This is a genomic window from Leptothermofonsia sp. ETS-13, assembly GCF_049200465.1.
Lineage (GTDB): Bacteria > Cyanobacteriota > Cyanobacteriia > Leptolyngbyales > Leptolyngbyaceae > Leptothermofonsia.
The window spans coordinates 1,209,616-1,670,988 of record NZ_CP120836.1 but is presented as its reverse complement, the minus strand read 5'-3'; the positions used below and the strand labels follow the sequence as shown (position 1 = coordinate 1,670,988).

Here is a 461,373-nt window from a genome sequence, read left to right as displayed (position 1 = left end):
CTCCGTAATGCAGGTTGGCGATCGCCGCCTCCAGTTCCGCTGCCCACTTTCGCTGCGTTACTGGATCAATCAGCATCGTGCAGGAAAGATTTCCCCACACCGTTTGATTCACAAATTCCACCGCTTGCGCTAAAAATTCCCCAGCATTGCCTGTTTCCAGGTTCACCTCAGCCAGTACGCCACAAAAAGCTTCCTGGGTTAGGGCGTATTCCCCTGCTTCAGCAGGCACATCAGGAATCAAAGTCCAGGGAACAATTGTGTCGCTGCCAGAATTTACTGGCTGCGCCTGGGGATACTGATTCAGAAATTTCAAATAGCGCTGTTTTGCTCCTGGATAGTAAGCCTCGCGGGGAGGAATAGCCGCGAACTCGCGCTTCAGCAGGGAGAGAAATTCTTCCCGCTGGGGCCAACCTCTGGCAGTTACCAGCAGTTTGGCAGAGCAACAATTAAAGCTGGCATTGTGAATCACCATTTCGGCAACATGGCGAGCTTGAAAGGCCAGATCAGCTTGAGACCAGTGACCGGGTACTACGATTACAGGCGTAACACAGCCCAGTTCAGAGGTAATGGGTTTGCAATTTAAAGGCTGGCGATTGGATTTGCGCTCTGTTTGCTCGTCAGGGGTGGCGCCCCAAACGATCGCGTCATGGGTGTGGTGAGAACCCGTGATATGAAGCGTGTTGATTTGGGGGTGCTGACAGAGATATTGACCCAGGTCTGCCCCACCATAAACCACTTCAAAGAACCCTTCCTGCCGCAGAGGTTGAAAGGCGGATGCCAGAATGGACCCCATGTACTCATTGACCGGGTTCATCTTCAGCAGCACGACTTCGTCTTCGGCAAATAGCTTGTATAGAGCATCCATTGGCGCGATCGCTGATAGGTTTCCTGCCCCCAGTACCAGACACACTTTTCCCGCTGTCGCTTTATTTCGGTAAACCAGACCTTGTGTTGCAGGTTTTCCCGGTTCCATCCAGACTTCGCCAGTGAAACCCAGGAGCAACAAGCGATCGATGATATCGGCAGGAAATACCTGGGCAATGGTTTGCCCGTTAAAGGTTCTTAGCTTTGGAGGGTGGGGTTGCCCGTTTGCCCTAAGAGCTTTCACCAACAATCGCAGGTTGTACACTGTGACAACTGGACCCACATACCACTCCTCCCCCGCCAGAGTCGATTGGGGATCAATCCCCTTTGCCCGACAGGCTGTCTCTGCCCAAACTTCTGCAACAGCCATTACTCTTTCGATGCATTGTTCCAGATAGTGAATCCGTTCAGGAATGCCTACCTGGAGCCAGGCATCTTTACGGTGAGCAAGGCGAGTGGCGATCGCATCCGCTTCCTCAAATGAGGTTGCTTTCGGAGATTGGACGACTTTGGGATGGTCAGTCAGCATCTCTGCCCCTTGACTGTTGTAAGACAACGGCTCTCCTGAGAGTTTGGTGATAAGCTTCGCTTACTACCTTAATAAACTTACTACCTTAATAAAATGATCGTGAATCAGAGAAATGTGGGGTCATAACCTAACCAAGGTTTTCAGGTTTGATTGACTCAAATTTGAAGACAGGCAAATGAAGGTCTCCTGGCAATTGTTACAAATTTTCCCACACTGCTTTTGATGCACTACTACAAAATCTGTTCTTCCTTCATCAAATGAGTTGCCAGTTCTGCCGACAGCGCCAGAAAAATGTCTTTGATCCGCATCAACCGAGGTTCTTTTTCTCCATGCGCAGCAGCAACTTTTGTCACCATTTTTTCCAAACAGGGCAATTCCGTGTGCAGGTAAGTATGGTGGATACGCTCAATGTGATCGGCTAATTCGGTTAACGACAATGTGGCTAATAACGACAATGTGGCTAAATTTCCCTCTGGGACTGATTCAGTCGTCGCATAGTTTCTAACCGTGCCAAAAATGTTTCTGGATCGAGACCTTGCTGCCAACATGCTTCATCAATCGTCCTCTTGCCGCCGCAGCAATAGTCCACGTTAGTTTCCTCAAACAGACGAAAGAGCAGAGGATGATCACGCACGATCGCACCTACGGTGTCATGGATTTGAAACGTAGTCATGAATTTACCTCCGATCGTAAGTGAAATGGATGGGTGAGGAGGTGAGAATACTGGAGAGAGGGCATGATGGGAGATTGAGAGAAGTGGGTCAAAAGCTGATGAGGCAGCATAGGGGTTTGGAGATTTATCAGATGGCTTTTGAAGCAGCCATGAGAATTTTTGAAGTTTCAAAATGTTTTCCTAGAGGAGCGATATTTTTTGATTAATGATATTTTTTGATTAATTAAGGGGAGTGTTCTAGAAACAGGGCTCCGACTCCTCGAAATCCTGATTCCCTCGCCCCCCTTACCCCCTCATCCCCTCCTCCTGTACCTGGGTCGGTTGCTGGAAAATGCCAACCACAGCTCGCCCAACACAGTAGATCAACATCATCGCTCCCACGGTAAAAATGATGTCTCCGGGGATGCGTAGCCACACCGTCCACTGCATCCAGGCAGAACTAATCACTTCGGCACTGCGGGCGTACCAGGTGCCATGATTAATCGATTGCACCAGTTGATAAAAGCCGTTGGGAATCAGTCCAAACACCATCATCACCACGAGACCACCGTTGATCCACCAGAATGAGAAGTTAAGGTTCTTCTCATCCCAGGCACGATCGGGGGTAATTTCCCGCAGGGCAAACAGCATCAGGGCAATCGCTAGCGAGCCATACACACCATAGAGGGCAGAGTGGGCATGAATCGGGGTAGTGTTCAGTCCCTGGGAGTAATAGAGGATGATCGGCGGATTGATCAAAAACCCGAACACCCCAGCTCCCACCAGGTTCCAGAAACAAGTGGCAATGAAGAACTTGAGCGGCATCCGATAGAAACCCTGGGCTTCTTGAGACAGCTTCAGGGACTTCACCACTTCAAAGCCAATCAGGGTCAGGGGCACCACTTCCAGCGCCGAGGCAACCGATCCCATTGCGGTAATGAACACGGGTGTTCCGGCAAAGTAGAGGTGATGCAAGGTGCCAATCACCCCGCTACCGAGATAGAGAATTGTGGTGAGATAGGTGGCTCGTAAGGCAGAGGACCGCTTGAGGAAACCGAGTTCGCTACAGAGGTAGGCGATCGCCACGGTTGCAAAGACTTCAAAGAAACCTTCGACCCACAGATGCACCACCCACCAGCGCCAATACTCCGCAATACTCAACGGCGTATGGTTGGTGTACATCAAACCAGACGCATAGAACAAAGGAATGGTAATGGCACTGTAGAGGAAAAAGTGATTCAATCCGGTTTTGCTGCCCTCTGCTTTCAGAGCGGGTTTGAGGGCGCGGAACATCAGCCACAGCCAGAACACCATGCCACCAATCAACAGCAGTTGCCAGAGGCGACCCAGTTCCACATATTCATAGCCCTGATGGCCAAACCAGAAGCTCTTGTCGCCCAGGTAGCCTTGAATTCCAGCCCAGGCACCCACCAGCGAACCGACGACAACAACGGTTAAAGCCGCCAGTAACCCCCCATTCCCCCAGGCTTGAAACTTGGGTTCGTGTTTGCCAAAGCGGGGGCCAAAGTACAGTCCCGCTGCTAACCAGCAGGTGGCAATCCAGAAGACCGCCAGTTGCAAATGCCAGGTGCGAGACGCGGCATAGGGTAGATAGCTTTGAATTGGAATACCATAAAAGCCTTCTCCTTCTACCGCATAGTGAGCGGTCACCATGCCCATGACGATTTGCACGAAGAACAACGCCATCGCCACCCCAAAAAACAGGCTGGTGACTTTCTGGCTGGTCGTCGCCATCCGAATGGCTGGACGGGTATTTACGGACTGGATTTCTTCGGTATCTTCTTGGGTGAGATACACAAACAGGAAAAGGGCGATCGCCGCAATTAACACAATCACTGAGACGATTGACCAGATCACAAATTGTCCAGGAGCCTGGTTGCCAATCAGCTCGTCATGGGGAAAGTTGGCCGTGTACGAAAACGGCGCATTGGGACGATTGGCGGATGCGGCCCAGGCTGTCCAGGCGAAGAAGGCCGTGACATCTCGAATTTGAGCATCATCAGTAAACCAATCTCTGGGGATGGAATGCACTGCTGACCCTTTAGACAGCAGCGTGTGATAATCTGCAAAGACGTGTTTTAGCCCCCTGGTTTGGGCGTCTGTTAATGCCAACTGACCGGCTTTGGCATCATACCGATTGGTTTTAAATTCGTTGCGCAACTCGACTTGCAACAGGGCGCGATCGCTCTCTGACAACGCCTCCCAATCCACCTGATCAAAATCGGGATTGCCGTTATACAATACACCCGCTGTTGCCAGGCCCCAACGATGCAACACGTCCGCCGTCCAGTCGGGAGCCAAATAACTGCCATGCCCCCAAATGCTACCAATGTGCTGTCCACCCCGCGCCAGATAGGTTTCCTGCCCGTTTTGAATATTTTTCTGGGTTAGAATGATTTCTTGCTGCGGCGAAACAACCGTTGTTGGGATGGGGGGGGCATTTTTATAAATTGCTGCTCCTGCCGAAATTAAAACTGTAAAGGTCACAATACAGATAAGTGCAAGCCAGGCTGGGAGGGTAAATCGCCAAGTGCGTTCACGTCCTCTTGCTCCAGCAACATCAAACGTTGGATTTGCCATCGTCGCATCTCTAGTGGTTTAGCACCCTCCAGACTAGACAGATCAGAATTCAATCGCTTTGACTTAAGTCAAAACAGACCTTCAAACATCCTTAATTTTGCAGTTTGCTTGAAGTAATGTAAAAACAGGCTCATCTTTAGACCAGGCTTGTGAATCGCAAAGTCTTTGCCATAATTATTGACAGTTCAGTAACCCCTTGCTTCTATAGGGGCATCTCATCATTTAGGGAGTCTACTCTGGTTACGGATCTCCGGCTTTGTAACCCTGCCATTGAAGCTCTGGCTTCTCTGAACCAACACAGGAAGCGGGAGCTTCTAATCGATATAGCCCGGCGGGAGCCTAGCAACGAGAAATGGCCAATGGATTCCCCCAACCTTTAGATACGCCCTGCTTCTATAGCAGTCCTAAATCAGTTGTGAGATGGAGAAGCTTTGTGAGAAGGAGTGCCGCAGGAACTCCTTCTCACAATTCAAATAGGACCGCTATATCGCTAGAATCCAATTGGAAAGGCTAAATGGCAGTGGCATGGAATGAACAACTTCAATGCTGGTTTGGGTCAGTGGTTGCAAACCACAATGATTTTTCGTGGACTTTCTCCATTGCAACTATCCCGCTTACTCCAAATTGCACAACTGCAAACCTGGCAAAAGGATGAACTCATTTTCCAACAAGACAGCCCAGCCACAGGTTTTTTTGTGGTGAAAACGGGGCGAGTTAAAGTGTTTAAAGTTTCATCCACAGGCAAGGAGCAAATCCTCAATATTTTTGAAACGGGAGATAATTTTGCAGAAGTTGCGGCCTTGGATGGTCACCCTTTTCCAGCATCCGCCGCTGCTCTGGATTGGGTTGAACTGATCTTCTTTCCGCGCCTCGCTTTTCTAGAACTCCTGCACGAAGATCCGAGTATTGCCATTAATATGCTGATTAGCGTGTCAAAGCATTTACGTCATTTAGTCGGCGTGATAGAAGATCTCTCCTTCAAAGATGTGCCTCAACGGCTGGCTGAGTATCTGCTCCAGCTTAGTGATGTTGGTTCTACCTCAGCGGGCGATCGCTTAAAATCGCTCAACAGCGTGACATTGGATTTAACTAAAACTCAACTAGCCGCAGCCCTTGGTACAATTCCTGCGACACTTTCGAGAGCATTTTATCGTCTCAGCAGTGAAGGTATTATTACCGTCAGTGGTTCACACATTACAATCCTTGATCGCGATCGGCTACAAACTTTGAGTCAAAATGAAAGCAGGCTAACAGCTCAAATCAGCGGCGGCAAATAACCTCGTGCTCAGTACCAGTTTCATGCAGCATTCGGACTTGGAAAAGCGGGTTGTCTTGCGAGCTAATCGCTTAATGCGGGTTCGTAAGGTCAAGTGTTTGCGCTCAGTTATCTGAGTATTCCACTTGCCAACGATATGCTGATCTTCATTCAATCAGCGGGCATACGCTCCCCATCCATTGGTGTCAAAGGTTTGAACACCCAACGGCTCTAACAATGCTTTTAGCTCGACTAACGCCTGCTCTTTATGGTCTGCGAGCACATACGCCAGCACCTGTCCGGGTTGATGGTCAATGGCATGCCATAACCAGCGCTCCTGCTGCTTGGAGTAGACGAAGCTCCACATCTCGTCAGCGTCGGTTTCCTCAACCTACTTCACAATTGTCACAGAGGTTGGCTTGAGTGGGTCTAACAAGCGGCAATTCATTTGTTCAAGAGGATGATCTTTTGGTAATCCTATTTAGGAAAGGATAGAGAATAAGCAGCCTTTATAAATAGCTGGGGAACTCTGAACGTATCTGTTTGTTGTAGTGATGAATGAAATACCAAATCGCTCCAATGTGATTCTCCAATCTCCTAGAAAACGACAATGTCTTCCTCACTAAACGTGACACTCGTTGTCTGAGCGTGTTGTTGAGTCATTCAATATAGCTGGTCAAGCCACTTTCCTTACCGACTGCACGATGACGGTTACTCGGTAGAATTTTGGCATAGGCTTCCCAGTAATCGCCGTACACAACTGCACATTGCCGATAAACCGCAGGCATTGACTGCCACAATCTAATGACAGCCTCTGCTAAACAATCGCCAATATAACACCCGACGATCTCACGAGTTGCTACATCGAGTGCCAACCACACCCACTGCTTGTTGCCTTTGTCATTGACAAACGACCATAACTCATCCATCTTCACCCCTAAGTGCCCCTTCGCTTTAGGTTGCACTTGCAATCGTTGCCGTACCCCAGCGTAGCAACGGTTGACATAGCGTTGCAGCCAGTCCTGTGATAGGTTCATCACACGAGCAATACCCGCCAAAAGAATCTTCTCTAACAACAGGCAATCAATCATCGTTTTGCGGTCTGGGTCGATGGGGTTCCATTGCGGGTCTTCAACGAACTGACGACCACAATCGCGGCATTTATAGTTTTGCTTACCGCGACGAGTGGTGCCATTTTTCATAATGCCATCTGAGCCATAGTTAAGAAAGAGAAGATAAGGCTTCATGGTGGAAAATTGGAAACTAGGAGATGCATCATAAGAGACTCAACCATAATAGCTACTCCTAATCCTAATTTTCTCAATCCCTTACTAAAGGGCACTGCCAATCTTTTTTTAATTCTTCATTAGATTCTATCGTAGATTCTATCTTTGAATTTGAGGTTCTATCGTGGATTCTGAGGTTCTATCGTAGATTCTATTGTCGAATTTGGTGCAGGTGATGGTAGTCCGGTGATTCGCTGCTTATTAAAAATAAATTTTGCAGGTTCTATCCACGGCTATGACTTGAATCCAATCTCCTGTAAAGTTGCTTAATCCAAGATTGAGCATTATCATCTGAAGCATCAATGCATCATTCATAGCGAATGTTTTCTTAGCTATTTACCAGCAGGGGCAAATTATTTAATTTTCAACCCTACCTACCTTCATGCTCCAGATCATGGCCTTTATATACCGTCTATGAATGGAAGAACCGATGGAGCAAAAATTGCTAAAAAACCTACTCTCTATTGGATTTTATGGTGCTATATTAATGATTTCTGCATATTCTAATCCAATTGAAACAGTGGAATATGAGATCGCTCAGAGCTATCAAACCATTGATCTCATGGTGACACTACTTAAGTTTGGCTATTATAGCTGTGAGCCCAAAGTGAAACAGGCGATCGAAGAACTGTGGAAAAATCGCAAAGCCTTCTACTCTCAAAATACTTACTTCTTAGCAGGCGTCTTGTTCAGGCAGAAAAAAGTCTCTAGCGTCGATCTTTCTACAGAATTTCTGAAGGTGATGACCGCCTTATAGACGAGTGGGCATTACCTACCTTACATTTGTTGCCTGTCGCCTGCTACCTGTCACCTGCGATAGTACCTTTGCTCCAACCATAGCCGCACTTCCAACTCAGAACCAAAGGAAATGGAACGTCCGGTTTCTGGATCAAATACCTGCCAGCTTGTGATACGACCCTGGCGATTGATTTTGTGGGTTACTTTCGGCTCATACTGGGTAGACATAGTTTGTACACAAGCTTGCCAGGTTCGTTGCAGTAAGGAAAGTAAGTGAGAAGGTAAATGCTTCGATAGGCCGGAGGATTGCGCAAGAAATTTCCTGCCCATAATGCGCTGATGCTGTGGAGTGTTCATTACATCATCACTCCTGAGATGAATGAGTTGAATTCCTTCTAATGTGCTTCAGTTATTTCAGTTGCGAGAAGGTACAGATCAGAGAAGTTTGACTAGTACAGTGATCAAGTCTGAGAACTGTTCTATATAGATCTCTGTAAACTGTACCAGGACATTTTGGGAAAGATGAAGGATAAAGGATAGAGATGGTGCGAAAAGAGATGCCTTTTTGCCATGAAAATTCCCCTTGATCGCTAGGCAACAAAACCCATTTATTTGCAAATTCGAGATCGCGTCCATCGCCTGATTGCTTCAGGGGCACTCAAACCTGGCGATCGCTTGCCTTCAGTACGGGAATTGGCGAAAGAAGCTCAGGTGAATAAACTGACGGTTATTGAAGCCTATAGCGTCTTAGAAGCGGATGGACTGATTCATGCCCGTCAAGGGACTGGATATTTCGTCAACCACTGTCCCATGACACCAGCAAAACTGGAATCGACCTTTGCGCCCGTTCAAGATGTGGTGATTCCAGAACCGCAATGTGGTTCCTTCTGCAAAGCCTATATGACCTCACTTCAAGCCCATCGTCAGCGCGGCATTCTGGACTTCAGTAGCGGTTTTCCTCAGGCCTTTGGCTTGGAAGATTTGCAGCGGATTGCTCGCCGTGCCATGAACCAGATCGCGGATACTCTCTACAACTACGACACCCCTGAAGGATTGCAAGTTTTGCGTCAGCAAATTGCCCAACTCCTGGTGCAAATGGGGATGGTAGTTGCAGCAGATGACATTATCATCACAACGGGCTCCATGCAGGGCATTTCACTCGCCATTCGCTACTATGTCGAACCAAGCGATTGGGTGATTGTAGAAACTCCCACTTACCACGGTGTGCTAGCCATTTTAGAAAACCAGGGAGCACGCACGATTGGAATTCCTATGACCAGCGAAGGAATGAATTTGGACTTGCTGGAGCAATACCTGAAAAGCCACCGTCCCAAGCTGATTTATACCGTCAGTACCTTACACAATCCCACAGGTGTCACCACCACTCCTTCCCACCGGCAGCGACTTCTGGAATTAGCTCAGCAGTATGAATGTCCTGTTCTGGAAGACGACGCCTACGAAGGATTGAATTTTGAACCTGTTCCTGCCCCCATCAAAGCCCTTGATCAGCACGATACCGTGATTTATGTGGGCACCTTTTCTAAAACATTGATGGCAGGTTTGCGTGTTGGCTACATGGTGGTTACGGGCTCTCACCGACAGTTATTGATTGAACAAAAGCTAATGGATGATTTGCACACACCCACACCTTCTCAGGCGATCGTTAGTGAGTATCTAGCATCGGGGCATTTTCGCCATCGGCTCAATCATCTACGAACCTGGCACCTCCAGAGCCGGAACGCGATGCTGCAAGCGCTAGCTGACTGCTTTCCTCAAGAAGCCACATGGACCGTTCCAGCAGGAGGGCTGCTCCTATGGGCACAACTCCCTGACAATCTGCCTCTTGCGCCGATCTGCCAGAAAATTCGGGAACAGGGAGTGTTGGTCACACCAGCGACTACATTTTTTCCCGATCGCCGCGGCTATAACGCAATGCGACTCAATTTTTCACGCACAGCAGAAGAGATTGCCTGGGGCATTTCAATCGTAGGTGAGCAGTTGAAAGCCCATATGGGTAGCAAAAACTACTAATTCCCAATGTTCCAACTCAAAGATCGCACTGGGGGATTAGAACGTTTGTTCAGGTGGTAGTGTTCAAATCATAATGATTTTTCCAGCTTGAAATGATGGCGGCCAGTGCCGTTCATCATTACCTCTTGAGATCTACCCGTTTGTTCAGGTTTCAAAACTACAGATATAGCTCTACGCGGGTGCGTTAGGACATTGGAATTAGAGAGGGAGTGGGGGCTTCGCCCCCAGCTAGGGTTTCCACCCCTGCACCCCGTTCTAACCATAATGACTACCGCTATACAATCGAAAAAAATTCAATGACCTACTTGACTCCATCCTCCTCAGAGGCTGTTGTGGCGGCATGGGACAAGGTAATGAACCGCGTCGCTTTGACCTCACCAAGAATATGCTCTGAAAGGTACTGAGGACTGAGTGCTGATCAAGGTTAATCCTTAGTCCTCAGCACTCAGCACTGACGATTGGCGGTGGAGGCCACGCAAACCTGCGACAATCCTGAGTGCGAGTTTATACTGCTTTTCAGCAACGCTCTGTAGCTACATCTGTTGCCCATTGCTTTCTATCGCACCCATTGCTTTCTATCGCAATAGAAGTGAAATCGCTTGGAGCAAACCGATCGCAAAGCCCAGAATACCACCTAGGTTCACAATTGCCTGAAGTTCACTTCTGACAATACCATTGATAGCCGCCTCCAGATCTTTGGGAGAGGTGGCTTTAACGCGATCAATAATCACCTGGTCAATATTCAGGATGGGAATCAGTTGGGCAACCAGTGCTTCTAATTCTTGCTCCAGATACCGTTCCAGGATCAATGCTAATTCCAGACTCACCACTTCCAGCGATTCAGAAACAGCTTCTGAAGTGGTCAACCGATTCAGGATAACCGTCGCCAAATTTTCCCAATCAATGGATTTACTCAATTCCTGTAACAGGTCAGTTCCCTTCTCCTGGATGTAATCGCGCACAGTATCTCGTAAAGTCTTCCGCAACTGCCGCACGGTTGAAACAGGCAGATTTTGCAGCGATAAATTTTGCAGCAATTCTTTCAACCGCTGCCGGATACTCAGGGAAACAATTAACTCTTCCAATCGACGATTGCTCTCTTCCCGTTCATCCAGCAAAAAGGTGCGCAAGCGTGTGAGAGCATTCCGTACCCCAAACAAATTAGCAACGACCCAATAGGTGCCGCTGGTTCTTTCACGAAAGCCTTCATCAATGACCTGAATATTGCGATCAGTTAGGAAATCAATTAGCCCCTGCCGAATCACATCCGGTGGTAACACCACCTGAAGTAGCCAGTCTGCTAGTTTAGTGGCCTGGTCATCACTCAACTGAATTTCCAGCAGTACCTGGTCAAAAATTTGATTGAGCTGAGCTTCCAGGAAATCTTCTCGCCGGGCCAGAACTTTGAGCAGCCGCGGCAAGGATTGCCCAAACAAGTCTCGCAGAATATTCGCCAGTACTTTGGCCGACTTTGGGTTCTTGTCACTTTGAATCTGATCTAATCCTAATTTCAGCAACCAGAGAATGGCTATCTGGACTCGCTCTGTTTGCAGCAATCGCCGGGCGAGATTTTGCAACTCCTCCGGAGTCAGCAGAGACCCCATGATGGTATCTGAAATGCGCTTTGCCAACCGTTCCTGGTTGCGGGGAATCAGACCAGGGGTAAATGGAAGACGGCGATCGCCGATATACCAGGCCCGGTAAGGGCGAAACAGCATCTTAATGGCAATGTCATTTGTGAAATAGCCAATGATGGCACCCATAATGGGAGGGCCGACATAGAGCCAGATTGTCCATAAAACGGAGAGATCCAAGGTTAGTACAGAAGTGAAGGGAAAAGTTATTAGTTGTTGGTTGTTAACTGTGAGAAGGGAGTAAATGGGTGGATGAGTGATGACGTGATGAAGTAATAGTTCTTTACACCGAGTACTCCCCTACTTTCCTACTCCATCACTCCGCCACCCTCCTACTCATTTACCCATCCATTTATTTATTGACAACCAACACTCCCATCGTACCCCCGGTAATCGGGTAGTGGGTGGCGGTGGAAAACCCTACCTTAATGGCGAGTTTTACCTGCTCCTGCCCGGTGGGAAATCGGTTAAGGCTAGGAGCAATGTAGGCATATTCTTCCGTGAGGCCAAATCGTTGAGCCGCAGGAACGACAATTGCATCCAGGTACCACTGCTGAAAAGCCCGAACCTGAGCATTCGTGGGGTGGTTGAAGTCTAAAATGGCAGCTTTGGCACCGGGTTTTAGGACTCGGTGGAGTTCCTTGAGGCTGCGGAAAATGTCGGTTACATTGCGTAACCCGTAGCCCATGGTGGCTGCGTCAAATTGGCAATCAGGAAATGGGAGATTGAGGGCATCGCCTTCGATCCAGGTAATAGGCAAATTCAAGTAACGGGCCTGAACCCGCTGACGGGCGATCGCCAGTTGTTCTGGAGAAAAATCCACCCCAAATACCTGCCCCTTCATGCCTACCCGCTCTGCCAGCATTTGAGCCAGGTCACCACTGCCGCAACATACATCCAGGCAGGTATCTCCAGGTTTTGCCCCACTCCACTTCACCGTCATCTGCTTCCAGATCCGATGTTGCCCCAGGCTCAGCCAGTTGTTGAGTTGGTCATAGACCGGAGCAATACGGTTGAAGATGGTGCGAATCTGGTCTGAGTTCATATGGTGGGTTAGGGGAAGTTCAGTGAGGAGCGAGGAGTGAGGGGTTGGCGAAATAGGTTTGGGACTTCTGAGTTTAGTCTAGAGTCTAATGGAGTTGTATAGCGGTAGTCATATAGTAATGACTACCGCTATACTGGACCGATGCCATCGTCCACTAGGGTTAAACATCAGTAGGGACGTCCCATGGAACGTTCCTACTGACGTCAAACCAGTATTTTTGATTTTACTTTTGAATTTTTGATTTTAGTTCGTGGACCTAAGCAACCGGGCGGTAATAGCGGGTGCTGGTTAGTGCCAGAGCCACTTGCTGGGCAGAAAGATGGAGCAGTAACAGTTCATCTTCGCGCAAAGTGCAGGGCTTCTTCCATTGCAGCGAGAGCACCGCGAGGACTTCATTCCGGTAGGTGACCGGAATGATCAAATGGGCCTGAACTCCAGAATTACTGTAATGCTCAACTCCTGATAGGGAAGTATCGGCAGGAACGTTAACAGCCACCTGAATCTTTTGGGAGGCGATTGCTTCCTTCACCAGCGGGTCTTTATCTAGCCAGTTTTCGGCAGCACCTTCTGTACTGTAGGTAGCGGATTTGGGCACCAGAGCTCCCCCTTCCACCAGTTGCAAAATACAAATATCAGCTTGAAAGTTTTTGCCAAAGGCAATGGCAATGGGTTCGAGGCAAGCTTCCAGGCTGCTAGCCTCCTGGGTCACTTTGACGATAGTAGAGAGGAGTTCGGTCTGGGCCTGCGATCGCCGCAACTCTTCGGTACGTTGCTTCAGCAATTCGTAAGTTTCTGCCGCCCGCTGCACAACCGCTTTCAACTCGTTGGGGTCCCAGGGTTTGGTGATGTATTTATACACCTGCCCAGAGTTAATCGCTTCCACCAGATCTTCCACATCAGTGAAGCCAGTCAGAATAATCCGCATTGTGTCCGGGAACTGCGGAACAGTCCGGCTCAGAAACTCAGTTCCCTTCATTTCTGGCATCCGCTGATCTGAAATGATTACCGCGACCTCACCTTCAGCCGCAAGCAACTCCAGAGCACGCACCCCACTTTCTGCCTTCAGTACATTAAAATCGCGCCGGAAGGTTCGATACAGCAAATCCAGGTTGTCAGGTTCATCATCAACCACCAGCATCTTTGCTTTCTTGGGTCGTTCCAGACTCATCAGTTGACGGCTGATGGTGTCAAGCTCGGGGATCGCATAGGTCATAGACGGTCAATTCCTTTAAGCAAAGCCGAAATCCAATTAGATTTACCTTACGGGTTATCGCAGACAAATTGATGGCAGGCAGATGACAAATCAATGCTCTACCTTCTTAGTCTTGCCAAATTCCTACAATTTCTAACTTGCTTTTCTAAAAAAATGCGATCGCCCCATCACAATGGATTCTCCTGAATGGTGACGATGAAGCAAGTGACATCTCTCCCCCTTACATTCAGGGAAGGTGAAATGAATCTGGCTGGTCATGCCCAGACAGGATAGTTATAAAGGGGTACAGGGGAGCCTCTATCGCTTCAATGACATCGAAGCTTGCAGAATTGAGAGAACTTCAACCTCTTCAGGATCATTTAGCGGAAGTTCCCAGGAACCAGCTTCAACGGAGGAAAGCGGAGAAATAGAATGCTGTGAATTTCCAGTTACGTACCCAATATAGTTACCCATCAAAAAGTACACCCCTACCATCGCGGCGGCTGAAAACGCTACCAGTGTCCCTGCCAGCATCAGCGAGAACTCACGGCGATCGATTGCTTGCTGCATCAAATGCAGAGACCAAGAAACAAGCGCGATGACAATAGCAAGAATGGATATCAGCATACGTTACATATTGTAACAGATGCTCAGGAAAAGGAACCAGGAATCAGGGAAAGTGAGGGGAAGGAGGGGGGATGGGAGGAAGGAGCCAGAAGGCAGGAGGATCTAAGAAGGAAGAAAGAAGAAGGAAGAAAGAGGAAAGGAGCCAGGAGTCAGAAGTGAGTATGGGAGTGGGGATGAGGGGGTAAAGGAGGGATGGACTGAGGGGACAACTCCCAATTCCTCGAGTCTGCCCTGTTGCCTGTTGCCTTCATCCACCCCTCCACTCATCCACCCCTCCACGGACGGGTACCTGGCGCTCTGATAGGTAGGATTTGATCTGAGGAACGGTTAATTGTCCGTAATGCAGTAGGGAAGCGAGGAGGGCAGCTTCGGCTCTGCCTGCGGTTAGGGCTGCGTAGATGTGTTCACAGTTGCCTGCCCCACCGGAGGCAATTACCGGAATTTCAACGCATTCGGCAATGGTGCGAGTTAATTCAAGGTCATAGCCTGTCTGGGTTCCATCAGCATCCATGCTGGTAACGAGTAGTTCTCCGGCTCCCCGCTTCTCAACTTCCTGAGCCCAGGCGATCGCATCCAGTCCAGTATTTTCACGTCCTCCACGCACGTAAACATCCCATCCTGGATTGTCAGAATCGTGACGGCGACGGGCATCAATAGCGACGACAATGCATTGGTTTCCAAAGCGATCGCTGGCGCGATCAACGAAACCTGGGTCCCGGACAGCCGCTGAGTTAATACTGACCTTATCTGCACCTGCCCTTAACAATTGTTTAATCATTTCTAAGTTTTGGATCCCCCCTCCCACTGTCAGAGGAATAAAAACCTGTTCTGCCGTTTGATAAACGACATCAATGATAATGTCCCGGTCTTCATGGGTGGCCGTAATATCCAGAAAAACCAATTCATCGGCCCCGGCATCGTTGTAGACCTGCGCCAGTTCTACTGGGTCTCCCGCATCCTTGAGATCCACAAAATTGACACCCTTCACTACTCGTCCTGCTTTAACATCCAGGCAAGGGAGAATTCGTTTTGCCAGCATTGCACTTTATTGGAAGAACCTGAACTCCTGGATTTTATAGCAGGCTGTCAGGAGTTGTTAGAAAGAGAGAAGAAGAAAGAAGAAGCCAGGAGTTCACTCAGAACTCAATACTCATCCACCCATCGACCCTCCTACTCCTTTCCCCTCCTGCCTTCTGCCTCCTAATACGTACTACCTTCTTTCATTTCGGTGGCATCTTTCGCTAAATCGGGTACAAGACGCTGATACACTGGGTTTTGGTCTATAGTCTTGGAGTTGAAATGGAAGTCGGTCAAAAAGTTCGTGTGCGGCGGTTACGCGATCGCGTGTCTAATGAAGTCGTAAAAAAACTGGGTCAGGTAGGCACTATTCGAGACTACAAAATGACAGATGGTAGTGGGATTGGAGTGCTGGTTCAGTTTGATGACAAATTTTCTACCTGGTTCTTTGAGGACGAGATAGAGATTTTGCAGTAAATCATATAGACAGGTGCAGTAAATTCATCGGCTCGCTAGACTGGCAAGTGCACGCTTAGAGCTTGGGAAGCTGACACATGGCTCTGATTTTGACATTTTTAGGAAAGGGCGGTGTGGGTCGAACGACCGTCGCGATCGCTACCGCCAAGCGGTTTGCCAGTCAGGGTAAGCGGGTTCTGCTGGCAATTCAGGAAGCAGGTCCAGCTCCGGGTTTAATGCTGGGAGTCAATTTGGAAACCGACCCCAAAGATTTGGCTCCCAACCTGCAAGTCGTCCAGTTTCAGGCGGCGACTCTGCTGGAGCGAAACTGGGAAGAATTAAAGAAGCTAGAAGCTAAATACCTGCGCACACCCTTCTTCAAAGAGGTGTTTGGTCAAGAACTGGGAGTGCTGCCAGGGATGGATCAGGCGCTTGTTCTCAATGCCATTCGGGAATACGATTCCAGCGGCCAGTATGACGTGATTGTGCTTGACGGTACGGGTGATCAGACAACCCTGAGAATGTTGGGTATGCCTGAGATTGCAAGCTGGTATATCCGCCGCTTCCGCAAGGTGTTTGCTGATTCGGATTTAGGCAAGACTCTATCCCCCTTTATTCAACCGATCACCAGTGCGGTACTGAATGTGGGTTGGACTGAAGATATTTTCAATCAACCTATGGCGCAGCAGGCAAACAACTTACTGGAGGAGGGGCGGAAGGCGATCGCCGATCCCAATCGAGTGGTGGCTTACCTGGTAGTCACAGAGGATGAAGGGGCGATCGCAACTGCAAAGTATCTCTGGGGGGCAGCTCAACAGGTGGGGCTTACAATTGGAGGAGTGATTTTCAATCGAGCCAGCGACATTTCGCTTGATCCGTTTTTTGCGCCCCTTCCCGTCAACCCAATACCCACCCAGCCCTTTAACGACTGGCAACCACTGATGGATGCACTGCCCAACTTTGACCAGGCATCCCAGGCTCCCCGAGCAATCGCCATCAACGTCGCAGAGCGGAAAGTCAGCCTATTTCTACCTGGTTTTGACAAGAAGCAGGTGAAGTTGACCAAGTATGGACCGGAAATCACGATAGAAGCAGGTGATCAACGGCGCAATATTTTTCTGCCTCCGGAGTTAAGCGGTAAGCCTGTCACCAGCGCTAAATTTCAGGACAGCTTTTTGATCATCTCTTTTTAATTAAGGAATTGGGAGGCAGCAGCGCAGAGAAGCCAGGAGCCAGAACCAGGAGCCAGAAGGGGAAAAGAGTTGGTGGGTGAGGGGGAGTAGGGGAGTGAGGGAGTAAAGAACAACCACCCTATCGCCCCATCCCTCATCCACCCCTCTACCCATTCACCTCTCTCTAACGACTAAGAACTAACAACCAGTAACTCACAACTGACCTTTCCCCCTGTCACTCATCCCCCATCTACCCGTCTACCCCCTTGCCCATCGCCTGTAGCCTCCATCAGCACTCAAAACTCTCCCACCCCCATTCCTTACTAACAAGTCTAAACCCCAACTGAACTCGGTGCTTAACGATGATGCCAGACCTGAATCCTTCTCAAATTGAAACGGAGTCCGCCTCGGTTGATGCAGCGGAAGTTGCACTGGTTTCTGATGCTACTTCACCCAATGGGGAACCTGCTAACGAACGAAGTGCTAAAACGCGTCAGCTTTTGGGGATGAAGGGAGCCCAAACTGGCGAGACGTCCATCTGGAAAATCCGGTTACAGTTGATGAAGCCGATTACCTGGATTCCGCTGATGTGGGGAGTGGTGTGCGGCGCTGCCTCATCCGGCAACTTTCGCTGGACACTGGAATATGTTTTGATTTCAGCCGCCTGTATGTTACTTTCGGGGCCGTTGCTGACGGGTTACACTCAGACTTTGAACGACTTTTATGATCGTGACATTGATGCCATCAATGAGCCCTACCGCCCCATCCCCTCTGGTGCGATCTCTATCCCACAAGTCGTTACTCAAATTCTGGTTCTGTTATGCGCCGGAATTGTCCTCGCCTATGGGCTGGATCAGTGGGCAGGGCACGAATTTCCCACCATCACGGTGATGGCGATCGGTGGTTCCTTCCTGTCCTATATCTACTCTGCTCCCCCGCTGAAGCTGAAACAAAACGGTTGGCTGGGGAACTATGCTCTGGGTGCTAGCTACATTGCGCTTCCCTGGTGGGCAGGGCATGCCCTATTTGGCGACCTGAACGGAACCATCATTGTGCTGACCCTGTTCTATAGTCTGGCGGGGCTGGGAATTGCTGTTGTGAATGACTTTAAAAGTGTGGAGGGCGATCGCCAACTCGGCTTAAAGTCTCTCCCTGTTATGTTTGGCATCACCACCGCCGCCTGGATCTGTGTTCTAATGATCGATGTTTTTCAAGTAGGAATTGCTGCCTACTTGATTCACATTCACCAGAACTTGTATGCTGCAACTTTATTGCTGTTAGTGATCCCTCAGATCACATTCCAGGATATGTACTTCCTCCGCGATCCGCTAAAAAATGACGTGAAGTATCAGGCAAGTGCCCAGCCATTTCTCGTTTTGGGGATGTTGGTCGCTGCTCTGGCACTGGGTCATGCTGGTGTTTGATGTGAACGGTGTTGGACAATGCTGGGCTCTCAGGGGCTAGAGTAGGAGTGGGTAGTAACTTGGTGGTGATGAGGCTTTAGAGTGGACGATTTTCTCTCGAAGATCAAAAAAATTTCGAGCGACTCTAATCGCTCAGAATCACTCCATCCGAAGGGTTTACAGAACACTGCTGCAAATCGCCGCTCTGCTTCTGCTTCCAGGCGATCTCGCCGAAATGATGGGGCCTGGTTAAGGCTTCGGCGCGTGTTTGATAAAACAGTACCAGCTCTGGATCGGGTAGAGGTGGAGGCTGCCCCCCCAAACCATCCGCGTGGGCGTAAACCTTTAAATAATCGGCGATGGTTCTGGTTGACCCTCCTGGTTGTTGGCGGAGGGGGAACTCTGGCATATGGGGTCTGGAGTATTGAGCGCGGCTTGCCCGACGTTTCAGATATTTCCAGCTTTACCCGTAATGGAACGCTGACGATCCAGGCCGCAGATGGCAGTATTTTGCAGCAGATTGGACCTGCTACTCGGGAAAAGCTGACCTATGAGCAGATTCCACCTAAGGTGGTGCAGGCATTTATCGCTGCAGAAGACCGTCGCTTCTACCAGCACAATGGGGTTGATTTCCAGTCGATTGTAAGGGCGATCGCCACGAATTTGCTCGCCAGGGATGTGGTAGAGGGCGGCAGCACCATCACTCAGCAGCTTGCTCGCGTTGTCTATCTGAGCCAGGAACGCAGTCTCTGGCGGAAGGTGCAAGAAGCCTTTCTGGCCCAGAAGATTGAACGGGAAATGAGCAAGCAGCAAGTACTGGAACGATACCTGAACCTGGTTTATCTTGGCTCCGGTGCCTACGGTGTTGCAGATGCTGCCTGGGTTTATTTCAGTAAATCTGTTGATCAACTGACTCTGCCCGAAATTGCCACAATCGCCGGTTTGCCGCCTGCCCCTAGCGACTATTCCCCACTGGTGAATCTGGATAAGGCCCTGCAGCGACGGAATGTGGTTTTGGAACGGATGCAAGAAGCAGGATATATTAGCGAAGCGGAGGCAGAGGCAGCCCGTAGTTTGCCATTACAAATTAAACCTAGCGTCCCCAAGAAACTCTACAGCGATACGCCCTATTTCACCTCTTACATTCAGCAACAACTTTCCAGACTAGTTTCCAAAGAAGCTCTGGAAATCGGGGGCCTGACCGTTGAAACAACGCTGAACCCCATTTGGCAGAAGGCAGCAGAAAAGGCAACTTCAGATGCTGTTAAAAACATCGGACCTTACGAAGGCTTTCAACAAGCAGCCCTGGTTTCAATTGATCCCAGTAATGGAGAAATCCGGGCTATGGTGGGGGGGACTGATTTTAGAAGTAGCCAGTTTAACCGGGTAACCCAGGCGCAACGACAGCCAGGGTCTGCATTTAAAACTATTCTGTACACGACTGCGATCGCCACAGGGATGTCTCCCTGGACATCCTATCTGGATGCTCCTTACTATATTGATGGCTACAAGCCCGAAAACTACAACAAAAAGTACAGCGGTTGGTTGACTCTTCGGGAAGCGCTGACAAACTCCGTCAATATTGTTTCCGTTAAGCTATTGATTGATATCGGATTTGACCCCGTGATTAAGATGGCACGGGAGATGGGCATCAAATCCAAGCTGTTGCCTACGTACTCATTGGCGTTGGGGGCTTCAGAGGTTAACTTGCTCGAACTAACCAGTGCTTATGGAGTTCTGGCTAATGGGGGTAAGTTTAACGAGCCGCACGGAATTCGCCGGATTCTTGACCGTAAAGGGAATGTTATTTACAACGCCGACTTCAAAGCCAGACAGGTAGTTGATCAGAACACCGTTGCCATTGTCACTTGGATGATGCAGGGAGTCGTGAATAGCGGTACAGGTCAGACTGCCCAACTGGGCGATCGCCCCGTTGCTGGCAAAACAGGCACTTCTGAAAATTCCCGTGACCTCTGGTTCGTTGGGTTTATCCCACAAGTGGTAACTGGTGTTTGGTTGGGGAACGACAATAACAGCCCCACCTGGAGTGCCAGCAGTACAGCCGCAGAAGTCTGGCACAACTTTATGGTAGTTGTCGTAAAAGGAATGCCAGTAAAAACTTTTGCAGATTTACCCCCCAATCTCGGTAGCCGCAAGGGCAGCATCAAAGCGAAGCCAGTCCGTCCTAACCGAACTTACATCATGGATAGATCCAGTGAAGGCTCTTCAGGGCAATCAAGTGGAGGTTACTATTCAAAACCGACTGAATCTCCGGCTGCAAACTCTACTCCTGTAAACGATTCATCGGCCCCTCCTCCTGAAGATAGCGCAACTCCGGCTGAACCGCCTACGATCCCAGTATCCCCATCAACAGGGTCTGAGCCATTACCTCCCCCTCCGGCAGGGAACTCGGTTCCTCCTGAACTTCCTCCTAGTGAACCGACTCCACCGCCCGCTTCTGAACCTTCTCCTTCCGTTCCGCCCAACTAAGGGTAGGCTGGCCCTTGAAGCAGTTTCTATTTTCCCGTTTTGTTAGTTGGAGTCCTTTTGATGAACGTATTGATGAACGTAGTACTGGCTACTGTTTCCGCTGCTGGACATTTTCCTGTCGCGTTTACTGCGGTTTACGTGGTGGGATTCATTGCTGCCGTCACCATTGGTTCAATTGCCTGGTATAACTCCAAGCGTCCTGCCGGTTGGGAGGATAAAGAGCGTCCAGATTTCGTACCGAAAGTCAAAGATGACCATTATCCAGACTCCTGATCCATTACGCCGGACTGGAGTCACGGGCAGATCTTCATCAAAGTAAAACATCAATGAAAGCTTCCGCTCTACAAGCTCGGTTGGACTATTATTACGACCAGATCAGCACCATTATCCTTTCCCGTCAGAACCCGATTACGGGGCTGCTTCCGGCCAGTACTGCTGTCAATGCCCATGGAGACTACACCGATGCCTGGGTACGAGATAATGTTTACAGTATTCTGGCCGCATGGGGACTGGCGCTGGCCTACCGCAAGGTGGACGAAACCCAGGGGCGTACCTTTGAGTTAGAGCATAGCGTAGTCAAGCTGATGCGGGGTCTGCTGTTTGCTATGATGCGGCAGGCGGCAAAAGTAGAGCGGTTTAAGCAAACCCAATCACTACTGGATGCATTACACGCCAAGTACGATACTGATACGGGCGATGTGGTCGTGGGCGATGACCAGTGGGGGCACCTCCAGTTTGACGCTACATCGGTGTTTTTGTTGATGTTGGCGCAGATGACGGCTTCCGGGTTGCAAATTATCTTCACAACCGATGAAGTCAATTTCATTCAAAACCTGGTCTACTATATTGGGCGGGCATATCGCACTCCCGATTTTGGTATCTGGGAGCGGGGCAATAAGATCAATCATGGCAATCCAGAGCTAAACGCCAGTTCTGTAGGAATGGCAAAGGCGGCGTTAGAAGCCATGAATGGGCTGAATTTATTTGGGGTCAAGGGTGGGCAGGGTTCAGTAATTCATGTGTTGCCGGATGAAATCGCTCGATCGCGTATCACGCTCGAATCCCTGCTCCCGCGTGAGTCCAGCTCCAAGGAAGTGGATGCGGCTCTGTTAAGCATCATTGGGTTTCCAGCATTTGCAGTGGATGATGAGGCATTGAGCGATCGCACCCGCAGTGACATCATCCGGAAACTTCAGGGGCGATATGGCTGTAAGCGGTTTCTGCGGGATGGACACCAAACCGTTCTGGAAGATACCACACGGCTGCACTACGAACCTCGTGAACTGAAGCAGTTTGAGCATATTGAGTGTGAGTGGCCTCTGTTTTTTACCTACCTGCTGTTGGATGGGGTGTTTCGGGGCGATCGCAACCAGGTGCAGGAGTACCAGCAACGGTTAGAAGGAGTGCTGATTGAACGGGACGGGCTGAAATTACTACCAGAGCTTTACATCGTTCCGAAGGAATTGATTGAGGCAGAACGGGCCAGTCCCGGTAGCCAGCCCCGTATTCCCAATGAAAACATTCCCCTAGTTTGGGCACAAAGCCTGTATCTGTTAGGGCAAATGTTGAGTGAGGGGTTATTGGCCATTGGGGATATCGATCCCCTAGGTCGTCATTTGCACATTCGTCAACAACGCAAATCCCCCGTGCAAATTGCTTTGATTGCGGAAGACGAAACCCTACAGGCAAAACTGGCAACCTATGGCATCGATACCCAAACTCCTTACCAGATTGAACCCCTGATGGTACGGCAGGCGAGTGATCTGGCAATGGTTTATACCCAGATTGGACGTAATGACAAATTAAAACTCAGCGGGCGCCCCTTCCGTCGTCTGCGCAGCCTCACCACTTCCCGCATCTTCCGCATCCGGGGTGAAACCATCGTCTTTCTACCTTCCCTGCTTGATCAGCAGCAGTTCTATCTCACTTTCGACCCCCATTTTCTGGTGGCTCAGATCCGGGCAGAACTGGCTCATATTCAGCGCCATTGGAGCCAATTAGGTCGTCCAACAATGACCCTGTTGCTGACCGAATCTATGCTGGCAGCAGATGACCCGGAATCGGATGGAGCAATGCCCTTTTTGACCTTAATGAACGAGTTAAAGGATGGCAATTGCAATGGTATTCAGGTCAGGCTGGGGCGACTGAATCAGTTGATGCTGACGGCTGCGATCGAACGGATGGACTTTCTGCACGATTTTGAATTTACCCAATCTCCGGTTCAAGATGCCTTACCTGAATGCTTTTACCTGTCCTTTAATCCAGAGCGGAGTGGCCCCCTCAGCAGCACCCAGGAGTTTCGCCTGGAGTATGAGACAAACATCAAGCTACTGCTCGATAGCTTGCGACAGTCCGAAAACATTTATGAACAAGTCGAACTGCTCAGCACCCTGGTGCGCCTGAAGGGATTGGACTTCGATACTGGGCTGGGGCAACCGATACAGGCCGTAACGGTTGCTATGCTGTTGAATGAAGTCTACACCAAAGCTGGCAAGCTCAAGCTGTGGGCGATCGCCCGGCGCGTAGCGGGTCTCTACGACAAGATGGCACTGAATCTGGCGGATGTTGTCACCGACATTCTGGTGCGGGGCAAACAGATTGCCATTGGCAAATCCTACAGCGAAGCCTCCCTGATTACCCGCCCGCTCACGCCTTCAGAAATTATGGAGAAAATTCGCGAATTTTGCCGGGAAGATATTCGCGATCGCATGTTGACTCAGGAAATCCTTATCTATCTCAGCCTGTTGATCAAGGCGGAACCAGAGATCTTCAAAGGCTTCCTGACATTGCGAGTCGGCTATCTCATCCTGCTGATTACCAGTGAACTGGCCACAGAGCTGAAAGTGACCCAGGACGAAGCTTACGAACGCCTGATGCAGCTCAGCCCTCATGAAATTCAAACTCGTCTGTATAAAGCATTGGTGGGCTATGAAGGGCTGGACAAGGCGCTGTTCAAGCAAGAGTCGCTGCACATCAAACAGCAGGAAAAAATTAACTGGGTGGTGCTTGCCAATGAGGAAGATGCAAAACCGGCGGTTAAAGACTGGCGACGGAAACGACAGCTAGATGGCTCCCTCAACCGGGTTCCCAAAAACTTCTACCCCAGTGTTTGGAATGTGCTGAAACATTGTCGCGGTTTGGTGATTGGGGATAAGTTAGAACGCCGCAACCGCTTAGACAGTGAAGCACTGCTGGCGGAAATGACACCGGGAGAAAAGAATTTTGCCCTGCAAGTGGAGCACCTGTTGAACAAAATTCAGGCTCCCGAATACCGCCAGGTCAACGTCGAAGCTCTGATGGAACTGGCCGCAATCGCTGAACGCAATCCCAATCTGCAAATCGAAGACTACATTGTGCTGGATGTCCTCATTGGACATGCGGTCCGCCTGGCCTGGCTGGATAAACACCCGGAACATGCTTATAACTATGAGGGTTACAAAGCTTCGGCCTGGCGATCGTTCTACGAAAGCTCTCCCTACGACTGCGCCAAATATATAGCTCAAGCCCTGAAGTTCTTGACACGATTAGGACAACAGACACCTGTGTAAGAGGGTCACTGCTAAGTAGCCCCTGAAAAGCAGTACGAATCGAAACGAAGTTTCGAACATACAGCACCTATTTCATACCCAAATTCAGCAACGCCTAAGCGGTTTCCTCTGCTTTTTAGTCTAAACTCCAGTGAAAAGTAGAAGTATTGTGAGAAAGTTTAGATCATGAGTTTGAAGGATCAAATTACCGAAGATATCAAAACAGCCATGAAAGCGGGCGATAAGATTCGTCTGGAAACCGTTCGCAGCATTAAAAAAGCCCTGTTGGAAAAGGAGGTTGCTGTGCGCCCTGAGGGTCAAGAAACTTTGACAGAGGCACAGGAAATCGAAGTACTGGGACAGTTAGCGAAACAGCGACGGGATTCGATCGCCCAATATCAGCAAGCAGGGCGGACTGACCTGGCCGATCAGGAAGCACAAGAACTGGCCATCCTAGAAGAATATCTGCCCAAACAGATGTCCGATGAAGAAGTGAGCCAGGTGATTGATGAAATCATTGCCCAGGTAGGCGCATCTTCGGCCAAAGACATAGGTAAAGTGATGGGGCCTGCCATGCAACAACTGAGAGGCAAAGCAGATGGCAAAAAAGTGCAAGAAATTGTTAAGGCTAAGTTGGTAGGGTAGGGGGAGGAGTAGTTGGTTCGTTGTTGGTTGTTAGTAAGGGGTGAGGGGGTGAGGGGGCGGTGGGGAGATAGGATGTCAAATTTTTTGTGGCAATCCTGGAAAGGGGGTCGAGGGAATCAGGGTTTCGAGGAGTCAGAGTCTCGTTTCTAGAACACTCTCTCCACCACCCATCCACCCTCCCACTCCCCCACTCCTTTCCCCTTCTGGCTTCTGACTCCCGGCTTCTAACTTCTTACCCCCTCTCCCTTATCTACCAGAATAAAATGGTTACTACCAGGGAAATTTATACCACCTATGCGCCCCCCCCTCCCGACTGGAACTGTTTTGCAAGATCGCTACCGCATCCTCAGCGTACTGGGCCAAGGTGGGTTTGGTCGCACTTATCTGGCAGAAGACCAGGGGCGCTTTAACGAACTCTGCGCCATGAAAGAGCTGACTCCCACCGATGGCGGGGGATATGCTCTGGAAAAATCAAAGGAGCTTTTCCTACGTGAAGGACAGACGCTTTATCAGATTCAGCATCCTCAAATTCCCCAGTTTCGGGCAACATTTGAGTTTGAGCAGCGGCTATTCATGGTGCAGGACTATGTAGAGGGTCCTACCTACCGCCACTTGCTTGACCAGCGGCGATCGCAGGGTTACACCTTTTCCGAGGCAGAGGTGAAAACACTGATGATGCAGTTGCTGCCTGTTCTGGCCTACATTCACAGCAAAGGCATCATCCACCGGGACATTACGCCAGATAATATCATCTTGCGGGATCGGGATCATTTGCCTGTCTTGATTGACTTTGGCGTTGTTAAGGAACTGGCAACGCGATTTCAGGCACCAGGCACGGTGTTTCCTGGTGCGCTTGACCCCAGTACAACCGTGGGCAAGGTTGGCTATGCACCACCAGAGCAGATGCAGACGGGGCGAGCCTACGCCAGTAGTGATCTGTATTCGCTGGCAGTAACGGCAGTTGTTCTGCTGACCGGGCGGGAACCTCCAGAATTGTTTGATGATTCAACCCTGACCTGGTACTGGCAGCGGTGGGTATCGGTCAGTCCAGGCTTTGTTCAGGTGATTAACCGGATGCTGAGCTATCGTCCGGGCGATCGCTACCAGAGCGCCAACGAAGTTATCCAGGCGTTACAGTCCTCGGTTGCTCCCACTCCATCTCAAGTATCCGCCCAACCTTATCCACCAGTTTATCCACCATCGGCTCAGGCAGCGGATGTTTCTCGCTCAGCCACCCTGGCTGTGGGGCGACGAGTTGATTCCGAGTCACCTACAGACTCTAAACGCCCTGCCCCGGTGATTGAGGAATCTCGCAGTTCTATCTGGGATGACCCACTGGCAGTGGTGGCAATTGGGCTGGGGCTGGTGATGTTGACAGGAATTGCATCCTGGGCGATCGTTCGCTCTGTGCTGATGCCGGAACAACCTGCCCCAATCGCCTCTGTAACACCAACCCAGACTGCCACCCCCTCTCCCAGCCCTTCTCCTAGTCCAACACAGTCACCCCAGCCGAGGCCGCCATCTGAACCTATCACCTTTACCCAGCGACTCGACATTGCTCCCAATACCCGGGTGATTCAGAACGGAACTTTAAAGACAAACGAGACTATCAATTACGTTATCCGGGCTCAGCAGGGAGACCAGTTGAGCGCTATGTTAAGCGGCGATCAAGTGCTGATGAGCATCCTGGGTCCAGACCGTCAACCTCTGAGTAGGGAAGCGCAACGGGTTTCTTACTGGCAGGGAAGCTTGCCTTTTTCCAGCGACTACTTTATTCAAATCCGCCCAGTCAGTGGTTCGAATCAAATCAACTATCGACTGGAGGTCAATCTGCAACGATCGCCCGCTTCTCCCATCCCCGATCCTCGCCCACCTTTTCCATCCCCAGATCCACCCATTCCTCCCGATCCCGGCCCCCGAATTGACACCGAACGGATTAATTTTGCTCCTGGAGATACGGGAATCACGATTACGGAGCGTGCCAATCCTAATGTGATTCGACGCTACTTGCTCAATGCTCGGCGAGGGCAGATTTTGAAAGTGCAGGTTAATAGTGGAGCTGTTACGCTGAATATTCGCTATCCCGATGGGCGGATTGTAGACGATGCTTCCAACGTTTTGTCCTGGGAGTCGGAGTTGCCCAGTGGTGGTGATTACATGATTGATGTGATTGCCTTTCAGAAAACTCGCTTTGAAATGGAGGTCACTGTCAGAGATCTGGTGAGTGGTGACGGCGAGCCAAGACTATCGCGTACTCGCCTGAACCGCCCCCGGTTTAGCTACCACCCTGAAGGTAAGCGGGATGTTTCCTACAGTTTTCGTTACCGTCAACGGCGAAATTGGCAGCAGGAGGACGAGAGAAAGGACTTTGAGCGCCCCCGCCATCGCCATCGGCAAAATTTGGAACAGGACTCGTCTTCCTTCCAAGATGAACGCCAGGTTTCTGAGCGCCCCCGCTATCGTCATCGACAAAATTCGGAACAGGAAATTCTGCGATCGGAACGGGAAAGAAATTCTTCTGATCGCCCTCGTTATCATCGCCGTCAGAATTCAGAAGATTCACCACAACATCCCATAGAGAAAGAGGTTTCAGACCGCCCCCGCTATCGTCAACGCCAGAACCCAGAACAGGGATCATCCCAACCCCAGTCTCAGGGAGAGGCCCCAGAGCGATCGCCTGCTTCTGACCAACCAGGAACTAATAGTCCGTCAGGATAGATTTGAAGGGTAGCTCAAATCTATAAAATCCATTTCCAGGGTGTTTTAGGGATGCCTGCAAAATCCCTTTTCACAATCCAGCTAGGATTGCTTGTATGGCAATGACGAATGAGGCAACCTTGAACGCACTACTGATTACTGGAACCGACACCGACGCTGGGAAAACTGTTTTAACCACTGCTCTCGTCGCTTACTGGCGGCGGTATTGCCCTGGGCGATCGCTTGGAGTAATGAAACCCGTGCAATCGGGATACGGCGATTGTGAACTTTACAGTCGCCTCTTTGGGTTCGTCCCGCAAGAATTAACCCCTCTGCGGTTTGTGGCTCCCCTGGCTCCACCCATTGCTGCCGAGAAGGAAGGACAGCGGGTCGAGCTAGAAAAAGCCTGGCAGGGATTTGAAACCATGCGCCAGCAATACGATTGGATGTTGGTTGAAGCTTTGGGAGGGCTTGGCTCTCCAGTCACCTACGAAACCACTGTGGCTGATCTGGCGTGGGATTGGCGGTTGCCAGTAGTGCTGGTGGTGCCCGTCAGATTAGGGGCGATCGCTCAGGTCGTTGCTAACGTTGCCCTTGCCCGTATGTCTCGCGTTCACCTCAAAGGGATCGTCCTGAATTGCGCCCAGCCCTGCACTGAGGAAGAGGTTGCAAATTGGGCACCCATAGACCTGATCCAGACACTCACTAGCATCCCAGTTCTGGGGCTGATTCCCCATCTGACTGATCCCACCGATTTGGATAAACTGGCTCAAGTTGCTTCCAATTTGGAGATTGAGCGATTGCTTCCACTGCATTGAGCGGGATAAGCCAGGGGGCAGAAGGCAGAAGGGGAAAAGAGTGGAAGAGTGGGGGAGTGGGAAGGTGGGGAGTGGATGAGTAGGAGGGTGGATGGGTGATGGAGAGGGTGTTCTAGAAACGAGGCTTTGACTCCTCGAAACCCTGATTCCCTCCACTCCCTTTCCAGGATTGCCACAAAAAATTTGACATCCCATCTCCCCATCCCCCTATCCCTCCTCCCAACTATCAATGCACACTGGATTGCCATCAAGAGGCAAGTACTTTTAACCATGACCGCCAGAATTGGAACCATTCGCTTATGTGGAAATACGATAGCCAGATCCGTCAGAGCTAACCAATGATGATTCCTGTGATCTGTGTTTTCTCCTATAATCTATGAGCTCCGATCAACGTGCCACCTCTCCATCCGGTCAAGCACTGTCAACCAGCCCGTTTCTGCCTGCAGGAACACAGCTCCAGAACTGGGAAAGCTTTCTGCCATTGATGTTAGAGAGCATGCCCCAGTGTGTCTTTTGGAAAGATACGAGTTCAGTTTATATGGGCTGCAATCGCCACTGGGCGAAAGTAGTTGAAATTGTCCATCCAGAAGATATTATCGGCAAAACAGACGCAGATTTACCCTGGGCAGAGGGAGAAGCGGATGGCTACCTGGAACGCGATCGCCAGATTCTGGCTACCGGCGAACCTGAACTCCATACCCTCACCACTCGCCTTAAAGCCAATGGTGAGCAACTCTGGTTCGATGCCAGTAGATTTCCCCTACTGGATACAAACGGTCAAATCGTCGGTATTCTCTGCATGTTTGAAGACATTACTGAGCGCCAGCAGGCGGCTGAAAAACTCAACAAAAGCGCCGAGCTTTTGCAACTTGTGCTGGACAATATTCCCCAGGCAATTTTCTGGAAAGACCGGGATTCCGTTTATCTGGGTTGCAATAAAAACTGGGCTCAGGCTGCTGGAATTCGCCCCGAAGATGTGGTCGGCAAAACCGATTTTGAACTGTTTTGGACGTTTGAAGAGGCCCAGCTTTACTGTGAGCAAGACCGTCAGGTGATGGAAACCGATACCCCCGTCCTGCACCTGATTGAGCATCGTCAGCACGCCGATGGCAAAAATGCCTGGATCGATGTCAACAAAATTCCCATTCATGACTCTGAAGGTAATGTGATCGGCATTCTGGGAACGATTGAAGACATCACAGACCGCAAACAAGCCGAAGTGGCGTTGCAAAAATCTGAAGCTGAACTGCGTCAGCAAAAACAGTATCTGGAACAAACCCTGCAAGAACTTCAGCAGACCCAGGCCCAACTGGTACAGACCGAAAAAATGTCGAGTCTGGGACAACTCGTTGCTGGAGTTGCCCATGAAATTAACAATCCAGTGAATTTCATCTATGGCAACCTGGTGCATGCTAACGAATACACTCAGGATCTACTGAATCTGATTCATCTGTATCAGCAGCATTATCCTCAGCCCGTTGCCGCGATCGCAGAAGAGATGGAAGCGATCGACCTGGAGTTTTTGCTGGAAGACTTACCAAAATTGCTGGCATCGATGAAAGTGGGAGCCGAGCGAATTCAAAAAATTGTAATGTCCTTGCGCAACTTCTCGCGTATGGATGAGGCAGATATGAAAGCCGTTAACCTGCACGAAGGGCTGGAAAGTACGCTGCTGATTCTCCACAATCGTCTCAAAGCGAAACATGATCATCCGGGCATCCGGGTGATTAAGGAATATGGCGATCTACCCGAAGTTGAATGCTATGCTGGGCAACTCAACCAGGTCTTTATGAACATCATTGCCAATGCAATCGATGCCCTGGAAGAGCGAGACAGGCAGCGCACACCAGAAGAGTTACAGGCACTTCCCAGTACTATCACCTTGAAAACCGAACGAGTAGAGGGCGATCGCGTCGCCGTCCGTATCCGGGACAATGGCCCCGGCATGAGCGAAACCACCAGAAAGCGCCTGTTCGATCCTTTTTTTACCACCAAACCCGTTGGGCAGGGCACTGGCTTAGGGCTTTCCATCAGCTATCAGATTGTGACCGAAAAGCACCAAGGCATCCTCCGCTGCACCTCACAACTGGGCCAGGGCAGTGAGTTTTACATTGAAATCCCGGTACAGCAGGAAATTAAGGTTGGAGCTTTAAATTAACTCCCCCGACAATATTGATTAAATTCATTCACCAGAGAGCCTTCCTGCTGAGTCGCTTCGTTGAGGGTTTTCAAAGATGAGGTGATGGCTCTGTTATCTTTCTTACGGGCAGCTTCTACAAGGTCCTTACCAGCTTTACCCGTTTCCCAGTACATCTTGATGAAGCGTGTCTGCAACCCCTTCAACGTCTCATCCTTCACCTTGACTGCTTCCAACTCCCCGGCGTACTGGTTGAGACTATTAGCTGCTCTTTCCAGCTCTCCCACTTTATCGGGGTTATTACTTTTGCCAGCAGCCTGAGCGTCCTTGGCCGCTTTATTAACCACCTTGCTGATTTTATTGCACTGAGTCACTTTGCTTTCACCACAACTGGTGGTTAAAACGCTTGCGGCTACGGCGATCGCAAATAAAGCAACCCGTTTTTTAGAAGTACTCATCAAAAAAATTCCTAAAACCCTTCGCTCAATGTAGCCTCTCCACCTCAAAACAGCACTCGTAGATCACAGAAAGCATATAAAGTTTTCTGACAAATGTCTGACAAATAACAGACACCGACCTCCTTTCATTTCCACCCCGGGCTTCTGGCTCTTCGCTCTTTGCCTTTGACCTTCAGCTTCCCCCTCTTACTTTCCAACTTCTCACTCCCGACTTTTTCTTCTTTCTTCTTTCTTCCCCTCGCCCCCAACCCCCTCCCAGGGCATTGGGCTGGCAACACAATGGGATAAGATAGCAAGGCACACGTGAACAGCACCAGCGCAGGGAAAGATCGGTGATTTTACTTTACTAGGCTCTTGCTTTTGGCAGGGCAGCCGCCGATTCAGTTTCAAAAATCGGTTTAAAGAAAGGGAAAGAGTCCGACGCTGTGCCGCAACTGTGAAAGAAGGGATGCGTATTGAGTGCGGAAGGCTGAGTGAACCAACTCCACTCACCACTCACCAATTACCACTTTCTGAAGCCAGGATGCCTGTCTGCTGCTTTTTCACTCTATTTCCTGCGTCGCACGGGAAAGGAGTTTTGTGATCATGCTTACATCCGAAACCATCCATCAACCACTCTCAGAATCTCAAATCTCTCAGCGATTACAGCTACCACCGCTCCCCCTGCACCGCCCACTGTTGCTGATCGGGCACGGCACCCGTGATGCTGAAGGACGGCAAAGCTTACTGGATTTTGCCGCAGCCTATTATCGACTTGACTCCTCTCGTCCGGTGTTGCCCTGCTTTTTAGAACTTACCGGACCCACAATTCAAGAAGGGGTAGATCAATGCGTTGAGCAGGGATATACTGACCTGTCTGTATTACCCATCCTGCTGTTTGCAGCCCGCCATAACAAGTTTGACGTAACCAACGAACTGGATCGAGCTAGGCAGCGTCATCCTCAAGTGACCTTTCACTATGGGCGGCATTTTGGCATCACACCAGGAATTGTGGAACTATGGCGATCGCGCCTTGCCGAACTGGATAGCCCTGACCAGAATCCTCACAATATCCCCCGTGAGGAAACCGTTTTGCTGCTTGTGGGACGCGGTTCCAGTGATCCGGATGCCAATGGCGATGTATTCAAGCTGGCCCGCATCCTCTGGGAGGGGAGTAACTACCACACTGTAGAAACCTGCTTTATTGGCATTACCCATCCCCGATTGGAAGAAGGCTTCCGCCGTGCCCGCCTCTATCAACCCCGACGAATTATTGTATTGCCCTATTTCCTCTTCACCGGGTTGCTGGTGAAAAAGATTTTTGACATTTCCGCTCAACAACGGCTGCAATACCCAAATATCGAGATTGCCTGCCTGCCTGAAATGGGTTTGCATCCTCAGCTATTTACCGTACTGCGCGATCGCGAGATTGAAACTCAATTGGGTCAGGTGCAAATGAACTGCGAAATGTGTAAATTTCGCTTAGCCGCACTTAGCAACAGTCATGCCCACCATCACCATCATCACGACCATGGCCCCAATCATCATGAGCATCATCACGGGCATAACCATCCTTCCCATGAACATAGCCATTCCCATACCACTGAAGATCCCTATGCTGAGCTAGACCGCTACCATGAAAAAATCTGGCAGGTACCTTAAAAAATCTGGCAGGTACCTTAAGGAGTAGAGCAGGTGTCAGGAAAAATAAGGGGTGAAGGAGTGATAGGGGAACGGGGTGATAGAGTGAGGTTTCTTTACTCCATTACTCCCCCACCCATTCACCGTTCGGCAGAAGCCCATCCATCCACCGCTTCTTCCTCACCCCAGCGTTGCTGAATTTGGGTATGAAATAGGTGCTGTATGCTCAAGGTGCTGTATGCTCAAAACTTCGTTTCGATTCATACTGCTTTTCAGCAACGCCCCTTACCCTTCACTCCTCTAACAACCAACAACTTTTATGTCTGATATGTCTGAAGATTTCTCAGTGGGCGATCGTGTCCGTTTAATCGCTCTACCGCCCTTTGTTAAAACGGCTGATCCAATGCCGATGTTACGCCCGGCTACGGTGGTCACATTGGGTGAGGAAGGGATTGTGGTCGGTCGAAAACCGGGCAATTCCTGGAGTGTACGATTTGCGAACGGTATCTATCTGCTGGATAGCCAGTATTTGGAAATGGTGCCCGGTGCTCGCTGAAAAGCTTTGGGTACACAAGTTTTGGGTACACTAAGGTAGGGCAGTCAGCCACCAAAACCCTTATTATTCCCAATTTTTTCTAGATTATCACATCGCCTTATTGAAACCAAGAACCTTTTTGGGTTTTGTTATGAGAAAATCATGATCTGGGCAAACTAGCTATGCCATTACGGGGTATAGCTATGCCTAACGCAGGGAATTCTCTAGGTACAGCCACATTCATCAATCTTAATTCCACGGTCCAGACATTTCAGGACACAGTTACATCTACGGCGAATGACTACTACCGCTTCATCCTCAGTAATCGCAGTAGCTTCAATCTGTCATTAACGGGTTTGTCTGCCGATGCCAACGTGGCATTGCTCAATAGTGCAGGCAACCTGCTCAGTCTCAATGGTGTTCCACAAAGTTCTACCAATACCGGAACGTTTTCAGAATCCATCAATGCCGTTCTGGACGCTGGCACTTACTACATTCGGGTCTTTCCAGGAACGCCTGCAACGAGTGCTGACTATAATTTGAACGTTTCGATCAGCAATAACCTTTCAACCGATATTCTCTGGCGTAACTATGCCACTGGGCAAAATGTGGCGTGGTTTATGAATGGTACGGCGATCGAAGCGGTGGGTTCCCTGCTCCCGGTTGGTGATCTGAACTTTGCCATTCAAGGTACTGGAGACTTTAACAAAGACGGGCAGACTGATATCATCTGGCGCAATGACTCAACAGCGCAGACAGTCATCTGGTTGATGAACGGAATTGGGCTGGATTCGGTTGTGAATCTGGACCCTCCGGTGGCTCCAGGCTGGCAGGTTGCAGGCACTGGAGATTTTAATCTGGATGGTCATATCGATATTCTCTGGCACAACCGTGTCACTGGAGAAGCATCCTTCTGGCTGATGAACGGTACTAGCCTCCGTTCAACGACCCAACTCAACCCGCCTGTGGCTCCCAATTGGCAGATTCAGGGCGTCGGAGACTTCAACAAAGATGGAAAATCTGACATCCTCTGGCGCAACTACTCAACGGGTGAGAACGTTGTTTGGTTCATGAACGGCACCAACCTCAGTTCGGTTGGGTTTCCCTTTGCTGTGGGGGACTTGAACTGGCGCATCTCTGGCACAGGTGACTTCAACCGGGATGGTTATGCTGACATCCTCTGGCGCAACGCTGGAACGGGAGAAAATGTCATCTGGCTAATGAATGGGGTGGCGATTAGTGGCATTGCCAACCTGCCGCCCGTTGATTTGAATTGGCGATCGCTCTCCCCCTCTACTCGCACCGGGACTCCCATTCCCATTGATCTGGCTGGCAATTCCCTGCCCGATGCCTTTGATATGGGCAGCAATTTGACTGGCAATGCCACCTATCGCGACTCGGTGGGTAGCTCTGACCCCAGCGACTACTACCGCTTCAACCTATCCACTGGCAGTAACATCAACCTGTCGTTGACAGGCTTAAACGCCAACCTGGACCTGCAACTGCTGGATGGCAACGGAACTGTCCTACAAAGCTCAACCCTGGGCAGTGCTACCTCCGAATCTATTATCAGCACCCTGACCGCGGGCACCTATTATGTTCGGGTTTATCCAGCGAACGGTGCCAGCAGTAACTATTCCCTGAATTTGTCCGTAAACAACTTGCCTGTCCTTGTCACTAACAATCCGTTGGTGGTAATAGAGGGCAATGCTGCAAACCTTACTGGCAGCATTCTGCGGGTTACTGATAACGATAATTCGGCAACCCAGCTCACCTACACTCTGGGAACCCTTCCCGGTCGGGGCAACCTGATTCTCAATGGAGTCACCCTCAATTCGGGTGCCACCTTTACCCAGGCAGATATTGATGACGGCACCCGTCTAAGTTATCAACACGATGGCAGCGAAACCCTGACTGATAGCTTTACCTTTACGGTCTCCGATGGTGTAGGTGGCATTCTGGGTTCCAGCAGCCTGAATATTGCAGTGACTCCAGCCAATGATGCTCCCGTCCTGACTGTACCAACGAGTACCCAGGCGGCAGATCAGGGGGCGAATTCGACCATTTTTGGCATCAGCATTACCGATCCGGACGCGGGCAGTGGTAATGTCACGGTCACGCTTGCCGCCGCCAATGGCGTTCTTTCCCTGGGCTCGATCGCAGGCTTGACCTTCTCCCAGGGAACAGGGATTCAGAATTCCAGCATGATCTTCAGTGGCACGCTGGCAGCAGTGAACAACGCGCTGAGTGCCCTGATTTACCGCAGCAACCCCACCTTCCAGGGAATAGACACGATCAATCTCAGAGTCAATGATAACGGGAACACCGGAGTTGGAGGTTTCCTATCGGACAGCAAGTTGATCGCCGTTCAGGTGACCCCTGTTAACCAGCCGCCGATTATCACACTGCCACCTGCACCAATCGCCAGTGAGGATACCAGCCTGGCGATCGCGGGCATCAGTATTGCTGACATTGACGGACTCGGTGGCAATGTCACCGTCAGCCTGTCGGCGGTGAATGGAGTGGTTTCGCTTAATTCCACGGCAGGGTTGAACCTGTTGACGGGTGATGGTGTTCAGGATCGCAACATTGCCTTCTCTGGACCGCTGGCACTGGTCAATGCTGCACTCAACAATCTGGTTTACCTAAGCGATCGCGATTTCAATGGCACTGACTTCATCACCGTCAATGTCAGTGACAGTGTGAGCCCTGGCAGTGGGGGCGTTCCACTGTCCGATACCCGGACACTGACCATTACCGTTAACCCGGTCAATGATGCCCCAGTGCTGACAGTGCCAGGTGCCCAGACAGCCAACGAAAACACCAATCTCCGGATTACGGGGATTAGCATCCGCGATGTGGATGCGACCGGCGGCAGCCTGACTGTCAGCCTGTCCGCCGAAAATGGCACGTTGACTCTGGGTACTACAGCTGGATTGACCTTCTCCAGTGGAAACGGCAACCAGAATGCCAGCATGATCTTCAGTGGCACACTGGCAGCTATCAATAATGCCCTCAGTACGCTGACTTATCGGGGTAATCTCAACTTTAACGGGGAAGATACGATCAATCTCAGTGTCAATGACAACGGAAACACAGGTTCCGGGATTCCGCTGAGCGATAGTCAAGTGATCGCTGTCAACGTCCTGGGAGTCAATAATGCTCCGGTGATTACCGTTCCGCTGGCACCCTCGACGAATGCGGGAGTCAATCTGGCGATCGCAGGCATCAGCATTAACGACCCCGATGCGGGTAGTGGCCTCCTGAGAGTGACGATCGCCGCCGCTAACGGTGTTCTTTCCATTCCCACTGAAAATCTAACCTTCTCCCAGGGGGATGGCATGCTTGATAGCCGGATCACCTTTGCCGGGTCTCTTTCCGCAATCAATACCGCTCTCGCAGGGCTGGTCTACCGTAGCAACCCCAACTTCACTGGCTTTGAAACGATTTCGATCAGCGTCAATGACCAGGGCAGTTCTGGCATCGGGACTCCTCTGTCGGATACCAGGACCCTATTTGTAAATGTGGGTGGTGCGGTCAATAACCCACCGATTGCCAACCCTGATACCTATAGTGTTCTGCGTAACACAACCCTTAACGTTTCCGGTACGGGCGTTCTGGGTAATGACAGCGACAGTGATAGTCCCTCACTCAATGCCATTCTGGTTAACCTGCCAACCCAGGGTTCCCTGTCACTCAGCCCCACGGGTTCTTTCACCTACACCCCGAATCCCGGTTTTACAGGCATTGATACCTTCACCTACCGGGCCAACGATGGCATTGCTAACTCTAACCTGGCTACGGTCACGATCAACGTCACCGTTCCCGCTAACACTCCGCCAACCGCCAGTCCAGACATCTTCTTGCTGAATGAAGACACCACTCGCACAGGTAATGTATTGAGTAACGATACCGATGTCGAGGATGGGCGTCCAGCGATCGCCGAATTGATTAGCGGTCCGAGCCAGGCGCTGAACTTTAGCCTCAGCACCGATGGTAACTTCAGCTATACCCCCACCACCAACTTCAACGGGGTGGATACCTTTACCTACATCGCCAGGGATGCCGCAGGTGCTCCCTCCAACACGGCCACCGTTACCCTTTCCATCGCAGCTGTGAATGACCTGCCCGTTGCCGTCAATGATGTCATTCCTGCTTTTGATGAAGACACCTCCACCAGTGGTAACGTGCTGACCAATGACACTGATGTGGAGGATGGACGTCCGGCGATCGCCCAACTTGTGAGCGGTCCAGCCCATGCCGCCACCTTCACCCTCAATGCCGATGGCTCCTTCAACTACACTCCCAATCCCAATTTCAACGGCACTGATACCTTCACCTACATCGCCAGGGATTCAGCGGGGGCAAGCTCTCCCAATACAGCAACGGTGACGCTCTCCATCACCCCCGTCAACGATCTGCCCGTTGCCGTCAATGACAATTTCATTGTTGTAGCAGGTGGCACCCTCAGCAATCAGAGCGTTCTCACCAACGACACCGATATCGAAGACACTCGCCCCACGGTTGCCGAGCTGGTCAACGGCCCAACCAGTGCCCTCAGCTTCACCCTCAATGGGGACGGCTCTTTCACCTACGTCCCCAACACAGGCACAACCACAGATTCGTTCACCTATATCGCCAGAGACTCTGCTGGGGCTGCCTCTAACACCGCCACCGTCAACATCAGCGTCAGCAGCCTGCCCAACACCCCTCCTACGGCCATTGATGACCTCATCCCTGCCTTCGATGAAGACACCTCCACCACGGGTAATGTGCTGACTAATGACACCGATGCGGAAGATACTCGGCCAGGGCTCGCTGAGTTAGTCAATGGTCCAACCCAGGCAGCCACCTTCACCCTCAATGCCGATGGCTCCTTCAGCTATACCCCCACCACCAACTTCAATGGCACCGATACCTTCACCTACATCGCCAGGGATTCTGCTGGGGCTCCTTCCAATACGGCCACCGTTACCCTCTCCATTGCGCCTGTCAATGATGCACCTGTTGCAGTGAATGATTCCTTTACGGTCAATGCTGACGGCACCCTCAGTACCCAAAACGTCCTGACCAATGACACGGACGTGGAAGATACCCGCCCCACCCTTGCCGAGCTGGTGGATGGTCCGACCAATGCTCTCAGCTTCACTCTCAATGCGGATGGCAGTTTCACCTATGTACCAGACGCCGGAGCAACCACCGATTCCTTTACCTACATCGCCAGGGATTCGGCAGGTGCTCCCTCCAACACGGCCACCGTTAATATCAGCGTCAGCAGTGTCTTAAACAATCCGCCAAATGCAGTGAACGATACAATTCCTGCCTTTGATGAAGACACCTCCACCAGTGGTAACGTGCTGACCAATGACACTGATGTGGAGGATGGACGTCCGGCGATCGCCCAACTTGTGAGCGGTCCAGCCCATGCCGCCACCTTCACCCTCAATGCCGATGGCTCCTTCAACTACACTCCCAATCCCAATTTCAACGGCACTGATACCTTCACCTACATCGCCAGGGATTCAGCGGGGGCAAGCTCTCCCAATACAGCAACGGTGACGCTCTCCATCACCCCCGTCAACGATCTGCCCGTTGCCGTCAATGACAATTTCATTGTTGTAGCAGGTGGCACCCTCAGCAATCAGAGCGTTCTCACCAACGACACCGATATCGAAGACACTCGCCCCACGGTTGCCGAGCTGGTCAACGGCCCAACCAGTGCCCTCAGCTTCACCCTCAATGGGGACGGCTCTTTCACCTACGTCCCCAACACAGGCACAACCACAGATTCGTTCACCTATATCGCCAGAGACTCTGCTGGGGCTGCCTCTAACACCGCCACCGTCAACATCAGCGTCAGCAGCCTGCCCAACACCCCTCCTACGGCCATTGATGACCTCATCCCTGCCTTCGATGAAGACACCTCCACCACGGGTAATGTGCTGACTAATGACACCGATGCGGAAGATACTCGGCCAGGGCTCGCTGAGTTAGTCAATGGACCAACCCAGGCAGCCACCTTCACCCTCAATGCCGATGGCTCCTTCAGCTATACCCCCACCACCAACTTCAATGGCACCGATACCTTCACCTACATCGCCAGGGATTCTGCCGGGGCTCCTTCCAATACGGCCACCGTTACCCTCTCCATTGCGCCTGTCAATGATGCACCGATCGCCAATGGGGATGGGGTATACAAAGTTGCGATCGATACTCCTCGCACCATTGGGGCGGCAGATGGCGTCTTGCTGAATGACACCGACCCAGATGGTCAAACCTTGAACGCAGTGCCAACAATTACGACCAGTGCCAGTGGGGGATCTGTTACGTTGAACGCCGATGGTTCCTTTATCTATACACCCACCGCAGGCTTTAATGGCACCGATACCTTCATTTACCAGGCGACGGATGGTCAGCTAGTGTCCAACCCGGCCACCGTGACACTGAGCGTTGGTCCCAATGCGGCTCCGGTGGCTGAAAATGACAGTAATCCCCGCCACCGAACTGCCCCCGGTGTTCCGCTCACGGTCAACCCGGTTGATTCTGTCCTGCAAAACGATTCTGATAGCGATGGTCCGTCCTTGAGTGTGGTTGCAGGGGTAACAACCACCGCAAATGGAGGGAATGTAACGCTCAACGCGGATGGTTCTTTTGTCTACACACCTGCTGCTGGATTCACTGGCCCAACTGATACCTTCACCTACCGGGCAACGGATGGTATTGTGACATCCAATCTGGCTACTGTGACCATTACCGTCAGCAATAACGCTCCACCCACGGCGGTAGACGATACCAACGAGCTTTATCGGACAACACCAGGGGCTCCCCTGACCATTTCGGCAATCAACGGCGTCTTGCAAAACGATACAGATGGCGGGGATGGCCCCTCTCTGAATGCCATAGCAACGGTGACAACCAGTGCCAATGGCGGTAACGTGACGCTCAACGCTGATGGGTCCTTTACCTACACACCTGCCGCAGGCTTTACGGGTCCCACCGATACCTTTATTTATCAAATAACCGATGGTATTGATGTTTCAAGCCCTGGGACTGTGACGATCGCCGTTGCCACGAATATTCCACCCACCGCCCAGGATGATACGGGCTACCGCGCGATCGCCAATGACACTCTTACGGTTGGATCCGTTGGTAGTGTCCTTAACAATGACTCCGATGGCGGTGATGGTCCTGCCTTACAGGCATTAAGCACCGTCACCACTACGGCAAACGGCGGCACCGTAACGCTGAATGCAGATGGCACTTTTATCTATCGACCTGCGCCCGGATTTACCAATGCTAACGATACCTTTATCTATCGAGCCACCGATGGTGTTGATACATCTGCTCCGGCCACAGTCACCATCACCGTAGTCACCAACACCCCACCAACAGTGGTCAATGACATCTACAGCACAACTCTCAATACTCCCCTGAATGTAACCCTGCCGGGTGTCCTTGCCAACGACAGTGATCTTGAAAGCAGCATCACGGCCATCCTGGTCGATCCCACAACCAGAGGCAATGTCCTTCTGCAAAGCGATGGCTCCTTTGTCTATACGCCTAACGCGGGCTTCACAGGCAACGACTTCTTCACCTACCGGGCCAATGATGGCTTCGTCAACTCAGCGCTGGCAACCGTCAACATCACCGTTGCACCCAATGCGACCCCCGTCGCCAATCCCGATACCTACAATGTGAACCTCAATAATTCCCTGGTGGTTCCCTATACCTTTGGCACCACGACGATCGCCGGTGTCCTCAGCAACGACGTGGATACGGACCCATTAACAGCCAGTCTGGTCACCGGCCCCACCCAGGGCAACCTGTCCCTCAACAGCGATGGCTCCTTCACCTACACACCCACCGTGGTTGTAGGAGGCATCGATACCTTCGTTTACCAGGCAAGCGATGGCATCTCCAGTTCAAACGCCACCGTCACCATCACGATTAGAGACAGCAGTGCCCCACCCACAGCAACCGGCGATGCCTACAACGTCAGTGCCAACAGCGTTCTGAGTGTGCCCTTGACCCAGGGAGTGTTGCGTAACGATACCGATCCAGAGGGCGATCGCCTGTCTGCCAGCATCACCACCCAGCCCACGAATGGTTCCGTCACACTCAATCCGGATGGTTCCTTCGCCTATACCCCTAACGTCAACTTCACAGATACCGATACCTTTGTTTATGTCGCCAGCGATGGCATCAACAATTCGGCTCCGGCCACCGTCACCATCACGGTGGGAGCGGTTAACAGTCCACCTGCTGTTACTGTACCTGGTAGCCAGGTCGTCTTCCGCAATACCGAGTTAACTATTGCTTCCGGTCTCCGCATCAGCGACCCGGATGCAGGTAACAACCCGGTGCGAGCAACCCTGAGTGCCACCAACGGTAGCCTCAGCCTCAGCACAACCAGCGGTTTAACGGTGATTGACGCCGACGGTGACAAGAGTGTGGTGATTGAGGGCAGCATTGCCAATATAAATACGGCACTGACCAACCTCAGATACCGTCCTGATATCGACTACACCGGGTTTGACACAATTCAGATCACGGTTGACGACCAGGGTAATACAGGTAGCACGGGCGGCGCTCAGACGGGCAGCGGAGCGATCGCAGTCAACGTCACCTCTGGCGCATTTCTGGTGAAAGACATCAACCAGAACCAAAATGAAGCAGAAACAGGTACCGAGTCTTCTGCACCCATTAACCTGGCCGCCGTCGGAAACGTCGTTTACTTTGCTGCCAATGATGGCTTTAACGGAGTTGAAGTCTGGCAGAGTGATGGTACGGATGCAGGGACAGTCCTCGTTGCCAACATTAACACCGCCTTGGGTGCAGGTTCTAACCCCTCTAACTTTACGGCTGTCGGCAATAACTTGTTTTTCAGCGCTAACAACGGCAGTAGCGGTGTTGAACTCTGGAAAATTGATCTGACCACTGGGATTCCGTCCTTGGTCAGGAATATCCGAAGTGGAGGATTTTCTTCCAACCCTACCAATTTGGTCAACTTCAACGGAACGCTGTTCTTCCGAGCCGATGATGGTACGGGTACTGCTCTTTGGAAAAGCGACGGCACTTCAACTGGAACAGTGAAGGTAGGAACTGGCTATTCCCAGCCAGGATCTCTAACGGTCGTTGGCAACACGCTCTACTTTACCGCCAGCAATGGTAGCCAACTCTGGAAAACGGATGGAACAACGGCTGGCACGGTTCAGGTAAAGAACCTGGTAGGTACAGGTGCCAGTATTCAGAATCTGACGGCGATCGGTAACACCCTCTTCTTCACCAATGGCGATAGCAGCAATGGTGTGGAATTGTGGCGCAGCAATGGCACCGATGCCGGAACTGTTCGCATCTCAGACATTAATCCGGGGCCGGGGAGTGCCAACCCCTATAATCTGGTCAATCTCAACGGCACCCTCTACTTCCTGGCCAACAATGGCCCTATCTATGGACTCTACCGGAGTACGGAAGCGGGCGTAGTTTCCCTGGTGCAAACTCTGCCATCCACCGGACAAGCACCGGGTAGCCTGACCGTCAGCGGCTCAACCCTCTTCTTCACTGTGGATGTGGGGACTGTTGGCACTCCCGATGTCCAACTCTGGAAGAGCGACGGAACCACGGCTGGCATTGTGAAGGACATCAACCCGACGGGGAACGCCAATCCAGCCTCCCTGACCAATGTCAACGGTATCCTGTTCTTTACTGCAAACGATGGCAGTACCAGGGTTTGGCGTACTGATGGCACTGATGCAGGCACCGCCCCAGTTAGCGGTGGCTTTGCGGGTACCGTACCCACCCAGCTTACCACTGTGGGTAGCCGACTCTTCTTCACCGCCGATACTACCGCCACGGGTACAGAACTGTGGGTTATTTAATCCACGACACCCTTTACCAGGGCATTTCTTCCCTGACACCTGATACCTGGTGCCCGACACCTGCTACACTTACCTGCTGAAGTGGTTCAATAGGAGTCACTTCAAGCAAGGAGTCACTTCAAGCAAGGTTGATGTGGATGGGAAAGCATGACCGTCAATCCGAAACCATCTGAATCGGGTGGAGCCCCCTCTAAGACAGGGGGGCGGCTGCCTGCTAGAGCGGAAGTAGCCAGCACCAGCACCCAGGAAGGTGAGACATCCAGTAGGTTGTCCCTACCCAGCCCATTAGTGGCAGAATCTCCTCCCTCAGCAGCTTTTGAACGGGTTCCCTCAGTCATGCCTCCGCCCCGCACTGATCCTTCAGGAGCATCGCAGCGGTTATTGGTTTTTGGGGTGATTCTGGGGGCGATCGCTGTCATGGTACTGGGCTGGGTGATTAACATTCCCTTGCTTGGACTGGCAGGATCCGCAGTGGCGCTATTCATCTGTGTCAACTTGCTTTGGAAACCTTTACAACGTTTTATTGTTCAGTGGGCCGCAGAGCCAGAATCTGCTATTTTGATTGCCAGCCTGGCAGGGTTTGTGGCGTTCATTGGTCTGCTCAAATTTCTGGGGTTTGATCGCCTGCTGGCTTACTGGTACAGTGATTTGAACTGGGATGCCGTTGGCGCACTGGGCGAAGTCTTTGGTGCATTGGGGCAAATTCTGATCGCCATCCTGGCGGTTTATATTGCCTGGCGGCAGTATGTGATTGAAAAAGACCTAACGACTCAGCAAAACCTCATTACCCAGCAGCAGACCATCGACAGTTACTTCCAGGGCATTTCTGAACTGGTGCTGGATGAAGAAGGGCTGCTGGAAGACTGGCCGCAAGAACGGGCGATCGCTGAAGGACGCACCGCTGCCATCCTCAGTAGTATCGACGCAGGTGGCAAAGCGAAGGTGATTCGCTTCCTCAGCCGTGCCCGACTGTTGACCCCCCTCAAACGCGATCAACGATTGGGGCGGGCTATTCTAGACGGCTCCGGAGGCTACGAAGAGGACCGGGCGACGGGCATCCGGGTGATTGATCTGGGCGTGATGCTGGCAGGAGCCGATCTTTCAGGTACCGATTTGCGCTGGACGGACCTGAGTGAAGTCAATTTAATCCGGGCCAACCTGAGTGGTTGTGATCTGGTGAAAGCCAATTTTTCTCGTACCATTTTGGCCTATGCCAATCTGCAAGGAGCCGACTTACAGGCCACACGATTCTTCTATGGCAGACCCGAAGATGCCTGCCCCCGTACCCGCACCGACCTACCTGATTACCGCACTGGCTTTTGTACAGGAGCCGTGATTGAAAACGCAGATTTTACTGGGGCAGAAGACATGTCTCCAGAGCAACGCTACTACTGTTGTGCCTGGGGAGGCTCAAAGACCCGCAGTACCATTCCCGGCGGTTGTGAGGGAATTCCCAACAAACTAGGGCGCTAGTGGTCTGTCAAAGTTTATTTTGTCAGGTTTCGACTCACAAAATAACTGCTCTTAACTCAAGCCGGGGTTATAGAAGTAAAACTGACAAACCACTAAGGATCATGGATTAATAACACCGCATTTTTTGAGTGAATTGATCTCGGCCCCCTTTCCTTCTCCGAGTCGGAGAAGGGTGCCAAAGGCGGGGTGAGGTTTTTGGAGTTATTTATAGCTCTACGCGGGTGCGTTAGGACATTGGAATTAGAGAGGGAGTGGGGGCTTCGCCCCCAGCCAGGGGTTCCACCCCTGCACGCCGTCCTAACCATAATGACTACCGCTATAACTCTCATTCTTTAGATAGAGTTGATATGAATCATGGGGCCCAAGTATTCGTTTGTCATTCCCATCTTTAATGAGGAGGCGACCATTCCTGAACTGTATCGCCGCCTCTGTGGGGTGATGGATCAGGTAGATGGCGAGGTGGAGTTGATTTTAGTGAACGACGGCAGCCGCGATCGCTCCCTTGCACTCATCCGCGATCTGCATGCTCAAGATTCCCGTGTCTGCTATCTCAGTCTGGCTCGTAACTTTGGGCATCAGATAGCTGTCACGGCTGGGCTCAATTTTGCCCGTGGGCAGGCGGTGGTGATTCTGGATGCGGATCTGCAAGATCCGCCAGAACTGATCCCAGCGATGGTGAGTCAGTGGCAGCAGGGCTATGAAGTGGTTTATGCCCAGCGCACCCAGCGCCACCAGGAAGGTTGGTTTAAACGCCTCACCGCTTTTGTGTTTTATCGGCTGTTGCGGCAATTGGCCGATGTGGATATTCCCACCGATACGGGCGACTTTTGCTTAATGGATCGGCGTGTAGTCGATATTTTGAACGCCATGCCAGAGCGCAATCGCTACCTGCGGGGACTGCGATCGTGGATTGGGTTCCGCCAGAAAGCAGTTCCGTTTGAACGGGACCCCCGCTTTGCCGGAGAGGTTAAGTACACCTTCCATAAATCGCTGGGGTTGGCCATCAACGGCCTGGTGTCCTTTTCCAAAGTACCACTTCGGCTCTCAACCTATCTGGGCTTATTTGCGGCGGTGGTAGCGATCGCTATGGCCATTCTGGTCATTTACTGGCGAGTTTTCTACCCCAAATCACCACTGACGGGATACGCCGTCATTGCCGTCGCCATCTTTTTTCTGGGAGCGGTTCAACTGTTCAGTATCGGTATCCTTGGTGAATACATTGGGCGCATTTATGAAGAAGTCAAAAATCGCCCCCTCTATACCCTGGCAGAAGTGGGAGGGTTTGTATCTCTGGTCAATACCCATTCCTCCAATCATTCAAAGGATGACTGTTCGGATGTCCGTAGATTATCGTAAAAGAAGCGCTTTCACCCCTGAGACAGCAGCATGAGTATGAATGAGAATGTGAGGGCGATCGCCAACGAACTCAAGGCTCAGATCCTAATTTTGCTTAGTCTGGTTGGGTTGATGTGGGCCGTCGAGATTGCTGATCAGGTCTTCTTTCGTCCCTTTCTGCAAACTACGCTTGATGTTTATGGGATTATTCCCCGCAACCTGATTGGGCTGAGGGGCATTCTATTTGCCCCCTTCCTGCATGGCAACTTTCCCCATCTCATCGGCAATATCATCCCCTTTCTCGTGCTGGGCTGGTTGATTATGCTGCGAGAAATCAGCGATTTTTTCTGGGTCACGCTTGTTTCTGGCCTGGTTAGCGGCCTGGGCACCTGGTTATTTGGCTCCCCCGGTGTCCATGTTGGAGCCAGCGGTGTGATTTTTGGCTACCTGGGGTACCTGCTGCTGCGGGGCTTTTTTGAGCGCAGCATTCTTTCAATTGCTATCTCCTTAGGGGTAGGAGTGCTTTACGGTAGTCTTCTCTGGGGGGTCTTGCCGATGCAATATGGCATTTCCTGGGAAGGACACCTGTTTGGATTTATCGGTGGCGTGCTGGCAGCGAGACTACTGGTCAATGGGTCCCGCAATCGGCGTTCTAAGGATTTGTTCTCTTGATGAAGGTTGCTATCATTGGTTGTGGCTATGTGGGTCAGGCAATCGCTCGCCTCTGGCGCTCGTCTTTCACAGTGACCGCCACCACTACCACCATTACACGAATCTCTCAACTGGAAACCGTTGCTCACCGAGTCGAGATCTTGAAGGGAACTGATCTGGCAGGGATGCGATCGCTCCTGCAAGACCAGACGACGGTTTTGTTAAGTGTGGGTGCCCGCAGTGCCGAAGCCTATGAAGCGACCTACCTGGGAACTGCCAGAACTCTGGTAGACGCCTTGAAAGATTCTCCCTCAGTCGAACAGGTCATTTATACCGGTAGTTACGCCGTCTATGGCAATCAGGGAGGGGCCTGGGTGGATGAGGAATCAGCCATTACCCCGGCCAATCGCAATGGTGAGATTTTGGCAGAAACGGAACAGGTTTTGCTTTCCGCCAGTGACAACACTCGGGTTTGCATCTTTCGACTGGGGGGCATTTACGGTCCCGGTCGAGAACTGGTCAAAATCTTTCGTCGGGCCGCAGGCACTACCCGACCGGGCAACGGAGAAGACGCCGCCAATTGGGTGCATCTGGATGACATTGTGGGCGCGATCGCCTTCGCCCAACAGCACCAGTTGCAGGGAATCTACAACCTGGTGGGGGATGTTCCCATTACAACCCGCGAATTGCTAGAGCGAGTCTGCACCCAAAACGGACTACCTCCTGTCTCCTGGGACCCGACCTTACCCAGCACCCGCCCCTACAACGCCAGAGTCTCCAACCAGAAACTTAAGGCCGCTGGCTACCAATTTATTCACCCAGAGATCCAGGAAACAAGGTAATCTAGCGAAACATTCATAGTGACGAAGCGGTAGATGGGCAAATGGGTAAATGGGTGGATAAGTTTTGAATTTTTACCTCACCCCTACTAACCACTAATCACTGAACTTCCCCCCATTACCCCCTTATCCCTAATTACCCCATCACCCCATATCCACCTTAATTACCCCACCACCCTTACCCCTAAGCACGCCACAATGTCTACAACGCTGACCCGGACACTGGAACGCATTGCCCAGATCTATCACCAACCCCTGCCAGATCTGCTCTTTGAAGCCCAGCGAGTTCATCGGGAACACCACGACCCCCGTACCATTCAGCTTTGTACTCTATGTAATATCAAGACCGGCGCGTGCCCCGAAGATTGCGCCTATTGTTCCCAGAGTGTTCACAACCCGACGGATCTGGTTCCCCAACCTTTGATGGATGTAGAGGGGGTCGTCGCTCAAGCAAGGGCAGCAAAGGCTAGCGGTGCCACCCGGTTTTGCATGGGAGCTGCCTGGAGAGAAGTGAAGGACGGCCCCCAGTTTGAGCGAGTTTTGGAAATGGTACGCCAGGTTGCGGCCCTGGAGATGGAAGTCTGCTGCACCTTGGGGATGCTCAAACCGCACCAGGCCCAACGGCTAAAAGAAGCGGGATTGACGGCTTACAACCATAATCTGGATACTTCCCCGAATTACTACGGGCAAATTATTACAACCCGCACCTATCGCGATCGCCTGGAAACGATTCAGGCCGTCAGCGCAGCGGGGATTTCCGTTTGCTGCGGTGGTATTTTAGGCATGGGCGAGTCGGTTCAAGATCGGCTGGAACTACTGGAAGCTCTGAGCGAACTCGATCCAGCCCCGGAATCGATTCCCATCAACTGTCTGGTGCCTGTGCCAGGGACTCCGCTCCAGGATGCACCTCCCATCGATCCCATTGACCTGGTACGCATGATTGCGACAACGCGGGTGCTGTTTCCCAGAGCGATCGTGCGGTTGTCTGCTGGGCGATTACAAATGAGTGATGAATTGCAAGCTCTCTGTATAGTGGCAGGTGCAAATTCGATTTTTACCGGAACCGTTTTGCTGACTACTCCGAATCCGGATAACTCCCATGACGAACAGCTTTTAAACCGGTTAGGAATGGTTCCAAAAGCTCTTTAGCAAGAGAAGGCTTCAAAGCGATCGCCTCCAAAAAATCAAATTAAGATACAATCTGAAGCTGAAATCGGTGGCGTGAGGAATAAAGTTGTGAAAAACAGGGTTCAACCGGAGTCACCCCGAATTTTCCCAGTGTTGGGGTTGCCCGTTCATCTACTCCAAAACTACTCAGGCTGGTTGGTTTCTCGCGCCCAACAACAGTTAGGGTGTCATGTCGTAACACTGAATGCCGAGATGACTATGCAGGCGGAGGATAATCCTCGTCTGGCCAGTGTCATTCACCAGGCTGATCTGGTGATTCCCGATGGTTCAGGAATTGTATTGTACTTGATGCTGCAAGGTCAGCAGATGCAGCGTTGTCCCGGAATTGAACTGGCAGAGTCCCTCCTCAAAGAGTTTGGCCAGTCTTCTAATGAGTTGGGTTCTGTTTTCTTCCTGGGAGGTGCCCCTGGGATAGCGCAGCAAGCGGCTGAAATCTGGCAAAATCAATTCCCTGAATTGGCGATCGCCGGTACTCACCACGGTTATCTCACTCCAGAAGACGAGCAGGCACTTCAACAAACCCTGAGAGACTTGCAACCCCGGTTAATTCTGGTTGGTTTGGGTGTGCCCCGTCAGGAATTCTGGATTGCCGAACACCGTCACCTCTGTCCCCAGTCGATCTGGATTGGGGTGGGTGGTAGCTTTGATATCTGGGCTGGAGCAAAACAACGCGCCCCAGAATGGCTACGAAACAACCATCTGGAGTGGGTTTACCGCCTTTACCAGGAACCCTGGCGCTGGCGGCGGATGCTGGCTTTACCTAAATTTGCCTGGCGCACCCTGATCTACCGATTGACCCAACGAGAACCTGTGAGCAGTCAGGGATAGTTTTATGACTCAGTCGATGACGGGTCAATCTTCAAATTCGGTAGAAAAAAGCACTCTCCCGCCTGGCAACAAAGTGATGGTGAGCCTGCGGGGGGTGAGTAAGACCTATGCCAATGGCAGCAAGGCGTTAGTTAATGTAAACCTGGAAGTCAAGCGGGGAGAGTTTCTGTTTATCACCGGTCCTTCTGGTTCTGGCAAATCGACGTTGCTGAAGCTCCTGTACGGAGAGGAATACGCCGATGAGGGTGAGGTGATTGTGGATGACAATCATCTGGCAAATCTGAAGGGCGATCGCCTTTCCCAACTGCGTCGCCGGATTGGGGTGGTGTTTCAGGATTACAAGCTGATTCCCCGCCGCACCGTGATGGAGAATGTGGCATTTGTCCTGTGGGCGCAGGGGTTTACTCGCAGGGAAATTCATCGTCGTTTGCAACCAGCTCTTAAAATGGTGGGATTGTCCCACAAGGCTAATTGCTTTCCTGATGAACTATCTGGTGGAGAACAACAACGAGTCAGCATTGCACGGGCGATCGTTGGCACTCCCCCCCTGCTACTGGCCGACGAGCCCACTGGTAATCTGGATGCCGACAATTCCTGGCAGGTGATCAAAATTCTGAAGAAATTGAATACCGTTGGAATTACGGTGATCGTCACCACCCACGACGAAAGCCTGATTCGCCTCTCAAACCATCCCGCCGTGCAATTGCGGAATGGAGTTTTGTATCGCCCGATCGCACAGCGGTAGGTGTAGCAATATCCATATGGTTAGGACGGGGTGCAGGGGTTCCACCCCTGGCTGGGGGCGAAGCCCCCACTCCCTCTTTAATTCCAATGTCCTAACACACCTGCGTAGAGCTATATCATGCAGCGATACTCCACCATCCACTGTTCATACTGTCTATTCATACTGTCTATTCATACTGTCTATTCCTTCGTCTATTCCTTCACACTATTCTTTCACAGGAGGGCTGGTGCGGGGGCGAAACTCAACCCTGTCTTCCCGGACGGTGACATCGAAGTTGCCGAAGAAATCGTGCCCCAGTAGGCCCACTTCCATGTCGGGTAGTCCGATCGCTACTGGCAGTTGTTGCATCTTTGCTCCTTCTACTTCAATGGAATCGACGTATCCCACATCAAAGGTCGTGTAGCCATTCGCTGTCTGGGCGATCGCCTGACCAATCGGGACAATGCCCAGTGTAGAAGCCATGGATTGAGTAATGACCGTACTGCTGGCTCCCGTATCCAGAATCATGGGCACAGTGTAGCGACCGTTGAAAGTCACCATAATCACCGGGACCCCTCTAATTCGGTTGATAATCCGTGTCCGATAAACGCCCTCTTTGGTTTCTACCAACGCCACTGGCCTGGGAGACGGTTTGGATGCCAGCAGGGTATGAATGGAGCGGAGGTTTGCCCCAAGCAAAATCAGAATCAGGGCGATTACCCCGGTAAAAACCATCTGATAAGTACGTTGGGATGGGACGTTGGGCAAACCCATCCGAAGGCGAACCGTAGCAGGTTTGGTGGATGCAGTGGAAACAGGTTCGGGGGGTGAAGTTTGGGGGGGAGCTGGCTCTGAGGGAAGCGATCGCGCCGTTGAGGAAACCGAGGAAAGACGGCAATGGCAGGTTTGTCGCCAGGCAGGAACAGCAGCACAGGTCTGTTTGCCATAAATCTCAATCGTCTCAATCCCAGTGATTCCCAGTTTCGCCAGATTTTTTTCAAGGTAGGGAACGAGAATCTGCTGGTCGGGGATCTGGTCGGCTTCCAGCATGACCTTGAGTGTGCCATCTTTACCTGTGACTCTGGCTGTGATGCCTTTGGGTTGAAGGGCATGGTTAATCAAACGAGCGATCGCGGCTGGATTACCCTGCTTTGCCAGTTCATGGGGATGCTGAGGAAGTTCCATGGCGATTATCCATCCCTGCTTGAGTCCTCAACTCAAGATTCCCACATCTCATTACGTTCCTGCGATCGCGGGCTCCAAATCCAAATCCTGAATCAGCCGTTCCATGTTGAAATGTTCTGCCATCAGCTTGTAAACATACTGGACTTTGATGGACTCATGGACGCGCACCTGCCCAAAGGCGCGATCAATAATTTCAACAGTGTTGAGCGTATCCAGATCAACCGAAAGAATCGGAATTTCCAGATCTTCAGCCCGACTCAGTACTGCTGGCGAGGGCGGCATCTGCCCGGTCAGAATCAAGCATTGGGTCGAGGTTTCCAGTGCCGCAAGTTGAATATCGGCGCGATCGCCCCCTGTCACCACAGCCATGTTCCGCCCTTTGCGAAAGTACTTCAGCGCTGAGTTAACATTCATCGCTCCGATGGAGAGAGTTTCAACCATCAAATCCAGCCGATCTGGACAGCACAGCACTTCTGCACTCAATTGTTTAACCAGGTCGGCCACACTAACACTGCGCAATAGAGCACTGCTGGGAAACAACCCCAAAATCGGAATGCCGTGCTGCTCCAGAAAGGGTTGAACGGTTGTCTTCACTTCTTCCAGGCGATCTTCGGGAATATCATTAATCACAACACCGAGGAGGCGATCGCCCAATCTGCGCCTGGCAGAAATCAGCGACCCCACAATTAACAGGGAGTGGAAACGGGCAACCAGCATCACGCGGGCGTCCAGGATGTCAGCCACCTGCTCCAGAGACAGATCGAACAGCGTTCCTTCCTCCAGATTCTCTGGACCTTCCAGCAGCACCAGGTCAGGACCCTGCATATCGCGGTATTTCAGCAAAATCTGAGAGTAGTCGATTGTATCATTGCCCCGGATGCGCTTCTGAATGGTAGCTTCATCCAGTGAAAGAATCGTCGGTTGCAATCGGTTCTCTGGCAAACCCAGAATTTGAGCAACGAACTGAATATCCTTGTCCGATTCCTTCCCCTGGGGACCGCCCCACACTGTTCCCAGCGGCTTGCCATAGGCAATGTCCAGTCCCCGTTCTTTCAGATGGTGGGCGATACCCAAAACCGTTGCCGACTTCCCACAATAGGCTTCAGTCGATCCAACCAACAAATACTTCGCGGACTTAGGCACGCCTTCACTCCCAGCTTTTGACCTGCAATTGAGCCGTTGCTCATTAATAACCCCATTTTAAGGTTATACAGATCCTTGCAAAATTCCTACTATTCTGTATCGCCGTAAAGAGGCAGGAAGGAAAAAGAGGAAAGAGCAAGACATGACTAAGGAATGAGAGTTAAATAACTCCGAAACCCTCACCCCGCCTTTGGCACCCCGCTCCGACTCAAAGAGGGGAAGGGGGAGAGGTCAATTCACTTTCTATGCATTCTCATATTGAATTGATATAGCCTTAAACCTGGAAAAAACCTGAAATCCTGTGGAAAAACCTGATTTAAAGAATTAAAATCGAGATAATTTTCTTTTATTCTCCCTAAATCTATGCTGGAAACAATTCCTCTGATGCTGGCAACCCCGATCGCAAAAATTATTTTGGATAAGTTCTACGAAGGGATGGGCAGCAAATTGGGAGAAAAGGTTGTAGAGGCGGTATCTGAACCAATCCAGAAGTTAGGACAGGCGGTGTGGAATCGTTGTTTTAAGGGCAAGCCAGGAACGGATAGGTTGTTAGAAGCGGCTGCCAAAGGATAAGAGCCGGAACTGAAACAAATCCGTGACTACCTGTTGAAGGAGATGGAAAATCCGGAGTTTGTGGGCATGGTGCAACCGATGGCCCAGGAGATCCATCAGATGATCGTGCAAATGGAGAATGTGAACGCCCGGAATGTGCAGCAAATTTTTGGTGGACAGGGTCTGATGGTGACGGAGAGACAAGATCAACCGATTTTTCAGAGTCAGGGCAACCCAACGTTCCACCTTGGTTCACCATCACTTGGTTCATCATCAAAGGATTGACTGGAGTCGCCCGGACGGGAACGGGCAAAGTTAAGCACCCCACAATTTCAGGTTCCCTATTGCCGGAATCCACACTTCACCGGGCGAGAACAACTCCTGCAAGATCTGCACGATACCCTGATGGGAACCGGTAAAGCCGCCTTAAACCAGGCAGCGGCGATCGCTGGATTGGGTGGAATTGGCAAAACCCAAACTGCCGTGGAGTATGCCTATCGCTATCACCCAACAGTTTATAAATGGGTGTTCTGGATCAAAGCAGGAACGGAATTGGAATTGGTGACGGATTTGTCAGCAATGGGGCGATCGCTGGGTCTGGGTGCAGAAACGGACACCATTAATGAATTAGCCGCGCGATCGCTTAACTGGCTGGAGACTCACGATCAATGGCTGCTGGTTTTTGATAACGCTGACGAACCCAATATCGTTAAACCCTGGCTCCCCCGTAACCCACAGGGGCGAGTGTTGCTGACCTCACGAGCAAAGCGATTTGTCAGCCTGGGGATTAAAGCCCCAATCGAGGTTGAAAAACTGTCTCTGGATGAGTCGATCGCCTTTCTACGCAATCGCACCCATCGATCGTCCCTGGATGCCACCGAAGCGACCGCAGCAACCGACCTGGCAAAGAGGCTGGATGGTTTACCCCTGGCGTTAGAACAAGCTGCCGCCTATATTGCTCGGGTAGGCGTATCATTTGCGGTGTATTGGAAGCACTATCAACAGCAGCAAGAGCAATTGCTGGAGAAAGGCTTTCCCGAAACCGGAGACTATCCCAAAAAGTTAGCAACGACCTGGCTGTTGAATTTTGAAGAGGTAGAACGCAGGTCGCCTGCTTCGATGCTTATTTTGCAATTGAGTGTGGTGTTGGCAGCGGATGACATTCCCGAATGGTTATTGCTGAGGTGTGCAGAAGAATTTGAGTTGATCGATTGCACCGATGAATTAGCACTGGCAGAACAGCTAGCAGTCCTGGAAGATTTTTCCCTGATTCAGCGGGAATGGCAGACGGCAAACTACAGCATCCACCGCCTGGTACAGGCCGTCCTCTGGCAGCAAATGACCCCGACCCAGCAACAGGATTGGATGCAGCGGGCCATTGCCGGATTGAGCGCGGTGTTTCCCGATGTGACAAAGGTTGAGAATTGGGCAGTGTGTAAGCAATTAGTGCCCCATGTGCAGGCGATCGCCACTCGCCAAGCCATTGCGCTGGAAACTAACGAATGGGCGCAGCTACTGGGTCAAACAGGCCATTACCTGTACAATCAGGGGCGCTACGCGGAGGCGGAACCGCTTTACCAGCGCGCCCTGGCCATCTCTGAGCAGCAATTGGGGCCCGACCATCCCGCTGTCGCCACCAGGCTCAACAATCTGGCAGAGCTCTACCGTGACCAGGGGCGCTACGCGGAGGCGGAACCGCTTTACTTAAGGACATTGACCATTTGCTTCAATCGCTTGGGAGCAGACCACCCCCATACCCAAGCAACCTGGCAAAATTTCTACCTTTTTGTGCAGCAAGTGATTCAGGCGGGGCAAACGGCGCAGCTATCGGACCATTCGGTGACCCAGGAGCTGTTGCGGCAAATGAAGCGCGGCAAATGAAGCAAGGTGAGGAGTGAGGGATGAGGAGAAGCAGAGGGTGGGTGGGGTAAGCGATCACCGCATCAAACTGGATTGGTATCACCCAATAAAAACTCTTTCACAAACATCACCGTGGCATAGAACTGAAAATCAGCATTGGCTTTTTTCGCAAAGCCGTGCCCTTCATCCTTCGCCATCAAATACCAGACCGGGATATGATTCTTCCGAACAGTTGCCACAATCTGCTCTGCTTCATTCAGTGGTACGCGAGGGTCGTTCTTGCCATGAACAACAAACAGCGGTTTCTTGATTTTTTCTGCATTGTTAAGCGGCGAAATTTTCAGCAAAAACTCCCGCATTTTGGGGTCGCGCTCATCGCCATACTCGACCCGACGCAGATCACGACGGTAGCTTTCGGTGCGCTCTAAAAAGCTGACAAAGTTGGAGATGCCCACAATGTCGATCGCTGCCCGGATGCGATCGCTGTACGTCGTCGCCACTGCCAGAGACATATAGCCCCCATAGCTCCCCCCCGTCACCAGAACCCGGTCAGCATCCAGTGCGGGTTGGGTGGAAATCCAGTCCAGCAGGGCCCCAATATCCTTCACCGAATCTTCCCTCAGATAGCCATTATCCAGCTTGAGGAAGGTCTTGCCATAGCCCGAAGAGCCGCGCACATTGGGAAACAGCAACGCCACACCCAACTCATTCAAATAGAAGTTATAGCGTCCCAGAAAACTGGGGCGAAACTGGCTCTCTGGTCCACCGTGAATATCAATCATGACGGGACGTTTGCCAGCAAAACGGGCAGGCGGACGATAGAGGAAACCTGAAATCGTTCTGCCGTCAAAACTCTTCCAGCGCACCAGTTCCGGCTGGGAAAAATTGGCCGTGTTGATACCGCCTGTCTCACTTTCAGTCCAGCGCTCCAGTCTGTTGGTGGCCAGATCGAGAGAGTACACATCCGCTGTTGAAATGGCAGACACCAGCGTAAACCCCAACTCCTGGCTGTTGGGTCGCCAGTTAATCCCAAAGATTTGTCCCAGGGGCAGCTTCGGGAGGGGAATTTCCTGGCGGGTAGCAGTGTTCAGTATGTGCAACACCCCAATTCCGTCTTCGTTGGTGACAAACGCTAACAGCTTGCCATCGCGGGAGAGGTCCAGTTCTTCTACATCCCAGTTAATTTGGTGGGTGAGATGGGTGTAGGTTTTGCTGGTGAAATCGAAGTAGTCAAGATGCTGAAATTCTGATTCGCGATCGCTGACCACAAACATGCCTTTGCCATCTTCACTAAACACCGCTCCCCGGTAGGAAACGGATTCCTTCCCCTTGGGAGTCAGCAGCGATTTTTCACCCGTTTCGGTGTTAAATAGCCAGAGATAGCTTTCATTGGCCGAGATAAATTCGATGCCTAGTAACTGGCGATCGTCGGGCGACCAATCGAGGGGATACCAGCCGCCTCCCTCCAGTTGGGTCAAAAGACGGTTGGAGGCTGGATTGGTGGGATCAATGATGTAGAAATCATTGTCTTTACCGGTGCGACGGGTAGAGGTGTAGATGATGCGATCGCCCGCCGTTGACCAGACGCCGCCACTATTCTTCGATTTGCCATCCGTAAGCAGCGTCACTTCCCCCGTTGCCAGATCATAGCGATAGTTCTGGTCAAACTCGCTGCCACCCACATCCTTACTGAAGACGAAATACTCACCCGCTGTTGGCTGATAGCTGGCCCCCGAAGGCGCATCGGGGAAAAATGTGAGCTGTTTGCGGGCCCCTAGCGGAAACTTTACCTGATGAACCTGCGCTGTATTCGCAAAGCGGGTTGAAATCAACATCTCCCGCCGGGTAGGGTGCCAGCTCGACAGCCGCGCCCCACGAAACTCGGTATAGCGATTCACCTGCTCTACCAGGGACAGCGGAATTGGCGGAATCCCTTCTACCACCAGGTTTTCACCGGGAGAAAGCGTTGCCGCCTGTAGAGATCCCATACCCATCACACCCAGGAAAACAGCGAGAAAGATAGCCAGCAGAGTTCGCCAACGTCGCATCGGTCACTTTTTAGAAAACCACTGCACCAGACTCTAACCTGAGGAGGGATCTATCAGCAACCAGGCAGTGCCCTTTTAGGCGTTGCTGAAAAGCAGCATGAATCAAAACGAAGTTTCGAGCATACAGCATCTATTTCATACCCAAATTCAGCAACCCCCCCTTTTATAGCTCTACGCGGGAGCGTTAGGACATTGGAATTAGAGAGAGAGTGGGGGCTTCGTCCCCAGCCAGGGGTTCCACCCCTGCACCCCGTCCTAAGTTTGGTGGCTATCGCTGTATCATACCCATTTAACGCTGCGCAGCCATTTCCAGACACCCGTGCTGCGCCGAACTGTCACTCCCTGGCTTTGTTCTTTAGCGATCGCCATCAATTCATCGGTCGTAAAGCTATAGCCCAACTGCTCCGTAATTCTCAAAAAATCCTCTGGGCTGGAAACCCCTTCAAACTTACTCCGCAATGCTTCATCGTAGGCAACCGCTTCTAGAAACCGGTTGGCACTCTCAATGGACATTCCAAAAATCTCCTTCTAGTATGCGTATTCCCTGGACAATCTTCTATCGTTATACTGCCCCAAATACCGTAGAGCCTATAGCGGTTTTCATTTGAATGAGGTACTTCACACCCTTGAAAAGGGCTATAGCAAAAGTTCTGCGAAGAATCCCATCGCCACTGTTGAGGAGTGTTCGCTTTTGCAGAGATTGTACAATGGCTGGGAGCTTACTCTATGGCAATCCTGTTTGGATTCTGAGAAAAGATTCCGCAGGAATCCTTTCTCACAAAGCCTCTCAATCTCACGACTAATTTTAGGACTGCTATAGATAGCAGTTTATAAGAAGAGTAGGAGGTAGGGAAGCAAGAGATAGCAGGGACACAAGCTACAAAGATTGCATAGAAAGGGTTAATTGGCGATCGCCTCCCGTAGGGGCTCGTGGATGGCAACTTTATCAGCCGCCGCTTGTTCTGCCGAATGGTTGAGCCGATTGCGCAAATACTGATACAGCCGCTCATCGGCCTGGAAATAGAGAGTCAACCCACCCCGACGCTGTTCCGCAAGAATAATCTGCACCTGTTGCCGGGGAGAAACTAGAAAGTTGATCCAGTCTGCCAGCTTACGATTGGGAATACTCAGTTTCCCAACACAGGCACCATCCTCGGTCTCAACCACACAGAACTGAACTTGCGCAGGCATGAAACGATCCTCAAAAATTTACTGCTACTCAGTGTAGCTGATCAGCCACTAAATAGTACACTTGTATCAACAATGATTTACTATTCAGAAGCTACGATCTGCTCCCCCTGACTCCATTCCTTTCCCTCTACGGTGTACAGACTCGTTGCTGCTTAAAGCTTCTCAGACCTAACTCCCTTCTCCAACCATAAACAACCAACCACGAACAACGCTCTTAGCCCCTCACCTTACACTCTCATCTTCCTATGGCTAAACCAGAAAGTCTCGAAAGTGACAGCAGCTCTGCCCGCTACCTGGGTTATGTGATTGGCGGGTTCGTTGCCGCTGGAGTTATTTTTACCCTGTTGCGAATGCTAATGCCACTACTGCGGCTACTGATGCCCGTTCTAATTGGGTGGTGGGTTTGGCGGCGATGGCATAAAGTGCAACAAAGCCAGCGGGACAAACTGAACGAGGTCTTTTATGAATTGCTTCAGGAGCATCAGGGACAGATCACCGTGCTCGACTTTGCGATGACGGCCAAGGTGTCAGCGATCGCCGCTCGCAACTACCTGGATACCAGAGCTAAGGAGTTTGCTGCCCATTTTGAAGTTACCGAACGGGGAGACGTTTTCTATCTGTTTCCAACCTTGAAGGCCCCTTACTTTCAATCAACAGGCCAGCTCTTCACTGATCAGAGTGTGGAAACCCCTGCCAAGGAGAAGTCCCTCAAGGGCAGGGAACCGCTACAGGCTCCTTCAGAAAAACTGTCCCAGCCACCTGACACCTGCCATTCGTTGACCGTAGGAGAACCACTGACCCAAGCCCAACTGGCAAGGCGGCTAAATGTATCAGCGGGCGTCATCAGTCGCAAGAAACTCTCGCCAGACCTGGCCGAGTGGAGCAAAGCTCACGATCCGGATGGAGTTGGTTGGGCATACCTGACGCAGACACGACGGTTTCTTCCCATAGATGCCGATCAGCAAGCGATTTAACCAACTGAAACTGAATGCATTGACTCACCTCGTGCGTCAGCAGCTCACTATCTGGGAAATGCTTTCTCAGGAAAGCTAGCAGTCCTTTGAAGGTGCAAAAATTCCACCGGGCCCGTTGCAAAAGCCGCCCATGCTGGCTAATTTCAGAAAGCTCTAACTGATATTTACCGATTCCCTGTTCCAAACCGTTCAGGCAAATAATTCGGTGATGATAGCGGGGGGGGACATGCGCATAGAGCTACTATCTTGATGATGCTTACATTCCTTATCGTTGCTAATTTTCCTTGACCCATAGGTGAGTCACCGCAGAGGTTTGGATGACCTTTATCGGCAAAACAAGTGACTGAACCTGTTTCACGGAGTGATGGGAAAGTAAACAATAGATTGACCAGCATCACACGCGATCGCATGTAATGAAAAAAGCCCCACCAAAGCAGGGCTTCTTTAACTCTTCAAACTAATTAGGCTCTTCAAACTAACCAGAAATCAGAGACTTCTGACTGAGATTTAGAAGGTAAAGGTGGTTCTTACTGTACCAATCAGGGCATCAGTGTCACCATTGTTGCTTTGACCAGCATTAATGATGTAGATAATGCCAGGAGTGATAGAGATGTTGTCGGTTAGCTGCCACTTATAGAAGCCTTCCAGATGAATCGGCATATTGTTATCGGTGTTACCTAAACCATACTCACCGGGATTTCCAACATAAGGTTCAACCCCTGCAAACAGGCCTAGCAAATTACCCTTCTTACCAAAGTCAGCAAAGGCAATACCACCACCAAAGGTCCAGATCTGACCAGCATCAAAGCCATCACCAATGTCATCGGCGTTGACATAAGCACCGAAAGCATTGATGGAAATATTGGAGCCTAGCTTTAAGTAGCCAGAAACACCGTAGGCGTTAACGTTGGTTGGGAATTTCCCCAATAAGTTGCCGAAGGCATCAAACCCAAAGAAGCCGTTGGCGAAGATCGTACCGGATGAAGGCACACCACTACCGCCATCAAAAATTGCTCCACGACGGTAGGCATTGACATAGGTTAGACCAAGCCCGAACTTCCCAGTGTCAAAGCCGATTTGACCCAGGGCAGCATAGCTACCGTTAAATAAACCGTTCTTAGCCGTGGGGACGTTGGCAGCGAAGGTACCAGGATTACCAGACCCATCTGAGTTGTCAGCCAGATAGCCTCCACTCACCTTGAAGTTTCCAAAGTTAAAGTTGACAGCTGCACCTGAGCCGCCCCCAATCAGGTAGATGGGGTTGCGCTGAGCAAAAACAGACAAGGGACCGGTACCGCCATCAAACGCTTCAAAGTAACCGGAGAAGGTAGGGGCGTAATCGTAATGAAGACCAGCGATCGCGGGCACATAAAATTGCAAATTATCTCCGATTGGGAAGTAGTAAGCGACCCAGTCGGCAAACACCTGGTTTCCACCAGTATTCCCGATATTAAAGGTTTGAATCCCTTCAGCACCACCACCGGGAATCGAGAAAGTGTCTGCGTTACCAGCTGCCAGACGGGTGACCAGTAAATCCTTGCCGGTAAAGCTAGTGTTCAATGCCAGACGAACCCTGTTCTGGAAGACAGTATTGTTGTCATCCCGACCGTTATCCAGAAATTCATCAGTAACAGCAAAGATAACCTCACCTGCCAATTTGGTTGTGGTTGAGAATTGCTGCTTCTCAAGCGTCGTTACACGAGCTTCCAGGGCATCTACACGACCGCGCAGAACTGCCAGTTCCGCTGCAAACTCCTCTTGCAGCTTTTGCAAAATGGCTAAATCTTCTTTCTTAACCAGATCAGCAGTACCAGCGGCGATTAACTCGTTCACCCGATCCATACAAGCATTTAGACCCGCAGCAAATTCATAACGGGTCATTGCCTGATTACCACGATATTTTTTGTCGGGATAACCGACGATACAGCCGTAGCGCTCAACCAGAGACTGCAGAGCTTGAAATGCCCAATCGGTTGGTCTGACGTCGGTAAGCTGAGAGACTGAAGTTACCTGACTAATCTGGCTAGCTGAGGCACGACCCTCGCGACCATAACGATTAATCTGATTCAGAGTGCTGGTTGTGGAAGGCGTAGAATCTGGGGAATTAGTTACAGCTTGAGCAATCGTCACTGGTTCAGGCTTAAGAGTGCCAATGGTGCCTTCAGTAACTTCACTCTCCGATAACTTCTCAGATAGCTGAACAGAAACCGTAGTGGTATCTGCTACAGATGCTTCAGAAATTGACTTTGCGTCCGCTGCCATAGCGGATGCTGAAACTGCCAGAGCAGCACCCAGAGCAGCAGGACTGACTAGCAGTGATTTCAACAATAGTTTTGACATGTTCTCCTCCTCACACCGATATAGAACGACTGTTGAGGTCCTCTATAGCTGATTAATTTCTATCGCACAGACTTTCACCCATAAGCGTAATCCAGAATAGTTGCTGGATCAAGAGTGAATTGTGCAATAAGTCACCGTTTGCTCCATGATACTCAAATTTTGAGCTTGACGAATACCGAATTGGTCACCGTTTCAAGATGATGGAGTACCGGGTTCGGGTTCACAGTGAGCAGTTTCAGCAGAAGCCAGCAGGGGAAAGGGGCTAGTGCAGGATGGCAATCCTTGTTTTTTCTCAGCCTTAAGCTATTACTGTAAATTCAATCATCATCAGCAATTGGCGGACGCTGGTGATGCCAGGGTTTTGCAGCTTCTATTTGAGCGGCAAGGGCAATCAGTGTCGATTCAGATGCTGGACGGCCCACCAACTGAACGCCGAGAGGTAGATTGTTGGGAGTAAAGCCCGTGGGAAGGGCAATCGCGGGTTGTCCTGTGGCATTGAACGGGGGGCAAGGCGCGATCCAGTGGATAATTTTTTGTAACGTTTTGGCGGGTCGCAGCCCGGCCCATTCACCTACACGAATTGTGGGATGCATGTAGACCGGCATCAGCATGACATCTATGTTGTTAAAGCGTTCGACAATGTGCCGGGAGATAACCTGCATTTGGGCAACGGATCTTAGATACTTTCCACAGGAAGCAAAGCGAGCACGGGTTCGCAGCCAGCGGCAAGTTCTACCCAAAACGAATTCTGGAACTCTGGCTTCGTCGAGAATGGATTGCCAGATGATCGTAAACGGTTCAATCAAGTCGCCTAAGTCTGGCAGTTCAGCCGATTCCACAACATGTCCGAGGCTTTCAAGCAGATGGGCCGTATCTAAAACGGCTTTTTGGCAGGTTGACTCCGCTTCTCCTAAGGGGGGTATGGCGTTAACAAAAGCAATTCTTAACTGGCCTGGAGGAATTCCAGCCATTGCCTGAAAGGAAGGATCGGGGTCGGGGAGCCAGTAGGGATCGCCTGTGATGTAGCCTGACATGACATCCAGTAAAGCAGCGGTATCTGCAACGGTGCGACCGAGAGGGCCGTTGGTTGCGATTCCGTTCAGGCGATCGCCAAAGGGAGCCATGCTGATACGACCCCGTGATGGTTTGATCCCAACTAACCCACAGCAAAAGGCGGGGCCTCGAATGGAGCCTCCACCATCAGAGCCTTGCGCAACTGGGCACAACCCTGCAGCGACGGCTGCCGCCGCCCCGCCACTCGATCCCCAAGGGGTGTAATCCAAATTCCAGGGATTACGAGCCGGGGGAAACCCTGGCGGCTCGCTGTAGGGAAACATGCCCATCTCTGAGGTTGTGGTTTTGCCCAGGATAATAAATCCGGCCTTTCTGATGCGGCTAACGAGGCCATCATCTTCGGGAGCAATTCGCTTTTTAAGAACACTGAGCCCAAAGGTACAGGGCATCCCTGCTACGGAATTGAGGTCTTTGATTGATATAGGAACCCCGAAAAAGGGAGGAATGCTGTCGAAGTCATCGTTCAATTGTTCGGTTTTAGCTTTGGCCTCGGCGATCGCTGATTCGGCAGCGATCGTGATGTAGCTACCGAGTGTGCCATTTAAGCGCTCAATCCGTTCCAGATAGAGCTCAACCAACTCCAGTGGCGAAACTTCTTTTTGACGAATCAGGCGTGCTTGCTCCAAAGCAGGGGTAAAAGCCAGATCAGTTGCGTTCATGCGGGTACAACAGGAAACTTTTGGGAGACCAGGCGAGGATGAATTTAAGCGACAATCACCATTCTATTGAAACTCCAAATGTTCTACCCCCAGGAATCTTCCAGTCACTTATTGGACTGCCCCTACTGCCCTAGGTTTATCCCCTGGTCAGATCGACTCAAACAGAAGTCACCTGGGCTGGCTGCCGCTTCAAAACTTGCCGGTAGAGGGTCTCTAATTGCGTAATATTGTTGCTCAAGGTGTAGCGTTCCTTGACGCGTCGGCGAGCATTTTGACCGAGCAGAGTGGTCCATTCTGTGTGGTCGCGCAGTTGGGGTAAGAGGGTTCTCAGTTGGGTAGCCACTCCCTGTGTTTTGATAATGACACCTGCTTCGTTTTCTAGCACCTCCCCATCCGCTCCGGCATCTGTTGCTACACAGGCAAGCCCGCAGGCCATAGCTTCCAGCAACGATAGGGAAAGCCCCTCTACCAGTGAGGGGAGAACAAAAACATCGCACCCTCGGAGAATCTCGATGCGTTTATTTTCATCGGCAATAAAACCCATCCAAATAATGCCGTGCTCAGGACCGTAGAATGGCATAAGCGATGCTGCTAGGGGTCCATGATTACCAACGATGACCAATTTAGAATGAGGACCCATCCGCGCCTGTTTCCAGGCTTTTAGCAGTGACTCCACATTTTTTTCAGGCGAAATGCGTCCCTGATAAATAAAAATGCGTTCAGCCTTTAATTGATTTTTTAGTCGGGAAAATCCGGGGGAGTATTTTTCAACATCGACCCCGTTCGGGATGACAGCTACCTTCAATGGAGGAACTCCAAGACGGATCAGCAAATCTTCTTGAAGGTGGGAAAAGACGATGACGCGATCGTACTTGGCCAGAAATGGGGCATAGAGCTGATAGGTCAAATGTTGGGTGCCCGATGTCAAGTTCCGCAGCTTGCGATCAAAGGCCGGGTGAAATGTCGCAACTAGTGGAATTCCCAGATCAGTACAAATCTCTGGAAGCAAAAAGTCCAGGGGAGAAAGGGTTAGCGATGCATGGACTAAATCGGGTTGGAGCTCTTCCAGAGATTGTTTCAAAATCTTACTGGAGCGCAAGGTTGGAATGGTATAGACCTGGGACTTATAAAGAAAGGGGATGGGAATTTCCTGAAAGTCGGGCCAGTTGTCAGGAGGAGGTTCATCTTGGGCAAAGTGAAGAAAACTCACCTGATAGCCCCGGTCTAACAGGGCATTGGTGACCTCTCGACCATAGGTGACGTTGCCACAAAAAGGAGTTTTTTTTCCAAGCCAGGCGATATGCATTCGGGTTTGTTGCAGTGATGGGTAACTTCAGCGAACAGCCACTATCAGCCCTTAATAAATAGTCCCCCTGCCGCCGGATAGACTCCAGTAATCTGGAGTTTTGGCGACTTATGAAGAACTATTGTGGGGTTGACCCTGTACGCGAAATATACCAGGTAAATACCCCGCTTGCGACGACAAGCCCAGCAAGACCAATAAAGACCGTCCGTAAGCCGAAGAAGGTTTCTGCTACACCTGCCAGTGCCAGAGGCAAGCTAAGAGCAATATTAATAGCGTTATTTTGTAAACCAAAAACCTTGCCTCGCATTTCCTCTGGTGTTTCTTCCTGAATAGTGGTTTGCATAGGAACTCCTACCACGGCTGCAAAGCCACCTAGTAAAGTAATTAGCGCCAGTGCTGGAATCAATCGCTCACTGAAAACAGACAGTCCCAGCAGGGAGGCTGCCATGCCCAGGGAACCAAAGAGGCTGAGCTGGTAGTGGGTAAATCGCTGTCCAAACTGCCCAATGAAAGTGGCTCCGATCGCCATCCCCACTCCACCGGCTGCCAGCAAAAAGCCAAATTGGGATGCTTTGATAGCGGGCATAATTTCCGCTAGCCGCACCGACAGAACGGCTAGAGCGGCAAACACCGAAAATAGAATGACCAATTGGAGCATGGCACTGCGAACACGATGCTGCTGCTTTAGGTAGCGAATTCCATCCTGAATATCCTGAAATACGTGGGGCGTCTCTACCGCTGCGGCAGGGCTATCCCCATTGCTATTAGTAACCCCTCCCCAGGTTTTCTCGCGGACGTTTAGCAGCAAGAGGACGAGACCGGCGATCGCATAGCCACTGCCGACTACCAACTCCTTACCCAAGCCGATTGCCGTCCAGCCCAAATAGGTTGTCAAACTGTCAGCTAATGCTAATAGCGGTTCACCTACAGCAAAACCAATGATGACCGATGCCATCATGGTGGTGGTGTAAAGCGAATTCGCAGACAGGAGATGACGCCGTTCCACAATTAAGGGGATGGCTGACTGTTCAGCCGGGGCAAAGAACTGGGTTAGGGTTGAAACCAGAAACGTAGTTACCAGCAAAATACAGAAGCCGACGGGCAAACCCGCCAGGGGTGCCCATCCCTTTGATAGCCAGAGTAAGGGCGGCAATGTAAAAACTAATCCCCCCCGTAGTAAGTTGGTGGCCACCAGAACCGCTTTTTTGGGCCAGCGATCAACGAATACTCCAGCGATGGAACCAAACAGAACCGCTGGAATGGTAAACGCGATCATGATCGAAGAGACCCAGCCGCTAATCGTTTGATCACCAGTTTGAAATCGGCTGGCAATCAGTGCAATCATCAGAACCAGGTAAACTTTATCCGCTAACTGAGAAAAAACCTGTCCACTCCACAGGGTTAAAAAATTTCGGTTTCTTAGTACGGGAAGAAAGCCCCGCTCCAACTCACCATCGGGTGAAATGAACCCCACTTCTGGATTTGAACCCAACGATGAAACCGATGAGATTCCACTGCTCTCTTGCTTTGACATCCCCATCGCAGACGGCGTGGAGGAGTGGCGATCGGTTTCGAGGAAATCTTCTTCTGAGCGAAACATGGGTAAAAAATTCTCCCCATCAAACACATCCCCTTCCAGTACAGGCTTTTCTGCACCCTGCTCTGGCACACGACTGATCGGGGGACCAAACCGAGTCTGTGGTGAATGACAAATCTCCAGATCAGCGGATGAATCACTGGACCCTTTGATATTGTCGCCCAGACCTGGACGATTTAGGGACAGCATCATCGATGCTTCTAAATCCGACTTGGACAGTTGCATCATGGCTCAGGGGATCAGAGGGTGGTTAGCAGAAACAAAGCATGCATCTACCAGAGTAGCGGAGCGAATGGGACGATCAAAATGATACTGGGCATAGTGACGCAATGCACGCTCTACTGAATGCCATGCGGTTGCAGCCTGGACAGATTGGGGCAAATCGGCATGGGCAAGCTGTTGCAGCAGTGCCAGTTCTGAAGCGGTTAGCTGGATGTGCAGAATTGACGGTGTCTGATAAATAGTGCGCTCGGTCATCACCATTGGATCAGAACTTTTTGCCCCACCTTCAGCTACTTTACTCTGATTCTGGTGCAGCCCGATAGCCTGATCCGCGGCATAGAAGGTAGCCTGAAGCGGATCGCTCGCAGTTTTGCGAACGGGTTTCGGTTTCCCTACCCTCAGCCTTGCAAGAGCCTCAAGGGTGACAGTTCCTCCGGCGGGAATGCTAAAACCAATGCGCCAGGACGGATCCGTAAAATCAGGTGTCAATGACTGGCGTGTAACACAGCAAACGTAAACCTGGGGAGCAATTCCTGCCAAAACAAGGAGTTGGAAAATGGCGTGGGTGAGATGGGGCAAGATAGATTCCGTGGCCGATCGCTCCAGCCGCTTCAGGTGTTCACCCAGCAAGCAAAACAATTCTTCCTGGGGTTGATCGCTCAAGGCTTGATAGAGGCAAAGTTCTGCCAGGTACTGGCTTGCTGTCAACTTTTTCAAATCCTGGCTCAACCCAGGGTAGGATTCTAGAGTTTCTGCCTGAGCCACCTTATCGAGCGATCGCCCTTTGGCAATCAGTAAATTATTCACTACAAACAACCCACTCCGCCCAGCCATACTGGAGTTATGTTTACGAGATCCCATCGCCACTGCCCGCACCAGCCCAAACTCCCGCGTCAGGATTGTCAGCAGGCGATCGGCTTCCCCCATCGGCATGCTCTTGAGATTGATTCCAGTCGCTTTGTAAGTACGGCTCATGCGATCAAGATTTTAGTTGTTAATTGTTATAGCTCTACGCGGGTGCGTTAGGACATTGGAATTAGAGAGGGAGTGGGGGCTTCGCCCCCAGCCAGGGGTGGAACCCCTGCACCCCGTCCTAACCACAATGACTACCGCTATATAGCTGTCGCCAGGTTGCTTAGGACATTGGGTTTAGAGGAGGGGATGCACCCCCAATCGAGGGTGGAACCCCTGCACCCCGTCCTCAGCCTGGTGGCTATCGCTATAACAAACAGCTAACAACCAACAGCTAACAACTTCCCCTCGCCCCCTTACTTTCCCCTCTCATTCCCTACTCTTCATCCTTCTCTAGGCTACCGCGCTGATAGATCAGATCGGGGCCGCGGGAGGTGCCTAAACGGGTGGCTCCGGCAATAATCAGCTCCAGTGCTTGCTCAGCAGTACGAATACCACCCGAAGCTTTAATCCCCACCCGGTCTTTAGTAATTTCTTTCAAAAGGCGGATGTCTGCCACTGTAGCTCCCCCATAAAGTCCGGTGCTGGTTTTAAGGAAGGCGGCTCCCGCATCCATGCAGATTTCGGCTGCCAACCGCTTTTCAGATTCAGTCAGCAAGGCCATCTCTAGAATGGCTTTGATGGTGAGTCCAGTTTCTTCTCGAATTTCGGCAATTTCTCGATGGACCTCGTTGGTTTTGCCTGCTTTCAACCAGCCAATGTTAATTACGACATCCAGTTCAGTGGCACCATTTTCAACCGCATCTTGAGCTTCAAACTGCTTTACCGCAGAGGTGGTTGCTCCGTAGGGAAAGCCAATTACGGTACAAACCCTGGGGGGCTTGCCATGGAGTAAATTGGCGGCCAGTTTAACGTAGGCAGGTTGAACGCAGACCGCCGCAAAGCCAAATCGATCAGCATCGGCACACCATTGCTCTACCTGGTCAGGAGTGGCTGTTGGAGTCAAAAGGGCATGGTCAATAAAGGGAGCGATATCAATTTCTGTCTGAGGTGCCATTATTTAATACAGTGTCATGGTTAACCGTTTACGATAATCTCTGGTGAGGGGGTGATCGTCTCCTAAAAGATCGAAGACGGCGAGCATCGCTTTTCGGGCACCGTCATTTTTGTAATGGCGATCGCGGCTGACAATGGTCAGTAACTCATTCAACCCCGCTTCGTAGTTTTCCTCCAAAACAAAGCGAGCTGCCTGCTGAAATTGCTGATCGAGTTCGTTGCCGGTTTCAGGCTGACTGGCGATTTGTTTCAACAGGATTAGTGCTTTCAGTGATTTGGCGTGGGGAAAGTAGGCTTTGTCATGCTCTGGAATGGACGACAGCAACTTTTCAGCCATCTCGAACTGGTCAGTTTCGATGTAGAAGTTAGCGGCCTCCAGGAGCAGTTTGCGATCGCCCGGATATTGCTGGAGTAACTCTTCTAGCTTGGCCTGGGCAGTTTCTACATGCCCCCTGGAAGCTTCTGTGTAAATGGTTTCTAGTGCATCATCCAGAGTGGACTTTAGATTCAGCTGAGCAAGGAATTGTCGGAGTTGTGGTTCGGACAGCACTCCAACAAACCCCTCGCTCACCTGTCCATCTACAACCACTCTCACATCGGGTACTCCTTCAACCCGATAGTTGTTTGCCAACTCAGGATTCTGGTCGATATCTACCTTTGCCAGAACAAAGTCATACTCCTGTACCAGCTTTTCCAACATGGGTTTGAGCATTTGGCAGGGGCCGCACCAGGTTGCGAAAAAGTCTACAAGAACAGGTTTCTCATAGGATTTTTGAATCACTTCTGTTGCGAAGTTAGCGTGGTTGACTGAAACTGAAGAACCCATTATTTACCTTTGGCTTTTGTCTTTCTGGTGGTTGATTTACTGCTTGATTTAGTCCCACTGGTTTCCGCCGTTGCTGCTTTTGTGGTTGGGGTTTTGGCGGCGGCTTTTGTGGTTCGTTTGGCTGTGGTGGAGTGGGTCGTAGTTTTGGAGGCCACCGACTTAGAGGTGACTCCGTTACTGGTAACAGGTATCTGATCCGCTTTCAGATGGGCTTCCAGGAACCACAGTCGGATATCATCCAGGAACTACAGTCGCATATCAATGGTTCTCGAAACTTCAGTATAGAGATCGGCAGTGTCAGCATCTCCCAAATCATTGGTCTGGTTGATCGTTTCGCGCAAATGTTTGGCGTAGGGAGCGTAGCGATCGGCCAGGGCAATAATGTGATCTTTACCATCTAAAATGGTAAAGGGGTATTCGGGCAGGATCAAATTTGCCTCAGCAATCAGGGCCGTTCCCATTGCGGATCACTAAGAGCCGTCACTCGCTCTGAAATCACATCGATATACTCATACTCTTCCACTTCACCCGCCATTTCATCAAACAGCTCGTGCAGTTGATAAAAGTCCAAACCTTTGACGTTTCAATGGGCTTGTTTGACTTGAGTTTTGAGGTCCAATGTGGCAGCCAGTTTTGTATTGAGCAATTCAATAATCTGGGAACGGTTGTTTCTGGAATATCGATCCGGGTTGGATAAAGAATTAGCTTGCTGGCATTGTTGCCCATATGCCTTTGCTCTCGTTGAGTTGAGAATCAATCCAGTGAACGGAGAACTTTTGAGAAAGCTACTTCAAATTTATCTCAAAAATTTGTTTTGAAACCAATGATTTTAAGATAGGACTCCTTATATAAAAACTCATATAAAGAATATAAAGACAAAAAATATAAAGAGGGCCTGGATGGGGTGTTATAGTTCTACGCGGGTGCGTTAGGACATTGGAATTAGAGAGGGAGTAGGGGCTTCGCCCCCAGCCAGGGGTGGAACCCCTGCACCCCATCCTCAGCCTGGTGGCTATCGCTATAAATCTGTAGCTAACCTGCCCTAAGAACGTTGGATACTGCTCTACAGATAAAACTAATATTTTCAGAGCATTACCCCGCGATCGCTCTCAAGATAGAAACCCAAATTTACGCTGTTCTGTATTGATTTGAAAACCAGATGTTCTGTATTGGTTTGACAACCAGAATGTAGAGACTGCTCTTTCTAGCAACCCAAAGAAGTGAAACTTTTGCTATCGAGCACTTGCCTGTCTAGTCAGCACAACTGAGTAACAAAGGCGATCGCCCCTGGAAAAGGTTTCCCCACAAAGAATGGGAGTTTCTTGATTGGTGTAGGCAATATAGCGATAAACCAGCAGTGGCTCTCCCAACGGTACAGCGAGATACTGACTCAACTCATGGCTGGTATGGACTGATTCCACAGTGGCTTCGATGTGCTCAATCACAATCCCATTCTGCTCCAGTGTGGGAAAGGTCATGTGGAAACGCAATTCATCGGCAAACTGCCTACCCAGTTCTGGTAGAACATAGGTGATGTCAACAGCAGCGGGAACGTTGTTCAGTAAAATGAGTTTTCTCTGAAAATAGACCTCAGTGTCATTTTCAGGCAATTGAAGTATCTGTTGAATTTTGTCTGGTGCAGCCAACGGTTCAAACGCTAAACTTTGTATTGAACTGGTGACCCCTTGCCTTGCCATATCTTCTTTAAAGAAGATGAGGGGATTGGATAGGGTGCAAATATATTTGCGTTGGTCTTTGACAAAAACCCCTTTTCCCCGACGCGTGATGACCAGCCCCTGATTAGTAAGGTTGGCGATCGCTCGTCGCACCGTAATTCGGCTGACCTGATACTGTTCCATCAACTGATGTTCACTTGGAATCTGGTCACCCGAAGCATACTTGCCGCTAAGAATTTCTTCTCGCAGCCTTTCAGAAATGACTAAATGGAGTGGAGTGGAGCTCTGGGGTTCAGGCGACCTTGACATTCAGAATGTGGTAGAGAGAACTCAAAAAACATCACTTCGCCAGGGATTATTCTCTCATTGCCTGTAGAAATATAAACTCCATTTCCTGGGTTCTTTTGCGACTTGACAATAAGTGTTACTTATTACTCAACAACTAAGCCTCGCACCTGTTCCGGAGATTGATTCCATCTAAACCAGCTGCAAGCAGCCCCGCCTGAGCCAGATACAAACTGGCAGAACCATCCACCAACCGACACTCAAACCGTTCGCACTCTGGAATGCAAATCATATGGATCCGGTTTTGCCCCTGTAGGCAATGTAGCGGGGGCTCCAGGTACTTCCTGAACCTGTGATGGTGGCATCATCGTAACTTCTCCAGATAGCTAACCAGGGTAGAGATGAAGCCAAACTGGCGCATCAAATTGAGCTGGTCATGGCAAGAACGGGCCGCAATATCCAGTGAGTCTGCTACCTGGTAATGGCTGCCCTCTTTTTTGAGCAGCATAAATTTTTGAGCAGCATAAATTCTGCCTCCACCCCCGTTTTGTAGCAATAGCCAGACGCTTCACACCATCCTTACACGCTGGAAGAACCATCGCCACACTTCAGTTGTTTACCATCCACCCGGGGTAAGGCAGGAGCGACTTTGGAACTTTGCTGGCTGGCGCAGACGATGGATAGGGACAGGTTATTGTTGCCATCTTTCACCAGGAAGACGGCAGCGGTGTAGCTGGGCAGTCCATCTCTTTTGGCGATCGCAGTCGATATTGCCTGTCTTTCATCACCCCTGGTGCTATATAAATAGCTGGGATTCTCTGGCACCACCCTACTGCCAAGTTCTGCCAGGTTAGACGCGAACCGCTTTTTCTGATTAAAGAACTCCGTCTGTTTCTGGTTCAGGGTATTCATCGCCTCGATCGCTGTGGCATTATCGGAAGTAGCCAAAAGGGGAATTCCACCCACGGATGGTTCTTTAGCAACGGTAGTGGTCTGTCTGGGATTGGTCTTTGCCCGCTGTCGGGCGTTGGCCAACTGTTGCTGATAGTCGCGTAATAGTTTTTGTGCCTTTGGGTAGTCAGGGTTGGTGCGGGGAACCGACTTGAGAAAGGCGATCGCCCGTTCCCATTGAGTAATCACCAGTTTCCAGTCTTCAGGCGTCTGGGCATCGCGGGCCAGGGTAGTGGCACTGGCCGCTTTATCCGTTCCCTTCTGATAGGCATCAATAGGAACGGTGGGTGTTGGAGAGGGACTAGCGACAACGGGTGAAGGTAAGGGCGTCGCCGTTTCAGCGGGTAAGGGAGGGGGTGGGGTGGGAAAGGGCGATCGGTTAGCAGCCTTGCTACAGGCCGACAGAAGCAGGGCCGTAAAGGCACCCAGTTTAGCAAGTTGGTGACGGGAGAGAGTCATCATGTCTATTGCAAACCATGTTTATTGCAAACTTAGACAATTGAATTACCCCAACCACTATGACTCGCCAGGCAGGACAGTTGCAATCAGACTACAGCTATCACGTCGCAATGCGCTGTAATAACCGCGAATTTCGCCTGACTCGGTTGGAATGTCGTCAGATATTGCTTTACGCCATTAAGAGATGTCGAGATAAATTTGGCTTTAACGGCTTTAAACTCTATGCCATGTGCATTATGAGCAACCATATGCATTACCTGCTGGAACCAAAGCAGCCAGAAGACTTGCCACACATTATGCATCAGCTGAACTGGTATACTGCAATGTGTTTTAACCAGACGCTGAACCGAACCGGACACTTTTGGGAAAAGCGCTATCACAATACTGGTTTACAAATGTAGATAAACAACGGGCACTGAATATACTGCGATACATTCACAGCAACCCAAAAGCCGCAAATTTTCAGCAGGGTCGGTTTTATGACTACAGCAACTATGGCAGTTAAGTAGCTAGACGCAATTAAACTAAGGATAATTTTTGAGGGGGAGGGGGGCCCCTCCTGCTTGGCGACGCAGCCCCCACTCCCCCATTTACCAATTAAAATTAATTTTTACCAATCAATGATGACTACCTAACTTATGACCGTTTAACTGATGATGGCATCAGTCATTGGCATCCAGCATTCCTGGCACTGGAAAAAGCATTAGAGATTTGCGCAGCAGCGTATCGAAAGTTCTGTAAGAAATATAGGCGTTGCTAAATTTGGGTATGAAATAGGTGCTGTATGCTTGAAATTTCGTTTTGATTCATACTACTTTTCAGCGACGCCCGACAGATATGGCTCTACACGGGTGCATTAGAACATTGGAATTAGAGAGGGAGTGGGGGCTTCGCCCCCAGCCAGGGGTTCCACCCCTGCACCCCGTCCTAACCATCATGACTACCGCTATATCCCAACTGAGAGGGTCGAGCAACACCTGGCCATTGACACAACTGGCCGAGAACTTGGCTCCAAACTCTACTGGAGTCCCCGCTTTACCTCGCACCATCGGACGAATATGCGGTTGCGATAGGCGAACAATCCGGTCATCAATCCGATGCTGCCTTGGGTCATACATGGCTTGCTGTTGACGGTACAGTTCAGCAATCACCAGGAGTTTACGGTACAGGTGCTTGCCCAGGGCCGATAATAATGCTCCAACTGCGACTAACGCATCAATGTGAGCCAGATTGCGTTTCACATAGCCTAGTTGGTTACGAATGGCTTTTCGCATCGTTTTGTGGCGAACTTGGCGTTGCTTGGTGACGTTCAAATACTCTCGGCGGGCCTGCTGACGATAGGTGCGAGGTTTGGGTTGCACAACGGCTCGCACTTGCTCATATCCCTCTTCCATCACATTAGGCGGAGGAAAACTGGCGAAGAGGAACAAAAGGAGCAAGGGGCAGCCATCCTGGAAACTGGTTAATGATGTTAAGCAACTTTGCAAAGCCTCGCTGTAGGGCAGGCAACTCAAACCACCTTAACCACGGTTTGAGCAAGCTAAAGAAGATAAATGGCTCAATCAGTAATTGAACATTGTGGAGACGACGTTTCCACCCCTTCGATTGGCTCCAACTCGGATGTTGAACAAAGCGGCTGAGCAAATCCAATGGAGACTCGTTGAGTATAGCGGGTGGTTTGTCGTTCAAACCCTGAAACTGCAAACTCACCATCAGGTACGCACTCGATACGATTTCCCACCAGCGTTCGATTTGCTCGTAATGAGTAACTCGAAAATCTGCCCACCCCAATTCGTTTTTGCACTGCTTGAAGCCGTATTCCACCCAGGTTCGCAGTCCGTACACGTTGCCGATGAACGGAGCATCATCTTGCTCGGATCGCAAATGACTCATCACCATCCAGGTGCTGTTATCTGGTAATTGCACCGGGTCAGTGGTTAGTGTCCAGTAGCGCCACTGCCAACGCCTGCCAAAAACAATCTCCTGAATGTATCTTTGTTCGGTCCCGCCATTGCTAAAGATTCTCTCAAAGACTGCCAACGGCTGTAGCGAATCTGTGCCTCCTTAGGCATCCACACCCCGTGATTCGAGCGGATTATTGCCACAATCCACGGTAGCTTCAACTCGTTGAGAACGCTTAAGAAGGGATGGCTCTCGCCATACAAGCTGTCTGCCAGAACTAATGAAAAGCGAAAGCCGAAGTCCACCAATTCTTGAATGATTTGTTGTACCAGTTGCAGCTTGTTTGATACATCATCCGGTTGAGGCAGCGTTTCGGCTTAAACACTTTGAATCGCAAAGGAAAGCTCAGATCACCTAAGACACCATAGGCATTGACCGAGACGATGCCGTTGTCTACTTTGCCGATATTGCTGATGTACTGTCGTTCCATATAGTCGGTACTCTTGCCCTTCTTGCGGTCTCCCGTGTCGTCTATCACCAGGACGAGCGCTTGCCCGTGGATTTGGTTGAGAATCAGAGCTAGGCGTTGATAGCGTAATGCTTCCACCCTCCACGGAGCATCAGTTAGAACATGGAGCAGTCCTTGCTCATTGGGCAAGCCCACCGCCTTGGCAATGGCAGGTAGCGTTTTGCGGGGCAGGGGAGCCACCAATCCCAAGTGCAGATACTTAAAGGCTTCAAAACCGCGGACATCACTAAACAAGTGCTCGTAGACTCGGCAGTAGTTATCTACGAGGCGAACAGTAGACACAGGGGGACGCGGTTCTACCATCACAACCACCTCATGCGAGGGGAACTATCTTGATCTTACTCTCGCTAATGTGATGGAAGAGGGATATTCAGACACCTAACAAGGCTTTGAGAAGCCAGAGGTAGGATTAATTCTGGCTCCTGGCTCCTGGTTTCCTCCATTAGGGCATCTACCGTCAAAATTGTTTAAATCGGTATAAACCCTATAAAATTTATTCCGCTGCGAACCGTTACGCTCTGTTTGCCCAGTCTTTTGCCCAACTCAGGATCTCGTGTACGCGTTCCAGGTTGGCCGCTTCCGAATAAAGACGGAGGACGGGTTCTGTGCCGCTGAAGCGAATCAAAAGCCAGCTTCCATCGTCCAGCCGAAATTTATAGCCGTCGATAGAAAGGCGGTCTGCCACTTTCCGGCCAGCAATTTCGGAAGGAGGGTTGGTTTTGAGTTGGGTTAGCAGGCGATCGCGCACCTCCATTCCAGCCAGCGGCAGATCGATCCGGTCATACTCAGAAATATAACCAGTGCGTTTCTGAAGGTCTTTGTAGAGGTCGCTCAGGTCGGTATTCGATTGAACGATCGCCTCCAGCAAGTAAAGGGCTGATAGCAGTGCATCTCGCTCTGGAATATGATTGCCATAGCCAATGCCACCGGACTCTTCCCCACCTAACAAAACCTGCGTTTCCAGCATCCGGTCGGCAATGTACTTGTAACCAATTGGGGTTTCAAATACTGGAAGTCCATACAGGGCAGCTACTTTGGGCATCAGATCTGAGCCACTGATGGTTTTGATGAATTCTCCCTTTGAGCCACGCCTGGATACCAGGTGTTCGATCAGGATTGGAATCAGGATTTGGGAGCTGAGAAAATTCCCCTGGCTGTCGATGGCGGCGATGCGATCGCTATCCCCGTCAAACACCAGCCCAACCACCAACTGCTCCGGGTGCTTTTGATGGTAAGTCTTAATCTGTTCCAGCGTTGCAGCCAGGTACTTGGGTAACGGCTCCGGAGCCCCTCCACCAAAGAGGGGGTCGCGATCGCAGTTTAGCTCCTGAATAGGAGCCTCCAGCAGACGGGCCAATCCACCCGCGGCGGCACCGTGCATCACATCGGCAAAGACCGTCACAGTCCCGTCCTGAAGGGCACTCCGGATTTTGTCAATCTCAACTTTTGTCCGCAGTTCTTGACAGTAGCCCTGCCAGGGATCAAAGGTTTGTAGCGTTCCTGGCGTGGCTTTGATCGTTACCCCTTCCTTTAGCAGGGCTTCGATCTGCTGGGTCACAGCTGGAGGAACGGAGCCACCAAATGCCCCTTTCACCTTGAGCCCAGAGTACTTACCGGGGTTGTGGCTGGCGGTAATCACCAGGGCACCGAGGGCATGGTGCTGCTTGGCGGCCCAGCTAAAGGCGGGGGTGGGTGCGTAGCCTTCGGACAGCAACACATCGAATCCGGTGTTGATGACTGCGTCTGCAACGGCGCGGGCAAAGTCCTCTGACAGGAAGCGGCGATCGTAGCCTACAATCACAGTCCGGTTAGGGGTGGTGTTGCCGTAAAAGTTTGCCAGGACCTGAGCTGCCAGTGGGGCGACCAGGGTCAGGCGTTCAAAGGTAAAGTCGGCGGCAATGACTCCACGCCAGCCATCGGTACCAAATTTGATGGAATTCGTAGTAACCACAGTGGGAAAGGGATGATTCATAAGGGACAGGAAACGGGCTACGCATCTGAGTGTATTCCCCAGAGCGCAACTTCAGCCAGGGATTGGAGGCTGCTATATATTAACTTTGCAGATCCCTGAACGTTTATTTTCTGAAGGGACATTCTAGAACTGGTAGTACACGACATTCTAGAACTGGTAGTACACACTGAAATAGACGCCACTGTCCTGAAGATCGTTGCCGCGATCGTCGGGGCGGGTGATGGGGTAGGCGAAGTCAAAGCGCATGTTCAGGCGAGGAATGGGTTGCCAGAGAATACCTGCTCCAATACCAGCCAGAAACCGCCCATCGGGAATGGGATTGGGATTACCGGAGGTATTCCAGACGGTGCCTGCGTCAAAGAAAGGAGCCAGTTGCAGGGTCGGAATTCCGGCTTCGTCGCGGGCGATCGCAATCCGGTCTTCAATCGAGAACCGGAAACCATTGTCACCAGAGCGAAAGTTCTGGCGATAGCCGCGTAAAGATTGCCCGCCTCCAATCACAAACTGTTGGGATGGCAACAGAGTGTCAGGAGTCAGTTGCACATCTCCCTGAACAATCAGCAGGTGGTCATTGCCTAAACGCTGCACTCGTTGAATTTGCCCCAGCCAGCTAAAGAATTTGCTGTCAGGAATGGGCTCAGGGTTTTCGGTGGCACCAAAGATATCTGTGCCAATGTTGAAGAGCGATCGCAGTGCCCAGGCCCCTTGAGGGTCGCGCCGAATGTATTCCTGCCCGAACTTGAATACGCGGGTACGACTGTTTCCTTCCGCATCGGGACCAATCCCAAACGGAAAGCCCAGATTCTGGAACAAAAACGTCTGTCCATTTTGAGCTGTAAACCCGACTGAGAGAGCCAGTTCTTCACGGGGTGTGCGAAGCAGGGGTTGGCGGTAACTCAGCTCGTAGAGGTAATTGTTACCCCGGATATCCAGTGCTTCAAACGCTGGATCAGTAATCTCGTTTTTGCTAGGTGAATAGCGAAATTGAAGCGTCCCATTCATGGGATTAATGGGGATGCGGTAGTTAAAGTCTCCTACATTGGACCCGCCATTGGTCGAGCGGAAGTAGGTAATAAAGAGTTCATCCCCAAAGCCTGTCAGGTTGCGGTATCCAATTCCGCCTCCAAACCGGACTGAACCTACACTGGGCGGGGAGTAGTTATCAACCCCCACAAACCCCAACCAGGGTCTGGCCTCCGTGACCCGCACAATCAAAATGCTTTGCCCCAACTGGGTCCCTGGGCGCAGGCTCGCCTCCACGTTAGTAAAGAGGGGATCGGCTTTTAACAACCGCAGTTGGTCTTCCAAATTATCGCGGTTCAGGGGAGCCCGCGAACCCAGTTCAATCCGACTGCGGATGTAGGAACCCCTGACTCGCTGTGCCCCTTCAATCCGGATGTCTTCTAAAGAACCCTCAATTACCTGGATGCGGACAACCCCATCTTTTACCGTCTGGTCTACCAAAACGGCTCTGGAGGTGATGTAACCCCGATTGAGATAAAGCTGGGTGATGGCGTCGGCAACCTGCCGCAGTTCCTCCAGACTTACCGATCGCCCCTCTAGCGGTTTGGTAATAGGTTCAATCTCAGCCGGGCGCAAAATTGTGCTGCCCACCACCTCAATTCGGGTGACTGGGATGCTGGTTGTAGGCTGGCTGGGAGGGGGTTCTGTGGGGGTAGGAGTGGGGTTGGGGGTGGGGAGAACGGGTTGGGTTTGCTCTGGCGTTTGGGGATCTGGTAATGGAGCGGGCTGAATCAGGCGATCGCGATTGGGATCGGGTCGATTTTGACCGGGATCGGGAAACGGAACCTGCGCTATCTGCGTCGATTTTCCTGGAGCGGCAGTCCTATTTAACGGAATCGATTGGTTCGCCAATGGCTCAATCTGACCACTTTCCGCTTCTTCCGAACTGGCATGCTGGGCTGGCTGCGGCCTTGTCAAAGGCGTTAGCCTGTAGACGGACAAATGGGCTAAGCCTGTCCCAACTTCGCCCAGCAAGATGATCGGAAGTGCATATCCCTGCTGGCTGGAAATTATCCACAGAAGCCCAGCCGAAACCGACACTCCAGACCTGATTCGAAAACGCTTCAACTGCATTGGATAGCCTCTACCACCCGATGACTTAATAGTTAGGGAAGGTCTACCCTCTCGGCGATCGCTCAAAACTTCCTGGTATAAACCTTCACCGCAAGCCAATTTATTGTATCTGCGTTCTCCAGAGTAAATAACAAATCTGGAAAATTCACATTTTTGCTTGAATGGGATGGTGTACCAGGTTTTTTTTAACCAAATCCAAAGGAATACGAAGTTATGTGTTTGGCAAACCGTTCTGCTGTTGTTGCTCGCTGGGTTGGGCTGGCTCTTGGACTGTGGTTGTGTAGTCTGCCATTGGTTGCTATGGCAACTCCGTTTAAACCTCCCAAACGGGGCATTCCAGGACGACGGGAAGGAGGCGGTACTCGCGATCCCCAGGCGTGTGTGCAGGGTAATCCGGCGCGGTTAATTGCCCTTATGCCTCAGACTAACCTGGGATTGACCACGCATGAGTACCCCCGATTCTTCTGGTACATGCCTAAAACACGGGCGAAGTTTGCTGAATTTGCCCTATACGAGACCAATGAGAATCAGGAAGATAAGGTACCTATTTACACCGCTACCTTTGGCATTTCAGGCCAAACTGGAATTGCTAGTTTAACCCTGCCTACAAACTCGACAATTCCTCCCCTAGTGGTCGGAAAGGATTATCGCTGGTCGTTTGCCCTTATCTGCAATCCAAATGACCGGAAGCGAGATATCGAGGTGGAGGGTTGGGTACAACGGATCACGCCCGATGCAACTCTGACTGGGAAATTGGCAAAGGCTAATGCAGGCGATCGCGTCATTCTCTACGCCAACAATGGGATCTGGTTTGATACCTTGACTACGCTGGCAGAACTGCGCTGCACCCGTCCTAAGGATGTGGTGACTCAAACCATTTGGGCAGAACTATTAAAGTCTGTCAAACTGGATGCGATCGCGGAACAGCCGCTGATTCAGCAATGCAGCCCTCCAGGTCAATAGCGCCACTTCTTAGTTTTGATTGCTCGTTACCAGGCTCCTGCTGGGTCAGGCCAGACGGGCAACTCCCCGCTTGAATCCGGGAAACCAGAGCTTCCATCGATGAGTTGGCTGAGCCGGAGCTTAGCAACCACGAGAACCCCCTCTCCTGACTTCTGGCTCCCAATCAAATCCCCGCCTCTTTCAGCTTCTTCCGAATGAGTTCCACGCGCTTACGGTTTACTCCCAAATCAGACTTGCCCAATCGGGAGGCAGAGCGTACCTGGATGACTTTCGCTGAAGGGTCAAAATAAAATTCCACGTCGTCCACGAACCCCATTAGCTTGCTGGTGAATTCGGCATAGAGATAATCCGGTGATTCAGTAATAATATTTGTTCGCTCTATGGATTGAATGATCTGCTTGAGGGCAGCCATCGCCTCTGCCGGGGTGGAGGTGTAGGAGAGGGGGGCGATCGCATGCTGCCCATTCTGGTCGTAGCTGCACACACAATTGGGAGTGCCGGGACAGGGCGCTAAGCGACCATTGCTGACACCCAGATTGGCAGGACGTTGACCCGAAAACTTAAACATAGGCATCCATCAGTGGAAATCTACTAAACCTCAATTTTTCCGGTAGCGGAAACAGTCAACCGTATGATCATGCACCAGCCCGCAAGCCTGCATGAAAGCATAGCAGATTGTCGAACCAACAAATTTGAAGTTGCGCCGTAGGAGGTCTCTGCTCATGGCGCGAGACTCAGGCGTTTCCGCTGGCACTTCCCCTATTGTTTTCCAGGCCTTGTAAAGGGTCTTTCCGCCGACAAAGCTCCAGATGTAGGTGTCAAAGCTGCCAAACTCTCGCTGCACCTCCAAAAATGCTTTTGCATTTTGAACCGCGGCTTGCACTTTTAGCCGATTGCGCACAATACCAGGGTTGGTCAGTAATGTGGCAATTTTGGCATCATCGTATCGGGCAATTTTGGCGGCGTCAAAGCCATCGAAGGCTTCACGATAACTCTCTCGTTTTTTTAGAATGGTCAACCAATTTAAGCCTGCCTGTGCCCCTTCAGGAATGAGCATTTCAAATAGGTGAGTATCGTCGTGAACGGGAACTCCCCATTCGCGATCGTGATACTCGATGTAAAGCGGCTCATCCTTAACCCAGGCACAGCGCCGAAGTTCATGGAAGTCTATCATCGATTGAGCGTTATTTCTTACCAGGTTTTGCCCCTTCTGCCGAATTCAAAGCCCGGTCCAGTACTTCCCGGGCCTGTTCTGCCTGCACTCTGGCTTCTCGATAGCGAAGGTTGGATTGGGCATAGGTCTTCAACACCTTAAACCCTTCTTTGAGGCTGGCAATCTCATCTTCAGTGACGGGTTCATCACTAAATAAAATGTCAATCTTGGCGCGGACTTGAAGCGCTTCAGTACGGGACTCCTGCACTTTTAACTTGAGGTTTGCCAGGTTGCTGAGAACTTGCACCGCATGGGTTACGGCATCTTCTTCAGGACTGGGGGGAGTGGGTTGTTCTTTCACTTCAATAAATTGGTCGGGACCAAAGCCTTCTGAGAGGTCAGTAGGGAGTTTACCCGCATCCATCAGTTCAATCAACTGATCCATTGCTTTTTCACGGGCTTTGGTGGAGTCTTTTCCGGGAACCGTCAGAATCACTTCAGGACTCTGAACCAGCGTGTATTGAACCATAGGATTTAAATAGAACAATCGTACTAATTATACAGCAGTCTTTCAGAGATTTTCCAAAAAGAACGTGCTTGGGCACGCATTGCTTATCCTACGCTGTTCTAGCTAAACACTAAGCTCAGGACGGGGTGCAGGGGCGAAACTCCTGGCCGGGGGCAAAATCCCACACTCCCACATCCCCTAAACCGAGTGTCCTAAGCAACCTGGTAACAGCTAAATTTTATTTTCCAGAGATCACCTTTGCTTTTGAGGTAAGACTGGATACGGAGGGTTCTCGTAAATCAACTAATTCACAGAGGCTACGAGTTTCTCTTCCTCCTCTTTGGGAATCAGGCGACCTTCATCTTCAAATCCGGCAATCTGATCGAAGTTGAGGTAGCGGTAGAGGTCAGCCGCAAAGGGATCGATCTTGTTGGTAACGATTTCCATGTACTCCTCTACAGTGGGAATCCGCCCCAGCAGGGCACAAACGGCTGCCAGTTCTGCTGAACCAAGATAGACTTGAGCCCCTTTGCCCATGCGGTTGTTAAAGTTACGGGTAGAGGTGGAAAAGACGGTTACACCGTCCGCTACTCGTGCCTGGTTTCCCATACACAGAGAGCATCCGGGCATTTCTAAACGTGCCCCTGCCGCTGCGAAGATACTGTAATAGCCCTCATCCCGCAGCATTTTCTCATCCATGCGAGTGGGAGGACAAATCCAGAGGCGGACTTTCACCTGTCCCTGCCCTTCCAGCACCTTAGCCGCTGCCCGGTAGTGGCCGATGTTGGTCATGCAGGAGCCAATGAAGACTTCATGGATGGGGTCCCCCGCACACTCTGACATTAGTTTGATATTGTCTGGATCATTGGGAGCGGCAACCAGCGGTTCCCTGATTTGATCCAAATCCACCTCAATAATGTCAGCATATTCCGCGTCAGGATCAGACTCCATTAATGTGGGATTTGCCAGCCACTCTTCCATCTTGCGAACACGACGCAAAATGGTGCGGGCGTCGCCGTAACCACGGGCAACCATGTTTTTAAGCAAAGCTACGTTGGAGCGCAGATATTCCGCCACAGTTTCTGTGCCAAGTTTGATTGTGCACCCGGCTGCCGATCGCTCTGCCGTGGCATCCGTTAACTCAAAGGCTTGTTCCAGTTTCAGGTCGGGCAAGCCTTCCATCTCAATAATCTTGCCGGAGTAAATGTTTTTTTTGTTCTCTTTGGTAACGGTCAATTTCCCCTGTTGGATGGCAACGTAGGGAATGGCATTTACGATGTCTCGCAGGGTAACACCAGCTTGCAGCTTGCCTTTGAACCGTACCAGAACCGATTCGGGCATATCCAGGGGCATGACACCCAGAGCGGCGGCAAAGGCTACCAGGCCCGAACCTGCCGGAAAGGAAATGCCCAGGGGAAAGCGGGTGTGGGAGTCACCCCCGGTCCCGACCGTGTCTGGCAACAGCATCCGGTTGAGCCAGGAGTGGATGATGCCATCCCCTGGGCGAAGGGAAACTCCACCTCGCTCGTGCATGAAATCGGGCAGTTCGTGGTGGGTTTTAATGTCCACGGGTTTGGGATAGGCCGCGGTGTGACAAAAGCTCTGCATCACCAGGTCGGCACCGAAACCAAGGCAGGCGAGCTCTTTTAACTCGTCGCGGGTCATGGGTCCGGTGGTGTCCTGGGAGCCGACTGTCGTCATGACGGGTTCGCAATAGGTGCCGGGACGTACCCCAGGAAGGCCACAGGCTTTGCCAACCATCTTCTGGGCCAGGGTGAAGCCTTTACCACTGTCTGCGGGCATTTGGGGACGGGTGAAGACCGGGCTGGGTCCCAATCCCAGGGCGGCACGAGCTTTGTCGGTGAGGGTGCGTCCAATCAGGAGAGGAATTCTGCCTCCGGCCCGAACTTCATCCAGGATGGTGTCTGGCTTCAGCGTGAAGGTGGAAATCACTTTCCCCGATTCGTTGGTGATTTCGCCTTTATAAGGATAGAGGGTAATCACATCTCCAGTTTCCATCTGGGTTACGTCGCACTCGATCGGGAGGGCACCGGAATCTTCCATGGTGTTGAAGAAGATGGGGGCAATCTTACCGCCGAGGCAATAGCCGCCTGTGCGCTTGTTGGGGACAAAGGGAATGTCGTTGCCGATGTGCCAGAGAACGGAGTTGGTTGCTGATTTGCGGGAGGAGCCAGTGCCAACGACATCGCCTACGTAGGCAACGGGATAGCCTTTCTGTTTCAGTTCTGCGATGGTGTCCAGCCCTCCTGGTAGCCGGGTTTCCAACATCACTGTGGCATGCAGGGGAATATCGGGGCGGGTGGTGGCGTGGGGAGCGGGGGAAAGGTCGTCGGTGTTAGTTTCTCCGGGGACTTTGAAGACGGTGACGGTGATCGCTTCAGGAAGTTCGGGACGGCTGGTAAACCATTCGGCCCTGGCCCAGGATTCCATCACCTGTTTGGCGTAGGGATTTCCTTGGTCGGCAAGTTCCTGAATATCGTGGAAGGCGTCGTAAACCAGTAGTGTTTTGCTCAGTGCGATCGCTGCTGTGGAGGCCAGTTCAAGATTGGCGGATTGGAGTAAGTCAATTAAGGAGTGGACGTTGTAGCCACCCATCATCGTACCGAGGAGTTCAACGGCGGATTGGGGAGTGATCAGGGGGCTGGTAATTTCGCCTTTGGCGATCGCTGTCAAAAATCCTGCCTTTACATAGGCGGCCTGATCTACGCCGGGAGGGACGCGATCGCGTAGCAATTCGACCAAAAATGCTTCTTCACCTGTGGGGGGATGCTGCAATAATTCGCACAAATCAGCGGTTTGTTGAGCGCTCAGCGGTAGGGGAGGAATACCCAGTTTGGCGCGATCAGCAACATGTTGGCGATAGGATTCAAGCATAGTCAAAGTTTCTACAGCACACTACAAGGGAATACAGGTGATTGACTCTCCTGAAAGTTTAGCGACGGGCATGCTCATCGCCAGGATAAAACCCATCTTTCAGGAATTTTGTTTGAGATGAAAGAATAACATAAGCGACTCTTTCACCGTCAAGCCAGGACAGGCGATCGAGAGGTTGCACCATTTGCAAAGGTACTCTCGCCGTATCATATTTACAGTTGGGATTGATACCTAAACTGACGCAACCTTGAGTTTACAGCGTCAAGTTCATCTGACGAAACGCCTGCGGCGATCGCAAACTCGCCAACGCAGGAGAAGTAAGTAGGTAGTCATCATTAATTGGTAAAGGGGGGAGTGGGGGCGCCCCCAGGCAGGAGGTTTCACCCCCTCCACCCCCGAAATTATCCTTAATTTAATTGCGCCTAGCTACTTAATGTGCCACTGCTGACCCATCGCCTGTGCCTATTCCTTTAGAAGTGTTTGGGTTTCTAAAAATCTCTTATGAAACCAACACAAGATGGGACGTAATGGATGGTTGAATAAGATGCTCCAGCGATCGCCGTTTGAGTAATGAGTAGTTATTCGGCAATGTCAGATCTGGCATTTCTTGCCAGCAATGGCGACAAAATAAAACAGTTTGATGATGATGAAAACACCGCACCACCGGATATCCACAGCAAGGACAGTCTGTCATAATAGTATTCACATCCGTTTGTAATCATGGATTTAATAAAAGGGTGGATAACGTCTTATCCATACTAAATAGCTAGACGCAATTAAATTAAGGATGATTTCGGAAGGGGAGAGAGTGCCCCCCACCTAAAGGCAAAGCCCCCACTCTCCCTTCTTACAGTTAATTACGGCTATCTAAGTAGATAGGTAGAATCGGATGTAGGATGAGTTAGCGATAATTACTGCCTGAAATTATTCCCCTGTAAAGCAATTCTGGCTTTTTCAGCAAACCCTATTTAGTTTTAATTAGTCCCACCTACTTACTGACTCAATCTAAAATTTAGAAGTAGAATCTGAGGAACCTATAAAGATCGTGGCAGAATTGCCGAGGAATGAGAATATAACTCAAAGCTTCGCAAGGTTTCTCAATTTAACGTAATACCAATCGATCCTGCTCTTCAGGCCATTCTGAAAGATGAAAAGTACCCACAAGACCTGGTCTTACTTCTCTTATTTTGACTCGTGAATAGAAGACTCGTGAATGGAATGTTTGGGCTGAAGAATGGTGTTAATACGGTTTAATAAATGGTCAAAATCAATCGGCTTACGAATTAGCCCATCAGCTCCCACATTAACCCCCTGGTCGGGTGTCAATTCGCTATAACCTGTAATTAATAGAATCGGAATAAAGGGTAGGGATGGATTTTGCCGAATGCGTCGAGTTACCTCAAGGCCATTCATTTCTGGCATCATCACATCCAGCAGTATCAAGTCGGGTGGATTGACTTCAATTTTTTCCAGTGCTGCCTGCCCACTATCGGCAACCTCAACCTGATAGCCTTCGCTTTCCAGAATTGCCTGCAACATAAAGTAGTTATCGGCAATATCATCGACTACAAGAATGCGATCAACGTCAGAACTACTACCAACGGACAAACCAGTCATTACACACCAGGCAACAGTTAGTTTTAATCATAGGGTTATTCCATTCTCTTCATAATCCAGGCCAAGCCACTCTTGCGAAAGATAGATTTTGCTATCTTTCGTTACTTGTGTTGTAAGCATCTTTACCCAGTGATATAGCTCTACGTGGGTGCATTAGGACATTGGAATTAGAGCAGGAGTGGGGGCTTCGCCCCCAGCCAGGGGTTCCACCCCTGCACCCCGTCCTAACCACAATGACTACCGCTATATTTTCAAACTCCGAAATCTTTTCTCAAGTAAGACTTGAAAGACTCAAATGAGAATCATAATGAGTCTTATTTGAGAATATTGAGAAAATCAGTTCCGGGGTAATGAGTAACTCCTCTCTTCATTCATCTGAATCAAGAATTTGGTTAAATAGCTGGGCGCAATTAAATTAAGGATAATTTCGGGGGTGGAGGGGGTGACCCTCCTGCCTGGGGGCGCAGCCTCCACTTCCCCCTTTAAAGTTAATTTTGGGTTAATTTTGGGTTAATTTTGGGTTAATTGTGGCTACCTACTTAGCTGTTGATGGAAAGTTTGGAAAGGTCGGGAGATGATGCGATCGCGGCCATAGATTTATGCACTTCTGCGGAATACACAATAAACCAGCCTCTTTCTTTAAATCATAAAGGCTAGTCCCCTAGGGAGATAGGGCTTATAAATGATGAGGAATCTAATTTGAATGGACTAAATTTGGACTAATTTGAAGAGAGGATCTGACTTCCTTAAGGAACACCCATGTCGTTAAAGAAAAAGCGATCGCCCCACCGGAATTTCATCCTATTCTCATGAATAGAGTGATTAGAAACCCACGCCCTGGTAGCAACCCATGCCTTTGATGACAGAACCCGTCAATCTGAAAAGTTTTCACTTCCCATGGGGACCCCTGGTAGAAATTCTGACAATCAGCTCTGCAACTTTCTTGCTGCCTGAGGCGATTTTAGCCAAACAGCCCAATTGTGCAAATCCTCAAACCCAATCTGAGCTGAATTATTGCGCCGGGCAAAACTTTCAGAAAAGCGATCGCGAACTCAACCAGGTTTATCAGGCATTACTTCCCAGACTTGCCCAGCCACGTCGTCAGGGACTCATTACAGCCCAACTGAACTGGATCCGGTTTCGCAATGATGAATGCACCTTCTTCGGTAGCTATGCCGAAGGAGGCAGCATGCAACCCATGCTCATAGCTGGCTGTAAAGATCGACTCACTCAACAGCGGACTGCTGACCTGAGAGCATATCTGCATGGCAAAACCCCTCCAGCTATCAACAACAGTTATCAATCAGTTGATCAGAAGCTAAACCAGCTCTACCGAAAGCTTCAGCAAAACCTGTCTCCCCATCGCCAATCCAAACTAGAAACCGCAGAACTTTCCTGGATTGCCTTCCGGGATACAACCTGTGAATTTGAGGCCAGCCATCGTGGGAATACAGCCCGTTATCAATGTATGGTACGCACGATTGAACAGCGCAATCGCCAGTTAACAGAGCACCTCAGCACCAGTGCCAAAACATCTGGCAGCGGACTGTTTATTCGCAACCAGCTGTCTCAGTCATCTCGTCTGGGTCTCATCCCAAGTCTCAAAATGATTCTTAAAATCTTAGATTGGACATATTAGGTTATACTTCCGCATCAAACGTAATCAACCTCAAATGATTGGGGTTTGCGATCAATTCCTTGGCCAGTAAGTAGCCTGCAATTGTCCAAGTTTGGAGTTTTCGTGCTTCTTTCCCAATCAGGCGACCATCTGGTCCATCGTAATATTCAGGCCAGTTGTCTTGCAGTAACCGCCGTTCTGCGATCGCGATCGCGTGGTGAGCCAACTCCGCCCGATTCATTTTTCGGGCCGCTGCCGTCAACATCCATAGCAGAACGGGCCAGTTTCCCCCATTGTGGTAAGACCAGGGCCGATTTTTTGGATCGGCTCCCGTAACAATTTTCCAGTCCGTGTCCTCCAATGCCGGATAGCACAACTTCATCGGCATCTGCCCCACCAGGTCACCCCAGCGCAGTTCAATCACATTTAAGATCCTGTGAGACTGGTACTCATCCGCTAAGGAAAAGATAATGGCCATCAAATTACCAATCGCAAAAAAGCGCGTATCCAGTTGGGATGGACCCAGATTACCCGCCAGGTAACCACCCGCTTCAGGCAGCCACTTTGCCAGCTTGTAGAACGGAATTGAGTCTGAATAGATATTAAACTGGTTAAGAGCTTCTTCCCCATACTCCTCCACCTGAAATCGGTAGATCACATTCAAGCGATCGGGGTCGAGCCAGTAATTCTCTCGCAGTTGTCGCAACAAAGGTCTGAGGCGACCGTGGATTGCCTGAATGATTTGTTTATTCTCTTGATTGGGAACCAGTAACTCCAGGCTAGAGCGGAGAGCCCCGTAAAACAGGGATTGAATATCCAGGGGGTGCCCATACAAGCCCATGCGACGGTCAATCATACTGGCTCCATCAGGAACCAATACCATGGGGTACATATCAAACCGGGTAACCATACAAAGCTCTAGAATGAGCCGAATACCCTCCTGGAAATCTGCTCGATGGGCCAGTTCTACATCTTGAGTAGAGATGACATAGGCCCTCAGCAAAATAATCCACCAGAGACAGGAATCTGCCGGAGCAACTCGCCCGATCGCGTGATCACCAAAATCCGCCTTTAGATATTCCTGACCATAAATCGTACCAGCCTTAAAACTGGCAGGCATCAGGCCCCGGCTGGGTTTTAAGCAGTCTAATTGCCCCGTTTTAGGCTGTAGTTTCAGTGTTTCTTCCAAAAAATTGCGGACAATTTTCGATCGATTCTTCATCAGAAACAACAAAGCCGAGGGAACAAAGTCCCGAATAAAGCACTGATCGTAGTTAAGTGCTGCAATGTCCGGGTCACGGGCTGCAATGGTGCCAATCGGATGCCCCTGGTAGTAGATCACCGATTGCTCAAACGCATCCCATGCCTGTTCAGTAATAGCGCGATCGCCCAACGTCCCTTCCTCTCTAAATAATTGATGAAATCAAAATAACGCCCGTATTGCAGCGATACTGGCAAACAAAACCTAACCGCCAGTATAGCTGTCTAAAATGAGATCTGTAGAATCATTCTTAGACTAAAAGCGAGACTCAAGTGAGACTACGAGACAGGCTAATACCGTCTCAACTCCTGTGCCGTTACCCCAGACGCTGAGTTATTGGCGTACTTTGCATATTGCTCAATATGAAACTCAGCCGATTGAATAGTTGCCTGTACCGAATCTCGTAACTGCATCACCATCCACCATTCCCGCAACCGAAAGCATTCCACCGGAATAGCGACTCCCCGGTAATACTCTAAAGCAGGCAGCCGTTCAAACCAGGGGTAAAACGCCAGATCAACCAGACTGAGAGACTCACCCAGCCAGTAAGGGCCTGCCTCCGACAGCTTGCGCAACCCCTCCATCTCCATCAATCGGAAGTGCTGTTGCAGTTCCTCTTCCCACTCCTGCTGTTTTTCCAACTCCTGGCTCAGTAATAGCTTGTAGAATGCGGTCGTAAATTTCGTGTTGGCAAAGTCAATCCAGATCCGGGCGATCGCCCGCAACCCTGCTGCCCCCGGCATCAATGGCGGCTCTGGAACCACCTCTTCCAGGTATTCATTAATGATGGTCGATTCCCAGATGCGATCGTCCCCAAACTGAATCACAGGCACCTTCCCATAAGGTGAAACTTCACCAAACCAATCGGGTTTGTTCTGCAAATCAATCTCAATCAACTCAAAGTCCACCCCCTTTTCCAGCAATACCAATCGACTCCGCTGGGCAAAAGGACAGGCAGAAGCACTGTAAATTTTGACCTTTGGCATAAGCACTCCAGAAGTAAACCAAAATAACAGCAGATTTTGATTGATTCAGCCAGGAAGAGTTTATGTTTGCTAGCTCGAAAATACTCCCCCTGGCTCCCTCGATTCCCTTTTTCCAATTGTGGTGCTGTACACCGTTATAAGTAGCTGGACGCAATTAAATTAGGGATAATTTCGGGGGTAGAGGGGGTGGAACCCCCTGCCTGAGGGCTGCGCCTCCACTCCCCCTTTTCACAGTTACTACGGCTACCTGCGTAGTAGCTTTGCGAGGAATAACACAGTGCAGTCACGAAATTGGTTAGATATAATACCAGTTAGATGCCCACGACTTCTGATTACTAGGTTTAGCAAATAACCCTCCGCGACTTGGTGGTAATGGTTGCAGCTGGTTCTGGATAGCAGGAAACCTGCGATTCATCGTTACGGCATCTACAGGTATAAGTTTGTCAAAGTTTGCATCAAAGTCCGGCACTTGAAATTCAGCAATGCCCTTGGGGATACTTGCAGGTTTTTCCCTGAAAACCTTTTGCCTGCACTCTTGCACTCTCTTAATTTAGAGAAATGAGATAGAGAGATGAGAGTTGCATCAGAGCTCAGCAATGACTGTCCGCTCAGCTTGATGATGCTCCTCTCATTCTAGAAGCGCTTAGAACCCATTGGAGATAAATAGGATGAAACACATCGAGGGAAAATTCAAAGGATTTAAAGGGATTAACCTCTACTATCAGGGTTGGTTTCCAAATGAATTCACCCAGGCCGTTGTCGTGATGGTTCATGGATTGGGGGCACATAGTAGCTTGTTTAATCAGGCTGTCCAGTACCTGGTTACTCAAAATTACGAAGTCTATGCGTTTGATCTACGAGGTCATGGGCGTTCTCCAGGGCAGCGAGGACATATTAACTCCTGGAAAGAATACCGAGAAGATTTACATGCATTTTTACAGATAATTCATAAGCAACGACCGGGATATCCCTGCTTCTTGTGGGGACATAGCCTGGGTGGCACTATCGTTCTAGATTACGCTCTGCGATACCCTGATGAGTTGCAGGGAATTATTGTAACGGCCCCTGCCCTGGGAAAAATTCGCATTTCTCAAGCCAAACTGTTGATCGGACGCATGCTTTCAGGAATTGTACCCCGCTTTAGCCTCAAACTTGGTTTCAAGCAAGCAGCGTGTTCCCGCAATCCTGAATTTTGCGCTGCCCTGCTGGAAGACCCACTGAGACATGAGTATGGTAGTGCTCGTCTCGCAACAGAATTCCTTAAAACAGTGAATTGGATTCTAAACCACACCTCTGAACTACGAATTCCTCTACTCACACTTCACGGAAGTGCAGACGAAGTAACGCTTCCAGAGGCAACTCGGGCATTTTTCCAAATGGTGACTTATCACGACAAAGAATATCGGGAGTATGAGGAGCACTATCACGACCTGTACGTCGATATTGAGTATCAGAGAGTATTTAAGGACTTTGGAAACTGGCTAGAACGCCATTTAGAAAGTGCAGCCTGTCAGCCATTAATCCTCTGGGCGCTGGAGGCAGCGGTTGCTAAAAAATAAACCAGAAGCCAGGAGGGAAAGGCGAGAAGGGGTGAATGGGTGGATAGGGTGATAGAGTACTTGTTCTTCCCATCCAGGATTCCATCACTCCCCACCCCCCTCTGGCTCCCTGATTCCATCTTTTTACTCAAATTTAAAACTCTTCTTTGGCTCAGGAAGCCCGTTTTTGAGTAAGTAAAATTAATATCTTTGTTCAAGAAATGTATAAGAACCAACAAATCAGTAAATCCATAAGCTACACTAAATCTTATTAGGGAAATCCCTTCTTAAAATCAATGATCTTTATTTTGAGATCATTGTTTTTTTCTCTAGAGCGACTGTGGTGAGGGGTGAAACTCAACCTTAAAAACTAATCTTAAACAGTAGTGCTAAAGTCTTTTCCAGAATAGGGGGCTACTGTTTATCGCTACCTGGTTTAAAGGAGCTTTTGAAAAGCAGAACTCAGTTATCAGAAGTCGGCATCTTAAAAGTCTGATGGCATCTTAAAAGTCTGATAAAGTTCCTTGTCCGTTTTTTTACAGTCGATCGCAATTTCTCAGTTGTCATTATCACCCTGTTAATTATGACTGAGAATAGATGACAAATTCTGTTTCTAGCGGTCATAAAAGTAAACTTTGATCATTGAGTCGCCCCCTTCATCTCAATGGATTTATGAATGGATTCATGACATTAAGTGCCCTCATTAATTGCTCTACTGTTGATCTCCTGGGAGTTTGGTAACAAACGATATATTGCCAAGTCTGAATCGATATTCAGAGATTTTGTTTGGGATGAAAGAGTAGCGTAAGATGCTTTTTCCTTGGTAAGCCAGGATAGTTCTTTCACTTTAGAAGCAATAACAAACAACTGTTAGTGAGGAGAAGAGTTTTTAGCTCTTCTTAAGGAAGATGGTATGGATTGAGAAGACTTACCAGGCTCCCCCGGACTTTGAAGGTACAGTTCTGGGGAAAACACTCCCTTTATTGCTAGATGAGGGGTGCGATCGCAGCCCCAATTCCCAGGCCTTCAATCAATGGACTGATAAAGGTTGGCAACCCCTTTCTAATCGGGAATTCCAATCGTCTATCGAAGCTGTGGCTCTGGGGTTACTGCAATTGGGTTTAGAAAAGGGCGATCGCATGGCTCTGCTGATGCACAGTGACGTCAACTTCTGTCTGGCTGATATAGCGAGCCTACTGGCAGGTTTCGTCAATGTCCCCATTGACCTGACCCAGACCCTCGAACACATCATTTTTGTGATTCAGCACAGCGAGGCTAAAACCCTGATTATTTCTAATCAGGACTTGCTGGAGCAAATTGCACCTTACCTCAAGGATGCTCCCAGTTTGCAACACATCATCATTGCTGACGTGTCTTCCAACTGGCAAGCGGAAAAAAAATCGACATCCCCTGTTGTTCAAGCAAAAAACCAGACCACTGAAGCAACTCCGGAATCGACCTGTCTGGATATTCCGATGATTCTCCATCCAGCCCATCCAGACCATTCCCACTCTCACCTTCCCCAGGGTATTCAGGTCTTTTCCCTGGATGAAATTCGTCATCAGGGACAGGGGCAAATTTCAGAGGTGCGATCGCGCCAACTACGAGCCGACCTTTCTCCCCAACAGCTAGCCACCATTATCTACATCCCAGACGAAGCTGGACAGCTTCAGGGAGCGATGCTAACCCACGAAAACCTTTCTGCCAATGCACGGGCTTCCTTTGCTCACATCACCGACCTGCAACATGGTGAAAAAGAACGAGTGCTTTCATTTTTGCCCCTTAACCACGTCCTGGCCCGCTGCATGATTTATGGGCACATCAACTACGGCCATTCCATCTACTTCTCCAACCCAAACCGGGTCATGAAACACCTGAAGGAGATTCGGCCCACCATTCTGACAACCGTGCCGCTTCTGCTAGAGAAGACCTACAGCAAGATTTTAGAAAAGGGCAACAAACTCAATTTGCTGGGGCGTATTCTCTTCCATTGGGCACTAAACCTTGCCAAACGGTATGAGTTGGGTCATCAACCGAAAGGGCTGTATGCCCTGATGTTGAAGCTGGCAGACTGGCTGGTATTGTCGAAATGGCGTGACGCCTTTGGCGGTCAGCTCAAGTATCTGATCTGCGGTGGAGCCGCCTTGAAAGCCGAAGTCGCAAATGCACTGGGGGCAGCAGGCATTGTCGCCATGCATGGCTACGGTCTGACCCAGGCCAGTGCCGTTGTTTGTTTTAATCGCGGCCCATTGAACCGGGCCGGAACCGTAGGAGTGCCGATCGCAGGCATTGAAGTGGCGATCGCCGAAGATCAGGAAATCCTGCTCCGCGGCCCCTACATCACCCAGGGGTACTACAAAAACCCCACCGCCACAAAAGCTCTGATTGATGACCAGGGATGGCTTCACACCGGCGATCTGGGCACCTTCACTGACGAAGGATTCTTAAAGATTACTGGTCTTAAAAAATCCCTGTTCAAACTTTCAACGGGTAAGTACATCGCACCTAAACCGATTGAGCAACAGTTGAAACAATCCCCACTCATTGCTCAAGCTGCGATTGTAGGTGCCGAGCAAAAATACTGCGGAGCCCTTATCTTCCCCGATCTGGAAGCTCTACACAGTTATGCCCTGGAAACAGGGATTGACCTGCCACCAGATGCCCTGCTCAAACATCCCTGCATCATTTCCCTCTACCGGGCACTGGTAGATGCCGCCAATTGCCACCTACCCTACTGGGCAGCCGTCAAGCGATTCCAACTGATCAACGCTTCCCTGAGTGTGGAAAACGAATTACTGAAACCCGGCGGCGAAATCAATCGCGTCCGCATCAATGAAGTATTTGCCCAGGAAATTAAAACCCTATTTAAAGACGAGACAAGGAAAGATGAATCTACTCAAGGCCGCGAAGAAACCGAACCAACTCCGGAGTCCGTGTGCCCCCCCCCATACCCATATCGACCTGCCCAACCTACGCGCGATCGCTCAATCCCCGCCTGACCGCCCTGGGTTTGCTGGTTGCGAGTCATTGGTCACTCGTCACGGGTCATTAACATGACAGAAGCAACAGGCAAAAGCGTGAGGGGGGAATGAGCTTGAGTTTTAAGTTTTGAGTTTTCCCCTCCCCCCTCCCCCCTTCTGGCTCCTGACTCCTGAATTCCTTCTTTTTTCCTTCTTCCCTTAACCCCCTCCTTAAGGAGAATCTTGAACCATGCACAAACCATTTCGCACCGCTGCTGTTTTGGGTGCTGGCGTGATGGGAACTCAAATTGCCGCCCACCTCGCCAACGCCGGACTGACCGTGCATTTGCTAGATCTGCCAGCTAAAACGGGTAACAAAAATGGTTTAGTTGAAGGAGCGTTTAAAAAAGCGCTGAAACAGTCACCCCCCCATTTTCTTTACTGAAAAAACGGCCCGTCGTGTCATTCCTGGTAACTTTGACGATCATTTCCACCGCGTTGCCGAAGTGGATTGGGTAATTGAAGCAGTTGTGGAAAATTTGGAAATCAAACAGCAGTTAATGCAGCGATTGGAAGAAACGATTCGAGAAGACACCCTGATTTCAACCAATACCAGTGGATTGCCAATTCACGCGATCGCCCAGGGACACTCCGAATCCTTCCGCAAACGATTTTTAGGAACTCACTTCTTCAATCCCCCCCGCTATCTCAAACTACTGGAACTGATTCCCACACCTGATACTGACCCCCAGGTACTGGAACAGATGAAGTGGTTTGGGCAAATCCATCTTGGTAAAGGAGTCGTTATTGCCAAAGACACCCCCAACTTCATCGCCAACCGGATTGGCATGTTCGTCACCATGCTGGGCATCAAAGCCTCGACAGAACAGGGCTACACCATTGAAGAAATTGACACCCTTACCGGAGAGATTGCCGGTAGACCCAAATCCGCCACCTTCCGCACCGCTGACCTGGTTGGGTTAGACACCCTCATGTACGTGGCCTATAACCTGTACCCGGCCATCCCCCACGACGAAAGTCGAGAAATGTTCCGCGTTCCCAAAGTGTTGAAAAAACTGGTGGAAACCGGAACGCTTGGTGCTAAAACAGGCCAGGGCTTTTACAAGAAGCAGGAGAGCCAAATTCTTTCCCTCAATCCCGAAACGATGGGTTACGAGGCGGCCAGACCCATCAATTTAGGAGACATCGAAGCCATTCGTAAAATTCCCGACCTAAAAGAACGTCTGCGTGCACTCTATAATGATCCGGGTCGGGCTGGAGAATTTTTCCGTCAATCAACCCTGGCAATTTTAAGCTATAGCGCCAACCGCATTCCCGAAATTGCAGATTGTGTCACCGATGTCGATCGCGCCATGCGCTGGGGTTTTGGTTGGGAACTCGGTCCCTTTGAAATCTGGGATGCCCTGGGGTTTGAGCGAGTCCTGGCCGATATGAAAGCGGCTAACATCCCAGTGCCAGAGTGGGTAGAAACCATGCAGCAAATGTGCGCCAAAAGTTTCTACAAAAACCACCATGTCTATAAATCTGAACTTCACTACACACCCCTGGAAACATCAACCGATGAGATCGATCTGAACATCATCAAAACCAATTCAGACAACGTTCTCTGGCAAAATCCCGAAGCCGCCCTGTTGAACTTAGGCGATGGCGTTGTTCTCTACGAATTTCGCTCTAAAGGAAATACCCTCAGCCTAAACGTCGTCAACGGTTTAGCAGAAGTTCTAGATCTTCTGGAAACCCGAAACTACAAAGGCATGGTAATTGGCAACGGCAGTGCCCACTTTTCTGGCGGCGCTAACCTGGCAGAAATGGGGATGATGGCGCAGTCGGGGCAGTTTGACGCGATCGCCCGCCTCATCGTTCAGTTTCAATCCCTCATGCAGCGCATTCACTATTTCCCGAAACCGATTGTCGCAGCCGTACAGGGACGGGCTTTAGGGGGTGGTTGCGAACTGGTGATGGCCTGTCCCCAGGTGGTAGCTGCCGCTGAAACCTACATTGGCCTGGTTGAACTGGGAGTGGGCCTCATTCCCGGTGCCGGTGGCATTATGCGAATGGTGGCACGGGCAACGGAACGGGCCTTGACCGAAACCCCCAGCCAGATTCAGCCATTCCTGCGCCAGGCCTTTGAAACCATTGCCATGGCTAAAGTCTCCAATAGTGCCTACGAAGCCCAGGAACTGGGGTACCTGCCCTGCAACGCCCGAATTGTTATGGATGGCGATCGCCGCCTTGCCGTTGCCAAAGCCGAAATTCTACACCTAAGCCAGATCGGCTACGCTCCACCGCCAGAACAAAACTCCATCATGGTGTTGGGTCGCCCTACCAGAGCCATGCTGGAACATGCCGCCTACGTCTTTAACCAGGGAGGCTACGCCAGCGAATACGATCGCTACCTCGCCGGTCGTCTCGCCTATGTTATGACTGGTGGCGAACTCACAGCACCTTCCCTGGTACCTGAAGAATACCTGTTGCAACTCGAACGGGAAACCTTTATCCCGCTCCTAAGCCAGCCCAAAACTCAAGAGCGCATTGCCTACATGCTCAAGACCAAGAAACCGTTGAGGAATTAGTCGGTCCGATGGTGAGGGGGTAGGGGGTGAGCTAGAAGGGGCTGGGGGCCAGGTGTCAAGATGCCAGAAATCAAAACTCAAAACTCATCCGCTCCCCGCCGTATCACATTCAAAAGCATTCAAAGGTGGAAATAATCACTATGAAAGAAGCGTACATTGTCAGCAGCGTGCGGACAGCGGTTGGAAAAGCGCCGCGTGGAACCCTCCGCAACATGCGTCCCGATGATATGGGAGCCATTGCCGTCAAAGCGGCTATCGACAAAGTCAATGGACTGCAACCCGAACAGATCGATGACATCATCATGGGCTGCGCCTTCCCCGAAGCCGAACAGGGCTTTAACCTGGGGCGGGTCATCGCGCAGCGGGTTGGACTGCCACCCACCGTTGCAGGCTGCACCGTTAACCGTTTTTGTGCCTCCGGTTTGCAGACCATCGCCATGGCAACCCAGGCTATTGAAACCGGACAGGCAGAAGTCATCATCGCCGGGGGTGCCGAATCCATGAGCCTGATTCCCATGGGTGGGCACGTCATGGTTCCCAACCCAGAATTAATGGCCGACGCGCCCCAGGCTTACTGCACCATGGGTCTGACCGCAGAAAACGTTGCCCAGCAATTTCAGGTTTCCCGCGAAGACCAAGACGCCTTTGCCCTGCGATCGCACCAGCGGGCGATCGCAGCCATTGAAGCCGGACGCTTTGACGAAGAAATCATTCCCATTCCCGTCAGCGAAACGTTGTATATCGACGGCAAACCCCAGGCAGTGAAAACCATTTTCCACGTCGATGAAGGACCCCGTGCCGACACCAGCCTGGAAGCCCTTGCCAAACTGCCCCCTGTCTTTCGCGTTGGTGGCACAGTAACAGCGGGTAACTCCTCCCAGATGTCCGATGGAGCCGCCGCCACAATTGTCATGAGCAAACGTATGGTCGATGAACTCGGCATTGAACCCATGGGGCGTTTAATCGGATTTGCCGTCGCCGGGGTGCCGCCCGAAATTATGGGAATGGGTCCCGTGGAAGCTGTTCCTAAAGTATTGAAGCAGGTAGGACTGAGTCTGGATGATATAGGCTTGATTGAACTCAACGAAGCCTTTGCCGCCCAATCCCTTGCCGTCATTCGCAAATTGGGACTCAACGAAGACATCCTGAACGTCAACGGAGGCGCGATCGCCCTTGGCCACCCCTTAGGAATGACGGGCGCAAAACTCACCGCCACCATTCTGCACGAAATGAAGCGGCGTAGTATTCGCTATGGGTTAGTCACGATGTGCGTTGGCGGTGGCATGGGTGCTGCGGGAGTGATTGAGAACTTGATGATTTAATCGACAGGGTTTCATCTCTCTTTTACGGTGTATCTATATCTCCGATCTCATTTGAAACTGGCTCCGGGGGACTCACTCCCTCCCAAAGGGTTTTCTTCGGCGCAGCGTCGCATAAAATCCTTTCTACCTTTTGCGAGCCTGACTCTCTCAACCCCCCGCAAGGGTCTGGCATCGGGCTTTCTAATCAAACGCGACGAACATCAGTCGAAACTCCTCCATACCCCCAAATCAGAGATTAAGTCCTTATAGGTAAGACTGCGATCGCCCTTCACCTTTTCCCTCTCACCTTGAATTCAAACTCAGAACTCAAAACTTAGAACTCCCCAATCCCCCTTCCCTTCTAACAACTCCTTCAAAACCATCATTATGATTCTTCAGCCATCAATTACGACTCCTACATTGATTCTCTTTCTGGTTGCACTTGGGTACATTGGCGTTCCCCTGTGGGCATGGTCACTGTATTTTGCATTGATTCTGGGTGTGTTCCAGGCACCCCTCTGGAGTTGGATACTTTTTGGAGCTATTGCAGTTGTGCTCAACCTGCCTATCCTGCGCCGCACACTCCTGACTGCCCCCGTAATGAAAGGCATCACAGCTTTAAACCTATTGCCAGCCATCTCTGAAACGGAAAAAGCGGCGATCGAAGCTGGAACCGTCTGGATTGATGGAGAATTCTTCTCTGGCGTACCCAATTTTCAGCGGCTGAACAGTGAACCCTACATCGCAATGACGTCCGAAATTCAGACTTTTTTAGATGGTCCTGTTGAACAGGTTTGTCGCATGGCAACCGACTGGGAAATTCATCGTCGCAAAGACCTGCCTCCCGAAGTCTGGGACTACCTCAAACAGGAGCGCTTCTTCGGCATGATGATTCCCAAAGAGTACGGTGGGTTAGGATTTTCCAACCTCGCCTATAGTTCCGTCATGGTGAAGCTGGCATCCCGCTCCTTCATCCATACCGCAACCGTTGGCGTCACCAATTCCCTCGGTCCCGCCAAACTGTTGCTTAACTACGGCACCCAGGCTCAAAAAAATTACTATTTACCCCGTCTAGCAAAGGGTGAAGAAATTCCCTGCTTCGCACTCACCGAACCCAACGCCGGGTCAGACGCCGCCAGCATTACCTCCGAAGGCATTGTATTCAAAGGAGATGACGGAAAGCTTTACATCCGGTTGAACTTCCGTAAGCGGTACATCACGTTGGGGGCGATCGCCACCCTGATTGGCCTTGCCTTTAAACTACGTGACCCCGAAAACCTGCTGGGCAGAGGCGAAAACGTCGGCATCACCTGTGCTTTAATTCCAGCTAATACGCCCGGTGTAATTCAGGCAAAACGCCACGATCCGATGGGAGTCCCCTTCTACAACTCCCCCCTGGAAGGGCGAGATGTGGTGGTTGCCGTCGATCAAATTATCGGCGGCGTTGAACAAGCCGGACAGGGCTGGAAAATGCTAATGCAGACCCTTGCCGCCGGACGGGGGATCAGCTTTCCGGCCAGTTGCACCGGAGTAGCCAAACTGGTAGCTCGCGTCACAGGTGCCCATGCCGTTGTGCGACGGCAGTTTGGTCTTTCCATTGGGCGATTTGAAGGGATTGAAGAACCCCTCGCCCGCATTGGCGCACTGACCTATTTGCTCGATGCTGCCCGCATTTACACCTGTAGCGCCGTTGATCAGGGAGAAAAACCCTCCATTGTTTCAGCGATCGCCAAATACGAATTCACCGAACTGGCCCGCAAGCTGGTTAACGACGGCATGGACATCCTGGGAGGATCAGGTATTTGCAAAGGTCCCCGAAACCTGTTGGCAAACATCTATACCGCCATTCCCATCTCCATAACCGTCGAAGGAGCCAACATTCTTACCCGCACGATGATGATTTTTGGCCAGGGAGTCATCCGCTGTCATCCCTATGTCTATCAAGAAGTGGAAGCCCTGAACCAGGGGGATGTTTTTGCCTTTGATCGCGCCCTCTGGAACCACATCGGCCTGATCGTGCGCAACAGCTTCCGCTCTGTCTTGCTCAACCTCTCCCGTGGTCTTCTGGCCCGTTCCCCCGTCACCGGCCCCACCGCCCGCTACTATCGTAAACTGGCCTGGGCATCCGCCACCTTTGCCCTGCTAACCGACCTCACCATGATCGCCCTGGGCGGTTCCCTCAAGCGCCACGAAAAGCTCACTGGACGCTTCGCCGATGTCCTTTGCTGGATGTACATGGGTATGGCCACCCTGCGCCGCTATGAAGCCGAAGGACGCCGACCCGAAGACATGCCCCTGGTTCACTGGTCGATGCAATATGCCTTCGCCCAAATTCAGCAAGCCTTTGAAGGCATCCTCAGCAACTTGCCAGTCTCCGGTCTGACCCCTCTCCTGCGGGGACCGATTCTGGCCTGGTGGCGGCTTAACCCAATTGGGGCCTTGCCATCCGACGAATTGGGTAGTCTGGTTGCCCAACGATTGCAAACACCGGGAGAGGGGCGCGATCGCCTGACCGCCGATATTTACATCCCCTCCCATCCTGATGAAGCCCTCGGTCGCCTGGAACAGGCATTCCGCCTATCTGCCCAGACAGAAGCCATCTTCAAAACCATTAGAACCGCCAGTCGCACCGGACAACTGCCCCAGACAAAACCAGAACAGTTAGTTGACGCCGCTCTCGCCGCCGGAATCATCACTGAAGACGCCGCCCACCTGATCCGAGAAACCGAGGTTGCCCGTAACGACGCCATCCAGGTAGATGCCTTTACGCTGGAGGAATACCATCAGGGCAGTCAGATGCCCTCTTCATCCGCTAGAGAGTATAGATTCATAACAGTAGAAACTGCACAGTAGGTAGTTAGGCGCAATTAAATTAAGGCTAAGTTCGGGGGTAGAGGGGGTGGAACAACCCCTGGCTGAGGGCGAAGCCCACACACCCCCTTTAAATCGACATTCCGCACTTCCAACTGGCACATCGAATATTTCAACGAAGCAATGGGACTTGCAGAAGCTCTGACCAGATGATTATCTCAATCAGCCATGGGCATTCTCAATTACAGCCCAATAGTACGCGTGAACTAAAAACGTGCATCCCTTATCGGAAGAAGCTTTCAAGCTTAAATATTTGAGTGTGACACTTAAAGTGCGGAATATAGGTTTAAAGCCAACGTCCTAAGCAACGGCGACAGCTATAACTGAATCAATTGCTGGGAGGGGGTCGCAGGGGTTGGGGTGGTCGGAGTAGTTGGAGCCTGGTTCCCCAACCGTTGCTGCCTCAGTTTTAAAAATTCTTCAGCGGCAGAATCCAGATTTTCTCGCTGTTCCTCACTGTACTCTTCAAGGCTGCGCCCCTGTCCTTGAATAGCCCGATGAATAATATCCAGCATACTGCCAGTTTGATTCCCCCCCCGATTGGAAAAGATATCCCCCCCCGGTTTGGATTCTGTAAATCTTCTAAGGGTTGAGGAGTAGAAGACCCAAATTGAGCTGCCACGGGTTGAACGTACCCGGCTGCAAAACCCACAGATGCCAGCAGACCTAAATACATCCAACGTTGATTTCTTATTGCTGAAAGAAAATATTTAATCATCTGCTTCAACTCCTCTAGTGGTTTGTCAGTATTAATTTTGCGTCCTGGATGAGTCACAGTGGTCATTCTGTGAGTTTTTAACTTACAAAATTAACTCACAAAATAAGTCTTGACAGACCACTAGCCCAAGGAACTATCAGAAAGAACTCAGCCGGACTTACTTCAATCAGGACGTTATCAAATGCAATTTTGCTCCCGATTTTGGTGACTATTCTAACACTGCGCTGAAAAGGAGAGTGGTTGATGAGGGGATGGGGTAATGGAGTTGTTAGTTGTTGGTTGTTAGTTGTCAGAGAAGTGTGAGGTGTAAGGTGAAAACTCAAAGCTTAAAATTCCCCACCCCATCACTCCATCACTCTTTTACTCCATCACTCATCCACTCATCTACTCCTGTCGCCTCTTCCTTCTTTCCTCTTTCCCCTTCCCTCTTCCTACTCCCTTTCCCTTTGCTGCGGCATCAACATTGCGGCAGTTGGAATATCTTCCGGCAGGATTTCTGTCAGCACTTCCCTGGTCAGAGAGGGCAGGACTGCCAGCCGATTGGCTTGCTGCTCAATGGTTTTCTCGAACAGGTTGCGGGCCAGGCGGGCATTGCCGAAAGTTCTGTCACGGGCATCGTAGAGCTCAGTGAACAGGTGATGTAGCTTTTCGTTGGCAGCTTCGGTTGGTTCAAAGTGGCTGTCTTTACAGAATTTGTTGAAGATGGCCACCAGTTCATCAGGTACATAATCTTTGAAGTAAAAGTAGCGATTGAAGCGGGATTTCATACCAGGGTTAGATTCCAGGAAGGTTTGCATTTCGTCGGTATATCCGGCAACGATAACCACGAGTCGCTGGCGATAGTCTTCCATGCGCTTAAGCAGAGTGTCGATCGCCTCCTGCCCAAAGTCCTGATCCGAACCTGTTTCCAGCGCATAAGCTTCGTCTACAAATAGCACTCCATCCAGGGCCGACTCCACCAGCTTATTAACCCGTTCGGCGGTTCCACCGATGTGGGAGGCAACCATTCCAGCGCGGTCAGTTTCCACCAGGTGTCCTTTCTCCAGAAAACTCAGCGCCTTAAAAATTCTGCCCATCAGTCGGGCGACGGTGGTTTTCCCGGTTCCCGGCGGGCCGCAGAAAACCGAATGCAGAGATACAGAGGTTTTTGCCAACCCCTGCTGGCTGCGTACCTGTTGGACTTTCAGAAAATTGGTCAGCGTTCGGACTTCGTTCTTAATGTTTTCCATGCCGATTAGCTGGTTAAGTTCAGCGAGGACTTTATCCAGGTCGTCGTTCTGGAGAATAGGGCTCCCGTCCCGTCCCTCCGCAGGTAGTTGAACTGAAGCATCATAGGTGTGCAGCAGTTTCCAGATCAGGGACAGGGCTTCTAAGTCTTGCAGAGTTCTTCTGCCATCGATTTTGACAATAACCTGTGCAAATCGATAAAGGGCATTGACTACCTGTTCCAGCAACCGGGTACCTTTTTCTTCATCCAGCCTGTTCAAAACCGTAGGCAACACAAACTGGTCCTTGGAGTTTTCGCCGTTTGCCAGTTCCAGAATCAGCCTCAGGCTCTCTTTCTCGTACTTCTGGCGAATTTCGACAGAAGTGTCCCACTGGTTAATAGCGACGTTAAGCTTTTCCCTGTCATCCTCAATCAGGGCGTAGAGGACCAGAAACGCCAGCAGTTCATTCGAGGTAATATCTCCTTTGCCCCGCCCACAGATTTGAACGATTTTTGCCAGGTCTCGCAGAATCAGTTTTTTGTAGTTGCCATCTATTTGTAATAGCGAAACCAGAACTTTATAGAGGTCACGCGCTTCTCGTTTCACTTCCCTGGTTTGCACAATTACTCCTGAATCCATCTCTGGTTGTCATGGTTCTCCCTGCTTATCGGTGAAAGAATAGCGCAAGCGACTCTTTCATTTCAAACAAAATCGCTGGAATATTGATTTTATCGATTGTGCGTCAGGTTAATGTGGGATTGGTAGAGTAGAAAAGAACCTTGACTAGAAGCAAAGCGATGGAATGCTCTCTATGCGGTCATAGTAAAGCTCATAAACATGGCAAGATGCCCAATGGTCATCAACGGTATCTCGGTCCTGCTTGCCGCCAAACCTTTTGTGAGGAGTTTGACAGTCTCTACTACCGTCGCCATGTCAGTCCTGAACAGATTCGCCAGGTTCTGCAAATGCATAGTGAGGGCAGTAGTTTACGAGGCATCAGTCGCACCAGTGGACTTGCCTAGTGGACTTGCCTACAATACCGTCGTTAGCATCGTGCGCTCTGCCAGCCAAAAAGCACAATTGGTGCATAACCAGGAGGTTCAATCCGTCAAGACGGAAGAAGTTTGTGCCGATGAGATGTGGTCATTCGTCTCAAACAACAGAAGCAATGCGCTAGCGAGGAATTGAAACGGGGAGACAGTTGGATTGGGTTGAGCCTTGCTCAATCTAGCAGCTTGATGCTCACCGCCTGCGTGGGTAAACACACCGATGAATTCATTGAGCAGTTAGTTGTGAACACTGAAGGAAAAACGGATTGCAAACAATTCAACACCGATGATTGGGGCAGATACGAACGAGTCTTACCGTCAGAGATCGGCCATTATAGCGGTAGTCATTATGGTTAGGACGGGGTGCAGGGGTTCCACCCCTAGCTGGGGGCGAAGCCCCCACTCCCTCTCTAATTCCAATGTCCTAACGCACCCGCGTAAAGTTATATATTGGCAAAGATAAAACACAGCGGTTAGAGCGGACAAATGGAACGTTAAGACAACAAACCGGACGATGGCATCGACGACAGACTAAGTTTAGCTAAGTTTAGCAAGGTCTGGGAACAAACTAAAGTAACCATACGGTTAGGCGTGAGTTATTTCAACTGGATTTGGCAGCATAGCCACTTCAAAACCACCGCTGCTCAGCGGGCGGGATTGACAACGCGCTCTTGGAACTGGCACGACATTGCTATATATCCCACATTAATCTGACGCACTATCGATTTTGTTTCCCATGATTCGTCAATTGGAAGCCAGCGATACATTGCCCATGTTCCACTGTGGCACGATTGCCAATCCAGTTCACCGCATGGAATTTGAACATGATGAAGCTGGAGTAGCCCTGGCACAACTGCGTCGACTTACCGATGAATTCACCCCGCCCCGATGAATTCACCCCGCCAGAGTGGGCGTGCAACACCTATCGCGCCCTGTTGGATGCGCTAGCTACCTTTGAGCAAGACATACACCAGCATATTCACAAAGAAAACAATGTGTTGTTCCCGCGTGCGATCGCACTCGAACACATCAAAGCCTATTAAATCAAACCTTGTTCCTTGAATAATTCTTTCAACTAAGTCAATATGATGCCAACTCTATTTCAAATGCATCCAGGCACTTTGATATGGGATATGCTGCGCCGCATCAGGCGTCACTTCATGAAAGTTATCGTTTTCTGGGTTCTTTTACTGGCGTTTTCGTTAATTTTGCAATATGGAGGAGTGGGGGCTTCGCCTCCGGAAGGGGGGTACCCTTTCCACTTCCCTCACAACGTTTATTTTGATCTACTAGCACTACTAGCAATAGAAATCACCATGACCAAGAACCACTTCACCATAATCAGGCACCCAGGCAATCCAAGTATTTGGTGTGTCTTGACAAAGCAACTTTGCCTCGTCGGACGCATATTCACTGGGGCGCTGGAGCAACTTTACCCAGGTATCCCGGTTATAGGTAATCTGACAAACCGGGTTCCAATCAGCAGCGATCGCGCCCTCTTGCTCAGCGACCAACGAATAGATTGAAGTTGTTTGCAAAGCCATAGATGTTTTCCGTCTCACGTCCAATCAAGATGATTCAAACTCTCTCGACATCCAGGAAAAGTAAATCAAATATTTTCTGTATTCATTTTTACAAAATTGAGTTGAGGTTCGACACTCCGCTGAAATAAATTAACAATTCCTGACACACACCCCATCGCAATCACCAACCGATGCTGTTCAAACTTCTGGTCATTCTGCATACCTTGGGAGCCACCGTCTGGACAGGTGGACATCTCGTTCTTGCCGTTACAGTGCTGCCTCAGGCATTGAAACACCGCGACCCCGATCGCATCCATCAGTTTGAAGAACACTTCGAGTACTTTGGGCTAATGTCCCTCCTGTTGCAAGTGATTACCGGGCTATGGCTCACCTGGACTTACTTTCCAGGTTTTCAAAACTTCTTAGCCTTCGACTCGTACCTGTCGCGATATATTGGAATTAAGTTGCTTTGCCTGCTGGGAACCTTAGCGCTCGCAATTCATGCTCGCTTCTTCATCATCCCCAACCTGACCAAAGAAAACCTCAATTCTCTGGCTTATCACATCGTTGGCGTAACCACCCTGGCTGTGCTGTTCGTCGTTGTCGGAGTCGGAATTCGGTTGGGCGGACTGGCATAAAGGCACTCCGCAACCTTCGATTTCTCCCGGCTGATATGGAGATGACAAAATGTACGAGCAATCCTCACGGCGATAGGCGTTGCTGAAAAGCAGTATGAATCGAAACTAAGCTTTATGCATACAGCATCTATTTCATACCCAAATTCAGCAACTTCATACCCAAATTCAGCAACTTCATACCCAAATTCAGCAACGCCAACTATTGCAATCCAGAAAGCTGAATCTTCAGACGGCACAATCGCTTTGGATAATTTTGAGCGTCGGTTAAAGGCTGTGAGACAGCAAACGCTGGATTGTCTGCAAAAAACGAACCAGGCAATAGCAGAACATTTGAACGGCTCAAACCCCTGATCGCACAGGTCATTATAGTTTATGACACCTTCTCAACCCAACCTCTCACAATCCGCTGCTATCCAATCTGCAGCTGCTGTTTCCCGTACCCCAGCCTGGTATCACCCGATATACTCGCCAGAGCATGGGGTTTATGTCATGTTATTTGTGTCTTTCCTAACAGGAGCCGCTGCTGCCCAAAAATGGACTTGGGCAACGACTCTGGCACTCATCTGTGCCTTTGCGGGGTTCCAAGCTGAGCATCCCTTGACGCTCCAGATTAAACAGCGCCGCAGTTGGAAATCTCGGTTTCTGGTTTGGGGTAGTCTTTATGCTGGCATAGCCTTAGGCATTGCAGTTTGCCTATGTCTGCAAACGCCTATGCTGCTTTGGTTGTACCTGGGGGCGATCGCGGCTTTTGTCATCGATGCAGTTTCGGTCTTCTATCGGCAACAAAAATCATTTACTAACGAACTGCTAACCTTTGCAGCTGTTTGTTTGGCAGCACCGTTTGCCTATATCGCCACAACGGGAACCTGGACACTATCGATGTTGGGATTGTGGCTCTTAAATACACTGTTTTTTAGTAGTAGCATTTTTACCGTCAAACTGCGTAAGCCCAAAACTGCATCACTCCTGCCAGGGTTGACTTACCATGTGATCGCCACTGGCATCATTACTGGACTCTGGTTCATTGGCTGGCTTGCACCGATCACGGCCATCGGTTTTGGTATCGCGCTGCTCAAATTGGGTCTGATTCTGGCATGGCAAGACTGGTATCGTACCACTCCGATTCAAAATGTTGCCATCCTGGAAACTTCTTCGGCCCTGATTTTTTTATTGATTGTGGCACTCTCACTCCTCCCGGCCCATCTCTCTTAGCTGGCTTGCAAGCTAGTGAGGGAAGGAAGCATTCTAAGCGATCGCTTCTGTGCGACTTTGTACATCTAGCTTGCGATAAATACTCTCCAGATGTTTGCGGATGGTGCTGGGGTGAACACCCAGATGTTTGGCGATCACTTGATTCGCTTCTCCTCGCATCACCCAAAACAACACTTTGGCTTCGCGGGCACTTAAGCCCAGTAACTCCAGTAATGGCAGGATCGATAGCGTGCGTTCCTGGAGTAAGTAAGAGGTAACGTCCTTGAACCGATTCAATGACTAATTGGATCACTAACTGTTGATCATTCTGCTCAATGGGTAAGGGCAAACAGGACATAGATCGGTCTAATGGTGGATCGGTCTAATGATTGAATGGAAGCAATTCGATTCTGACTCAGACCCCAGGCAAGGTGGGAATTGGTCCATCCCAGTATTTTACTGGGTAGACCTCAAGAAGTAATGATGAGCGGTGCTGTCCACCATCATTTCAAACTGAAAAATCATTATGATTTGAGCATTACCCGAAAAGATACCGAAGTTTAAGAGCCCCAATTTACTACCCGCCCCTTAGATTCTGATGACGGTAAAAAGCATAGGTGTCGAACAAAGCTCCAACCAGGCTACAGGTCAGACCAATAATCAGCATTCCCTCAACTGCATCGCCATTACCGAAGACGGCTAGAAAGTTGAGAATCTGGGTTACTCCAGCTTGGCTGAATGCATCAATGAAGGGAACTTGACCAACCACGTAAAAACTGATCAGCACAGTTCCAATCAGCACAATGGGCGCTGCGAAACTCAGGGCACCTGTTAGCAAAAGGGAACGGAGAAAGGTGGGTAATGTCATCATAAATTGATAGTAGGCTGTTTAAGCCAGGTCAACGGTATCCTAGTTCACACTGCTATCCTTTTTCACCTTAGAAGCGATCGCCCAAAATGCCCAGTAATTGCCAGAAATCTTAAATTAAAATTAAAAATCTTGGTGAAGGGTTGTGACACAAATCCCTGGTATTCTTTCTAACGTCCTATCTAAGTCTTCGCCCTGGTGAGTGAAACGCCGACTACTTATGGCTTACGAATGTGGAGTCAGCGCCTGCTGGCAGCCATTTTCCTGGGTGGGCAGGTCATGGTCCATCTACTGGCAGGTAAAATCCATCGACGCAATACCCTGGAGCAAATGGCAGTCGTGGGGCCAGAATCTTTACTAATTGCTCTCCTGACGGCGGCCTTTGTTGGGATGGTCTTTACCATCCAGGTGTCAAGGGAATTCATCAATTTAGGGGCAGGCAGCGCTGTGGGAGGGGTTCTGGCGCTTGCCCTGGCGCGTGAGCTGGCTCCTGTATTAACAGCCGTTATCCTGGCAGGGCGAGTCGGTTCAGCCTTTGCAGCGGAAATTGGCACCATGCGGGTAACTGAACAAATCGATGCACTATACATGCTAAAAACAGACCCAATCGACTACCTGGTAATTCCCAGGGTCATTGCCTGCTGTCTGATGTTGCCTCTGTTGACAATTCTCTCGCTGATCACTGGCATGATCGGTGGCATGTTTATTGCTCAAGCGCTATACGGAATTTCTAATAAAGTCTTTTTTGACTCTGCTCAAAATTTCCTGAGCGCCTGGGATTTATGCAGTGCACCCATCAAAGGATTTTTCTTTGGGGCATTGATTGCCATTATTGGGGCGAGCTGGGGTTTGACGACAACGGGGGGTGCAAAAGGAGTTGGGCAATCCACCACGACGGCTGTGGTTACTTCCCTGTTAGCCATTTTTATTTCTAACTTCTTTCTCTCCTGGGTAATGTTCCAGGGGCTGGGTAGCGCAGTTACACGAGGTTTATAACCCTCCTCTTTGCCGCCTCTTCTGCCGACGCTCGACCCTATAGAACCCTATAGAATAGAGGATGAACCTATCCGAACCTCAAAGCGAGAGTGAAGCGTGACAAGTACTGCCTCCCCTAATCTGCCTGGACAAACGGTTGAACTGTCTCCTAGCTATACTCTTGCGATCGCCCTGATACTGATAGCGATTCCTTTCGTGCTGATTCAGGTGTGGGTGGGGCTGGTGATCGCGCTTTTTGGCCTGTTTCTGCTGTTCCAGACCGTGACGATTCGCTTGCGGTTTACTGCAACGGCTTTGGATGTTTGCCGGGGTGAAACTTTAATTCGGCAATTTCCCTACCAGGATTGGCAAAATTGGCGTATTTTCTGGCCACCCGCACCCATCCTCTTTTATTTCAAAGAAGTTAAAAGCATTCACTTCCTGCCCATTCTGTTCGACTCCAAAACCCTGCAACACTGTCTGGAAACTCGAATTCCCCTCTCAAATTGAGATTGAATTTCTGGCGATCAGGTTTGCCTCCCCCTCTCACAGCCAATTCCACCCCCTCTCCCCTATCACCCTCTCTCCCCTTCCACCTTCTCACCTTACTAACAACCAACAACTAACAGCTCTCCTATCCTCTCTATCCCTTCTCCCACTCGGTCATGAACCCAGACGAATCCACAGCATTTCAACCGGACGAACCTGAAGAGCAATCAGCAAAACCATTTCAACCGTCATCCCAATGGGATGAGCCGTCCACTTCTACTGAACCAGAAGATCCCTGGTTGGAATCATTGGGGGAGAACGAATTTGCCTCTTCTGAACCAACGCCACCAACCACCGACGGGGAAGAGCTTCCACTGCTGGTGTTGCCCAAAATTGGGAAAAATCCTGTAGAACCTTTACCCAAAACCACTCCAGTTTCAGACGAAGAGCCTTTTGCTTCTTCTTCCACTCCAACTTCCAATCCGTTGATCGCCCCTCTGGGGCCTGCCAATCCTGCTCAGGTGGGTGAACTGGAACAGCGGATTGATGAATTGCAGCGCCAGGAGCGATCGCTCAAACAAGAAATTGAAGCCCTGGAAGCCACCCATGCCCAGCTCCGGGGGCAAATAGCAGAGGTTCAGGGCTCCCTGGGGCGTCTCGTCCAGGAAGGACTGAAAGAACTGGAACAGCGAAAGCAATCCTTGCAAATCAGCATAGAACAACTGGAACGCCGCCAGGAGCGCATTCGAGCTGAAATGAAGACGACCTTTGCTGGAGTTTCCCAGGATTTGGCGATTCGGGTTCAGAGCTTTAAGGACTATTTAGTCGGTAGCCTGCAAGACCTGGCCCTGGCCGCCGAGCAATTAGAACTGCCCAAACCATCGAAGCAACCCCCCAAACCAACGGCTACTGTAGACAACGAGATTCCTCAAACCTCCCCCACTCCCAAATTTGCAGAACAGAGTTTTCACGAGCAGACGCGCAAAATTCGCAACTTGCTGGATCAATACCGTAACCGTCCAGATTATTACGGCCCTCCCTGGCACCTCCGCCGGACTTTTGAGCCGATTCATGCTGAGCGCGTTTCCAACTGGTTCTTCACCCAGGGTGGGCGGGGTGCCATTCGCACCATGGGCAGCCGTCTGCAAAATATTCTGGTTGCTTCAGCAACCATTTCAATCCTGCACAGCCTGTACGGCGATCGCCTCCGCGCCCTCATCTTGGCAGAATCCCCCGAACGTCTGGGGGAATGGCGTAGAGGATTACAAGACTGCCTCGGCATTACTCGCAGTGATTTTGGGCCCGAACGGGGTGTTGCCCTGTTTGAAGACCCTGAGCTGATGGTACAAAAAGCAGACCGCAGCCTCAAAGATGGGTTCCTCCCCTTCATCATCATTGATGAAACCGAAGAGCAAATTAGCCTCTCGATTTTACAATTTCCCCTCTGGCTCGCATTTGCCCCCAATCCTCAGGTACCTTCCTCCTATCCGCGGGAATGGTAAATCCAAATGCTCTAATGGTTAAATGGTAGTGTTCTAAAAACATAGTTGCCATTTATAAAGACACGCCACGGGATCCCCAGATTCATCAGCCCCCAATCCCTAGCCCCCCAGCCCCTCTTACTCTCCCCTCTTTCTTTTCCATGATTTTCTGGTACGCGCTGAACGGATTACTGCTCGTTATCGCCTATCTCTTAGGCTCTATTCCAACCGGATACTGGGCAGGGCGACTGCTGAAAGGCGTTGACATTCGAGAATATGGATCCAGGTCAACTGGCGCTACAAACGTACTGCGCACATTGGGTAAAGGTCCAGCCGCCGTTGTATTACTTGTCGATATTTTAAAGGGAGCTGCAGCGATCGCCCTGGTACAGAGGTTTTACGCTCTGGACATCGTCAAACCTCTAATTCCCCCCGCTGTTGCTGCCACTGCCTGGATGCCCTGGATGATCACGATAGCTGGAATATTAGCCTTACTGGGTCATAGTAAGTCCATTTTTCTCAACTTTACCGGTGGAAAATCCGTTGCCACCAGTTTGGGAATCCTGCTGACCATGAACTGGATGGTGGGAGCAGGTACACTACTTGTATTTCTGATAGTACTGGCAATTTCCCGGATTGTTTCTCTCAGTTCGATTGCGGGGGCGATCGCTGTATGTGGATTGATGGTGCTCTTCGTCCAGCCCGTCCCCTACGTTTTATTCGCCTTTGTCGGAGGGCTTTACGTCATCTTTCGGCATCGCGCCAACCTCCAACGCCTTCTCGCTGGCACCGAACCCCGGTTAGGCCAGAAAGTTCCTGAGATCAGCAACCCGCCGTCTGCGCCGTAGTAAAAACTGGTACAGGTGATCCTTGAAGCATTTTTCAAAAATGATTCATTATTCTTAAAGTTGAATTGGTGTTTCTGAGAAACCCTTCCACTTTCTGGCCTCCTCTCCAGAAGTGACAACAGAAATCTGAATTACAACTTTTGATAGATGTTAGGGATAGGGGCAGCAACTGTTCTTTTCTTTGAAATATTAAAGAAAAGTTTCTGCTTCAACTGCCCCTTTGATTTGTACAATTAGGCAGCCTGTGTGTCCCTACCGTACAAGCAGTAGTTTGAATTACCCCTGTAGAATAAAGGTATCGCGACCATGACGATTGGGCAAGCAAGACGATTGGGCAAGCAAGAGGATTCCGCAGCGTAACCCTTGTTGATTTACCAGAAGATTTCTCTGGTATGGCAGCCTTGAAGAGACAGAAAACGCACGACTATACCCGCTACGAGCAGGGCGTTGATTACGTCTTTGAAGCTATAGAGCCTCATGGGACAAGAGGTTACCTGACCTGTCAAGGAAAAGGTGTCAAGCCTGGGGATTACGTCATCCTACGGCAAGGTAATGCCATTGTGCGGTACCAGGTTGAGAGAATTGATTATTATTCCTCCCCTTCAGACATGTGGCTAGCCTTACTAGTGCAAGACCAGTTGAAACGGAGCTTTCCTGAGTAAGTTGTCTGCCTAAGTAAGTTGTCTGGGTAGTACTAAATCTGGGTAGTACTAAATCTGGGTAGTACTAAATACGTAATGATGCGTTGTAGTGGTGGATGAAGTTCCACAGCAAGCCAATGTGATTGAACAGACACTTGGAAAAGGACAAACTGCGGCGGACAAAGCGCGAGACTCGCTGGCGCAGCGTGCAGTTGAAGCGCTCAATGTAGCTGGTCTGACCGCTCTGCTTGGTGCCCACCTGATGACGGTTCGCGGGCAGTACGCCTCGATAAGCCTCCCACTCATCAGTATAGAAGACCGCACATTGTCGATAGAGCGGTGGCAAAAATTCCCAAAGCGCTTGTGCCCTCTCGCGCCCCCTTGAACCAAGGTGCATACCAACGATTTCCCTGGTTTGGACATCGAGCGTTAGCCAAACCCACTGTTTGTTGCCTTTGGAATCAACAAATGACCACAGTTTATCGCATTGCACTTTTAGAGTGCCTTTTTTTGGGCTCGACGACAGTTTTTCTGGGGGTCTGAGCGGCTTTCATATTGACGGAATCTTGCAGCCATTGCTCTGAAACCTGCACGACTCGGGCAATCCCCGCCATTGAAATGCGCTCCAACAGTCAGCGATCAATCAGGGCACGGGTGCCTCATCAATGGTCTTATGGGTCGGGGGTCTTATGGGTCGGGTTCTCGACGAATTGGTAGCCGCACTGCTTACACAGGAAGCGCTGTTTGCTCGTGTGGATGTGTCTATTTTTAACCGTGTGTTTGGCTTGACCGGTGGGGCATTCAGGCATCGTCAGAAACAGATAGCTTCAGTTTCATCTGAACAAATCCATCATTACTACTTGGGTTCTACCAGTTGTCTGATGTCAGTGGATGGAACGATTGTACACCACGAAATTATTTGATACGGCATTCGTAGAAACAACAACTAGCGACACTCTAATCTCCTGACCGTGGATTCCCCGCATCGGTGTTATGTAAAGTCTAATTAAAGCAGTGTTATGTAAAGCCTGCCTAAAGCAGGAGTAAATTACGTGTGAAGCAACAGTGAAGTACATGGGTTTTCACGGAGAAATGCCCTAGAATTTGCTCTGACAAGAATATTCAAAGACCATGGTTCAACTTTCTTTTTTACAGGTCCTTTATCTCTTGAAAACAAGGATTAGAGCCAGTTAGAGACCAGATTCGCTCCTATATTTAGTTGAAGAGTTGACATCAGGTGAAAACTTTGACAACATTACGGATCTCTTCATCCCTGGTATCAAAAGGAACATTCAAATAAAATTTTACGGAGTAGTTTCGTCAGAGTGAACTTATCCTTTCGCATAAAGCATCAACCTGGCTCTTGCATTCAAGAACTTCAAACAATTATCCGTCGAAGATTGCCTGAAATACCCAAGACTTAAATCGCTAACACTTCTGGCTCCCTCGAGAGATACAAGGCTATGACTTTAGAAAACAACCCCCCGTTCCGGAGTGTCATTGGCTTTTCAGTAACCGCTCTACCTTTTGATGCTCAAATATCGCTCATCTTCCAATGGGCAAAAGACTGTCTTAGTAAGGTTGTCTGTATTGCAAATGTACACATGCTGGTTGAAGCATACCGGGACCCGAATTTTGCCGCCGTACTAAGGAGAGCGGATCTTGTCACTCCTGATGGCATGCCACTTGTATGGATGTTACGACTATTGGGCGTCTCCAACCAAGATCGAGTTGCTGGGTTAGATGTCTTTTCAGCTTTATGCGAACGAGCAACCAAGGAGAACGTCAGCATTTTCTTTCTAGGTTCCCATTCCGCTATTCTCGAAAAAATGAGAGCCCGGCTTGAGAAAGAATTTCCAAACCTCAAGATTGCAGGTATGGAACCACTACCATTTCGCCCTCTGAATAAGTGGGAAGATCAGGCAATTATCGAGAGGCTAAATGATAGTGGGGCAGGTCTGGTTTTTCTGTCATTAGGATGCCCAAAGCAAGAAGCCTGGATGGCCGAACACAAAGATCGGGTTCAAGCAGTCATGGTTGGGCTGGGTGGAGCCTTTCCCGTCTACGCCGGAATTCACAAACGTGCTCCCCGCTTAGTGCGCTCATTGGGCTTTGAGTGGCTCTACCGTCTAGCACAAGAGCCCCGCAGGCTTTGGGGCCGGTACAGCACTACAATCCCTATTTTTATTTGGTTAGCTCTGAAGCAGTTGTTGACCTCTGCTAGATCAACACCAACTCACGACCTTTCATGAAGAGGCTCGTCAGTCTAATTGTGTTCCCATCGCTGAATCTATCAATTCAAACTTTCAGTTTCTGTTCCACTAAAGCAATACTTTGGGTTAATGATAATGACTGACCAGAAGCGAGCACTCATCACCGGAATCACAGGGCAAGACGGCTCCTACTTGAGCGAGTTCTTGCTGGAGAAAGGCTACGAAGTGCACGGCATCATCCGCCGTACCTCCACCTTCAACACCGACCGCATCGACCACATCTACGAAGACCCCCACCAGCTCGATGCCCGCCTCTTCCTCCACTACGGCGACCTCACCGACGGCACCACCCTGCGCCGCATTCTGGAAGAAGTCAAACCCGTTGAAATCTATAACCTCGGTGCCCAATCCCACGTCCGCGTCAGCTTCGATGCCCCCGAATACACAGTTGATTCCGTCGGCATGGGCACCCTGCGCCTGCTGGAAGCCATTCGCGACTACCAGCAGCGCACGGGCATCCAGGTCCGCTTCTACCAGGCCGGTTCGTCTGAGATGTTCGGCAAAGTGCAGGAAATCCCGCAGAAAGAAAGCACCCCCTTCTATCCCCGCAGTCCCTATGCCTGCGCCAAGGTCTATGCCCACTGGCAAACGGTCAACTACCGCGAGTCCTATGGCTTGTTTGCCTGCAATGGCATTTTGTTCAACCACGAGTCGCCGCGGCGAGGAGAGACCTTTGTCACCCGCAAAATTACCCGCGCCCTAGCTCGTATCATCGCCGGGCAGCAGAAGAAGCTGTACCTGGGCAATCTCGATGCTCAGCGGGACTGGGGCTACGCGAAGGACTATGTGCGAGCAATGTGGCTAATGTTACAACAGGAAGCGCCGGATGACTATGTGGTGGCGACAGGGGAGATGCATTCGGTACGGGAGTTTTTGGATCTGGCGTTTGGGTATGTGAACCTGGACTGGCAGGAGTATGTGGAGTTTGATGAGCGGTATTTACGACCGGCGGAGGTGGAGTTGTTGATTGGGGACCCAGCGAAGGCGAAGGCGAAGCTGGGCTGGGAGCCGTCAGTGACGTTTGAGCAGTTGGTGTTTCTGATGGTGGAAGCAGACCTGAAGGCAATGGGTCTGGTACCGCTCAATGGCGGTGTTGCTCAACAAATCAGGGATATTGCCACAGTTCGGCAGGCGGTTGGTAGTTCAGCTGTTTGATACAGAAATCTCAATCATGCAAGTGAGGCACTCCGGTGGTAACAACAACAGAGTTTGATCTCAAAGGCAGGCGTATTCTAGTAACGGGTGGTTCGGGGTTTCTGGGGAAACAGGTGGTCAAGCAACTGTGCCTGGCTGGAGCAGACCTGGAAAAAATTACGGTGCCGCGATCGCGCCAATGCGACCTGCGTGTGATGGCAAACTGCCAGCGCGCTGTTGACCAGCAAGACCTTGTCATCCACCTCGCTGCCCACGTCGGTGGCATTGGCCTCAACCGCGAAAAACCCGCCGAACTGTTCTACGACAACCTGATGATGGGCGCTCAACTGATCCATGCCGCCTATGAAGCGGGCGTGCAAAAATTCGTCTGCGTCGGCACCATCTGCGCCTATCCCAAATTCACGCCCGTTCCGTTCAAAGAAGAAGACCTGTGGAACGGTTATCCCGAAGAAACTAATGCGCCCTACGGCATCGCCAAGAAAGCCCTACTGGTGCAGCTCCAGTCCTATCGGCAGCAGTATGGGTTTGATGGCATTTATTTATTGCCGGTGAACCTGTATGGCCCGGAAGACAACTTCGACCCCCGTAGTTCTCATGTAATTCCGGCCTTAATTCGCAAGGTATACGAAGCAAAGCAGAGAGAAGACAGGCAAATTCCAGTATGGGGGGATGGAAGTCCAACTCGTGAGTTTCTCTACTCAGAAGATGCAGCACGAGGAATTGTGATGGGTGCTCAGTTCTACAGTGAATCAGAGCCAGTTAACCTGGGTACAGGACATGAAATCCCCATTAGAGATTTGGTGAGATTGATTTGTGAACTGATGGAATTTGAAGGTGAAGTTGTTTGGGAACCCGACAAGCCAAACGGCCAGCCTCGCCGTTGTCTGGACACCGAACGAGCGAAGCAAGCTTTTGGCTTCGTTGCTCAAATGGATTTTAAGCAAGGCTTGAAAAATACGATTGATTGGTACCGTCAGCATGTTGCTTAAAGGTCATCGAACGCCTCTTTCAAGCACCCAATTGCATTTCTTAGGGAAATCAGTTAGTGATGAAAAAAGCCCTTATCTGTGGGGTCTCTGGTCAAGACGGAGCCTATTTAGCTCAGCTACTTTTAGCTAAAGGTTACAGCGTCTGCGGTACATCTCGTGATGCCCAAGTGTCTTCTTTTCAAAATCTCGTGCGTCTAGGAATCCGGGACCAGGTTAAGTTAGAGTCGATCGCACTCAATGATTTTCGGAGTGTTTTACAGGTATTGACCAAAATTGAGCCAGACGAGGTCTATAACCTGGCGGGGCAAAGTTCGGTAGGTCTCTCTTTTGAGCAACCTGTAGAAACCCTGGAAAGTGTGGCAACGGGTACTTTGAATTTGCTAGAAGCTATTCGCTTCTTAAAGCGCCCCATCAAGTTTTACAATGCTGGCTCCAGTGAATGCTTCGGTAATACGGGAAACCTGGCTGCCGATGAAACCTTTCCCTTTCGTCCCTGTAGCCCCTACGGGGTTGCTAAGTCAGCAGCCTTCTGGGAAGTGGTAAATTATCGAGAAGCTTACGGATTATTTGCCTGTTCAGGCATTTTGTTTAATCATGAATCGCCTCTACGCCCAGAACGATTCGTCACGCAAAAAATTATTTCGGCGGCCTGTCGAATTGCAGCAGGTAGCCAGGAGAAGCTGCTCTTAGGCAATATCGGGATTGAGCGTGATTGGGGATGGGCACCAGAATATATTGAAGCCATGCACTTAATGCTGCAACAAGACGAACCGGACGACTATGTGATTGCTACAGGTGTTTCACATAAGCTGGAAGATTTTGTTGCAAAGGCTTTTGCTGAATTTCAGTTAGATTGGCGAGATCATATTGTCATTGATGAAAGCCTATTTCGCCCTTCCGAAATTATGGCAGGACGAGGAAACCCGGCAAAAGCTCATCAAAAATTGGGGTGGCAGGCTAAATACGCAATGCCTGATGTCGTTCGGATGATGATTCAAGAAAAAAAGAATGGATTCCTGGGAAGCAACTGTTTGGAGTAGGCTAAATGCAAGATACTTTGATTCACCCTTTAGTGCCTGTGCCGTCTAGTTCTCTACGAATTCCCAGAGAACCTTCCAGATTTTTGGCAAGCGATGAGTGCCTGCTCTACTTTTCCTTAATTGTTCCCACTTACAACGAAAGTAAGAATATTCATGCAATCGTTCATTTATTAATTGGACTGCTAGATGAAGCAATGCCAGGAAATTATGAGTTGATCATCGTTGATGACGACAGCCCAGACCAGACCTGGAAAATTGCTCAGGAGATGACTCCAGACCATTCTACGTTGCGAGTGATGCGGCGACAACAGGAGCGAGGACTATCTACAGCTGTGATTCGGGGTTGGCAGGTAGCTAGAGGACAGGTTTTGGGAGTCATTGATGGTGATCTTCAGCATCCTCCAGAAGTGCTGTTGAAATTGTTGGATGCAATTCAACAAGGAGCAGATCTAGCAGTTGCTAGTCGCCATGTTGATGGTGGTGGGGTTAGCGATTGGGGATTTATCAGACGATTTCTTTCTCGCGGGGCTCAATTGCTGGGATTGCTGATCCTGCCAAATGTTGTGGGTCGAGTCTCTGATCCAATGAGTGGTTATTTTATGGTGCGACGCAGTGCGATCGCTGAGCGAGATCTAAACCCGAAGGGATATAAGATACTCCTCGAAGTCTTGGGACGAGGTGAGATCGAGCAGATAGCAGAGGTCGGCTATGTGTTCCAGGAACGACAAGAAGGAGAAAGCAAAGTTACCTGGAAGCAGTATGTTGACTATTTGCATCATCTAGCTCGATTGCGCTCTCGTGGAAGGGTTGCTCGACTAAAAAAGCGCTTAAAGGTGCCGCTCACCCGCTTTGTTCAATTTGGACTGGTGGGCTTGAGCGGTGTATTTGTGGATATGGCAATCTTCTACCTGCTGAGTGATCCAATGGCCCTTGGTTTAGGCTTGACTCGTAGCAAGATTCTTGCAGCAGAAGCCGCTATTATTAACAACTTCCTTTGGAATGATGTTTGGACCTTTAAAGATATTTCTAGTAAGCAGAAGGGCTGGAAACCGCGACTTAAGCGCTTTCTGAAGTTCAATACTATATGCCTTATGGGACTGATTTTGAATGTCCTTTTACTAAACTTTTTCTTTAATGTTCTTGGGATTAATCGCTATCTAGCAAATTTGATTGCGATCGCACTGGTGACATTTTGGAACTTCTGGATCAACCTGAAGTTAAGTTGGCGAGTCACTCAGGTGAAATAGAACATTGAATTTTAAATACTAGTTGAGGCAGTTATGCAGCAGTCATCTGAAAATATTGAGCCTTTAGTAAGTACTGGTAGCCATCAATTAACCAGGCAACTGCCTAGAGTGATTGGGTGGATGATTGGGGTAAGCACGCTATTTCTCTTTGTGTGCAGTAGTCTCAGACATATTCTGTTTCGCTCTGGAGCGCTTGACCTGGGAATGTTTGATCAGGCAGTTTATCTGATCAGCCAAGGTAAAGCTCCTATTTCCACCCTATTAGACGATATCCATATGCTGGGTGATCATGGCGCTTGGATGCTATATCCACTCAGTTTGCCGTATGCCGTTTATCCCAGTGTCTACTGGTTGCTAGCAATCCAGGCATTTGCCTTATCTTTAGGTGCCTTACCAACCTGGGCTCTAGCTCGTCAAGCTGGGCTAAATCAGGCCCAATCTACAGCGATGGTGGCAGTTTATCTTCTTTACCCAATCATCTTTACAGCAAACTGGTTCGACTTTCATCCAGAAGTTATTGCACTGTCGGCTATATTAACAGCGATCTGGGCGGCGCGTTCTAACAAGATAACCTGGTTCATCGTGGCAATCATTATAACTTTGGGCTGTAAGGAAGTCATGTCACTGACCGTAGCAGCTATGGGCCTTTGGCTTCTGGTATTTGAGAAGAAGCGCAAATTTGGTGCGATCGCCCTCATCACAGGCATCGCCTGGTTCTTTTTTTCCACTCAAATATTGATCCCATTTTTCGGGGGTGGAGAAGCTACTGGAGTAGAACGCTACAGCTACTTAGGCAATTCAAGTCGAGAAATTATTATTAACCTGTTCTTGAAGCCGTGGTTAATTTTAGGAAGAATCTTTTCTTTCAATACGCTTAAGCACCTTACCCTGCTAGCAATTCCAGTCATTTGGGGCCTCTCACCTTTTCACCTCGCTCCTTTAATTGGGGCATTGCCTACTCTCCTGCTTAATTCCCTGTCCGATAAAGGATTGCAACTCAGCCTCTTTTTTCACTACTCTCTGCCAGTCTTACCATTTCTGTTGGTCGCTGTCATTTCAAGCCTGACCGCAGGACACACATGGTTCCGCAATCAACGCGCTATTGTTCTATGGTCTGTTGGGGTTTTGCTGGCAGGAATATTGACGCGACTATCGCCTGGGCAAGTGAAGTATGACTACGTATTTGATTGGAATGGCTGGAGATCGACCCGCGAGGCAATTGCCCAGGTTCAAACAAAGGATGGCGTCTTAACAACTAATGAGATCGCTCCTCATCTGTCTCATCGGCAAATGATTCGTTCCTTGAAAGATCCAAGCATTGGCTCTGCTGATTTGAATCCATTTGAGTTAGCTGAAGTTAACTATGTTCTGATCAATCAAAATAATCAAAGCTTGAGAAAAGTTCAAGATGCGATTTCACAATTAATGGAGCAGCTTAAGAATGATCAACAGTTTCAGTTAAGTTATCAACAGAACAAGGTTTATTTATTTGAACGAAAAGCTTAAAAGTTAAGCACTTCAATGCAGGAATAAACTTTTATACTCTTTCCAGCTCTTTCATGAGGTCGAGCATTGTGAGTAATCCTGGTTCTATAAGTATTTCTGTAGTAATTCCTACAGTAAACAGGCATGAAAAGATTGCAAGGGCAATTACAAAAATCTATGAAAATACTATTCAGCCTCTTGAGGTTATTATCGTTGATCAAAGTTCAAACCATCTAACCTTCGATGTTCTAAAACCTTTTATTGAGGATAGGCGGATTATTTACCTCAAAGATGAGGGCACAGGAGCGGCCCGTTCTCGCAATATTGGCTGGAAACATGCATCTGGAGATATCGTTGCCTTTACCGACGATGACGCCTGGGTTGACTCTGAATGGCTGCAAACAATTCAAGAAAGTTTTCAACGAAAAGATTTTAACATTGGTGTTTTAGGAGGCAAAATTATCCCTGTCTATGAGGAGAAATCTCCAAATTGGAATATCCCTAAAAAATGGCGGCATCTATTACCCGCTTATGACCAGGGCGATACTTTTGGGCATTATACTGGCAATGCAGAACCTGCAAGTGTAAATTACGCTGTAAGGCGGATTTTGTTGGAAAAGTTTTCTGGATTTGATGAAACATTGGGAGCCAACATTGGAAGGTCAATCCAGATTTTTGGCGAAGATGCCGAATTTTCATCAAGACTGAAGCAGAATGGATTTGACATTGTTTATAATCCCGGCTGCGTTGTTTATCATCCTGTCCCCTTAAATCGCCAAAATCAGGCTTTCCTTAATAAACGATTGAAGTTTGAGGGATCTACCTATGCCTACATGAAAATACAAAGTAAAAGCTTTAATTTTATTGGAGTTTTGGTTGAAACTATTAAGAGTACCTTTAAACTCCATCACTCAATTTTGACTCGGAAAACAGATGAAGCCTGCTACTTCTACGGAAAACTTTTAATTCTAGTAAAATGTGGAATTCTAAAGTTGAATCCTTAGAAATGCTCCTGTTTCGTTGGATACGAGTTAGTCAAAGAAGCCAATAACTCCAGGTTAAATATGTCTGCATTTAAAGCTTTATCATCAAGTTTGTCTATTGCCATGAAGATTTTATGAATTACTTCTATATTATTTTCGACCTATCGTAAACATCCTTTATATTTTTGTTGAGAGTTTTGTTGAAACTTTCGAATGGCTGTTTATTCAAAGGTCTTCGTTATTCATTAGTGATTCTTCAAGAAGAACGCTGCAAGAATTTTTAAGAGTTGAACATACCAGGCATGTTCAATCTGGTGTGTTCAGGGAGCCGGATGTCCAAAGCTCTATTAAGGTATTGATTAAAATGGCATTTCTTAAGGTTCCTAAAAAACTGAAGCCGTTTCAGCCAGCACCTTCTGTGGCACAAAATACTGGCTCTGGCGACTGGAAAGCTTACGTTAGGGTTTTACGCCCTCGTCAATGGACGAAGAACTTAATTGTCTTTGCTGCTCCCCTGTTTGCCTTTAGCTTGAATGTCGAATCACTGGTAGGAGCTCTTCTAGCATTTGGATTATTCTGTTGCGCCTCTAGTGGCTTCTACATCATCAATGATATTGTCGATGTAGAAGCTGATCGACTGCATCCAGTGAAATGCAAACGCCCCATTGCTGCTGGGTTGATTCATATTCCGATAGCGATCGCAATGGCAGTTGTGCTGCTTGGAGGCTCCTTCTTGATCGGTTGGCTAGTGGATTTCGGATTAGGATCAACCATTACCTGCTATGCATTGTTACAGGTCGCCTATAACCTTCGTTTGAAGCGCACAGTCATTTTGGATGTAGTAGCAATTGCCATTGGCTTCGTTCTACGGGCATACGGTGGTGCAGCCGCCGCTAATGTTGCTCTTTCTCCCTGGTTTCTACTATGTACAGCTATGCTCGCCCTGTTTTTAGGTATTGAGAAACGGAAAGCAGAATTGCGCTTAGTTGAGGTAGGAGGCAGAAAACCTCGGAAAGTACTGCGGCGATATTCACTCTCCTTACTAAACCGAATGGAGAATATGGTCACAACCGGGACAATCATGACCTATGCTTTGTGGAGTTCCGGTCCTCAAGTGCATGGAGCTTCAACTCCCTGGATGATGGTAACTCTGCCTTTTGTCCTGTATGGTGTTTTTCGTTACCAGCTTCTAAGCGATCCGCAAGAAATTGCTCGTAGAAGTGATCTGGACAATGAGAAGGGTGGACAGACCGAACGCCCTGAGGAAGTTTTGCTGACAGATCGGCCTTTATTATTGACAGTGATTGCCTGGCTATCCACCACGTTCTTGATATTACTCTTGAATCATCAAGGGATTCTTTGACGAATACTTTTGCTGTCGTCATCTTGGTTCTAATATAACGTGTCGTTTCTTACAGCGTTTCTAACTCTGCTCAAACGTCTGCCAAACCTTTATTCTGCTTCCTTTCAGTCTTGGCGTTCTTTCCAACAGGCAGACAATCTTGCAACAATTAGCCTTGCTTCCCTGAAATATAGAGGAATCAAAGGTGTAATCCTTGATTTAGATAATACTATTGTTTCGGAGGATGATCGCTACCTGTCCCCTGGTGCTGAAGCCTGGATTCAACAAGCAAAACAAGTTGGATTCAAATTCTTTATCCTCTCTAATGGTAAGCGGCGTTATCGGGTTGAGTTCTGGTCTCATCGGCTCGGAATTCCAGCATTGAGTCCCGCCAGAAAACCGCTACCCATGGCTTTCAACAAGGCGTTGAAAGCCATGCAACTACAACCGTCACAGGTTATTGTGATTGGAGATAGCCGCCATACTGATATATTGGGAGCTTTCCTGGTAGGATGTCCCAGTATTCAAGTAGCAACTCTACCCCATCCTTTTCGCTGGTGGGAAAAGCTACTGGGTAAGCGTGTGCAGACTCCCTACCCTGCCCATCTTGAGCTTTGGAACTGTGAACCCTATTGAGGTACCCATTTGGAATGCTAGGTCGTTTATTTTTCCTGATCTTGATCCTGGTGACAGTTGGTTTGAACACCCTGGCTCAGATGCTATTGAAGCTAGGTTCTGGACAAAATCCACTGAACCTTTTTATTCTCAGTGGACTGGTAGCTTATGGTCTCAGTACTGTCTTCTACATCCTGGTATTGGGAAAGTTGAACTTATCTGTTGCTTATCCAGTGGTTATTGGACTGACTGTAGTTGCAACCACGTTAACAGGGGCTGTTCTTCTTCGAGAAAAGGTTTCCTCTATCCACTGGTTAGGGCTCGGTTTGATGTTGAGTGGAATTTCTGCGATCGCCTTTGCCAAAGCCTAGGCTGAATCATTCTTAACCGAAATATCCGTATTTCAAACAATTTCAAACAAATTAAGGATAATTTCGGGGGGTGGAGGGGGTGGAACCCCCACTCCCCCTTTACAATTAATGATGGCTACCTACTTAATTCCGATTGAAACTTTCGACTGTGATTTTCTTGCCAGCGAAGACCAATCATATAAGCCACAAAAAGCATATGACCCGGTTCTTCAAGTTGTGCAAAAATCCAACCAAAGACAAAGAGTGTAAGTAAAAGGTATTTACAAAGATCATCAACTGCAAACCAGCGCCATACCAAAAAACCAAGATAAAGATAAGCCATAACTCCTAAAATCCCTAAGTCCCCCCAAAAACCGGCCCAACTAAACAAGGGGGGAAAACATACTCGATTTATCACCAAAGTAGCTGGATGCAACAGCATTCCAAACAGCCTGGCTGGCCGGTGAAGTAGTCACTCCAAGCGGTTCCAACAGATCTTTATAGGAAGGAATCATCCACCCGCCCAATCTGCCAATGGTGTGACCCGGCCCCAGGCCCAACCACCAATTTAGTGGAGAGTGGAAGTAGGAGATAATGATCGGAAAGCCAACCCATTTGAGTTTCATACCTTCTGCTGTCAAAGCGAGGTCTTCTGACCAGGTTGTAAATACATTGAAGAAAGTCCAGACGGAGCCATAAATCACAATTGCCACAATAATTAAATATTTAATGGCCTGGGCTGGATCCTTCAGCTTAGTAAACAGCAGCAGAACAAAAGCTGCTGCAAAAACAGCCATAACCTGCTTTGCATCCGCAATCATCATATGGACAAAGGTTGCTACGGCCACAGCAATACGCATCCACAGCGGCTTATCTTTGGCAGCGACCAGAAAATAAGCTCCAAAGGTTAGCGCTACTGCTCCCCCCACTACATGTCCAGCTTTTTGCCCAATAAAAACTCCTTTGATATTATCTTCGGCTCCCCGCCTCAGATGCAGACGTAAGACAAACCGCTGGATCCAAGCCAAAGCAGTATTGAGGATACCAAATCGGATGATCCAGGTTCTAGAGCTTTCAACACTGGTAGCAGCCATTGGAATCGTAACCAGTGCCAGTAGCAACATAAATGGCTCAGCTAACAACAGGTACTGTAAAACAACATTGATCAGTCCCGCATTGTTTAGAAGCCCGCTTGCAGTGGTTACAATTAAAAGAATGAAAAGCCCTGTCAAAATTTGATAAACCCCCTTGATCTGGGCCGAATCTTTGGGGCGAGCCTTGAGCAGAGCGACACCAAACACGAAAGGAATAGTGGCAAAGTGTAAGAAGTTGACAGCAGAAGGTAACCCAACAGAGTCAAGAATGCGGGAAAAGAAGGCAGTGACAAATGCCCACATGACCAGAGTTGAGCTTTTAAGAATTGGCTCTTTTGTCTTTTCGGGTAGTGCTCCTACACTCATTCTTCAAACTCCACTAATTCCTTCCTATTATTGAAGTGCAGTTAGCACATTTCATAAACGCTGAATTTGAACTTTAGAGTCATTGGGTGCAAAGGTAGTTTACGGCTGTTATGGTTCTGTAAGTAGCTAGGCGTAATTAAATTAAGGATAATTTCGGGGGTGGAGGGGGTGAAACTCCCTGCCTGGGGGCGCAGCCCCCACTCCCCCCTTTACCAATTAATTATGACCACCTACTTATGTAGTCCTAAATCAGTTGTGAAATGGAGAGGTTTTGTGAGAAGAAGTTCCGCAGGAACTTCTTCTCACAATCCAAATAGAATCGCTATATATTTTTGCAGCTTTGGGCTACCTCATAAATCTCCATAAGCTTTTGATAGTTCTGTTTTGCAGTGTAACGGGTTTCAAACTCTAGGCGGGCTTCCTGGCGCATCTGGGCAAGTTGGGTTGGGTGAGCTAAGATCCACTCAACGTTGGTAGCTAGATCCGCCGGATCCCCCGGACAAAAGTGAAAACCTGTGCGGTTGTGATCTACGAGTTCGGCGATCGCGCCAATCTTAGCGGCAAGTACAGGTGTGCCTTTAGCAAAGGCTTCAACAGCGACACGACCAAAGGTTTCGTACCATTTCGAGGGAAAGATCAAAAACATTGCCTCCCCAATTGCTTCATAGACTTCCTTTACAGGTCTTCGCCCTAACCATTCGATATGAGGGTATCGATTTGCAGCTTTGGCAACCTGATCGGCCAGGGGACCATCACCCACGATCTTTAATGGTAGCGGAGTGCTCAAAAGTTCCCAGGCTTCCAATAGGGTATCTAACCCCTTTTCAACGGAAAGACGGCCTACATAAATGGCATACCCTCCCTTTCCTCCTCCAGCAACAGGGTCAGGATGAACAAAATTGGGCTTCACAATAATCTTTTTGGGGGGTAGCCCTCCCTGAATAAACTTTTTGCGGGCAAACTCAGTGAGAGCAATATAAACATCGACCATTTCCGTCCAGGTCCGCAAAGTGCGGTGCACCATCATCATGGCAGCCGTGCCTGCACTGGCGATCCGGCTTTCTCGGTAACATCCGTGCAAGACTCCCGGAAAGGGAACGAATTTGCCCAGGCAATCTTCACACACTTCCCCACTACGGAAAAACAATGCATTCGGGCATAGAAGCCGATAGTTTCTGAGAGTTTGAACGACTGGAACGCCTTTGCTCTTTGCCGCGTAATAGACGGAAGGGGAAATCAAAGGGAAGAAATTCTGCACATGGACAACTTCATGGGCTGCTTTTCTGAGATGTTGCTGGACGATATTATATGCCTCTCTGGACCAGATCGTTCGCGTTGCAACCTGGATAGAGCTCATTGATGCGAGGCAATCGTTGCTCTCTTCATACACATCCACCTCATGACCCATCTCTCTTAGAAGAAGTTCTTCAGACTCACGGGACTCATCTTCTCCACCGCGAATCTGGTAACGATTGTGTATGCTCAAGATGCGCATTCGATCTATCCTTGTTTGGGATTCAGGAATTAATCTTGAAATTTCGACGTTGAGACGGATTGGCTAGATAGGGCTGAAGGACCTCAATCAATTGCTGAGTTCGATGACGAACTCCTCGATCATTCAAGTGGTAGTTGGTATCGTAGAATAAAGACTTTTCATACATTGAATCTCGATATTTCCCAATAACAGGGACATTAATTGAACGGTAAAAGTTTTCTATTTTCTGGAAAAAAACCTGGTAAATGGCTCCCTCATAATCTTTAAACCAAATTGTATTTGGCCAGGTAGCAAGCAACCGAACGTTATTCTTTTTGCACCAGTCTGCAAATTTGGCGATCGCTTGAAATCCAGACATATTTGTTGACATGTCTGAGTTAACCTTCATCGGTTGAGTAGCATCAATTTTTCTACGCAGTTCTGGAGTAATCCTGGCCTCAAGGTTATCAATTCTGTCTCCGTAACTATTCATCACACTAGACCGAGCGTTATCAGGCTGGATGCCTGGCGGATTAGAAGAAGCTAAAGCTTTCGATGATGCTAACCGACTGCTAATTCCCGTCATTAAACGTTTGAAACTGAGCCCCTCAATAAAACGAAGTTGGGTCTGGAAGTCGATAGATTGCAAATATTGAGGATCACGAGCAAACACATAATCAATTAATACGCTGTCAAGCGCACCATCGGACTGATAAAACTCATATTCAAGAGGCAAAAGAATGATGTCTCCAGGTCTGGCAAAAGAGCGAGCATAATGAAGAATATAATTAACTCCGAGCCCCGCGTTAATTGCTGCATTGACGCAAGAAAGCTTTGTTTTTTCTTGAATCATTTCACAACTAATTCCTAGCAGCGAATTCGAACCAGAAATAACGAGTAGTTTAGGCGATTTGACAGAGTTAACCAGGTTTGACTTGAACTGGTAAGACTCATAAATCCAGCGAGACTGCCTGGTTGGGGCTCCTGTCTGCCAGGCAGTAAGGAGCAAAAAAGCCAGGCAGCTAGTTAAAAAGCCGCCCACTAATGATTTGTAGTATCTTGAATACTTCATCTTAAAGATTTTAGAAGTTAAAGTAGAGAAAGCTGCTGGGAGGTGCAGCCAGTGTTGTCTTCAAGTAGATGAACAACAAGGTACCAACCAGGAAACCACACATTAAATTTGGTTGCCACTGCACCCGTTTCCAGAGATAGGCCTGCCAATTCGAAAGCTTTTGAGTCGAAGATGAATCTAAAGCTGGATTAAACTGCTGCATCCACTGCTGGGTGTTTGGCATCAGCCAAACAAAAGTTAGCAAAAACAACAACTCTTTATAGGCGGTGGGTACGATGGTGAAAGGTGAGGTCAGGGGAACCCCATTTGTGCCGGTCATTGCTTTCAGCATCGCGATCGCGGTTTCTATATTATCGGCCCGGAAAAAAACCCAGGCCACAACCACTGCCACGAAAGTTACTAAACATCCAAGGCTGTAGGTAAACCAATTTGTAGCCTTGGGATTTTTGCCCAGCGATTGGAGCAAGGCGTGCCACTGATGATTGATGACCAGATAGAGACCGTGTAAGCCTCCCCAAACAACAAAAGTCCAACCGGCACCGTGCCATAGTCCGCCCAATAGCATAGTGATCATCAAGTTGGCGTGGCGGCGAAGCTGTCCTTTTCGACTTCCCCCCAAAGGGATGTATATGTAATCTCTTAAAAAGAGAGAAAGCGTGATATGCCAGCGTCGCCAAAAATCAATAATATTGACCGACTTATAGGGAGAATCGAAGTTCAAAGGTAGTTTAATTCCAAACATACGAGCGACTCCGATCGCCATATCAGAGTAGCCTGAAAAATCAAAATAAAGTTGGAAGGAATAGGCCAGGGCACCAGTCCATGCTTCAAAGAACGTTAAAGGGACTCCTTGGGCCACCGCATGAAAAATAGGATTTGCTGTCAGCGCAATGCTATCAGCGAAAACAACCTTTTTGAATAAACCGAGAGCGAAGATTGTGAATCCGACAGCCAGATTTTCGTGATTTAATCGGTAAGCTATGGGCTGATTGAACTGGGTAGCAATTTCCTTATGATGAACAATTGGACCTGAAATAAGATACGGAAAAAAGACAACAAACAGGCAGTAATTTAAGAAATTAGATTCTTGAGTTTCTTCCTTATAGGTGTCAACCAGATAGGCAATCTGGTTAAACGTGAAAAATGAAATAGCAATTGGCAAAATAATGTTTTGTAGATTGAAAGATGTGTCGAATATAGAATTGACACTTGAGATTAGAAAATCAATGTATTTGAAGTAGGCTAGTAGTAGTAAATTTACTGCCACTCCCAAAAGGAGCATACGCCTTGGAGTGACCAGTTTATTTTGATAACGACGGCCAATGATCAGTCCGGTTATATAGTTAAATCCAGTGGAAACCAGCAGTAATCCTATGTAATAAGGCTGCCACCAACCATAGAAAATAAGGGATGCAAGAATCAGCCAGATAACCGCTATTCGATGATTTTCATTCCTATTTAATAGAAAAAAGATTAGAAGTGTAACTGGTAGAAATAGAAAGATGAATGTAAAGGAGTTAAAAAGCATTAATTTAGCTTCCTCTATTTGCCCACAAAGTAAGTAGGTAGCCATCATTAATTGTAAAGGGGGGAGTAGGGTCTGCGCCTCTACGGACAGGGGCACCCCCTCCACCCCCGAAATTATCCTTAATTTAATTGCGTCTAGCTACTTATGAGTCACTTAAGCTGCTGAACAAGTCAGAATTAAATGAATCAGAACTATAGCGATCCTATTTGGATTGTGAGAAAGGATTCCGCAGGAATCCCTTCTCTCAAAGCCTCTCAATCTTACGACTGATTTAGGACTGTTACAATTTAGGACTGCTACAGAAGTCAAAAGCTTTAGACGATTTCTCTTATACGCAGACACACCTGAACATGATCGGCCTGAAGAGTTTATACAACTTTACGTAGAAACAAGCATCAGATTGACGAATATCTTTATTCTATGTTAAACAAAAAACTGTTTAGATATCAAATTTATAAAGCTTGTGTAAAGTGTATGGGCGTTTCTACTTGACTTTTTAGCCTGCCGTTGTTAACTACATATAGAGAAAAAGCCTGCCTCACGCAGGTAAGTGAAATCACTTGCTCTAAAGTCAGTTTATCTACTTATCATTCAATCTACTGCTTTTGAAGTAGCAATTTTCTCTCCCGCCAGTCACTACTCGATTGTTACTGAGGTGATACGGCCTTTATAGAAGGAATGGCAACAACTTTCTGCTATGGGTATCTACCGATATTTTCCTACTTGCTGGTACCTTGAGAACAGTTTCTGGAGACGCTTTCTATATGGAAGACAGTAACGCGGTCTTAGTCCAACCAACTTCACAATTACAATCACTACAAAATCCTTTAAGTTTGCAAAGCAGCGGATCAAGTTTTGACCAAACTTCATTGCCTGCCCCCATCCGAATTGAAGCTGAAAACTACAGGTCAGGACGAGGCGTTGGTTACTATGACACAACCACAGGTAATACGGGGGGCGTTTATCGTTCTGATGATGTGGATGTTCAAAGAACGAGCGATGTTGGGGGTGGTTATAATGTGGGCTGGATTCGGTCAGGGGAATGGTTAACCTATGACGTAACGCTGCCCCGCTCTGGTACCTATAACATCGTTGCGCGTGTAGCCGCAGCAAATAGTAGTATCCGCCGTATGAGCATCTCTGTTGGAGGCCAAACCTTCGCGATGAATTTTACGGGTACTGGAGGCGGGCAAGTTTGGAAAGATGTCATCCTTGCTGGTTTGGACCTCAATGGGGGGAGTCAAATGGTTCGTCTGGATATGCAAACCAGCAATTTTAATCTCAATTACATTGAGTTAATTCCAATCAATTCAGAAAACATTATGTTCCCTGCCGATGCTGGGGTAGTTGATGTCAGAACCTATGGTGCCATCCCTAATGATGGGCAGGATGACACGGCTGCTATTCAACGGGCACTCGATGCGAATCCGTCCGGCAATCGAATTATCTACTTCTCAAACGGGGTTTATGATGTCAGCAATACCTTGCGATACTCTGGAACCCAAAAGCGTAATATCCTTCAGGGGCAAAGCCGTGATGGAACCATCATCAAGTTAAAGGACTTTTCTGGGTTGAACGGTCCAGTAATCTGGACAGGCAATCCACCTGCTCAACGGTTTCGTAACAGTATTCTTAACCTCACGGTGGATGTTGGTGTTGGCAATCCGACAGCGACCGGTATTGCCTTCATTGCTAACAATCAGGGTGCGATGCGTGACGTAAAAATCATTTCTCGCGATCGCAAGGGTGCTGTGGGTTTAGATCTCGGAATTGATGAAAATGGACCAACCCTCATTAAAGACATTGAGGTGGTTGGCTTTGATGTTGGTATCCGGACATGGAACCCAACGGCGAGTCAGACTCTAGAGCATATTCGGTTGTCTAATCAAAATCAGTACGGTTGGAAAAACTATAATCAGCAAGTTTATGTCCGGGATTTGCAAAGTACCAATGCCGTAACGGCTATTTGGAATATGCCGGATGGTGTGAGTGGATTTACGCTGATTGACTCGACTTTAACTGGTGTAGGGGCAACCGCATCCACCTTGCCAGCAATCTGGAACCAGAAAGGGATGTACGTTCGCAATCTGACTACATCTGGCTATCAACTAGCCATTCGACAGGATGATAAAGGGCGCGGCAATCCTTCTCAACCCAATGGATATGTGAATGAGTGGATGGCACGAGATGGTTTTGTCACTTTATTTGGTAGTCCATTGACTTCAATGCGATTGCCCATCTCTGAAACTCCTGAAGTTCCCTGGGATGCTTTATCCAACTGGCGGAGTCCACTCACCTATGGTGGATTACCGAATGATGGTATTGATGATACGGCAGCTATTCAGGCGGCGATCGACTCGGGAGCAACTACCGTTTACCTGCCCAATGGAACCTGGAATCTCAATGGCACAATCTACTTAAGAGGGAATGTTCGGAGATTCCTGGGAACTGAGGCATTTATTTCCAGCAATGGCAATGGAGTGATTGAGGTTTTTGATGGCTCATCACCAACGATCGTGATTGAGAGGCTAGAAGCAAACAGTAGTGTTCCAGGGGCTCAAAGTGTTCAATTTGTCCACAGCAGCACGCGAACTCTCGTACTGTCCAGCATTTTGGGTGGCAATTACAGAAGCACAACCCAAAATCCAGGTGATGTCTACATCGAAGATGTAAGTGGTGGACCCTGGTTTTTTAAGAACCAGAATGTATGGGCACGCCAGATTAATCCAGAGGTTTACACTCCTGTAAGAATCCAGAATGATGGTGGAAGATTGTGGATTCTGGGTTATAAAGATGAAGACGAAGGGACCATGATTGAAACAATCAATGGCGGTAAAACAGAGTTGATCGGTGCCTACCTTCTCAACGGAAACTATGAAGATATTCCGGCTTTTGTCAACAATGAGTCGTCACTTAGCTTTGTAGGCGTCAGCTATCGCTCATTTGGTGGAGGCTCTATCCCAATTGGGGTAAAGGAAACTCGAAATGGCGTAACCAGAACGACTAATGGGCTACCTGGAAACTACAGCGGCTATATTCCCTGAGTTTCTCTGCGTCATTCGTTTTAGAGTTCTCCCCGTAAAACAGCTTCATACATTTCTTCCAAAACTTCAGTTTGCTTACGCCGATTGAAAGAGGTTTCCATCCGCTCTCGCCCTTTGCGGCTAAAGTGCTGCCAGAGCGTAGAATTTTGTAAAAGTTGTAAGATACCCTGAGCGAAGCTGTGCCAATCCTTTTCGGGGTAAAGAAATCCGGTTTCCCCATGAACAACGGCCTCTGGAATGCCAGCGTGAGAGAAGGCAACGACCGGTAGTCCCATAGCCTGTGCTTCTAGTACAACGTTTGGAAGTCCCTCTGAATCACCTTGAGCAGCGGTGATGCTGGGTGTGGCTAGCACTCTGGCACAGTTCATCCAGCTCCGAACTTGTTCTGGAGGTTGGAGTCCTAAAAACTGATAATTTTGGAGTTGTTGAGCGGCAAGTTCCTCTAATTGAGTTCTTAATAGTCCATCACCAATTATCACGAGCTTCACCTCAGGCATCTTGGTTTGCACCTGAGCCATTGCCTGAATCAGATACTGGCAGCCTTTCTTCTCAGTCAAACGACCAACAAAAAGTACAATAGGCTGGCGTTCCACCAGCAGATCTGGCCTAAAAGTATCAACATCTACACCATGATAATGAGCGATAACTTTTTGAGATGGAAATCCCTGCTCTAGAAGTTTTTCCCTAATAAATTTGGAGACGGTCAGGAAAAGCCTGGCTTCTCGCTTAAGAGCTTCTCGACGACGAAAATAAATCCAGTGGTTTAGAGAGGCATGTTGAGCGTACTGGTCTTTTACAGTAGCATCAGCCCCCCGGAAGTGAACCAGCATCGGAATGTTGAGACTGCGAGCGAGAGGCAGTGCCAGAGCGCCACTTAATCCAAACTGGGCGTGGATTAAAGCAGGTTTAATTTGCCTGATCTGTCGATGTAACTTTGGAGAAATTCCAAAAAGTTTAAACGCTCCCTCTTCTGCAAAGCCTAGCCAGCCACCCTGATTGATCACAAAGGTGCGATCGCCCGGTAGCGACAACCCCTCAACCCGCCGAGAACCGACATAGTAGGGCGTAAACCGCCGCAGTTCCTCTCCTTGCGCTCGAATAAAAGTCTGAGAAGAGGGGAGTAGCAGACTACTGAAAATAGCAACGTTACGATTTGACATTATCCTACTCCCGCAAATTCTATCAATGATTCAAACAACCAGAACCTGAGGGTAAATTTGCCAGAAAGATTTCTGATAAAGCACAAACTCGCCAGCATTACTTCTCATGTTGGTAGATCTTTAAGCTGATAAATAACTTGACCTTTTTGAGGAGATTGACCAAATACTTGCTTGAAGGGGCCACTAGAGTTTTCTAGCCAGGGAATCTCATTCTTCTCCCTCCATCCCATCTTTTCCTCTAAAGGTCCAACCGCAATATAGCCAATTTGATTTTGGTTGAGCTCATTCAACCATTGGGGTAAGCTTTTTGATTGCGGAGCGGCATAACGAACCTTTTGCTGCCAATGCTTACCGTAGAAAAGGTAACTGCGGTAGCTGAGTGAATACCCCAGGATTTCTGATGGATTCAAATTGGTAGCTATATATTCATAAATTCCACCATAGACTTCCTGACGATCCCCATCTCGTTTTTCCCTGGCAATAAAACTTGTTGTAACCACTAAAGCAATGAGAACCGAAACAAGTACAAATCGATTTGATTTCTGGAAAATTTTGGAAATTCCTGAAAAGAGTACTTTTTGAGTTTGCTTTCGCGAAAAACTCCAAATCACTAAAGAGAGAGCAATAATGTAGATAAGAATATAAATAATGACATCGAGAATCTCAGGACCAATTATTTTGAATAGTTTTTCAGTTGCATCAGCAGGGCTCGTCCTGAAACTATCAAGAAGTTTACTTGCCCAACCGACACCACCCTTAAAAGCAGTTGAGATTCTAACAATTTCGAAGATAGTACTGCTGACAAAGCCAAGCAGACTACTAACCAGGGTAATGATGGCAATAACACTGGGACGGGGCCGAACACCAGTAGCCACTGCAGCAGCGATAACCCCCAGCATACTCATAAAGGGGATTGCAAATCTTGCTTGCTGACCGATGTAGGAGGTGATTGGGACGGGCGGCAGGTGATTAGTCCCTGTAAATGGGGTTGTCCAGTAGAGATAGCCTGTGCCAAACAAAACAACAAGCAAAACTCCCAGTAAAAATGGATCTTGAATCTTTCGCTGCTTGTTGAACAAAAGATAAGGAAGTAAGAGGGACTGGAACAGAAGAATAAAGAAGGGAAGCTGCAATCGGACAATTGCTTGAACTCCTAAAACTTTCCAGTGAGCAGGATTTGTAAAACTAAACAAACTTGCCAAATTTGTCTCTCGCAGCTTAGAAAGTTCCATGCTTCCAGGAAAAAGCAGCACATTAGCAACCTTGACCTGGATATCGCCTAATGGATTACCTGCCTCAATCCAATTCTTTAAGTACCAGTATCCTCCTAGAAGAAATAAGCCCAATAGGCCAATCGTAATTACGGTAGCTTCAAGTCTAACTTGCTTTATTTTGAAGATATCCAGGCCACTCTTAAAGAGCTTTCGGATAATCAACATCAAAAGAGCTAAGATTGGCAGAGCTCCATAGCCAACTGCTGACATTTTGATTCCAAGTAACATGCCAAGCGCTATGAAAAATAGAGAAAGATCAATATAAGTGCAACTACGACTATAGGAAACAGCAAAGAACAAACTAGCCATAAAAAAGGCCGCAAAGGGCATGTCAATATGCAGCGAATTAATATGCTGAATAATTAAGGGTATGTTCAGAACTAAAGCAGAAGCGGCCATACTGTAAAGCCGATTTGCTCCCAAACTAATACTGAGTAAATAGACAGATAATCCAAGAATAAGCCAGGCAATTAGATTAGGCAGGGTAACTAGAAAATCCTCTCGAAACGGCATTACAAACAGTGTGCAAAGTACTTCCCAGTTGTAAGGATAGAAAGTGATCTGATCGGTAGTCCATACCCCCGTTTGCATAAAATCATTCAGCCTGATAAAGGCTCCCTCTTGATACCATCTCGCCATTGTTGGTAAGTGATACCACAAAGAGTCATAGTCAATAATGACTCGCATTGCTAATTGCTTTAAGGAAATTAGTCCGGTTATAGATATAGAGAAAAGAACTAGAACTTCGACTTTTCTAAAGGGTTCTTTAAGAACCAGTAGTCTTTGATAAAAAAATGATAGTAGGTTTCTTCTTAAAAGAAGAGCCAGAGCAATTCCCAGAAAGAATACAATTGCTTCCAGTCCAATCACGGAATTGAGGAAAAACTGCCCAAAAAATCCTGAGATCAGGCCAATAGAAACTTCTACGCCACACCAACAAATTAAAAGTGCTAGCCAATTATAAGCCAGATCAGAAGACCGATCTTCATCTTCGATTGAGGAAAGTAATAACAGGCATAGAGGGAGAGGAGCTAAAAAAATGATCAGGAATAGAGTGAGTTCCCAGAGATGTTGCAGGATTGACATAGTTGATAAAAATCTAGACTGTATGAGCAGAACCAAATCTTTTACTTACAATTTCTCGATAAGTTTGATCTATAAATTGACCTCGAACAAACCAGCTAAAGACTTCATGAATGCGTCTTTGGGCTGCTCTTCCCATCCTCATTTTTAGATCGGGGTCTCGGGCGAGATTTGTCATCGCTTTCGCGATTTCTTGTACAGCTTGTTCTGGTGAATTTGCAGGGATTTTGAATCCAGTTTCATCAGTCACTGAAATAGCGGGTCCCCCCAAGTCTAGACAAATAACTGGACAGCCTGCAGCCATAGCTTCCAGACAAACCATCCCACCAGAGTCGTGTAAGCTAGGATGTACCAGGGCTGCACAGCCACCTAAACTCTGCAAGGTTTCCTGACGTGGTAAGCGGTTCCAGAATTTCACTCTGGAAGCAATTCCTAGCTCCTCTGCCAGGGCTTGCAATTGATTGAGTTCAGGTCCCTCTCCCAGAACCCAATATTCCGCATCATTGGGTAAGTTTGCCTGGGCAAAGGCCCGCAAGCCTAAATGAAATCCTTTCCAGTGCAACACTCTGCCGATGCTGATAAATCGAACAGAGGGCCGCTCTAAAGTTGAATACTGAGCCAGTATTTCAATTTCGGACTCTGGTAAGCCGACACAGGGTAGGATCTGTACATTCCTGGTTCCAATCCTCTGGAGTCTATGGGCAGTGTCTTCGGTCGTTGCCCAAGCTAAGGTACTGCACTGGGCAGTCAGGCGTACAAATGGGTCGTGTTCGCCTGCCCATTGCGCGAAACTTCTTAGAACCTCGTAGGCTTTTCCACGCAAGCTGAAGTCTCGCCAGAATGATTTGGGAGCCGATTCTCCACCACCGATAGGACCCCAAATGAAAGGAACTGACAGCAGGGAGAGGAAACTTGGTGATGAGTATTTGATGTATGAGACATGATGGATAAGATCCAGGTTAACTGCATCATGCAAGGCTTTTGCCTGGAAGTAGGCACCCAGTTGCCAGAGGTAATAGTGAATTTGAATTCCCCATGATTGATGCCTCAACCAACGGAGACAGAAGGGGAGGTCGTAATACACAAAATTCAGCCCAGGAACTGGATTACTAGAAAGTTCAGCTTCGATTAAGGCACAATTGCTCTCTCGGGTTAAAACCCATACTTTGTGATACTTGACCATTTCGCGGGCAACATCCCAGGCAATACCGGGATCAGAACCACTTCCTGGTTTGCAAGCATAGGCAGAAATGAGTACTTTCAGAGAATCCATGCTTTGACTGTTGGGCTTACACGTTATGTAAAGAATTAACAATTCATGGCGAACGATGTCACTTCGGCCAAAAACTTTGCTGCATCTTCAGGGGTATTTGACATCATCAATTGCTGCGATCGCTGCCCCATCGCTTCAATTAAATCTGGATTCTCAATGAATCGATGCATCAATTCCGCTAACTTTTGAGGTTCTTGAGGATCAAAGGAGTATCCGTTTTCCCCATCAAGCACCAGCTCTACAGCACCAGCCCACTTCGAACACAGCACCGGTTTACCTAAAATCATTGCTTCCAGCACAACCATCCCCCAGGTATCTTCCAGGGTCGGTAAGACGAACACATCCGCCATACGAAAATAGGCACTCAACTTGCCATATTCCACTCGACCCGCCCACTCAACCTGGTCTTCCAGATGATGTTGCTGAACAAAGTCTTGCAGGTTCTGTCGCTGTGAACCATCTCCCACGATTAGCAAAGAATAGTCATGAATTCCCCGGTTCTGCAGAATGACACAGGCTTCCAGCAGAAGTTGTAATCCTTTGCGAGGAATCACTCCTCCCACAAATAAAAATATGGGATGCTTTAGCGATGCGACTTTCACTTCGGTCGGTTCGTTGGAACCCGACAGTGCTACAGCAGCGGGCACTTCATAGGGTTGAGTAAAAATGCGATCTTCCGGGACTCCCAGGAACTCGATGAGGTAAGATTTCCCGGCATGACTGTTAGTGATGCATGCACTTGCAGCCTGAGTCATGATCCTTCTCAAGAAGAGCCGTACTGAAGAATTACGATAATCCACACTCGGCGAACTGCCTTCATACGCAATCACCACCTTCCAACGACCCAGTGGCTGCAAGAGCAAAGCAAGTACAGTCCACATTCCAAAGGAACTGGAGAAAACAACATGAGGCTTTAGCTCAAGCAAATACTTAACGATCTTGAGCGATAAATAAGAGAAGGTAGAGCCATAGCCAGTTGAGGCAGGAGTAATTGCAATATTTTTTCGCTCTCCAACTACTTGAATAGCAAATGTGTTTTCAAACCCTGGTGCAAATCCATGCCAGCGACCTGTATACACAACCGTATTCGGAAAAAGTTTCGTAAACTCGCTTAGAACCGGTTGCCAATAAAAAAAGGCGGATGGCAACAACCAGGCAATACGGAGGTTCTCACTGCATTTCACCTTAGGATACCTCATCAGACTAAATACGGTTAAGCTATCTGCAAGGAGATCGCCAGTCTCAAAGCAAAACGGTGACTAGCATCCATGACTTAAAGGAACCCTGCTCAAACTTTCAACCATTTTTCTACCGTTCTTTGAATGAGAATTTCCGGTAGCTTTGACTTATCAAAGCGCATCAACAACCAACTTAGGAACGTCGTCACAACAATAACAGCTCCTAAAACAACTAGCTCAAGCAGTAAGGCACTGAACCAGTGACTACCCACCCAGAAAGTTGGGCTTTTCTGCATCTCGGTTACTGGGAAAACCCGTAAAATCAGGAATTCATGAATTAGAAAGGGATAAAAAGAAAGAACTCCAAGTTGGCTAATTCTGGTAAACAAATGGTTGAAACCAAAGAATGATTGACGCTTAACCAGCCAGCCTAGATTAACTAGCAGTAAAGTCAGACCCAGCGCAATAATAAAATCAGAGGGGAGCCAGCCTATTAAACCAGTGCAGGGTAAAGTACTGCCAATGAACCAGATGACACAACCTGCCAGAAGACCTGAATAATTTAAAAGAGTTTTATTGAACCTTTCACGGTTAGAAAAGAACAAAACTGCTCCTATAACTCCTAGCGTAAATTCAGTTATTCGAGAGGGTAGTATTCCAAAAGGCATCTCCTTTTGAAATGGGAAAAAGGCACTATTGGGGATTCTATCTATTGGATGGATAGGAGCAGGACAAATCTGAGCAAAATTGATATAGCCAATTGGAAAACCATCAAGCCAGTAAAGCGAAATCGCACGATAAATAAATTCAATTAAGGCGACCCCTAATAAGACCAGCATGATGCGCTTAAGACTGCGATCGCGGCTAACTAGTCCATATAAAAGAGGAAAAATTAGGTATAAAGCAACTATCAGGGAAACAAACCATAAGGGACCGTTGTAGTTAAAAATTGTTACCCATGTCAGATTTCTTAAAAGAGTGATATCCAGTGCAGTCTGGGCAATAACTTTGGCAGAATCCTTTAAAAGATTAGATCCGTTGAGGGCAATCTGAAACAGTAAAACAGTACCCGTTGCTAAGCAGACTAGCCAATAGGTTGGCAAAATTCTTTGAGCACGCTTCACATACCATTTTCTCCAATTAATCTTGTCAGATTCAAGTTTCTCTTGCTGCCTTAAACAAGAGTAAGCGAGACCAAAGCCGCTTAAGACAAAAAATACATGAACCCCCTGCCAGCCAAAGACCAGTAACTTACTGTCAAAGTGATATAGAAAAATTCCTATAATGGCCAGGCCTTTACAGAAATCCGTTAGTTCAAGAATGTTTGGCTTGGTTTCGTGAGCTTTACTTATGGAAATAAGATTGACCATCTCAGATGTTTATGATTAAAAAACGTTGCTGTATTTATGGTTTGACCAATACCCCTACATACTTTGCCCCAGATTCGGTGGGAGTCTTTACAATCAAAGGGATTTGTCCAATGGAGTTGCAAAAATCTCGAAATCCAAAATCATCATCGACATCATCCGAGATAAAGAATCCACCTGAACGAAGGGCACCCCACAATTTTGGATAAGCCCACATTCTACCCTCATAAGATTTATCACTGTCGTAATGACACACATCAATGGTGGGTAGCACCTCTAAAGCTTTTGGAAGGGCTTCTCTATCTGAAAAGGGTAAAATTTTCCAGTACTGCGTTAGTTCAGATGGAACGACACAGCCCACATACTTCTCACTATCTTTAAAGATGTAAGGCAGATCGGTGCTAATCAGGAGAGAGCCCTCTCTTCCTTTCAAAGAGAGCAAGAAGGCAAGGGAGGACCAACCATAGGAGACCCCAGTCTCAATTACTCTCGTTGCCTGGCAGAATTCAGCTAGTTGGTAAGCCAGATCAAGATTCCCTCCTCCTCCCATTTGCACCGGACATGTTTTTATGATTTCATCTGCGGCCTTCAGGTATGTCTCAAACTTCTTATCAAAGGCATCAAATGTAGTCAGGCCAACTAACTTTTGAAGGGCCGTTTTAGTATCAACCGCATGCTGCTCACACCAGCTAGTTGCTTCCTGTTTTGCTTTGGCTCTGGCTTCTTGAGTATGGGTTGCCAAGGCAGGTGCTATCAATAAATAAATGTTTCTCTGAAGCCTACGAAACAGTTCAGGATAGAGTTTTGGATGGCTAAGAAACCATAGCAAACGCTGCATTCTCGGTAATGAAATAACTTTGGGCACTAAAACACCTCCAATTTAACAATCTGATAATACATACTGAGAAATGACATGAGCGTAGCGCTCAGCAGAATTTTGTTCTGCGAATGCTTTCATTTTTGTGCGATCGCCCAGCCTCTCTGGAGGTTCTAGCATAAAACGGGTTATGCCCTGAGCAATTTCATCGGGAACCGTTGAATCAACTGTAAGACCCAATTCATAACGTCGAACCAGTTCTCCCATAAGCCCGTAATCTGAGCTAAGAACAGGCTTTTGCGCGGCGGCGGCTAATAAAAGAATGCCACTCATCCCAACATGGCGTTGGTAAGTTGCTAGCACAACATCTGCCAGTTGAAAGTAGGCTGGAATATCCTGGTCAGGAACAAACTCACAAACATGAATCATCTGCACTGGCTGAGAGGTGCAAATTTTTTCAGTTTGGGCGTCGATCAATGCTTTCTCAGTGGCCCTTGTTTCACCCACTAACAGGAGGCAGAGTTTTTGGCTCACGGTAGGTGGAAGCATTGAAATGGCCGTTAGTAACTGCTGAATTCCCTTCCGTTGAGTCAATGCGCCAAAAAGAAGAAACACCTGGCGACCTGGCTGGATCTCTAACTTTTCCCTTAAGTGGCTTACCTGTGCTTCAGAACTGAAGTTGAGCTTGACGGGATCCGGTAGATAAGCGACCTTGACTTTAGGATGAAATTGATTAAGATATTCAACAGCGAATGGATCGAGGCAAAATAGAGTTTCTAAATGTGAATGGCGAAGAACCCGAAACAACATGAATCGCTCTCGCCACTGCTGTATTTGATCCTTCCAGGTCAATCTGTAATTGGTAAAAATGCTGTAATGAAAAGTGGGCCTGAAGTAGATGCCGGATAGAGAGCAGGGAGAAGGGAATCCTAAAACTAGAGGAAGTTGAAAGGTGTCGAAGTACATGATCAGACAGTGAGTTGCCTGAAGATACCTGGCGTAATGGCATAAAAGCTGCCATTCCTGAAAGGCTCTGGCGGTTCTATTAATACTGGACTTTCTGGAACTCAGCCTGGCCTCTTCCTCTGGGGTTATTGCTAAAAATCTAACAGTTCCTTTCTGATTATTGGTAGCTAAACTAACAACGTCAGAATGTTCTTCGATGAACTTGGGTAATACAACAATATCTAACCTATTGGAAAATTTCTGTTTGTACCAATACTGAATTAAGCACTGAATATAATTTGGATGGTGTCCTCTTATCGACAGGTCAAACAGCATGACTCTGCGATCGCTTTCACAATCCATATTTAGAGATGGAGCTCTGTCTTTAAGCTGAATCAATTTCACAAGTCTTTATCCTGATCACTATTTAATTCCAATAATGGTCATCCCACGAAATAGCATCGGCATATTAGCTATTTTTTTCCTCAAGTTAAACGGTAGCGAAGACAGAACTTGCTCCAACAAGCCGAATATTGGCACCGTAACAGGCGTTAAAGGAAATTCTATGTGGGTCAATTTATGACTTTTACACAAGCTAACTTTGGAAAAACCTACTTTGCAAAAAAACTGATATAGCTCAGTTACTGTGTACTCCTTCAGGTGAAATCCAGTGGCGACTTCATCAAAATATTTAGAAATATCATGAGGTCCAGACAAACGATTAGGCGTAATGCAAATATAGATTCCACCCGGAACCAAAGCTTTATAGATGTTGTGAAGCTGTTCGATGGCATCATCAGGATGCAAATGCTCCATTAGTTGGTGACTATAGGCAATATCAACGATATTTTCAGAAACAGGAATTCCACAACCGTCAGAGATCACTAACTCAAAATTTGGGGGAAAAGTTAGACCTTTTGTAATTTCATTAGAAACATCGACAGCATAAACTTTCTTAACTTGCTTGGCAACCTCAAAAGATAGACTACAATCTCCGGGGCCAATTTCCAAAAAGGTGGAATCAGGTTTCAGAAAACTCCCTAAGAGTTGCATCCGTTGACGGACGACCCAGGCAGAATCTTCAGGACTGAACTTACGGGTTAGCTGCGAGTGGTGAGGAACTCTTCTAAAAAGCTCGTCGTAGAGCGAGGTATATAAATGTCGTCTTTCAGCCCGAGTCGCGCTCTTGAGCTTAGTTGCCAGTTCCTTTTCAATTTCATAGTGTTCTCGAATCTGCTCAGCAGTTCTTACAGAGCCGTTTTCCTGGATTTGAATAGACATTTTTACTTCCAGTAGGACTTCAAGTAGTGCCCAAATCGTAATGATTTTGGAGTTGTTCATGATGGCGGCTAGCGCTGCTCACCATTAACCTGCCAGATTTACAGGACTTCAGATAGCGAGGGAACAATTACATAGATCAATATGAGAATCCTAAAGGAGTGGAGAGCTCCTTTCAGGCAACATTGCTCAACCCCTTGTGGTAAAAATCTGTACGTTATGCTTGAGATTAGTATGCTTGTGCACTAGATTAACTACGCGAACAGTTTTTTCCTCATCAGAATTGAAGCAATAACCGAAGATGTACTTATAGCGATCCAGCGATATCTTTACTGGCCCTTCAAAGAAATGTTCTATTTTCTATCAAGCCATAAAATTTCTGTAAAGTTACGCTCCAAGCTCTCCAGGAATGCAAAGCTGGTGACAGGTAATATTCTTTGATGGAATTGTCGTTTGTCGCTTTAGCTGCGTTGAAGGGTTACTCATACCAACCAAGCCGTTGATTGCTTAGGGTTTATTTACTGGGAGCTGTGTTCAATGCCTGAAAGCCTTCATCGCATTGCGCTTTTTCTGGGTTATTTGGGCGGAGGTGGTGCCGACCAGGTGATGCTGAACTTGGCCAGGGGGCTGGTTGATCGCAATTTTAAGGTCGATCTGGTGCTGGGGCACGCCTGGGGACCTCACCTCTGGAAAATTCCCCCTCAGGTCAGAGTGGTGGATCTGAAGGCTCCTCAAGTTATTCCCAGTGTTTTTGCTTTGGCGGATTACCTGCGGCGAGAACAGCCCACCGTATTGCTCTCAGCGCTTCATTACGCCAATGAAGTAGCAATCTGGGCAAAACGGCTTTCTGGAGCCTCTACTCCGATCATCGTAACCGAGCATAACACGCTGTCGCAGGCAATCAGCAACCAGAAGGGCATTCGGAAGCGGCTGATTCCATTTTTTGTCAAACTCTTTTACCCGTGGGCGGATAAGGTTATTACTGTTTCTCACGGGGCCGCTGCGGATCTAGCGGCGATCGGTGGCTTTCCTCAAGAGCGGGTTCAGGTTATCTACAATCCAGTTATCACCCCGGAACTCCTGGAAATATCCAGGGAGTCGGTAGAGCACCCCTGGTTCAAACCGGGCGAGCCCCCCGTAATCCTGGGAGTTGGAAAGCTGGAGGCCCAAAAGGACTTTCCAACCCTCATCCGGGCCTTTGCTCAAGTGCGGCAGGTGCGTCCCTGTAAGCTGGTTATTTTGGGCTGGGGGCCAGACCGCCCACAACTTGAAGCTCTGGTGAAGGAACTGGGGATTCAGGACGATGTGGATTTACCTGGTTACATTGAGAATCCCTATGCCTACATGAGGCGGGCAGCAGTTTTTGCGCTATCTTCAGCCTGGGAAGGGTTGCCCACGGTGCTCATTGAAGCAATGGCGGTCGGAGTTCCGACTGTTTCTACAAATTGTAAAAGTGGTCCAGCCGAGATTTTGGACAATGGCAAACACGGCGTTTTAACTCCTGTGGGAGACAGTGAAGGGCTTGCAGCAGCCATATTGCAAGTACTATCAGGTGAGTCGAAGCAGGTTGATCCAAAATGGCTTGAACAATTTACGTTAAAATTCGCGACTCAAAGATATCTCGACGTATTTGGGATCAGTATATTTGAAATCATCAGATAATCATGAGCACTGTTGCTAATACAGGAAATCAGAAGCGCTATCGCGTTTTGTATGTGGAAAAACCAGTTGGAGTGGGTGGGGCAGTTACAGGTCTCTACGAATTAGTTCGAGGACTTGATACCGACCGTTACGAGCCAGTGGTTCTGTTTTATGAACGCAGTCATCCCTATTGGGAACCCTTTGAGGAAATTGGAGCCAGGGTGGTTGCCCTGAATGAAGCCCCTGCCTCACCACTGTTATCTGAAACACAGGCATCCGGAGCCGATCAAAAACCAGAAATAACCTCCAATCCGTTCAGCAAATTGTTAGCTAAGGGACAACGGTTTACCAAGACAGCCAGTCAAATTGCCCGTGCTGTTCAACTCATTAAGCGAGAAAAGATTGATCTGGTTCATCAGAATGATAATCTGCCAAAAAACAGGGAGACTATCATAGCAGCCCGTTTAGCAGGCGTTCCCCAAATTTCTCACATTCGGACTTTAGCCAAACTATCTTCATTTGACCGACTTGTGGCGCGTTGTGTTGATAGGTTTGTTTATATGTCCAGGGCGATTGAGCAGCTGTACCTTGGTCATGGCATCCCGGCTGCCAAGGGACAGGTGATTTATGATGGCTTCAATGCAGAAGCATCCGAGAAAATTACCCCGGATCAAATTGCAAGCATTCGTGCTGAGTTTGGTTTAACAGAGCAGGACCAATTGATCAGCAATGTCGGGCGGTTGGACTCCTGGAAAGGCCAGGACTATTTTATTGAGGCGATCGCTCAGATTGTTCAACTCCAACCTAATGTAAAAGCCTTGTTAGTGGGCGAAGCTAGCCTTGATCGCCCCTGGAATCAAGAGTATTATCAGAAACTCCAGCGGTTAGTTGCTGATTTGCACCTGACTGACCGAGTCATTTTTACAGGGCTGCGGAAAGACGTACCACAGATTATGGCGGCCTCTGACATTGTGGTACACAGTTCTTCTGAGCCGGAGCCGTTTGGGCGGGTCATTGTCGAAGCAATGGTGGCGGGGCGACCTGTAGTTGCTACGGCTGCGGGGGGTGTTTTAGACATCATTGAAGATAATGTAACGGGTCTGCTCGTTCCCTTAAAGGACGCAGAGCGTATGGCAAAAGCGATTTACCAGCTTCTGTGTCAGCCAGAACGAGCAAGACAAATGGGGCAGGATGCTCGGCAGCGAGCGAAAGAGCGGTTCTCTGTAGAACAGCACTGTATGGTAATTCAACAGGTTTATCAGAGATTTTTAGGGCATGGCTAACAATCTTCCTCGCATTGCCATCTTCATGCGGTATCTCACGGTCAGTGGTGCCCACGGTGCTATGCTAAAACTGGCACAGGGCCTGGTGGAGCGGGGCTATCCTGTCGATTTAGTATTTAGTTGGAAAATTGACCACCATTTAGAGCTCGTGCCCGAAGGGGTACGGATCGTTGATCTGAAGTCGGCAGGTTTATTATCCAGCCTGTTTGATTTTGTCAAATACTTGCGCCAGGAGCGCCCGATCGCGACCATCTCCACCCTTTGTACGGCTGATATTATCAATCTTCTGGCAAAGCCACTGATGGGGAGAAAGCATCGAGCTATCATCTCGGTTCAAAACACCGTAACTCAAGAACTGAAAAGTGATCGCGTGAAAAGCCGCTGGATCATATTTCTATGTGCAAGGTATCTCTATTTCTGGGCCGATGGGCTCGTTGCCATTTCCCAGGGCGTCGCGAAGGACTTAGCGACCTTCGCTAAATTTCCCTTAGGACGAATCAAGATCATCTATAACCCGGCGGTGACAGCAGACATTTTTGCCAAAGCCAAAGACCCCATCGACCACCCATGGTTTGCCCCGGGTCAACCTCCCGTCGTCTTAGGGGTAGGACGATTGGAGAAGCAGAAAGATTTTCCAACCTTGCTTCGGGCTTTTGCTAAAGTTCGCCAGAGGCGGGAAGTGCGGTTGGTTATTCTGGGATGGGGCAGTGAACAGCCGCAGCTTGAGGCGTTAGTGCATGAGTTGGGTCTGGCTGAGGATGTAACATTTCCGGGAAGTGTCAGAAACCCCTATGCTTATATGGCTAGCAGCGCCGTCTTCGTTCTGTCTTCCATTTACGAAGGGCTTTCCAATGCTTTGATTGAAGCCCTCGCCCTAGGCGTTCCGATTGTTTCAACCGACTGCCCTCACGGCCCAGCAGAAGTTCTACACAATGGCGAATATGGTGAATTGGTACCTGTTGGAGATAGCGATCGCCTGGCTGAAGAAATCTTACGTGTATTGGATGGCAAACACAGGCAAGCTCCAGAATCTTGGTTTAAGCAATTTACCTTGGATGCGATCGTTCCTCAATATCTTGAGCTAGTTGAGAACAGGCAGAACAATAGCTCGCTAACTTAGCCGCTGATACAGTAACTCTATTTCTTCCGATCAAGGCTCATCTCCTGGTGGCCCAGCTTGGTGGAATCAGCTTAAAGAGACAAGCCATAAGCTTTTGAAACAAGATACTGATTAAGCAGATAAATCCGAAGTAAATAAAGAAGGTAATGGCAAGGTTGCCTCTAAACAGGATGAGATCAAACGTATACATGAACATTCCATGAAAAAGATAAAGTTCAAAAGAAATACCACCTATAAAGTCCAGAAATTGAGAGTAGAGATTCCATTTCGCTAGCAAAGAAATGGTGGCTACAATGCCTAATCCAGAAAACACGGCAAAAATACTATATAGAACATCTTTAGAGAATTCAGGTCTGAGAGGTAAACCAAAGTAACCGAAATAGAGTATGACAATTAAGAAAAGAAAGCAGGCTGTTTCAAAGTTAAACCAATTCATTTCTTCTCTAAGGAAGGAATCTAGAGAAATTATAGAAACAGCTCTTTTTGTAGACTGAAAGAGATAGAGAGTGATTATGAGAGAGGCAATTAGATAAATCGATAGGCTAAATAAAATATGCTCTTTATAAGCAAATGCGGCCAACGAAAAAAAAGACAAACCTACTACAAGAAAAATCATTGGTCTTCTGCGATTCAGCAGAAGACCAATTTGATAAGTTAGAGATTTGGCATGAAGGCCCAACCAGTAACCGACTGGAAAGCTAAAGATATTAACATACCAATTTCTGTCTGGAACTTGAGGATTGGCAATTAGAAGTAGGGAGACAAAAAATAGAGCAACAATTTTAATAGATTGTGAAAAGCTCAGTTTATATATGAGATACAGGATGCAGTACCAGAAAAGTATAAATTGTATGAACCACATCGTTCTGTCTACATTCGTTATGCCAAGCAAGCTAGCAACGTCAATAAGCTTTGGCTGCTGCTGCAAGAGCGAGTAGCGTAAACCTAGTTCCAGAAGTGTAGCTAGAACATACGGCAAATAAACTCTAATAAATCTTTTGTAAAAAAACTGGTTAACTCCATTCCTTTCTAAAGAGATTGCTAAACCAAATCCAGAAAGAATGAGGAAGACACTGACACCAACAAATCCAATTCGACATAAGGGTAGTAGAGGTGTTGGATCGTTTAGAACAAAAACGCAAATATGATGAATAATGACAATAATGATTGCCAAACCTTTTGCCTGATTGGTTTGTTGAATCGATAGTGGTTTTTCAGCAGAAGATTTTCTGAGAGTTGATAAAAGCAGAATACTAAAAACAGCTATTAGAGATAGGTGTAGGAAGATGGGATTTTCAAGTAAAATTTTTTCTTCAAGAATATAATTTCTGAATACATCATTCATGTTTTTACTGTAATAATCTAGAAATAAATTAGTCAGAATTAACTTGACTTAACACAAGTATGAATCATCTCGACATAAGATGGACGAAGCTTCTCCCAACTGAAGCGCTCATAGGCACTAAGATGACGAACAATACGCTTAGAAGCATCTTCCTTGTTCTCTTGAAGAACTTCGGTAATTAATGTCGCTAACGTTCCTGATTGGGTAAAATCGGCAAAATAGCCCTCTTCCCCTAGAATGAAACGAGGAACGTCGTAATCATGAGCCAGACAAGGTAAACCACAGGCCATTGCTTCAATTAGAACTCTTGGCAAGCCTTCTGATAAAGAAGCCAAAACAAAACAATCTGCAATTTTGTAATAATTTGCTACTTCTCGATAAGGTACAGTTCTAGCCTCAAAACCAGTTCGCCCTAAAAATTTGTTTCCAAGTTCAATCACCTCTCGTGATTCTGAATCTTGCTGGCCTACCAGTAAAAGGTAGGGTCTCGGTTCTGGTAAGCTAGCCACCTCTTTAATTAAATAATCTGCACGTTTGTGATATTTGTTAATTGCAGCAACTGATAGAACCAATGGGAAGGTTTCGGGTAGTCCAAGCTTCTTTCTGAGTAATTCTTTTTCAGATGGCGTCAATGGCTGAAAGTCAGGAGAAATATTGAGTCCATAGGGAATAAGGCTTTGACTAATAGGAGAGCAGCCCTTGTCTAAAGCCTTCTGCAAGTAAATTGGGGCTAAATGTTGTATATGATCGCAGCGGGGCGCGTAGGGTGACATTGGCGCACCATCGCAGAATAAAAGCTTATAGCGCTGCTTAGTTAGCGTTCGCCAAATGCTCAGCAAATCTCCTAGGCTCTGATCACTGAAGTAAATAACGTCTGGTTTTTCCCGCTGAATATGAGGCAGAAGGCTAAGAACGAATGAAGCCTGTTCAATGTAGTAAGCGTCGTAACCCCGATGCCCTCTGGTAATCATTCCGACTTTTTGCGTTAAGTGACTCAACTGCTTTGCGATTTGCCCTTCCTTTGGCAAAATCTTTAAGACAACTTCTCTTTCGGCAGGTTCTCCTCCCCCTTTAAAGAGCGTAATGTCGATCAAGGGTTCGTTGACGAGTGCATCAAAACACTCTCGCGTGAAAGATTCGTACCCTCTTTGTATTCGCCCCAGCCCTGGGCAGATAAGGAAAACTTTAGTCATAAAATAGCCTTATATTGATGAAAGTTAGAGTAGGGATGAGTAAACTTGAGCAGTTTTCTCAGCACAAAGCTTCCAGGAAAAGTGGTTCACTCTTTCCAGACCAAGACTAATCAGTTTCCTCGATCTTTCCAAGGAGTATAAAACAGCCTCTAAAGCCTCAGCAATGCTATCGAGATCATAGGGATCAAAGTACTCGGCTGCATTACCAGCTACTTCAGGCATAGAGCTTGTGTTGCTACAGGCAACCGGACAACCAAGGGACATTGCTTCTAAGGGGGGAATTCCAAATCCCTCATAAAGTGATGGATAGACAAAAATGGATGCTCCGCGGTAGTACTTTGCTAAGACTGAATCATTGCCAGAAGTATGGATTACCCATCCTTCTGGAATTTCGAGTGCAGCGAAAGTTTCCAGCTCTTGGGCAGAAAAGGGCTTTCCTCCAAAACAAACTAACTTAAAATGCTGACTGAGTTTAGGAGAACTTGCGTAGGCTTGTAGAAGTCTGTGAAAGTTTTTGTAATTTGGGCGATCGCCCACATAGAGAATATAAGGTTCAGGAACTACTTTCTCAGATTCCTCCTCATAAACCGGATTAAAAGAAGGCGCAAGATGTACCACTGAAACTTTGTGAGGATCAATGTTCACAAGCTCAAGCAAGTCTTTTTTTGTATTTTCTGAAATACAGATGACATGGTCTGCTCGCTTAACTGTTTCGGCTCTTTCTTGGGGAGTTTTATATTCTGGAAAAAATTCAGGAAACTTTTCCTGGAGCATATCATAGACTGTAACAACAACCTTGCTCTTTTTAGGAGCTACCTGTTTGAGATTAAAGAAAGTTTCATGAACGATATCGGGTGGGTTGGAGTATAGCCAGGCCTTAGAGGTATAGATATTAAAAGTTCTAATAATTGTTCCAGTTTTCCTGATTTTTGGAACTGGAAAACCAATAACTAATCCAGGCTTAGACTTTTTAAGATACTCATTGACATAAGCCATTGCCAGAACTTTAACATCATAATCTTCCTTTTCTGAAAGCCGATTTGCCAGTTCATAGATATATCGTGAAATGCCACCATACCGCTGCCAGCAAAATACTTGATAATCATAAACAATCTTAGGCATTTCCTATCCTAATATCCTAATTGGTTGTAGAGTGGGTCCAAGATAATGGAGAGAAATTATCCAAAGTAATCGGCCTTCTCAAAGCAATCCCTTTGCGAAAGCGCCTTCATGGTGGCGACGGACTAGCGGTTATTTGGGGCCACCGGGACAACTTCCTTGTAGCTACCGGATCTCACAATGCGTCCTTTATCTACAACATAAATGCAGTCGCATTTCTCGATGGTTGTCAGACGATGAGCAATAATGATCAACGTCTGACGACCACTGAGAGATTGAATCGCCTCACTGACAAGGCTTTCCGTCTCATTGTCAAGGGCAGCGGTTGCTTCATCTAGAACTAAAATTTCCCTACCGTGATAGAGGACTCTGGCAATCCCAATCCGCTGTCTTTGGCCGCCAGAGAGACGTACTCCTCGTTCACCAATAGAAGTTTTGATTCCATCTGGAAGAGACTTAACGAGTTCGGTTAACTGGGCTGCCTGAATGGCCTCTTCCATTTTTTTTGAGTCAATCAGCTCATCTGGAACTCCAAAGGCAATGTTCCTCTCTATGGTGTCTTCGGCCAGGAAGATGGATTGAGGAATGTAACCCAGCAGATTTTGCCAGGCCCGCAAATTACTGTAAATGGAAGCCCCATCAACTAAGATATCTCCACTTTCTGGTTTTAATAAACCCAAAATGACATCTACTAGAGTCGTCTTACCTGCTCCAGACTTTCCGATTAATCCAATTGACTGACCTTTCTTGATCTTTAAAGAAATACTCCGAAGCGCAGGTTCAGGCGTATCTGGGTAACGATATGACAAGTTCTGGATCGTAATGTCCTTAGTAAAAGACACTACTTGGTCGTCACAATATTGCTTAAGCTGACGTGGTCTATCTACACCTGCTTCAACCACAGAAAGTAGATGCTTTTCAGCCCTTTGCTCCTCAAGTTCCTTCAAGTCAAAGTAAAGTTTGTCAACGGTGTAGCTAGAGTATCGAAGAACTCCAAATATAGACGTGAAATAATTGATCGATGGCATCAAGCGAATTGATGCCATCGCAAATATACCCAGAACAGAAATAAAGTTCTGGCTTGATTGACTGAAGAGGAAAATGGAGGTTAGGACAACCAGAAACGTAATCACAAGAACCTCGATCATAATTCGAGGTAGGAGCTTAAAGGTAGAAAACTGATACGAAGCATTAGCTTGCCGCTCAACCTGTTGCTCCATTTGCTGTTCAAAGAAAGCTTCGCAGCCAATTACTCTTGTTTCCTTAATACCGCCCAAGCTGTGATTAACCACACGAACCATTTCAGCACTTGCTTTAGAACCCTCCCTACCCCAATACTCAATTTTCTGCCTGAAATGATAGTAGGGAAAAAATGCAAGTAGGGGAATAACTAGAACAGCTAGAGTCGCTAGGGCATTCGTTTTCGCTAGCAGTAGAAATATAATTAAAATAACAATTGCATTAGAAATAGAATTGAGAAGAGGAATTGCTACAGCCTGACAAAAGTTGGAGGTTTCTTCAAGTATATTTTGAATTAAACCAGGACTACTCCTACTCAAATGAAATGTGTAAGGAACTGTCAGGTAAGAGCGCAGCAGCCTCAATCGCAAACTCGCTTGTAAACTATAGCTGAACTTATAAATATATTTTTGAACCCAAAAAAATGAAAATGATTTGAGATAAAAGACGCCTAATATACATAAACCTAACAGAGATATAAAAATAGCTTCTGAAGATAAGCCTGATTGAATGTAAGCCCAATTTAGTAAAGTATTTTGACGAATTGTTTGTGGTTCATTTGCCAGCGCTATAAATGGTCCAATCAATCCAATTCCAACTGCATCTAAAATTCCAGTTGTTAGAAATAGACAAAGAAGAAAGAGTAATCTACTTTTTCTTTCCGCGGTGATGTACAAAAACTTAGAAAGATACTTCAACATGCTGAAATTACTACTCAATTAGGGATAGATCTTAACCTTCAGATTCTTTCAAGGCCGCTTCTCAACGAGAGGCTAATACTTCTCAGAAAGAATACGGTAGAAACAGCTATTAAACTTGCCTGGAGCCAATGCTACAGTTTGATTCCGCAGATTTAAGTCTGTTCGACGCCTACTAAAGGCCAGAATAAATCTCTTAGGGTATTCCAGGTAGCTCTTACCCTATTCTGAAAAATTTCTGGTTTCAACCTGTACATAAGCAGAAATGAGCGGACGTGGGGAATAGCCCAATTATTCTCAAGTTAAGAGAATAGCTTTGATACTTCGATCCCTCTGTGTTCAAGCGTCCACTTTACTAAAAATTTATAAGCTTTCGTCAACACCAGGAACGGACTTAAAGAGCTGATGAAGACGTTAGCGTAACTCTATGCTCTGGCGAAGGTACTTGCTGAACTCTAAGTAGTATCCCTTAGATCAGGTTGAAAATGTAACAAGTGTTGTTGACTGACAAATTACCCCTTTTCGGGGATGCTTTTTGAATCCACAAAGATAATCCTCTTAAACGTATAGAGGATAGCCCTGTAAGCAATAGAGGCAATCTAATGGTTGGTCTAGTTGAAATCCTCTAGCAGGGGTAAAGATTGTATAAAGCTTCAATAAACACCTAGGATTTGTACTTCGTAAAAGTATATTCTTCTACGTAACCTGAAAAAACAGTTAATCGATTATTTTTACGTGTGGAGGCTTATAAGAGATTGTCAATGTGCAACTTATTTTTCTGTCACAGTACCAAAGCGGTTCGGTATGGATTCACTGTTACCCCAAGGTCCATTTCGGCTGATCTAGGCCCAGCTTTATAGCTCTACTCAGGTGCGTTAGGACATTGGAATTAGAGAGGGAGTGGGGGCGAAGCCCCCAGCCAGGGGTGGAACCCCTGCACCCCGTCCTAACCATAATGACTACTGCTATAATACGCCGCTTAAACTGATTCGCGAGAATCTTTCCGCATATTTTCAGAGTCCTTATGAGGAGATCGTATGTACTATAAATACACAGTATATTTACCTGTTTCCTGTGCAACCACCGCCTTAAAATTGCTGGATCAGCTGCGGGATGAGATTCGTCTCAGGCACTATGCCTACCGCACGGAAGAAACCTACGTACAATGGATTCGTCCTTACATTTTGTGGCTTTGCTGAAAAGTAGTATGAATCGAAACGAAGTTTCGATTCATACTACTTTTCAGCAAAGCCGACTATCGCTATATCATCATGTCTAGCAAACCCAGCTTGAGAGGAGAAAGGAGAGAGAAGTGAAGGTCATCTAACCCCTCTCCCCTTTCTTCTCCCCTAGCTCCGCAATTTATGGATATTGCTGTACGTGTCTGGGATGGCTACTTATGATTTCCATTCCCATTTCCACCATTGGTGGCGAGAACCCGTTCAGCCAGTTTTTCTGGAACTTCCTGGAGATGGTCGTATTCCCAGTGGAAGAAACCAACACCCATCGTCTGAGAACGTAACTCTACAATCAGGTCATGCATTTCTGCCTGGGGAATTTGGGCTACTACCTGGTCCCAACCAGACCAATCAGGTTTGGCATCATAACCGAGAATCTGCCCCCGCCGACCGCTGACTAATCGCAGTACCTTCGAGGTGAAATCCGATGGCACTGAAACCGTGACGTTCAGGATTGGCTCTAGCAAAATGGGCTGGCATTTCACCAGTCCTTCTTGCATGGCAATCCGGGCGGCCTGCTTGAATGCCTGCTCTGAGCTATCGACCGAATGATAGGAGCCATTCGTCAGGGTGACATCCACATCCACAACTGGAAAGCCCAGAGGACCGTGAACCAGGTATTCTCGCACTCCATTTTCCACGGCTGGAATGTACTGGCGGGGCACAACTCCTCCAACAATGGTTTCGTGGAAGCTGAAGCCTTCGCCACGGGGGAGGGGTTTGATGTCCAGGTAAACATCACCAAACTGCCCGTGTCCTCCAGTTTGCCGCTTATAGCGCCCGTGGATTGAAGAAGCGGGTTTGCGAATGGTTTCCTTGTAAGGAATTTGAGGCAGATGGGTGGTCATGGGCAGGTTGTACTTACGCCGCAGGCGATCAAGCGCAACCTGGAGATGGATATCTCCCTGCCCCCAGAGGATCACTTCGTGGGTGTCTCCATGTTGTTCCCAGGCCAAGGAGGGGTCTTCTTCTAACAACTTCGCCATCGCACTGCTAAGTTTGACTTCGTCACTGCGGGCTTCGGCGGCGATCGCCAATGCAAATACCGGCGCTAAATGTTCTGCTTTTGGCAACTCACTTATGGAAGAAGGATCGGTTGTCAGCGTATCGCCTGTCTTAATCCCTTCCATGCGACCCAATGCCACAATCTCTCCAGCTTCAGCACTGTTCAGGCTCTGTTGTTGAGAACCCATGAGGCGGTAAATACCACCCACACGGACTCCATTCAGCGTCATACCATCTGTGAGTTTACCCCGCCAGATGCGTACCAGAGAGAGCTTCCCGCCCTGGGGGGTATAGTAAGTTTTCAAAACCTGAGCCAGAGGAGCGCTGCCACTCAGGGTGACGCCTCGATTTTCAGCCGTCACTTCAGGTTCAGGAGCTTCCCGCAGGAGGGCTTCCAGCAACGGTCGTACCCCATAGTCCTGGTCAGTCACACCAATGAAGACGGGCACAATCTGGTCGGCCCCCAGTTCCATTTTCAAATCCTGGAAAATCTCTTCCTGGGGGGGGGCAATGTCTTCTAAAAGCTCCTCCAGCAGGTGGTCATCAAATTCCGCCAGGGTTTCTAGCATTTCATTGCGGGCGGCTTTTTCTCGCTCTCGCAGCGATTCTGGTAGAGGCACGGGGTCAGCGGGGGCACCGGGATGGTAGTGATAGGCTTGCTCTGTAACCAGATCAATGAAGCCAACTAGCTTTTCACCCTGCCCGATGGGATACTGATGCGCCACCAGGGGACGACTAGAAACAGATTTCAGCGCTTTCAAAACATCCATAAAGTCTACATCTGCCCGGTCCATTTTATTGATGAAGACCAGATGGGGAATTTGCCAGTCATCCAAAAACTTGAAGACAGGAGACAGGGTAAGGACGCGATCGGCTACAGGTTCACAGACAATCACAACCGCATCCACACCAATGAGGGCGTTATAGGTTTCCTGGATAAATTCAATCGAACCAGGACAGTCTAAAAATGTAAAACGAACGCCGCCATACTCGGTGCTGGCGGCGTTGATTTCCACAGTCATTTGGCGATCGCGGGCTTCCTGGGCACTATCACCAACCGTATTTTTGTCCTGCACTCTGCCTTTTCGGGTGATGGCTCCAGTAACCGACAGGATGCTTTCCAGGAGCGTAGTTTTTCCACTCAAGTAGGGACCCACGATCGCCACGTTTCGGGAGCCCGATAACACTTTTTCACTCATATGTTCCTCGCCAGCAAATTAGCTAAACGACAATTGCCTGGCTGAACCTGTTTTCACAGTTATCTGCCGACCCATTTTCCAGCCAGTCATTTGGTATCCCAGATAACTGGGATCAGTAGATTTGATTGTCGAGCTGTCCAATTCGCTGCCCTCAAAAACTCCCGTTTGTCTTAAGGAAGAGTTAAACATTAATTAAGCTGCGTCACCATTTATTTCAAACCAGAACGGAAACGATACGGAGCGATCGCCCATGTCACTTCGTAGGAAGAAGAAAGAAGGAAGAGGGAAGAAAGGAGTCAGGAGCCAGAAGCCAGAATGGGGAAGTGTGAGGGAGTACACCCCTCCACCCTCTTACCTGTTACCGGCGTTGCTGAATTTGGGTATGAAATAGGTGCTGTATGCTCGAAGCTTCGTTTCGATTCATACTGCTTTTCAGCAACGCCCCTGTTGCCCGTCGTCTGTTGCTTTCAAAGTTTCTGTAAGTGCTTTCAAAGTTTCTGTAAGGTTCCCCAGGATTTTCTTCAAGTTTTGCGGAAGACGCGTAAATTCTGGCCCCTCTCCTGACAGTTACCTAGAGCGAGATGCAAATCCTTCCTTCACCTGCCCCCTACCATTCACTGCTTAAACCCAGGCAGGTGGGTCCTTCCAGCTTGCTGAGTAGCTTACGTTACTCTTTCATCTCAAACAAAACCTATGGAATATCGATTTTGTTTTGGTCATAGGCTCGCTTATCACCAAACTTCCAGGAGATCCGGTAGGGGAGTCAGATGAGCTATCTCTTCCCTGTTTTGGAGCATCTACAGCACTCAAAAGGGGCATCATACCAGTCCAGTCGCTCGACCAAAGGAGATTGTCATGAACCAGAAAACCAGGTACGACTTGAGCATTTGCACTGTATTAGTAGCATGCACGACTGTAGGCAGTTTTACCGTATTTACCCCGATCGCCCAGGCCGTAAACTTAACCGCTGGAAGCAGTGTTCCCCTGAGCGGAACGACCTTTGCAGCCAGACCTGAACTGGGTGGAATCGTGATCGAAGATGTGCTGCGAAGCATCGGAACAGGGCTCACACTCCAGGACCGAATCGTCCGATCCAACATCGACGGTACCCTCGACTTCTACTGGCGGTTGAGGAATGATAGCAATGCCGCTATTACCATTGGAGATCCATCTGATCATATTTCTGCCCGTCGAGCCTCCTTTGCCGGATTCTCAACGGATGTAGACTTTAGAATCGACGGTCTGGGTATCATTCCGCCCTTAACCGCGAATCGTTCTGCCGATGGCAGCACCGTCGAGTTTCTTTTCAGCCCCTTCACCCTGGCGGCGGGAGAAAGCACACGCTTTTTCTTTGTTAAAACAAATGCCACCACCTACAATGCCAGTGGAATTGGCTCCTTTGGCCCCTCCGACGATTTTCCCACCTTTCAGCCTGCCGCAGTTCCCACCCCTGCTCTGTTGCCAGGAATTATTGGATTAGGCATCGGCATCTGGCGAAAGCGTAAGAGTGAGGGAGTGGGAAATAGGGAGTAGATGGGGTGAGGGGGTGAGGTCAAAACTCAGCCTCGCCCCGTCTCCCTGCATCAGATATAGCTATAGCCACTAGGCTCGGGAAGGGTGTAGGGGTTCCACCCTACACCCCTTCCTGAGCAACCTGGCGACAGCTATAAATTAATTAACTGATCTACTGTGTTTGGTTTGAGAATGATTCCGCTAGAATAGCGGGGAATTTTTCTAACCTGGATTCAGTACTCAATAGCAAATGCACACGCAACACGGTCGATCGCACCCCAAAGTTTTACCGCTCCCTTTGCTAAAGCAGGGAATTGGTATTCTGCTGCTGAGCGGTAGCTTGCTAGCAGTCCCCGTGGCCAGTTTCGCAGGTCTGGCGAATCCGGTTCAGATTGCACAGGCTAATAAATCCGCCGAAGCGGCTATTAGCCAGGGGTTGCAATACATTCAACAGGGCAACCTCGATCTTGCGATCGCATCCTTTCAACAAGCGACCCAAATTGCCCCCCGCATGGCAGCGGCTCACTACAATTTGGGATTGGCTCTGCGCCAGAAGGGTAGACTCCAGGAATCCGCCAATTCTTTCTATCAGGCAACCCAGGCAGATCCTAAATTTGCTCTGGCCTACGCCAACCTGGGTGCAGCCCTGCTAGAAGGCAATAACCTGAATCAGGCAAAAGATTATTTGCAACGGGCAATTCAGCTCGACCCCAAAATGGGCTTAGCCCACTATAATCTGGGGCTGGTCTATGAAAACCAACGTGCCTATGACCAGGCGATTGCATCCTTTAAGAAAGCGATGCAGCTAACCCCCACCGCCCCTGAACCCGCCTATCACATTGGGATGGTGTATTTGCAGCAGGGCAAAACCAGGGAAGCAAAGGCAGCCTTTGAGCAGGCTATCAAAATCACCCCAAATTATCCGGAAGCTCATTACAATATTGGCTCAATCCAGTTTCGTGAGGGAGATTTAGAAGGAGCATTAAAGTCATTCCGGCGTTCAGCCGAAGCGAACTCCAACTATGCCAATTCCTACTACGCCGCCGGGCTGGTGTTTATGCGTCAGGGAAAGTTCAAGGATGCCCAGCAAGTTTTGAAATATGCCAGAGATTTGTATACCAGGCAAGGCAATTCTCAATGGGCGCAGAAAGCTGATCAACAGTTGAAGAAAGCACAGGCAGGCCGAAGCCAGTAAACTGATTAACCCCAGGATGATTAACCCCAGGGGTCTAGATCTAGAGCTTTGGAACCGCCCCGCTCTAGCTGAACCAGAATCTTACCTAATTGCAACCAGACTAACCATCCAATAAAGAGGGTGAGTGGAATTGAAATGGCATAAGCCAGCTTAGTCGGAAACCCAAAGATCTCCACACCAGATGACAGAAAAAGGCAGACTCCAGCGGCAATTCCCAGAAACGGTACCAGAAGCTGCATTCCCCGTAAATTTGCCAGCGATCGCGTCGAACGGTTTTTCTGCCAGTCCCTAACAGACTGTTTCAACACCGCATCAAACGCCGCTCCAGAAGTGAGGCTAACCAGCAAACCCGCAACTAGCAAAAAATAAGGAGGATCGTTATACACCAGAAAGTCCTCAATGGAAGATGATGGGGGAGAGGAAGGAGGAAGGAAGAAGAAAGAAAGAAGAAAAAAGAATCCAGGATTCAGAAGTCAGGAGTTAGGTAATGCTTAACTCCTTTCGCCTTGACTCAAAATTCAAAACTTTCTCACTCCTTGCTTCACTAACCACTAACAACTGAAACAATTAATAACTGACAACTTCCCTCAAACACCCTTGTTAATAAATGCTAAGGCGGAAGGGATCAAAGTGGAAGATCGGGAGCTGGATATTCCGGCTAATGCGCCGATCGCAGCGTTAAATAACCGCGCGGGTTGCAAATCGTCTTTAATCAGATCCCATAGACGCTGAACTTCGGCGGTATGGAGGCGATCGTCCTCTGTTAGCGCAATCAGCAGTTGCCGTCTCAGATACTTTCCTTCATCGGAAAGGAGATACTGAAGACCCAGTTGGGCGGTGGGTAACAAATCAAACCGATCATCGGTGCGGGCGATCGCAATCAAGTTCTCCAATCGCTGCCACTGGAACTTACCATCCTTGAACAGGACTTCAATTAAACGACGTCTAAGCTGAGGTGACTCTCCCTTCAGGAGGCGCTTGGCGACGTAGGGATAGGCAACATCTACAATTTTGAACTCTGGATTCAAAGTAAGAGCCAAACCTTCCTGGGTCACCAACGAGCGAATGATCAGGGCAAACTTGGCAGGCAGACGGAATGGATACTCATACATCAACTCTGAGAATCGATCAGTGATCGTCTTGAAGTTGAAATCCCGAACATTTCTGCCCATCACATTGCCAAGCACCTCTTCCAGGGCAGGAATAATCGGGCAAATATCGGTATCTGGGGTCAAAAACCCTAATTTAACAAAGTCCTGGGCCAATTCTTTATAGTCTTTGTTTATCAGGTGGACAACCGCATCCACCAGCGTTTCCTTTGCCGATTCTTCCAACTGGTCCATCATGCCAAAGTCGATGTAGGCCATTTGGGCGGACATCTGATTGGCAGAGCCCCGGCTCCCATCAACATTGCAGTGGGGGGCCATGGCAAACAGGTTACCGGGATGGGGATCGGCGTGGAAAAAACCAAACTCTAAAAGCTGCCTCAGCCCGGAAGTGACCCCAATTTCAATCAGAGCATTACTATCTAAACCCGCTTCCCGAATTCGCTCTACATCCGTTAACTTGAAGCCGTGAATCCATTCCAGAGTCAGCACTCGCTGGCTACTGTACCGCCAATAAATAGCTGGTACCTTAACCGTTGGGTCATTGCGAAAATTGGTGGCAAATTTCTCCGCATTCCTGGCTTCGTTAAGGTAGTCAATTTCCTCAAATAGCTTGGTGCCAAACTCGTCTACCACCAACGTCAAATCGTGTCCCAGATTCAAAGGTAACCAGGGAGCCATCCAGCTTGCTGCCCAACGCAGCAGGTAAAGATCCAGCGTCAGTAAGGGCAGAAGGTTAGGGCGCTGAACCTTGACGGCTACTTCTTCCCCACTGTAAAGGCGGGCACGATAAACCTGTCCCAGACTCGCTGCCGCTACTGGCTCAGGTGAAATCTGGCTATAAACTTCGTCTACGGAGCGATCGAGTTCTCGCTCAATAATGCTGAAAGCAATCTCTGTTGGAAATGGGGGAAGCTGATCTTGCAGCTTTACTAGCTCATCCAAAAAGTCTTTTCGTATCAGATCTGGCCGAGTTGAGAGTGCCTGCCCCACTTTGATAAAAGTCGGACCCAGGCGAGTAAGGGTTTCACGTAGTTGCGCTGCTCGCCTTAAACGATTCTGCTCTTCCCGATTCTGCCAGGTGTCTAGCTTAAGCCCAATGAAAAAACCAGCAAAGGAAAGAACAATTTGAAGCGATCGCCAAAGGGCTTTCCAGGGACGGTAACGGTAGTACCGGGAAATAGCGCTTGCGTCATAGCGCCTTAACTGATTGAGGGGATGCTGACCCACGCTGACCTGAACCTCGCTAACATTCACGTTTTAGTGAGTGAGGGCAGCGCTGTGGTTCCGAGAACAAGGGGTGCCAGTGGCAGTTTCGGTCCAGCATAGCCCTCAAATCATTACAAAAGATGCAAAGGAGCTTAGACCTGTATCGGGTATCAGAGAAATAATCTTCTTTGCATTAGCTTAACTATAGTATAGAAAAATACAAATAAGCTATCTCGAACCGGGGTAAATATTAATTTTTTGTACGAGAGGGTTGCTACCTTCATACAGCAGATTTTTGTGAATCACTCTTGCTAAAACAATTGGGGCAATTTTTGCAATGTTGTGATTCTTGAACCCTATTTTTACATTACTTCAAGACCTGTGTTTATAGCATTACTCGCAAGGGGTAGGGTAAAGCATAGGCACAAACCAAAGCTGACAGCGCTCTTTAACCCTGTCACCTGTCGCCTGACCCATTTCACTTGCTATTAAGCATTCCCTATCAGGTTGAAATTACAACGGGTTGAGTAGGGCAATTGGATGGACCCAACCAGGTAATAATGGGCAGCACTGGCCGCCATCATTAACAACTCAAAAATCATTAAGTAAGTAGATAGTCATCATTAATTTGTAAAGGGGGGAGTGGGGGCTGCGCCCCAGGCAGGGGTTTTCACCCCCTCCACCCCCGAAATTATCCTTAATTTAACTGCATCTAGCTACTTACCAGGCCATTGAACGGTTGATCCAGGATGCCGGGCTAAAGCAAGCAATCTTTTAAGCTATATACCACCTGGTTCTGCTGTTCCGGCGAAAGCTCTGGAAACATGGGTAGAGAAAGCACCTCACGGGATGCCTGCTCCGCTTCCGGTAGGTTGCCGGGCTGGTATTTTAGATGACTGTAAGCGGGTTGCAGATGCAGCGGCAGGGGATAGTAAACCATGGAAATGACACCTTTTTCCTGCAACTGGCTGCGCAGCCTGTCCCTGGAAGACAAGTCAGTTTCGGGAGTGCGATCCAGAACCCGAATTGTGTACTGATTCCAGACACTTTTGCCGTTTGGAATTTCCTGGGGGGTGGTGATATCAGGAATGGGGCTTAATAATTGCTGGTAACGCTCAGCAATGGCACGCCGTTGATTGTTCCAGGTTTCCAGATGGCGCAGCTTAATCTGTAAAATGGCAGCCTGAATCGCATCCAAACGGCTGTTGACACCCAGTTCTTCGTAGTAGTAACTGCCCTTACGCCCGTGATCGCGCAGTCGGCGGATGCGTGCGGCGATCGCTGCATCGTTGGTTGTTACAGCCCCCCCATCGCCACAGGCGCCCAGATTTTTGGTGGGATAGAAACTGAAGCAGCCAATATGCCCGATACTGCCCACTTTTTGCCCTGCCCACTCCGCTCCCGTTGCCTGAGCGCAATCTTCTATCACAAACAAGTGATGGGCCTGGGCGATCGCCATCAAGCGAGACATATTAACCGGCAACCCAAACAAGTGCACCGGAAGAATTGCCCGGGTTCCCTTCGTAATTGACGCTTCCACCTGTTCCAGATCCAGGTTAAAAGTCTGCCGATCAATATCCACAAAGACGGGCTTCGCCCCAACCGCACTAATCGTTTCCGCCGTTGCTACAAAGGTGAAGGGAGTTGTGATGACCTCATCACCCGGTCCGATATTAAGTGCCCTCAGTGCCAGGTACAAAGCATCTGTCCCCGAATTACAGGCGATACACTGGGTCGTACCAACGTAACTAGCAAACTGTTGCTCAAATGCCTCAACATGGGAACCTCCAATGTAGTGACCGGATGCAAGCACCTCTGCCACAGAGGCATTAATTTCTTTTCCAATGACTTGATATTGTTCAGTCAGATCGAACGGTGGAATTTTCTTCACTCACTTACACCACGAGTCATACTCAACTAATAGAATCAAATTTTGCACGCGAATGGAACCCAATAGCGTCACCGTGATCACGGACTGGGGATTTTGTTGGTTTGTTGCGAGGGGGAGGCGACAGGAGGGGGTAGGGGGTGAGGGAGGGGTGATAGGGTGATGGAGTGATAGCTCTTGACTCAAAACTCCTCTTACATTTCATAACAACTCCTCATGAATTCTCCGTTACAACTTATTTGGGCGCTGGGAATGATGGCGATCGCGATCGCGCTGTCGGCATGGCAACGGTTGGGATTGGAGTGGAATCTGGCAATTGCAACGGGGCGCACGATTATCCAACTGCTGGTTGTTGGTTACGTCCTGGCGGCGGTATTTGCCATTCGAGAACCCTGGCTTGTACTGATAGTGCTGGGGGGTGATGCTGGCGATCGCAACCCTAGCTGCCCGTAACCGTATCAGCCGAAAAATTCCCCAACTTTTGCCCCTGGTCGGGGGCTCCATTTTGATGGGCACCCTGCTGACTCTGGTCTACACCAACCTGCTCGTGATCCAACCGCAGGTCTGGTATGAACCTCAATACGTCATTCCACTGGCGGGAATTGTGTTAGGAAATGCAATGAATGGAGCCGCTCTTGCTGGCGAACGCCTGGCTAGCACTCTCAATAGCAGCCAGTTAGAAATTGAAACCCACCTCAGCCTGGGAGCAACCCCCCAGCAAGCCGTGGCCCAATATCGCAAAGACGCCATCAAAGCCGGATTAATCCCAACGATTAACACCATGATGGTGGTGGGGATTGTGACTTTACCAGGGATTATGACTGGACAGTTATTAAGTGGTGTTAATCCCCTTCTAGCGGCAGCGTACCAGATGTTGATCATGTTTATGCTGGCATTTGCCACCTTAGTCACCACTTCCCTGGTCACCTGGGGAATCTGCCAGAAATTTTTCAACCAGGCCGCGCAGTTAATGTTGTGGTAAGGAGGTATCCTTGTCCGTCGTCCGTGTGCGGGAGCATGTTAACCCGCTCAGCAAAAAGTATCAAACCCCCGCCTCTCCGCCAGACTGGCAGAAGGTTTATGCCTTACCAGACCAGCCGCTTCATCTGGACATTGGCTGTGGCAGGGGGCGCTTTCTGCTGGAGATGGCACAGTGCCAGCCAGGGTGGAACTTTCTGGGCCTGGAAATTCGGGAGCCGCTGGTTAACCAGGCCAATCACTGGCGAAATGAACTGGGGTTGGTCAATCTGTACTATCTGTTCTGTAACGCTAATAATTCCCTTCGCCCGATTTTGAATTCCTTACCAACGGGCACTTTACAACGGGTTACGATTCAGTTCCCTGATCCCTGGTTTAAGCGTAAACACCAGAAACGCCGGGTGGTACAGCCGGAGCTGGTGAATGATTTGGCGAGTGCATTGCCCAGTGGCGGTGTGGTGTTTCTTCAATCCGATGTGGAAGAAGTTGCTATGGAGATGGGCGATCGCTTCTCCGAAAACCCCGCCTTTAGCCAGCCCAACCATTGGCTGACTGAAAATCCGATGCCCATCTCCACCGAACGAGAACAATCCACCTTAAAGCGGGGTAAACCCGTCTATCGGATGCTATTTGTCAGAAAGTGAAATGTGCCTCACAGTTCCTTAAACTCATAAAGCACCACGCCCGTTTCTGGATGATTGCCAATATCGGCATAACCAGCCCGAACTATGCTTAATAGAGCATTTTCTACTTCTGCAAAACTGGCTCCAGTTTCCATCACTTCTTGAGTGACCGAAAGGCTGCCACCTCTGGCTTCCGCCGCTTTAAGCAGTTTGACTGTAAGCTGATTCGTCTGGTATTGAACAACCGAAGGCAGTAGTTTCTCTAATTTCTCTTGAGTCACAATTCGCTCAATCACCGCTTGATTTTGGGGCACCCCTGAAGGCAGGAGCCCCTGGCTGCTTCTCAATTTGTCATTATGCTCCTGCACCATGTTGGGAATCAGGAGGAGATCTACGAGTTGGCCAATCCCAAATAGGCCAAAACTGAACATCCACAACAAACCTGTAAAAATCTTGCCGTTGTAAAGGCGATGTAGCCCGTGCAGTTGAAGCAGACAACCCAGCCAAAGAACGTAAGCGGTGCCAATGTTGTTCATACCCTTTTGTGGTTCTTTGCTGCTTTAAGGCAGGCGATAGGTGATAGGGAGTAGGGAGTGAGAGAACCAGGTGATAAATGACTCTCGTCTGTCTTACGCCTGAATGGCGATTGCTATAGTTTCTAATCATAAGACTTTGCTCAAAGTTGGCAGCGTCAGAAGGGAGAAGGAATCCAGCTTGGTTACAAAAGTTGAAGCTGTGTTGCAACTCTTAACGCGATCGCTGCGATTTGGTACCGCAGAGCCTGATAGACTTAGTTTCGTAATCATTGCTGAAACCCCATCCGGTGAATCAGCAGCGAAAATTTTTTCTAACTGGTTGCAGAGGGTAACGCTTTGCCAAAGCTATCGCTTACCTGCCTGAAACGAAGAAGTCCCACAGACGAATAACGACCATGGTAGATTCCATTAAGAAGCCTGTTTTTGAAGAGTTGCGTCCTGGGGTGAAAGTTCCTGCCAAGGAAACGATCTTAACCCCACGCTTCTATACCACTGACTTCGATGAGATGGCGAAGATGGACATCTCCGCCAACGAAGACGAGTTGAAAGCCATCCTGGAAGAGTTCCGGGCAGACTACAACCGTCATCATTTTGTTCGTAACGAAGAGTTTGAACAGTCCTGGGATCATATCGATGGTGAAACTCGTCGGTTGTTTGTCGAGTTCCTGGAGCGCTCCTGTACGGCTGAATTTTCTGGATTTCTGCTTTACAAGGAACTGGGACGGCGGCTGAAGGATAAGAACCAAACCCTAGCTGAGATCTTCACCCTGATGTCTCGCGACGAAGCGCGTCACTCCGGCTTCCTCAACAAGGCGTTGTCCGATTTCAACCTGACCCTCGACCTGGGATTCCTGACCAAGAGTCGCAAGTACACATTCTTTAAGCCCAAGTTCATCTTCTACGCCACCTACCTGTCAGAGAAGATTGGATATTGGCGCTATATCACCATCTACCGCCACCTGGAGGCCCATCCAGAAAACCGGATCTACCCCATCTTCCGCTTCTTTGAAAACTGGTGTCAGGATGAAAACCGCCACGGCGACTTTTTTGACGCTATTATGCGTTCCCAGCCGCAATTCCTGAATGACTGGAAGGCAAGATTGTGGTGCCGTTTCTTCCTGCTGTCCGTGTTTGCCACCATGTATCTAAATGATGTCCAGCGGGCTGGTTTCTATCGCTCCATTGGGTTAGATGCGCGGGAGTACGACAAATACGTGATTCAGAAGACGAATGAAACCTCTGCTCGTGTTTTCCCAGTCATTTTGAATGTTGAAACGCCAGAGTTCTATGAGCGGCTGGAAGTTTGCGTTCGCAATAACGAGAAGCTGACGGCGATCGCCAATTCCAAAACTCCCAAATTCGTGCAGTTCTTCCAAAAGCTGCCTTACTACATCTCCAACGGATGGCAATTCCTCCGGCTTTATCTCATCAAGCCGATCAACGTCGCTTCTCTGGAGGGAACCATCCGCTAGGCTGATACAGTTGCCCCTTGGTTGTCAACGGCTCTGCCCTGTTGTTTGTTTCAGCAGTGCAGAGCTGTTTCTTTGGGAACCACGGGTGCTTGGGGGCATCGAGTTGTTCGCCAGCACCCAGAACTTCTCTCTCCTCTCTCTTCTGACTCCTGGCTGCGACTCCTGACTTCCCAGGTTCATTGGTACTTGGTACTGCTGTACATAAAATCCATTGTGGCTAAGTAGGTAGCCATCATTAATTGTCAAGGGAGGAGTGGGGGCTGCGCCCCCAGGCAGGGGGTTTCACCCCCTCCACCCCCCAAATTATCCTTAATTTCATTGCGCCTAGCTACTTACTTGAAATCCATTCCCCTGCTGCTGTTCCTTGGCTTACCCTTCCTGGCCCATCCGGCCTATGGACAACCATTCGCTTCCTACTCAGCCAGTGATCTTTTACCCTCCATCCACTGGAACCCACAGACAACCCAAAACCCAACTCAAAACTCATTCCCCCTTCCTTCCTCCCCCTCCTCCCTCGATCTGGATCCCAAACTCATCGACTCCAGTCCTGTTCTCCAGCGCTGGCTTCAGGAAGTCCCTGATGTTTTAGAAGACATCAAACGGGACCCCAGCTTTCGTACCCGTTTGCGATTAGGACTTTCCTACTTTCCCTCCTCTGAAAAAGCAGGAGGTTGGAATATTGGACTGGAAGATCTATTTGTAGGGCGAACAGGGCTGACTCTCAATGCCGACTATCAAACCTCGTTTAATGGCAACCGAGAGGCTTGGGGAGCTGACCTGCGCTACTATGTGCGCCCCTTAGGAAGGAATATCAACCTTGCCCCGGTTCTGGGCTACCGCCGTTTAGAAACTTCACGCTACACGACTGACGGGTTGCATTTAGGTCTGCGACTATTGCTAGTTCCTTCTCGGACGGGGGCAGCAGATATTTCTCTCACCCAAAGTTGGGTTTCTCCGGGAACAGAGGCAGAGGTGGGGTTAACCACGCTTTCTTTTGGCTATGCGCTGACTCATCATTTGCGGCTTTCCACAGATATTCAGAAGCATAATGCGCGACAACGGAAGGATAGCCGGATTGGGGTAGTGCTGGAGTGGATGTTCTGAAATTTCAGCTTTTAGATAGAGGAAATTAGGCTTGCAGCCCGGTTATCTTCGGTATTGCATCGTTGATTTTCGTAATTTTGACGAGTTCTCGAGGTTTCTATGCGAAGAACGGTCAAGCAACAAGAGCAGGAAGAAGTCGTTCAAAGCCCTGAATATTTGAGGGGCTACCGGGATGGTCAGCGCGATCGCCTCGCAAGAGCCCGCGCCTTGTCAGGAGATGGGATTTTGGGAGCATTGCTGGCGATCGCCCTGATAGCAGGAATTGGATACTTTGGCTATAACTACGCCACAACTGGACAATTCTTTCCAGAACGGGTCGATTTTACGCTGCTTGAATTCCCCCCATCCCAATAACGCTAGTAGCAGTCTTTGTTACTGAACCGACACGCAAAGTAGTTAGATTTGCGATACTAGGAGTTGGTTTTAAGACTTACTCCGCACATGTTCATCATCGATATCACGTTGAAGAGTACCCCTGTAACCCTTTCTGTACAACGTAAAGCTGCCGAAGATGCAGAAGCCGTCTATAAACAGGTTGTTGAAGCGATTTCATCTGGCAGCAATAAGGTGTTGGAACTGACCTGTGAGCACCAGGCAGGAAAAAAGTTTAGTGTGTTAACCAGTGAAATCTCTGCAGTCCAGGTGACAGAAAAATCCAGCACCGCCACTTCCTCTGGCAGACCTCCTGGCTTTGCTGCACTTGTAGAATGACTCCATCCTCTGTTCGTACTGATCGCCCGGCAATTCAGGTCGAGAACCTCTGCTTTAGCTGGCACAATGGAGATACTGTTCTCGATGCCTGCTCATTAGAGGTGCCAGAGGGTGAATTTTGGATGTTGCTGGGTACTAATGGCAGCGGCAAATCGACCCTTTTGAAACTTCTGGTAGGTTTGCTCCAACCCCAGGCTGGCAAAATTCACAGCCTGTCTCCCATTGGCTTTGTGTTTCAAAATCCTGATCACCAACTGGTAATGCCCACAGTGGGGGCGGATGTCGCCTTTGGGCTGGCGGATGAGCATTTGCCGCCCCACCAGATTCGCCAGCGGGTTGAGGAAGCTTTAGATGCGGTGAATCTGCTGGATTTGCAAAGACGCCCAATCTATGCTCTCAGCGGTGGCCAGAAACAACGAGTGGCGATCGCGGGAGCGATCGCCCGCCACTGCAAAGTGCTGTTGCTTGATGAACCCACTGCCCTGCTAGACCCCGACAGCCAACTGGACTTGGTGGAACAAGTTCAGCACCTGGTCAAGAGTCAGGGGCTAACTGCCCTCTGGGTGACCCATCGCCTGGGAGAACTGGATTACTGCGATGGAGCCTTTCTGTTGGAACAGGGCAAGGTTGTCGATCAGGGCAATCCTCAGCATCTGCGTCAAAGATTGATGCAAGCCGTGATTTTGTAACGTTTCTTCACCAAAATGTGTAATGATTGAACTAGCGAGGGATTTGTATCGATGTCAGCTTAAGGTTTCAAGGTTATTCATTTCAGGCTATGCAACGCCCCTCTCCGCAGGCACTTTTTTTAGTAGACGGCTACAATGTCGTTGGAGCATGGGCTGATCTGAGGCGAGTGCGCGATCACGACGGTCTGGAAGAGGCTCGCCGCCATCTAATTGAAATCCTGGCTAACTATAGTGCGTTTCAGGGATATGATACCCAACTGGTGTTTGATTCCCAGTATCGAGAGGCCGCCAGCAATCGGGAAGTAATCACCTCCAATCTCTGTGTTTGTTACACTGACTTTGGGCAGACTGCGGATACTTATATTGAAAAAACCTGTGCAGCCTTCCGACACAATCTGCGTAAATTCCATCAACGCTTAATTGTGGTAACTTCCGATCGGGCTCAGCAGCTAACCGTGGTGGGGTATGGCGCTGAGTGGATGTCTGCCGAGCAGCTAGCCGCAGATGTGAAAGCCATTCATCGTCGAGTGCAGCGAAGACAAAAACCCGTCCGCAAGTCTTCCAGTCGCTTTCTGGCACATTCCCTTGATCCGATTGCACAGAAGCGACTAACCCAGCTTCGTTTTGGTAAGCAGTAGGGGATTAGTTTTTACCTTATGTCGTTTTTTTAACGACTCTTTCAAGTTTTTTTACGACTCTTTCAAAAAAGTCTTGTCAAATGATCCAAATTATCGATAACATGGGATTCGCAATGTTGAGCGTTCCTCAGTAGCTCAGTGGTAGAGCGGTCGGCTGTTAACCGATTGGTCGCAGGTTCGAATCCTGCCTGGGGAGTTGAAAAAGTGGTTGATCGTCTATTGCTAAGCCCTAACAGCCCAAAACCTGGTTTTTCTTACCAATCCTACTGGCTGCTAGATCCAGACATTATTTTTCTCAATCATGGCTCTTTTGGTGCTTGTCCAGTGCCTGTTCTGGAAGCCCAACGACAGCTACGCGATCGCCTGGAGCGACAACCCCTTCAGTTTTTTGACCGAGATTTTGAAGCCCTCTTAGATGGGGCTCGGAGCGAACTGGCTGACTTCGTTGGGGCAGACCCGAACGATCTGGTATTTGTGCCGAATGCAACAACGGCAGTGAACACTGTGCTGAAGTCACTTCAGTTTGAGCCCGGAGACGAGTTGTTAACCACCAATCAGGAATACAATGCCTGCCGTAATGCACTGAACTACGTTGCAGAGCGATATGGGCTGCAAGTGGTTGTGGCCAATGTTCCCTTTCCGATCCACTCCCCAACCGAGGTGGTTGAGGCAGTCGTGAAGTGTGTTTCAGCTAAAACCCGGCTCGCCTTGCTCGACCATGTGGTGAGTCAAACTGGATTAGTATTTCCCATCGCCCAATTGGTTCAAGAAATGGCTGAGAGGGGCATTGAAACGCTGGTGGATGGGGCCCATGCTCCTGGGATGGTGCCACTGAACTTGAGGAACCTGGGAGCAACTTATTACACGGGAAACTGCCACAAATGGCTGTGTGCGCCCAAAGGGGCAGCCTTTTTGTATGTGCAACGCGATCGCCAGGCAGCCATTCGCCCCCTCACCATCAGTCATGGTGCAAATTCTTCCAGGGGCGATCGCTCCCGCTTTCACCTGGAATTTGACTGGACTGGTACCGACGACCCAACCGCCTACCTGTGTGTTCCTGAAGCCATCCGATTTATGAGCTCCTTGCGGCCCGGTGGCTGGCCCGAATTGATGGCAAGTAACCGTCAGTTGGCGCTAACTGCCCGCCGGATTCTTTGCGCAGCCCTTAACGTTACACCCCCCAGCCCAGAGGAGATGGTAGGAGCATTAGCTGTGGTTCCTTTGCCTGACGGATATCCGCAGAAGCTCCAGGCCGAACTGCTCAATCGCTACCAGATTGAAGTTCCAATCATCCCCTATCCCACTACAACCAGTCGGAAAGTAAGAATTTCGGCTCAACTGTATAACAATTCAAAGCAGTATGAAATATTGGCTGGCGCCTTAGCAGAATTACTCAGCAGAGAGAACCACAGCTTGTAAGTATGTGATGCACTTTTGACAAAATTGATCCCCGCAACAAATCGTTAAAGTAACATAATGGCATCCGTATTACCCCCTGGTCTTTAGTGGGTTGTTATCACAGATAAAAAATATTGATCCCCCAAAGTTGTTTGGTAATGGTGTCATCATTCTTAAGTTAGATGAGGTTAAGTTAGATGAGGTGGGTCTGGTAAACGCTAGCACTCGATAGCTAACCCCCTTATCAGGAAGTTTTCAGAGAAGGGGAAAAATGAGCTGATTGTGTCTACTTTTTACTTAATTTATATTAGAAAACAACTCATTTAAATTTCCTTGTTGTCAGTGTCTTGCTGACACGAGTTTTAACCAATTTGCTTTAAGAGGCGTTGTATGAATACGTGTCCTTGCTGTTCTGAAGTGCTTCTACGTCATGCCCGTCACAATGGAATTTACTGGTTTTGCCCCCATTGCTGGCAAGAAATGCCTGATCCCTCGTTAGATGCGAGGCACTCCCAACGTTTAATGTCTCAATTAACAATGCCTCAACTATCTGACATGGTGAAAACTTTAGCAGCTCACTAACGAGCCAGAGTTTTCGATTTTTGATTAAAAAGCCAATTCCTAACTGCCCTTTATTGACGAGTCTCGAAATAGTTATGATCCCCTCGGTTTGCCGGTGGAAGAGTGACTTAAGCTACTCTTCCACTTCAAACAAAACCCCTTGGCACATTGATTTTGTTTTAGTGATAGCCAATATCACTAAATTCCCAGGAGGACCGTAGTTACAACTAGACATGCTGAGCGCCTGGAGTCATGCCTCTCTAGGCGATCTTTTTTAAATAAATAGTCATAATTAGCTTTAAGAAGGGGTTTTGGGGGCTGCGCCCCGGACAGAGGGTTTCACTCCTCCGCCCCCGAAATTATCTTCAATTTAATTGCGTCTAGTAGGTTTTCAACCCATCAAAACAGTCTTGACAGACCACTAGCTACTTATTAACTGCTTGCTTGTTTTTAGCTCTCTCACTGAGAAAAGTATCCTGTGCTACCTTTCACCTCAACAAAATCTCTGAGTGATGGGATTTGTTCAGGTAATAGGCGATGTTTATGGTCAAATTCTCAAGAGAGTCTGCTTTCTTCGGTAGGATGAAGAAGGATGAACAATGTTTAACGATTCCGATTCATGGCTCTGGATAATCTGCGCGACCTCTACCAACAAGTCATTCTGGAACGCTACAAAAAACCCCGCCATCGCGGAAAGACGAACCCAGTCCACCGCTATCAGAAAGGGCACAATCCCTCCTGTGGGGATACGATTGAACTCACTGTAAAACTCAATGAAGCGGGCGATCGCATTGAAGACGTGAAGTTTGAGGGGGAAGGATGCGCGATCGCCATGGCATCAGCAGACCTGATGGCAGAAGCCCTGCAAGGCAAAAGCCTCAAAGAAGCATTGGACATGGTGCAACGCTTTCAAAACATGATGCAGGGTAAAGGAGAATTTCCGTTTGAACAACGGAAACTAAATGTAATGCAGGGTGTTTCTCAATTTCCTGTACGAATTAAGTGTGCCACACTCACCTGGCATACCCTTAAAGCAGCCATTGAAGCATCTAATGCTCAGCCCGCTGGTTTTGTCAGCAATGAATAAGTAGCCCAATAGATAACTTTTCAAAACCTCAAAATAAACTTTAGAGAAGGAAATTTGGTTCTCCTGGCTTGCTGGTGAAAGAGTAGCGTAAGTGACTCTCTCATCCCAACTAAGTAGGTGGCCATAATTAATAATTGTCAAAGGGGGAATGGGGGCTGCACCCCACGCAGAGGTTCTACCTCTGCACCCCGTTCAAATTTCCAAAAGGATCGCTATAGAAAATAACTATGTGAAAATACTTTATTTCCTACCGTCACATAGTCCTTGGAATTTATACAAAGACACACTTAACTAAATAAATTAATCAGCAATCTAAGATGCGAGTGATAGGATTTAGTTAGTTGGCTGATAAGCCTTTCTTTTGGCTTTTCAGCGTTTTGCTTCCTTAATAAAGGAGGGAGGCATCCATGATCGCAGAAAACGTTGAGATAAAACCAGAAACCCGCAATCACAAAGGATTTTTCATTCCAGAGACATCCTATAAGTTGATGGACATTGATCGGGCTGGCTGGGCGCTGATTTGTATGAACAATACTGTCTGTCACTACGTTGATCCTGACAATCTAGAATTACCCCTAGAATTACCCACTGAAGCAGGATTAGGAAAAATTTAGTAAAGGCTGAATACCAATGAACAGGCACTGCTGATGGCTGATCCGGCTTCAGATTCAGCCATCTTTTTTGCGAATTTTTGCAAGCTTTAATAATACTAATTTGATTGTTAAACGCGACGGATCAAGGATTTAACAAGTTAGAAGCCAAAAGTCAGAATAAATTTTACTCTTGGCTCTCCTAATTGACTGACAAAACTTGAAAAGGAGGGAGGCTAAGCCCTTGGTAAAAGGGCACTCGCAGATTAGTATGAAAGTTACCACCCAAACACAACTGAACCATGCGAACCTCCCCAGCTATGGGACCTTCTGGGTCAATCCACTCAATGGGCTGATCAACGGCATCTGCAACCCCTGATTTGGATGGTGATTGGACTGATTTGTAGTGAATGCATCAGCCAGACCCAATGGGGTGTTTACATGCAGAGCCGAGCAAAATTCGCCCAAAGCCATCCACGCCGTTCAGTCGCTGGTTGCCCAATAGCCGCATCCATGTCCAACGAGCCTACAGTCCGCTGCTTGCAGCCGCATTAGCCCAGTGAGGCGTTTCTGAAATTACCTTAATTGAAGACACGACGATGTTATGGGACGAGTTCTGCCCGATTCGCAGATCGATTCAGTACCGGGGATGTGCCATTCCCTTGATTAGGCGGGTACTACGCCACGGCAGTAGTAGTGTTCGCTTGGAGGTCTACCAACTATTTTCGCATTCGGGTCAAAAGTCGAGTCTGGATCTGCCTTCCCCACCAAGGCTGGAAGCAACCCAAGTAATATAGCTCTACGCAGGTGCGTTCGGACATTGGAATTAGAGAGGGAGTGGGGGCTTCGCCCCCAGCCAGGGGTTCCACCCCTGCACCCCTTCCTAACCATAATGACTACCGCTATATCATCTGGCGGCAGGAGGGCGCGTTTTGCTGCAAGGGGTCACTTTGACGAAAACACGCCCCTTCCCCCACTTATACTTGGCACTGGGGCGTGACCCTGTTTCGCCTCAACTCTGGCTGCTGGTCAGTGATGAACCTGTCTCACTGCAAACGTTTTGAGCATACAGCGAACAGTTTCAAATCGAAGAGGAACTGCTTGATGAAAAATCGAATAGATTTTACCTGGAACGTTCTGAGATTCGCTCTGTTCCTGCTCTTTCCCGTCTCTGTCTGGTGCTTGCTGTGACCATGCTGCTGTTAAGTGTGCAGGGGCAGCATGTCGTCATGTCCGGGAAACGGCGGTGGGTCGATGTGCATTGGAAGCGGGGCAACAGCTATGTTCGCATTGGCTGGAATTGGCTCAGGGGTTGCTTACACAAAGACTGGGCATTGTTTCCCTCTATTGAGTTGCAGGGGAGACGCGATCCTGCTCCCGCAATTGCATCCAAAAAGCAAGCTCAACGGCAACCTAAACGAGAATTTACTGTCCAGTCTTACCAATTCGTTGCCTGCAATTTGTCAGTCAACCAGGTTCGAAACTCTCGTTTCGATTCATACTGCTTTTCAGCAACGCCCTTGTGCCACTTCTTATAAGTGGTGATTCTCCCGACTCCTTGCCGCAATTTCTGTGATAAAAGTTTTGCGGGTTGTGTCGTTGTGAGGGGAAAAAATGCCCAGGCTATCTCTGCAACATTCTTTGCAATATTACTTGCTGAGCCACTTTCCGAAACTGGGGGGGGTGTTCCTGGCTTCAGCGATGGTGGGTGCGATCGCACCAGTGGGGGCGATCGCACAGGATGCACTGGTTGTCGATGCAGTAAAGCCCAACGAGACAGAACGTGTGGTTTCAGGGATGGATCAGGTAACATCCGTCTCCCAATTGACGGATGTGAAACCGACAGATTGGGCATTTCAGGCATTGCAATCGCTGGTTGAACGCTACGGCTGTATCGTCGGTTACCCAGATCGCACCTTCCGGGGTAACCGTGCCCTGTCCCGCTACGAATTTGCCGCTGGCCTCAACGCCTGTATGGATCGGGTGAGCGAGTTGTTAGCAGCGGCAACCACAGATTTTGTTAGAAAAGAAGACCTGGCGCAGATTCAACGACTGCAAGAAGAATTTGCGGCAGAACTGGCCGTCCTTCGAGGTCGCATTGACACCCTCGATGTCCGCACCGCTACTCTAGAAACCCAACAGTTCTCGACCACAACTAAACTCGCTGGAGAAGTGATTTTTTCTAGAGGTGATTCTCTGGGCGGAGAAGACATTACTGGATTTGGACGCATTCCAGCAAACGTTCAAGACCAGGGAGCACAGGCAGTCTTTCAAAACCGGGTTCGCCTCAACTTCTTAACCAGTTTCACTGGCAAAGACCTCCTACTGACCAGGCTTGAAGCCGGAAACACGATTCCCCAATTGGCTTCTGGCGGGGTAACGGGTGGAGCCAATTCGGCTTATCTGCTCTTCTCTAACGAAGGGCGGCTGGCCTATGACAATTCCAACGTCGCTGAAACCACCAATTCAGTTCGAGTCAGCCTCCTCAGCTATAGCTTTGCAATTAGTGAATGGGCCGCAGTCACTATCTTTGGGGCCGGTGGATCGCACTTCAACTACGCCGATACGGTCAATCCCTATCTGGATGATCAGGATGGGGGCAGTGGGGCTGTTTCCCGGTTTGGTCAACACAACCCCATTTACCGCATAGGCGGCAATGGAGCAGGCGTAGGGATCAACCTTAAACTCAGCGATGCCTTCAGAATTGATCTGGGCTATTTGTCAAACACAGCCAGCCTGCCAGGAGTTGACTCCGGACTATTTAACGGTAATTACTCAGCCCTGGCCCAACTTGTGGTGCAACCATTTAACCGTTTTAAGCTGGGCTTTACCTACGTCCATGCCTATGATGATGCGGGCGACTTTCGCTATGGCGGTCTTGGAACTGCAACAGGCACCTTCCTGGCCAACCTGCTGCCTGGCTCCCAGGGATTGGCACCATTGTTTCCACCCAGCACCCCGATCGCCAGTAATTCCTACGGGGTAGAAGCATCCTTTGCAATCTCCCGCCGGTTTGTAATTGGTGGCTGGGCAGGGCTGACCAAGGCTCGTTTGATCGGGTTTGGGGATGCCGATATCTGGAATTATGCCGGGGTTCTAGCTTTCCCCGATCTGTTTGGGAAAAATGGTCTGGGTGCCATTATTGTAGGGTCAGAACCAACGTTAAAGGGAGTTGAATCAGGAGGAAGCCAGCGCTCCGTTCCAGATCGAGACGATGCCCTGCACATCGAAGCCATGTACAGGTTTCAGCTCCTTCCTGGCCTCTCCTTGACCCCTGCTGTCATCTGGCTTCCTGCCCTCAACCAGAACCGGGATAACGATGATGTCTTTATTGGAGTGTTGAGAACAACTTATAGCTTCTGATCTCAAAGGGAAAAGGGAGAGCGCGCATCGTAACAAAGGTTTTACGCCATTACTGTGGAGGAGTAAGGGGGGGATGGGGAGATGGGGAATGGGGGGATGGAGTAGTAGAGTGATGGAATAGAAGAGTCAGGATAGACTGAGCCTGCTCTTCTCCGTCAGAATTCTGTTAGAGTTGCGAAAGCGTTGCTTAGAAAGATGGATACCTCTCCCATCAACCCTTCTCCAGATCCTCCCCAGCCACCAGAGCCATCTTCCTTCAAAGCGCTGTTGAAATGGTTAGAAACTGCATCCTGGCAGCGTTTAGTGCTGTTGGGGTTGGGGCTGATGGTTGCCCTGATTGTGCCAGGGGTGGCTGGGATGATGGCGGTTCGGAATTTACTGAAGGTGGCAGAATCTCCCGACTGCCAGACCAATTTATCTTCTTCTGATAATCCGTCATCAGTACTCCTTTACTGTGCTGATGAAATGGCCCGGAACAAAACAGTAGAGAATCTGCGTGACGCGATTAAGTTGATCAGTTTGATTCCAACGGGCGATCCACTGCGAATGACAGGCGATCGCCGCCTGGAACAGTGGTCCCAGGATCTACTTGATCTGGGAGAAGCGGCCTATCAAGAAGGGAACCTGGATCGAGCCATTAATATCGCACGACTGATTTCCATTAACAGTCGCGTTTACCCCACGGCAATTAACCGTATTGATGAGTGGAAGAAGAGTTGGGAGAAGGCAGAAGAAATTTACAACAAGACCCAGGATGCGATTGAAAGGCAAGAGTGGACGGGGGCTTTGAACATTGCCAGAAAACTCGTGAGATTGGGCAACCGCTACTGGGAAACCACGAAGTATCAAGAATTGCTCAACAGAGTACAGGCGGGCAGAGAGCAGCAAAAAGCGGAGAGAGCGGCAGTCGAAAAAGTCCGAGCTAATCCTTTTCAGAGTTTTGCTAAATGGGAGCGGGGCTTTGAATTGGAGGCCATCAACCATTTGCGCCGAGCAAAAGAATTGGCGCGATCGGGAACGCTGAAGGGGTTGAAGGCAGCGGTCGAAGAAGCCCAGCAGATCTATTACGGCACCCCAACTTATGAGGAAGCCCAACGATACATTGAAACCTGGCAACGGCAAGCTGAAACAATAGAAGATCGCTACTATTTAGATCGGGCCATACGATTAGCCAGTCGCGGCAACGAAAGCTCCCTCCAGGCTGCGATTGACGAAGCTTTTATGGTTTCTCCGATGGGCAGTTTGTATGAGGAAGCCCGTAGCCGCATTGACCAGTGGATGGATCAGCTGTACCGAATGAAGTATTCGTCTCCCGCAACGTCCACCTCCGAAAAAAGAGGCGATTCTTATCGCATACCCGAACAATCCAAAGTGAGTCCTGCCTCAGAAAAACAACCCTAAAACAACCCTAAAGGATGCCATAGGTGATACCAAGCTGCTTCAGCCATTTGCGATACATCAATGTGGAGCGATCGCTGGGCACATGAAACTCCAGCGGCACATTCAGGGGCAGTTTCTTCGGAAAATGGGACTCCAGATTATTCAAATCCTGTAAAACAATCTTGTCCTGAAATGCCCGAATCTTCTCATCGGAGATACTATGGGCATAATTTAATGAGCCGCTCATCCAGGCAATACATTCCTCTTCGCTAACCGAGGCCACATTGTAGAGCAGAGTCAGACAATCCCCATTGGGGCTGTACTTACGCAAATAAGCCGTCAGCGGACGAAATGCCCAGTAGTCATAAATTACAAAATCTCCAACACCTGTTCCGTAGGGATCGGGTTGCCAGACGCGGATATTCTTTGCAAAGAGACCATCCTCATTAATTACCACTTCGTAGTCTTCAATTTCCGGCCTGTCCAGGTCGCCAAGAATGCCTCCGTGAATGAAGGGAAAGTGGGCAACATCCAAAAAGTTTTCAATTGCACGGTAGCCGTTTGAACAGATGAAATAAGGTCCAGCTAGATAACAGTGGTAGGCTGGCTTATCCCATTCTGGAAATGCCACCAGGTCTTTTTCGGGTTCTCCCAGACAAACATAAACCAGGTTGTAGCGCTCCTTGACCTGGAAGGTGCGGGCACAGGCTTGCCTGGGTGGTGCGTAACCCGGATGAGCTGGTACCCTGATACACCGTCCTTCCGGGTTGTAAACCATGCCGTGATAGGAACAGCCAGAGTATTGCCCTCAACCCTGCCATTGGAAAGGCGGACACTGCGATGGGGGCAACGATCCTCCCAGGCATGCGCCTGTCCATCTCCGCCACGCCATACCACCAGGTCCGTATCCAATAACCGGAACTTCATCAAGGTTCCCGGCTGTAGATCCTGCCCTTTGACAACGGCATGCCAATCATTCGAAAGAACCGGATCCTTCCCCTTTCCATTGGTATTGCTTTCAGTCGTACTGTTGGCATAGAGATCGGTCGTTTGGATCATGGAATAGCCTCCGAATGAGGTTGATTATGAAGCGTGGGGTTTTTGGTTGGGGTGAACAGCCGTTCGCCTGTACAGAGATAATTTCTCATAAATCGGCGTTGCTGCATTTGGGTATGAAATAGGCACTGTATGCTCGAAACTCCGTTTCGATTCATAAGTAGGTAGTCATCATTAATTGGTAAAGGGAGGAGTGGGGGCTGCACCCCCCTGCCTGGGGGGTGCAGCCCCCTCCACCCCCGAAATTATCCTTAATTTAATTGCGCCTAGCTACTTACTGCTTTTCAGCAACGCCCATAAATTCTCCTTATTTCAGCACAAAGGGGACTTTGAGAGTACCTGATGCAATTTGGGCACGGGTTTCCTCGATTTTCTTGATGGTGTCTTCTCTAACGGTGTCTTTAGAGTTAGGTGGAATGTCAACCCGAATGACATCTTCCACTACTGCCATCTGGTAAAACTTGTTGTCAAAGTTCCCAGAGGCCGTATCTTCTAGCATTTTGCTAAATAACGGTCCATATTCCAGATCAGGTTGGCAGCCACCACTTTGGGTCCCTAAGAAGACATATCACCCACGTAGCTGGTAACGTCCCCCCTTCGTATTGGCGGCCTGGATAGCCCCCAGCGCCGGTCCGATACCACAGCCAATCTAGAAATCTACACCCGTGTCAGCCTGGGCGATCGCGGCCTCCTTCCCCTTGGTCACGTCGTACCAGTCTCCTGCTGCCGAGGCCACTAGCTTGACATCGGGACGTTCGGTTTTAGCTCCTGCCAGCATCGCTTCTCCCATAGAGTGACAAACGGGAATGTCAAACCCATAAATTGCCCCCAACTTACCCGTTTTGCTAAGCTTGGCAGCTACCAACCCCACCATAGAAGCTCCCTGGTAGAAGGGCTGATCATAATCTGCTACGTTCTTACCCGTTTTTTTGATACCACCCGCCTAGGCAAAGCTTACGTTCGGGTAGTCTTTTGCCACTTGAAAAACAGCTTCCTAGAAATTGAAGGAATGGGCAACGATAGTGGTATAGCCTGCATCGGCAAATTGCCGCAAAACTCTAGGCGCATCTGCGGGGGAAACAGACTCTGCGATCGCCACATCCACTCCTTTCGCTTTTAATGCCTGGGCCGCATCATAGGCGGCCTGATCCCAGGATTGGTCATTTGGTAGCCCTGGTAGAACAACCGCCAGACGTTGCCCTTTCTTATCAGCGCTGGCATTGCCAGTTTCAGTCGGGGATGGAGAAGAAGTCTGAGTCGGCTGTTGAGTTGCACATCCTGCCATCACCGCCAGGGGAACGGTTAAAGCAAAACTAAACACGGCAACCTTCAAACGCTTTGAAGCGGTACCAAACACCATAAAACCTCCTCAACCAAACAAAAATAATTTTCAAGCTGCTGTTTCAGCAGCATACCTGTACGTCGTTACTGATTCCAGGGATGAAAGTTATAGCGGTCGTCATTGTGGTTAGGACGGGGTACAGGGGTGGAACCCCTGGCTGGGGGCGAAGCCCCCACTCCCTCTCTAATTCCAATGTCCTAACGCACCTGCGTAGAGCTATGTAGAGCTGTAAGTTAGGATGAATTGCAACTTTCAGTTCATCCTGCTGTTCAATAACATCCCTGGATCAAGACCACTACCTGGTATATTCGCTTATCCATTTCTGAAAATCTGTAACCTGTAACTCCTATCCCCAATGGATTTGGAGAGCAGTAGAGCCTTGTGATAGTTTGGGTGAGGATTTTTAGGCGTTCACGCTCTAAGAGTAATTTCTATGCAGGATTACCAGATTTGAGCAATCTGGACAGCGGCAGATTCAGCCAGTTCAATCAGAGCCTGCTCTGCATCCTGGTCATAGGGAGTTCCATTCATTCGGTTGAGTACCATAAGCGCACCCAATAAGCGTCCTTCGTGAATCAATGGAACTGCCAGCGCTGTTTCAATGTCCAATGCTTTTACCTGATCTTGCCGTACCCGGCTATCTCCACCTGTCTGGCAGACCAGAATAGGTTGTTACTCCTGAAAGGTAATCCCGCATAAACCAGAGGTTTCCTTTTGCCCGCGCCGTTCTGCGATCGCACCAGCATGTTTACCAACCGCTGCTGCATAGTAAACGGTCTTGCCTTCATCTTTAGCCAGAGCCACAACCGCCGTTTCTGCATTAACCCGTGTTTGAGCCTGGGCAGCAATTTCGGTCAGAAGTGGATGGGAATTGCTCATATCTGAGTAAGGAGTGAGGGGTATAGGGTGATGGGGTGGTGAGGTGAATGAGTTCTGAGTTTTGAGTTGTCCAAATACCTGATCCAGTCCCTAGCCCTCAGTCCCTGCTCCTCTGGCTTCCTTCCTCTTTCTTTGCCAACTGGTGATCGCTTAACCGCCTGGATACAGCGTGCTGAGTTTAACCTGCTCCTTTTAGAGGAAATATATCTGTGGACTTATGGCAAGTAAAGTTAATGTTTTTTAACATAGAAGCTATACAGAAATCGTTTAGCAATTCGCGGTGCTCTGTTCCTTTGTTGTCTCGCTTCGAATAAGAGCTAATCATGAAAAATCGTCCAGCAGAATTTCATCCGGTTTTGAGAGAGTTGAAGCGGGGCATCTGGTTTCTTGGCATTTCCTCCTGGTTGTTTGGAATTACAGACAGAAGTATTGCCTCCTTTTCTGACGGTTACCTGTCTGCATTAGATGTGATTCAACTGCTTACTGCCCTCTTTTTCTTTGTTGCCTGGTTATTTTTAAAGCCCGGCCAGTCCACAGAAGGATGGGAAGGAGGCGGGGAAGAGTGAGGTTATACCAATTCAATATGAGGATGCGTAGAATCAGAACCCTCTGTAGTATCCCTTGGTAAGGAGGACGGTGACAGCTGGGGGGTGATAATGTACAGCTTCATAAAACATTGGTATTAGTTGTTAGTTGTTGATTGTTAGTTGCTTAGAGAGGGGTGAGGGGTGAGGTGAAAACTCAAAACTCATAACTTACCCCCCTATCACTCATCCACCCATCCACTCCTTTACTCCATCACCTTTTCGCTCCATCACTCATCGACCCATCCCTCCTCTAATAACTGAAGCCAATAGCTAATGTAGAGTCCTATAGCGGTAGTCATTGTGGTTAGGACGGGGTGCAGGGGTTCCACCCTTGGCTGGGGGCGAAGCCCCCACTCCCTCTCTAATTCCAACGTCCTAACGCACCTGCGTAAAGCTATAAATCAGCTGCGATATAAAGAGACCTTACAAGAAGGAGTTCCTGAGGAACTCCTTCTCGCAATCCAAATAGGATCGCTATAGCTATACGCTCGCTAGTACCGCGCGGCGGAAATGGGCATATCCTGAAGGAGTCGGTGTTGGAGGATTGAGTCTGATGCCTGGTCCTGCCCTTCCCGCCCTGATTGTGAGTGAATCCGAGCGTCGCGAACTAGAGCGGTTGGTGAAGCGACCGAGTACACCCCAACAACTGGCATTGCGAGCGCAGATCATTCTGCGTGCCAGCCAGGGAGACAGCCAAGGTCAGATTGCTCGAGAGCTCGGCATCGGGGAGCAGATGAGTCGCTGTTGGCGGCGGCGCTGGCAAGCGCTACAGACCTGTGAGTTGCCAGTGTCGGAGCGCTTAGCCGATGCCCCCCGTCCCGGTGCCCCCGCCACGTTTACCTTGGAGCAAATCACTCAACTCTATGCCCTCGCTTGTACCCCGCCCGAGCACTCTGGACGCCCCATCAGTCACTGGACCCCTCCAGAGTTAGCCGATGAACTGGTCAAACAAGGCGTTGTGGCGCGGATCAGTGGTCGCCCTGTCGGGCGTTTGTTAGCCGAAGCCGAACTGAAACCGTACCAGAGTCCCTACTGGCTTCATCCCCCCCCGACCCGGACTTTGCCACCAAAGTCCAAGACATCTGCCAGGTCTACGAACAAGTGGCTGCGCGGGCCGAACGTGGGGAGATGACCTACAGTCTTGATGAAATGACGGGCATCCAAGCCTTGGAGCGCGTAATGCCGGATATTGAGATGAAACCCGGACGCTGTGTGCGGGTGGAATTTGAGTACCAGCGTCATGGCCCCAAAGCCTGATTGCCACCTTGAATGTCGCCACTGGACGCATTGACCAGGCGACTGTGGGCGACACCCGAACCGAGCAAGATTTAGCGGCTCATCTCGACGCCCTACTCGCCCAAGTCACCGATGCCCCTAAAATTCATCTGGTCATGGACTGTCTCAACACCCACCAATCGGTAGCTCTGGTGCCACTGGCGGTCGCCCTGGAACCCGAACCACCGCCGTTAGGGCGCAAAGGCAAATCCGGCATCCTGAAATCGATGGCCACCCGGGCTGCTTTCTTGAGCAATCCACAGCACCGCCTGGTCATACATTTCACCCCAAAGCATTGCTCCTGGCTCAACCCAATCGAAATCTGGTTCTCCATTCTCAGGCGCAAGTTGCTGCGACGGACCAGTTTCACTAGTCAAGCTCAGCTCAGCGCCAAGATTCTTGACTTCATCGACTACTTCAATCGCACCATGGCCAAACCTTTCAAGTGGAACTATACGGGCAAGCCTCTGACCTCATGATAGCTATGTGTTGTTATGCCGCTGGGTACTAGTTACTGGAAAATTGTTCCCTTAGAGCCTCTAGCGATGCCCAGCGTTGATCAACAACTGGCTTCTCAGGCTTGTTAGGTAGTTGAATACCTGCGCAGCTCTGGTCACAAATCTGCTGTTGGGGAATTTCCAGGGATAACTGCTCGTATAGCCATGTGGTTGGATCAAAATATCCCCGTGGGGGTAATGTTTCAACTAAATCTTCAGGTGAAATATCCCGGTCCAGGAGATCCAGATCATCCTGTTTAGCGGCCTCATCCAGCCAAATCAATTCCGTTGGTGCGATCGCCAGCCGGTAGTTATACTGCTTCAAACAGCGATCACAACTCAGGGTGATAATCGTTTCTGCCTTTGCCGAAACCTCCAGATAATTTCCCTTATGGGAAACTTTCATCTGTCCCTTTACAGGAGTGAGAGACTCTAGCCCTGGGACTGCTTCATCAAATTCAATAACCTCAGTCTGATGAAGGGCCTTCGTCAGTCGTGGAATATGAATTGGTTCCATATGCTTGTGTACTCCCTAAACAACCAGGAGCAAACAGTTCTAGCTTAGCTCAGGACTCGTTTTTTAAGAGACGAACAACCAGGCGGCGATCGGGCTCATGACCTCGACTATAGGTTTCCAGATCTTCGTACCCTTTCAGCATCGTATGCACCTGTCGCCGCTCTGCTGAGGACAGAGACTTTAGCTCAAATTCTTCGCCGGTTTGACGAACCTGTTCTGCTGCCTGCTCCGCCATTTGCTTCAACTCTGAGTAGCGGTGTAAACGGTAACCATCCAGTTCAACGGTAAACGCTCCCTGCTTCTCTGGATCCTGCCCCAGATTCAGAATGGCATTCATTAAGTACTGGATAGAATCTAACACATGACCATCTACACCTGTGAGGCATTCGATTTGTTCAGGAGTTAAACCCGATTCGTCAATCGTGATCCAGCAACTATCCTCTGCGAAAGGCGGATTAGGTTCAACGCTCACCGACGATGGCAACCCTGCCAGATGGAGCAAGTTCTCAAGCCATTGTTGTCCACGCTCTACTAAGCTCGTATCCATGGTGGACCTCAGGTTTTCTTCTTAGGACGTCCCGGCCCAGAGGATGGAGTACCCTTGCCTCCCTTATTTTCCTTCGGTTTTGGAGTCGGTGACTTGGGAGCAGGAGGTTTAGCAACAGGCTTATCAGTCTTAGTTGCCTTTGGCTCGGCTTTCGCTTCTGGCTTAGTTTCTGGCTCTTTCTTGGGGCGATTTGGCTCAAATGGGAGCGCATCCTTCCCTTTGTTGATCGCTTTCTCCTCGGCTTCCACCAGTTTTTGAATCTCTTCTGGCAAGGGTTCCCGTGACAGAATGAAGGTTTGGAGGGTCTGGAAGATATTGGCAATCACCATATACATCAGAACCCCAGCCGGAAGCGGGAAGAACAGAAACATTCCAGAGAAGATGATGGGAGTGATTTTGTTGACCGTGTCTTGATTTGGGTTGGAGCTAGGCCCCTGGCCTGAAAGAAGCTGGTTGATGTAAATACTCACTCCAAAGAAAATGATCATCCCGACGATGTCCCAGTGGACTGTTCCATCCGGGTCGATCGCCCCTACTCGTCCCAGGGCATCAATAAACAAAAATCCTTTATCGGCAGCCAGACCGGGAATTACCCCTTTAATGGCAACATCTCCAGGCTGGAGGGCTTCAATCGTGCCATCCTCGTTGATCTTGATCCGCTCAGCGCCATTTGTAACTTCCACGCGAGGAACCAACTTATCGGCAGTTTCGGGATAATCCTTCAACAACTCTCCCAGGGGCCTACCTTCTGTGGTCTGAAACTCAATGCGAGTCTTTTCGCCCACTACTAATTTGGTGCCACCGGGAACTACCGCCACAACAGGGGCATGGACATTATCAGAGAAGTAGATGTTTTGAGGAGAGGTTGAAAACGCCTGAGGCCGAATTTCTTCGATCTGCTCCCGTGGCAAAATCTGAAAGTTAATGGTGTAAGATACGTCTGAAAACGGCGAGCCCCGTAGGGTGGCAAACAAGGCGAACAGAATAGGCATTTGTAGCAAGAGAGGGAGACACCCAGCCAGGGGGTTTCCCAGCTCCTGCATAACCTTTGCCATCTCCTCCTGTTGCTTCTGGGGATCGTTTTTATAGCGCTCTTTAATTTCCTGCTGCCGCTTTTGCATGATCGGCTGGACGACTTTCATGCGGCGCATATTGCGAATCGACCCGGCACTTAAAGGATAAAGGGCGAATCGAATCACTAGCGTCAGAGCCACGATCGCGAGTCCATAGCTGGGCACAATCCCGTAAAAGAAATCCAGGATTGGCAGCATTACATTGTTGGAGAGAAAACCAATTCCAAAGTCCATTCGATGAACGTCGCCCCTTGTACTCTGAACTGTCCGTATTTAAGTCTATCCAAAATATGACCAGCATACACGCAAGTATCGAGCAGTCGGCAAGTAGGGTTATTACACCACTCACAATTGCCTAGCTATTTGAGCTACCCAATGCACCACTGGCGGCCCTGGCCTTGGGAGAAATTTTGTCGATGATGTAGTTGTAGATGTCCCGAAACTTGGGTACAGCTCGCAATTCCAGGCGGCTACCGTCTTTTAGGGTTATTACCATGTCTCCCCAACTGCCAATTCCACGAGGGACTGTGACAACCTTCGCAATTTCGGAGTAGATAATATCGGAGCGATCGCGCCCCATCCAGCCACCTGTGACTGAAATCCGGCGGTTGGTAATCCGGTAGCGCAGCCACAATGCCCGCACAATCGCCCCAACTGTCAGGGGCAGACAAATGACCGTAAATCCCAGCAATACATTAATAATGAGGTCACCAATATGGGGACCCCCCTCGTAATAAACTTCTTCACGAATGCCCATTGAGCACCTCGGCGTCCATCAACAATTGCTCTAATTCTCGCAGAAATTGAATATAATCGCACTGCACGGCTGATGGATGTACGACGATCACCAGACTCCAACCGGATGGAAAGGCTGGTAAGAGTTGGTACAGTGCCGCCTGAATCTGTCGCTTAATTCGGTTACGAACGACCGCTCGTTTGCTCACCTTCTGACTGATGGAAACTCCGATCCGTGTTGGAGGTAGATGATTCAAGCCAAATGGTTTCTGTGTTGCCGATGCTCCTTCAAAGGGCGGGTGATCGCAAACAGGTTGCTTCAATGCAACGAGAGTTAAGTGACGACTTCTTCTGCGATCGCCCTTTTGGTAGACACGATTGAAGTCTTCCCGTTGTCTGAGGCGGTTTGCTTTAGGCAGCGCCACAAATCACCTTCGACTGAAACAACCAGGCATTAAAGACGCTGGTACTCCCGCGCCCTACATTTATACTTCAGACAACCGCCTGAACTAAGCTATTGCCCTCATTAAGCCACCGCCAAACGGGCACGTCCCTTACTACGACGGGCCTTCAATACTCGCCGACCATTTTTGGTTCGCATCCGGGCACGAAAACCAGAAGTCCGCTTACGCTTGCGGCGAGTTCCGCCCAGAGTTCGTTGTGTCATTATTAGCCTTTCCCTGTTTCCAATTTAGACGCAAAAGCCACAGTTTATGATTCTAGCATTAATAGAAGACTTAGTTTCAACTTTTAAGCGGGAAATATCTGTGAACTGGAGAAATTGGTTGCCTGAACTGTGGAAACCACTTAAACAGAACCAGCTACAGAGTTACTTTTGATACATTTTGTTCATTTTAATTCAAGACTCCCAAAGATTCTTCATGAAAACTTTGTTAAAGATGTCCGGATTTTTACGGTTTCCACACGCATTGCTAAAACTTTCTCGATTACGGTTACGACAAGGTTAGTGAGTTCATTTCAACGCGAGACAAGATAAGAATAAGAATGAATTTCCAACTTCAATTTCTTTAGACTGGTTCGCTCGAAGTTTAGGGGTTCGAAGGTTTGAGGTTCCAAAGTGCCAGAGGGTATCTCCCTTTTATTGCTGGGGTGAATTATCTACTCAAGGATTGGTATGGTTTGAGTGAACCTGCTGAACGGTAACACCTTCAGAGATTCTAGAAAAGTTGCAAATCACTTTACTGGGATCAGGTGCAGTGGATTGGTAGCCAGGACAGTTAAATGCGTTAAACACTACTTGCCGGGTGTTGTCTTGGATTTTGATGTCATTGTTCTGCTGTTGAAGCTTTAATCCATGTTAGACACGCCTTCAAAGCGGGTTCCTTCGGAAAGGAATCCGGTGGTCTCTCCTGAGATCTTTTACAAGTTTGCTGAAGATGACAAAAAGCCATCTTTTCGGTGGCGGTTGCTAGTTGCAGGTACTTTTCTGGGGATGGGGTTGGTGGCAGCGGCGGTTGGAATCGCGTCGATTACCTATCGTCTCACGCATTTAACAGTTGACAATGGGTTGGTGAATGGTCGGCAGGTTCGCCTGCAGGCACCCATTAATGGTGAAATTAAAGACTTTTTTGCTCGTCCTGGGGTGGCAGTCCGCACTGGGCAGGTTCTGGTTCGCCTGGCACCGGGTTCACAACAGGAGCAGTCATTGTTGCAACTTTAGGGAGAAGTGGCTGCTAAAACAGCCCAACTTACGGCAGCGCGTGAGTTCTTAGCGCTATTGAATCAGCAATTGCAGAGTCTTAATGGTCAAGACCAGACGTTGCAAACAGTCAACACAAAGATTGCCAGTGATGATGTTTCAAAGAATCGGGCAGGGGTGGATGCGGCGATCGCCGCCGAGAAAGCTGCCCGTTTAGAGTACGAGCGCTATCGCAAACTGGCAGCCGATGGAGCCGTTTCGCGCCAGTTGGTTGAACAGCTACAGGCGGAATGGTTGGCGGCTCAGGCGGTTGTCTCCCAGGCAAAGGCAGCGCTGAACTCAACCCAAACATCGCTCTATGCTCTGTCAGGAGGAGTTCCACTGAATAAAAGTTCCAGTTTGCAAGAGCAACGCCTCAGTTTAGGGCGCTCAATTGAAGCACAGGAAAGTGTGATCAAAACACTGGAGACGGAACTGGTAACCAATCGCAAGCAGCTTCAGCAAGCGAAGGCCAACTTGAGCGATCGCCGCGACATTGAAGTAACCGCTCCCTTTGCGGGCGTCGTTTATACGACAGAGCACGATGCCGGGGAGCAGATTGACCGCCCTGATGTGCTGCTGACGCTATTGGATTGTAATGATCTCTGGGTTGAGACACTGGTTAATGCAGAGCAGGCAAACCGAATTGACGCTGAAAAACCAGTTCGGGTGCAAATGGTCGGTGAGTCTGGCACGCTGGTTGGCAAGGTGGAGCTAGTAGAAGCTATGAGTCGGGCTGAATTAGCAAAAGACTCGGCCCGATCGCTGTTGCCCACGGTTCCATCCCAACTGGCTGGACAACCGATCGCGCGAGTCGTTGTGCGCATTCCGCCGACAACGCAACAGGAAGAAGCCCTCAAGCTTTGCGGTGTTGGGCAAACTGCCCGTGTGACCTTCAACATGAAGCTGCTGTGACGCCTGTAGCAGGTGGTAGGTGATAGGTGCGCCAGGGGTAGAAACCAGGCTTTTTCTTTCACCTTTTGCTTCATAGCCTGACATCCGCTGCAAAAACCTGTGTTGCAATGTTCATTTAACCATTGGGGGCTTTTTAGCAAGCAACCCCAATCTACTTCACCCATTAAACATCTATGGCAACGGCTGACAAACCTCAGAAGCCTCTAAGCTCCCAGCTTGACGCAATTACCCTTCTAATCTTTGCTGTTACGGGTTTAGCAGGGATGCACTTCATCGGTCATCCGGGGAATTTTTCCCGGATCGATATTGTTGGCTTGATTGGGCTGGGAGTGATTGGTATTTTTCGATGGAGCTGGTTTATTGTGCGGGTAATTCGCTCACGCATTTATCTGCATTGGGTTTTTCCTCGTTGGCGGCGGGCAGCAAACCGCATCCCGGTTGAAGCTCTGCCTCACATGTGCTTTTTAGTGCCGACCTATAAAGAGCAACCCTGGATTACGGAACGGGTGTTTCGAGCGATCGCCCAGGAAGCCAGAACCCTGGTTCAGCCAATTACTCTACTTGTCAACAGCAGCGGCGATGAAGAAAATGCAGCCATCCGGGCAGTGTTAGAGGTAGACGATCTAGACTACGCCCGGTACATCCATTTGATTCAAATGACGCAGAAGGATGGCAAACGGAAGGCAATGGCCGATGCTTTACGCAAGCTTGCAACCCTGAATTTGCCACCCGACACGGTGATTGCCCTGATGGATGGTGATTCTGAGCTAGCTCCTGGCACACTGCGGCAATGTCTGCCTTTTTTCCGTTTGTTTCCTGAGATGGGTGCCCTGACGACCGATGAACTGCCACTGGTTAAAGGGTCTTACTGGTTCTCGGAATGGTTTCATCTCCGCTTTGCCCAACGGCACTACCAGATGTGCTCTGAATCCTTATCCCACAAGGTCATGTGCTTAACGGGACGGTTCTCCCTGTTTCGAGCTGAAACTGCTCTCGATCCTTCCTTTGCCGGGCAACTGGAAAGTGATACCCTGAATGACTGGCTCTGGGGACGGTTTCAGTTCCTATCGGGGGATGACAAGAGTACCTGGTTCTGGCTGTTACGGCGAGGCTTTGACATGCTTTACATTCCCGATGCCCTCGTCTATTCCATTGAAACCCTCTCTGGTGGAGTGATTGACCGCGCTTACCAGAACATGCGCCGCTGGTATGGCAATATGCTACGGAATAATGGGCGAGCGATCGCGATCGGCCCGCGTATACTGGGCTGGTTTACCTGGTACAGCCTGATCGATCAGCGAATCAGCATTTGGACTTCACTCCTGACACCCGGTTTTCTAGTAGTTGCGTTGGTTCAGGGAAACTGGAAAGTCGCAGGGCTAATCCTGTGCTGGATTGTGTTCAGCCGCACGGTGATGCTGTGGATTGTTTTCTGGTGGCGGGACTCTTACCTGAAGTTAGTTCACCTGCCAATTCTGCTACTAACTCAGTGGAGTTCTTCTTTAGTCAAGATCTGGACTCAGATGAACCTGGCCCGCCAAAGCTGGACTAACCGGGGGAACCAGAGTATCTCGGCGGAGGGAACTGGAAGTAAACGAGCTCTCAAGTTAGGAACGTCGCGCTTATTGCTACTCTGTCAGCTCTTTGCCTTTGGCATATTCCTCTGCTGGTTGGCTGGAGTGCTAAACCCCATGTGGGATCTGGTAGGGCTGTGGCTGAACCAGAAAGTAGCTCAGCAGCCAAAGGTGCAGGTCGTTGAAGCGGGCGATCGCGGCATCATTCCGAATGACAACCGGGATGATGCTAAAGCCTTGCAAGCATTGATTGACCGTCTTCCCTCCGACCGTCCTGTTTAGATTCAGCTTCCGATTGGTGAAATTGACTTTTTCCATCCAGTAAAAATCGAACGTAGCAATCTCATCTTGAAAGGACAGGGCGTTGCCAGAACCATCCTGCGTTCTCACCTCGATCCATCAATGGGAGAAGCCGTGCTAACGGTCAAACCGGAACAAGCTACCTCGGTTCACCTGGTCGTGGATCAGGCTGGAGCCGAAAAGCAACCTGAATTGTTCCTTCATGATGTAGAACTCAGCAGCTTTTCTCTAAGGCAAACAGCCTCCCATGCAATAGCAATTGACCAACCTCTGGTAGATGGCCTTCTGTTAGAAGGCGTAGAGGACTCTTCGGTCAAGCACCTTTCGCTCGAACGCGGCAATCGTCATTCTTTGATTCTCAGCCGGACACGAGATATTGCGATCGAGTACGTTCGCCTGGAAGATGATTCCAAATCTGGTGGAATTGTACTGCGAGATGCCACCAATACTCAGACCCGTGGCTTTACCCTGCCCGCTTCCTCGTCTTGATGGATTGCAGAAACGGAAAAATCTGCAAAATCCACATAAACATCTTTAGGAGTTGCCCAGGAGGAATCACTACCGCCAAAGAAAGTAGAGAAAAAGAGCCCATCCAGCCTTAAATCACTAACCCGACGAAAAGTAAGCCCATCCTTATCTAAAACAGGCTTGCCATCAAACCAAACCCGAATCCGCCCATTCCGCTGATTGGGTTGGTTTAAAACCACCTCCTGTTCCAGGTGATGCCAGACTCCAGGCTGGAACTGCCAGTTCCCCCTACTAATTGATGTTCCATACCTTCTGCTGGTTGGTAGATAGGCATATACCTCGCCATCACCATTTCGCCGCCACATGAAGCGGGTAGAAAAGCCATCCTTGCCATCGGGTGTGTCTCCGCCGCTATTGCCCTTTCCACCAAATAAACCAGGTAGTTTGCCCCCTTTGACAAACTCAAAGTTTTTGGAGAAGCGGACGTAATAACTCAAACGCAAAGCCGTTTGCGGCGGAATTCCCAGATCGGCGTAGAACTGTGCTCCTCCTAGAGGTACCCCCTTTCTACGAGCCACAGTAGGGCTGGCGGAACCTGCTGGATAGCGGACTCTCAAAATCTTTGAGAATCTCCTCTGTGGGTCGGGGATGACGGTGATATTTTGCAATCCCCAGGAGCCTTTTTCCTTTACTCCCCACTGAGATTCCCAGTTACTGGAGAATTTGCTCGTCCAGAGCACAGATTGAGTCACTGGGGACTTTATTGGCTTTGGAGCAGTGGATTCAGCCGCTGTAGGGAGTGGTTGATTGCAACCGCTGAATAGGGAGAGGAAAAGCTGATGCCAAGCACTAGGCTGTATAGAATCCAACGCATGAGGGTTTAGTAGACAGCAGGGGACAGGGGTGAAGGGGTGAGGGATAGAGGGATAGAGGGAGTAGGGAAATCCCCTATCCCTCTATCCCTCCATCCCCCTATCCCCATTGACTTAGAACGATTAAGCCAGGGTTGTCTGCATCAGCGCTGTATCTTCTGGTAAATTACCCGTCATCAGCCAGGTATCCATCTCTGGGGGAGCTACGGCTCGATTCAGGCGATCGCGCAGAACCTCCCCCCTTCCAGAACTTCTTTGCCAAGCAGTTCCTGAGCAATTTCCTCCAGTAAGTCTCGGTTCTTATCCAGGATTGCCAGAGCAATGTGGTGTGCCCGTTCGACAGTTTCCTTGACTTCATTATCAATTTCCTCAGTTACTTTAGGACTGACAGAGCGACGGGGAGAGCTGTAGCCTTCCAGAAACTGGGCCTGTGGCTTCTCGAATGCCACCGGACCGAGGTAGTCGCTCATGCCATAGAGCGTTACCATCCGTTCTGCCAGGTCAGTCGCTTTTTGAATATCATCACTGGCCCCGGTGGAAACAATGTTGTTGAAGATCAATTCCTCTGCTGATCGCCCACCCAGCAGGGTTGCAATTCGACCCCGAATTTCGTCTTCTGCCATCAGAAACCGATCTTCTTCAGGCAGTTGCAGGGTGTAGCCGAGGGCACCGACACCCCGCGGCACAATAGAGATCTTTTCAACCTTGCCTGCACCCGGCATCAGGGCACCCACGATCGCATGACCGACCTCGTGATAAGCTACCCGTTTCTTCTCCTGCTCATTGAGAACACGGGATTTCTTCTCCAACCCGGCAACGACCCGCTCGATCGCTTCATTGAAGTCTGCCATCGTAACGGCCTGACGGTTATTACGGGCAGCCAGGAGTGCGGCTTCGTTCACCAGGTTGGCCAGGTCAGCCCCAGCAAAGCCAGGAGTACGAATGGCGATCGTACCTAAATCTACATCCTCTGCCAGTTTGACGTTGCGGGCATGCACTTTAAGAATGGCTTCTCGCCCAATTTTGTCGGGCCGATCCACCAGCACCTGACGGTCAAATCGACCTGGACGGCGCAAAGCAGGGTCAAGGATTTCGGGACGGTTAGTGGCGGCAATGATAATGACTCCGGTGTTGGCGTCAAACCCATCCATTTCAGTCAGCAACTGATTGAGGGTTTGTTCCCGCTCGTCATTACCACCAAACATGCCACCCTGAGCTCGTGACTTACCAAGGGCATCCAATTCATCGATAAACACAATACAGGGAGCCTGCTGCTTGGCCTGCTCAAACAGGTCACGAACACGGGAAGCGCCTACCCCCACAAATAGCTCAATAAACTCTGAGCCAGAAATGCTAAAGAATGGAACTCCGGCTTCCCCGGCAATCGCCTTTGCCAGTAGTGTCTTACCCGTACCGGGAGGACCAATCAATAGCACACCTTTGGGAATCTTGGCACCCAGGCGAGTGTACTTGCTGGCATTTTTAAGGAAGTCTACAATTTCCTGTAGCTCAACCTTGGCCTCATCCACTCCAGCCACATCCGTAAACTTCACCCCAGTGCTGCCTTCGGAATAGATGCGGGCTTTGCTCTTACCCACTGTGAGTGCCTGAGGGCCACCGCCTTGACGATTTAGCAGCCAACCCCAAATGCCAAAGAAGATGAGCGGTGGTACCACCCAACCAAGCAGGGTCGAAATCCAGCCATTGTTGTTGGGGGGTGGGGCACCGAACTCGACTCCATTCTCCCGTAGAATCTTGGGTAAATCGAGATCAACTGCGACAGGAGTGGTAGTGTATACGCGGGGGCGCTGGGCTTCATTCGTAGGGGCATTAGGATCGGGTTTGAGAATAAATTGAATCTGATTATTGCCCACCAGTGCCTGATCGACTTTGCCAGCTTCCACCTGAGCAATAAAGTCGCTGTAGGGAATCTGGGGAGGGCGTGGGCCGAAACTGGGAATCACGAAGTTCAATAATAGGAGCAACGTGATTAAAATTAACAATCCGCCCCCAAGTTGCCGGGGTTTCGGCGTTTTGAGGGGAGGTCCTCCATTCGTTTTTACGGGCATGCCGATAGCTCCTTTTCTATAGTTATTAGCTATTAGTTGTTAGTGATTAGCGGCCAAGAGCCAATTGTTATAGGCTTTTTGTTGAGTTAGCCACATCCCTTAAGAGGCCGGGGGCTAAAAAGTGGTTTACACTCTTGAAACCAGCTGTAAGTCGCTCAACATTAAAAACTGAAGATGATTAAAGGCTGTTGGCTACTATCAAGTTCAGCTTAAATCCGAAGCTTTTACTTACTGTTGATCAACTAACAACTAGCAACTAACTACTTACTATCGGTATTCTCTAAAAGATTTTTGAGTTGTAGCTAGGTGAGAAATCCGAACATCAGGGCGATCGCTCCAGCCCCAAGAAATGACTTTGGTCTGACCACACAGTGTTGATTAACAGTGAGTTTTGAAGAAGGCGACAGGCAAAAGGGTGGATGAGTAGATGGGTGGATGAGCAGGTGAGTTTTGAGTTCTGAGTAGCTCCCGATACCTGCCTACCCCCCACCCCTGACTTCTGACTCCTGGCTTCTGAACTCCTGACTCCTGAGTGCTGCTGTACACAATTCATTGCTGTTGTTTGCAGGCTTGATTCCATCTTAAGGCTGAGGGGCTATGCCTATCAGACAGACTTTCAGACAATATAGCTGTAGCCATCGGGCTTAGGACAGGGTGCAGGGTTTCCACCCCTGGCTGGGGGCGAAGCCCCCACACCCCCCTTAAAGCCAATATTCTAAGCAACCTGGCGACAGTTATAAAAGATTCTAGTTGTCCATGGTTCATCAATGACTGGAGCAAGGAAAATAGTACATGTTATCTGGAATACATCCTATGCTCTTGTGATAACAAGTTTGCAAAGCCAAACCTTGCATGACTTTGCTGTTCCTTTGAGCGGGCAATCGTTTCAGTATTCATGCCTAAATAATGCTTCTCCGTAGGGGCTGGTAGTCTAAACCCTACCTGCACAAGAAATCTATCTTAAGGAGCATTCTGGGTTGGGACTTAAGGGCGATAAAATACGCTTCTGGGTTCATAGAGACTTTAAGGTGCCGCAATATTCTTAAACAGAACTTTATGGTCTGTACGGAGTTTGCACCAATGAAAATTCAAACGGTAAAGCACTCAGTCAGCAAAGTTGCAGGTTTGATAGCGATCGCCTTGACTACTGCTCTGTTCAGCCTTCCGGCACTGGCAGGCATTGGCGAAGCTGTAAATCGAATGAACCAAAAGCCCCAGTCATCCTCTAAAGAAACCCCAACGGCTCCTGCTTCTACAACTACTGAACCCACGGCTCCTGCGCCAATGACTACTGAGCCTGCTGCTCCTACTCCAACAACTCAAGAACCGCAAAGCAAGCCTCAGGCGGCTGCAAGTGGCACAATTGTCGATGTAGCTTCTTCCAACAGTTCTTTTAAAACCCTGACCGCTGCCCTGAAAGCCGCTGGTCTTACCCAACAACTTTCTGGTAAAGGCCCATACACAGTCTTTGCACCGACTGACGCAGCATTTGCAGCCCTGCCTGAAGGAACCGTAGAGAAGTTGCTGAAACCCGAAAACAAGGAAGTCCTCAAGAAAATCCTGTCTTACCATGTGGTTTCGGGTAAAGTTGAATCCACTGACCTGAAAACCGGACAGGTGCAGACAGTTGAAGGCGCCCCCGTCGAAGTCAGTGTTAGTGGCAGCAGCGTCATGGTAAACGATGCTAAAGTCACGACTCCCGACATTAAGGCAACCAATGGGGTGATTCACGTCATTGATAAGGTGATTCTTCCACCCGGAATCTAACGTTTCAGTTTGGGACCACGCATACCAATCCTGGGGCACGGCAATGCTGTGCCCCTCCTTTCATCTCATCCACCATCACCTCTTCCATCCTCTGAATGCAGAAAAAAATTACTTTGGACAAATGGTATAAAACAGTACTCTATAGCCCATCAATTTGGAGGAAAGTCGCTTAAGACTCGCTTAAGACTTAAGATCTGACGGTGCAAAATAGCTGCAATTTCCTCTATAGAAAAACTGTTAACCCATGCCACTGTTGTAACGATGAATCCTGAGCGGGATGTGTTGGAGGATGCAGAGATGGTCACTGTTTCTGAAACAGAAGTGATACGGGACTCTCAGAAAACGGCAGACGCACTGGCAAAACGGGCGGGAACTGATCGCTTCAAGCGGCATCCCTGGCGATCGCTGGCAACCTGATTATCCCCTCTGATAGGGGTTTTCATTTGAATGAGGTACGGGAGTGTGAGGTACAGTGAGGGTACAGAGCACCCTCACTATACCTCACATCCTTGAAAAGGGCTATAAGATTCTCTGTGAGCATTGGCATAGAGTCAAAGGGCAGCGTTCATGCGTTTCTGAAAGTCTTCGCCCTGTGAATGAATGTAGAAACCCCACAGCGCTAGTTTATCTCCCTTCTCATTGGGGAACGCAATTGAAAGAAAATGTTAATGCCTTTATATAAGGGTAAATTTTTAAGGTAGAGTGTGCCTAACTTTCTGAAGAAAGAATTTAATGGAAACTCAATCACGATTAACCTTCGCTCTCATTTAAGTGGGGGTCTTTCCTCTCCAAGAAAGTCCATTTAAATCCAAGAAAGTCCATTGAACAAAGTCTTGCAAGATTCGGTTGATATGGAAACGATTCAGAAAATGGTTCGTCATGCATTATCCATTCTGCTGGTATGTGCGACATGGTCCTTAAGCCTACCCATCTTAGCCTGTACACGAGTGCTCTACCAGGGGCCAGCGGGTCGAGTTCTTACTGGCCGCACAATGGATTGGAAACTGGAAATCTTGAGCAATTTGTGGATTTTTCCACGGGGTATGAAGCGTCATGGTGCGGCTGGGCCTAACTCACTGACCTGAACTTCTAAATATGGCAGCCTGGTTGTTAGCGGCTACAACGTCTCGACTGTTGATGGCATGAACGAGCCAGGGTTGGTGGTGAATGCTCAATGGTTAGTCAATTCAAAATATCCTAAAGACGATGGCAAAACCCCACGAATGTCGTTGTCAATCTGGCCGCAATATTTTCTGGACAATTTTGCAACCGTTGCTGAGGCTGTCGCCCATATCCGTGCTAATCCGTTTCATGTGGCAACAGGAGAGGTGCCAGGCCAGACAGGGCGACTGGCAACCATTCACTTATCGCTATCAGATGCTACAGGTGATAGCGCTATCATGGAATGGGTGGATGGAAAATTGCGGATTCACCACGATCGCCGCTACCAGGTAATGACTAATGAGCCCGTGTTCGAAGATCAGCTGGCGATCGCCCAATACTGGCAGCAGGTGGATGGTTTGACCTTTTTGCCAGGTACCAGTCGCGCCACTGATCGCTTTGCCCGTGCCAGCTTCTATATCAACGCCATCCCCCAAACCGATAACCCTCGCATAGCCGCCGCCTCTGTATTCAGCGTCATCCGAAATGCCTCAGTTCCCTACGGCGTCAGTCTATCGGATCAGCCTAACCTTTCGACTACTCGTTGGCGTGTTGTCGCTGACCAAAAAGACAAGCTTTACTACTTCGAGTCTGCAATTTCCCCCAATGTCTTTTGGGTCGATCTCAAAAAAGTCGATTTCTCTGCAAAGTCTGGTGTGAGGACACTTGACTTGGGCAACAATCAGCAGATTGTGTTTTCGGGCGAGGTGTCTAGCCGATTTGTGGCAGCAAAGCCGTTTGTGTTTGAGCCTGCTCAGTAGGGTTTAGCATCAGGAAATAGAAATTGTTTTCATTGTCTTCTAAGTAGCTAGGCGCAATTAAATTGGCGCAATTAAATTAAGGATAATTTCGGGGGTGGAGGGGGTGAAACCCCTTGCCTGGGGGCGCAGCCCCCACTCCCTCTTTACCAATTAATGATGACTACCTACTTACCCATTAGCCTGCTAACCAAAACTAAGGGCTGAAATTGCGGCAATAGCCAGTAATGCTCCCAGTAGCACCAGGATGAGCAGAGTTTTTCGGGCTTCTTGTAATCTCTGTCTGAGCGCAGCATTTAATTCTTCTTCGCTCTTCCGCTGTTTTTCTTCTGCGGTCAATCGCTGTTGCAGTTCAGTGCTGAGCTTTTCCTCTATCAACTTGCGTTGTTCTCGTTCACGTTCCAGTTCTTCGACGAGTCCCGTCTTGTACTGGTTGCGGATGAAGCTGACCAGGTAGTCGTGAACCAACTGGTAAAGGTTGGCGGGCATTTCTGGAATTTCGAAGGCAAGCCCGGAGCCGACGAGGACTTCCAGAACCAGGTCGAGTTTGGCAATGTCGTGGGTCATGCCCAGGTCAACCAGGTCAGCTTCCAGGTCTTCTTTGGTTTTGAGGGGACGGGTGCCGTTTTCGTTGGTGAGCAGAAACAGCACGATGCGGGCAACGTCTTCGTTTTCTGGTCCGCAATCATGGACGACGGCTTCCAGGGAGCGCTGCACTAGCTTTTCCTTTGGCCCCTTCTGCCGATATTCCGCCAGGGTGTTAATACCCTCTGCCTGGAGCTGGGCACCCACGACCTGGAGTTCAATCGGACGTACCTCACCCGTTTCCGTTGCCAGATCATGAACCAATGCATCAACCAGTTCACCCTCCATATAGAACTGGGCGCGATCGCTCAGGCTTTTAATTACTGATCGCGCATCTTCAGGTGTAAAGTCACCCAGAGGATAGCGAATGTCTTTGCTGAGGATGTCGTTATTGATGATGTCGAGGTTGGCGAGGCGCTGAAACTCCAGCAAGTAATGGAGATAATCTTCGCGCAGGCAAAGGATGACCTTGACGTAGGGCAGGTTAAGGCAATCGCTGAGGAAGTTGTAGAAGGGGCGACGGTGTGGGATCGTTTCGTAGACGAAGAAGAATTCCTCAAACTGGTCGAAGATGAGGACAGGCAGGAGGGGGGGAAACTGGTTAGTAAGGGATTGGAGGGTTTCGGTGAGGGACGAGAGGGTGGATGAGTGGATGGTTGGATGGGTAGGGGCAGTACCTCCAATCGTTTCCAGTTTCTTTACCAGGGCAGTTTGCCAATCGGTGTAAACGTTGAGCAGGATAGGGAGAGCGATGCGATCGCCAATTACCCGTTCCTTCAATGCGGGAACCAGACCGGCGCTGACGATGGAACTTTTGCCAACCCCGGAGGGGCCGTGAATGACAGTCAGCTTATAGTCATTCCGGCCCAAGCGAGCGATGAGGCGATTCACATCCTGCTGGCGACCAGAGGCAGCAATCTCCTGAGCCAGAAGCGTTTCGGTGTCAATCGAATGGGGGAGGGCGAGGGGCTGTTGGGCTTCCAGCCGCAGGGCCCCGACAAAGGCACGGAATCCATACTGTTGCTCCAGCGATCGCTGTAACTGCTTAGTGCGGAAGGCTTCCAGATAACGTCTGTCGTCGTAGTAAAAGTGCCGCAGGGTTTCCAGAATCTGGATGTAGAGGAGGGGGTCGTTTTTGGGAAACGTATGATCTCTCGCTTCTTCCAGATGAGCGATCGCCGCTGCCCGCTGCCCCAGATAGGCTTCTGTCTTAGCTAGCAACAGCAGATACCAACTGGAATGGTAACGATTCGCAATTTCCAGGCTGGTTTCTAGGTGGGGATGGGGTTGATCATGTTTGGCCAGGATCTGCTCCGCTGTTTCTAGTAAACGCCTTGCTGCTTCCAGATGATGTTTCGCCTCTGCCCAGTGGGAGCGGGCGATCGCCACCTCTGCCAGAAAGCCGTGGTCCCGTGCCTGTCGTACCAGATCTTTGTAAAGCTTATGCAGCACGAGTGCCTTTTTAGCCAATCCCTCCAGTTCATCCCACAGCCCCAGCTTTTGCAACACCTCCGCTTCGGCAGTAATGAACTTGGCAACCAGATCTTGCCGATTGATGTGCTCAAACAGCTCGCGGCTCTGCTGAAAATAGTTACGGGCATTGCGGCAAGCAACTTGGTAAATGGCCCGTTGCAATACCGCATTTGATCGCCACAGCAAACCCAGGTAGACCAAAACGCAAGCAGCCCGTTCAGTATAGGGAGCGGGATGGAGGGTACAGGGAATAGAAGGATAGAGGGGGGGGGAGTTTTGAGTTTTGAGGTCTGAGTTTTGAGTTTTGAACTCTGCCTCCCGCCTCCTGGCTCCTGGCTCCTGGCTAGAATTATCTGACTGTTCCTGCTCTATCTCAGATCCATCTGGTAAGCCTGTTTCTATAAATTCATTCCCCATCTTGCTTTGCCAGAACTCCAGGCTACGTTCGTAGCATTGGCGAGCGGTTTCCAGTTCAGTCTGGGAATGAGCTTCCTGCCCTAGAAGAAAGTCAATGCTGGCGCGAAGGGAAGCGTCGAGGGTGTGACCGCTGCGAATAATTCGGTTAAGGGCAAATTCAAGTTCGGTACGGCGGAGGGAGTTGGTGGGAGGAGCGGCGGCCCAGTTGGGAGGAAACTGCTCATCCCCAGAATTGAGAATGTCCGCGAACAGGCGGTTGGTGTGGTCACGCAGGGAATCGATGAGATCGGCGATCGCCATCTCAAAATCAATCACCGAGTTACCTGCCCAACTTTTGAAATCCGGTGCCAGACGGTTGAGCTTTTGCAGCACCCAATCATTTACCCATAACACCAGCGGACGTTTCAAATGCTTGGGAAACTCACCCCGTACCTGGTTAGCAGAAATAAGAACTGAATCCAGATTGGTGACGGATTCTAAGCCGAGGACGAGGAGGGCAGGGGGTAGATGGGGAGATGGGGGAATGGGGGGAGAGAGTTTTGAATTTTGAGTTTTGAGTTCTGAATGACCTCCTGACTCCTGACTCCCACCTCCCGCCGCCTCACCTTCTAATTCCTTCTGAATGGTTGTAAAAAGTGTCTTTGCCGATTCTGGTAGGGTAAATGTCTGAATCGGGACCGGGCAAATTTCCTGCAAACACTGGATCAGGCGATCGCGCAAACTGCTGTAGTTGCAACGAACCAGAATCAGGGAAAATTCCCCCTGGGAAAACTGAATGGCCCGCGACAATGCATTGAGCGATCGCTCGTTCTCAGCCTGAACATCTTCAGCTTCACGGGTTGGATCAGGATTGGAATTGGTCATGGATGCGATCGCTATCCATTTTTAAGAACTAAAAAGAATGAAAAGAATGCCTCCTTACTTAATCGTAGTTACCATCAAGTTGTGTTGTCTGAAATCAAGCCCCGAATAACCTAAAAGTTCACTCGAATATTCCGCAACTGATCATCCCGGTTTACCGTAATCACAACCGAATTGGGACGCCGATTCAGAACCTCTTGCAGTTGATTGAACCCCTCAATTTGCATACCGTCTAAAGCAACCAGGCGATCGCCCGCTTTGATGCCTGCCGTTTCAGCCAGCGATCCACTTTCAACGTTCTGAATTTCCAGCGTCACCTTATCAATCATGACACCCAGACGAGAGCCAGAGGATGAATTTGGTGGAGCTTGAGGAGGGCGCATGCCAAACTCAAATGGCTCCGTTGGAACGGGGTGGAAATCGTAAGGTACCCTTGAAGGCCGTTCCATCATCGGCGGTCGATCCATTGGGAAAGCTGGAACCGGGTAAGGCTCGCCGTAGGAAGGACGAAATGGTTCTGGTTGACGCGGCATGGGTTGTGAGCCATATAAGTTCCCTCCACCGGAAGCATTCCGTTGAATAAAGTTTTTCGCAACCTCAATATTGGTGGCAAAGCTAATCCCACTGTTGACGCCTGATCGCGACTGCCAGATTGCCTTATTCACCCCAATCATTTCACCCCGCTGATTTAACAACGGGCCGCCAGAATTTCCAGGTTGCAAGACCAGAGCAGACTGCAAATCTCCATTGCGTCGAACGGTTGTCAGCCTGCCCCGCGTCAACACACCAGGGCGGGCAAAGGGACTCCCAATCGCACAGACAGCCTGCCCCGTTCTAATAGCGGAAGCACTCCCCATACTGATTACTGGCAGCCGTTCCTGGGTCTCAAGCTTGACTAGAGCAAGATCGTTCATGGGGTCAGTCGCAATCACCCGCCCCTGATACTGCTTACCAGCAATTGTTTTGACTCCTATCCACCCGCCCCTTGCGGGTCTAACCACATGGTTATTGGTAATCACTAACCCTTCTGGGCTGACGATACTACCAGAGCCAAATGCTGGACCTGCATGGATTGTAACTACGGCAGGACCGGCTACTTTGCAGTCTCCCCCCTATTAGATGAGAACTTCCATTCCGGTTGCTGGTGGCTATATCAGGTTGTAAGGCATATTCGTCTTGCCATTCACTACCTATACCCCTTAAGCCCTCAGCAATCCAGGGGAACTCCTCCTTCGAGGGAATTGCCGACGCAATGGTGCGGGCAACCAGGATCAAAGAACCAGCTAAAAACCAGGACAGAAGTTTCATAGAAATCCAGGGCTGGATACCAGAGATGAGACTTGAGTGCTAAGAACAGGCGATCGCGGATAGAATGCGTCCAATTTCGGAAAAGTGATCAGGAAAACATTTGTTGATTGGTACTAATGTATCACGCCTCTACCTCAGGTCTATTATGCACCATAACTGAAGGAATGCAGTATAAGGTTTATAGCCTGCAATGGTTTTGGAGTTGTAATTGTCCATCGAGCTAAAAATTCACCTGAAGAATGGTTTGCTGCCGATTTCGGTTAATGACTAGGACGGCAGAATCCGGCGCCCGGTTTAACACTGTTTGCAACTCTTCCAATCGCTTTAACTGAACACCATTGACGGAGATCAGGCGATCGCCTGGTCTGAATCCACCCAACGCGGCGAGGGAACCTGGCTGCACCTGGCGGACAATGAGATGGTGACTGTCCACAATCAATCCGAGGCTCCGGCGCGGGTAGGCCGAATTTTGCTTGAGGATGATGTGGGAATCAATTACTACTGGATGATTAGAAGAGGCAGGGCGATCGCTAAAAATGGGGCGATCAAGCAGCCGGGCTGGTGAAGAAGGAGCCAGATGACAATCTAAAGTTGCCTTTGTGGCCCGACAATGATGCTGGAGCAAGCTTTTGACAGACTGAACACTGGTTGCAAGACTGATTCCACTATTTTTACCCGAAGGCAATTGCAAAATGGCCTTATTGACTCCAACCATTTCTCCCCACGAATTGAGTAGCGGACCGCCCGAATTCCCCGGATTGAGAATGATATGGGATTGCAGATCGCCATTAGATTTCACCTTGCTTAAGGTTCCTTCTGTAAGCACACCGGGGCAACCATAGGGGCTGCCGATCGCCCACACTGACTGCCCAGGCCGAAGCTTGCCTCCATCGGCCAGAGGCATCGTTGGAAGCGTTTGCTCACCATTCAGTTGAATCAGTGCCAGGTCATTGGGGCGATCGCAACCAACCACCTTTCCTGAATAGCTGACACCGTTGAATGTCTGAACCCAAAGTGTCTTATCCTGAAAGTGATCCAGCCGATCCTGCACCACATGGTAATTGGTGATGATCCATCTGCCGGAACTAATGACGCTACCAGAGCCAATTTCTTTCCCGGCATAAATGGTTACAACAGCGGATTTGATTGCCTCGCAATTTTTAGGGATATTTGAAGATTTTTTTCGTTCTTCAAACCGATTAAAATCAACAGCTTGAGCGAAAGTACCAGCCACAGGAAAAGAATAGATCAACAGGATGAACACAATTAAATTCATAGAATGAACACAATTAATAGAAGAGTTTGGACTTCAACGCCTTGAACGTGATGAAGTATCCTCACCTTTCAAAGCAATTTCCTGCGATCCGGATAGTCCTTATCACTTACTGACCTGAAATCGATCACAGCCGATAACCAACATCTAATAGCCTATTCCGCTCGTGGCTCTGTAAGCCGTTCATTGTCGCTTATCGATAGATCCTGTACTCAATGACATGGAGTGTATGGCCGCTGAGATTGAGTTGGGTATATTCCCGGTAAGGTTTCCCTTTAAGGCTTTCAGGTATTTTTTGGCTGGGGATATTGCGCTTATCGACCGGATAGAGAAGGTATTGATATTCAATTAATTCATCAACCCAGGTTTTTAAGCAGTGAATGGCTTCCCTCCCATAGCCATGACCATGAGCTGATTTCTTGGTCCAAATCCCAAGTTCTGGGGTATCTGTGTTAATTCGGTGAACACCACAGACACCTAAAAATTCTGAATTATCTTTCTTCAAAATAACAAAGGTGAAATCGCTGCCATTCTCTTGATGCCGCATTGCATCTCGAATAAATTGTATGGTTTCATTAATGTTTTCGGCAGGTTTTGGGTGCATGAACCGGGTAATCTCAGCCGTAAGTTCCTGAAAAATGACTTCGGCATAATCCATTGAAATTGGTTCAAGGATTAATCTTGAGCTTTCTAATTTCAATCGTTTCACACTTTCCATTGGATGGATTTAACCCTGGATGTTGAGGGGATATTCGTGCCCCCTTATCTCTCCAGCAAGATTCTATCCAGCCATGAGCCACTTGTTCATTTGACAACGAATAAATTCGAAACTTCAAGGAAATGAATCTCGTTTTATTACTGGCCGCGATCGCCGTTGCGTTTTTGATTTTCACCCTTTTGATCAAAGTACTGAGAGCAGCAATCAGCACAGCCCTGGCGATCGCCCTCATTGTCCTCATTTTGCTTGCCCTGGGCATTGGCCCAGTTCAACTCTGGGAGGAGGTAACCCAGCTATTCCAATCCCTCTGGAAGCTAGTTGGGAAATAAGGAGTTGCGGGAGGGAGAAGTTTTGATGGCTGAGTTTCCCTTCCCTTCCACTTTTGTCAGTCAACCAGGTCCGGCAGACCAATGTCACAAAGCTTTTCTTTGACTCTGCCACCTGATTCATCGATTAACTAAGGAGAGCAGACTCCATAACCTGCAAGATAATTCAGAAAACTCAACTTGCGTTAGAGGTTTATTGTAGAATCAACAGCTACACTCAACGAAAGCATGAGCAGTTCCTGGGTAAGTGAAATATCCTTATCTGGTTAAGATCTGGCTAAGAATTCAAATTTAGGAATTCAGAAGCCAGTGTTGCAAACACTAAATTTTGCAACATGGGGGGTCTGGGGCTTCGCCCCCAAGCAGGGGTGGAAACCCCTGCATCCCCAACAAAACTTTCGTTTTGCTGTACTAGCACAGCATGGCGGGACTACGGATACTATTCTGGCTCCCTCCGACTCCCCCCTCTCCAACCCAATGGTTGCTGGACTTATGCCATCGCCCACTAGTGATTTTGCACTTGAGTGGGAACTGTTCTGGAGTTTAGCAGCAGGTTATTCATCAATAACTCTCTTCATGAAGAACTCAATGACTACAATCTTGCTGTTGGGATTTCTGCGTCCTTCTAGTTTCCCCATTCTTTACATTGGCACCACTGATGATTATTGCATTTGTTTTAATCCTTACTCTAATGGGATGGACATTGCTTAAAGCACTGGTGACGACTGCATCAGCCAAATCAGCCAAAAGCGATCGCGTGGCTATTGAGAGTAGGGACCAGCATAAAAAAAAAACCACCACTCCCCTCAGAGTGAGGGATCGCACTCATACAATTAACGCAGGGTTATACTATGCAACATAACCAATATTTTGCTGCGTACCTGACAACCCTACATTCAACGACACCTACCTTCTCTAAGGCAGATTTTGCTCAAATCGAACAAAACTATCATTATCAAGTTGCAAAATCTGCCCTAGGGTAGGTGTTTTTGGTTTAAAGACTGTATTAAACCCTGTGCAAACTCTATTTCAAAAGCCTTGTGACCCTGACATCATATTCAGTGCATTTAGGATAGTCATTTCTAGCCAGGGTTCTTGCCGTATCTGTAGCGAGCTTTCTTGATTCAGCATCAATTTCGTAGCGCTTTGTTCCGTAGCGAGAGGCATTGTCGTTGAGGGCCAGGTATTCCTTAATGTCAACCAATACCTCGTATGTATGAACCATTTTGGAACCTCCTCGTGCATTATGCAAACGATTGGGAATGGGATCAGTATAGAAACACCTAGAGGTTGACAACCTCAACAAACATAATTCTTAAGCTGTTGTTATCTAAATTTAACGTTGAGTTAATGAAACCTATCTAATTTGACTTAACAAGGTTCTCCCGGTACCCGACGTAGTTGCAAGAACTTTTACTCCAAAGTCGTCCAGTTCAGTATAATAAGGAAGCTGAAACCAGGGGCGGATGGCGGAATTGGTAGACGCACCGCACTCAAAATGCGGCGACTTCGGTCTTGCGAGTTCGAGTCTCGCTCCGCCCATGGCTACACAACTGTTAAGAGAAGGGAGGGTTTGTACTGCGAATCCTCCTGTTTTTTTGCAGCCTGACGAACCGCCGTCAGGGCGTTGCTGAAAAGCAGTATGAATCGAAACGAAGTTTCGAGCATATAGTACCTATTTCATATCCTTCATACCCAAATTCAGCAATGCCGCCTTTAGAAGGAGTGGATGAATCCCACCCATCCACTTCCTTTCCCTCCCCCTTCTGGCTCCTGATTCTTAACTTCTGAATTCCAGGATTCCTAACTTCTAAATTCTATTTTTCAGCCAGACGCTACAATGGCTCGAACCAAATCTTCATGCATTGAGCCTGAGGTGCCAGAATTCATGATAAATCGGAACTACCTTCGCCACCGGCTAACTGCGATCGCGCTTGCAACCAGTCTGATGCACCTGGGATTGCCAATCAGTCCCTTATCTGCCCAGGCAGGGGATAAGTGCCAGCTATCTACCCAGGAGCGGGCACAGAAGCGAGAGTTATTGCAAGCGACTCTGGCAGGCGATGTAAGTGCCCAGCAACGTTATCAAATCATAATCACGCAACATGCAGAACGATTGAGTCAGTGCCGCCGTCAGAGCTGGTTGCAAACCCAGGCAACCTGGCTTCGTCTGTATCCCTGTGACAGTAAACCTGGAATGCTGGATGCACTATTCGATGAAATTGTCAATCGAGGCTATAACCAGGTCAATATTGATGTTTTTTCTAACGGTCAGGTTTTATTGCCAGCCTCAGATAACCCAACAGTTTGGCCTTCGCTATTGCAGGAATCCAGTACTGGACAAGTCGATCTGCTGGCGCAGGCAATTCAGAAGGGACATGAACGGGGATTGAAAGTTTATGCCTGGTTGTTCAGCTTAAATTTTGGTCAAACCTATGCCGATCGCCCCGACCGACAGCAAACCTTGGCCCGCAATGGAGAGGGCGAAACTACCGTCAGTGCGGCTATTAAAGCCAGTTTCACCCTCGGTAAGGACATTACTAACGTTAATGAAATCTTTGTCGATCCCTACAGTCCTGAGGCGATTAGTGATTACCAACAACTGGTGCAGGCTGTGCTTCAGCGCCGACCGGACGGCGTTCTGTTCGATTACATCCGCTATCCCAAGGGGTTGGGGGCTGCATCGGTAGCCAGTAAGACGAAAGATTTATGGATTTATGGGGATGCTTCTCTACAGACGTTGTACCAGCGTGCTCAGAACCAAAAGGGGCAGGAATTAATTCGCCGCTACATGGGGCAGGGTTACTTGACAGCTCAAGATCTGATAGCTGTTGACCAACTTTATCCAACTGAAAAAGAACCTCTCTGGCAGGAGCGATCGCCCTCTATCTCATGGAGGGCTCCTGTAGCTGAGCGGCTACCCGCACTGAACAAAGAACTCTGGAACCTGGCAGTGACTCACGCTAAACAGGGTCCAGTTGGTTTCCTGGCGGTAGCAGCCGCAATGGTTCAGCAACGCGGAATTGCAGCAGGAGCTGTCTTCTTCCCAGAGGCAAATCAGAAGGTTGGCAAAGGCTTTGACTCGCGCCTGCAAAGTTGGGAACAGTTTCCTGGTGCCATTAAGTGGCACCCCATGGCCTATGGCGTTTGTGGAGACCCCAGTTGCATTGTGGCTCAGGTGCAGAAGGTGCTGGCTCAAGCTCCAGCGGGAACACGAGTTGAACCTGTGTTGACGGGAATGTGGGGACAGGCAACTCCAGAGCGCCCCTCTTTAGAAGTGCAAATGGAAGCCCTGCGATCGCTCCCCATCCAGGGCATTAGCCATTTTTCCTTTGGCTGGCAAGAACCTCAATGGGAACGCGAACGCAAATTCTGCCAACTTTAGAGAATTAATGCTGGTTGCAGATGTGGGTAGGGCCGAGAGAAAAATCTCAAGCCGTTGGTACAGTGTCTGGAATGGCGGCTTTCTCCAACATGAGCTTGGATCGCTTCACAAATTCGGGCACAGGTACCGGATAGTCGCCCGTAAAACAAGCAGAGCAGAAGTTTTCTGGGGCACTGTGAGTTTCTTCTAGCATGCCCTGCCAACTGAGGTAGCTAAGAGAATCGACTCCAATCTGAGCAGCAATTTCCTCAACAGATTTTGTAGCAGCAATGAGTTGATCCTGGCTATCGGTATCAATGCCATAAAAGCAGGGATGGGTGACAGGGGGCGAAGAGATGCGCATATGAACAGCGATCGCTCCCGCATCCCGGAGTGCTTTCACAATCTTGCGGCTAGTGGTGCCCCGTACAATGGAATCATCCACAATCACAACCCGTTTGCCATTTAACACATCTTTCAAAGGGTTGAGTTTCATACGGATGCCAGATTCACGCATGGTTTGAGTCGGCTGAATGAACGTGCGACCGACGTAGCGGTTCTTAATCAATCCCTCAGCATAGGGAATGCCCGACGCCTGGGAATACCCGATCGCTGCAGGCACTCCAGAATCGGGCACCGCAATGACCAGATCGGCTTCTGCCGGAGACTCCAGTGCTAACCGCCGCCCAATCCGCATCCGATAGCTGTAAAGACTTTCATCCTGCATAACACTGTCAGGACGGGCGAAGTAAATCATTTCAAAGATGCAAAGTTTGGGTTTGGGCTGGGCCGCCCAATGGAAGGATGCCAGCCCTTCCTCCGTAATCCAGACCAGTTCTCCCGGTTCCACATCCCGCAAATACTCGGCTCCAATAATGTCCAAACCGCAGGTTTCTGAGGCTAATACATACCGGACTGGGCCTTCTGATGTGTGTTGGGGCAGAGTGCCAATCACCAGGGGGCGAATCCCATTTGGGTCACGAGTGCCAATGATGCCAGCAGGGGTACCAATCACCAGGCTAAAGGCCCCCTGGCAGCGGTGAAACGCACTAATGGCTCCTTCTAACCAGGCTTTGCCATTTTTAATTTCTTCGGCGATCGCCAGTGCAATCAGTTCCGAATCCGTCGTTGTCAGCAGGTTGTAGTTACTCCGCAGTAACTCCTCGCGGAGGTGAGCTGTGTTCACCAAGTTGCCATTGTGCGCCAGGGCCAGCATACCCAGACGAGTCTCTGCCAGAGCTGGTTGGGCATTGACAACCCGGCTGGAGCCTGTAGTGGAATAGCGAGTGTGCCCAATAGCAGTATTTCCGGGCAGTTTATGCAAAATTGCTTCGCTGAAAACCTGGGATACCAATCCCATCTCTTTGTGAAGGTGAACCTGATCCCCCTCAAAGGTAGCGATTCCAGCAGATTCTTGCCCCCGGTGCTGAAGAGCAAAGAGTCCAAAATAAGCCAGCTTGGCAACATCCTCTCCTGGTGCATAGACACCAAAAACACCGCAGGCTTCCTCTGGCTTGTCAGGTTGGTCCGGGTTGGGTTCCGTTGCCAGCAGGTTGGACTGAGCAGCGACATCAACAGGCAAAGAAGAAAGGGGGTTCATGCTTCAGTTCAACTCCTGATGGAAGAATAGGTTCGGCCAGCGATCACAATCACTTCAGGGATAAGAAAGCCCGGAGATTCATTAATCTTAAGGTTCTCTTAATTTTCCCATTATCTGGACGGTTACATCTTAACAATTTGAAGTTGACTCCTGGTTGGGAAAAACCTACCTGTTTAGTTGAGAAATTCGCGGTAGCCCTTAAACTTCTAGCTTTTGGCTTCTACCGTCTGCCTTCAGATTTTCAAGTGAGATCATCTGATTAAATATTGCTCGATCGCGTTTTGCCAGCGATCGCCCATTTCTTCCAGCCCAAGCTGGATCAGCGGGTGTTCATCGGCAGTGAAAATTTTTAGCCCGGAACCTCGATTTATCACCCGTCCAAGCTTTTGCCAGTCGTGCCCCAGGTGCTGATTCAAGTAGGATTCCCAAATTTCCTGGCGGCTACTTGCCACTGATACCAGAATTCTTGCTCCGCCTTCTGCAAAGAGGAGATGGTCCCAGCGGGAGGGAAGATGGGAGGCAGTGGCAGAGGGTCGCGATCGCTCACTCTTCACTGGAAGTTGAATTTCGGCTCCCAATTCACCACTGAGGCAACATTCTGCCAGAGCCACAGCCAGCCCCCCTTCGGCACAATCGTGGGCGGAGTGAATCCATCCCTGGCGGATGCTTGCCCGGCAAGCTGCCTGCACCCGACGTTCCAAATCAAAATCCACAACCGGAGGCTGCCCGGCAACTAGCCCATGTACAGTAGCCAGATATTCTGAGCCCCCCAGGGTCGCTGTTCGATCAACCAACTGTTCATGCCGCATTTCCAACCGTAACCCCAATAGATAAATGAGATCACCTTCTAATCTCCAACCCTGTCCACAAATTTTTGTCAGGTCGGGAATGATTCCCACCATTCCCACCACAGGCGTAGGGTAAATCGGTTGAGGAGTGCCATCTGCATCCAGGGTTTCGTTGTAAAGCGAAACATTACCACCTGTTACAGGAGTACTGAATTCCCGGCAGGCTTTTGCCAATCCCCGGCAGGCTTCAGCAAGTTGCCAGTAGCCAATGGGTTTTTCGGGACTGCCAAAGTTGAGGTTATCCGTAACTGCGACCGGGTCGGCTCCAACACAACTCAGATTACGAGCCGCTTCAGCAACTGCCATTTTTGCACCCTCAAAGGGATTGAGGTAGACATAGCGGGAGTTGCAATCGACAGTGGCGGCAACACCCTTAAGAGGGGATGGGGGAAGGGGGGAGGGAGGGGACGAGGGGAGGGGGGGAGGGGGGGAGGGGTTACTCTCCCACGCTCTCCCTCTCCCACTCTCCCACTTATCTAATCTTTCAGGCTCCTGCCTCTTGAGCTCTAACGGACGGATGCGAATTACGGCAGCGTCGGCACCACCAGGGAGAATGACGGTGTTATTTTGTACCTGATGGTCGTACTGGTGGTAAACCCAGCGTTTGGAAGCGATCGTAGGAGTTGACAGCAGGGTTAACAGAACATCATTCCAGGGATGAAACTGGTTCTGGATTTCAATACCTTCCAGAGTGCAGGGGGGGAGGCTGTCTTCTGACCAGGCCCATGCCTGACGAGCATACTCTGGGGGCTCTTTCAGCAAATCCCGATAGTAGACAGGAGTGTTGTCTGCCAGGGCTGTGGCAGGAATTTCAGCAGCGACTTCACCCTGAAACAGGATGCGGACAATCGGTTCAGCAATGACTTCTCCAGCAACAACAGCATGGAGCCCCCACCGCTCGAAAATATCAATCAGTTCTTGTTCCCGCCCCTTGTAGGCAACAAACAACATTCGCTCCTGAGATTCAGACAGCAGGTATTCGTACGGCACCATACCGATTTCGCGGACGGGGATTTTGTCTAAGTCCAGTTCAATGCCAACACCGCCCTTTGCCGCCATTTCTGAGGTAGAGCAGGTGATTCCGGCGGCACCCATGTCCTGGGCGGCAACAACAGCCCCTGTTTTGAAGGCTTCCAGGCAAGCTTCGATCAGGGATTTTTCCAGGAAAGGATCGCCAACTTGTACGGCGGGGCGATCGTCGATCGATTCGTCGCTTAATTCTGCACTGGCAAAGCTGGCTCCACCCATGCCATCGCGTCCGGTGGTGGAACCGACGTAAAGCACAGGGTTACCAATGCCTTTTGCACCCGATTTAACAATATCGGGAGTTTCCATCAATCCCAATGCCATGACATTGACTAGGGGATTGCCTGAATAGGCTGGATCGAAGTAGATCTCGCCGCCAACGGTTGGCACACCGACGCAGTTGCCATAGTGAGCAATGCCAGCAACGACCCCATTGAATAGGCGACGGGTGCGGGCATCTGCCAGATCGCCGAAGCGGAGAGAGTTGAGCAGGGCGATGGGGCGGGCTCCCATGGTGAAAATGTCTCGCAGAATGCCACCGACTCCGGTTGCTGCGCCCTGGAAGGGTTCTACTGCCGATGGGTGATTATGGGATTCAATTTTGAATGCCAGACGCAATCCATCTCCCAGATCCACCACTCCGGCGTTTTCTCCCGGACCCACAAGGATGCGATCGCCCTCGGTCGGAAATTGCTTGAGCAAGGGACGGGAATTTTTGTAGCAGCAATGCTCTGACCACATGACCCCAAACATACCCAGTTCAGCCTTGTTTGGATGGCGACCCAGACGCCGGACAATTTCTTCGTATTCCTCTGGCTTAATGCCTTCTGCGGCAATTTCTTCAGGGGAAAAGGGAGCGGATGCGATCACAGTCATAGGAGTCAGTTATTGCAAAGAGTAAGAAATGCTAAGTAGCGAGGCGCAATTAAATTAAGGATAATTTTGGGGGTGGAGGGAGTGAAACCCCCTGCCGGGGGCACAGCCCCCACTCCCCCTTTACAAATTAATTATGACTACCTACTTAATGCGCCAAGAACCGCTCTATTCTATCGACACTATAGCCACAGCCACCAGGCTTAGGAGAACCCCCTGGTTAGGGGCAAAGTTTCCACACCCCCTCAAATCCAGTGCCCTAAGCAACCTAGCAACAGCTATAGTACGGTAATTTCGACTTTTCTTCTTCCCTCACCTTTTCAAAATTCAGTCAAGATCAGGGTAAATCGGCAGTTAAGGATGAAAACTATGTTTCCATTTTGGAATAACCCTTGCTGGATGGGTGAGCCGATGTCTCGCAAAGCCTATCAGGAGCGCAAACTTCGGTTTCTGAGGTGGATGCGGGATGATCTTGAAACCCGCTTAGCAGGATTGAATGCAGCGATCGAAACCATCGAGCGTCAGATTAACCAGGATGACGACTCCCCCGCATCTGTTTAACAGATTAGGTGAACTCTAAGGAACAGTCCTTTTGTAAAGGAGCCAGGGATGTGAGTATTCTGGCTCTTCTTTGTGGTGACCTCGATTCTCCTGATGCTCCTTTTTCACTCATAGCTTTGTAAGTAGCTATAGCGATCCTATCTGGATTGTGAAAAGGATTTCTGCGTCCCTTTTCACAAACCCTTTCATTTCACAAATCATTCAGGACTGCTATAGACGCAATTAACGCAATTAATGCAGGCGGCTCTGGCAAAAGCAAGTTCTTATTCAAGGGGAAGTTGCAACTTGAAACAAGTTTTGTGATCCAGGCTTTCAACTTGAATGGTGCCTCCGAGACGTTCAATCAGTTTTTTGACCAGGGCAAGCCCTAATCCAGTGCCGCCATGCTTCCAGGGGTCGTTGTTGGGAATACGGTAGAACTTGTCGAAAACACGGGACAGTTCGTGGAGAGGGATTTCGACCCCGGAGTTGGTTACGCTGATTTGGAGAAGGGGGAGTGGGGGTTCCTTTGTTGTAATAGCTGCAACTGTAATTGTTTCCCCTGCTGGAGTGTATTTGCAGGCGTTGTTCAATAGTTCAGTGAGGATGCGCTCCAGATAGGACTGATCCGTGATTACAGGAGGTAGGGCAGCGGGAATGTCGATTACTAATTGTTGCTGCTGATGTCCGGCGCGTTCAATGAAGGGACCAACGACACGGGGTAGCCAATCTGGTAAATCGATGGGGGTGGGTATCAACAGTTCTGTGCCTGCATCCAGACGGGTCAAATCCAGGAGGTCATTGATCAGGCTAATTTCTCGCTGGCATTCGTCTTTGAGAATCTGGAAGTAGCGGTTAAGTTTTTGCACGGATGGAGAGAGAGATGTGTTTTTCTCTCCAGTATGAAATAAGTTGGCTTCCAACATCTGGATTGCCATTTTGATGTTGGACATGGGAGTGCGCAATTCATGGGAGACAGTGCTCAGAAAATCATCTTTTAATTGGTTGAGTCGTTCTAACTCCTGTACCTGGGCTTGAGCGGTTTGATAAAGGCGAGACTGGCGAAGGGCGATCGCGCACTGGTTTGCCACCTGTTGCACCAGGCGAATTTCCTGCTCACTGAAGCCATAGTAAGACTGATTGATTAGCCACAAATCTCCCAATATTCCATGATTGTCAAAAATAGGGCAGCACAACATTGCCATCTGCCCCCGCACTGAATTGGGAACCAAAGAACAAAATTGAAAATACTGCCCCTTTAGAAGTTGGTTATAAATTTCGGGAAAATCGGCAATGCGTGAAACACGCCCCTGAGATGGGGACACTACACCATTGGTGTACTCATAGCAGATGGTAGAAGTCCCCTGGTTGAGGTCAAACAGGGCCGTGTTGCAGCAGTTTACCCCCAGGCCCTTTGCTAATTCTTCAACTGCGCTTTGAAGAATCTGGCTTTCATCCAGAGAGTCCCGCACCCGATCAGTGATGCGCTTTAGCGTGGCCTCAAACTCGAAGGCCAGCTGCAATTGAGCGGTGCGTGCCTTCACCTGGCGTTCAAGCTCAGCGTTGAAACGCTTTAGCTGATGATGGAGTTCGGCTTGTTGAATCGCAATGCCAGCTTGAGCGGCCACTTGCTTCATCAGGTCAATGTCACTGGCTTGCCAATGGCGAGGGCCACTGCATTGGTGAGCAATGAGTAGCCCCCACAAATTTGGATTCATTTGCGAGAAGTCTTCCAGGTAGGGTTCTTCTCCCCATTGCAAAATTGGGACCACCAGATTGGCACGCACTTGAAATTTAGCCAGAAAATCGACATGGCAGGGAGCCAGATCGGCTGTAAAGATGTCTTCTGTAACCTGGATGTGTCCACGTCTGTAGGGGGTAATAAACCTTTCGCTGAAGCAGGGATCGTCAATAGTGGTTCCTAAAACTGCCATCCAGGGGGCGGCAACGGATTCCATAGCGACTACGCCACTCCAATCGGTTCGAAAGCGGAAGATCAGGACGCGATCGGTTTGTAGGAGTTGTCGAACCTCATTGACCGTGGTAGTCAGGATTTGATCCAGATTAAGGGATCGATGGATACGCTGGGTAAGGTTACGCAGGAGTTGTTCCCGGTCTGCTTGCGATCGCAATTGCTCTTCAAACAGTTTGCGCTCAGTAATGTCAATTCCTGCGCCAAATAGCTTGATGATCTCTCCCCTGGCATTAAAAATAGCTTCTCCCCGTCCTATTAGATAGCGAACCGAGCTATCGGGTCTGACGATGCGATGCTCAATCTCGTAGGGAATACCTTCATGAATAGCCCGCTCCACCAGACTTTGTAAGCTTTTTGAATCGTCGGGGTGGAGCATTTGCAGGAAATCTGGATAGGTGGGCTCAGGCTGGTTGGGGTCAAGACCAAAGATATGGAACATCTCTTCGGACCAAGTGATCTTCTGTGTGCCAAGATCAAATTCCCAACTACCCACATGGGCAACTCGTTGAGCTTCGCGTAATACAATTTCCCGTTGCCGTAGGGCTTCCTCTGCCTGATTACGATTGTCTTCTACCCGTTGGCGATCGCTCACATCATGCACCAGCGACAGGACTGAAACCAGATTTCCGTCTCCATCAAGCTGGGCCGAGTTGTACCACTCGCAGTAAACGACTGATCGATCTTTGCGGTAGTTGCGGTTGACGTGAATGACCTGGCTCTCACCTTGGCGCAGACGGGCCAGCACTTGCAAAAACGCGGTCAAATCCTCTTCATAAAAGAGTTCCAGATCTTTCCAAGATCGTCCCAGCACCTCTTCTGTCTTCCAACCAAAAATCTGCTCTGCCCGCTTTGACCAAAAATGAATCCGAAGCCCCTCATCACATCCAATAAAAGCCAGGGGAGAATTTTCGACATGGAATGACAGGTAATTGAGCACCTGCTTTAGTTCAGCCGTTTGTTCTTCAATGCGCAACTCCAGCTCATGGTTTAGCTGTTGCAATGCCAGCTCGGCTGTTTTTTGTGAGGTAACATCCCGCCCCACGGATTGAATTTCAAACAGTTCTCCAGAGGAAGTAAAGATGGCACGATCGACCCACTGCTGCCAGCGCATCTCGCCTGATGGCAGCATCACCTGATGCTCGTAGGTGACTACTGGATTTTCGCGACTGATTGAGGAGAAATATTGCTGGACCAGAGGTTGCTCATCTTCTGGTATCAACCGCATGAAGCTATAGCCAATTAGCTCCTCTGGAGATTTATTGAAGTAACGGCAATACGCCTGATTGACGAAAGTTAGAGTGCCATTGGGTAACGAGCGGCAAATCAGTTCGGTCTGATCTTCAACAATGGCTCGGTAGCGAGCTTCGCTCAACTTAAGGGCAACTTCCGCCTGTTTACGTTCGGTAATGTCGCGCAGAACATAGAGGTGACGGTGAGGAACAAAATTGGCGGTCGCCGCACATTCCACATCCCGCACTTCCCCATCCGGACGCACCAGCCGAAACTCAACCTTGACCCGTTCATCCTGTTGAAAAGCCTGCCAGGCCGCATCGAAGTCAAAACCCGGTTCGGCAAAGTCAACAATCTTTCGGCCTAAAAGTTCTTCCCTGGAAAGGCCAAACAAATCGCAGGCGGCAGGATTTGCATCGACATACCGGCCTTCGTCATCGGCGACTACCATTGCATCCAGGGCGCTTTCAAAGAACGCTCGCAGATGGCGATCGCGGAGGCGCTGATCTAGATCCTGTGAATATTCCTGTGAATATTGACTCGTCAATCTCTGTGGGCGAAGAGGATTATCGACATTCTCAGGCGGAACTTCAGAGCACTCCACTGAAGGACACTCATCGAGTGCATCATTAGAGCCAGAGTAACCTAGTGATTGGTCGGAGTTCATTGCTACATCATCCTTAACAACGAACCGGAATGCGAAAACCTTACAGAATGCGAAAACCTTACATATATCTTTAATGAACTTGCTTTGCTAATCTGGGTTTGGTCACAAGCTTTGCTAATCTGGGTTTGGTCACAAATTTAATGATATGTAGCTATCTTGTTTGGATTGTGAGAAAGAATTCCGTAGAAATCCTTTCTCACAAAGCCTCTCAATCTCACAACTGATTTAGGACTGCCATAGCAGTAAACGTTTGGATTGTGATGGAGTGCAGAGGTTGCCCTCTGCTGTGAGGGCACCGCCCCCACACCCCCCTTGCCCTAGCCAGAATGCGTAAGGTTTACAGTCTGGCAATCGGGCATCGGACGTCTGACCCCCGACGGTGCAAGAGATTAGGTGAGGTTATCTTCTTAAGATACCCATCATTCAGATGTTATTTAGAATACACATCGTTCGGGTGTTATGATCCCCCTGAAATTCTTTTCTTTTATCAGAGCAAACTTAAATGGCAAATCCGGCAAACTACTCCGAAACAGAGTTAAATACGTTGAGACAGGCCGTAATTATGAGTGGACATGCTGTGGTCTTTTGCGAATTCACAGTGATTTCTATGGGCATTGAAATTGCGGCTCTAGGGAAGGAAATTATGGGTGCAGCCCAAAATTATCCCAATAGCCGGCTGATTCAGAAGTTATTTGCAAACTATACTGAAACACCTGAAGATGCTGCCGAGCAAGAGCCACCGGCCGATATAACACCCGAAAGAATTTTAGAGTCAGCCCAGGGATTAATTCGCAAGGCACTGTCAATTTTAAGTGAAAAAGCTTCGCCTGAAGAAATTCAGGAGTATAAGCAGTTCATCTATACCTGCGCCGATCGCGTTGCCAATGCCGCTGGAGAAGGGTTATTTGGTACGGGTGAAAAAGTGAGTAAAAAAGAAGCTGCCACTCTGCGAGAACTCAAAGCTACCCTGGGGCTATAACCTATATTGACTCTACGCCCAGACCCGGTATTCTTCTTTGCTGCCACCATGACCCAGGATCTTCATTCCACAAACTATCTACAAGGACTTAGTGAGCAAGAGGTCATTCAGCGGCGGGCAGCGGGTCAAGGGAATGATGTCACCCTTCAAACTAGCCGCTCCTATCGCCAGATTCTGCAAGAAAACCTGTTCAGTTTTATCAACTTGGTTTTCTTTGCCATCAGCGCGGTGATGGTGCTACTCCAGCGCTATGGAGATGCCGTCTTAGTGGTGGTGGTCATCTTCAGCGGCATTTTGATGAACATTTGCCAGGAAATTTGGGCGAAACGGAAACTAGATGAGATTGCACTTCTGAACCGTCCGACGGCAAACGTCCTACGGGATGGAAGAGAACGCACCATTGATCCTCGTGACATTGTATTGGGCGACATTCTGGTGGTGCGATCAGGCGACCAGATCCTGGTAGATGGGACTGTGGTCGGTGATGGGCGGATTGATGTGGATGAGTCCCTGTTGACTGGCGAATCAGACATGGTGCCCAAGCTAGCTGGCGATGCAGTCTACTCCGGAACCTTCTGCGTCGGCGGCAGTGGTTATTTTGAAGCCCAGAAGGTTGGCACCGAAACGGTTGCCTACAAACTGGTGGCAGGGGCACGGGCGTTTCGTCAGGTCTATACACCACTCCAGCAGGAGATTAACCTGGTGATTCGGGTATTTCTGCTGCTTGCTTGCTTTCTGTGGATTTTGGTGGGCATCAGCTTTTTGAGTCGATCGCTTCCCCTTGCCGACCTGGCCCAGCGGTCAGCTGTAATTGCGGGTCTGGTGCCTGCCGGGCTGCTGATTGCGATTACGCTGGCCTACGGCACAGGAGCCGTGCGCATGCTGGGTGAGAATGTTTTGATTCAGCAGGCCAATGCGGTGGAGTCGTTGAGCAATGTGGATGTGCTTTGCCTGGATAAAACCGGAACCCTCACCACCAATCAGCTAGATTTGCAAACCCTGTATCCAGTGGGAATTACCGAGGAAGAACTGCGAGCGGCCCTGGGAGATTTTGCTACCAACACTACCGCTCACAACCGTACCAGTGATACGCTGGTGGCCACCCTTCCCGGGCAAAAACGGATGGTCAAGGCAGAGATTCCCTTTTCCTCTGCCCGGCAGTGGAGTGCGATCGCCCTCAAAGATTCTCCCATGCCTGGAGTTTATGTCCTGGGTGCCCCCGAAACCCTGGCCAAGAGTGCCAGCATTACCGATGCCATGAAGGCTCAAATTGAGGCGGGGGTACAGCAGGGGTTACGGGTACTGCTGTTTGCCTACAGCAAGGATGTGAATGCCCTCGACGACTGTGAAGATCATCCCATCCTGCCCCCAGACCTGATGCCGCTGGGTATTTTGCAGTTGAGTGATCAGCTCCGCCCCCAGGCACGGGAAACCCTGGAAGGATTTTCGAAGGCAGGAATCAGCGTCAAAATCATTTCAGGTGACAACCCCCAGACGGTAGGTGCCCTGGCTAAACAGGCAGGATTTGGAGGAGAAATTCGACTGATTTCGGGACCAGAACTGGCCATTATGGATAGTGCCCGCTTCAGCCAGGCCGCCGTTTCCTGCAACGTTTTTGGGCGCATCACTCCGGAACAGAAAGCCCACCTGGTGCAGACTCTCCGTCGCCAGGGGCATTATGTCGCCATGATCGGGGATGGTGTGAATGACGTGCTGTCGCTGAAGCAGGCCAACCTGGGCATTGCAATGGAGAGTGGCAGTAAGGCAACCAGGGGAGTGGCTGATATTGTTTTGCTGAAGGATTCCTTTGCTTCCCTGCCCCATACTTTTCTGGAAGGGCAGCGGATTCACAATGGCATTCGGGATGTGCTGGCGCTTTTCATTGTGCGGGTATTTTCCATCACACTCCTGATCTTTTCGACAGCGATGGTGACAGACAGTTTTCCCCTGGTGAACAAGCACAGTGCCCTTGTTTCCCTGTTTGGGGTTGGGCTGCCGACGACCGTTCTTCCCCTTTGGGCAAAACCGGGAGGTGTAGGTAAGCGACGTAGCATTGTACGATCGCTCCTGCACTTCACGATCCCCGCTGCCCTGACGCTCAGTCTGGTGGCTTTGCTCGTTTATTTGCTCTATTTAGTGAGTGCCATTCTCGACCTGGCTCCGGGCTCAGACTTTACCCAGGTTGACTACAAACAGCCCCGCACAGCCCTGGTGACCATCCTCATCCTGTGTCAGTTACTTTTGCTTCCGTTCCTTAAACCGCCAACCAAAGCCTGGGTGGGTGGCGAACCGCTGAGTGGAGATTGGCGTTACTCTCTGATGGCGCTTTTTCTGTTGGGAATTTACCTGCTCATTCTTGCCGTTCCCATTTCTCGCCGTTTCTTTGAGCTATCACCGCTCAGTACAATTGATTGCCTTTTCCTTTTCCTGGTTGCTCTGGAGTGGTGTCTGATTTTGCGAGCCGTCTGGCGATCGCGATTTTTAGATCGTTTTCTGGGAGTCGATTTAAGCTGAGAGGGCGATGGATTACGCTACCGATAATTAGGGCTAGCTGACTTGGAAAATAGAATCCTTGATTTCCTTAACTCTATAGAATCCTTGATTTCCTTAACTCTCTTTTTTCATTCGTGGCGCTGTACCCAGTTCAGTGCGGCTACATCCTACAGCATTCCTATACATCCTACAGCATTCCTAAATGATTCGTGAAATGAAACGACTTTTTGAAAAGAAACTCCACAGAAATTTCTTTTCAAAATCCAGATGGGATTGCTATCTGAATAAGATCACTATATAGCGGTAGTCATTATGGTTAGGACGGGGTGCAGGGGTGGAACCCTCGGCTGGGGGCGAAGCCCCCACTCACTCCCTCTCTAATTCCAACGTCCTAACGCACCCGCGTAGAGCTATAGCATCCCTCAATCAGTCGTGAGATTGACGGGCTGTGTAAGAAAAGCCCAGGAATCTTTTCTCACAATCCAAATAGGATCGCTATAGTTTGTTTTGGCTACTGAAAGAATTCCTTCACCGGAAGCTGAACTCCTTTGTGCAGGAGTGTCTCACGGTCTTTTACAGGAGACCAACCTAGCATCCGTTCGGCTTTGGAACAGTCAAACAAGGCTGCCAGACTCCGCCCATTGCAATCTTCAAAGCTGGGAAAGGCCGCATTGGGGTCTCGCCCAATTCGCTTAAGTGCCCATTTGGCAAGGGATGAGGTGTACATCCGCCAGGCAGGAGCGGGAACCCGTTTGATCTTGATGCCAGCCTGCTGCTCAAAGGCATCAAGATATTCATTTGCACTGATGCAGGGAGGGCTGGCCAGGTTAAAGGATTCACCTTCGATGTTGGGAACCTGGATTGCCTTAACCAATGCATCGGCAACATCATCCACTAGCACAATGGGCAGCGGATTGTTGCCATCTCCCCACAGATTGCAAACGGAACTGTAGGGCCATGCCGCAATTCCCCAGTGGTAAGGATTGCCACCCGACCCTAAAACAACGCCGGGGCGGAAAATAACCACGGGTAGCCTTTTCTGGCGGTACATTTCCAGCAAAAGGTGTTCATTTTCAACCTTGGAGCGAGAGTAGGGGGCAACCCTCATCATGCCTTTGCTGGGTGGGGTGTCCTCAGTAATTGTTCCAGCGCTTTTGCCTGCGTGGTAAATGGCGATCGAAGAGGTGTAGAACAATCGCTTAACTCCATGCTTGAGACACAGCTCAGCGACCTTGCGAGTTGGTTCAACGTCTGTTTGCAGATAATCGTTCCAGGTTTTGCCACTACCTCTGGCCAGGTGGTAGACGTATTCAATGCCATCCAGAGCAGCATCCACTGCGGCTTCGTCGGCAAAATCTCCTTTCACCAGTTCAATCTGAAGGTTCTGTAATTCAGTAGGAACGCTACTGGGGTTACGGCTCAAGACTCTTACTCCGTAACCTTCCTGACGCAGGCGACGAACAAGTGACTGACCGATAAATCCTGTTCCACCGATCACCAGTACGGTAGATTTTTGGGCGGGTGGTTGGGTAAAGCTGGTTAAGTTTGCGGCTGGCTTTTCGGGGATGGGGATATTGGTTTCGCGGGCAACCCATTCCGCCAGGGCGATCGCCGCTTCTCCAATCTCCGGAGCGACTCGCTCATCTAGCGTAACTTGACGACCAGTATAAAAACTTTCGACGGTACGGGCAATGCTGTAAGCGAAGGGACCCGCTTTTTTGGAAAGTTTTACCTTTGCCAGAACTGCATTGGCCAGAGTGCCTGTAGCTTGTAAGGTGGCATCGCGGGCAACAGTTAAGACATTTACAAAGCGATCGATATCCAGTAGGTAGGGGCTGTGTTCCTGAACCGTGTAGGTATTGTTTTCAAAATCTACCCGTGCAGAGGCATTGGTGCCCCGCACATGGATGTAATGCTCTGGGTAGCCATCAATGAAGGAAAACCGCAGCCGAAGGCTAGTATTTCCCTTCCAACCACGAATTTCCCAGCGACGGTAAAACTCCAACCCGCGGGGCAATTCAATCCGATCATTGACATCAACGCTGAGAGAATCGGGCTGCCCCAGAAGATGGACCAGATGGGCAAATGAGTGAGGACACACCTCAAACAGAATATTCTTTGGTGTTTGCAGCATCCAGGCTCCAAAAGGTCCGCCCCGCAGCTGACCCAATTCCTTGTTCCAGACAATATCAACCTGATCAATTTGGCCCAACCGTCCACTCCGCAGGTCCGTCACTAGTTGTTCATATACCGGGAAGTAGAGGAAGTTGTGGCTGACTCCAATCACCCGACCCACCGCCTTTGCTTGCCTGCGTAGCTCCTGGCACTGGCTGACTTGATGACATAGCGGCTTTTCAATCAAGGCATCTACCCCAGCCGCCAGAATCTGAGAGCTGGTTTGGAAGTGGATGTGAGGCGGCGTCAACACATGGACAACATCCAGTTTCTCCTGGGCTAGCATCTCGCCCAGGTCGAAATAGACATTGGGAATCCCTTTTGCACTGGCAAACTGCTGAGCCAGAGTACGGTTTAAATCACACACAGCCTGGACCCTAACGTTGGGTAGCAGGCGCAGCGCTGCATGGTGAAAATCCGCAATGTAGCCCGTGCCAAGTAGTGCGACGTTAACGGGATTACTGGGACCGTTTTCAAATGCCATTAACCTTACTCCTCGTGGATTGTATTCTACCTATACAGAAGCTTGAGGCCCCTTGTATTCAATGATTTCGTGCTGTCGATTGCGCAGCCGATTGAGTTGAAATTTCACGGCTCCCAGGGCTTCTGGAAATACCGACACACTGCAAGATAATCCCCAGGGGATACTTTCAGCCCAGGTAAAGCCTCGACGGTGAGTACTGTAAATGGTGCGCAGCGCGGTGAGGGGATAGCGGAGAAATAAAATTAGAGACAGCCCGTAGGTGAAAGGAGCCAATATCATAGCTCCTAACGGCATAAAAAAGCCCCAGAGCCAGGTGCGTCGAACTTCTTTGACGAATTTGCGATCGGGCGAAGTGCCATGCAGGGAAGAAACCTGAGAATAGGCATAACCACACCGTTTCGCCCGGTTCCACCACTGCGCTAGGTGGTGCATGTCGGCATCGTGTAGGGTGCTGGTCTGGTCGATGCGGAGAATTTTGCCTCCCTTCTGGCGCAGGCGCACGGCCAGTTCATCGTCTTCAGCAGCAATGACAGAAGGGTTGTAAGCGCCCACGGCTGCCAGAGCGCTGGCCCGAATCATGACATCGCCACCAAAGGCATGGATCTCTCCAATCTCACCGATGTGCCATTCCACATCACAAATGCGGTTGTAGACGCTGCGTTCTGGGTAGCGTTCTTGTCGCCAACCGCAAACTGCAACTATATCCGGATGAGTATCCAGCACTTCAGCGGCGGCCTCAATCCACCCATTCACTACTTCACAGTCTCCATCAATGAACTGGACGTACTCAATGCCAGGATGGATTTCCCTTAATCGCTCGAAACCAGCATTGCGGGCGCGGGCAGCCGTAAAGGGAATGGCCATATCCAGGTTGATGACTTCAACTCCGCGATCTCGGGCGGCTTCGCAACTACCATCGGTGGAACCGGAATCGACGTATACAATCCCCTGGACTCCCTTTCCAATAGATTCCAGGCTCCGAATCAGGCGATCGCCTTCATTGCGCCCGATCACCACCACTCCCGTCTTCGTTTTAGAACCCATCCCCATGCCTGCGTACTTAGAACATCCCTAGATTTAGTCAGCCCCAAAATTCCCTACTTTGTTTAAGTACACCACAGAAATTTTCTACCTTGTAGTGAGCCCGTGAACTCAAGATGCAAAATTAGCAGTGTCCGCTTCTTTATAAAGTGAATGTTAAGGAGAGGGAAAATATAGCGGTTTTCACCCCCGCGAGCTATACCTAACTGGCTGCAACATCCGATGCCTCGGCTACTTCAGGAGTTTCTAATTCTCCCTCTTCGGGCTTGGGATGAAAGTAATCGTAAATTTGCTGGGCCAGACGCGGACCGATACCGGGAACGGTTACAATTTGCTCAGGGCTGGCTTCACGCAGGTAATCGATGGAGCGGAACGTCGCCAGAAGTTGTTTTTGCCGGTGATGGCCGAGCCCAGGAATTTCATCCAGGCGCGATCGCCGCATCCGGTCAGAGCGCTGCTGGCGATGGAAGCTGACCGCAAATCGGTGTGCCTCATCCCGCAGGCGGCGTAAAAGTTGGACACCCGGTTGCTCAGCATCGGTCGTAAGCGGCAGCGACTCGCCGGGTAAGAAAATTTCTTCCCGCTGCTTGGCAAGACTAACTACACGAACCTCTTCCAGCAAATTCATTTCGCGTAGAACTTCAACGACTGCCGAAAGCTGCCCCTTGCCACCGTCAATCATAATCAGATCAGGAAAATCAGAAGTTGCTGTGACATACCGATCCAGCACTGAATTATCATCACTCCTTAGCTGCTCACCCCGCTCCTTCATGGCGGCGTACTTACGGAAGCGTCGAGTAATCACTTCTGCCATTGAAGCGAAGTCATCGGAGTGCCCAGATGTGACTTTGGGATTTTTGATTTTGTAATGGCGGTAGTGTTGTTTGGCCGGTAAACCATCGATAAACACAACCTGGGATGCTACTGCATCTGAGCCCTGCACGTGGGAAATGTCATAACCTTCAATGCGGCGAGGCAGATCGGGCAGATCCAGGAGTTCTGTCAGGTCTTGCATCGCCTGAGTATTGCGATCAGCAAAGCGCCTGGTTCGGGCCAGTTCATATTCGGCGTTGCGCTCCACCATTTCGATCAGTTCTGCTTTGGTTTGCCGCTGAGGTGTAATAATGACTACTTTGCGTCCTTTCTGCTCACTTAAGTAACTGGCCAGCATATCCGCTTCTGGCAATTCATACTGCACCAGAATCTCAGCCGGAATCTCCACCGGGTCAACCGTCTGAAAGTGCTCCTCTAGAACGCGCTGCAAAATTTCTCCACAGGTGCCAGATTGGGCATCGGCAATGAAGCCCAAACGCCCCACTAAACGTCCGGCACGTACCTGGAATAGCTGAATACAAGCGTGTTGCTCATCGGCAGCGAGGGCGATCGCATCCCGTGAAATGGTGTCATCGGCCAGGGATACCTTCTGGTCTGCGGCGATGGTTTTGATTCCAGCAATTTGATCCCGAATGCGAGCCGCCACTTCAAAGTTGAGCGATTCGGCAGCCTGTTCCATCTGTTTGGTCAGAATGTCTTCTAACTCTTTGGTACGGCCCTGAAATACCATCGCCACCTTCTGCACAGTTTTGTGGTAATCCTCCGAGCTAATCAACTTCTGACACACACCAGGACAACGCCCAATGTCGTAGTTGAGGCAGGGACGGTCCTTAAACAGGGGTTGAGGTCGTTGGCGCAAAGGAAAGATGCGCTTGACCAGATGCAGAGTTCGCCGCAACAGCCCCACATCCACGTAGGGACCATAAAAGCGATCTTTTTCCTTGCCGTGATGTCGTTTGCGCGTGATGAAAATGCGGGGATAGGGTTCAGACCAGGTGATGCAGAGCCAGGGATACTTCTTGTCATCCTTCAGTAGCACATTGAAGTGGGGCTGGTGCTGTTTGACCAGATTGGCTTCCAGTGCCAGGGCTTCGGCCTCAGTATCTGTCACAATGAACTCAATCTCCATCACTTGACGCACCATCAGGGTGATGCGGGGCGTGTGATGAGGCCCGCTTTGAAAGTAAGAGCGAACACGCGATCGCAGTTTTTTCGATTTGCCAATGTATAGAATCTGGTCATTACCATCCCGCATCAAGTACACACCGGGTTCCGGCGGGATCTCTTTGAGGCAACTTTCTAAACGCTCCGGGTCCTGGATCAGCGGTAAATTTTTAGGGGATGTCACGAGCGAATCAGCGGATTGAGTGGGGCTTTACAAGCTTCATATCAATTTTAAGAGAATCTATAGAGATCCTTCTTGAAATTTGAACGGGTGCAGGGGGGTTCACCCCTGTGTGGGAGCGCAGCCCTCACCCCCCTTGTTCACAAACTATTTGTGAGCGCTATATAAAGACTTCAATTACGAACCGGAAAGTCAGATCCGTAATGGGAAGAATAAGCTATGTGTAATATTAGACACGCATACGTAGTTTCTACTATGAACTTAAATGAGTTTGAACTTCAGTCCCGTGACGTGATTGAACAAACCCTCAACCATCTGCAAACTGCGACACTTTTAATTACAGAGCTTGAAGCTAAGATTGTTGAGGCAGGTCAATCCGTTCAAGCACTGGGGCAACTGGTCGAAATATTTGTTACTGAACAAAGAAATCAACGAACCTCGGACGATTAGCCGATTGCAAACCCAATGTGGCAATTCTGGAAAGGAGGTCGAGTGAATCAGGGTCTTAAGGAGTCAGAACCCCGTTTCTAGAACACCCTCTTTTTCTCTCCTGGCTTCTGACTTCTATTTCCTAGGCTTCTGTCTTCTGAGGATCATGGATTTAATAACGCCGCATTCTTCTTCTAAGGATCATGGATTTAATAACGCCGCATTCTTTGATTAAACTGACCTCTCCCCCTTCCTCTCTCCGAGTCAGAGCAGGGTGCCAAAGGTAGGGTGAAGTTTTCGGAGTTATTTAACTTTCATTCCTAAGTAGCTAAGCGCAATTAAATTAGCTAAGCGCAATTAAACTAAGGATAGTTCCGGAGACGGCGGAGGTGAACCCCCCTCTACTTCCCTTGACAATTGGACAATTATAATAATTGTAGCTACCTCCTTATTTTAAAGTTTTTTAAATCAGCAAGAATGGGGGGTGCGATAGGAGAGAAGGAGTCAACTCCTCTGTAATTGCCTCTATCAGTTCGGGCAGTTTCACAGGTTTGACTAGATAACGCCGCGCACCCAGGTTCAAAGCACGCTGCCGATCTGCGTGAAAGGCATAGGCAGAAACCACAATGATAGGAGTCTGAGTCCATTCTTGTCTCTGCTGGGCTTGCTGAAGCAACGTATAACCATCCACATCGGGCAATTTCAGATCAAGCAAGATCACATGGGGCTCAAACTGCTTCATCGCAGCAGTAAACATTTCCCCTCTCGCCAGACTGAGAACATCGTATCCACAATATTTTAGGTAATCAGTCATTAATTGACGGTTGACATCGTTGTCTTCTACCAGCAAGATTCGGATGACTGATTCTGGACTAGACGTCGGAGCGGTAGACATTGCCTATCTTTACCCCATTGACCCGTAACCTATTTAAGGAAATGACATACGATTCTAAGATCTCTTAAAAACAAAAGCTAAATTAAACCTGGAATAACTTTAGCTCGATCCACGAGTTCTGGAAAAGGTGAATCTAAGTAGTTTTTAAGAGGACTTTGGGAAGCTCCATTCACCTGATCATTTTTTATAGCTGTCGCCAGGTTGCTTAGGACATTGGTTTTAAGGGGGTATGGGGGCTGCGCCCCCAGCCAGGGGTTCCACCCCTGCACCCCGTCCTAAGCCTGGTGGCTATCGCTATAATTCAGGACTGCTATGGTAAGGTTGAAGGAATAGAAATCTTGCCGATCACACCAGAGCTTCAGGCACTGGGGCAACAAAACCAGTTGCTGCTAGATAAGAGGATACCGTTAATACTTAAGGTTGAGAATTCTGCGGAATTGGACGGGGTGGCTGGGGTTCTGGTTGGGGGGAATTGATCACGGCAAAAGCCAGAAACCAACCGATCACGACCCCCAGGCCGCCAAAGCGAACTATCTGCCAGAACGGCTCTTTCAAACTACTCCAGGAAAATAAACGACTTTCCAGGTTAATTTCCAGCTCATCTAATTTTTCTTGAATTCGTTGCAATTCAACTTTGAGTTCAGGAGAGGGCGATCGCTGAATCTGCCGCCGGATCTGCTCCTTCTGCTGCTGAAGTTGCGACTGGCTTTGCTGATCCTGCTGTACCTGAACATAGCGACTTCTAAGAGTACGAAGCGACTGCTCCACAGAATCCAATTCCTGTTCAAAGTTGAATTCTTCTGACGTTTGCCCATCCGGCTTTTGCGGGGGCTTCTGAGGCGATTGCATGAGCACGTAGTAGAGTAAAGATCATGGCACCTATCCAGAATAATGCCCATTCCTATGGTTGATACTTCGGTTCAGGCTTCTAACTCCAATGCAATTTCCAGAAATCCTGCTGTTCTAAAAGAATTTAGCGCCCAGGAACTTGCCCAGGCGCTATTAGAAAAGCTAACCATTACTGATGGCGACTGGCATCGCCTTAAGTCCAACCGTCAGGCGCGGGCCAGAGAACAGACCGCCGCCGCGCTTGTCTTTTTGCTGAAAGATCAGCCCGCCGAAGCCTTACCCCGATTGCAACAGGCCGTTGGTTGGTTGGATTGCTCCATCTCGGCTCCGCCCTGCCCAACCCATGGCGATCGGGAGCGAAAAGGATAACCTTTATCCCGCCAGCAGGGATGGCAGGAAGAAGCCAAGAATAATGGATGCTGATCCTAAGACAAGCATCCAGAAGCGGGGGTGGCTGGTGACAGTCCATTTACTGGGACAGTCCATCTTGACCATATCAACCCAGGGCATAATACCCCGCCGGAACCAGCCCACCACAGTCACTTCCCGATTAATAAAGCTGTTTGCTTGCCCCATGCCAAACAGAAAATTCCCCAGGAGACCGAACCGCGAGGTGTAACGCAGGTAAATCATTCCGGTCGGGTCCTGCATTTTCAGGTCGGAGCCAAACTTATAACCCGCGTCGCCGCGACCAATGACTTCACCCGCCAATTTCACCGCACGGCCCCGTAGTGGGCTGGCGTAGGGATCGGACATTAGGGTGAGAACATCGGTCTCTGGGACACGGTTAAAGTCGGGGTACATAAAAAACATCTTCAACAGTGTGCCAAAACCAAAGCCAATCAGCATTGGTGAGACAATGATGGCTGGATTGCGATTGACGACAGCGAAGGCCGTACCAATCAGCAATCCCAATAGGGCTCCTACCTTATCTGCCCAGAGCACAAATACATCGATCGCAAAACTGCCATAGAGCTTGTGCTTGTTCAAACTGCGCCCTTCCCGCATAATCGTGCCCATGTCGAACTCGGTGTCTAACCCAAGCTGCTCGGCATAGGTACTGAGGGCACGAACTCGCTTACCTGTCAGGGGATGGGTAGAACTGAGCTCCATCCACCACGCCCAGGGGTTGAACATATCCCACAGGAAGACCCGGCCAATCTTCTGCGGCTCTGAAGCAACCCGGTAAGCAGTTCCAGTAAAGGCGGCGGATTTGGGGTCGGCAATTCCCAGCGCACGGGTTCCCTGAAGCACCGTGCTGGGTTTTTTACTGCGTTTCCCTTCTTCCAAAATTCCGTAAGCGATTTTAACCAGCGCACGGGAAAGGCCATTGGGGTTGCCCGTTACTTCAGCGGCAAAGTGGTCAGCATAGTATTCTCGTGTGCGGGAGAGATACAGCAGCAGATATTCTCCTACAACGTAAAATACGTAGGCTATCAAGGTTACGCCACGGGCGCTATTTTTGAACTGATCATTGTCAACCTGATCGGCAATTTTATTGATGTAGGCGTAGAGCAGGTAGGCAATTTGCACCAGGGTAGAGGCGAGGGTCATTACGGCAAAGTCCCAATGGACAATGTGCCCTAACTCATGGGCATAGACCGTAGCGATTTCGTCATCATCCAGGTAGGTAAACAATCCCCGACTGACGACTAATCGGGCACTGTTGGGAAGGGAACCGTAGGTAAAAGCGGTGGGGTTCTGGTCTTCGATGATCCCCAGGCGAGGCTGCTTGATTTTCTTCTGTTGGCAAACCTCTCGAATGACTTTGCCCGTTTCAGGACTGTAACGCTCAACTTCGGACAGGGAAATCCAGCGGGTTCCATAAAGCACCCCCTGGATGAAATCCATGATGATGGGGGAGATGAAGAAGATCGCTGCATTCACCAAGATGGTAATGCAGATCGTGATCACCAATCCCAATGTTGGGTTCTCGCTGTCCATAATCAGCAGGAGGCTGAGGCACAGCACCAGAATCATGCCAAACAAAAGCGAGAGAGTCACTCCAGAAGCCATCGAAAGACTGGCGGCACCCCCTTTCATTGGCAACTTAACGCCACGCCGATCAGATCGTCCTGCCTTGGGAATGTTGGCCGCTGCCGCCTGGGTACCAGAGCTCTGGGCATTTCCCCTGGCATTTTTAGCAAAGGAGGGGCTTTTGGTAGCACTACCCGCTGCTGGTGCACCTGAAGCTGGGGGCTCCTCGGATTGCTCGGTTGCTGATTCAATCGGAACCATCGTCAGAAGAAACTGCTTGGCCCAGATGCGAACGTATTCTTTGTCACTCTCAAGCAATTGACGGCAGAGGGCGATCGCCTGTTCAGTTTGTTCATTCCCTTTGTAAGCTTTGACCAGCCACATCTGGGCCTGGGCGTAGTTGCTGTCTGCCGGGTCTGTTCCCTGACAGTACTTCTCCAGATTGTCCACTGCATCGGCAAACCGTCGCATTTTGAGGGCTTTGTTGCCAGCATTCAACAGCTCAACCGATCGCTCCGATGGCAGAAGATCATGGGGAGAGGGAGTAGGGAGTACTGGTTCAGGGCGTGCTGGCTCGGTAGCCGGAGCGGCTTCTGTAGCTGCCGGAACTGATGCCCCATTGATTGCTGTAGATAGGGTCGGCAAAGTCCGCTGGGCCCACTCTCGTACCTGTCTGTATTCACAGGCAGCCATTTCCTGACAAAGGGCGATCGCCTTCGCGGGCTGCCCACTTTCCTGGTATGCCTTCACCAGGTACATCTGCGCCTGAAAAAATTCTTTAGACCGATTATGTGAATGATTTTTACAAAATGTTTCAAATGCCTGAACTGCCTCCAGATAATGCTTTTGCTTCAATGCATTCAATCCAGCTTGCAGTAAACCCGATGGGGAAGACATAGGAACTCTCTCCTGACTGGTTGACTGATAAATTCGGGGGGCATGGTTTTAGAATTCCCTGAGTTGGAATTTATTGATCAATTTCAGTGTGTAGGAGGATATTTCCGGATTGGATAGTACTGGAGCAGGGTAGGGTGGGCACTCCCATTCCCATTTAAAGTTTTTCGGGTAATTCCTAAATATTGCTACCAAAGGCAATGATGAGAATACCCCAGGTGGCGGTCAGTAGACCTAAAACTGTAGCCCAGACGGGATGATTGCTGCGATCCACTCGCCCGCTCTGGGTACAGAGGTGATCGACATCAATCCAGGGAGCAGCCCCCCGGCGAAACCAGCCAGTCGCTGTCAGGTCTTGCTGGATAAAACCCGTGAAGCGAGATTGCCGAGGAAAAAGGTTGCCAATGGGCCCCAAGGGAGAGATGCAGTGCAATCGGACAATTCCTGTTGCTGTCTTCAAAAGCAAATCCTGGCTCAGCAGGTTACTGATCCCAGGACGGCCCAGAAGTTTACCCTCCAGACGGACGGGGGTGCTGTCGATAGGAATGGTGGCAGGATCGTTGAGTAATTCTGGGAGGGAAAGGGCAAATTCCTGCCCATTATCCACGGGTAGTTTGAGATCCGGGAAGGAGGGATTGATGCGAATGAAAGTACCAAGGCTGAACCCAATCAGAGGCAGGCCTTGAAAGATGGCGCGATCGCCATACATCCAGGCGATCGAGTTTGCATTTGTGTATACACCCAACCATCCAATTAGAGAAAGAGTCAATGCCAGCAACAAACCAAATGCCAAACCAAAGAAAGGGGCACCCTGCAACAAAAGGGTTCGCCATTGAGCGGCTGTAAAGCTCGATTTCTTTTTGGGGGAAGCCTTTGCTTCCAGATCCGGATTAAATTCCAACTCTGTTGGTAATCTCCAGTAGCGGGCATAGCGAGCCTGTAACCGGAGGCGATCGCCCGTTGGCGGGTGGGAGTTGGGAAGGGAAAGCCAGTGCCGATAGGGGTTGGTCCATTCCCACTCCAGTACTCGCTCCAGGGACGTATGGTGGTACAGACTGCCGAGGGTGGTTGCCATTCGGTGACTCAGGGGAGTCAGCAGTTCAAACCCCTCCAGCAGGTAGCTGGTCTGCCCTTCGTGTTCAACGGCTTTGGCTGTGCCGATCGCAATTTTAAGCAGGGCACGGGTGAAGCCATTGGGGTTGCCGGTCAGGTCTGCTGCTGAGTGATCGCTATAGTAGACGCGCTGCCGGGAGAGCCATAGCCCAATCCAGCGAGTCAGAGAATACAGCCCATAGCTGACGGTTGAGACCGCAATCGCCAAACCACGCACAAGAGGCATTTGCTGGCGGTTGCCCCAGTCAGATACCAGTGCGTAAATCGTGAATGGAATTTGATTCACGACGGTCAGGAGGGACATCAACGGCACATCCCAATGAGCAATATGCCCTATTTCACTAGCGTAGACAGTCGCTATCTCATCATCTTCCAGTTGTTCCAGCAGCCCTTGACTAACCACCAGTCGAGTGAATTGGGGCAAAACCCCATAGCTGAATGCCACCGGGGCGAGTGTGGGGATAATTCCTAGCGTTGGCATTGGCACTCGACGCTGACGGCAATAGCGGCTGATAGCCTTAACCGTTTCTGGGCTGTAGTTTGATAGCTGATTCAAAGACAATGGTTGCAACCCATGCCCCATTGTCAGTAACCCGTCCAGTAGCCAGCGGGAGGCCAGAAACAGAAACACCAGCGGAATCACAATCGACCAGACGGGATACTCTGGGATGACCCGTTGGAGATGCAAAAACGGGATTTTAGTGATCGCAATCCCCCAAATAAGATTTGCCAGGTAAACAATCTGCTGTAGTACCCAAAACAGAGCGATCGCTGTCCCTGCCTGGGTCAGGAGCAACCAGGAGATGTCTACCTTTCCGAGAGGATTCCACTGTTTGGCCCGTGGTGCCTGTTGCCAACCAGGACGGTAGGAAAGCAGTTCTTCAATCGGAAGAGGGGCTGGGGAGTGGAGAGTGGAGTATGCAGGGGCAGCGCTTCTTCCCTCCTGGGAAGAGGTAGAGATTAGGGAAAGCGAGGGGGTAGCGTCAGAGAATTCTTCCGCAGTTGGGGAATTTTGGGGTTCTTCTGGTGAAGTGGAGTGGGAGGGAACCTGGAGAGGAACGAAGCCTGTCGCAGAATTTTCTGTCGCGGTGATCGCCCCGTCTGGGCTTTCTGCATCGTCTAAAACAACTGATTGACGGGGAACGGATGAACCATCAAAAGGAATAAAGCCAGTTAAATCAACCTCTGTTTCGACCTCTGAGACGGTTTGACTTTCCATACCTCCGGGTTTACTGGTTTCAATGTTGCCTGACGCTGTCGCTTCTACGGGAAATTGCGGAAATCGTCTGGCCAGATTTTCCAGGGTGCGGCTTGCCCACTCTTTGACCTGTGAATCTCCGCTTTTGTAAAGAGTCTGGCAAAGGGTAATCGCTTTTTGGGGATTGCTGTTACGAGTGTAGGCAACGACCAGACCCATTTGAGCTTTGAGGTTGAGAGGATGGTTGGGTGGTAGGGAGATGGTTTCAAGCAGCGCGATCGCCTCTGGATAATCACCCTGCTTAACGGCAGCCAACCCAGCTTCTGCATCATTCAAAGCCTTGGCGCTGGGAGTAGACGAGTCAGGAACAGGAGGCATGGTAGAAGTTCTCCTGAGTAAAGGGCACTAAAGGTTACTGCTGGAAGCCAAAACGAAGAAGAGGAAAGGGGAAGCAGGTAGGCGAGAGTATCTGCAAACCTAAATTCCAATCCCCGACTGCTAGCCTCTCTTCCATAACCATTGACAACTATCTAGCATAGCCTCACAAGGAGGCAGGTTCTCTCCCAGAAACTACGGGGGCGATCGCGTTTAGTTTTAACTCCGGATGGTCTTCTTGTAACTGGTGCAGGTTCCATTCGTTACGAAATAGCAACACTGGACGGTCCCAAATGTCTTTTACCGTCACCGTATTAAACAGGCGGCCTACCTTCTGCAAAGCTTCCCACCCCCCCTCGACCCAGCGGGCCACACTGTACGGCAGAAGTTCTAACCGGGTCTCGACACCGTATTCATTTTGTAGCCGGAACTGAACCACTTCAAACTGAAGCTGACCCACCGCAGCCAGGATGGGGTCCCGCTTCGCTTCATCCGCAGAATACATAATCTGAACGGCACCTTCTTCCCGCAGTTCAGACACTCCTTTCTGAAACTGTTTGAATTTGGAAGGATTCGGATTTTTGAGGTAGGCAAATAATTCCGGCGAAAAGCTGGGAATCCCTTCGTATTCAAGCTTTTGCCCGACGTAGATCGTATCTCCAATTGCAAAAACACCCGGATTGTTCAATCCAATCACGTCACCGGGGTAGGCTTCCTCAATCACGGCCCGATCCTGGGCAAACAACTTTTGAGGACGAGACAGACGCACAACCTTACCAGTGCGAGCGTGGTTCACGGTCATGTCTTTTTCAAACTTGCCGGAACAAACGCGAATGAACGCGACGCGATCGCGGTGTTTGGGGTCCATGTTGGCCTGTAACTTAAACACAAACCCGGAGAATTCTGGATAGGTTGGGGGAATTTCTCCCTCTGTGCTCATATGGGCAACGGGTTTGAGGGCGTAGTCCAGAAAGGCGTCAAGAAAGAGTTCAACGCCAAAGTTGGTCATGGCGCTGCCAAAGAAGACGGGAGTCATCTTGCCCTGGTGCACCTGCTCCAGGTCTAGCTCTGGCCCTAGCCCCTCTAACACTTCCAGGTCATCTTTGAACTGGTAATACAGCTCTGGTTCCAGCAAATCTTCGATGCGCGGATCTCCCAAATCGATTACCGTGTCAATCGCCTCCCGCTGACCGTGAGCGCTGCGCTCAAACAGATGAATCTGACGGGAACGGCGGTCAAACACCCCCTTGAAGCGATCGCCCATCCCAATCGGCCAGTTGACCGCGTAGGTTTGCAAATCGAGTTCCTGCTCAATTTCATCCAGCAGTTCCAGTGGCTCACGTCCGGGACGGTCTAATTTATTTACAAACGTGAAAATGGGTAGCCCCCGCATCCGACAAACCTCAAACAGCTTGCGGGTTTGGGGTTCCAAGCCCTTCGCAGCGTCAATCAGCATAACGGCATTGTCTGCCGCTGCCAGGGTCCGGTAGGTGTCTTCGCTAAAGTCCTGGTGGCCAGGAGTGTCGAGCAGGTTAATGTGGCAGCCCCGATATTCAAATTGCAACACTGTAGAGGTGATCGAAATCCCCCGTTGTTGCTCCATCTCCATCCAGTCTGAAGTGGCGTGCCGCTGTGCCCGTCGTGCTTTGACAGCTCCAGCCTGGTGAATAGCACCCCCATATAGCAGCAGTTTTTCAGTGAGGGTCGTTTTTCCGGCGTCTGGGTGAGAAATAATTGCAAAGTTGCGCCGTTGGTCAACTGCTGCTTGTAATTCGGCTTCAATTTCAGACATGCTGGACTTCAGATAGGGATCTTTTATTTAGGATATATTTAGGATAGCGAGAGTAAACGCCTTTGTAAGAATAACGAATTTTATAAGTAGTTAAGTAAGTAGCTAAGCGCAGTTAAATTAAGGATAATTTCGGGAGTGGAGGGGGGTGTCCCCCTCTGCCCGAAGGCGTAGCCCCTACTCCCCCCTTTAAAATTAATTGTGGCTACCTACTTAAGCTAGTGCCCAATGACATAGGCCTAGTAGTCAGTCAATCAATAATTGACGGGTAGCCAAAATTCAGGTTGTTGAGTAGGGTGGAATTTTGCGAGTCTTCGACCCGTCAAAATTTTCCTGACGGAACACTAGTAACCATTGATGATATAAGCCTAGTAACCATTAGGTTGGGGAGTGAGGAGTAGGAGAGAGCCAGAATGGTATCCGTATTCCCGCTGTGCTGTACCAGACGCAGTTAAATTGAGGATCATTCCCCGGGTAGAGGGGGTGAACCTCCCTACTTGGGGGTGCAGTCCCTACTCCCCCCTTTACAATTAATTATGGCTACCTACTTACTACTAAAAACGCCAATTTTATGACTGATTTAGATACTCGTAAATTACTCTCGGCACTCTGCCATGGGGCGATTTTTTTAAGCCCTACAGTTGTCTCATTGGGAATTCCAATCGCCATTCTGGTGTTAAATGACGATTCAGTAGTGAAAGAAAACGCCAAAGAGTCGATTAATTTTCACATCAATCTTTATCTTTATGGCATTGTTTTTTCGTTACTGATTTTTGTTGCAATTGGCATTCCTTTGCTGATTATTTTATGGATTATCAGTATTTTGATGCCAATTGTGGCGATTGTTCATTGTGCATCCAATCCAACAAAGCCCTACCGCTATCCCTTCATTTTGCGGATTGTGTAAAAACTCTTCGGTAAACCCGCCCTCAAAATTCGTGTTCTCACCCGACTGGAATCGCGGCGATCGCTGTATATTGGCAATGTAGTGAAACCTCAGTGGATGCGAGGCTGCCAATGCAAACCCCCGAAGTATACGATACCGACAAGCGTAAACTATTGTCTGCTCTAGCCCACGGGTCAATTTTTTTTAGTGGACTAATTATTTCAATTGGCATTCCCATTGCGCTCCTGTTTATATCTAACGATCCAGTTGTGAAGGATAATGCGAAGGAAGCAATCAATTTTCACTTTAATGTATGGCTGTACGGAGTCATTCTGATTCCTCTATCTTTCATCACTTTTGGGCTGGCAGGAGGGATCTGGTGGCTTGTTCACTGGGGGCTAACAATTTGGGCAATTATTCATTGCTTCAATCAAGCAGATAAACCATTCCGCTATCCGTTCATTTTCCGTCCGTTTTAGTGTTGAAAAAATAAATTGCCCCGCAGGCGAGACTCTGTGGGGCAGTTGAGACAGTTAAACGCTTAGTTGCTATTTAGTGTGCAAGACTTTTGTAGATGTTTCTCCTATTCATGTGACGGTTTTCTCATTGTCCTTGCAAACGTATCGAAAACTGCAACCAGGACTTTGATGAAGCCTCAATCTGATTAGACTGACTGTACTCATGCACTAATGACAGGCAGCCAATTGGCTGCTTTTTTATGACTGGTCCATCAGCATGGGCAGAAATTCTTGAATCATAACTGGCACATAATCTCTTGCAGTCCAACCTAAGAATAAGCCTGTCAGGGAAACGAGCAGTAGGATCACAAATGCCTGCCAATTTTCAAACCCAGCCGTCTGTACATCAACTCTGGCTAGTGCTTCTGCTGCAATGATGGTCAGTATGTAGAGAAAGACGTGAAGCCAGAACAGGATGATGGTTGCCAGGATTGCCAGCATGAATATTGACATGAAGGCGACCGTATCCGATGTGAACCAGCGGGCAATGAAGCGGTTGAAGCTGGTCAAAGGGCTGATGAATGCAGAGCAGATGATCCAGATCCAGGTGATCGCAAAAACCATCGGAATGCTGATGGACATTTGAAAAACCTTTAATTCTGGAAATCGGGGATCGGATAGGAACCAGCCGAAGCTAATGTATGCTACTAGCAGCAGCGACAGGGACAGAATTGGAAGCTTCTTTAGACTCCACGAGGTTTTGCCCACTTGTACGCTCCTCGATTGACATTTGGTTACATTTAGTAAATTATGAGTCGATCCTCCCTAACTTTTCTTAACAAGGAGGGAACCGAATCAAAAGTGCTTAAAGTTTATCTTTTAAGGGGGATAGAGGGGTCGAACCACAATTTCCAAGCAACCGAAGGGTTATTAGCAGTTCTAAATCAGTCGTGAGATTGAAAGGTTTTGTGAGAAAAGATTCCGTAGGATTCCTTTCTCACAATCCAAATGGGATTGCTACATACACCATAGCCCTTTATTCAAACTTTATTCAAATAAATAGTTGGGTCGTGAATCAGAGAAATGTGGGCTCATAACTTACCAAAGTTTTCAGGTTTGATTGACTCAAATCTGAAGACAGGCAAATGAAGGTCTCCCGGTAATTTTTACAAATTTTCCCACACCGCTTTGATGCACTACCAACAGTTGTTATGCGCCACAAATATAGCGGTAGTCATTATGGTTAGGACGGGGTGTAGGGGTGGAACCCTTGACTGGGGGCGAAGCCCCCACTCCCTCTCTAATTCCAATGTCTTAACGCACCCGCGTAGAGCCATAACACAAATAAATAGACAGTTCGGGAGCAATAGACAGTTCGGGAGCGTATCTGTGAACCATCTAAGAATGCGGCGCATGACAAGTGCTTTTGGACTGGCACTCGTCGGCATATGGCTCACCATTTGCCCGTTGTACGTGGTGCAGCCTTCGACCTCGCTGTACAACGGTGCGGCCACCGCCGAAGTACTGTTCTCGATCCGGGACGTCGTTTTGACCTGCATTCTCCTTGGCCTAGGTCTTTAGGCTATCAGGGCTGAGTCTCCCTTCCCTTCCACTTTTGTCAGTCAACCAAGCCCAGCAGTCAACTTCAACAAAGCATCCTTTAAACCCAGCGGTAGCTGGCGTAGAATCTTACCCCGTTCCTGCTCTACGGGCACCAGCGTGACACGGGCTGTTACAAACAAATCCTGCCCATCGGGCGATCGAATTTCGTAGTCTACAGGAATGCGGACTCCCGCTATCTTTGCAATGCGGGTTTTCACAATCGCTGTCATCCCCATCAAAACTGGCTGACGATAGCGGATGGAAAGCTCAACCACGCGCAATTCACAACCCAGAGCAACCAGCTTTGCGTAATCAACCCCAATGGAGCGTAAGCATTCAACCCGCGCCTCCTCCATCCATGCCACATAGGAACCATGCCAGACGACTCCACCGTAGTCCGTATGATGGGGGTGGGCTGTGACAGGATATTCAAACCAGTTGTCGGAAGGAACCTGGAGCGCGTTTTGAATGGCAACTGTAGGTAGCTGTTGGGACGGATCCGTAGGCTTGTCTGTCATGCAATCGATAACTTAATAAGGCGAGACTTGAGATTAAGTTTGACACCCGGTTTTCCTTTGTTTAAGAGACTGAGTACTCATATTTTGAGTACTCATATTTAGATTATATTTTGAGCACCCCATTAAAAGTGGGATCGATTGATACAAATTGATTGAAATAATAGAGTGAGCTAGCTATTCCAGGCCATTTCTAGCAAATAAGTGTAACAAAAATCTTTATGATTTGTTTTTCTAGAGCTGACCTTTAAGTTAGAAAATTGGAATGAGAAAAATTGATACTTCTTTACAAATTTGGAGGTATTTTATAGGGTTGAAAATACAAATATCAGGTTTCATTAAAAGTATAATTACCCATTAGAAACATCGACTGAAGAGGCTCTCGTGAGAGTTTAATGATAAGCCTGGTTTATCGAAGACAGAGTCAATCGGTTTTTCTCCCAGACTTTGAACACGAGGATCACGATTGTTGACTGCAATCGCCACTTCCCTTCAGCCGATGCTTGAATATGCAGGTCAACAGAATTCAACTGAATTTAAGAGGCAAAGCAATGATAGAGAAAATTCTTCTAGCTGACTCCGGCACTGGACATTCCGAAGAAATGCTCAAAGCCTTGATGGAAATTCCCTCCATTCAACGGGCTAATGTCACCGTCTTGCATGTCGTTCCACCCCAGGTCACCTCCGATGCGATGACCGAAAAATGGGAAGCAGGGGGGCGATTTTTAGCCAACGCAATTCAGTCTCTCAAGCTGGACCCCAGTCATGTCAGTGGTTTGCTGCGCCAGGGTGAACCCAAGGATGTGGTGCTCAAAGTTGCAGAAGAAATTGATGCTGACCTGATCATCATGGGATCACGGGGTTTGGCGCGCATCGTCTCCATCCTGGAAAATTCCGTCAGCCAATATGTGTTTCAACTGTCTTCCCGCCCAATGCTGCTGGTTAAAGACGATATCTACGTCAAGCGGATTAACCGGATTATGGTTGCAATGGATAAATCGGACTCTGCCAAACAGTGTCTCAAGCTGGCCCTGTTCATGCTACGAGATATTAAAGGTGGGCAGTTGATTCTGGTTCATGTCGATCCAGATCAGAGCGGCAAGCATAAAGAACTCACAGGTGCTGAGGCAGAACGCGATCCAGTACTATCGGCGGCGGTCACGGAAGCGAAACGGTCTGGGGTGAACTACCGCTGCATCACCAGTGCGGGCAGACCCGGTGAAGAAATTTGTCGCATTGCCGAAGAGATGAATGTGGATCTGCTGATGCTGGGCTCTCCCGATCGCCGTCCCTCCATTGCTAAAGTCCTGCCTGATTTAGATCGACTGTTGGGCACTTCCCTCTCCGATTACGTCCGAGTTCACGCTAACTGTCCCGTTCTCCTGGCCCGTACACCGGCGGCGTAGAACAGGGTAGAGGGTGGATAGGTGGACGGGTGGTAGGGGTACGGAGTGATGGAGTAAAGAAGTGGGAGGAGTAAGGAGTGAGAGAGTGAATGAGCGGATGGGTGATGGAGTCAACCAACAACTGACATCCCCTATCACCCTATCCCTTCCCCCTCTGTAACGACTAAAACGACTAACACTAACAACTCTTTCCGCTCCTCAATTCTTCCAGGTTATTTCACACCGGGTTGTAAGGAATTGGTGCTATCTTGGTTTCAATGAATGACTTAGAGTGGTGTTATCAAGTCCTGGAACTCAAGCCTGGCGCATCTCTGGAGGAGGTGAACCAGGCCTATAAAGATCTGGTTTTTATCTGGCACCCTGATCGCATCCCCAAAGATAACCCTCGTCTGCTGCAAAAAGCTCAGGAAAAGCTGAAGGATTTGAATTCAGCACGCGATCACCTGCGGGCTTATTGTTCTGGTAACTCCTCACAGAACCGTCATTCTACCCGCTATCACCATTACAAACCCTATCCCCGCCCCCACGAGTCTTACCACTCATCCAATTCAACTCAACGCCCATCTGCCACCAATCGTCAAACTGAGCCCCAGACCCGCACCTACTCTCAGACCTATACCCAGGCCCAGAAGCCACCCCATTACCAGACCCAAACTTCTTACCAGCCGGAGGGGGCCACCCACTTCAATCACCACACGCCACCCTATTCTTCTACAAACGGTCGCCATCCCGACCTCAGTGGCGTTGATTTGAGTGGGCAAAATCTGTGTGAGAAAGACCTTTCTGGCAGAAACTTGAGTAACGCTAATTTAAGTAATACCAACCTGAGCGATGCTTTTCTGCACCACGTCAATCTGAGCGGAGCAAACCTGCAACGAGCCAACCTGTTTCGGGCGAACTTGCTTCAAGCAAATCTGCGCCGGGCGAATTTAAGGAGTTGCAATTTGATTGGTGCTGACCTCAGCGGAGCTGACCTGAGCGGAGCTGACCTGACGGGTGCCCAAATTGGTTATCCCAACCGCGTCATGGTCAAACTGACGGGAGCCAACCTGTCGGGGACGATTATGCCGGATGGTACTGTGCATGAATGAAGTAAGCAAGCTCTCTTAGGGAACTCTACAGGGATTTTCAACAGTCTCCTATGAGTCTCCTATGCTTCCTCAGTCGCCGTGTCCGCGGTCGTTGGTTCCTCAACTGTTTCAGACGTTGTCTCTTCTGTCTCCGGGGCTGGCTCTTCAACAGGAGGTTTGGGCCTTTCAGGTTTAGGACCGCGCATCAAAGCAGGGTTAATCGCCTGTTTGGGTTTCTCCTTTTCCCCCCGATGGGAACCTTTTTTACCTTTGCCTTTGCCCTTACCACGATCGCGATCGTGACTGCGCGGCTCTCTCGCTGGCTCAGAACTGAGATGAGTCTCACCTTCGCCAGCCGCCGCTTTTGCCTGGCGCTCAGACTTCTTAATGGGACGCTCTACCATTGTTAAGACCTGTTAACTGTATTTATCCTATCGCAGAAAGGGAAAAGGGAAGACCCAAATACTCCTGAAGCGATCGCCGCATCACGTCTACCGGGACATCCTGTTGCAGCCAGATACGTAGGGCCGCAGCTCCTTGCTGGACGAGCATTTCTAAACCATCAAGGGCGATCGCACCCTTTTCTTTCGCTTGTTTCAGAAACAGGGTGGGGTTGGGTGTGTAAATCAGGTCGTAGGCAATGAGGTGGGTGGATAGCAGATCCACTTCGGCGGGACTGAGGGGCGATCGCTCTACCTGGGGAGCCATCCCCACGGGTGTAGTATTGACCAGCAAATTTGCATTGGGTAACAGTTCTGGTAAGTTCTTCCATGTATGGACTTTCAGATTGATACCAAGGGGAGAATTCATCCAGCTTTTCAAAAACTCCTCCAGCTTTTCTCCATCCCGTCCAACCACATGAATTTCAGCGCAGCCTAACTGGTGACAGCCAGCCACTACTGCCCTCGATGCTCCTCCATTGCCTAAAATTACAGCGACCGCTTCAGACCAATCCCGCTCCAGTTCTCTCAATGGAGCCAGGAATCCTTCAACATCAGTATTAGTACCGCTCCAACCCGCTTCAGTGCGCCAAACTGTGTTGACTGCACCAACCGCTGTTGCTACATCCGTCACCTCTGAAAGCAGTGGTAGAATTGCCTGTTTGTGAGGAATTGTAATGCTGAAACCCTGCAAACCAATGGCAGCGAAGCCGTTCACTGCTGACTTTAAATCTTTTGGGTGAATGGAAAATGGCAGATACACGTAGTCCACTCCCAACCGGGCGATGGCTGCATTATGCATTACAGGCGATAGAGAATGCTCAATTGGATAACCAATGACGCCCAAAAGCTTAGTTTTGCCAGTGATCACGAGTTGTTAGGGGAGAGATGGGAGGAGTAAGGGGGGGAGGGAGTAAATGGGTGGATGAGTGGATGGGTGATGGGATACTGGTAGGGGGCAGGTTTGAAAAGCTTTGAGCAGAAACGAATCACTTGTGCGTAGAGCGTAGCTTCTGAAGATACAGGGGGATCTGAGTATTCTGTCACAGGTAGTAGGACTCTTGAAAGATCCTCTCAGGTAAAAGGTTCGATCTTTGTTGGCTCAGTTTCAGGAGTTGTCGATTCTGCCTGATCGAAAGCATTTTCCACATCAGCTAGAGAAAGTTCAAGATCCAGGGAGTCCATTTCAGTTTCGGGCATGGCCGATTCAACTGGTTCAACAAAAGGATCAGGTTCAGAACGGACCCGCCGAATGGGTAAGTTAGCAATAAGTGCGGTTGTTCGCTGGTTGCTTTCCAGTGAAAACTCCATCGCCTGCGTATCCAGTTCAACATAGCGGGAAACAACAGCAAGAATTTCCTTCCGCATGGCTTCCAGTGCTTCTGGTGTGATATCCGTGCGATCGTGGGCCAGAACCAGCTTGAGGCGATTTTTTACTTGCTGGCGGCTGCTGTCACCAGGGCGAGAAAACAGGCGTTCGAGAAATTCAAGCAACATGGGGCAGGTGAAGTGAGGGAATAGGGACCAGGGGCTAAAAGAGTTGTTAGTGATTAGTTGTTCGTTGTTAGAGCAGTGCGAGGGTGGAGGGGTAAATGCATGGTTGGATTCAGTAAGGGCAGTTCCTCCGTATCTATCTCTCAATTGGAAAAGAGGATCTCCAAGTCAGGTCTCCAAGTCAGATGTCGAGTATCAGAGCAGGAAATTTTATGCGGCTTTTATATTCAAAGCTTGCCAGGCCCAACCTTTAGAAAAGTTTTGTGTTCAGCACTTTTTTAAGTTTGGAGAAAAACCCATCGTTGGTTGGGGTGAGGTCTAAAAAATCGACTTTTTCGCCTTCTAGACGCCGGGCAATGTTGTCGAAGGCATTGCCTGCCATTGATGGAGTTTCTGACAAAACTAATGGTTCGCCTTTGTTGGTGGAAACGATGACTCTTTCATCGTCAGGAATGACCCCAATCAGGGGGACTGCCAGAATTTCTTTGACATCTTCGACCGACATCATGTCGTTTGCCTGCACCATAGCTGGACGAATGCGGTTGATAATCAGGTGAATTCGCTTAATGCTGTTGGCCTCCAGCAGCCCCACAACCCGATCTGCATCACGCACAGCCGCAATTTCAGGAGTTGTGACAATCAGCGCTTCCTGGGCAGCAGCGATCGCATTCTGAAACCCAGACTCAATCCCCGCCGGACAATCGACCAGAATGTATTCATAAACTGTTGCTAACGCCGCCGCCAGCTTTTTCATCTGGTCAGGCTTGACCGCATCCTTAGTACGGTTTTGAGCGGCTGGTAATAAAACCAGGTTGGGGTGGCGTTTATCCTTAACCAGGGCCTGTTCTAAGCGGCACTGCCCTGCCAGAACATCAATCGCCGTGTAAACTACTCGATTTTCTAGCCCAAGCAGCAAATCTAGATTCCGTAATCCAAAATCTGCATCAATAACAGCAACCCGACGATTGCGCCGTGCCAGCGCCATACCCAGGTTCGCTGTAGTGGTGGTTTTACCCACCCCTCCTTTTCCAGATGTAATGACAATAATCCGACTCATGCAGTGAGGAGATGAATGACTAGTTGATTAATGGTACAGCGAACCCTGGGTAATGGGTAAAGAGTTAGAAAGGAGTTGTTGGTTACCAGTGAAAAGTGAGGAGTGAGGGAATAAATAGGAGGATGGGTAATGGGGTAGTTGCTCTTTACTCCTTCCCCCTTCTTTCCTCTTTCTTCTCCCTAGCCCCTCATACCCCCATCTCCCCGTGATCTTGAGAAATCGCTTGCCCTGACGATATGGATACTGCCCTGGGGTGTGACGTAGGCAACTTCAGGGTAGTAATCAGTGAGTGGGGTTTCGGGGGCGCGGGCAACAAAATCGGCGATACGAAGCTGGGTGGGTTCCATTTGCAAGGCCATGATCAGGCAACGGGTATTACCTTTGGAGCCTGCGTGGGCAACTCCACGTAGACGACCCCAGACCAAAATATCTCCTTCAGCCGTAATGGTACCGCCGGGGTTCACGTCACCTAGAAGCACGACGGTTCCATTGTGCTGAATATCGGCTCCGGAGCGGAGAGTTGTTTCCAGGTAAAGGGGCTCTGCCATGACTTGCCCCGATTCCTGGGAGGATTGGTTCAGGTGGGTGATGGAAGACTGTTGTTCAACGGAGTATCCAGCCGTGGCTGCGGCTACGGCTGTCTGGCGACGACTGGTATAAATCCGCTTCAGTTGGAGTTGGGCTTCGGTGAGGGCATCGGCGATCGCCTGTAACTGGCGCACATCCAGAAGGCGATCGCGGGCAATCAAATGCACAACTGTCTCTGGTTGCCAGAAACGGTCTCCTGCATCCAGTCGCTGTTTTAACTGTTGCCAGACCTCCTCCCAGTTAAAAACCGCGGCAGGATTCTCTTCTCCACCATCACCCTCTGGTGGCAGCAGTAGCAGCAACTTACCTCCCTCACTCTTTAAGCGAACCTGTTGATCCCGGTCAATGTCCGCTGACTCCTGGAGAACGATAGGGACGGAAGATGACGGTGCGTCAGTCATGAAAAACGAACCCAGAACTTTAACGCCATCAATATAAGCTGAAAATTAGCGAATGGATCGGCTCTCTTAATAGAAGCCGCGAGGAGGCAAGATGAGTCCATCATTTCCTGATTTTCTTCCGGTGGATGTTGCTCAACTGACGGAACCTGAGTCGATTGACCTGGCCCAGAGTATTCAGCAAACAGAAATTCTGACACCCCTCAGTTCACAACCAATTAAAACGACTTACCTTCATCAGGGAACCGGCGGCATCCCCATCCTCCTACTTCATGGCTTTGATAGCTCTGTTTTAGAATTTCGTCGACTGTTGCCACTGCTGGCGGCAAAAAATGAAACGTGGGCAGTCGATCTGCTAGGGTTTGGGTTTAGCGATCGCCCCGCCTATCTTTCCTTTGACCCACCCGCTATCAAAACTCACCTGTTCTATTTCTGGAAAAAGTTAATTCAGCAGCCAGTGGTGTTGGTGGGCGTATCTATGGGAGGAGCGGTTGCGATCGATTTTGCTCTCACCTATCCTGAAAGCGTCAAAAAGCTGGTGTTAATTGATAGCGCCGGATTTGCAATGGGTCCGGCTGTAGGCAAATGGCTGGTGCCACCCTTTGGCTATCTGGCAGCAGAATTTTTGCGTTGTCCCAATGTCCGTAAACAGGTCAGTCTGAATGCCTACGTTGATCCCAGCTTTGTTTCAACGGATGCCTTGCTCTGCACCTCCTTGCACCTGAACCAGGCTGGTTGGCGGCGGGCAATGATTGCCTTTACCCGCAGTGGCGGCTATACGTTTTTGGCTGATAAGATTGCTCAGATTACGCTACCCACGCTGATTCTTTGGGGCGATTCTGATCGAATTTTGGGCACTGCCGATGCTGAGCGGTTCAGGTCGGCGATCGCAAACAGCGAGCTGATCTGGATTCCAAACTGTGGTCATGTGCCGCATTTGGAAAAGCCTCAGATCACTGCTCAGCATATTTTGAAGTTTTTGAAGTTTATTAAGTAGTTAAGTAGGGCTTGCTGAAAAAGTCAGAATCGCTTGCAGAAGAAAGATTTCAGTCAATACATCCAGAAAAAATGCAAGGCAAGCTCAACGTGTTTTCAAGGATTTCAGCACTTCTCAGCCTATTTTGCCTTGCCCTTAGATTTCAGAAAAATGCTTGAAATCCTTATAGGGCAAGAGTCTTATACTGTTTCGGTAGACCCTACTTCGTTGCTAGGTACTCGGCTTTACTTGTCAAAATTCCATTAAATTTAGGTAACGGAAACAGTGAAATCAGTTTTCCTCTGGTAATGTAATTTCCTTCCCACTTACGCAATCAGGCGCATAACCAGGCGTAAATTCAGCCGCAAAACCGTGAATGCATCTACCAGATATGCCGAAAGGCTAACTCCTTGGCACCGTTTCTGGATACAGACCGCCGAAAGGAGAGCAATTGGGCAGCAATTACTATCATTCTCCGTTTGTCTAATGCCTGTACTGGTGCAGATGCTTGATGCCGGGGTTGTGCGATCGCAGTCGATTACCCCAGCAATCGATGGAACGGGTAGCATCGTTACTCCCAATGGAAATCGATATGACATCAGTGGTGGGAAGCTTTCCAGGGATGGAGCCAATCTGTTTCAGAGCTTCCAGCGCTTTGGGCTGAATCAGGGAGAAATTGCCAACTTTCTATCCAGTCCAGCTGTTCAAAACATTTTGGGGCGGGTGGTGGGTGGTGATCCATCCATGATTCACGGACTAATCCAGGTTACAGGCAGCAACGCCAACCTGTTTTTGGTAAACCCCGCTGGGATTGTGTTTGGTCCCACTGCCCGGTTGAATGTGCCCGGTTCGTTTCTGGCAACGACGGCGAACGGGGTGGGGTTTGGGTGTGAGAGGGCAGGTGTGGGGTGTGGGGGATGGTTGAACGCGGTTGGCACGAATGACTACGCTACCCTGGTTGGCACACCGAATACGTTTGCGTTTACGATGCCCGAACCGGGGGCGATCGCTAACCTGGGCAATTTAGCTTTGAGTCAGGGTCAGGCCCTCACCCTGTTGGGTGGCACTGTTCTGAACACGGGCACCCTCTCTGCTCCCGGAGGCCAGATTACAATCGCCGCCGTACCTGGAGAAAGCCTGGTCCGCATCAGTCAATCCGGCAGCCTCCTCAGTCTGGAAATCACTTCTGCTCCACCCTCTGCCCCCCTCACGCCCTTTCCTCCCCTCACGCCCCTGACCCTGCCCCAACTTTTGACAGGCAATAACCTGGGCAGTGCCACCGGAGTGGGTGTGAACGCGGATGGCACGATCCAACTTACAGGTTCGGGCATCTCCATTCCGGCTGCAGCAGGCGACGCGATCGCCAGCGGGCAAATTTCCACCGCCAGGAGTTCCCCCATTCCCGACGCTCCCCGTCCAACTCCCCAAATTGCGGTGCTGGGCGATCGCGTTGCCCTTCTGGCAGCAACCCTCGACGCTTCCAGCCTGGTTGCTGCGGGCACGATTCGAATTGGGGGAGATTATCAGGGGCAGGGAATGGTACCCAATGCTGCCCGCACCTTTGTCAGCAGCGATTCCGTCATTCGCGCCGATGGGCTACAAACTGGCAGTGGAGGACGGGTCATTGTCTGGGCTAATGAGGGCACCCAATTTTTAGGTACGATTACGGCTCGTGGGGGTGCCACGGCTGGCGATGGGGGGTTTGTCGAAGTCAGTGGAGCCCAAAATCTTAGCTTTCAGGGAACGGTAAACACCTCAGCAGCGGCAGGCAATGCTGGGACGTTGTTGCTCGACCCAGACACCATCACCATCGTGCCAGGCACCACTCCCGTTTCACCGAACCTTCTAGATGGAATTTGGGGATTTTTTGAAGACCCAGGTAATCAAAACATTGGGGCAGATACCATCTCTACCCTGTTGAACAGCAATTCTCTGCGGCTGCAATCGAACGAAGACATTAATATCAATGCCTCAATTACCTACACGGGTGCTGCCAACCGGGATCTGATTTTTCAGGCAACCAACTCAATCTCCCAGGCTAGCAATGTTCAAATTACATCTACTGCCGCGCCCTTAAATGTCGTTTTAGAATCCGATGCTAATGGAAGTGGAGCACCGGGGTCCATTGTTCTCAATCCAGGAGCGGCCATCAACTCTAACGGTGGCAATATTCTTCTGGGAGGAGGAGTCGGCGGGTTTGCAACAGGAACAGCCGTAAACCCTCATGGTGTTGAATTAAGAGGTGCAACCCTCAACTCGGCTGGGGGCAACATTGCGATCCGGGGGCAAGAGTTTGCAGGAGGAGTGGCCAACCGGGGTGGGGTGGCGATCGATAACGGTTCCTTAATCACCAGTGGCAATGGCACGATCGCCATTACAGGTATCGCTTCAGGGACTACGGGCAACCATGTTGGCGTCAATATCGGTGGCCCCTTTTTAGGTGGAAATGTGGTCATCTCCTCCAGCAGTCCTTCGCCTGACGCGATCGCTATCAATGGATCGGCTCCAGCGGGTAATACCACTGGGGTGCTGATTCAAGGAAATTCTACCCTGTTCACGACCTCCTTGCCTGCCGGTGGGGTGAGTGTCAGCGGAGTGGGGGGCACGGGTACCATCATTACCGGGTCTACCATTGGCACGACAGGCGGACCCATCACCCTCTCCGGCAGTGGGAGCAATAATGAATCGCCAGGGCTGACCCTGCGGGGTAACGCTCAAATTAGCTCAGGCGGGGGTGAAATCCGCTTTACCGGAACGGCTACCGGCGCGGGCAACTTTGCCCGAGGCATCGAAATTCTGGGAGCGGTCAATGCTCAGAGGGGCGCGATCGCCTTCACTGGAACCAGCGCCAATGCAGAAGGAATTGTCACCTTTGTCCCGGTTAATTCCGGCGGCGGCCCAATTACATTCGATGGCACCAGTACGGGGACTGGCGTTTTTGCGCGGGGAATTGCGCTGGTGGCTCCGGTTGACTCGTCAGGAGGAGCGATTAATTTCACTGGCAGAGCGATTAATGCCATCAATGGAATTACCACCTTCACCTTTGGCACTCCTGAAACCAGCGGCACCATCAATGCCGGGAGTGGAGACATTACCCTCACAACCGACTCCACCCTGCTGCAACTGCCAATTACGGGCAGTGGCAACCTGCTGCTGCAACCCCTCACTCCCGGCCTCAATCTGGCCATTGGAGGAGGGGGAGCGTTTTTAGGTGCGCCTGAATTGTTCAGCAATACCTTTCGCTCGATTACAATTGGGCGCGAGGATGGGGGCGGCGCTATCATCCTGGCTGGGAATGCAACGTTTAATGCACCAGTAACGCTGCGATCGCCCGCAGGTAGCGGTTCCATCAACACCCAGGGGTTTACCATCACCGGCACCACTGGCGTTACCCTCCAGGCAGCCGATACGATCACGTTGGGAGCAGGTTCCACGATTACTTCTGCCGGGGCTCCCCTGGATGTGGTACTGAACGCCAATCGCAATGGGGATGGGGTGGGAGCGATCGTCATGAACCCCAGCTCAGCTATCAACTCCAATGGTGGCAATATTGTTTTGGGTGGCGGAATCAACCCCCTCCTCACACCCGCAGCAGGCACTGCGGCTAATCCCAATGGTGTTTTGCTCAATAACGCCATCCTCAATTCAGGAACTGGAGCCATTTCTATCCGGGGAGCCGCATTAGATGGAGCTTCGGGTACCAGTTTTGTGAACAGCGTTGATGGCATCCAATTGGCCAACAGCAGCCTGGTGCAATCGACTAGCGGCACGATTACACTGGTCGGCACGGGTGGAAACCTGGCGAGCGTGAACAATGGCATCAAGATTCTAAATAGCGCACGCATTACATCTGGTAATGGCAACATTCATCTCACAGGTAACGCAGGCGGGGGTGGCACGATTCAGCGGGGAATTCAACTTTTAGGCGGTGGTGTGGTAGAAACAACCGGAGCAGGTAACATCACCTTGACTGGCACCAGTGGAAATGGTGGTACTGACTTTAATGATGGGATCGATCTCAACAGCAATGCAGTTATTCGGTCATTGAATGGAAACATTGTTCTTAATGGAACCGGCGGAAATGGCACCGGGGTACAGAACAGTGGAATTGTGATTTTTGCTAACAGCCTGGTGGAATCGACTGGTACGGGTTCAGTTATCTTCAATGGCACAGGTGGAAATGGTGGCACTAAGGCTGAAGGAATTTTGGTTCAAAATAATGCCACTGTTCGCGCTACTAGTGGTGATGTTCGGCTAACTGGCACGGCTGGCAATGGAACCAATGACAATCAGGGGATTCGGGTTGAAGTTGGCTCCACTATTCAAACAGGGAATGGCAATCTGAGTCTCACCGGGTTCGGCAATGGTGCCGGGCAGAGAAACTTTGGCATTAAGGTGATTGGTGGCAGCAACGTTCGGTCAACGGGGAGTGGAAACATTACCCTGGTTGGTACCGGCTCCCCGCTTGGGTCGGGGTTTGGTGTTGGCAATGAGGGTATTTCGATCAGCACCAACAGTGTGGTGGAATCTGTAATGGGTAATGGCTCTATTACGCTCACCGCCGATGAAATGGTTCTGGCCGGTCCTGTTAGTGGAACAGGCAATCTGGTTTTGCAACCCCTGACTGTGAATCAGGCGATCGCTCTCGGCGGCAACAGTGACAGCGGCACCGGCACTCTTGATTTGCAATCCAGTGACCTGGCAGCACTGCAAAATGGCTTCAGCACCATTACCATTGGGCGGGCAGATGGCTATGGTGTTATCACTCTGGCAGGTGACGCTACCTTCAACGACCCGGTAACCCTCCAGTCGCCCAGTGCCGGGGGAGTGATCGATATAAGGGGCGGTATCTTAATCGGAGCCGATAACGCTACCCTCAGCTTGATTGCCAACCAGTTGATCACCACCGGAAACATCTCAAACCCTGGTCGGGCGATTCGCTTCTTTAGCAGTAGCGGTGACGTTACCCTAGGTTCCATTGACACGGGTGGTAGTGAGTTTAGCCTCTCAACCGCTGGAACCCTGACCATTACAGGCTCCATTACCACCCGTGGCGGAAATCTCAACCTGGGGGGCGCGACTATCAACGCCCTTGGAACTTTGGACACCAGCAACAGTGAAGGTGGCGGCGCGATCGCCCTGATTGCCAGAGACCGCATTACCACTGGTGCAATTAATTCTAGTTCAGCGATCGCCAATGGCGGTAATGTCACCCTCGACCCAGAAGGCGATATCCAGGTGGGCTTCATCAACGCTCAGGGGGGTAGCGTAGGCAGGGGTGGAGATATCAACATCATTACCCGGCGTTTCTTCCGTGCCGTTGAGAGCTTCACGGATCAGAATGGAGTGAATTCCAGCCTTTCTACGGCTGGAGGGTTGGGCGGCGGCAGTATCGCCATCCGGCATCGTGGAGGACTCCTGAGAGTCCCATTCATCATTGGTGATTCCAGCCTCAACGGCACCCAGGGAGCTATTACAACGGGAGCGAGTAACACCATTCCTCCACTCCAGGAGTTTTTAGTCAGCTTCTTTCAGGGCACATCTCCCAATCAAGTTCAAATCATCACAGAGGGCAGTAGCCGCGTTGATGTCATCCAGCAAACGCTTCAGCAAGAAGGAACCGGCCTCACTCGCGAAGAATTTGCCGCTCCCAACGCCCAGTTGCCACCGACCAGCATTCCTCCCGTGCCGCTTGACCCAATCGTCGCGCCGATTGAAGACGTGGCTACCAGTGAATTCAGCAACTTCTTGAACCTGCCCAAACAGCCCCCCACTCAAACACTGGTGAGTGCCCAGAGCACCCTTCAGAGAATTGAAATGGCAACCGGGATTAAACCCGCGTTGATCTACGTCCGTTTTGCACCCAAAATAGCCCGACAGGAGCAGGATGATGACAATCTGGAAGTGGTTCTGGTGACAGCCCAGGGAGAACCCGTCCGTAAGCTGTTGCCAGAGGTAACCCGCAAACAGGTTTTGGAACTGGCTAGAACCTTTCGCAAAGAAGCTTCTGACCCTCGCAAAACTCGCCTTCAAACTTATTTGCCCGCCGCCCAGCAGCTTTATCAGTGGATCATTGCGCCCTTAGAGTCGGCTCTTGTTGCACGCAAGGTTAATAATCTGGCGTTTATTCTGGATGGAGGGATGCGATCGCTGCCTCTAGCCGCGCTGCACGATGGCCGCCAGTTTTTGGTGGAACGGTACAGCATCGGGCTAATGCCCAGCCTCAGCCTCACCGACCCCCGCTATGTCGATCTGCGGCAAGTCCCCGTTCTTACTGCTGGAGTTTCCCAGTTTGATGACCAGAGCGCCCTACCTGCCGTGACAGTAGAGCTATCAGCCATCACCAAAAACCTGCACAACACCATCCGCCTGCTGGATGACAGCTTTACCCTGAGCAACTTGAAACAACGGCGGCAGGATCAACCCTTTGGCATCATTCACCTGGCAACCCACGGCGAGTTTTTGCCAGGGAAGCTGAGTGATTCCTACATTCAGTTTTGGGACACCAGGCTACGGCTGGACCAATTACGGCTGTTGAAGTGGTATGACCCACCCGTGGAGATGGTGGTTTTAAGTGCCTGTCGCATGGCCGTGGGAGATGAAACAACTGAACTCGGCTTTGCTGGAGTGGCTGCCCAGTCGGGTGCAAAATCGGTCGTCGCCAGCCTCTGGTATGTCAGTGATGAAGGAACTGCCGGGCTGATGGCAGAGTTTTATCGCTGGCTACGGCTGGCCCCCATTCGGGCAGAGGCTCTGCGGCAGGCGCAAATTGCAATGCTGCGGGGAAATGTGCGCTTGCAAGCAGGAAAACTGGTCTGGTCGGGTGGACAAAGCCCCCTTCCCGATAACCTGGTAAATTTAGGAGTAGTGAATGAGCCCCTTTCCCATCCTTACTACTGGGCCTCTTTCACAATGATTGGTAGTCCCTGGTAAAGCATTACATCCGCCCGGCTGAACTTTGCACTTCCCGTTGCTCCTCAGGGAGTAGTTCTGTAACAGGTGCCCGGGCAAACTTTGCAAGTTCAAAAAGTGCCAGCAGGCTCTTCCATTCTTCAGGGTGCATCTGACGGTTTTGAGAAAGCAAATCTACTGCGGTGTACCAGATGCCATTATTGACATAGGCAACGTACTGGTCTTTGGGAGAAAGCGTTTGAAGCTGCTTCACCAGGTCAGAACTGGGTTCAATTCGTTGAATCCAACCGGAGACAAAGGGATTAATGGAGGGTTCGTCCTCCTGGCAAATGATAGAAAAGTACCATTTGTACTGCTTGCCGATTTCTAAAGGTTTACCATCGGAAGGAAGACGGACACTGACCATGCCAGGGCTTTCCGGTAAGAGAAACCGGATGGGATCACCCAGGATTTCGTCTTTATCTAGCAATAGCAATTCAGCCGACTTGACCTTATCGGTGCGACCAAATGGCAGGTAGAACAGGAATGTGGGATATTCTTCAACGGTCAGTCCCTGGTTGCTTTTAGGGCTGAGGGGGATGAGAGACAAATTTGCAATTTGAGGACACACACCACGCACTGAACCGCCCCTGGCGCGACCGGAAGCTGCCCCCTGATCTCGTTTACGATTAAATAATAATTGAATGCGGTCAAAGAAAGTTTGTGCCTGCCCCTGGGGAGCGGGTAACAACAGTGCAGCACTAGAGAGAACAACTGTGAGAGTCCCCATCAAGAGCAACCGACGAAACTTTAATCGCACCCGGTTCATGATCGATACTGTGTGACGAATTATCCAACTGGAATGCTCACCAGCTTATCCTGCGGGAGCGGTATGTGACTACTTCAGCGGCGTGAATTAATGTTGATGGCGGAGTCGGTTTGAGAGGAAAGCAATTCCTCCAGCCGTTACAATCAGGGCGATCGCTGGGGGTACCAGTGGCACCCAACCGCTCTGAAACACCATTACCAGGTAACAGGCTCCCGATAGAACAATGAGGGAAACGACTACACCTGCAACCTGCCAGGGCGATCGCCGCAGTTGCCAGCACACCACCCCTCCCAACAGCGACCAGCCCACAATCCAGAGGGTTTCCCCCCAGAGGGGCCACCACCAGATCAATCGCCGTCCATTTAAAGCTGCACTCAAAAGCTGGCTGGTCATTTGAGTCTGGGCAACCACCCCCGGAATTTCTTTACCGTAGGGAGTGTTCCAGGAGTCTTCTGCCCCTGTACTTTTGGCCGTGTAGCCAATCAAAACGATGCGATCTTTTGCCTCTTCTGCCTTTGTCGGGTTCGTTAGCATCTCTTTGAGGCTGATCATAGGAGCTAATTTACCCGGATCGCCGTTGTGGGTGCGGTAATTCAGTAGCGTCTGGTATCCTCGCAGTTGATTGTTCATCTCTTGATAGCCGCTACCATTTCCCAACAGTTGAGGAATGGGCGTTTCACCGAACTGCATGTCTCGCACGTAGAAACCCTGGTCATCCAGGGGAGAGGTAAAAGGTTTTCCTTCTGTCGCCAGATAGCGACGAGCCAGGACCAGGTTAAAGGCTTCGGGAGTGTTGCAGAATTTAGGATCTGCCGTTTGCATCAGGTAATGGCGGCGGAGGGTGCGTCCACCATCATCGACAAAGTCGCTAAAACCCAGGCGATCTAAAGAGTTCACTTCTGGTGGTTTTTCTGTGCCTTCGCCCTCATAACTGCTTTTGCACAAAACAACTAAGTTTTGCATCTGTTTCAACAGGGGTACCAGTTCAGGCTTGGCCGGGAAGGGGCGATAAAAATCCAGGCCAATTAGCCGGGGTTGTTGAGGCTGCAAGTGATTCAGCAAATCGGCCAGTGCCCGATCAGGTAGCTTTCCGCCCGATTGCTCGTACCACTGATCCAGAAATCGGATGCTATCTTCATCTACACTGACGATGAGAAAACGGTTGTCCTGAGGTTCACTGGGACGCGATCGCACCAAAACATCATACATGCTCAGTTCCATCGTTTGAGTCAACCCCAGGAAGCGAGCGATCGCAATCAGCAGACTGGCCGCAAGGCCAGACAGCAGAACAGTGCGGGGTTTTACCTTGCGCTTTGGCAGTTCCCAGCTGGCTGTGACGTATTCAGTTTGCAGGGCTGTGGGTGCGGGCTGTTTATTAACAGCTTGCTGCAACCACTGGTCAGAGGTAGACAGGTCTTTTCCGCGCAGCAAAAAGCCGTCATCCCGTCCTTGCTGCTCCCATTCCATCGCCCGCATCAGCAAGCGGGTATGAGTCCGTACATGCTCCAGGTCGGTGTCCAGGGTGCGCAGCAGCTCACCATAGTTAGCTAAAAAGTCACCTCCATGCTTTCTAAAGTCGATCCACTGGACGGCTGCCAGAGCAGGAGGTAGTTCCGATGGGGAAACTTCGCGGTGCAAAACGGTGACGATTCGCTTATTTAATTTCGCGGCATACTCGACTTCATCAGCACAGTAGGGCGAGTGAATTGAATTCGGGGAAATAACGAACAAAAAATTGTTGCAACGTTCGATACCGAGATAGATTTCGCGCTGAAAGTCTGCCCCCGATGCAATGCTTTCCTGATCAAACCAGGTAGTTTTGCCTTGAATTTGCAATGCGTCATTCAGCTTGCGTACAAAATCAGAATCGACGCGGGAGTAGGCAATAAAAACGTCTAAAGAGGCTTCTGATGGTTGTTTCAGGCTTTCAGAAATGAATTCTTCCTGGAGGGTTGTGGGGGGATGCCTGTGGCCCTGGGCAGCCTTTAGCCATGCCTCCGTGTGACGGAGATTGTAACCCTGGAGCAAAATGCTGGGATTTCGTTTTTGTTCTTGCCACTTAAGCGCTTTCACCAGGAGGATTTTGTGTTGCTCATAGTAAACCGTATCCCGCTGAAGTTCGTGCAGCAGGCGGTTCATGGCATCGCGGTATTGCGCCTCATCGCCATGCTCAATCAGATCAATGAACTGCACACCCTGCAATTTTGATGGAATAGTTGACGAATTGGGAGTGTCTTCGAGGACGCGATCGTAAATCTGATCTAAACCCCTCTGGGGTTGGCGAGAAAACTGAGCTGCTGGTTCGGTAAATTGCAGCCGAATCGGAATGATTCGCTTGTGGTAACTAAAGGCGTGATCCAGGGCCTGCTGGCAAAATTTTGAAGTTAAGGAGTCGGGCGAAAGCAGGTAAACGATGTTGTCTGCCCCTTCAATTCCTTTTTGAATGGCTTCCTGATATTCACTGCCCGTGCCAATGTCTGCCTGATTCCTCCAGACGGTCAAACCATGCCGCATCAAAGTTTTCGCAATTTTGTCGGCGATCGCGCGATCGCTATCCGCATGGCACAAGAACATCTGCGTCATCAAATTATTGGCATTCTTGATGCTTTCGCAGATAAATTCGCAGTGCAAATCGGTTGGTTCACAAGGTGGCTGTTCATCTCCAAATCGGGTTTTAAGCCAGGTTTCGGCAGCTTCCCGCTCTTCCCCAACCAGCAAATAGTGCGAATTTTTCTGATGCCGCTCCCACTCCAATGCTTTGACAAACCATTGAGTATGCTGCCGCACATAACCTGCATGACGCTCAAGCACCTCCTCTAGTCCAGCAAAGGATGCTTCAAAGTTATCAATGCCTTCTCGAAAAAAGACCCAATTAATTTGGGAAATAACTGGATGCATGTTTGAGAAACTGGAATGCAATCCCTTCGCCTGAAAGTCTTCCCATTCTTCAGGAGCGCAATCTGGAAACCGCCGTTGCCAGACTTCCCGGTCTATTTGCTCCACATGCATCAGGGGGATAATACGTTTGTTGCATTGAACTGCCATTTCCAATTCTTTGCAGCAGTAGGGCGAGTTCACTGCATGGGGAGAAATGACATACAGAAAGTTATCAGTTTTTTCAATTGCATCGTCAATCTGATGCTGAAAGTTGACCCCCAGTGGAATATCTTCAAAATCGCACCAAATATTTAATTTTTTTTCAGATAGCCGCCGATGTAACTCCAGCACAAAAGCCCGGCTATCAACTCGCCCATAGGAGATAAATACATCCTGATACTCATACATTTTTAGTCGTACTCAAAACGTCGTGTTTTATAGTTCTACGCGGGTGCGTTAGGACATTGGAATTAGAGAGGGAGTGGGGGCTTCGCCCCCAGCCAGGGGTAGAACCCCTGCACCCCGTCCTAACCATCAGGACTACCGCTATAATATTCACCCTGGTTGGGAAGGCTGTCCTGGGAGTTTAATGATAAGCTTCGCTTATCATTAAAACAAAAGCAATATTCCAGGGACTTTGTTCGAGATGAAAGAGTAGCTTATGCTACTCTTTCACCGGCAAGCCGGAAGAACCGTTGGAGAATACGGAGTGAAGAGGAGAATTATCCTGTTTGAGATCGGCATAGGGTGAGCATTGCTCACCTTATCTGGATTTAAACAGTAGCCATTTTAGTTCTCAGATAGGCTTTGACTGAACGGTTCTTTGAGAATTAAACCTGACCACAGCGTAAATCCCAAAATGGCTGCGCCTGTCAATCCATCAATCATAATCAGGAAATGCATTTTCAGCGAGAACGCAGACATCGCCCCATACAGGTAATGACCCAAACTATCTAGTCCACAAAATGAATACAGCACCAAACATGGATAGGCGAACCAGAATTTCCGACTTTTATATAACCAGTAACCGGCAACTCCAATCCCAGTCCAAATCAGCCATGATGTATAAGTTGAAGATGGCGTAATCCAGTCAGGCTCAGGATACTGCTTGATATAAAAATAGTTATCTGTGAAATGAAGCGCTGTCGAAAAGATACAAGCCATCAAAAGAATCTTTAGTATGAATTGGCGCCTGGCTTCAGAACTCATGGGCCATTGACCTCTGTTTAGGTGATTGGAAACTACGGTAAGGTGAGTTAGCGATGGTGTCACCTGATAGCAATCCTATAACGTAAGTAGCTGGGCACAATTAAATTAAGGATAATTTTGGGGGTGGAGGGGGTGGAACCCTGCACCCCGTTCTAAGCCTGGTGGCTACAGCGATAACCCCGCCAACAGGGCATAAATCCCAATCCCCAGCACTCCAACTGCAATCCAGGTTGCGATCGCATGCCCAATAACAGCAAACCCGACGTAGCTACCTATCTCAGTAGAGTCAGAGTCAAGCTGAACAGGATTAGGCCCAACAGCAGAATCCAGCCCAAATTGCGCTTAATCCAGGTCTTGATTTGAAAGTCGCGGGTATATCCCTGTGTAGCAATGGATGAAACGGTCTGGTTGCGATCGCGGTACAACGTGCAATCCTTGGCATAAGGACGTTTAGGTAATGTACAGGTATCATCCTCATCGTAAACACAGGTCACACATAGCGGCTCATCCCCCGTTGCATGATGAAGCGTCATACCGGGATGGCCATATGCCTTCAGCGGAGTGCGGCAATAGGGGCAGGCGATCGCCTGTACATCAACAGCCTGGTGACAACGAGGACATTCCGGCATTCACAAAAACCATCAACATTAACCCTATTATCGCAATTTCTAGCTCCCAGCCCCATTCCCTGGAAATAGCTGCCCCGCCTTGACCGTCAAAATTTGGGATGAATGGAGCCACTGGGCATCAAATGAACCCAGGTGTGTTGTGGTAATCAACGTTTGGTAGCGATCTTGAATGACATCCAGCAACTGATTTTGACGATTCAAATCCAGTTCGGCTAGAACGTCATCTAAAAGCAGCAAGGGCGGGTCGCCAATGACATCTTCGATGAGTTTGAGTTCTGCCAGTTTCAGTGCCAGTACGAGCGTGCGCTGTTGCCCTTGAGAACCATACTGACGCGCGAAAGCGCCGTTAATTGTAAACTCGACTTCATCCCGGTGGGGACCCACCAGCGTTGTACCCTGGTATTTTTCAGCGATCGCCCGCTCCTGAATCTTTTCCAGAAACGCCTGTCTCACAACCTCCGGGTCATCTTCCTGTGTCGCTACATTGGGGACATAGCGAACTTCTAACTCTTCGGTACTACCACTGATGGCCCGATGCCAGTCAGTTGCCAGTGGAACCAACCGTTGCACCACCCTGGCTCGTCGCCGAATCACACGAGTTCCCGCAGCCGCCAATTGAGCGTCCCAGAGCGCCAGTTCGGGAAGAAGCGAGGAAGAGCTTTGAGTTCTGAGTTCTAAGTTTTGAGTTTGCTCCTGACTCTTGAATTCTGGCTCCTGGTTCCCAGCTTCCCCAACCAGACTTCGTTTCAGCAAAGCATTCCTCTGCCGCAAAACTTGATTGTATTGCTGCAAAATATAGGCGTAGACAGGTTCAAGCTGGATCAAGAGAGAATCTAACCAGTTACGGCGTTGTTCCGGTCCGCCACGCACCAGATCGAGATCCAGACTGGAAAACTCAACGACATTTAGAAGACCCAAAAAATCCAGTTGGCGGCGGAGATTTTCGCCATTAATCGCCACGGTACGGCGGCTGTTATTCCGCAGTGTCATCGCTAACTCGATGGAACCGATGGTTCGTTCCACTTGCCCTGTGATCTGGGCGATCGCCGCTCCATTCAAAATGAGATCGCGATCGCGGGAGGTGCGGTGCGATCGTAGGGTTGACAACAATTCCACCGCCTCTAGCAGATTCGATTTTCCCTGGGCATTATTACCCACCAGAATGGCTTTAGGAGCATTAAACTCCACCCGTTGATCCAGGTAATTGCGGAACTGGCGGAGGTGGAGGGAACGAAGATACATGGAGAAGTGATCTGTTCTGAGTCCTGAGTCAGAGAGAAAACCAACTCATAACTCATAACTCATAACTCATAACTTACAACTCTTTTCACTTCCGGGTCGTGTACCAGCGCAACACCAGCTTCTCCAACTCCACCCAAACAAACATCAGCATACTGAATCCTAGACAAATACCCAGTTCAGTCAGGTTTAAGTAGTGGGTGCCAAAGAAACTACGTAGGAAAGGAACATAGACCAGCATCAACTGCAAGATTGTAGTTAAGCTCACCGCAGCCAGGATGTAGGGATTGGAGAAGGGATTCATTTCAATGGTCAGTTGGGTGTTGGAACGGATGGCAAGGGCGTGCCCCATCTGGGCAATACACAGGGTCGTAAATACCATTGTTTTCCACCGTTCCGGGTCACCGGGAGTGTGTTTCACATAGTCATAGGACCAAACCATTAAGCTAATTGCCAGGATTGACAGGATGATACCAATCCGGATCATGTATGAGCCCAAACCACGGGCGAAAATACTTTCCTTTGGATCATAGGGTGGGCGCTTCATAACGTTGGGTTCGGCGGGTTCCACGGCCAGGGCCAGGGCAGGCAATCCATCTGTAACCAGGTTCATCCACAGGATTTGCAACGGAGTCAGGGGAACACCACCCAGCCCAATTAACGGTGCGGCACCAATGGTTAACAATTCGCCGATATTACTGCCCAGGATGTATTTAATAAAGCGGCGGATGTTAGTATAGACAACCCGTCCCTCTTCGGCAGCAGCGACGATAGTGGCAAAATTATCATCCAGCAGGATCATATCACTGGCGTCTTTGCTGACATCAGTGCCCGTGATGCCCATCGCAACACCAATATCGGCTTGCTTGAGAGCCGGTGCATCATTCACACCATCTCCTGTCATCGCCACAATCTGATTTCGGCGTTGTAGTGCCTGTACAATGTGAAGTTTATGTTCAGGCGCAACGCGGGCATAGATATTAACATGCTGCACTTCCTGCTCTAGTTGCTTCGGATCCATCTTTTCCAGATCGCGTCCGGTGAGGACGCGATCGCCGCCCCGGATTGCAATTCCTAAATCTTCTGCCACGGCCTGTGCCGTTAATTGATGGTCACCCGTAATCATGATGGGGCGAATCCCCGCACTGCGGCAGCGAGCCACGGCATCTCGCACTTCGGGGCGGGGCGCATCCAGCATTCCCACCAATCCCAGCCAAACTAGATCTCGCTCCGTCTTTTCATCCGATCCTTCTGGAGGAATCTCCAGGAGGGGGTTTGCAGGCAAACCCAAGTACCCGCAATCCCCGCCCTGCCATAGTATTGTTTTGCTCCAAAATTTGATGACGTTGCGCATCAGTAATCGGTTGAGCGACTTCACCCACTTGAATTTGAGTGCAGCGCTCTAAAATGAGTTCAGGGGAACCTTTTGTAAACATCATGTAGGGGGACGGGTTGCCTGCTGGTTGGCGATCGCCCATCACTTCCAGGATTACACTCATCCGCTTCCGTTCCGAAGAAAACGGAAACTCGGCAACACGAGGGAATTTATCCTCCCACTGATCCTTTTGAAAGCCTGCCTTGCCTGCTAAAGAAAGCAATGCTCCCTCTGTGGGGTCGCCTAAGATAACCCACTCGCCCATCTCCTTCTGTAACACCGCATCATTACAGACGGTGCAGGCAATTAGTAAATTCAGCAATTCAGGTTGTTCTTGCGGGTTAATGAAGTTGGAGTCTGTTGTACTGGTAGTAGGGTGAAAGTTCCCTACCGGGTCGTAGCCTTCACCCGTTACGTGTAGCGCCGTGCTGCTGGTGTAAACATACTGCACTACCATTTTGTTCTGGGTCAGGGTTCCCGTTTTATCCGAGCAAATGGTCGTCACCGAGCCCAATGTTTCCACCGCTGGCAGTTTGCGAATCAGGGCATGACGTCGTACCATCCGCTGAGTTCCCAGTGCCAGGGTGACTGTAATGACGGCAGGCAACCCTTCAGGGACGATCGCCACTGCCATACTAAGCGACACTTCTAACAAATCCTTCCAGCTTTGGAGACCCAGATGAATGATGCCACCCAGCACCACCAGAGCCACCATTGCCATTGCCCCAGTAACCAGAGTTTTGCTGAGCTGGTCCATCCGGTTCTGCAACGGAGTGGATTCGGTTTCCACTGATTGCAGCATGGTTGCAATGCGTCCCAATTCTGTTTGCATTCCAGTGCCAGTGACAACGACCGTACCTCGCCCCTGTACCACTTCAGTCCCTTGATATACCAGGTTGATGCGATCGCCCAATGGCGTATCCTCTGGCAACTCAATTTCTGCCTGCTTATTAACCGCCAGTGCCTCTCCCGTCAATGCTGACTCACGAACTTGCAGATTTGCCTCATCAATCAAGCGCCCATCAGCAGCAATCTGTACTCCGGCTTCCAGCAGCATGATGTCACCGGGTACCAGTTCCTTTGAGTCAATTTCTACAATTCTGCCGTCGCGTATGACCCGCACTCTGGAGGTTGCCAGTTTCTTGAGAGCGGCCAGATCTTTCTCGGCTTTGCTCTCTTGCAAATAACCCAGCACGCCATTTAAAACTACAATTGCCAGAATGGCGATCGTGTCCTTAAACGGAACTTCTCCTGGGGAAAGCTTCCCAGACTGTAAATCTATAAAATCAAGAACACCGGAGATAATGGCAACCGCAATCAGCAGGAGCAGCATGATGTTGGTAAACTGATCCAGCAGAATTTGCCAGGCTGTACGCCCTCCTGTCTCCACTAACTCGTTTAATCCGTAACGCTGAAGCTGAACAGCAGCCTGCTCATTCGTCAAACCGGACTTGCGATCGCTCTGCAACTGTTTCAGCGTTTGCTCAATCCCAAAAGTGTGCCAGAGCGGTACCGCAGCCGGAACCGAAGTCGTCGCGGGAGAATTTACAGCCATAGGAAAACTTTGCGAAGGAATGTTATAACACCGTTAGCACTTGATCATAGTGCCAAATTCGATACCACAGCACTATTAATTAGTATTAAGCTCCTTAGATTTTACTCTATAATTATGATCGCCAACCCCTTAATTCCTCGAGATCTGGTCGGCAGGCGGGCAGAACTGCATCAGATTTGCCACATCCTGAAGTCGGATGGCGACCTTTTACTAGCGGGGGTACCCGGTAGTGGGCGGCGCACCCTCCTCCGCCACGCTGCTCAAACTGTAAAAGCCCGCGTCATCGAAATTGACTGCCTGCGAGCGACTGACAGCAGCCGATTTCTGCAACTCTTGGCAGAAGGCATTATTTCAGAATTTCAGTCCCCCCCAGAACTTGCGCTTATTCAACGCTGGAGCGTAACCCAGCCGATTATTCTGGAACAAACCAGTGGTGGGCAGGCACGATTAATCTGGCATTTAACACCCAAGGATGAATGGGCCCTGTTTCAAAGCCTGCTATCACTACCCCAGGCGCTGGCAGAATGGCTCAACTGTCGAGTTGTTCTGGTGTTTATGAATTTTCCCCACATTCGCTCCTGGGACCGTACCGAAAAATGGCAACGGTACCTGCGTCAGGAAATTCAGCAGCAAACCCGGGTGAGCTATACCCTGATTTCCACCTTTGCCGATAGCTGGGTGCAGCACAGCAACATGCAGGTCATTGTGCTGGGCCCCTTAAAGAACGAAGACCTCCAGCCCTGGATTATATCTGCTCTGGCAGCCGAAGGGTTGCAATTTGCTCCCGAAACTGAAGCACTCCAGCTATTTCTGGAGTATGTACAGGGACATCTGGGAGATGCGATCGCCCTTGCTCGCCGCCTCTGGCTAGACCAGAAAGCCCTACTTTGCGCAGAAGCCATTGGTTCTCGGGAATCATCCAGCCAAAGCCACTCCCCACTTCCCCCTCATCTTCCCCCATCACATCCACCGCAGCGCACTGACTCTGATCGAAGACCTATCCTCAACCTTCGAATCGCTCATTTTGCTGTTGCCGCCCAGCCAGGTGCGTGTCCTGGAAAGTCTGGCCCTCGATCCGACTGATAGCCCTCACTCGCGGGAGTATATTCAAAAACATCGGCTATCCCGGGGAGGGGGACTCCAGGGAGCCCTGGCAAGTTTGCAGCAAAAGGGCCTGGTGTATGGACCGGAGTACCATTACCGGATCACACTGCCACTGCTGGCGTTGTGGTTAAGGCATCAGCTGGCCTAAGCTTTACTTCACACTTCAGTAGAATCACGGGATTTTCCTTAAATAAAGTTAATAGTCCCTTCAATTAAAGCGATCGCAGAGGAATTCCTCTGTAAAGCTTTCAAAAAAGCCACCCGGTTACACGGTTGTCATCGTACCCATGTCTGGGGTTTAGTCTACGTAATTAAACCTAATTCACCCAATCGGGTGATCAAGTTCTTGAACACAGGTAGACCCGAAGATTGCATCAAGTAACCACAACCCTGCGGCCAGATCCAGGCTAAAACATCAACCTTTACCTGGGAAAAACGGCTCTCCTGAGAGTTTGGTGATAAGCCTCGCATATCACCAAATCAAAATCAATGTTGCAGGGATCTTGTTTGGGGTGAAAAAGTAGCTTACGCTACTCTTTCACCAGCAAGCTAGGAGAACCAGAAAAACCTTTGCAGGGTTCCTCTTTTTAGGGTTGCAGAGCCGATAAATGCACTGGTGACATTGCCCAAAAACTAATTGGCTGGAAATACTAAATTTCCCAACTTTATTTCATACACTGGCAGTGTTAAATTACTGGATTGGATCAGGGTCATAGGGTCTGGCAATTCCAACTTTCCTTGTTGTTTCACAGAAATTTTCTAGACAGGTATCCATGTTGAATCTGAAGCCCTCTCATTCCTCCACCAGACGTGCCCTAAACTTCCTGAAGCAGAACCCGTCAATTTCTCAAACGCTGATTGCCGAAGTTGGTGAGGATTTCAGCCGAGTTTCCACGCTCATCCAGCCAATTTTAGACGCCCCCAATCGCTGCGAGATCAGTTCCTACTACATTCAGGCTGTCACTACTGGTCGGGCTGCTTTTCTTACTACGAACCTGCCGAATATGCACCAGACCCATGTCACCGAAATCGGTTCGGGCTGGTTAATTGGACGTAGCCCCAACTGTGCAATCACTGTAGAAGAACTCTCAATTTCTCGCTGCCATGCAGTCATCGGCCACCGCCCAAACCACGGCTTCTACATCATTGATGTGGGTAGTAGCAATGGTACCTTTGTCAACGGTCGTCGTCTGGCTACCCTGAAACAACGGTTTCTTAAAGATGGAGATTTGATTGAATTGAGCCATACTTGTGTTGAATTCTTTGTGGCGGGCATCAAAGACCAACCCGGCATGATTAAGGAAACTCAAACTCAGTAAGTCGCTAGAGGCAATTAAATTGAGGATGATTTCGGGGGTGTGGGGGCTGCGCCCCCACACCCTCTTTAAACCCAATGTCCTAACGCGTTTGCGTAGAGCTATAGTTTTGCCAAATCCACTCCACATAAACCCTGCAATGATGCCCTGTGTCGCGTTATTACAGGGTTCTTTACTGAAAACGGGTAAAAATCTTTATCGGATTCTTCGCAATTCAGGGCTTTCCCTTACCAAAACTTTACTATGGTATTTTTTCGGAGAGATTAATCTAGATATATATAGGTTTACTAAAGTTTTGCTTCTACTCTAGGTAATTCCAGGGGAAACAAGGGCTAAGGAGTATTTCTGCGAGGTATCCGCTTCAGCATTTGAAGTTTGAATAGGATGCCGCTGGCCCAGCAGAAAAGCTCTGCAAATCGATTGTCCTCTCATCCCTCAATTCCTTCGGCCTGGGAAAAGGGTAACTTGGAATCCCTTTCCTTAACAAACCAGAGGATTACTAGGGTTTAAGGAAATTTGAGGAAAGTGATTATGCATCTACGTTGCGCACTCTTAATAGGATTTTGCTGGAGGTACTTGGCTCGTCACTAAGGTACTGAAAGCTAAATTATGCCGTGCTTGGAAAGTTCAGTTTAACAGACGTTGTTTTGGGTGACTGAACTTTTGCAGGTAACTATTGACCGTTTTTATTTACCCCTAAACGTTACATGGTTGTTAATCAATCGCCAAAAGTTGAACCCGATAGGCAAGGAGAAAACCGTCTTGTAAAAGAGGCGTGGGAATTGTTGGAAGATTCGGTTGTTCATTACCGTGGGCGTCCAGTGGGAACCGTTGCGGCACGAGATCCCTATGCTGAAGCGCTGAACTATGATCAGTGTTTTGTGCGTGATTTTGTGTCGTCGGCTTTGTTGTTTTTGATCAAGGGGCAAACGGAAATTGTTCGCAATTTTTTGATTGAAACCCTGGCATTGCAGAGCAGCGATAAACAAATGGATTGTTTCAATGCGGGACAAGGATTAATGCCTGCTAGCTTTAAGGTGGAAACCTGGGAGAACCAGCAGTATTTGACAGCAGATTTTGGTGAACACGCGATCGGTCGAGTGACGCCTGTAGACTCTTGCCTGTGGTGGCTGATTTTGCTGCGAGCCTATGTCAAAGCCACAGGTGAGCTTGACCTGGCACACCGCTCTGATTTTCAACAGGGGATTGTGTTGATTTTGAAGTTATGTCTTGCCGATCGCTTCGACATGTATCCAACCATGCTGGTGCCAGACGGCTCATTCATGATTGATCGCCGCATGGGAGTGTCCGGGCATCCTCTGGAAATTCAGGCGTTATTCTACGCAGCGTTGCGATCGGCGCGAGAATTACTGCTACCCAACCGCCGAGGCGAAGTTTATATTCAGATCGTCAATCAACGGTTAAGCACTCTGAATTACCACATCCGGGAATATTACTGGCTGGACCTGCGGCGCTTGAATGAGATCTACCGCTACCGGGGTGAAGAGTTTGGGGAAGCCGCCGTGAATAAGTTCAATATCTACCCGGATTCCATTCCTCTCTGGCTAACAGAGTGGATGCCCGAAACTGGTGGCTATCTGGCTGGAAATCTAGGTCCGGCGCAGATGGACTTTCGCTTCTTTACCCTGGGTAATTTAATCTCAGTTGTGTCATCGCTGGCGAGCAATCTCGAATCACGTTCGATTATGGATTTGATCGATCAGCGCTGGCAGGACCTGGTCGGCTACATGCCGATGAAAATCTGCTTCCCCGCAGTCGAAGATCTGGAATGGCGTATTTTAACGGGATGTGATCCTAAAAATGTTCCCTGGTCTTACCACAATGGGGGCAACTGGCCTGTCCTGCTATGGGCACTGGCAGCGGCAGCTCAAAAAACAGGCAGACCCGAACTGGGATGGCGCGCCATTGAAATTGCCGAACGCCGCTTGAGTGTAGACGAATGGCCCGAATATTATGACGGCAGAAATGGCCGACTGGTTGGCAAAGCTTCCCGAAAATACCAGACCTGGACGATCGCTGGCTACCTCCTGGCCCGCGAAATCATGAACAATCCTCAACATCTTGATCTGTTCAGCTTCAACGAAGATCCAGAAATGGTGGAGTGGATATGCCTGACCCGGGAAATGAGGTGAAATATACCAATTTAATACAGATAACAGATGCCTTAATGGAAGAAGCCAGGAGCCAGAAGCCAGAAGTCATAGGAAATCCATTTATAGAATGGCATTTTATTTTTATAGAGTGGAATCACCTTTATAGAGTGGAATTAACTGTGGAGCGTTTCACTGAGCTGCTGTAAGAAATCACTAGGGTCTGTTTTAAAACCCTAGGCTAGAAATAAGCGTACACGGGACGACCGATTCGGCTCTACTTGCAGCGACGTAGGATCGGGGCAGTGATTCCTCGCCGCTCCAATGAATCTCGACAGGGGACACGCTTTGACCGTCAGGCTGCTCGAGAGCGCAACTGCATTGAACGCACAATCAATCGCTTCAAACAGTTTCGACGGATTACTACCCGATATGAAAAACCGGGCATAGAACTATCTGGCGATGCTCACCCTTGCTGCAATTCTTCTGTGGCTCTAGGCTTTAGAACACGCCCTAAGCAACCTGGTGACGGCTTTATAGCGGTAGTCATTGTGGTTGGACGGGGTGCAGCAGGGGTGGAACCCCTGGCTGGGGGCAAAGCCTCCACTCCCTCTCTAATTCCAATGTCCTAATGCACCCGCGTAGAGCTATAGTTGTGAGATGGAGAAGCTTTGTGAGAAGAAGTTCCTGCAGAACTCCTTCTCACAATCCCAATAGGATCGCTATATCTACTACAGTCCTCATCAGCGCAATTCATAGAAATTTCGAGGACCGAACTTCTTCGTAGTTTTGGGAACTGAACGCAAACCCCGTAAAAAGAAGACTCAACAGGAGAGACTAGAGTAGAGAATGGTTTGCAACCTGCTGAACAAGTGCAGGTTCAGGATTACGAGGACAATTAATAATTTATGCCAGTTCGCCAAGACCATTACTAATTAAACTATGTTTACTTTCAAGTCGTCTGCTTTTATTATCTTCTTGATTCATTTGTACATTTGCTTCATTTGTATTTTGGACAATTTGCAACCTTTTGAATGATTACTTACTGATAGACCTGGTTGCAAAAATTAGTATCCAGAACTCTGGTAGGCAAACTTGTAAGCAAACCAGCAGAAACTAAAGAAACAAACATCGAGGCAACGGTTTGTGTAGACATGATGAGAACCAGGAGCCAGGAGCCAGTCTTTCCCGCAAACACGCTAGAATTGGAGCAAGGTTTGAGAGGCAGCCTGCCACCGATGCTCACCCAAATGTTGTATGCAGCCTAGAGTTCTTGACCCCAAAGAATCCTATACATTTAGCAAATACTTTGACCTGCCTTACGCCCCCCAGGACATTTTAGCAGATTTAGGCTGCACTTTGGAACGTACTGATAGCGACGATTTACCTTACTTAGAAGCTCCTTTAGAGTGGCTTCCCGCCCTTTCTGAGAGCTTGAAACGACGCTTAAAACGAGTCAATACAACTACCGAACAGGCACGACGAGAAGCTCTCATCTTTCCAGTGATCGACCAGATTTGCGATCAATTCAACTATCCTCTCAACATTGAGTACACACTCAGTGTCAGCAACTGGCTCAAAGGGTCGCTCGATTATTATATTCCCAGCCCTCACAACCTCGTGATTATCGAAGCCAAACAATCTGACTTGACGAAAGGATTTACTCAATTAGCTGTTGAGTTGATTGCCCTAGATGAGTGGCTCCACCATACAATGCCTGTTTTGTATGGGGCAGTTTCCACTGGTGAGATCTGGAAATTTGGAAGATTTCACAGAGATGCCCGGCAGATTACTGAATATCTCCTCTTACACCCCATTCCCCAGGAACTGGAATTTGTAACCCGAACACTAATTGGAATTTTACAAGCTGAACCCACCAGAGTATTAGTAGAGCACTAAGGAAGTGCTAATAGCAGGCCCATTGAAGAAATTGAAGCAGGCGATCGCTCCCTTAAACCATCACCTGCCGGCATTGCTAAATCTGGGTATGAGATAGATGCTGCATGCTCGAAACCTCGTTTCGATTCATATTGTTTTTCAGCAACGCCCCTGCCAGATGTTCCCGCAAACTAGCGAGTTTGGTGGGCTTGCCTGTCAGCACCCTTCTGTCAACACCTTTTATCGAGCTGATTCACGTGACGTTTATTGCGTTTGCAACTGAGCATTCAAGGTTTTATCGATGCGATCGCGGGTTTCCTCCAGATGGGCGCGTGTGTAAGCATCCCATTTGCTTTCCTTACGCAGAGTTCTATCGAGGGCGCTACGCAACTGCTTTAAGTTGTACCAGGCTAAGGTGCGAGCGTCTTCAGGAGCCTCAACCGTCCGCCGTACCATATCCGACATCAACCTTAAATGCTCCCGTTGCAAACCCCGACGCAAACTTGAAAGGCGTAGAATACCCTCCGGTTGCAACATCTCTTGCCATATGGCTGTCTGCAACGTTTCAAACAGCTCCGGAATCGTCAGAGCCTGGTCGGGGCTTTTCAGTTCGGCATCTCGCAAGCGAGCGAGACGATTGTAGTCCAGCAATTCCTGCAGGATGGCAGATTGCAGAAACAGAACGCGATCGTGAATCGGGTAATCCAGTGTCACAACTTCAGGAGATTCCCCCCAATGGTTCCAGCGGGAAGGAGCCAGCTTGTTGAGAAAGGCAGGAGAAAAGCGAAACTGGTTTTCATCAAATACATACTTTTGTAATAACAACAATGCCTGGCGTTGCTTTTCGAGAGGAATGGGCTCAAACGGAAGTCGATCGCCCGTATTTCCATTGACAAATCGGTTGAAGGACTGTCCCCCCACATAGCGGGTCAAAAAGCGCGCGTACTGAAAGTAGTACTCAAAAATTTCATCAAACATGACTCGTCCATCACCAAAATTTTGACCCGGAGCTGGATAGCGTTGCTCTAATCGCTGCCACATTTGACGGGCATTTTCCAGTTGCCAGGGAGCATAGGTCAGCAGGTCATTACTGAGGTCAAAGCGGTTGATTTGGGGATCCAGACGGGCAAAGGTATCTTCATCCGTCGCGTAGGCGAGGTCCGCTTCGGCAGCACGGCGGGCAATTTGCTCTAGAAATGCCTGCTCTGTTTGAGTGGACTGGAAAGATATTGGAGTATAGCCATAGGCGATCGCCCACTCATCATAGGGACCCACAGCATGGGTAAAGTAATCTCCCTGGGGAGTGCCCGCAGGAGCAAGATTCACCGCACTGTAATCCATCACTGAAGCCAGTAACCCTTTGCGACGGGTAATTTCCCGATTATTCAGTTCTGTAGGAGATAGCATCGCGCTGGCCCGAAAATTGTGGCGCAACCCCAACGTATGCCCCACTTCATGGGCAATCAGATAGCGCAGAAACTCCTGAATATACTGGCGCATCTCTGGGCCATTAGGCGGAACCCCTTGCAGCATACTCATGGCCATTGAGCCAATCGCCAGTTGATGGGTGGCTTCCATGCCAAAGCAGAGATCATAGTTGCCCAAGAGTCTAAGGAGCAGGCGTGGGTTTTGAGAAGGTTTTGGGGTAAGCGATCGCTGCAAAGAATAGGCAGTTGTCCCATAACTGCACAGGTCAGGAGTGCCCGTTAGCTTCGCCAAAGAAGGCATCATCCGCATTCGGTTTTGTGCCAGAGTTTGATATTGCTCCTTCAAATAACGGGCAAAGCTGGCATCGATCAAAATGTCTGCATCCAGGATTTCGCCGGTTAGTGGATTGATGCGAGAAGGCCCCATCCCCAGGAAGCCAGACTCAAAGGACGTGATCCAGCGAATCGTGTTATACCGGACATCGGCTGGATCCCAGGCTGCTTTAGGGGGCATTTGCTTAACTTGAATTGCATCCTGAAATCCTGCCTTCTCAAAGGCTTTGTTCCACATTAAAACCCCATCTCGCACCGCATCTCGATAGGCCACAGGTACTGTGTTTTCAATCCAGAACACGATGGGCTGTTTGGGTGACGACAGGGGCAAATCGGGGTTTTGCTTCTCTAGATGCCAGCGATTGATATAGCGCACAAAGGGAGTTCTGGGAGTGTCATCGGAAAGATTTTGAAAGGCTGTGACAAAATAGCCAACGCGGTTATCTGCCTGGCGTGGGCGGTAGCCATGCTCAGTGGGCAATTGGGATAGGCTGTAGCGAACCTTTAAATTGAAGGAGCGGCTATCCGGCAAGGATTCAATAAAGGCAGGCGGTTCTTCCTCGCTTCTACTTGAAAAGCCATAAACCGATTCCAGTTCTACATTTAAGGGAAAGGCTTTAGCAGCTCCAAAGTAAGATTTGTTGACATCGAGCGTGTAAGAACTACCCAACCAATTTACCAGCACAGGTGTAAGCCCAGGGAAGTCGCTCAAAAACAGAGGTCCCAGATCAACCAGAACACTTTTGCGCTTAGGATGATGGCTTTTAATAGGCAATGCCTGTAAAACAGAACTACTAAAAGACCGCTGAACCGAAGTCTTCAGGGGATCGTCAGGGTGGGTGCGAAAGTAAACGTTGGGCATCAAAAACTGCACTTTGTTATCAACCCGGCGAAACATAAATAAAAAGTCTGCCAGGGGCAGGCCACTATAAACGCCACTTTGCCCAATTCCTGTCTCCAGCGTTACGGTGCAAAGGTAGTTGATGTTGAGTTGGTTCGGTTTGATTTCGGCGTAAAGTTTGCCTGTAGTGCGATCGCGGTATAGCGTAAACAACCCATCCAGTTGCTCTTTTCCTTTCACAAACTGGTTAAAAGGCTGCGGTTCTTCAGCTTCTTCGGTTTCTGTTTGGGCAACCTTGACCTCTGGCTGAAGTTGTTGGAAAGGAGTAGACGGTGGCAGCGGACGAACAGGAAACTGGGAACCTGTTACTGCTCTGGTTAGTGGGGGGCTAGCAGATTGCCCCAATTGAAGATGGGTAGCCCCAGTACGAGACAGTGCTGCACAGGCATGGGGCAACACCAGCACCAGGAGCAAACCCAGCAAAAATGTAACGATTAGCGAAACACGTTTCATCCCTGTTTATAGGATGGGTTTATAGAGTTCTCTCAGTTGAAGTAGAAAACAACTTCGGTGACGATTCTTAACCTAACGCGATGTGCAACTAAGGTTTTGCAAAGAAAGTCTCACCCTACGAAGCTAGAAGTACAAGCTGTCTAGTCAGGTGAGACCAATGTTTTCTATTGACGAGTTTATCATCGCGGTCTTCTGCTGTGTGGATGATGCTTTAGCGGAAGTCACCCAAGGACAACCGATTCGAGCCAAAGGATTTGCACCTGGGTTGAGCGACAGCGAGGTACTGACGATGGAGATTGTGGGCGAATATCAAGGGATAGATGCTGACCAAGCGATTTGGCAGTATTTTCGCCGTCACTGGTTGGCTTGGTTTCCAGGGTTAGGGAGCCGTTGCACCTTTGTGCGGCAAGCCGCTAACCTATAGCAATACAAAGCCTTGCTCCAGCAACACTTAGCCGCTCAATTGGGAGCGTTCAGTGACTCAGTGCATCTAGTCGATGGGATTCCCATCCCGCTCTGTGGCTTTGCGCGTGCGCCAAGCTGCCGCAGTTTCAAAGGCATGGCGGCGTATGGGTATTGTGCGGCTAAGAAACAGACCTACTATGGCTTTCATGGACATTTGCTCATTCGTGCGACTGGCGTGATTACAGGCTTTAGTCTGACACCTGCCAATGGCAGTGAACGGGAAACCCTGTGGGAAATGGTATCGTCCATTCACGGGCTACTGATTGGCGATAAGGGTTACCTATCTGCCCCACTCCAACAGGAACTCCGCCAAGTTGGCATTGAACTGGAAACCGCTTTGCGCTCCAATATGCAAGACGCTCGTGACCCAGCTTGGCTTGCCTTACTCAAGCGCCTACGGCGGCTCATTGAAACGGTTATTGGACAATTGGTTGAACGCTTCTCGATTGAAAAAGTCCGGGCACGAGACCTGTGGCACTTGACCCGTCGCATCCATCGTAAGCTGTTAGCTCATACCGTTTGTCGTTGGCTCAATCGCCTGAGTCCTAACCTGTTGCAGTTTGAGCAACTTGTGGCTACCTAGTTTTAGTCGCACATCGCGTTAACCTACCTTTGAATATGAATAGAGTTGTTGGGAAATAAAATTTACTTTGGGACAAGGTTCTCCCATTTCTTTGCTCAATTTATGCTGCATCCAAATACCAGTTCCATAAACCAGCAGCGTTTAGCATTAAGCGGTCATCAAAATCAGGCACACGATTGCGATAAACATCTGTGACCGAACGATAACGTTTGATGCCTGCATGGGCATGTTCACACACTACTCGTTGACGGCTGAACTCGCGGTTTTCCTGCTTCTGTTGTTCGCTTAATTTCTTGCCCTTTGGTTTCTTGTGGGGCAAATGAACGTTCTCAAATTCGTTTTGTAATCCTTGAAATCCTAAGGCTCCTTCTATCGCAACTTCATCGGGAATGTTGCCCACCAAGTCTGCTTCGTCAAGTTGTCGTTTGTCATGAACAGTGCCTGCTCTTGCCTTCGTCAGCAGGATCACTCGCTTTTTTCGCGTACTGCCTGTGATGTGCTTACGGGTATGGCGTTTCTTCTTGCCGGAGTAATGCTCTTTTTGTTTGTCGGAGTCTTTGGGACGTTGCACGGGACGCTCTGTCCCATCGAAAATCACTTCTTTAACCTCTGGAAAGCGTTCTAGAAATTCCTCCATGCTCCGCACCTTGCGCTCCGGCAGTGCCTGTTTGTGCCCTAACGTTTGCTCCAAAACAGGCAGCAGATGATGAACTCAGTCCCACGCACAGGAGCGGTCAAAGCCAAACAACACACTCATTCAGTCGAATGTGGGATAGCATTTGCAGTCCAACAAAATGGAGAACAACTTGTCACGGTTTGTCCGTAGAGTTGCTTTGCGTCCCCCTCCAACTGCACGTTTGCGCTCTACCCCAGGTTTTATCTGATTCTGCTGATAAGCCTCACTAAAGCTGGGCAGGAGTTTCTCAAATGCTTTGCGGTTGAGTCCTGTCATTGCCCGCAACAGGCGGTCATTTTGGAGAATGCGGTCTAAGTTCAGCATGGGCAGAGCAGCGTGCAACTACCGACTATTATCTCTTATTTCCCAGCAAATCTAATAAAACAACCTTTCATTAAATTTAACTAATTTCAAGGATTTATTTCCGTAGAACTGCGGAGCCAACATCAGGGTTCATCAATTCAATAAATAAATTCCGCATATTCTCTGTTGAGCCATTGTTATATAGTCAATTTCCATGCAGGTTTTAATGAGTTTGATCAAGATGCTTCTATTTTCTTCAATCCATAAATGAGCTAAAAAATAAAAAAATTCCTTAATTGTTAAAGATCGACTGTTAAACTATTACCAAAAGGGGTGATACCCCCTGTTACATTTAATGTTTTTCCTATTAGGTTTGAATTAGGAAATCCTTTTTCATGAGGGTTTTCCAGGTGTGACCGTTGATTTGGATATACCATTAATGCCTTAGAGCGTTCTCTTGACTAATGCTCAATTTTTTCTAAGAAATTTGGCTGATAACGATTCAATCAAATGGCTGAAACAGGGAAAAAGGAAAAAATGATCTTTCCAAATGGCTTTGATAGACAGAGAAAAGTCAATTTTTTGGCCTATCAAAGCAGGAGTCTTTTCTGGTGAAACCTCAGTATTTTTACACACACTGCCTTAGTGGCATTACGCTTATCCCTGTCGATGCACTCACGTTGAGGAAACCTTGATGGAGTTGGTTTGAGGAACATTTAGGAAATGTCACGGGATGCTCTCGTTGTCGGAATTAGTGCGTATCAATGGTTGCCGAATCTGAGCGCACCAGCCCAGGATGCAGAGGCGATCGCCCAACGATTACAAAGCAGCGGTGATTTTCGAGTCACCCGCATGCCTGATATCATCCAAAGAGGGCAATCCAGAATTGGGAGCAAAACTCCCGTTACCCTGGCTGAACTGGAAACTGCTCTGGTTCGGCTATTCAAGCCAAAGGGAAATAACATTCCGCACACAGCCCTGTTCTACTTTTCAGGACATGGCCTTCAGAAGGATGCGGGGATTCAGGAAGGGTATCTGGCAACCAGTGATGCCAACCCTAATGTGGGTTTCTACGGGCTTTCCCTCTTCTGGCTGCGGCGACTTTTGCAGGAAAGCCCTGTAAAACAACGCATTATTCTGTTGGATTGTTGCCACAGCGGAGAATTGCTCAACTTCTTAGAGGCCGACCCTGGTGCCCGTAGTGGAACTGATCGCCTGTTTATGGCGGCTTCACGGGAGTATGAGGCCGCCTACGAATCGATTGAAGGAACGTACAGCATTTTTACACGGGCATTGCTCGATGGACTTGATCCTACCCGCGTTCCCAATGGCGTAGTAACTAACTATGCCCTGACTGACTGGGTGAGTAATGCTCTCAAAGGTGAAATGCAGCAGCCCCTGTTTGAAAATTCGGGCAGCGAAATCATCCTGACCTGCAATCAGGGCGCATCAACCATTATTAAAACTGAACTGGCTCAGGAGATTTGCCCCTATCGAGGACTGGAGTGTTTCGATGAGGCCCATGCTGAGTACTTCTTTGGGCGAGAAGACCTGACCGATCAATTGATTGAAAAATTGAAGACCCGAAATTTTGTGGCGGTTGTTGGAGCCTCTGGCAGCGGTAAGTCGTCCCTGGTGCGGGCCGGCTTGATTCACCAATTGCGCCAGGGGCACAAGTTTTCAGGCAGCGATCGCTGGCGAATTCAGCTCATCACCCCAACGGAGCAACCCCTCCGCAGTCTCGCCAGCGCTTTTGTTAACTCCCAGGCCCCTACCGTAGACCGGGCAGAACATCTGCGACGGGCAGAAGCTCTCTTGCGCGAAGGTGGGAACGGCCTTTCCCATCTGGTTCGCGCCAGCCTGATTTCATCCAAATATGGTCGTAATTCCCGCCTGTTGTTGATTATTGACCAGTTTGAGGAGGTCTTTACTCTCTGCCAGGGACCCCAGGCTGAGCGCGATCGCCACCGCTTCTTCAACTCCTTACTCACCGCCCTGCAAGAAGCCAGCGACTGTCTCAACATCGTGATTGTGCTGCGTGCCGATTTTTTTGGCAAATGTTCCCTTTACAATGGCTTAGCCGAGCAAATTGAACAAAACCTGATAACAGTCACTCCCCTCACCTACGAACAGATCAAAGCTTCCGTTGTGAAACCCGCTCAAAAAGTCGGGGTTGTTTGTGACCCCAACCTGGTCTACAACATCCTGCTAGATGTGGTTGGGGCTCCCGGCGAATTGCCACTTCTACAATACACCCTGCTGGAACTGTGGCAACAGCGTCAGCCTGATTCGGCTGGCGGCCCTGCTCGTCTCACCCTGGATGCCTATACTGAGCTGGGGGGAGTCAGAGGAACGCTCCAGAAGCGGGCAAATGCCATCTTTTACAGCCTTACCCCGGAAGAACAGCAGGTTGCCAAACGCATTTTTATTGCCCTAACCCAACTGGGGGACGGTACCGAAGATACCCGCCGCCGCATTCTCAAGTCGGAACTGGTTAGTCCCCGCTTTCCGGCAGAATTGGTGGATCGGGTGCTGGAAAAACTGGTGGCAGCAAAACTTGTTGTCACTAACCAAATTGTTCCCACCAGCCGCTATCGGGAACAGACTGATCAGGGGTTTGCCAACGTCTCTACTGCCTTGCGCCTAGCCCAGATATGCCAGGGCAAATTCCCCAAACATAATCAGCCGATTGATCTGCCTTCTGCCAGAGTGCAAACCAGTCTGGAAGGGGAGCATATCATCGCCAAAGTCACCCAGTTGCCCACCAACCATCTCGCTGAACGCAGCACCTCTCAGGGATTGTGCCCTCTCTATCAAGAAACTGTGGATGTGGCCCATGAGACCCTGATTCGCCACTGGTTGATGCTGCGAACCTGGCTGGACGAAAGTCGGGAAATGCTGAGACGGCAGCGCCGGATTGAACACGCAGCACGGGAGTGGCACAATGCTGAAGAACCCCGCTCTAATGAATACCTGCTGCATGGCGCTCGCCTGATTGATGCCGAAGATTTTCTGAAAACTTACCCGGATGAGCTGTCTATTCTGGCACAGCGGTTTATCTCGATTAGTCGCGAAGAGAACCAGCGCACCCAGAAGGAACTGCGCCTGTTGCAGATGGTGATTCCCTGCACGTTGCTGGTAGCACTGGCAGTAACGTTTACCCAGTACATTGCGGCAATCAAAAGCCAGGCAGAGAAAGATTACCAGCTTCAAATTGCTACCTCCCGTCAACAGGCCGCGATCGCCCAGTCCATTTTGCAAGAGCCTGACGGCGATCCAATGGCAGCACTGCTGATTAGCCGTCTTGCCGTGGAAAAAGGGAGACACACCTACGAAGCCCAGGCGAGTTTACGGGCAGCCTTACAAAAACTGCGCCTGCAAGCCAATTTGAAGGGACACACGGGAGCCATTCAGACCTCAGCTTTTAGCCCAACCCAGCCCTACTTCGCCACAGGTGGAGAAGACGGCACCATCCGGCTCTGGTCATTAAAGACCCAATCGGCTGAAAAGGTGTGGCAGTGGGAAGGAGGGCCGGCTGATGGAAAAGGCGATGAGACAGGTCCACCCCAGATTTCATCTGCCACAACCAATCCCCAATCGGGGGCGATCGCGGCAATCGCATTTAGCCCGGATGGAAAGCTCCTGGCCGCGATCGCCCGTGACTCCAACCAGGTACGGGTGTGGTCTGTGGAAACAGGTGTGCTTCAGTTTCAGTTGCAAAGTGGAGGTGGGGCAATTATACGGTTAGCTTTCAGTCCAGATGGTCAGTGGATTGCAACGGTCGATAGCCAGCAAGCAGTACACCTCTGGCGAGTCCGTAGTGGACAGATCCACAGGAAACTTTCCCATCCCGTTGAAGTGCGAGATCTGGCCTTTAGCCCGAATGGGGAGTGGCTTCTGACGGCTAGTGGCAGTAAGGTCCATATTTGGGAGGTCAACAGTGGGCGATCGCACCAGGTTCTCCGCCATCGCCATCAAGTCAATTGCACGACTTTTAGCCCCGATGGTTTAACGATTGCAACGGCATCCAGTGACGGCAGTGTACAGTTCTGGCGGGCTCCTGGATCATTGCTCCAGGATTCCTACCCCTGGCAAAAAATGGTCAACAGCAAACCACTCCATACCTACTCGTCATCGCTATCACAGGTGCTATTTAGTCCCAACGGTCGGGTGATTGCGGTTGCCGATCAACAAAACCGCATCTGGCTATGGGAGGTCAATACTGGACGGTTGAAATTGCAACCAGACAGAACCAATGATTTAAAGAGTCCGGACCATCCAGCACAGGGAATGGTTGCCTTCAGTCCGGATAGTCAGTACCTGGCAACCACTGGTTGGGAAATTAGCACCAATCAGCTCGTTCACACAGTCCAACTATGGAATGTGCAATCTGGACAGTTGGTGGATATTCTGCGGGGCTATTCGGGGGCGCTAAAGTCCATCCAGTTCAGTCCTGATGGTTCCCTGATTGCAACAGCGGGAACGGATGGGTCAGCCCGTCTCTGGGCGGCAGAACCGGGAAGTGAGTTTCCCACACTAAAGATGATGGGCGATCGCATTCAATGGGTTGCCTTTCGCTCGCCCAACCTACAGCAAAACTTTGATTTTTCGGATGCCACAACTGCCCGTATAAAACCAACCGCAACCACTTCCACACCTGCGGGCTTTGATGATCTGTTGACTGTGGCAGCCAATGGCACCATCCACCATTGGAGCTTTCCCTATTATTCCATTCCAGGAGAGATTTCCAAAACTCTCTCTTCCCAATCATTAGCAAAACAACCAGTTTCCCAATCCGTCCTGAGGGAGGGCAGGTTCAATTTCTTCAAGTGGGTTGGAGACTCCGCGTCCTTCCTAAAGCCCAAAAGCGAGAACTACTCGGCAGGCTTTAGATTTACAATATGGCGACCCCAGACCCAGGAAACCCCGAACAGGAGTTCTAAAACAGTCCAAGCAATTTCCCTGGATAGAACTCAACCCCCTTCAGCCGTACCCGCAGCCATTAGTTTTATCCAAAAGCTTCCCCCCGGAATGAAGTTAGCTGGAGCTGCCTTCAACTCAGATACTCAGCTAATGGCAACTGCCAGCTACGCAGATAACGTTCAGCTCTGGAAGCTTCAACCCGATGGAACAGTGAATCTTGTGCGGAATTTTGATCTACCCGATTCTGTTAGCAGTGGACATAGACCAACCACTGAACGGACTGGTAAAAGTCGTTTTGGTACCATTCGTCAACTTGTCTTCAGTCCCGAAAACCAGAAGCTTTTGGGCGTGGGGGATGACCGGGTCATTTATCTTTGGGATGTGCAGTCAGGCAAACTGACCACTCGCTTGAAAGGTCACGGGGCGGCCATTGAACAAGCCCGGTTTAGCCCGGATGGGCAGCTAGTGGTCAGTGCCAGCCGCGATCGCACCGCCCGCATCTGGAAAGCCTCTACTGGCGAGTTAGTGAACACCCTGCCCCATCGCAATGCGGTCAGTAGTGCCCAGTTCAGTTTAGATAACCAACTTGTGGTCACTGCCAGCCAGGATGGAACTGCCAGGGTGGTGGATATTAAAACGGGTGCAATGCGGGTTTTGCTGGCAGGGCACTATGGGGCTGTGTTTGATGCCGAGTTTAGCCCCAATGGACTGATGATCGTCACTGCCGGAGCCGACGGAACTGCCCGCCTGTGGGATGCCCAAACAGGTACTGAAGAGGCAATCCTGCGCCCATTTGAAGAAAACGGCCAGCCCCTTGCGCGCGTGTTCTTTAGCCCCGATGGTCACTATGTGGCTGCTTTAGGTAAAAGTGGGAAACTCTATGTTTGGGTTGCAACCTGGGAAGGGCTGCTTCACTTAGCCCGCGATCGCAGCCTGCGCCAGCTTAAACCCGAAGAATGTCTTCGCTACCTGCGCCTTCCACCCAATGCTTGCCCAACTTTAGAAGTGAAGAACTAAATAAGTAGCTGGGCGCAATTATAGCGGTAGTCATTATGGTTAGGACGGGGTGCAGGGGTGAAACCCCTGGCTGGAGGCGCAACCCCCACTCCCTCCTTTACAAATTAATTCTGACTACCTACTTAGTTGCCTTTCTGCTTGTGGTGAAGTTGGAGTTGAAGTTGGAATCAATTCCAAAATCTATTCATGTTCAATATCAAGACTAGAAAGAAATCGAGAGGAATTAGGGAAACCAATCAAATCAAGGGTTTGATTGCAATTGATGGTTAGCCACCATGAACTGAATTCAGCATCACAATGAAAGGGAGTTGATAGTTGCTGAGTTGGGAAGAGAAATAAATTTTTAATCTCTTCTACGCTCACCTGATGCAATCAACAAATTCTGACGAGCTAAGGATAAGACTTGATGTTTTACCAGGGAAACCAGGAAGAAAAGGATTGGAATCAGGGCGATCGCCCAGCCAATTCCTAATGCCCAGGCAGGATAACCTTCATAGGGTGTTCTCAGATCCTTAGAAAACTGGGATGCCAACAACGCAAACAAGACTGCTGGAACAACGAATTTAATGGCAATATTCCACCATTTTCCAACCTGCCAGTCACTAACCTCGTTAATATAACGCCGTAGCCGCTCAGCACCATACAGCCAGCCAACTAGAATAGCTTGCAGAATACCCACCAGGATCGAGTTGTAGCTCGTCACAAAATGGTCAGCAATGTCTAGAAAATAAAGCCCTGCACGAGTGGTATAAAGAATGCCCCCAATTAGCCCTGCTAGGCAAACCCAGAATGATACTTTGACAGTATGGGAATGACCATACTTGTCTAAAAAAGTAGCATTCACAGTTTCAACCAATGAAAATGCACTATCAATTCCTAACGAAAGTAGCATCAGGAAAAATAAAGCACTAAAAAGCCAGGACATTGGCATTAAACTTAGAGCTTCAGGAAAAACGACAAAGGCAAGTCCTGGACCGGATGCTGCCAGTTCAGTGAGAGGAGTCTTGGTTTGCCACGCCATGTAACCAAGAACGGCGAACACCACAAAACCAGCAAACAAACTAATCGAAACATCAATCCATGCGGTTGTCCAGGCACTTTTTCCAATATCTTCTTGCTCTGATTTATAGCTGCCATAGGCAATCATGGTGCCAAATGCGAGCGAGAAAGAGTAGAAAATTTGGGCAAACGCAGCATTCCAAACCACAGGGTCAAGTAGAGCATTCCAGACTGGGGTGAGATAAAGCTTCCAACCATCCAAAAAACCAGGCAGGGTTATTGCCCGCAGCATTAGCACAGTCAACAGAGCGATCGGCAATGGCACACTGTATGCAATCACCTTTTCAACACTCTTTGTTCCTTTCCAGACACAGAAGTAAATCGAAACCCAGATTGCAATCAGAGCCAGCAGTACTGTCTCGTTAATCCCTCCCAAATGGGTGACACTATCACTCACTTGCAGCACATTCTGGAAAAAATAGCTCTTAGCATCTCCTGCCCATTTCACACCAGAAAACGAGGCAAAGAAATAAATCAGGCACCATGCCATCACAACAGCGTAGTAAGAAACCACGACAAAAGCAGAAAATGAAGCCAATATACCGAGGCCACCAAAGGCAGGATGCAGTTTACGACAACATCCAATCATCCCCTGCTGCATTTTTTGTCCGACACCAATTTCTAGCATCAGCAGAGGGACGCCAACTAGAAACAGTGCGATCAAGTAAGGAAGGAGAAAGGCTCCTCCACCGTACTTTCCAGCCAAGTAGGGGAAGCGCCATACATTACCCAGGCCAACGGCTGAACCCACAGCCGCCATCACAAATACACTTTTCGAAGTCCAACGTTGACGAGTCATGATTATTCCTAAATAGACACAGTAATTGCGTGTAGTGTCGCCAATGAAAAGGGAATCAAGAGAATTGAGAGGAATATTTTCAAGTCAACCTTTGACCTATGCTATTCTCAAAAGCACTGGCACGCTGTTGTCGGAGCCAGGCGATCGCAATCAGCACAATCAGAACCATTGGAATTCCAGCCAGGTTAACAACTTTCCAGCCAGCATTATGAAACACACTACCGGAAAGAATGGTGGCAAAAGCAATAAACCCAAACATGAAGAAGTCGTGGATTGCTTGCGTTTTAGCCTTCTCCGCAGGCGTGTAGACTTCTGTCAACAAAGTGGTTGACCCGATAAAAAGGAAATTCCATCCAATCCCCAGCAGCAACAATGCTACCGAGTAGCTCAGTAAACCCGTCCCCCCCAGGTTAATCAGCAAACAAAACAGATTAAGTAGACCACCCCAGGTGAGAATCGTCAGCACCCCAAATCGGGCAATCAGAAAACCTGTGACAAAGGATGGGGCAAACATTCCCAGGACATGCCATTGCATTACTGTTGCAGCTTCGTGAAACGGATGGGCGTTTGCCATCATGGCCAAGGGGGTTGCTGTCATCACCAGAACCATGACCCCGTAGCCCAGCATACTACCCAGCACTGCGACAATAAACACGGGTTGGCGGAGAATTACAGGCAGCGATCGCCCTTTTCTCCGGGACTCCTCCCTGGCTGGAGGCGGCAATTCCAGCAGTGCCATCAAACCCAAGGAGACGAATTGCAACATCGCAATTGTGACCAGCGATCCGGCAAAGTTGGCAGGTTGCAGCCAATCTTTTGACCATGTTGCTAATTGCGGACCAGTCAGTGCCGCTAAAATGCCTCCTGCCATCACCAGCGCGATCGCTTGTGAACGAAAGGCATCCGTTGCAATTTCGGCAGCCGCGAAACGATAAAATCCAACAAAGCCACTAAAAGCACCAAACAAAATTGCCGCCCAGCAGAATAGAACGAAACTATTGATTAGAACCGCACAGATTCCAATCCCGGCACCCGATAAACCAATCAAAATGCCAACCATAAATCCTATTTTGCGACCGACCCGCCGCATCAGCAACGATGCTGGAATCGTGACTGTCACTCTTGCAAGCTGAAGCAGAGCTAGAGGCAGGGTTGCCAGAGATTTATCGCTAGCCAGGGATTGGCCAATCAGCGCTGCGATTGTAAATAAAATGATGTTCCCCGTTATGGCCAATGCCTGACACAGGGCTAGCAATGCCACCTTTTTTTTCATTGAATTGAGGTGCTTAAGCGAATCGTCCATTGTTTGCAGCTCCTGTGATTTCTGCCCTGTCACCTGTTGCCTCTCGACTCTCGCCTGATACAGATGCATCAACCAATACCGTAGTGCTGAACCAGCCAGATCAACACTTCTTCTTCCGATGCCATGTAAAAAGTGTGTCTTGTGTTTGGATTGTAAACATTCCACCAGACGTTACCATCCTCCTCAATGGTTTGCCAAATTCTGGGTTCACTGCTAATAGCCATTGCATCTACTAGCCTCTGCCAAATCCTGATAAACCAGGATGGTACCTTCGTTGGATAGATGCGAATCGGTTCAGGAACGGAATCAGGAATCAATTCCAATTCCTTGTAAATCATCCATTTTGTTTTTGCATTCGTAAACATGTCTGTTCTCAGTGATGGTGTTTGGAGACAAAAATTGGTGGTCTTAAAATTAAGGCTGGTGAACATTGCCCACCCTATCGCTCCTGCCCTCTCTCCAAACTTTTCCTGACGTAAATAGGGGCTTTCCAGATCTCCCCATTCCCTTTTAGGAAGGAGGGCAGGGGGCAGGTTCAAAAAAAGAGTCGCCTAAAATCGTGAGGCAGTCAGCTTCACATCTGCATATTTCCAGGCTTCCTTGAAGCGCTTTTTCACGACCTGGGCTTCTTCGGTTTTGCCCTGGGCCTGCAAACTTTTTGCCAGCCCGTACAACGACCAGCCATTTTCGGGATAGATTTTCAGATCTTCCCGGTAAACTTGTTCGGCTTCTGAGGCCCGCCCTGCTTGCAGAAGGATTGCTCCCAGGGATTGTCGTGCAGGTTGATACCAGTCCGCAGGTTCTGTGTAGACCAGAGCATCTTCCAGTTTGACGGCTTTTTGCAGATGGGCGATCGCGGCATTAAAATTACCCTGTTTCACAGCCACTTCACCCGACAGCACTTCAGTTGCAATGTCTAAAATACTGGCAGTGGGGTTGAATCCCCAAATTTTGATGTCTTTCAAGGTGGGATCAGCCGCGATCGCCTGTAATTGTTTTAGTTCCTGAACCGCTTGTTCGGGCTGGTCTTTTGCCAAATAGGCCATCCCTCGGACATAGTGATAAACCCCATTGGGATATTTCAGATCCGGGTCAGGATCTGCCTGTGCCAGAATGGCATCCCATCTACCAAAGCGAGCATTGGTGAACATGGGAATGGTGTAGTAGTGTTGCAATGAGCCAGCCATGTCCGGTTGACGCATGATTTTTGGATCCACCTTCGCTGTTTGAATCGCAGCATTCATTGCCACTTCACTTTGCCCGGTCATCAATGCGGCAAACCAGAGGAAGTGATGGTTATGGGGCATGTAAGCCAGAGGGTAAATACCCTGCGCATGACAGATAGCTGCATACTCATCATCGGCCTTAATCCCCAGTTGATTGGATAGAACCGCATCGTGGTAACGCCCGGTGCGAATGTAAATATGAGAGGCCATGTGAACCAGATGCCCAGAGCCAGGAACCAGTTTCATCAGGCGATCGGCAGAAGGCAAACCCAATTCAGGACGCTCCTTTTCCACAGCATGGATGTACAAGTGGTTCGCTCCCGCATGGTTTGGGTTCTTCTTCAGAATGGCTTCCAGTGTTGCTATAATTTCGACCCCTTCTGGTTTGGGCGTCCCGTCTTCTTCCCAATAGTCCCAGGGCGTTGTATCCATTAACGCTTCTGCAAATAAGGTTGCAGCATCCAGGTCATTTGGGTACTTTTTGGCAACCTCCCGCATGGCGTTGGCATAGGCGATATCGTAGGGTTTGCGGTCTTCAACATGTTGCCTGGGATAGCGCGTTGCTAATGCCTGGATATAGGCCCGTTCCTTATCGCTGGCATTTTTACTGAGCTGGATTGCAGTTTGAAGCGCTTCCCAGGCTTCTGGTACTGCATCCTTTTCCATCGGGGCATTGATATTAGGTCCCAGAACGTAGGCAATGCCCCAATAACACATGGCACAGTTGGAATCGAGCTTTGCCGCTTCCTTGAAAGAACGGGCCGCGGCATCATGGTTAAAGCCATAGGCAAGAGTCAACCCCTGGTCAAAGTAGCGCTGGGCAAGCTGATTCCTGGTGGAAATGGGGTGATGGTAGTTGCCCAGGTTTTTATATAGGGGTGCGTAGGGTTTGTGAGCTCTGTGGGAACCAGGTTCATCAGCTTTTGCATGGTGAGTATCAGGTTGGTGCGCGATCGCCAGCCTGTTGGATTCAACTGCTCCTGTTGCCAGTCCAACCGCCACCAGCAGACTGAAAAGAAATGCCGTTTGTTTTTTCATGGTGAATAACCTCCCATTTACAGGGTTTTTCAGTTGAGTTAGCCACACTCCTTAAGGGGCTAGGGGCTGGGGATTAAAGAGTGGTTTATGCATTTGAAACTAGCTGTAACTCTGGGTTTAATCGAAAAAACGCATGTAGTGTTGCTCAAACCAGACGCGAACTTCCATTTCTGAGGCGAAGTGTATTGTACGTCCGGTAGTTGGGTCGTAAACTCTCCAGTAAAGGTTACCGTTGTGATTCTTTCTCTTTCACACTTTTGGTTCATAATCCACGTGTACAATGTTTGCGATCGCATTGCCAATTCGAACGGCTCAGAATACTAACAGGACTTAGAATTGTCCCTGGCGTTGACACAGAACCTGCAACAAGTTTTACTTACTGATAGTTGAGTATCTTAGTCTTCATTCTTCAGGCTCTTGAGAGATTGCAAATGAATTGCGGTGCATTCTCACAGAGAAAGCCAAAGCACATCTTGAATGAGGCAAAGCTTTTCAGTCGCCTTACCTGTAATTTTTTTCAATCCAGATCCGGACTTCGTTTTTAGAATCTAGCCAGGCTGCGCGGTCAGTTGTCGGATCGTATATATACCACCAGATATTACCGGCACCATCTTGAACTTCCCGAATTTGTAATTCAGGTTCTTTTGTTAAAGCATCTATGATCAAATTCCAGATCTTGCTTAACCACAACTTAATTGGGAACCAGGTTGATTTAATCTCAGGTAACAGGTCAGGAATCAACTCTAACTCCGAGCCAGTAATGTATTTTGCCTTCATCGGACACCCTTCCTGATTCTTTGGGAACCATAGCGATCCTATAGCTGTCGCCAGGTTGCTTAGGACACTGGTTTTAAGGGGGTGTGGGGGCTGCGCCCCCAGAGCCAGGGTTCCACCCCTGCACTGTCCTAAGCCTGGTGGCTATAGCTATATTTGGACCGTGAGAATGAACTCCGCAGAGACTCCTTCTCACAAAGCCTCTCAATTTCACGACTGATTTAGGACTGCTATACCTGTATAAGGTAAGGATGAATCGAGAAGAACAAGGGAAGAAAAACAGTAGAAACATTCACCATTGACCACTCAAAAATCATTGGGATGTGGGCACTAAACCCCGTCGCTCCAGAAGCCTGCATTTTTTCTAGGGAAATCTCCAGTTTTCAACCTGGATGAGGTTCATCACCACAGATTCAACTCATGACGGAACGGCTTCGGGCTGATCAAGCTGAACTTTTTTGAGAAAGGCGCTTCACCTGCCCTGGAACGACTGCCCGTTGGAGCATCGTAAGAGCGGTAATGTCTTCCAGATTGCAGCTTGTGTCAAATAAGCGGCGCAAAAGGGAGGCTCACTCCCAACCCCTCATCCTTTTAGAATGGGAAGAGTAGTGTCAGGGGTTGATAAAACTTGATTCAGGCTGAAACGCTCGAACTTTTGGAATGGTCTCGTCTTTGCCAGCACCTCTCAACCTTCGCTGCAACCAAGTTGGGAGCGATCGCGGCTGGCCGTCTCAAAATACCAGCAACCCTGGACGAAACGGAAACTTTGCTGGCGCAGACTAAGGAAGTTTACGAACTGGAAACCCGCCTTACCCGTGGCTTGAGCTTTGAAGGCATCACTGACATTGGGGAATCGTTGGAGCGGGCAAAACGAAAGGGAATATTATCTGGGGAGGAATTGCTGGCGATCGCAACCACCCTGGCAGGCACGCGCAATCTGCGGCGCGTCATTGATGACCAGCCTGACTTAGAAGTATTAAATCAGCTAGTTTCAGACTTGCGCACCTACCCCGAATTGGAACAGGAAATTCACCGTTGCATCGACGACCGGGGGCAAGTTGCCGACCGAGCCACACCCAAGCTTGCCAGCATTCGAGAGCAGCAACGGCAACTGCGTGATCGCGTCTACGATATTCTGCAAGGTATTTTGCAACGCAAAGCAAATGCCATCCAGGAGCACCTGATTACCCAGCGAGAGGGGCGCTTCGTCATCCCGGTAAAAGCTCCCCAAAAAGATGCCATTCCCGGTATTGTTCATGACACCTCCATGAGCGGAGCTACCCTCTATGTAGAACCTCAACCAACCGTCAACTTAAACAATCAACTGCGCCAGCTTCAACGCCAGGAAGAAGCTGAATCAGAAGCTGTCCGGCGGGCTTTAACTGAACAAATCGCTGCTGTTCAGGAAGATTTAGAGCGATTACTGGCGATCGCCACTACCCTTGATCTGGCAATCGCCCGCGCCCGCTATTCCCTCTGGCTAGAAGCAAATCCCCCCCGTTTTATTGAGTGGGCAGGGGAATCAAAGCAATCCTCCACCCCAAAATCCCCACGCCTTCCAATCGTACTTCGCCAACTCCGCCATCCCCTCCTCGTTTGGCAGCAACACCACGAGCAGGGAAAACCCGTTGTCCCCATCGATCTGGTGATTCAGCCCCATATTCGAGTGGTTGCAATTACCGGACCCAACACCGGGGGCAAAACGGTGACTCTCAAAACATTAGGGCTAGCCGTCCTGATGGCGAAAGTTGGGCTATTCGTTCCCGCCTGTGAGCCTGTCGAACTTCCCTGGTTTGATCAGGTTCTGGCTGACATTGGCGATGAACAATCACTTCAACAAAGTTTATCTACCTTCTCCGGCCACATCCGCCGCATTAGTCGAATATTGGAAGCTCTTCAACAGGAGCCAGGAGCCAGGAGCCAGGAGCCAGAGGCTAGGAAAAAGGAAGAAGAAAGAGGCCAGGAGCCAGGAGTTAACTCAGAACTCAGAACTCAAAACTCAGGACTTAATACTCAAAACGCCCCCCATCTCCCCATTCCCTCATCCCTTCATCCCCTCACCCACCCCCTCACCCTCGTCCTCCTGGATGAAGTTGGAGCTGGAACCGACCCTTCGGAGGGAAGTGCCCTGGCGATCGCTCTTCTCAAGTATCTGGCAGATCACGCCGGACTCACCATTGCCACCACCCACTTTGGTGAACTGAAAGCTCTGAAGTATCAGGACGATCGCTTCGAGAATGCGTCTGTCGAGTTTGATGATGTTTCGCTTTCTCCCACCTATCGCCTGCTGTGGGGAATACCAGGTCGATCTAATGCATTGGCGATTGCCCAACGCTTAGGGCTTAAGGAAGAAATTGTACAGCAGGCACAATCCTACGTGGGTGGAGCAACAGAAGATGTAAACCAGGTCATTGCCGGCTTGGAAGCCCAGCGGCGTCGCCAGGAGGTCAAGTCCCAGGAGGCGGCTCAAATTCTGGAAAATGCTGAGCGATTGCATCAGGAAGTTGCACGTAAAGCAGCAGCACTTAAAGAGCGGGAGCAGGAACTTCAATTAGCCCAGGAGCAAGCGGTTCAGGCGGCAATCACTGAAGCAAAACGGGAAATTGCCCAAGTGATTCGCCAGTTGCAGCAAGGTCCGATGACTGCCCAGGCCGCGCAACAGGCAACCGAAGCTATCAATGATATTGCCCAGCAGCAATTGACTTCACGGCAAAAGCCCAAACCCAAGCCAGGATTTCAGCCCCAGGTGGGCGATCGCGTCCGCATTCCGCGCCTGGGTCAAACTGCTGAGGTCATCACTGCCCCTGATGACAACGACGAACTCACCGTCCGCTTTGGCTTAATGAAAATGACAGTTTCCCTTGATAATGTGGAATCACTCGATGGAGAGAAACCTGTAAAGAACCCAAAGCCCGAAGCTAAAGCCCCTCACCCCACCAGTGAAGCTGGAATTAAAACTATCGAAAGAAACCAGGAATTAGAACCCACTCAAAACTCAAAACTCAAAATTCAAAACTCATCCTCCACTTCCACCCCCCTCATCCGGACATCTCGCAACACCCTCGACATTCGTGGTAGCCGGGTTGCCGATGCTGAACCACTGATTGAACGAGCGATCGCTCAGGCTTATGATTCGGGAGTTCTCTGGATTATTCATGGTCATGGCACAGGCAAGCTGCGTCAGGGAGTCCACACGTTTCTACAACAGCATCCCCAGGTTGAACGCTATCAACTGGCAGATAGGACAGAGGGAGGCGCAGGCGTTACCGTCGCTTATCTGCGGTAATGCGTAAAATTACCTGGTTGCTCAGCGTTTCTTCGGATAGCTTCAAAAAACGCAAAGAAACGCAATCTGTCTTGTGATAAATTCACGGATGCCATTCGTAAGTAGATAACCCACTATGAGGATATTTCATACGTCATAGCCTGGAAGCCGATAGCAGATGGTACTTTCCACAGAAAATCCAGAACTTAATTACACCCTGGACAAGGAAAATTTACTACAACACATCGTAAACCGGATTCGCCAATCTCTGGAGTTGCAAGAAATTCTCGATGAAACGGTTGCGGAAGTGCGGTCTTACCTGCGCACAGATCGCGTTAAGATCTATCGCTTTTTTGAAGATGGTAGTGGAGAAGTGATTGCGGAATCGGTAAATCGCGATCGCCTGCCTTCCTTAGTGGGTTTAAACTTTCCAGCCGATGACATTCCCCCCCATGCCCGCGAAATGTTTGTCAAAGCCCGTCAGCGATCTATTGTGGATGTCAACTCGCGGCAAATCGGGCTCAGTCCCCTCACTCAGACTAAAGATGGAGAATCCAGCCAATTCAAGGAAATAATTTACCGACCCGTCGATCCCTGCCATGTCGAATACCTGACGGCTATGGGAGTCAACTCGTCAGTGGTTGTTCCCTTAATGCATCACGAAAAATTGTGGGGATTACTGGTATCTCACAATGCTATTTCCCGTAGAGTTGAAGAGCGAGAATTGGAATTCCTACAATTAGTGGCCGACCAGGTTTCGGTGGCGATCGCCCAATCAGCCTTGCTATCCCAGGCCCGTCAGCAGGCCGAGCGTGAGAAAACTGTCAACCGCATTGCCGCCTTACTTCACTCCCAGCCAGACATCCCCTTACAGGCGGCTTTGGAGGAAACCATTACGGCTTTTCAAGGCAGTGGAGGCAGACTTTACATTGCTGATCAGACAAACCATCCCTCTCAGAGTTTGAGTGTAGGTGTACAGCCCATAGCCCTGGACGCTAACAACCCGGCAATTGAACAACTCTCTTCCTGGCAAACTTTCTTCTCACCGGAGGCAAAACCCTCAGAGCGAACCCGGATCTGGGCGATCGCAGATTTTTATAAACAGCCAGAACTGCGTACCTTGGCTGCCCTCTTTCGCTCAACTTCCATCCGGGGTGTTCTAGTGATCGCCCTGCAATACCATCAGCAGTTTCTGGGCTATCTCAGTATCTTTCGCAACGAGGTCGATACCGAAAAACTGTGGGCAGGCCATTTTGACCCTGATCAACGCCAGCTAAAACCGCGCAACTCCTTTGCAGCCTGGAAAGAATCCAAAAAGGGGCAGCCTCCCAATTGGACCGGAAACGATTTAGAACTGGCGCAGGCGCTGGGTGAACACTTTTCCATGGCAATCCAGCAGCATCAACTCTATCAACAAATTCAGTCTCTCAATGCCAGACTGGAACAGCAGGTTCGAGACCGCACGCTGGAACTGGAAAAAGCAACGGAGCAGCAAAAATCGTTGGCTCAGGTCATTGCCAAAATCCGGGCATCCCTCGATATTGACACTATCATTCAGGCAGCGGTTCAGGAAGTACGGGAAATGCTAGAGGCCGATCGCGCTATCGTATTCCGCTTCTATCCAGAAGCAGACTGCAATGCTGGTGAAATCGTCTCCGAAGATGTCCTGCCGCCCTTCAATTCGATTCTTCTGGAAAACACTCACGATCGCTGGTTTGTTGAAGAACAATCTATTTCCAGATACAAACAGGGAAAGGTTCACGCCATTGCCGATATTCATGCCAGTGGTCTACCCAATTATCGGGTTGAGATCCTTTCCCAATTTCAGATACGAGCAAAGCTGGTGGTGCCTCTGCTGAAGGGAGAAAACCTGTGGGGACTGCTGTGTATTCATCAGTGTTCAGGACCACGGCAGTGGGAGCCATCAGAAATTGAGTTTGTGGTTCAAATTGCAGACCAGCTCAGTGTTGCCCTACAGCAAACCGAACTTCTGACCCAGACACAACAGCAGGCCAAACAACTGGCCCAAACGCTCCATAACCTGAAACAAGCCCAAACCCATCTGATTCAAACAGAAAAAATGTCAAGTCTGGGTCAGCTAGTGGCTGGGGTTGCTCATGAAATCAATAATCCAGTGAATTTCATTTACGGTAACCTCAACCATGCCACTGATTACACCAGGGAACTGTTAGAGCTTTTGCAGCTTTACCAGCACTACTACCCAGACCCGGTTGCCGAAATTCGCGATCACGCCCAGGAAATCGACATAGACTTTCTAACTGATGATCTGCCCAGAATTCTATCCTCCATGAAGACCGGCGCAGACCGCATCCGACAGATTGTATTGTCCCTGAGAAATTTTTCCCGCTTTGATCAGGCAGAAGTCAAAGCAGTAAATATTCATGAAGGCATCGACAGCACCTTGATGATCTTGCAACATCGGCTGAAGGCAAAACCCGAACATCCTGGCATTGAGGTGATCAAGGAATATGGCGACTTGCCCCTGGTGGAATGCTACGCCGGACAACTTAACCAGGTGTTTATGAACCTCCTCAGCAACGCGATCGACGCCCTGGAGGAGCAGTCCCACCTACCAAACGATGGGCTAGAAGAGGAAACACCCAGCAACCTGCTGCCAGAAGAAGAGACACAATCTGACAACAGCCAACGAAATCCTCTATTGCCTGCTGCCTGCCGACTGTCACCCACAATTACCATTCGTACTCATCTTTCTCAAGAAACTAATGGCGAGTCCGTCGTCATCCAAATTGCTGATAACGGTCCTGGAATTCCAGAAAAAGTTAAGGAACGAATCTTTGACCCCTTCTTCACCACTAAACCCGTCGGTCAAGGGACTGGTCTGGGACTATCGATTAGTTATCAAATTGTGACTGAAAGACACGGAGGAACGCTTCACTGCGAATCTCAACTCAACCACGGCACCGAGTTCACAATCAAGATTCCCCTTAAGCAAAGTTGTTAGTATAGCTCTACGCGGGTGCGTTAGGACATTGGAATTAGAGAGGGAGTGGGGGCTTCGCCCCCAGCCAGGGGTGGAACCCCTGCACCCCGTCCTAACCATAATGACTACCGTTGTAATTATTAGAGGGGATGGAAAGTGAGAGTTTGAAGAAGTGGTTACTCCATCAACCCATTACCTGATCCACTTATCTACCCATCCATCCTGCTCGCTCTTGCCAAATTACACCTGCTCGCAGATTGCTTTTGCCTGTCGTCGCTGGGCACGGTTTCTAATCGGTTGTTTTGTCAGCGATGGGCACCATCGATCTAGAGCTTGTTCAGCCTTTATGAAAGCGGGTTGATCCTGGGGAATCAATGCTGCTGCCATGATGGCAGTGTCAAATTTTCGACGGCTGGCACGTCGGTTGGCAATATCCAGGATGTTCTGGCTCCATTTAGCAATCTCCTGCTGTGCCTCTTCGTAGTCGGGCTGATCAGGCTTAATCTGACTGGCTTCCTGAATCGCAAACCAGTAAGGAGAAGCCTGGTCGCTATTCATCACCTTTCTAACTTTTGCTTTAGCAATTTCTAGAGAAGACGGATTGAAGGTAGTTTTCTTTTCTGGGGCGATGGGGGGTGTCTGCTTCTGAATACTGGTTCCTAGCTGCCGGGTAGAGTCAACCCCTGGTTGAATGGCAGTGCCATTATTTGAAGCAGCCAGCGACGGAAACTGAGAACCAATAAAAGATGTAAAAGATGAGTTGGCAGGAGAGGGAGAAGTTATGGGTTGGGGAGACGCTGGACAGCTATCGGTTGCAGATTGATTTGCATCTGGAGCAAGGGAGGATGTTGATTGAGTAGCGATCGCATTTGCAGTGCCAGAGGGCAGTTGGGCGATGGTTGAAGGTTGGATTTTAGAGGCTCGTAAACTGGCAATAGCTGGTTCCTGGCCAGAGGAGCCATTGGGAGCAGTCACTGCTGGAGTTTTCTGTGCCACAGTCTGGGAGCTCTGGAGAGAGGTCCAGTGTTTTAAGCAAACCCCGGTGATTAAAAGTAAGGAAGCCACTGTAACACCACCCCAAAACAGGCGCGATCGCCCATCCAATAGTTCAGTGACCTCTGTGCCATCCGGTGCACTATCAGGAGAAGACGAAGACTCCAGCGGGTCTTTTGAAGGCTGCGAAGGGTTCTCTCCTGATTCGGCAACGCTCGAATAACTCTCTGAGAGGACAGAAGGAGGTGGATAGTTCGGATTAGAAGGGAGCGAGTCTTCCAGATTATCCAGAAAGGTAGCAGACGAAAAAGTCAATTCTGGTTTCACTCCCCACTGGGAGTCATCTCTAAACTGAGGCGAAGTTTGATTAGACATCACATTCGACTCGGACGCAGTGACAGCCGCAGCGGAGCCTACCTCTAAGGGTGTCATGCTCGCCCCTCCAACCCACTGTTGAAGAACTATGGTTCCTGGATTGAATGATTGATCGCTATCCTGACCTGAAGGACTGGCTGAAGGTAAGACGGGTTGGTGCAGATTTTCGATTGGACTAATCACCACCGATCGCTGGACCGGACGCCAGTTGTGTTGACTCAGTTCAGGTAAGCGATCGCCCAGGTATTGCTCCAACTCAGCCAGCGTTGTAGATGGTTGACTGCGTAATTGTTCCAGCAATCCTACCGTAAATAGACCATGCCCTAACGCCAGAGCTTCCTGGGAAAACTGACCAGGCTGGCAAGATAGAATTGTCGGAAGCCCTAAGTCACTCGCTAATTGAGCTGTTTGTACGCCAACGGGTTCATTAAGTAAGCTACTCTGGCTACGGTTCATATCCAGCAGTACCAGAATCGATTCTGCTGCAACGGCCTTTAATCGGCAAAAAATTTCTTCTACCGGAATTGCCGTTGCCGCAAGATTGTTGGGGTTGCCATCGATTGGCACCCAGTAATCCTGCCCCTGGCTACAAACCCCGTATCCACTAAAGAATACCCAAAGCGAATCTCCTGGTTGGATATACTGCTGGCATAGTAAATTCAACCAGTTCTGAATGATTTCACGATTAGGATAGGTCGGTTTGCCCCAGATCGGTGGAGAGTAATCGGTTAATAGCAGACACTGTTCTGGGGCAAGTCCCGCCTCATTAACCAAAAAATTCCGAATCGCTTGAGCATCTTGCTGAGCAAAGCTCAAGGGCTGAAAGAAATGGTACTGATTGATGCCGATCGCGATTGCCCACCGTTTCATCACAGATGCCCCAATTTTCACAGCATGCCCAAACAACGTGTGGATTACTGTCCCGCTTTGTAGAAGGTTCCCTATTCTTTCCATCATGACAACAAACTCTGAATAAAAAAAGTGCCCCATGTTCTAGCAAGATGAGCCAGATTGCTCAGTTGAGTGCAAGATAGAGACACCCCTTTTGATTAGCCAACCTGCCCCCATTCGCTCTACCTACACGGGCATTGCTGATCCTGGGAATGAAAAACATGCTGGATGATTGAAATTTCGTTTCAAATCATCCCGCTTTCAGTAACGCCTACCCGCACGAAAGGAGTCAGAGATATGCAGCACCTCGATTCATTTCAAAGTGGCACACCAATTGTTTTTCAGTCTAGAAAGACTTCAACTTCAGGGCAGATCGCAATCCCTACCACTCCTTCCTATCTGTTACCCCGGTACCGACAACTGGGTTGGCTGCGGCAAAAAACAGCGTCAATGGGTTGTGCCATCATCCTGAGTTTGACCGGGGGATGGTGGTTGATGGGGGCGATCGCACCCCCTGCTGTACATGCCTATACTGGTCGCCTTGCAGTTTCCCTCGAAGTCCAACCTGAGGAAACCTTTGAAGCATTGACCCGTCGGGCAGAAGCCGTTGCCAGAGCCGCTGCTCAGCGTAGTTTTGATCGAGATATTCTAGTGACTAATGTTCACATTGTTATCTCCGCTGAACACCTCTCCAGAATTGTGCCAATTCTTTCCCTGGAAGTGACCCGCACCCAATGGAGCAAACTCCCTGATACCCGCCGCTGGGCAACCTACTACAGTAATGCGAAGAATCTGCTTGGCTTCACCCCCCAGCCCTTCCACCACGGCAACAACTCCTCCTCCCGCTGCTGCTCCTCCCGCTGCTGTCCCTCCAGTCTCTACCCCTTCCATTCCCTCTGCTGCCCCGCCCCAATCTCCCGCCCCCACCACCACGCCTGTCCAACCATCCCCTGATGGAACCAGCGGAACTACCGAAACTCCACCAGGAACCAGCCCTGAAACCGTTCCTCCAGGTCGCCCTCAAATCATTCCTGATCGCATTCCGTCACCTGTGAGGTAGGAGCTAGGGGAGGAGTCAGGAACCAGAAGGGGAGTGGATGAGTGGGGAGTGAGGGTTGGAGTAGGGGAGTGGGGAGTGGGGGTGTGATGGAGTACTCGATGTAAAGAACAATCACTTCATCACCCCTCACCCCCTCTAACAACTAATAACCAACGACTAACAACTGATCTTCACCCTACCCCCCTATCACCCCCTCACCCATCCACCCCCTCACCCATCCACCCCTCCCTTCCCCCCTGCTCTTTTATTAAGCTCTATTACTCCAATTGTTAAGCTCTATTTCAACTTGCCAGGATCTTGACCTGTCGGGCTCAGGTCTGTAAAAAGTCCGTGGTAGGATGCTTTCTCGTAGCGTCTGAAAGATTAGGAGAAAAACCTTTGGCACTACGGGTTGCTGTTGTGGGTGGAGGTCCAGCGGGTTCCTCTACCGCTGAAGTTCTGGCAAAAGCTGGTATTGAAACCTTTTTATTTGAGCGTAAGTTAGACAACGTGAAGCCCTGCGGTGGTGCCATTCCGCTTTGCATGGTAAGCGAGTTTGATTTGCCGCCTGAAATTATTGATCGACGTGTCCGCAAGATGAAAATGATTTCACCTTCCAATGTGGAGGTGGATATTGGTAGCACGCTGAAGGATGACGAATATATTGGCATGTGTCGTCGAGAAGTGCTGGATGGTTTTTTGCGCGATCGCGCTGCTCTGTTTGGTACCAAAGTGATCAACGGCACGATGCACAAGCTGGAGATTCCCAGTAACGATAGAGCTCCCTACACTCTCCACTATGCGGATCATTCAAATGGCAGTCTTGAGGGAGAAAACAAAACCTTACAGGTGGATGTGGTGATTGGGGCAGACGGAGCAAACTCGCGGGTTGCGAAGGCCATTGATGCGGGGGATTATAACTACGCGATCGCCTTCCAGGAGCGCATTCGTCTACCAGAAGACAAGATGGCGTACTACGAAGAACTGGCCGAAATGTATGTGGGTGATGACGTTTCGCCAGATTTCTACGCCTGGGTTTTCCCAAAATACGACCATGTGGCCGTAGGGACTGGCACCATGAAGCCGAACCAATCTCGCATTAAAGAACTCCAGGCTGGAATTCGCGCCCGTGCCGCAGCCAAACTCAGAGGTGGCAAGATTATTCGGGTAGAAGCCCACCCCATTCCCGAACATCCTCGGCCACGCCGGGTAGTTGGTCGCGTCGCACTGGTTGGTGATGCGGCTGGAACAGTCACCAAGTCCTCTGGTGAAGGTATCTACTTTGCAGCCAAGTCAGGTCGTATGTGTGCTGAAACCATTGTGGAACTGACAAACAAGGGTGAGCGCATCCCCACCGAAGATGACCTGAAGGTCTATTTGAAGCGGTGGGATAAGAAATATGGCACAACCTATCTGGTGCTTGACATCCTGCAACGGGTGTTTTACCGATCTGATGCCACTCGTGAAGCGTTTGTTGAAATGTGTTCTGACATTGATGTCCAGAAACTCACATTCGACAGCTACCTCTATAAAACTGTGGTTCCGATGAACCCACTGGTACAGCTCAAGGTAACGGCAAAAACCATTGGCAGTTTATTGCGGGGTAATGCTTTAGCTCCTTAGCGCCTACTTATAAAAAGTAAGTAGGTAGTCATAATTAATTGGTAAAGGGGGAAGTGGGGGCCGTGCCTCCAGGCAGGGGGTTTCATCCCTGCACCCCGTCCTAAGCCTGGTGGCCATTGCTATAAGCAGTCGTGCCACAGCACTATACCGATCCTCAAGCCCATGGGAATAGTGGGCAGTAGTGGCGATGCTGGTTATGTGCCCCGCTCCCTACCTTGGCTGAAGGGGTAACTTAACTGTGAAGCAAGTCTGTCCAGAAGCACTGGTGGCTTGAATTGAACCCTTCAGACGATTGACCAACTGTTGCACTAAGGCCAAACCCAGGCCAGTCCCTCCTTGCTTCCAGGGATCGTTTCTGGGGATGCGGTAGAATTTGTCAAATATGCGAGACAGTTCATTGGTAGGGATATCCGAGCCAGAGTTGCAGACACTCAAAAAGAAGGCTTCTCCTTCTGCCCACACCTTTAGCTGGATTGGAGATCCAGAATCGCTGTGTTTGCAGGCATTGTTCAGCAGTTCCAGCAAGATTCGCTCCAGACTGGGAATATCACAAATGAGTAGAGGTAGTTGGGAAGCGTACTCGATCTGGAGAATTCTTTGCTGAAACTGAGTCTGTTTTTGCAGGGATTGTAGCCATTGAGTCAACCAGGGCTGGAGCTGAACTTCTGCGGGGTTGAGAGGTTGGTCGCCCGATTCTAATTGCTGTAGGCTGAGCAAATCGTTGATGAGCTCAATTTCCCGCTCACACAGGTCATGCAGGATCTTCAAGTAATCGAAGGTTTTCTTAGATAGGATGGAATGCTTTTTGAGAGACACCTCTAGCATCTGGATCGCCATTTTCATGCCTGCTAAGGGTGTCCGAAGTTCGTGGGATATGGTGCTGAGGAAGTCATCTTTAAGCTGATTGAGTTTTTCCAGGGCTTCCACCTGTGATTGAGAAGCTTCGTACAGTCTGGCCTGGCGAATAGCGATCGCACACTGGTTTGCCACTTGTTTAACCAGTTCGACTTCAGTATCACTAAAGATATGGTAAGTCTGGTCAATGACTGCCAGATAGCCAATGGCTCCCGGTTCAATGCCACAGGAGTTGGGGTTGCTGTCTTTCATGGGTTTGCAGGAGGCGGGGTCAAGGAAAATGGGGCAAAGGAGCTTGGCAGCAAAGCGATCAAATAGAGGTGGACAGGCCATGTCACCTGTTTCAGCCGTCTGCAAATAGGCAATCCGACCATTTTCGTAAGCTTCAAAATGCTGACCAGACAAGAGGCGATAGTGAACCCTGGGAGTGTCTGCCACTGCTAACGTCTGCCCGATCGCAGAGCCTAATTCCGCATGGGTAAATTCGCATTGAATCGTTGCATCTGTTCGATCAGAGTTGTAGAGAGCTGCACAGCAGTAGTCTACTTTGAGAACGCTGACTAACTCCCGTACTGCTGTTTGCAAAATTTGGTGCTCATCCAGGGAATCACGGATCCGATCAGTGATTCGCTTCAATACGGCGGCAAAGTCCAGGGATTGCTCCAGTTGCCGGGTTCGTTCCCGAATCTGCTGTTCCAGATTGGTATTTAACCGCTGCACTTGCTGATAAAGTTCTGACTGCTGAATGGCGATTGCCACCTGAGTCACCAGTTCTTGTAGCAGTTCCACCTCCAGGGGTTGCCACTTCCGGGGTTCTCTACAATGGTGGGCAATTAACACCCCCCAGAGCCTGTCTCCTGCCTGAATAATAGGCAGCACCAGATTGGCTCTAACCTGGTACTGTGTCAGCAAATCGACATGGCACCGAGTTAACCCTGCGGTGTTAATATCCTCAATGACTCGACTAAACTTTGCGATTCCCCCATTCTCATAGCTTTTTTCAAAGCAGGGGTCTTTGATAATTGTTCCCAGGATGGGGAGCCACCCCTCGCCGACTGACTCCACCACGATTACTCCACTCCAATTCGGCTCAAACCGTAGAATGATAACGCGATCAGTCTGAAGAAAGTGGCGCACATCTGCCACGGCTGTATCCAGGATTTCTTGTAAATCCTGGGATTGGTGAATCCTGCCGGTCATTTTGCTAATTAGATGTGCTCGTTCCCTCTGCCACTGAAGTTCACACATCTGTGCTTTGTCAACAGATGAAGGCTCTGCCACAGGTATCAATTGCACTGGCATCGATTCTGACTTGACCTGAAGGTTGCCAGGTGGGGGAGCTTGCATTGCAACGGTGATCCTAAATACAGACGGTTGTGTAATCACTAGGATTCCCAAAGCCACTGGGTATTAACCCGTGTTTTTAGGGTAAAAACCAGTACTTTACCCGAGGAACTTTGCAGAGTTATATCTATAGCTACCAAGCTTAGGACGGGGTACAGGGTTGGAACCCCTGGCTGAGGGCGAGGTCCCCACACCCCCCTTAAAGCCAATGTCCTAAGGAATGAGAGTTAAATAACTCCGAAAACCTCACCCCGCCTTTGGCACCCCTCTCCGACTCGGAGCTATCCATTACGCAAAAGTGAGCGGAAGCTTGATCAAGCTTAGGCTTTAGCCGCAAGTTGTGCTCCTTGGAGTAAGTGATGCAATACTCCAAGCCCTCGCCACAACCTTTTCAAGCCCGGCTCACCATCTGCCGTACGAGCTAGAAAACCTCCGAGTTGAGCAATCCAGCGTACGGCTTGACGAATCGTTGGCGGCTTTTTGGAGCGATTTTGGGGTTCAAACTTGCGGCGCAACAATTTCCATTCAACTGGCTGTAAGACTCTTTCACAGGAGTCATCCGGGCAGAGTCTAGCGCGGTAGACCAGCCTCATTAAGCGCCAGGCCACGATTGAGTAAGTCGCCAAGGCATTGAGCAAGCGCTGTGCGGTTTCCAGTTGCAAGGCTTCAATCCGACAGCCGCTTTTGAGGGTGAAATGAAATCGCTCAATCAACCATCTCAGGCTGTACCAACGCACACACCGCCAAGCCTGCTCGAGGCTGTCAATCGGTAGGGGCGTGAGCAGTAACCAACGAATAGGCTTACCCTCGGTTGGGACACTCGCTTCTTCGACGCGTAACACATTGAGGGTGACAGGCTGACACTGGTTGGGCCCTTTGTGAGGACGGGGCACCGCAATGGTCACTTGCATTCCCCGTAGGGTTAAGGTTGCCCGTCGCGCGGGGCGTTCGGGATTACGCTCGAGGTCTATTGTTTGTTGTCCCAGGATGGGCGCTTGTTCGAGCGTGGGAATCAAATAGTCCAACTCGTGCTGCACTTTGCGATTATGCTCAGCGCGAATCAGCAAGTGGCTATGAGCGCGTCGGGGCTGGACAAACAGGTCGTAAATATCGGCTTCTCGGTCGCCCACATGGACCAAACACATGGACTCGTCGATGCCCACTTCCGCCGCTCTAAGCGTGTCGAGCCAGCGTCCACTTTCCTTGTCACAGGTGGCCTTTTTCCGCCGCTCGTTCCGCTTGCCAGAACGCTCGTTGCGTGTCCAGGTGTGCTGGTGCAGTAGCCCCAACGGTTCACCGCCACCACTGACGGCAAAGCAGCTATGCACTTTAATGCCCTGTTGCTGGCTCTGATGGATAAAGCCTAATCCACTGGTTTGCTTCAACCCGCTGAAGTCTAAATCTGTCGTGTCCTGAATCGCCAACACCACCGCCTGCCCGTTGGCTCGCTCCACCACACTGACTCGATGACTCGCTAAAATCTGCTCTGGCTTCACCCGCTTGTTAGCCCAAAACCGATAGATACTTTGACTCTCAGATGCACTCGTACTCGCTTGCGGCACACTCTCAGTTGGATGTTGGGCGAAACGACGCACGATTTCTCGCAGGCGTTGCCCATGCCGAAAATCGCAAAAGGGATGGCTTTTAATCTCTTAGCGTGCCCAATCTTGCATCGGTCTCCGCTCCAAATAGTTCAACAGCTTGCCATTAGACTCTCACATCCGATTCCTCTAATCCATATCCTGTAACACTTCTACGTACTGGTGCCTAATGGATAGCAATCGGGGGGGGTTGGGGGAGAGGTCAGTTCACTCAAAGAAGGCGGTGTTATTACAAAGAATGCGGTGTTATTAAATCCATGATCCTAAACAACCTGGCGACAGCTATGATGTAGCGTGTACCAAGTGTCAGGATGAAAACGACGGTGTGAATCACTCCCCTTCGTGTTTACGCAATAGTCAACTTCTGGTGCATGCTAGCAGAAATAAGCTGCCAGTTTTGAGGGGACAGGGTAATGAGGTCTGCAACCCGTCAGAATTTTCCTGGCAGAACACTAACCCATACCTGGGATCAGTCCACCGCCCAGTTTTTTGATGGCAGCATTGGCGACATCGGCGTAGCGCAATTCTCCACAGAGGATTTGTCCAATCCGCTCAGTGGCGGCGGGGCGCTTCACTCCCATCTTGTAGCCAACTCCAGGAATCCGGTAGAACAGCCCTGCCAGCCGCTGGGCCCAGACCATATCTGTGCCCCACTCGTCGTTGATTACCTGGCTGTAAGCTTCCAGTGCATTCAGGTTCCCAGCCAGTGCCTGATCGATCGCTTCTGCCGCCTTTACCCCAGTAAACATGGAGGGACGAATGCCTTCTGCTGTAAAGGGATCCGCGACACAGGCCGCTTCTCCAGCAAGCACTGCACTTTGCGTGTGCAGTTTCTGATTCCCATCCCACAGGCAAATGGGATGAAGAAACTGCTGGTTTGTCTTTATATCCATCCCAAATTTTTGGGCATACTCGGCGAGCAATTTTTGTAGGTCTGTGGGCTCGCCGCCTCGAAATGTTGCCACCCCCAGAGAATATCCGTTTGACTTGGGAAAATTCCAGATGTAGCCGTTTTTCACCATGCCAAACTCAAAGTGAACATTGGCGGGATCTACACTGGACATGGTTGCTTCTAAGGAGGCTCCCAGACGATGTTTTGCCTCTTTGAAGCCCAGCCATTTGCGGGTCGGCCCCTTGGCTCCATCGGCGGCAATCACATAACGTCCGGTTACGGGGCCATTGACCGTGTTGACCTGCCAGCTATCGTTTTTAAACTCAATTCCTGTAGCTTCGGTATTATCCCGGAGTTCGGCTCCTTGCTTCTGAGCCTGCTGGACTAAGAAGTGATCAAACACATCGCGCCGCACCATCCACATCGGTTCTGAGGTTTGCAGCCGGGCATTGACTGGATCTTCTAGTTTCCAGGTGTAGCGGACATTTTCAACCTTGAGGTCAATGGCAGGGGAAAAGTCGAAGTCAAACCATTGGGCGATCGCAGGAGAAACTCCTCCACTGCAAGGTTTGTAACGAGGTAGAGCCTGCTTTTCTAGAATGAGCACCGAGCGCCCACGCTTAGCCAGATGGTACGCAGCGCTTGCCCCAGCGGGACCGGCTCCTACCACAATGCAGTCAAACATCATGCCAGATTTCTCCTTATCGGTATCACGCGAACCGCGTTTTACTTACGGCCTCAGACAATTTAACGTCCTCAGACAATTTAACAGCTATTGCCTGGGGAAACTACTGCTTCTGCTATTCGCTCATAAAAGCAACAAATGTGAAATGGAATGCTTGAAGAATCATTCAAATCACCGGTTAACGCTTTCCCGATTTGTTGGCTGGGTTAAGGGACAAAACCCAGTACCTGCATGAAATATGCCAGTGTTAACCTGGCCTACATTTGATTTCCTTGAAATAGGGAGTTATAGGGAATCAAGAGTTCAAGGAGTTAGAACAGTGTTTCCGGGACACACCCAGGACAGATCTATTTTTGACTATTACCCAGCGGCATAACAACACATAGCTGTCATGAGGTCAGAGGCTTGCCCGTATAGTTCCACTCGAAAGGTTTGGCCATGGTGCGATTGAAGTAGTCGATGAAGTCAAGAATCTTGGCGCTGAGCTGAGCTTGACTAGTGAAACTGGCCCGTCGCAGCCACTTGCGCCTGAGAATGGAGAACCAGATTTGGATTGGGTTGAGCCAGGAGCAATGCTTTGGGGTGAAATGTATGACCAGGCGGTGCTGTGGATTGCTCAAGAAAGCAGCCCGGGTGGCCATCGATTTCAGGATGCCGGATTTGCCTTTGCGCCCTAACGGCGGTGGTTCGGGTTCCAGGGCGACCGCCAGTGGCACCAGAGCTACCGATTGGTGGGTGTTGAGACAGTCCATGACCAGATGAATTTTAGGGGCATCGGTGACTTGGGCGAGTAGGGTGTCGAGATGAGCCGCTAAATCTTGCTCGGTTCGGGTGTCGCCCACAGTCGCCTGGTCAATGCGTCCAGTGGCGACATTCAAGGTGGCAATCAGGCTTTGGGTGCCATGACGCTGGTACTCAAATTCCACCCGCACACAGCGTCCGGGTTTCATCTCAATATCCGGTATCACGCGCTCCAAGGCTTGGATGCCCGTCATTTCATCAAGACTGTAGGTCATCTCCCCACGTTCGGCCCGCGCAGCCGCATTCGTAGACCTGGCAGATGTCTTGGACTTTGGTGGCAAAGTCCGGGTCGGGGATGAAGCCAGTAGGGACTCTGGTACGGTTTCAGTTCGGCTTCGGCTAACAAACGCCCGACAGGGCGACCACTGATCCGCGCCACAAGGCGCTTGTTTGACCAGTTCATCGGCTAACTCTGGAGGGTCCAGTGACTGATGGGGCGTCCAGAGTGCTCGGGCGGGGCACATGCGAGGGCATAGAGTTGAGTGATTTGCTCCAAGGTAAACGTGGCGGGGCACCGGGACGGGGGGCATCGGCTAAGCGCTCCGACACTGGCAACTCACAGGTCTGTAGCGCTTGCCAGCGCCGCCGCCAACAGCGATTCATCTGCTCCCCGATGCCGAGCTCTCGAGCAATCTGACCTTGGCTGTCTCCCTGGCTGGCACGCAGAATGATCTGCGCTCGCAATGCCAGTTGTTGGGGTGTACTCGGTCGCTTCACCAACCGCTCTAGTTCGCGACGCTCGGATTCACTCACAATCAGGGCGGGAAGGGCAGGACCAGGCATCAGACTCAATTCTCCAACACCGACTCCTTCAGGATATGCCCATTTCCGCCGCGCGGTACTAGTAGATCAAACTGAGGATGATTTCGGGGGTGGAGGGGGTGAAACCTACTACCTGGGGACATAGCCCCACTCCCCCTTCTTACAGTTAATTAAGGCTATATCTACTTAGAAAAAATAAAAAAATAGCCCCCAGGAGGTCTTTTGGGGGCTTTCGCTTAAGGAGTGATGAAGCGGATAGTACAAAAATACTATAACGGGATACTCCTGTCAATCGACTGCAATTTTTCCTGAGAATTACGACGCTTCTTACCTGGCCCCCTGAGCCTAAGTAAAGTTTTTTTGCTGCCTTGAAAGTTTCTTGATTCCACTTTCTGCATCCACTGCAAAAAGCAAAATAATGTATCCTTTGATACAGAATTAGATTCGTCAGAATTGATGGAATCTTTAGATACTTCACCTCTGTATTCTCCCCATTGCCCAACCGTAGAAAACTAGCTGAGACTGATCTGGCAGATTGCCCTCCGGTGACTCTCAGAGCCTTAGTTCCCAGGACTACGTACAGGCACCTGGGGCGTATACTTTCAATGTTTATTAATGACAGCCCCCATGACCCATTGAAACGTTCGTTCACTGAGGAATGTCCGGAATGATGTCTAAACTGATGCTTAAGAAGCAAACAAAACGTAGAAGGCGCAAGCCTTCCCTAAGGTTGGATCGCTTGAACCTGAAGCTTAGCAATTTTAAGTGGAACAACCAGTTTAAGTGGAACAACCAGTGGCTGAACCCCGATTGGTACGCCAGAAGGCTGGCACCTGGCTGGCAGGCTTGCATTCCCCTGGCTCTGTTGATTGTTTTGGGTTGGGGCTTTGCTGCCACTGCCCAGGATGCGCCCAAACTTGAAGATGTTGCCGCAACGACGGAAACTCTTAAGGTCGGACTCGATACACTATGGGTTCTGATTGCTGGCATGCTGGTGTTCTTCATGAATGCCGGTTTTTGTATGTTAGAAACTGGGTTCTGTCGTCAGAAAAATGCCGTTAACGTTCTTTCTAAGAACCTGATTGTATTTGCTCTTTCGACTATCGCTTTCTGGGTGCTTGGTTTTGGCCTGATGTTCAGTGAGGGCAACAACTTTATCGGTACTGGTGGATTCTTCCTTGCAGGCGCAGACAATAGCCCCACCACGGGAGACGCTTACCAAGGAATCTTTGGCCCAATTAGCTGGGCAGGGGTTCCTCTACTGGCTAAATTCTTCTTCCAACTGGTGTTTGCCGGAACGGCAGCAACCATCGTTTCCGGTGCAGTTGCTGAGCGAATCAAGTTTATCGACTTCCTGATCTTCAGCTTGCTACTGGTGGGGATAGCCTATCCCATCACCGGACACTGGATCTGGGGTGCGGGTTGGTTGGCAGACTTTGGATTTTGGGACTTCGCAGGTTCTACGGTGGTTCACTCTGTAGGTGGCTGGGCTGCCTTAACAGGAGCTGCTTTCCTGGGTCCCCGGCTTGGTAAATACAACGCCGATGGTTCTCCTAACGCTTTACCTGCTCACAATATGAGCATTGCAACCTTGGGCTGTTTGATTCTGTGGTTGGGCTGGTTTGGGTTCAACCCTGGCTCTACAATGGCTGTCGGCGATGGCTCTTTGATAGCTCACATTGCCATTACAACCAATACAGCAGCTGCCTTTGGTGGCCTGGCTGCAACCATTACGGCCTGGTTAGTACTGGGCAAGCCTGACTTGTCAATGATCATTAATGGGATTCTGGCTGGATTGGTTGGAATTACAGCTCCCTGTGCATTTGTGACTGTTCCTGCTTCTGCCATTATTGGTCTGGTCGCTGGTATCCTGATTGTCTTCTCTGTTGGCTTCTTTGACCGGATCAAGATTGATGATCCAGTCGGTGCAACCTCTGTTCACCTCGTTTGTGGTATCTGGGGAACGCTGGCAGTCGGTTTGTTTGCAGTCGGTCCAAGTGAAGCGCAAGGTGCTCTTTATAGTGCTGGTCCTGCGGCTGGTCTGTTTGCAGGTGGTGGCATTAACCAACTGTGGATTCAGTTTGTTGGAGTCGTTGCGGTTGGTGCGTTTACTGTTATTCTGACCAGCATTTTCTGGGTAATACTCAAGGCTATTTTGGGTATCCGAGTTTCTGAAGAAGAGGAACTGCTGGGTCTGGATATTGGCGAGCACGGGATGGAAGCCTATGCCGGATTTGTTAAGGAGGCCAGTGGCCCTGCTGCAGGTTCCGCTAGTATAGAAGGTGACATTATCGCCAGCCGAGGCACAGGTTACTAGTACAGCAAAACGAAAGTTTTGTTGGGGGTGCAGAGGTTTCACCCCTACTTAGGGACGGAGCCCCCAAACCCCGATGTTGCAAAATTTATTGCAACACTAATCCACTACTACGTTCGTCGTGTGCCAGCTTGGACATAGTTCGCTGTCCTGAGCCCAATTATGGACTATATTGATTGAGAAAGGATTCTCTTACAGAGCCTCTCAATCTCACGACTGATTACTGATTTAGGACTGCTATGGATAGGAAATGGATAGATGGGCGATGTCCTGTCTATCCATTTATCGCTTTTACTGGCGGAACGAGGACAATTTTCGCCCCTTCCCCCTTCTGGCTTCTGGCTTCTAATTCCTGATTCTCTAGTTTCATTCATGCTGCTATAGCGGTTTTCATTTGAATGAGGTATGGGGGTGTGAGGTACAGTGAGGGTGCTTTGCACCCTCACTGTACCTCACACCCTTGAAAAGGGCTATACCCCTCTTTGGTCATTCTAGGGGGATGAAAAGATGAGTTGTAAGTTGAGCCAATGCACAAGTGGACAAACAAACTGATTCATCTGGTGCATCAATTGCTTAAATTCAACTTCTGCTGTATTTTCACAACTTCGGCAGGGTATTCACACTAACTTCGGCACCCTAATCTCATCCAACTTCGGCAGGTGTGAATCCATAGAAATAATGGTGTGTGAGATCGCATCAACACTAACGTCAATTACCCAAATCGAAACAAAACTTTCGATTGAGAACGCATTAAGCACTCTCCAGTTACGGCTGAATTTTACTGGTGAGTTGACGCATCGACTCGCCTTTGAGAACCAAGCAGAGTGAGTCATGCACAATGCGGTCGAGAATGGCATCGGCTAAGGTCGGGTCTTGAATCTGCTGATGCTAATGGTTGACTGGAAGTTGGGTGGCAAATAAAGACGAGGCTTTGCGATAACGCAAAGCTAACAGGTCAAGCAGGTCACGAGCGTCTTGCGGAAACAGTGGGTCTCTCAACCAATCATCAAGAATGAGTAGACCGAAGCTGGCTAGTAGTCCGTCAGGGTAGATTTGAAGGGTAGCTCAAATCTATAAAATCCATTTACAGGGTGTTTTGAGGGTTTCAACCCCTCAAAACAGTCTTGACAGCAAAACCGAATACGGTCGTGAACAGTTGGGCTTGCTTGAGGCGGTGCTGCAGGCGTTGCTGGGCACGCCGATAATGTTCCTGTTCAACCAGCAGAGAGAAGCGTTCATCAAAACTGAGGTCATGGTAGGTCGGAGTCGAGTGTTGTTTACTCCAGGCTTCAAGCATGCCGCTCAAGCGGAGGGTTTTGAGTTGTTCAACAGTAGATGGATTTATGAACGATAGGATTAGCGATAATACTGGGAGCCTCGGACATTGGGATGTTGCGTTACCGCAAACGGTAGAACCAGTTCGCTTAGAGGAGCCTAGTCGAGTTGGGTTTCTAAAATGGTGCGAATGCGACATAACTCCACCAACCCAAAAGCATTGGCACGACGGCAGGCAGATTCTAGTCAGCAAGAGGGATAGCGTTGGGATAGGCGTTGCAGTCCTTTGAGGCTGTGAAACGCTTGTTCTTCATGCGCTTTGCTATTAAAGATGGCTTGCACCTGAGCTTTGGTGTGCGCTCCAATCCGTTCTGTCCAAGCTAAAAAGCGTTCTTTTGCCTATTGCTTGTACGCCAAATGCTCTGGTGGCATGGGTTCGGGCACAGTGGTGTGACGATAGCGGATACGAGAATGTTCATGAGCGGCCATCCGCTGGTGCTGGTGAAACCCCTCAGCCAACTGCTCACTCACTTTGACCTGTACCGCCTGAGTCACCAGCGTGTAAGGCACGGAATCATAGTGGTGCTCAACCTCAATGGGATAATCGACGTTCACTGCGGCATGCTTTCAGTGTTCGAAGACAAAGGGATAAGCAGGCGAGGGCTTGGCTGCCATCCGCAATAATCCTCCTTGTTGGTTTGCTTTGCCCATCCCCTATACTCGCATTGTGAGCACCAGTGTAGTGTAGTCAAGGGTGTCGAGAACTTAAGTGAGAATTACCTGTCCAGGTTAGTGAAAATTTGCACCAGTTGAAACAAATCCACGGTTGAATGGTCAATCGCAGTGAAGTGAACCCTTAGATTCGGACAGAAGATCGAAGACTTTAAGGAAGTTTTTTCTTTTATATCACATTCTTCTTTTGTTGTTCATGCCATCTCTTTTCATATTCATCTGGTGTTAGATATCCTAATGACGAATGTATTCTCTTGTTCATATATACATTCTCAAAAACTGCTCAATCTGTTCATACGCTTCTGTGAAATTGCGATACTCTGACAAGTCAACTTCTTCCTCTTTGATCGTTCTCATCAGTCGCTCTGCATACCCGTTCTGCCATGCCTGCCCCACTTCCGCCATGCTTAGCTTAACCCCGTGCTGTTGCAGCAATCTTACATACTCGTTTGCCGCATACTGCACGCCCTGATCGGTATGATGGATTTCCGGTCGTCCCTCACTAGCCCCTTGTTCAAGGCAGTGATCGTTAAGCTCACATCCATGCTTCTTGCCAAATGCCAACCCCGAATGTTGCGCGTAAACACATCCATCAACACAGCCAAATACACAAACTCCTGTTGCAGCCTGATGTATGTAATATCTCCCACCCAAACCTGATCCGGTCGCTCGATCGCTAAATTCATTACCAGGTTGGGATACCGCTTGAATTCGTGGTTGCTGTTGGTGGTGCGTTTTCGCTTGACCGGAGGTTCGCCCGCCAATCCTAACTCCCGCATCAATCGAGCTACCCGCTTGTGGTTGACCTCATGTCCCTGTCGTTTCAGCATTGCGGTGATGCGACGATAGCCATATGTTGGGTGTTGCCCACAGAGCTTGACGATGGCAGTTTTGATCTCGATTTCGTCTTTTGCAGGCTGTGGTTCGTAGTAGACCTGACTGCGCGGGTAGTTCAACACCTCACATACTGTTGCAATGGGATACGTCTGGCTGAAGTGCATTACCGCCTCCCGTTTTTGTCCAGGCTCAAGTAACTCGATGCTTTTTTTGCAATCTCAAGCTGTACCGTCAACTGTCCCACCAGTCGCTCTAGCTCAGCGATCTTCTGTTCCTGCTCACTGCCCGCTTCACCCCGCTCAAAAATGCTCGGTGCTTGTTCCAGAAATTCTTTGCGCCAGCGGTTCAGTACATTCGCGTTCAATTTGTGCGCTCGACACAAATCGCTCGATGTTTTCTCGCCACTGAGCACTTGCAGGACGACTTTTGCTTTGAATTCTGCGCTGTATTGACGACGCTTTGCTGCCATAATTGCCCCTCTCAAGAACAAGGATACTACTCTTAGCCTCCTGTCCGAAAATTGGGGGCATTTCACAGGTTATTCAGGACTAGCTACTAATGACCCAAGACAACCTGCTTATAGTTGAAACGAATCCACGGTTGAGTGGTCAATCGCAGGTTATTCAGTAAGTGCTTCCAACCGCTTTGATTGTTCCACCAAGGATGTTGTGCAAACTACTGATAAGCAAAAGGACAAGCATCATTGAAATCATCGGCAAACAGACTGACCATGAGGAAAGTACTCATCATTTAAAAGTACTCATCAATTTAATTGTGCCTAGTACCGCGCGGCGGAAATGGGCATATCCTGAAGGAGTCGGTGTTGGAGAATTGAGTCTGATGCCTGGTCCTGCCCTTCCCGCCCTGATTGTGAGTGAATCCGAGCGTCGCGAACTAGAGCAGTTGGTGAAGCGACCGAGTACACCCCAACAACTGGCATTGCGAGCGCAGATCATTCTGCGTGCCAGCCAGGGAGACAGCCAAGGTCAGATTGCTCGAGAGCTCGGCATCGGGGAGCAGATGAATCGCTGTTGGCGGCGGCGCTGGCAAGCGCTACAGACCTGTGAGTTGCCAGTGTCGGAGCGCTTAGCCGATGCCCCCCGTCCCGGTGCCCCCGCCACGTTTACCTTGGAGCAAATCACTCAACTCTATGCCCTCGCTTGTACCCCGCCCGAGCACTCTGGACGCCCCATCAGTCACTGGACCCCTCCAGAGTTAGCCGATGAACTGGTCAAACAAGGCCTTGTGGCGCGGATCAGTGGTCGCCCTGTCGGGCGTTTGTTAGCCGAAGCCGAACTGAAACCGTACCAGAGTCCCTACTGGCTTCATCCCCCCCCGACCCGGACTTTGCCACCAAAGTCCAAGACATCTGCCAGGTCTACGAACAAGTGGCTGCGCGGGCCGAACGTGGGGAGATGACCTACAGTCTTGATGAAATGACGGGCATCCAAGCCTTGGAGCGCGTGATGCCGGATATTGAGATGAAACCCGGACGCTGTGTGCGGGTGGAATTTGAGTACCAGCGTCATGGCCCCCAAAGCCTGATTGCCACCTTGAATGTCGCCACTGGACGCATTGACCAGGCGACTGTGGGCGACACCCGAACCGAGCAAGATTTAGCGGCTCATCTCGACGCCCTACTCGCCCAAGTCACCGATGCCCCTAAAATTCATCTGGTCATGGACTGTCTCAACACCCACCAATCGGTAGCTCTGGTGCCACTGGCGGTCGCCCTGGAACCCGAACCACCGCCGTTAGGGCGCAAAGGCAAATCCGGCATCCTGAAATCGATGGCCACCCGGGCTGCTTTCTTGAGCAATCCACAGCACCGCCTGGTCATACATTTCACCCCAAAGCATTGCTCCTGGCTCAACCCAATCCAAATCTGGTTCTCCATTCTCAGGCGCAAGTTGCTGCGACGGACCAGTTTCACTAGTCAAGCTCAGCTCAGCGCCAAGATTCTTGACTTCATCGACTACTTCAATCGCACCATGGCCAAACCTTTCGAGTGGAACTATACGGGCAAGCCTCTGACCTCATGACAGCTATGTGTTGTTATGCCGCTGGGTAATAGCAACCTAGATCGTATTACTGTTAATCCACAAGTGTGTCTTGGGCAGCCAACTATTCGGGGAATGCGTATCACTGTGGGATTTGTCCTGAAACTGCTGGCTAGTCAGTTATCTGTTCAGGAAGTTCTAGAGGCTTACCCGGAATTAGAGGAAGAGGATCTTCGTCAGGCTCTTAATTATGCAGCTTAGGCTGTATCCGATCGCATTGTTAGCTTTACTTCAGCATGAGTAGTCTGAGTTTTCTCGCTGACGTTCATATTTCTCCTTTGACCGTTGCAGCTTTAAGGTCACAGGGCTACGACATAGTACGCACTACAGACTTGTTACCCGCGACCGCTACCGATACAGATATTTTGGAGTTTGCCAGAGTAGAAGGCAAAGTTGTTTTAACACAATACTTAGATTTCTCCGTGTTGGTGGCTCTCAGTAATTTATGGACCGTCCAGTTTGATTACATTACGATTGTCTTCTGCCAAACCTGATGTAGTTGCTCAAAGGCTTCTAGATGTTTTACCTACTGTGGAAATGGAACTGACAGAAGGTGCGGCAATTACTATTAGCGATGATTCTGTGCATGTTCGTAAACTTCCAATTCGACGAAGCGATATCTAACACTGCGTTGGTGCGGACGGAACAGAGATTATCGGAGGGTGTTTGAGGTGCCGCCGCACAACTTCACCGTTATCAGCCAGCTTAGGAAAACAACGGTTTCATTCATGAATCCAATGTGCAAATTGTGTAACTGTTCCAGCGAGGTAATTCACAAGATATACGGAGTACAAAGTTTCCATGTGAATTTTAGGATGTGACTATGAATATTTTATGAAGTGATCACGCTCACTTCTCTAGCTGCTCAGATGAGGTGACTATGGTCTGGCAAATCTGCATTCGGTATCCAAACGGACAAGAGCGGGTGCTTCGCTCCTGCAAAAACCAGGAAATCGCGCTTAAATGCATTGATGCTATTTACGCTCAAGGATATCCAATGCATGTTGCTTATATCGTGCGCCCGGTTGAAACCCATAGTCCTCTTCTGTCAAATTCTGGGTTCGAACCCTCCAACTGGCCTAACTGCCCAGTTTCGGGTGAATGGGTGGTGGAGTGATGGGGTAATGATCTGCTGTTTGCATTAGCGTACCGAGAACGCTTTATCCAAACCCGTAGTGATGGGTTCAAGAATGAAGGAGAGAACGGTTCTTTGCTGGGTGACAATTTCGGCAGTGACTGCCATACCAGGAGTCAATGGTACCTCGCCGCCCCGTACCCGAACTGAATGCTGTTTTAACCGAATTCGGGCGGGGAAGACCAATCCCTCTTGCTGATGATTGACTGAATTGGCGCTGACTCGTTCTATGGTTCCACTCAAAATGCCAAATTCCTGATAGGGAAAAGATTCGATCTTGACTTTGACCGGCATGCCAGGCTTGACAAAGCCAATATCCCGATTCAAGACCTTGGCTTCTACTATCAGTTCTTCTCCCCCTGGAGCAATGGATAACAGTTCTTCTCCGGGTTGTAAGGTGGCACCTGTTTTGGCAATTTTAACGTTGTAGACTGTTCCGCTGACGGGGGCTGTGATGGTGTCGCGATCGCGCTGCTCCTTTGCCTGGGCAAGCTGCCCTTCCAGGTTAGCTAGATCCTGTTGCTCCTGAGTTAATTGGGTCAAAATTTCGCTGCGCTGCGTAGCTTCCAGTTGTTTGAGTTCCTCTTTTGCTTGAGCGATCTCCTGTTCTTTGGCAACGTACTCTTCTTGAAGGGAGGCAAATTCAGTTTGGGCTTCCAGATAATCGATCCGGGGAATGGCACCATTGTGAAACAGCATGCCCAGACTTTGCCGCTTTGTATCTGCCAGGGAAAGGTGAATTTGCACCCGTCTCAGTGCTGCCTGAGCTACTTTGACAACACTCGATTGGCGATTAACTCTGGCACGGGCTTCTTTGGCTCGCGCCGAAAGCAGTTCATTCTGTAATGGACTATTGGTTTGAGATTGACCGCTTCGTTCGGCTTCTAAGCGGGTCAATTGTTCTCGCTTCAACTGAACCAAGGCTCGTAACCGCTGAAATTCTGCCTCAGAAAGGGTCGGGTTCAGCTTCACCAGGGGGTCGCCTTTTCGAACATAATCTCCCTCTTTAACTTTGATTTCCTGCAACAATCCCCCTCCCAATGCCTGAACAGGTGTGACCCGACTGAAAGGAAGAAGTTCTCCAGAAGCCGTAGCCACAACATCTACCTTGCTTACCGCCGACCAGGTAATCGTGCCAAACACCAGCAAACTCAGAGCACCGACCAGGGCACGAGCAACCCAGGGCGGCGGAGCTTCGATCGCAATTCCCAATTCATAAGCCAGATACTCTTTGAAGCTATTGATGCCAAATTGATGCTTTGTTTGCTGAAGTTGAACAGAAGTGATAATTGCTTCATCTTCATCGGGTAAATTGGCGTTGGTGATTTCGTTGCTGATCATTGCCATTTCTCCTTGAAATTAAGGGATTCTTGTGCAAGCCTGTTCGATGATTCAATCAGGTGAGCATTGTCTACCCTACACCTACGTTTTGGCATTACCTGAAGAGCCTTCTCCCTAACGCGTCTCCTAATCTAGAACCGCCAATGCTGCCAACTGTACCCAGGGCAAAACCGATCGCCGCTCCTGGGACAGCTCCAACTCCCCCAAATGCGGCTCCGATCGCGGCCCCCGCTGCGGCTCCGGCTGCACCACCAGCTAACCCTCCCGCTACTCTGGTGGTTGTTCGTTTCGCATTGGTTCCAAACCTTCCACCATCTCTGTCTACCGCACGCTTAATGTCTACAGCATCCATACCCAATCCAACAACCTGACCCGCAATCCCTAAACGTCTTACTCCCCGCATAGCAGCACTAGCTCCACCTGAGCTGGCTCTTGGCGAATTGCCTCTTCCGCCTGGCGTTTGCCCAGAAGCTCTGGCTGTGGTTCTCGGTTGCTCTTGTGCAGGAGGGCGGCGATGTGGAGCATTACCTCCACTGCCAGGTGGGCGAGGATTACCACTTCCGCTCGTTCGTCGTTGACCACTTCCTGTTCGCAGTGCTTGCGGTGGTTGTGTTCTAGCGGTGCCTCCAGGGGGACGGGATGGGCGGGTGCCACCCGTTCGTGCCTGAGTCCCCCCTGAGCGAGGTGCCTGTCCTCCAGATTGACTTCGAGGGGGGCGGGATTGGCGGGTGCCACCCGTTCGTGCCTGAGTCGCACTGGTTCGTGGGGTCTGCGGTGGTTGCGCTCTGGAGTTATTTCTGAAGGGGCTTGTTCCTTGACTTCGCGTGTCCCTTAATCGTTCTGAAATTTGTCGTGACCAGGACTCTGCTCTACGATTTCTCACGCTCTCCTGTGCAGAGGTTCTTGCGTATGCGCTTCGCTGCTGTGGGGTCATGCTGAGCAATGAGGAGAGTGGTATAGTCCGCATCCGCCCATCCGCGCGGTAGTGTTCTAGTCTGGCTGGTACATACTGGCTCAGCCTGTTGCGACCCTCTGGAGCGACGATAAAGCGATCGCTTCGAGTAAGAGTTGCTCTACCTCGAGTATTTTGCCCACATCCTCCAGAGAAAGGAGAAGGACGGCATACTGCCTGACTTACAGCAACTAGCCTGGGAGAGCGAAATAGACGAGATGCGAATGTCTTTGGTTCTGCATGGGTGTCTTGTTCACCTGCTCCAAGTACTCTAAACAAGAATCCTCTATTCCTGATATTGGTATCTTGACCACCCATTGCCCTGGGATTGAATCCAGTTAATCGACTAATTACCAGGGCTCGCCTTACCAATCTGGGATCAGTCACTATTCCACTGCGGAATGGTCTTGTGCTGCCCTCAGCCAGAGCAATTGCCCCTCCTCGAAATGTTTCGGTAGAAGCTGGTCGGGTACCACGTACCAGTTCGCTGAATAATCTTCTAGTTCTTGAGCCTCGCAGTGGTGAACCTTCCCTTATAGCCTTTCTGAGCTCCTGCAAAGCTTTTATACGTCTGATACGTTCTCGTTCAGGGAATTGGCTGAGGACTTCTCGAACCTGAGGATCGGTCTGCCTGCTAACAAATTCCCGCCAACCTTGTTGTCCGGTGCCTGGATACTGTTGCCTGGCTGCATCAACTCTCCTGATTAGATCTAGTTGATCCGGAGCCGCTTCCAGCCTGTGAACAATACCGTTGGCGATCGCACTGACTCTATTTTCCAACCGGGCTGTTCTGAATTGATCAATTCGGGTGGCTGCCCTCTCTGCCAACCACCTTCCTGGTTCGATGAAGCCTAATCCTGCGGCGACTGCACGACCTCCTTCCCAGGCAATGTCATTAGTTTGATCCGTCGAGTTACTGGCTTGAAAGGAAGAGTCATTGTTCGTGACTTGTGCCAGTTGTCCCGATTCGTTCAGCAGGGGTGATGCTAGATCAGTGTTAAACGACTGCCCTGAAGATCTACTGGAAAATGGGCTATTTCCTTGCACTTCTGCAATGTCATTTCCAACAAAACTCCATTGCGGTGGCGTTGGCTGTGCTGTTTCGGTTTCGTGCTCCAATTCTGAGCTAAAGAAACTGTGATTGGGGTTTGCTGGATTTAACCAATTAGAATCGGAAAAAGCCACATGAGGAGTGGAGGTGCTATGGGAAGTCGGTTGGTTCCAACCATTTGGGTTAAACGGTTGACGCAGTGGCGATCGCGGTTGAAAGCTGGCTGTATTTTGTTGATGGGTGTATGGATGTTCACGGGTCATGAGCAATCTCCTGAATACTCAGTGAAACAGGTTTAGCAAACAGGCTAGAGAAGCGTTAGCCAGTGAGAAGTGCGATCGCCCACTGGCTAACCACTGGTTGAGACTAAAAATCACGTTCGCTGATGGGGACTGTTCGGGCTGTGCCACCTTTCACGGGATGCAATGTAGCTGTGTAGTTCATCCACCTCACGCCAGCAGGCGTTCTGATTTCCCCGAAATTTAGCGACTCTCGAAATTGGGAATACAGGCGGCTCTGGGAGAATCGCTGTGTATTTGGATTCCAATTGGTGCCAATGCTGAACTTTAATGTGCAATCACAGAAACCAATTTGTTTGAGGGTTACTTCCTGATTGGCCTGTACATAGACGAATCGTTGTACTCTTCCAGATGCTTTATCGATCAGTTTGATGATTGCATCGTAGCCAGTTCCATTGATTACTTTTAATGTGCCACGACCCTGAAAATTCTGGGGTGGAATGATGTTTGTACCGTTTGGCAAAGAGCCCGAATAACGTTGGGCAATCGGTATGCCTGTCAGTTTTGATGAATTGGATGAGGTGAGCGATCGCGGTAACGAGCTGGCATGAACTTCAGAGTTCAAAACTGCCATATTGATTGGCGTTAAAGCCATGACAGTGACCAGGGCGAGCTGGCGAAATGAGTTCTTGAGCATGATGAATTTCCTGATTTTGTAAGGTGATGTGGTTGGATTCAGCCTGCTTTGCGGACGATTAGCTGGAGGGGAGGCTGGATGCACTCATGGCGGATGCTAATCGGGTAAACCGGGGGTTGGACGCAAGTTCAAAGGACGTTGGGAGGACTGTTGTTGTCTGCCAGAGCGGGGTCTGGGTGGTTTTCCAGCAGGATTTGTAAAGCGAGTTGAAAACCGCCTCGGGCGAGAGGAAGAGATTCCTGATGCAGAGGGCTTTTGGGGTCTGGATGATTGATTAACGGATACATCCAGATCGACTTTGAGTGGATTTTGGCTGTTTTGTTGCAACAAGCCAGATACCAAATCGTTGATGCCACTGATTGCTCCCGTTAGTCTGGACAGGTTACGGGTACCCACTCCTTGCAAATCCACATCGACATCGAGCAGTTGCTGCCCTGTCTGTGCCTTTGGCGTTTCCAGATCGAAATGTACCGAATTGGGTTTTACATCCAGCTCAATCGTGGCTCCATCGAGTCGATTGTTGATTCCCTGAGCCGTTTGGAGGCGTGCTGGCTGAGAGGATGGCTGATTGGGTTTACTGGATACATTCGTTTGTCCCACGGCATTGGATACCAGTCCATTGACACCCTCTAATGCTCCGGTTAATTGGGACAGGTTATTGGTGCCAATGCCCTCAACGTTGAGATCGATATCGAGCGATCGCTTTCCACCCTTTTGCTTGGGTGTTTCAATATCCAGTTCAATTGAATTCGGTTTAGCCGTGAATTCGACATTGGCGTTTTGCAAATTGATTCCATTTCGCTGTCCAGATTGGGAGCCCTGACCGGTCCGACCGCTGATCCAGTTGCCAATTCGATTGAGTACACCAGAAAGGTGATTTGAACTGCCCGAATTGAGATTTGTTGTGGAACTGCTGTGGGCGATCGGTTGTCCCAAATGTTGCTGGACAAATGGCATTTGACGAAATGCCGATGGTGGTTGAAAGCTAGCAGATTGCTGATGAGCGGAAGAATGATTAGTTCTCATGATGATTTCCCTTGAAAATCAGTAAAGTGTTTATTTACGAGACCTAAATGGCTGCCTGTTGCTGCTGATACAACACCCAGTACGCGCCTTTTCGTTGCAACAGTTCTTCGTGGGTGCCCTGTTCTACCAGCACTCCTTTTTCCAACACGAGAATGAGATCGGCATGCTTGAGGGGGCTGAAGCGATGCGTAATCATCAAACAGGTGCGATCGCCCCTCACTTTTTGCAAATTTTGCATCACCTTCCGTTCGGTTTCGCTGTCAAGGGCACTGGTGGCTTCATCCAGAATCAGAATCGGCGCATTGGAAAGAAACAGACGAGAGAGTGCCAGCCGTTGCCGTTGTCCACCGGATAACCCGGTGCCCCGCTCACCGATGTAGGTTTCATAGCCGTGGGAAAGTTCGGAAATGAAGTCGTGAGCCGCCGCCATTTGAGCTGCTTCGACCACCTGTTCCGGGCAAATATCGGCATCACCCAGCGTGATGTTATCCATCACCGAACCACTGAAGAGGTAATCATCCTGCAAGACAATGCTCGTTTGTTTGCGGAGGGACACCAGATTTGCACCTTTAATGTCGAATCCGTCAATCAACACGCGACCTGCCTCTGGTTGATACATGCGCTGAATCAGTTTTGACAATGTGCTTTTACCAGAGCCACTGCGCCCCACAATGCCCACAAACATGCCAGGCTCCACCGCAAAGGAAATGCCTTTTAAGACCGCCTCATCCTTGGCCTGGTAGCGGAAAATAACCTGTTCAAATGTGATGCTTCCCTGCACAGGAGGCAGCACCAATCCAGTTTCTGCGGCTGCTTCGGGAGCTTCGTTCAAAATGTCACCAATCCGATCTACCGAGAGCAACACCTGCTGAAAGTTCTGCCAGAGTTGTGCCAGATGAAGTAGCGGCGAAATGCAACGTTCGCTCAACATTTGGAATGCAACCAACTGCCCGACCGTCAACTTTCCTTCAATCACCAGGGTTGCACCGACCCACAAAATCAACAGCTCCGAAAGATGGGTCAATAATTCGCCCAGGTGACCATCCACATTCGACAGGGTGGATGCCCGAAAGTTTGAACGGACGTAGCGGGCAAATAGCCCTTCCCACCGCTCACGGACTGGCAACTGGGCCGCATGGGCTTTCACCGCATGAATACCGGACACCGTTTCAACTAAAAAGGATTGACTATCAGCATGGCGATTGAAGGATTCGTTGAGCCAGTTCCGCAGGATGGGAGTGCAGATCCACATCAGTGCCACAAAACCGGGTACGACGACCAGACTCACCCCGGTCAGTTTGGGACTGTAAAAGAACATAAGTGCCAGATAGACGATTGTGAACACTGCATCGATGACAACGGTGAGAGCAGTTCCCGTCAAAAACTGGCGAATATTTTCCAACTCCTGCACCCGCGCCACGGTGTCACCGACCCGTCGCGCCTCAAAATAGGCCAGGGGTAACTCCAACAAATGCCGGAACAATTGGGATGACAACCCCAGATCCAGACGGCGGGCGGTATGAGTAAACAGAAAAAGCCGTAGGATGCCGAGAACGGCTTCAAAAATACCCACCAGCAGGAGGGCGATCGCCATTACGTGCAAGGTCGAGAGGCTATGGTGAACCACCACTTTGTCAATCACAACCTGGGTCAGCATTGGAGTTGCCAGTCCCAGTAACTGCAACACCAGCGATGCCAGCAATACTTCACCCAGCAATCTGCGGTACTGCCACACAGCAGGTAAAAACCAGCGCAGGTTAAAGGATTCTGCTTTACGAGAGGGTTGCACCAGCCAGAGTTGACCATCCCAGGCGGTTTCTACCAGAGCGCGGGGCAGGCTTTCACAGCGTTTGGGGGGATTCAGGGGGTCGGCGATTATCATGCGATCTCCCTGCACGTCATACACCACCACCCAATGGTCTTGTTCCCAATGCAGTAACGCCGGAAACGATAATTGTTCCAGACCTGCCCAGCAGAGGCGTTGAGTATGGTGCAGTTGCAAACCAATCGTCTCTGCAGCTTCCACCAGACTGGTCGGCGTTTGCCCTCGCACCTGACGCTGCACCTGTGGCAAGGGAACTGGTGTTTTCAACTGTTGAGTCACCATTGCCAGACAAGCAGCAACCGTATTCAGGTTGAAGATATAGGGGTAGCCCTGAACCGGATGGGCCTGGTTGAGATCAAAGGGTTGATATTTCCAGCGCAGGGATTCCCAAAATTCCTGCAATTCAGGAGTTTCTGCGGCTTTCCACAGTTCTGAATGCCACAGCACAACAACCACTTCTTTGCTGGCAGCTCTAGCTTTCCAACGACCGGACAGGTTGAGACAGTCACCGAGCCAATCTCCCGATTTCAGCAGTTCTTTTTTTCCGGGCTCCAGTGTCGATTTTCCAGGTTCCTGCACCAATCTCACTCGTCCGGCGAGGATCAGGAATTGACAGCTGGGGTTCTGGCTAGACCAGAGAATTTCTCCGGTTGTGAAAGTCTTGACTTCAGCCAGTTGTCTAAGTTGAAGCTGCTGCTGACCGTTCAGGAGGCTCAGTGGGGGAGTATGCCAGGGCAGGTTCAGGGCATTAATTTTCCATTGTTCAGGTTGAGCAACCATCGTTCACCTACCTGGTTATTAATTAGGAGTGGCCAATAGTGAACAAATTTGAATGAGTGGATGGGTGGATGGGTGGATGAGAAAAGGGATGTTCACTATAAAGTGCTCTGGTTAGTAAGCTGTAATGTCACATCCATTTGCTGTACTTTCTCGATAAGCCATTGCTCGAAGAGTTCATCTTTGAGTTGGGCTTCCAGTGCTTCATCCAGTTCGGCAGGTTGCAAGGCTTCTACCCGAAAGACATACCAGCGATCGCCAATCAACAACGGTCCAATCACCTCTCCAGGTTGGGTTGCCTCAATTGCATCTCGCAACTCATCCGGCAGTTCTCCCTGGCTAAGCGGAATTGCCAACCCATTGTCATCGTTATTATTGGAATTCATCTGAGTTGCAATCAGGTGGTCAAATTTAGTTCCCCAATTCAATTTCCGACGTAAGTTTTTGGCCCGGTTTTCGGTTTCGACGCCGATCCAGGAGAGAACTACCTGATCCAGAAAGGGTTTGCGCTTCTGAAAGTATTCAGTTAATTGAGGTTGGCTGATCTGATTCTTCAGATGGTTCAGTGTCAGATTCCAAACAAACTGCTGGCGGAAGGTTTCGTAGGTCACTCCATTGCTTGCCAGCCAGTCCTGAAAGTCATCAGCATCAGCCAACTCATTCTCAGTGCGAAAGTCGATCAGGGATTGCTCAATCGTTTCTGCTGGGAGATTGAAGCTTTGTGACGCCTCAGAAGAGTCGCTTTGCGATCGCACTGCCTCTGTCAGAGCATGCTGGCACAAAATATCCAGTAAAAACTCCTGAAATGTACCAGCCATTTGTAAGTAATCAATGGCCTGATTCAAATCAATTGGCTTTTCATTAACCAGTAATAGCGTTGGGGATGACATCGGATAGCTCCTTTTAGAAAACGATGAATTTTGAAAGTTGACAGGTTGAATTTGCTGCAACCAGGGTTGGAAGCAGTTTGTGTCACATGATTACGAATGTTTTCGTTTGCAGGGATATTCCATAGAACATCCCTACAAAATTCCATTCATGGCTCTAAAACATCGCCTGGTTTTTAGGAAATAATTGAAAAATTGGAGATAGCGCCTTCGGATAGTACTGGTCGGCCTGGGAGGTCTGCCCCAGGTGGTCGTACATTTTTCCTAATGCCAGCAGTGCCCTGGTTTGCCAGTAACTATCTGCAATTTCCTGGTAGAGAGCCAACGCCATCTGATAGCAGCCGATCGCCTCTTTGTATTGCTGAAGCGCTTCATGGCACATTCCCAGGTTGTAGGAAGCATCCGCCTGTGAACGGGGTTCTTTGAGTTGCTGGTAGGTACTCTGGCACTGCTGGAAGAGTGCGATCGCTGCTGGCAATTGCTTTTGATCGTACCGCTGCATTGCCAACAAATATCTCAGATCAGCCGTGAGCAACGCTTGAGTATTTTGGTTTGAATGCCCGTATTGGAATTGTTGATCGACCAGTTCTTGAAAGTCGCTGGGTTCATTCATCTGGTTTTCCATTGTTCTGTGCTCCTGATCATTGCTTTGTTTCCATCCTTCGTAACCTCATCATGGTTGATGGAAGCAGGAGATACCAGACTCAAATAGGCTCAGATTGATCGAGAAAACTGCTCAGATTGACAGGGCGCGAATGAGCAATTTATCAGGAGTTCAGATTATTAAGCAGCTAGGCGCAATTAAATTAAGGATAATTTCGGGGGTGGAGGGGGTGAAACCCCCTGCCTGGGGGCGCAGCCCCCACTCCCCCCTTTACAAATTAATGATGACTACCTACTTACAGGAAAGTGCAGAAAAGTTCGGGAATTGCCGTGTTTGCTATTGAAAACTATTTATGTAGTGACTACAGTGTGGTTTGACTGACAAAACTTCTATAGCGATCCTATTTGGATTGGGAGAAAGGATTTCGCAGGAATCCTTTCCCACAAAGCCTCTCAATCTCACGACTGATTCAGGACTGCTATAGTAGACCACAGCGTAAGTTCAGCAGCATGAGGTTGGGGGAGTGGAAAGCTGAACTGCATAAGCCGCTCAAGCCTGGATGTAATTAGATCCGTTAGCCATTCACTCTAGGGACAGCAGCAACCAAATATGGGGTGCTTATGAGTTATTGGAGTATTTCAGCTACGCCTGAGGGGCTTGGACGAGCTAAGGCTAGAAAGAAAGAAAAAGATATGACTCATGATGAGCTTGCGGATGCTGCTCATGTAGCACCGATTACGATCAGGCGTCTCTTTGGTGGCGAAAAAGTCAGTGAAGTGACAATTGAGGCGATCGCAAAAGCCCTGGAAATGGAACCGGAAGAAATCGTCGATCCATTCGAGTGGGGAAATCGCAAAGTAGCAAAGGCAACTGGAGCATCCCTGGAACTGAGTGCGGAACCCGAACTTTCACCCATTGAAGCCTTTTACGTCAATCGTTCAGATGCTGAGGAGCAATGTTACAACGCCCTTTTGCAACCAGGCGGGATGGTTCGGATTAAAGCACCTCAACTGATGGGTAAAACCTGGTTTATTGAAAAGGTGTTGTCTCAATTCAGCAAAGACGAAAGTTACCGTCGATTAGATCTGGAAATCGACCGTCATGTGCTGACCAGTGTAAAAGATTTTTACCAGTGGTTCTGTGCGGCTGCGAGTGAAGGATTAGACTTCCCTGTGCAATTAGATACTTACTGGAAAGGATTAACTCCCAATGGGGATATTACGAATTACTTTCAAAAATATTTATTGAAGCAGATAGCCGATGCTCAGCAATCTCTGATTCTGGTACTTGATAAAGTCGATCGCGTCTTTGAATGCACAAACATTGCAAATGCTTTTTGTGAGTTGCTGCGCGGCTGGTATGAGCAACCGATTAAAGGGAGTGCCCACAACAGACAAATCTGGCGTAAACTTCGTCTGGTAATCATTCATTCCACTGAAGTTTACGGTTCTTTAGATATCAACTACTCTCCCCTGGGCTCGGTTGGTATTGATTTTAAGCTATCAGAGTTTGATGAAAAACAGGTCCAGGAATTAGCCCAGCGCTACCAACTGTCCTGGACTGAGACGGAAATTCATCAACTGATGAACCTGGTTGGAGGACATCCCTACCTGGTGCATCTAGCGATCGCCAAAGCTGGGTGCCAGAATATCTTATTAGACCAAATTCTGAAGACAGCCCATACTGAAGTTGGAATTTACGCCGATCATCTACGTCAACTCGCAATTGGCTTAGAGCGAACGCCAGAATTAGAAGATTTGTACAGGGAGATTGTCATGGCAGCTAAACCTGTCCCCCTCAAATCAGTGCAGGCATTCAAACTGGACAGCATGGGGTTGATTCGGATTGAACCATCTGCTGCGGGTGAAAACCTGGCAAAACCTCGTTGCCGCCTTTATGGTGAGTTCTTTTGCAATCACCTCAGCCACTGAATTGTCTGCAAACAAATCATCCGAGTTCTACAGGGAGGTAACACCCATGACGGATCGCACACAGCAGTACAGCTACCAGGTGGGAGGTCCCCTCAGCGAAGATAACCTCACCTATGTAGAACGCCAAGCCGATAAAGACCTGTATAACGCATTGGAGGCGGGAGAATATTGCTACGTCTTAAACTCTCGCCAGATGGGTAAATCGAGTCTGGTCGTTCGAACCCGCAAGAAACTGGAAGCCGAGGGATTTACCTTTGCCTACATCGACCTAACCCTGGTGGGAACCGAAGATGTTTCTCTTGACCAGTGGTGTACCACCCTGCTCAGTAATTTAGCCGATAGTTTCCAACTCGATGTGGATGCCGCATCCTGGTGGAAAACCCATGAGGGAGTGACTCCCTTAAATCGAATGACCAAGTTCATTGAAACTTTTTTGCTGGTCAGGGAAACACCCAAACGTTACATTGTTGTGATTGATGAAATTGATACCGTCTTAAGTCTGAAAAAGTTTCGAGCAGATGACTTTTTTGCATTTATTCGGGGTTGTTGTATTCAGCGCACCCACAAACCGGAATACCAGCGCCTGACCTTTGTTCTGATTGGAACCGCCACTCCCTCTGACTTAATTGCAGACCGCGATCGCACTCCCTTTAACCTGGGGCGGGCAATCTCCCTGTATGGTTTTCGTCTGTCAGAAGTCCATCCCCTGACAAAAGGACTTGAAAACTGTCCAGTTGAAAATCCACAAGCGGTTCTGGAAGCCATTTTGGACTGGACGGGAGGACAACCCTTTCTCACCCAAAAATTGTGTCAACTCATTCTGGACAATCAAGTATCCATTCCCACAGGTCAAGAATCTTCAGTGATTGAACAACTAGTAAAATTCAATATTATTCACAATTGGGAAGAAAATGATGAACCCCAGCACTTGCGGACGATTCGCGATCGCATCATTCGTAATGTGAAGCAAGACAACATCATGAATGTCAAGGATGAGCAGCACGCCAGCCATCTATTAAGCGCCTATCAAAAGATTTTGCAGCACGGAAAAATATCCACTGATAACAGTCCTGAACAAGAAGACCTGAGACTATCGGGCTTAGTCGTAAAGCAAGACGGAGTGTTAAAAGTCTATAACCGAATCTATCAAGAAGTATTTAACGAACGCTGGGTTCAGAAAGAACTGGCCAATCTCCGCCCCTATCGAGAACAAATTAAGGCATGGTCCAGCTCAAATCGGAGTGATGAATCCCGTCTACTGCATGGTAGAGCACTTCAAGATGCCCTGGAGTGGGCAAAAGGGAAACAACTGAGTGAGGAAGACAACCAGTTTTTAGAAGCCAGCCAGACGTTTGAACAACTATCCAAAGCAAAGCCTGAAGTGGCAGCTATTCTCAAACAGTACCTGCCTGAGCTACAGAAGATTACTAACCACCTCTCCCTGGTCATCCAGGCAGTGATTCGCTGGGCCGGTCCTGAACCATCGCTCACAGAACAGATTTGTCAACTATTGATTGAGGAAAGAACAGATGCCCCCATTCCTGAAGGCCAGGAGGCTGAAGAAATCGAGCATCTCATCCAAACTCACCTGATCCAGGACTGGGAAAACCAACCTGCCGCAGAACTTTTAAGGCACATTCGCAATTCAATTCGAGGAGAGGATGAGAAAAGCAGTGAACTGCTCACACTCTATCAGAGGATTTGGAATCAAGAAGAAATCAACGATGTCAACCGCTTACACCTCGAATTCCTGGAAAGCCTGGGTTTGGTTGCAGGAGGTAAAATTACTAATCAATTTTACAGATGCGTTTTTGACGAGGCATGGGTTGAACAGGAGATCAAACTGGCGAGCGAACGACGGAATATTTGTGGACGATACCGGGAAATTGAGAAGCTCAGTGAGAAAGGAGATGTCCAAACCTATCTGGTCATTGATACCCATCTCCCCAACAAAGATCAGTGTATTTTGAAAGAGTTCACACCTGTATCCGATGATGCGGATACTGTCAGGAAAACACGTAATTCTCTAGATGAGACATTCAGAAATCTGGAAAAATTGAGAGGGCATAAGCAAATTCCAGCACTTCTAAACTTCCTTAAAGAGAATGAAAAATTTTACATCACCCAGGAATTCATTGAAGGGGAAAACCTGGATAAGGCGATTAAAGCTTTAGATCCAGAGCTCAAACCAAATAATTTAGCGGATGAGCTAAAGGCCATTCGTTGGAATGAATCAAAAGTCATTCAATTGTTGATTGAAATTCTTGAAATCTTAGAGTTCGTTCATCGCCAAAACCTATCTCATCTGAATATTAAGCCCTCCAATTTAAGACGGAGAAAACAGGACGGAAAAATTGTCCTGATTGATTTTGCCTGTCTGAAGGGAGTGAATTATTCCGCCGCATCTGATCAGTCTTCTTCACCACAGTCTATTACTCTGTCCAACTCTCCTGACGAACCAGAAGAATTGGATGGTTTCAGCCAGGACATTTATGATGTGGGCATGATTGGCATTCAGGCACTCACTGGCATTCAACCCCACGATCTCAGGATTGATAGAACAACGAATGAAACCATCTGGCTTTACAAAATTATTCCAGATATTCCTATGCCACAGATCAGCGATCGCCTGGCAGAAATCCTCTCTAAAATGATCCGGCATCGCCCTGATCAGCGATATGCCGGAGTCTCTAAAGTTCTCGCCGATCTGCGTGCCTTAGGAGAGAACTCTCCTGTTGCTAGCCCTACTACCTCCCCTTTCTGGCAGGCGAACAGGCGCCTCATTGCCTGGGGTGGAACAGGGCTAGTTTTAACTGGCGCATTGGTTGGCGTTTTGAGTGCCTGGAACTTACAGAAATTCCTGAACAATCGGCAGATCATTGCACAACAGATTGATCAATGTGATGAGAAAATTACCTTGAAGCTAGGTCCCAATAACACCGGCAACAGTAATCTAGTAAATAGTCTGACAAGTCAGCAACTGATCATTGATTCTAATCAGGTGATAGAAGCCTGCACAAGCATGCTCAATAGACAGCCTGATCGGTATGAATCTCTCAAAAACCGAGGGAAAGCATCCCTGTTACTTTGGAATCATGCGTCCCGGTTAAATAACCAAAATGATGCAGAAAGTAATTTAAAGTCAGCGCTGAGTGATTTTACAGCTGCAACTAAAATCAAAGAAAATGATGCAGAAGCTTTATTCTACAGGGGACTTGCGCAAGATCTGTTAGAAGACTCTGATAATGCTGAAGCATCTTACAAGGCTGCGATTGATCACTATCTAAAGAAAAGAGAAGAGATTAGGGAAGCGGATATTCCTATCCTAGTGAAGCTGGCTTATTTCTCACAAGAAGAGGATTTTTCCAAAGCAAAGGCTATTTTTGATGTGATCACAGATATAAAACCAGATTCAGCTAACCTTATCTACAACCAAGGTTCATCGAGTGCTATAGGAGGAAACTACCAGGATGCCATTGGACATTTTGAAAAAGTTGTCAAAGTGAATAAGAGTAATTTTGATGCCTTGAGAAGTTTAGGCTTCGTCTATCTTCTTTGGGGTAAGCCGAATGAAGCTAAACAATATTTTGCTCAAGCGAATCAAATCAAACCGGGTGATTCACTTATTGCAAAATATTCGACTGAAAGGAATTTGACTTACAGCAATCTCAAACCAAGCTTTGAAGCGATCTTTCCTTATCTGCCGGTTTATAAATGCCAGGAATATCCGGCTTTAGCGATCGCTGAAAAAGATGCCCGCAACCCACTCTGCCATTTCTAGGAAACATGGAACTTTTAGTCTCCTGGCTGAAAGGGTTTGCGAATTTCAAACGAAACAGAGCGTTCCCATCGTTTCGGGGAACTCACAGGTTGACTAGCAGGTTGACTAGACTGTGTTAGCTGAGCTGGAGGGTAGGGGTTTTGCAAAACCTCAGGTTCGTCGTCATCTGAATGAAAGGGGAAATTGGGGAGTTTGTCATAGTTGGACGCGATCGCCAGAAACACCCCACCGACAACAAATACAGGCAGGGGTAGGGAAAACTGTTGGAACCATTGCAGCAACTCCGCTGCGCCAAACAGTGCAACAAAACACGTAATCCAGACTTTCATTACAGACTCGACATTCAAGAGGGTAGTTCACTACATGGCAGGATACCCGATCTTTTGAGTTTTGGGGCAAAGGGAAGGGCGGCGGCGGCAGGAGGCAGAGACTGGGGACTGGGGGACTGGGGCTAGGGAACTGGTATTGGGATAACTCAGAACTAAGTAACTGGACAAAATTAAATTGAAGATAGATTCGGGGGTGGAGGGGGTGAAAACCCCTGCCTTGAGGTGCAGCCCCAACCCCCCCCCTTACAAATTAAGGATGACTACCTGCTTACTAGAATTGAAAACCTCTTCACTCCCTATTGGTCTTCTCAATCGCTACACTAAATCTGAGTTTTGTTGGCTAATTTGGACATGGATGCGATTCAGGAAGTGACACCAGAGATACAGAAACGGATAAAGGAGCTGCGTCAACTCCTGCAAAAGGCGAGCTATGCCTACTATGTCCTCGATGATCCAATTATGGAGGACCCAGTTTATGACCAGCTCTACCACGAACTGCTGGATCTCGAAACTCGCTTTCCCGAACTGATTACACCAGATAGTCCCACCCAACGAGTCGGAGAAAAACCTGCCAGCCAGTTTCACTCCGTCAGGCACAACATCCCTCTTTACAGCTTAGAAAATGCGTTTGGTAAGGATGATCTGGTCAGGTGGGAAGAACGCTGGCGCAGGATCGCTCCGGATGTCGAAGCATTTGAATATGTGTGCGAACTCAAGATTGATGGCTCTGCTCTGGCACTGACCTATGAGAATGGCTTGCTGGTGCGGGGGGCAACGCGGGGGGATGGTATTGAAGGGGAAGACATTACCCAGAATGTCAAAACCATCTATTCTATTCCGCTGCGATTGAATCTGGAAAATCCTCCGCCACTGATGGAGGTCCGTGGAGAAGCTTTCTTGCCCCTGAATTCGTTTCAGAAAATCAATCACGAACGAGAGCAATCTGGCGAACCCCTGTTTGCCAACCCGCGCAATGCAGCGGCTGGAACTTTGCGTCAGCTAGACTCCCGCATTGTGGCGAAGCGAAAGCTTGATTTTTTTGCTTATACTCTCCATATTCCGGTGGCAGGAAGCCATCAGGTAGAAATTGGCGATGGAGAAGTTCAGCTTGATTTGTTAGCGAACCAGGCAGAGATCCAATCGGAACACATTCCCACTCCTGACACCCAATTTCCCGTTCCCCACACCCAATGGGACTGCCTGGAGCTTTTGAGAGCAATGGGGTTTAAGGTAAACCCGGAGCGAAAATGCTGTTCTAATTTGCAGGAAGTTCAGGAGTATTGCGATCACTGGTTCACCGAGCGCCACAATCTGTCCTACATGACTGATGGCGTTGTGGTGAAAATCAATTCTCTGGCGTTACAGGAAAGGTTGGGTTTCACGCAAAAGTTTCCCCGCTGGGCGATCGCGCTCAAATATCCGGCAGAGGAAGCCCCCACGGTTGTGGAACGAATCAACGTCAATGTGGGCCGCACAGGTGCCGTGACCCCGTTAGCAGAAATGCGCCCCGTTCAGTTAGCCGGAACGACGGTTTCAAGGGCTACGTTACACAATCGCGATCGCATCTCTGAACTGGATATCCGGGTTGGTGATACTGTCATCGTCCGCAAAGCAGGCGAAATCATTCCTGAAGTGGTGCGAGTCCTGTATGAACTCCGCCCCCCCGGAACTCAACCGTTTGAAATGCCTACCCACTGTCCTGAGTGTGGTCAACCTCTGGTCAAGCCTGAAGATGAAGCCGTGACCCGCTGCATTAATGCTTCCTGTCCCGCCATTTTGCGCAAGGGGCTGGAACATTGGGCCTCAAGAGATGCGTTAGATATTGCGGGTCTGGGCGAAAAGTGGGTCATTCAACTCGTCGATCACAACCTGGTACACTCCATTGCTGACCTGTACGACCTCACCGTTGAACAATTGTTGACCCTGGAGCGGATGGGGCAAAAATCTGCCCAGAATTTGGTGAAGGCGATCGAACACTCTAAGTCTCAACCGTGGCCCCGTGTCCTCTATGGTTTGGGCATTCGACATGTGGGTAGTGTTAATGCTCAAACCTTAGCCGAACAATTCCCCAGTGTGGAAGCATTGGAACAGGCCAATATTGAAATCATTGCCTCGGTCTACGGGATCGGCAACGAAATTGCCCAATCAGTTCATGCGTGGTTTCAAAATCCAGCCAACCAGGAATTGATCCACCGCCTGAGAGCCGCTGGATTGCAACTAACTGGTCAATCCAAACCATCAGCTACCCAAGCCGAACAACCGCTAGCAGGCAAAACCTTTGTCATCACCGGAACCTTGCCAAACTTAAAGCGGGATGAAGCAAAAGCCTTGATTCAGACGGCGGGCGGCAAAGTCACAGATTCCATCAGCAAAAAAACAGATTACCTGGTAGTTGGAGAAGAGGCCGGTTCCAAACTGGCGAAAGCACAGACCCTAGGAGTGCCACAACTGACTGAAGCCGACTTGTTAGAACTCCTTGGGAAAGTAGTGGATGGGTAGAGAATTTTGAATTTTGAGTTCTGAGTCATCCCAATACCAGATGCCTAGCCTCCAGTCCCTAGTGGTTCACCAAAGGAACTTTGCCTGGTTATCTAAACCTGGAAAAACCAATTTAGGAGGTTTTGAAGGGTTTGCAACCCTTCAAAATCTGCTTGGCAGACTACTAGTACTTCATGTAGTACTTCATGGCAGAAGATTTCCACCAGTATTGGGGAGGAGTGACGGAGTAATGGAGCGATAAAGTGATGGGCTGGGTACTCCATCACCCTATCACTCCAAAAATGGCGGCTTATTTCTGTCAGCCTCCACTATTGCTGAATTAGGTATGAAATAGGCGCTGTATGCTCGAAACTTCGTTTCGATTCATACTGCTTTTCAGCAACGCCATTGTCACGACCGTCCCAAATTGCGTTTGAGCTGTTCCAACTCCTCTTCCGCCTCCCAGCGTCTGAACTGTTTTTCCAGAGCATCGACATTACTGCCTATCGTTGGTGTTTGATTCCAACCAGAGGTGCCTACACTTTCGGCAGGTCTGGTGGTAGTGCGAGTCGCCTGAGCTTCAGAAACCTTTGCCTGAACCTCCTTACGGCGGGCTTCAATTTTCTTCTGTAACTCCTGGGTCTGCTGAATCCGCTCCTTCAAGACCTCCATCTGCCCCCATTTCTGGTTGCCCTGCCGCAATAAGCTGGCTTCATGGGCTTCCGCTGGTTCTGCCAGATCAAGTCGATTAGCAGCCTTTGCCTTCTCAATCCGGGCATGCCAGAGTTGAATTTCTCGCGCTAAACCCAAAATTTCATCCTGGAGTTGCTTCTCCTGACGCCTCAAGCCGGTCATCAGGTTGAGGGTTTCTTCCTCCTGCTCCCGCAGCTTTTCTTCCAGAACCATCAGTTCCAGATGCGGATTATTACGCAAATATTCATCGAGTCGATCTTCTAGAAATCGGCTGAAATCATCGAATAGACCCATGAAGCTACTCCCAACAGTGGTTTAAGTTCTTAATTGTTGGTTGTTAGAGGGGAGAGAGGTGTCAGGTGTGAGGGGGAGGAGGGGATGGGGTGATAGGGTAATAGGGTAACAGGGTAATAAGGTGGGGTCTCTTTCCTGCATCACTCCATTACTCCATCACCCATCCACTTATCCACCCATCCACCCTCACTTAACTAACAACTAACAACTAAAAACTAACAGCTTTTAAAAGCTTTGACCGATGAAGACCGATCGCACTTCTCCATTGCGCCGAATGATTGCCTGATTTTTAGACACTTCAACCAGGGTCCAACCACTGGAGCCGATACTTTCACCCAGGCGAAATCGCTGAGCCACTCCATTGACTTCAACTAGAATGGCGGACTGTTCACCCAAATCCACCACTCCCACTAGAGTGCGGGCCACACCGGGAGCCTGGAGTGGAAGGGGGGGGCTGATTGGGGCTGTCGCCGTTCTGGAAGGCAGGCTGGGTAAGGGAGCTACACTTGGGGCCGAGGAGAAACTTTTTGTGGGATACAGGCTTTGAGGCAGATTATAGACTGAGCCATAAACCCGGTCTAAACCTGGGGAGGTGCGATTCGCAGTTGTGGGTGTTGAATGGCTTCCAACCAGACCACCGGGCGACACATTCCCTGGAACCGTTACCGTTGGCAGGCCTGGATTCAGCGGTGCGGCAATCTGTGGCGTGGGAGAACCTGGAGGTTGCGTTTTCTGGTCAATGTTTTGTAGCGATCGCTGCATATACTCCGCAAATTGGGCATCAGCATCGATACTGACACTGGCAGTGGTTTGGGCCGGTGGGGAAACCACCGGGGCTTGGCGGTTTGCCTCCTGAACCAGCAACCACAGTGCCAGCGTTGTCAAAAGTGATACGCATCCAACTGCCAGTAGCAGACGGTCATAGGAACGAGGAGGCGGATCCGATTCCTTGCCTGAACTGATTGCCTTTGGAGGTACGGAGTTTGTTGCCTGCTGACCGAATTCGTCCGGCAGTGAATCGGAATGTGAGTCTGACACTGAGTTTTCTAGCTTACGAAATTGTTCTGCAAGCTGTAACCCCAGGGTAGAAGTGGGTGATCGAGAAGCGGATGCTTCTGGCAATTCAGGCTCGGATGGAGGCTTCAGTCCATTCCTCAGCATTTCCTCTACATCTTCGAAGAGGTCATCCATCAGGCGATCGGCGTAGGACTCGACCGAAAGCCCCCCTGACTGGCTCATTGCACCGACGTCATAAGCTTCTCCCAATAGGGAATCAGAGGGCGCATCCTGCGACGGTTTTAAGAGACTGGTGCTAGCATCCTGGGACATAAACGCTCGTTAAGGATTTTGAAGACACACAAGAAGTATAGAAGATGCAATTTACTTTGAAGCCACAACTCAAAGCCGTGGGTAGATGTAATCCCCTGACGTCCTGTACAGGATGTTTTAATTTAGCAAAAGACCACCAAAACGCTCGACATTTCTTATGCCTGTTAAAAAACTTATCGAAATGTTGAAGTCAGGTTTTTTAAGGAATGCTGTCACAGAAAGAGCGATCGCCAGCCTGAACGGTTGTTGACTGAAGCCACTTGCGGTGTTGTGAAGCTTTCGGAAACCATTGACTAGAACTGTTAAGTAGCTAGGCGCAATTAAATTAAGGATAATTTCGGGAGTGGAGGGGGTGAAACCCCTCCACTCCCCCGTTGACCAAATTAATTATGACTACCTGCTTAGTCAATTAATCCTGCTTAGTCAATTAATTTGAGGCGACCGGACTGAACATAATCGAAAACCCGGTTAATCTGATTGCGGTCTTCGTCCGTAATCTTTTTTTCAGCAAGAAGCGTTGAAGTTAAGCTGAGGTGCTGCGATCGCGTCATTTGACCGGAAGCAATGATCTGATCTACCAGGTGTTTGATGGCTGAATTTGACTTCCCCTGAAAGCCCCGCATTTTGGCAACTAACCTACTTTCTCAACATGCCTTCTTTAGTATTGAGTATTCCCACTCTGCCCTGGACTTTTACATTCCCAAAGAAAACGCCCCCATGCAGGGATGGAACCCCTGCACCCCGTTCAAATTTCAAGAAGGATCGCTATAGGCTATTGAGTAGAGAACGATTGACACCAACCAGGGGAGATTTCTGACGATGCAGGTTCATCGATTGCCCGCTTTATCAGACAATTACATTTTTTTGCTGCATGATCCGGAGCGAAGGATTGCAGCGGTTATTGACCCGGCAGAAGCAATTCCTGTCTTGCATTGCTTAAAAGAACTGGGAGCAACGCTCGTCGCCATCTTCAATACCCATCACCATGCAGACCATGTGGGAGCGAATACCGCTCTTCTGCAACGCTTTCCAGATGCTGTGGTCTATGGTGGCGCGGAAGATCGGGGCAGAATTCCAGGGCAGCAAGTGTTTTTGCATGAAGGCGATCGCGTCTCCTTTGGCGATCGCACCGCCGAGGTGTTATTTGTTCCGGGGCATACCCGTGCCCACATTGCCTACTACTTTTCGCCCAACCATCCTGATGAAATGGGCGATCTGTTTTGTGGCGATACCCTATTTGCAGGTGGTTGCGGACGATTATTTGAAGGGACTCCGACTCAAATGGTCAGTTCCCTCAGCAAATTGCGAGCCCTACCAGATACAACACGAGTTTGGTGTGCCCACGAGTACACATTGAAGAATCTGGAATTTGCTCTTAGTGTGGATGGCAACAACGCTGATTTACAACAACGGTTTGTTGAGGTAAAAAGCCGCCCGCAACCGTTCAGAAGCAACGGTTCCTTCTATGCTGGGGACAGAAAAGCGAACTAACCCCTTCCTGCGCTGGGATGATCTGGGGTTGAGATCGGTCGTTCAGGCGGAAAACGAGATCCAGACCTTCACCCGTCTGCGGGGCATGAAGGATCGGTTCTAAGTAGGTAGTCATCATAATTGTTAAGTGGGGAGTAGGGGCTGCGCTTCCAGGCGGGGGGGTTCACCCCCCCTCCACCCCCGCAACTATCCTTAATTTAATTGCACCTAACTACTTACAAAGTCTCGATTCCCCCGATAAGGTGATTCGAGAGGATGAAGTTGATTTACAGAGGTTCATAGTATCTTGAGAAAGATTGTGTTTCACTATTAGTAGGAGTTATATCAATTTTCTCAATTCGACTGAGTTAAGCCCTCGTAAGGACCTAAAATCTTGTACCTTTATGGTCATCAGGCAGAGTTGGGCATAAATCTTTATCATTGCTGACATTTCTAACACCGGATACCCTGAGGATGGTTGCCGTGCTTGGGCGATCTACCAGTCGATCTACCAGTCATTCATTGTGCTAGTCGATTATCGGTAGTTTGGATTTTGGAGAGTTAGCAGGTAGACTTCCTTTTTTGGGCAGAACCAAAGGGTCATTCAATAGATTTTTCTCTTAAGTCAGTTTTGAGTTTTAGCTGATTTTTTAAGTACTAGCAGATGATCACTTTAACTTTTAACGAAATTTCATGTTCGAGGCACTTCTACTTGAGATGCTGTTAGACGATTTGATTTTTACCTTTTGCAACGTTTCAAGTCCCTGTGTAGACAAAGTCTGAAACCCATGAGCGGCGAAAATATTGACCTGAATCCGACAGTTCAGTCTGTTTCTGAGGAGGAGGAAGTCCGGTCTCCTCAAAAGCCTCAAGAAACTCCTGAAAAGTCTCCTAATCCTCGCTGGCGTCGTCTTCTGGTGCCGGGTATTGTGGGGCTTCTGGTCTTGGGAGGGCTTGGCTGGATTGTATTTAACCGGGTGGTAATTCCAATTCTTGCCTTCAGCCAAATGAAGTTTGAGCCTACTCCTGTGCCCCTTTCCAATCCAAAATCGGCGAAGGTTGAAGAAAGCTCTGAATATGCAGCCAGTCTGGATTCCCGACAATCGGTGATTTTAAAACCCCGAGTCTCCGGACAGGTGACGGCTATTTATGTGAAGGCGGGCGATCGCGTCCAGGCAGGCGACCCCATCCTTCAAATTGACGCCAGAGAGCAACGAGCCCAGGTTGCCAGCCGCCAGGCAGCGGTAGAAACGGCTGCTGCAAATTTAGATGCGGCACGGGCAGCCGTTGCCAATGAACAGGACACCTTAAGGGCAGAACAGGCCCGTCGCGCCGCTGCGGTATCCAATGTGAAACTGGCTGAGTGGGAGTATGAACGATACCAGGAACTAGCCCGGCAGGGGGCGGAGAGCCGTCAATTAGCTGAGCAAAAACTGAACGCATTGCGAACCGCTCAGGCTACGTTGCGGCAGGTGGAAGCGGATATCCAGGCGCAGCAAGCAGCAGTCAATCAAGCCAGGGCAACGGTGAATAGCAATCAACGGGCTCTGGAGCAGGCACAGGCCAATCTTTCCGAAGGGACGGCTCTGCTTCAGCACTACACGATCAACGCGCCGTTTACAGGCATCGTGGGTGATATTCCCGTTAAAGTGGGAGACTTTGTTAATTCTTCGACTCAACTGCTGAATCTAACCCAGAACCGCCAACTGGAAGTGCGCATCCAAGTGCCCCTGGAGCGGTCATCAGACCTGCGCGTCGGACTCCCTGTCAAGCTCCTGGATGACAAGAACCAGGTATTAAAGACTGGGCAAATTTCATTCATTGCCCCTAATGTGGATGCCTCCACTCAGTCAGTCGAAGCAAGGGCGGTCTTTGCCAACGCTGTGGGACTTCGCACCTCTCAGTTCATCCGTGCCAGAGTAGTGTGGGAAACCCGACCGGGGGTGTTGGTGCCGACGAGCGCCATTTCTCGCCTGGGTGGTCGAGATTTTATTTTCGTTGCTGTTCCCCTCAAAAATTCGGGCTGTAAGGAACCCGCTTCTTCAGGTTTTGGTCCACCTCCGAAGCCCGATCCAGAAATGCTGGTGGCGGCTCAAAAGCCCATTAAACTCGGCAAAATTGTGGGGAATGACCAAGAGGTGCTGGAAGGTTTGACGGCGAGCGATCGCATCGTCACTTCCGGTATCCTGCAACTCCAAAACTGCCTACCCATCGCAGAAGCCCCTCCAGCCCCTCCATCACCCTGAATCAGGAGAGAGTAGGGTGATAGGGTAACGGGGTGATGGGGTGAGGTTTCTTTACTCCATTACTCCATCCCTCCCTCACCCATCCCCTATTCACCCCGTCACTCACAGCTAACAACTCTCCTGGCCCCTGTCGTTTACCTATCCTTGTTCCCTGGCAGTGGATCATGATTATTCTGTCCATCTCCGATTTCTTCATTAAACGGCCCGTTTTTGCAACGGTTTGTTCTCTCGTTATTACCCTGCTGGGGATTGCCAGTATCCCAACCCTGCCAGTTGCTCAGTATCCTGATATTGCGCCACCCCAGGTGACAGTCACTTCCAACTATGTGGGAGCCAGTGCGGAAACTGTCGAGTCTACGGTTACCAATATCCTAGAACGGGAACTGAATGGTGTTAAAGGTTTACGATACATCTCCTCAACCAGTGCTAACGATGGTACCAGCAATATTAATCTGACCTTCGATTTGGGAACCGACCAGGACATTGCCGCAGTCGATGTGCAAAACCGGGTGTCTACGGTGCAGTCTCGCTTACCAGGACCGGTCATCCAAACAGGAGTTACGGTTTCCAAAGCTAATAACAACTTTCTGCTGGCGATCGGACTGTATTCAGATCGGGATGAGAAAACGGGGAACGACGTTTACGATGAAATCTACCTCAGTAATTACGCTGACCTCTACATTAGTGATGCGTTGAAGCGGATTAAGGGAGTTGGGGGTCTACAAATCTTTGGGGAACGGAAGTATGCCATGCGTCTCTGGCTCGACCCAGAGAGGCTTGCGGGTCGAGGGTTGACGCCTCAAGATGTAGTTACCGCTTTACAGCAACAAAACCTCCAGGTGGGGGCGGGACAAATTGGGCAACCGCCTACCACTGAGGGACAGCAGTATCAGTACGCTGTCACAGCGCAGGGACGCCTGAAGGATGCTGAGGAGTTCAGTAACCTGGTAGTCAAGACTACAGACACTGGCACACTGGTACGGCTGAAAGATGTGGGACGGGCGGAGTTGGGGGCCGAAAATTATAGTTCGGTGCTGCGGTTTACACCCACTGATCGCATCACCCATCGTGGGGTGGGTTTGGGGATTACTCAGCAGTTTGGTAGTAACGCGCTGGATGTTTCTAGAGCCGTTCGAGAAGAGATGAAGCGGCTTGAGGGGAACTTTCCACCCGGAATGCATTATGCTGTTGCGTTTGACTCTACAACCTTCATTGAAGCGGGGGCAAAAGAGGTTGTCTTTTCGCTGATATTGGCAGTTATTCTCGTTGTTCTGGTCATTTACCTGTTTTTGCAAAACTGGCGTTCGGCATTGATCGCATCCATTGCCATTCCGGTGGCGTTAATTGGTACCTTCGTTTTTGTCAAAGCCCTTAACTTTTCCATTAACACCCTCACTCTGTTTGGTTTAACCCTGGCGACGGGTCTGGTAGTGGACGACGCGATCGTGATTGTGGAAGATATTACCCGCCGAATTCAAGATCAGGGGATGAGACCTGTCCAGGCAGCGATCGCATCGATGAATACCCTGTTTGGTGCGGTCATTGCCACCTCAGTCGTGCTGATCACCGTGTTTGTGCCCGTTGCCTTCTTCCCTGGCACCACCGGGCAACTCTATCGCCAGTTCGCCCTGACGATCACCTTTTCCATCACTGTTTCCACCTTTAACGCGCTTACCTTTACCCCCATGCTGTCTGCCCTGCTATTGCGGCGGGGGCAGGCTCCCAATAACTGGTTTTTCAACGGCATTAACAACTTCATTAACCGCACACGAGAAGGCTACAGCCGCAATGTAAGAAGTATCATCAAGCGCAAAGGCATTGTGCTGGGAATATTTGGGGCAGCACTGGCGTTGACCTACTGGGTCTACACGATTGTGCCAGGTGGTTTTTTGCCCGACGAAGACCAGGGCTATTTCATTACGATTGTGCAGGCACCGGAGGGAGTTTCACTCAACTACACCGAAAAGGTGCTGCAAGAGGCTGAAGAAGTGATGAAGCAGGTGCCGGAGATTGAGAGCATCTTCGCGGTGGGTGGCTTCAGCTTTAGTGGCGCGACCCCTAACAATGGCTTGATTTTCACTCTACTCAAACCATGGGATCAGCGGCCTAATGCTGACCAATCGGTGAAAAACATTATCGGCGGCTTCTTTCCAAAACCGTTTGGATTATTTCCCAAACTGGTGGGGGGTATTCAAGATGCGATCGTGGTTCCTATTCTTCCACCGGCAATTCAGGGTTTAGGTAACTTCGGTGGGTTTGATTTCAACCTGCAAGATCGGGTTGGCTTAGGGTTTGACACTATGGGAGAAGTGCTGGGCAAATTTATGGCACGGGCATCTACCTATCCCTCTGCCCAGAGTCCCCAGCTAACCGGATTGCGACCGACTTTTAACGCCAATACCCCGCAAATTACGGTGGAGGTTGATCGCGTCCGGGCAAATCAACTTCAGGTTTCGGTTGAAGATGTCTTTGATACGTTACAGGTGCTCCTGGGGTCTACCTATGTCAATGACTTTAACCAATTTAACCGGGCCTATCGGGTCTATGTCCAGGCGGATGGTCAGTTCCGGTCCAACCCAGATGATATTAAGCGGTTGTATGTGCGATCGCAAACTGGAAAGATGATTCCTCTGGCAAACCTGGTGAGGGTGACGCAAACCGTTGGCCCTTCCATCATCAGCCATTACAATCTCTTCCGCTCCATCAACATTACGGGCAGCGCCTCACCGGGTGTTAGCTCCGGGCAGGCAATTCAGGCTATGGAAGCCGTCGCTAAGGAAACGCTGCCCAAAGGCTTCGGCTTTGAGTGGTCGGGTTTGTCATTAGAGGAAGTTCAGGCGGGCAGTTCAGCTCTGTTCATCTTTGCACTGGGAGTTGTCTTCGTATTCTTGACGCTGGCTGCCCAGTATGAGAGTTACCTGGACCCGCTAATCATCATGCTGACAGTACCGCTGGCAATTCTGGGGGCGTTAATCGCTGTGTTGCTCCGGGGAACTGCAAATGACATCTACACCCAGATTGGTTTTGTTATGCTGATTGGGATGGCGAGCAAAAACGGCATTCTGATTGTTGAATTTGCCAATGAATTGTATGACCAGGGTGTGACAGTTACCAAATCAGCCATCGAAGCCTGCCGGGAGCGTCTGCGTCCCATTTTGATGACCGCGATTTCGACTATCATCGGTGCGTTTCCGCTGTTTATTGCCACAGGTGCGGGTGCCGCCGCCCGGCAATCGTTGGGAACGGCGATTATTGGTGGGATGGGTATGGCAACGGTACTTAGTTTATTTGTCGTTCCGGTCCTATATGTGGTGATCAAGTCCTTTGCAGGGCGTTTTCGCCATTCTCGTCAGAGGTCTGCTCTGGCAGAGGATGACTCTCTCGATGATGCTAACGATGGCAACGGGGCCGGTCGTCCCGGTCGAGAAACCACTTCCAGCTATCGCTCATCGGAGAGCGATGGAGATTCTCCTGTTCATGAACCTGAACCCAAATAAGTAGCCATAGCTATATCGGCTAATCTGATGCTCTCCTGATTGAGCCTCCTCATATAGCTATCGCCAGGTTGCTCAGGACGTTAAGTTTAAGGAGGGTATGGAGGCTTCACCCAGCCAGGGGTTCCACCCCTGTACCCTGTCCTCAGCTTAGGGCTATCGCTATAATCCCTCAATCTGGGAGGCTATTGTGTCAGTGGCTATAATTTATCGATACAAACCTTTGATGTCGGTGCAAATTTTCTGGGGATGGGGCGATCGCATCCAGAAGAGAAACTGAAAATGAATTCTGAAGTAGACCTGAAACGGGCATCACTGTATGAAACAGATTACCAGCTCTGGTTGGATAAAACCGTGGCACAGATGAAAACTGATTGCCCTGATTACTTAAACCATTGCTTTTATCTTTCCAGGTAGCACTATGTACGCTATCGTTTCTCGTGAAAAAATCCATCTTCCCCCCAATAATGTGATGCGTATGCCAGGAACCTGGCAGGATTAATGTGCCCTGCGCGATAGTCGAGGTGATAGTTCCATTCCGCGAATTAAATATCGCAATGGTGAAATTCTACTTATGAGTCCTCTACCTCGCCACGGGCGGGAAGCCCATTTGCTTGCCAGAGTTGTGGAAGCCTTGCTGGATAGTGAAACCCGCAACTACGAAGCTTTCACACCGATTCCGATGGATATTCCCTAAGAGGGGGGCATCGAGCCAGATTATTGCTTTTATATTGATAACTAGCAGGCGGCAGTGGGCAAAGACTGGATTGATTGGCAAGTAGACCCACCCCCCGATCTGGCGATTGAAATCGATGTCATCACCTACACCGCAGCAGAAGACTACGTGCCCTATGGGGTGCCAGAGGTTTGGTTATTCAAAAAAAGTGGCTTAAAGATCTATCACTTGCAAGGGAACTCGTACCAACAGCAATCTATGAGCCGTTATTTCCCAACCGTTGATCTGCCAGCTCTGCTTGACCAGGTGTTATAGCGTTAGTCATTATGGTTAGGACGGGGTGCAGGGGTGGAACCCCTGGCTGGGGGCGAAGCCCCCACTCCCTCTCTAATTCCAATATCCTAATGCACCTGCGTAGAGCTATACAGCTAGTCACTGAACAGGGAACTAGAGCGGCCCTCCGTCAATTGCGTCAACAGTTGATGAAATAATTTGTACCCTGTTTACTCGGTCAGCAGTACGAGTTTTCCAGTCACGCCGCCCGCTTCCAGAACTCGATGGGCATCCGCAGCTTGTGCCAAAGGAAAGGTTCTGTCGACATGGATTTTGAGTTCTCCTTTGTCAATCAGCCGCGCGCACTGTTCCAGGATTTTTGCCTGGGCTTTTTGTTCCTCTACTAGCCCTTGCAGCATGGGGGTCAGCATGAGTTCAAAACTGATGCGTTGGTTACGGGTGCGGGCCACTTTCCAGGGGGTGGATGGGTCAGGTTCCAGGATGGTCACCAAATCACCATAAATTTGGGTTGCCGGAAAGGATTGGCCCAGAATAGTTCCTCCCACAGTATCGAAGGTAATGTCTACTCCTTGTCCCTGGGTCCAGTCGAGAGTAGCTTTTGCAAAATCAGTGGTTTTGTAAAGGATGGGGTAGGTGGCTCCCAGGCGACGAACAAAATCCGCTTTTTCGGGGGTGCTGACGGTGGTGCAGACGGAGGCTCCCTGTAACTTTGCCAGTTGGATGGCGACGTGACCTACGCCTCCCGCACCTGCATGGATGAGGGCGCGCTGACCGGGTTGTAGGCGGGCGCGATCGTAGAGGGCTTCCCAGGCCGTGATCAGCACCAGGGGGGCGGCAGCGGCTTCTGCAAAACTGATGGATGCAGGTTTGTGAGCAGCAAAGCTTTCAGGAACGATAGCCCATTCGGCATAATTTCCCGGATGTCCCCCAATGCCACCATTGCAGAAGTAAACCTCATCGCCTGGACGGAATTTCTGAACAGCGGTACCCACGGATTCCACAATCCCCGCCCCATCGCAACCTAAAATGGCAGGCATGCGATCGGGATAGAAGGTGCCCCGCTGACGCAGTTTTGTATCGATTGGATTCACTCCGGCTGCTTTCAGCCGCACTCGCATATCGGTTTCCTGCAAAATAACCGGGTCTGGAACCTCTGCCACTTGCAAAACTTCTGGCTCTCCAGCCCTCGTCATCAATACAGCTTTCACAACCGTCTCCCCTTCTGTCCTGTCAAATATTCAGAATACAAGAACCTCTTCGCAATTGCTTTCAAAGCCTATTATCACTCGGGGTAAGTTACACTGAGTTGCTGGAGAAAGTCTTGACTTTGAGATTCAGTCAGCAAGAGGATATGAACTGTGACATTAGGTAACCTCAGATGAAGCAGGACCGAATTATAGCGATACCACTGACTTGGAGGCGTTGCTGAATTTGGGTATAAAACAGATGCTGTATGCTCAAACCTCGTTTCGATTCACACTGCTTTTCAGCAACGCCTGACTTGAAAAAATAAACCCCTCGATTTCCCTGACTCCCTATTTTCATTGGTGACGGTGTACGTCGTTCATAATAGATACTTAGTTAGAAGAATTACACCGCAAACTGGTGGTTCACCAAAGAAACTTTACCCGGTTATCTAAACCCAGAAAAACCAATTCAGGGGTTTTTGAAGGAAAACCCTTTGAAATCTGCCTGGTAGACTACTAGTGTTGCAAACACTAAATTTTGCAACATAAGAGTCTGGGGCTCCGCCCCACACAGGGTTTCCATCTCTGTACCCCTTAAAAAAACTTTTGTTTTTTAAAAAAACTTTTGTTTTGCTGTACTAGGTCACTAACGATGACGAACGAAGACCGGGTAATTAAACTCTCAGATTTATCGGATGAAACCTTGCTAGAAATCTGCAAGGCAGCGGAGGTAATTGCTTGTGAGTGTCCAGGATACGTGGCTCGCATTTTACGTCAGGTGCGGGCATTTCGGTATTACACTACTGGCTGCATCGAACAGTTTCCAGCAGATGCCGAGACTCATCATTGGTTGGCAAAGCAAGCTGAGCAGGTTGAAACTATTCTCTGGCAAACGATGGTGGAGTTAATGCGTAAGGAACAACTGATTGATGATTCCGAACAGATTTTGTTGGATAAGCTTTCTGAGAGGGCTCGGGAGATTTCCCTCAGACAACTTGGGCAAATTTCATAAGTAGCTAGTACCCAGCGGCATAATAACACTTATTACCCAGCGGCATAACAACACATAGCTGTCATGAGGTCAGAGGCTTGCCCGTATAGTTCCACTTGAAAGGTTTGGCCATGGTGCGATTGAAGTAGTCGATGAAGTCAAGAATCTTGGCGCTGAGCTGAGCTTGACTAGTGAAACTGGCCCGTCGCAGCCACTTGCGCCTGAGAATGGAGAACCAGATTTGGATTGGGTTGAGCCAGGAGCAATGCTTTGGGGTGAAATGTATGACCAGGCGGTGCTGTGGATTGCTCAAGAAAGCAGCCCGGGTGGCTATCGATTTCAGGATGCCGGATTTGCCTTTGCGCCCTAACGGCGGTGGTTCGGGTTCCAGGGCGACCGCCAGTGGCACCAGAGCTACCGATTGGTGGGTGTTGAGACAGTCCATGACCAGATGAATTTTAGGGGCATCGGTGACTTGGGCGAGTAGGGTGTCGAGATGAGCCGCTAAATCTTGCTCGGTTCGGGTGTCGCCCACAGTCGCCTGGTCAATGCGTCCAGTGGCGACATTCAAGGTGGCAATCAGGCTTTGGGGCCATGACGCTGGTACTTAAATTCCACCCGCACACAGCGTCCGGGTTTCATCTCAATATCCGGCATCACGCGCTCCAAGGCTTGGATGCCCGTCATTTCATCAAGACTGTAGGTCATCTCCCCACGTTCGGCCCGCGCAGCCACTTGTTCGTAGACCTGGCAGATGTCTTGGACTTTGGTGGCAAAGTCCGGGTCGGGGGGGGATGAAGCCAGTAGGGACTCTGGTGCGGTTTCAGTTCGGCTTCGGCTAACAAACGCCCGACAGGGCGACCACTGATCCGCGCCACAACGCCTTGTTTGACCAGTTCATCGGCTAACTCTGGAGGGGTCCAGTGACTGATGGGGCGTCCAGAGTGCTCGGGCGGGGTACAAGCGAGGGCATAGAGTTGAGTGATTTGCTCCAAGGTAAACGTGGCGGGGGCACCGGGACGGGGGGCATCGGCTAAGCGCTCCGACACTGGCAACTCACAGGTCTGTAGCGCTTGCCAGCGCCGCCGCCAACAGCGACTCATCTGCTCCCCGATGCCGAGCTCTCGAGCAATCTGACCTTGGCTGTCTCCCTGGCTGGCACGCAGAATGATCTGCGCTCGCAATGCCAGTTGTTGGGGTGTACTCGGTCGCTTCACCAACTGCTCTAGTTCGCGACGCTCGGATTCACTCACAATCAGGGCGGGAAGGGCAGGACCAGGCATCAGACTCAATCCTCCAACACCGACTCCTTCAGGATATGCCCATTTCCGCCGCGCGGTACTAGCTACTTATTAGCCACCATGAACTGCGTGCAGCGGTAGGAATGAACTTCTTTCTTCCTTCTTTCTTCTTAGCCCTTCATCCCTCGCTATTCTCTAACAATTAACGATTGATACAGTAAATGTGCTTCAATCAGGGGAAATTAGTGCTGATGTTACTTGAAGGGCGGTATTTCAACTCCAATGGAAACAACTGTCTACTTGGCTGTGAATGGGACTCTGATGCGCGGACTGGAGTTGAATGGCAATATGATGCTGGTTGGAGCCCATTTTGTGCGGGAGGCCTTTACAGAACCTGCTTATCGGTTATGGTCCATTCACGATCGCCATCCCGCGATGATGCGTGTGAACCAGGGTGGGGCATCGATTGCGGTTGAGGCGTGGGCGGTGCCTGCTCAAGGTATGAGCTTTCTGCTACTGCTGGAGACACCAGGGCTTTGCATTGGGAAGGTGCATCTGTTAGACGGAGAAGAGGTGTTGGGAGTGTTGGGAGAACCCTTTTTATGCGAAGGGAAGAAGGATATTACAGAATAGGGCGGTTGGCGGACATATATTGAACATCTGGAGAAAAAGGACAATTTTAATGACCGAGAAGCCAGTGGAACTATCAGAATTTGTGGATCAGATGGCAGCCGCGATCGCCCTACCCCTTCAACCGGAACATCAGCCGGGAGTCATCGATAACTTCTCCCGAATTCGGATTCTTGCCCAACTGGTGACAGAGTTTCCGCTGCCAGAAGACGTTGAAGCTGCCCCTGTGTTTGAGCCATGACCCACAGCTATCCAGATGCAACCAGCATTGCTGCCAGCGTTCGTGGTCGGGAGGTGACAGCCAAAGCAGTAGTGGCGGCTGCCCTGGCTCGCATTGCCGACCAGAATGAAACCTTCAACTGCTTTACTACAGTTATCGCTGAAAAAGCTTTGGAGGATGCGGAAGCGATTGATGGCGCGATCGCCACCGGCAAAGACCCCGGACCACTGGCTGGGGTTCCTTTTGGCGTCAAAGATCTGTTTGATATAGCTGGTATTACGACCCTGGCAGGCTCCAAAATTAATGCGGAAAATCCACCAGCGACCAGGGATGCCACCCTCATTACCCGTCTCAAGCAAGCAGGAGCGGTACTCGTCGGTGCCCAAAACATGGATGAGTATGCCTATGGTTTTGTCACCGAAAACAGCCATTACGGTCCCAGTCGCAACCCCCATGATCCCGACCGGATTACAGGGGGGTCTTCGGGGGGCTCGGTCGCGGCAGTGGCTTCTGGAATGGTTCCTTTCTCTCTGGGATCAGACACGAATGGCTCAATCCGGGTACCTTCAGCGCTATGCGGCATTTTTGGGCTGAAGCCCACCTATGGCAGATTATCGCGTGCCCGAACCTATCCTTTTGTCCATAGTTTGGATCATCTGGGACCATTTGCCCGCTCTGTGCGGGACGTTGCCTTGGTGTTTGATATCTTGCAAGGGCCTGACCCAGACGATCCGGCTTGCACCAAACGTCCACCGGAGCCTTCCCTGCCAGAACTTTCTGAAGGGATTGAGGGTTTACGCATCGCTGTTGCCGATGACTACTTTATTCAGGGCGCAGAGTCTGCGGTTGTGGAAGGCTTAGAAACTGTTGCCGCTGCTCTCGGTGCTACTCAGCGGGTTGTTATTCCAGAATCCCACCGTGCCCGGGCTGCCGCCTTCCTGATTACCGCCAGTGAGGGGAGTAATCTACACTTAGAAAATTTACGCAAACGTCCCCAGGATTTTGATCCGGCAACTCGCGATCGCTTCCTGGCAGGGGCGCTCATTCCAGCAACCTGGTACATTCAGGCGCAGCGATTTCGACGCTGGTATCGCGATCGCGTCCGCGAACTATTCCAGCAAGTGGATATTATTCTGGCTCCCACTACACCCTGTCCAGCCCCATTGATTGGTCAAAAAACCATGAAACTGGGCGATGAAGAAGTGCTACTGCGCCCCAATATTGGGATGTATACCCAACCGCTGTCATTCGTTGGACTGCCCATCATTTCAGTGCCAGTCCAGCGAGCCGGACAATTACCAGTCGGTGTTCAGATCATTGCAGCTCCATACAACGAAGCAAAGGTACTGCGTGTTGCCGCCTACCTGGAAATGAAAGGGATTGTATCAGCTCCAGTTCCCCAATAGTAGTTCTGTAACAGTTCTGAATCAGTCGTGAAATTGAGAAGCTTTGTGAGATGTAGGAATCCTTGCTCACAATCCAATATTCGCTATAGAAGCATTGACTAGAGTTGATTAGAGAATCGAGATAGTGTCTTCTTTATCCCTCCATCGTCCATCCACTCGTCCCCCCCTCCCACTGCCCCACCCTTCCACCCCTCCCATCCTTGAATCAAACTAAAGGAACCTTAGCCTTAATATCGGCAACGCATACAATTCATTCAATTCTTCTGCGGTTGAGGTTTCTATGCGGATTGCCAACAACATTACTGAACTCATTGGTCACACCCCACTGGTGCAGTTAAACCGCATTCCCCAGGCAGAGGGGTGTGTTGCCCAGATCGTCCTCAAACTGGAGAGCATGAACCCAGCAGCATCGGTAAAAAGACCGGATTGGGCTCAGCATGGTGCAGGCCGCGGAGGAAGTGGGGCAGATTCAGCCAGGGAAAACGGTACTGGTGGAGCCCACGTCGGGCAATACGGGCATTGCGCTGGCGATGGTGGCCGCTGCTAAGGGTTACCGTCTGATTTTGACCATGCCAGAAACTATGAGTCTAGAGCGGCGGGCAATGCTGAAAGCCTACGGAGCAGAACTGGAACTGACGCCGGGAAATTTGGGGATGAAGGGCGCGATAGCTCGTGCCGAAGAAATAGTTGCTGCTACTCCTAATGCCTATATGCTGCAACAGTTCAAAAACCCGGCGAACCCCAAAATTCACCGGGAAACTACCGCTGAAGAAATTTGGACAGACACTGATGGGCAGGTGGATTTTGTTGTGGCGGGGGTTGGGACGGGTGGCACAATTACAGGTGTGGCAGAGGTGATCAAATCGCGCAAGCCAGCGTTTCGGGCGATCGCCGTCGAGCCCACCGAAAGTCCAGTTCTGTCTGGAGGGCAACCTGGTCCCCACAAAATCCAGGGAATTGGGGCAGGTTTTGTCCCAATAGTGTTGCGGATGGATTTAGTAGACGAAGTAATTCAGGTAAGTAGTGAGGATGCCATTCATTTCAGCCGTCGTCTGGCACGGGAGGAGGGCTTACTGTCTGGCATTTCCTCTGGAGCCAACCTCTGTGCGGCTATTCAGGTGGCCAGGCGTCCAGAAAATTCAGGCAGGCTGATTGTGGCGATTCAACCGAGTTTTGGCGAGCGGTACCTGAGTACTATTTTGTTCCAGGAAGCCAGGCCTGCGGAAGTTGCCGGGCTTTCGATGAATGTCGAAGTCACTTCTCTGCGTTAGAATTTCAGTGCAGACTCTCATCAAGTCTGGCAGAGACAAAACCTTTGGAAAGTTGTTCTCAACCTTATCCAAAGATCATAACCAGGTGATCTGTCTTGCTAAGAATTGATCACTTCTGCAAACATGTTTCAAATGTCTTTTTCCCTGCATTTTTTTGACACAGAAATGTTGTCAATTCTTCAGGTCATTTTTAAGGATTTGAACTCCTCCCTGCAAAAATATCTGGATTATTCTGCTCACAATTTTGTCTTTTCAAGTAGTCCACGCTACAACCTTTCTGGCCCCCTTCTATTCCCAAAAACTCTATTCCCAAAGACTGTTTCCTGTTATGCCTTTTTGACAATTGGACTGGCATCCTAAGATTTTCTTAAACTGAGACGGCTGGGGATCAGCCTAGTCTTTAAAGAAGACTAAGATTATCCCACACCAAAAAATGATTGTGATTAACTGATAGCATAGCCCGTGGTATGTTTCATGGTTGTCTTAACAAGTTAAAGATTTGAGTTCAAGATTTGAACTCATTGATTGAAAGTAAGTAGGTAGCCGTAACTAACTGTAATAAGAGACAGGGGCTACGCAGGGGTTTTTCCCCCTTCCACCCCCGAAGTTATCCTTAATTCAATTGCGTCTGACTACTTAAATCATCAATTTCGCGCTTATCCCTATTGTTTCCTTGATTGCCGCAGGTCACCTATGTCCCAAATTCCAGCTTCATTACTGACTCTGATTGCTGGCATTGTCATTACCCTTTTGAGCATTTGGATTGGGCTCAATCATGGGCTTTTTCCGGAGCAAGTTTCAGAGCAGGCCCCCCTGGTTGATAATTTGTTCAGCATTATGCTGGCGATCGCTTTTGCGCTCTTTTTAGTCGTTCAGGGAGCCATTTTAATCTTCATCGTCAAGTACCGTCGTCGGGCAGGAGATGACACTGATGGCGTCTACATTGAGGGCAATTTCCCCTTAGAAGTTGTCTGGACGGCTATTCCCGCGTTGATTGTAATTGGGCTGGGGATCTACAGCGTGGATGTATACCAGCGGATGGGAGGCTTTGCCCCGTCAACGGGAATGATGGCCCACTCCCACCCCTCCTCCCACGTTGCCCAAGTGTCAGGAAGTGCAATGGCAGCTCCACTAATGATGGCGGAGGCAGGGGCCGTTTCTCCAGAAACCTCCCCGTCTGAACCAGCGGAAAGTACCTCGTCGGCTGGAGCAGAAGCCTCTAAAGCGGTAGAAACTTATAAACTGCCGGTTTATGGCTTTGGTGCTCCCCCTGAAGTGAAGAAGCCAGCCGATGTCACCGTCAATGTGATGGGTTTGCAGTTCGCCTGGATCTTTACCTATCCCGATAGCGGCATCACGACCAGTGAATTACACATTCCCGTTGGCAAGGATATTCAGCTCAATATTACAGCTCAGGATGTGATCCACTCTTTCTGGGTACCTCAGTTTCGGCTGAAGCAAGATGCATTGCCTGGGGAGAAGTCACAGCTCAATTTTATCGCAACTAAGACAGGTACCTATCCTGTCGTTTGTGCTGAACTGTGTGGCTCTTACCACGGCAGTATGAGAACTCAGGTCATCATTCATACTCCGGAGGAGTATCAGCAGTGGCTGGAGGAAACTAAAGTTGCCCAGGCTGGCAACCTAAACCAGGCTGTTGCAACGAAGCCCGCTGAACTGTCGTCTTCTGAGTTTCTGGCTCCCTATGCCCAGGAAATGGGGATTCGGGCTGAAACGCTGAAGCAACTTTACCCCCAACATCTTTCGCCCTGATCGTGGAGGCAAAGAGCAGTGACTCTTCCCGTTCACTCCGTTAACCAGCTTCAAGCATTTGTCAAATGGTATTCAGCGTCTTATGACCCAAGCACAAATTCCTTTAGAGCAAACGCCAGTCGTTGAACACGGCGAACACAAAAAAGCATGGAAGTGGTACGAATACTTCACGTTTAACGTTGATCACAAAGTGATTGGGATTCAATACCTGGTCACCTCTTTCATCTTTTATCTGATTGGGGGAGCGATGGCGGTCGCCATGCGAACGGAACTGGCAACCGCAGATTCAGATTTTTTGAACCCCAGCCTCTACAACGCATTTTTGACCAACCACGGCACCATCATGATTTTTCTGTGGGTTGTGCCCAGTGCCATTGGTGGTTTTGGTAACTTTTTAGTGCCGCTGATGGTTGGTGCCAGGGATATGGCGTTTCCTAGGCTGAATGCGATCGCCTTCTGGTTAGTTCCTCCTGCTGGCATTCTACTGCTGGCTAGCTTCTTTTTTGGCGGAGCGCAGGCCGGTTGGACATCTTACCCCCCTCTAAGTGAAATCACAGCTCCCCAGGCTCAAAGCATCTGGATTTTGAGCCTGGTGTTAGCGGGAACCTCCTCCATTCTGGGTTCGGTAAACTTTATCGTCACGATTCTGAAGATGAAGGTTCCCAGTATGAAGTGGAGCCAGCTACCACTGTTTTGCTGGGCAATTCTGGCGACGTCCCTGCTGGCACTGGTATCTACCCCGGTACTGGCGGCGGGTCTGGTCCTGTTATTGTTTGATATCAATTTCGGTACGTCCTTTTTCAAGCCCGATGCGAACGGAAATGTGGTGCTTTATCAACACCTGTTCTGGTTTTACTCGCACCCGGCGGTGTATCTGATGATTTTGCCTATCTTTGGCATTATGTCGGAGGTGATTCCGGTTCACTCTCGCAAAGCGATTTTTGGGTATAAGGCGATCGCCTACTCCAGTCTTGCCATTTGTCTGGTGGGTTTGTTTGTCTGGGTTCACCACATGTTTACCAGTGGCACTCCTCCCTGGATGCGATTATTTTTCACCATTTCTACCCTGATTGTCGCTGTTCCCACAGGCATCAAAATCTTTAGCTGGGTCGCGACGCTCTGGGGTGGAAAGATTCGCTTTACGAGTGCGATGCTGTTTGCTCTCGGTTTGCTGTCGATGTTTGTGATCGGCGGCTTGAGTGGCGTTACTCTGGGGGTGGTTCCCTTTGATATCCATGCTCACGATACCTACTACATCGTGGCGCACTTCCACTACGTCCTGTTTGGCGGTTCGGTGTTCGGCATCTATGCCGGAATTTACCACTGGTTCCCCAAAATGACCGGACGGATGCTGAATGAAACGCTGGGTAAAATTCACTTTGCACTAACCTTTATCGGCACTCACCTCACCTTTATGCCCATGCACGAACTGGGCTTGAAGGGAATGCCCCGTCGGGTCGCAATGTATGACCCTCAATTCGAGGCCATTAACAAAATTTGTACGTTTGGGGCCTATGTGCTGGCTGTATCGGTGCTGGTCTTTACAATTAACGCCATCTGGAGTTGGATTAAGGGCGAGAAAGCCAGCGGCAATCCCTGGAATGCGATGACTCTGGAATGGACCACTGATTCACCCCCAATCATTGAAAACTGGGAAGTGTTGCCTGTTGTTACCCACGGTCCTTATGACTATGGCTTGAATGGACGCGGCCTCATTGCGGAGAAAGAATCTAAGGTTTCTGTGTAGTAAGGCTCTTCTGGGGGCTAGCCTTTCTGGGCGCTAGCCTCCATCTTCACCCTTTACCCTTCATTCCCTAATCAAAGACATTATGCAAGGATCCACCATCGAAACTCCTGATTCCCTCACCTCCCCTGCCAGCACTATCACTGTTGGCGGCCATCATGAAGAACATGCGGACCTGCGAGTTTGGGGGTTACTCACCTTTTTGGTTTCAGAGTCCCTAATGTTTGGGGGATTCTTTGCCGCTTATCTGTTTTTGCGGGGGTTAGCCAGTGAGTGGCCCCCGGAGGGAACGGAAGTTGAATTACTGGTACCAGCGATTAACACGATCATTCTGGTTTCTAGTAGTTTCGTCATTCACCTGGGAGATACGGCGATTAAGAAGAATGATGTCCAGGGACTGCGGAAGTGGTACGTTATTACTGCGGTGATGGGGGCAATCTTTTTGGCGGGTCAGGTGTATGAGTATAAAACGCTGGGCTACGGCTTAACGACCAACGTTTTTTCTAACTGCTTTTATTTGATGACTGGCTTCCATGGGCTGCACGTATTCATTGGGTTGTTGCTGATTCTGGGAGTGCTCTGGCGATCGCGCCGTCCCGGTCACTACAACGCCACCAAACACACAGGCGTGGAAATGGCCGAGATCTACTGGCACTTTGTAGACGTTATCTGGATTATTTTGTTCACACTGTTGTACATTCTGACGATGTTTTAGGCGTTTTCCAGCAAAGTATGGATGATTACAGTCTGTGTCCCCATCTTCTGCTTTACTCCCAGATGGAAATGGTTCTTTCGGCTTGCTATGAAAGAGTAGCCTACGCTACTCTTTCATCCCAACCAAAATCCCTGGAATATTGATTTTGTTTTGGTGGTAAGCGAAGCTTATCACCAAACTTTCAGAAGAGCCTTAGAAATACAGGGTTTTTCAGTTGAGTTAGCCACATTCTTGAGGTACTAGGGTTAGGGGTTAGGACTAAGGAGTGGTTTATGCATTTGAAGCTAGCTGTAAGACGGGGTTCAGACTATTTGTGATGAAAATTCTCAAAGGATATATCGTCAGCCTGTGGGATCCGGAGTTTATCCCAACTGGCTTGAGAACGGCTGCATTCGTTGGGTCTTTACTGTTTTTAATTAATCACGGTCCTGCCCTCCTGCGTAGAGAAATGACCAGTGAGCGATGGATTTCTACGGTTTTGACTTACACCATGCCTTACCTGGTCAATGTTTACGGTCAGTATAGCTATCGGCGTAAAATTAGCTGCAAGGAACTCTCAATTGAAATGAAGACTTGAGATGGCTCAGATTTTTCTAGCGATCGCCGCCATTCTGGGCGGATTATCGGTTGCCGCAGGAGCGTTTGGTTCCCATGCCTTGAAAGAGCGATTGAGCGATCGCGCTCTAGAAGTATTTGATATTGCGACGCGCTATCAGATGTATCACGCGCTGGCAATTTTGCTGGTTGCCGTATTGCTGAGTCGGGCAGAGACTGTGCAATCGCTTCTCACTGCTTCTGCTTCAGCGTTTCTAGTGGGTGTTTTGCTCTTTTGTGGAAGTCTGTATGCCATTAGTTTAAGTGGCGTCAAATGGCTGGGGGGCGATCGCACCTTTAGGTGGCTTAGCCTTGATGGTGGGCTGGGGCTGTTTAGCAATCGCGGCTTTCAGTTACAAGTAAGTCACTGGACAAAATTAAATTGAAGGTAGATTCGGGGGTGAAATCCCCTGCCTGGGGGCTGCGCCCCCCCTTAAAACCAATGTCCTAAGCAACCTGGCGACAGCTATAATCTCTATCGTTTTCCAATCACCACTAACCGCACACCTCCAGTGGGGAGCCAGGGTAAAACCACGTCTCTGGGGTTTAATTGGCCTACGCTCTGCCAGAGCGAGCTGATATTGAGACAAAACGGTAGCCAGCACCAGTTTCATTTCCAATTGAGCCAGGGCATAGCCCAAACAGCGCCGACTTCCGCCACCAAAGGGCAGGTATTCCGAAGGGGTGTACTGGTGTTCAAGAAACCGTTCTGGCTTAAATTGCTGCGCATTCGGGTACAGGTCTTCCCGATAGTGCACCAGATAAATACTCGGCATCAGAACAGTCTCTGCATCAAATTCGTATCCGCCAATTTTCATCGGTGATTTGGTGATGCGAGGAAAAATTACTGGAATCACTGGATACATACGCAGTGTTTCCTGGCAAACCGCAGTCAGGTAAGGAAGTTGGGCAATATCCATCGGGTTTGAAAGTGCTTCTAAGCCATCAAGTTCCTGTAATAGCTTCTCGCACACATTGGGGTTTCGATGAATTTGGTAAAACGCCCAGGCAAGGGTTGTGGCAGTGGTTTCATGCCCGGCAAATAGAATGGTTAGCAATTCATCACGTAATTCCTCATCACTCATGGCCTGCCCATTTTCATCCCGTGCTGCCATCATCAGGCTTAAGACATCGGTACGCCCCTCACTCCCTTTTTGTCTTCTCTCATCAATTTCAGCCTGAAGCAGATGATGAACCTGGTGCTGTCGTTGTTTCATCTGTCCCCAGGGAGTCCAGGTTCCCCAATCTTTTTGTAGGAATCGCAGAAAAAGAATGCTAGAGCGGAGGGGAGAATCGGTCGTATCCAGCCAAGTGGTGAGTAGTGGCTTGAGCTGCTGATATCGTTCTCCTTTGCTTAAACCAAAAACAATTTGCAGGATGACTTCCAGACTGATCGTTTGCATGGCAGTGCGAGCCACAAAGGATTGCCCAATCTGCCACTGACTGGCGACCTGCTCTGTAATCAGGCAGATTTGTTTGGCATAGGTGTGCAGGCGTTCTCCATGAAAGGGCGGCATTAATAATTTTCGTTCGCGGTGATGGCGATCGCCATCCATCAGCATCAGAGAATTGCGTCCGACAAGGGGTTCGGCGATCGCATTTCCCCGGCCAACATCAAACTGCCTGGTGTCCTGGTTAAAAATTTCTTGAATCATTTTGGGGTTGCCAATCACCACATAGGTTCCCATACCATCCAGTTGCATGGTGAAGATGTCTCCATACATCTGGCTGTATCGATTTTGAAAACCGAGTGGGTCAGCAATCCAGTTGATTAATTGCCACCAGGGAGGGCTGGCGATGCGATTCGGTAGCTGACTCAAAGTGAAGATTCCGTTCTTTTAGTGACCTATCTCTACATTAGTGAAAAAGACCCGTTGCAGGTCAAGAAATTGTCTCAAATTACCGCAGCGTAGGTGCTAGAGTGAAAATGACGGTGTGACGCCGCAGGTAATTTTCGCTGGACTGATTGGTATTTTAAGGGTTACATCAACCGCCTGTTGAAAGAGATCTTTTAACTTACTTTGAATAACTTACTTTGAAGATTTACCAGATCAAATAAGTAGCTAGGCGCAGTTAAATTATCTTTAATTTATAAATTATCTTTAATTTAATTTTTATCCAGGGACTTACGAGTTACGGCAATACTTGGGCAACATCATTCACGAGTTAGCCCGACAGAAGAATTATCTTATCGAAGAAGGGCATCTGTGTGCCGACCATGTGCATATGCTGATTTCAATTCCACCCAGATTTCGGTTTCTCAAGTGGTTGGCTACATCAAAGGAAAGAGTGTGATTACGATTGCCCGAAATTACAAAGGCAAGAAACGGGCATTTTATGGAACAACACTTTTAGATGAGAGGGGACTATGTTTCAACCGTGGAACGCGACGAAGCGACAGTGCAACGATATATTCAGGACCAGGAAGTGGAGGATTAGCTGTGTTATCACTTACATCCTTACCACTGATCAAGGTAATAAAGATTCGTTATAAGCCAGCCCAGAAACCCCTGTGCGTTACGCTATCGCTAAAAGCACCCTACAGGTATGACCTTATATATCAATACATTGCGTCATATTAAGGACTTTTCAAAAGGTTTCTTATCAATTCCTTACTTTTTTCACCTTACTTTTTTCATTTATAGCGGTAGTCATTATGGTTAGGACGGGGTGCAGGGGTGGAACCTCTGGCTGGGGGCGAAGCCCACATACACTCTCTCTAATTCCAATGTCCTAACGCACCTACGTAGAGCTATAATGCCTATTCACTTTTTAAATGCTACACATTCGATCCCTCCCAACCTCCCCTCTCCGAGCCGGCTACTGTGTGAGTGGCGCAAAATTTTTTCCCTGCTACCGAGGCTCGCCGGTTGCCGCAGGAGAAGCCGTTCCTCCAGGGGTTCTCTGCTGGAGATTAGCTGCTTTCCTTTCAGCTTCGTCAGCTAATTGAAACTGATTCTTATCCTGGTAAAATTTGGCGGCTCTGCGAAAGTCATTAATCGCGTTTGGAATGTTGTTTAACGCCTCGTAAGCTAGCCCCCGATTGAAGTAAGCATCGGCATAATTTCTCTTTAAGTTGATCGCCTGGTTGTAATCCTGAAGGGCTGCCTGGGCATTATTTTGGGCGAATCGAACATTGCCCCGGTTATTGTAAATTCCTGCTCGCAGGGCATTGCTGGGGCGAAGTTGAAGAGCCCGTTCATAATCTTGCAGGGCTCCGGTGCGATCGCCCCGCTTAAATCGAGCATTGGCCAGGTTAATCCTTGCCTCCACCAGGTTAGGGTCCAAAACAACAGCTGAATTTGCATCATTCAGGGCCTGATTGTAATTTCTCAAATCAAAATAGGCGTAGCTGCGATTACTATACGCCCGTGCCACAAGCTGACATTGAGAGGATTGAGTATTCACTCCAGGCTGGCAGCTTCCTGTCATTAGCCTGATAGCCTGATCGTAATATTTAATCGCCTGTTCATGATCTCCAATGCCGTGGGCTGTGACTCCCAGATTGATGTCTTCCGCAGCTTGTTTCATCGGAGACAGTGGGGCTTGCTGATTGTCCACTGGTGGGGCTGGTGGTCTTGAACCAAAGAGATTCCCGAAATTTCCAGAAGACCAGACAGCCAGCAGTGTACCGAGAAGCATTGTCAGTAGCACTCCTGTGATAATCAAGACACCGTATGGCCATGCCTTAGATTCTTTGGAGGACTTCATTGGCGGTTGTGCGGGTTCATTCACCGGCAATTCAACAGATTGAAAGGTTGTGGTTGGGCTGGGTGGGGTGTCTACTGGTCTAACTGGAGGTGGTTCGGCTGGATGTGGGCCAGCCGGAGGTCCAAAGGGGGGAGGATTACCCGGATTCATGCCATCGGGATGGCTGTATGAGACATTGGCTGGCTGAAGTGGAAGTTCTTCAGGTAAGCGGCCCGGTGGAGAAGGAGGGGTTCCTGGGGAGACCGGAGGAGTACCAGGGAAAGGCGGTGACGTTGAGGATTGCTGAGCTAGCTCAACAGGAGGTCTGGTCAGTGAGGAATCTGGGGGAGGAACGGAGCCCCCTTCTCGTCGGTGTAGCCTTGCTGCTAAATCAGATTCAATCATCCTGACATCCTCATCACTCAACTGGAGCGCTTTTTGCAGGTGATGAAGCAAGCGGCGATCGCCTTCAGTCAGCGGATACTGGCGTTGCATCACGGCAAGCATTACCTGTTCGTACTTCACCAGGTTTCTCTGATGCTGTTCTCGCTGCTGTTGCTGCTGAACAATTTGAGGAGCAGCCTCAATTCCAGCGGTATCGCTGTCAGTCAGGCCGAGTGCCTGCCGGTACCGCTTTAGATCTTCGTTGTTTTGGTAATTAGGTCCCACGTATCCCAGTTTAGTTCCTGAAAACCGTTCTTGATATGACTGTAACCGTTGTCGATAATCTCGTAATGGCTGTAAACTGCGACTCTCAACTTCTGCCGCTTCCTGGGGAGAAAGCCCCAGGCTATGTTTGATGTCATCCAACAGACTACGACCTGTTAGCAGAGTAGTGGCTGTAGGATCGGTTTCACCCTGCTCTGCCAGGTTTTCCAGCACCTTTCGATAACTTACCCGTGGGTCATGCACTGGAACCTTCAGCAGGGGACGCTGTGCCAATTCTTCGTTGCCATACAGTTGGGGATGTATGGCGGGAGCGGCGATCGCCAACTTTCGCCGAGCATAATCATGCAAATCCGCTGCCGAAACAACCCCGTCACTATCAGTATCTGCCGCTGCTGTCTCGATGCCATCCACCAGGTAGCGGGCATAGCTCCAGGCATCCAGATCCGCAGGCTCGATGAGATTGTGAGTAAAAATCGAACCCGTTAGAAGGACTCTCCCATCTCCCCCCAATTGCGTGGGCAAATCAACAGGGTTGTCATCATTGGAGGTGTCGCCAAAGCCCTGGCGGAAGTAACAATCCAGAATCACCACCTGATGTTTTGCCGGACTGGCATCCATCACATCCTGAACAAAACTGGCTGGAATTGTTCTGGCTTTGATCAGTCTACCCTGGTAATCGGGGGCAGTTTCCGGCGTCGCAAAGTAGAGTCTACCATCCTCATCCTGGATCCCATACCCGCAAAACAGAAACAGAACCTGATCATCGGGAGCCCGGTTCTTAAAAAAGGTTTCGATCGCCTCCTCTATTTCCTGCAAAGACGCATCACACCGACTCTCCACCTGTTCAAATCCAAACTGGGGTTGTCTCAGAACGCGCCGCATCACCTCCACGTCTTTCTGAGCCCTCGGTAGTGGGTTTAAACCTGGCGGGTACCTGCTCACTCCAATTAGCAGCGCCACCCTGGACATCTATTGACTTCTCACACTTCTAGTACCACTTTCTGAGCATCGACAGAATCTATGCAAGGATACTGAATCCTTCTGAAAATGGCACACTATTTAGACCCAATTGGGGACAGTAGAAAGATTAAGGGCCGGTGGCTCAGTGCAAGTAGGTAGAAATAAGCAACCAGTCATGGAGTGATAAGGGGGATGGGGTGGTAGGGTAATGGCACCTAATCAACCCAGCGCACCTGGACGAAGTGGGCTGATCGCTCCAGCGGGTCAGGGAGGAGTTGAATACTATCTACGGCGAGGTTAAATGGAATCGCTGTTGTAATATATCGCTGAGCCATACTGCCCAGGTCAGGAGTAATGTGAGCGGCGGTTGCCGCAGCCAGACCAAGCCCAATCATTTGCCCAATTGGATCACGTGGCAGCACCATGGAGGCTCCAAAGGCAAACCCTGCCGTCAACAGCATGCCAACAGACAGATTAGTACCACAGCGGGGATGGACCGCTAGATCCCACTCTCCAGAAGTAATCCGCCGCAGTGCAACTTGAACGGCCCGCTTTAATTCTTCAGAGTCTACCTGACCATATAAATAAAATCCTCGCTCGGTAGACATGCCGCCCAAGTCAGTGTCTTCCCGACGAGCCCTCGATGCATTCCCGACAGACTTTGCGTTCTCACTTAGTACCCAAACGGTGGCATGTTCCAGGGCATGCACCTGCCGCAACATTAAAAGCTCCTTCAACCCAGGAATAAAGCCAAATTGATGCAATAGGTCTGCATCTTGTGTTTGGAAAGGATCCTGCTGTTGCGAGGGTGAGAAAATCAGATCAATTAAATCAGTCTGCCAGAAATTGGTTGCAGACTCCCCAGAGATGGATTGGGTCATAGTACCCTACTCCTAAATCAGTAGCTGCTTTAACCCACTTTATCTTTTGAGAGGGCAACCTTTTTCAGGCTTTGCAAATTGTTGCCAATGCCAGGTCAGGCAGACCGTCCACCAGCTTGCTGGGGCTGTTGTCCGCCTTCTCCAACAACTTTGGGAACTTCAACCCCGTTTTCTTCCAAAACAACAACTGGGTCAGAGCCTGCAATCATTTCAATGCGCTTGACCAACACCTGTCCATCGGAGAGCCGCTGTCCAACTCGCACATAGCGACTGGTTCCTTCGTTGGGTGCTCTGACAATAGCCTGTGCTTTGCCATCGATATGTACCACTCCAGAAACCTCCACAGCGCTTGCTAAATTCGTAGTAGGTGGGGGGGGAACTGGCCTGGCAGCCGGTCGATTGGGGTTAGCCGCCGTTTTGGGGTTGGCAGCCGTTCTGCCTGGTGGAAAGGGGCTGCTGGGTCTGGGTGGGGTAGACGCAATGGTGGGCAATGCTCCTGGTTGGGGAGCACCTGGCAGCGTGGGAACCTTTTGGGTTGAAGTGGGTTGCGGCAGGTTAGCTGTTCTTTGGGGAGCAGCAGTAGGTTTTGGCAAAATAGGGGGCAGGCTGGAGAAGGGGTCCTTTTTCGTCCTCTGGGCATTGATTCTGGCCTGCACCTGCCTGGCACGCTCATCTGCATTAGTGGGTTGAATCAAGCCTGGTACTGCCTGAGCTGCTGGCTTCTGCGCAACCAGTGGCTGAGCAAAGGGTTGGGTCTTTCCATTGGGCTGACCTGCTGCCTGACCTGGGGCAGGCGAAGCTGCAGGGGCAGTAGCTGCAGGAGATGGAGAGAGAGTGACTGTTTCTTCAGAAGCACATCCTGTTGCGGCGATCGCAATTACTCCAGCAATAACAAACAACAGACGCTGACGCATACCAACCCTCTCTAAATTCAAAGCTTCATTCCAAGATAGCTCTAATTTATAAAAATGATGTCAATAATTTCACAGAACCTGGCAACAAATGTTCGATATAGACATTAAAAACTTGCCGAATCGTTGAGTCTGAAAGTTAAGCTATTGTTAGCAGCCAGCAGACACTAGAAAACAGGAATCCGCCAGATGGGGAGCATCCTATTTTGAACCCTTTACTCTTTTTAACTCTAATGAACCCTGGCTTAGAGTTATCCTAACTTCTGCTGAAACAACTTTCAAGTTGTGGTTACAGAAACGGTAACAACCCGGTTATTCTGACGTTACTTCTTGTTTTTAAATGCGAACTTCATGACTGATTCAATTCCTCAAAACACCTCAATGACAGAACCCAATCCTCAATTTATGCGTGAAGCGATCGCCCTTTCTTTGCATAGTTTGAGATCGGGGCAGGGCGGACCTTTTGGAGCTGTGATTGTCAAAGATGGAGTAATCATCGCCAACGGAAACAATCAGGTGACCTCCACCAATGACCCAACTGCTCATGCGGAGGTGGTTGCTATTCGCAATGCCTGTAAAACCTTGAATACTTTTCAATTAGAGGGCTGCGAGATTTATACAAGCTGCGAGCCATGTCCTATGTGTTTAGGGGCTATCTACTGGGCAAGACCTGATTGCGTCTATTATGGCAATACAAAGGTGGATGCGGCTGAGATTGGCTTTGATGACCAGTTTATTTACGATGAATTGGAATTGCCCCTGAGCGAACGTAAGTTACCCATGATTCAGTTACTGCCAGAGGAAGCGATTGTAGCGTTTCAGGAATGGGCCGCCAAACCGGACAAAGTCGAGTACTGAACTTGAGGCAATATGCAAAACTGGTTTCCCCTGCCCCGTTCCTGGGTGATTGCGATCGTGGTTGTTCTTCTAATGGCAGGTTGTCAGCACCTCTCTGGTTATCTCTGGTGGCTGATTAGCTGGCTCATTAACTTTTTCCCAAAATTCATTTATATCTTCTATCTCCTAATCACCTTCAGTCCAATTGTGCTGATTGCCTTCCTGCACCACTGGCTGCATCAACTGCTGGATCAGTTTTTTCCCGAAAGCCAGCTACCCGGTAGCGAACCTGTGCAAGGGAGTTTTCCCAGTCTCATCAGTTGGTGGGAAGGCTTTTATAGTTGGGTAGTCAATCACCTGTCAGCCATCTTGAGTTGGGCCCTTTTGGGTCTCTTTCTGCCCTTTCCAACCCAGGTTTCGATCATGCAGTTTAGCCCCTGGAGCCTGTCTTACCTCCTGAACCGAGGGCAACCACTGTGGTTAGTTTCCCTCTCACTTCAAATTGTTTTTGCCGCCTATTTCTATGAGTTTGAGTACGCCGTGCAGCGTCGATGGGTGATGGGAAGGGAGTAGGGAATTATGCCGGTGGATGTTTCCCGGTTTTTGCAAGCCTGTAATCCCAGCCGTACCCTGGCTTTTGGCGATCCGAATGATCGTCAGTTTTATATTGACTTTGCACCTGTGCGGGGGAGCAATATCATCCGTGAATTAAAGCGAACCATTACGCTGCTACCCAATGAACGCACCTGTCAATTGTTTACGGGACACGTGGGTTGTGGCAAGTCCACTGAACTTCTGCGGCTCAAAGCAGAACTGGAAGAACAGGCTTTTTACGTCGTCTACTTTGAGTCCAGCGAATTTCTGGATATGTCAGATGTGGACGTAACGGATATTTTGATGGCGATCGCCTACCAGGTGAGCGAAAAGCTGGAAACTGAAAACATCCGGCTGAAACCCAATTACTTCGTTAACCTGTTCCGGGAAGTGGGGGATATTCTGCAAACAGACATTGAAATTTCCCAGATTGACTTCTCTGTGGGCATCAGCAAAATCACGGCCAGGACCAAAGACAGTCCCAAGATGCGGAACTTGCTGCGGCAATACATGGAACCCCGCACCAGTAGCATCTTAAAGTCAATTAACGAGGAACTTCTGGGACAGGCAACCACCCAATTGAAACAGCGAGGTAAGACCGGGTTAGTCGTGATTATTGACAATCTAGATCGGGTGGATGTGCGACAACTTCCCTCTGGACGAACCCAACCAGAGTATCTTTTTATTGACCGGGGAGAACAACTGTCAAAACTAAACTGCCATGTGGTTTACACCATTCCCCTGGCGCTCAACTTTTCCAACGAAACGGATACGTTGAAGCAGCGATTTGGTGGCGGACTTGCTCTGAAGGTTCTGCCGATGGTACCCGTCCGCCACCGGGATGGCTCCCTTTACGAAGAGGGCGTTGTCCTGTTACGGCAGATGGTGATGGTACGGGCCTTTCCCAGCATTCCACAGGAGCAACGTCTCGACCCTGTGGGTGCTATTTTTGCTCATCCTCATCTGCTGGATCGCCTCTGCCTGGTCAGTGGTGGGCATGTGCGAAACCTGCTGGGATTAGTCTGCGACTGCATCCGGCAAAGCGATCCACCATTTTCTGAAGCAGACGTGGAGCAGGTTATCCGAGGACAGCGCGATAATTTGGCTCGCCCAATTGATGATGACGAGTGGGAACTAATTCTGCAAGTGGTTAAGAGTCAAACTGTGAAGGGCGATCGCGAATACCAGGCCCTCCTCCGCAGCATGTTTGTCTTCGAATATCAAGACGTGCAGGGAAGCTGGTATGGCATTAATCCACTCCTGGCAGAAACCTGGAAATATCAGCAGGGGAGCCGGGGAGGCTATTAGTTGTTGGTTATTGGTTGTTAGAAAGAGAGGGATGGGGAGATGGGGGGATGGCTTGGCCTGTCAATTTTCTAGTGTCAAACCTGGAAAGGGAGTCAGGAGAGTCAGGGGTTCAAGGAGGGTTTGTCAATTTTTTTGTGGCAATCCTGGAAAGGGGGTTAAGGGAATCAGGGTTTCGAGGAGTCAGAGCCCCATTTCTAGAACACCCTATTTTAAGTTTTGAGGTTTGAGTCTCTATAGCTCTACGCGGGTACGTTAGGACATTGGAATTAGAGAGGGAGTGGGGGCGAAGCCCCCAGCCAGGGGTTCCACCCCTGCACCCTGTCCTAATCATAATGACTACCGCTATACCTTACCGTTCCCCATTCTTTTTTCCTCTTTCCTCTTTCCTCACTACTCCAGGGCTTCTAAAACGGCTTTGGGTGTTAGCTGGTCTCTAAACCAGACAATTCTGGCTGGAGCATCACTCACCCGAACTCCGGCTTTTTCCAGGTTGAGCCGCTCAGAGATTGCCAGGATCAGGTCATTCCGCTGGGCCTGTCGTACCTGAGAAAACTTCTTCTTCAGGTATTCGGGGCGCCAGTAGCCTACAATTTCGAGCAAGAGGGTGCGTCCGTCGGGGTGAACCAGGCGAAAGTCGGGAATCATAACGCTGCCGGGGATAGGGATGAGATCCACTTCTCGCTCCAACCGCCATTCGGTTCTGGCTTTTGCCCAGCGATCGCAAAATCCTTCCTCAAGCATGCTGTCGTAGGTTTTACCAGGAGGGTAGTGGCTAACCAGTCCGCAGTTGGAGTCAAGGGTAAAGCGCCCAGAACGACTCTTGCCAGAGTAGCTATCTTTTAGTTGAAGGGTGGCTATCAGGTTCCATCTGGTGACATGTAACAGGGCGGGTAGCAGCATTGCCAGTTTCAAGCCGTAATGGGTATTGGGCTTAAACAAGCTGGTGGGGCCATCAATCGTGAGGGTAAAGCCGTGATCGGCATCGCCCTCGATATAGGTCATCAGACCAAACAGCTTCAGGTAACGGAACAACAGCTTGTATTCACCAGGGTCGTTGCGGTGGGCGTTGAGAGTGACGTGGCTGGCACGGTAAAACACCCCTTGCACCTGAGCCAGGTTATAGCGATGTAACAGTGCTTCTGGTGTGGGAGCTTCGAAGTGGGTCAGAATTTGTTGATCGGGCAGGTCGGCATACAAGCCTTTGCGAACCTGATCTGGAAGTACTTCTTTCTCCAACTCTTGGGTGAGAACATCTGCCAGGCGTTGGAGGGTTGCCTGGGTTGCCTGCGGGCTGGGAGCAGATTGGGCCGAAAGTTCAAAAATGCGCCGCCGCAAAGAGAGAGTGGGTCAAGGGGACTAATAGTTTCAAATCGGCTGAAGGCCTCACTATTCAGCAGGTGGGCCAGCCCTCGTTTAATGCGGTAGTCAGTACTTTCCCCTTCCAGTTCCTGAAGTTGGCGGTTCAACTCGGCGCGATCGCCCCCCTTCGCCCGTTGAAACAGATCAATCAATCCCGCCGCCATTTCTAAATTGGGCCGATTTAACGGCAATTGCTTTGGAATGACTTCTTCTCCGCTGTAGCGATGGAGTAGTAAGTCGGTGGGGAGCATGGCAAGAAGAGAAAAGAGAGGGGGGTAGGGGGGTAAATGGGTTTGTCAATTTTTTTGTGGCAATCCTGGAAAGGGGGTCGAGGGAATCAGGATTTCAAGGAGCCAGAGCCCCATTTCTAGAACAGCCTCGAGTAACTCAAAACTCAAACTCATCTACCCATCACCCCCTTCACTATAAATCGGGTTTACGGATTACCCGCAGGAATTTCACGATTTGTCCTGTAACTTCCAAACTAACCAGATAGCGATCGAGGGTGAAGCGGTAGTAAATTTTACTGGAACCAAGCTGACGAAATTCTGGTAGTTCTTGAAGCTGAGTAGTTTGATAGAAATCCTCAAAAACAAACTGCTGAATCTGTTTTCTGGCAGCAGGTTCCAGCCGCTTTACATCTAACAAAAAGGAGCGTTTGTAGCGAACTTCATATCTGAAAGCCGCTCGCGTTTTCTGAGTGGAAGATTGCCTGGTTACTTGCATAAAATGCTTTAGAAATTACATCAGTGATAGAAACTGCAATGCCTCCTCACGGGTGAAGGTGTCTCCGGGGTTCAGCAATCGCTTCGATGCCTGAATTGCTCGCTGCATGTAAAGGTCGTAGCAGAGCTCTGCCAAAACCTCCCACATGTCTGCCAATTCCTCATCCGATAGCTGGTCTATTAACAGATGCAATCGATTTCTGAAAAGCTCCATACCCCATCCAAAGAAACCATATCAAGTTGCAAAATCAACCGAAAACTGCCACTCTATAGAAGATCTCAACAGGCATTAGTCCACCGTCCTATCCAGAGTTCCCCAAAAGGATGATGGTCTCACGCTGCTCCCCGTCAGAAAGTCATCCCCATCTGAAAATGTGGCAAATCAAGCAGAAGGCAGGTTTATTCCGCATCCAAATCCTCTGGCCTTGCTTCTGCCTCCTGCTCCTGCATCCTGACCCTAATCCCTGTTCCTTCTCGCCACTGAACCAGTTTGCCTGATAGGATACATTTCAACTCCCCCTATCAGGATTACTCTTTATCTTGATACTATAGCTGTCGCTAGGGTGCTTAGGACATTAGCTTTAAGAGGGTGTGGGGGCTTCGCCTCCAACCGAGGGTTCCACAACCCCTGTATCCTGTCGTGAGCCTGGTGGCTATAGCGATACTTGTGTCTCTGCATTATTCTGCTACCTGGCATGGTTAGCTATTTCGTTTCTCTGGTTATTTTTACGGCAATCTATGCCATCTTCAGCCTGGGGCTTAACCTCCAATGGGGATTCACAGGACTGATTAATTTTGGGCATGTGGCCTTCATGACGGTGGGGGCCTACTCCACGGTTCTGTTGAGCAATGCCGGGATTCCTCTGGTTCTGGCGGCATTGGTCGGCGGTGGTTTGGCGACATTTCTGGGCCTCCTGATTGGGCTTTCGACACTGCGACTGCGGGAAGATTATCTGGCGATCGTGACGATTGGGGTTTCTGAGGTTATTCGTCTGGTTGCTCTGAATGAAGAATGGCTGACTCGTGGTGCTTTTGGGATTCAGCGATTTCCCCTGCCGCTCGAAAACTTTCGCCCTACCCTGCTTAGCCGGCATGTGATGATTGGGCTTTTGACGGCGATCGCCATTCCAGTTTTCTGGCAACTGTGGAAATGGGCAAAACGTCGCCTACAAAAAGTAGGAACTTTCCTGGATGCGGGACTCCTGCTGACAGCCATTTGTGCCGCCCTCACTCTTTGGCTTTATGGAGTCTGCGCCGTCGCCCTCTACAATTTTTCAGATAATCCCCCCAGAAATGGGCTCATGCTGGTGTCGTTGATTGTGCTGGCACTGGTTTTTTGGCGTTTGGAATGGCTGGTGCAGTCTCCCTGGGGACGCATCCTTAAAGCAATTCGGGAAGATGAAGAAGTTGCCAAAGCGCTCGGCAAAAATGTCTTCTGGTACAAACTTCAATCTTTAATGCTAGGTGGTTTCATTGCCGGAATTGCCGGAGCTCTATTTGCCTGGCAACTGAGTACGGTCTACCCGGACAACTTTCTGCCCCTGCTGACCTTCAATGCCTGGACTATCGTAGTTCTGGGTGGAGCCGGAAATAATGTAGGTACGATTTTAGGGTCAGTCATTTTTTGGGCATACCTCACCATCACTCGATACCTACCAAACTTGCTGAAAGTGATCCATGGGGTAATTCCGGCAGTACCCCCAACAGTGGATGATGCCCGGTTGGGAGCCTTTCGCATTATGCTGATTGGGCTGATCCTGATTGTGCTGATGATGGCTCGACCGCAGGGAATTTTAGGGAAGAAGGAGGAACTGACCCTTGGTCGATGAGTCACCAAAATTGCCAGACCTTCCGGCTGATGTTGCGGCGGGAACTCGGGTGGAAAACCTGGCGGAAGTTTTGTCAGAAGTGGAGGACATCCGATCGCCCACGACTTCGCTCCAACTGCCCCTCCTGGCAGCGGGTGGTCTTGTCAAGAGTTTTGGTGGCATCCGGGCAGTGGATAATGTGTCAATTGAAGTTGCGAAAGGAAGCATCACCGGGCTGATCGGGCCCAATGGGGCTGGCAAGACAACCCTGTTTAACCTACTTTCAAACTTCATCCATCCAGACAAGGGGCGGGTGCTGTTTGATGGCGAACCCATCCAGAATTTGCAACCCCACCAGATTACCCAATTGGGTATGGTGCGTACATTTCAGGTTGCCCGTGCCCTGTCTCGCATGTCGGTGATGGAGAACATGCTGCTAGCCGTTCAGAAACAAACGGGTGAAAATTTTTGGAACACCTGGTTCCGCGGCAAACAAATTCGAGCAGAGGAGCGGCAGCAAAAAGAACGGGCGATGACAATTCTGGAATCGATTGGGCTGGCGCACATGGCAAATGAATACGCCGGGGCGCTTTCCGGTGGTCAACGCAAACTGCTGGAGATGGGGCGAGCCTTGATGACGAATCCCCAGCTGATTCTGCTGGATGAACCTGCTGCCGGAGTCAACCCCACTTTAATTAACCAAATTTGCGATCGCATCCTCACCTGGAACCGCGAAGGCATCACTTTCCTGATCATCGAACACAATATGGATGTGATCATGTCATTGTGCGATCGCGTCTGGGTATTGGCCGAAGGCCGTAACCTGGCAGTAGGCACCCCCGCCGAGATTCAAACTAACGCCCAGGTGCTAGAAGCGTATCTGGGACAATAGTACTCACAATTGGTGTATAGCCTGGAGATTATAGGGTTGAGAGCAAGAAATCCGAGGATGTTCGAGTTAAAACCCTTGGGGAATGAAGTATAGCTCTACGCGGGTGCGTTAGGACATTGGAATTAGAAAGGGAGTAGGGGCTTCGCCCCCAGCTAGGGGTTCTACCCCTGCACCCCGTCCTAATCATAATGACTACCGCTATACTCTCCCTCCTAGAAATCCAACATTCACAACTCTCCTCACCCAACCTCTATCTTTCTTTACTCCCTAATCTTGCAGATGCCCAGCCTTTATACCGAAATTGATATTAATGCATCCAGAGGTAAAGTTTGGCAGGCATTAGTTCATAAAGAGACCTGGAAATACTGGAACACCTTTTTGTATGACTGCGACTCGCGGCGATCGCTCCAGCAGGGCCGAGAAATTTGGCTATCGCTGCGACGGGTTCCAGGAGAGGAGCAGACCGAGTTTCAACCACGAGTTACCCTGCTTCAACCAGGGATTTGCTTACAATGGGTTTCTTCCATTCCCGGCTTTGTCGATGAGCATATCTTTCACCTTCAGGAGATTGGGCGCAATCGCACTCGCTACATCCATCAAGAAAACTTCTCTGGCTTTATGACCCGGATCATTTTTCCCACCATCCGTCAAGACGAACTCCAGGGTATTCGGCGGATGGCCAGAGAACTGAAGCACTACGTAGAAACAGGAAGGTGAGGGGGGGCGCGGCTATTATAGCGCAATTTGATTGTTAAATGCAGCAGATTAAGGATTTGAGAAGCCAGGAGCCAGGAGTTGGAATAAATCTGACTCCTGGCTTCTCCCATTAAGGCATCTGCTGTCAAAATTGTTTAGTATTGTTTAAATATTGTTTAAATTAGCATTAATTACTGATATGGCGATAGTCATTATGGTTAGGACGGGGTGCAGGGGTGGAACCCCTGACTTGGCCCCCCGCACTCCCTTAAAGCCAATATAAGGAACCTGGTGACAGCTGTAAAAAGCAATGGAAATCAGCAAAAATTAAGCCGGTTACCCTCAAATTATGAGAAGCAACCGACCAGAGCTAAAGTAGAGATAGAGCAGGTTCAAAACTAGCTCTTAGAGAGAAAATCTTGACCTTGCTTAAGAGCTTGCTGACCAATATTTCTGGCAACCCAACCAAGTGCGAGTGCCAAAGGAAGCAGAACAATAAGCAAACGCCAATCCATAGTCTTAACCTCTCCCTTCAATTGATAAAGATTTTTGAATCGCTCTCATATTTATGTTTTATCGCAAGTGGGCAAGTTTTCATAGTCCCCTATGAAGGGTGGTTAAAAGTTGGGACTTCTTCATCTATCTAAACCCCAAATCCGTACCTTTCCCGGCATGAACCAAAGCTAACTTTTTGTAACGTTCAGCGTGGTCAATCAGTTCAGTGGCTTCTTCATCAGAAATTTGACGCAGGACTTTAGCGGGAATGCCAACTACAAGCGATCGCACCGGAACATGCTTTGTAACTACGGCTCCGGCACCGATGATGCTGCCTGCCCCCACACGCACCCCATCCAGTACCACCGCCCCGATCCCAATCAAACACCCCTGCTCAACATAAGCGCTGTGAACGACTGCCCGATGTCCTACTGTTACGTGATCTTCAAGAATGGTAGGTTTACCAGGGTCGCCATGAAGAATAGCCCCATCCTGAATATTAGTGCATTCACCGATTTCAATTCTCTCAACATCGCCGCGGACTACCGCCCCATACCAGATACTCACCCCACTAGCTACCTTTACCCTGCCAATGACAGTTGCATTAGAAGCAACAAATGCAGCTTGGGAAAGATCGGGACGGGACAGAAAGGATGAATTGTCACTAAAATCATTCACAGCGCTGTCCGAATAAGGGGGAATTGAACGTAGAATTGCTTAGATGGTAAGCAATCTCCCTAGTTATAATAGACCCACTGGCACTGATACATAGAGAACAGGCAAATTGCCCTCGATGACCAACCCCGGCTTGCAATATCCAATCTTCGGTCCGGAGATTCAGTGCCCTCACTGCCGCCAAACCATTCCGGCACTGACCCTCACGGATACCTATTTGTGTCAGCGGCATGGAGCCTTTGAAGCAAACCCCAAAACAGGGGAATTGATTCATCTCCAATCTGGTCGGCATTGGCGACAGTGGGAAGGGGAGTGGTATCGTCAGCATACCCATCCCGATGGCATTCGGTTTGAAATCCATGAAGCGCTTGATCGGCTATATACTCAAGGCTATCGGGCGACACGCGTCATTATTGCTCAACGCTACAAAGATTTGATCAGTACCTATTTAGAGCGCAGTACTCCCTGGCGGGGGCAGGCTGAACCACCGCGACCTCGGCTTTATGGGTTGCCGGTAGAGTTTAGCCCTACTCCAGAAGAAGAACCTTGCTGGGAAGTGATTAATTTTGACTTGGAAAAGGAACCGGGAGCACCTGTACGCTACCCCTACTTCCGCTTGTTCGAGTAAATCTAAAAGTTCTGAATTCTTGGTAAAGGGGCGCCGTAAAAGGCAATGACGCTTCAGAAGTGTGCCTTGGTTCGCAGAGATGTTCTACGGAGTGTCTATATAAGTGTCTATATAGCGGTAGTTATTGTGGTTAGGACAGGTTGCAGAGGTGGAACCCCTGGCTGGGGGCACTGTCCTCACACCCCCTTAAAACCAATGTCCTAATGCATTTGTGTATACCTATACAAACGGTCAAGCCAAGGTCTGACACATCGTCTGAAAGGTTTTTCCTACATCAGCCTATTTTGTCTGATTGTAAGCCTGAAAAATTTTGTTCCATTTCTATAAATTTGTGCTTACATTGTTCAAGGTTCCCAGGAGGATTGGTGGCTTGAAATGTAGGCAATAAAGAGGCAAGAGTAGGGAAGTTAGTTTGTGTCTAGCCTATCTGTCTCTTTTATATGCTTTTCTTAGATGGCTGCTTTTTGGGAAAGTTGTTGTTGATCGGAGGGGCTTTCTAAGATCCTTTTGTTTTGGCTCCTGTTTTTCTCTATGGCTAGATTGCGATCGCAACCTCTTCCATAGTTTGTTTTCATTTCCCTTACTCGCGCACCTGCTAACGCTTTCATGGCAAATGCTAGAAATGATAGTAAGGTGCGTATTTTCCTGTTTTTAATTGGAATTAACCTGATGGTTCGTTCAGTTGATTGGAGCCTGATAGAGTGTCAACTCATGTAAAGTAAACGATTCCTCCATTCCAAACCCTGCAATAGACGGAGGGGTTTCTAACGGCAGATCCTTCACTAGAAGTTTTAAGGATCAGCAGTTTTTGAGTTTTGAGGAATGAAAGTTTCTCACCTGAGTTCAGACTACATCAGGTTTTCAACCAAAGCAAACTGATGGCATGGTTTTTAGCTGCTAGCTGAGAAAATTAGAAGAGCCTCATTTAAATCTAGGTTATAAATCTGGGTTAGAAGGTGAGCCAACTCAAGAAAAAAATTTCATTTTGGGCGATTGCTATTACAATGGAAAACCAGCGATCGACAACAACCTCCGATTTTGTGATAATTGTTTTACAGGTGATCTCAAAGAACTGTTGACATGTTAGTGTTAAGAATGATTTTTTCATTTCTATAGACTTCTTTGGTTCATTTTGAGATTTGGGTTGTGCTGTAGGTAAGGCGAGGCTATCAGTTTTCAGGATATTTTTGCCCTGCTATTCACGGCAACTCTTAATGATGTAATTTCTTCTGAACCAGTCTTGAAGAAATGGAAAATGATTAGCTACCCACGCCAAATTTGCAGTGCTCTTAAGGAAAGTGATCACGACCAGATTTGTTTTGGTTGTGTTCTGTCGTAAGAGTGAGTAAATGAGGAGTAAACAAGTGAGGAAACTATGGAATCGCTAGCCTTTATTCACACGGCTGTTAGTTACGAAGACACCAACCCCGATCCGGAGTTGAAAGTCTTTGAAAATGTAGACCTGAGTGTTTCTGGTTCTGCACTGATGGGCTTGGCGGGTGCTGCGGTTGCGGTATCTGTTCTTGGCGGTGCTCCCGGCAAAGCAACAGCAGCAACGGCACCCATTGGCCCTGGCAGCACTGGAAACGAAGTTCAGGCAATTCAAAAAGCCCTCGGCATTGAAGCCGATGGTTCCTACGGGATCAAAACCCAAACGGCTGTTATTGACTTTCAGATCCGCCAGGGACTGAAAGAAATTGATGGCGTTGTCGGCAAAGAAACTGCAAAAGCACTGGGTTTAGATGAGCAGTATCGCCCTATTGGTTTCGTAGAAACGTGCAGTGGCTGTGGATTAAACATCCGCAGTGGCCCAGGGCTTGGCTATCAAATCATCGGCGGCGCTCCCGATGGCGCTTTCCTGCACCAGGACTACGAAACCGTCGTCTACAACGATGGTTATGCCTGGACACCGCTTTGCGATGATTGCGGCGGTTGGGTCGCTTCTGACTACACCACGGAAGACTACTACCCCGTTTCCTACGGTGAATGTGGGTATGACTACGGCTGTGGAGACTACTACCCCGTTTCCTACGGTGGATGTGGATATGACTACGGCTGTGGAGACTACTACCCCGTTTCCTACGGTGGATGTGGATATGACTACGGCTGTGGAGACTACTACCCCGTTTCCTACGGTGGATGTGGATATGACTACGGCTGTGGAGACTACTACCCCGTTTCCTACGGTGGATGTGGTTGCGGCTGCTACTAGAACATACCAACTTAGTAGGTTTGTATCAAAAATTAATAACTTTGGTACGGAACCTAGTACATGTGGGATAAGCGGTGCTATACTGCCGTTTATCCCACTTTTCTGTCGCTATAACTGTTGCCAGGCCGCTTAAAGTACTGACTTTAAGGGAGTGTAAGGGCTTCGCCTTCAGCCAAGGTTGAACTCCTGTATCCCATCCTAAGCCTGGTAGCCATAGCTCTAAGTTTCTGTTGTTAAGTTGGTTCAGGATGAAGCGAGGGAAATCATTATGGAATCATTGGCATTTGTTCATGCGGCTGTTCGATACGAAGATCCGAGTCCTGATCCTGAACTGACAGCCTTCGAAAATATCGAGCTAAATATTTCTAGCTCTACTCTAGTGGGCTTGGCAGGATTTACTGTTGCCGTGTCTATTTTGGGTGGGGTACCCAGTAAAGCGATCGCAGCAACAACCCCTGTTGGCCCCGGTAGTGTTGGTGCAGAGGTTGAGGCCATTCAAACTGCACTGGGTATTGAAGCGGATGGCCAGTACGGCCCTAAAACCGAAGCAGCCGTAACTGATTTTCAGATTCGCCAGGGACTGAAAGAAATTGATGGCGTTGTTGGCAAAGAAACTGCAAAAGCACTGGGTTTAGATGAGCAGTATCGCCCTATTGGTTTTGTAGAAACGTGCAGTGGCTGTGGATTAAACATCCGCAGTGGCCCAGGGCTTGGCTATCAAATCATCGGCGGCGCTCCCGATGGCGCTTTCCTGCACCAGGACTACGAAACCGTCGTCTACAACGATGGTTATGCCTGGACACCGCTTTGCGATGATTGTGGCGGTTGGGTCGCTTCTGACTACACAACTCAAGATTACTATCCCGTTTCCTACACGGAAGATTACTATCCCGTTTCCCACGGTGGTGGTTGCTACGAACCGGCCTACGGTGGGGGTTGTGGTGGCGGCTATTACCTGGAAGGAAGCTACTATCCTGTCTCCTATGGGAATGGTGGCTATGTACAAACCAACTATCGCGTTGGGTTGAATGTTCGCTCTGGTCCAGGGCTGGGTTTTGCCATAGTTGGAGGAGCTAATGAAGGATCCTTTGTTCCTACAACGGGGGGTGTTGTTTACCAGGATGGATATGCTTGGCAGCAAGCCGATTGCGGGGGCTGGGTTGCAACGGATTATCTCTATTAAACTGTTCTGACAGGAGAGAATTTTCAGCCAGAAGCCAGAAGGTCGCTATTCTGCCTTCTGGCTTCTTGTATTCACCATTACTTAACGTCTTTAAAGCATCATTGACTTAATCACCTTTATTGGATGGTAATCATGCTTTCCTGGGAATTTGGCGATAATCGAAGCTTATCACCAAAACAAAATCAATATTCCCAGGGGGTTGTTGGGGTTAAAAGAGTAGTTTACGCCACTCTTTTACCGGCAAGCTGGGAGAACCATCAGTGCAGTGAGGCTTTGAGGAATGGAAGAGGAAGGCGGGATCAGCGTAACTTCTTTCCTGGTCTGCGGGTTAGGTAGCCTGGGGCAATATTGTGTACTGCTGCTGAAAGAGTTTGGGGTGACGATCAATGCGATTGACGCGATCGCCCCTCCCCATTGGGAAGTTCCAGATCTGCCCAATTGGCTAAACGAGTTGGTGATCGGGGACTGTCGCCAACCCAAAATTTTGGAACAGGCAAACATTCATCAGTGTCGGGCTATTTTGCTTGTTACCAGCGATGAGCGGGTTAACATTGCAGCAGCTTTTGCGGCGCGATCGCTCAATCCCAATATTCGTCTGATCATTCGTTCGGCCCAGGAAAACCTGAATGAACTGTTAAGCCGGCAGTTGGGTAACTTTGCCGCCTACGAAGCAACTCAACTGCCTGCTTCTGCCTTTGCTTTAGCCGCCCTGGGTGATTCAACCCAGGGCTTTTTTCGGCTAGAGGGCTGTTTGCTGCGAGTGGTGAAAGAACAAATTTCAGCGGGGCACCGCTGGTGCGATCGCCGCCAGCTTTACGAACTGAACACCTCTACCCGGCGAGTCCTGAGCTACACTAAACATCGGCTATCGCCAGTAGATGCTTTTTATCAGTGGGAACCTGACGCTAGGTTGAGAGCCAAAGATATTATTACCTATATTGAAATTGACGAACGGCTAACGAATCTTGCGATCGCCCAGGGAGATGGTGCCCGATTTCGCTGGCAAGACTTTATTCACAACCTGACCTGGAAACCCCTGAAACATAAGCTAAATCAGTTTTGGCAGAACAGTAACCAGACTCGACGAGTCGGCATTCTTTCCTGCATTGTAATGTTGAGTCTATTTTTGGGTGGTGCAATACTATTCAAAATGCATTACTCGGACATTAATCTACATGAAGCATTCAATATTTCACTGATCCTGATTCTAGGTGGATTTGACGAATTGTTTGGAGGGCGGCAAATGCCCTTTCAGATTTCCTGGTGGCTTTATTTGTTCAGTATCAGCATGACCGTGGCTGGTACCATTTTCATTGGTATTCTCTATGCAATTTTGACTGAGCGAGTTTTGGCAGCACGGTTTCAGTTTCTAAAACGTCGCCCTCCGGTGCCAAAGGCGGGGCATATAGTCCTGATTGGCTTGGGGCGAGTGGGGCGCCGCGTCGCAGACCTGTTGCTGGAATTGAAACATCCCCTGGTAGGTGTGAGTGCCACAGCAGTGGAATCGGAGGTACCGGCAGAAATTCCTCTGGTCACTGGGGAAATTAAAGACTCTCTGACAAAAGTCAACTTGGCAAAGGCAAAAAGCATTGTGGTGTTGACGGATGACGAGGTTGCTAATCTGGAGATTGGGCTGATGGCAAGGGCAGCAAACCCCTCCTGCAATCTGGTTTTGCGAACGGTAGATCAACGATTTGCTGAAAGCATTGCGCGGTTGCTGCCCGATACCCGTGTTTTAGGTGCTTATGCCTTGGCGGCAGAAGCATTTGTTGGGGCGGCGTTTGGTGAGAGTATCCTGAACTTGTTTCGCCTCAACGATCGCACAACCCTTGTTACAGAATACAGCATTGATGCGGGTGATACGTTAGAGGGACGGCTATTGGCTGAAATTGCTTATGGTTATGGGGTTGTACCGATTCTGCATCAGCGAAGCGGCTACGACTCTGCCCGTTTGATGCCGCTCGATGATATTCGTCTGCATGTGGGCGATCGCCTGGTTGTTCTGGCAACTATTGAAGGATTGCGCCGGATTGAACAGGGGATGGCGTTAGAACGCAATTGGCTGCTGCGGGTCGAAAAGGCAATGTCTCAGGAGGCTGCTTTTGAAGGAGCAAGTGTGATTGCCCGTATCTCTGGTTGTGATATCAGCCTTGCCCGCACCTTGATGAACCAGCTTCCAAGTACCCTGAATATGCCCCTCTATAAACATCAGGCACTCCGACTGGTGCGAGAACTCAGCAAAGTTCAGGTTTCGTCTCACTTACAGCTAGTTTCAAATGCAGAAACCACTCTTTAGCCCCTAGTGGGTCACCAAAGGAACTTTGCCTGGTTATCTAAACGCAGAAAAATTAATTTACGGGATTTTGAAGGGTTATAAACCCTTCAAGATCTACTTGGCAGACTACTCGTGTTGCAAACACTAAATTTTGCAACATGGGGGGTTTGAAGGCTTCGCCCCCAAGCAGGGGTGGAACCCCTGCATCCCCAACAAAACTTTCGTTTTGCTGTATAGCTCTACGCAGGTGCGTTAGGACGTTGGAATTAGAGAGGGAGTGGGGGCGAAGCCCCCACTCCCCCCTTTACCAATTAATGATGACTACCTACTTACTGCTTACAAAGAATTAGAACAGGAAGTATCGTTGTGCCATTGGAAGTACAGTTGCAGGTTCGCAGGTGAGCAGTTGCCCATCAGCGCGGACTTCGTAGGTTTCGGGGTCCACTTCCATGTGGGGGGGTAGCGTCGTTGAGCTTCATGTCTTTCTTAGTCAGTTTGCGAATGCCAGAGACAGCAACCGCTGATCGCTGTAAGCCGATTTGTTCAGGGATTCCTTTGTCCAGGGCAGTTTTAGAGACAAAGGTAAGGGAAGTGGCAGCGATCGCTCCGCCAAAGCTGGCAAACATGGGACGCATGTGAACGGGTTGGGGAGTTGGGATACTGGCATTGGCATCGCCCATCTGAGCCCAGGCAATCATGCCACCTTTAATCACCAGTTCCGGTTTGACCCCAAATAAGGATGGTTTCCAGAGGCAAAGATCGGCCAGTTTGCCCGCTTCTACAGAACCGACATAGTTAGCAATGCCGTGGGTGATGGCTGGATTGATCGTGTATTTAGCAATGTAGCGTTTGGCGCGGAAGTTATCGTTACGGTCAGAGTCCTCTGATAAATGATAAAGCTCCTCGCTGCCCCTTCATTTTGTGAGCCGTTTGCCAAGTGCGGATGATGACTTCTCCAATTCGCCCCATCGCCTGGGAATCAGACGAGATCATGCTGAAGGCTCCCAGGTCGTGCAGAATGTCTTCAGCGGCGATCGTTTCACGCCGGATACGGGATTCCGCGAAGGCAACGTCTTCTGCAATGCCGGGATCCAGGTGATGGCAAACCATCAGCATATCCAGATGTTCGTCCAGAGTGTTGACCGTGTAGGGTCGGGTTGGGTTTGTGGAGGACGGCAGTACGTTCATCTCACCGCAAACTTTGATAATGTCAGGTGCGTGCCCCCCGCCTGCCCCCTCAGTGTGATAGGTGTGAATGCAACGGTTTTTGAAAGCAGCAATGGAGTCTTCGACAAATCCGGCTTCGTTGAGGGTGTCAGTGTGAATGGCAACCTGGACATCATACTCATCGGCAACGCTGAGACAGGTGTCGATCGCCGCTGGGGTGGTTCCCCAGTCTTCGTGCAGTTTCAAACCGATTGTTCCGGCTTCAATCTGTTCTCTTAAGCCTTCCGGTTTAGCGCTGTTTCCCTTACCCAAAAAACCCAGGTTCATGGGAAAGGCATCTGCCGCTTGCAGCATCCGGTAAATGTTCCAGGGACCGGGAGTACAGGTGGTGGCGTTTGTTCCAGCGGCTGGTCCGGTGCCACCGCCAATCATGGTGGTAATTCCGGCGGCGATCGCCACCTCAATCTGCTGCGGACAAATGAAGTGGATGTGGGTATCAATCCCGCCTGCTGTCAGAATCATCCCTTCGCCCGCGATCGCCTCGGTGCCGGGACCAATGATGATATTCACATGGTCCTGAATGTGAGGATTGCCAGCTTTGCCAATCGCGTGGATTTTGCCGTCTTTGATTCCCACATCGGCTTTGACAATCCCCCACCAATCGAGAATCAGCGCATTAGTAATGACTGCATCCACCGCTCCATCTGCATTGGTAATGGGCGACTGTCCCATCCCTTCCCGAATTACCTTACCGCCGCCAAACTTCACCTCGTCACCGTAGGTGGTGTAGTCCTGCTCGACTTCGATCAGCAAATCCGTATCAGCAAGACGGATGCGATCGCCCACCGTGGGACCAAAGGTCTCAGCATAGGCGCGGCGGTTCATGCGGTAACTCATGGCTCTCCTCACAGACGTTCAAACGATCTAAAAATAATCCATAACAACCCATTTAAATGTTCTGAGTTTACACTCACGGTTTGTTTTAACACCAACTACCCATGCGACTCGTCGCACCCTGAAGGTTGAAAAGGGAAAGGATTGTCGGCTGTTAGATCCCCGATTTCTGAATCAGGGGCAGCAACTCCTATCTCTCACGTTCACTTTCATATTGAAAAGGTAGCGCAACTCTACCGTGAAAACTATGATATCGTTTAGAAAAATGCTCCAAATATGGACTAGCTAAAGTTGTTCGACGTTTGACCATACCAAGTTCAATTTGACGATACAAAGTTGCCGCATCTATACCAAAAACTCTTTTGAAATCAGCAATAAGTTCAGGTAAACCTTCTTGCTCCATCTCGCATTCAGGGGGAATTTTTTCAAAAAAAACTTTCATGACGATGAGCAACAACCAGTTCCCATTCCTTTCGATTCATTCCTTCTGCGCTTCTAATTGATTCTGCTGTATCTATTTCACATAAAACGATCGAATTTAAGAGCTTAGCTGGATTGTTGTTAATTCCTCTAGCTTTATAATCCCAATCGAGGTCACAATCTTGTGTAACAATGATTGCATATGGATGAATGATGGGTATAAAAGGTAGCTCGTGAAGCTCCTTCTGTATTTCAATCCTCCTTACTGCAATTGTGATTTAAACTTTACTACCTCATGCAATAACTGAAGCGGTACAACAATTTCATACCCAGATTCTTCATACCCAGATTCAACAATGCCAGTAACGTCTTGAATAGTTGACAAACTTCGAAAAACAATGCTGGGTCTTCGCTCCTGGGGTATCCTGAACTAGTGGCAAAACAGACTTAAAAAAGGATTGGCGATGAAACTGGCAGCGCGTGTTGGACAGGTCACCCCCTCATTAACCCTGGCCGTCGATACCAAAGCAAAAGCCATGAAGGCCGAGGGCATTAACGTCTGTAGCTTCAGCGTGGGTGAGCCTGACTTTCCAACCCCGACCCATATTGTGGAAGCCGCCCAGAAAGCTCTGGCAGATGGCAAAACTAAATATGGTCCCGCCGCAGGAGAGCCAAAACTGCGGGAAGCGATCGCCCAAAAACTCCAGAAAGAAAATCTACTCTGCTACGGGGCAGAAAATGTCATTGTCACCAATGGCGGTAAACATTCCCTGTTCAACCTGTTTCTGGCAACGATTGAGCCAGGAGATGAGGTGATTATCCCTGCCCCTTACTGGGTCAGTTATCCAGAAATGGTGAAACTGGCAGAAGGAACCCCCGTGATTGTCGAAACCACTGCCGAAGGTGGATTCAAAATCACTCCGGAACAGTTGCGCCAGGCCATTACACCCCAAACACGACTCTTTGTCCTCAACTCCCCTTCCAATCCAACCGGGATGGTTTACACGCCAGATGAGATCAAAGCCCTGGCAGAGGTTGTAGTTGAAAATGACATTTACGTTGTATCCGATGAGATTTACGAAAAGCTGCTCTACGACGGAGCCGAACATTTCAGTATTGGGGCAGCCAGCCCAGAAGCCTACGATCGCACCATTGTCAGTAGTGGTTTTGCCAAAGCCTACTCCATGACAGGCTGGCGAGTTGGCTTCCTGGCAGGTCCGGTAGATCTGATCCGGGCCTGCATCACGATTCAGGGACACAGCACCTCAAATGTCTGCACCTTTGCTCAGTACGGCGCGATCGCCGCCCTCGAAGGTTCTCAGACACCCGTAGAAGAAATGCGGCAGGCCTTTGCCCAACGGCGTCAATTCATGCTGGATGCACTCAACTCCATTCCGGGGTTGACCTGCCCCAGGCCAGACGGTGCTTTTTATCTCTTTCCCAGCATTGAGAAAACCGGGCTCACCTCCCTTGAATTCAGTGAGGCTTTACTGACAGAGTATCAAGTCGCCGTCGTTCCCGGTATTGCTTTCGGTGCCAATGACTGTATCCGCCTCTCCTACGCCACCGATATGGAAACCATTAAGATCGGAATGGAACGGTTAGATCAGTTTGTGCGATCGCGCATCTACTAACCCAGCAGCAGTAGTTGGTACCCAATTTCCATGCATCCATTTGCTTCCTCCATGGTTTGCCGATTTCTTGTGACCAGGCTCCAGCTTGGTAAGGCTCAGACGAGACGCTCCTGCTTCCAATTGAATCTGGGAAACCAGCGCTTCCTGAAATAAAATCTGTAATGATCTGTGTCGCTTGCGCTATTTTCGCTACCTTGCAATAGAAAATAGCGCTACACATAGGGTTGGATATTCCTAACTTTATCAGTCCCTAACTTTTAGAGAGAGCTATGCGAACCCATCCCCTGTCGCCTGCCGAGACTGAAACTCGGACTCGTATCCTGAAAGCAGCGTTGCGCCTGTTTGCCCGCAAAGGATACGACGGCACCACAACCCGCGACCTGGCGGATGCCGCAGAGGTGGCAGAAGGAACCCTGTTTCGTCATTTCCCGAATAAAAAGGCGATTTTAATCGAAGTTGCAACTCGGGGATGGGTTGAAATTTTGACCGACCTGCTGACAGAACTGAGCGAGATGGGCAGTTACAAGGCCGTAGCACAGGTGATGCGGCGACGTATGCTGCACCTGCATGAAAATGCCGACATGCTGCGTGTGTGCTTTATGGAAGCACAGTTTCATCCAGATTTGCGCGATCGCATCCAGTCTGAAGTGATTGCCAAAATGACCGATGTGGCCGAAGCCTTTTTTCAGACGGCGATGGATCAGGGGATTTATCGACGCATGGACCCCAGAATGGTGGCACGGGTGTTTCTGGGCATGTTCACGGTCGCCGGTTTTAGCCAGAGCACCATTATGGAACCCGGAAGCTCAGCTAAGGACATGCAGGAAATGGCGGAAGGAATTGCCGATATTTTCCTGAATGGAGTGCTGGCAAAGGATGAAAGATAGCGGAATCGCACTGAAATAATGATGGTGAACACTGCCCCCCTTCAGCTTTTTAAGATAAAACTAATTTGATTGTCATAGCTTTACGCGGGTGCATTAGGACATTGGAATTAGAACATTGGAATTAGAACATTGGAATTAGAGAGGGAGTGGGGGCTTCGCCCCCAGCCAGGGGTTCCACCCCTGCACCCCGTCCTCAGCCTGGTGGCTATCGCTATATAACTGACCATTTCTGAAACCTACCACTTACCCTCGTCTTCCCGTCTGATTGCAATGAAAACCGTTGGTAGAACCGAACCCATCGCAGATACGCTGAAGGCACGGCGTCAGCGGTTAGCAGAACTGGTAGACTTTCCAGTGATTCTCTGGTCAGGTGCCAGTAGCCCACGGAATTTTGCAGCAAATCATTTCCCATTTCGAGCCAGCAGTCACTTTCTCTACTTTGCTGGATTGCCTTTAGAAAACGCAGCGATTCGGTTAGAGTCAGGCAGGCTGGAACTGTTTATGGATGAGCCAGCTCCAGACACCGCCCTGTGGCATGGAGAGTCACCCAGCCGCCAGGCGATCGCGGAACAGATCGGGGCTGATAATGCCTACCCCACCGCTTACCTGAAGTCAATGGCCGATGGCGCGGGCACTATTCCCGTTCAGGATGCCGTCACTCGCTTGCTGCAATCCCGCTTTTTGAACCGGATGCTCTCGCCTTCCACCAATCTGAGTGGGATTGATCGGCAATTGGCTGAGGCGATCGCCTCCCTGCGGCTCAGTCATGATGCTGCTGCACTGGCAGAAATCTGTGAGGCTGTATCAGTCACTGTAGAAGCCCACCAGGCTGGGATGGCAGCCACTCGTAAAGCAAAAATAGAGTCCCAGGTACGGGCTGCCATTGAAGGGGTGATGATGGCTTACAATGCCACTCCTGCCTATTCCAGTATCGTTACGGTGCATGGCGAAGTGTTGCATAACGACCAGTACCACCATGCGATTCAACCGGGCGATCTGATTCTGGTAGATGCTGGAGCAGAAACCCAGTCTGGCTGGGCCTCCGATGTGACCCGCACCTGGGCGGCGACCGGTCGATTTTCCGCAACCCAACGAGCAATTTACGAAGTTGTGCTGGCAGCCCACGATGCTTGCATCGCGGCTATGCAACCCGGTGTGGAGTATCGGGATATTCATCTACTGGCGGCAACCGTAATTGCAGAAGGATTGATCGACCTTGGCATTTTGAACGGGCAACCACAGGATTTAGTGGATAGGGATGCCCATGCCCTGTTTTTTCCCCACGGTGTTGGGCACTTGCTGGGGCTGGATGTCCACGACATGGAGGATTTGGGTGATCTGGCAGGCTATGCTGCAGGCCGAGTCAGGAGCGATCGCTTCGGCTTAAACTACCTCCGCCTCGACCGTCCCCTGCAACCGGGTATGGTCGTCACCATTGAACCGGGCTTTTATCAAGTTCCCGCCATTTTGAATGACCCTGAACGGCGGGCAAAGTATTCCGATGCTGTGAATTGGGAACGACTCTCTGATTTTTCCGATGTCCGTGGGATTCGGATTGAAGACGACGTACTGGTAACCGAAACGGGAACTGAAGTGTTAACGGCTGCCCTACCGACGGAAATTGAAGCGATCGAAGCAATGGTCTAATATCCCTACTTCCCACTTCCCCACCCCTATTTTTCTCTTCTCACCCAGGCTGGTGAGCCAGGAATCACCCGGCAAGATAGCGCACACGGGGGAGTTAGTGCCGACTTTGCAATGGGTATCTTAAAAGCATACACATTCCTCAAGTACGAATGTTTCAACCCAGCAGGGGGCTGCTGGGTTCTTTTTTTATAGCGATAGCCACCAGGCCTAGGACGGGGTGTAGGGGTGGAACCCCTGGCTGGGGGCTTTTCGCCCCACATCCCCTTAAAGCCAATGTCCTAAGCAACCTGGCGACAGCTATAGCCATTCATTCGGAATCCGATATCAAATCGAGTAAGCGAAATCGTGCAATTTCGGCAATTTCGGCGATCGCTGTCTCCATTTCCACCTTCACCGGGTTCTGTAACCGATGCTCAAAAGCTTCTAGAATGCTGGCTTTTGTGTGATTTTTGACCGCCACAATGAAAGGAAACCCAAACTGGTCTTTGTAGGCTTGATTGAGGGCATGAAACCGTTCAAATTCCTCCAGAGTAAGCCTGTCTAACCCAACTCCAGCCTGCTCTTTAACGGAAGCCTCTGCCATTTTGGCCCTGCTGCCCAAATCGGGATGAGCCCGGATTAATGCCAGTTGTTCTTCCCGGCTCATAGAGCTAAGCACAACAACCATTTTTTGATGCAGGTCTGTGATATTGGCAAAGGGGCGGCTGTTCCAGGCTTGCTGGGCGATCGCAGGTGTATCTTCAAACACCGCTCCCACCGCCCCAACAAACTCCTCCTGGTTCATCTGGTTCAATTCAGCGATCAAGTAAGGCATGGGCAATTCGCTTCGTTTTCTTCACAAGGGTTTCTAACTCAACGGTAGTCAGCCGTCCCAGCGTTGCTGAATTTGGCTATGAAATAGGTGCTGTATGCTCGAAACTTCGTTTCGATTCATACTGCTTTTCAGCAACGCCGCATCTTGCGAATAGGGACAATTCCTTTCCCTAGTACAGCACGGCGGGAATACGGATACCATTCTGGCTCCCTCCTACTCTCCACTCCCCAACCCAATGGTTACTGGACTGATGCCATCGTCCACTAGCTTCCCCGGTAAGTGCTGTAAGACCAGGGCGAGGTGAGTAAGGGCACATGGTAGTGCGCATCTGGGTCAGCAATGCCAAACTGAATTGGGACCCGATTTAAGAACGGCGGATTGGAAATATGAACAGATTTTTGAGCAAAGTAATCACCCACAGAAAATACAAGTTCATAAACCCCCACTTTCAATTCTCCAGCACTCAATAAAGGAGTATCTGTACGCCCATCCGAATTAGTGGAGGTTGTCTTTAAGAGCATCTTTTGCCCGGTTTGCGGATCAACCGTCCATAACTCCACTGTCATACTGACGGCAGGGCACCCGTGGGCCGTATCGAGAACATGGGTTGTGAGTTTACCTGGCATAGGGCATTGGCATTATAAATGAGTTATCGCATGGGTCCTGCCAGAATGATCTTGGCGATCGCCCCTGTCACATCTGTAGGTTTCTCGCTTGCCAACTGGTCGTACCATTGTTGGGTTACATTCGGGTCTTTTCCATGAATCTGCTCAGCTCGTCGGCGAGCCTTCTCCACAACTGGATTAGCTCGTTCCATCCGCTCCCTTTCATAACGCTTGAGCGCATATTCGATGCCCAGATTTGTCGTCATCAAATAGTGGGTCAGCACCAGGGCATCCTCCAATGCCTGACATCCCCCCTGCCCCAGGTCAGGACAGGTCGTATGGGCGGCATCTCCCAACAACGCGATTCGACCTCTTACCATTCGAGACAGGGGACCCACACTATGGATCAGAACTCGGTTGGTCTTTTCAGGGTCAAGACGCTGGATCAGGGTTTGTACAGGGTCTGCCCAGCCTGTAAAAAAGACCGTTAAATCAGTGCGAATGTCCCCCGCTTGCTGGGCATCCTCCTTCGTCATGGGGACATCAAAGAAAAAGTAGAAGCGATCGCCCCCTACGGGCATTAGCGACACCCGCTTGTGTTCTCCCACGTAAATCATCCACATATCTTTGGGAGCTAGTTCCGGATCCACCGGAACCAACCCATTCCAGTTCACATAGCCAACATAGTCAGGCTCTACCTTCTCCTCTAACACATACTGGCGTAGAATTGAGCGCACTCCATCCGCCGCTACCAGCAAATCTCCCCTTGCCGTGTGCCCATTTTCAAAATAGGCCGTTACCCCCGTCGCATCTTGATGAACACCGACACACTTACACTCCAGCCGAACATCCTCCCCGTAAGCTTCCAATAGCATTTGTTGTAAATCGGCTCGTGCTACCGGGTAGGGGCGCTGCCCAACTTCTTCAATCAGAGGGGCTAAATCAATATCATTCAGTAATTCTCCTGTGTGGCGGCGGTATTGCATTCGGTTCATCAATCCACCAATTGCCGCCATTTTGCTACCCAATCCCAGACGATTGAGAACCTTCACCCCGTTAGACCAGAGAGAAATACCCGCCCCTCCCGGACGCAATTCCCTCACCCGGTCATAAATCTCGATTTCGTACCCCGCCTGCCGTAGCGCAATACCGGCTGTCAACCCTCCAATGCCCGAACCAACGATAATCACCTTCAAATTATTCACCGTCTTTCCCTACTAGCGACAATGAACTGCCTATGCCTTTGGACTCGCTCTCTGCTATGTGTAGCGATCTTCTTAAAATTTGAGCGGGGTGCAGAAGTGGAATCTCTGCGTGAGGACTTCGCTCCCCCCTTGTTCACAAACTATTTGTGAACGTTATATCATCCCATGCTCCGTTTCTCCGTAGCCTCTAATGCTGCAACCCTGGGCTTACCAGAATTACTGCATCAAAAGTTCATAAAAGTTGAACAAAATGGAATGCCTGCGATCGCTCAAACGGCTTGACGATACAAGCTCAAGCTTCACTCAATCTAAAGATTTGATTCCTCCATAACTTTATTTTTCCAGTAAAGCCCCGATAGATCCCGTGGAAATTTACAAACGAACGGGCTATAAAGGCTACAGCCCGATTTAGGTTTTCCAAGGGAATCTTTTGATGAGTTAATGAAATAGCTGCCACTCTTTGGAGCTTGGAGAAAGTTTGAACCTTGCCTAAGCTTTAAGGGGGTCTTGCCTTTTCTGAGCGATCCTTGATGAAGGAATCCAACAGTACCGGAAATTGGGCGTTTTGAGGAAACCGTGATGAATGTTTTGCCGACCAAGATTCCTGATGTTCTGATTATTGAACCCCGCGTTTTCGGTGACGACCGTGGTTTTTTCCTAGAGAGCTATAACGAGCGTGCTTTTGCTGACAAAGTTGGGATTACAAATCGCTTTGTTCAGGACAATCACTCCCGTTCCCGCCAAAATGTGCTGCGGGGGCTCCACTACCAAATTCAGCAACCGCAAGGGAAGCTTGTGCGGGCAGTTGTGGGAACCATATTTGATGTGGCCGTTGATATTCGCAAAAATTCACCGACCTTTGGGCAATGGGTCAGTTGTATTCTCAGTGCGGAGAACAAGAAGATGCTTTGGGTGCCGCCAGGATTTGCCCACGGATTTCTGGTGGTTTCAGAGGTGGCTGAAGTTCTCTACAAAACAACGGATTACTATGCCCCCCAACATGAGCGGTGTATTCTCTGGAGCGATCCTGACCTGGCGATTGATTGGGCCCTGACAGGAGAACCCGTCCTGTCAGCCAAAGATCAGGCAGGGCAGCTTTTTCGAGCGGCTGAAGTTTATTTCTAACCTGACTCTCTTACAGAAACGTCCCCATGAAAGCAATCATTCTCAGTGGCGGTAAGGGTACACGGCTACGCCCCCTCACCTATACCGGAGCCAAGCAGTTGGTTCCAGTTGCAAACAAACCCATCCTCTGGTACGGGATTGAAGCGATCGTTGCAGCCGGTATCACCGATATTGGCATTATCATCAGCCCCGAAACTGGAGAAGAGGTGAAACTGAAGACCGGCGATGGAGAGCGTTTTGGTGCCAATATCACTTACATTCTTCAAGAAAAGCCTGCAGGGCTTGCCCACGCCGTTAAGGTTGCCCGCCCTTTCCTTGGGGATGACCCGTTTGTTATGTACCTGGGCGACAACCTGATTCAAAGTGAATTGGGCTCGTTCTTGAATGATTTCAAGGAGCAGCATATGGATGCGCTGATCCTGCTTCGCCCGGTAGCGAACCCAACAGCCTTTGGGGTTGCCCAGGTCGATGCCCAGGGTCGAGTGCTCCATCTGGTTGAAAAGCCAAAGGTACCCCCTTCTAACCTGGCGCTGGTGGGAATTTATTTCTTTGCCAATACGATTCATGACGCGATCGACCGGATCCGACCCTCCGCACGTGGTGAACTGGAAATTACAGATGCCATTCAAGATTTGATTAATTACCAGAAGCAGGTAGAAGCTCGCCGCATTGAAGGTTGGTGGCTGGATACGGGTAAAAAAGATGACCTGCTGGAAGCCAACCAGATTATCCTGGACACCTGTTTACAGTCCGATATGGCTGGAGAAGTAGATGCTCAAAGCCAGATCTTTGGTCGGGTGAGGGTTGGCTCAGGTTCACGGTTGATTAATTGCACCGTCCGTGGTCCGGTCACGATTGGTAGAGATTGCCATCTGGAAAATTGCTTCATTGGTCCCTACAGCAGTATTGCAGATCAGGTCACCCTAGTGGATGTAGACCTGGAACACAGCGTCATTTTGCAGGGAGCAACGGTAACAGGGATTCACCAACGAATTGTAGACAGTGTGATTGGGCAGCGAGCCCGACTCAAGGCTGCTCCCCAGCGTCCTAAAGCTCTGCGCTTCATGATTGGTGATGATTCCCAAATTGAATTGACCTGATGCAGAAATGTTTCCATTGAGACGTTTTGATGGAATTTTGAATGATTCGGCTAAATCTCAACTTTGTCCTACTGGTGTGATTGTTTGGAGAGTGTAGCAATTGTGGAACAAACGCTTTTGACCAGGGAACCCCGCAGGATTTTGATTACAGGTGGAGCCGGGTTTATTGGTTCTAATTTTGTGCATTATTGGTGCGATCGCTATCCTGGCGATCGCGTTGTGGTGTTGGATGCCCTCACCTATGCAGGGAATCGCAATAACCTGACCAAACTGGAAGGACGGGCCAATTTACGCTTTGTGCAGGGAGACATTTGCGATCGCCCGCTGATCGATACGTTGTTGCAAGAGGAGGCGATCGACCTCATTGCCCATTTTGCAGCAGAATCCCATGTTGATCGTTCCATCCTCGGCCCGGAAGCCTTTATTCGTACAAATGTAGTAGGTACCTTCACTCTTCTAGAAGCTTTCCGCCAATACTGGAATCTGCACAATCAGCCTGCCCACTTCCGCTTCCACCACGTTTCTACCGATGAAGTCTATGGCAGTCTGAGTCCAGATGACCCTGCCTTTTCAGAAACCACACCCTACGCACCCAACAGCCCCTACTCGGCTTCAAAAGCGGGAAGCGATCACCTCGTGCGGGCCTATCATCACACCTACGGTCTACCCACCCTCATTACTAATTGCTCCAATAACTACGGGCCTTATCACTTCCCAGAAAAACTCATCCCATTGATGTGCATCAACATTCTCATGGGCAAGCCGCTACCTGTGTATGGGGATGGGCAGAACGTTCGAGACTGGCTCTATGTAGGCGATCACTGTAGTGCCTTGGATGCAGTGCTTCATCGGGGCAAACCCGGTGAAACCTACAATATTGGTGGTAACAATGAGGTCAAGAATATTGACCTGGTGCATAAGCTTTGTGACTTGATGGAAGAACTGGCCCCCGAGTTACCTGTGCGCCCTTGCCACAAACTCATCACCTTTGTCAAAGACCGTCCTGGTCACGATCGCCGTTACGCCATTAATGCGACCAAGCTCAAGACTGAAATCGGTTGGGCTCCTGCCGAAACCATTGAAAGTGGCTTACGAAAGACCGTGCAGTGGTATCTGAATCATCGGGAGTGGTGGCAGCCCCTCCTTTCGCCAGAATACCAGGCTTATTACAAGCAGGTTTACAGCAGCGTTTCCAATTCATCAGGACTTACGCCTTTTGCCAAAACCTCGGAGGTTTAAGCACCGAGGTGGGTTATGAAGTGCAATTTTAGGTAATACCAATTTAAACAATTTTGACGGTAGATGCCTGATGGAGGAAGCCAGGGGAGCCAGAAGCCAAGAATCAGAATAAATCTTATAGCTGCCGCCAGGTCGCTTAGGACATTGGTTTTAAGGGAGTGTGTGGGCTTCGCCCCCAGCCAGGGTTTCCACCCCTGCACCCCGTCCTAACCATAATGACTACCGCTATATGTCTTAGCAATCTGACAATAGCTACGTTACTCCTACGGGCTCCCTTAATTTAATCATCAATGAAAAAGGGCTCTGACTTGGAGTTGAGGGGCTGTGCCAGCGGAAGCGTAACAGTGAAGATTGTTCCTTTGCCCACTTCACTGGTGACAGCAATGTACCCTCCGTGCAAATCGAGGCAGCGTTTAACTGTAGCCAACCCCAACCCTGTCCCCTGAATTGTCCCCACATTTGAGCCTCTAAAGAACGTCTCAAACAGACGAGCCATTTCATGGGAGAGAATACCAATACCCTCATCCTGAACCTGCAAATCGACCCTATCGGAAGAATACGTCAGCTTAAGTTCAATCTTTCCACCTTCAGGCGAATATTTAACAGCATTGGAAATCAGATTGGTCAAAATTTGGCGCAACAGTTTTTGATCGATCCACACTTCCTGAACTGTTCCCTGGCTGGAAAAAGAAAGGAGATGCTTACTGCCTGTTCCGAGTTGAAAATCTGCCACCAGTTGCTGACAGATTGCTTCTAAGTCCAATGGTTTGGGGATGAAGTCGAGTTTTCCAGCTTCGGCTTTGCCAATCAGCAACACGTCTTCCAAAAGTTGGGTCATATGTTGAACCGCTTCGTAAATTTGCTGGAAACGTTCCTGCTTCTCATCCGGTGACCACTCATAGTACCGCAACAGGTCTGTGGCAGATTGAATCGTGGTGAGTGGTGTGCGGAACTCGTGGGAAATCATGGAGACAAAGCGAGACTTGAGTTCATTGAGTTCTTTCTCTTTCGCCAGTGCTTTGCGAATTTCCTCTTCTACTCGCGCTTGCTCGGCTTCTGCCTGTTTACGTTCGGTGATGTCGATACAGCAGCCAATGTAGCCTGCAAAACTGCCTTCGGGTGTAAACCGGGGCTTACCATTATCCAAAATCCAGCGATATACTCCATCGGCTCGTTTCAGGCGATATTCCATTTGAAATTCTCGGCGAGCAGAAAAAGCGGATTGTTGAACGCTTAGGTACTCTGGCAGATCATCACGGTGAATGTTTTCTGTCCAGCCACCGGCGCACTCCTGCTCATGGGTTCGACCTGTGAAGTTGAGCCAGCTTTGGTTGAAGAAATTACAAATCCCATCTGTTCCAGCCATCCACAGTAGTACAGGGGCACTGTTGGCCATACTGCGAAAGCGGGATTCACTTTCACGCAGCGCCGCTTCTATCTGCTTGCGCTCTCGAATTTCCTGGTTTAGTTGTTCAACGGTATTGACGAGTTCTGCCATGCGTTCTGCGACGCGTGATTCCAGTTTTGCATTCAGTTTTTGGAGGGCATTGATTGCTCGCTTTCGTTCTAATTCTGCGGCAGCACGAGCGGCAAAAACTCGTAGGATGCCTTCAAAGGATTTAGGGTCAGGTATTGGCCGATCATCAATGATACAGAGGCTACCAAGGGGATTTCCAGCGGCATCTAGCAGGGCAACGCCCAGGTAGCTTTCCGCTTCTAATGCAACGAGTTCTGGATTGTTAGGAAATGCCTGGCAGAGCTGGCTTGGACGGTAATACAAGCCCTGTTGCAGGGTTTTTTCGCAGGGAGTGGGACTGAAACGGAGGCTTTGATTGTTTTGGAGCTGGTTGTTTGACCAGAAGGCGAGGGTCTGGAATTGATTGTCTACCAATTCTGTGACGATCGCATAGCGCACTCCAAAAGCCTGGGCGATCAAACGAACAAGGGCAGGGAAAAAATCATCTCCTGTTGTGGAGGCAGTTCCTTCAACCAGATTTTGCAGCATCCGTTCAGCTTTTATCTGTTCGGTAATGTCCTGCCCAACTGACTGGTACTCTATAATTTCTCCCTGGTCATTAAAAATGGCCCGGTCTCTCCACCGATGCCAGCGAATTTCACCATTGGGTAATTTGACCCGATGTTCACTGATTATGAAGGGATTCTCAATGGAGAGGGATGCCAACTGCTGTTTGACAAAGTTACACTCTTCTTCGGGAATATGAGACAGGAAAGACGTGTTGAGGATTTCAGCGGGTTCGCTCTCCCAATAGCGGCAGTATGCCTGATTCACGAAAGTAAGGGTGGTGTCGGGTAGAAATCTCGTAATAAATTCCGTTTGATCTTCCACAATCGCCCGATAGCGAGCTTCACTTTTTTTGAGGGCGGCTTCTGCCTGTTTGCGATCGCTGATGTCCGTATATATGCCGATGTAACCAACGATTTGTCTGTTTTGATCGAGTTGGGGGACGGCTCTTTCAACGACCCAAACAATTTTTCCATCGCGGTGTTGAAATCGATATTCGGCATGAAGTGGACTGCCGGATTGAAGTGCTTGAGTTCTTTCTGCCAGGACGCGATCGCGATCGTCGGGGTGAAGTGCTTGACTCCATTGTTGATTCAGCAACTCTTGGGGGGATAAGCCAGTGATGGTGCTGACCAGGTCGTTGTAGTAGATGCCTTTGCCACTGGCATCAGTTCGATAGATACCTACGGGAGCGGCGGCAGCAAGGGCGGCATAGCAACGTTCACTGGCATGGGCCTGTTCCAGGGCCAAACGTTGCTGTTCCCGACTTTGCTCTAATTGTTGTAGCAGTGCCACCCGTTCTATAACGCTGTGAATGGCGCGGCAAAGAACTTCCGCTGTCACCTTGCCTTTGATGAGATAGTCTTGAGCGCCGCTCTTCATTGCTTGAACAGCAATCATTTCATCTCCATACCCGGTTAAGAAAATAACTGGCAAAAGGCTGCTACCAGTCTGGAGCTTCAACTGGTTCAGAAACTCCAATCCATCTGAGTCGGCCAGCATGAAATCAACCAGAATGGCATCAGGCATTGCCTGGCGGCACAAATCTAAAGCTTCTGATACCTGCGCAGCTTCGACGATGTAGTAGGTGTAGTGTTTATCTCCCTGTAAGAAGCGACGATAGATGACGCGATCATCAGCAGAGTCATCAATAATCAGGATGGTGCGACAATCGTCCATTAGCGTTTAATTGGAAGTTGAACAATAAAGTGAGCCCAACCGTTGGCACTATGTACATAAATGGAACCGTGCATCTGTTCCACAAATTTCTTGACCAGACTCAACCCTAGGCCAGTACCCCCCTGTTGCCAGCGATCGCTTTTAGGTACCCGGTAGAATCGCTCAAACAGATGGGGAATCGCATTGGCAGGGATTTCTGCCTCATTACTCAACATAAAGCAAAAGGCTGTTGATTCAATCGTTATTCTCTGCGCAGTAAAAATCTGACTAAGAGTGGTCGAGCCAAATTCAGCCTTCATGCTTGAGCTGTTTCCGGCAAATAATTTTAGACAAATTTTGCCACCTGGAGGGGTGTACTTACAGGCATTCGTAAATAGTTCAGTGATGATCCGCTCCAGGCCAAACTGATTTGCCCTGACGGGTGACAAGTCCGGGCAAATTTCTATCTGAACGATTTGCTGTCGCTGCTGGGCTCGCATTCGGATGGGTTCTACAATCCCTGGAACCCAGGTTCGCAGGTCAATTAATTCAGCTTCATCCTGCCAGGTTCGCGCCTCCAGGCGTTGCAAATCTAACAGGTTATCAATCAGCTCCACCTCATGATTGCAGGCGGCCTGCAAGACTTCCAGATAGGTCACATGACGCTTGGTGTCCTGGGTCGTTTGTAGCAGTTGGATGGCCATCTTCATGGTCATGAGCGGGCTCCGCAATTCGTGCGCAACCGTGCTAACAAAGTCATCCTTGAGCAGATTTGACTGCTGAATTTCTTCCAGTTTCTGTTTTAGCTCCATTACTGCGGACTGCTTGGTCAACCGGGTGCAAATGGCCTCCAGCAGCTCAGTGCGGGTAAAGGGTTTGGTCAAATAGTCATCGGCTCCTAAGTTCATTCCCCGCCGAAAGTCGCTCCGTTCGGATTTCGCAGACAGAAAGATGAACGGAATGGTGCTGGTGGTTGGGGTTTGCTGTAAAACTTCCAGTACCCCAAATCCGTCTAGCTGGGGCATCGTGATATCACAGATGATGAGATCGGGAATGTGTTCCTGCGCTAGCTGAACACCGATCTGCCCATCTTCTGCTAAGATTACTTGAAACCCTTCTGCTTTCAGCATTGCCACGATGTTTATTCGAACTGGCTGCTCGTCTTCAATTACTAAGATTTTGGGCATGGTGAGAAGTCTCCGCGCTGTAGGATCTATACTTCGCCCTTTTCTTGTAGAAGACTAAACTGGCGCAGTAGCTTGACATTGGCAGGGGTCAAAATCTGTTGCAGGTCAGAGACCTGATTAAGCAGGTTCACTTCACGAGAAAATTCTTCCTGCAAGATCTCCAGGTAGCGATCGCGCTGAGCTCCTGGTACTTTTTCTTTTAACAAAGTAATGGTCATACTGATGTTGGAAATAGGTTCTCTTAATTCCTCAATCAGATTGTCTAAGAGTCGATCTTTGACATCCGCCATCTGTTGTAATTCTCGAATCTTTGATGTCAACGCTTCCAGTTGAGCACATACCGTTGAGTATTGCTGCATAATCTGTTCCCGCTTCTTTAGTTGAGTGGTGACGGCTCCCAATAATTCGGTGCGGGTAAAGGGTTTAGTCAGGTAATCATAGGCACCTAATTCCATACCCTGACGAAAGTCAGCACGTTCTGCTTTAGCCGTTAGAAAAATGAACGGAATGGTTTGGGTTTCAGGATTTTCATGGAGTGTACGCAGAACCTCAAAGCCATCCATTTTAGGCATCAGTACGTCACAAATAATCAGATCGAGGAGGTGTTCTTGAGCCATCTGTAATCCAATTCGACCGTTTTCGGCTCCAAACACTTCATATCCTTCCACTTTGAGCAAATCTAAGATGTTGGTGCGAACGGATTTTTCATCTTCAATAACCAAAATCCTCGGCATAGTTTTTTTCCTTTAGCGGGCATCGAGCAGAAGGGGACGCTGCTGAAAAGCAGGATGAATTGGAACGAAATCCTACTCATCCAGCCCCTTTTTTATCCTCACAATCAACAACTCCTGGAAGGGTAATGATAAAGGTAGTGCCAGCGCCAACTTCGCTCTCTAGCCTAATCGTTCCTTTATGAAGTTCGACGCACTTTTTGACAATGGCTAGCCCTAAGCCTGTTCCTTGAATCGTACTCACATTTTTTGCCCGGAAGAACGCCTCAAATACGTGTTCCCTCGCTTCGGGGGGAATGCCAATACCTTCATCTTTTACCCATAGCTGGATGATATTTGTGCCATAGTTCAACCCTAATTCAATGTTTCCGCCATTAGGCGAATATTTAATGGCATTCGAAAGTAGATTGGTCAGAATTTGGCGCAACAACTTCTGGTCGATCCATGTGTTTTGTGCTTGTTCCTGGCTGTTGAAGGTGATGCAGTATTTATGGTCGGTGGTGAGTTGGGTTTCGGCCACCAGTTGGCGGCAAAACGCTGTTAGATCAATCAGACTGGGGTTGAAGCCCAGTTTTCCAGCCTCGACTCTACCAATCAAGAGCACATCCTCCAGGAGTTGAGTCATGTGCTGAACAGCGATATGAATTTGCTGAAACCGTTCCCGTTTTTCTGCCTGCGACCACTCATAGTACTCAAGCAGTTCGGTAGCAGATTGAATGGTGGTCAACGGAGTGCGAAATTCGTGGGAAATCATAGACACAAAGCGGGACTTGAGTTCGTTCAACTCCTTTTCTTTTTCCAGTGCTTTCACAATTTCTGCTTCAGCTCGTTTGCGATCGCTAATGTCTTTCATGAAGCAGTAATGTCCGGTAAACTGCCGCTGCTCATTGTAGATGGCAAGCATAAAAACCTGCTTATAGAAGAAAGTGCCATCCTTACGTTGTCCCCTGGTTTCAACTTCAGCTTTCCCAGTGTCTACCATTTGTTGATAAGCCGTTGTTAGTCTATTTAAATCTTCAGGGTAGACGGTAATTTGCCAGGATTGACCAATCAGTTCTTCAGGTGAGTAACCCATAGCATTGGCATAGGCCTGGTTCACCTTGACATAGTGACCCAGAGCATTAAGTTGCGAAATCCCTTCTACCGCGTTACTTAGGGCAGTGCTGATTTCTTGTAGTTCTCTCTCGGCGCGCTTCCGGTTAGTAATGTCAGTCGCGACACAGGTCACAACCCAGCAATCTGCCTCTTCATCTCTCTTTGAAATCGATGTTTCTGATATCCATCGCCAGGAGCCATCTTTTTGTCGGAAGCGATATTCGACGGTGATTGGATGTTCCTCATATATACGATTAAAGGCGGGAAGAACTCTTGCCTCAAAATCATCAGGATGGAGACAGGATATCCATAATCCATCTTCTTGCATAAGTTCTTCAACGGAATATCCGAAAATTACCTCACTGCCTTGGGAATAGAATTCATATTGGAATCGCAGATTAGCAAATAGTCGAAAACGGACTATAGCGGCTCCAGCATTATGAAGGATGTCGCTGAGTTTAGCCTCTGATGCTATGAGGGATTCTTCCAGTCGCTTCCAGGCAGTAATGTCCCGTCCGACAGCCTGAAATTCCACACATCGACCACAATCATCAAAAATTGCCCGGTTGCTCCACCGCTGCCAGCGAACTTCTCCGTTCGGCAAAATGACCTGATGCTCCAACCAGCTAACAGGTTTCTCTGGATTTGCAGCAGCGGTAAGGTGGGCTTCAGTTTCCTTATCCAGCGCTAGCAGGAACATTTTGTAAGAGTGCCTTACCAATTCTTCCTGGGAAATGCCGAACAACTGGCAATAGGCTTCGTTGGCAAAGGTGAGGGTGCCATCGGGGAGAAAACGACAAACAAGCTCCGTCTGGTCTTCCACAATAGCACGATAACGTCGTTCACTGCGACGCAGAGCTTCTTCTGCCTGTTTGCGGGAGGTAATGTCTGAAAATGAGGCAACAACCCCATAGGGAACGGTTTCACCGCTGCGGAACAGCGGTTGGGAATTGACTGAAACCCAGGCCAACCCACCATCAGGTTTGTAAATTCCCATGATTACATTGGAGTAGGGTTTGCCCGTCCGCAGAGTTAGAAATACAGGGTGCATTTCTGCTAAAAAGGGGGAGCCATCTTCAGAGATGGTATTCCAGGACAGATCGAAGGAATTGAGTCCGCTGAGCTGCTCAGCCGATAGTCCCAGGATTCTTTCTGCGCTGGCATTGCAGGTACAGATCCGCCCCTCCCCATCCAGCAACACAACGCCTTCTTGCAAGGCAGCAACAACGGTGCGATAGCGGTCTTCACTTTGTTGTAAAGCTTCCTGGACCTGCTGTTGCTGTAAGCTGGTTTGGGAGAGATTGTGGGGTGCTTGGGTAGGGGAAGGGAAGGCTTGAAGTGATGCTGCTCTTTGCCAGAGGCTCCAGATTTCTGGAGAGCCACGATTTTCGTTATAACAGATCCTTCCCTTTACCAAAATCGCATGACCATTTTTGGCCCGTAATGTTGCCTCCATATCCCGATTGGAAGTATTAGTTTGGAGGGGAAAGAGAATTTGTTGAATGCGATCGCGGCTGTCTGGCTGCAACAAGTCAAAAAAAGACAGGGTAGGGACTTCTGCCTGTTGATAGCCAAGCACTCTACACCACGCCTGATTGGCGTAGATTATTTGCCCATCAGGAGTCATTACTTGAATTAAATCGCTGGCATGGTCTAGTAAACTCCGCAGATGATCTAGACAATTCGCCATGCAGGTCTCCATGAGTTAGAGGCAAGATTGGGGCAATTAGGAGTGATGACGGCCATTCACTCCTTATTTTTACCTCCAATAATAATAGCCTCCAGCTACTCTTCACCAGGAACAATCCTTCCTCTGGATCCCTTCCCTTTAAGGGAATTTCATAGTTTTCTAGAGTTGCTTTTGTTCGTAACTCGTTCTGATACCAATTTAGTGGAGGAAACCAGGAGCCATGAGTCAGAATAAACTTTACTTCTGTCTCATGGCTTTAGGCTTCTCAAACACTTGATCTGTCTTATAGCGATCCAATTGATTCTTTGTCCTTTCCTAAATCGAACTAAGTAGCTAGTGCATTTTCAGGAGACCTTTTTTGCTAAGGGTTCTAGCAAGGGAAAATCAAAATAGTCACAGACTCTGGTCTTAACTTCTTGTCCGCTCAGTATCCGTTGTGGTTCTACAATGGCCCGCTTGGCATGAATCCACTTCGGCTCAATCGCATTCAAGCAGAGACTTTTACAGGTAAGAGAGAATCAATCGCCCCTATTTCCCGTTCGCTTGACTTGAGCCTGGTGTTGCCTGACCCATGGCCGCACAGGCTTGGAGAGGTGCCAGCTCACGTTATCCCCAATTAAGGGCTGCACTCGCTGACCCATTTGACTCACTTGCTGAGCGATCCAGGCTAAAAACTCACCAGTGATCTCGCTATGTTCAGTGATGCCCTGCTAGTGAACCACTTCTGCCAACAGGTCTAACGTCCAGGTGGAGCGAACTTTGCCATCCTGCCAAAGATTATAGCGGTAGTCATTATGGTTAGGACGGGGTGCAGGGGGTGGAACCCCTGGCTGGAGGCGAAGCCCCCACTCCCTCTCTAATTCCAATGTCCTAACGCACCTGCGTAGAGCTATAGCATGGAGCACCTGCCGCAATTGGGCGCGCTTGTCCTCATCCAAGATGGGTTTGACCGTTTTAGGACAACTCGATCAGGCGTGCAAACAAGCTAACCCCTGCTGCTCGAAGGCACGAATCACCTTGCAAACAGTTTTGGACACTACCACCGACCGTGATGGCAATGTCTCTGGGCTGGATACGTCTAGCCCTAGCCAGCAAGATTTGGCAGCGCCGCAGGGTAAAAGCATCTTTGCAGCGTAGTCCCTGTTTGAGGGCAGCTTGTTGTTGGGTTTCACTCAAGGGACACACGTATAGAGGGGGGGAAGCATCAAGATTATGAGCCAGTGGAAAGTGTCTCCTCTAAAGGATCTTTGACTCCTGCTAATTGCATAATCGGTGCGCTAAAGTCGCACTAGCGATTGCCTCGTGACAGTCCATCGACTGCTACGATGACGACCGTAATATTATCCCGCCCACCCCGGTCTTTTGCCGCATTAATCAGGGCCGTGGCGGCCTTCTCGCAGGCGCGAATCGATTTCAGGTGAGAGGCAATCAGCTGGTCCGAAAGTTCTTCGGTTAAACCGTCGCTGCACAATAGGAGGCGATCGCCCGGTTGTACCTGAAAGGGTTGAATATCTACTTCCTGGAGGTCTTCCCGCCCCAAACATTGGGCCAAAACGTGGCGCAGGGGATGAACCCTGGCTTGGTCGGCAGTAATTTCTCCACACTTCATCAATCGTGCCACCAGCGTATGGTCCTCGGTGATTTGCTCCAGCTTTGCACCCCGTAGCCGATAGAGGCGGGAATCTCCCACATGGGCACACCAGGGCTGCTTTTCTCGAAAAACAGCAACTACGGCTGTCGTACCCATGTCAGAGCGTTCGGGATGGTAACGCTGATCTTGCAGAATAGCCTCGTTTGCGGCGAGGAAGGCTTCTTCTAAAAGAACCTGGGAATCTGTAATGGAGTACCAGTGGTCTTGTAAGTAATTTTGAATGGTTTGAGTCGCAATCCGGCTGGCTTCCTGCCCACCCGCATGCCCACCCATCCCGTCTGCCACGATGAAGAACCGTCCATCTGGATCGATGTAGTAAGCATCTTGATTGACGGAACGCAGAAGTCCTACATCAGTCTGTCCCGTAAAAAAAAGCTTCATCGGTGGCTGCCCTTCTTTTGGCACGTAAGCCAGGCTACCAAATAGTTTACTGTGAGATTATGGGGTTCGTTCTGCTCGCTCTAGACGGATGAGTAGGCGAATGAGGGCGATCGCGGCCACAATGGCTGCTATTGCCGGTATCAGTGCCCACCAACCGTTTCCAGTAGCCAGAATGATCGTTGCCGAAAGAGTAAACGTACAGACCAGCAAGGTGTAATTAGTCCCCATATTAACGCCATTCATGCGGCGAAGAATCCGGTCTGTTTCAATGGAACGCACTCGCACTCTAAGATCACCCCGTTCCAGCTTATCGAGGGTTTCCTCAATTCGGCGGGGTAGACCCAACGCAGTACTGCTAACCTGAGCAGCCTGCCGACTGAGTTCGCCTAAAATACTACTTGCTTCTGATGAAGGATTTCCATTAGTCATAAGCCGCATTGCAAAAGGTTTTGCAACCTCCATAAAGTTAAATTCGGGATCTAATCCCTTCCCAACCCCTTCTAGAGTAGAAAATGCCCGCATCACAAAGGTAAAGGTTGCGGGAAAGCGAAAGGGTTGACCGTAGGCGATTTCATAGAGATCATCACTGATTTCGCTGACAGACTGGTTTTCAAACGGTTTATCCATGAAGTTATCCAGCATGAACTGGATTGAGCGGCGAACTGGCCCCATATCCTCCACCGGGGCCAGGGCTCCCAGTTCAATCAGGGCAGCGACGACCCGCTCAGAATCTTTCTGGGCAATCCCAAAGAAAAGTTCCATCAGTTTTTTGCGGGTCACAGGCTTAACCCGCCCCATCATACCAAAGTCGTAGAAAATGAGAGAACCATCCGGGCTTGCGGCGATATTACCGGGGTGAGGGTCTGCATGGAAAAAGCCATCATTGAGAAGCTGTTGCAGATAAGCTCTGGCTCCCATGTAAGCAAGCGCTTTGCGATCCAGGCCAGCGGCTTCCAGGGCTTCGTAATGGCTGATCTTGATACCAGGAAGATACTCCAGAGTGAGGACGCGGGGCGAGGCATAGCGCCAGTAAACTCTGGGAACCTGAACCCAATCTTCATTTCGAAAGTTGCGCCGAAAGGTGTCAGCATTGCGCCCTTCGTTCAGGTAGTCCACTTCTTCATGCAGAATCCGGCAGCACTCGTCATAAATGCCCAACCAGTCCCGTCCCTTACCCCAGTCAGGATGGTTCTGAAAATAGCGAGCGATGCCCTTTAGGATTGCCAGGTCAATGGCAAACAATTTCAGCAAACCGGGACGCTGAACTTTGACGACCACTTCTTCACCTGAATGAAGTTGGGCTCGATGCACCTGCCCCAGACTGGCCGCTGCGATAGGAATTGGATCGAAGTTGCGATAAAGCTCCTGAATCGGTTTGCCCAGGTCTTCTTCAACAATGGCTTTGGCCTGCTCGTAACTGAAGGCGGGTACTTTGTCCTGAAGTTTGGAGAGTTCTTCTACGTACTCGGTGGGAAACAGGTCGGCACGAGTGGAAAAAAGTTGCCCAACTTTAATGAAGGTGGGTCCCAGATCGAGGAGAGTTTCCCGTACCCAAACAGCGATCGCCCGACGTCGTTTTGCCTGCTTGGCCTCAGTCATTCCGCCTGCATAACTCCAGGGCTTTTGATACAGCCAGAGGGCAAACAGAAATGCCCAGACAAATCCCCAAATGTCCAGGAAACGACGATGGCGGGAATAGTTGTCGCGGTTCCAGCGGTAAGCCTTGTCTCCGTAGGATTTCGCCTTAGAGCGATACTTGGTAACGGCAGCTCTTTCCTCGGCTGCCCAGCCCTTCGGTTGCAAAGTTTGTTCGTAATGATGAGCCACAGCTTCTTCCGAGAAAATTCGACTCTGCGAGGATTCCTCTTCTGAGTTTTCCCGATTTTCTAAAGCGGCGAAACTGTCTGGGATATCATCACCCACGGCTAAAGAGTTGTTTTTCCTGCTTCCATTGGTCAAGTCTTCCCAGGTTTCAGGGTCGCCCTCTGTGTTGGAGTTGGAAGGACTGGGATAGATGCAATCGCCCTCGACAGAATCTGCCGAGAGTCGAGGAGGATCAGAGTCGCGCGAAAAAACAGACACTCGAATTCCTAAACGGTTGCTTTAATTGCTGCAATTGTGAGGCAATGGCTGAAAACGCTACATGGTGCGGCTACTGCGGTAGCGCTTTAATTCTGCTCGTAACTGAGCAATCTCCGCTCGCAAATCGTCGATCATCGCTTGCAAATCCGCCGGTTCTGTAGAAGCTTGACCGGCCACGCCAGTGCCACGCCTGCGCATCGCTTCTTCTTCTTCTCGATTTGCTCGCTCAATCACCTGTGTCGTAAATTGGTGCAACTGCTGACGCAGTTCTGCATCCAGCTTGCCCAATTCACTTAGAGCGTTCGTCAGTAACTTTTCTGCTTGCTCGTACAGCGCCTCAGATAGCGCTCTGCCCACGAAGAAAGCATGAACCAGAGGATTGTTCATGAAACATTGCTACACACTTCGTCAAAATTATAACGTGCCTGCTCTGATTCAGATGGTTGTTAGTGATTAGTTGTTCGTTGTTAGTCGGGTGAGGAGTGAAGGGAAGGGAAAGGGGGGGGGGGGGAGCAGAGGGGCGGGGGAGCAACTTCATTGCTTCACTGTCGGCTCTGGTTCTGGAACCACTGGAGAGGGCGGAGGAGATGCGGACTGGGCCGGAGGAGAAATAGGCTGAGGGGCCGGTTCAGGAAGGGGGGATGGTTGGGCAGAAGCCTCAGGAGTGGGGGTAGGGGTAGCTTCAATGCTGGGTTCGGGGGACGGTTCTGGCTGGGGAGTGAGGGATGGGACTGGAGGTGGGGTTTTTACTTTGGGTGGCGGCGCGATTTCTTTCAGGGGTGTGATTTCCGGGAGGGGGTACCGATGGAGAGACAACGGGTTCTGCTGAACCGGGCCAATCCTCGAGGGGTGGAAAAGTTTGCTGCGTGTTGAAAATTTTTGGACCAATGCCACTGACTGCACTGAGGCGCAGGGTTAAGCCCAGGCCTAAGCCACAGGCAGCGGCGATCGCCGCTGTCAATACCAGGGCCTTGGGTAGACGGCTTTTACGCGGTAAAGGTTGAACCCAGAGAGTCGAGGAAGCAGGCGTTACCACGCGGGTGGCCTGGGTAGATGTCGATGGTTGCGGCGCAGGTGGTTGCGGTGAGGGTGGGCTCTGAGAATAGCCATTGGAAGAAGGTTTCACTGGAGCTAGTGGCACAGTCGCAGATGGCTTTTCTGCTCCATTAGAAAGTTGAATGGGTGGTAGAGGTTCCCTGTCCGGTAGCAGGGAAAAGAAGGCGGCGATCGTGGGCGGTCGCTTCTGAACATTCATTTCCATGCCACTCAAAATAGCTGATTCTACTGCTTGACTGAGGTCGGGCTGTAGTTTTCGTGGCGCTGGCAAAGGGGATTGCTCCCGCAGATTGGCAGCTGTTGGGTGTTGCCCAGTCATCAGGAAGTACAAAACAGCAGCCAGGGCATAAATATCTGTTGCGGCAGTCAATTTGGCTGAAGATTGGTACTCCTCAGGTGCCGCATAACCCGCATTAGTAAGAGAGGGGGTGGGCTCGACCGTCCCAACCATTGACGGATGCAGGATTCTGTAATCAACCAGAACCACAAAATCAGCGCCTGTGGGACGAAGCAGGTTCTTTGGCTTAACATCTCGATGGACCAGCCCTTGCCGATGCAGGACAGTCAGCGCCGAGCCTACCTGACGGACATACTGAATGGCCTGGGCTTCAGACATCGGACGGCGAGGTTGCACCAGGTCTGTCAAAGGCTCCCCTGCCACGTAATCCATCACTGCAAAGGGCACTCCCGACTCTTCAAACACATCCACTAACCGCACTAGCCCAGGGTGTTGGCAGTGGGCAAACCGTCGGGTTTCCTCCAAAAAGCGCTGCTTGAGTTGAGCAAAATCGATCGCTACTTTTGGATTTGGCTTCAATGTCTTCAAGACAACCGGCTGATTTAGATAAGCCTGGGTTGCTTTGAGGGTAATACCCAGATCACTCTGCCCCAAAATATTACCCAGAATATACTTGCCGTTTTGCAGGGGTGCGCCAGCGGTCAGATTCATGAATCTTTACTGCGAATCATCTTGATTATGCTAACCCTTTCGGATATCGAGAAACTAGGGGATAGGAAGAAGTGGGTCGTGAATTACGTAATCTAGCCTTATCCTCTAATGAGGAAAGTTCTCCCTTAAAAACGCTTCGGCTTCGCTTCGAGTTCTAAGAGTGCCGTCTAGAGTGGCGGCAGCGAGGGTGTCTAGAATGTCTCGGAAGCAGGGTCCCGGTTTGTAACCCAGGGTTTTCAGGTCATTGCCATTCAGCGGAGGTTTGATGTTGGACCAGTGGGTGAGGTACTGCCAGATGGTGTGACGGATCTGCCGCTCGCTGTGGATGGCGATCAATACCAGGAGATGACTATCGTAAGGTTTGAGTTGTTGCACAATCTGGCTGGGGCGATCGCAAATCGGCAAGGATTCTGCGATCGCCTTTTGAGCAGTCTCCAACTGCTGCATGCGCTCAATGCTGTCGACTGGAAGCTGAAGATTTGCGGCAACGGTGGCGCGATGCTCTGGCGCGAGATGGGAAAGGAGAACTTCCAGCAAAAGAAGCCAGGTGGGGATCTGAGGAAGCGTGAGGGGATGGGGGGATGGGGGGATGGGGGGATGGGACGGGGGGGGATTGGTTGCTCCATTCCGCTCCCACTCCATCACTCCATCACTTTTTTCGCCTTTCGCCTTTCGCCTTTCCCCTCCTGCTTCCCGTTCCGTTCGTTTCAGCCAGCGCTCTACCAGGCGCAACCGCTTCCACAGGTCAGGAGTCATTTTCAGCGTTGGGTGAATGCATTGCAGGGCTCCCAGGTCTGCCAGTTGCTGAAGTGCAGATTTCCAGTAGGGAGCCTGGAGAATGTACTTTAGTTCTGCCTTGAGACGGGTTTGGAGGGCGGGGGCAAAAACGCGATCGCGGGGCGGCTCTGAAGAGACAGACTTGAAATCTCTGCGGTCCTGGATTTGCTGGTAAATGCCACTGGCGATCGCGTGGCGGATGTATCCTTCCGTTTGAGTATCAATCTGAAACCCCAGTCGCACCGCAAAGCGTACCGCCCGGTAAATTCGGGTTGGGTCTTCGATGAAACTATTGGGGTGAAGAACGCGAATCTGCCTTGCCTGGAGGTCGAGCAGGCCACCAAAAAAGTCTAGAATCTCCCCAGCACGAGGATTGGTCAGGCGGATTGCCAGGGCATTGATGGTAAAGTCTCGCCGGTAAAGATCCTGCCGAATCGAGCTGGCTTCGACCTCCGGGTTGGCGGCAGGGTAGGGATAAAACTCGGTGCGAGCCGTAGCAATATCAACCCAGAGGGAGTCCAGAGACGGATCATTGTGCCAGAGGAGTGCTGCGGTTTGAAATTTGCCATGAACCTCTAAACGGGTTTCGGAGTAAAGGGTCTGGAGCGATCGCGCCAGTTCAACCCCGGCCCCGGCATCGGCTGCCTGGTGAAAGCCATCTACCACCAGGTCCACATCCATCATCAGCATCTGATTTTCCTCTGGCTCAGAGGCCATCATTCCCAACAGAAAATCTCGCACCGCCCCTCCTACCAGGTAAAGATGCCAGCCTCGCTGTTCCGCATGCCGGGCAGCCATGGTTAGAACGTCCCAAAGTTCTGGCTTGAGGTATTTTTGTAGCGTTTTCAGCAGCGCCTGGGGAGAAAGCGCGTGCCTGAAAGGTTTGGGCTGAAACCCCTCTAGTCCTGTATCCACCTGGCTCCTGGCTTCTGGCTCCTGGCTCCTGGTTCCTTTCTCCTCCTGGCTCCCAAACGCCGCCTGATGTAATTGTCGCAATACATCGGTCCGAGTCACAATGCCAACCAGTTGCCCTTTGTCCAATACCGGCAGGCGACCGACATCATAAGTCACCATGATGGACTCAATTTCGGGTAGGGGGGTTTCGGGAGTGATGGTTTTCAGATTCGTCGTCATATAACCTTTGACCGGAGCATGACTGAATCCATGGTGCAGAGCAATGTCTAAGTCCCGGCGGGAAATGACTCCCACAAGCTGCCCTGCGGCATCAACGACCGACAATCCAGAATGACCATAGCGCAGAAGAATTCGTTGGGCTTCATCAATCGTGGTTTCGGGGCGAATGGTGCGAACCGGGGAAGACATCAACTCCCTGGCCGTGGGCGGATGGGGAATTTGGGCCTTCAATTGCTCAACCAATTGGGCCAGCACCTGGGCAGGGTTGACATTGTGCAGGTTGATGGAAGCGGCACGGGGATGCCCTCCTCCACCCAGCGGTTTGAAGAGTTCGTTGAGATCAGTAGCTTCGATTTGCGATCGCCCAATCACCGTCAGCGCGTAATCTGCCGTATCTTTACCATCGTGGCAGACTGCCCCCCGGCAGTACTGGGCGGCCAGCAGCAGGGCATCGTTCTCAGTCAAATCCATCAGTCGCGATGCCAGGCTGGATAAACCGGGAATAAACTCGTCCACTTTCAGCAACACCCAGGCAAGGGTATGCCCCTGAACGGTTTCTGTTTGCAAGGTTTCCAGAGCTACGGTCAGCAAATCCTGGAGCCTGGGGGAAAGTCCTGGATCAATATAGTCGGCGATCGCCCGCAGATTGGCTCCCTGTTCCATCAGCCAGGCCAGTGCTCTGGCATCTCGCGCCGTAGTATGGTCAAAGGTCAGCGATCCAGTATCCACGTGAATGCCGAGGGCCATTACCGTCGCTTCCACAGGGTTTGGAGCGATCGCCTGGGACTGAAGTTGCTCCACAATCAGAGTTGTGGTTGAACCAATCGCCTCAATCTGCCTCCGGCTGGCTGGAATGTCTGACTCAGTATCCAGGTGGTGGTCGTAGATGGCGATTTCCACACCGGGCAAATCAAGCCACTCCGCGGTTTTCCCCAGGCGATCGCGCCGTTGCGTATCCACCACAAAAATTGAGCGAATTTTTTCTGGGTTTACTGAGCGGCGTTCAATCAAGGCATACTCATCTCGATGCAGCGCCAAAAAATCCCGCACGGCAGGGTGTGCGCCCCCAGACAGCACAATCCGTGCCCCCGGTTGCAGCCGCGTTAAACCCACCGCTGCTCCCAGCGTATCGAAGTCAGCCGTTGTATGGCAGAGGATGAGATCCATTGGGTTCACTTTTCTGATAGCTTACTAGTCATGGGCTGATTAACATCACCTGAATTAACAACCCTACTTGCCTAGTCTTATCGCCGCATCGGAGAAGCAAAGTTATGACCATTCTGTTCCAGCTCGTCCTGGCCTTTTTTGTTGTTCTTTCCTTTATTATGGTTATTGCTGTTCCAGTAGCCCTGGCATCACCTCAAAACTGGGACCAATCCCGGCGGGTGATTTTGTTAGGTTCTGGTGTTTGGGCAGGGCTTGTGATTGTGCTGGGTGTTTTGAATTTCCTGGTGGTCTAATTTAGACAGATTTGAAAATCGCTCCCTGATATCAACACTAAATAAGATGATCGTAAGCTCATCAGCAAAATGCCGAAATAGTTTTTGCTGATTGAGAGACATTGACATCTATAGCGTTCACAGATATAGCGATCCTATTTGTTTGGTTTATGAGAAAGGATTCTATGGGAATCCTTTCTCATGAAGCTTTTCGATCTCATGACTGATTCAGGACTGCTATAGTTTGTGGGTAGTGCTCAAATCATAATGATTTTTCAGTTTGAAATGTTGGTGGCCAGCACCGCTTATCATTACCTCTTGAGGTCTACCAGTTTGTGAACCCCTGCACCCCGTTCAAATTTCCAAGAAGGATCGCTATAGAGCAATAATGGCAGTTTTTGAAGGAACGTTCACACAGTCTGATCAATTTCGGTTTGCGATCGTCATCGGGCGGTTTAACGATTTGGTGACAGGCAAGCTTCTGGAAGGTTGTCAGGACTGTTTGAAGCGTCATGGTGTCGATGTTAATCCTGACGGCACCCAGGTCGATTATGTCTGGGTGCCTGGGAGTTTTGAGGTACCGCTGGTCGCCCGGCAACTGGCTCTGACCAGTCGATATGATGCCATTATTTGTCTGGGAGCTGTGATTCGGGGACAGACTCCTCATTTTGATTATGTGGCGGCAGAAGTGTCGAAGGGCATCGCTGCCGCTGGATTTCAAACTGGGGTGCCGGTCATCTTCGGAATTTTGACAACCGATACAATGCAGCAAGCCCTAGAGCGGGCTGGCATCAAGAGCAACCTGGGTTGGAGTTATGCCATGAGTGCGCTAGAAATGGCAAGCCTGATGCGTCAGGTAAAAGGACTGGGAGGAGCGGAGCACTATGGTAATAGCCTGAGTGGAACTTCTACCCCTACATTGCCAGCGTCAATAAAAAGCGCAGCCACTTCCGAGGCCACTCCTGAGTAGGGATCTAGTGCAGGATGGTAGAGATAACTGCTCAGTTGTAATGTGGAGGGGTGCTCATCCAAACAATTGGCGGATGGAATCCTCTGCCTGGGGGCGCAGCTCCCATTCCTTCTTCTTATTAATTAATTGGGTGCAGCTACTTAGATAACTTCATCGCGTATAGAAATAGCCGCTATCGCTTGCTTCCATCCTCGGACGCCGTCTCTTCCACCTCCCGGCCATTGGCTGAGCCACTGTTAGAAGCGCTATCTCCTCTAACCCAGGAGTCTTGTTGAGGCTTGCCGATCGCAATTCCATTCTCATCAAACGCGAGCCGGATGCGACGGCGAAACTCGCGCCCAACCGCCCACTGCTGCCCTGGCTTAGTTTTGATCCAGACTCGAATCAGCATCCCGACATGAGAAATGCTGTCCACTCCCAATACTTCGGGTGAGTCAATCATGCGATCGCGCCATTCAGGTTCGTTGTGCATTTGCTCAGTCACTTTACGAATCACGTCAAGGGCATGGTTGATATCAGTGTCGTAGGCCACTTCAATTGAAAAATCTACCCTGGACCAGGTGCGCGTCAGGTTTCTGACCTGGGTTATGGCACTGTTGGGGATGGTAATCAGGCGCCCTTCACCATCCCGCAGTTGGGTAATCCGGAGGTTCATGTTTTCCACCAGACCAGAGTCATTGCCAATGGAAACCACATCTCCTACAGCATACTGGTCTTCCATCAGAATCAAGAATCCATTTACCACATCCCTGACCACGTTTTGGAAACCCAGGGAAATAGCGAAGGCGATAATTCCACCGATCGCCAGTACTGACCCAACTGGAAACCCAAACACTCTCAGCGCCCAGGTAATTCCAATGATGTAAACCAAAAAGGTTTTTAGCCCTTTAAGGGCACCCACAGTGGTAGAAATTCTAAGCGCTTCGCGATGGTCATCTCCATTGCTAAATAAATCGCTCTCGTCCCAAAATTTTCCCAGGTAGTCAAGTGCGATGTCTCCAATCCGAATCAGGAGACCCGTGACAAACCAGACCAGTAGCAAATTGAGTGGAATGCTGAGAATTTGGACAGAAAGTGGTCTCGTCCAGGGAAATAGCGCCAGAATCAGACCGGTCCCTCCCACCCAAACCGTCAGTTGGGCCCAAAAAGCCAGCCATTTAAGAAAGGCAACGAAGCTTCGTCTGCGTTTTAGGGTAAATTGCCGTCTCAATGCGGATTGAAAGGACAACTGGCGAGCCTCTGAAGCGGGTTTGCCAGTTGTCTGTCCAGGCGGAGAACCTGTTTGGGCCGCTTCTGCCGCTTCCCGTTCTCGCAATGCCCGTTCTCTACGGTTCAAAAACTGTTGCAGCAAAAACACGAGCAGGCTAACAATCACCATTCCCAGAAAGATTGGCAGAGCCCGGCGAAGCTGCTCATCCAGGGTTGTCCTTGTTCGCTCTTTAAGGGCTTCTCGCAGGCTGGTGCTGATTTTTTGCTGCATGAATTCTGTGACTTCATCAATAGGCTGCCCATAGAAAGCAGCATCCGATTGGGTCACGGTCAGGATATTGAGCGGTTCGGGGTGGTTCTTGTCTTTGACAAAGATGACGTTTTCATTGTTGAGGGTGGATGCATAAACCTGTAGGGTTTCCAGGTCATAGTTGGTTTTTGCCCTAATTCCCCGATGGGAGAGTGAGACGTCATCTTCAATCACCCGACTGAGGTTGGCCTCGATCTCGTCTACCCGTTCTTCAACAGGAATCAGGTTTCCAGGATTGCTGCGATCTCGCACGGTAGGCGATGCCACCTTAAACAACGGTTCTCCATTAAAATTCACCGTTGCCACCTCAATTGCACCGTACCGCTCAACCCCAGCAGGAGGATTGGAGGAGGTTAAATTGGTTGGGCTGGGGATAGGCAACTGACCCACAGCCGCGGGAATCCATCCAACTACCATTGCAAACGTCAGCAGGCTAACCAGAACAAAACTGATGAGTGGATGGAACCGCCGGGGGCGATCGCCAGTGAATCTTTTAGACATGTTTTGTATCAACATGTTTTTTGGAGAGTATTGCATTGCCAATCTTAACCGGGATTCACTTCGCGCCTTTGCCAATCTAAGATTAGGACATTCTTTGTAAGAACCCTCTATCGATAGAAACGTGAAATGATCGTGAGTCTATTGCACGGTCTCCTGGCCACAGTTCATAGAGTGACTGGAGTGTTCTCTAGTGTGGATCCAGCAATACGGGCTCCACTTGCCATCAGTCTGGGAGCAATCCCTGGGGCGCTCAGTCGCTACTACCTGACGATATGGCTGGCTCAGTGGTTGGGTAGCCATTTCCCCTACGGCACCTTTTTCATTAACTTGACGGGTGCCTTAATTATGGGCTTTTTTGTAACCTTTACCCTAGAGCGAGCAATTCACTCTCCTGATTTGCGATTGCTGATTGCCACAGGATTTTTAGGTTCTTACACAACCTTTTCAACCTATGCACTGGACACAATGAATTTGATGCAGTCCGGTCATCTGTGGCGATCGCTCTTCTACTGGCTGGGCAGTGCTGTCTTTAGCGTCGTCTTCGTTAGTTTAGGCAGTTTTTTAGCCAAAAAGATCGGGTAAACTCCGAACCCGTGCAAACTTTGGAGAGCCGAATGAAAGTGTGGATTGCAGATTGATAGGATTCAAGTTTAAGGTGTCAGAAGCCAGGAAGCAGGAGCCACAAGCTAGATGGATAACGAACCCCTCAAAGACTCTGATAGACAACCTCCCGCACGATTAAGCGGTCAGTGGAATGTTCGCTTTGAAGATGTTGTACCCTATAAAGAAGCTCTTAAACCGGAACTTTACAACCACGGTAGTGCGCGGTTTCTCATCTTTTTTTGGATTGTTTCCGCTGTTGGTTAGCCTGCTTGGGTTTGGTACAGGGCTGCAAGACACCGCCTGGCTATTGGGAATTTACTACGCTTGCATTTGGGGGGTGGTTTTACATAACCTGATTGACCCCGCCCACTTTTCCTGGGGCAAAACGCTGACCTGCGTTGGGTTTGTCATTATCGTTGGCATTCCCTTGCTTTTGGTGCTTCAAAGAATTCTTCCCTTTAGTCTGCTTTATGGGGGCATTCGTGAGGGGGGGGTTGGGACACTTATTGGCTTTGTGCTGGGTGTTGGAGTGCTGGAAGAATTTATCAAAGGGTTGCCCGTTTACCTGTTTCTGGTCAATCCAGGAAAGGTGCGTGATCCCTTAACAACTGCATTTTACGGAGCCATGTCGGGGTTGGGTTTTGCAATTTCGGAAGGGGGTGAACTATTCGTTGCAATATGCCATTGGCTTTAGCGAAGAGTTTACGATGGCGCTGCAAGAGATGGACCGCGAAATTTTGGGAAGCAGCATCGGGACTTTTCTTCTGGTGACAACCATTCGCGTCGTCTGTTTACCCCTGTTTCATGCTATCTGGGCAGGGATTTCAGGATATTTTTTGGGTCTCTCCGCCTTCAGTCGATCGCAAAAATGGGCCATTATTCTCACCGGATGGGCGATCGCGGCAGTACTCCACGGTCTCTACAACACCTTCTCCAGCAATCTTCTGGGGCTCATTGTGATGGCTTTTTCCATCCTGCTGTTTCTGACCTATCTCCGCAACAGCCAGAAAATGATTCGAGGTGCAAGGGAAACTTGAATGGCTACAGGCAGCGCGAGCGGGAGGGCAAGGAGGAAGGAGACAGGAGACAGGAGTTAGGGGACAGGGATTGGGGACTGGGGGCTAGGGATCAGGTATTGGAACAAATCAGAACTCGGAACTCAATCATGAACTACGGGTGCTGGCTGATTAAAGGAACACTTGACCGTGAGCTTGAGATTGCTCTGAGCTTTGCCACTGGCAATATAGGGAATGCCTGCATCGGCACTGACGTTGACGCCAAATTCCAGGGTCACCTCATCAACGTTTGCAGAACCAAGATTTTTGAAGGCATTCAGGCAGTAAACCGTATAGGTGCGGATGGTACTCTGCACCATTTGCATCGACTGGGCAGGATTAATTTGGGTAGGTACCCCTATCCCCTTCGCGCCGCTCCGTCGCTGTTCTCCATTCTCTGCAAATGGGGGTTGGGAAGCAATGCTTGCTGTTTCGGCTTCTTCCTGCGCCTCAATGTACAAAACTGCACCGTCTTCTAATTGAACTGGAATTAATTTTGTCAAAGAATTTCCTGCCAGTCGGGTCACTGCCATCATTCCCCAAAATGGCTGTTTCAGTTCAGGGGGCAAACCCCTCAGGGGCGATCGCCCTTCTGTGACTCCATCCACTGAATGCAGCGTTCCATCTGCTGCCGCATGGTTTCCCGGTCAGTATGATAGCGACGGCCATGGCCCGGCAGTACCCATTCAAAGGAGTAGTTTGCTAGCTTCTGCATGGAGCGAGTCAGCTCTGCCCAGGAGTACCAGCAGGCATAGCGGAAAGCAATCAGGTGTCCCCAGTCATCGGACCAGGCCAGGTGGTCTCCTGTGAACAGAAAGGTTTCGTCGTAGAGTAGAACAGTATGCCCCCTGGTATGACCGGGAACCGGGATGATAAGCAGGTCGGGGGCGAGTTGCACGGACTTCTGACCGGAAAGCTTGATTTCAACCTCACGGGTGCCATTATTGATTTCGTCGCTGTGGAGAATACGTTCACAGCCAAAATGCTGGTGAAACTTCTGATGATCCGCAACATCATCCCGGTGCGTCAGAAACAGGTAGCGCACCCCGCCCATTTCTTCTAACCGTTTGACCAGAGGCGGCGCAAATCGGGGTGAATCGACCATGACATTCCCCTCTGGCCGTTGGATTAAATAGCTGGCCGCACCATAGGAACTTTCAGCATGGTAGCCGCAGTGGTAGACGTTGGCCGCGATCGCAATTGGAATACTCTGCTGCACAGCCTTAATATCTGCTGGCTTTTCAACAGTACCGATGGAAGCGGTTGGGCAGGACAGAAGTGCTTGCATTGCCCGTAAACGTTCCTTTTCATTGGCTGGCTGGTGATAAACAGCCGATTGGTCGCCCGCCTCATGGAAAACTTCAGGTGTCATCCAGCGGCAGGTATCACAGTCAATGCAGGTGCTATCTACGTAAAAGTCTCCGCTTACATTTTCAGAGCGGCGTTGATTGAGGTGAGCCATGGGAGGAGAAGGTGAGGAGAGTGAGGGAGTGGAAGGGTGAATGAGTGGACGAGGGGGAGGGGGAGGGCGCAAAGGAGCATCCATCTACTCATTGACCCATCCACCCCTCTCCCCCTTCTCCCTTCACCCTGTCCTGTTGCATTCAACAAAAAGTACAGCTATAGCCACCAGGCTTAGGACGAGGTGTAGGGGTTTCACCCCTGGCAGCCCCCACTCCCTCTCTAATTCCAATGTCCTGAGCAACCTGGCGACAGCTATACATCCAGTGATTTTGATGTTAGCGAATCCCTCCGAAATCGTGTTTTTTTCCAGGGAATAGCGTTCAGTCTATTGATAGAGCAAATCCAAACGATATTTTATAGACCACAATTCAAAGGAAGATGGAAGGGGTAGATAACCTGTTGTCCATGTTGATTTTGCAGCACTCACCATGACCATCACGATCGCCCTCAATGCTCTCTCTATCAATACTCTGAACCTGTCTTCTGCGCAGGCCGTGATTGACCCCTTGTTGCAAGAGGGAGCGATCGCCAATCATGAACAACACATCCAGTTTCAAATTGACTACCCCAAAGAACCGGAAGATCCCCGTGAACTGCCAGAAATTCCCGAAATCCGGCTGTGGTTCATTTATCTAGATTCTCTCTATCCCTGGCTACCCTTTCTGCTGGATTGGAAAGCAGGAGAACTGGCCCGCTACACCGCAATGCTGGTGCCCCATCAGTTCCACCCCAAGGACGGCATTCAATACAACCCGGAAGCCTTAGAGATTTTTGTTATGCAGAAAATTTTTGTACTGCACCGATGGTTGAAACAGCAGGGAATTGAAGGTCGATCCAGATTGAAAGCGATGGCACAAATGTTTGGCTACGAACTGGATGACGGCCTGTTTGATCTGCTCGATATTCAGCCGCCGCGAAATCAATCATAATTTGTTTCAGTATTTCTAACCAATTGATTGTTTCCTGGGATACAGGATAACTCTCAGGGATTTACGTCTCAAAGTGCCGCTTACGGCTGACATAGCTTGACCACAATACGTCTTAATCAAAGGCGTTAGGGCAAAGGCGTTGGAGCATTGATGGCGATCGCCCCAGAAGTCGCAAAGAAGGCAGCAAGCATAGGAGGTGAGAGTTTCGCGTAGTTCTTAACAAAATCCTCATCAATAAAGACTGGGCAAAATTCTGATTTTTCCTTAAGATTAGGCGTTTCCCCAGCTTTCTTAGGACCCATCTGAAAACGATAGCGATCCTGCTTGAAATTTGAACATGGTGCGGGGGCCACCTCTGTGTGGGTGAAGCCCACCTCTCCTTTGTTCACAAACTATGTATGAACGCTATAACATTGCAACTGCTCAAATCCCAATAGGGTAAGCGTACCCCCTTGCATAAAGGGTTTTTGGATAGGCACCTAGTAAGAGCGGACAAAGCCCATTTCTGCCCTGCTTTTTTAGGACGGAATGTATTCGCGAATACTTTTTTGCCGTGTTTTATAGAACCCGGTGAGAGAACTTCTCAATTTGTCTGGCAGTTCAGAAAGGTCTACTGTTACGTCAGGGCATGTATCTAGTTAAAATTTCAGGAAAGATGAGTATTTTCACTGAATGTACTCTCAACATATCTGGGCATCACCATCCATGCAAAATCGTCGCTTTGTGACAGTTATCACTGGTTCTTCGCCAAACAATCACACTCTCTGGAGTTCCTTCATCACTCAGCCTTGTAGACAAATACCCGATGATAATGAAACGTTAAGTGTTTTCACGATAGGTCGATTGAAAAAGGTATTACGCAATGCTGGCTATCTCCCTCCTGTTGCCAATTTCTATACCATCTCTCTGCGGTAACCGATACTTAGCTACCCGGCCAAACAGTTAGAAGCTCCTGGCAGGTTAACCTCATGGGCGGGTAGAAAAATTTTATGCAGAAGATGAATGCGATTGGGTTTCACGGAATCAATGGGGACGGTCGCTACCCATTCAAGGCTTTATTACCACCCAGAATTCACCAATCCTGAGTACCTATGATCATCAGGGATGCTCCGTATAATACTCATTCGAATCCAATGGAACCGACCATCAGGCTGAGTAGACCAGGACGGCATATTCAGCAATCCCAAGAAGCCATCTACAGCCTTCTACTGGAAATCGTCAAAAAATGGCCCCCGGAGGAAGTGTTACTGGAGTTTAAACGTCTCTTCATTTACCATGTTGACTCTGTTAGTTCTGATGCAATGCAGTCGTTGTATGAAATTGTTTTTTCAAACAACGAAGAGGAATTTAGAAACACACTCAAGCGATGCTGTTATATTTTGGTCAATAACTGGGATGCAACCCGTAACTACAAGCCGATTCAGGAGTTAATTCAAGCATTCTCAGATACGGCCATCACCCGTAATACCTCTTCCCCAATCCTGAAGCGATTGCGCCAGTGGGTGGACAATTTCATAAAGAGCAAAGACTTTGACGAACTCAAACTATTTGCATCCCGCTATGAAGACCATGAGCGGGGCCCCTGGACTTCGCGATACACTTCCTATTTGCTAGTACCGCAATACATTGATCTGAGCAACCCGATTGAGCAGCGAGAGGCGGCGAGGGCTTTGTCAAAGCAGTTGAAAGATCGGTTTAAGTTTGATCTGGCAATGTATATTGCACGGGCGCAAAGCAATACACCCGCTGCACGCACTCCCAAGAACCCAACTGTACTGGGTGATGAGGTGCTTCGTCTGATTAAGGCGATCGTGGCAAAACGAGGACCGTTTAGCTACGCTAATCTGGCAAACATTTTTGTCAACCAAATCAAAAATTTAACTTACAAAGATTTCAAGCAGAGCCTTCAGCAGTATTTAATCTTTTCGGTTGAAAATCCAGAGTTTGTCGAATCGCTGCAAGTAAAGCTGTCAGAGCGAATGGATGATCTGTACAGTAGCCATGATGGAGAAATTATCACCAACGCATTGATCTTGCGGACATGCAACCGGGTAATTGAGTATTTGACCACTGAGAATCAAAGTGAGCCTTCTCAATTGTTTGTTTTGCTGCTGTCCCAGGGGAACCCGGTTACGCTGGTCATTGTTCTGCTAAAAATCATCCTCATTTGCAAGCACGCCCGCACTCACCTGGAAGCCTGTATTGCCCGGTTAATCAAGTACTACCAGGACTACCCGGAAGATGAGTGTACCTGGGTTGTGAACTTCCTCGAAGTCTTTAATGTGACGTTTGCTATCCACGCAGAGAATGTGCAGTACAACCTGATCAAGATGGAGGTTGACGAGCCTCAGCCAGCGCCCATTTTTGACCCTGACAAGTACCGTATCTTCTCCCAGTTGAAAAATGAGCCCAGGTTTGACCTGTTCCCAGAAATTATTGACTCCGAACAGTTACTACCGATGGATGATGTGGTAGCTTCGTAAAAAGCTTTGTTAATTGACACCAGCCCCCAGTACTTAGCCCCTTCTGGTATAGCTGTCGCCAGGTTGCTCAGGACATTTTGGTTTTAAGGGGGTGTGGGGGCTTCGCTCCCAGCCAGGAGTGGAACCCCCTGCACCCCGTCCTAAACCTGTTGGCTATCGCTATAACTGACATCTGCCGGAATGGATTATTGCCTGGTTTGTAGGCGTTGTTCATCAAGCCAGGCGAGTCCTGCTCCGATCGCTTCTGCCAGAACGCTAATCAGCCGATAGAGGGCGACGACACTCAGAAGGGTACCAGGAGAGATGGTTTTACCCAAGAGGGCGATCGCCGTTGCCTCAAACACTCCAATACCGCCGGGAGCACCGGGAACAACCAGCCCCAACAGCCAGGAAAGGCTAAAAACGCTGACCAGCAGCGGAATTTCATCCAGTTCAATTGGGCTAATCGCCCAGAAAGTAAGCAGGAACCCCATGCTACGTAGCATCAAAAACCCCAATTCACCAGCAAAGGGAACTAACGGGTAGCTGGTCAGTTGAACCGGGGAAGGGGGTTCTTCACCAGCATTTCCTTTTTGTTTCAGTTTGCTGAGCAATTGCACAATGGGATTGAGTACTCTGGGATGGAGTGCCACCAGAACAAGCAGTAACCCCAACCATTGAGCGAGAACACCGCCAGGACCAAAACGAGCAGCGATTTGGTGGCTGCACAGGATCGCTACCAGAAGGGCAGAGGCAGCCATCAGCAGGGGTTCCAACAAAACACTGACCGTTGCAATTTCCAAGGCAATTTCAACTCTGGTTGCAACAACGATTCGACCGTAGAAATGCCAGACATTTCCGGGTATATATTTAGCGATATTGGTTTTCAGGTAAGTTTGAATTGCCCAGCCAGGGTTGACCGACTGCTTGAACGCTTGCAGAATCAGGCTCCAGACCCAGCCTGCGCAAATATGGGCCAGAAGGGTAATACCAAGGGCGATCGCCAGCCATCCCCATCCCCTCGCCTCGACTCGAACCGCCGCTACCTGCTGCCAGTTGTCCTTCAACACCTTCCCCAGGAAGAATAACGTTCCACCCAGAATGAGCCAGCGGAGGTAAGGCTTCAGACGCGAAATCAGTAGCTTCATGGAGGAGTCAAAATCTTAACGTCTTCTTCCAGATGTTCCAAGAACAGTCTAAAGTCTGAAGCTCACGGCACAAATGTTTGCTAAGAATGGCATCGTTCTCCGATAAAATTGGTGAAACCAAGTATCCTGGAATGGCTCAGCTTGAGCCAGTTGTTTCATGTGAGGCTTAGCCCTAAATGCGAGTGTTGCTCCTGTACCCTCTGTTTCCCAAAAGCTTTTGGTCGTTTGAAAAAATTTTGGAGCTGGTCGATCGCAAAGCGTTGATGCCTCCCCTGGGCCTTGTGACAGTAGCCGCCATATTACCTCAATCATGGGAATTTAGACTGGTCGATCAAAATGTTTGTCGTATCACCGAAGCAGACTGGGACTGGGCCGATCTGGTGATTCTCTCTGCCATGATTGTGCAGAGAGAAGATTTTTTGTATCAAATCCGGGAAGCTAAACGACGTGGAAAGCGAGTCGCAGTAGGAGGTCCCTATCCCACGTCATTACCCCACGAAGCCCAGGCCGCAGGAGCCGATTACCTGATTTTGGACGAAGGCGAAATTACGCTGCCCATGTTTGTGGATGCCTTGGAGCGGGGAGAACCGAGCGGCATCTTCCGTGCCAACGGTGAGAAGCCTGATGTCACCACAACTCCCATCCCACGCTTTGACTTACTTGACTTCAAAGCCTATGACAATATGTCGGTTCAGTTTTCGCGCGGTTGCCCCTTCCAATGCGAATTCTGCGACATCATTGTGCTGTATGGACGCAAACCTCGCACTAAAACGCCTCAGCAACTCCTGGCAGAACTGGAGCAGCTATATGAGTTGGGTTGGCGGGGTGCTGTTTTTATGGTGGATGACAACTTCATTGGCAACAAGCGAAACGTGAAGCTATTTTTGAAAGAACTCAAGCCCTGGATGGTTGAGCATGGCTATCCTTTCCGGTTTCAAACTGAGGCTTCTGTTGACCTGGCGAAGGATCAGGAGTTGATGGACTTAATGGTGGAATGTGGTTTCAATGCCGTCTTTTTGGGAATTGAGACGCCTGATGAAGAAAGTCTGACGCTGACTCAGAAATTTCAGAATACGCGAGATTCCCTCTCAGACTCGGTAGAGACTATCATCCGTTCTGGATTGAGGGTAATGGCTGGTTTCATTATCGGATTTGATGGAGAGAAACCGGGAGCGGGCGATCGCATCGTTCGCTTTGTTGAACAAACAGACATTCCCGGCGCGATGTTTGGCATATTGCAAGCCCTTCCCGATACTGCACTCTGGCACCGACTGAAGAAAGAAGGTCGTCTGCGTAACCAGGATAGTAAGATTGACCAGGCCACATTGATGAATTTTGTGCCAACTCGCCTGATCGAAGAGATTGCCAGGGAATATGTCGCTGCCTTCTGGACCCTGTATGACCCCATGTGCTACCTGGAACGAACCCACCGACATTTCCGTAAAATGGGGGCTCCTACCTACTCCGGTACCTCTCGAAAAATCGATTGGGTCAGTGTTCGAGCGCTGCTGAAAATTGCCTGGCGTCAGGGATTCGTTCGCAAAACCCGTCTCAAATTCTGGCTCAATTTGTTTGATATTGTGCGGCACAACCCCAAGGTTTGGACGGATTATCTGGCTGTTTGCGCTCACATCGAACACTTCTTGCACTACCGCGAGATTGTGCGCAACCAGATTGAGACTCAACTAGCAGAGTACCTGGCCAATGAAGGAAGGCTTGCAGCGCTAGCCACCGATGGGAACGAAGGAAAGGCTGCGATCGCCAGTTAATCAAGAATGGAGTTGAATTGGGTACACTCTACAATCTATGAATCAAGAAACCAGGAGCCAGAAGACGAAAGGATCTTAGCTTCTAGTCTCTAGCTTCTTTTTTTCCAAATCAGGTATGCATAAATCAGGTATGCATAGTATGTAGCTGTCGCCAGGTTGCTTAAGACGTTGGCTTTAAGGGGGGGTTTGGGAGCGCAGCCCCCAAACAGAGGTTATAGCTCTACGCGGGTGCATTAGGACATTGGAATTAGAAAGGAGTGGGGGTTTCGCCCCCAGCCAGAGGTTTCACCCCTGCACCCCGTCCTAACCATACCGCTATAAATCCCTGCATCCTGTCCCAAGGCTAGTGGCTATCGCTACAGCCTTACGCGGGCGCTTTAGGGCATTGGAACTTGAGGGCATTGGAATTAGAGATGGAATGGAGTCTGTGCCTTCAGCCAGGAGTGGAACCCCTGCATCCTGTTCTGAACCTAGTGGCTACGGCTATAAATTGTTAAACAGGGCTTATGTATTTTGCCAAAACTTGAGAGGTTTAAGTGCCAATGTGGAGCACAAGGTACAGTTTTAGATTAGTACAGTTTTAGGTTACAACCTCCGAGGTTTGCGTCAGCTCTATTTGAACCTTTCACAAAGCTAAATAATCTTGGCAACTCGCAAACCAAAATATAAACCCAGTGCTACACCCGTCGCAGCTCCTAAAAGCAAGAAGTAAGAAATTACTGCCATTGATACATCTCCACTAGACCTAACAGAACTATACAAAAGTATGGCACTCGTAGTGAAGTAGGATTGGTAAAAGAGTGCCCCATCCCCTGTATAACAACTAAGCAACTGCCTCTATGACCTCCATCATTCCCGTCAACCTTCCCCAATCTGCGTACAATATCATGATTGCCCCTGGTAGCCTGGATAGTCTGGGTCCTGAGATGCAATCCTTGAATCTGGGTAAGCATGTGGTGGTGGTATCAAATCCAGGTATTTTTCGGCATTTTGGGGAACGGGCGATCGTATCACTCAAGCAAGCTGGCTTTACGGTTTCAAGCTGCATTTTGCCAGCCGGGGAGCGCTACAAAACTCTTTCTACCCTGCAAAAGATCTTTGATGCAGCTCTAGAAAATCGGTTGGAGCGGTCTTCTACCCTGGTAGCCCTGGGCGGTGGTGTCATTGGCGATATGACTGGTTTTGCAGCAGCCTCCTGGCTGCGAGGTATCAATGTGGTGCAGGTTCCCACTTCACTGCTGGCGATGATTGATGCAGCGATCGGGGGCAAAACAGGCGTTAACCATCCCAAAGGTAAAAATCTGATTGGGGCTTTTCACCAACCGCGCCTGGTATTGATTGATCCAGAGGTGCTGCAAACTCTACCTCCACGAGAGTTTCGGGCGGCAATGGCAGAGGTAATCAAATATGGTGTAATTTGGGATGCCCAACTGTTTGAGCAGCTAGAAGCCGCAAAACGGCTGGAACGACTGTCTTACCTGGGCAAAGATTTACTGCAAGAAATTCTTGTGCGATCCTGTCAGGCAAAAGCCCACATCGTTAGCAAAGACGAGAAGGAAGCTGGGTTACGGGCAATTTTGAACTATGGGCATACAATTGGCCATGCGGTGGAAAGCCTGATGGGTTATAAGGGGGTGAATCATGGGGAGGCGGTGGCGATTGGGATGGTTGCTGCCGGGCAAATTGCGGTTGAGCTTAACTTTTGGGATCAATCTGCGAGCGATCGCCAGTTCACCTTGATTCAAAAATCTGGTCTCCCCACTCGAATACCCGCAGGGCTAGATATTGAAGAGATGCTAGTCGCCCTCCAATCCGACAAGAAAGTGAAATCGGGACAGGTCCGCTTCATCCTCCCGACCCAAATTGGGGCTGCAACTGTGACAAACCAGGTTCCCCCTGATCTCATCCGTCGGGTATCAAGACAAATGCAGGCAGCTTAGTCAAGCTTCAATCCATTCTCAGGTTACGTAAAGCCTCATGGGATTTTTAATTCGGCAAATGCAGTTTTCAGATCTGGAAATTGCTGTTTCCTGGGCCGCTCAAGAAGGTTGGAACCCAGGTCTGTATGATGTTGCCAGTTTTTATGTAACCGATCCAAAGGGTTTCTTGATGGGCGAACTGGATGGTGAACCTGTCTCCTGTATTTCTGCGATCGCCTACGATGAGGCGTTTGGATTTATCGGCTTCTACATCGTTCGGCCTGAGTTTCGGGGTAGGGGGTATGGGTGGCAAACCTGGCAACGGGGAATGCAATATTTGGGCGATCGCAATATTGGCCTGGATGGAGTCCTTGCTCAACAAGAAAACTACCGCAAATCAGGATTTTCCCTTGCCTATCGAAATATTCGCTACCAGGGTTCGTTCCCCCAGCTTCAAGAAAGAGCTACCAGGTTGCTGAGTGCGTCAGATGTTTCTTTTCAAGAGCTTCTGGAGTTCGACTCCCAGTTTTTTCCAGTTCCACGCCCATCTTTTCTAAAAGCCTGGATTGCCCAACCTGCTTCAATTTCCCTCTTAAAGCAGGAGGATCATCATCTAGTCGGCTTTGGCGTTATTCGCCCCTGCTGGGTTGGCTGGAAAATTGGCCCCCTCTTTGCTCTGGATGAAACTACGGCTGATGAACTGTTTCGTGCTCTGGTTGCCTACACAAACGGGGCAACCTGCTTTCTGGATATTCCAGAACCCAACTCCGCCGCGCTTAACCTGGTCAATACCCATCTCATGACCCCTGTATTTGAGACAGCCCGCATGTACACCAAGGAACCGCCTGATCGTCTGCTCAAAGGGATTTTTGGTGTGACGACTTTTGAGTTGGGGTAGAAGTGGATGGGTATGGAGTGAGGTGGGGGGGATGGGGAGATAGGGGGATAGGGGGAGGTTTCTCTACGAGACGGTTCTAGAAATGGGGTTCTGGCTCCTTGAAACCCTGATTCCCTCGACTCCCTTTCCAGGATTGCCACAAAAAATTTGACAAACCCTTCTCCACTCCATCCCCCCATCCCCCCTCTCACACCTGACTTGACTAACAACTAACAATTCAACCTAAAAGCTTTAACACCTCTGCATGCATGGAAGCAATTTCTGGGTCACGCTGGATGGCCTGATGATATCGTTGTTCAGACGGGGTGCCTGCTTGCAGGGAGTGGAGGAGCGATCGCCCATCGTCCAGCAACGCATTGGCCGTGCTAAGCGTCATGGGCTCCTTTGCACTCATGGCTTCATCAATCTGAACAATGTATTGGGAGATGGGACGCAACCAGTTGAACCACTCATGCCCAATCACCAGTTGAAAAAATTCTCCCCTGGATTGAACAGGACCATTGAATCGCTCATACTCTACCCGTTCAGACTCCAGCAGAGCCTTGTGGAGCTGAAGCAGCAATCCCCGCAGTTCGCGCAGATGTTGGAATGTGGCTTTTGACGGTAGGCGATTTGAAGACATGAGGCAGGAATTTCAATCAACACTTTTCTCATGTTGTCACACCATTTTGGATTTTGGTCTGGTGATTTTGGATTGGCTAAGGCAGGGCGTTCTACCCCATTGGCTAAGCAAGGGCTGGTTTGGCACTTAACAGCACCCATAAACAAGCAAGAGCGATCGCGAATGCCATCATCAAAAGTCGTAAAAGCAAATTTCTAAGAGGTTTGGGTAGAGCCATGATGGATTCATTGTTGCTTTCCCTGGCCTGTTACCCAATCATCTCCTACCCGAACTGTCAGATCCGATTCCAGGTCACCCGTTGAATCTGCTTCAATGATACCCAGGCCAAGGAGTTGCTTAAGTTCTTCCGCCCCGTTCAAATCGCCCTGTTGAACAACGATCTGGGTTTGACGCTGGCGATCGGCCCATTCAGGCGCAATGAACAGGTTATAGAAACCAAGCTTTGCCAGATGTTGCCGCATCTGATAGGCTGCATCGGGGTTGCTGGAGGCATTTTGAATTGCAATTCGGAGAGAACTGGCTGAACGCTGATCAGCAGCGGTGACATCCACTGGCTCCACATCAAAGTATTGCTGCATGACACGATCGCGCCCCACCGGGTCTATTATCCAATAACTGGCAACGTACTCGTTAGGCGAGCTAAACCGCCCCGGCAACATCACCATCTTAAAATTACCCTGACTTAAATTACGCCCTGCCCCTACCAGAGCCAGCATTTCTTCCATCGTCAGGTTCGTGTCAACGTACTTCTGCATCGAAGCAACCAGGGAAGGCAAGCGAGGAATTACCATTGGACTGGTGATTTGCTTAAGCAGAGCTTTGAGAAGAATTTGCTGCCGTTGAACTCGTCCAATATCTCCCAAATCATCATAGCGGAAACGAGCAAATTGCTCTGCCTGGTTACCGTTCAGGATTTTCCGGCCTTTAGTGAGATTGATCTTTAGCTTCTGAGTCTTGTCCTCATACACCATATCACGAGGAACGTAGACCTCAACCCCACCCAGGAGATCCACCAGTTCACGGAATGCATCGGTGCTAACTCGCACATAGCGGTCAACCTGGACACCATTGAGCAAACGGCTGACCGTTGTTGCAGCTAGTTGGGGACCACCCCGCACATTGGCATCATTAATCTTGGTAACGCCAACACCCGGAATTTCAACCTGGGTATCGCGGGGAATGGAGAGCAACTTCACTGTATCGTCAGCCGGGTCAACCCGAACTAGTAACATCGTGTCGCTGCGGCCCTCAAAAATCTTTTCAGATCCTTCAGGGGCATCTAGAACCCGATCAATCCCCATCACGAGGATATTGACGGGGCGGGCAACTTGATATTGAAACCCGATTTGCCAGAGGCTTTCTAGAGTTTGTCCTTCTTTCTGATTAGATGCCAAGCCGGTTGGAAGGGGAATGAGCATCGCACCTGCCAGTCCCAGGGTGGCTGAAGCAGCGGCAGCGAAAGTTAACATGACTCCACGGAAAACCCAGTCAGCGAACGATCGTGACGGAGCAGGCGGAGCAACCACCGGAGGAGAAGTCACAGAAGAATGCTGGCGATTAAATTGACCGGGAACAGTAGGCGATTGACCTTTTGTACGGCTCTCGATTTGTGTCACTTCCTCAGATACCTCTTGACTGCGTTCGGAATACTACAGCCCGTCTACCCGGCTTACGGACTAAACTCCAGGCGATTATAGCGTAAAGGGGTAAACTGCCCCGTTTATAGTGGACGGAAATCGATCTTCCATCGTCGCCACTATACCGGGATCATCATCATCAAAACTCCAATCCCTGGGTGACAGATTTCCTGATTCCCTTATAAAGGGGATGAAGAAGGAAAAAGGAAAGCCCCCTGCGGCTTGTGCGAATGATTTCTTTCGCCTGTGCCAATTTTTCATTCTGGATGGCTAACCTGGATCTATTCAAGATCAGAGGTTAGTAGAAGTCACCATCCCTGCGGTAGAACGCGATCGCCCCTGCGATCTCATCAACCTTTATACAAATCAGCGGTCTGAGGCATCTGTGAAACGTAACTGGCTGAATATCACGGAGTATCTACTACTAATTGGCACAGGAGTTGGTTCGGTTGCGGCAGCCATTGCCATTCAACCCCTGCTGTTTACGGCAGCGCCGATGTCCGCTCTGCTCCTCTTGAATTTAATCAATCGCCGTCGGGGAGACGCTGCCACCCGTGAAGAAGCGGCTACATCCGCCGTCCAGCTTGACCAAAAATTTTCAACCGATATTGCGGCTTTGCAACAGCAGGTCCAGGTGTTACCCAACTTTTTAGATCTGGCCAGTTTGCGGAAATCGGTGCTGGCAAAAAGCGAAGAAAACCTGGAAAAGCTAACCCAGGAAATTAACCAGATTAAACGAGAGATTACCAAACCTGAATGGCGCTTGCTGCGTCAGGAGATGCGCCAGCTCCAGGAACAGTATGCCAGTGTGGCAGATACCCTGGGCGGCATTACCAACCAGCTGCATCGGATGAGTGCCGCCAACCGGGTTGATGGTCTGGAAGATGCGATCGCCCAGCTAAAATCTGAGCTATCCCAACTGCGGGTCAACCTGCAAAACCTCAGTAACGAACAAAAACTCAATAGCAACCGCGTTCTACAGGAACAAATCGACCATCTCAACCGCCGCCTCAACAAACTCCCCACTCCCTTCGACGCCAGTTCCCTTAAGCAGGATGTCGACTCGCTTGTCAAAATGATGGGCGACATGGTTTCTCGCCACGAACTGGCAAAAATTACGGCCCAGGTCGAAAAGCTATCCCAGCAGAGCGAATCCTTTGAACAATCACTCACACCACTCAAGGTCGCCACTGCCATCCTGAAAAAGCAGCTTGACACGCTCACAACCAAGGTTAATGTGGGAGAACAGGTTTCTGATAAATTGCTGGAAAATTCCATCCTTCAGCCGCAGGCATCGCTGCTTGAAAACCTGAGGGCAACTGTGGCTGGCCTGGAGCAACGTTTGAACCAACTTCCAGTCAATGCTGACCTGTCTATCCTGCGTAACGAAATGCAGGGAATTGTTTCCAACCAGTTAGGTCCCCTACAACAGCAATTAACCGCTGTCCAGCAACTGACTCAAAGTATTGACCGGCAGCAGAAAACCCTGCGTGAGTGGGTTAACCGTCTCCCCCAGGTTCTGGATACCACCGCCCTGCAAAATGAGGTGAAGTACCTGGCTGCCCGAGTCGAATGGGCAGAAAACAGTGCGCTGGATGTGCAGGCACAGGTGGAAGCCACTATCAAGAGCCAGTTGGGAGATGTGACTCAGCAATTGCAGGCAAACCAGCCAGGTAGCCAGTATGAACTGATTTTTGATGTTAAAGGGGGAGGTGCGACTCAGGGGTTTAGTCGAACCGTTTTAGAGGAAGCACTGGATAAAGCTCAGGCACGGCTGATTGTCGTGTATCCCTTCCCCACACCAGAAACCCTGAACAGCACCATCATCCAGAAGTTTCAGGCATTCCTAAATCGGAAAGGCTGTCTGGATATTGGCTGGGGGCACCTGGGTGATGTTACCAGCCAGCATTTTCCGCGCTCAATTGATCGCCGCCGCAGTCTGGAGGTTCAGGAGAAGGGGTTTCTCTATGACACCCTCAACCAACTCACTCAATTGAAACGGCAATATCCTGACCAGTTCCGATTTAAAGTGTTGGGAACCAGTGAAAACTTCCTGGTATGCGATCGCAGCTTTGCCATTCTGGGTGCCCAATCAGTTGCTACAGCCAGCGTGGTCTTTCCCCAGGCGGCTGTAGGTTTACGCACCAATGATCCAGAGGTGATTCAAGGACTGGTTGGTCGTTTTGATGATCCCGTCCTTGACCCCAACGACGCCACGGCCTACTTCAACCGGGCTGCAACCCGCTACGACCTGGGCGATCGCGCAGGAGCCATTGCCGACTACACAGAAGTTCTGCGCATCCATCCCAGCGATAGCATTGCTTATAACAATCGGGGACTGGCTCGCTACGATCTGGGCGATCGCCAGGGGGCGATTGAGGATTTCACTTCAGCCGTGCAACATGATTCTCAAAACTACGTAGCTTATTGCAATCGGGGCTTTCTCCGTTCAGAAATGGGAGATAAATTGGGAGCGATCGAGGACTATACCAGAGCAATTCAAGCGAATCCCGACTACTCCACCGCCTATTTCTACCGGGGACTCGCCCGCACCCGGATGCAGAACAAGCTGGGAGCCATTCAAGACTATACGGAAGTAATTCGCCTCAATCCACAAGACGCCACTGCCTACTTCTATCGAGGGCTTGCCAGCATTAAGCTCGGTCATCACCTGGATGCAACCAAAGACCTGCGTCAGGCAGCACAGCTCTTTTCTGACCAAGGCGACACTGCCAACTATCAACAAACCCTCCGCACGCTCAAAAAACTGCATAAAACGCTAGTGATTGCCGGGGCGAATGAACCCGTTGCGAATGGAGCGTGATGTTGTATCACCCATTTGGATGAGCCTGCCTGGGGAGGTTGATGCTGTGTCAGGCGAAGTAGGTTAGAGGTATCAGAAATACGGATGAAATCCCATAAGGGGGATCGAAATGTTCCCTTCGGCTGATACTGATTTGCGTAATTCAAAAGTGACTGCTGACTTGAAATTTAATAAGCCAGTTTTGCAGAAAGGTTGCAGGAAACTTGAAGTCCTGGAATTAAGGAAATTACTGGCTCATTGGAATATTTACACGGGCTCTTGCTCCCACATTTTCGATGAATTGTTAGAGGATGCTGTCAGGAAGTTTCAACGCCAGGTCTTTTTAAAAGAGGATGGAATCGTTGGTTCTTTGACCTGGCAAGCCCTGTATACAGGATCTCCCATTAATATGCCTGAACTAAGGATAGGGGCCTCCGGAGACGAAGTGACGCAACTTCAGCTTGCTCTTAAAGCGGCGGGGCTTGAACCTGGCATTGTAGACGGCGTTTTTGGTCCACTGACAGAGAAGGCAGTACGGAATTTTCAACGGCGTAAGGGATTGGTTGTGGATGGAATGGTTGGTCTCTCCACCTGGCGAGCTTTAAGCAAAGTTTGCCGTTAGCCCTCTTTCCGTAGCTCCTTGAGTGCCTGTTGTAAACCAGCCTCTCCTCGTTCTTCAACACTTTTGCAAACCTTTTGCCACAGAATTTCATCCTGCTGGTAAATACTGAGAGCAGCGATCGCGTCCTTCGCATCCCTGCTCCTTCCCTCTGCAATCAGTGCCAGCAGAAATTCTAAAGCGTCTTCATAGCGAAGCAGGGCGATCGCCAGCAGCCCCGCTCGGCGTAGTTCTGCCTGGTTAGTTCGCTCCCACCAGCGTTGTAAAATCTCAAAAGCCTCCCGTAAACGGGATTCACCCAAGGCCAGCGCTGCTATCTCCTGGATCTGCTCCTCCGGTGAAGCAAGAAAACCAGCAATCAAAGAGACGGATTGGGAGGGGGCAAGTTTCAAAAGAGCGGCAAAGCACTCTGACAGAACTTGTGGTTCCTTATCGCCAATGCGAACTTTCAATCGAAGCAGCGGAACCCCTTGAGTATTTTCGCTGTAAGCGATCGCCCGTGCAGCGGCTACCCGTGCAGGCGGCTCTGAATCTGCAAGTAAGTCAGCTAACTCCACCATCACGTCCGGATAGTTCATCCCCACCAGACCCAGCGCACAAATCCCCCGCAGGTTAACAGCTGTATCCTGCCTTCCACCCCAGACAGGTTCCATTTGCACATGCCGAATACCTCGCAGAAAGAGATGTTCTTCGCCGTAATTCAGCCGGTAAAGTGTCTCAGCGATTCTAAACTTGGCATGGCAGTTCGCATCTGTTTCAACGGGTTTCACCATAAATTGGTCAAAGGTGGCAATCAGGTCTGGTACCAATGAGTAAATTTCTGCATCCCCCACAATCCTGGCAGCCTGCGCAACTGCTATTGAATAACGGCTTTTAATGACTTGGCGGAGAGTGGCGATCGCCGCTTCTGAAGTTGGGTCATTCCGAACGGTTCCCAACAACTCCAGTGTTTCCTCCAGCTTCGATGACTTTGGCATGTCACAAAGAATCCTGGGGTAAGTAATAATCAAATGAATCGCATATACTACCGCTAGTGGAATTGGTTATCAACGATTAGCTGTTGACTGTTAGCTCCTTTTAGCTCACTCCCTAACTTCTAAGCTCCTGGCTTCTGGCCTCAAGTCTATCTTCAACCAATGCTCTAAAACTCCACTTCCTGGGGTGCCCGTGGAAACGGAATGACATCCCGAATATTGCCCATCCCCGTCATAAACTGCACCAGGCGCTCAAACCCAAGCCCAAAACCAGCATGGGGCACCGTACCATAGCGGCGTAAATCGAGATACCACCAGTAGGGCCTGGAATCGAGCCCAACATCCTGAATCCGTTTCTCCAAAACATCCAATCGCTCTTCCCGTTGCGAGCCCCCAATAATCTCGCCAATCTTGGGAGCGAGAATGTCCATTGCTGAAACTGTTTTGCCGCCATCATCCAGGCGCATGTAAAAGGCTTTAATTTGGGCGGGGTAATTCGTCACGATCACAGGCTTCTTGAAGTGTTCCTCAGCCAGATACCGCTCGTGTTCCGATTGCATGTCTACCCCCCATTCCACCGGGTATTCAAACGTTTTGCCCGATTTTTCCAGAATGGTAATGGCCTCCGTATAGGTCACCCGCGCAAATTCGTTGTTAATGATATTGTCAGCCGTTGCCAGCACAGAATTGTCGATCCGCTGGTTAAAAAAGTCCATATCTTCCGGGCAGTGCTCCAGCACGTACTTAAAGATGTGCTTCAGGAAAGCTTCTGCCAGATCCATATCTCCTTCCAGGTCACAGAAGGCCATCTCTGGCTCCACCATCCAAAACTCTGCCAGGTGGCGGGAGGTGTTGGAATTTTCTGCCCGGAAGGTGGGGCCAAAGGTATAGACATTACTGAACGCCATGGCCATAATCTCGGCTTCCAGTTGGCCACTAACGGTCAGGTAGGCCTGTTTGCCAAAAAAGTCTTTGCCATAATCCACGGTTTTGTCTTCCGTCAGCGGCACATTGTTCAGATCAAAGCTGGTGACCGTAAACATTTCCCCGGCCCCTTCACAGTCGCTGGCGCTGATAATCGGCGTGTGTACCCAGATGAAGCCCCGTTCCTGAAAAAACTGATGGATGGCAGTAGCAGCGGCGTTGCGAACCCGAAAAACAGCTCCTAAGGTATTGGTGCGCGATCGCAGATGGGCGATTTCTCGCAAAAACTCAAAGGAGTGACGCTTCTTTTGCAGGGGATAGGTTTCTGGATCAGCTTCTCCATAAACTGTGATGGATTCTGCCTTTAGCTCAATCCGTTGACCCTTTGCAGGAGACTCAACCAGTGTGCCTGAAATTTCTACCGATGCGCCTGTGTTCACCCGCTTGATGGCCTCCGCGTATCCCGGCACGGTTTGATTTACCACAACCTGCAACCCGGCCAAGGAAGAACCATCGTTCACTTCCACAAAGCTGAATTCTTTCTGCTCGCGTTTTGTGCGAACCCAACCCTGAATGGTCACGGTTTGATTGGGTTGCCCATTGCGAAGAATATCAAGAATACGTCGAGACATGGGAAATAGAGGAAACACGATAATTTACGCTGAACTTGAGTGTAGCGCTGTTTGTGCAGGAAAGGGTGGCAGGTGATGATTCAGGGGTGAGAGCGCACTGGTTGGCGCATCAGTCATACAGTTTCCTCCAAACTTGCTAAAGATCTTTTTCATTGGGTTCCTCCTGTCATGGTATCTGCCAGGTAGATTTCGAGGCGATCAAAACACTGGTAATGTTCTAGACATGGGGATCGATAAAGTTAAACAGCCCGCCCAAACTCGTAGCGATTGATGAACAATCCAATCACGATGTCATGCAGCCATATTGCCTGAGTCGCTCAAGGTTGTCCTTCATAGCTTTAAGCTGTTCGGGCGAGTGCCCCTGCCAATTCGTGACGTCGCCCGTATGCTGTTCGGTGTGGTGTTGCACGATGTTGTGCATTGTTATTCCATAGTTTGCGTTCTCAATAAGTTGGTGAAGGTCATCCGTTTGCCGCTCGCTCAATCTCGGATATGTCAATCTTTACCATTTTCATCATTGCTTCCTGCACTCGTCGCGCGCGTTCCGTGTCGCGATCATTGAGTAATTCGATCATCCGAGTCGGAACAATCTGCCAGAAAAGCCCCCAACGATCCTTAATCCAGCCGCAGGCGACTTCTGATCCGCCGTCGGCAAGGGCAGCCCAAAGTCGATCAACCTCAGACTGATTTTCACAGTAGATCTGGAACGACACAGCTTCAGTGAAAGGAAACTGCGGGCCGCCATTAAGCCCCATATACTTCATCCCGGCCAGCGTGAATTCGACGGTCAACACTATACCGGCAGGCCCGCTCGGTGTGTCAGCCGGGGACTTTAAGACACGGTCGATTCGTGAATCGGGAAATATAGAACTGCGCCGCTTCCTCTGCGTCGCCGTTAAACCACAAACAAGGAACGATTTTTTGCATAGCGTTCACCTAAATTAGAAGAGATAACAATGGCATTGACTTGTACAATCGATGCGATCGCATTATTCTTTGCTATCTTGTTGCGATTCCTGTGTCTGTAACGCTTGTAGATATTTGTCCAGGCGATCGAAACTGTGTTCCCAGAATTGGCGATAGTGTTCCAGCCAGTCTGCAGGGACGTTAGTGAAAGAGCAATCGAAGGTAGTTAGCTTCGTCATTGAAGACACGGTTAAAAATGAAGCCGCGATCAACCAAATTGTTCAGAAATACATTAATCGATTCCAGCAAGAGAGCGTCCTGATTGTGGTCGATGAGGATATACAGACAAACTCCTCTCGATATCGAGCATAATCGCTCTAGAAAATGTCTCGTATCAAAATCAGACTTGCTTAATCAAACATAAACTGGAGTTTCATTATGACTGAATTTGACCTAAGTAGCTAAGCGCAATTAAATTAAGGATAATTTCGGGGGTGGAGGGGGTGAAACCCCTTACCTGAGGGCGCAGCCCCCACTCCCCCCTTCACAAATTTAATTATGATAGCAATTTGATTGTTAAATGCGACAGATCAAGGATTTTGAGAAGCCAGAAGCCAGGAGCCAGAATAAATCTGACTTCTGGCTTCTAGCTTCTTCCATTAAGGCATCTGTCGTCAAAATTGTTTAAACCGGTATGACTACCTACTTATAGCGATCCTTATTGAAATTGGAACGGGGTGCAGGGGTTCCAACCCTGCACCCTGTCCTGACCACAATGACGACTGCTATACCTCTGGTTTGAGCAATGGGCGTCCGGGAATATCATTGAGGATTGCAATTTTTACACAGTTCTTAATCATGCTTGATCGCACCCAATATCCTGAGAGACATTTTTTGTGCGTCTGTGAGACCAGTGGTCCCGGTGATATTCATGCCTTCATAGGGGCGATCGACTTTTAGCGTTTGTAAACACTGCCCTGTAGTCACATCCCAGACTCGAATGGTCTCATCCTGACTACTGCTGACGACCCATTTATCTGAGCTGAAGGCAACCGATGTCACGACATTCGTATGTCCGTGCAGAGCTTGGCAACAGTTTCCAGTTTGAGCGTTCCAAAGTCTCACCGTTTGATCGGTACTGGCGCTGGCTAACCACTGCCCATCGGGACTGAAGGCGATCGCCCAGATCCGACTGGAATGACCTGTGAGAGTGCGGTAACAAGCTCCGGTCGTGACATCCCAGAGTTTTATTGTGTGGTCGCCACTGCCAGTGGCAAGCGTTTGACCATCGGGAGTAAATGCCACTGTCCAAACCCAGTTGGTGTGCCCTTCTAATGTCTGCAAACACTCGCCTGTCATACCATCCCACAACTTTACCTGCTGGTCATAACCGCCACTTGCAAGCAACAATCCGGCTCTGGAAGATGGAACGGGACTAAAGGCAACCGCACACACCCAACTCGTATGTCCTTTCAGAGTCTGATAGCAGCGCCGAGTCTCAACCTGCCACACTCTAACCGTCTGGTCATCACTACTGCTGGCAAGCCACGCTCCATCAGGACTGAATGTCACGGCCCAAACTCGACTCGCGTGATCTCGTAGCGTTGCCAAACAGCGTCCCTGTTCATTCCAAAATTTAATCGTGCAATCGGCACTACCACTTGCCAGAAGATGGGTTGTGGGGCTGACCGCGACTGAACAGACAGTATTCCCATGCCCGTGCAGGGTCTGCTCACATTGGGATGTTTTCAGGTTCCAAAGACGAACAGAGTAATCATCGTGAGCACTGACAATCCTACCCGGTGCAGGACGGGGTGAGAGTGGTGCGATCGCCCAAACTCGATTCGTGCAGCCAGTCAAAGTGCGGCAACAACGTCCATTCTCATCCCAAAGTTTGATCCTGTGGTCGCCGCTGCCACTTGCAATTAGTGGCAATGTTGGCTGACAGGCAACTGATCGCACCCAACTGGTATGTCCAGAGAGAATTTGATGACACTTGCCTGTGCGCCAATCCCAAAGACGAATCGTGCGATCTTCACTACTACTGATGATAGTTTCTCCATTGGCACTAAAAGCAAGCGATCGCACCCAACTGCTGTGTCCTTGCAGAATTTGCAAACATTCGCCCGTTCTCACATCCCATAGCCTGATACTCTGATCACTGCTGCCACTAGCAAGGAATTGACCATTGGGACTGAAAGCAATCGCCCAGATGTTACCTTGATGTCCATTGAGAGTTCGGTAACATCGCCCCGTCTGCAAATTCCATAACTTAATAGTTTTATCGTCGCCAGCACTAGCAAGAATTGTAGGTTCATTAGTTAGAGAAGGACTGAAGGCAACCGATCGCACCCAGTTTTGATGTCCCCTTAAAGTCTTTAGACAATGCCCCGTGTAGACATTCCACAGTTTGACCGTCCAATCCTCACTACCGCTTGTCAACCATTGCCTATTTGAGTTGAATGCCACACACCAGATTGGGCTAGAGTGCTCTTCTAGCGTGCGGGAGCAAGAGCCAGCTTCTAGATCCCACAGTTTTACAGTGCGGTCTTCACTGCCACTCGCCAACCATTTGCCGTCGGAACTGAAGGCGATCGACCAAACCCAACCCTCATGCCCTTTACCAATCCACACATTTTCGCCATCCTCAACGCGCCAGAGCCGTACTTCACTGTTTAGATCGCCACTTGCGAGATGATCCCCTGTAGAACTAAAGGCAAGCGACAATGGCATTGCCAATGTTTCAGTGAACATGGACTCAGAGAATTAAGCATTAGTAAAATTAGTTTGATGCAGCTCTGCATGTTGCAGACAGGCTTGCCGGATTGGGAGATGGGAAAAATCATACCCCTTCAAACTCACACCCAATTGATGTAACAGATTGATGAGATTGCCAGCCGCATAACCAATCGCGAGAGATTGCTGGCGCAGCTTCGACAGCACTCGTTGCAAATGCTGTTCCAAATTCTGAGGTGAGAGAAAATGATGTTTGAGTCGAGTTGTCAGCGGTGCAAGCAAGACTCGAATCTGGCTCTCCCGTAAATAGTCCTCAGTTTGAGCTTGAATGAGTGCATGAGTGGAGAAAAGTGGGTGATTCGATTGACCAGAATAGCCATTCTCTCGTTCTAAGTGCCAATTTTTGATTTCAGTGAAGACGCGATCAAGGAATTGTTCGGTGACATATTCCATCACGACAGGTTGCAGGGTAAAACGCCCAGCATGTTGTTCAATCAGCGATCGCTGCCAAAGGGAAAGTAGAGCTTCTAACAGTGTGCTCTGCAAGGGAAATGGGACTAGAGCGGCGCGTAATTGACTTAACGATACCCACTCTCGGCTGATGGCAAGCCAGTATGAGGATGTGTTGTTCGAGTATTGACAGACGCTGAAAATGCTCATCCAGAAGTAGGCGGATATCGCCAAACGAGATTGCACCCTGTTGCAAGAAGTGAGTTAACTTCCCATCGAATAAATTTCGCACGACAGTAGAAATAATTTTAATTGCCAGAGGATTACCAGAATACTGCCTTGTTAACGTCTGCCATTCTTGCTCCGTCTCTGCAACACAACCACTCGTTTGGCCAATCACTTGAATGTCGATTACCTCCAGTCCAGCCAGACGTAAGCTCCGAATGGGTAGAGCCTCACCCTCTAATGTTGCCAGTGATTTGGGATGTTCTCGACTGGTGATAAGCAGATGGCTAGAGTGTTGCTCAACTCCAATGCGACGTAATAACTCTCCGTATGCCTCATACCCTTCTCGATAATACCCAGTCTGATTGCTTAAAATAGTGTCAAGATTATCTAGAATGAGCAGGCAACGGTGCGATCGTAACCCTGCCATAACCATATCTATTTGAGTCTTGATCGCAGTTGAGATCGTAGAGGAGCCTAGTAATAGTTGAATCCATTGAGATAGGATATTTTCAAGAGCAGGTGCATTCCGGAGTGACTGCTAGATAAGAATATCGAATTGATGTTGCAATATGTGCGCCAGTCGAGTCACTAATGTTGTTTTGCCCATGCCGCCCATGCCTAACACAGTGACTATGCGGCACCTATCCTGCAAGATCCATTGCTCTAGCAACGACAATTCTGTGGTGCGACCATAAAACACTGAAACATCTATCGCTTCTTCCCAATACTGCCGACCTTCCACTGAAGGCGATCGCCATGCTTCTTGTGGTGTGGCCTGCCTGGGTAGATCAACCTGGATTAAAGTGCTGGATTCACAACCATCCAGGTTTTGCTGCAACTGGCGACGTAGCACCGTTTGCAAATTTTTCTTAGTAACTTGTTCTCCAACGGCTTGACTAATTTGCTGCCAGAGCTTTGATCCCACATCGCGTGTATGCCCCGTGTCGTAACCAATCTGTTCAGCAATTTCTGGATATGTCCATCCACTTCAGGAGTAACGAAAAACCTGCTCCTGAATATCTTTGAGCTTCTGCCCTTGAAGTAGTACATCCACCAGTATCAGAGCGCGATCAACATCCATGAAGAAGCCTCTTACGAGAGATTAGCATTATTCGCTGATTACATCGTTAAGAAACACGATTCCATCGATTTTGAAGACCGTTCTGATTTTAATGAGATTTGAAGAATAAAACTGCCCCTGATCGGGTGAGGGAAGTATAGCTCTACGCAGGTGCGTTAGGACATTGGAATTAGAGAGGGAGTGGGGGCTTCGCCCCCAGCCAGGGGTTCCACCCCTGCACCCCGTCCTAACCATAAATGACTACCGCTATGATATTTACTTTTAAGGAATTAAAAAATTTTTAGGTTAAGTCCGGGAATGGGGGATGTTAATTATTCAGATATGATGGTTAATTCTGGAAATCTGGGGTGTTATCCGTCATTTTTGCTCGATAACGGCTGAGATCGGCAGTGGCAGCCCTCAGCTGAAGATAGTGGGAGCGATCGGTGTAGAAGCGCTACCTGGATTTTGAAAGGAGACAGTCTGCGGGCAAGTTTGCCAAAAAACACTTCTCGCTTGAGGCGATGGGCTTCGTGCCAGAGCGATCGCGCCGCTTTTACCTGCCAGCCATAGTGTTCAAAAAACTGGTTGATATTGTTTGGCGCAAACTGGAGCTGAACATCGGCGGCGATGGCTTCCCGGCTCATGCGTAACTGCGCAATTTTCACTGATAGGGGGGAGACAAAATCGCTCAACCATGCGGTAACGGTTGGTTGGGAGGCCAGGTCTCCTGCAAGCAATGACACCTGAGCGGGTGGCAGATAAACCAGGAAGCCTTCTGTAATGACCAGTACCCTTTTGGCAGCCGCATTCACCTGGGAAAGGAGATTGTAGCGCTGTTGCCGATTCGTCAGATCAATTGAAACTCGCTCTAACTGGCAAACAGATTGGGCATCCAATAATTTTTCTTGTTTATAGGCAAAGATGGGTGGCAAATCCACCTCAATCCATTGCAAATCGCTGGGTAGTGCCATGCGGTAAGGGCGTGTGTCAAGACCCGCTGCCAGATTGAGGATGGTATCAACGCCGTTTTGCTGAACTTCTTGCCGGATCAACTCATCCAGTACAACAGTGCGTGCAGAAATGAACCAGCCAATCGAGCGATCGCCCTGGATTTGCTGATAAATCGCTTTTCCCCGCTCCCCTGCCAGCACCCGCGCAAAAGGATCGTTGAACAGTGCATCGGGGCGATCACTTTCCAGGGCACGAGCGTAGGCGACGGCAAGGGCCGTGTCTGAGAGTGACTGAATTAACACTGGCAATGCAGAGTGAACAGTTCGAGCATAATAGCCTTACTTTATGAACCTAACAAGGTAATGGTGAGCAGCACTAGCGCCATCATTAACCACTTAAAAAGCATTACGATTTGGGCACTACAACCTTACTTTTACAATAGGTGTCAGGGGTCATGGTGCGGGATGTTACAACGTTCTTCAATTCGGACTCTGGTGGTCATTTGGCTGGCCTGGGTTCTGATTCTATTGGGCTATCAGGCCGCGATCTCAGCCCGGTTGTCAATCCAGAAACCAGATACCGTACTGCCCTGGACTGCAAGGGATACCAGCGGCTATTGGGGAGATCGCCCCTATCTGCAAGATCCCTTCCTCAATTCCCACGTTGCCTGGGATTCTGAGTTTTATCTGTCGATTGCGCTGCGCGGCTATGATGACCCAACGATGCGGACAGTCTCTCCCTAGGTCGATGCGTCACGGCCTTTCAATCGCCCGTTATCGCTGAACTATGCCTTTTTTCCGGTGTATCCGGCGTTGATTCGGCTGCTGTCTTTTCCTTTAAGCGGATTGGGGTTGGGAGCGATCGCCACGGCCACTCTAGCAGGTGTGATCATCTCCATCACGGGTACTCTGGGTGCCATGCTGGCTCTGCATAACCTGGCACAACAGGAGCTTTCAAAAGTGGGGGGCATTCGCGCCGCTTTTTATCTGATTGCATTTCCGACAGGCTTTGTGCTGGCCCAAGTCTATACAGAAGGACTCTTTGTTGGGCTTTCCTGGGGTTGCCTGGCATTTCTGAATCGAAAACGCTGGTTAGTGGCAGCTTTACTGGCGGCGATCGCAACCCTGACCCGGTCTGTTGGCGTTGCGCTCGTCATTCCCCTGGCGCTGGCCTGGGTTCAAGAAATGATGGAGGATTCCGTTCGGTTTCACTGGAAACGAGTTCGTCAGGGCTTACTGGTCACAGCTCCATTGCTGACCTACCTGGTCTGGAAGCAGTCCTTTTGGGGAGGGGCCTTTGATATTGTCGAAAGGCAGTATTTCAAGTGTGAACCTTTTGCCTTAAGTCGAGCCTGGGTTGCCTGGCGAGATGGGTTTCTGGCTCTGTTTGGTAGCAATTCACAAACGATGGTGTATTTCATGATTGAGTTTGGGGCGATCGCACTCGGACTCATCGCCTGTGTCTTTACCCTGCGCCGCTATCCTGGCATTGCTACCTATGGTCTGGTGGTCATCGCCATTTCCATGACCTGTGGCGTGGCTCAGGGGATGCACCGTTATGTCCTGGTCGTTCCATCGGTCTTTCTTCTGTTGGGCCAATGGGGAGAAAACCCTGCCTTTGACCGGGCCTGGACACTTGGCAGCATTGTATTGATGGGAATGCTAGCTACGCTCTTTACCTTTGATCTGTGGGTTGGATGATGGGTGTTTCGGAGGATCAGGTTTCATTGGTTCTGCTGTTTTCATTCCCATTCCCCACTCAGAATGGATAGCCTTTCTATGGAGATGGACGGTTTCTACTACCAGTTGGTAGAAGTGATTGGGTGCTCATTTTCTTACAGTAGAGGTAGTCCACTTCCACTCAAAGACGAGTTCCATCAACATGGCTAGTTATAACGGAGACGACTGGTTGAATTCAATTAATGGGGCGATCGCTGACACCATCAAAGCTTCCCAAGAAATTGCAGACAGGGTCAGGAATACAGCCGATGCTGCGGGAAAGGTGATTGGCGCAAACCTTTACGAGTTTGTTGAGCAGGGCACCGAAACCATTGGCAAGGTCGTCTCTCCTATTGCCGAAAATCCGCTTGTTCAGTTTGCTACGAAGGTGCCGGTAATTAACTGGCTGGCGGCGGCACTGGGTCAGGTAGATGTGGCAGCCGTTGAGCGGGATGTAAACGAGTTGCGGCTGAAGTATCCCCTCGACACTGATGAACAATTGGCTCAGCGAGTCATGGTAAACACAGCCTGGAAAGCAGCCGGAGTCGGGCTGGTGACGAATGTGGTTCCTCCACTAGCAGTGACACTGTTTGCGATCGATCTGGGTGCGATCGCCGCCCTGCAAGCGGAAATGCTCTACCGCATTGCGACCATCTACCGCTTTTCACCTACGGACCCCACTCGTCGGGGTGAAGTGCTGGCTCTTTGGGGCTTATCAACCGGAAGCTCAGGCTTACTCAAAACAGGGCTCAGCTTTGTAGAATTTATTCCGGCTCTTGGAGCGCTGGTAGGCGTCAGTGGAGATGCGGGCCTAATCTACAGCATGGGCTACCTTGCCTGTCGCTTCTATGAAGCAAAGCGGAAATCCGGGGGAGATACTAACGAGTTGAGTTAATCGCGATCGCCATCCATCTCAGCTGAACTGGTCCAATCCAGGCTGACGTAATCGCAATTTGATTGTTAAATGCGACAGGTCTAAGGATTTGAGAAGCCAGGAGTCAGAATAAATCTGGCTCCTACTTCTGGCTTCTTCCATTCAGGCATCTGCCGCCAAAATTGTTTAAACCGATATAAATTCTGGTATTGGCTGTTTTGGCCAGTTCGCTTAAAGTTTCCAGCTCCTGCAATCGCAGCAAGGCAGGAAATTAAGTATAAACCTGGCTGCCTGTTCCCGTTCTTTCACATGACTTTACTGTCATTTACCCTTACGATAGGCATCCTGTTCTAAACTGTTCTAAAATAAAAGACTTGACCAGACATTCCATTACTTGCCTGTGTCTTTGACTCTTAACCGCAAGCACTTAGATGCCATCAACCACCATGCTGAGCGTACTTACCCTGATGAGTGCTGTGGTTTGCTAATTGGCAGACTAACGGAAACAGGAAGGGTCGTATCAGAGATTTGGACGACTGAAAATACCTGGACGCAGGAGGTGGCTGACGAAATGGGCGATGGGCTCCTAGCCAGTAAAACGCGCCGCTACTGGATTGCTCCCCAGGAGATGTTGGCAGTGATGAAAGCGGCTCGACAACAAGGTTTAGAAATTGTTGGAATCTACCATTCCCACCCTGATCATTGGGCGATCCCGTCGGAGTGCGATCGCCGCCTGGCCTGGCCTCAGTATTCCTATCTGATTGTCTCGGTGGTGCAGGGGAAGGTGATCAATGCTCAAAGCTGGGCACTGGATGACCATCATCAATTTCAATCTGAAACCCTTCACGCTCTCGAATGCCCCCGAATGCGACGCGAGTCGCTAATACCTAATGCTTGAAATTGATTTTTAATCGGCTTCCCAGCTCAGGAAAAGCTCCTTTGCACCGTCATTCTCACTCTTCATTTCTTATGCTAAATCCAAATCTTGACGAAATTCAGCTCACGAAAGATGACTATGAACGATACTCGCGTCACCTGATCCTGCCTGAAGTGGGAGTGGATGGGCAGAAGCGACTCAAAGCAGCCAGTGTGCTCTGTGTCGGTACAGGAGGGCTCGGCTCTCCCCTGTTGCTGTATCTGGCAGCGGCAGGGATCGGACGCATCGGCATTGTAGATTTTGATGTGGTGGATAGCTCCAACCTGCAACGGCAGGTCATCCACGGTACCTCCTGGGTCGGTAAACCCAAAATTCAGTCTGCCAAAGACCGGATTCTGGAGATCAACCCCTACTGTCAGGTCGATCTGTATGAAACCCGCCTCAGTTCAGAAAATGCTCTGGACATTTTCAAAGACTATGACGTAATTGTGGATGGCACTGACAACTTCCCTACCCGTTACCTGGTCAACGATGCCTGTGTCATGCTAGGAAAGCCCAATGTCTACGGCTCCATCTTTCGGTTTGAGGGGCAGGCAACCGTCTTCAACTACCAGGATGGTCCCAACTATCGTGACCTCTACCCCGAACCCCCACCACCCGGACTGGTACCTTCCTGTGCCGAAGGCGGAGTTTTGGGGATTCTTCCCGGCGTGATTGGCGTAATTCAGGCAACGGAGACGGTCAAGATTATCCTGGGTGTGGGCAAAACCTTGAGTGGACGTTTGCTACTTTATAACTCTTTGGATATGACGTTCCGGGAACTGAAGTTGCGCCCAAATCCAGTACGCCCAGTAATCGATAAGTTGATTGACTACGAGGAGTTTTGTGGCATTCCTCAAGCCAAAGCAGCGGAGGAGAAGGAGAAGGCCAGTATGCAAGAAATCACTGTACAGGAACTCAAGCAGTTGTTAGACAGTGGTGCGGATGACTACGTTTTAATTGATGTCCGCAACCCCAATGAATGGGAGATCGCCAGGATTCCAGGAGCCGTGCTGGTGCCCCTACCTGACATTGAAAATGGCGCTGGAGTTGAGAAAGTGAAGGAGTTGCTGAATGGGCACAAGCTGATTGCCCACTGCAAGATGGGCGGGCGATCGGCAAAGGCACTCGGCATCTTGAAGGAGAAAGCCGGAATCGAAGGCATCAATGTCAAAGGTGGTATCGCTGCATGGAGTCAGGAAGTTGATTCTTCCGTACCTCAGTATTAACGGTGGACCCAATAAGTTAAGGATGAGCGGCGCTAGCCGCCATCCTTAACTAATCAAAAATCATTATGATTCAGGCATTATCCTAAATGTCTATTTGGGTAGACCTCAAGAGGTAAGGATAGCCAGTGCTTCATGGCAGCAGTTTTCCACCAGTTGTTTGGATGAGCATCTGTTGTTTGGATGAGCATCTATAGCTGTCGCCAGGTTGCTTAGGACATTGGGTTTAAGGGGGGGACAAAGTTTGGTGGCTATAGCTATACAACGGCAATACCTTGAAGATTTATCAACTCCAAGCAGCTCAATACCAGGAAGTGGAAGTTAGCCCAACTTTTCCTGCGATCCCCAAGGATAAGCTTTATGAGTTTCTGAGGAACTGCACCCAGCACAGCAAAACTCAGGCAAAGCGAGATTTAAGGGTGTGGATCCGCAGTTATTTTCTGCAGAGTGTTATTTCTGTAGAGTGTTAAGAGTGTTATTTCTGTAGGGTGTTATGTATCATCACGCCCTTCACAAATGTGTTTGTCACTCTCTTTCACTTCTGGACTATTGGTGAGAAAGTTGTGGATCCAGTTGCAGCCTCTCGTTACCAGAGTGTCAAAGTTCAGGGTTTCGGCATTCCAGAGCTTGACGGTTTTATCCTCGCTGGAGGAGGCAATATTTTTTCCATCGGGGCTGAAGCTAACACTTTGGACAGAACCTCGATGACCCAGAAGAGTTTTGAGTTCCTGTCCATCAACTGACCAAATTTTGACTGTATTATCGGCACTGGCAGTAGCAACTCGCTGGCTGTCTGGGCTGAAGCCAACGCCATTGACATAGCTAGCATGTCCGTTGAGAACGGCGACTTCCTGCCCCTCAACCGACCATAGGCGGGCAGTGCCATCTGCGCTGCCTGAAGCAATCAACTTTCCATCAGGGCTGAACCGGACGCTGTTAATGGCTCCCGCATGCCCATTGAATGTTTTCAACTCCTGCCCTTCAACAGACCAGAGTTTAATGGTATTGTCTGCCCCACCGGAGATGATTTGGTTGCCATTGGGGCTAAAGCTGACGCTGTTGACATAGCTGGTGTGTCCTTTCAGGGTTTTCAATTCTGACCCCTCCATCGACCACAGTTTGATTGTTTTGTCTGCACCGGCAGAGACAAGCAACCTGCTGTCTGGACTGAAGCTAACGCTGTTGACGTAGCTGGTATGTCCCCGCAGAGTTTTTAGCTCGCGGCCATCCATCGACCAGAGCTTGATGGTATTGTCGGCACTGGCGGAGGCGATCAATTTGTTATCTGGACTGAAGCTGACACTGTTGACCAGGCTGGTATGCCCTTTGAGGATTTTGAGCTGACGCCCCTCAATCGACCAGATACGAACGGTGTTATCCGCACTGGCGGAGGCAATCAGCTTGCCATCGGCACTGAAGCTGACCCGGTTGATGTCGTCGCTGTGTCCTTTAAGAGTGGCGAGTTCCGGGTCATCATTGACGGACCAGAGGCGTATGGTGGTGTCGCCACTGGCAGAAGCCAGGGTTTTGCCATCGGGGCTATAGCTGATTCCCCAAACGTAGCCTCGATGTCCTTTGAGGGTGGTGAGTTCTTGTCCGTCCAGCGACCACAGTTTGATTGTGTTATCCCAACCGGCGGAGGCTAGTTGTTTACCATTGGGACTAAAGCGAACATCATTGACAAAATCGACGTGGCCTTTGAGGGATCGGACGAGTTGACCGTTGAGATTCCACAATCGGATGGTGCGATCGCTGCTGGCAGAGGCAAGCAGTTTACCATCGGGACTAAAGCTAACGCTGTTGGCATCGCTGGTATGACCCTTGAGGACTTTTAACTGCCGACCATTGATTGCCCACAAACGCACAGTCTTATCATCACTGGCGGAAGCGAGCATCTGACCGTTGGGACTGAAGCTCACGCCCCAAACATCATCGGTATGTCCTTTGAGGATCTTCAGTGGGCGTCCATTGATCGCCCAAACCCTGATTGTGCGATCGCCACTGGCAGAAGCGAGCAGTTTACCATTAGGACTAAAGCTGACCCGGTAAACTGGAGCGGCGTGCCCTTTAAAGGTTTTGTAGAGTTGAAATTCACCATTGCCATCCCGCTTCCAGAGTTGAATGGTTTTGTCTGCGCCGGCAGTGGCAAGGAAGGTAACATCGGGGCTGAAGGCGGTGCTATAGATGCGATCGCGATGCCCCCCTAGAGTTTTGAGCGATCGCCCGTCAGCACTCCACAATCGGACGGTGCCATCATCACTGGCAGAGGCCAGAAGTTTTCCATCCGGGCTAAAACTAACGCTGTTAATGGGTTTGAGGTGCCCCGTCAGTTGATTTTGCTCCCTCACTCCATAGACAGCCTGTTGCAATGCCATTCTAACCTGGTTTTGAGTGTCACTGTCGGCCCAGGGGGCTGCCTTCAGTTCCCGTACAGCTCTCAGGGCTTCCAGGAGTGCATTCAGTTCCTGGTCGGAGGATAGCAACACTGAGGAGGAAAGGCTGAGGGTGTTGATCTGTCCGTCTAGAGCTTGTCGGCGCTGGTTTTCTGCCCGATAGGATTGCCATAAGGCGAGAACTGCGAGGGAAAGGGCGATCGCAGAAAAGCCCACCAGCCCAGTGATGGTTCGGCGTCGCTGGCGATCGCGGCGTCGCATACTGGCATCGATAAAACGATTTTCATCCGGGTTTAAACCACCCAGCATCAGGTCAAATGCCTTCTCTTTACGCAGTTCCAACACCGCTTCTAGCTTGGAACCGCTCCAGAGTTCTTCGTCGGCTTTGGCGGTATCGGTTCGCTGGAGGGTTTGCCAGCGGGTTACATCCTCCGCCAGCCGATGTTTGATCGCAATTACCTGGTGGGCATCAGCAATCCAATCTTTCAATGCCTGCCAGGAGTCAAGCAGAGCTTCGTGGGCGATTTCCACTGTGGGTTGGAGGCGATCGCTATCATTACTGACCAGCAGGTTTTGATCGATCAACTCGTCCAGCGTGCTGTTCACCAGATCACCTGTGAATTCAGAGCGGTAGGCTCGACGGCTAACCGCCTTTCCACCCCCTGCTTCCTCAGAGCTATTGATCGTCACTAAGCGCAGAAAAATTTGTTTGATGGCTGCTTGTTTCGCCTCCGGCATTTCTTCATAAAGCTGATCAACCCGCTTTTGCAAAGCACCCCGCACCCCACCCAACTCCCGGTAGGTTCTCGCGTGCAGGGTATGATCTTGCAAATTCCCGTTGCGGCGTTCGCTTTCCCATAGCAAATCGAGGGTGTATTGTAACAGGGGTAAGTAGCCCGCCTGTCCCTGCACATCCCGCAAAATCTCCTCAATCAAACCGCTTTCAAACATCACCCCCAACCGGGCAGCGGGTTGTTTAATGGCCAGCCACAGTTCATCCCGCTGCATATCGGTCATGAGGCGGATTTGTCGTTGGGTTAGTTTGCCCAAAGCCGGGTAGGCGCTGAACTTATCGAGAAAATCTGCCCGCATCGTCAGGACGAGTTTGACCGTGTTATCGTGCAGTTTGACCAGTTGGGTCAGGCTTTCAATAAAGCGGTAACGGGTTTCAACTGGCGTAATGGTAAACAATTCCTCAAACTGGTCAATGAAGATGAGCCAGTATTCCCCTGGCTGCTTCAGCACCTTCATAGCCTGCATTAAACTATCGGGTTTGCCCTGCCGCACAAGCTTGGCATCGGATTGTTTGTAACGGCTGAGCAGACTGGCGTAGAGAGATTCAAACGGGTTCTCATCGGGGGTAAATACCAGATTAACCAGCCGATTCCCCCACTTCTCCAGCAGTCGGGGAATGACTCCCGCCCGCACAACGGATGACTTGCCGCTACCAGACGCTCCCAATAGCAGGATGAGGGAATTTTGTTCCAGTTCATTCACCAGGCTGGCAACAAACTGATCGCGCCCAAAAAACCGGTCTTTGTCTTCGATTTCAAATTTCTTCAGTCCTTTGTAGGGCGAGGGTAGCTCTGAAGTAACAGCAGCCCTGGAGGGTTTTGCCGGAAGCAGGCCAGAGGATTGAATTGGAGTACCTTCCAGGATTTGGTAAACCGGAACGGGATCGCGAATGTTTTTGAGTTCCTGGGGTCCCAGGTAAGTGGCCTTCAGGTCTAGCTGATTTTTGACGACATCATAGACAGTTTGGGAAATGCAGATACCACCGGGGTCAGCTTTCGTTTGTAGACGGGCAGCAATATTAACCCCACTGCCCATCACGTCTGTCTCACTGAAGAAAACATCCCCCAGGTGGATGCCAAGACGATAGGCCATCACCTCCTGAGGCGGAAGGTTGGCAGCAGCCTGGGCGATCGCCCGCTGAATTTCTACCGCACACTCAACGGCCTGCACCGCGCTGGTGAAGTACATCATCAGGCCATCGCCCGTGGTTTTGAGGACCTGCCCCTCAAACTCCTCGCAGAGACGCGCCATCAACTCCAGATCGCGTTGCAGGATTCGCAGCGTATTTTCCTCGTCCACGGCCATCCGGGCGCTAAAGCTGACCCCATCGGTGAAGACGATCGCCGCCAGGACCCGCTGTCCTTTCAGGCTTTGAGGCAGGGATCCATTCCCTAAAGGTGTTGTCATAGAAACTCCCGGTCAAAGAGGGGTTTGCCGGAAGCATCCGAATTCCTTACTGGGGGGGCTTTCAAACAGTTTGGGAGCACACACTGGTAAAAACTGCCCCACCCAATCATGTTTTGGCAAATTCAGGATGCACTCTGTCTCAGGTAAGTATATCGGTTTTTCCATCTGACACCCCACTGGGTAAACCCTCGAAATTTTTGGGGTATCTCCCCCCTATATTGCCCACGACTTCACTCATTTCTCACGCGGGCAGGTGGCAGATATCCTACTGTGTATACATCAGTGATTTGTTTCCGCTGGAAGCCTCTCAGACCTGACCCCCAGCCCCTTCCCTTGAAGGGAAGAGGAGCTCTGATTCAAATCCCTCTCCGTGTCGGAGAAGGGTTTGGGGAGAGGTGAAGTGATTTGTGTATACATGGTAGCCCCCCCATCTCCCTTATCACTCCATCACCTCCTCACTCCTCACCCCCCATCAACTAATAATTCACTCAACTAACTAATTAAGTAGGTAGTCATCCTTAATTGGTAAGAGGGGGAGTGGGGGCTGCGCTCCCAGGTAGGGGGTTTCACCCCTCCACCCCCGAAATTATCCTTAATTTAATTGCGCCTGGCTACTTAACAACTAACGGCTAGCAACTAACCTATGTTTCCGGCAAAATATCCTGTCGAACAGTCCGATCCGCCCTATCCTCCAAGGGAAACGCTGCCAACGATGTATGATCTGCCCAGCGAAGACCCGGAGGAATCCGGCTTGCCTGATGAATTTCATGACCTGCAACCTCAACTGCTGAGCGCAACATTTCGCTTGCAGGATTATGTTTCAGACCAGATCTTTACGGGTACGGATCTCAATCTCTACTACGATGTGCGCCACCCACTCTGGCATAAGCGGCCAGACTGGTTTGCAGTGATTGGTGTCCCCCGCTCTATGAGCAACGGGATATGCGCCTGAACTACGTTGTCTGGCAGGAGGGTGTTAATCCCTTTGTGGTGGTGGAGTTGCTGTCGCCTGGAACGGAGGATGAAGATCTGGGAAGAACGACAAGAGACTCCAACAGCCCTCCAACCAAGTGGGAGGTCTATGAGCAAATTCTGCGGGTTCCCTACTATGTTCTATTTGACCGGTATACAGATCAATTGCGGGCATTTGGTTTAGTGAATGCCCGCTATCAGGAACTGGATACTTCTAAGCAGCGAGTCTGGATGGAGGAAGTGAAACTGGGTTTGGGACTCTGGTACGGCACATTTCAGGGAATTGAACGTCTGTGGCTGCGCTGGTATGACGCTGAAGGAAATTGGATTTTGACAGATACGGAACAATTGGCACAAGTAGAGGCGCGGGCAGAAAAACTGGCGCAAAAGCTGAAGGAGTTGAGGATTGATCCGGATCAGGTGGGATGAGGCGATCGCCCCTAAGCCACAGCCTTTCTATCCGTTCGTCGGGCGCAAAAATGCCCGCCTTCCGCCATCTTGTGATATTCCTGCACCGTGATTAGTCGGATTTCTGCAAGCATTCTGGATCTCCTGTTTGTCCGCGATCGCCCACCCCATTCTATTCCTCTGATTTCAGTTTATCGCCTGCCTGAGAGCCGATAGAATAGGGCGAAGATGCAACAGGGGACAGAGGACAGGGGACCAGTAGTGATGAATTGAGTTACTGTCTGTGAACTGTTACCACTTTCCTGGCCAGGTAGCAACAGCACGGGGCAAAGTATTGATACATTTATACTATACACTCCGGATGGTAGCCATTTGGGCAATCACTTCTTTCCACATTTAGGGAAAACTTTCTGCTTCAAACGCTAGATATAGTGATACCCTGAACTCGTCTTTGAGTGGGTGTGAGTCCCTATGTCCTTCGTTGGTCTGCATATTCATAGTGATTACAGTTTGCTGGATGGTGCCAGTCAAATCCCAGAATTGATTGACCGCGCCATTGAGTTGGGTATGCCTGCGATCGCTTTAACGGATCACGGGGTGATGTATGGGGCGATCGAGTTGCTCAAGGTGTGTAAAAACAAGGGGGACGCAATCAGACCCATCATTGGCAATGAGATGTACCTGATCAACGGGGACATTGAAAAACAGGAACGCCGCCCCCGCTATCACCAGGTTGTTCTGGCAAAAAATACTCTCGGCTATAAAAACTTAGTCAAACTCACCACCATTTCTAACCTGAAGGGGGTTCAGGGCAAAGGAATTTTTGCCCGCCCCTGTATCAACAAGGAACTTCTGGCCCAGTATCACGAGGGGTTGATTGTAACCTCAGCCTGCCTGGGCGGAGAGGTGCCCCAGGCGATCTTGCAGGGACGGCCTGAAGTAGCCCGTCGGGTTGCCCAGTGGTACAAGGATTTGTTTGGGGATGACTATTATCTGGAAATTCAAGATCATGGATTGCAGGAGGAGCGAGTTGTTAACCCCGAAATTGTCAAAATTGCGCGAGAACTGAATATCAAAATTATCTGTACCAACGACTCTCACTACATTTCCTGCTATGACGTAGAAGCCCACGATGCGCTGCTGTGTATTCAAACCGGCAAGTTGATTACGGAAGATAAACGACTGCGATACACCGGGACGGAGTATCTCAAATCGGCTGAGGAGATGCGGCGTCTGTTTCGGGACCACCTGACCGAGAATGTGGTTGAGGAGGCAATCGCTAACACTCTGGAAGTTGCCGCCAAAATTGAAGATTACGACATTCTGGGAGAACCTCGAATTCCCGATTATCCCGTCCCCGATGGCTATACGGCTGCCACCTATATGCAAGAAATTGCCCAGGCAGGGTTGGTGAAGCGGCGGGGGTACCAGTCTCTGGACGAAGTTGAACCAGAGTATCGAGAACGACTGGAATACGAACTCCAGATGATCCAGCAGATGGGATTTGCCACTTACTTTCTAGTGGTATGGGATTACATCAAGTTTGCTCGCGATCGCGGTATCCCCGTGGGTCCTGGACGTGGCTCCGCCGCTGGTTCCCTGGTTGCCTATGCCATGGGCATCACCAATATCGACCCGGTTCATCATGGGCTCCTGTTTGAACGCTTTCTCAATCCCGAACGCAAGTCCATGCCTGATATTGACACCGATTTCTGCATTGATCGCCGGGATGAAGTAATCCAGTATGTGACTGAGAAATACGGAACAGAGCGAGTTGCCCAGATCATCACCTACAACCGTATGACTTCCAGAGCGGTGCTGAAGGATGTGGCACGGGTATTGAACATCCCTTACGGGGAGTCCGACCGAATGACCAAAATGATTCCGGTTGTGCGGGGCAAACCCACCAAACTCAAGGTGATGGTTTCCGATGAGACGCCCGAACCCGAATTTAAGAAGCGATATGACGAAGATCTACCCGTACCCGGCACCGATCCACCCATCACCTACCGTCGCTGGATCGACATGGCCATCCGAATTGAAGGGACAAACAAGAGTGTGGGTATTCATGCTGCTGGAGTTGTCATCTCAGCCCAACCCCTGGATGAAATTGTGCCACTTCAGCGTAACGACGATGGCAACGTCTTTACCCAGTACTACATGGAAGACATTGAGGCTTTGGGGCTGCTCAAGATGGACTTTCTAGGGCTCAAAAACCTGACCATGATTCAGAAGACAGTTGAACTGATCGAGCAGACCCGTGGCGTTCAGATTGATCTCGATCGCCTCCCCCTGGATAACCCAGAAACTTACCAGCTCCTGGCACGGGGCGAGCTAGAAGGTGTGTTCCAGCTTGAATCGTCTGGCATGCGGCAGATTGTGCGAGACCTAAAACCCTCTGGTCTAGAAGACATTTCCTCGGTGCTGGCGCTTTACCGTCCTGGTCCCCTTGATGCCGGGCTGATTCCCAAGTTCATCAACCGCAAGCATGGGCGCGAAAAGATTGACTACGAACACGAAATTTTGAAGCCCATCCTGGGTGAAACCTACGGAATCATGGTCTATCAAGAACAGATCATGAAAATTGCTCAAGACATGGCAGGTTACTCTCTGGGTCAGGCAGACCTGTTGCGGCGGGCGATGGGGAAGAAGAAGAAATCTGAGATGGAGAAGCACCAGGAAATTTTTGTCAAAGGCGCAAAGGAGCGAGGAGTCAAAGAAAAGACTGCAGTCGATCTGTTTGAGCAGATGATTAAGTTTGCGGAGTACTGCTTCAATAAGTCGCACTCCTGCGCTTACGGTTATGTCACTTACCAGACTGCCTATTTGAAGGCAAACTATCCGGTGGAATACATGGCGGCTCTGTTGACTGCCAATAGTGGCGACCAGGACAAGGTACAGAAATATATTGCCACCTGTCTGGCGATGGGAATCACGGTGGAACCGCCGGATGTCAACCGCTCTGGAGTTGACTTTACCCCCAGTGGGGACAGTATTCTGTTTGGCCTTTCGGCGGTGCGGAATGTGGGGATGGGGGCGATCGAGGCCATCCTGATTGTACGGGAGGCGGAGGGAGCCTTTAAATCTCTGGCTGATTTGTGTGTTCGCGTAGCCTGTGCCGAGGATCGGCGGGTTGATTCGCGGGCTTTGAACCGGCGAGCCCTGGAAGCATTGATTCACTGCGGTGCCTTTGACAATCTGGAACCGAATCGTAACCAGTTGCTGCATGACCTGGACTTGGTGCTGGATTGGGCCCAATCACGGGCTAAAGAGAAGGCCAGTGGTCAGGGCAACTTGTTCGATTTGTTGGGTGGAGGAACTGCTCAGGAGTCTGCTATCAGTTTTGATACAGCCCCTAAAGCCCCTCCTGTGCCTGACTTGCCTCCACAGGAAAAGCTAAGGCTAGAAAAAGACATTCTGGGTTTCTATATCTCAGACCATCCCCTAAAGATGGTGCGGGAATCCGCAAAGATTCTGGCTCCCATTAATCTCAGTGATTTAGCAGACTACAGCGAAGGGGCATCGGTGAGTGCAGTAGTGATGATCACAACAATGAAGCCAGTGACAACCAAGAAGGGCGATCGCATGGCCATCATCCAGATCGAAGACCTGACCGGACAAACCGAAGCTGTTGTTTTTCCCAAATCCTACGAACGAATTGGGCAGCACATTCAACCTGACGCCCGCCTGATGCTGTGGGGAAAGGTCGATCGCCGCGACGACCAAGTACAGTTCATCGTTGAAGATGCCGAACCGATCGAAGCCGTCCGCATGGTAATGGTAGAACTCAGTCCCGAACTCGCCAGTGACATTGCCGAACGGCAACGGTTAAAAGAAATCATCCTGGAAAACCAGGGCGAAAAGGATAAAGCCAAGATTCCAGTAGTTGCCATCATCAGCAGTTACGATCGCCGCCACTTCGTTCGCTTTGGCTCCCAGTTTCGCATACAGAGCCACGAAGCTGTTGTCAATGCACTCATTCGGGCCGGATTTCAAGCAAGGACCTCTTCCCTGGTGAGTTAGTGAGGGGAAAGGGGAGGGAAGGGGAAAGGGATTAGATGGATGAAGGAGTGATGGAGTAGCTGAGCATCCACCCTCCTTAGCGGTAGTCATTATGGATAGTTGGGACGGGGTGCAGGGGTGGAACCCCTGGCTGGGGGCGAAGCCCCAAGTCCCTCTCTAATTCCAATGTCCTAGACGCACCTGCGTAGAGCTATAACAGTCAACATCAAAAGGGCTAAATCCAAGTTTCGTTGAGTCGCCATACCAGAAATCCGAGTTCTTGGAATTCTGTACGATGCCCTAACCAAAAATGCTTAAGTTCAGGGTTTGGGCCAGTTGCTCCAGTAAATATAACCCTGCAACCGAGTTTCCAGCCGCATCGATCGCCGGACTGTAACAGGCGATCGCGCCCTGCCCCGGCACCACCGACAACATGGCTCCACTCACCCCCGACTTGGTCGGTAGCCCAACCCGCACCGCAAACCGTCCAGAAAATTCGTACAACCCACAGGTGAGCATGAGGGCGTTGACAATACGAAGGTTTTGAGGGGTAAGGGGAGAGTTTTGAGGTTTGAATTTCCCGACTCCCCCCGCTAACACAACCCCTAACTTTGCCAGATCTTCCACGGTTCCTGACAGGCAACAAATCTGGTTATAGGTATCCAGTGCCGCTTCTACAGAACGTAAGTGCCCTGATTCTGCCAGGAGGTGGGCGATCGCCCGGTTCGCTTCATTGGGTAGCGATCGCACCGATGCCAGGACGGGCTCGTTCAGAACCAGTTGGCTGCCAGAAATTTGATTGAGCCATTGACGAAATGTCTCACAGCGGGAGGTTCCATCCCTGCCTGGTAGAAGATCGGCAAGGGCGATCGCCCCACTGTTGATCATCGGGTTGCGTGGAAATCCCTGATCTGCTCGCAACTGGCTCAGGGAATGAAACGACTGATCGGATGGGTCCATCCCCACGTGGGCGAAAACGGCTCTCTGACCAAGCTGCTCCAGCAAAAACACCAGCAATAATGGCTTCACCACGCTCATCAACACAAAGGGTTGGTGAACATCTCCAGCCGCACAGGTTGGTCCATGCAATGGTTGAACCCAGACTGCGATCCAGTCAGGATTTGCCTTCGCCAGCAGAGGAACGTAGTCTGGCAGTCGCCCCATCCGCGTCCTGGCTCTGGCGTGCATTACCTCAGTATTTAACTGATCCTGGGTCAGTGCGGCCAGCCTGGTCAAAGTTGCCCCCTATGACTTCCTGAAAAAAAGATTTAGACAGACAGGGGGGGAGGAAACCGGATATCCTGCTGGAACTGAGCCACCTGGCTAGAGAAATAAATGGGTAAAACAAATTCTAGATTTTCGTGGGGGCGGGGAATGATGTGGTGGGAAAGGAGCAGCTTTTCCTGGCTGTTCACACGCTGCAAAGAAGCAATTCCGGCTACGATCGCCCGTTGCACCTCCGCCACATTTCCCCGAATTAATACGGTAATTCTTCCCAGGTCTGTGTTTTCGTAGCCAACCAGCGTCACATGGGCAGCCTTTGCCATGGCATCTCCCGCTTCCAAAGCAGCTGGGACACCCAGCGTTTCCAGCATCCCTAAGGCGATCGTCACAGTTCCGATCTCTTGTGAATCATCACAGGATAATCACTTTAACTTGAACCATTGGGTAACTGCCCGAGTGCTGGTTGCCCCTCCACAGCCAGTCGGAACCGTTCAACCTGCTCGGTATACCCAATCGGTAACACTGTTTCCACATTCTCATGGGGGTTTGGAATAATGACCCATGTCTCTACCGTGCCACCATAAGTTCTTTCTGCGGCTTCTACTCCCGCTTCCACTGCCCGCTTCACCTCAGAAACGTCTCCTCGAATGTTGACTGTAAATCGTGCACTACCTGCTCGGATGTAGCCAACCAGCGTAATCCGACCCGCTTTTACCATTGCATCCGCCGCTGCCATCATTGCAGGGAACCCTTTTGTCTCAATTGACCCGACTGCTTTCGGCATTGTGAATCTCCTAAATTAAGCAAAAAAATAAAGCCCCATTATTCCTTAATCTCGCTCTCTGGTGCAACCTAAAGCCTCTTGATTACACTCGAAAACGCTCTACCAGTGGAGTAAACTCCAGGGGCAGAACCGATTCCACATTTTCTGGCGGGTTGGGAATGATGTACCAGGAAACCAGCTTTTCACCGGGAGGAGCGGTATTTGCTGCATCAATGCCCGCTTTAACCGCTCGGTTGACCTCCGCTGTTGGTCCCCGAACCGCAACCAAAAACTCGGCTCTTTCAGCTAAGCCAAAGTAGACAAGGGTTACCCGCCCCGATTTCACCATTGCATCAGCCGCTGCCAAAACAGGCGGGAAGCCATCCGTTTGAATCACCCCAACCGCAAGCGGCATGATGTTCTCCTGCAATCAATTAACGCTATCGAATTCATTCTATGCCCCTTCTTCAACAGATGGGCTGAAATCACAACTCATTTCATATGAGGAAATTTTCTTAAAAAGATTTGACTTTCTTAACGATGGGGCTTTCCCGATTCGGGCAACAGCGAAACATGAGCTGAAACAATCCTCCATCCTTCTGGGAGTTTTTGCCACATCTGGCTCTGTCTGCCCGAACGGAAAATTCCATTAATAGTGCGGCAAAATTCCAGAGTGATAGAGGCTGTGTCTACTCCAAACGTGACTACTTTCAGGTTAGAAATTTCCCGTGCCAGATCCTGGGTTGGGCGGTTTTGACAAAAGGTGCGAATTTCATCGCCGTAAAGGTTTTCGGTGGCACCAAATCTCAAGATATGGGGTGAATCCCAAAACAAATCGTCAAGTACGCCAATGTCATTTTCGCAGAGCGCTTTTTCGTATTTGAAATAGAGGGTAGTCAGTTCATCCACAAGGGCGGGATCATTGATTGGAGTCATGGATTTGAGTCCTTTATGATGAATGAGTGCCTCTAGCAATCTTGATTTGAAAATAGAAGTCAGGAGTTGGAATTCGGGAGTCAAAAGGCGAAGGGCAAGGGAAAAGGGAAAGGGTGGACGAAGGGAAAGGTGAAGATTTTACCCATGCAGTGCTCTGTTCATACGCCCAGCCAATTTATTTGCACACATCTAACTAAGCTACTACCAGCCTGGTCGCTGCCAGTTTCTTCTGTACTGGTTGTGCTTCAACCCTCCAGTTGCAACCTTTCAGAAAAGTCGCCTGCGGCAGAAGCCCAAAAGCAATTTTTACGCCAGCAATTTCTCCAGTTTGGCCGTCAGGTTGCTGTCAGGCTTCAGCAAATGGGGCATCTGGCAGAGGTGTTTGACCCCCGTACAGGTTCTCCGTTGTTTTCTCAACCGGGTTCATTGAGGTTAGATGATGTAGCGGTGGTGCGGTCATGTCTGGGTTATGCTACTTGCGATCGCTACGGTTGTTCGGTAATTCTGCATCCCGTCTGGGGCAGTGCGGTCTATCCATCAACGCTGCTGTCTTCAGCAGAACCTCATTTGGTTAGGGGAGTTCTCCAAACGAGGGAGTTAGTAATGGAGTAGGAGAGCAAGAGGGCGGAGGGAGATCGGGAAAATGCCTGAGTCTGTCTGAATGCCACCAGTCTCGGAGAGGTGGGGGTAAGGTGACTGAGTACAGCGTGATGACTATCGACTCTAGCGACCCCTGCCCCAAAATTTCAACACTGTAGGAAGGATGGGTTCTGGTTGCCAGATCAACCACAAAACGTTTACCAATCCGGCGCCAACTGGGTTCCTTCCCGCGCCACTGAATGCGACAGCAGGGGTAGGGGAGTTGTTCGCGATCAAACAATCGGCAACAGGGACCAATCACCCGGTAGCTGAAGTGGCAGCCGGGGCTAAAGAAAATTTGCCCATACTGGAGCGGATGGGACAGGGGTGTGATTTTCTCAGAGTAGGTCATTGGACTCGTCTGAAAATCGGGAGGGGAGGGGGCAGAAGCGGTAGGGAATGGAAGGATGGGGGCATCGAGCCCGTGTCCATTAATCGTCAGCATTCTTATGAGAAATTCGATTTTTTGCAGTTTGCAAGGCCCGTCTGACCTGTTCAAATCCAGTTCCCCCGTAACTGTTGCGAGCAGCAACCACCCGTGCGGGGGCGATCGCGTCATAAATATCAGCCTCAAACGCCGGATGCAACCCCTTCCATTCGTCTAATGTCAGGTCTTTCAGCAACTTGCCCTGGGCCAGGGACGTTTTGACAACCTTGCCAACCAGATTATAGGCTTCCCGGAAGGGTACCCCTTTCGCAGCCAGGTAATCGGCCACATCGGTGGCATTGGAGAAATCTTCGTTGACGGCTGCTTGCAGGCGAGTAATGTGAAATTCCATCCCTTCTCGCAGCAAAATGGTCATGGCTTCCAGACAGGCTTGCACCGTAATCACGGCATCAAAGAGGGCTTCCTTATCTTCCTGCAAGTCTTTGTTGTAAGCGAGAGGCAGCCCTTTCATTAGAACTAACAGACCCTGGAGGTGTCCAAACACGCGTCCGGTTTTACCCCGCACCAGTTCGGGTACGTCTGGGTTTTTTTTCTGCGGCATGATGCTGGAACCCGTGGAGCAGCTGTCTTTTAGCGTGATGAAGCCAAACTCTTCCGATGCCCACAGAATCATTTCTTCTGATAAACGGCTGAGATGAACCATGATCAGGCTGGCCGCGCACAGAAATTCGATCGCAAAATCGCGATCGCTCACCCCATCCAGACTGTTGGCATACACCCCACTGAAATTCAGTAACTGGGCCGTGTAGTGGCGGTCAATCGGAAACGTAGTGCCTGCCAATGCCCCCGAACCCAGGGGCGAAATATTCACCCGCTGGTAAATTTCGCCCAGCCGCTCCCAATCCCGCTGGCCCATCTCAAAGTAAGCCAGCAGATGATGGGCCAGGCTCAGGGGTTGCGCCCGCTGCAAATGGGTATAGCCAGGAATCAACGTTTCCACGTGCTGTTCTGCCAGGTTCAGCAAAACAGACTGAAACTCACGCAGCTGAACTCGAATTTGCTGAATCTGATCTCGCAAGTAGAGACGTGTGTCAGTACTGACCTGGTCATTGCGCGATCGCGCCGTATGCAACTTTTTGCCCACCTCTCCCACCAGTTCCGTCAACCGTCGCTCCACAGCAAGATGGACATCCTCCGCATCAATGCCGGGATTAAAAAAGCCCTGACGGTATTCCTGCCGGATCTGCTCCAACCCCCGCACTAGCTTTTCACCCTCTTCCGCCGAGATGATGCCAGTGTGAGCCAGCATCCGGGCATGGGCCTGAGAGCCAGTAATGTCATATTCAATCAGACGAATATCAAAGCCAATGCTGGCATTAAAGCGGGCGATCGCCGGATGCAACGCCGACTCAAATCGCTGGCTCCAGGTAGAGGGCTGCGAAGAAGTTTGGTTCAAGGAACTATCCATAGTGATTTCGGATGCTGGACTTCAGATGGTGATCGGGTACTTCAACTCTAGAAAAGTTTCAAATTGCAGCCCATCGCACTCAGATTCAGTCGTCAATATCGCAAATTTGAAACCCTCGATTGGTATCGGCAGAACCAATCTATCAATCGCCAATCCAACATCAAAAGCGATTTCTCTAAAAGAAACTACCAACTTTGAATAGCTTAAACCTAGATAGGATGGACATTGCCACCGCAGATAAGGGGTTCTCGGACAGACACTTACCCGAAAATCTCCTTAAACCACTTCAACCGTAGCTGGTAAAGGTTCTAAACAAATATCCCAGAATAATCCCAATCAAAAATGCCCAGATTTGCCCTGTCTTGACAAAGTTATTGAAAGCCCGTTGCACATCCCCAGCCAGATCCACTTGAAGGGGTTTATCCAGTACTGCCAGATCCAGCGGCAGGTGCCAGTGAATCACCTGTAAAGCATCTGTCCAATGATCCATTCCCACCATCCAGGTGGTCATCTCCTGCATCACATTAATTATCATCGCCGCCATCTCCCATTGTTTGTGGATGCTGTGCTAAAACGTCAGGCTTCAGAACTGACAGGATACCAGAAAACTATCCGGATATAGCAGTCCTCAATCATTTGTGAGAGAGCTAGTACACTTCAACACCCAGAAACGAATTAAATCATTTACCTGGTCAGGAATTTCGTCATGGGGGCAATGCCCAGCGCGCAAATAGTGCTCTGTTAACTGAGGGTGGTAGCGACGAAACCTAGCTCCCCGCTCTCTGGCATTGATCCAGGGATCGGCCTCACCCCAGAGCATCAGCAATGGACAAGTTAGCTGTTTTAGCAGAACATCCACCTTCTCACCCTGGGGAGTGCGAAATACCGAAGCAAACACTCTGACTGCACCTGGATCGCAGGAAGGGCGATAAATATCTTCAATCAGTTGGTCAGTTACAGCGCTTTGATCTAAGTAGACCTGTTCCAGGGTTCTACGGATGATTGACTTTTGCCGGATGTACTGAAACAGTAAAAAACTTGCCCAATCCTGACGAAAGAGAGTTTGCACAAACTTGCCCATCACCTCGCGCATTGGATCAGGTTTGGTGGTGCCCTGGATATCGGTAAAAGGTCCTGCGCTATTGATTAGCACTAACCCTGCCGCTGACTGGGGGCATTGAGCGGCTACACACAGAGCCGCATAGCCGCCCAAAGAATTTCCCACCAGCACCACAGGCTGACCAATCACCTGATTGATAAAGTCATGCAACTGATCTCGCCAGAGGTTGCCACTGTATTGCCAGTCTGGTTTTGCCGATCGCCCAAACCCCAGCAAATCGACCGCCCATACTTCAAACGTTTCACTCAGTCCAGCGATATTCTTACGCCAGTGATCGGTCGATGCTCCAAACCCATGAATCAGAAGTAATGGGGGACACTGAGGATGCCTGGTTCCTGCTTTGACGTAATAAATGGGTTGTTGTCGCCACTGCCAATACTGACCCGGAACAGAGGCAACGGTCGAAGCTACCTGCATAGTTTCAGAAACAAAGTCAAACCACCTCTGCCATTGTAAATCTTATGCTTTCTGTAAATCCCTACCACCTTGGCGATTTGGAATTTAGACTATGGACTGTAGGCTCTCTTAACGTTAAAGTTTTTCAGGTTGAGTCCTTGGGGGTTGCGGTGCGTCTGTTTACAACCATTGCAGGGTTACGCTGCTATTTAGACTTGCACCGAACTGGTCAACACCTGTCGGGGGAATCGGTTATTTATGAAGCCTCTCCCCTTGGCCCTGTTCCAGAAGTTGGTCTGGTGCCTACCATGGGGGCACTGCATGTCGGGCATCTGAGCCTGATTCAACGAGCCCGTCGGGAAAACAAAATTGTTGTTGTCAGCATCTTTGTGAATCCGCTTCAGTTTGGACCGAATGAAGACTTTCAGCGCTATCCACGATCGCGTGAACAGGATCTAGCTATGTGCGAACAGGCTGGTGTGGATGTGGTGTTCGCTCCCAGCCCAGAAGAGATGGGAGTCGGAGGCCGGGAGTCGAGGGCCGGGAGCCGGGAGGTCACTCAGGATTTGGAATTCAAACCTCAAACCTCAAACCTCATCCCCCCCCACCCCCCTACTCCTCTACCCCACACTCAGATTGTTCCTCCAGAACCCATGATTTCTGTTCTTTGTGGTCGGACTCGGCTGAATCATTTCCAGGGTGTGGCAACGATTGTGATGAAGCTGTTAAACCTGGTGCAGCCTGATCGTGCTTATTTTGGGCAAAAGGACGCCCAGCAATTAGCGATTATTCAACAGATGGTGGAAGACTTGAATATCCCGGTCGAAATTGTTTCCTGTACAACGGTGAGAGAGAAGAGTGGATTAGCCATGAGTTCCCGTAATCAGTATTTATCAGCCGGGGAGCGAGAACAGGCGGCGGTTCTTTACCGTGGGCTGAAACAGGCAGAGCAGGCATTTCAGGCTGGAGAACGATCACGCCAGGTACTGATCAGCACCGTGAAGGCAGAATTGGAAACCGTACCGGCAATCGCACCGGAGTATATTGAACTGGTTCACCCCACAACTCTGGCTCCACTGGAAATGGTAGAAGATTCAGGGCTGCTGGCGATCGCGGCGCGACTGGGTGCTACACGTCTGATTGATAACATCCTTCTCTACAATCGCAAACCGATTGTGGCGATCGATGGTCCCGCTGGAGCCGGAAAATCTACCGTTGCCCGTAGAGTGGCAGAAGCGCTCAGCCTCCTCTATCTCGATACCGGAGCGATGTATCGTGCCCTTACCTGGCTGGTGTTGCAATCCGGCGTTGCAGTTGACGATGAACCTGGCGTTGCGGAATTGGTTAGCCAGTGCCAGATTGAGGTGAGGGGTGAGGAGAGAGGAGAGAGGAGTGAATATGCCCCTCACCCCTTACCCCAGATTCTTGTCAATGGTCAGGATGTCACCCAAGAGATCCGCAGTCTTGAGGTGACTTCACAGGTTTCTGCGATCGCGGCTCAACCCGCCGTCCGGGAGGAACTGGTGAAACAGCAGCGTCGCTATGGGAAAAATGGTGGCATTGTGATTGAAGGTCGGGATATTGGCACCCACGTCTTCCCCGATGCGGAAGTGAAGATTTACCTGACGGCTTCTGTTCAGGAGCGGGCTCGCCGTCGCCAGCAGGATTTGAAAAATCAGGGTAAAGGCGAAGTCAGCCTGGATGAGTTAGAACAATCCATCTTTGAGCGCGATCGCAAAGATAGCACTCGTGCCCTGGCTCCACTCAGGAAAGCAGCAGATGCTGTCGAGATCCAAAGCGATGACCTGACGATTGATGAAGTCGTTGACCGCATTGTTCAGTTGTACAGAGAGCGGTCAAAACGAAGGAAGTGATTACCGTAATCGAAATCCTCTTGCCTAAAAACATGCGTACTGGGGAGGGGCGGACAGTCTATGAGCGTAAACGCCAGAAAATTTTGGGGTCTTCAATACCTTTCAACCTTACCCGCCTGGACATCGTTTAAACCCATCCCCTTAGCCAATAAACACCGATGCCAACGTATTCCTTGATGGCGCGGGTTGTGCGTAGCAGCCGGTCAGCATCGGGGAGAAGATTAAGAATGACAGCCTCTGTGCTACTGGCCAGTTCCGATGTCTCTTGCTGAGAGGCCAGAAAATCGGTGGGAGCAGCGATCGCATCGATTCCCAGTTTCTTAAAAATCATCAGCGATCGGGGCATGTGCATGGCAGAGGTAACTAGCAAAATCTGGCGAATTCCTTTTGACTCCATAATTTGCTTCACATTCACCGCATTCTCACGGGTGTTGCGCGAGGTCGGATCTTGCAGAATGGCCGATTCCGGTACGCCCATTCCCTTCACCAGTTCTGCCATATCCATCGATTCCGACGGACCGCCCCCCCGCCAATCAATCCGACCGCCGCTCAGAATCATAAGGGGGGCTTTGCCATCCCGGTAAAGCCTGGCTGCATACAGGACGCGATCGCCCTCTTCACTGACTTCCACCCAGGGACGGGGCGGAGATTGGGGTTTTGTTGCCCCACCCAGGACGACAATGGCCTCTGCCCTGGGAACTTCTGCTACTGGCAGGTGCTGG

Annotated in this window: 381 protein-coding genes, 2 tRNA genes and 15 pseudogenes (2 of these 398 cut by a window edge); 193 read left to right on the top strand and 205 right to left on the bottom strand. The window is 49.7% G+C overall.

Annotated features, from left to right (window positions below; genetic code table 11):
* The 4 genes from P4D80_RS07465 to P4D80_RS07450 form a co-directional block, all read right to left on the bottom strand.
* On the bottom strand, positions 1 to 1,420 hold the 5' portion of the coding sequence (locus P4D80_RS07465) for an aldehyde dehydrogenase family protein (RefSeq protein ID WP_421658372.1). It extends 299 nt beyond the left edge of the window; the window shows 1,420 of its 1,719 coding nt (coding positions 1-1,420); it begins with the start codon at positions 1,418 to 1,420; the stop codon falls past the left edge of the window.
* Between the two features lie 203 nt (positions 1,421 to 1,623).
* Positions 1,624 to 1,830: a hypothetical protein gene (locus P4D80_RS07460; RefSeq protein ID WP_421658371.1), complete on the bottom strand. Its 207-nt coding sequence runs from the start codon at positions 1,828 to 1,830 to the stop codon at positions 1,624 to 1,626.
* 23 nt (positions 1,831 to 1,853) lie between these two features.
* A complete protein-coding gene (locus P4D80_RS07455; protein WP_421658370.1) occupies positions 1,854 to 2,066 on the bottom strand; it encodes a DUF542 domain-containing protein in 213 nt (70 codons plus the stop codon).
* 285 nt (positions 2,067 to 2,351) lie between these two features.
* Positions 2,352 to 4,646: a nitric-oxide reductase large subunit gene (locus P4D80_RS07450; RefSeq protein WP_421658368.1), complete on the bottom strand. Its 2,295-nt coding sequence runs from the start codon at positions 4,644 to 4,646 to the stop codon at positions 2,352 to 2,354.
* A 530-nt stretch (positions 4,647 to 5,176) separates the two neighbouring features.
* Between P4D80_RS07450 and P4D80_RS07445 the strand changes: the two genes are divergently transcribed.
* Complete coding sequence (locus tag P4D80_RS07445; RefSeq protein ID WP_421658367.1) at positions 5,177 to 5,923, top strand: Crp/Fnr family transcriptional regulator; 747 nt, start codon at positions 5,177 to 5,179, stop codon at positions 5,921 to 5,923.
* Here the strand turns inward: P4D80_RS07445 and P4D80_RS07440 are convergent.
* Positions 5,894 to 6,370 (bottom strand): annotated as a pseudogene (locus P4D80_RS07440) (IS1 family transposase); the annotation flags it as partial. The gene P4D80_RS07445 and the pseudogene P4D80_RS07440 sit on opposite strands and share 30 nt — an antisense overlap.
* Positions 6,371 to 6,410: 40 nt before the next feature.
* Positions 6,411 to 7,148 (bottom strand): annotated as a pseudogene (locus tag P4D80_RS07435) (IS1 family transposase).
* Between the two features lie 526 nt (positions 7,149 to 7,674).
* Here P4D80_RS07435 and P4D80_RS07430 point away from each other — a divergent pair.
* Positions 7,675 to 7,944: a hypothetical protein gene (locus tag P4D80_RS07430; protein ID WP_421658366.1), complete on the top strand. Its 270-nt coding sequence runs from the start codon at positions 7,675 to 7,677 to the stop codon at positions 7,942 to 7,944.
* 50 nt (positions 7,945 to 7,994) lie between these two features.
* Here the strand turns inward: P4D80_RS07430 and P4D80_RS07425 are convergent, their stop codons facing one another.
* On the bottom strand, positions 7,995 to 8,282 hold the full coding sequence (locus tag P4D80_RS07425; RefSeq protein ID WP_421658365.1) for a hypothetical protein: 288 nt from the start codon (positions 8,280 to 8,282) through the stop codon (positions 7,995 to 7,997).
* Between the two features lie 255 nt (positions 8,283 to 8,537).
* On the opposite strand from P4D80_RS07425, the gene P4D80_RS07420 reads away from it, so the two are divergent.
* Positions 8,538 to 9,956 (top strand): PLP-dependent aminotransferase family protein, encoded by a 1,419-nt coding sequence (locus P4D80_RS07420; RefSeq protein WP_421658364.1) that lies wholly within the window; start codon positions 8,538 to 8,540, stop codon positions 9,954 to 9,956.
* A gap of 575 nt (positions 9,957 to 10,531) precedes the next feature.
* Here the strand turns inward: P4D80_RS07420 and P4D80_RS07415 are convergent.
* The 5 genes from P4D80_RS07415 to hisF form a co-directional block, all read right to left on the bottom strand.
* Entirely contained in the window at positions 10,532 to 11,770 is a 1,239-nt protein-coding gene (locus P4D80_RS07415) for a DUF445 domain-containing protein (protein ID WP_421658363.1), read from the bottom strand.
* A 172-nt stretch (positions 11,771 to 11,942) separates the two neighbouring features.
* The gene (ubiE, locus tag P4D80_RS07410; RefSeq protein ID WP_421658362.1) at positions 11,943 to 12,635 is read right to left on the bottom strand and encodes a bifunctional demethylmenaquinone methyltransferase/2-methoxy-6-polyprenyl-1,4-benzoquinol methylase UbiE; all 693 of its coding nucleotides are present in this window, start codon (positions 12,633 to 12,635) and stop codon (positions 11,943 to 11,945) included.
* A gap of 256 nt (positions 12,636 to 12,891) precedes the next feature.
* Positions 12,892 to 13,848, bottom strand: coding sequence for a response regulator (locus P4D80_RS07405; RefSeq protein ID WP_421658361.1), 957 nt, complete (start codon positions 13,846 to 13,848; stop codon positions 12,892 to 12,894).
* A 297-nt stretch (positions 13,849 to 14,145) separates the two neighbouring features.
* The gene (locus P4D80_RS07400; RefSeq protein WP_421658359.1) at positions 14,146 to 14,397 is read right to left on the bottom strand and encodes a hypothetical protein; all 252 of its coding nucleotides are present in this window, start codon (positions 14,395 to 14,397) and stop codon (positions 14,146 to 14,148) included.
* Positions 14,398 to 14,701: 304 nt separating this feature from the next.
* Complete coding sequence (gene hisF, locus P4D80_RS07395) at positions 14,702 to 15,493, bottom strand: imidazole glycerol phosphate synthase subunit HisF (protein WP_421658358.1); 792 nt, start codon at positions 15,491 to 15,493, stop codon at positions 14,702 to 14,704.
* A 260-nt stretch (positions 15,494 to 15,753) separates the two neighbouring features.
* Here hisF and P4D80_RS07390 point away from each other — a divergent pair, with 260 nt between their 5' ends.
* From P4D80_RS07390 to P4D80_RS07345, 10 genes are all read left to right on the top strand, one after another.
* Positions 15,754 to 15,948, top strand: a complete 195-nt coding sequence (locus P4D80_RS07390; protein ID WP_421658357.1) for a DUF2862 domain-containing protein — start codon at positions 15,754 to 15,756, stop codon at positions 15,946 to 15,948.
* A 77-nt stretch (positions 15,949 to 16,025) separates the two neighbouring features.
* Positions 16,026 to 17,120: an ArsA family ATPase gene (locus P4D80_RS07385; protein WP_421658355.1), complete on the top strand. Its 1,095-nt coding sequence runs from the start codon at positions 16,026 to 16,028 to the stop codon at positions 17,118 to 17,120.
* A gap of 341 nt (positions 17,121 to 17,461) precedes the next feature.
* Entirely contained in the window at positions 17,462 to 18,523 is a 1,062-nt protein-coding gene (gene chlG / locus P4D80_RS07380; protein WP_421658354.1) for a chlorophyll synthase ChlG, read from the top strand.
* An 81-nt stretch (positions 18,524 to 18,604) separates the two neighbouring features.
* Entirely contained in the window at positions 18,605 to 20,992 is a 2,388-nt protein-coding gene (locus P4D80_RS07375; protein ID WP_421658353.1) for a transglycosylase domain-containing protein, read from the top strand.
* Positions 20,993 to 21,064: 72 nt separating this feature from the next.
* Complete coding sequence (psb35, locus tag P4D80_RS07370; RefSeq protein ID WP_421658352.1) at positions 21,065 to 21,265, top strand: photosystem II assembly protein Psb35; 201 nt, start codon at positions 21,065 to 21,067, stop codon at positions 21,263 to 21,265.
* A 53-nt stretch (positions 21,266 to 21,318) separates the two neighbouring features.
* Positions 21,319 to 24,540 (top strand): glycoside hydrolase family 15 protein, encoded by a 3,222-nt coding sequence (locus P4D80_RS07365; RefSeq protein ID WP_421658350.1) that lies wholly within the window; start codon positions 21,319 to 21,321, stop codon positions 24,538 to 24,540.
* A gap of 165 nt (positions 24,541 to 24,705) precedes the next feature.
* Positions 24,706 to 25,164 (top strand): GatB/YqeY domain-containing protein, encoded by a 459-nt coding sequence (locus P4D80_RS07360; protein WP_421658349.1) that lies wholly within the window; start codon positions 24,706 to 24,708, stop codon positions 25,162 to 25,164.
* Positions 25,165 to 25,458: 294 nt separating this feature from the next.
* Positions 25,459 to 27,882, top strand: coding sequence for a protein kinase domain-containing protein (locus P4D80_RS07355; RefSeq protein WP_421658348.1), 2,424 nt, complete (start codon positions 25,459 to 25,461; stop codon positions 27,880 to 27,882).
* Between the two features lie 95 nt (positions 27,883 to 27,977).
* The gene (gene bioD, locus P4D80_RS07350; RefSeq protein ID WP_421658346.1) at positions 27,978 to 28,679 is read left to right on the top strand and encodes a dethiobiotin synthase; all 702 of its coding nucleotides are present in this window, start codon (positions 27,978 to 27,980) and stop codon (positions 28,677 to 28,679) included.
* 376 nt (positions 28,680 to 29,055) lie between these two features.
* Positions 29,056 to 30,837, top strand: a complete 1,782-nt coding sequence (locus P4D80_RS07345; protein WP_421658345.1) for a PAS domain-containing sensor histidine kinase — start codon at positions 29,056 to 29,058, stop codon at positions 30,835 to 30,837.
* On the opposite strand, the gene P4D80_RS07340 is transcribed toward P4D80_RS07345, so the two are convergent.
* Positions 30,834 to 31,274, bottom strand: a complete 441-nt coding sequence (locus P4D80_RS07340; protein WP_421658343.1) for a hypothetical protein — start codon at positions 31,272 to 31,274, stop codon at positions 30,834 to 30,836. The two genes, P4D80_RS07345 and P4D80_RS07340, sit on opposite strands and share 4 nt — an antisense overlap.
* A gap of 585 nt (positions 31,275 to 31,859) precedes the next feature.
* Between P4D80_RS07340 and P4D80_RS07335 the strand changes: the two genes are divergently transcribed.
* The 10 genes from P4D80_RS07335 to ftsE all read left to right on the top strand — a co-directional run bounded on the left by P4D80_RS07335 (position 31,860) and on the right by ftsE (position 50,366).
* A complete protein-coding gene (locus P4D80_RS07335; RefSeq protein WP_421658342.1) occupies positions 31,860 to 32,915 on the top strand; it encodes a sirohydrochlorin chelatase in 1,056 nt (351 codons plus the stop codon).
* Positions 32,916 to 33,213: 298 nt separating this feature from the next.
* Complete coding sequence (gene sipA, locus P4D80_RS07330) at positions 33,214 to 33,450, top strand: regulatory protein SipA (protein WP_421658341.1); 237 nt, start codon at positions 33,214 to 33,216, stop codon at positions 33,448 to 33,450.
* 182 nt (positions 33,451 to 33,632) lie between these two features.
* Positions 33,633 to 43,307, top strand: a complete 9,675-nt coding sequence (locus tag P4D80_RS07325) for an Ig-like domain-containing protein (protein WP_421658339.1) — start codon at positions 33,633 to 33,635, stop codon at positions 43,305 to 43,307.
* Between the two features lie 147 nt (positions 43,308 to 43,454).
* The gene (locus tag P4D80_RS07320; protein WP_421658338.1) at positions 43,455 to 44,780 is read left to right on the top strand and encodes a pentapeptide repeat-containing protein; all 1,326 of its coding nucleotides are present in this window, start codon (positions 43,455 to 43,457) and stop codon (positions 44,778 to 44,780) included.
* Positions 44,781 to 45,134: 354 nt separating this feature from the next.
* Positions 45,135 to 46,136 (top strand): glycosyltransferase family 2 protein, encoded by a 1,002-nt coding sequence (locus tag P4D80_RS07315; protein ID WP_421658337.1) that lies wholly within the window; start codon positions 45,135 to 45,137, stop codon positions 46,134 to 46,136.
* Between the two features lie 36 nt (positions 46,137 to 46,172).
* Positions 46,173 to 46,787, top strand: coding sequence for a rhomboid family intramembrane serine protease (locus P4D80_RS07310; protein WP_421658336.1), 615 nt, complete (start codon positions 46,173 to 46,175; stop codon positions 46,785 to 46,787).
* Positions 46,787 to 47,608, top strand: a complete 822-nt coding sequence (locus P4D80_RS07305) for an SDR family oxidoreductase (RefSeq protein ID WP_421659501.1) — start codon at positions 46,787 to 46,789, stop codon at positions 47,606 to 47,608. The genes P4D80_RS07310 and P4D80_RS07305 overlap by 1 nt, the downstream gene beginning before the upstream one ends.
* Positions 47,609 to 47,803: 195 nt before the next feature.
* The gene (gene bioB / locus P4D80_RS07300) at positions 47,804 to 48,754 is read left to right on the top strand and encodes a biotin synthase BioB (protein WP_421658335.1); all 951 of its coding nucleotides are present in this window, start codon (positions 47,804 to 47,806) and stop codon (positions 48,752 to 48,754) included.
* A gap of 87 nt (positions 48,755 to 48,841) precedes the next feature.
* Positions 48,842 to 49,621: a WecB/TagA/CpsF family glycosyltransferase gene (locus tag P4D80_RS07295; RefSeq protein WP_421658334.1), complete on the top strand. Its 780-nt coding sequence runs from the start codon at positions 48,842 to 48,844 to the stop codon at positions 49,619 to 49,621.
* A 4-nt stretch (positions 49,622 to 49,625) separates the two neighbouring features.
* Positions 49,626 to 50,366 carry a cell division ATP-binding protein FtsE gene (gene ftsE, locus P4D80_RS07290; RefSeq protein ID WP_421658333.1) on the top strand — a complete coding sequence of 247 codons (741 nt, stop codon included), beginning with the start codon at positions 49,626 to 49,628 and terminating at the stop codon, positions 50,364 to 50,366.
* Positions 50,367 to 50,570: 204 nt separating this feature from the next.
* On the opposite strand, the gene P4D80_RS07285 is transcribed toward ftsE, so the two are convergent.
* Together P4D80_RS07285 and P4D80_RS07280 are read right to left on the bottom strand one after the other, a co-directional pair.
* A complete protein-coding gene (locus P4D80_RS07285; protein ID WP_421658332.1) occupies positions 50,571 to 51,530 on the bottom strand; it encodes a retropepsin-like aspartic protease family protein in 960 nt (319 codons plus the stop codon).
* Positions 51,531 to 51,581: 51 nt separating this feature from the next.
* Positions 51,582 to 52,673: a phosphotransacetylase family protein gene (locus tag P4D80_RS07280; protein ID WP_421658330.1), complete on the bottom strand. Its 1,092-nt coding sequence runs from the start codon at positions 52,671 to 52,673 to the stop codon at positions 51,582 to 51,584.
* Between the two features lie 363 nt (positions 52,674 to 53,036).
* On the opposite strand from P4D80_RS07280, the gene P4D80_RS07275 reads away from it, so the two are divergent.
* The gene (locus P4D80_RS07275) at positions 53,037 to 53,246 is read left to right on the top strand and encodes a hypothetical protein (RefSeq protein ID WP_421658329.1); all 210 of its coding nucleotides are present in this window, start codon (positions 53,037 to 53,039) and stop codon (positions 53,244 to 53,246) included.
* Here the strand turns inward: P4D80_RS07275 and P4D80_RS07270 are convergent.
* The gene (locus tag P4D80_RS07270; RefSeq protein WP_421658327.1) at positions 53,223 to 53,471 is read right to left on the bottom strand and encodes a hypothetical protein; all 249 of its coding nucleotides are present in this window, start codon (positions 53,469 to 53,471) and stop codon (positions 53,223 to 53,225) included. The genes P4D80_RS07275 and P4D80_RS07270 overlap by 24 nt on opposite strands.
* Before the next feature lie 39 nt (positions 53,472 to 53,510).
* Here P4D80_RS07270 and fxsT point away from each other — a divergent pair, with 39 nt between their 5' ends.
* Entirely contained in the window at positions 53,511 to 55,106 is a 1,596-nt protein-coding gene (gene fxsT, locus P4D80_RS07265) for an FxSxx-COOH system tetratricopeptide repeat protein (RefSeq protein ID WP_421659500.1), read from the top strand.
* A 62-nt stretch (positions 55,107 to 55,168) separates the two neighbouring features.
* Here the strand turns inward: fxsT and P4D80_RS07260 are convergent, their stop codons facing one another.
* The 3 genes from P4D80_RS07260 to P4D80_RS07250 all read right to left on the bottom strand — a co-directional run bounded on the left by P4D80_RS07260 (position 55,169) and on the right by P4D80_RS07250 (position 58,324).
* Positions 55,169 to 57,133: a prolyl oligopeptidase family serine peptidase gene (locus P4D80_RS07260; RefSeq protein ID WP_421658325.1), complete on the bottom strand. Its 1,965-nt coding sequence runs from the start codon at positions 57,131 to 57,133 to the stop codon at positions 55,169 to 55,171.
* Between the two features lie 279 nt (positions 57,134 to 57,412).
* Positions 57,413 to 57,646 (bottom strand): Nif11-like leader peptide family natural product precursor, encoded by a 234-nt coding sequence (locus P4D80_RS07255; RefSeq protein WP_421658324.1) that lies wholly within the window; start codon positions 57,644 to 57,646, stop codon positions 57,413 to 57,415.
* A gap of 387 nt (positions 57,647 to 58,033) precedes the next feature.
* Positions 58,034 to 58,324, bottom strand: a complete 291-nt coding sequence (locus P4D80_RS07250) for a hypothetical protein (RefSeq protein ID WP_421658322.1) — start codon at positions 58,322 to 58,324, stop codon at positions 58,034 to 58,036.
* 245 nt (positions 58,325 to 58,569) lie between these two features.
* Between P4D80_RS07250 and P4D80_RS07245 the strand changes: the two genes are divergently transcribed.
* Positions 58,570 to 59,298, top strand: a complete 729-nt coding sequence (locus P4D80_RS07245) for a hypothetical protein (RefSeq protein ID WP_421658321.1) — start codon at positions 58,570 to 58,572, stop codon at positions 59,296 to 59,298.
* 507 nt (positions 59,299 to 59,805) lie between these two features.
* Here the strand turns inward: P4D80_RS07245 and P4D80_RS07240 are convergent.
* From P4D80_RS07240 to P4D80_RS07210, 7 genes are all read right to left on the bottom strand, one after another.
* Positions 59,806 to 61,638 (bottom strand): iron uptake porin, encoded by a 1,833-nt coding sequence (locus P4D80_RS07240; RefSeq protein ID WP_421658319.1) that lies wholly within the window; start codon positions 61,636 to 61,638, stop codon positions 59,806 to 59,808.
* A gap of 317 nt (positions 61,639 to 61,955) precedes the next feature.
* Positions 61,956 to 63,371: an amidase gene (locus P4D80_RS07235; protein WP_421658318.1), complete on the bottom strand. Its 1,416-nt coding sequence runs from the start codon at positions 63,369 to 63,371 to the stop codon at positions 61,956 to 61,958.
* A gap of 157 nt (positions 63,372 to 63,528) precedes the next feature.
* Entirely contained in the window at positions 63,529 to 64,677 is a 1,149-nt protein-coding gene (locus tag P4D80_RS07230; RefSeq protein WP_421658317.1) for a glycosyltransferase family 4 protein, read from the bottom strand.
* Positions 64,678 to 64,795: 118 nt separating this feature from the next.
* Entirely contained in the window at positions 64,796 to 66,502 is a 1,707-nt protein-coding gene (locus P4D80_RS07225) for an MFS transporter (RefSeq protein WP_421658316.1), read from the bottom strand.
* A gap of 3 nt (positions 66,503 to 66,505) precedes the next feature.
* On the bottom strand, positions 66,506 to 67,471 hold the full coding sequence (gene recO, locus P4D80_RS07220) for a DNA repair protein RecO (protein ID WP_421658314.1): 966 nt from the start codon (positions 67,469 to 67,471) through the stop codon (positions 66,506 to 66,508).
* 313 nt (positions 67,472 to 67,784) lie between these two features.
* Positions 67,785 to 68,465, bottom strand: coding sequence for a deoxyribose-phosphate aldolase (deoC, locus tag P4D80_RS07215; RefSeq protein ID WP_421658313.1), 681 nt, complete (start codon positions 68,463 to 68,465; stop codon positions 67,785 to 67,787).
* A gap of 3 nt (positions 68,466 to 68,468) precedes the next feature.
* Positions 68,469 to 69,290, bottom strand: coding sequence for a tetratricopeptide repeat protein (locus tag P4D80_RS07210; protein ID WP_421658312.1), 822 nt, complete (start codon positions 69,288 to 69,290; stop codon positions 68,469 to 68,471).
* A gap of 9 nt (positions 69,291 to 69,299) precedes the next feature.
* On the opposite strand from P4D80_RS07210, the gene P4D80_RS07205 reads away from it, so the two are divergent.
* The gene (locus P4D80_RS07205) at positions 69,300 to 69,485 is read left to right on the top strand and encodes a hypothetical protein (RefSeq protein ID WP_421658311.1); all 186 of its coding nucleotides are present in this window, start codon (positions 69,300 to 69,302) and stop codon (positions 69,483 to 69,485) included.
* Positions 69,486 to 69,535: 50 nt separating this feature from the next.
* Here the strand turns inward: P4D80_RS07205 and P4D80_RS07200 are convergent, their stop codons facing one another.
* The 6 genes from P4D80_RS07200 to P4D80_RS07175 all read right to left on the bottom strand — a co-directional run bounded on the left by P4D80_RS07200 (position 69,536) and on the right by P4D80_RS07175 (position 72,664).
* Complete coding sequence (locus P4D80_RS07200) at positions 69,536 to 69,751, bottom strand: hypothetical protein (protein WP_421658310.1); 216 nt, start codon at positions 69,749 to 69,751, stop codon at positions 69,536 to 69,538.
* Positions 69,736 to 69,861, bottom strand: coding sequence for a hypothetical protein (locus P4D80_RS07195; protein ID WP_421658309.1), 126 nt, complete (start codon positions 69,859 to 69,861; stop codon positions 69,736 to 69,738). Before P4D80_RS07195 ends, P4D80_RS07200 begins: the two co-directional genes overlap by 16 nt.
* A gap of 661 nt (positions 69,862 to 70,522) precedes the next feature.
* Positions 70,523 to 71,275, bottom strand: a complete 753-nt coding sequence (locus P4D80_RS07190) for a GntR family transcriptional regulator (protein WP_421658308.1) — start codon at positions 71,273 to 71,275, stop codon at positions 70,523 to 70,525.
* Between the two features lie 133 nt (positions 71,276 to 71,408).
* On the bottom strand, positions 71,409 to 71,543 hold the full coding sequence (locus P4D80_RS07185; RefSeq protein WP_421658306.1) for a hypothetical protein: 135 nt from the start codon (positions 71,541 to 71,543) through the stop codon (positions 71,409 to 71,411).
* A gap of 72 nt (positions 71,544 to 71,615) precedes the next feature.
* Positions 71,616 to 71,759, bottom strand: coding sequence for a hypothetical protein (locus P4D80_RS07180; RefSeq protein WP_421658305.1), 144 nt, complete (start codon positions 71,757 to 71,759; stop codon positions 71,616 to 71,618).
* A 71-nt stretch (positions 71,760 to 71,830) separates the two neighbouring features.
* Positions 71,831 to 72,664: a type IV pilin-like G/H family protein gene (locus P4D80_RS07175; protein ID WP_421658304.1), complete on the bottom strand. Its 834-nt coding sequence runs from the start codon at positions 72,662 to 72,664 to the stop codon at positions 71,831 to 71,833.
* A 56-nt stretch (positions 72,665 to 72,720) separates the two neighbouring features.
* Between P4D80_RS07175 and P4D80_RS07170 the strand changes: the two genes are divergently transcribed.
* Entirely contained in the window at positions 72,721 to 73,062 is a 342-nt protein-coding gene (locus P4D80_RS07170) for a transposase (RefSeq protein ID WP_421658302.1), read from the top strand.
* Between the two features lie 549 nt (positions 73,063 to 73,611).
* On the opposite strand, the pseudogene P4D80_RS07165 reads toward P4D80_RS07170, so the two are convergent.
* The 4 genes and pseudogenes from P4D80_RS07165 to P4D80_RS07150 form a co-directional block, all read right to left on the bottom strand.
* A pseudogene (locus P4D80_RS07165) lies at positions 73,612 to 74,058 on the bottom strand (IS5/IS1182 family transposase); the annotation flags it as partial.
* 1 nt (position 74,059) lies between these two features.
* Positions 74,060 to 75,395 (bottom strand): annotated as a pseudogene (locus P4D80_RS07160) (IS701 family transposase).
* Positions 75,396 to 75,603: 208 nt separating this feature from the next.
* Complete coding sequence (locus P4D80_RS07155) at positions 75,604 to 77,043, bottom strand: phosphoglucomutase/phosphomannomutase family protein (protein ID WP_421658300.1); 1,440 nt, start codon at positions 77,041 to 77,043, stop codon at positions 75,604 to 75,606.
* 168 nt (positions 77,044 to 77,211) lie between these two features.
* On the bottom strand, positions 77,212 to 79,005 hold the full coding sequence (locus tag P4D80_RS07150) for a ShlB/FhaC/HecB family hemolysin secretion/activation protein (protein WP_421658299.1): 1,794 nt from the start codon (positions 79,003 to 79,005) through the stop codon (positions 77,212 to 77,214).
* A 375-nt stretch (positions 79,006 to 79,380) separates the two neighbouring features.
* Here P4D80_RS07150 and P4D80_RS07145 point away from each other — a divergent pair, with 375 nt between their 5' ends.
* The gene (locus P4D80_RS07145; RefSeq protein ID WP_421658298.1) at positions 79,381 to 80,124 is read left to right on the top strand and encodes a DUF928 domain-containing protein; all 744 of its coding nucleotides are present in this window, start codon (positions 79,381 to 79,383) and stop codon (positions 80,122 to 80,124) included.
* 163 nt (positions 80,125 to 80,287) lie between these two features.
* On the opposite strand, the gene P4D80_RS07140 is transcribed toward P4D80_RS07145, so the two are convergent.
* The 5 genes from P4D80_RS07140 to P4D80_RS07120 all read right to left on the bottom strand — a co-directional run bounded on the left by P4D80_RS07140 (position 80,288) and on the right by P4D80_RS07120 (position 84,864).
* Positions 80,288 to 80,692 (bottom strand): DUF1499 domain-containing protein, encoded by a 405-nt coding sequence (locus P4D80_RS07140; RefSeq protein WP_421658296.1) that lies wholly within the window; start codon positions 80,690 to 80,692, stop codon positions 80,288 to 80,290.
* A 30-nt stretch (positions 80,693 to 80,722) separates the two neighbouring features.
* Positions 80,723 to 81,298, bottom strand: a complete 576-nt coding sequence (locus P4D80_RS07135; RefSeq protein WP_421658295.1) for a DNA-3-methyladenine glycosylase I — start codon at positions 81,296 to 81,298, stop codon at positions 80,723 to 80,725.
* A 10-nt stretch (positions 81,299 to 81,308) separates the two neighbouring features.
* Entirely contained in the window at positions 81,309 to 81,806 is a 498-nt protein-coding gene (locus P4D80_RS07130; RefSeq protein WP_421658293.1) for a hypothetical protein, read from the bottom strand.
* 282 nt (positions 81,807 to 82,088) lie between these two features.
* Complete coding sequence (acnB, locus tag P4D80_RS07125) at positions 82,089 to 84,680, bottom strand: bifunctional aconitate hydratase 2/2-methylisocitrate dehydratase (protein WP_421658291.1); 2,592 nt, start codon at positions 84,678 to 84,680, stop codon at positions 82,089 to 82,091.
* 58 nt (positions 84,681 to 84,738) lie between these two features.
* The gene (locus P4D80_RS07120; protein WP_421658290.1) at positions 84,739 to 84,864 is read right to left on the bottom strand and encodes a hypothetical protein; all 126 of its coding nucleotides are present in this window, start codon (positions 84,862 to 84,864) and stop codon (positions 84,739 to 84,741) included.
* A 386-nt stretch (positions 84,865 to 85,250) separates the two neighbouring features.
* Between P4D80_RS07120 and P4D80_RS07115 the strand changes: the two genes are divergently transcribed.
* A complete protein-coding gene (locus tag P4D80_RS07115; protein WP_421658289.1) occupies positions 85,251 to 85,376 on the top strand; it encodes a hypothetical protein in 126 nt (41 codons plus the stop codon).
* Positions 85,377 to 85,862: 486 nt separating this feature from the next.
* On the opposite strand, the gene P4D80_RS07110 is transcribed toward P4D80_RS07115, so the two are convergent.
* The gene (locus P4D80_RS07110; RefSeq protein ID WP_421658288.1) at positions 85,863 to 86,297 is read right to left on the bottom strand and encodes a response regulator; all 435 of its coding nucleotides are present in this window, start codon (positions 86,295 to 86,297) and stop codon (positions 85,863 to 85,865) included.
* An 850-nt stretch (positions 86,298 to 87,147) separates the two neighbouring features.
* Here P4D80_RS07110 and P4D80_RS07105 point away from each other — a divergent pair.
* Entirely contained in the window at positions 87,148 to 87,936 is a 789-nt protein-coding gene (locus tag P4D80_RS07105) for a lysozyme inhibitor LprI family protein (RefSeq protein ID WP_421658287.1), read from the top strand.
* Position 87,937: 1 nt separating this feature from the next.
* On the opposite strand, the gene P4D80_RS07100 is transcribed toward P4D80_RS07105, so the two are convergent.
* Both P4D80_RS07100 and P4D80_RS07095 read right to left on the bottom strand, forming a co-directional pair.
* A complete protein-coding gene (locus P4D80_RS07100; protein ID WP_421658286.1) occupies positions 87,938 to 89,308 on the bottom strand; it encodes a glycoside hydrolase 100 family protein in 1,371 nt (456 codons plus the stop codon).
* 158 nt (positions 89,309 to 89,466) lie between these two features.
* The gene (locus P4D80_RS07095) at positions 89,467 to 90,162 is read right to left on the bottom strand and encodes a glutathione S-transferase family protein (RefSeq protein ID WP_421658285.1); all 696 of its coding nucleotides are present in this window, start codon (positions 90,160 to 90,162) and stop codon (positions 89,467 to 89,469) included.
* Between the two features lie 668 nt (positions 90,163 to 90,830).
* On the opposite strand from P4D80_RS07095, the gene P4D80_RS07090 reads away from it, so the two are divergent.
* The 6 genes from P4D80_RS07090 to P4D80_RS07065 all read left to right on the top strand — a co-directional run bounded on the left by P4D80_RS07090 (position 90,831) and on the right by P4D80_RS07065 (position 101,408).
* A complete protein-coding gene (locus P4D80_RS07090; RefSeq protein WP_421658283.1) occupies positions 90,831 to 91,721 on the top strand; it encodes an alpha/beta hydrolase in 891 nt (296 codons plus the stop codon).
* An 887-nt stretch (positions 91,722 to 92,608) separates the two neighbouring features.
* Entirely contained in the window at positions 92,609 to 94,699 is a 2,091-nt protein-coding gene (locus P4D80_RS07085) for an AMP-dependent synthetase/ligase (RefSeq protein WP_421658282.1), read from the top strand.
* Positions 94,700 to 94,910: 211 nt separating this feature from the next.
* Positions 94,911 to 95,105 (top strand): 3-hydroxyacyl-CoA dehydrogenase NAD-binding domain-containing protein, encoded by a 195-nt coding sequence (locus P4D80_RS07080; protein ID WP_421658281.1) that lies wholly within the window; start codon positions 94,911 to 94,913, stop codon positions 95,103 to 95,105.
* On the top strand, positions 95,092 to 97,254 hold the full coding sequence (locus P4D80_RS07075) for a 3-hydroxyacyl-CoA dehydrogenase/enoyl-CoA hydratase family protein (protein WP_421659499.1): 2,163 nt from the start codon (positions 95,092 to 95,094) through the stop codon (positions 97,252 to 97,254). Before P4D80_RS07080 ends, P4D80_RS07075 begins: the two co-directional genes overlap by 14 nt.
* Positions 97,255 to 97,394: 140 nt before the next feature.
* Positions 97,395 to 98,576 (top strand): thiolase family protein, encoded by a 1,182-nt coding sequence (locus tag P4D80_RS07070; protein WP_421658279.1) that lies wholly within the window; start codon positions 97,395 to 97,397, stop codon positions 98,574 to 98,576.
* 366 nt (positions 98,577 to 98,942) lie between these two features.
* Entirely contained in the window at positions 98,943 to 101,408 is a 2,466-nt protein-coding gene (locus tag P4D80_RS07065) for an acyl-CoA dehydrogenase (RefSeq protein ID WP_421658278.1), read from the top strand.
* Positions 101,409 to 101,743: 335 nt separating this feature from the next.
* Here P4D80_RS07065 and P4D80_RS07060 read toward each other — a convergent pair whose 3' ends face one another.
* Complete coding sequence (locus tag P4D80_RS07060) at positions 101,744 to 101,941, bottom strand: hypothetical protein (RefSeq protein ID WP_421658277.1); 198 nt, start codon at positions 101,939 to 101,941, stop codon at positions 101,744 to 101,746.
* Between the two features lie 634 nt (positions 101,942 to 102,575).
* A complete protein-coding gene (locus P4D80_RS07055; RefSeq protein WP_421658276.1) occupies positions 102,576 to 103,991 on the bottom strand; it encodes an AAA family ATPase in 1,416 nt (471 codons plus the stop codon).
* Between the two features lie 158 nt (positions 103,992 to 104,149).
* Here P4D80_RS07055 and P4D80_RS07050 point away from each other — a divergent pair, with 158 nt between their 5' ends.
* From P4D80_RS07050 to P4D80_RS07030, 5 genes and pseudogenes are all read left to right on the top strand, one after another.
* The gene (locus tag P4D80_RS07050) at positions 104,150 to 104,374 is read left to right on the top strand and encodes a hypothetical protein (protein WP_421658275.1); all 225 of its coding nucleotides are present in this window, start codon (positions 104,150 to 104,152) and stop codon (positions 104,372 to 104,374) included.
* A gap of 117 nt (positions 104,375 to 104,491) precedes the next feature.
* Entirely contained in the window at positions 104,492 to 104,758 is a 267-nt protein-coding gene (locus P4D80_RS07045; protein ID WP_421654754.1) for a hypothetical protein, read from the top strand.
* A gap of 89 nt (positions 104,759 to 104,847) precedes the next feature.
* Positions 104,848 to 105,115: pseudogene (locus tag P4D80_RS07040) on the top strand (IS1 family transposase); the annotation flags it as partial.
* A gap of 22 nt (positions 105,116 to 105,137) precedes the next feature.
* Positions 105,138 to 105,293, top strand: a complete 156-nt coding sequence (locus tag P4D80_RS07035; protein ID WP_421658273.1) for a hypothetical protein — start codon at positions 105,138 to 105,140, stop codon at positions 105,291 to 105,293.
* Entirely contained in the window at positions 105,271 to 105,444 is a 174-nt protein-coding gene (locus tag P4D80_RS07030) for a hypothetical protein (RefSeq protein WP_421658272.1), read from the top strand. The genes P4D80_RS07035 and P4D80_RS07030 overlap by 23 nt, the downstream gene beginning before the upstream one ends.
* 255 nt (positions 105,445 to 105,699) lie before the next feature.
* Here the strand turns inward: P4D80_RS07030 and P4D80_RS07025 are convergent, their stop codons facing one another.
* Positions 105,700 to 105,945: a hypothetical protein gene (locus tag P4D80_RS07025; protein WP_421658271.1), complete on the bottom strand. Its 246-nt coding sequence runs from the start codon at positions 105,943 to 105,945 to the stop codon at positions 105,700 to 105,702.
* 170 nt (positions 105,946 to 106,115) lie between these two features.
* Between P4D80_RS07025 and P4D80_RS07020 the strand changes: the two genes are divergently transcribed.
* Entirely contained in the window at positions 106,116 to 106,562 is a 447-nt protein-coding gene (locus P4D80_RS07020) for a CopD family protein (protein WP_421658270.1), read from the top strand.
* A 199-nt stretch (positions 106,563 to 106,761) separates the two neighbouring features.
* Here P4D80_RS07020 and P4D80_RS07015 read toward each other — a convergent pair whose 3' ends face one another.
* A complete protein-coding gene (locus P4D80_RS07015; RefSeq protein WP_421658268.1) occupies positions 106,762 to 106,926 on the bottom strand; it encodes a hypothetical protein in 165 nt (54 codons plus the stop codon).
* A gap of 8 nt (positions 106,927 to 106,934) precedes the next feature.
* Between P4D80_RS07015 and P4D80_RS07010 the strand changes: the two genes are divergently transcribed.
* Entirely contained in the window at positions 106,935 to 107,774 is an 840-nt protein-coding gene (locus tag P4D80_RS07010; RefSeq protein WP_421658266.1) for a YwiC-like family protein, read from the top strand.
* A 33-nt stretch (positions 107,775 to 107,807) separates the two neighbouring features.
* On the opposite strand, the gene P4D80_RS07005 is transcribed toward P4D80_RS07010, so the two are convergent.
* Positions 107,808 to 108,050, bottom strand: a complete 243-nt coding sequence (locus tag P4D80_RS07005) for a helix-turn-helix domain-containing protein (RefSeq protein WP_421658265.1) — start codon at positions 108,048 to 108,050, stop codon at positions 107,808 to 107,810.
* 280 nt (positions 108,051 to 108,330) lie between these two features.
* Complete coding sequence (locus P4D80_RS07000) at positions 108,331 to 108,624, bottom strand: hypothetical protein (protein ID WP_421658264.1); 294 nt, start codon at positions 108,622 to 108,624, stop codon at positions 108,331 to 108,333.
* Positions 108,625 to 108,819: 195 nt separating this feature from the next.
* On the opposite strand from P4D80_RS07000, the gene P4D80_RS06995 reads away from it, so the two are divergent.
* The 5 genes from P4D80_RS06995 (at position 108,820) to P4D80_RS06975 (ending at position 113,076) form a co-directional block, all read left to right on the top strand.
* Entirely contained in the window at positions 108,820 to 109,617 is a 798-nt protein-coding gene (locus tag P4D80_RS06995; protein ID WP_421658263.1) for an MlaE family lipid ABC transporter permease subunit, read from the top strand.
* 96 nt (positions 109,618 to 109,713) lie between these two features.
* Positions 109,714 to 110,106: a DUF3119 family protein gene (locus P4D80_RS06990; protein WP_421658262.1), complete on the top strand. Its 393-nt coding sequence runs from the start codon at positions 109,714 to 109,716 to the stop codon at positions 110,104 to 110,106.
* A gap of 155 nt (positions 110,107 to 110,261) precedes the next feature.
* Positions 110,262 to 111,587: a DUF3086 domain-containing protein gene (locus tag P4D80_RS06985; protein ID WP_421658261.1), complete on the top strand. Its 1,326-nt coding sequence runs from the start codon at positions 110,262 to 110,264 to the stop codon at positions 111,585 to 111,587.
* A gap of 140 nt (positions 111,588 to 111,727) precedes the next feature.
* Positions 111,728 to 112,414, top strand: coding sequence for a glycerol-3-phosphate 1-O-acyltransferase PlsY (gene plsY, locus P4D80_RS06980; RefSeq protein ID WP_421658260.1), 687 nt, complete (start codon positions 111,728 to 111,730; stop codon positions 112,412 to 112,414).
* 392 nt (positions 112,415 to 112,806) lie between these two features.
* Positions 112,807 to 113,076 (top strand): hypothetical protein, encoded by a 270-nt coding sequence (locus P4D80_RS06975; RefSeq protein ID WP_421658259.1) that lies wholly within the window; start codon positions 112,807 to 112,809, stop codon positions 113,074 to 113,076.
* Between the two features lie 64 nt (positions 113,077 to 113,140).
* Here P4D80_RS06975 and P4D80_RS06970 read toward each other — a convergent pair.
* A pseudogene (locus P4D80_RS06970) lies at positions 113,141 to 113,864 on the bottom strand (IS1 family transposase).
* A gap of 654 nt (positions 113,865 to 114,518) precedes the next feature.
* Here P4D80_RS06970 and P4D80_RS06965 point away from each other — a divergent pair.
* The 10 genes from P4D80_RS06965 to P4D80_RS06920 all read left to right on the top strand — a co-directional run bounded on the left by P4D80_RS06965 (position 114,519) and on the right by P4D80_RS06920 (position 124,555).
* Positions 114,519 to 115,307 (top strand): WecB/TagA/CpsF family glycosyltransferase, encoded by a 789-nt coding sequence (locus P4D80_RS06965; protein WP_421658258.1) that lies wholly within the window; start codon positions 114,519 to 114,521, stop codon positions 115,305 to 115,307.
* Positions 115,308 to 115,403: 96 nt separating this feature from the next.
* Positions 115,404 to 116,483 (top strand): GDP-mannose 4,6-dehydratase, encoded by a 1,080-nt coding sequence (gene gmd / locus P4D80_RS06960; RefSeq protein WP_421658257.1) that lies wholly within the window; start codon positions 115,404 to 115,406, stop codon positions 116,481 to 116,483.
* 35 nt (positions 116,484 to 116,518) lie between these two features.
* Positions 116,519 to 117,472 (top strand): GDP-L-fucose synthase family protein, encoded by a 954-nt coding sequence (locus P4D80_RS06955; RefSeq protein WP_421658256.1) that lies wholly within the window; start codon positions 116,519 to 116,521, stop codon positions 117,470 to 117,472.
* A gap of 59 nt (positions 117,473 to 117,531) precedes the next feature.
* On the top strand, positions 117,532 to 118,512 hold the full coding sequence (locus P4D80_RS06950; protein ID WP_421658255.1) for a GDP-mannose 4,6-dehydratase: 981 nt from the start codon (positions 117,532 to 117,534) through the stop codon (positions 118,510 to 118,512).
* A gap of 5 nt (positions 118,513 to 118,517) precedes the next feature.
* A complete protein-coding gene (locus P4D80_RS06945) occupies positions 118,518 to 119,759 on the top strand; it encodes a glycosyltransferase (RefSeq protein ID WP_421658253.1) in 1,242 nt (413 codons plus the stop codon).
* A 33-nt stretch (positions 119,760 to 119,792) separates the two neighbouring features.
* Complete coding sequence (locus P4D80_RS06940) at positions 119,793 to 121,265, top strand: DUF2079 domain-containing protein (protein ID WP_421658252.1); 1,473 nt, start codon at positions 119,793 to 119,795, stop codon at positions 121,263 to 121,265.
* Positions 121,266 to 121,333: 68 nt separating this feature from the next.
* The gene (locus tag P4D80_RS06935) at positions 121,334 to 122,248 is read left to right on the top strand and encodes a glycosyltransferase family 2 protein (RefSeq protein WP_421658251.1); all 915 of its coding nucleotides are present in this window, start codon (positions 121,334 to 121,336) and stop codon (positions 122,246 to 122,248) included.
* Between the two features lie 343 nt (positions 122,249 to 122,591).
* Positions 122,592 to 123,590, top strand: coding sequence for a decaprenyl-phosphate phosphoribosyltransferase (locus P4D80_RS06930; RefSeq protein ID WP_421658250.1), 999 nt, complete (start codon positions 122,592 to 122,594; stop codon positions 123,588 to 123,590).
* A gap of 39 nt (positions 123,591 to 123,629) precedes the next feature.
* A complete protein-coding gene (locus P4D80_RS06925; RefSeq protein WP_421658249.1) occupies positions 123,630 to 124,205 on the top strand; it encodes a YqeG family HAD IIIA-type phosphatase in 576 nt (191 codons plus the stop codon).
* Between the two features lie 14 nt (positions 124,206 to 124,219).
* The gene (locus tag P4D80_RS06920; protein WP_421658248.1) at positions 124,220 to 124,555 is read left to right on the top strand and encodes an SMR family transporter; all 336 of its coding nucleotides are present in this window, start codon (positions 124,220 to 124,222) and stop codon (positions 124,553 to 124,555) included.
* A 115-nt stretch (positions 124,556 to 124,670) separates the two neighbouring features.
* Here the strand turns inward: P4D80_RS06920 and P4D80_RS06915 are convergent, their stop codons facing one another.
* From P4D80_RS06915 to P4D80_RS06895, 5 genes are all read right to left on the bottom strand, one after another.
* Positions 124,671 to 124,877: a hypothetical protein gene (locus P4D80_RS06915; RefSeq protein WP_421658247.1), complete on the bottom strand. Its 207-nt coding sequence runs from the start codon at positions 124,875 to 124,877 to the stop codon at positions 124,671 to 124,673.
* A gap of 40 nt (positions 124,878 to 124,917) precedes the next feature.
* On the bottom strand, positions 124,918 to 125,994 hold the full coding sequence (locus P4D80_RS06910; protein ID WP_421658245.1) for a hypothetical protein: 1,077 nt from the start codon (positions 125,992 to 125,994) through the stop codon (positions 124,918 to 124,920).
* Positions 125,995 to 126,316: 322 nt separating this feature from the next.
* A complete protein-coding gene (locus P4D80_RS06905) occupies positions 126,317 to 127,489 on the bottom strand; it encodes a glycosyltransferase family 4 protein (RefSeq protein WP_421658243.1) in 1,173 nt (390 codons plus the stop codon).
* 22 nt (positions 127,490 to 127,511) lie between these two features.
* A complete protein-coding gene (locus P4D80_RS06900) occupies positions 127,512 to 128,540 on the bottom strand; it encodes a hypothetical protein (RefSeq protein ID WP_421658242.1) in 1,029 nt (342 codons plus the stop codon).
* Positions 128,541 to 128,550: 10 nt separating this feature from the next.
* Positions 128,551 to 130,116 (bottom strand): MBOAT family O-acyltransferase, encoded by a 1,566-nt coding sequence (locus P4D80_RS06895; RefSeq protein ID WP_421658240.1) that lies wholly within the window; start codon positions 130,114 to 130,116, stop codon positions 128,551 to 128,553.
* 821 nt (positions 130,117 to 130,937) lie between these two features.
* Here P4D80_RS06895 and P4D80_RS06890 point away from each other — a divergent pair.
* On the top strand, positions 130,938 to 133,112 hold the full coding sequence (locus tag P4D80_RS06890; protein ID WP_421658239.1) for a glycosyl hydrolase family 28-related protein: 2,175 nt from the start codon (positions 130,938 to 130,940) through the stop codon (positions 133,110 to 133,112).
* A gap of 20 nt (positions 133,113 to 133,132) precedes the next feature.
* Here the strand turns inward: P4D80_RS06890 and P4D80_RS06885 are convergent, their stop codons facing one another.
* The 8 genes from P4D80_RS06885 to P4D80_RS06850 form a co-directional block, all read right to left on the bottom strand.
* Positions 133,133 to 134,272, bottom strand: a complete 1,140-nt coding sequence (locus P4D80_RS06885) for a glycosyltransferase (RefSeq protein WP_421658237.1) — start codon at positions 134,270 to 134,272, stop codon at positions 133,133 to 133,135.
* A gap of 104 nt (positions 134,273 to 134,376) precedes the next feature.
* A complete protein-coding gene (locus tag P4D80_RS06880) occupies positions 134,377 to 136,632 on the bottom strand; it encodes a hypothetical protein (RefSeq protein WP_421658236.1) in 2,256 nt (751 codons plus the stop codon).
* Positions 136,633 to 136,645: 13 nt separating this feature from the next.
* Positions 136,646 to 137,902 carry a glycosyltransferase family 4 protein gene (locus tag P4D80_RS06875; protein WP_421658235.1) on the bottom strand — a complete coding sequence of 419 codons (1,257 nt, stop codon included), beginning with the start codon at positions 137,900 to 137,902 and terminating at the stop codon, positions 136,646 to 136,648.
* A 35-nt stretch (positions 137,903 to 137,937) separates the two neighbouring features.
* Positions 137,938 to 139,101, bottom strand: coding sequence for a glycosyltransferase family 4 protein (locus tag P4D80_RS06870; protein WP_421658234.1), 1,164 nt, complete (start codon positions 139,099 to 139,101; stop codon positions 137,938 to 137,940).
* An 89-nt stretch (positions 139,102 to 139,190) separates the two neighbouring features.
* Positions 139,191 to 140,450, bottom strand: coding sequence for an acyltransferase family protein (locus P4D80_RS06865; protein ID WP_421658232.1), 1,260 nt, complete (start codon positions 140,448 to 140,450; stop codon positions 139,191 to 139,193).
* 34 nt (positions 140,451 to 140,484) lie between these two features.
* The gene (locus P4D80_RS06860) at positions 140,485 to 141,312 is read right to left on the bottom strand and encodes a class I SAM-dependent methyltransferase (protein ID WP_421658231.1); all 828 of its coding nucleotides are present in this window, start codon (positions 141,310 to 141,312) and stop codon (positions 140,485 to 140,487) included.
* Between the two features lie 15 nt (positions 141,313 to 141,327).
* Positions 141,328 to 142,614: a glycosyltransferase family 4 protein gene (locus P4D80_RS06855; RefSeq protein WP_421658230.1), complete on the bottom strand. Its 1,287-nt coding sequence runs from the start codon at positions 142,612 to 142,614 to the stop codon at positions 141,328 to 141,330.
* 18 nt (positions 142,615 to 142,632) lie between these two features.
* A complete protein-coding gene (locus P4D80_RS06850; RefSeq protein ID WP_421658229.1) occupies positions 142,633 to 143,550 on the bottom strand; it encodes a class I SAM-dependent methyltransferase in 918 nt (305 codons plus the stop codon).
* A gap of 474 nt (positions 143,551 to 144,024) precedes the next feature.
* On the opposite strand from P4D80_RS06850, the gene P4D80_RS06845 reads away from it, so the two are divergent.
* The 3 genes from P4D80_RS06845 to P4D80_RS06835 are packed head-to-tail and all read left to right on the top strand — an operon-like array spanning position 144,025 to position 147,531.
* Positions 144,025 to 145,149 (top strand): glycosyltransferase, encoded by a 1,125-nt coding sequence (locus tag P4D80_RS06845; RefSeq protein ID WP_421658228.1) that lies wholly within the window; start codon positions 144,025 to 144,027, stop codon positions 145,147 to 145,149.
* A gap of 2 nt (positions 145,150 to 145,151) precedes the next feature.
* Positions 145,152 to 146,411, top strand: coding sequence for a glycosyltransferase family 4 protein (locus tag P4D80_RS06840; RefSeq protein ID WP_421658227.1), 1,260 nt, complete (start codon positions 145,152 to 145,154; stop codon positions 146,409 to 146,411).
* Positions 146,404 to 147,531, top strand: a complete 1,128-nt coding sequence (locus P4D80_RS06835; RefSeq protein ID WP_421658225.1) for a glycosyltransferase — start codon at positions 146,404 to 146,406, stop codon at positions 147,529 to 147,531. The genes P4D80_RS06840 and P4D80_RS06835 overlap by 8 nt, the downstream gene beginning before the upstream one ends.
* Before the next feature lie 37 nt (positions 147,532 to 147,568).
* On the opposite strand, the gene P4D80_RS06830 is transcribed toward P4D80_RS06835, so the two are convergent.
* From P4D80_RS06830 to P4D80_RS06815, 4 genes are all read right to left on the bottom strand, one after another.
* Entirely contained in the window at positions 147,569 to 148,876 is a 1,308-nt protein-coding gene (locus P4D80_RS06830; protein ID WP_421658224.1) for an acyltransferase family protein, read from the bottom strand.
* Between the two features lie 38 nt (positions 148,877 to 148,914).
* A complete protein-coding gene (locus P4D80_RS06825; protein ID WP_421658223.1) occupies positions 148,915 to 149,970 on the bottom strand; it encodes a glycosyltransferase family 4 protein in 1,056 nt (351 codons plus the stop codon).
* Positions 149,971 to 150,093: 123 nt separating this feature from the next.
* Complete coding sequence (locus P4D80_RS06820) at positions 150,094 to 151,191, bottom strand: glycosyltransferase family 4 protein (protein ID WP_421658222.1); 1,098 nt, start codon at positions 151,189 to 151,191, stop codon at positions 150,094 to 150,096.
* Positions 151,192 to 151,313: 122 nt separating this feature from the next.
* Positions 151,314 to 153,128 (bottom strand): ABC transporter ATP-binding protein, encoded by a 1,815-nt coding sequence (locus P4D80_RS06815; RefSeq protein ID WP_421658221.1) that lies wholly within the window; start codon positions 153,126 to 153,128, stop codon positions 151,314 to 151,316.
* Positions 153,129 to 154,162: 1,034 nt separating this feature from the next.
* Here P4D80_RS06815 and P4D80_RS06810 point away from each other — a divergent pair.
* The gene (locus P4D80_RS06810; RefSeq protein ID WP_421658220.1) at positions 154,163 to 154,324 is read left to right on the top strand and encodes a phage integrase N-terminal SAM-like domain-containing protein; all 162 of its coding nucleotides are present in this window, start codon (positions 154,163 to 154,165) and stop codon (positions 154,322 to 154,324) included.
* Positions 154,325 to 154,518: 194 nt separating this feature from the next.
* On the opposite strand, the gene P4D80_RS06805 is transcribed toward P4D80_RS06810, so the two are convergent.
* A complete protein-coding gene (locus P4D80_RS06805; protein ID WP_421658219.1) occupies positions 154,519 to 156,567 on the bottom strand; it encodes an elongation factor G in 2,049 nt (682 codons plus the stop codon).
* An 855-nt stretch (positions 156,568 to 157,422) separates the two neighbouring features.
* Between P4D80_RS06805 and P4D80_RS06800 the strand changes: the two genes are divergently transcribed.
* Positions 157,423 to 158,100 (top strand): PTPA-CTERM sorting domain-containing protein, encoded by a 678-nt coding sequence (locus P4D80_RS06800; RefSeq protein WP_421658218.1) that lies wholly within the window; start codon positions 157,423 to 157,425, stop codon positions 158,098 to 158,100.
* Between the two features lie 229 nt (positions 158,101 to 158,329).
* The gene (locus P4D80_RS06795; RefSeq protein ID WP_421658217.1) at positions 158,330 to 159,274 is read left to right on the top strand and encodes a tetratricopeptide repeat protein; all 945 of its coding nucleotides are present in this window, start codon (positions 158,330 to 158,332) and stop codon (positions 159,272 to 159,274) included.
* Between the two features lie 20 nt (positions 159,275 to 159,294).
* Here P4D80_RS06795 and P4D80_RS06790 read toward each other — a convergent pair whose 3' ends face one another.
* The 3 genes from P4D80_RS06790 to P4D80_RS06780 all read right to left on the bottom strand — a co-directional run bounded on the left by P4D80_RS06790 (position 159,295) and on the right by P4D80_RS06780 (position 163,480).
* Positions 159,295 to 159,660, bottom strand: coding sequence for a hypothetical protein (locus P4D80_RS06790; RefSeq protein WP_421658216.1), 366 nt, complete (start codon positions 159,658 to 159,660; stop codon positions 159,295 to 159,297).
* Positions 159,661 to 159,861: 201 nt separating this feature from the next.
* Entirely contained in the window at positions 159,862 to 161,637 is a 1,776-nt protein-coding gene (locus tag P4D80_RS06785; RefSeq protein WP_421658214.1) for an ABC1 kinase family protein, read from the bottom strand.
* A gap of 709 nt (positions 161,638 to 162,346) precedes the next feature.
* Positions 162,347 to 163,480 carry a DegT/DnrJ/EryC1/StrS family aminotransferase gene (locus P4D80_RS06780; protein WP_421658212.1) on the bottom strand — a complete coding sequence of 378 codons (1,134 nt, stop codon included), beginning with the start codon at positions 163,478 to 163,480 and terminating at the stop codon, positions 162,347 to 162,349.
* 213 nt (positions 163,481 to 163,693) lie between these two features.
* On the opposite strand from P4D80_RS06780, the gene P4D80_RS06775 reads away from it, so the two are divergent.
* The 3 genes from P4D80_RS06775 to trmB are packed head-to-tail and all read left to right on the top strand — an operon-like array spanning position 163,694 to position 165,099.
* On the top strand, positions 163,694 to 163,930 hold the full coding sequence (locus P4D80_RS06775) for an ABC transporter permease (protein ID WP_421658211.1): 237 nt from the start codon (positions 163,694 to 163,696) through the stop codon (positions 163,928 to 163,930).
* The gene (locus tag P4D80_RS06770) at positions 163,899 to 164,459 is read left to right on the top strand and encodes an ABC transporter permease (RefSeq protein WP_421658209.1); all 561 of its coding nucleotides are present in this window, start codon (positions 163,899 to 163,901) and stop codon (positions 164,457 to 164,459) included. The genes P4D80_RS06775 and P4D80_RS06770 overlap by 32 nt, the downstream gene beginning before the upstream one ends.
* 10 nt (positions 164,460 to 164,469) lie before the next feature.
* On the top strand, positions 164,470 to 165,099 hold the full coding sequence (gene trmB / locus P4D80_RS06765) for a tRNA (guanosine(46)-N7)-methyltransferase TrmB (protein ID WP_421658208.1): 630 nt from the start codon (positions 164,470 to 164,472) through the stop codon (positions 165,097 to 165,099).
* Between the two features lie 8 nt (positions 165,100 to 165,107).
* Here trmB and P4D80_RS06760 read toward each other — a convergent pair whose 3' ends face one another.
* A complete protein-coding gene (locus P4D80_RS06760; protein WP_421658207.1) occupies positions 165,108 to 165,614 on the bottom strand; it encodes an NINE protein in 507 nt (168 codons plus the stop codon).
* A 103-nt stretch (positions 165,615 to 165,717) separates the two neighbouring features.
* Between P4D80_RS06760 and P4D80_RS06755 the strand changes: the two genes are divergently transcribed.
* From P4D80_RS06755 to P4D80_RS06685, 15 genes are all read left to right on the top strand, one after another.
* Positions 165,718 to 165,978: a hypothetical protein gene (locus P4D80_RS06755; protein ID WP_421658206.1), complete on the top strand. Its 261-nt coding sequence runs from the start codon at positions 165,718 to 165,720 to the stop codon at positions 165,976 to 165,978.
* Positions 165,979 to 166,009: 31 nt separating this feature from the next.
* Positions 166,010 to 167,086, top strand: coding sequence for a magnesium-protoporphyrin IX monomethyl ester (oxidative) cyclase (acsF, locus tag P4D80_RS06750; protein WP_421658205.1), 1,077 nt, complete (start codon positions 166,010 to 166,012; stop codon positions 167,084 to 167,086).
* Between the two features lie 336 nt (positions 167,087 to 167,422).
* On the top strand, positions 167,423 to 168,190 hold the full coding sequence (locus P4D80_RS06745) for a hypothetical protein (RefSeq protein ID WP_421658204.1): 768 nt from the start codon (positions 167,423 to 167,425) through the stop codon (positions 168,188 to 168,190).
* Positions 168,191 to 168,289: 99 nt separating this feature from the next.
* Positions 168,290 to 168,544, top strand: coding sequence for a hypothetical protein (locus P4D80_RS06740; protein WP_421658202.1), 255 nt, complete (start codon positions 168,290 to 168,292; stop codon positions 168,542 to 168,544).
* A gap of 87 nt (positions 168,545 to 168,631) precedes the next feature.
* Positions 168,632 to 168,901 (top strand): hypothetical protein, encoded by a 270-nt coding sequence (locus tag P4D80_RS06735; RefSeq protein WP_421658201.1) that lies wholly within the window; start codon positions 168,632 to 168,634, stop codon positions 168,899 to 168,901.
* Positions 168,898 to 169,590: an energy-coupling factor ABC transporter ATP-binding protein gene (locus tag P4D80_RS06730; protein ID WP_421658200.1), complete on the top strand. Its 693-nt coding sequence runs from the start codon at positions 168,898 to 168,900 to the stop codon at positions 169,588 to 169,590. The genes P4D80_RS06735 and P4D80_RS06730 overlap by 4 nt, the downstream gene beginning before the upstream one ends.
* Before the next feature lie 89 nt (positions 169,591 to 169,679).
* Positions 169,680 to 170,228 (top strand): NYN domain-containing protein, encoded by a 549-nt coding sequence (locus P4D80_RS06725; protein ID WP_421658199.1) that lies wholly within the window; start codon positions 169,680 to 169,682, stop codon positions 170,226 to 170,228.
* A 124-nt stretch (positions 170,229 to 170,352) separates the two neighbouring features.
* Positions 170,353 to 170,424, top strand: a tRNA-Asn gene (locus tag P4D80_RS06720).
* 8 nt (positions 170,425 to 170,432) lie between these two features.
* The gene (locus P4D80_RS06715) at positions 170,433 to 171,647 is read left to right on the top strand and encodes an aminotransferase class V-fold PLP-dependent enzyme (RefSeq protein WP_421658198.1); all 1,215 of its coding nucleotides are present in this window, start codon (positions 170,433 to 170,435) and stop codon (positions 171,645 to 171,647) included.
* Between the two features lie 1,159 nt (positions 171,648 to 172,806).
* Positions 172,807 to 173,274: a Fe-S cluster assembly sulfur transfer protein SufU gene (gene sufU, locus P4D80_RS06710; RefSeq protein WP_421658196.1), complete on the top strand. Its 468-nt coding sequence runs from the start codon at positions 172,807 to 172,809 to the stop codon at positions 173,272 to 173,274.
* Between the two features lie 407 nt (positions 173,275 to 173,681).
* On the top strand, positions 173,682 to 173,888 hold the full coding sequence (locus tag P4D80_RS06705; protein WP_421658195.1) for a hypothetical protein: 207 nt from the start codon (positions 173,682 to 173,684) through the stop codon (positions 173,886 to 173,888).
* Between the two features lie 386 nt (positions 173,889 to 174,274).
* Positions 174,275 to 174,427 carry a hypothetical protein gene (locus tag P4D80_RS06700; protein ID WP_421658193.1) on the top strand — a complete coding sequence of 51 codons (153 nt, stop codon included), beginning with the start codon at positions 174,275 to 174,277 and terminating at the stop codon, positions 174,425 to 174,427.
* Between the two features lie 615 nt (positions 174,428 to 175,042).
* Positions 175,043 to 175,402: a hypothetical protein gene (locus P4D80_RS06695; protein ID WP_421658191.1), complete on the top strand. Its 360-nt coding sequence runs from the start codon at positions 175,043 to 175,045 to the stop codon at positions 175,400 to 175,402.
* A gap of 76 nt (positions 175,403 to 175,478) precedes the next feature.
* Positions 175,479 to 177,227, top strand: a complete 1,749-nt coding sequence (locus P4D80_RS06690; RefSeq protein WP_421658190.1) for an iron uptake porin — start codon at positions 175,479 to 175,481, stop codon at positions 177,225 to 177,227.
* Between the two features lie 195 nt (positions 177,228 to 177,422).
* Positions 177,423 to 178,628 (top strand): tetratricopeptide repeat protein, encoded by a 1,206-nt coding sequence (locus P4D80_RS06685; RefSeq protein ID WP_421658189.1) that lies wholly within the window; start codon positions 177,423 to 177,425, stop codon positions 178,626 to 178,628.
* Between the two features lie 7 nt (positions 178,629 to 178,635).
* Here the strand turns inward: P4D80_RS06685 and P4D80_RS06680 are convergent, their stop codons facing one another.
* The 7 genes and pseudogenes from P4D80_RS06680 to P4D80_RS06650 form a co-directional block, all read right to left on the bottom strand.
* The gene (locus P4D80_RS06680; protein ID WP_421658188.1) at positions 178,636 to 179,385 is read right to left on the bottom strand and encodes an aromatic ring-hydroxylating dioxygenase subunit alpha; all 750 of its coding nucleotides are present in this window, start codon (positions 179,383 to 179,385) and stop codon (positions 178,636 to 178,638) included.
* A 74-nt stretch (positions 179,386 to 179,459) separates the two neighbouring features.
* Positions 179,460 to 179,534: pseudogene (locus P4D80_RS06675) on the bottom strand (hypothetical protein); the annotation flags it as partial.
* Positions 179,535 to 179,970: 436 nt separating this feature from the next.
* The gene (locus P4D80_RS06670) at positions 179,971 to 180,162 is read right to left on the bottom strand and encodes a hypothetical protein (protein WP_421658187.1); all 192 of its coding nucleotides are present in this window, start codon (positions 180,160 to 180,162) and stop codon (positions 179,971 to 179,973) included.
* Between the two features lie 150 nt (positions 180,163 to 180,312).
* Positions 180,313 to 180,597, bottom strand: coding sequence for a BMP family ABC transporter substrate-binding protein (locus P4D80_RS06665; RefSeq protein WP_421659498.1), 285 nt, complete (start codon positions 180,595 to 180,597; stop codon positions 180,313 to 180,315).
* A 60-nt stretch (positions 180,598 to 180,657) separates the two neighbouring features.
* A complete protein-coding gene (locus P4D80_RS06660) occupies positions 180,658 to 181,023 on the bottom strand; it encodes a hypothetical protein (protein WP_421658186.1) in 366 nt (121 codons plus the stop codon).
* A gap of 423 nt (positions 181,024 to 181,446) precedes the next feature.
* Complete coding sequence (locus tag P4D80_RS06655) at positions 181,447 to 181,668, bottom strand: GAF domain-containing protein (RefSeq protein ID WP_421659497.1); 222 nt, start codon at positions 181,666 to 181,668, stop codon at positions 181,447 to 181,449.
* A gap of 9 nt (positions 181,669 to 181,677) precedes the next feature.
* Complete coding sequence (locus P4D80_RS06650) at positions 181,678 to 181,884, bottom strand: hypothetical protein (protein WP_421658185.1); 207 nt, start codon at positions 181,882 to 181,884, stop codon at positions 181,678 to 181,680.
* A gap of 323 nt (positions 181,885 to 182,207) precedes the next feature.
* On the opposite strand from P4D80_RS06650, the gene P4D80_RS06645 reads away from it, so the two are divergent.
* The 4 genes from P4D80_RS06645 to P4D80_RS06630 all read left to right on the top strand — a co-directional run bounded on the left by P4D80_RS06645 (position 182,208) and on the right by P4D80_RS06630 (position 184,225).
* Positions 182,208 to 182,450 carry a hypothetical protein gene (locus P4D80_RS06645; protein WP_421658184.1) on the top strand — a complete coding sequence of 81 codons (243 nt, stop codon included), beginning with the start codon at positions 182,208 to 182,210 and terminating at the stop codon, positions 182,448 to 182,450.
* Between the two features lie 574 nt (positions 182,451 to 183,024).
* Positions 183,025 to 183,603 (top strand): helix-turn-helix domain-containing protein, encoded by a 579-nt coding sequence (locus tag P4D80_RS06640; RefSeq protein WP_421658182.1) that lies wholly within the window; start codon positions 183,025 to 183,027, stop codon positions 183,601 to 183,603.
* A complete protein-coding gene (locus tag P4D80_RS06635) occupies positions 183,600 to 183,728 on the top strand; it encodes a hypothetical protein (RefSeq protein ID WP_421658181.1) in 129 nt (42 codons plus the stop codon). Before P4D80_RS06640 ends, P4D80_RS06635 begins: the two co-directional genes overlap by 4 nt.
* A gap of 8 nt (positions 183,729 to 183,736) precedes the next feature.
* Positions 183,737 to 184,225, top strand: coding sequence for a transposase (locus P4D80_RS06630; RefSeq protein WP_421658180.1), 489 nt, complete (start codon positions 183,737 to 183,739; stop codon positions 184,223 to 184,225).
* Between the two features lie 28 nt (positions 184,226 to 184,253).
* Here P4D80_RS06630 and P4D80_RS06625 read toward each other — a convergent pair whose 3' ends face one another.
* The 6 genes from P4D80_RS06625 to rpmH all read right to left on the bottom strand — a co-directional run bounded on the left by P4D80_RS06625 (position 184,254) and on the right by rpmH (position 187,782).
* Positions 184,254 to 184,760, bottom strand: a complete 507-nt coding sequence (locus tag P4D80_RS06625) for a YceD family protein (protein ID WP_421658178.1) — start codon at positions 184,758 to 184,760, stop codon at positions 184,254 to 184,256.
* Between the two features lie 49 nt (positions 184,761 to 184,809).
* Positions 184,810 to 185,307, bottom strand: coding sequence for a protein jag (locus P4D80_RS06620; RefSeq protein ID WP_421658177.1), 498 nt, complete (start codon positions 185,305 to 185,307; stop codon positions 184,810 to 184,812).
* An 8-nt stretch (positions 185,308 to 185,315) separates the two neighbouring features.
* Positions 185,316 to 186,614 carry a membrane protein insertase YidC gene (yidC, locus tag P4D80_RS06615; RefSeq protein ID WP_421658176.1) on the bottom strand — a complete coding sequence of 433 codons (1,299 nt, stop codon included), beginning with the start codon at positions 186,612 to 186,614 and terminating at the stop codon, positions 185,316 to 185,318.
* Positions 186,615 to 186,735: 121 nt separating this feature from the next.
* Complete coding sequence (locus P4D80_RS06610; protein ID WP_421658175.1) at positions 186,736 to 187,137, bottom strand: PH domain-containing protein; 402 nt, start codon at positions 187,135 to 187,137, stop codon at positions 186,736 to 186,738.
* Positions 187,124 to 187,540 (bottom strand): ribonuclease P protein component, encoded by a 417-nt coding sequence (gene rnpA / locus P4D80_RS06605; RefSeq protein ID WP_421658174.1) that lies wholly within the window; start codon positions 187,538 to 187,540, stop codon positions 187,124 to 187,126. The genes P4D80_RS06610 and rnpA overlap by 14 nt, the downstream gene beginning before the upstream one ends.
* 101 nt (positions 187,541 to 187,641) lie before the next feature.
* Entirely contained in the window at positions 187,642 to 187,782 is a 141-nt protein-coding gene (gene rpmH, locus P4D80_RS06600) for a 50S ribosomal protein L34 (protein WP_421658173.1), read from the bottom strand.
* Positions 187,783 to 188,430: 648 nt separating this feature from the next.
* Between rpmH and P4D80_RS06595 the strand changes: the two genes are divergently transcribed.
* From P4D80_RS06595 to P4D80_RS06580, 4 genes are all read left to right on the top strand, one after another.
* Positions 188,431 to 188,796 (top strand): hypothetical protein, encoded by a 366-nt coding sequence (locus P4D80_RS06595; protein ID WP_421658172.1) that lies wholly within the window; start codon positions 188,431 to 188,433, stop codon positions 188,794 to 188,796.
* A gap of 6 nt (positions 188,797 to 188,802) precedes the next feature.
* Complete coding sequence (locus P4D80_RS06590; protein WP_421658171.1) at positions 188,803 to 189,729, top strand: HlyD family secretion protein; 927 nt, start codon at positions 188,803 to 188,805, stop codon at positions 189,727 to 189,729.
* Between the two features lie 173 nt (positions 189,730 to 189,902).
* Entirely contained in the window at positions 189,903 to 191,585 is a 1,683-nt protein-coding gene (locus P4D80_RS06585) for a glycosyltransferase (RefSeq protein WP_421658170.1), read from the top strand.
* 66 nt (positions 191,586 to 191,651) lie between these two features.
* Positions 191,652 to 192,092, top strand: coding sequence for a hypothetical protein (locus tag P4D80_RS06580; RefSeq protein WP_421658169.1), 441 nt, complete (start codon positions 191,652 to 191,654; stop codon positions 192,090 to 192,092).
* Here the strand turns inward: P4D80_RS06580 and P4D80_RS06575 are convergent.
* Both P4D80_RS06575 and ftsH read right to left on the bottom strand, forming a co-directional pair.
* Entirely contained in the window at positions 192,053 to 192,823 is a 771-nt protein-coding gene (locus P4D80_RS06575; protein ID WP_421658168.1) for a polysaccharide lyase, read from the bottom strand. The genes P4D80_RS06580 and P4D80_RS06575 overlap by 40 nt on opposite strands.
* A gap of 335 nt (positions 192,824 to 193,158) precedes the next feature.
* Positions 193,159 to 195,012 carry an ATP-dependent zinc metalloprotease FtsH gene (ftsH, locus tag P4D80_RS06570; RefSeq protein ID WP_421658166.1) on the bottom strand — a complete coding sequence of 618 codons (1,854 nt, stop codon included), beginning with the start codon at positions 195,010 to 195,012 and terminating at the stop codon, positions 193,159 to 193,161.
* Between the two features lie 1,080 nt (positions 195,013 to 196,092).
* Between ftsH and P4D80_RS06565 the strand changes: the two genes are divergently transcribed.
* The 4 genes from P4D80_RS06565 (at position 196,093) to P4D80_RS06550 (ending at position 198,701) form a co-directional block, all read left to right on the top strand.
* A complete protein-coding gene (locus P4D80_RS06565) occupies positions 196,093 to 196,779 on the top strand; it encodes a fasciclin domain-containing protein (protein ID WP_421658165.1) in 687 nt (228 codons plus the stop codon).
* 261 nt (positions 196,780 to 197,040) lie between these two features.
* Positions 197,041 to 197,196, top strand: a complete 156-nt coding sequence (locus P4D80_RS06560) for a hypothetical protein (protein ID WP_421658164.1) — start codon at positions 197,041 to 197,043, stop codon at positions 197,194 to 197,196.
* Positions 197,197 to 197,600: 404 nt separating this feature from the next.
* On the top strand, positions 197,601 to 197,864 hold the full coding sequence (locus P4D80_RS06555) for a linear amide C-N hydrolase (protein WP_421658163.1): 264 nt from the start codon (positions 197,601 to 197,603) through the stop codon (positions 197,862 to 197,864).
* Positions 197,865 to 197,882: 18 nt separating this feature from the next.
* Complete coding sequence (locus P4D80_RS06550) at positions 197,883 to 198,701, top strand: linear amide C-N hydrolase (protein ID WP_421659496.1); 819 nt, start codon at positions 197,883 to 197,885, stop codon at positions 198,699 to 198,701.
* A gap of 183 nt (positions 198,702 to 198,884) precedes the next feature.
* On the opposite strand, the gene P4D80_RS06545 is transcribed toward P4D80_RS06550, so the two are convergent.
* The 4 genes from P4D80_RS06545 to P4D80_RS06530 all read right to left on the bottom strand — a co-directional run bounded on the left by P4D80_RS06545 (position 198,885) and on the right by P4D80_RS06530 (position 205,333).
* On the bottom strand, positions 198,885 to 202,037 hold the full coding sequence (locus tag P4D80_RS06545) for a hypothetical protein (RefSeq protein WP_421658162.1): 3,153 nt from the start codon (positions 202,035 to 202,037) through the stop codon (positions 198,885 to 198,887).
* Positions 202,038 to 202,147: 110 nt separating this feature from the next.
* Complete coding sequence (locus tag P4D80_RS06540) at positions 202,148 to 203,107, bottom strand: S1C family serine protease (RefSeq protein ID WP_421659495.1); 960 nt, start codon at positions 203,105 to 203,107, stop codon at positions 202,148 to 202,150.
* 455 nt (positions 203,108 to 203,562) lie between these two features.
* Positions 203,563 to 204,576, bottom strand: a complete 1,014-nt coding sequence (locus P4D80_RS06535; protein WP_421658161.1) for a S1C family serine protease — start codon at positions 204,574 to 204,576, stop codon at positions 203,563 to 203,565.
* A 232-nt stretch (positions 204,577 to 204,808) separates the two neighbouring features.
* On the bottom strand, positions 204,809 to 205,333 hold the full coding sequence (locus tag P4D80_RS06530; protein WP_421658159.1) for a GNAT family N-acetyltransferase: 525 nt from the start codon (positions 205,331 to 205,333) through the stop codon (positions 204,809 to 204,811).
* Positions 205,334 to 205,455: 122 nt separating this feature from the next.
* On the opposite strand from P4D80_RS06530, the gene P4D80_RS06525 reads away from it, so the two are divergent.
* Entirely contained in the window at positions 205,456 to 205,662 is a 207-nt protein-coding gene (locus tag P4D80_RS06525; protein WP_421658158.1) for a hypothetical protein, read from the top strand.
* Between the two features lie 585 nt (positions 205,663 to 206,247).
* Positions 206,248 to 206,370 (top strand): hypothetical protein, encoded by a 123-nt coding sequence (locus P4D80_RS06520; protein ID WP_421658157.1) that lies wholly within the window; start codon positions 206,248 to 206,250, stop codon positions 206,368 to 206,370.
* Between the two features lie 313 nt (positions 206,371 to 206,683).
* Here P4D80_RS06520 and P4D80_RS06515 read toward each other — a convergent pair whose 3' ends face one another.
* Complete coding sequence (locus P4D80_RS06515) at positions 206,684 to 206,884, bottom strand: hypothetical protein (protein WP_421658155.1); 201 nt, start codon at positions 206,882 to 206,884, stop codon at positions 206,684 to 206,686.
* Between the two features lie 235 nt (positions 206,885 to 207,119).
* Here P4D80_RS06515 and P4D80_RS06510 point away from each other — a divergent pair.
* Together P4D80_RS06510 and P4D80_RS06505 are read left to right on the top strand one after the other, a co-directional pair.
* A tRNA-Leu gene (locus P4D80_RS06510) sits at positions 207,120 to 207,201 on the top strand.
* A 298-nt stretch (positions 207,202 to 207,499) separates the two neighbouring features.
* Complete coding sequence (locus tag P4D80_RS06505) at positions 207,500 to 209,044, top strand: family 10 glycosylhydrolase (RefSeq protein WP_421658154.1); 1,545 nt, start codon at positions 207,500 to 207,502, stop codon at positions 209,042 to 209,044.
* A 46-nt stretch (positions 209,045 to 209,090) separates the two neighbouring features.
* On the opposite strand, the gene purF is transcribed toward P4D80_RS06505, so the two are convergent.
* The gene (gene purF, locus P4D80_RS06500) at positions 209,091 to 210,623 is read right to left on the bottom strand and encodes an amidophosphoribosyltransferase (protein ID WP_421658153.1); all 1,533 of its coding nucleotides are present in this window, start codon (positions 210,621 to 210,623) and stop codon (positions 209,091 to 209,093) included.
* Positions 210,624 to 210,874: 251 nt separating this feature from the next.
* Positions 210,875 to 213,373: a phosphoribosylformylglycinamidine synthase subunit PurL gene (gene purL / locus P4D80_RS06495; protein WP_421658152.1), complete on the bottom strand. Its 2,499-nt coding sequence runs from the start codon at positions 213,371 to 213,373 to the stop codon at positions 210,875 to 210,877.
* A 366-nt stretch (positions 213,374 to 213,739) separates the two neighbouring features.
* On the opposite strand from purL, the gene P4D80_RS06490 reads away from it, so the two are divergent.
* The gene (locus tag P4D80_RS06490; RefSeq protein ID WP_421658151.1) at positions 213,740 to 213,931 is read left to right on the top strand and encodes a hypothetical protein; all 192 of its coding nucleotides are present in this window, start codon (positions 213,740 to 213,742) and stop codon (positions 213,929 to 213,931) included.
* Between the two features lie 263 nt (positions 213,932 to 214,194).
* On the opposite strand, the gene P4D80_RS06485 is transcribed toward P4D80_RS06490, so the two are convergent.
* Positions 214,195 to 217,782, bottom strand: coding sequence for a PAS domain S-box protein (locus P4D80_RS06485; protein ID WP_421658149.1), 3,588 nt, complete (start codon positions 217,780 to 217,782; stop codon positions 214,195 to 214,197).
* Positions 217,783 to 218,284: 502 nt separating this feature from the next.
* On the opposite strand from P4D80_RS06485, the gene P4D80_RS06480 reads away from it, so the two are divergent.
* Together P4D80_RS06480 and P4D80_RS06475 are read left to right on the top strand one after the other, a co-directional pair.
* Positions 218,285 to 218,761, top strand: coding sequence for a hypothetical protein (locus P4D80_RS06480; protein ID WP_421658148.1), 477 nt, complete (start codon positions 218,285 to 218,287; stop codon positions 218,759 to 218,761).
* 48 nt (positions 218,762 to 218,809) lie between these two features.
* On the top strand, positions 218,810 to 221,275 hold the full coding sequence (locus tag P4D80_RS06475) for an HAD-IC family P-type ATPase (protein WP_421658147.1): 2,466 nt from the start codon (positions 218,810 to 218,812) through the stop codon (positions 221,273 to 221,275).
* A 490-nt stretch (positions 221,276 to 221,765) separates the two neighbouring features.
* Here the strand turns inward: P4D80_RS06475 and P4D80_RS06470 are convergent, their stop codons facing one another.
* From P4D80_RS06470 to uvrC, 3 genes are all read right to left on the bottom strand, one after another.
* Positions 221,766 to 223,913 carry an NAD-dependent epimerase/dehydratase family protein gene (locus P4D80_RS06470; RefSeq protein WP_421658146.1) on the bottom strand — a complete coding sequence of 716 codons (2,148 nt, stop codon included), beginning with the start codon at positions 223,911 to 223,913 and terminating at the stop codon, positions 221,766 to 221,768.
* 30 nt (positions 223,914 to 223,943) lie between these two features.
* Complete coding sequence (locus tag P4D80_RS06465) at positions 223,944 to 224,957, bottom strand: glycosyltransferase (RefSeq protein WP_421658144.1); 1,014 nt, start codon at positions 224,955 to 224,957, stop codon at positions 223,944 to 223,946.
* A gap of 199 nt (positions 224,958 to 225,156) precedes the next feature.
* The gene (gene uvrC / locus P4D80_RS06460; RefSeq protein ID WP_421658142.1) at positions 225,157 to 227,136 is read right to left on the bottom strand and encodes an excinuclease ABC subunit UvrC; all 1,980 of its coding nucleotides are present in this window, start codon (positions 227,134 to 227,136) and stop codon (positions 225,157 to 225,159) included.
* 252 nt (positions 227,137 to 227,388) lie between these two features.
* On the opposite strand from uvrC, the gene P4D80_RS06455 reads away from it, so the two are divergent.
* Positions 227,389 to 227,583, top strand: coding sequence for a hypothetical protein (locus P4D80_RS06455; RefSeq protein WP_421658141.1), 195 nt, complete (start codon positions 227,389 to 227,391; stop codon positions 227,581 to 227,583).
* A gap of 442 nt (positions 227,584 to 228,025) precedes the next feature.
* On the opposite strand, the gene P4D80_RS06450 is transcribed toward P4D80_RS06455, so the two are convergent.
* Both P4D80_RS06450 and P4D80_RS06445 read right to left on the bottom strand, forming a co-directional pair.
* Positions 228,026 to 228,457, bottom strand: coding sequence for a response regulator (locus P4D80_RS06450; RefSeq protein ID WP_421658140.1), 432 nt, complete (start codon positions 228,455 to 228,457; stop codon positions 228,026 to 228,028).
* 414 nt (positions 228,458 to 228,871) lie between these two features.
* Complete coding sequence (locus P4D80_RS06445) at positions 228,872 to 229,306, bottom strand: hypothetical protein (protein WP_421658139.1); 435 nt, start codon at positions 229,304 to 229,306, stop codon at positions 228,872 to 228,874.
* Positions 229,307 to 229,360: 54 nt separating this feature from the next.
* Between P4D80_RS06445 and P4D80_RS06440 the strand changes: the two genes are divergently transcribed.
* Positions 229,361 to 229,675, top strand: a complete 315-nt coding sequence (locus tag P4D80_RS06440) for a DUF6439 family protein (protein ID WP_421658138.1) — start codon at positions 229,361 to 229,363, stop codon at positions 229,673 to 229,675.
* 3 nt (positions 229,676 to 229,678) lie between these two features.
* Here the strand turns inward: P4D80_RS06440 and P4D80_RS06435 are convergent, their stop codons facing one another.
* The 3 genes from P4D80_RS06435 to prfC all read right to left on the bottom strand — a co-directional run bounded on the left by P4D80_RS06435 (position 229,679) and on the right by prfC (position 236,655).
* The gene (locus tag P4D80_RS06435; protein ID WP_421658137.1) at positions 229,679 to 232,180 is read right to left on the bottom strand and encodes a M48 family metalloprotease; all 2,502 of its coding nucleotides are present in this window, start codon (positions 232,178 to 232,180) and stop codon (positions 229,679 to 229,681) included.
* 175 nt (positions 232,181 to 232,355) lie between these two features.
* Positions 232,356 to 234,866 (bottom strand): M48 family metalloprotease, encoded by a 2,511-nt coding sequence (locus P4D80_RS06430; RefSeq protein ID WP_421658136.1) that lies wholly within the window; start codon positions 234,864 to 234,866, stop codon positions 232,356 to 232,358.
* 163 nt (positions 234,867 to 235,029) lie between these two features.
* The gene (gene prfC, locus P4D80_RS06425; RefSeq protein WP_421658135.1) at positions 235,030 to 236,655 is read right to left on the bottom strand and encodes a peptide chain release factor 3; all 1,626 of its coding nucleotides are present in this window, start codon (positions 236,653 to 236,655) and stop codon (positions 235,030 to 235,032) included.
* A 568-nt stretch (positions 236,656 to 237,223) separates the two neighbouring features.
* Between prfC and P4D80_RS06420 the strand changes: the two genes are divergently transcribed.
* On the top strand, positions 237,224 to 237,559 hold the full coding sequence (locus tag P4D80_RS06420) for a DUF4870 domain-containing protein (protein WP_421658134.1): 336 nt from the start codon (positions 237,224 to 237,226) through the stop codon (positions 237,557 to 237,559).
* A 110-nt stretch (positions 237,560 to 237,669) separates the two neighbouring features.
* Positions 237,670 to 238,017, top strand: a complete 348-nt coding sequence (locus tag P4D80_RS06415) for a DUF4870 domain-containing protein (RefSeq protein WP_421658133.1) — start codon at positions 237,670 to 237,672, stop codon at positions 238,015 to 238,017.
* Positions 238,018 to 238,254: 237 nt separating this feature from the next.
* On the opposite strand, the gene P4D80_RS06410 is transcribed toward P4D80_RS06415, so the two are convergent.
* Positions 238,255 to 238,509 (bottom strand): hypothetical protein, encoded by a 255-nt coding sequence (locus tag P4D80_RS06410; protein ID WP_421658132.1) that lies wholly within the window; start codon positions 238,507 to 238,509, stop codon positions 238,255 to 238,257.
* On the opposite strand from P4D80_RS06410, the gene P4D80_RS06405 reads away from it, so the two are divergent.
* Positions 238,496 to 238,642, top strand: coding sequence for a hypothetical protein (locus P4D80_RS06405; RefSeq protein WP_421658130.1), 147 nt, complete (start codon positions 238,496 to 238,498; stop codon positions 238,640 to 238,642). The genes P4D80_RS06410 and P4D80_RS06405 overlap by 14 nt on opposite strands.
* A gap of 976 nt (positions 238,643 to 239,618) precedes the next feature.
* Here P4D80_RS06405 and P4D80_RS06400 read toward each other — a convergent pair.
* A complete protein-coding gene (locus P4D80_RS06400; RefSeq protein ID WP_421658129.1) occupies positions 239,619 to 240,116 on the bottom strand; it encodes an acyl-CoA thioesterase in 498 nt (165 codons plus the stop codon).
* 548 nt (positions 240,117 to 240,664) lie between these two features.
* On the opposite strand from P4D80_RS06400, the gene P4D80_RS06395 reads away from it, so the two are divergent.
* A complete protein-coding gene (locus P4D80_RS06395; RefSeq protein WP_421658128.1) occupies positions 240,665 to 241,519 on the top strand; it encodes a universal stress protein in 855 nt (284 codons plus the stop codon).
* Between the two features lie 257 nt (positions 241,520 to 241,776).
* Positions 241,777 to 242,610 carry a pentapeptide repeat-containing protein gene (locus P4D80_RS06390; RefSeq protein WP_421658127.1) on the top strand — a complete coding sequence of 278 codons (834 nt, stop codon included), beginning with the start codon at positions 241,777 to 241,779 and terminating at the stop codon, positions 242,608 to 242,610.
* A 59-nt stretch (positions 242,611 to 242,669) separates the two neighbouring features.
* Here P4D80_RS06390 and P4D80_RS06385 read toward each other — a convergent pair whose 3' ends face one another.
* The 5 genes from P4D80_RS06385 to minC all read right to left on the bottom strand — a co-directional run bounded on the left by P4D80_RS06385 (position 242,670) and on the right by minC (position 246,569).
* Positions 242,670 to 242,993: a hypothetical protein gene (locus P4D80_RS06385; protein WP_421658126.1), complete on the bottom strand. Its 324-nt coding sequence runs from the start codon at positions 242,991 to 242,993 to the stop codon at positions 242,670 to 242,672.
* A gap of 22 nt (positions 242,994 to 243,015) precedes the next feature.
* The gene (locus P4D80_RS06380) at positions 243,016 to 243,900 is read right to left on the bottom strand and encodes a shikimate dehydrogenase (RefSeq protein ID WP_421658123.1); all 885 of its coding nucleotides are present in this window, start codon (positions 243,898 to 243,900) and stop codon (positions 243,016 to 243,018) included.
* Between the two features lie 203 nt (positions 243,901 to 244,103).
* On the bottom strand, positions 244,104 to 244,526 hold the full coding sequence (gene minE, locus P4D80_RS06375; protein ID WP_421658121.1) for a cell division topological specificity factor MinE: 423 nt from the start codon (positions 244,524 to 244,526) through the stop codon (positions 244,104 to 244,106).
* A 247-nt stretch (positions 244,527 to 244,773) separates the two neighbouring features.
* Complete coding sequence (gene minD / locus P4D80_RS06370; protein ID WP_421658119.1) at positions 244,774 to 245,580, bottom strand: septum site-determining protein MinD; 807 nt, start codon at positions 245,578 to 245,580, stop codon at positions 244,774 to 244,776.
* Positions 245,581 to 245,759: 179 nt separating this feature from the next.
* Positions 245,760 to 246,569, bottom strand: a complete 810-nt coding sequence (gene minC / locus P4D80_RS06365; protein ID WP_421658118.1) for a septum site-determining protein MinC — start codon at positions 246,567 to 246,569, stop codon at positions 245,760 to 245,762.
* A 91-nt stretch (positions 246,570 to 246,660) separates the two neighbouring features.
* On the opposite strand from minC, the gene P4D80_RS06360 reads away from it, so the two are divergent.
* Both P4D80_RS06360 and P4D80_RS06355 read left to right on the top strand, forming a co-directional pair.
* Positions 246,661 to 247,563, top strand: a complete 903-nt coding sequence (locus P4D80_RS06360) for an alpha/beta fold hydrolase (RefSeq protein ID WP_421658117.1) — start codon at positions 246,661 to 246,663, stop codon at positions 247,561 to 247,563.
* A 465-nt stretch (positions 247,564 to 248,028) separates the two neighbouring features.
* A complete protein-coding gene (locus P4D80_RS06355) occupies positions 248,029 to 254,475 on the top strand; it encodes a CHAT domain-containing protein (protein ID WP_421658115.1) in 6,447 nt (2,148 codons plus the stop codon).
* 4 nt (positions 254,476 to 254,479) lie between these two features.
* On the opposite strand, the gene P4D80_RS06350 is transcribed toward P4D80_RS06355, so the two are convergent.
* The 7 genes from P4D80_RS06350 to P4D80_RS06320 all read right to left on the bottom strand — a co-directional run bounded on the left by P4D80_RS06350 (position 254,480) and on the right by P4D80_RS06320 (position 264,146).
* Complete coding sequence (locus P4D80_RS06350) at positions 254,480 to 255,262, bottom strand: DUF928 domain-containing protein (protein ID WP_421658114.1); 783 nt, start codon at positions 255,260 to 255,262, stop codon at positions 254,480 to 254,482.
* Between the two features lie 87 nt (positions 255,263 to 255,349).
* Entirely contained in the window at positions 255,350 to 258,547 is a 3,198-nt protein-coding gene (locus P4D80_RS06345) for a TIR domain-containing protein (protein WP_421658113.1), read from the bottom strand.
* A gap of 381 nt (positions 258,548 to 258,928) precedes the next feature.
* Positions 258,929 to 259,348 (bottom strand): hypothetical protein, encoded by a 420-nt coding sequence (locus tag P4D80_RS06340; protein WP_421658111.1) that lies wholly within the window; start codon positions 259,346 to 259,348, stop codon positions 258,929 to 258,931.
* 272 nt (positions 259,349 to 259,620) lie between these two features.
* Positions 259,621 to 259,977 (bottom strand): zinc ribbon domain-containing protein, encoded by a 357-nt coding sequence (locus P4D80_RS06335; RefSeq protein ID WP_421658110.1) that lies wholly within the window; start codon positions 259,975 to 259,977, stop codon positions 259,621 to 259,623.
* A 39-nt stretch (positions 259,978 to 260,016) separates the two neighbouring features.
* Positions 260,017 to 261,219 carry a DNA replication/repair protein RecF gene (gene recF, locus P4D80_RS06330; RefSeq protein ID WP_421658108.1) on the bottom strand — a complete coding sequence of 401 codons (1,203 nt, stop codon included), beginning with the start codon at positions 261,217 to 261,219 and terminating at the stop codon, positions 260,017 to 260,019.
* 85 nt (positions 261,220 to 261,304) lie between these two features.
* The gene (locus P4D80_RS06325; RefSeq protein WP_421658106.1) at positions 261,305 to 262,501 is read right to left on the bottom strand and encodes a cation-translocating P-type ATPase; all 1,197 of its coding nucleotides are present in this window, start codon (positions 262,499 to 262,501) and stop codon (positions 261,305 to 261,307) included.
* A complete protein-coding gene (locus tag P4D80_RS06320) occupies positions 262,455 to 264,146 on the bottom strand; it encodes a cation-translocating P-type ATPase (RefSeq protein ID WP_421658104.1) in 1,692 nt (563 codons plus the stop codon). The genes P4D80_RS06325 and P4D80_RS06320 overlap by 47 nt, the downstream gene beginning before the upstream one ends.
* 114 nt (positions 264,147 to 264,260) lie before the next feature.
* Here P4D80_RS06320 and P4D80_RS06315 point away from each other — a divergent pair, with 114 nt between their 5' ends.
* The 6 genes from P4D80_RS06315 (at position 264,261) to P4D80_RS06290 (ending at position 270,576) form a co-directional block, all read left to right on the top strand.
* On the top strand, positions 264,261 to 265,229 hold the full coding sequence (locus tag P4D80_RS06315; protein WP_421658103.1) for an AAA family ATPase: 969 nt from the start codon (positions 264,261 to 264,263) through the stop codon (positions 265,227 to 265,229).
* Positions 265,192 to 265,398 carry a hypothetical protein gene (locus tag P4D80_RS06310; protein ID WP_421658102.1) on the top strand — a complete coding sequence of 69 codons (207 nt, stop codon included), beginning with the start codon at positions 265,192 to 265,194 and terminating at the stop codon, positions 265,396 to 265,398. The genes P4D80_RS06315 and P4D80_RS06310 overlap by 38 nt, the downstream gene beginning before the upstream one ends.
* 625 nt (positions 265,399 to 266,023) lie before the next feature.
* Positions 266,024 to 266,569 carry an FHA domain-containing protein gene (locus tag P4D80_RS06305; RefSeq protein WP_421658101.1) on the top strand — a complete coding sequence of 182 codons (546 nt, stop codon included), beginning with the start codon at positions 266,024 to 266,026 and terminating at the stop codon, positions 266,567 to 266,569.
* 704 nt (positions 266,570 to 267,273) lie between these two features.
* The gene (locus P4D80_RS06300; RefSeq protein WP_421658100.1) at positions 267,274 to 268,719 is read left to right on the top strand and encodes a glycoside hydrolase 100 family protein; all 1,446 of its coding nucleotides are present in this window, start codon (positions 267,274 to 267,276) and stop codon (positions 268,717 to 268,719) included.
* A gap of 263 nt (positions 268,720 to 268,982) precedes the next feature.
* Positions 268,983 to 269,309 carry a hypothetical protein gene (locus P4D80_RS06295; protein WP_421658099.1) on the top strand — a complete coding sequence of 109 codons (327 nt, stop codon included), beginning with the start codon at positions 268,983 to 268,985 and terminating at the stop codon, positions 269,307 to 269,309.
* Between the two features lie 625 nt (positions 269,310 to 269,934).
* The gene (locus P4D80_RS06290; RefSeq protein ID WP_421658098.1) at positions 269,935 to 270,576 is read left to right on the top strand and encodes a hypothetical protein; all 642 of its coding nucleotides are present in this window, start codon (positions 269,935 to 269,937) and stop codon (positions 270,574 to 270,576) included.
* A 243-nt stretch (positions 270,577 to 270,819) separates the two neighbouring features.
* Here P4D80_RS06290 and P4D80_RS06285 read toward each other — a convergent pair whose 3' ends face one another.
* Positions 270,820 to 273,669, bottom strand: coding sequence for a zinc-dependent metalloprotease (locus P4D80_RS06285; protein WP_421658097.1), 2,850 nt, complete (start codon positions 273,667 to 273,669; stop codon positions 270,820 to 270,822).
* 157 nt (positions 273,670 to 273,826) lie between these two features.
* On the opposite strand from P4D80_RS06285, the pseudogene P4D80_RS06280 reads away from it, so the two are divergent.
* A pseudogene (locus tag P4D80_RS06280) lies at positions 273,827 to 274,717 on the top strand (IS982 family transposase).
* 100 nt (positions 274,718 to 274,817) lie between these two features.
* Here the strand turns inward: P4D80_RS06280 and P4D80_RS06275 are convergent.
* Both P4D80_RS06275 and P4D80_RS06270 read right to left on the bottom strand, forming a co-directional pair.
* Positions 274,818 to 275,408 carry a transposase family protein gene (locus P4D80_RS06275; protein WP_421658096.1) on the bottom strand — a complete coding sequence of 197 codons (591 nt, stop codon included), beginning with the start codon at positions 275,406 to 275,408 and terminating at the stop codon, positions 274,818 to 274,820.
* Positions 275,409 to 275,474: 66 nt separating this feature from the next.
* Positions 275,475 to 275,717 carry a hypothetical protein gene (locus P4D80_RS06270; RefSeq protein ID WP_421658095.1) on the bottom strand — a complete coding sequence of 81 codons (243 nt, stop codon included), beginning with the start codon at positions 275,715 to 275,717 and terminating at the stop codon, positions 275,475 to 275,477.
* Between the two features lie 702 nt (positions 275,718 to 276,419).
* Between P4D80_RS06270 and P4D80_RS06265 the strand changes: the two genes are divergently transcribed.
* Positions 276,420 to 281,636: a caspase family protein gene (locus tag P4D80_RS06265; RefSeq protein ID WP_421658094.1), complete on the top strand. Its 5,217-nt coding sequence runs from the start codon at positions 276,420 to 276,422 to the stop codon at positions 281,634 to 281,636.
* A gap of 343 nt (positions 281,637 to 281,979) precedes the next feature.
* Here P4D80_RS06265 and P4D80_RS06260 read toward each other — a convergent pair whose 3' ends face one another.
* The 5 genes from P4D80_RS06260 to P4D80_RS06240 form a co-directional block, all read right to left on the bottom strand.
* Complete coding sequence (locus tag P4D80_RS06260) at positions 281,980 to 283,494, bottom strand: sodium-dependent transporter (RefSeq protein ID WP_421658093.1); 1,515 nt, start codon at positions 283,492 to 283,494, stop codon at positions 281,980 to 281,982.
* A gap of 79 nt (positions 283,495 to 283,573) precedes the next feature.
* Positions 283,574 to 284,797, bottom strand: coding sequence for an MFS transporter (locus P4D80_RS06255; RefSeq protein WP_421658091.1), 1,224 nt, complete (start codon positions 284,795 to 284,797; stop codon positions 283,574 to 283,576).
* Positions 284,798 to 284,865: 68 nt separating this feature from the next.
* Positions 284,866 to 285,162, bottom strand: a complete 297-nt coding sequence (locus tag P4D80_RS06250; RefSeq protein ID WP_421658090.1) for a hypothetical protein — start codon at positions 285,160 to 285,162, stop codon at positions 284,866 to 284,868.
* 186 nt (positions 285,163 to 285,348) lie between these two features.
* A complete protein-coding gene (locus P4D80_RS06245) occupies positions 285,349 to 287,061 on the bottom strand; it encodes a tetratricopeptide repeat protein (RefSeq protein WP_421658089.1) in 1,713 nt (570 codons plus the stop codon).
* A 501-nt stretch (positions 287,062 to 287,562) separates the two neighbouring features.
* Positions 287,563 to 287,838: a hypothetical protein gene (locus P4D80_RS06240; protein WP_421658088.1), complete on the bottom strand. Its 276-nt coding sequence runs from the start codon at positions 287,836 to 287,838 to the stop codon at positions 287,563 to 287,565.
* A 625-nt stretch (positions 287,839 to 288,463) separates the two neighbouring features.
* On the opposite strand from P4D80_RS06240, the gene P4D80_RS06235 reads away from it, so the two are divergent.
* Positions 288,464 to 291,121, top strand: a complete 2,658-nt coding sequence (locus tag P4D80_RS06235) for an endonuclease MutS2 (protein ID WP_421658087.1) — start codon at positions 288,464 to 288,466, stop codon at positions 291,119 to 291,121.
* A 157-nt stretch (positions 291,122 to 291,278) separates the two neighbouring features.
* Complete coding sequence (locus P4D80_RS06230) at positions 291,279 to 294,083, top strand: GAF domain-containing protein (protein ID WP_421658085.1); 2,805 nt, start codon at positions 291,279 to 291,281, stop codon at positions 294,081 to 294,083.
* Positions 294,084 to 294,302: 219 nt separating this feature from the next.
* Here P4D80_RS06230 and P4D80_RS06225 read toward each other — a convergent pair whose 3' ends face one another.
* Positions 294,303 to 296,300: a caspase family protein gene (locus tag P4D80_RS06225; RefSeq protein WP_421658084.1), complete on the bottom strand. Its 1,998-nt coding sequence runs from the start codon at positions 296,298 to 296,300 to the stop codon at positions 294,303 to 294,305.
* A gap of 249 nt (positions 296,301 to 296,549) precedes the next feature.
* Between P4D80_RS06225 and P4D80_RS06220 the strand changes: the two genes are divergently transcribed.
* Both P4D80_RS06220 and chlP read left to right on the top strand, forming a co-directional pair.
* Positions 296,550 to 297,275 carry a hypothetical protein gene (locus P4D80_RS06220; RefSeq protein ID WP_421658083.1) on the top strand — a complete coding sequence of 242 codons (726 nt, stop codon included), beginning with the start codon at positions 296,550 to 296,552 and terminating at the stop codon, positions 297,273 to 297,275.
* A gap of 484 nt (positions 297,276 to 297,759) precedes the next feature.
* Complete coding sequence (gene chlP / locus P4D80_RS06215) at positions 297,760 to 298,983, top strand: geranylgeranyl reductase (RefSeq protein WP_421658082.1); 1,224 nt, start codon at positions 297,760 to 297,762, stop codon at positions 298,981 to 298,983.
* Positions 298,984 to 299,193: 210 nt separating this feature from the next.
* Here the strand turns inward: chlP and P4D80_RS06210 are convergent, their stop codons facing one another.
* From P4D80_RS06210 to P4D80_RS06185, 6 genes are all read right to left on the bottom strand, one after another.
* Positions 299,194 to 301,185: a GAF domain-containing sensor histidine kinase gene (locus P4D80_RS06210; RefSeq protein WP_421658081.1), complete on the bottom strand. Its 1,992-nt coding sequence runs from the start codon at positions 301,183 to 301,185 to the stop codon at positions 299,194 to 299,196.
* Between the two features lie 317 nt (positions 301,186 to 301,502).
* Positions 301,503 to 302,831: an IS4 family transposase gene (locus P4D80_RS06205; protein ID WP_421659494.1), complete on the bottom strand. Its 1,329-nt coding sequence runs from the start codon at positions 302,829 to 302,831 to the stop codon at positions 301,503 to 301,505.
* A 404-nt stretch (positions 302,832 to 303,235) separates the two neighbouring features.
* Positions 303,236 to 304,363 carry a geranylgeranyl reductase family protein gene (locus P4D80_RS06200; RefSeq protein WP_421658080.1) on the bottom strand — a complete coding sequence of 376 codons (1,128 nt, stop codon included), beginning with the start codon at positions 304,361 to 304,363 and terminating at the stop codon, positions 303,236 to 303,238.
* 386 nt (positions 304,364 to 304,749) lie between these two features.
* Positions 304,750 to 305,376, bottom strand: coding sequence for a transposase (locus P4D80_RS06195; RefSeq protein ID WP_421658079.1), 627 nt, complete (start codon positions 305,374 to 305,376; stop codon positions 304,750 to 304,752).
* Positions 305,373 to 305,564 carry a hypothetical protein gene (locus P4D80_RS06190; protein WP_421658078.1) on the bottom strand — a complete coding sequence of 64 codons (192 nt, stop codon included), beginning with the start codon at positions 305,562 to 305,564 and terminating at the stop codon, positions 305,373 to 305,375. Before P4D80_RS06190 ends, P4D80_RS06195 begins: the two co-directional genes overlap by 4 nt.
* Positions 305,561 to 305,944, bottom strand: a complete 384-nt coding sequence (locus P4D80_RS06185; protein ID WP_421658077.1) for a helix-turn-helix domain-containing protein — start codon at positions 305,942 to 305,944, stop codon at positions 305,561 to 305,563. The genes P4D80_RS06190 and P4D80_RS06185 overlap by 4 nt, the downstream gene beginning before the upstream one ends.
* Positions 305,945 to 306,590: 646 nt before the next feature.
* On the opposite strand from P4D80_RS06185, the gene P4D80_RS06180 reads away from it, so the two are divergent.
* Positions 306,591 to 308,240, top strand: coding sequence for an ammonium transporter (locus P4D80_RS06180; RefSeq protein ID WP_421658076.1), 1,650 nt, complete (start codon positions 306,591 to 306,593; stop codon positions 308,238 to 308,240).
* A gap of 762 nt (positions 308,241 to 309,002) precedes the next feature.
* Here the strand turns inward: P4D80_RS06180 and P4D80_RS06175 are convergent.
* From P4D80_RS06175 to P4D80_RS06155, 5 genes and pseudogenes are all read right to left on the bottom strand, one after another.
* The gene (locus P4D80_RS06175; RefSeq protein WP_421659493.1) at positions 309,003 to 309,074 is read right to left on the bottom strand and encodes a hypothetical protein; all 72 of its coding nucleotides are present in this window, start codon (positions 309,072 to 309,074) and stop codon (positions 309,003 to 309,005) included.
* Positions 309,075 to 309,342: 268 nt separating this feature from the next.
* Complete coding sequence (locus tag P4D80_RS06170) at positions 309,343 to 309,534, bottom strand: ATP-binding protein (protein ID WP_421658074.1); 192 nt, start codon at positions 309,532 to 309,534, stop codon at positions 309,343 to 309,345.
* 377 nt (positions 309,535 to 309,911) lie between these two features.
* The gene (locus P4D80_RS06165; protein WP_421658073.1) at positions 309,912 to 310,127 is read right to left on the bottom strand and encodes a hypothetical protein; all 216 of its coding nucleotides are present in this window, start codon (positions 310,125 to 310,127) and stop codon (positions 309,912 to 309,914) included.
* Between the two features lie 286 nt (positions 310,128 to 310,413).
* A pseudogene (locus P4D80_RS06160) lies at positions 310,414 to 311,550 on the bottom strand (IS3 family transposase).
* A 113-nt stretch (positions 311,551 to 311,663) separates the two neighbouring features.
* Positions 311,664 to 311,831 (bottom strand): annotated as a pseudogene (locus P4D80_RS06155) (IS701 family transposase); the annotation flags it as partial.
* Positions 311,832 to 311,855: 24 nt separating this feature from the next.
* Here P4D80_RS06155 and P4D80_RS06150 point away from each other — a divergent pair.
* The 4 genes from P4D80_RS06150 to P4D80_RS06135 are packed head-to-tail and all read left to right on the top strand — an operon-like array spanning position 311,856 to position 313,635.
* Positions 311,856 to 312,500, top strand: coding sequence for a helix-turn-helix domain-containing protein (locus P4D80_RS06150; RefSeq protein ID WP_421658072.1), 645 nt, complete (start codon positions 311,856 to 311,858; stop codon positions 312,498 to 312,500).
* Positions 312,497 to 313,123 (top strand): transposase, encoded by a 627-nt coding sequence (locus tag P4D80_RS06145; protein WP_421658071.1) that lies wholly within the window; start codon positions 312,497 to 312,499, stop codon positions 313,121 to 313,123. The genes P4D80_RS06150 and P4D80_RS06145 overlap by 4 nt, the downstream gene beginning before the upstream one ends.
* A 15-nt stretch (positions 313,124 to 313,138) precedes the next feature.
* Positions 313,139 to 313,342: a DUF433 domain-containing protein gene (locus P4D80_RS06140; RefSeq protein WP_421658070.1), complete on the top strand. Its 204-nt coding sequence runs from the start codon at positions 313,139 to 313,141 to the stop codon at positions 313,340 to 313,342.
* A gap of 35 nt (positions 313,343 to 313,377) precedes the next feature.
* A complete protein-coding gene (locus P4D80_RS06135) occupies positions 313,378 to 313,635 on the top strand; it encodes a DUF5615 family PIN-like protein (RefSeq protein WP_421658069.1) in 258 nt (85 codons plus the stop codon).
* Between the two features lie 647 nt (positions 313,636 to 314,282).
* On the opposite strand, the gene P4D80_RS06130 is transcribed toward P4D80_RS06135, so the two are convergent.
* The 7 genes from P4D80_RS06130 to P4D80_RS06100 form a co-directional block, all read right to left on the bottom strand.
* Complete coding sequence (locus P4D80_RS06130) at positions 314,283 to 315,617, bottom strand: HlyD family type I secretion periplasmic adaptor subunit (RefSeq protein ID WP_421658068.1); 1,335 nt, start codon at positions 315,615 to 315,617, stop codon at positions 314,283 to 314,285.
* A gap of 94 nt (positions 315,618 to 315,711) precedes the next feature.
* The gene (locus P4D80_RS06125) at positions 315,712 to 317,883 is read right to left on the bottom strand and encodes a hypothetical protein (RefSeq protein ID WP_421658067.1); all 2,172 of its coding nucleotides are present in this window, start codon (positions 317,881 to 317,883) and stop codon (positions 315,712 to 315,714) included.
* Between the two features lie 103 nt (positions 317,884 to 317,986).
* Positions 317,987 to 318,556, bottom strand: a complete 570-nt coding sequence (locus tag P4D80_RS06120; RefSeq protein WP_421658066.1) for a hypothetical protein — start codon at positions 318,554 to 318,556, stop codon at positions 317,987 to 317,989.
* A 96-nt stretch (positions 318,557 to 318,652) separates the two neighbouring features.
* The gene (locus tag P4D80_RS06115) at positions 318,653 to 319,582 is read right to left on the bottom strand and encodes a hypothetical protein (RefSeq protein ID WP_421658065.1); all 930 of its coding nucleotides are present in this window, start codon (positions 319,580 to 319,582) and stop codon (positions 318,653 to 318,655) included.
* Between the two features lie 43 nt (positions 319,583 to 319,625).
* Positions 319,626 to 322,187, bottom strand: a complete 2,562-nt coding sequence (locus P4D80_RS06110; RefSeq protein WP_421658063.1) for a peptidase domain-containing ABC transporter — start codon at positions 322,185 to 322,187, stop codon at positions 319,626 to 319,628.
* Between the two features lie 95 nt (positions 322,188 to 322,282).
* A complete protein-coding gene (locus tag P4D80_RS06105; protein WP_421658062.1) occupies positions 322,283 to 323,074 on the bottom strand; it encodes a peptidylprolyl isomerase in 792 nt (263 codons plus the stop codon).
* Between the two features lie 154 nt (positions 323,075 to 323,228).
* Positions 323,229 to 323,696 (bottom strand): tetratricopeptide repeat protein, encoded by a 468-nt coding sequence (locus P4D80_RS06100; RefSeq protein WP_421658061.1) that lies wholly within the window; start codon positions 323,694 to 323,696, stop codon positions 323,229 to 323,231.
* 599 nt (positions 323,697 to 324,295) lie between these two features.
* Here P4D80_RS06100 and P4D80_RS06095 point away from each other — a divergent pair.
* A complete protein-coding gene (locus P4D80_RS06095) occupies positions 324,296 to 325,606 on the top strand; it encodes an AAA-like domain-containing protein (RefSeq protein ID WP_421658060.1) in 1,311 nt (436 codons plus the stop codon).
* A 46-nt stretch (positions 325,607 to 325,652) separates the two neighbouring features.
* Positions 325,653 to 329,387 carry an AAA-like domain-containing protein gene (locus P4D80_RS06090; protein WP_421658059.1) on the top strand — a complete coding sequence of 1,245 codons (3,735 nt, stop codon included), beginning with the start codon at positions 325,653 to 325,655 and terminating at the stop codon, positions 329,385 to 329,387.
* A gap of 14 nt (positions 329,388 to 329,401) precedes the next feature.
* On the opposite strand, the gene P4D80_RS06085 is transcribed toward P4D80_RS06090, so the two are convergent.
* Positions 329,402 to 329,716 carry a hypothetical protein gene (locus P4D80_RS06085; protein WP_421658057.1) on the bottom strand — a complete coding sequence of 105 codons (315 nt, stop codon included), beginning with the start codon at positions 329,714 to 329,716 and terminating at the stop codon, positions 329,402 to 329,404.
* A gap of 351 nt (positions 329,717 to 330,067) precedes the next feature.
* Here P4D80_RS06085 and ligA point away from each other — a divergent pair, with 351 nt between their 5' ends.
* Entirely contained in the window at positions 330,068 to 332,215 is a 2,148-nt protein-coding gene (ligA, locus tag P4D80_RS06080) for an NAD-dependent DNA ligase LigA (protein ID WP_421659492.1), read from the top strand.
* A gap of 390 nt (positions 332,216 to 332,605) precedes the next feature.
* On the opposite strand, the gene P4D80_RS06075 is transcribed toward ligA, so the two are convergent.
* The 3 genes from P4D80_RS06075 to P4D80_RS06065 all read right to left on the bottom strand — a co-directional run bounded on the left by P4D80_RS06075 (position 332,606) and on the right by P4D80_RS06065 (position 335,133).
* Entirely contained in the window at positions 332,606 to 333,181 is a 576-nt protein-coding gene (locus P4D80_RS06075; RefSeq protein WP_421658056.1) for a TIGR04376 family protein, read from the bottom strand.
* Between the two features lie 225 nt (positions 333,182 to 333,406).
* Positions 333,407 to 334,510, bottom strand: a complete 1,104-nt coding sequence (locus P4D80_RS06070) for a hypothetical protein (RefSeq protein WP_421658055.1) — start codon at positions 334,508 to 334,510, stop codon at positions 333,407 to 333,409.
* Positions 334,511 to 334,929: 419 nt separating this feature from the next.
* Complete coding sequence (locus tag P4D80_RS06065; protein WP_421658054.1) at positions 334,930 to 335,133, bottom strand: hypothetical protein; 204 nt, start codon at positions 335,131 to 335,133, stop codon at positions 334,930 to 334,932.
* Between the two features lie 196 nt (positions 335,134 to 335,329).
* Here P4D80_RS06065 and gloB point away from each other — a divergent pair, with 196 nt between their 5' ends.
* The 7 genes from gloB to P4D80_RS06030 all read left to right on the top strand — a co-directional run bounded on the left by gloB (position 335,330) and on the right by P4D80_RS06030 (position 342,711).
* Positions 335,330 to 336,001: a hydroxyacylglutathione hydrolase gene (gene gloB / locus P4D80_RS06060; protein WP_421658053.1), complete on the top strand. Its 672-nt coding sequence runs from the start codon at positions 335,330 to 335,332 to the stop codon at positions 335,999 to 336,001.
* Positions 335,976 to 336,104: a hydroxyacylglutathione hydrolase C-terminal domain-containing protein gene (locus P4D80_RS06055; RefSeq protein WP_421658052.1), complete on the top strand. Its 129-nt coding sequence runs from the start codon at positions 335,976 to 335,978 to the stop codon at positions 336,102 to 336,104. The genes gloB and P4D80_RS06055 overlap by 26 nt, the downstream gene beginning before the upstream one ends.
* A 664-nt stretch (positions 336,105 to 336,768) precedes the next feature.
* Complete coding sequence (locus tag P4D80_RS06050; protein WP_421658051.1) at positions 336,769 to 338,226, top strand: efflux RND transporter periplasmic adaptor subunit; 1,458 nt, start codon at positions 336,769 to 336,771, stop codon at positions 338,224 to 338,226.
* Between the two features lie 164 nt (positions 338,227 to 338,390).
* Complete coding sequence (locus P4D80_RS06045; protein WP_421658050.1) at positions 338,391 to 341,723, top strand: efflux RND transporter permease subunit; 3,333 nt, start codon at positions 338,391 to 338,393, stop codon at positions 341,721 to 341,723.
* Positions 341,724 to 342,002: 279 nt separating this feature from the next.
* Complete coding sequence (locus P4D80_RS06040; RefSeq protein WP_421658049.1) at positions 342,003 to 342,137, top strand: hypothetical protein; 135 nt, start codon at positions 342,003 to 342,005, stop codon at positions 342,135 to 342,137.
* 157 nt (positions 342,138 to 342,294) lie between these two features.
* A complete protein-coding gene (locus tag P4D80_RS06035) occupies positions 342,295 to 342,417 on the top strand; it encodes a hypothetical protein (RefSeq protein WP_421658048.1) in 123 nt (40 codons plus the stop codon).
* Positions 342,418 to 342,471: 54 nt separating this feature from the next.
* Positions 342,472 to 342,711 carry a Uma2 family endonuclease gene (locus P4D80_RS06030; RefSeq protein WP_421658046.1) on the top strand — a complete coding sequence of 80 codons (240 nt, stop codon included), beginning with the start codon at positions 342,472 to 342,474 and terminating at the stop codon, positions 342,709 to 342,711.
* 188 nt (positions 342,712 to 342,899) lie between these two features.
* On the opposite strand, the gene P4D80_RS06025 is transcribed toward P4D80_RS06030, so the two are convergent.
* Positions 342,900 to 343,898, bottom strand: a complete 999-nt coding sequence (locus tag P4D80_RS06025; protein WP_421658045.1) for a zinc-dependent alcohol dehydrogenase family protein — start codon at positions 343,896 to 343,898, stop codon at positions 342,900 to 342,902.
* A gap of 631 nt (positions 343,899 to 344,529) precedes the next feature.
* Between P4D80_RS06025 and P4D80_RS06020 the strand changes: the two genes are divergently transcribed.
* Entirely contained in the window at positions 344,530 to 344,889 is a 360-nt protein-coding gene (locus tag P4D80_RS06020; RefSeq protein WP_421658044.1) for a hypothetical protein, read from the top strand.
* A gap of 61 nt (positions 344,890 to 344,950) precedes the next feature.
* On the opposite strand, the gene P4D80_RS06015 is transcribed toward P4D80_RS06020, so the two are convergent.
* The 3 genes from P4D80_RS06015 to P4D80_RS06005 are packed head-to-tail and all read right to left on the bottom strand — an operon-like array spanning position 344,951 to position 346,151.
* Positions 344,951 to 345,439, bottom strand: a complete 489-nt coding sequence (locus P4D80_RS06015; RefSeq protein ID WP_421658043.1) for a transposase — start codon at positions 345,437 to 345,439, stop codon at positions 344,951 to 344,953.
* Positions 345,440 to 345,447: 8 nt separating this feature from the next.
* Complete coding sequence (locus P4D80_RS06010) at positions 345,448 to 345,576, bottom strand: hypothetical protein (RefSeq protein ID WP_421658042.1); 129 nt, start codon at positions 345,574 to 345,576, stop codon at positions 345,448 to 345,450.
* Positions 345,573 to 346,151: a helix-turn-helix domain-containing protein gene (locus P4D80_RS06005; RefSeq protein WP_421658040.1), complete on the bottom strand. Its 579-nt coding sequence runs from the start codon at positions 346,149 to 346,151 to the stop codon at positions 345,573 to 345,575. The genes P4D80_RS06010 and P4D80_RS06005 overlap by 4 nt, the downstream gene beginning before the upstream one ends.
* A 240-nt stretch (positions 346,152 to 346,391) precedes the next feature.
* On the opposite strand from P4D80_RS06005, the gene P4D80_RS06000 reads away from it, so the two are divergent.
* The 9 genes and pseudogenes from P4D80_RS06000 to P4D80_RS05960 all read left to right on the top strand — a co-directional run bounded on the left by P4D80_RS06000 (position 346,392) and on the right by P4D80_RS05960 (position 354,848).
* Positions 346,392 to 346,742, top strand: coding sequence for an allophanate hydrolase-related protein (locus tag P4D80_RS06000; protein ID WP_421658038.1), 351 nt, complete (start codon positions 346,392 to 346,394; stop codon positions 346,740 to 346,742).
* Between the two features lie 49 nt (positions 346,743 to 346,791).
* Positions 346,792 to 346,980 carry a DUF4089 domain-containing protein gene (locus P4D80_RS05995; RefSeq protein WP_421658037.1) on the top strand — a complete coding sequence of 63 codons (189 nt, stop codon included), beginning with the start codon at positions 346,792 to 346,794 and terminating at the stop codon, positions 346,978 to 346,980.
* Complete coding sequence (locus P4D80_RS05990) at positions 346,977 to 348,365, top strand: AtzE family amidohydrolase (protein ID WP_421658036.1); 1,389 nt, start codon at positions 346,977 to 346,979, stop codon at positions 348,363 to 348,365. Before P4D80_RS05995 ends, P4D80_RS05990 begins: the two co-directional genes overlap by 4 nt.
* Before the next feature lie 280 nt (positions 348,366 to 348,645).
* Positions 348,646 to 349,636, top strand: a pseudogene (gene cysK / locus P4D80_RS05985) (cysteine synthase A).
* A 693-nt stretch (positions 349,637 to 350,329) separates the two neighbouring features.
* On the top strand, positions 350,330 to 351,409 hold the full coding sequence (locus P4D80_RS05980; RefSeq protein ID WP_421658035.1) for a cytochrome c oxidase subunit II: 1,080 nt from the start codon (positions 350,330 to 350,332) through the stop codon (positions 351,407 to 351,409).
* An 82-nt stretch (positions 351,410 to 351,491) separates the two neighbouring features.
* The gene (ctaD, locus tag P4D80_RS05975) at positions 351,492 to 353,156 is read left to right on the top strand and encodes a cytochrome c oxidase subunit I (protein ID WP_421658034.1); all 1,665 of its coding nucleotides are present in this window, start codon (positions 351,492 to 351,494) and stop codon (positions 353,154 to 353,156) included.
* A gap of 82 nt (positions 353,157 to 353,238) precedes the next feature.
* Positions 353,239 to 353,868: a cytochrome c oxidase subunit 3 gene (locus P4D80_RS05970; RefSeq protein WP_421658033.1), complete on the top strand. Its 630-nt coding sequence runs from the start codon at positions 353,239 to 353,241 to the stop codon at positions 353,866 to 353,868.
* Positions 353,869 to 354,184: 316 nt separating this feature from the next.
* Positions 354,185 to 354,445, top strand: a complete 261-nt coding sequence (gene nrtS / locus P4D80_RS05965) for a nitrate/nitrite transporter NrtS (RefSeq protein ID WP_421658031.1) — start codon at positions 354,185 to 354,187, stop codon at positions 354,443 to 354,445.
* 1 nt (position 354,446) lies between these two features.
* Positions 354,447 to 354,848 carry a DUF423 domain-containing protein gene (locus P4D80_RS05960; protein WP_421658030.1) on the top strand — a complete coding sequence of 134 codons (402 nt, stop codon included), beginning with the start codon at positions 354,447 to 354,449 and terminating at the stop codon, positions 354,846 to 354,848.
* Here the strand turns inward: P4D80_RS05960 and P4D80_RS05955 are convergent.
* Positions 354,840 to 356,282 carry a cytochrome P450 gene (locus P4D80_RS05955; RefSeq protein ID WP_421658028.1) on the bottom strand — a complete coding sequence of 481 codons (1,443 nt, stop codon included), beginning with the start codon at positions 356,280 to 356,282 and terminating at the stop codon, positions 354,840 to 354,842. The two genes, P4D80_RS05960 and P4D80_RS05955, sit on opposite strands and share 9 nt — an antisense overlap.
* Before the next feature lie 322 nt (positions 356,283 to 356,604).
* Between P4D80_RS05955 and P4D80_RS05950 the strand changes: the two are divergent.
* Positions 356,605 to 356,757, top strand: a pseudogene (locus P4D80_RS05950) (transposase); the annotation flags it as partial.
* A gap of 558 nt (positions 356,758 to 357,315) precedes the next feature.
* Here P4D80_RS05950 and P4D80_RS05945 read toward each other — a convergent pair.
* From P4D80_RS05945 to P4D80_RS05935, 3 genes are all read right to left on the bottom strand, one after another.
* Positions 357,316 to 359,790, bottom strand: coding sequence for a tetratricopeptide repeat protein (locus tag P4D80_RS05945; protein ID WP_421658027.1), 2,475 nt, complete (start codon positions 359,788 to 359,790; stop codon positions 357,316 to 357,318).
* Between the two features lie 206 nt (positions 359,791 to 359,996).
* Positions 359,997 to 360,662: a DUF6391 domain-containing protein gene (locus P4D80_RS05940; RefSeq protein WP_421658026.1), complete on the bottom strand. Its 666-nt coding sequence runs from the start codon at positions 360,660 to 360,662 to the stop codon at positions 359,997 to 359,999.
* A 95-nt stretch (positions 360,663 to 360,757) separates the two neighbouring features.
* Positions 360,758 to 361,576, bottom strand: a complete 819-nt coding sequence (locus tag P4D80_RS05935) for a hypothetical protein (RefSeq protein ID WP_421658025.1) — start codon at positions 361,574 to 361,576, stop codon at positions 360,758 to 360,760.
* 348 nt (positions 361,577 to 361,924) lie between these two features.
* Between P4D80_RS05935 and P4D80_RS05930 the strand changes: the two genes are divergently transcribed.
* Genes P4D80_RS05930 through P4D80_RS05920 form a run of 3 tightly spaced genes read left to right on the top strand, consistent with a single transcriptional unit; the run spans position 361,925 to position 364,312 of the window.
* Positions 361,925 to 362,431 (top strand): nucleoside deaminase, encoded by a 507-nt coding sequence (locus tag P4D80_RS05930; protein WP_421658024.1) that lies wholly within the window; start codon positions 361,925 to 361,927, stop codon positions 362,429 to 362,431.
* Between the two features lie 12 nt (positions 362,432 to 362,443).
* Complete coding sequence (locus P4D80_RS05925) at positions 362,444 to 362,983, top strand: hypothetical protein (protein WP_421658023.1); 540 nt, start codon at positions 362,444 to 362,446, stop codon at positions 362,981 to 362,983.
* A gap of 6 nt (positions 362,984 to 362,989) precedes the next feature.
* Positions 362,990 to 364,312 (top strand): P-loop NTPase fold protein, encoded by a 1,323-nt coding sequence (locus P4D80_RS05920; protein ID WP_421658022.1) that lies wholly within the window; start codon positions 362,990 to 362,992, stop codon positions 364,310 to 364,312.
* A gap of 390 nt (positions 364,313 to 364,702) precedes the next feature.
* Here the strand turns inward: P4D80_RS05920 and P4D80_RS05915 are convergent, their stop codons facing one another.
* The 4 genes and pseudogenes from P4D80_RS05915 to P4D80_RS05900 all read right to left on the bottom strand — a co-directional run bounded on the left by P4D80_RS05915 (position 364,703) and on the right by P4D80_RS05900 (position 366,610).
* Positions 364,703 to 365,647, bottom strand: a complete 945-nt coding sequence (locus tag P4D80_RS05915; RefSeq protein WP_421658021.1) for a DUF790 family protein — start codon at positions 365,645 to 365,647, stop codon at positions 364,703 to 364,705.
* 65 nt (positions 365,648 to 365,712) lie between these two features.
* Positions 365,713 to 365,922 (bottom strand): annotated as a pseudogene (locus tag P4D80_RS05910) (DUF790 family protein); the annotation flags it as partial.
* A 172-nt stretch (positions 365,923 to 366,094) separates the two neighbouring features.
* Positions 366,095 to 366,397, bottom strand: a complete 303-nt coding sequence (locus P4D80_RS05905; RefSeq protein ID WP_421658019.1) for a cytotoxic translational repressor of toxin-antitoxin stability system — start codon at positions 366,395 to 366,397, stop codon at positions 366,095 to 366,097.
* A 15-nt stretch (positions 366,398 to 366,412) separates the two neighbouring features.
* The gene (locus P4D80_RS05900; protein ID WP_421658017.1) at positions 366,413 to 366,610 is read right to left on the bottom strand and encodes a hypothetical protein; all 198 of its coding nucleotides are present in this window, start codon (positions 366,608 to 366,610) and stop codon (positions 366,413 to 366,415) included.
* A gap of 481 nt (positions 366,611 to 367,091) precedes the next feature.
* Here P4D80_RS05900 and P4D80_RS05895 point away from each other — a divergent pair, with 481 nt between their 5' ends.
* The 3 genes from P4D80_RS05895 to P4D80_RS05885 all read left to right on the top strand — a co-directional run bounded on the left by P4D80_RS05895 (position 367,092) and on the right by P4D80_RS05885 (position 369,813).
* A complete protein-coding gene (locus P4D80_RS05895) occupies positions 367,092 to 368,225 on the top strand; it encodes a branched-chain amino acid ABC transporter permease (protein ID WP_421658015.1) in 1,134 nt (377 codons plus the stop codon).
* Positions 368,215 to 369,096, top strand: a complete 882-nt coding sequence (locus P4D80_RS05890) for an ABC transporter ATP-binding protein (protein ID WP_421658014.1) — start codon at positions 368,215 to 368,217, stop codon at positions 369,094 to 369,096. The genes P4D80_RS05895 and P4D80_RS05890 overlap by 11 nt, the downstream gene beginning before the upstream one ends.
* 279 nt (positions 369,097 to 369,375) lie before the next feature.
* On the top strand, positions 369,376 to 369,813 hold the full coding sequence (locus P4D80_RS05885; protein WP_421658013.1) for an SRPBCC domain-containing protein: 438 nt from the start codon (positions 369,376 to 369,378) through the stop codon (positions 369,811 to 369,813).
* A 377-nt stretch (positions 369,814 to 370,190) separates the two neighbouring features.
* Here P4D80_RS05885 and P4D80_RS05880 read toward each other — a convergent pair whose 3' ends face one another.
* Together P4D80_RS05880 and P4D80_RS05875 are read right to left on the bottom strand one after the other, a co-directional pair.
* Positions 370,191 to 370,307 (bottom strand): photosystem II protein Y, encoded by a 117-nt coding sequence (locus P4D80_RS05880; RefSeq protein WP_421658012.1) that lies wholly within the window; start codon positions 370,305 to 370,307, stop codon positions 370,191 to 370,193.
* Positions 370,308 to 370,431: 124 nt separating this feature from the next.
* Complete coding sequence (locus tag P4D80_RS05875; protein ID WP_421658010.1) at positions 370,432 to 370,965, bottom strand: gamma carbonic anhydrase family protein; 534 nt, start codon at positions 370,963 to 370,965, stop codon at positions 370,432 to 370,434.
* Between the two features lie 115 nt (positions 370,966 to 371,080).
* On the opposite strand from P4D80_RS05875, the gene P4D80_RS05870 reads away from it, so the two are divergent.
* The 4 genes from P4D80_RS05870 to P4D80_RS05855 all read left to right on the top strand — a co-directional run bounded on the left by P4D80_RS05870 (position 371,081) and on the right by P4D80_RS05855 (position 377,281).
* A complete protein-coding gene (locus tag P4D80_RS05870; protein ID WP_421658009.1) occupies positions 371,081 to 371,590 on the top strand; it encodes a TIGR02652 family protein in 510 nt (169 codons plus the stop codon).
* A 1,375-nt stretch (positions 371,591 to 372,965) separates the two neighbouring features.
* Positions 372,966 to 373,802 (top strand): peptidoglycan-binding protein, encoded by an 837-nt coding sequence (locus P4D80_RS05865; protein ID WP_421658008.1) that lies wholly within the window; start codon positions 372,966 to 372,968, stop codon positions 373,800 to 373,802.
* A gap of 268 nt (positions 373,803 to 374,070) precedes the next feature.
* Positions 374,071 to 374,985, top strand: coding sequence for a peptidoglycan-binding protein (locus P4D80_RS05860; RefSeq protein ID WP_421658007.1), 915 nt, complete (start codon positions 374,071 to 374,073; stop codon positions 374,983 to 374,985).
* 280 nt (positions 374,986 to 375,265) lie between these two features.
* A complete protein-coding gene (locus tag P4D80_RS05855; protein ID WP_421658006.1) occupies positions 375,266 to 377,281 on the top strand; it encodes an NAD-binding protein in 2,016 nt (671 codons plus the stop codon).
* A gap of 325 nt (positions 377,282 to 377,606) precedes the next feature.
* Here P4D80_RS05855 and ureC read toward each other — a convergent pair.
* Together ureC and P4D80_RS05845 are read right to left on the bottom strand one after the other, a co-directional pair.
* Positions 377,607 to 379,324: pseudogene (gene ureC, locus P4D80_RS05850) on the bottom strand (urease subunit alpha).
* 187 nt (positions 379,325 to 379,511) lie between these two features.
* Positions 379,512 to 379,763, bottom strand: coding sequence for a hypothetical protein (locus P4D80_RS05845; RefSeq protein ID WP_421658005.1), 252 nt, complete (start codon positions 379,761 to 379,763; stop codon positions 379,512 to 379,514).
* A 442-nt stretch (positions 379,764 to 380,205) separates the two neighbouring features.
* Between P4D80_RS05845 and P4D80_RS05840 the strand changes: the two genes are divergently transcribed.
* The 3 genes from P4D80_RS05840 to P4D80_RS05830 all read left to right on the top strand — a co-directional run bounded on the left by P4D80_RS05840 (position 380,206) and on the right by P4D80_RS05830 (position 383,909).
* Positions 380,206 to 381,375: a pyridoxal phosphate-dependent aminotransferase gene (locus tag P4D80_RS05840; RefSeq protein ID WP_421658003.1), complete on the top strand. Its 1,170-nt coding sequence runs from the start codon at positions 380,206 to 380,208 to the stop codon at positions 381,373 to 381,375.
* A 269-nt stretch (positions 381,376 to 381,644) separates the two neighbouring features.
* Positions 381,645 to 382,262 carry a TetR/AcrR family transcriptional regulator gene (locus P4D80_RS05835; protein WP_421658002.1) on the top strand — a complete coding sequence of 206 codons (618 nt, stop codon included), beginning with the start codon at positions 381,645 to 381,647 and terminating at the stop codon, positions 382,260 to 382,262.
* Positions 382,263 to 382,532: 270 nt separating this feature from the next.
* Positions 382,533 to 383,909 carry an aminopeptidase P family protein gene (locus P4D80_RS05830; RefSeq protein ID WP_421658001.1) on the top strand — a complete coding sequence of 459 codons (1,377 nt, stop codon included), beginning with the start codon at positions 382,533 to 382,535 and terminating at the stop codon, positions 383,907 to 383,909.
* A 307-nt stretch (positions 383,910 to 384,216) separates the two neighbouring features.
* Here the strand turns inward: P4D80_RS05830 and uraD are convergent, their stop codons facing one another.
* Positions 384,217 to 384,723: a 2-oxo-4-hydroxy-4-carboxy-5-ureidoimidazoline decarboxylase gene (uraD, locus tag P4D80_RS05825; RefSeq protein ID WP_421658000.1), complete on the bottom strand. Its 507-nt coding sequence runs from the start codon at positions 384,721 to 384,723 to the stop codon at positions 384,217 to 384,219.
* 87 nt (positions 384,724 to 384,810) lie between these two features.
* Here uraD and P4D80_RS05820 point away from each other — a divergent pair, with 87 nt between their 5' ends.
* Positions 384,811 to 384,990 (top strand): hypothetical protein, encoded by a 180-nt coding sequence (locus P4D80_RS05820; RefSeq protein ID WP_421657998.1) that lies wholly within the window; start codon positions 384,811 to 384,813, stop codon positions 384,988 to 384,990.
* Here the strand turns inward: P4D80_RS05820 and uraH are convergent.
* Both uraH and hpxO read right to left on the bottom strand, forming a co-directional pair.
* A complete protein-coding gene (uraH, locus tag P4D80_RS05815; RefSeq protein ID WP_421657997.1) occupies positions 384,987 to 385,349 on the bottom strand; it encodes a hydroxyisourate hydrolase in 363 nt (120 codons plus the stop codon). The two genes, P4D80_RS05820 and uraH, sit on opposite strands and share 4 nt — an antisense overlap.
* 23 nt (positions 385,350 to 385,372) lie before the next feature.
* Positions 385,373 to 386,533, bottom strand: a complete 1,161-nt coding sequence (hpxO, locus tag P4D80_RS05810) for an FAD-dependent urate hydroxylase HpxO (protein WP_421657996.1) — start codon at positions 386,531 to 386,533, stop codon at positions 385,373 to 385,375.
* 579 nt (positions 386,534 to 387,112) lie between these two features.
* Here hpxO and rfbC point away from each other — a divergent pair.
* The 3 genes from rfbC to rfbB all read left to right on the top strand — a co-directional run bounded on the left by rfbC (position 387,113) and on the right by rfbB (position 389,997).
* On the top strand, positions 387,113 to 387,658 hold the full coding sequence (rfbC, locus tag P4D80_RS05805) for a dTDP-4-dehydrorhamnose 3,5-epimerase (protein WP_421657995.1): 546 nt from the start codon (positions 387,113 to 387,115) through the stop codon (positions 387,656 to 387,658).
* A 26-nt stretch (positions 387,659 to 387,684) separates the two neighbouring features.
* Complete coding sequence (locus P4D80_RS05800) at positions 387,685 to 388,758, top strand: glucose-1-phosphate thymidylyltransferase (RefSeq protein ID WP_421657994.1); 1,074 nt, start codon at positions 387,685 to 387,687, stop codon at positions 388,756 to 388,758.
* 99 nt (positions 388,759 to 388,857) lie between these two features.
* On the top strand, positions 388,858 to 389,997 hold the full coding sequence (gene rfbB / locus P4D80_RS05795; protein ID WP_421659491.1) for a dTDP-glucose 4,6-dehydratase: 1,140 nt from the start codon (positions 388,858 to 388,860) through the stop codon (positions 389,995 to 389,997).
* 280 nt (positions 389,998 to 390,277) lie between these two features.
* On the opposite strand, the gene P4D80_RS05790 is transcribed toward rfbB, so the two are convergent.
* The 5 genes from P4D80_RS05790 to P4D80_RS05770 form a co-directional block, all read right to left on the bottom strand.
* Positions 390,278 to 393,199, bottom strand: a complete 2,922-nt coding sequence (locus P4D80_RS05790) for a PAS domain S-box protein (protein ID WP_421657992.1) — start codon at positions 393,197 to 393,199, stop codon at positions 390,278 to 390,280.
* Positions 393,199 to 394,365, bottom strand: a complete 1,167-nt coding sequence (locus tag P4D80_RS05785; protein ID WP_421657991.1) for a hybrid sensor histidine kinase/response regulator — start codon at positions 394,363 to 394,365, stop codon at positions 393,199 to 393,201. The genes P4D80_RS05790 and P4D80_RS05785 overlap by 1 nt, the downstream gene beginning before the upstream one ends.
* A 26-nt stretch (positions 394,366 to 394,391) precedes the next feature.
* Positions 394,392 to 395,099, bottom strand: coding sequence for a response regulator (locus P4D80_RS05780; RefSeq protein WP_421657990.1), 708 nt, complete (start codon positions 395,097 to 395,099; stop codon positions 394,392 to 394,394).
* Between the two features lie 76 nt (positions 395,100 to 395,175).
* Entirely contained in the window at positions 395,176 to 397,881 is a 2,706-nt protein-coding gene (locus tag P4D80_RS05775; protein ID WP_421657989.1) for a PAS domain-containing sensor histidine kinase, read from the bottom strand.
* 710 nt (positions 397,882 to 398,591) lie between these two features.
* The gene (locus P4D80_RS05770; RefSeq protein ID WP_421657988.1) at positions 398,592 to 398,819 is read right to left on the bottom strand and encodes a hypothetical protein; all 228 of its coding nucleotides are present in this window, start codon (positions 398,817 to 398,819) and stop codon (positions 398,592 to 398,594) included.
* A 1-nt stretch (position 398,820) separates the two neighbouring features.
* Here P4D80_RS05770 and P4D80_RS05765 point away from each other — a divergent pair, with 1 nt between their 5' ends.
* A complete protein-coding gene (locus P4D80_RS05765; protein WP_421657987.1) occupies positions 398,821 to 399,018 on the top strand; it encodes a hypothetical protein in 198 nt (65 codons plus the stop codon).
* A gap of 151 nt (positions 399,019 to 399,169) precedes the next feature.
* Here the strand turns inward: P4D80_RS05765 and P4D80_RS05760 are convergent, their stop codons facing one another.
* The 5 genes from P4D80_RS05760 to P4D80_RS05740 all read right to left on the bottom strand — a co-directional run bounded on the left by P4D80_RS05760 (position 399,170) and on the right by P4D80_RS05740 (position 407,078).
* The gene (locus P4D80_RS05760) at positions 399,170 to 399,913 is read right to left on the bottom strand and encodes a Stp1/IreP family PP2C-type Ser/Thr phosphatase (protein WP_421657985.1); all 744 of its coding nucleotides are present in this window, start codon (positions 399,911 to 399,913) and stop codon (positions 399,170 to 399,172) included.
* Between the two features lie 57 nt (positions 399,914 to 399,970).
* The gene (locus P4D80_RS05755; protein ID WP_421657984.1) at positions 399,971 to 401,995 is read right to left on the bottom strand and encodes an ABC1 kinase family protein; all 2,025 of its coding nucleotides are present in this window, start codon (positions 401,993 to 401,995) and stop codon (positions 399,971 to 399,973) included.
* A 57-nt stretch (positions 401,996 to 402,052) separates the two neighbouring features.
* On the bottom strand, positions 402,053 to 402,382 hold the full coding sequence (locus P4D80_RS05750) for a DUF6825 family protein (RefSeq protein ID WP_421657983.1): 330 nt from the start codon (positions 402,380 to 402,382) through the stop codon (positions 402,053 to 402,055).
* A 295-nt stretch (positions 402,383 to 402,677) separates the two neighbouring features.
* Complete coding sequence (locus P4D80_RS05745; protein WP_421657982.1) at positions 402,678 to 404,000, bottom strand: serine/threonine protein kinase; 1,323 nt, start codon at positions 403,998 to 404,000, stop codon at positions 402,678 to 402,680.
* Positions 404,001 to 404,105: 105 nt separating this feature from the next.
* A complete protein-coding gene (locus P4D80_RS05740) occupies positions 404,106 to 407,078 on the bottom strand; it encodes a CBS domain-containing protein (protein WP_421657981.1) in 2,973 nt (990 codons plus the stop codon).
* A gap of 104 nt (positions 407,079 to 407,182) precedes the next feature.
* On the opposite strand from P4D80_RS05740, the gene psbZ reads away from it, so the two are divergent.
* Both psbZ and ribH read left to right on the top strand, forming a co-directional pair.
* Positions 407,183 to 407,371, top strand: coding sequence for a photosystem II reaction center protein PsbZ (gene psbZ, locus P4D80_RS05735; protein WP_421657980.1), 189 nt, complete (start codon positions 407,183 to 407,185; stop codon positions 407,369 to 407,371).
* A 367-nt stretch (positions 407,372 to 407,738) separates the two neighbouring features.
* A complete protein-coding gene (gene ribH / locus P4D80_RS05730; protein WP_421657979.1) occupies positions 407,739 to 408,320 on the top strand; it encodes a 6,7-dimethyl-8-ribityllumazine synthase in 582 nt (193 codons plus the stop codon).
* 172 nt (positions 408,321 to 408,492) lie between these two features.
* Here the strand turns inward: ribH and P4D80_RS05725 are convergent, their stop codons facing one another.
* Positions 408,493 to 410,340, bottom strand: a complete 1,848-nt coding sequence (locus P4D80_RS05725) for a mechanosensitive ion channel family protein (RefSeq protein ID WP_421657977.1) — start codon at positions 410,338 to 410,340, stop codon at positions 408,493 to 408,495.
* Positions 410,341 to 410,532: 192 nt separating this feature from the next.
* Between P4D80_RS05725 and crcB the strand changes: the two genes are divergently transcribed.
* The 4 genes from crcB to P4D80_RS05705 all read left to right on the top strand — a co-directional run bounded on the left by crcB (position 410,533) and on the right by P4D80_RS05705 (position 411,980).
* Positions 410,533 to 410,922, top strand: coding sequence for a fluoride efflux transporter CrcB (gene crcB / locus P4D80_RS05720; protein WP_421657975.1), 390 nt, complete (start codon positions 410,533 to 410,535; stop codon positions 410,920 to 410,922).
* Between the two features lie 108 nt (positions 410,923 to 411,030).
* A complete protein-coding gene (locus P4D80_RS05715; protein WP_421657974.1) occupies positions 411,031 to 411,207 on the top strand; it encodes a hypothetical protein in 177 nt (58 codons plus the stop codon).
* The gene (locus tag P4D80_RS05710; protein WP_421657973.1) at positions 411,200 to 411,637 is read left to right on the top strand and encodes a PrsW family glutamic-type intramembrane protease; all 438 of its coding nucleotides are present in this window, start codon (positions 411,200 to 411,202) and stop codon (positions 411,635 to 411,637) included. The genes P4D80_RS05715 and P4D80_RS05710 overlap by 8 nt, the downstream gene beginning before the upstream one ends.
* Positions 411,603 to 411,980 carry a PrsW family glutamic-type intramembrane protease gene (locus P4D80_RS05705; RefSeq protein ID WP_421657972.1) on the top strand — a complete coding sequence of 126 codons (378 nt, stop codon included), beginning with the start codon at positions 411,603 to 411,605 and terminating at the stop codon, positions 411,978 to 411,980. The genes P4D80_RS05710 and P4D80_RS05705 overlap by 35 nt, the downstream gene beginning before the upstream one ends.
* 122 nt (positions 411,981 to 412,102) lie before the next feature.
* Here the strand turns inward: P4D80_RS05705 and P4D80_RS05700 are convergent, their stop codons facing one another.
* Positions 412,103 to 412,606 carry a CU044_2847 family protein gene (locus tag P4D80_RS05700; RefSeq protein ID WP_421657971.1) on the bottom strand — a complete coding sequence of 168 codons (504 nt, stop codon included), beginning with the start codon at positions 412,604 to 412,606 and terminating at the stop codon, positions 412,103 to 412,105.
* Positions 412,573 to 413,460 (bottom strand): MBL fold metallo-hydrolase, encoded by an 888-nt coding sequence (locus tag P4D80_RS05695; RefSeq protein WP_421657969.1) that lies wholly within the window; start codon positions 413,458 to 413,460, stop codon positions 412,573 to 412,575. The genes P4D80_RS05700 and P4D80_RS05695 overlap by 34 nt, the downstream gene beginning before the upstream one ends.
* 430 nt (positions 413,461 to 413,890) lie before the next feature.
* Here P4D80_RS05695 and P4D80_RS05690 point away from each other — a divergent pair, with 430 nt between their 5' ends.
* Positions 413,891 to 414,391 carry a CRR6 family NdhI maturation factor gene (locus tag P4D80_RS05690; protein ID WP_421657968.1) on the top strand — a complete coding sequence of 167 codons (501 nt, stop codon included), beginning with the start codon at positions 413,891 to 413,893 and terminating at the stop codon, positions 414,389 to 414,391.
* A gap of 125 nt (positions 414,392 to 414,516) precedes the next feature.
* Here P4D80_RS05690 and P4D80_RS05685 read toward each other — a convergent pair whose 3' ends face one another.
* Positions 414,517 to 414,693 (bottom strand): hypothetical protein, encoded by a 177-nt coding sequence (locus tag P4D80_RS05685; RefSeq protein ID WP_421657967.1) that lies wholly within the window; start codon positions 414,691 to 414,693, stop codon positions 414,517 to 414,519.
* An 831-nt stretch (positions 414,694 to 415,524) separates the two neighbouring features.
* Between P4D80_RS05685 and P4D80_RS05680 the strand changes: the two genes are divergently transcribed.
* Entirely contained in the window at positions 415,525 to 416,874 is a 1,350-nt protein-coding gene (locus tag P4D80_RS05680) for a hypothetical protein (RefSeq protein ID WP_421657966.1), read from the top strand.
* Between the two features lie 185 nt (positions 416,875 to 417,059).
* On the opposite strand, the gene P4D80_RS05675 is transcribed toward P4D80_RS05680, so the two are convergent.
* Complete coding sequence (locus P4D80_RS05675) at positions 417,060 to 418,001, bottom strand: lysylphosphatidylglycerol synthase transmembrane domain-containing protein (RefSeq protein ID WP_421657965.1); 942 nt, start codon at positions 417,999 to 418,001, stop codon at positions 417,060 to 417,062.
* A 176-nt stretch (positions 418,002 to 418,177) separates the two neighbouring features.
* On the opposite strand from P4D80_RS05675, the gene P4D80_RS05670 reads away from it, so the two are divergent.
* Positions 418,178 to 419,770, top strand: coding sequence for a B12-binding domain-containing radical SAM protein (locus P4D80_RS05670; RefSeq protein WP_421657964.1), 1,593 nt, complete (start codon positions 418,178 to 418,180; stop codon positions 419,768 to 419,770).
* A 633-nt stretch (positions 419,771 to 420,403) separates the two neighbouring features.
* Here P4D80_RS05670 and P4D80_RS05665 read toward each other — a convergent pair.
* A complete protein-coding gene (locus P4D80_RS05665) occupies positions 420,404 to 420,496 on the bottom strand; it encodes a cytochrome b6-f complex subunit PetL (RefSeq protein ID WP_421657963.1) in 93 nt (30 codons plus the stop codon).
* Between the two features lie 113 nt (positions 420,497 to 420,609).
* Between P4D80_RS05665 and aroB the strand changes: the two genes are divergently transcribed.
* Positions 420,610 to 421,710, top strand: coding sequence for a 3-dehydroquinate synthase (gene aroB / locus P4D80_RS05660; RefSeq protein WP_421657961.1), 1,101 nt, complete (start codon positions 420,610 to 420,612; stop codon positions 421,708 to 421,710).
* A gap of 37 nt (positions 421,711 to 421,747) precedes the next feature.
* Entirely contained in the window at positions 421,748 to 422,587 is an 840-nt protein-coding gene (locus tag P4D80_RS05655; RefSeq protein WP_421657960.1) for a GNAT family N-acetyltransferase, read from the top strand.
* Positions 422,588 to 422,804: 217 nt separating this feature from the next.
* On the opposite strand, the gene P4D80_RS05650 is transcribed toward P4D80_RS05655, so the two are convergent.
* Entirely contained in the window at positions 422,805 to 423,209 is a 405-nt protein-coding gene (locus P4D80_RS05650; protein ID WP_421657959.1) for a hypothetical protein, read from the bottom strand.
* A gap of 224 nt (positions 423,210 to 423,433) precedes the next feature.
* Positions 423,434 to 424,825 (bottom strand): LCP family protein, encoded by a 1,392-nt coding sequence (locus P4D80_RS05645; RefSeq protein WP_421657958.1) that lies wholly within the window; start codon positions 424,823 to 424,825, stop codon positions 423,434 to 423,436.
* A 406-nt stretch (positions 424,826 to 425,231) separates the two neighbouring features.
* Between P4D80_RS05645 and P4D80_RS05640 the strand changes: the two genes are divergently transcribed.
* Positions 425,232 to 427,670: a tetratricopeptide repeat protein gene (locus P4D80_RS05640; RefSeq protein ID WP_421657956.1), complete on the top strand. Its 2,439-nt coding sequence runs from the start codon at positions 425,232 to 425,234 to the stop codon at positions 427,668 to 427,670.
* A gap of 109 nt (positions 427,671 to 427,779) precedes the next feature.
* The gene (locus P4D80_RS05635; RefSeq protein ID WP_421657954.1) at positions 427,780 to 428,271 is read left to right on the top strand and encodes a peptidoglycan-binding domain-containing protein; all 492 of its coding nucleotides are present in this window, start codon (positions 427,780 to 427,782) and stop codon (positions 428,269 to 428,271) included.
* On the opposite strand, the gene P4D80_RS05630 is transcribed toward P4D80_RS05635, so the two are convergent.
* The 3 genes from P4D80_RS05630 to P4D80_RS05620 form a co-directional block, all read right to left on the bottom strand.
* Complete coding sequence (locus P4D80_RS05630; RefSeq protein ID WP_421657953.1) at positions 428,268 to 429,245, bottom strand: HEAT repeat domain-containing protein; 978 nt, start codon at positions 429,243 to 429,245, stop codon at positions 428,268 to 428,270. The two genes, P4D80_RS05635 and P4D80_RS05630, sit on opposite strands and share 4 nt — an antisense overlap.
* 164 nt (positions 429,246 to 429,409) lie before the next feature.
* Positions 429,410 to 430,798, bottom strand: a complete 1,389-nt coding sequence (gene asnS / locus P4D80_RS05625) for an asparagine--tRNA ligase (protein ID WP_421657951.1) — start codon at positions 430,796 to 430,798, stop codon at positions 429,410 to 429,412.
* 461 nt (positions 430,799 to 431,259) lie between these two features.
* Positions 431,260 to 431,664 (bottom strand): VOC family protein, encoded by a 405-nt coding sequence (locus tag P4D80_RS05620; protein ID WP_421659490.1) that lies wholly within the window; start codon positions 431,662 to 431,664, stop codon positions 431,260 to 431,262.
* A 241-nt stretch (positions 431,665 to 431,905) separates the two neighbouring features.
* Between P4D80_RS05620 and P4D80_RS05615 the strand changes: the two are divergent.
* Positions 431,906 to 432,076: pseudogene (locus P4D80_RS05615) on the top strand (DUF3574 domain-containing protein); the annotation flags it as partial.
* Between the two features lie 480 nt (positions 432,077 to 432,556).
* Here the strand turns inward: P4D80_RS05615 and P4D80_RS05610 are convergent.
* The 5 genes from P4D80_RS05610 to P4D80_RS05590 all read right to left on the bottom strand — a co-directional run bounded on the left by P4D80_RS05610 (position 432,557) and on the right by P4D80_RS05590 (position 437,434).
* A complete protein-coding gene (locus P4D80_RS05610) occupies positions 432,557 to 434,458 on the bottom strand; it encodes a hypothetical protein (RefSeq protein ID WP_421657950.1) in 1,902 nt (633 codons plus the stop codon).
* 12 nt (positions 434,459 to 434,470) lie between these two features.
* The gene (locus P4D80_RS05605) at positions 434,471 to 434,986 is read right to left on the bottom strand and encodes a hypothetical protein (protein WP_421657949.1); all 516 of its coding nucleotides are present in this window, start codon (positions 434,984 to 434,986) and stop codon (positions 434,471 to 434,473) included.
* A complete protein-coding gene (locus P4D80_RS05600; RefSeq protein ID WP_421657948.1) occupies positions 434,931 to 435,551 on the bottom strand; it encodes a hypothetical protein in 621 nt (206 codons plus the stop codon). The genes P4D80_RS05605 and P4D80_RS05600 overlap by 56 nt, the downstream gene beginning before the upstream one ends.
* Before the next feature lie 105 nt (positions 435,552 to 435,656).
* Entirely contained in the window at positions 435,657 to 436,043 is a 387-nt protein-coding gene (locus P4D80_RS05595) for an NB-ARC domain-containing protein (RefSeq protein WP_421657947.1), read from the bottom strand.
* 506 nt (positions 436,044 to 436,549) lie between these two features.
* A complete protein-coding gene (locus P4D80_RS05590; protein ID WP_421657946.1) occupies positions 436,550 to 437,434 on the bottom strand; it encodes a class I SAM-dependent methyltransferase in 885 nt (294 codons plus the stop codon).
* Between the two features lie 162 nt (positions 437,435 to 437,596).
* On the opposite strand from P4D80_RS05590, the gene P4D80_RS05585 reads away from it, so the two are divergent.
* From P4D80_RS05585 to moeB, 5 genes are all read left to right on the top strand, one after another.
* Complete coding sequence (locus tag P4D80_RS05585) at positions 437,597 to 437,875, top strand: hypothetical protein (protein WP_421657945.1); 279 nt, start codon at positions 437,597 to 437,599, stop codon at positions 437,873 to 437,875.
* A 57-nt stretch (positions 437,876 to 437,932) separates the two neighbouring features.
* On the top strand, positions 437,933 to 438,832 hold the full coding sequence (locus P4D80_RS05580; protein ID WP_421657944.1) for a hypothetical protein: 900 nt from the start codon (positions 437,933 to 437,935) through the stop codon (positions 438,830 to 438,832).
* Between the two features lie 181 nt (positions 438,833 to 439,013).
* Positions 439,014 to 439,745, top strand: coding sequence for a hypothetical protein (locus tag P4D80_RS05575; RefSeq protein WP_421657943.1), 732 nt, complete (start codon positions 439,014 to 439,016; stop codon positions 439,743 to 439,745).
* 379 nt (positions 439,746 to 440,124) lie between these two features.
* Positions 440,125 to 440,622 (top strand): Mov34/MPN/PAD-1 family protein, encoded by a 498-nt coding sequence (locus P4D80_RS05570; RefSeq protein WP_421657941.1) that lies wholly within the window; start codon positions 440,125 to 440,127, stop codon positions 440,620 to 440,622.
* A gap of 71 nt (positions 440,623 to 440,693) precedes the next feature.
* Positions 440,694 to 441,869 (top strand): molybdopterin-synthase adenylyltransferase MoeB, encoded by a 1,176-nt coding sequence (gene moeB / locus P4D80_RS05565; RefSeq protein WP_421657940.1) that lies wholly within the window; start codon positions 440,694 to 440,696, stop codon positions 441,867 to 441,869.
* A gap of 488 nt (positions 441,870 to 442,357) precedes the next feature.
* Here the strand turns inward: moeB and P4D80_RS05560 are convergent, their stop codons facing one another.
* Entirely contained in the window at positions 442,358 to 446,461 is a 4,104-nt protein-coding gene (locus P4D80_RS05560) for an eIF2A-related protein (protein ID WP_421657938.1), read from the bottom strand.
* A 643-nt stretch (positions 446,462 to 447,104) separates the two neighbouring features.
* Between P4D80_RS05560 and P4D80_RS05555 the strand changes: the two genes are divergently transcribed.
* The 3 genes from P4D80_RS05555 to P4D80_RS05545 all read left to right on the top strand — a co-directional run bounded on the left by P4D80_RS05555 (position 447,105) and on the right by P4D80_RS05545 (position 451,864).
* Complete coding sequence (locus tag P4D80_RS05555) at positions 447,105 to 447,413, top strand: hypothetical protein (protein WP_421657936.1); 309 nt, start codon at positions 447,105 to 447,107, stop codon at positions 447,411 to 447,413.
* Complete coding sequence (locus tag P4D80_RS05550; protein WP_421657934.1) at positions 447,404 to 447,862, top strand: Uma2 family endonuclease; 459 nt, start codon at positions 447,404 to 447,406, stop codon at positions 447,860 to 447,862. The genes P4D80_RS05555 and P4D80_RS05550 overlap by 10 nt, the downstream gene beginning before the upstream one ends.
* 450 nt (positions 447,863 to 448,312) lie before the next feature.
* A complete protein-coding gene (locus P4D80_RS05545; RefSeq protein WP_421657933.1) occupies positions 448,313 to 451,864 on the top strand; it encodes a DNA polymerase III subunit alpha in 3,552 nt (1,183 codons plus the stop codon).
* A 279-nt stretch (positions 451,865 to 452,143) separates the two neighbouring features.
* On the opposite strand, the gene glsA is transcribed toward P4D80_RS05545, so the two are convergent.
* From glsA to hpxZ, 5 genes are all read right to left on the bottom strand, one after another.
* Positions 452,144 to 453,079 (bottom strand): glutaminase A, encoded by a 936-nt coding sequence (gene glsA / locus P4D80_RS05540; RefSeq protein WP_421657932.1) that lies wholly within the window; start codon positions 453,077 to 453,079, stop codon positions 452,144 to 452,146.
* Between the two features lie 32 nt (positions 453,080 to 453,111).
* A complete protein-coding gene (locus P4D80_RS05535; RefSeq protein WP_421657931.1) occupies positions 453,112 to 453,456 on the bottom strand; it encodes a carbon dioxide-concentrating mechanism protein CcmK in 345 nt (114 codons plus the stop codon).
* Positions 453,457 to 453,494: 38 nt separating this feature from the next.
* On the bottom strand, positions 453,495 to 453,851 hold the full coding sequence (locus tag P4D80_RS05530) for a carbon dioxide-concentrating mechanism protein CcmK (protein WP_421657929.1): 357 nt from the start codon (positions 453,849 to 453,851) through the stop codon (positions 453,495 to 453,497).
* Between the two features lie 82 nt (positions 453,852 to 453,933).
* On the bottom strand, positions 453,934 to 454,245 hold the full coding sequence (locus tag P4D80_RS05525) for a carbon dioxide-concentrating mechanism protein CcmK (protein WP_421657928.1): 312 nt from the start codon (positions 454,243 to 454,245) through the stop codon (positions 453,934 to 453,936).
* 119 nt (positions 454,246 to 454,364) lie between these two features.
* Positions 454,365 to 454,766, bottom strand: coding sequence for an oxalurate catabolism protein HpxZ (hpxZ, locus tag P4D80_RS05520; RefSeq protein ID WP_421657927.1), 402 nt, complete (start codon positions 454,764 to 454,766; stop codon positions 454,365 to 454,367).
* A 144-nt stretch (positions 454,767 to 454,910) separates the two neighbouring features.
* Between hpxZ and P4D80_RS05515 the strand changes: the two genes are divergently transcribed.
* Positions 454,911 to 455,378 carry a methylmalonic aciduria and homocystinuria type D protein gene (locus tag P4D80_RS05515; protein WP_421657926.1) on the top strand — a complete coding sequence of 156 codons (468 nt, stop codon included), beginning with the start codon at positions 454,911 to 454,913 and terminating at the stop codon, positions 455,376 to 455,378.
* Here P4D80_RS05515 and P4D80_RS05510 read toward each other — a convergent pair.
* The 4 genes from P4D80_RS05510 to P4D80_RS05495 form a co-directional block, all read right to left on the bottom strand.
* On the bottom strand, positions 455,338 to 455,850 hold the full coding sequence (locus P4D80_RS05510) for a hypothetical protein (protein ID WP_421657925.1): 513 nt from the start codon (positions 455,848 to 455,850) through the stop codon (positions 455,338 to 455,340). The two genes, P4D80_RS05515 and P4D80_RS05510, sit on opposite strands and share 41 nt — an antisense overlap.
* The gene (gene argH, locus P4D80_RS05505) at positions 455,837 to 457,249 is read right to left on the bottom strand and encodes an argininosuccinate lyase (protein WP_421657924.1); all 1,413 of its coding nucleotides are present in this window, start codon (positions 457,247 to 457,249) and stop codon (positions 455,837 to 455,839) included. Before argH ends, P4D80_RS05510 begins: the two co-directional genes overlap by 14 nt.
* 298 nt (positions 457,250 to 457,547) lie before the next feature.
* Positions 457,548 to 457,805: a hypothetical protein gene (locus P4D80_RS05500; RefSeq protein ID WP_421657923.1), complete on the bottom strand. Its 258-nt coding sequence runs from the start codon at positions 457,803 to 457,805 to the stop codon at positions 457,548 to 457,550.
* An 84-nt stretch (positions 457,806 to 457,889) separates the two neighbouring features.
* The gene (locus P4D80_RS05495; protein ID WP_421657922.1) at positions 457,890 to 458,798 is read right to left on the bottom strand and encodes an alpha/beta fold hydrolase; all 909 of its coding nucleotides are present in this window, start codon (positions 458,796 to 458,798) and stop codon (positions 457,890 to 457,892) included.
* Between the two features lie 44 nt (positions 458,799 to 458,842).
* On the opposite strand from P4D80_RS05495, the gene P4D80_RS05490 reads away from it, so the two are divergent.
* Together P4D80_RS05490 and P4D80_RS05485 are read left to right on the top strand one after the other, a co-directional pair.
* Positions 458,843 to 460,651, top strand: a complete 1,809-nt coding sequence (locus tag P4D80_RS05490) for a bifunctional pantoate--beta-alanine ligase/(d)CMP kinase (RefSeq protein WP_421657921.1) — start codon at positions 458,843 to 458,845, stop codon at positions 460,649 to 460,651.
* A 32-nt stretch (positions 460,652 to 460,683) separates the two neighbouring features.
* Positions 460,684 to 460,782, top strand: coding sequence for a hypothetical protein (locus P4D80_RS05485; protein ID WP_421659489.1), 99 nt, complete (start codon positions 460,684 to 460,686; stop codon positions 460,780 to 460,782).
* On the opposite strand, the gene P4D80_RS05480 is transcribed toward P4D80_RS05485, so the two are convergent.
* Positions 460,779 to 461,373, bottom strand: the 3' portion of a protein-coding gene (locus tag P4D80_RS05480) for a YdcF family protein (protein WP_421657920.1). Its footprint extends 197 nt past the window's final position; the window shows 595 of its 792 coding nt (coding positions 198-792); the start codon falls outside the window, past its right edge — the gene reads right to left on this strand; its stop codon occupies positions 460,779 to 460,781. The genes P4D80_RS05485 and P4D80_RS05480 overlap by 4 nt on opposite strands.

What these genes read in the sequence shown, in the direction of transcription:
- P4D80_RS07455 (WP_421658370.1), bottom strand. Translation starts at nt 2,066, where the DNA reads ATGACTACGTTTCAAATCCATGACACCGTAGGTGCGATCGTGCGTGAT.
- P4D80_RS07450 (WP_421658368.1), bottom strand. Translation starts at nt 4,646, where the DNA reads ATGGCAAATCCAACGTTTGATGTTGCTGGAGCAAGAGGACGTGAACGC.
- P4D80_RS07445 (WP_421658367.1), top strand. Translation starts at nt 5,177, where the DNA reads ATGAACAACTTCAATGCTGGTTTGGGTCAGTGGTTGCAAACCACAATG.
- P4D80_RS07430 (WP_421658366.1), top strand. Translation starts at nt 7,675, where the DNA reads ATGATTTCTGCATATTCTAATCCAATTGAAACAGTGGAATATGAGATC.
- P4D80_RS07425 (WP_421658365.1), bottom strand. Translation starts at nt 8,282, where the DNA reads ATGAACACTCCACAGCATCAGCGCATTATGGGCAGGAAATTTCTTGCG.
- ubiE (WP_421658362.1), bottom strand. Translation starts at nt 12,635, where the DNA reads ATGAACTCAGACCAGATTCGCACCATCTTCAACCGTATTGCTCCGGTC.
- P4D80_RS07405 (WP_421658361.1), bottom strand. Translation starts at nt 13,848, where the DNA reads ATGACCTATGCGATCCCCGAGCTTGACACCATCAGCCGTCAACTGATG.
- P4D80_RS07400 (WP_421658359.1), bottom strand. Translation starts at nt 14,397, where the DNA reads ATGCAGCAAGCAATCGATCGCCGTGAGTTCTCGCTGATGCTGGCAGGG.
- hisF (WP_421658358.1), bottom strand. Translation starts at nt 15,493, where the DNA reads ATGCTGGCAAAACGAATTCTCCCTTGCCTGGATGTTAAAGCAGGACGA.
- P4D80_RS07390 (WP_421658357.1), top strand. Translation starts at nt 15,754, where the DNA reads ATGGAAGTCGGTCAAAAAGTTCGTGTGCGGCGGTTACGCGATCGCGTG.
- P4D80_RS07385 (WP_421658355.1), top strand. Translation starts at nt 16,026, where the DNA reads ATGGCTCTGATTTTGACATTTTTAGGAAAGGGCGGTGTGGGTCGAACG.
- chlG (WP_421658354.1), top strand. Translation starts at nt 17,462, where the DNA reads ATGATGCCAGACCTGAATCCTTCTCAAATTGAAACGGAGTCCGCCTCG.
- psb35 (WP_421658352.1), top strand. Translation starts at nt 21,065, where the DNA reads ATGAACGTAGTACTGGCTACTGTTTCCGCTGCTGGACATTTTCCTGTC.
- P4D80_RS07365 (WP_421658350.1), top strand. Translation starts at nt 21,319, where the DNA reads ATGAAAGCTTCCGCTCTACAAGCTCGGTTGGACTATTATTACGACCAG.
- P4D80_RS07360 (WP_421658349.1), top strand. Translation starts at nt 24,706, where the DNA reads ATGAGTTTGAAGGATCAAATTACCGAAGATATCAAAACAGCCATGAAA.
- P4D80_RS07355 (WP_421658348.1), top strand. Translation starts at nt 25,459, where the DNA reads ATGCGCCCCCCCCTCCCGACTGGAACTGTTTTGCAAGATCGCTACCGC.
- bioD (WP_421658346.1), top strand. Translation starts at nt 27,978, where the DNA reads ATGGCAATGACGAATGAGGCAACCTTGAACGCACTACTGATTACTGGA.
- P4D80_RS07345 (WP_421658345.1), top strand. Translation starts at nt 29,056, where the DNA reads ATGAGCTCCGATCAACGTGCCACCTCTCCATCCGGTCAAGCACTGTCA.
- P4D80_RS07340 (WP_421658343.1), bottom strand. Translation starts at nt 31,274, where the DNA reads ATGAGTACTTCTAAAAAACGGGTTGCTTTATTTGCGATCGCCGTAGCC.
- P4D80_RS07335 (WP_421658342.1), top strand. Translation starts at nt 31,860, where the DNA reads ATGCTTACATCCGAAACCATCCATCAACCACTCTCAGAATCTCAAATC.
- sipA (WP_421658341.1), top strand. Translation starts at nt 33,214, where the DNA reads ATGTCTGATATGTCTGAAGATTTCTCAGTGGGCGATCGTGTCCGTTTA.
- P4D80_RS07325 (WP_421658339.1), top strand. Translation starts at nt 33,633, where the DNA reads ATGCCTAACGCAGGGAATTCTCTAGGTACAGCCACATTCATCAATCTT.
- P4D80_RS07320 (WP_421658338.1), top strand. Translation starts at nt 43,455, where the DNA reads ATGACCGTCAATCCGAAACCATCTGAATCGGGTGGAGCCCCCTCTAAG.
- P4D80_RS07315 (WP_421658337.1), top strand. Translation starts at nt 45,135, where the DNA reads ATGGGGCCCAAGTATTCGTTTGTCATTCCCATCTTTAATGAGGAGGCG.
- P4D80_RS07310 (WP_421658336.1), top strand. Translation starts at nt 46,173, where the DNA reads ATGAATGAGAATGTGAGGGCGATCGCCAACGAACTCAAGGCTCAGATC.
- P4D80_RS07305 (WP_421659501.1), top strand. Translation starts at nt 46,787, where the DNA reads ATGAAGGTTGCTATCATTGGTTGTGGCTATGTGGGTCAGGCAATCGCT.
- bioB (WP_421658335.1), top strand. Translation starts at nt 47,804, where the DNA reads ATGTCTACAACGCTGACCCGGACACTGGAACGCATTGCCCAGATCTAT.
- ftsE (WP_421658333.1), top strand. Translation starts at nt 49,626, where the DNA reads ATGACTCAGTCGATGACGGGTCAATCTTCAAATTCGGTAGAAAAAAGC.
- P4D80_RS07285 (WP_421658332.1), bottom strand. Translation starts at nt 51,530, where the DNA reads ATGGAACTTCCTCAGCATCCCCATGAACTGGCAAAGCAGGGTAATCCA.
- P4D80_RS07275 (WP_421658329.1), top strand. Translation starts at nt 53,037, where the DNA reads ATGCTGGAAACAATTCCTCTGATGCTGGCAACCCCGATCGCAAAAATT.
- P4D80_RS07260 (WP_421658325.1), bottom strand. Translation starts at nt 57,133, where the DNA reads ATGCGACGTTGGCGAACTCTGCTGGCTATCTTTCTCGCTGTTTTCCTG.
- P4D80_RS07255 (WP_421658324.1), bottom strand. Translation starts at nt 57,646, where the DNA reads ATGTCCATTGAGAGTGCCAACCGGTTTCTAGAAGCGGTTGCCTACGAT.
- P4D80_RS07250 (WP_421658322.1), bottom strand. Translation starts at nt 58,324, where the DNA reads ATGCCTGCGCAAGTTCAGTTCTGTGTGGTTGAGACCGAGGATGGTGCC.
- P4D80_RS07245 (WP_421658321.1), top strand. Translation starts at nt 58,570, where the DNA reads ATGGCTAAACCAGAAAGTCTCGAAAGTGACAGCAGCTCTGCCCGCTAC.
- P4D80_RS07240 (WP_421658319.1), bottom strand. Translation starts at nt 61,638, where the DNA reads ATGTCAAAACTATTGTTGAAATCACTGCTAGTCAGTCCTGCTGCTCTG.
- P4D80_RS07235 (WP_421658318.1), bottom strand. Translation starts at nt 63,371, where the DNA reads ATGAACGCAACTGATCTGGCTTTTACCCCTGCTTTGGAGCAAGCACGC.
- P4D80_RS07230 (WP_421658317.1), bottom strand. Translation starts at nt 64,677, where the DNA reads ATGCATATCGCCTGGCTTGGAAAAAAAACTCCTTTTTGTGGCAACGTC.
- P4D80_RS07225 (WP_421658316.1), bottom strand. Translation starts at nt 66,502, where the DNA reads ATGATGCAACTGTCCAAGTCGGATTTAGAAGCATCGATGATGCTGTCC.
- recO (WP_421658314.1), bottom strand. Translation starts at nt 67,471, where the DNA reads ATGAGCCGTACTTACAAAGCGACTGGAATCAATCTCAAGAGCATGCCG.
- deoC (WP_421658313.1), bottom strand. Translation starts at nt 68,465, where the DNA reads ATGGCACCTCAGACAGAAATTGATATCGCTCCCTTTATTGACCATGCC.
- P4D80_RS07210 (WP_421658312.1), bottom strand. Translation starts at nt 69,290, where the DNA reads ATGGGTTCTTCAGTTTCAGTCAACCACGCTAACTTCGCAACAGAAGTG.
- P4D80_RS07200 (WP_421658310.1), bottom strand. Translation starts at nt 69,751, where the DNA reads ATGGGAACGGCCCTGATTGCTGAGGCAAATTTGATCCTGCCCGAATAC.
- P4D80_RS07190 (WP_421658308.1), bottom strand. Translation starts at nt 71,275, where the DNA reads ATGTCAAGGTCGCCTGAACCCCAGAGCTCCACTCCACTCCATTTAGTC.
- P4D80_RS07185 (WP_421658306.1), bottom strand. Translation starts at nt 71,543, where the DNA reads ATGATTTGCATTCCAGAGTGCGAACGGTTTGAGTGTCGGTTGGTGGAT.
- P4D80_RS07180 (WP_421658305.1), bottom strand. Translation starts at nt 71,759, where the DNA reads ATGCTGCTCAAAAAAGAGGGCAGCCATTACCAGGTAGCAGACTCACTG.
- P4D80_RS07175 (WP_421658304.1), bottom strand. Translation starts at nt 72,664, where the DNA reads ATGATGACTCTCTCCCGTCACCAACTTGCTAAACTGGGTGCCTTTACG.
- P4D80_RS07170 (WP_421658302.1), top strand. Translation starts at nt 72,721, where the DNA reads ATGACTCGCCAGGCAGGACAGTTGCAATCAGACTACAGCTATCACGTC.
- P4D80_RS07140 (WP_421658296.1), bottom strand. Translation starts at nt 80,692, where the DNA reads ATGTTTAAGTTTTCGGGTCAACGTCCTGCCAATCTGGGTGTCAGCAAT.
- P4D80_RS07135 (WP_421658295.1), bottom strand. Translation starts at nt 81,298, where the DNA reads ATGATAGACTTCCATGAACTTCGGCGCTGTGCCTGGGTTAAGGATGAG.
- P4D80_RS07130 (WP_421658293.1), bottom strand. Translation starts at nt 81,806, where the DNA reads ATGGTTCAATACACGCTGGTTCAGAGTCCTGAAGTGATTCTGACGGTT.
- acnB (WP_421658291.1), bottom strand. Translation starts at nt 84,680, where the DNA reads ATGCTTGAATCCTATCGCCAACATGTTGCTGATCGCGCCAAACTGGGT.
- P4D80_RS07120 (WP_421658290.1), bottom strand. Translation starts at nt 84,864, where the DNA reads ATGGTGCAACCTCTCGATCGCCTGTCCTGGCTTGACGGTGAAAGAGTC.
- P4D80_RS07115 (WP_421658289.1), top strand. Translation starts at nt 85,251, where the DNA reads ATGAGTAGTTATTCGGCAATGTCAGATCTGGCATTTCTTGCCAGCAAT.
- P4D80_RS07110 (WP_421658288.1), bottom strand. Translation starts at nt 86,297, where the DNA reads ATGACTGGTTTGTCCGTTGGTAGTAGTTCTGACGTTGATCGCATTCTT.
- P4D80_RS07105 (WP_421658287.1), top strand. Translation starts at nt 87,148, where the DNA reads ATGCCTTTGATGACAGAACCCGTCAATCTGAAAAGTTTTCACTTCCCA.
- P4D80_RS07095 (WP_421658285.1), bottom strand. Translation starts at nt 90,162, where the DNA reads ATGCCAAAGGTCAAAATTTACAGTGCTTCTGCCTGTCCTTTTGCCCAG.
- P4D80_RS07090 (WP_421658283.1), top strand. Translation starts at nt 90,831, where the DNA reads ATGAAACACATCGAGGGAAAATTCAAAGGATTTAAAGGGATTAACCTC.
- P4D80_RS07085 (WP_421658282.1), top strand. Translation starts at nt 92,609, where the DNA reads ATGGTATGGATTGAGAAGACTTACCAGGCTCCCCCGGACTTTGAAGGT.
- P4D80_RS07080 (WP_421658281.1), top strand. Translation starts at nt 94,911, where the DNA reads ATGCACAAACCATTTCGCACCGCTGCTGTTTTGGGTGCTGGCGTGATG.
- P4D80_RS07070 (WP_421658279.1), top strand. Translation starts at nt 97,395, where the DNA reads ATGAAAGAAGCGTACATTGTCAGCAGCGTGCGGACAGCGGTTGGAAAA.
- P4D80_RS07065 (WP_421658278.1), top strand. Translation starts at nt 98,943, where the DNA reads ATGATTCTTCAGCCATCAATTACGACTCCTACATTGATTCTCTTTCTG.
- P4D80_RS07060 (WP_421658277.1), bottom strand. Translation starts at nt 101,941, where the DNA reads ATGCTGGATATTATTCATCGGGCTATTCAAGGACAGGGGCGCAGCCTT.
- P4D80_RS07055 (WP_421658276.1), bottom strand. Translation starts at nt 103,991, where the DNA reads ATGGATTCAGGAGTAATTGTGCAAACCAGGGAAGTGAAACGAGAAGCG.
- P4D80_RS07050 (WP_421658275.1), top strand. Translation starts at nt 104,150, where the DNA reads ATGGAATGCTCTCTATGCGGTCATAGTAAAGCTCATAAACATGGCAAG.
- P4D80_RS07035 (WP_421658273.1), top strand. Translation starts at nt 105,138, where the DNA reads ATGATTCGTCAATTGGAAGCCAGCGATACATTGCCCATGTTCCACTGT.
- P4D80_RS07030 (WP_421658272.1), top strand. Translation starts at nt 105,271, where the DNA reads ATGAATTCACCCCGCCCCGATGAATTCACCCCGCCAGAGTGGGCGTGC.
- P4D80_RS07025 (WP_421658271.1), bottom strand. Translation starts at nt 105,945, where the DNA reads ATGGCTTTGCAAACAACTTCAATCTATTCGTTGGTCGCTGAGCAAGAG.
- P4D80_RS07020 (WP_421658270.1), top strand. Translation starts at nt 106,116, where the DNA reads ATGCTGTTCAAACTTCTGGTCATTCTGCATACCTTGGGAGCCACCGTC.
- P4D80_RS07015 (WP_421658268.1), bottom strand. Translation starts at nt 106,926, where the DNA reads ATGACCTGTGCGATCAGGGGTTTGAGCCGTTCAAATGTTCTGCTATTG.
- P4D80_RS07010 (WP_421658266.1), top strand. Translation starts at nt 106,935, where the DNA reads ATGACACCTTCTCAACCCAACCTCTCACAATCCGCTGCTATCCAATCT.
- P4D80_RS07000 (WP_421658264.1), bottom strand. Translation starts at nt 108,624, where the DNA reads ATGATGACATTACCCACCTTTCTCCGTTCCCTTTTGCTAACAGGTGCC.
- P4D80_RS06985 (WP_421658261.1), top strand. Translation starts at nt 110,262, where the DNA reads ATGAACCCAGACGAATCCACAGCATTTCAACCGGACGAACCTGAAGAG.
- plsY (WP_421658260.1), top strand. Translation starts at nt 111,728, where the DNA reads ATGATTTTCTGGTACGCGCTGAACGGATTACTGCTCGTTATCGCCTAT.
- P4D80_RS06975 (WP_421658259.1), top strand. Translation starts at nt 112,807, where the DNA reads ATGGCAGCCTTGAAGAGACAGAAAACGCACGACTATACCCGCTACGAG.
- P4D80_RS06965 (WP_421658258.1), top strand. Translation starts at nt 114,519, where the DNA reads ATGACTTTAGAAAACAACCCCCCGTTCCGGAGTGTCATTGGCTTTTCA.
- gmd (WP_421658257.1), top strand. Translation starts at nt 115,404, where the DNA reads ATGACTGACCAGAAGCGAGCACTCATCACCGGAATCACAGGGCAAGAC.
- P4D80_RS06950 (WP_421658255.1), top strand. Translation starts at nt 117,532, where the DNA reads ATGAAAAAAGCCCTTATCTGTGGGGTCTCTGGTCAAGACGGAGCCTAT.
- P4D80_RS06945 (WP_421658253.1), top strand. Translation starts at nt 118,518, where the DNA reads ATGCAAGATACTTTGATTCACCCTTTAGTGCCTGTGCCGTCTAGTTCT.
- P4D80_RS06940 (WP_421658252.1), top strand. Translation starts at nt 119,793, where the DNA reads ATGCAGCAGTCATCTGAAAATATTGAGCCTTTAGTAAGTACTGGTAGC.
- P4D80_RS06930 (WP_421658250.1), top strand. Translation starts at nt 122,592, where the DNA reads ATGGCATTTCTTAAGGTTCCTAAAAAACTGAAGCCGTTTCAGCCAGCA.
- P4D80_RS06920 (WP_421658248.1), top strand. Translation starts at nt 124,220, where the DNA reads ATGCTAGGTCGTTTATTTTTCCTGATCTTGATCCTGGTGACAGTTGGT.
- P4D80_RS06915 (WP_421658247.1), bottom strand. Translation starts at nt 124,877, where the DNA reads ATGGCTTATCTTTATCTTGGTTTTTTGGTATGGCGCTGGTTTGCAGTT.
- P4D80_RS06910 (WP_421658245.1), bottom strand. Translation starts at nt 125,994, where the DNA reads ATGAGTGTAGGAGCACTACCCGAAAAGACAAAAGAGCCAATTCTTAAA.
- P4D80_RS06905 (WP_421658243.1), bottom strand. Translation starts at nt 127,489, where the DNA reads ATGCGCATCTTGAGCATACACAATCGTTACCAGATTCGCGGTGGAGAA.
- P4D80_RS06900 (WP_421658242.1), bottom strand. Translation starts at nt 128,540, where the DNA reads ATGAAGTATTCAAGATACTACAAATCATTAGTGGGCGGCTTTTTAACT.
- P4D80_RS06895 (WP_421658240.1), bottom strand. Translation starts at nt 130,116, where the DNA reads ATGATGGCTACCTACTTACTTTGTGGGCAAATAGAGGAAGCTAAATTA.
- P4D80_RS06885 (WP_421658237.1), bottom strand. Translation starts at nt 134,272, where the DNA reads ATGTCAAATCGTAACGTTGCTATTTTCAGTAGTCTGCTACTCCCCTCT.
- P4D80_RS06880 (WP_421658236.1), bottom strand. Translation starts at nt 136,632, where the DNA reads ATGTCAATCCTGCAACATCTCTGGGAACTCACTCTATTCCTGATCATT.
- P4D80_RS06875 (WP_421658235.1), bottom strand. Translation starts at nt 137,902, where the DNA reads ATGGATTCTCTGAAAGTACTCATTTCTGCCTATGCTTGCAAACCAGGA.
- P4D80_RS06870 (WP_421658234.1), bottom strand. Translation starts at nt 139,101, where the DNA reads ATGAGGTATCCTAAGGTGAAATGCAGTGAGAACCTCCGTATTGCCTGG.
- P4D80_RS06865 (WP_421658232.1), bottom strand. Translation starts at nt 140,450, where the DNA reads ATGGTCAATCTTATTTCCATAAGTAAAGCTCACGAAACCAAGCCAAAC.
- P4D80_RS06850 (WP_421658229.1), bottom strand. Translation starts at nt 143,550, where the DNA reads ATGAACAACTCCAAAATCATTACGATTTGGGCACTACTTGAAGTCCTA.
- P4D80_RS06845 (WP_421658228.1), top strand. Translation starts at nt 144,025, where the DNA reads ATGCCTGAAAGCCTTCATCGCATTGCGCTTTTTCTGGGTTATTTGGGC.
- P4D80_RS06840 (WP_421658227.1), top strand. Translation starts at nt 145,152, where the DNA reads ATGAGCACTGTTGCTAATACAGGAAATCAGAAGCGCTATCGCGTTTTG.
- P4D80_RS06835 (WP_421658225.1), top strand. Translation starts at nt 146,404, where the DNA reads ATGGCTAACAATCTTCCTCGCATTGCCATCTTCATGCGGTATCTCACG.
- P4D80_RS06830 (WP_421658224.1), bottom strand. Translation starts at nt 148,876, where the DNA reads ATGAATGATGTATTCAGAAATTATATTCTTGAAGAAAAAATTTTACTT.
- P4D80_RS06820 (WP_421658222.1), bottom strand. Translation starts at nt 151,191, where the DNA reads ATGCCTAAGATTGTTTATGATTATCAAGTATTTTGCTGGCAGCGGTAT.
- P4D80_RS06815 (WP_421658221.1), bottom strand. Translation starts at nt 153,128, where the DNA reads ATGTTGAAGTATCTTTCTAAGTTTTTGTACATCACCGCGGAAAGAAAA.
- P4D80_RS06810 (WP_421658220.1), top strand. Translation starts at nt 154,163, where the DNA reads ATGTACTATAAATACACAGTATATTTACCTGTTTCCTGTGCAACCACC.
- P4D80_RS06805 (WP_421658219.1), bottom strand. Translation starts at nt 156,567, where the DNA reads ATGAGTGAAAAAGTGTTATCGGGCTCCCGAAACGTGGCGATCGTGGGT.
- P4D80_RS06800 (WP_421658218.1), top strand. Translation starts at nt 157,423, where the DNA reads ATGAACCAGAAAACCAGGTACGACTTGAGCATTTGCACTGTATTAGTA.
- P4D80_RS06795 (WP_421658217.1), top strand. Translation starts at nt 158,330, where the DNA reads ATGCACACGCAACACGGTCGATCGCACCCCAAAGTTTTACCGCTCCCT.
- P4D80_RS06775 (WP_421658211.1), top strand. Translation starts at nt 163,694, where the DNA reads ATGAATTCTCCGTTACAACTTATTTGGGCGCTGGGAATGATGGCGATC.
- P4D80_RS06770 (WP_421658209.1), top strand. Translation starts at nt 163,899, where the DNA reads ATGCTGGCGATCGCAACCCTAGCTGCCCGTAACCGTATCAGCCGAAAA.
- P4D80_RS06760 (WP_421658207.1), bottom strand. Translation starts at nt 165,614, where the DNA reads ATGAACAACATTGGCACCGCTTACGTTCTTTGGCTGGGTTGTCTGCTT.
- P4D80_RS06755 (WP_421658206.1), top strand. Translation starts at nt 165,718, where the DNA reads ATGGCGATTGCTATAGTTTCTAATCATAAGACTTTGCTCAAAGTTGGC.
- acsF (WP_421658205.1), top strand. Translation starts at nt 166,010, where the DNA reads ATGGTAGATTCCATTAAGAAGCCTGTTTTTGAAGAGTTGCGTCCTGGG.
- P4D80_RS06740 (WP_421658202.1), top strand. Translation starts at nt 168,290, where the DNA reads ATGCGAAGAACGGTCAAGCAACAAGAGCAGGAAGAAGTCGTTCAAAGC.
- P4D80_RS06735 (WP_421658201.1), top strand. Translation starts at nt 168,632, where the DNA reads ATGTTCATCATCGATATCACGTTGAAGAGTACCCCTGTAACCCTTTCT.
- P4D80_RS06730 (WP_421658200.1), top strand. Translation starts at nt 168,898, where the DNA reads ATGACTCCATCCTCTGTTCGTACTGATCGCCCGGCAATTCAGGTCGAG.
- P4D80_RS06725 (WP_421658199.1), top strand. Translation starts at nt 169,680, where the DNA reads ATGCAACGCCCCTCTCCGCAGGCACTTTTTTTAGTAGACGGCTACAAT.
- sufU (WP_421658196.1), top strand. Translation starts at nt 172,807, where the DNA reads ATGGCTCTGGATAATCTGCGCGACCTCTACCAACAAGTCATTCTGGAA.
- P4D80_RS06705 (WP_421658195.1), top strand. Translation starts at nt 173,682, where the DNA reads ATGATCGCAGAAAACGTTGAGATAAAACCAGAAACCCGCAATCACAAA.
- P4D80_RS06700 (WP_421658193.1), top strand. Translation starts at nt 174,275, where the DNA reads ATGCATCAGCCAGACCCAATGGGGTGTTTACATGCAGAGCCGAGCAAA.
- P4D80_RS06690 (WP_421658190.1), top strand. Translation starts at nt 175,479, where the DNA reads ATGCCCAGGCTATCTCTGCAACATTCTTTGCAATATTACTTGCTGAGC.
- P4D80_RS06685 (WP_421658189.1), top strand. Translation starts at nt 177,423, where the DNA reads ATGGATACCTCTCCCATCAACCCTTCTCCAGATCCTCCCCAGCCACCA.
- P4D80_RS06680 (WP_421658188.1), bottom strand. Translation starts at nt 179,385, where the DNA reads ATGGTTTACAACCCGGAAGGACGGTGTATCAGGGTACCAGCTCATCCG.
- P4D80_RS06670 (WP_421658187.1), bottom strand. Translation starts at nt 180,162, where the DNA reads ATGCTAGAAGATACGGCCTCTGGGAACTTTGACAACAAGTTTTACCAG.
- P4D80_RS06660 (WP_421658186.1), bottom strand. Translation starts at nt 181,023, where the DNA reads ATGGTGTTTGGTACCGCTTCAAAGCGTTTGAAGGTTGCCGTGTTTAGT.
- P4D80_RS06650 (WP_421658185.1), bottom strand. Translation starts at nt 181,884, where the DNA reads ATGAGCAATTCCCATCCACTTCTGACCGAAATTGCTGCCCAGGCTCAA.
- P4D80_RS06645 (WP_421658184.1), top strand. Translation starts at nt 182,208, where the DNA reads ATGAAAAATCGTCCAGCAGAATTTCATCCGGTTTTGAGAGAGTTGAAG.
- P4D80_RS06640 (WP_421658182.1), top strand. Translation starts at nt 183,025, where the DNA reads ATGCCTGGTCCTGCCCTTCCCGCCCTGATTGTGAGTGAATCCGAGCGT.
- P4D80_RS06635 (WP_421658181.1), top strand. Translation starts at nt 183,600, where the DNA reads ATGACCTACAGTCTTGATGAAATGACGGGCATCCAAGCCTTGGAGCGC.
- P4D80_RS06625 (WP_421658178.1), bottom strand. Translation starts at nt 184,760, where the DNA reads ATGGAACCAATTCATATTCCACGACTGACGAAGGCCCTTCATCAGACT.
- P4D80_RS06620 (WP_421658177.1), bottom strand. Translation starts at nt 185,307, where the DNA reads ATGGATACGAGCTTAGTAGAGCGTGGACAACAATGGCTTGAGAACTTG.
- yidC (WP_421658176.1), bottom strand. Translation starts at nt 186,614, where the DNA reads ATGGACTTTGGAATTGGTTTTCTCTCCAACAATGTAATGCTGCCAATC.
- P4D80_RS06610 (WP_421658175.1), bottom strand. Translation starts at nt 187,137, where the DNA reads ATGGGCATTCGTGAAGAAGTTTATTACGAGGGGGGTCCCCATATTGGT.
- rpmH (WP_421658173.1), bottom strand. Translation starts at nt 187,782, where the DNA reads ATGACACAACGAACTCTGGGCGGAACTCGCCGCAAGCGTAAGCGGACT.
- P4D80_RS06595 (WP_421658172.1), top strand. Translation starts at nt 188,431, where the DNA reads ATGTTAGACACGCCTTCAAAGCGGGTTCCTTCGGAAAGGAATCCGGTG.
- P4D80_RS06585 (WP_421658170.1), top strand. Translation starts at nt 189,903, where the DNA reads ATGGCAACGGCTGACAAACCTCAGAAGCCTCTAAGCTCCCAGCTTGAC.
- ftsH (WP_421658166.1), bottom strand. Translation starts at nt 195,012, where the DNA reads ATGCCCGTAAAAACGAATGGAGGACCTCCCCTCAAAACGCCGAAACCC.
- P4D80_RS06565 (WP_421658165.1), top strand. Translation starts at nt 196,093, where the DNA reads ATGAAAATTCAAACGGTAAAGCACTCAGTCAGCAAAGTTGCAGGTTTG.
- P4D80_RS06560 (WP_421658164.1), top strand. Translation starts at nt 197,041, where the DNA reads ATGAATCCTGAGCGGGATGTGTTGGAGGATGCAGAGATGGTCACTGTT.
- P4D80_RS06545 (WP_421658162.1), bottom strand. Translation starts at nt 202,037, where the DNA reads ATGACCAATTCCAATCCTGATCCAACCCGTGAAGCTGAAGATGTTCAG.
- P4D80_RS06530 (WP_421658159.1), bottom strand. Translation starts at nt 205,333, where the DNA reads ATGGAAAGTGTGAAACGATTGAAATTAGAAAGCTCAAGATTAATCCTT.
- P4D80_RS06525 (WP_421658158.1), top strand. Translation starts at nt 205,456, where the DNA reads ATGAATCTCGTTTTATTACTGGCCGCGATCGCCGTTGCGTTTTTGATT.
- P4D80_RS06520 (WP_421658157.1), top strand. Translation starts at nt 206,248, where the DNA reads ATGACTACAATCTTGCTGTTGGGATTTCTGCGTCCTTCTAGTTTCCCC.
- P4D80_RS06515 (WP_421658155.1), bottom strand. Translation starts at nt 206,884, where the DNA reads ATGGTTCATACATACGAGGTATTGGTTGACATTAAGGAATACCTGGCC.
- P4D80_RS06505 (WP_421658154.1), top strand. Translation starts at nt 207,500, where the DNA reads ATGGCTCGAACCAAATCTTCATGCATTGAGCCTGAGGTGCCAGAATTC.
- purF (WP_421658153.1), bottom strand. Translation starts at nt 210,623, where the DNA reads ATGAACCCCCTTTCTTCTTTGCCTGTTGATGTCGCTGCTCAGTCCAAC.
- purL (WP_421658152.1), bottom strand. Translation starts at nt 213,373, where the DNA reads ATGACTGTGATCGCATCCGCTCCCTTTTCCCCTGAAGAAATTGCCGCA.
- P4D80_RS06490 (WP_421658151.1), top strand. Translation starts at nt 213,740, where the DNA reads ATGTTTCCATTTTGGAATAACCCTTGCTGGATGGGTGAGCCGATGTCT.
- P4D80_RS06485 (WP_421658149.1), bottom strand. Translation starts at nt 217,782, where the DNA reads ATGAACTCCGACCAATCACTAGGTTACTCTGGCTCTAATGATGCACTC.
- P4D80_RS06480 (WP_421658148.1), top strand. Translation starts at nt 218,285, where the DNA reads ATGGCAAATCCGGCAAACTACTCCGAAACAGAGTTAAATACGTTGAGA.
- P4D80_RS06475 (WP_421658147.1), top strand. Translation starts at nt 218,810, where the DNA reads ATGACCCAGGATCTTCATTCCACAAACTATCTACAAGGACTTAGTGAG.
- P4D80_RS06470 (WP_421658146.1), bottom strand. Translation starts at nt 223,913, where the DNA reads ATGGCATTTGAAAACGGTCCCAGTAATCCCGTTAACGTCGCACTACTT.
- P4D80_RS06465 (WP_421658144.1), bottom strand. Translation starts at nt 224,957, where the DNA reads ATGGGTTCTAAAACGAAGACGGGAGTGGTGGTGATCGGGCGCAATGAA.
- P4D80_RS06455 (WP_421658141.1), top strand. Translation starts at nt 227,389, where the DNA reads ATGAACTTAAATGAGTTTGAACTTCAGTCCCGTGACGTGATTGAACAA.
- P4D80_RS06450 (WP_421658140.1), bottom strand. Translation starts at nt 228,457, where the DNA reads ATGTCTACCGCTCCGACGTCTAGTCCAGAATCAGTCATCCGAATCTTG.
- P4D80_RS06445 (WP_421658139.1), bottom strand. Translation starts at nt 229,306, where the DNA reads ATGCAATCGCCTCAGAAGCCCCCGCAAAAGCCGGATGGGCAAACGTCA.
- P4D80_RS06440 (WP_421658138.1), top strand. Translation starts at nt 229,361, where the DNA reads ATGGTTGATACTTCGGTTCAGGCTTCTAACTCCAATGCAATTTCCAGA.
- P4D80_RS06435 (WP_421658137.1), bottom strand. Translation starts at nt 232,180, where the DNA reads ATGTCTTCCCCATCGGGTTTACTGCAAGCTGGATTGAATGCATTGAAG.
- P4D80_RS06430 (WP_421658136.1), bottom strand. Translation starts at nt 234,866, where the DNA reads ATGCCTCCTGTTCCTGACTCGTCTACTCCCAGCGCCAAGGCTTTGAAT.
- prfC (WP_421658135.1), bottom strand. Translation starts at nt 236,655, where the DNA reads ATGTCTGAAATTGAAGCCGAATTACAAGCAGCAGTTGACCAACGGCGC.
- P4D80_RS06420 (WP_421658134.1), top strand. Translation starts at nt 237,224, where the DNA reads ATGACTGATTTAGATACTCGTAAATTACTCTCGGCACTCTGCCATGGG.
- P4D80_RS06415 (WP_421658133.1), top strand. Translation starts at nt 237,670, where the DNA reads ATGCAAACCCCCGAAGTATACGATACCGACAAGCGTAAACTATTGTCT.
- P4D80_RS06405 (WP_421658130.1), top strand. Translation starts at nt 238,496, where the DNA reads ATGAATATTGACATGAAGGCGACCGTATCCGATGTGAACCAGCGGGCA.
- P4D80_RS06410 (WP_421658132.1), bottom strand. Translation starts at nt 238,509, where the DNA reads ATGTCAATATTCATGCTGGCAATCCTGGCAACCATCATCCTGTTCTGG.
- P4D80_RS06400 (WP_421658129.1), bottom strand. Translation starts at nt 240,116, where the DNA reads ATGACAGACAAGCCTACGGATCCGTCCCAACAGCTACCTACAGTTGCC.
- P4D80_RS06395 (WP_421658128.1), top strand. Translation starts at nt 240,665, where the DNA reads ATGATAGAGAAAATTCTTCTAGCTGACTCCGGCACTGGACATTCCGAA.
- P4D80_RS06390 (WP_421658127.1), top strand. Translation starts at nt 241,777, where the DNA reads ATGAATGACTTAGAGTGGTGTTATCAAGTCCTGGAACTCAAGCCTGGC.
- P4D80_RS06385 (WP_421658126.1), bottom strand. Translation starts at nt 242,993, where the DNA reads ATGGTAGAGCGTCCCATTAAGAAGTCTGAGCGCCAGGCAAAAGCGGCG.
- minE (WP_421658121.1), bottom strand. Translation starts at nt 244,526, where the DNA reads ATGTTGCTTGAATTTCTCGAACGCCTGTTTTCTCGCCCTGGTGACAGC.
- minD (WP_421658119.1), bottom strand. Translation starts at nt 245,580, where the DNA reads ATGAGTCGGATTATTGTCATTACATCTGGAAAAGGAGGGGTGGGTAAA.
- minC (WP_421658118.1), bottom strand. Translation starts at nt 246,569, where the DNA reads ATGACTGACGCACCGTCATCTTCCGTCCCTATCGTTCTCCAGGAGTCA.
- P4D80_RS06360 (WP_421658117.1), top strand. Translation starts at nt 246,661, where the DNA reads ATGAGTCCATCATTTCCTGATTTTCTTCCGGTGGATGTTGCTCAACTG.
- P4D80_RS06355 (WP_421658115.1), top strand. Translation starts at nt 248,029, where the DNA reads ATGCCTGTACTGGTGCAGATGCTTGATGCCGGGGTTGTGCGATCGCAG.
- P4D80_RS06350 (WP_421658114.1), bottom strand. Translation starts at nt 255,262, where the DNA reads ATGAACCGGGTGCGATTAAAGTTTCGTCGGTTGCTCTTGATGGGGACT.
- P4D80_RS06345 (WP_421658113.1), bottom strand. Translation starts at nt 258,547, where the DNA reads ATGTATGAGTATCAGGATGTATTTATCTCCTATGGGCGAGTTGATAGC.
- P4D80_RS06340 (WP_421658111.1), bottom strand. Translation starts at nt 259,348, where the DNA reads ATGAGTTCTGAAGCCAGGCGCCAATTCATACTAAAGATTCTTTTGATG.
- P4D80_RS06335 (WP_421658110.1), bottom strand. Translation starts at nt 259,977, where the DNA reads ATGCCGGAATGTCCTCGTTGTCACCAGGCTGTTGATGTACAGGCGATC.
- recF (WP_421658108.1), bottom strand. Translation starts at nt 261,219, where the DNA reads ATGTATCTTCGTTCCCTCCACCTCCGCCAGTTCCGCAATTACCTGGAT.
- P4D80_RS06320 (WP_421658104.1), bottom strand. Translation starts at nt 264,146, where the DNA reads ATGGCTGTAAATTCTCCCGCGACGACTTCGGTTCCGGCTGCGGTACCG.
- P4D80_RS06315 (WP_421658103.1), top strand. Translation starts at nt 264,261, where the DNA reads ATGATCGCCAACCCCTTAATTCCTCGAGATCTGGTCGGCAGGCGGGCA.
- P4D80_RS06305 (WP_421658101.1), top strand. Translation starts at nt 266,024, where the DNA reads ATGTTGAATCTGAAGCCCTCTCATTCCTCCACCAGACGTGCCCTAAAC.
- P4D80_RS06300 (WP_421658100.1), top strand. Translation starts at nt 267,274, where the DNA reads ATGGTTGTTAATCAATCGCCAAAAGTTGAACCCGATAGGCAAGGAGAA.
- P4D80_RS06290 (WP_421658098.1), top strand. Translation starts at nt 269,935, where the DNA reads ATGCAGCCTAGAGTTCTTGACCCCAAAGAATCCTATACATTTAGCAAA.
- P4D80_RS06285 (WP_421658097.1), bottom strand. Translation starts at nt 273,669, where the DNA reads ATGAAACGTGTTTCGCTAATCGTTACATTTTTGCTGGGTTTGCTCCTG.
- P4D80_RS06270 (WP_421658095.1), bottom strand. Translation starts at nt 275,717, where the DNA reads ATGCTGAACTTAGACCGCATTCTCCAAAATGACCGCCTGTTGCGGGCA.
- P4D80_RS06265 (WP_421658094.1), top strand. Translation starts at nt 276,420, where the DNA reads ATGTCACGGGATGCTCTCGTTGTCGGAATTAGTGCGTATCAATGGTTG.
- P4D80_RS06260 (WP_421658093.1), bottom strand. Translation starts at nt 283,494, where the DNA reads ATGACTCGTCAACGTTGGACTTCGAAAAGTGTATTTGTGATGGCGGCT.
- P4D80_RS06255 (WP_421658091.1), bottom strand. Translation starts at nt 284,797, where the DNA reads ATGGACGATTCGCTTAAGCACCTCAATTCAATGAAAAAAAAGGTGGCA.
- P4D80_RS06250 (WP_421658090.1), bottom strand. Translation starts at nt 285,162, where the DNA reads ATGTTTACGAATGCAAAAACAAAATGGATGATTTACAAGGAATTGGAA.
- P4D80_RS06245 (WP_421658089.1), bottom strand. Translation starts at nt 287,061, where the DNA reads ATGAAAAAACAAACGGCATTTCTTTTCAGTCTGCTGGTGGCGGTTGGA.
- P4D80_RS06240 (WP_421658088.1), bottom strand. Translation starts at nt 287,838, where the DNA reads ATGAAGGCAAAATACATTACTGGCTCGGAGTTAGAGTTGATTCCTGAC.
- P4D80_RS06230 (WP_421658085.1), top strand. Translation starts at nt 291,279, where the DNA reads ATGGTACTTTCCACAGAAAATCCAGAACTTAATTACACCCTGGACAAG.
- P4D80_RS06225 (WP_421658084.1), bottom strand. Translation starts at nt 296,300, where the DNA reads ATGAAACGGTGGGCAATCGCGATCGGCATCAATCAGTACCATTTCTTT.
- P4D80_RS06220 (WP_421658083.1), top strand. Translation starts at nt 296,550, where the DNA reads ATGATTGAAATTTCGTTTCAAATCATCCCGCTTTCAGTAACGCCTACC.
- P4D80_RS06210 (WP_421658081.1), bottom strand. Translation starts at nt 301,185, where the DNA reads ATGCAAGCTCCCCCACCTGGCAACCTTCAGGTCAAGTCAGAATCGATG.
- P4D80_RS06200 (WP_421658080.1), bottom strand. Translation starts at nt 304,363, where the DNA reads ATGATGTTTGACTGCATTGTGGTAGGAGCCGGTCCCGCTGGGGCAAGC.
- P4D80_RS06195 (WP_421658079.1), bottom strand. Translation starts at nt 305,376, where the DNA reads ATGACCTACAGTCTTGATGAAATGACGGGCATCCAAGCCTTGGAGCGC.
- P4D80_RS06190 (WP_421658078.1), bottom strand. Translation starts at nt 305,564, where the DNA reads ATGAACTGGTCAAACAAGCGCCTTGTGGCGCGGATCAGTGGTCGCCCT.
- P4D80_RS06185 (WP_421658077.1), bottom strand. Translation starts at nt 305,944, where the DNA reads ATGCCTGGTCCTGCCCTTCCCGCCCTGATTGTGAGTGAATCCGAGCGT.
- P4D80_RS06180 (WP_421658076.1), top strand. Translation starts at nt 306,591, where the DNA reads ATGATGTCTAAACTGATGCTTAAGAAGCAAACAAAACGTAGAAGGCGC.
- P4D80_RS06170 (WP_421658074.1), bottom strand. Translation starts at nt 309,534, where the DNA reads ATGCTTGAAGCCTGGAGTAAACAACACTCGACTCCGACCTACCATGAC.
- P4D80_RS06145 (WP_421658071.1), top strand. Translation starts at nt 312,497, where the DNA reads ATGACCTACAGTCTTGATGAAATGACGGGCATCCAAGCCTTGGAGCGC.
- P4D80_RS06140 (WP_421658070.1), top strand. Translation starts at nt 313,139, where the DNA reads ATGCCGCTGGGTAATAGCAACCTAGATCGTATTACTGTTAATCCACAA.
- P4D80_RS06135 (WP_421658069.1), top strand. Translation starts at nt 313,378, where the DNA reads ATGAGTAGTCTGAGTTTTCTCGCTGACGTTCATATTTCTCCTTTGACC.
- P4D80_RS06130 (WP_421658068.1), bottom strand. Translation starts at nt 315,617, where the DNA reads ATGATCAGCAACGAAATCACCAACGCCAATTTACCCGATGAAGATGAA.
- P4D80_RS06125 (WP_421658067.1), bottom strand. Translation starts at nt 317,883, where the DNA reads ATGACCCGTGAACATCCATACACCCATCAACAAAATACAGCCAGCTTT.
- P4D80_RS06120 (WP_421658066.1), bottom strand. Translation starts at nt 318,556, where the DNA reads ATGCTCAAGAACTCATTTCGCCAGCTCGCCCTGGTCACTGTCATGGCT.
- P4D80_RS06115 (WP_421658065.1), bottom strand. Translation starts at nt 319,582, where the DNA reads ATGAGAACTAATCATTCTTCCGCTCATCAGCAATCTGCTAGCTTTCAA.
- P4D80_RS06110 (WP_421658063.1), bottom strand. Translation starts at nt 322,187, where the DNA reads ATGGTTGCTCAACCTGAACAATGGAAAATTAATGCCCTGAACCTGCCC.
- P4D80_RS06105 (WP_421658062.1), bottom strand. Translation starts at nt 323,074, where the DNA reads ATGTCATCCCCAACGCTATTACTGGTTAATGAAAAGCCAATTGATTTG.
- P4D80_RS06100 (WP_421658061.1), bottom strand. Translation starts at nt 323,696, where the DNA reads ATGGAAAACCAGATGAATGAACCCAGCGACTTTCAAGAACTGGTCGAT.
- P4D80_RS06095 (WP_421658060.1), top strand. Translation starts at nt 324,296, where the DNA reads ATGAGTTATTGGAGTATTTCAGCTACGCCTGAGGGGCTTGGACGAGCT.
- P4D80_RS06090 (WP_421658059.1), top strand. Translation starts at nt 325,653, where the DNA reads ATGACGGATCGCACACAGCAGTACAGCTACCAGGTGGGAGGTCCCCTC.
- P4D80_RS06085 (WP_421658057.1), bottom strand. Translation starts at nt 329,716, where the DNA reads ATGAAAGTCTGGATTACGTGTTTTGTTGCACTGTTTGGCGCAGCGGAG.
- ligA (WP_421659492.1), top strand. Translation starts at nt 330,068, where the DNA reads ATGGATGCGATTCAGGAAGTGACACCAGAGATACAGAAACGGATAAAG.
- P4D80_RS06075 (WP_421658056.1), bottom strand. Translation starts at nt 333,181, where the DNA reads ATGGGTCTATTCGATGATTTCAGCCGATTTCTAGAAGATCGACTCGAT.
- P4D80_RS06070 (WP_421658055.1), bottom strand. Translation starts at nt 334,510, where the DNA reads ATGTCCCAGGATGCTAGCACCAGTCTCTTAAAACCGTCGCAGGATGCG.
- P4D80_RS06065 (WP_421658054.1), bottom strand. Translation starts at nt 335,133, where the DNA reads ATGCGGGGCTTTCAGGGGAAGTCAAATTCAGCCATCAAACACCTGGTA.
- gloB (WP_421658053.1), top strand. Translation starts at nt 335,330, where the DNA reads ATGCAGGTTCATCGATTGCCCGCTTTATCAGACAATTACATTTTTTTG.
- P4D80_RS06055 (WP_421658052.1), top strand. Translation starts at nt 335,976, where the DNA reads ATGCTGGGGACAGAAAAGCGAACTAACCCCTTCCTGCGCTGGGATGAT.
- P4D80_RS06050 (WP_421658051.1), top strand. Translation starts at nt 336,769, where the DNA reads ATGAGCGGCGAAAATATTGACCTGAATCCGACAGTTCAGTCTGTTTCT.
- P4D80_RS06045 (WP_421658050.1), top strand. Translation starts at nt 338,391, where the DNA reads ATGATTATTCTGTCCATCTCCGATTTCTTCATTAAACGGCCCGTTTTT.
- P4D80_RS06040 (WP_421658049.1), top strand. Translation starts at nt 342,003, where the DNA reads ATGAATTCTGAAGTAGACCTGAAACGGGCATCACTGTATGAAACAGAT.
- P4D80_RS06035 (WP_421658048.1), top strand. Translation starts at nt 342,295, where the DNA reads ATGAGTCCTCTACCTCGCCACGGGCGGGAAGCCCATTTGCTTGCCAGA.
- P4D80_RS06020 (WP_421658044.1), top strand. Translation starts at nt 344,530, where the DNA reads ATGACGAACGAAGACCGGGTAATTAAACTCTCAGATTTATCGGATGAA.
- P4D80_RS06010 (WP_421658042.1), bottom strand. Translation starts at nt 345,576, where the DNA reads ATGACCTACAGTCTTGATGAAATGACGGGCATCCAAGCCTTGGAGCGC.
- P4D80_RS06005 (WP_421658040.1), bottom strand. Translation starts at nt 346,151, where the DNA reads ATGCCTGGTCCTGCCCTTCCCGCCCTGATTGTGAGTGAATCCGAGCGT.
- P4D80_RS06000 (WP_421658038.1), top strand. Translation starts at nt 346,392, where the DNA reads ATGGAAACAACTGTCTACTTGGCTGTGAATGGGACTCTGATGCGCGGA.
- P4D80_RS05995 (WP_421658037.1), top strand. Translation starts at nt 346,792, where the DNA reads ATGACCGAGAAGCCAGTGGAACTATCAGAATTTGTGGATCAGATGGCA.
- P4D80_RS05990 (WP_421658036.1), top strand. Translation starts at nt 346,977, where the DNA reads ATGACCCACAGCTATCCAGATGCAACCAGCATTGCTGCCAGCGTTCGT.
- P4D80_RS05980 (WP_421658035.1), top strand. Translation starts at nt 350,330, where the DNA reads ATGTCCCAAATTCCAGCTTCATTACTGACTCTGATTGCTGGCATTGTC.
- ctaD (WP_421658034.1), top strand. Translation starts at nt 351,492, where the DNA reads ATGACCCAAGCACAAATTCCTTTAGAGCAAACGCCAGTCGTTGAACAC.
- P4D80_RS05970 (WP_421658033.1), top strand. Translation starts at nt 353,239, where the DNA reads ATGCAAGGATCCACCATCGAAACTCCTGATTCCCTCACCTCCCCTGCC.
- nrtS (WP_421658031.1), top strand. Translation starts at nt 354,185, where the DNA reads ATGAAAATTCTCAAAGGATATATCGTCAGCCTGTGGGATCCGGAGTTT.
- P4D80_RS05960 (WP_421658030.1), top strand. Translation starts at nt 354,447, where the DNA reads ATGGCTCAGATTTTTCTAGCGATCGCCGCCATTCTGGGCGGATTATCG.
- P4D80_RS05945 (WP_421658027.1), bottom strand. Translation starts at nt 359,790, where the DNA reads ATGTCCAGGGTGGCGCTGCTAATTGGAGTGAGCAGGTACCCGCCAGGT.
- P4D80_RS05940 (WP_421658026.1), bottom strand. Translation starts at nt 360,662, where the DNA reads ATGACCCAATCCATCTCTGGGGAGTCTGCAACCAATTTCTGGCAGACT.
- P4D80_RS05935 (WP_421658025.1), bottom strand. Translation starts at nt 361,576, where the DNA reads ATGCGTCAGCGTCTGTTGTTTGTTATTGCTGGAGTAATTGCGATCGCC.
- P4D80_RS05930 (WP_421658024.1), top strand. Translation starts at nt 361,925, where the DNA reads ATGACTGATTCAATTCCTCAAAACACCTCAATGACAGAACCCAATCCT.
- P4D80_RS05925 (WP_421658023.1), top strand. Translation starts at nt 362,444, where the DNA reads ATGCAAAACTGGTTTCCCCTGCCCCGTTCCTGGGTGATTGCGATCGTG.
- P4D80_RS05920 (WP_421658022.1), top strand. Translation starts at nt 362,990, where the DNA reads ATGCCGGTGGATGTTTCCCGGTTTTTGCAAGCCTGTAATCCCAGCCGT.
- P4D80_RS05905 (WP_421658019.1), bottom strand. Translation starts at nt 366,397, where the DNA reads ATGCAAGTAACCAGGCAATCTTCCACTCAGAAAACGCGAGCGGCTTTC.
- P4D80_RS05900 (WP_421658017.1), bottom strand. Translation starts at nt 366,610, where the DNA reads ATGGAGCTTTTCAGAAATCGATTGCATCTGTTAATAGACCAGCTATCG.
- P4D80_RS05895 (WP_421658015.1), top strand. Translation starts at nt 367,092, where the DNA reads ATGGTTAGCTATTTCGTTTCTCTGGTTATTTTTACGGCAATCTATGCC.
- P4D80_RS05885 (WP_421658013.1), top strand. Translation starts at nt 369,376, where the DNA reads ATGCCCAGCCTTTATACCGAAATTGATATTAATGCATCCAGAGGTAAA.
- P4D80_RS05880 (WP_421658012.1), bottom strand. Translation starts at nt 370,307, where the DNA reads ATGGATTGGCGTTTGCTTATTGTTCTGCTTCCTTTGGCACTCGCACTT.
- P4D80_RS05870 (WP_421658009.1), top strand. Translation starts at nt 371,081, where the DNA reads ATGACCAACCCCGGCTTGCAATATCCAATCTTCGGTCCGGAGATTCAG.
- P4D80_RS05865 (WP_421658008.1), top strand. Translation starts at nt 372,966, where the DNA reads ATGGAATCGCTAGCCTTTATTCACACGGCTGTTAGTTACGAAGACACC.
- P4D80_RS05860 (WP_421658007.1), top strand. Translation starts at nt 374,071, where the DNA reads ATGGAATCATTGGCATTTGTTCATGCGGCTGTTCGATACGAAGATCCG.
- P4D80_RS05855 (WP_421658006.1), top strand. Translation starts at nt 375,266, where the DNA reads ATGGAAGAGGAAGGCGGGATCAGCGTAACTTCTTTCCTGGTCTGCGGG.
- P4D80_RS05845 (WP_421658005.1), bottom strand. Translation starts at nt 379,763, where the DNA reads ATGAAAGTTTTTTTTGAAAAAATTCCCCCTGAATGCGAGATGGAGCAA.
- P4D80_RS05840 (WP_421658003.1), top strand. Translation starts at nt 380,206, where the DNA reads ATGAAACTGGCAGCGCGTGTTGGACAGGTCACCCCCTCATTAACCCTG.
- P4D80_RS05835 (WP_421658002.1), top strand. Translation starts at nt 381,645, where the DNA reads ATGCGAACCCATCCCCTGTCGCCTGCCGAGACTGAAACTCGGACTCGT.
- P4D80_RS05830 (WP_421658001.1), top strand. Translation starts at nt 382,533, where the DNA reads ATGAAAACCGTTGGTAGAACCGAACCCATCGCAGATACGCTGAAGGCA.
- uraD (WP_421658000.1), bottom strand. Translation starts at nt 384,723, where the DNA reads ATGCCTTACTTGATCGCTGAATTGAACCAGATGAACCAGGAGGAGTTT.
- uraH (WP_421657997.1), bottom strand. Translation starts at nt 385,349, where the DNA reads ATGCCAGGTAAACTCACAACCCATGTTCTCGATACGGCCCACGGGTGC.
- rfbC (WP_421657995.1), top strand. Translation starts at nt 387,113, where the DNA reads ATGAATGTTTTGCCGACCAAGATTCCTGATGTTCTGATTATTGAACCC.
- P4D80_RS05800 (WP_421657994.1), top strand. Translation starts at nt 387,685, where the DNA reads ATGAAAGCAATCATTCTCAGTGGCGGTAAGGGTACACGGCTACGCCCC.
- P4D80_RS05790 (WP_421657992.1), bottom strand. Translation starts at nt 393,199, where the DNA reads ATGGACGATTGTCGCACCATCCTGATTATTGATGACTCTGCTGATGAT.
- P4D80_RS05785 (WP_421657991.1), bottom strand. Translation starts at nt 394,365, where the DNA reads ATGCCCAAAATCTTAGTAATTGAAGACGAGCAGCCAGTTCGAATAAAC.
- P4D80_RS05780 (WP_421657990.1), bottom strand. Translation starts at nt 395,099, where the DNA reads ATGCCGAGGATTTTGGTTATTGAAGATGAAAAATCCGTTCGCACCAAC.
- P4D80_RS05775 (WP_421657989.1), bottom strand. Translation starts at nt 397,881, where the DNA reads ATGGCGAATTGTCTAGATCATCTGCGGAGTTTACTAGACCATGCCAGC.
- P4D80_RS05765 (WP_421657987.1), top strand. Translation starts at nt 398,821, where the DNA reads ATGGGTTTGACCGTTTTAGGACAACTCGATCAGGCGTGCAAACAAGCT.
- P4D80_RS05760 (WP_421657985.1), bottom strand. Translation starts at nt 399,913, where the DNA reads ATGAAGCTTTTTTTTACGGGACAGACTGATGTAGGACTTCTGCGTTCC.
- P4D80_RS05750 (WP_421657983.1), bottom strand. Translation starts at nt 402,382, where the DNA reads ATGAACAATCCTCTGGTTCATGCTTTCTTCGTGGGCAGAGCGCTATCT.
- P4D80_RS05745 (WP_421657982.1), bottom strand. Translation starts at nt 404,000, where the DNA reads ATGAATCTGACCGCTGGCGCACCCCTGCAAAACGGCAAGTATATTCTG.
- P4D80_RS05740 (WP_421657981.1), bottom strand. Translation starts at nt 407,078, where the DNA reads ATGGATCTCATCCTCTGCCATACAACGGCTGACTTCGATACGCTGGGA.
- psbZ (WP_421657980.1), top strand. Translation starts at nt 407,183, where the DNA reads ATGACCATTCTGTTCCAGCTCGTCCTGGCCTTTTTTGTTGTTCTTTCC.
- ribH (WP_421657979.1), top strand. Translation starts at nt 407,739, where the DNA reads ATGGCAGTTTTTGAAGGAACGTTCACACAGTCTGATCAATTTCGGTTT.
- P4D80_RS05725 (WP_421657977.1), bottom strand. Translation starts at nt 410,340, where the DNA reads ATGTCTAAAAGATTCACTGGCGATCGCCCCCGGCGGTTCCATCCACTC.
- P4D80_RS05715 (WP_421657974.1), top strand. Translation starts at nt 411,031, where the DNA reads ATGGATAACGAACCCCTCAAAGACTCTGATAGACAACCTCCCGCACGA.
- P4D80_RS05695 (WP_421657969.1), bottom strand. Translation starts at nt 413,460, where the DNA reads ATGGCTCACCTCAATCAACGCCGCTCTGAAAATGTAAGCGGAGACTTT.
- P4D80_RS05690 (WP_421657968.1), top strand. Translation starts at nt 413,891, where the DNA reads ATGACCATCACGATCGCCCTCAATGCTCTCTCTATCAATACTCTGAAC.
- P4D80_RS05685 (WP_421657967.1), bottom strand. Translation starts at nt 414,693, where the DNA reads ATGGGTCCTAAGAAAGCTGGGGAAACGCCTAATCTTAAGGAAAAATCA.
- P4D80_RS05680 (WP_421657966.1), top strand. Translation starts at nt 415,525, where the DNA reads ATGGAACCGACCATCAGGCTGAGTAGACCAGGACGGCATATTCAGCAA.
- P4D80_RS05675 (WP_421657965.1), bottom strand. Translation starts at nt 418,001, where the DNA reads ATGAAGCTACTGATTTCGCGTCTGAAGCCTTACCTCCGCTGGCTCATT.
- P4D80_RS05670 (WP_421657964.1), top strand. Translation starts at nt 418,178, where the DNA reads ATGCGAGTGTTGCTCCTGTACCCTCTGTTTCCCAAAAGCTTTTGGTCG.
- P4D80_RS05665 (WP_421657963.1), bottom strand. Translation starts at nt 420,496, where the DNA reads ATGGCAGTAATTTCTTACTTCTTGCTTTTAGGAGCTGCGACGGGTGTA.
- aroB (WP_421657961.1), top strand. Translation starts at nt 420,610, where the DNA reads ATGACCTCCATCATTCCCGTCAACCTTCCCCAATCTGCGTACAATATC.
- P4D80_RS05655 (WP_421657960.1), top strand. Translation starts at nt 421,748, where the DNA reads ATGGGATTTTTAATTCGGCAAATGCAGTTTTCAGATCTGGAAATTGCT.
- P4D80_RS05650 (WP_421657959.1), bottom strand. Translation starts at nt 423,209, where the DNA reads ATGTCTTCAAATCGCCTACCGTCAAAAGCCACATTCCAACATCTGCGC.
- P4D80_RS05635 (WP_421657954.1), top strand. Translation starts at nt 427,780, where the DNA reads ATGTTCCCTTCGGCTGATACTGATTTGCGTAATTCAAAAGTGACTGCT.
- P4D80_RS05630 (WP_421657953.1), bottom strand. Translation starts at nt 429,245, where the DNA reads ATGCCAAAGTCATCGAAGCTGGAGGAAACACTGGAGTTGTTGGGAACC.
- asnS (WP_421657951.1), bottom strand. Translation starts at nt 430,798, where the DNA reads ATGTCTCGACGTATTCTTGATATTCTTCGCAATGGGCAACCCAATCAA.
- P4D80_RS05610 (WP_421657950.1), bottom strand. Translation starts at nt 434,458, where the DNA reads ATGTTCACTGAAACATTGGCAATGCCATTGTCGCTTGCCTTTAGTTCT.
- P4D80_RS05600 (WP_421657948.1), bottom strand. Translation starts at nt 435,551, where the DNA reads ATGGTTATGGCAGGGTTACGATCGCACCGTTGCCTGCTCATTCTAGAT.
- P4D80_RS05585 (WP_421657945.1), top strand. Translation starts at nt 437,597, where the DNA reads ATGTTACAACGTTCTTCAATTCGGACTCTGGTGGTCATTTGGCTGGCC.
- P4D80_RS05575 (WP_421657943.1), top strand. Translation starts at nt 439,014, where the DNA reads ATGGCTAGTTATAACGGAGACGACTGGTTGAATTCAATTAATGGGGCG.
- moeB (WP_421657940.1), top strand. Translation starts at nt 440,694, where the DNA reads ATGCTAAATCCAAATCTTGACGAAATTCAGCTCACGAAAGATGACTAT.
- P4D80_RS05560 (WP_421657938.1), bottom strand. Translation starts at nt 446,461, where the DNA reads ATGACAACACCTTTAGGGAATGGATCCCTGCCTCAAAGCCTGAAAGGA.
- P4D80_RS05555 (WP_421657936.1), top strand. Translation starts at nt 447,105, where the DNA reads ATGTTTCCGGCAAAATATCCTGTCGAACAGTCCGATCCGCCCTATCCT.
- P4D80_RS05550 (WP_421657934.1), top strand. Translation starts at nt 447,404, where the DNA reads ATGCGCCTGAACTACGTTGTCTGGCAGGAGGGTGTTAATCCCTTTGTG.
- P4D80_RS05545 (WP_421657933.1), top strand. Translation starts at nt 448,313, where the DNA reads ATGTCCTTCGTTGGTCTGCATATTCATAGTGATTACAGTTTGCTGGAT.
- P4D80_RS05530 (WP_421657929.1), bottom strand. Translation starts at nt 453,851, where the DNA reads ATGCCGAAAGCAGTCGGGTCAATTGAGACAAAAGGGTTCCCTGCAATG.
- P4D80_RS05525 (WP_421657928.1), bottom strand. Translation starts at nt 454,245, where the DNA reads ATGCCGCTTGCGGTTGGGGTGATTCAAACGGATGGCTTCCCGCCTGTT.
- hpxZ (WP_421657927.1), bottom strand. Translation starts at nt 454,766, where the DNA reads ATGACTCCAATCAATGATCCCGCCCTTGTGGATGAACTGACTACCCTC.
- P4D80_RS05515 (WP_421657926.1), top strand. Translation starts at nt 454,911, where the DNA reads ATGCAGTGCTCTGTTCATACGCCCAGCCAATTTATTTGCACACATCTA.
- P4D80_RS05510 (WP_421657925.1), bottom strand. Translation starts at nt 455,850, where the DNA reads ATGCTGACGATTAATGGACACGGGCTCGATGCCCCCATCCTTCCATTC.
- P4D80_RS05500 (WP_421657923.1), bottom strand. Translation starts at nt 457,805, where the DNA reads ATGGCGGCGATGATAATTAATGTGATGCAGGAGATGACCACCTGGATG.
- P4D80_RS05495 (WP_421657922.1), bottom strand. Translation starts at nt 458,798, where the DNA reads ATGCAGGTAGCTTCGACCGTTGCCTCTGTTCCGGGTCAGTATTGGCAG.
- P4D80_RS05490 (WP_421657921.1), top strand. Translation starts at nt 458,843, where the DNA reads ATGCTTTCTGTAAATCCCTACCACCTTGGCGATTTGGAATTTAGACTA.
- P4D80_RS05485 (WP_421659489.1), top strand. Translation starts at nt 460,684, where the DNA reads ATGCGTACTGGGGAGGGGCGGACAGTCTATGAGCGTAAACGCCAGAAA.